Genomic DNA, 461373 nt, shown 5'->3' with positions numbered 1-461373 from the left:
CTGGGCTCACCGCTCGACCACAGCTCGATCCCGTTTCAGCTCAACATGCAAAACGCCATGACCATCGAGAACATGGGTTACCTCAAAGCCCGCGTCGCCGACATGTACACCATGATCGATGAGCTGCAACACATGATCGATATCGCGGCGCGCCAACAAGAACTGACCCAACAGCTCAACGACGCCAGCCACGACATGCTCACCCACAACAAGCAGATGCAGGCCAACACCGATCAACTGCGTGATCAGATCGCCGAATTCGACGACCTGTGGCGACCCATCAGAAGCTACTTCTACTGGGAACGCCACTGTTCGGACATCCCGATCTGTTGGTCACTGCGGTCCCTGTTCGACGCGATCGACGGCGTCGACAAGCTCAGCGAAGACGTCGGCACGCTCACCGACGACCTCGATCGCATCGACGAACTCCAACCCAAACTGCTCGCCCTGCTGTCCCCGATGATCGCCACCATGCAAACCGTGAAGAGCCTCACCCAAACCACGGCCAGCACCTTCTCGGCACTGATCACCCAAATGGACGACATGACCCGCAACGCCACCGCCATGGGGCAGGCCCTCGACGCCTCCAAGAACGACGACTCCTTCTATCTGCCGCCGGAAGCCTTCGACAATCCCGACTTTCAACGGGGTCTGACCCTGTTCCTATCCCCCGACGGCACCGCGGCCCGGTTCATCATCACCCACAAGGGCGATCCCGCCACCGCCGAGGGAATCGCCCACATCGACCCGATCCTGCTGGCCGCGAGCGAGGCGGTGAAAGGAGCCCCACTGGCAGCCGCCAACATCTACCTGGCCGGCACCGCGGCCACCTACAAGGACATCAGCGAGGGCAGCACCTATGACCTACTGATCGCGGTGGTGGCCACCCTGTGTCTGATCTTCGTGGTCATGCTGGCCATCACCAGAAGCGTTGTGGCCTCCGCGGTCATCGTCGGCACGGTGGCACTCTCGCTGGGCGCCGCCTTTGGACTCTCGGTCCTGTTGTGGCAGCACATCTTGCACATGCCGCTGCCCTGGCTGGTGCTGCCCATGGCCGTGATCGTCATGCTGGCCGTCGGATCGGACTACAACCTGCTGCTGGTCGCCCGATTCCAGGAAGAGATCGGCGCCGGCCTCAAGACCGGCATGATCCGAGCCATGGCCAGCACCGGCCGCGTCGTCACCATCGCCGGACTGGTGTTTGCCTTCACGATGGGCTTCATGCTCACCAGCGACCTGCGCGTGGTCGGCCAGGTCGGCACCACCATCATGATCGGACTGTTGTTCGACACCCTGGTTGTCCGCTCTTTCATGATGCCCGCCATCGCGGCCCTGCTCGGCCGCTGGTTCTGGTGGCCGCGCCGGGTACCCACGCACGCCGCTTCGCCGCCGGCCGTTACGGCCAGTCCCGGTGCGGCCGCGACGTCTGTGCTGGCTTGACGTCGAACGTGCCCGCCGCCGGCGGCTAACCCGACCGGTTCAGTATCCGGATGGCATCGCAGACCATCTCGGACACGATGTCAGCGGCGGGGCCAACTCTCGAGATCAGACCTACCGCCTCGCCAACCAGCACCGTGGCCATCTCGAAGTCCTCTGCCGCGACCGCGTTTTCGAAGGCGCCCAGCAGGTCCGGCAGTCGCCGTATCAGTTCGGATTCGTTGCCATGCCATGCCTGGATCAACGAGTTGCTGAGCAACCGAAGATCGTATTCCGCCGGCCAATCCCGCTGCCGCACAATGTCGTAGACGCGGGTACGGATGGTGTCGTCCCCGCTGGCCTCCACCGCCCGCTGGTGGGCTCGCGGCGATACCAGCGCCTCTGGGCAAGCCCAGAATCTGGTACCCACCAGGGCGCCGTCTGCGCCCAGCGCCAGCGCTGCTGCCAGCCCGCGGCCATCGGCGATCCCCCCGGCCGCCACGACCAGCGTTTCGGCCGAGCGTTGGGCAACCAGGTCCACCACGTCGGGAACCAGCGTGAAAGTGGAGCGCACACTCATTCCGTGTCCACCTGACTCGCTGCCCTGGGCCACGATGATGTCCGGACCGACTTCCAGCACACGCAGCGCCTGCTCGCGGGTATGTATTTGGCAGATCAGCGGAATGCCGGCATCGTGGATGGGGCCGGCGAAGTTGTGTGGATCACCGAACGACAACATGATCGCCGCCGGGTTCGCGGCCAGGATCAGGTCGAGCAGCTCGGGATTGCGGGCGAGGCTCCAGGTAATGAACCCACATCCGACCCGTTGCCCCTGCGCCTGCTCCAACTGGCGCTGCAGCCACTCGGCCTCGCCATAGCCTCCACCGATCAGGCCCAGGCCACCCGCGGCGGTCACCGCCGCAGCGAGCCGGCCCCCCGACGTCATTGCCATCGGTGCCAGCAGGATCGGGTGTTGGACTCCGAGGAATTCTGTGAGACGGGTATTCAGCGACACCGCTAGCCCCCTTCAGAGAATTGTTGAGCTGCTGTTTCGGCTTTCTACCATGGCCCGCGGCCGGGGCGGTCACCGAAGTTCGCGGCACCGCGGTCGCTGCTGGCAGGCCGTCCGCCGGTAGGGATTGAGCCCGTGCCTGCCACACTGACCGAATGGGAACAAAGCAGCGCGCAGACATCGTCATGTCCGAGGCTGAAATCGCCAACTTCGTCACCACCAGTCGCACCGGCACACTGGCCACGATCGGGCCGAACGGCCAGCCCCACCTGACCGCGATGTGGTACGCCGTGGTCGACGGTGAGATCTGGCTGGAGACCAAGGCCAAGTCACAAAAGGCCGTCAATCTCAAACGGGATCCGCGGGTGAGCTTCCTGCTCGAAGACGGCAATACCTATGACACGTTGCGCGGGGTTTCCTTCGAGGGTGTCGCCGAGATAATCGACGATCCCGAGGCGCTGCACCGGGTGGGGGTCAGCGTGTGGGAACGCTACACCGGGCCCTACACCGACGACGTGAAGCCCATGGTCGACCAGATGATGAACAAACGCGTCGGCGTTCGGATCCTCAGCCACCGAACCCGATCCTGGGACCACCGCAAGCTCGGGCTGCCGCCCATGCCGGTCGGAGGCAGCACCGCGCCGGCTGTGCTGGGTACCGGTCGGACCGACCGGTAACGCACTTGTTCTGTTGTAGCCCCGATGGGATTCGAACCCACGCTACCGCCGTGAGAGGGCGGCGTCCTAGGCCGCTAGACGACGGGGCCAGAACCAATCCGAGCAGTCAGCATAGCTCACCCGGATAAGCCCACCTAATCGCTTGCATTGGTGGGCTTTTGCTGGGGTACCAGGACTCGAACCTAGAATGGCTGAACCAGAATCAGCTGTGTTGCCAATTACACCATACCCCATTTTGGCCTAAAACAGCTGGTCAGAGCGGATCTGCGAGATTTACCCGCATCGCGACCCCACTACTGCCAACCATTGTCGGCCGACGTGCACACTACCAAAGACTCAGCCGGTATTGCGCATGGCGCCTTCGATTCTCGTCACACTAGGGCGAACCGACCTGATCGCGCGCCGATCGGAGCCTGCCCAAACTACGTTCGCGGCCGAGCAGTTCCAGTGATTCAAACAGCGGCGGACTAACCGTGGTGCCGGTGGCGGCAACCCGGATCGGGCCGAACGCCTTGCGCGGTTTGAGGGCCATACCCTCGATCAACGCGGTCTTGAGGGCCGCCTCGATGTCGGCAGTGGTCCAGTCGGCCGCACCGTCAAGCGCCGCGATAGCGGCGTCTAGCACTGGGCCGGCGTCGGGCCCCAGCTCCTTGGCCGCGGCTTTGGGGTCGATCGCGTACCGGTCGTCATTGAGGAACTTCAGCAATGCCCACGCATCCTCGAGTACCACGATGCGGGTCTGCACCAACTCCGCGGCGACGGCGAACGCCGCGTCGTCCAGCGCGAGCTGATGGCCGTGGGTATCCAGGTACGCGCGCAATCTGGCGGTGAAATCCGCGACGTCGAGCATCCGGATGTGCTCGGCATTGATCGCGTCAGCCTTCTTCTGATCGAAGCGCGCCGGGTTGGAATTCACGTCGGCCACATCGAACGCGGCCACCATCTCATCCAGGCTGAACAGATCGTGGTCATCGGCGATGGCCCAGCCGAGCAGCGCAAGGTAGTTGAGCAAGCCTTCGGGAATGAAGCCCCGGTCGCGGTGGGCAAACAGATTGGACTGCGGGTCCCGCTTGGAGAGCTTTTTGGTCCCCTCCCCCAATACCGTTGGCAAGTGCGCGAATTCCGGAACGCGCTCGGCAATCCCGATGCGCATCAGCGCCTGGTATAGCGCGATCTGGCGCGGCGTGGACGGCAGCAGGTCCTCGCCGCGCAGCACGTGGGTGATCTTCATTAGCGCGTCGTCGCAGGGGTTGACCAAGGTGTACAACGGATCTCCGGTTGCCCGGGTCAACGCGAAGTCGGGCACCGAGCCCGCCGCGAAGGTGGTCGGCCCACGCACCAGGTCATGCAAAGCCAGATCGGTGTCGGGCATCCGCAGCCGCACCACTGGCTTACGGCCTTCGGCCAGGTAGGCCGCGCGCTGGGAATCGGTCAGCTGACGGTCGAAGTTGTCGTAACCCAACTTGGGGTTGCGGCCGGCGGCGATGTGGCGGGCTTCGACCTCCTCGGGCGTCGAGAAGGCGTAATAGGCCTCACCCGCCGTCAACAGCTTGGCCACTACGTCGTGATAGATCTCGGTGCGCTGCGACTGCCGATAGGGCCCGTAGGGCCCGTCCACCTCGGGCCCCTCATCCCAGTCCAAGCCCAGCCAGCGCAACGCGTCGAGCAGGGCGAGATAGCTTTCCTCACTATCGCGTGCGGCGTCGGTGTCCTCGATGCGAAAAACAAAGGTGCCACCGGCGTGCCGGGCATAGGCCCAGTTGAACAGCGCGGTGCGAACCATTCCAACATGAGGGATACCGGTGGGCGACGGGCAGAATCGGACCCGGACGCTGGATGAAGTCACGACTTTCCTTTACGGACTACGGGGTTGGTCAGGGTGCAGATCCCCTCGATGGTGATGGAGACGGTGTCACCGTCTTCGATGGGACCGACCCCCGCGGGTGTTCCGGTGAGGATGAGATCACCGGGCAGCAATGTCATTACCGCCGAGATCCACTCCACGATGGCACCCACATCGTGGATCATCAGCGAGGTACGCGCGTGCTGCTTGACCGCACCATTGACTTCGGTGCGCAGTTCGAGGTCGGCAGGGTCGACATCGGTAACGATCCATGGCCCGACCGGACAGAATGTGTCATGGCCTTTGGCCCGGGTCCATTGCCCGTCGGATTTCTGCTGATCGCGGGCGGACACGTCATTGCCGATGGTGTAGCCGAGGATGTTGTCGACCGCCTGCGCGGCCGAGACGTCCTTACACGGCCGGCCGATCACAATCGCCAGTTCGCCTTCGAAGTGGACTGGTGATGCCTTGGCGGGCAACCGAATCGGCACGTTCGGACCGACGATCGCCGTGTTGGGCTTGAGGAATATCACCGGATCCGCCGGCGTCGGACCGGTTTGGCCGCCCATCTCCGCGATGTGATCGGTGTAGTTCTTGCCGACACAGACCACCTTGCTGGCAAGTATCGGGGCCAGCAGCCGCACATCGGCCAACGGCCACGAGCGGCCGGTGAAGTTCGGCGTCCCGAAAGGGTGCTCCGCGATCTCCCGGGCGGTCATCGCACCCGGATTGTCTAACTCGCCTTCGATGCTGGCGAAGGCGACCCCGTCAGGGCTGGCAATACGTCCAAGGCGCATTCGGATGAGCCTAGCGGGGCGACGATTCGGGCTGGCACGGCCCGATGAGAAGCCCCGCAATCCCACCCAGCGGGCCTGGGCGCGCTGCGCAGGGCTCCGGCGTTCCCTGGCGCGCTGCGGCCCGGCGATCTTACTGGAAAGCGATTCGATGGCGCCCTGCGCCGAGTCCGCCGATCCCGCTGCGCCACCCGACAGCGCAGAGGTGTGCAAGCATTAGCTAGTGCCTGATGAGTCGAGCGCCACACAGGAACTGAGTCTTTCCGCGCGGTGGTGGATTGTGATCGTCTCGCTGATCGTCACAGCAAGCTCATTTCTATTCATCAACGGTGTCGCCTTCCTGATCCCCCGGTTGGAAAACGCGCGCGACACCCCGCTGGCCGAGGCGGGTCTGCTGGCGTCCATGCCCAGCTGGGGCATGGTGGTAACGCTGGTCGCCTGGGGCTATGTGTTGGACCACGTCGGCGAGCAGATCGTGATGACCGTGGGCTCGGCGCTCACCGCGATCGCCGCCTATGCCGCGGCATCGGTGGATTCGCTGTTGTTGATGGGCATCTATCTGTTCCTCGGCGGCATGGCGGCCGCCAGCTGTAACAGCGCCGGCGGCCGGTTGGTGTCCGGCTGGTTTCCGCCCCATCAACGTGGGTTGGCGATGGGTATCCGTCAGACGGCGCAACCCCTGGGAATCGCCCTAGGTGCGCTGGTGATCCCCGAGCTGGCCGAACACAGCATTCACAACGCGTTGATGTTTCCCGCTGCCTTTTGCACGATCGCCGCGGTAGCCAGCCTGGTCGGCGTGGTCGACCCGCCCCGCAAGTCCCGCAAGGTGGCCAGCAAGGAAGAACTTGCCAGCCCGTATCGGGGTTCGGCGGTGTTGTGGCGAATTCATGCGTCCTCGGCGCTGCTGATGATGCCCCAGACCGTGACCGTCACGTTCATGCTGGTTTGGCTGATGAATCATCACGGCTGGCCGGTTGCCACTGCCGGAATCCTGGTGACCGTCTCGCAGCTGCTGGGCGCGCTGGGCCGCATCGCGGTAGGCCGCTGGTCCGACCGCGTGGGTTCGCGGATGCGACCGGTGCGCGTCATCGCGATCGCGTCGGCTGCCGCCCTGTTCCTGCTCGCGCTCGTCGACGACGAGGGCTCCCGGTATGACGTCCTACTGATGATCACGATCACGGTGATCGCAGTGCTCGACAATGGGCTGCAGGCAACCGCGATCACGGAATACGCCGGGCCGTACTGGAGCGGACGCGCATTGGGCGTTCAAAACACCACTCAGCGCCTGATGGCGGCCGCCGGGCCTCCCATCTTCGGTGCGCTGATCACCACGGCTGCCTACCCACTGGCCTGGGGACTGTGCGGGTTGTTCCCGCTGGCAGCGATACCGCTGGTTCCCACCCGGCTACGTCCGCCCGGGTTGGAGCCTAGAGAGCGGCCGCAATCCGCTCGCCGACTGCGGCGGTGGCAAGCCGTTCGTTCCCGCGAGTTGCCAAGTAACCCTCGACCGCCCGATCCACCCGGCTAGCCGCGTCGTCCAGGCCCAGGTGGGCAAGCAGCAGCGACACCGACATGATGGCCGCGGTCGGATCGGCGATGCCCTGACCGGCGATATCGGGCGCACTTCCGTGCACCGGCTCGAACATCGACGGGTTGGTCCGGGTCGCATCGATGTTTCCGCTGGCGGCCAGGCCGATTCCACCGCACACGGCCGCCGCCAGGTCGGTGATGATGTCGCCGAACAAGTTGTCGGTGACGATCACGTCAAAGCGGCCGGGATCGGTAACCATGTGGATGGTCGCCGCATCGACGTGCTGGTAGGCCAACTCGACATCGGGATACTCTTCGCCGATCTCCTGCACGGTCCGCCACCACAGCGAGCCCGCAAAGGTCAGCACGTTGTTCTTGTGCACCAGGGTCAGGTGCTTGCGCCGCCGCATGGCTCGTTCGAAGGCGTCCCGCACCACTCTGCGCACCCCGAACGCGGTGTTCACGCTGACCTCGGTGGCAACCTCATTGGCCGTGCCGACCCGGATCGCGCCGCCGTTTCCGGTGTAAGGGCCTTCCGTTCCCTCACGCACCACCACGAAGTCGATCTCGGGATTGCCCGGCTCCAACGCCAACGGGCTCTTCACTCCCGGATACAGCCGACCCGGACGAAGATTGATGTGGTGGTCCAGCTCGAATCGAAGCCGTAGTAGCAGACCCCGCTCGAGCACGCCGCTGGGCACCGACGGGTCACCGATCGCGCCCAACAAGATGGCATCGTGCTCGCGTAACTCCGCGATCACCGAATCCGGCAATATCTCGCCGGTGGCATGAAAACGCCGTGCACCCAGGTCATAGTTCGTCTTCTCGACACCCGGCTGGACCACGTCGAGGATCTTGACCGCTTGGGCCACCACCTCGGGACCGATCCCGTCACCGGCAACGATCGCTAATTTCATCGGTATCGCTCTCCTGCCCCCACGTCGTTTCGCTGCACGCCGTCACCGCCGCGGCTCACGAGAGATCGACAACTTCAAGCCTGTTGGCGCCCACCGCGGCGGCGATGGCCGAACGCACGTCCTCAGGCACATCCTGGTCCAGGCGCAGCAGAACGGTGGCGCCCGGGCCCTCCACGTCCTCGGAGAGCTGCGCGGCATGGATGTTCACCCCGGCCGCACCCAGCAGCGTGCCGATCTTGCCCAAAGCCCCCGGCTGGTCGACGTAGTTGACGATCAGGTTGGCCCCCTCGGCCCGCAGGTCGAAGTGCCGGCCGTTGATCTGAACGATCTTGTGGGTCAACTGCGCGCCGTACAACGTGCCCGAGACGCTCACCACCGAGCCGTCCGCCCCGACGACACGCACGTCGACGACGCTGCGGTGGTTGGGGCTCTCGGAGGCCTTGCTGATCTCGACGGAAACACCGCGTTCGGCGGCCAGCGCCGGCGCATTGACGAAGGTCACCGGGCCTTCGACGACCGCCGAGAACAGACCGCGCAGTGCCGACAGCTTGAGCACCTCGACGTCTTCAGACGCCAGCTCGCCACGGGCCTGAACCGACAGCGACACCGGTGGTTCATCGGACAGCGCGGCGGCCAGTACCCCGAGTTTGCAGGCCAGATCCAGCCACGGGGCCACCTCCTCGTTGACCGCACCACCGGCGATGTTCACCGCGTCGGGAACGAACTCACCGGCCAGCGCCAGCTTCACGCTGGCGGCGACGTCGGTTCCGGCCCGGTCCTGGGCCTCGGCGGTGGAGGCCCCCAAATGCGGTGTGACCACGACCTGCGGTAGCTCGAACAGCGGGCTGTCGGTGCACGGTTCGGTGGCGAACACGTCGAGCCCGGCCCCACGGACGTGGCCGCTGGTGATGGCCTCCGCCAGCGCTGACTCGTCGATCAGTCCGCCGCGTGCGGCGTTGACGATGATGACGCCGGGCTTGGTCTTGGCCAGCGCCTCCTTGCCGAGCAGGCCGGCCGTCTCGGGCGTCTTGGGCAGGTGCACCGAGATGAAGTCGGCACGGGCCAGCAGGTCGTCCAGGGGCAGCAGCTCAATGCCCAGCTGAGCCGCGCGCGCGGGCGACACGTAGGGGTCGTAGGCGACCACATGGGCACCGAACGCCTCGACCCGCTGTGCGACCAACTGCCCGATCCGGCCCAGACCCACCACCCCGACGGTCTTGCCGAAGATCTCCGCACCGGAAAACGATGACCGCTTCCAGGTGTGCTCGCGCAATGAGGCGTCGGCGGCCGGGATCTGGCGAGCGGCGGCCAGCAGCAGCGCCATCGCATGCTCGGCGGCGCTGTGAATGTTGGAGGTGGGAGCGTTGACCACCAGCACACCGCGCGTGGTAGCCGCATCCACGTCGACGTTATCCAGCCCCACGCCGGCGCGCGCGACGATCTTGAGTTTGGTCGCCGCGGCAAGTACCTCGGCGTCGACCGTGGTGGCCGAACGCACCAACAACGCGTCGGCCTCGGGCACCGCGGCCAGCAGCTTTTCCCGGTCAGGACCGTCCACCCAGCGCACCTCGACCTGGTCTCCCAGGGCAGCGACTGTTGATTGAGCAAGTTTGTCGGCTATTAACACAACAGGGAGGTTCACGCGGCCAGCGTAGTCGGCTGTAATCATGGGGTGGACGTCACCGTCGTCGGCAGCGGGCCCAACGGGTTGACCGCAGCGGTGATCTGTGCTCGTGCAGGTCTAAGAGTGCAGGTCATAGAGGTCCAACAGACCTTCGGTGGCGGCTCCCGCACGGCAGCTGACTTCGAATTTCCCGGAGTCCTGCACGACGTGTGCTCAGCGGTGCACCCACTGGCGCTGGCGTCGCCGTTTTTTGTCGAGTTCGATCTGGCCGCCCGGGGCGTGCGGCTGGCCGTGCCGCACATCTCCTATGCCAACCCGCTGCCGGACCGCCCAGCGGCGATCGCCTACCGCGATCTGCGGCAAACCTGCGCCGAACTCGAGCATGGCCCATCCTGGGAGCGCTTGCTGGGCCCGCTCGTAGAGAACTGCGACGCCGCGGTCGATTTGCTACTCGGCGACAAGCGGTCGGTACCCACCGCGCTGCGCCCCGCCATGCATCTGGGTCTACGCGTGCTGGCGCAGGGCACCCCAGCATGGCGCGGACTCGCTGGCGAAGATGCCCGCGCATTGTTCACCGGCGTTGCTGCCCACGCTATTTCGCCGCTGCCTTCGCTGGTGTCGGCCGGCGCGGGGCTGATGCTGGCCACCCTGGCCCATAGGGTCGGCTGGCCCATCCCGATCGGCGGCAGCCAGGTGATTGCCGACGCGCTGATCGCCGATCTGCGCGCGCACGGCGGCGAGCTGACCGCCGGGATCGAGGTGACCGAACCGCCCCAGGGCGTCGCCGTCTTCGACACCGCACCCACGGCATTGCTGCAAGTGTATCGGGACACGATCCCCAACCGGTACGCGACCGCATTGCGCCGGTACCGATTTGGATCCGGGGTAGCCAAGGTCGACTTCGTGCTCAACGGCGACATCCCGTGGTCGGATGACCGGATCGCGACGGCCCCGACATTTCACCTCGGCGGTACCCGCGAACAGATGGCGCACGCCGAAGCAGAAATCGCCGCCGGGCGCCACGCCGATTGGCCGATGGTGCTGGCGTCCTCGCCCCACACGTCCGATCCCGGCCACGTCGACGACGGCGGCCACCGGCCATTTTGGACCTACGCCCATGTGCCGGCGGGGTCTTCCGTCGATGCCACCGAGGCGGTGTGTCGTGTCGTCGAACGGTTCGCGCCCGGCTTCCGTGACGTCGTGGTGGCGGCTCGCAGCGTGCCCGCGGCCGCGATGGCCGCGCACAACGCCAACTACGTGGGCGGCGACATCGCAGTGGGGGCAAACTCCGTCTGGCGAGCGATGGCTGGCCCCACCCCGCGGCTAAATCCTTGGCGCACGCCGATTCCGAAGGTGTACCTGTGTTCGGCCGCAACCCCACCCGGCGCCGGGGTCCATGGCATGGCCGGCTACTACTGTGCGCGCACGCTCTTGCGTCGCGAGTTTGGGATTGCCGAAATGCCTAAGCTATCGCTATGACAAAACTCGCGGTCATTTACTACTCGGCCACCGGCCACGGGACAACGATGGCGCGGCACGTCGCCGCCGCGGCCGAGTCCGCCGGCGCCGAGGTACGGGTGCGACACGTCGCCGAAACCCGCGACCCCGATTCATTCGCCCACAATCCCGCGTGGTCAGCCAACTACGAAGCGACCAAAGACCTTCCGGCTGCCACCGGAGACGACATCGTGTGGGCCGACGCGGTCATTTTCGGTTCACCCACCCGTTTCGGATCGGTCGCGGCACAGCTGCGCGAGTTCCTCGACTCACTCGGCGGGCTGTGGGCCGAAGGCAAGCTGGCCGACAAGATTTACGCGGCCTACACCTCAACCAACACCGCCCACGGCGGTCAAGAGACCACCCTGCTCACGTTGTATGTCACGCTGATGCATTTCGGGGGCATCATCGTGGCGCCGGGGTACACCGACGCGCTCAAGTTCGTCGACGGCAATCCCTACGGAGCGAGCCTGGTGGCCACCCACGACAACATCAACGACATCGACGAGCCGACCGCCAACGCTTTGGACCACCTGGCGCGCCGCGTGGTGCACACCGCCGATCGGCTCGCCTCCGGCTAAGCCCGATCGCCGAGCGTCACGCCAGGGTGACGGTCGACGCCGAGCGCCACGCTGGTGTGACGCTCGGCGCCGTGAGCCGCAAAGGGCTAGGCCGTCTCGGTGATCGGGCGGTCCACCCAGCTCATCAGGTCGCGCAGCTTCTTACCGGTGACCTCGATCGGGTGCTCGGCGTTCTCCTTGCGCAGCGCCTCGAGTTGCTTGTTGCCGCCCTCGACGTTGGCGACCAGCTTCTTGACGAAGTCGCCGCTCTGGATGTCGCGCAAGATGGCGCACATCCGCTCCTTGGTGCCCGCGTCGATCACGCGCGGACCGGACAGGTAGCCACCGAACTCCGCGGTGTCCGACACCGAGTAGTTCATCCGGGCGATGCCGCCCTCGTACATCAGGTCGACGATCAGCTTGAGCTCGTGCAGCACCTCGAAGTAGGCCATCTCCGGCGGGTAGCCCGCCTCGACCATCACGTCGAAACCGGTCTTCACCAGTTCCTCTGTGCCACCGCACAACACGGCCTGTTCGCCGAACAGGTCGGTCTCGGTCTCGTCTTTGAAGGTGGTCTTGATGACGCCGGCCCGAGTGCCGCCGATCGCCTTGGCATAGGACAACGCCAGCGCCTCACCCTTGCCGGTCGGGTCCTGGTCGACCGCGATCAGACACGGCACGCCCTTGCCGTCGACGAACTGACGGCGCACCAGGTGGCCGGGCCCCTTCGGGGCCACCATGGCCACGGTGACGTCGGCCGGCGGCTTGATCAGGCCGAAGTGGACGTTGAGGCCGTGACCGAAGAACAAGGCGTCACCGGGCTTGAGGTTGGGCTCGATGTCGTTGGCAAAGATCTCGGCCTGGGCGGTGTCGGGTGCCAGCACCATGATGACGTCGGCCCACTCGGCCACCTTGGCCGGCGTATCGACCTCGATGCCCTGCTCCTCGACCTTGGCCCGCGACTTCGAGCCCTCTTTGAGCCCGACCCGCACCTGGACACCCGAGTCGCGCAGACTCAGCGAGTGCGCATGTCCCTGGCTGCCGTAGCCGATCACACCGACCTTGCGGCCCTGGATGATCGAAAGGTCGGCGTCATCGTCGTAGAACATCTCCAATGCCTGGGATGACACGTCTGCCACGTGAATATCTCCTTCTTACTTGTCTTTTCGAAACGTACGAATTTACTTGGCGGCGGTGCCGATGCCGCGCGGACCGCGGGACAACGCCACCATTCCGGACTGGGCGATTTCGCGGATGCCGAACGGCTCCAGTACTCGAAGCAACGCTTCCAGCTTGCCGCGGTCGCCAGTGGCCTCGATGGTCAGCGATTCCGGCGATACGTCAATGATCTTGCCACGGAACAGATTTACCGCTTCAATCACCTGACTGCGGGTGCCCGCATCCGCCCGAACCTTGATCAGCGCCAGTTCCCGGGCCACCGAGTGGTCGTCATCCTGCTCGATGATCTTGATGACGTTGATCAACTTGTTGAGCTGCTTGGTGATCTGCTCGAGCGGAGTCGCCTCGGCGGAGACCACGATGGTCATCCGCGACATGTCCTTCTGCTCGGTAGCACCCACAGCCAACGACTCGATGTTGAAACCACGCCGCGAGAACAGCGCCGCGACGCGCGCCAACACACCGGGCTTGTCTTCGACCAGCACCGACAAGGTGTGAGTCTTCGTGCTCATCAGGCGTGCCCTTCGCTCTCGTCGTCGAACAGCGGGCGGATGCCGCGGGCCGCCTGGATCTCGTCGTTGCTGGTTCCGGCGGCAACCATCGGCCAGACCTGCGCATCGGCACCGACGATGAAGTCGATGACCACTGGCCGGTCACTGATCTCCCTGGCCTGGTTGATCACGTCGGCGACATCTTCTTCTCGCTCGCAACGCAATCCCACACAGCCCAGGGCCTCGGCCAGCTTGACGAAGTCTGGGATGCGGTGTGAGTGGGTGGCGAGGTCGGTTTGTGAGTAGCGCTCCTCGTAGAACAGATTCTGCCACTGCCGCACCATGCCCAGGTTGCCGTTGTTGATCAGTGCGACCTTGATCGGGATGCCCTCGATCGCGCAGGTGGCCAGTTCCTGATTGGTCATCTGGAAGCATCCGTCGCCGTCGATCGCCCAGACCTCGGTGTCGGGCAGCGCGATCTTGGCACCCATGGCCGCCGGGATGGCGAAGCCCATCGTGCCCAGCCCGCCGGAGTTGAGCCAGGTGCGCGGCTTCTCGTACTTGATGAACTGTGCCGCCCACATCTGGTGCTGCCCGACTCCGGCGACATAGATGGCGTCGGGGCCGGCGATCTCGCCCAGCTTCTCGATCACGTATTCCGGGCCCAGGCTGCCGTCACTTTGAGGTCCGTAGCTCAGCGGATACGTCGCCCGCACACCCTCCAGGTACGCCAGCCATTCGGACATCTCGATGTTGCCCGGAATGTCGTAGTGGCGCAGCATCGCGATCAGCTCGGTGATAACGGCCTGAACGTCACCCACGATCGGAACATCGGCGTTGCGGTTCTTGCCGATCTCGGCAGGGTCGATGTCGGCGTGGATCACCTTGGCCTCGGGGGCGAAGGAGTCGAGCTTTCCGGTGACCCGGTCGTCGAAGCGGGTGCCCAGGGCGATCAGCAGGTCGCTGCGCTGCAGGGCCGCCACCGCGGCCACCGTGCCGTGCATGCCCGGCATGCCCATGTTCTGGCGGTGGCTGTCAGGAAACGCGCCACGCGCCATCAGGGTGGTGACCACCGGAATGCCGGTCAGTTCGGCCAACTCGGCCAGCTGCTCGGTCGCCTCGCCACGAATGACGCCGCCGCCCACGTACAGCACGGGCTTGCGCGCGGCCCCGATCAGCTTGGCGGCCTCACGGATCTGCCGGTTGTGCGGCTTGGTGTTCGGCTTGTAACCCGGCAGATCCATCTGCGGCGGCCAGCTGAACGTGCACTGGGCCTGCAACACGTCCTTGGGGATGTCGACCAGCACGGCGCCGGGGCGCCCCGAGGCCGCGATGTGGAAGGCCTCGGCCAGCACCCGAGGGATGTCGTCACCGGTGCGAACCAAGAAGTTGTGCTTGGTGATCGGCATCGTGATGCCAGAGATGTCGGCTTCCTGGAAGGCGTCGGTGCCGATCAACCCGCGGCCAACCTGACCGGTGATGGCGACCACCGGGATCGAGTCCATCTGGGCGTCGGCCAGCGGAGTCACCAGGTTCGTCGCGCCCGGGCCCGAGGTCGCCATGCACACCCCGACCTTGCCGGTGGCATGCGCGTAGCCGCTGGCCGCGTGACCGGCGCCCTGTTCGTGACGGACCAGCACGTGACGTAGCTTCTGCGAGTCGAACAGCGGGTCATACACCGGCAGGACGGCACCGCCGGGAATCCCGAAGATGATCTCGACGTCGAGTTCTTCCAGCGACCGGATGACCGACTGGGCGCCGGTAAGCTGCTCCGGTGCAACATGTTTCGAGTGAACCGGCGAAGAGTTCACGCCAGCTGCCACGCCGCGCGGCTGCGGCTCTGATGTCGGGGAGTGTCGCTTGGTCGGTGCGCTCACTGTCCTTCTAGTCCTTTGTCCCGCTTCGCTGTCGAAGTCTCGTTGGTTAGGCAACAAAAAACCCCCGTCAGCTCACCTGCTGCACGAGGGTTGCGCGTTGGTGCTCGATTGACCTAGTCAGGCAACAACGCGCCGACCAAGTACTACAAGCTTTCCGGGGGTTCCGGCGGTATCCATAGCGTCTGACGGTAGCCTTCGCACAGCTCAACCGTCAAATCCGAGGCCTCGAGCTGGTGCTCACCGTCGGCTTCGGCGCCGGTCCGCACCGGCGCCACCGCCCCGACATGGCCAGACGGACCCGATTGCGCGGCGATGGAATGATACGAGGGTGACTACTCAAACGGCGGTGGTGATCAGGGTGTCGCCCATTGCGCACCTTGCGGTTGGCTTTGCGACGCTGGGTCTGCTGATACCGGTGCTGGCCTGGCCGCCAAGCGCTCCGCTGCTCCTTCTCCCGGTGCTGGTTTCGGCGCTGATCATCCGGCTGCGGACGGTCGCCGACGAGAACGGGGTGACCGCGCGGACATTGCTGGGCAGTACCACCGTGGCCTGGGATGACATCGAAGGTTTGCGGTTTAACCGCGATTCCTGGGCGCGGGCCCAACTCAGAAATGGCGGTGAACTGCGGTTGCCCGCGGTCACCTTCGCGACTCTGCCGCAGCTGACCGAAGCCAGCTCAGGGCGCGTCCCCAATCCGTACCGGTGAGACCGGGCTCAGGCGACTGGATTCACCCCGTTGAGCAACACCCATATCGCGATACCGGCGGCGATGCCCGTTAGCAGGGCGACGAAGGACCCGATGAACGGCCGGTGCGCCCAGCCGCGGCCCGCGTCGAGGCCATAGCGGCCGGGACCGCTCAGGATGACGGCGACGGCCATCACAACCAGGGTGATCTGGTACTCATGGCCGTCGGGCAGGAAGTAGGAGAACTGTGAATGCGGCCGCGCCGAAACGTTGGCGAGCGTGCCGTTGATCAGGAAGGCCAGTGCGCCCGCCCCGGCCAGCGGCGTGAACAGGCCCAGAACCAGCAGCACTCCCACGACGATCTCGCCGCCGGCGCCTACGTAGGCCAGGATGTCGGCATGCTGAAAGCCCACATCTGAGAGCGAGTTCTTGAACGCGGTCACCCCGGAGCCGCCCCACCAGCCGAACAACTTCTGCAATCCATGCGCGATCAGCACCGCCCCCAGCCCAACCCGCAGGATCAGAAGGCCGAAGTTTTGGGTCCCGCGCCGGCTGGCGGCGCGTATCCGCTCGTCGTCCTCGTCCATGTCCAGAGCTGCGGGCGTCGCCGGGATGTGGCGCGCGCCCGGCTGGGGCTGGACGTAGGGCAACGGTTCCTGCGCGTCCATCAGGTTGTATCCCGAAGGCACAGCTCCGGAGTTGGTCGGGTCGTATGGCGGGATGACGGTGGTGGTTCCGGCGCTGCCAAAGTCACTCGAGTACTTCGCAGGGGTCAAGTCGTCTTCGGGGTCGACCAGGCTCGCCGTGACGGGGCGTCCCGGGATCGGTCCAGGGGAATCGTCCGGTCGTTGCCAACGTGAGTCATTCGAACTGGTCACTCGTGCCAGGGTAAGGGCAACTAGACCTGAATTGGGGATTTGAGCGGCGCTTTCGCCTGTTAAATCCGCACTTCGTACCCGACGGGTCCGCCGGTACCCTCAAATCGGCCCTCAGCCGAGGGACCGCGGTCATCCAAACCAGTGCGGTGGGCCTGCGAGCACAACCGCCTCGACGACGCACGGTGGCGGCCGGTGGCGGCGCCGCAGACAATGTCCGTAGCCTGTCGGTCATGCGGATACGGCGGTCGATTCGGTACGCGCTCGCTGCGTTGTGCGCGGTGACGTTGGTATCGAGCGGCTGCGCGCGGTTCAACGACGCCCAATCCCAGCCGTTCACCACCAACCCCGAACTGCGGCCTCAGCCGAGTTCGACGCCTCCTCCCCCGCCGCCGCTGCCTCCGACACCATTCCCCAAGGAATGCCCGGCCCCCGGAGTGATGCAGGGCTGCCTGGACAGCACCAGCGGCTTGATCATGGGCTTGGACAGCAAGTCCGCACTGGTGGCCGAGCGCACCACCGGCGCCGTCAAGGAGGTGTCGGTCAGCGCAGAACCCAAGGTGAAGGTGGTCATCCCGGTCGACCCGGCCGGCGATGGCGGCTTGATGGATATCGTGCTCTCGCCGACCTATTCGCAGGACCGGTTGATGTACGCCTACATCAGCACGCCCACCGATAACCGGGTGATCCGCATCGCCGACGGCGATGTCCCCAAGGACATCCTGACCGGTATCCCCAAGGGCCCCACCGGCAATACCGGCGCGTTGATCTTCACCAGCCCCACCACGCTGGTCGTCATGACCGGAGACGCGGGTAGCCCAGAGATGGCCGCCGATCCCAATTCGCTGGCGGGCAAGGTGCTGCGGATCGAGCAGCCCACCACGATCGGGCAAGCCCCGCCCACCACGGCGCTGGCCGGCGTCGGCTCGGGGGGCGGCATGTGCATCGACCCCGTCGACGGCTCGCTCTACATCGCCGATCGCACGCCGACCGCGGATCGGTTGCAGCGCATTACCAAGAACTCAGAGGTTTCCACGGTGTGGACCTGGCCGGACAAACCCGGCGTGGCCGGGTGCGCGGCGATGGACGGGACCGTGCTGGTCAACCTGATTGAAACCAAGCTGACGGTGGCGGTCCGGCTCGCGGCGTCGACCGGGGCGGTCACCGGTGAGCCGGATGTGGTGCGCAAAGACACGCACGCACATGCCTGGGCATTGCGCATGTCACCGGACGGCAACGTCTGGGGCGCCACGGTCAACAGGACCGCCGGCGATGCCGAGAAGCTTGATGACGTGGTGTTTCCGCTGTTCCCGCAGGGCGGCGGATTCCCCCGCAACAACGACGACAAGACCTGACGATCGGGCCCCTACTAGGGCGCGACTAGGGATAGTCGAGGGTGAATCGCACGCCGTATCGGCGCGTCACCTCAGCGGGTTTGTGGAACCGGGTCGGCTCCTCCTGGCCGGGTTCGAAGTCCTCAATATCGAGGTCGGACAGGTAGAGCAGTTCTTCCGGGGCATCGGGAGCCCAGACAGCAATCGGCTCCAGCAGGTAGGCCACGTGGTCGCCAACGTCGCTGCGGCTCAAGATCTTGCCGACGAACCACGCGGCCGCATCGTCGAGAATCGGCATGCCGTAGGGACCGGCGCGCCACGAGCAACGTTCGAATTTGTCAGCCTCCTCGCCCGCTTGGCTGCCGAAGAGTTCGGCCAGGGCCTGGTGACGACGGGCCAGCACGTGCACCGCGACACAGTCGGAGCGGCTCGCCGGCTCCACCATGCGGCTGGTGGTGGGCATCCCGATCATGAAACTTGGTGGCTGCACGCTGGTCTGGGTGGCAAAACTGACCAGGCAACCCGACGGGACCGCGTCGGCCTGGGTTGTCACCACAAACACCGGCGCGTCCAGCATCGCCATCATGTCTTCGAACGGTTCACCGACCACATCAACATCATGGATGCACAACGCCGGTTGTGACACTCTTTCTCACGATTGGTCAGCGAACACTCAGCGAAGCTAGGCCTGGCCGCAGGCCACCAGCACCAACTCCCGCACCCGAGCCGCATCGGCCTGGCCGCGGGTGGCCTTCATCACCGCCCCGACGATCGCGCCGGCGGCCGCGACCTTGCCGGCGCGAATCTTTTCCGCCACTTCCGGATTGGCGGCCAGGGCCTCATCAACCGCCGCCTGGGTCAACGAATCGTCGCGGACCAGTTCCAGGCCACGGGCGGACATCACCTGGTCGGGCTCACCTTCCCCGGCCAGCACGCCCTCCACGACCTCGCGGGCCAGTTTGTTGGACAACTTGCCCGCTTCCACCAATGCCACGACGGCCGCGACCTGAGCCGGGGTGATGGCCAATTCGTCCAGGCCGATGCCGGCCTCATTGGCCTTTTGCACAAGGAAGTTGCCCCACCACGAGCGCGCCTCCTTGCTCGAAGCGCCATGCGCAATGGTCGCGGCCACCAGGTCCACCGCGCCGGCATTGACCAGATCGCGCATCACCTCGTCGGAGATGCCCCACTCTTGCTGAATTCGCTTGCGGCTCAACCACGGCAATTCCGGAATGGTGTGGCGCAATTGCTCCACCAATTCGCGGCTGGGTGCGACGGGCTCCAGGTCGGGCTCGGGGAAGTACCGATAGTCCTCCGCCGTCTCCTTGACCCGTCCCGGGCTCGTGTAGCCGGCCTCGTGAAAGTGCCGCGTCTCCTGGGTGATTTGCCCACCGGCCTCCAGGACGGCAGCTTGGCGCTGCATTTCGTAGCGGACGGCAACTTCAACGCTCTTGAGCGAGTTGACATTCTTGGTCTCGGTCCGAGTACCGAATTTCGCTGCGCCTGAAGGCTTTAGCGACACGTTCGCATCGCAGCGCATCGAACCCTGATCCATTCTCACGTCGGATACGTCCAATGCCCGCAATAGGTCTCGCAACGCCGTCACATAGGCCCGCGCGACCTGTGGCGCCCGGGCACCGGCACCTTCGATGGGCTTGGTGACGATTTCGATGAGCGGCACACCGGCGCGGTTGTAGTCGATGAGCGAGGTCGTCGCTCCGTGGATACGGCCCGTCTCGCTGCCGAGGTGGGTGAGTTTGCCGGTGTCCTCTTCCATGTGGGCACGTTCGATCTCTACCCGCCAGGTGCTGCCGTCTTCGAGCGGCGCTTCAAGGTAGCCGTTGATGGCGATCGGCTCGTCGTACTGCGAAATCTGGTAGTTCTTGGGCATGTCCGGGTAGAAGTAGTTCTTCCGCGCGAAGCGGCACCAGGGAACGATCTCGCAGTTGAGCGCCAACCCGATGCGAATCGTCGACTCGACAGCGACCCGGTTGAGCACCGGCAACGATCCGGGCAGACCCAGGCAGACCGGGCAAACTTGCGTGTTGGGCTCGGCGCCGAACGTGGTCACGCAGCCGCAGAACATCTTCGTCGCGGTGGACAGCTCCACGTGTACCTCGAGGCCTAGCACCGGATCGAAGCGTGCAATGACCTCGTCGTAATCGAGCAGCTCAGCGCTAGTGACCGTCATGTCGTTCGATCCTAGTGGTGGTTGCGAAACCGGCGAAGCCGGGCGAAGCGGGCCACCACCGACAAGCCCCGTGGTGGTTGCGAAACCGGCGAAGCCGGGCGAAGCGGGCCACCACCGACAAGCCCCGTGGTGGTCGCGAAACCGGCGAAGCCGGGCGAAGCGGGCCGGCCTCAGCCGAAGAACTCAGCGGCGTCGTCGTAGCGGCTCTGCGGTACCAGCTTGAGCTGCCGAACGGCGTCGGCCAGGGGTACACGGCCGATGTCCTGACCGCGCAGCGACACCATCTGGCCGTATTCGCCCGCATGTGCGGCGTCAGCGGCATTGACGCCGAACCGGGTGGCCAGCACCCGGTCGTAGGCCGTCGGCTGTCCGCCCCGTTGCACGTGGCCCAGCACGGTCACCCGGACATCCTTGTTGATGCGCTTTTCCACTTCCCAGCCGAGCTGAGCGGCGACGCCGGTGAATCGTTCGTGACCGAATTCGTCGAGTCCGCCCTCGCGCAACTGCATCGAGCCCGAAACGGGCTTGGCGCCCTCGGCGACCACACAGATGAAGTGCGAATCGCCTCGCTGGAAGCGCTGTTTGACCAGACGGCACACCTCTTCGATGTCGAAGGGCTGCTCAGGGATGAGCGTCATGTGTGCGCCAGATGCCAGCCCGGAGTTCAGCGCGATCCAGCCCGCATGCCTACCCATCACCTCGACCAGCATCACCCGCTGGTGGGATTCCGCGGTGCTGTGCAGCCTGTCGATGGCCTCGGTTGCCACCATCAAGGCCGTGTCGTGGCCGAAAGTCACATCGGTGCAGTCGATGTCGTTGTCGATCGTCTTGGGCACGCCGACCACCGGAACGTTCTCTTCGGACAGCCAGTGCGCGGCGGTCAGCGTGCCTTCGCCGCCGATCGGGATGAGCACGTCAATGCCGTTGTCGTCTAACGTCTGTTTGATCTGGGGCAACCCGGCCCGCAGTTTGTCGGGGTGTACGCGGGCGGTGCCGAGCATCGTTCCGCCCTTGGCCAGCAGCCGGTCGTTGCGGTCGTCGTTGCGCAACTGCAGCCGCCGGTTCTCCAGCAACCCGCGCCAGCCGTCCTGAAATCCGACCACCGATGAGCCGTACCGGGCGTCGCAAGTGCGCACCACCGCCCGGATCACCGCATTCAGCCCTGGACAGTCGCCGCCTCCCGTGAGTACTCCAATCCGCATCCCTTCATCTTGCCTGGGGCGGCGACCGTTGGCGCGAGCAGACGCAAAATCGGCCGAAATAGGCTGGATTGGCGCGATTCTGTGTCTGCTCGCGCGGAATCAGATGGCGCTGGGTAGCGGGCCTCGGGCGGCCTCGTAGGCCGCGCCCACCCGGTAGAGCCGGTCGTCGGCCAACGCCGGCGCCATGATCTGCAGCCCCACCGGCAGCCCGTCATCCGGAGACAATCCCGACGGCACCGACATGCCGCAGTGCCCCGCCAGGTTCAGCGGCAGCGTGCACAGGTCGAACAGGTACATCGCCAGCGGATCGTCGACCTTCTCCCCGAGCGGAAACGCGGTGGTCGGGGTCGCCGGCGAAACCAACACGTCGACTGATTGATAGGCCTCGTCCAGATCGCGTGCGATCAGGGTGCGAACCTTCTGCGCCTGGTTGTAGTAGGCGTCGTAGTAGCCCGCCGACAACGCGTACGCGCCGATCATGATGCGGCGTTTGACCTCGGGCCCGAACCCGGCGGCCCGCGTCATGGCCATCACCTCTTCGGCGCTGTGGGTCCCGTCATCGCCGATCCGAAGCCCGTAGCGCATCGCGTCGAAGCGCGCCAGGTTGCTCGACACTTCCGACGGCAGGATGAGGTAGTAGGCGGCCAGCGCATGGTCGAAGTGCGGGCAGTCGACCTCGCTCACCTCGGCGCCAAGCGCGGTCAGCTGCGCTACCGCGGCCTCGAACGAGGCCAGCACTCCGGGCTGGTAGCCGTCGCCCCGCAGCTGCTTGACCACCCCGATGCGCACGCCGCGCAGGTCACCGGACGCGCCGGCCTTGGCCGCGCCGACCACATCGGGTATCTCGGTTTCCAAAGAGGTGGAGTCCTTGGCGTCGTGACCGGCGATCACCTGGTGCAGCATGGCGGTGTCCAGCACGGTGCGCGCGCACGGCCCCCCTTGATCCAGGGAGGAGGCACAGGCCACCAGCCCGTATCGGGAAACGGTGCCGTAGGTGGGTTTGACACCGACGGTCGCGGTCAGCGCGGCCGGCTGGCGGATCGACCCGCCGGTGTCCGAGCCGATGGCCAGTGGAGCCTGGTAGGCGGCCAAGGCCGCGGCGCTACCACCGCCGGAGCCGCCGGGTACCCGGTCGAGGTTCCATGGGTTGCGGGTCGGGCCATAGGCGGAGTTCTCCGTCGAGGAGCCCATCGCGAACTCGTCCATGTTGGTCTTGCCCAGAATCGGGATTCCGGCCGCGCGGAGCCGCAGGGTGAGCGTGGCGTCGTACGGGGAGCGCCAGCCTTCGAGGATCTTGGACCCGCAGGTGGTGGGCATGTCGACGGTGGTGAACACGTCTTTGAGCGCCAGCGGCACCCCGGCCAGCGCCGACGGCAGCCGCTCCCCCGCGGCCAGGGCGGTATCGACGGCCGCCGCCGCAGACAGCGCCTCGTGCGCCCCGATGTGCAGGAAGGCGTGGTACCTGTCATCGGTCGCCTCGATCTGGTCCAGGCAGGCCTGAGTCAGCTCGGTCGCGGACACCTCTTTTGCGGCAATCTTGGCGGCCAGCGTGGCGGCATCGGATCGGATGAGGTCGGTCATTCGCTATCCCCCAGAATCTGCGGAACGGCGAAGCGGCCGTCAACCGCTGCGGGCGCCTCGGCCAGCGCCTCTTCCTGCGTCAGACACGGCGCCGTCTGGTCTGCGCGCATCACGTTGACGTCTTTGAGCGGATTATCGGTGGCTTCGACGCCGGTGACGTCGACGGCCTGGATCTGGCTGACGTGCGTCAGGATGGCGTCGAGTTGACCAGCGAAGCTGTCAAGCTCATCTTCGGTCAACGCCAGACGGGCAAGCCGGGCCAAGTGGGCCACCTCGTCGCGGGAGATCTGGGACACGAGCGAAAAGCCTAACCGCGCCCGTCGGGCCGGTTTCACGCCCGTCACCGAATGCGACGCGATGCCCGTCTCCCGAGCAGTTCGAGGCGGCCGTGATGCGGCCCGATCGTCTCCTGCCGAAATGCCCCACGCGCATCGCTGTGCAACAGTGATGCGCGTGCCTTCGTATCTGTTGCGCATCGAACTGCTGGACCGTCCAGGCAGCCTGGGGTCGCTGGCGGTCGCACTCGGTTCGGTAGGTGCTGACATCTTGTCGCTCGACGTCGTCGAGCGCGGCTGTGGATATGCAATCGATGATCTGGTCGTCGAGCTTGCTCCGGGCGCCATGCCGGACGCATTGATCACCGCCGCGGAATCCCTCAACGGCGTCCGAGTGGACAGCGTGCGTCCGCATACCGGCCTCTTGGAAGCCCACCGTGAGCTGGAGCTTCTTGACCACGTCGCCACGGCGCGGGACAACACGTCCCGGCTGCAGGTTCTGGCCAACGAGGCGCCCCGAGTGCTGCGGGTCAGCTGGTGCACGGTGCTGCGCAGCGTCGAGGGCGAGTTGCAGCGGTTGGCCGGAAGCCCGGGCGCCCCGGAGACGCGTGCCGCTTCGGCACCGTGGCTTCCGATCGAGCAAGCCAAACCGCTGGACGGAAGCGCCGAGTGGGTGCCAAAGGTCTGGCGCGATATGGACACCAGGATGGTGGCCGCGCCGCTGGGCGACCAGCACACTGCGGTGGTGCTGGGGCGGCCCGGCCCGGAATTTCGGCCCTCGGAGGTGGCTCGGCTGGGCTATCTGGCCGGGATCGTGGCCACCATGCTGCGCTAGCGCGGCGCGGCTAGTGCGATTCTTTGGCAACCACCGGGTCGTCGTCTTCCCATAGCAGCAGTTGACGAACGGCCGTCCGTGGACCGTAGGGGCGCAGCATCTGGCTGGCCGGACGGGGGCGCACCCGCAACGGCCACCAGAACCAGCGCCCAAGCAGCGTGGCGACCGACGGTGTCATGAACGAGCGCACGATCAGGGTGTCGAACAACAGGCCAAGACCGATGGTGGTTCCTATCTGACCGAGCACCTGAAAACCGCTGAACACGAAGGCGCACATGGTGACGGCGAACACCAGGCCGGCCGAGGTGACCACCGAGCCGGAGCCCGCCATGGCACGGATGATCCCGGTCTTGAGTCCGGCACCGATCTCCTCTTTGAACCGTGAGATGAGTAGCAGGTTGTAGTCGGATCCCACGGCCAAGAGCAGGATCACGGCCAGGGCAAGCACCACCCAATACAGCCTGATGCCAAAGAGGTACTCCCACACCAGCACCGACAGGCCGAATGAGGCCCCCAGTGACAGCGCAACCGTGCCTACGATGACCAGCGCGGCAACCAGGCTTCGGGTGAGAAACATCATGATCAGCAAGATCAGGCTCAGCGCCGCGATCCCGGCGATCATCAGGTCGTACTTGGCGCCGTCTTGGATGTCGTAGTAGGTGGCCGCGGTGCCGCCGAGGAAAAACTGCGCCCCGGCCAACGGGGTGCCCTTGACGGCTTCGTGGGCGGCCTTCTTGATCGGGTCGATGTGCGAGATGCCCTCGGGGGTGGCGGGATCACCTTCGTGGGTGATGATCATGCGGGCCGCCTTGCCGTCAGGCGAAAGGAAAAGCTTCAGACCGCGTTTGAAGTCGGGATTGTTGAAGACCTCGGGCGGCAGGTAGAAGGTGTCGTCGTTCTTGGCCATATCGAAAGCCCGGCCCAGTGCCGTGGCGTTTTCGATCGCTGCCGCCGTCTGCGCATAGATGCCCGACAGGGTCGCGTAGTTCGCCATCAGCAGTTCGCGATTGGTCTCCTGGCTGGCGATCTGGGGTGGGATCAAGCCCACCAGTTTGGGCTGCAGCGCGTCGAGCCGGTCCAGGGTCGCCGTGAGGTCCTCGAATTTCGATGTGAGCTGGTCGATCCCGTCGAGCGCGTCATAGATCGACCGCAGCGCAAAGCAGACCGGGATGTCATAGCAATGCTTCTCCCAATAGAAGTAGCTGCGTATCGGCCGGAAGAAGTCGTCAAAATTCGCGATCTTGTCGCGCAGCTCTTTCATCGTCGCGATGGTGTCGTGGAAGTTCTCGGCCTCGCCGTGCGTCGTGGCCGCGAGTTCCTGCTGCAGGGCGTATTGCTTGTTCAGCAGGTCGATCGTGGTCGATAGTTCGCCGGCCTGCTTGAGCAAGTCGTTCGCGCGATCTCTTTGGTAGGTGAGGTTTTCGATCTGATTGGCGCTTTGCGCGCTCATCTGAAACGCCAGCGAACTGTGATCAAGCGGGGTGCCCAACGGCCGGGTGATCGACTGCACCTGGGCGATGCCGGGTACATGAAAAACCGCCTTGGCCACCCGGTCCAGGATGAGCATGTCGGCCGGGTTGCGTAGGTCGTGATCGGTTTCGATCATCAGCAGCTCGGGCTCCAACCGGGAGCGGGAAAAGTGCCGCTCGGCGGCCGCGTATCCGACGTTGGCCGCGGCGCTGGAGGGCATGTAGGGGCGCGTGTCATAGCTGGTCTTGTATCCCGGCAGGGCCAGCAGACCCACCAGCGCCAACGCGCATGCCACCACCAGAACGGGGCCGGGCCACCGGACGATCGCGGTGCCGATCCGCCGCCAGCCGCGGGTTCGCATCGCGCGTTTGGGCTCGAAGACGCCCACCGCCGAGCCCAGCGTCAGCACCGCAGGCCCCAGGGTCAGCGCGGCCAGCAGCGCAACCAGAATGCCCAGTGCGGCTGGGATACCCAGGCTGTGGAAATAGGGCAACCGGGTGAAGCTCAGACATGCCACGGCACCGGCAACGGTCAGGCCCGAGCCCAGGACGACGTGGGCGGTACCGCGAAACATCGTGTAGAACGCGGTATCTCGTTCCTCGCCGGCAGAGCGGGCCTCCTGATAGCGGCCGACCACGAAGATCGCGTAGTCGGTTCCGGCGGCGATGACCAGCAGCGTGAGCAGATTCGTTGCGTAGGTTGAGAGCCCGATGATTCCGGCATTTCCCAGCACGGCGACGATGCCGCGGGCGGCGGCCATCTCGATGAGCACGGTGAGCAGCACCAGCAGCGTGGTGAGGACGGAGCGGTAAACGAAGAACAGCATCACCACGATCACCCCGACGGTGATCGTGGTGACCTTGGCGGTCCCCTTGCTGCCCACCTCGAACTGATCCGCGATCAGGGGCGCGGGGCCGGTGACATATGCCTTGATACCCGGCGGCGCCTGGGTGTGCTCGACGATGTCACGGACCGCGTCCACCGACTCGTTGGCCTGCGCCGAACCGAGGTTTCCCGTCAGGTAGACCTGCACGTAGGCGGCCTTGCCGTCGGCGCTCTGCGCGCCCGCCGCGGTGAGCGTGTCGGCCCCAGAAGTCTTGTACATGCTCGACGTGCTTGGTGTCTTGTTCGAGCTTGTGAATCAGGATGTCGTAGAACTTGTGGGCGTCGGCGCCGAGCGGATTGTCGCCTTCGAGCACCACCATGGCCGAGCTGTCGGAGTCGAACTCACCGAACACCTTGCCGATTCGCTTGGTCGCCTGCAAGGACGGCGCATCGGGGGAATTCATCGCCACGTTGTGGGTCTTGCCGACGTCCTCCAGCTGTGGCACCGAAGCGTTGGTTATCGCGGCAAGGGCCAGCCACAGCAGCACGATGGGCACCGCGAGCCGGCAGATCGCGTGCGGGATGCGAGGCGGCGTGGGCTGCTGGTCACTCATCCGGACTTGTCCAGACAGAAGGTGTAGGCATCGGGGGTGTTGACGATCCGCTCGTCCTTGACTTCACCGTTGACCGTGATCCGGCAGCCAATGGTGCCGCCGTTGCCCTGCGCCACCACGTTGCCCAGAACCGCCGGCTCCGTGGTGGTGATGGTGAAGGACCAGGGCAGCGGCGCGTCCGCGACTTGCTGGGGTTGAGCGTTCACGTCGAGGTAGTTGATGGTCGCCACGGCCCCCGGGGCGCCGAACACATCCAGAACTACCTGTTTGGGGTTGAAGGGGACGATTTCATTCGAGATGCCGTTGGCACCCGAAGCGTTGTTGTGCGACCCGAAAATCCCGTGCAAACGATAGATCGCAAATCCCGCGATCACGACGACGGCCACCGCGACAATCATCATCCACCCCCTTCTGACGAGGGCTTCCATTGAAATCTCCTTCACTCGTTGGCCTTTCGACGAGGGGCCGAAGCACCCGTGCCCGGGTGGCGGTGCACTTCAAGTGAGTTTGACTGCTATGACAGTACGGTACTGGACCGTACTGCACAAGAAACGTGCCTGTATCCTCCTGGCGCGCGCCGATCTCGCCGGGGCTCAACGGTCACCCGGTGGCTTGGGTCAGGCCGGGCATGATGAAGTCGTCAACCAGAAGCTGCACCGTGTGAGGGGTCGGCGGCCGGTTGGGGATGATGGACCGGAAGATGAGATAGCCGGGCAACAGGTCCCAGAGTTCGTCGGTGATGGCCGCCTGGGTGATCTCCCCCCGGTCGACCGCCTGTTGCAGCACTTGCTGGATCAACGCCTTGCGCTGATCCACGAATTGACGCTGCAGCGCGTCACTGAGCGCGGGGTGCCGCGACACCTCGACGAGCACCGCGCGGATGGTGCTGGCTTGTTGGTGGGCCTGGCCGCAAATGCCCTCGCCGATCTTCACTAGATCGTCGCGCAGCGAGCCGGTATTCGGCGCGACGGCGACCTGTCGCACCCCCTCGATGAATGCCGCCAGCACCAATTCGGCCTTCGACGGCCAGCGCCGGTACACGGTGGCTTTGCTGGCCCGGGCGGTGTTGGCAACGGCGTCTATCGTCAACCGGTCGTAGCCATGTTCTTGCAGCAACTGCAACGTCACCGCGAGCAACTCCGCCTCACGCGGCGACCACGGTGATACCTGCGCGGACCGGTCGGCAGTCTGCGTCATAGCGCCCACGATAGAACTCGCCGGTGGTAGCCACAATCGTCGCGGCCCGGTCGTCGGGGGTTGCGACCGCTAGGTCGGCTCCCCCACTTCGGCCGGGGGGCCCTGCTCCAACAACTTTCGAAACCCATCTTCGTCGAGGATGGGCACGCCGAGTTCGACCGCCTTGTCGTACTTCGAGCCGGGTGCGTCACCGGCGACGACGTAGGAGGTCTTTTTCGATACCGAACCGGCGGCTTTGCCGCCACGGGTCACGATCGCCTCCTTGGCCTCGTCCCGTGAGAATCCGGGCAACGAGCCGGTGACCACCACGGTTACCCCGGCCAGTGTGCGCGGCACACTGTCGTCGCGCTCATCGGCCATCCGCACACCGGCGGCCCGCCACTTCTCGACGATCTCGCGGTGCCAGTCGACGGTGAACCACTCCGAAACGGCGGAGGCGATCGTCGGTCCCACTCCCTCAACGGCGGCCAACTGTTCGGTGGTCGCGGCGACGATCGCATCGATGCTGCCGAACTCGGTGGCCAGTGCGCGTGCCGCTGTCGGTCCGACATGGCGGATGGACAACGCCACCAGCACGCGCCATAGTGGCGCCGCCTTCGCCTTGTCCAGATTGGCCAGTAGCCGCCGGCCGTTGGCGGACAAGTCACCGGCCTTGGTGCGGAACAGGTCGGTGCGAAGCAGCTCTTCCTCGGTGAGCCCGAACAGGTCGCCTTCATCGCCGATCACCCGCGCCGAAAGCAGCGCGGCGCCAGCCTCATAGCCCAGCATCTCGATGTCGAGGGCATTGCGGCTGGAGACATGAAAAACCCGCTCCCGCAACTGCCCCGGACAGCTGCGGGTATTCGGACAGCGGATGTCGGCGTCGCCCTCCTTCTCCGGAGCCAGCGGCGCGCCGCACTCCGGACACGTTGTGGGCATGACGAATTCGCGTTCGGACCCATCACGGAGGTCGACCACCGGACCCAACACTTCGGGGATCACGTCACCGGCCTTGCGGATCACCACCGTGTCGCCGATCAGCACGCCCTTGCGCTTGACCTCCGACGCGTTGTGCAAGGTGGCTTGTGCCACCGTCGAGCCCGCGACCTTCACCGGCGTCATGAACGCAAACGGCGTAACTCGCCCGGTTCGGCCGACGTTGACCCGAATATCGAGCAGCTTGGTCTGGGCTTCCTCGGGCGGGTACTTGTACGCGATCGCCCAGCGCGGTGCCCGTGAGGTGGAACCGAGCCGCCGCTGCAGGGCGACATCGTCGACTTTGACCACCACGCCGTCGATTTCGTGGTCGACCTCGTGGCGATGCTCGCCCCAGTAGTCGATGCGCTCCTGTACCCCGGCCAGGTCGGCGACCAGCGTGGTGTGCTGAGAAACCGGCAGCCCCCAGGCCTGCAACGCCAGGTAGGCCTGGTGCAGCGTCGCCGGGCGAAAGCCTTCGGTGTGGCCCAGCCCATGGCAGATCATCCGCAATCTGCGCCGGGCCGTGACCGCCGGGTCCTTTTGCCGCAACGACCCGGCCGCGCTGTTGCGGGGGTTGGCGAACGGTGCCTTGCCCTCCTCGACCAAGCTCGCGTTGAGCGCCTGGAAATCAGCCACCCGAAAGAACACCTCACCGCGGACCTCGAGCACCTCGGGCATGCGGTGGTCCTCGCTGTGGGAAAGCCGTTCCGGAACGTCCTCGATGGTGCGGGCATTGAGCGTGACATCTTCGCCGGTGCGGCCGTCGCCCCGGGTGGAGGCCCGGGTCAGCCGCCCCCCTTCGTACACCAGCGACAGCGCCACGCCGTCAATCTTGAGCTCACACAAATAGGCCGCATTGTCGCCGACATCGGCGTGGATGCGGCCGGCCCAGGCGGTGAGTTCCTCGGTGTTGAACGCGTTGTCGAGGCTGAGCATTCTTTCCAGATGCTCGACGGGTTCGAACTCGGTCGCGAAACCGGCGCCACCGACCAGCTGAGTGGGAGAATCGGGTGTGCGTAGCTCGGGATACTGTTCTTCGAGCGCCTCCAGCCGGCGCAGCAATTCGTCGAATTCCGCGTCGGTGATCACCGGCGCGTCGCGCACGTAGTAGCGAAACTGGTGTTCACGCACCTGCTCGGCCAGTTCCTGCCACTGCCGCAACACCTCAGGAGTCATTGGCGATCAGGGGCACGACGTCCGCGCGGCGGACCCGGCGCCCCATCCCCCTTCCCATCCGTGCGTGCGGCCTCGCCGCACACGGCCTTGCGACGTCCACCCGGACCGCCGACATCTCGATTATCAGGCGCAACGCAGCCACAATACGTAGTTGCCGATCCGCGGACGTGGGGTGGCGGGGTCCTCGGGCAGCTATCGGACTGCCCGTGGGTTCTCAGTCCTGACCCGCTCGATTCCAGTCGGCCCCGGCTCGGTTGGCGCGCCAATCAGCCCGCAAGGCCCGGGATTGTCAGGTCAACGACAGCAGTTCCGGCGTCTGAGGGCCGCCGGGCGGCTCGAGTGTGCCGGTGCCGTCGGCTGCCGTTTGCTCAATTCGCGCGGCGATGACGTCGTCCCATTCGTCAAGGCGCGCCAGGAAGAACTTCTCGGCCTCGTCGTAGGGCAGGTCCGGGCGTGGCGCGATGAGCGAACAGACATCGGCATAAACACGCGCGGCCTCCGGGTCCACGAAGTCCCATTCACCCAGCGGCCATTCCTCGCGTAGATAGCCCAGATCCGAATACTCCTGGCATAGGGGTGTTCCCCAGGGCTCCGGCGTTCCCTGGGGTGTTCCCGGATACGGGGTGATCTTGCCCATGAACTTATAGGTGGAGATGAATTTTGTGGCCCGTAGCAGCCGCGCGGTCTCGCGCAATTCGTCCGGCTGCACCGTGGGATGAAACATGATGGTGCCCGGTATTACGTCAACGCCCACCTGCTGCAGTGCGTTGATCGTGTCGGCGGCATCTTGTCCGCGATTGATGATCTGTTTGCGGTACGCGCGGAGTTGATCATAAGAACCGGTTTCCAAGCCGACGAAAACCCGGCGCAAACCCGCTTTGTGCAGGTGTTTGAACAGTTCTAGATCCACCACGGAGTCCAGGCGGATATCCATCATGAACTTGACGTCAACGCCGCTGTTGATCATGGCGTCAGCAAACTCGGCCGCGCGTTGTTGCGAGCTGGGATGCTTGGAGATGAACAGGTCGTCGGTGATGCAGAGAAAGCCAATGTCGAAATCGGATTTCAGGTACGCGATCTCGTCGACCACCGCGTCAACCGACTTGGCCCGGTAGCTGTTGCGCCCGAGCATCGCCGACATGGCTCCGGTGCCGCAGAACGTGCAGCGGTAGGGGCAGCCACGGGTCGAAAAGACCGCGGCGGAAAAGCCATCGGCAAGAACGCTCGGCAACTCGTCGCGGGCCGGACGGGGCAGCTCGTCGAGGTCGATCAGGCGCGACGGCGAGCAGATGATCTGCCCGCGATCGTCCCGGCGGGCCAACCCGGGAACGTCGTCAAGCGCAGCGCCATTGGCCACGGCATTGGCGAGCTTGGTGAATCCGACCTCGGCGTCTCCAACGATCACGAAGTCAAAGCAGTCATGCTGGCGCAAAATCCGCTCGTAATTCAATGTCGCGATCGCATTTCCCAGGGCGATCTGCACGTCGTCCCAGGTCTCGCGAACGCGCTGCGCTAGCCACAGCACCTCAGGAAGGGTGTCGATGCACGAAAAGCCGACCAGCCGGGGCTTACCGCTGCAACGCACGGCGTTCTCGATGGCCGACCACGTTTCCTGTACCGAACTGTGCCCGGCAACGAGCCCGTTGACGGTGGCAATCTCGATCCCCTGGGTCTTGGCGTAAGCCTTGATCGACATCATGCCGAGGTGCTCCATCGGTATGGTGGAATACACCCACGGGTCGCCAAGCTTCTGCTCGCTCAAATAGGAGCGCCCATTACGGCGGGCACCGGGAGGATTGACAAGCAATATCGTCACTTCTGGACCCCACGACCGAAATCAGCAGTTGATAACCTGATTTTCACTCACGGTCTGCATGGCCCGAACCAACAGACTTCGCGCGAGCTTAACCCACACTCGCGAAAAAAATCAGGAATGGCTTTCGGCTCGCAGAATCGCCGTTGTCTCGCGAATCGATCACTCACCCATTCCGTTCCGTATGGGATATTTCCGAACCCTACTCACGCGAACGAGTGCGGTCTGTCCGCCAATCGGATGCATACACCCGTCGACCCGCATGTCCACCAATCAGCGGAACAGGGTGAGGTCTCCGCCAGGGCCACAGGCCCCGAACATCGCACCCTCAGATGGCATCGGGATCTCGAGCCAGGCCTTCGGCGGCCTTGCGGGCGAGGCCGATCGCGGTGCGGGCCCATTGCGGCGTCGCGCCGGCCAGACCGCAGCCCGGCGCGACCCCAACATGGTCGCGCAGCACCGTGCGGCCGAAGCCAAGCCGGTCGGTCACCGCGACCACGTCGGCGGCGACCTCTTCGGCCGAAGGCCGGCGGTCGGGAACGCTGGCGGGCACGACGCCGAGCACCACCGTACGGCCCGAGTCGATGAACGCCGCGATGCTGTCCAAGTCCGCGGCGCGCAGTGTTGCGACATCCACCGACACCGCGCTGATACCACTGCGCTGCAAAAGATCCCACGGCAGCGCCGCCGCGCAGCTATGCAGCGCCACGTCGGCGCCGGCGGCCTCGACGCAGGTATCGAGCAGCCCCAGCGCCACCGCCTCGTCGAGTGCGGCGACCGGGGCCAGCGAAGTCACGCCCGTCAGCCGCCCCTCCAGGGCCGCCGGTAGCGTCGGCTCGTCGAACTGCACCACCACCGGTGTATCGAGACGGCGCGCCAATTCCGCCCGGTGGGCGGCCACTCCCTCGCCGAGCGAGGCGGCCAGATCACGCACGGCCCCGGGGTCGGTGATGGCCCGATGCCCGTTGCTCAACTCCACCCCGGCCGCCAGGGTGATCGGCCCGGGAGCCTGCACCTTGACCACCCGCCCGCCGCCCCGAAGGCCCGCGGTCTCCCAAGCTTCTTCCAGGGCGTCCATGTCCTCGTTGAGCATGCTGATGGCCCTGCGGGTCACCGCGCCGGGCCGCGACACAATGCGGTAGCCGCGCGGCACCGTGTCCAGGGCCAAGTCGACCAGCAGCGCGCCCGCCCGCCCGAGCATGTCGGCACCCACTCCCCTGGCGGGCAACTCCACCAGATAGGCCAGCGCATCCGCCAACTCGCCAACGACGACCTCGGCGGCCGGCCGCGCAAGGATGCCCGGCCAGGACCCGACGCCGGTCGCCGTTGCGAAAACACTCACTTGCCAACCGTATTCGACATCACATCGGTGGCACACAGCCAGGGGTGTTTACCGACGGACCGCCGGGGTAGGTTGCAAGCACAAAGGGGTGGCAGATGGCCAGACTGATTCGACCGCTGTTGATGTGTTGCGCCACGCTCCTGGCAGCGGCGTGTACGCGAGTGGTGGACGGCGAAGCGCTACCCGCGTTCGGTGCGTCCGCCCCGGAGGCCCGGCAGGCCGGCGCCCTGCTATTGGACCAAACCCGGATGCGCGCGATCACCGGCGCCGGCGAGGACCTGACGATCATTCCGGCGATGGACGGCAGCTATCCGGTGGATATCGATGCCCTGGCAAAGACCGCGCCGGTGGAATGCCGGTTCATCTTCTCCGAGACCACCACCTTTGGACCCGACATCGCGGGGTTCCACAAGACCACCTTCCAAGATCCGCCAGATAGCGCTCTGATCTCCGAAGCCGCGGCGGTGTATCCGGACGCCGACATCGCCCGACGAGCCTTCGACGATCTGGTGGGCGCCGTCGGAAGTTGCGCAGACAGTTCCAGCGGCTGGTTGTTCGTCAGCAGCTGGAAAGCCGACGCCGACTCGCTGCGCATGCGCCCCGGTGACTGCGGCCGCGACTACCGGGTGCTTTCGGTGGCCCTGCTGGAAGTCACCTTCTGCGGGTTCCCGGATTCGGTCTCTGACATCGTGCTCACCAACATCGCCGCCAACGTGCCGGGCTAGGACACCGGCGAGCACGCCGAGGTTGCGGTGATGGTGGCACTGCCCAGCACCTCATCGCCGTCCGGATCGGGGCGGTACAACACCAGCGTCTGCCCCCGTGCCACCCCCCGCAGCGGGGAATGTAACCGCACCGACAGTTCGTCGCCGGCCAATTCGGCTACCGCACTGGTGGTTTCACCGTGCGCACGCACTTGAACCGCACACTCGAGCGGGCCCGTCGGAGCGGTACCCGCGGTGAAGATGGGCGCCCGCCCTGTCAGCGCGTGCACCTGCAGATCGGCCACGTCACCGACCCGAACCGTGCCGGTTTCGGCGTCGATCGCCGTCACGTAGCGCGGGCGGCCGTCGGGCCCCGGCCCGGGGATCCCCAGGCCCTTTCGCTGCCCGATGGTGAAACCGTGCACGCCGTCATGGGTGGCCAGCACCGCACCGGCCGCGTCCACCACTGTGCCGCGACGAACCCCTATCCGCTCGCCCAGAAACGTCTGGGTGTTGCCCGACGGAATGAAACAGATGTCGTGGCTATCCGGCTTGTCGGCCACCGCCAGGCCGCGCCGGGACGCCTCTTCCCGAATCTGCGGCTTGGGGGTGTCCCCGATCGGGAACATCGCGTGGCGCAGCTGCTCGGCGGTCAGCACCGCCAGCACGTAGGACTGGTCCTTGTCCTGGTCCACAGCGCGGCGCAGCCGCCCCTCGGATAGCCGGGCATAGTGGCCGGTAACCACCACGTCAAAGCCCAGAGCCAACGCTTTGGCATACAGCGCCGAGAACTTGATGCGCTGATTGCAGCGAATACAGGGGTTGGGGGTCTCACCGCGGGCGTAGGAGGACACGAAGTCGTCGATCACATCCTCTTTGAACCTCTCGGCGAAATCCCATACATAGAACGGGATTCCAAGCACATCGGCGACCCGGCGCGCGTCGGATGCGTCCTCTTTGGAGCAACAACCCCGGGAGCCGGTACGCAGCGCGCCCGGCGCGGTCGACAGCGCCAGATGCACGCCGACGACGTCGTGGCCGGCATCGACCATGCGGGCGGCCGCCACCGATGAGTCGACGCCTCCGCTCATTGCGGCTAGAACTTTCACCAGGCCGCTCCCGCGGCAGCCACGGCGGCAGAGCGGGCGCGAGCCACCGCTGCGGGCAGCACCTGCAGCGCCGCATCGACGTCCGCCTCGACTGTCGTGTGCCCCAGCGAAAGACGAAGCGAGCCGCGCGCGCTGGCCGGATCGGCGCCCATCGCGATCAGCACATGCGACGGCTGCGCGACACCGGCGGTGCAGGCGGATCCGGTCGAGCACTCGATTCCGTTGGCGTCCAGCAGCATCAGCAGCGCATCACCTTCGCAACCGCGGAAGGTGAAGTGCGCGTTGCCGGGCAGCCGTAGCGGATCGCGGGCACCATTGAGACGAACGTCGTCGATTTCGGCGAGCACCCCGGCAACGAGGCGGTCCCGCAACGTCTGCAGCCGCGCACTGTTGGCCTCCAGCCCGTCCACCGCGATCCGCGCCGCCGCCGCTATACCGACCGCACTGGCGACGTCGGGGGTGCCGGACCGGATATCGCGCTCTTGGCCACCACCGTGCAGCAGCGGCACACAACTGACGTCGCGTCGCATCAGCAGCGCCCCGGCTCCGGGTGGGCCGCCGAACTTGTGTGCCGTCACACTCATCGCCGCCAGGCCGCAGGCACCGAAGTCCACCGGTATCTGGCCGACGGCCTGCACGGCGTCACTGTGCATGGGGACACCGAACTCGGCGGCAACCCCGGCCAGTTCGGCGATCGGCATGATCGTGCCGACCTCGTTGTTGGCCCACATCACCGATACCAACGCGACATCGTCATGGCTCTCCAGCGCATCGCGCAACGCGCTGGCCGACACCGAGCCATCGGCGTCGGTGGGCAGCCAGGTCACCTCGGCGCCTTCGTGCTCAACCAGCCAGTCCACCGTGTCCAAAACGGCGTGGTGCTCCACCCGAGTCGTGACGATGCGCCGACGGGCGGGCTGCGCGTCTCGGCGCGCCCAGTACATTCCCTTGACGGCCAGGTTGTCGCTCTCGGTGCCCCCCGCGGTGAAAATCACCTCCGAGGGGCGTGCCCCCAGCTTGGCCGCGATCAGCTCGCGGGATTCCTCGAGGCGCCGGCGCGCAGCCCTCCCGGTGGTGTGCAGCGACGACGCGTTGCCCACGGTGGCCAGCACAGCCGTCATCGCCTCGATGGCGGTTGGATGCATCGGGGTGGTGGCGGCGTGATCGAGGTAGACCATGACTCGCCCCACTATACCGGCCAGGTCAGCGACCCCAAACTCCTGAGCCGGCGGCCGCGCTTACCACCCCATCGATCCGGGAATGCCTTTGAACGGGCCGACAATCCAGCTGGTGATCCATCCGCCGTAAAAACCGCCGGGTTGGGGCACCACCGGCTCGCCATTGACCGTGCAGCGGTCCACCTGGGCCGCCATCACCGCGATCGCACCAGCGATGGGCTGGAAGGGGTGGGTGGGGTTTGGGTAGGTCCATGCCGCGTGCGCGGCCTGTCGCGCCGGGGTTACCAGGTCGAAGTAGCTCGCTCGGCCCTTCCACTCGCACCATGAACCGCCCGCCGCCGGGCGCAACACACCGTCGCCGAACGCATCTTCGGGCAGGTAGTACGTGGGTGGGTGACTGGTCTCGAGCACGCGCCAGGCTCGGGTCGCCGACGCAATCGTCTGGCCGCCCAGCTCGATGGTGATCGAACCGGCGAACGGCTCCAACCGCGGCGGCCGGGGATAGTCCCACACCGACTCCTGGCCGCCGACGGGCGGATCGGGTGTTGGCCATGTTGTCATGACGGCCTCCTGCACGCTGGGCTGACGGTCCCTGTCACCCATTGTCCACAGACACGTTGCCGCAGGGTGAGAGGCCTTTTCAGGCCACCAGCGCGGGCCGGTGTGCCGGGTGCGCCGCCCCAGCGTGCACTGCGGACTGGCAGCGGCTGGCCAGGGCCCGGCGATCGCGGCCCGGCAGTTGCAGGGAATCGACATGCACCGACGCCACGATGCGACGCACGGCGAGCACCCGGCGAACCGAGCGCGCCAGGGTGTCGTCTCCGACGAAGGCCGGGGTGGTCGAGATGGCCCCGTTGACGTGGTGATATGTCAGCCGCAGCGGCTGCACCGGACGGCCGGCGTCAATCGCGGCCTGAAACATCGCGGGATAGAAGCTGCCCGACGCCAGCCCGCACCAGGTGGTTCCTTCCGGAAAGGCCACCACGGTCTGTCCGGCGCGCAGCCGGCGGGCGACGGTGTCGACCACGCCGGGCAGCCGGCGCAGGCTGGTCCGCTCGATCGGAATGATTTTCAGCAGTCGGGCCACAATCTCGACCCCGGGTCCGGTGAACATGTCCGCGCGGGCCACAAATGAACCTGGCAGTACCGCGCCGATGGCAAAGACGTCCAGCCAGGAGATGTGGTTGCTGGCCACCAGAACCCCGCGCAGGTTGCGGATCGGGCTGCCCGACACCGTGATCCGGACACCGAAACAACGCAGGACCAGCCGGCAGTATGCGCGTTGGGCGTGGCTGCGGCCGGGCACCGGCACGCCGAGCAGCGGCAGCCCCGGCATCAGCAGCAGCGCCCAGACGATGCGCAACGCCACCCGCAGGATGGCCGGTACCCGGCGGGGCACCGCCGGGTGGCCGAGGCTGACGCAGCTGATGTCGCACGAGGTGCGAGGCAGCCAGGAGTGCCCGGCCTCAGTGTTCATCAGGCCGCTCCGCCCGCCAGCTCGCCCGCCATTTCCGCGGCCGCGGACACCGATCTGAGCCGCTTGAGGTAGCGGATGTCGGCGTCACGCTTGCCGAGCAGCACACAGAAATCCCCCACCCCGAAGTCCGGATCGTGGGCGGGCTCGCCGCAGGCCTGCGCGCCCAGCGGCAGATAGCCACGCAGCAACGGCGGGATCGCCGGCCGCGGCGGTGGGGCAATGTCATCCAGGCTCTTGCCGTCGATGCGCACCGGCCGGTAGGGGTCCACCCGGTAGGAAGCCGGGTGGCGCCTCAGCACGAAGTCACGCACGCCCCGCAGCTCGCGGCCCGGCGTGATGCCGTCCCGACCGGTTGGCTCGACGATCGGCACCGACACGCAGCCGGTTACGTAATCGTAGTCACAGCGGTCCAGGTAGGCAAGAATTCCCGCCCACATCAACAGCACCACCGCGCCATTGCGGTGCCCGTCACGCACCGCGGCGCGACCCATTTCCACCAGCGACGGCCGCAGCGGGTCGAAGGCACCCACGTCGAACTCGGTAGCGGTATAGAGGCCTCCCGCGGCGATGGCCCCTGCCGGTGGCAACATCCGGTAGCACCCCACCAGCTCACCGGTGTCGTCGTCGCGGACCAGCAGGTGATCGCAGTACTCGTCGAAGCGGTCGACATCCCTGCGGTCGTCGGCCGCCGGTAGCGCGAAGCCCGGCGTGGCGGCGAACACGTCATAGCGCAGGCGCTGAGCGGCCTCGATCAGCGCGGAATCGGTGGACAGCAATAGGGAATAGCGCGGGCCGGCACCCGCATCGGTCGCCGGGCCACGCGGCTTGTCGCTGGGTATGAGGACAGAAGCGATGCTCATGCCACCAACGTGGCCTAACCGGTCAGCTAACCGGCATCAGCGCTGTGACATGTCGGTGCACGTCAGATGACGAAATGTCGCAGCCGACGATAACGGCCCCGCAGGCAAGCCTGCGGGGCCGTTACTACTACTGAATCGGCCGATCAGCCCTTGCGAGCCTTGACCCCCTCGGTCAATTGCGGGGCAACCTTGAACAGGTCGCCGATCACGCCGTAGTCGGCGATCTCGAAAATCGGCGCCTCTTCGTCCTTGTTGACCGCAACGATGGTCTTGGACGTCTGCATGCCCGCGCGGTGCTGGATCGCCCCGGAGATACCCAGCGCGATGTAGAGCTGCGGCGAAACCGTCTTGCCGGTCTGCCCCACCTGGAACTGACCCGGGTAGTAGCCGGAGTCGACCGCGGCACGCGAAGCACCGACCGCACCCCCCAGCGAGTCGGCCAGCGCCTCGACCACGCTGAAGTTCTCGGCACTGCCGACACCACGGCCACCGGACACCACCACCGTGGCTTCCGTCAGCTCGGGGCGGTCGCCGGCGACCGCCGGCTCACGCGAGGTGATCTTGGTGGCGTTCTCGGCAGGGGCCGGGACGTCCACGCTGACCTGCTCACCGGCGCCATCGGCCGGCTCGGCCTCGATCGCACCGGCACGCACCGAAATCACCGGGGTGTCACCGGTGGCCTGGGCCTCGACGGTGAACGCGCCACCGAAGATGGAGTGGACGGCCTTGCCACCGTCGTTGATCCCCACCACGTCGACGAGCAGACCCGACCCGATCCGGGCAGCAAGCCGCCCGGCGATCTCCTTGCCGTCGGCGGTGGCAGCCACCAGCACGGCCGCCGGGGCCGAGGATTCAGCCAGTCCCGCCAGCACGTCGACGAACGGGGTGATCAGGTACTGGTCGACGACGTCGGACTCAGCGACGTAAATCTTGGCGGCACCGGCCGCCTTCAGTCCGTCGACCAGCGGCGCGGCGGTGCCGGGGGCGCCGATCACAACGGCGGCCGGCTCACCCAACGCACGGGCGGCGGTGATCAATTCGGCGCTGACCTTCTTCAGCGCGCCTTCCGCGTGCTCAACGAGCACCAATACTTCAGCCATGGGGTTTATCGCTCTTTCGTCATTGGGCCTGAAATGCAGGGCACTCGCTAGATGATTTTCTGCGCAACCAGGTACTGCACGATCTGGTTGCCGCCTTCACCTTCGTCGGTGACCTTTTCACCGGCAGTCTTGGCAGGCTTCGGGGTCGACGACAGCACCGTCGACCCGGCGTTGGCCAGGCCCACCTCGTCGGCTTCAACCCCGATCTCGGCGAGGGTCAGCACGGTGACTTCCTTCTTCTTGGCGGCCATGATGCCCTTGAAGGACGGGAAGCGCGGCTCGTTGATCTTCTCGTTGACGCTGACCACAGCCGGAAGAGAGGCTTCCAGGGTGAACAGGCCCTCGTCGGTCTCACGCTCGCCGGTGACCTTGCCACCCTCGACCGACAGTTTGCGCACGTGGGTGAGCTGCGGCAGGCCCAGGTACTCGGCGATGATGGCCGGCACCGCGCCGCCCACGCCATCGGTGGACTCGTTGCCCGCGATCACCAGCTCGGTGCCCTCGATGGCGCCCAGCGCACGTGCCAGCGCCCACCCGGTCTGGATGACGTCCGAGCCGTGCATGCCGTCGTCCTTGAGGTGGACGGCCTTGTCCGCGCCCATGGACAGGGCCTTGCGGATCGCCTCGGTGGCGCGCTCGGGACCCGCGGTCAGCACGGTCACCGAACCCTCGCCGCCTTCGCGCTCGCGGATCTGCAGCGCTTCTTCCACCGCTCGTTCGTTGATCTCGTCCAGGACCGCATCGGCGGCCTCGCGGTCTAGCGTCCAGTCGCCCTCGGTCAGCTTGCGCTCCGACCAGGTGTCTGGGACCTGCTTGATCAGGACCACAATGTTTGTCATGGGTGTGGCTCGTCCTCCTCGAAGGAGTCCCGCAGCCGTCGACTGCAGGACTTCGGTCACGCGGTTCGCAACCGCACGGCATGTTACTAGGCGGTAACTTTTCGCGGTCTGCCCTCACACCTTAGCGGGTGGCAGTTGCTCAATTGCCCGCTCACCCCCTCCATAACCCGCGGCTATCCCACCCCGCCAGACCCCCGCGTCGGGGGCTCGAGCATTCCTGGCATTTCTGGCTACGGTTCGCGAATCGGGCGCTAGGCACTAGCCTGCGTTAGCAATGAGCTCATTCGTCCCCGACGTTCCCGACCAGATCCCGACCGCCAGTGCGCCGCCGGTCGATGCGGTGTTGACGCTGACGGGCGAACGCACCATCCCCGATCTGGACATCGAGAACTACTGGTTCCGTCGCCACGAGGTCGTATACGAACGGCTGGCGCCTCGTTGCGAGGGCCGCGACGTGCTGGAAGCGGGCTGCGGCGAAGGCTACGGCGCCGACATGATCGCCGATGTCGCGCGCCGCGTTGTGGCCGTGGACTACGACGAGGCCGCGGTAGCGCATGTCCGCCACCGCTACCCCCGGGTCGAGGTAATGCAGGCGAACCTGGCGGACTTGCCCCTTCCCGACGCATCGATGGACGTGGTGGTCAACTTCCAGGTCATTGAGCACCTGTGGGATCAGGGCCAATTCGTCCGCGAATGCGCGCGGGTGCTGCGCCCGTCGGGCGTATTGATGGTGTCCACGCCGAACCGGATCACCTTCTCCCCCGGCCGCGACACCCCGATCAACCCCTTCCACACTCGCGAACTCAACGCCGCCGAACTCACCGAACTGCTGCTAGAAGCGGGTTTTGCCGAGGTGACGATGTACGGGTTGTTCCACGGGCCGCAGCTGCGCGCGATAGATGAACGCCATGGCGGCTCGATCATCGACGCCCAGATCGCCCGCGCGGTCGCCGACCAACCGTGGTCAGCCGAACTGACCGCCGATGTCGCGGTGGTCACCACCGCGGACTTCGACATCATCGGGGCGGGGCTGGAACCCGCCCACGAAATTGACGACAGCCTGGATCTGATTGCGATCGCGGTGCGGCATTGACCAATTGGGACAACACCAATTCGCCAGACCGGGTGCCCGGGTTGTTCACCCTGGTGCTGCACACCCATCTGCCCTGGCTTGCCCACCACGGCCGATGGCCGGTCGGCGAGGAGTGGCTCTACCAGTCCTGGTCGGCCGCCTACCTGCCGTTGTTCCGGGTGCTGCGCACCCTGGCCGACGAGGGGCGCCGCGGGCTCATCACGCTGGGGATGACTCCGGTAGTCAACGCCCAACTCGACGACCCCTATTGCCTGGACGGAATGCATCACTGGCTGGCCAACTGGCGGCTGCGCGCGGCCGAGGCCACCAGCGTCCGGTCTGCGCCCGCATCGAAGTCGGCCAAACACCTCTCCTGCACACCAGAGGCCCTACGCGACTTCGGAACCCGCGAGTGCGCCGAGGCCGATCAGGCGCTTGACGACTTCGCCGCCGCCTGGCGCCATGGCGCAAGCCCGCTGCTGCGCGCCCTGATCGACGCCGGCACGGTCGAGTTGCTCGGCGGCCCACTGGCCCACCCGTTCCAGCCGTTGCTGAATCCGCGGCTGCGGGAGTTCGCGCTGCGCGAAGGTTTGGCCGACGCACGGCTGGGGATGGCGCACAGCCCATCGGGGATCTGGGCACCCGAATGCGCATACGCCCCCGGCATGGAGCACGACTACGCGGCCGCCGCGGTCAGCCATTTCATGGTGGACGGCCCATCCCTGCACGGCGACACCGCACTGGGCCGACCGGTCGGCGACACCGACGTGGTCGCGTTCGGGCGTGATCTGCAGGTCAGCTACCGGGTGTGGTCACCGAAATCCGGCTACCCCGGGCATGCCGCATACCGCGATTTCCACACCTACGATCACCTGACCGGCCTCAAACCGGCCCGCGTCACCGGCCGCAATGTGGCATCGGAGGCCAAAGCCCCCTACGACCCGCAGCGCGCCGACCGCGCGATCGACGTCCACGTCGCCGACTTCGTCGAAGTGGTGCGCGGCCGGCTGATTGCCGAGTCACAGCGCATCGGCCGGCCCGCGCACGTGGTCGCCGCGTTCGACACCGAGTTGTTCGGCCATTGGTGGTACGAGGGGCCGACCTGGTTGCAGCGGGTGCTGCGCGCCCTGCCTGCCGCCGGCGTGCGGGTGGGAACGCTGCACGATGCCATGGCCAACGGATTCGTGGGCGCTCCGGTCGAATTGCCCCCCAGCTCTTGGGGTTCCGGCAAGGACTGGCAAGTCTGGAACGGCCCCAAGGTGTCCGATCTGGTCCAGCTCAACTCCGAAGTGGTCGACACCGCACTGACCACCGTCGATAAGGCGCTGGCCCAGACCGCGTCCCTGGATGGCCCGATCCCCCGCGATCACGTCGCCGATCAGATCCTGCGTGAGACGCTGCTGACCGTCTCGAGCGACTGGCCGTTCATGGTGAGCAAGGACTCCGCCGCCGACTATGCGCGCTATCGCGCGCACTTGCATGCGCACGCCACCCGAGAGATCGCCGGGGCGCTGGCGTCGGGCCGGCGCGACAACGCCCAGCGACTGGCCCAAGGCTGGAACCGCGCCGATGGCCTGTTCGGGGCTCTGGACGCACGAAGGCTGCCCAAGTGAGCGCGCCGGCGACCGACGAGCGTGCGCGGCTGTACAGCGACACGCCGCTGCGGCCGACATTTTGTGCACGTTCGTGGAGGGGGCCACGTTCATGAAGATCCTGATGGTGTCGTGGGAGTACCCACCGGTGGTGATCGGCGGGCTCGGCCGCCATGTCCACCACCTCGCCACCGCATTGGTCGCGGCCGGCCACGAAGTCGTGGTGCTGTCCCGCCGGCCCTCGGGCACCGACCCCAGCACCCACCCACCGTCTGATCTGATCAGCGAGGGAGTCCGGGTGATCGCGGCCGCGCAGGATCCGCACGAATTCAGCTTCGGTAGCGACATGATGGCTTGGACCCTGGCCATGGGTCACGCCATGGTCCGGGCCGGCCTTACCCTCAGCGGTCCCGGCGCGGAGCAACCCTGGCAACCCGACATCGTGCACGCGCATGACTGGCTGGTGGCACATCCGGCGATTGCGCTCGCCGACTACTACGACGTGCCAATGGTTTCCACGATTCATGCGACCGAAGCCGGGCGGCATTCCGGTTGGGTTTCGGGAGATCTGAGTCGCCAGGTGCACGCGGTCGAATCCTGGCTGGTGCGTGAATCCGATTCGCTGATCACATGTTCGGGATCGATGAGCGATGAGATCACCGAGCTGTTCGGCCCAGGGCTGGCCGAAACGGCGGTGATTCGCAACGGTATCGACGCGGCGCGCTGGCCTTTTGCGGTCCGTAAACCACGCACCGGGCCACCGGAACTGCTCTACGTCGGTCGGCTGGAGTACGAGAAGGGTGTGCACAATGCCATTGCCGCACTGCCGCGGATCAGGCGCGCGCACCCAGGCACCACACTTACCATCGCCGGCGAAGGCACCCAACAGGATTGGCTGGTCGAGCAGGCACGCAAACACCGGGTGCTCAAGGCCACCAAGTTCCTGGGCTACCTCGAGCACGCCGAACTGCTGACCCTGCTACATCGGGCCGACGCCGCGGTGTTCCCCAGCCACTACGAGCCGTTCGGACTGGTCGCGCTGGAGGCCACCGCGGCCGGAACACCGTTGGTGACGTCGAATATCGGCGGGTTGGGCGAAGCGGTGATCGACGGGGTCACCGGGGTATCGTGCCCACCCCGCGACGTGGCGGCGCTGGCCGCCGCGGTGTGCGGTGTGCTCGATGATCCGGCCGCCGCGCAGCAACGTGCCCGGGCCGCGCGGGAACGGCTCAACTCCGACTTCGATTGGCAGACCGTGGCCGAGCAGACCGCGCAGGTGTACCTGGCGGCCAAGCGCGGAGAACGGCAGCCGCTGCCCCGGTTGCCGATCGTCGAGCACGCGCTGCCTGATCGCTAGTCGATGCCGATCGCGTCCGCGCAGTACCGCCACAGCCGTTGACGGTCATCGTCGCTGTACCGGGTCCACGGCAGGTAGTGCTCCGGGCGAGTCCGACGGTCATGCCAGAAGGTGCCGCTCAGCGGTGCCGGTCTGGTGGCCGCCAACCACACCGCGGTGTCGGCGCCCTGTTCGGCGGTGCGCAGTAGCGGCCCGATGACCGCGCGAAAACCCGGCAGTGATGTGGCCACCCCCGGAGTGTCGGCCCAGCCGGGATGCATGGAGTAGACGCGGATGCGCTCGCCGCTCCAGCGCCGGGCAAGCAGCGGCGTCAATGCCACCTGCATGCGCTTGGTGCGGGCGTATGCGACCGCCCCGCGGTAGCCACCGGCACGGTATTCGGGATCCTCGATCGGCAGCGGTTGGGTGTACATGCCGCCCGAAGACATCAGGATCACTCTCGGGTCGTCGGACTCGGCCAGCATCGGAACCAGCAGTTCGGTCAGCAGTATCGGCCCCAAGACGTGGGTGGCCAGCGTGATCTCATGGCCCTCGTCGGTCTCGGCGCGGGCCGCGGGCAGCAACCCGGCATTGTGGACCAGCACGTCCAGCCGGGACACCCGGGTGCGCAGGTCTGTCGCGAAGGCCCGAACGGCACTGAGGCTGGAGACATCGCAGACCTCCACCCGCACGTCGGCGCCGGAGGCCGCGGCGATCTCGTCGCGTGCGCGCTGCCCACTGTCGCGATCGCGCACGGTCAACACAACGGCGGCTCCCAGCTCGGCCAACCCGGCGGCAATGGCCTTACCCAGGCCGCGATTTGCGCCGGTGACCATCGCGGTGCGGCCCCGCAGGGCTGCCGGTGAGGGATCGTCGGACCAGCCCGAATGGCGAAGCTGATAGCCGACACGGGTGTATCCCCCAACGATGGTGCGATCGAGTGCCCGATCCAGGGTGGTATCCAGCAAAGAACGGATGCCATCGACAACGCTCATGCTGATCACTATCCGCTATCGGGCACGCCGTCGCCGCGCGGCCACCCGCGGCGGTAACGTGCAACGATGGGCGTGGTGTATTCCAGCGTGGTCGACGCGCCACGCGATGAGGTGTTCGAGTGGCACAGCAGGCCTGGAGCATTCAGCCGACTGTCACCGCCCTGGCAACCCATGCGGTTGGTAACCGAGGCACGATCACTCGAAGATGGTCGCGCGACGCTGGCGCTTCCCGGCGGCCTGCGCTGGTTGGCCCAGCACCAGCCCGATTCCTACGATCCCCCAAGGCGTTTCGTCGACACCATCGCAAGCGACGGGCTGGCTTCGCTGCCGGCCCGAATCGCGGTGCGGTGGCGGCACACTCACGACTTCGAGGACGCCGGCGCGGGCCGGACCCGGGTGATCGACCGTGTCGACACCCCGATACCGGCATCGGCATTGCGGCCGATGTTCGTATACCGCCACCAGCAGCTTGCCGATGATCTGGCCGCACACAAACTTGCCGCCGCTGCTGGCCTGGGCCCCACAACAATTGCGGTCACGGGGTCCTCCGGGCTGGTCGGTTCGGCGCTGACCGCCTTTTTGAGCACTGGCGGGCACCGGGTCGTGCGCTTGGTTCGTGGCACCCCACGCGGCGCCGACGAGCGGCACTGGGACCCGCACGATCCTGACCCCGAGTTACTGACGGGGATCGACGCGGTGATTCATCTGGCCGGCGCCTCAATCGCCGGGCGGTTCACCACAGCGCATCGAAACGCTATACGCGAGAGCCGAATTGGTCCGACGCGTCGGCTTGCCGAGTTACTGGGCCGCGGCGCTGACGGGCCTCGCGTGCTGATCTCGGCCTCGGCTGTCGGGTATTACGGCTACGACCGTGCCGACGAGATACTGACCGAGGAAAGCGGTCGCGGCGAGGGGTTTCTCGCCGATGTCGTCGCCGAGTGGGAAGCGGCGACCGGCCCCGCCCGACAAGACGGCGTGCGAGTGGTGCTGGTACGCACCGGCATCGTGCAGTCTCCCCGCGGCGGCACCCTGCAGTTGCTGCGCCCCCTGTTCAGCGCCGGGCTGGGCGGCCGCCTTGGCGACGGTCGTCAGTGGCTGTCCTGGATCGGGATCGACGACCTGGTCGACATCTATCACCGCGCCTTGTGGGACACCGGGCTATCGGGTCCGGTGAACGCTGTTGCACCACAACCGGTGCGTAACGCCGAGTACACGCGCACCCTGGCCCAGGTCTTGCACCGACCCGCGGTGTTGCCGGTCCCGGCACTGGGACCGCGGCTATTGCTGGGCGATCAGGGCGCCCGCGAACTCGCGTGTGCCAGTCAGCGCGTCCTGCCGGCGCGGCTGGCGCTGGCTGAGCACCGGTTCCGCCAGCCCGACCTCGACACGGCCCTGCGCCACTTGCTGGGGCGTCATCGGTGATCAGCTAGCTGCCGATCGTGCGCCCCTGCGGGGGTGGCTGCGTGGAGTCCACCGAGCGTGAATCGAGGTAGACCTGCCGCATGACCGCCGGCCAGGACTGGGCTTCGGATATCGAGCCGCGCACACCGTCGAGCAAGCCGGCGATCAAGGCGTGGTTGTCGTCGTCCAGCACGTATACGGGTGCACCAATCTCGTGCTGATCCGCGTCCATGCCGGCAATGACGAAGCGGCTCTCGGTGACGGTGTCGACGCGGCCGCAGCGTTGCCTCGCCGCGGTGGCCTCACACACCCGTGCACCGGGCTGGACCCGAAACCCTGGTTTCGACTGCAGTCGAAGTCCGGTGGGCAGCAGGTCGGTAGCGGCCACTTCGGGGGCCAAGGTGATGACTTCATAGTCGACACCGGCAGCCGCACCGTCGACCGCCACTTCACTGACCGTCGCCTGGCCGGCCAGCGTCACGGCACCGACCGCATTGCCGTAGCGGTCGGTCACCATCGGATCGCCATTGCATCGACCGGCACTGAAGGCTATCCGCATCTGCGGTTCGACGAATCCAATCACGCACACCACCGAGCCCTGATGGATTTCCAATCCGGGATATGCCGTCACTCCAACGGCGGCCCGCCCCAGTGCCGGCGTCTCAACGCTCACCAGCACGAACACGACCGCGATCGCTGCGCGACACCATCGGTGATACATGATTTCCAACCGGTCACGGCAATCCAGCCGCGACCAACCCCACTTCTATTGGCAACGACATTATCCGGCGGAAACCGGTTACCCATTCTTGGCGTAGTCAAACACTACTGCTCAATCGCAGCTCGGTCGATCACCACAGTGCAAAAGCCACGCTCGATGCAGAAGTAATGACTCTACCGAAGGCCTGGTCAGCGCCTGGTCACCGGAACGGCGATTTCGTTGCGACGAAGGCATGGAATTGTCCACGGCGGATCGTAGAACCACGCCACCGGCGAACCAACCGGTTGCAGATCGGTGCCGTCGAGCAAGCCGAGTAGCTCCGTGGTGCGCGCCGCCACCGCGCCCGCGCCGCGATCACCGCTGAAGCGCAGCACCGCGTAAGTCTCCGCCGGCACCGCTACCAGGGCGACGGCGTTGTCGTTCGGCACCGGCAGGGTATCCAGGGTCCACTTGGCCGGCATGAAAAACCGTATCGTCCACGTGCCGCCGTCGCCGGCTTGCTGCGCCACCGGCGCTGTCATGGCGATGGGTTCGCCCGCGCCGGTCTGATCGCGGTGTTGGCTCACGGGAGCCGTCATCGCCAGTTTCGACTTGGCGTGGTTGGCGCCGAAAATATAGCCGGCCAGGACGCGGAATCCGCGATTTCGGGCGCCTTCCTCGGTGTCGTCGACCACGGTTTCGGCCGCAACGCGCGGACCATAACGACGGACCTCTAGGCCCTTGCCGAGTTGTTCGACGGTGTGGGCCGGTTCTTCGGTAACCCGCACCCCAACGACGAGACCGACCGCCTCCAGGAATTGGGCCAAACGCGGCACAATGCATCCCAGCATCTGGGGATCTACCTTTCGTGTGTCTGTCGACGCTACGCCCCGGCAAGTCGAGCCCGCCGGCCCGTCAATTGTGGAACAGCCACCGACCCAACCACCACGTCGAAACCATGCGGTGCGACCAGTAGCCTCGAGGGGACACAGGCAGCTGGGGCGCCAACGATCGGAGCCATGCAATGACGCCGCAAGACCGGGGCGAGTACTTTCCCTACCGCTACGACGCCCGCCTGGCCCCCATGTGGCTCCCGTTCCGGTGGCCGGGCCGCCAAGGCGTCACGCTGACCGACGACGGCCGTTTCGTGGCCCGCTATGGGCCCTTTCATGCCGAAGCGCCACTGTCGAGCGTGACCGACTCCCACGTCACCGGGCCATACCGATGGTGGACCGCGGTAGGCCCGCGACTGTCGATGGTCGACGACGGCCTTACCTTTGGCACCAATGCGCAGGCCGGGGCGTGTGTCCACTTCGAGCCGCGGATCCACCGGGTGCTGGGTTTGCGGGATCACTCGGCACTGACCGTGACCGTCGCCGATCCCGCGGGCCTGGTGGCCGCCCTGAAGAAGATCGGCCAGAGCGCGCCCTAGCGCTACGGCGAGCTCAGATCGGTCCGAAACACGCGCATCGCGGCGATAAGGGCGGTAAAGACTCGATGCGCCGCCACCAGATCCGGGTCGGCAACGCCGTCCAGCGCGGCACGGGTGTGCATTCCCAGCGGAGTGAAGAAAGACCGGGCGGTCGCCAGGCCGGGTTCGGAATACCGTAGGACGACCTTGCGACGGTCTTCGGGGTGAGTATCGCGTCGAATGTGGCCGGATTCGATGAGCCGATCCACCAAATAGGTAATCGCGGCGGCCGATAGACCCATCCACTCCCCGAGTTGCCCCGAGGTCAGCGGCCGACCGCCGGTTTCGGCGACCATGATGTGTAGCAGCGCCCGAAAATCGTTGGGGCGCACGCTGTGTGACACCGCAAACAAGTGGCCGATCTGATCGGATTCGGTCGATAACTCCCGCAGATCGGCCGAAATCGCCGACTCGAGCCCCTGGCGGCTGCAGGCCTGTTCATCCGCATCCATGGCAATGTGCAGCATATCCGCATCGGCAATTAATTTCAGTTCATTAATCTTTAACCAGTTGAATTAGCTGACGGAGGCGGGCGCCGGCTCGCGAAGGCCCGTGCGGGCTCGACCATTGATCCGATCTATCGCGACTCGGCCGCGAGTTTTTCGAGCACCGCATGGGCCGCCGTGATGCGTGCGGCGTTGGGGAAGTTCTTGTTCGCCAGCATCACAATGCCGATCCTTTTGTCGGGTACGAACGCGGCATAGGCGCCGAACCCGTCGGTGGAACCGGTCTTGTTGAACAGCCTCGGGCCGGACGGGGGCACCCCGGCGACCAGGGTAACCGGGTTTGGCTGCATGGCAATGGTGTTGGAGTTGCCGGCCAGCAGCTGATCGAGGGTGACCGGGTAGGAATACTGCTCCCAGCCAAGCCCCTGGACCATGTCAGCGACATTAAAGTCGTCGAGGTGGGTTGCTTGCACGGCACGGCGCATCGACGCCGGTAGGCCCTCGGGTGAGATGTTAGCCTCGACGAAGCGCAGCATGTCAGGTGCAGATGACTTGACGCCGTAAGCTTCGGCAGCAAAAACCCCCGGGTTCACCCGAACCGGTTCGTTGCTGGCGTTGTACCCCCACGCGTAGTCGTCCATCTGGGCTTGCGGCACCCGGATGAAGCTGTGGGACAGCCCCAGCTTGCGAAAGACCTGGGTTTGGACCAAATCGGCAAAATCGCTGTTCATCGCCAGCGCGGTGAGGTGGCCCAGCAGCCCGATGCTCGGGTTGGAGTAGCGCCGCTGTTGGCCCGGGGCGTCATCGGGTGTCCATTGCTGAAAGTAGGCCTGCATCTGGGCGTCGTCGGTGATCTCGGGCGGAAATTGCAGGGGCAGTCCGCCAGCGGTGTAGGTACCCAAGTTCAGCAGGGTGGCCTTGTCGATGGCGCTGCCCGCGAGCTGCGGCATGTACGCGGAGGGGTGCCCCGCCAGCGATATTCTGCCGAGTTCCTGCGCGTAGCAGGCCAGCGTTGCGGTGAACGTCTTGCTCACCGAACCGATCTCGAAGATGGTGTCCGCCGTCACGGGGGCACCGCTTTGCTTGGCGGCAACTCCATAGTTGAAGTAGCGCTGTTGGCCGTTGACCGTCACCGCTACGGCCATACCGGGTATGTCGTACTGGACCAGCAGCGGTCGAAACGCGCTGTCCACGGCCGCGGACAGCGCATCGGGCGCCGCTACCGCCGGGGTGGCGACCAGCGCGCACAGCGAGGCGATGGCCCGGATTAGCGGTGTGGCCGCCCTGGTGATGATGCCCAACGGAGTCCCTTCGCCGGCCCGAATGCCCTTACCGGGCATGACTGCCCGCTAAGCCGACGACACTACTGGCCAAACCCGGCGGGCAGCACCGGCGCCTCGCGCGGCGCTACCCGGCGCCGACCGGCATGCGATCAGACGATCTGCATAAATTACGCTACTCCCCATAGCTTTTGGCATTTGGTGCGGCACCAGCGGAGCACACCGGGTGCACCCTTGATTCAAAATTACTTAATAACTGAAATACTTGCGCACGTGGTTTGGGACAGACTTGCGGCGGCGCTAGCGGCCAAGAGGTCGTGGCTGATCTCGGTGGGTGTCGTCGCACTGGCCACGGTGTTCATGGTGTTGGTAGGAGGAAACTCCGCGGCCGGGCAAGCACCGCAGTCGGTACCCGCCGACGCGGAGTCGGCGAAAGTCGAATCCGAGCTGGGCCGCTTCCCCGGCGGCGACCGGGCCCCACTGATCCTGGTCGTCACTCGCTCGGACGGGACCACGCTGGACGCCGCCGATCGCCGCGCGGCACAACAGGCAGCACAGCGCATGCAGGCCTCGGCACACCCCGGCGCGAACCCGCGACCGGCAGCTCCGTTGATCTCGGCCGACACAAAAGCGGCAATCTCGGTGGTGCCCATCAGCGCGAACCTGTCGGGCCTGGCCCTCAACGACGCTGTCAAGGCGTTGCGCGAGGCGGCACACGAGGGACTGCCGGCGGACCTGGACGCCCATGTCACCGGCGGACCGGCCTTCGGCGCCGACATCGCCAATGCATTCACCAACGCAAACATCACCCTGCTGGCGGTGACGGCATCGTTGGTAGCGCTGCTGCTCATCCTCACCTACCGCTCGCCGGTGCTATGGCTGCTGCCATTGCTGGTGATCGCCTTCGCCGATCGGGTCGCGACCACAGTCGGGACCGCGGTCGCCGCCCTGACCGGGCTGAACTTCGACGGATCCACCTCGGGGATCACCAGTGTGCTGGTCTTCGGCGCCGGGACCAACTACGCGCTGCTGCTGATTTCTCGATACCGGCAGGAACTTCCGGTTCACCGCGATCACCGCGACGCGCTGGCCCGGGCGGTGCGCATGGCCGGACCGCCGATCGCCGCCAGCAATGCCACCGTGGTGCTGGCGCTGCTCACGCTGGTCTTCGCGGCAACCCCCAGCAACCGCAGTCTGGGCGCCCTGGCGGCGTGCGGGCTGGTCGTCGCGGCGGTATCGGTGCTAGTGGTGCTGCCACCGCTGCTGGCGCTGTGTGGGCGAAGACTGTTCTGGCCCTTCATTCCCCGCGCCGAGGACACCACGGCGCTCGATTCCGGCTTTTGGCATGCGGTCGCCCAACGGGTGGCTCGCCGACCCGCTCCGGTCGCCCTGGTCACCGTCGCCCTGTTGATCGGGTTGGCGACCGGGCTGCTCGGCACCCGCATCGGGCTGTCTCAGACCGAGCAGTTCCGGGTCAAAGCTGATTCGGTTTCCGGCTACGACGTCGTGGCCCAGCACTTCCCCGCGGGCCTGGTTAACCCCACACTGGTGGTAGCCCCCTCGGCGCAGGCGACGCAAGTGCGGCAAGCCATTGGCGCAACACCGGGCGTGGTCTCGGTTACCGAGTCGGGCCGCTCCGGCAAGTTCGGGGCCGGACTGACCAAGTGGTCGGTGGTGATCGACGCCCCACCATCCTCCGAACGGGCGTTCACAACGATTGCAGCGCTTCGACATTCGGCCAGCCAAGCGTCCCCCTCCGCGTTGGTCGGCGGGCCGGATGCGCAGGCACTTGACGTACGCGACGCGGCCGAGCACGACCGTGCCCTGCTGATTCCGGCCATCCTTGCCGTCATCTTGGTGGTGCTCTACGCGCTGCTGCGCTCCGCATTGGCTCCGCTGATCCTGCTGGCCGCCACCATTCTCGGCGCGCTGGCCGCGTTGGGACTCGGCGGCTGGGCCAGCATCCACGTATTCGGCTTTCCCGCCCTGGACAACAGCACCCCACTGTTCGCGTTCCTGTTCCTGGCCGCCCTCGGGGTGGACTACACGATATTCCTGGTCACCCGAGCCCGTGAGGAGTCGGCACGAAATGGCGCGCGCGCCGGGATGGTCCGGGCGGTGTCCGCCACCGGCGGGGTCATCACCAGCGCGGGAATCGTTCTAGCCGCCGTCTTCTGCGTGCTCGCTGTGCTGCCCCTGATCGTGCTGACCCAGTTGGGCATCATCGTCGGCCTGGGAATTCTGTTGGACACCTTCGTCGTACGTACCCTGGTAATTCCGGCGCTGTTCACCTTGATCGGCGATCGCATCTGGTGGCCCAGTGATCCCAAAACCACTGCTCACCAACCTGATTTAGCGTATTCGCACGCGGACGGAGGATCAGAATGAACAAATCGACACTGGCCGGCACCGCGCTTGCGGTCACCGCGGCGGCCGGTAGCGGAAGCATTGCCAGCCCGCCACGAACCTCAGACTGGTACGCGCGACTGCGCAAACCGTCCTACCAGCCACCTTCGGTCGCCTTCCCCATGGTGTGGACCACGCTCTACGGCGATATCGCCGCCAGTTCGGCAGTGGCCATCGACCGGTTGAACGCAACTGGCCAGCGCGACAAGGCACGCCGCTACATCGGCGCGTTGAGCATCAACTTGGTACTCAACGCCGGGTGGAGTTGGCTGTTCTTCCGGTTCCACCGGCTGGGAGCGTCAGCGCTCGGTGCCGCGGTCCTGGCAACCAGCAGCGCCGACCTGGTGCGGCGAACCGCCGACGCCGATCGGCGCGCCGGGCTGGCGATGCTCCCCTACGCCGTGTGGTGCGCGTTCGCCACCGTGCTGGCCACCCACGTCTGGCGACTCAACCGCTGAACCACCCAATGACAAGGGCTCTGTTGTGGTTTCGCCGCGATCTGCGGCTTGGCGATCATCCGGCACTGGCCGCTGCCGCCGATAGCGAGGAAGTGCTCGCCTGCTTCGTGGTCGACCCGCGCCTGGAAGCTTCCTCAGGCCTGCGCCGCCTGCAGTTCCTCGGCGACTCACTTCGCCAACTCAACGATGCACTGCAGGGCCGCCTACTGGTGACACGCGGTCGGCCCGAGCAGCGGATTCCGCTGATAGCCAAAGCAATCGAGGCATCATCGGTGCACGTTACCGGCGATTTCGCGCCGTTTGGGCGGCGTCGCGACGAACGGGTTGCAGCGGGGCTGGGCCGCGTGCCACTGGTAGCGACGGGCTCGCCGTATCTGGTTTCACCGGGTCGAGTCGTCAAAAACGATGGCAGCCCCTACCAGGTGTTCACCCCGTTCTTCCGCAAATGGCAGGACGCGCGATGGCGAGCACCGGCTGACACGGGGCCCGGATCGGCGTGTTGGCTGGATCCGGCGCAGACCGACATCGAGCAGTGCGAGATCCCCGATCCGGGCACTGAGCTTGACCTGGCCGCCGGTGAGGCCGCGGCCATCCGGGAATGGACAGCATTCCGCACCGCCAAGCTGGACCGCTATGAGCATGACCGCGACAGGCCGGACTTCGAGGGCACCAGCCGGATGTCGGCGCACCTGAAGTTCGGCACCATCCATCCCCGGACCATGGTCGCGGGCATGGACCTGACCGGCACCGGAGCGCGTAGTTACCTACGTGAGTTGGCGTTCCGGGATTTTTATGGCGCCGTCCTGCACCACTGGCCGGCCAGCGCCTGGCACAACTGGAACAGCAACTTCGACGGCATCGTGACCGACACCGACGCCAACGCCAGACGCCTTTTCGAGTGCTGGAAGGCCGGAGAAACCGGATATCCATTGGTCGATGCCGGGATGCGTCAGTTGCGCGAAACCGGGTTCATGCACAACCGGGTCCGGATGATCGCCGCATCCTTCCTGGTCAAAGACCTGCACCTGCCCTGGCAATGGGGGGCCGCCTGGTTCCTTGACCAACTCACCGACGGTGACCTGGCCAGCAATCAGCACGGCTGGCAGTGGTCGGCGGGATGCGGCACCGACGCCGCGCCGTACTTTCGGATCTTCAATCCGAGCGCACAAGCCGAAAAGTTCGATCCCGCGGGCGATTACATTCGACGTTGGGTCCCCGAACTGCGCGATGTCGACAACGTGCATCGGATTCAGCGGCGCGGCGGCCCATGCCCGTCAACATATCCGGCGCCGATCGTGGATCACGGCACCGAACGCGCCGAGGCGTTGCGCCGCTATCACGACATCGGCTGACCTGCGGGCGCCGGATCTCTTTGCCAAACAGTAGCGTTTGCTTGGTGTTTGGCTGATTCGCCTTTCCGGAGCTGTTTGACATGTAATTATCAGCCGATTCCCAGTTGTCGACGCCAGGGAGGCGATATGGCTCATTCGATCGTGCGGACGTTTCTGGTCTCAGGCGCCGCGGTGGGCCTGATGGCCAGCGCCGGCGCCTGTTCCTGTTCGATCGGAACCGGATCGCATTCGGTGAGCAAAAGCGATGTGGCCGAGCAGATCAAGGCCAAGATGACCGACGCTTCCGGCAACAAGCCCGAGTCGGTGACCTGCCCGGGAGATCTCCCGGCCAAGGTCGGGGCTCAGCTCAACTGCGAAATGAAGGTCAAAGACTCCACATACAACGTCAACGTCACCGTGACCAGCGTCGACGGCAAAGACGTCAAGTTCGACATGGTGGAGACCGTCGACAAGGACAAGGTCGCACACATCATCAGCAACAAGCTGTATCAGAAGGTGGGCCAACGACCCGACTCGGTGACCTGCCCCGACAACCTCAAGGGCGTGGTGGGCGCGACACTGCGGTGTAAGCTCATCGACGGCAGCAAGACCTATGGCGTCAATGTGACCGTGACCAGCATCGACGCCGGCGATGTCCGGTTCGACTTCAAGGTCGACGACCACCCCGAGTAGGACCGCGACAGCAATACTGCAGGAGTGCGCAAACATGTCGTCCTGATTCATGGCGCATGGAGCCGCGGCCGGCAGCTGGCCGGCGCCCGGTCCGCTTTCGAACACCACGGCTACACGGTCCACACTCCGACGTTGCGCCATCACGAATTGCCGTTGCCCGACGGCGCGGCCCGCATTGCCACGCTGAGCCTGCGTGACTACGCCGATGACCTGGTCGAGCTGGTGGCCTCGCTCGACTCCGCGCCCCTGCTGGTCGGACACTCCCTGGGCGGCCTGCTGGTCCAGCTGGTGGCAGCGCGAACCCGCCACATCGGCGTGGTCGCCGCCTGCCCCTCGCCGGTCGGACCCGTTGGTCTGAACCGCACAACGGCGGGCCTTTCGATGCGGCACGCGCTGCGGCCGCGGCCATGGACCAAGCCGGTAGCGCCCCCGTCGTGGCCCCGGTTTCGGACCGGTATCGCCGGAGCCCAGTCGGCCGGCGCGGCCCGGGAAATGTTCGATGATCTGGTCTGCGAGTCCGGACGCGTGTTGTTCTTCGAGCTGGCCCTGCCCTGGCTGGACCGCTCCAAGGTCGCGCGCGTCGACTACCCCGCGGTCACGGGTCCGGTTCTGGTGTTAGGCGGCGAGTACGACCGCATCGTGGGGAGCGCGATCGCACGCCAAACGGCCGGCCGGTACCGCAACGGCACCTTCGTCGAGATTCCCGGCTCCGACCATCTCGTGTTCTCGGCGCGAGTGCTACCGGCCACCATGGCTCGGATCAGCGAGTGGATCGCACACAATCATCTGTTCGCCACCGCCTGAGGCGCCAGGCGCACCGCCGACTAGTGAGCCGCCTTCTTGCGCTCGATGTCGGCCAGCGCCGCGGCCAGCTCCGCGCGCTGAGCCGCCGAGGTCTCCCAGGACAGCTGGCGGTTCTTGACCACCTTGGCCGGTGATCCCACCGCGATCGAATAGTCGGGGATGTCACCACGGACCACCGCATGCGCGCCCAGCACACAACCGCGCCCCACCGACGTGCCACGCAGCACCGTCACTTTGACACCGACCCAGGTGTCAGGCCCGATCCGCACCGGCGACTTGATGATCCCCTGGTCTTTGATCGGGACGTTGATGTCGTCCATCCGGTGATCGAAGTCGCAGACGTAGCACCAATCGGCCATCAACGCCGAGTCCCCCAACTCGATGTCGAGGTAGCAGTTGATGACGTTGTCGCGGCCCAGCACCACCTTGTCGCCGAAGCGCAGCGATCCCTCGTGGGCACGAATGGTATTCTTGTCCCCGATGTGCACCCAGCGGCCAATCTCGAGCTGCGCCAGCTCAGGTGTCGCATGGATTTCCACGCCCTTCCCGAGGAAGACCATGCCCCGGGTAATGATGTGCGGGTTGGCGAGTTTCAACTTGAGCAGCCGCCAGTACCGCACCAGGTACCACGGCGTGTACGCGCGGTTGGCCAGCACCCATTTCAGCGATGCCAGCGTCAGGAACTTGGCCTGGCGGGGGTCCCGCAACCGCGACCCGTGCCAGCGGCGATGAAGCGGCGCACCCCACATGGTCGTCATGGGCGGAAAGCCTAGCGTGACGCCGATGCACGACGCACAGCGTCCCGAGGCCTGACCACCCCGAAGGACGTCGGGCAATCGCCACGAGTACACCGCCACGCGTTACCCTCACCTGTACTCGATCGCTGCTCATGCAGACGGGCCGGACCCCGTGAGCTACCGCGTAGCGGAAGGATTTGGGAACCCTGCGAAATCATCCGGTGTTTGCCCGACGTCTCCTGACGACCGCTCTCGCGGCTGCACTCACGATCGGGCTGGGCGGCTGCGGCAATACCGATTCGTGGGTGGACGCCGCACCCGCGCTAGGTTGGCCCGCACAGTACGGCGACGCCGCCAACAGCAGCTACACCACCACCGCCGGCTCCAGCAAGCTGGCGCTGAAGTGGACGCGTTCGGTCAAGGGAAGTCTGGCCGCCGGGCCGGCGTTGAGCGGGCGCGGCTACCTCGCGCTCAACTCGCAGACCCCGGCCGGGTGTTCGCTGATGGAGTGGGAGAACAACGACAACGGCCGGCAACGCTGGTGTGTTCGGCTGGTCCAGGGCGGCGGCTTCGCCGGTCCGTTGTTCGACGGATTCGACAACCTCTACGTCGGCCAGCCGGGCGCGATCGTTGCCTTCCCCGTCACCCAGTGGACGCGCTGGCGCCAACCGGTGATCGGCATGCCGTCCACCCCGCGATTTTTGGGCAACGGCCACCTACTCGTGGCCACCCATCTGGGACAGATGCTGGTGTTCGACGCCCACCGCGGCAAGATCGTAGGCAGCCCGATGGATCTGGTGGAGGGCGTCGATCCGACTGATCCGGCGCGTGGTCTGGCCGACTGCGCTCCGGCACGACAGGGCTGCCCGGTGGCGGCGGCCCCGGCGTTCTCGAAGGTCAACGGCACGGTGGTGGTCGGCGTCTGGCAACCCGGAGCGCCGGCGGCGGGGCTGGTCGGGCTCAAGTACCACGCGCAGCAACTGGTTCGGGAGTGGACCAGCGACGCCGTCAAAGACGGCGTGCTTGCCAGTCCGGTGCTATCGGCCGACGGCGAAACCGTGTACGTCAACGGCTGCGACCAACGGCTGTGGGCCCTGCACGCAACGGACGGCAAGGTGAAGTGGTCGGTGCCGTTGGGATTTCTGGCTCAGACACCGTCGACGGTCACCCCGGAGGGCCTGATCGTTTCCGGCGGCGGCCCCGACACCCGGCTGGCGGCGTTTCGCGACGCGGGCGACCATGCCGACCAGGCCTGGCGCCGCGATGACGTCACGCCCCTATCGACGTCCAGCCTGGCGGCCGGAAACGTCGGCTACACGATCGTCGCGGGTCCGCCCCACGAAGGCGGACCCGGTATGTCGTTGCTGGTGTTCAACCCGGCGGACGGCCACACGATCAACAGCTATTCGCTGCCCGCGGCGACCGGATATCCGGTCGGGGTGTCGATCGCCGTCGACGGCCGCGTGGTAACTGCGACCAGCGACGGCCAGGTATACAGCTTCGCGCCGGCCTAGCGGCCATACTTGTTGGGTGTCTACCGACGATCTCGCCCCGGTGCACACCGGCGGCGCCGGCAGCCGTCGCGCCAAGGCCCATCGAGCGGTAAATGTCACCCTCACCATCGCCCTGCTGGTCCTGCACGCCTTCTTATTCGTGGTGACGATGTTGGTGTTGGGCCTGCTCGTCATGGGTACCGACCCGTGCGGCTACCAGACCTGCGGTGATCCCTCCTGGGTCGACAAAGCGATCGGGCTGGGTTTTTGGGGCGGCATCGTGATATTTCTCGCCGATCTCATCATCAGCGTGTACCGGCTCGCACGGCACAACGTGGCCTTCGTGGTGCCGATCATCGGGTGTGTGGCCCAGCTGACGCTGGGCATCGGCGCCGCGGCGATGGAATCGCTGGCCGGCCCCGTGTGAACCTCAGATCGCCAGGGGCGGGATGGCATTGCGCGGCACCTGGGCCTGGGTAGCGCCGGCAAACGACGGCAGCAGCTCACCCTGAGCAAAATAGAAGATCACGTCGGTGTCGGTGATGGCGAAGTTCTGGTAGTGCGTCGGGTCCAGACCATTGGAGGGCAGGATCGCCACACCGAGCCCGGTCTGGTGCGCCAGCTCGCGCTGGACGATCGGGTAGATGGCGTCCAGCGGGGTGGTCCCCGGCGCGAACAAGGTGTCGAAGGTGATCGGCTGCTTGGTCCCGAGGTTGTAGTTGAAAGCCTTGTACCAGGTGAAGGGGTGTGCGCCACCGAGATCCTGGAAGAACTTCAGCACCACGCTGCGGGTGTTGTGCGGCGGCTGGCCGGCGGCGTGTTGTTCGGTGGTGGCGTCCATCTGATAGGGCTGATCACGTCGCCCGGACCCGGTCGCCACGCTGACGAACCCGTCCCGGTTCTGGGTGATGTAGTCGGTCAGCGCCTGCTGATCCGGGTAGTCCTGGGGAAACGTGATGTCCAACGTGTACGTGGATCCCGTCGCGTGGATGTGGCACATCTGAGCGCCTTCGACGTTGCCGCCGAGGCTGGCACAGGACGGCGGCTCGGCGGCAGCCGGCCAAGCCAATAGGACCGCACTGACAAGCATTGCGGCCGCAATCATTAAGCGCATCGTTGATTTTTCCTCGCAGACCAAAACGGACGGTGGCGTTGCAAAGGGGTAACCGCCGCCAGCGTACCCGGACGCTACCGCGACGGACAGCAAACGTATGCCGTCACGTGGCTGGCGCTTCCCGTACCGATGCGCGTGATCACCACCGACAGCGCGCGGCCGCCACGCGGCCGTAGCCGCCGGCGCAGGGCGTCAGGATCGACCTGCACGCCCCGGACCAGAATCTCCAGCGCTCCGCAGTCCAGCGCGTTCAGGGCCTGACGCAGCCGCCGCTCGTCGAACGGTAGCGCCTCGAGCACCTCGAAGCCCCGTATCCCTTCTGGCAGGGTGTCGCCGGACAGATAGGCGATATTGGGATCGAGCTGCCACAGCCGGTGCCTGGCGCCGTAGTGGCGCACCAGGCCGCCCCGGACCACCGCTCCGTCGGGATCGATGATCCAGCGCCCGGCGGGACGCACGTCGCAGTCGTCGGGCTCGGAATCGGTGATCTGTTCGCCGCTGTCGAGGATGCTGGCCCGACGGCGCACCCCAGCTGCGGCCAGGCCCCGCGACCACAGGCACGCCTCGCGAACCGAGCCCTGGTAGGACGTCACCTCGATTTCGCCGTCGAAACCCAGGCGACTCACCTGATCGAAATCGATCCCGGGCGCGCACTTCACCACCAGCGGCCGATCGCGGTAGACGTCGAGAACGGGCCCCAGCCCGGGCTGATAATCGGCCGGACTGAAGCGCCGGCGCCCCTTGCTGCGACGCGCCGGATCGACCAGGACGACCGTGTCCCGGGTCACCGGCCGCAGCGCGTCGGCACGGCACAACCCGACCGCGCCCCCCAGGTTGTGGCGCGCCATCGCCAGCCGTACCGGGTCGATGTCGCTGCCGATCACCGTCGCCGCCGATCGGCACAGCGCGGCCAGCTCAGTGCCGATGGAGCAGGTCGCGTCGTGCACCGTCAGATCGGCCAATCGCCTGGCCCGGTGCAGGGCCACCGCCGCCACCGTGGCCTGCTGCAAGGCGGTGTCGGTGAACAGCCAGTCCGACACCGGCGTACTCGGGCACAGCCCACCCAGTTTTGCCACGGCCCGGCGTCGTAGCAGGGTCGTCTCGATCAGCATGGGGGTGCGCTCGCCGAAGCGGGCGCGCGCCGCGGTGATGTCGGCGATTCGGGTCGCGTCCCGCAGTTCCAGATCGGCGACCGCGCGAAGGGCGGCGGTACCTGCGTCGGAGCGCAGGTAGGCGACGTCGTCGACGCCGAAAACGACGCCGGTGCCCGCAGGGCTCAGGAGGGCTTAACCCCGGTGACCATCACGTTGTAGAACCAGCCTTTGGGCGCCACATGCCGCCAGACGTTGGCGTCCATCCAGCTCAGTGCCTTCCAGCCGTTGAAGGCGAACCTCGCCCAGTTCCAGCCCAGTCGCCCGGGCGGCGCCGAGGATTCGAACGTGCGCACCGGCCAGCCGAACATGGCGGCACTGAACTCTTCGCTGGCCGTCTCGACCCGGATCGCCCCGGCGTTTTTCGCCATCCGTTCCAGGTCCTCGGGGGCGAAGGTATGCAGGTCGACGATGGCCTCCAGGGCCGCGGCCCGCGAGGATTCGTCGAGCTCTTCCTGCGGCCGCCGCCAGCCGCCCAGGCCGGGCAGTTTGGTGACGTTGGTGGCGATTCGCCAGGTCAGGGTGGACAGCGTGCGGGCGTACTCGTTGCCCACCGTGGTGGGCTCCCCCGCGAACACGAACCGGCCGCCCGGTTTCAACACACGCATCACTTCACGCAGCGACAACTCGACATCGGGGATGTGGTGTAGCACGGCGTGCCCGACCACCAGGTCGAACGTGTCGTCGTCGTAGGGGATGCCCTCGGCGTCGGCCACTCGGCCATCGATGTCGAGCCCCAGTGACTGCCCGTTGCGGGTGGCGACCTTGACCATGCCCGGGGATAAGTCGGTCACCGAGCCGCGCCGGGCGACCCCCGCCTGGATCAGGTTGAGCAGAAAAAACCCGGTACCACAGCCAAGCTCCAACGCCCGCTCATACGGCAGATCGGCGTGGACTTGGGCGGGCACGATGGCGTCGAAGCGGCCCCGGGCGTACTCGACGCAACGCTGGTCATACGAGATCGACCACTTCTCGTCGTAGTTCTCGGCTTCCCAATCGTGGTAGAGCACCTGGGCGAGCTTGCTGTCGTGCCGGGCGGCCTCCACCTCTTCGGCAGTGGCGTGCGGGTTGGGCGCCGCGTCGGCAGGTATCTCCGAGCTCCTCGTCATGCAGGGCAGCCTAACGACCGTCTTGGTCGCCCGTGTTACCACCGCCCGGCCCACGGCCGTCAGGACCGCGCTGACCAGCGGCAAACAGCTCGACATAGCGGCGCCGTTCCGCGGCGGCCCGCTCGGTGGCTTCCAGTTCGAAGACGTCGTTGATGACCGCCTTGGCGGCGGCCAAGGCGCGCGGCGGGCATTCCAGATAGCGGCGGGCCCACGCGACGGCGGAGTCGTAGACGTCGTCGGGGGCCACCATGTCGTCGATCAGGCCCAACGCGAGGGCCTCCTCGGCGTCGAAGAATCGCCCGCTGAAAACCAGCTCCTTCGCTCTGCTGGACCCGACCACGCGGGTCAGGCGCCCCATGCCGCCGCCGCCGGGAATCAGGCCGGCGAGGATCTCGGTCGCGCCGAACTTCACGTTGTCACCGCTGACCCGCCAGTCGGCCGCCAGCGCCAGGGTCAGCCCCGCGCCCAACGCGTATCCAGTGACGGCCGCCACGGTTGGTTTCGGAATCGCCGCCACCGCATCGATGGCCTCCAGCCGGACCCGGGCGGCGGTGTCGGCCTCCGGGGCGTTGAGGGTCCGCAGTTCGGGCATGTCGTCGCCGGCGGAGAAAATCTCGTGGCCGCCGAAGAGCACAACTGCGCCGATGTCGTCGCGGCGTCCCAGCTCGTCGGCGGCCGCGACGATCTCCCGGTAGACCTGGCGGGTCATCGCATTGGTGGGTGGCCTGGACACCACCAAGGTGGCCAGTCCCTGGTCAGCCACGACGCTGACGAACTCGTTCATAACGGCCAAACGGTCGATCCGCCGGAGATCCGCGCCTGGTTGTAGCGATCGGAGTCGAAAAACTCGATCTCCCAGTTGTCGCCCTTGAGCGCGAGGTTGGGTTGCACCGGCACGATCTTGCGTTCCACGGCGAGCACATCGGCGACGGTATGGCCGGCCAGCGCGTCCAGCTGAGTCCAGGTCGGCGGCAAGAGGAAGTTTCGGCCCGCGGCGAAGTCGGCGATGGCATCACGGGGCAGCATCCACTCCGCCCGATCGGATTCGGTGTTCTCGCCGTCGGCGCGCTGCCCCTCCGGCAGGGCTCCGACGAAGAAAAAGGTGTCGTAGCGACGGGTCCGTTCCGCCTCCGGGGTAATCCAGTTCGCCCAGGGCCGCAGCAGATCGGCGCGCAGCACCAGGTTTTCGCGGCGCAGGAAGTCCGCGAAGGACAGCGTGTGGTCGGCCAGCGCCGCGCGGGACTCGCTGTATATCGAGGCGTCACCGACGATGCCGTCGGGGTCGTCGGCCGGTCCGGCGAACAACACCCCGGATTCCTCGAACGTCTCGCGCGCCGCGGCGCAGACCAGCGCCTCAGCCAGATCGGGTTGGATGCCGAAGCGCTGGGCCCACCACAACGGCGGCGGGCCGGCCCAGGCCCCCAGCCCGCCCAGGTCGGCGTTGCGGTCCCGGTCGTCGACGCCGCCGCCGGGAAACACCATCACCCCGGCAGCGAAATCCATCGCCGCGTGTCGTCGCATCAGGAATACCGAGAGTCCGGTGTCGAGCCCGGTGTCGCGGACCAGCATCACGGTTGCTGCGGGCCTGGCCTGCAATGGAACGGGGTCTGGCGGGGAATTCATTGCTGCCTCCGGTGGGCTGCGCGGGCGCGGATCCGGCGGGCGAAATATCGCCCGTCGACGAAATCGACGGCAATCTGTTGGCCGAATGCGGCCGACAGGTTTTCGGCGGTGAGCACGTCGGACAATAGGCCCGATGCCACGACGTGGCCCTCCGCCAGCAGCAGGCAGTGGCTGAAGCCGGGAGGAACCTCTTCGACATGGTGGGTGACCAGCACCAGGGCGGGCGCATCCGGGTCGGCGGCCAGATCGGCCAGCCGCGCCACCAATTCCTCGCGGCCGCCCAAGTCGAGGCCGGCCGCGGGCTCATCGAGCAGCAACAGTTCGGGGTCGGTCATCAACGCACGGGCGATCAGGACCCGCTTGCGCTCCCCCTCGGACAGGGTTCCGTAGGTGCGGTCGGCCAGATGCTCGGCGCCCAGGCTCTCTAGCATGTCGACGGCCCGGCGGTAGTCGACGTCCTCGTAGCGCTCCCGCCACCTGCCCAACACCGCGTAGCCGGCCGATACGACGAGGTCTCGCACCACTTCGTCGGTGGGTATGCGCTGCGCCAGGGCCGAGGAACTCAGCCCGATGCGCGCGCGCAGCTCCGACACGTCGACCCGGCCCAGCCGTTCGCCCAGGACGAAGGCAACCCCCGAGGACGGGTGCTCGGAGGCGGCGGCCATCCGAAGCAAGGAGGTCTTGCCGGCGCCGTTGGGGCCCAGGATCACCCAACGCTCGTCGATTTCGACGGCCCAGTCCAGCGGACCGACCAAGGTGCGTCCGCCGCGACGCAGCGAAACGTCTCTGAAGTCGATCAACAGGTCGGGATCGGCTGTATCAGGCCCAGCTTCAGACACTCGACCATCGTGCCGTACCGCGCCACCGCAACCGTTGCCGGGTCGTCTCGCCCCGCCCGGGTTCGCCGGGCCGGGCCCCGCGAGGGGCCTACACCGCACTAGAGGTCATTGCCGGCATAGGACAAATTGAAGCTCTTATTCGCCAAGGGAAAGTCCGGGACGATGGTGTCGGCCATGGCGACCGGCAACGCGGGCCAGTTGAACCACGAGGGATCGACGATCTTGCATCGGGTGATGCGGCCCGCGCCGTCGACTTCGACCCGATGCAGCACCGCGCCGCGCCAGCCTTCGACGATCCCCACGCCCGATGTCAGCGCCGACCGCGCGCCGTTGGCCGCCGGCGGCGGCGCGAACCGGGTTCGACCGTGGTGGTTCTCGACCAGGTGGCAGGCCAACGCGACCGATGCGGCGAACTCGTCGCGCCGAATCGTGTAGCGAGCCAGGACGTCACCTCCGCCGGCCGCAACCGCGGTGACCGGCAGCTCGGCCGTCGGGTGATCCAGCCGGGCATCGGTAGCGATGCCGCTGGCGCGCGCAACGTAGCCGAGGCACCCGAGCGCGCGCGCATCCTCGCTGTGCAGCACCGCGGTCTCGGCGAACCGGTCGTAGACGACCGAATTTCGCAGCGTCAGCTCGCTGATCTCGGCAACCTCTGCGGCCACCGCGTGCAGCTCCGCCGGATCCGGAAGCTCCTGCAGCACAACGCCTCCAGGCGCCATCGCGGCCCTCAGCAGGCGATGTCCGGTGACCCGCCGGTTGATCCGCAACACCCGCTCGCGGATGCCCTGCGCATGGGCGTTGGCCAGGGCAAAACCCACATCGTTGGCCAGCGCACCCAGATCGGTCACGTGGTTGTAAAGCCGCTCCAATTCCACCAGCAGGGCGCGCAGCCGGTGCACCGGTTCGGGCACATCCAATCCCAGCGCGTCCTCGACGGCCAGGCAGTGCGCCAGCGAATGCGCCGCCGAACTGTCTCCGCTGATTCGTTCGGCGAGTTCCACAGCCTCCCTGGCGCCCAGCGCATTTCGCCCCTCGAAGAGCTTCTCGACGCCCCGGTGTACGAACCATAGTCGCGCCTTGAGCCGCAGTATCGATTCACCGATCACCGAGAACCGGAAGTGCCCGGGCTCGATCAGGCCGGCATGGACCGGCCCGACCGGGATCTCGTAGACCCCCGGGCCCTCAACGGTCACGAATGGAAAGCGTCCCACCGCATCGAAGGGCGGCGGGTCACCGGCGTCGCGGCGCATCGGATGCCAATCCTGCGGCCAATGCGCGTGGCGCACCAGCCGTCGTGGCTGCGGATGCCCCACTGGCGAAATCCCGTACAGGTCCATCATTTCCCGCTCGAAGCGGCCCGCCGGGATGGACAACTCCGCCAGCGACGGCACCGACGGATTCGCCGCGCCGGTGCGCAGCGTCAGCTCGACTCGCCGATCCGGCTGTCCCGCCACCAGCAGGTAGACCACCCGCAGTGCGTCGCCATCGTCGTGCGCCACGACCAACGCAAGCCGGTAGCCCTCGGCCAGTAGTTCCGCCACCGATTCGGCGAATTCGGCATCCGAAACCGTGCGGCTGACCGTCTTGTGTGCCATCAGTTCGCTCCGAACTGACCCGCGGCCGCATCGAAAAGCCCGCCCAGCGGTCCCGCGGTGACCCCCAACGCGATGCAGGCCACGACGCCGGTCACCAGGGCCGCCGCCACCGTCGCGGGCACCGCGATCCGCGGAGCACCCTCGCTGGCGGCGCCGAGCAGCATCCGCCGCGAATTCGCCACCAGCGCAGCGAAAGCCACCACCATCAACAGCAATGTCACACCGAGTACCCAGGCCAGCCCGGAGTTGGCCAGCGACCGGGCGATCGACACCTCGCTGGCAAACATTGCAAACGGCGGCAACCCGAGCAGCACAACGACACCAACGGCAAACGAGACGCCGACCACCCGCGACCGCGACAACACCGCGGTGATGTCGGCGATGCTCGCCGAGTCATGCGCGGACTGCAGCTGCCCACCGGCCAGGAACAACACCGTCTTGCCGATGCCGTGCGCAAGCACATGCAACAGCAGGGCCGCGATCGCCAGCTTGGTTCCCGCCGCGGCCGCAATCGCGATCAGGCCCATGTTCTCCATCGAGGAGTAGGCCAGCATCCGCTTGAGATCGGTGACGACGGTGAGCAGGAAGGCCGCGATGAGCACCGTGGTGAGCCCAACCGTCAATAGCCCGGCGCGCAGGTAACCCGGCCCCACCGCGGCATCAATGACCGGCCGTAGGCGGATCAGCACCGAGAAGGCCACCGAAAGCAACACCCCGCTCATCAATGCCGAGACCGGTGCCGGGGCCTGGCTGTGCGCGTCGGCCAGCCAACCGTGAAAGGGCGCCAGGCCGACTTTAGCGCCGTACCCGATCAGCAGCAGACCACCGGCGAGCCGCGTGACGGCCGGGTTGAGGTGTGCCGCACAGGCCGTCAGGACATCGAGGTTGAGCGCGTTGGCACCGTCGGCGCCGGCGTGTTGCGCCGCGAAGTACAACAGCACCGTGCCCAGAAATGCCACCGCGATGCCGACCGAGCAGATCACCACGTACTTCCAGGTGGCTTCCAGCGCGGTGCGAGTCCTACGGTGTCCGATCAGAAACGCGGTGACAACCGTGGTGGCTTCCACCGCGACCCAGATCAACCCGATGTTGTTGGCGGACACCGCGATCGCCATTGCCGCCAAGAACGCCGGCATCAGCGCCCCGTACAGCCGGGCATCGCGGCGATCGGTGTGGCCGTGTTCGAGTTCGGCATCGATGTAGCCGATGCTCGCCCAGGTCGCCAAGGTGCCGACGGCCCCGATGACGATCAGCATGATCACCGACAACGCGTCGACGCGCAGCAAGCCGCCCAGCACCAGGTGTGGTTGCGGCGTTGCCTGAAGACCAAGCGCAATGCCCGATCCGAGCACAGCGACCGCCGACAGCACGGTGAGGACCGCGGTTGCGCGCCGCCAGCCGCCGGCCAGTGCGAAGGCTGCCGCCACCAGTGGCGCCACGATCGGCACCAGAATCAAAGCAGTCATCAGTCCCGCAGTTCCTGTAGCCGGTCCAGGTCGGTGCCGCCGAACGTCCGCCGCAGTCGTCCGGTGAGCACACCCAGCACGATCAGCGCGAAAAGCACGTCCAGCGAAGCACCCATTTCGACAATCAGCGGCACCCCAGCCGTGAGCAGAAACGCCGTGGCCGCGATCCCGTTGTCCAACATGAGAAATCCCGCGGCCTGTGAGATGGCGTGGCGCCGGGTCACCATCACGAACAGCGCGATCAGCACCACCGCCAGACCTCCCGGTACGGCACTGACCGCCGCGCTGGAGTCCAGGTCCACGATGGGGCGGGTGACCGCCAACGCGACCACCGTCAGCACCGCCGCAATCAGTAGTGACGCGGTGGTGTTGACCAGCGGGGTCGCCTCCCGTTGCTCATGTTTCTCGGCTCCCAGCGCACGGGCCAGCAGCCACGGCAGGACCACTGCGCGCAGCGCGAAAAGGGCCAGGCCGATGCCAACGAGCTCCCAGTCATGGGAGTGCACACCAAGAATCATCGGGATCGCGGCCAGCGCAAGACCCTGCGCCGCCAGCAGCCACACGATCGAGCGCAGGTCGCGCCGCCACACGATCAGCACTGCGGTCAGGACCAGCCCTGCTGGGGCGAGGTCAAGCACACCGGCGTAGTTGAGATCGGTCATCGCATCACACCTGGGCCGTAAAGAAATTGGCTGACGTGACCGCCAGCAGGAACGAGCCCGCCAGCAATTCGGGCACCCGGAACAATCGCAGCTTGGCGATGAACACCTCCACGGTAGCCAGCACACCGGCGGCAATCGCGACCTTGATACTGATCGCCGCGATGCCGACCGCAATCCCGATCAGGCTGGGGTCCGCACCCGCGATCCCCCACGGCACAAAGAGATTCGCCAGCAGTGCCAGTAGCACGGTGAGCCGCATGCCGCTGGCCCACTCGATGACGCCCAGCCGTGGTCCCGCGTATTCCAGCACCATCGCCTCGTGCACCATGGTCAGCTCCAGGTGGGTGGCGGGGTTGTCGACCGGGAGCCGGCCGGTCTCCGCGATGACGACGATCACCAAGGCTACGAAGGCCAGTATTCCGGCCAGTGACACCACTTCGGCCGGGTTCTCGAGGCTAAAGGCGACGATGGCGCCAAGATTGGCCGATTTCGCGGGAATGGACAGCGCGAAGACCGCTAACAGGATGGTGGGTTCAACCAAGGCGGCGATGGTGATCTCACGGCTGGCGCCCATGCCGCCGAAGGAAGTCCCGGTGTCGATTCCGGCCAGGGTCAACGCGACGGTACCCAAGAACAGCAGGCCCACCACCACAAACAAGTCGCCCACCGGGTCCAGCGGTGAGCCGGTGGCGACCAGCGGTGCGATCGCCGCGATCAGCAGGGTGGTTGCCGCCACCACGGCCGGTGCCACGGCAAACACCGCCGTGGTCCCCTCCGGGGTGACCTGCTGCTTGCGCAACTGCTTGCGCAGATCGCGCCAGGGCTGCAGAATTCCCGCGCCACAGCGCCCTTCGGATCGCGCCCGGATCTGTCGCATCAGCCCGATCACCAACGGGGCACCGAGAATGACGGCGCCGATCTGCGCCGCCCCGGCCATCGCCGACATCAGGTTCATCGCGCCACCACCAGCACTATGAGCACGCCCAGGGCGCCGTAGCCCAGGTAGATGTGCACGCTTCCGTTGTGCGCGCGACGGATCACCTGCGCGCACCACGCCAGTGCCCGCAACACCGGGGCGTAGACGCGGTCTTCGATGGCATCGCTGAGATGGGCGCGATAGGCGATCTGCTCGACGTGATAGCGGGTTGCTTCCAGGTGAGTCACCTCGATGTCGGTATCGGGCCGCAGCACGTCGTCGAAGACGCGTTGCAGCGGTTGCGCAAAGGAGGTCGGCGTGCATTCCATCCGGGCGGTGAGTTCGTCTGCGCCGCATGCCCATAGCGGCGAGGTCACCGGCTCCGGGCGGTGACGTGACCCCCAGCGAGCCAGCACCAGCACCACCAGCAGGGCCGCGGCCAGCAGTGCCGGTGCGATCGAGCCGTCCATCCCCGGTAGTCGCAACACCGTGCCCAGGTCGGTCAGATCGGCATTCCTGGATGCGGGCAGGGTGTCCAGCACCGATTGCAGCGGTCCCGTGACGACCGCCGGCGCGATCGCGATGACCACACACCCGAGGGCGGCGACCGCCATGCCCACGAGCATGGTGGCCGGGGCTTCCCGCGCCCGCTCGGCCGACCCCGAGCGGGGTCGCGCCAGAAACCCGGTACCGAATGCCTTCACCATGGCGGCCACCCCCAGCCCCGTCGTCAGTGCGACGGCACCGACTCCCAGTGGGGTGGCCAAGCCCACGATGGTGTTGTGTTCGGGCCGGGCGTGAATCAGCGACTGCACCAGCAGCCATTCGCTGACGAAGCCGGCGCCGAGCGGCAATCCGGAAGCGCCGAGTGCGGCGATACCGAAGAATGTGGTGGTGCAGCGCATCCGATGCGCAAGGCCGCCCAGCATGTCCAGGTCGCGCTGTTGCGTCGCCACCAGAACCGAACCGGCGGCCAGGAATCCGAGACTCTTGAACGCCGCATGGGCGATCAGGTGTAGCAGGGCCGCGGTCATCGCGATGACGGCCGCCGGGCCGGCACCGGCCGCCGACAACAGCGTGGCCGCCCCCAGCCCGAGGGTCACCAGGCCCATGTTTTCAATCGTCGAATGCCCGAGCAGACGCTTGAGATCGGTGGCCACCGACGCCTGCAGCACCCCGTACATGGCCGAAAAAGCGCCGATCACAAGCAGTGTCACGCCCCACCACTTGGGCCCCGGCCCGAGCAACTGCAGATCAATCCGCACCAGACCATAGATGCCGAGGTTGACCATGGCGGCACTCATCAACGCCGACACCGGACTGGGCGACTCCGGGTGTGCCCGCGGCAACCATGCATGCAACGGCAGCAAGCCCGCCTTCGATCCGAATCCGAGCAATGTCGCAACGAAAACGAAGGTGCGTACCCCCTCCGACGGCACCGCCATGTCGGCGAAGCGATCGGTACCGGCCGCGGCGGCCAGCACCATCAGTCCGAGCAGCAGTGTCGCGAAGCCCAGCTGGGTCATCACCGCGTAGTAGCCCGCCGCCGAACGAACCTGCGCGCGGCGATGATCCGTCGCAACCAGCACCAGCGAGGAAATCGCCATCAGCTCCCACGCCAGCAGGAACGTGCTCACCGATCCGGCCGCGGGCACCAGCAGCATCGCGGTGACAAACACCGGCAGCATGGTCAGCGCGACCGCACCGAGGTGCTCACGGCGCGCATACCCGATGCTGTGAATGCCGGCGACCACGGCCACCGCACCCGTGAGGGCAATGAAGAACCCACCGAGGCGCCCGATATCGAAATCGACGCCGATCAGCGGCACCAGCCAGGCAATGTGAACCTGCCGCACCACGCCGAAGACCGCGGTGAGCCCCAGGGCGGTACCGCACGCGCCGATGCCCGCCGTGGTCGCGCCGCTCAGCACCGCCCCGAAGCCGTTGCCCGACAGCGCAACCTGATGCTCGGGCGGTGCGTCCGACAGTGTCGCCGTCACCGGCCGGTCACCGATCGCAGCGCGGCAACCACCTGGTCGGGCGTGGGTGGACAGCCCGGGACTTCGACATCGACGGGGACGACCTCGCTGACCGCACCCACCACCCCATAGGCGTCGGCAAACACCCCACGGTTGAGGGCGCAGTCGCCGCACGCGATCACCACCCGCGGTTGGGGTGTGGCCGCCAAGATGTTCTTCAAAGGTTGCGCCATGTTCCTGGTCACCACCCCAGTGACCAGCAGCGCATCCGCGTGCCGCGGCGAGGCCACCAGCCGCGCCCCAACCCGCTCGGCGTCATAGACCGGCCCGAACGCTCCGGAGATCTCCACCTCGCAGCCATTGCAGGACCCGGCATCGACGTGGCGCACCTGCAGGGACCCCCGCAACCCGGCCGGCGCCGCCACCGCCGGGGTGGATTCGTCCCCCAGCTTCTCGGCCACCCGGCCCAGCCGCATGATTCTGGCGATCCAACCCATTGCCCGCCGCCCCGCTAGTTGTCCGCGCCCGGAACGCCGGCCCGCAGATCCTCGAGCATGGCGACCTGACCGCTGAGCATCCCGGTCAACACCCGGCGCGCCACGGCCATCAGTTCGGCGATCAATGGCGAAGTGATCGAGTAGATGACCGTGTTGCCATCCTTGGTCGCGCTCACCACTCCAGCCCGGCGCAGGACGCCGAGCTGCTGAGACAGATTGGACGACTCCAGGCCCACCTCCGGCAACAGCTCGGCCACCGTATGGTCCCGCTCGGAGAGCAGTTCGAGAATCCTGACCCGGGCCGGATGCCCCAGCGTCTTGAAGAACTCGGCCTTGAGCTTGTAGAGCGGCTCCGTCACCCGACCTCGCTTAAAATTCCACAATTTCAGCTTCTGTGAATTTATCAGTTGAAAACTTTATCAGGCGTTCGACAGACTCGCGCGCTACCCGCTCCCCCACCCGCGAGCAGACGCAGACTCGCACAAAATCGGTGATTTTGCTGCGAGTCTGCGTCTGCTCAGCGCGATTGCGCGCGGCGGCTTAGTCCTCGGGGATCTCGACGCGGCGCATCACGCCGTCGACGTTGTCGGCGGCTTCAATCTCGCCGCGAGTCACCCCCAGCAGAAATAGCACGGTATCCAGGTATGGATGGCTCAACGACGCGTCGGCCACGGCGCGCAAGGCCGGCTTGGCGTTGAACGCGACGCCCAGGCCGGCGGCGGCCAGCATGTCGATGTCATTGGCGCCGTCGCCCACCGCGACGGTCTGTTCCATCGGAACGCCGAAGCGCCCCGCGAATTCTCGCAACGCCGCGGCCTTACCCGGCCGATCGACGATGGAGCCGACGACCCGGCCGGTCAGTGTGCCGTCGATGATCTCCAGCTCGTTGGCGGCGACGAAGTCCAGGTTCAGCTCTTGCGCCAGTGGCTCGATGATCCGGCGGAAGCCACCGGAGACCACGCCGCAGCGAAACCCCAACCGCTGCAAGGTGCGCAGCGTGGTGCGTGCGCCGGGCATCAGTTGCAGTTGTGCGGCGACATCGTCGATGACGGTGGCCGGCAGGCCCTCCAGGGTGGCCACCCGCTGTTGCAGCGACTGCGCGAAGTCCAGTTCCCCGCGCATGGCGGCCTCGGTGATCGCCGCCACGGTGCCCTCGGCACCGGCCCGGGCCGCGAGCATCTCGATGACCTCACCCTGAACCAGTGTCGAATCGACATCGAACACGATCAGTCGCTTGGTCCGCCAGGCCAGCCCGTAGTCTTCGACGGCGACATCGACCCGCTCGTCGACGGCGACCTTGGTCAGGGCCGTCTGCAAGGGTCGATAGGTGCCGGGCGGCACCGAGACCCGCAGCTCCAGGCCGGTGACCGGATAGTCGGAGATGCCGCGGATGAAGTCGATGTTGACGCCCAGCGCCGCCACCTCTTTGGCCACCGCACCGAATGCCCCGGCGGTCACCGGGCGGCCCAGCACGAAGATGGTGTGCGTCGACGGTTCCCGGATGACCGGTAGGTCGTCGCTGCGCTCCACCGTTACGTCCAGGCCCACCTCATGGATCGCGGCTTCGACGTCCTCGCGCAGCGCGGCGCCGTCGGCGACTTCCGGTGCGCAGGACACCAGCACTCCCAGCGTGAGCCGGCGCCGGATGACGACCTGTTCGACGTTGAGGAGCTCCACGCCATGCTTGGAGAGCACCTCGAAGAGCGCGGAGGTCACACCCGGCTGGTCGATGCCGGTGACAGTGATCAACACCGACACTTTGGCGGGCACGCTCACTCGCGATTACCACCCAGCCACGCCGAGCACCGGCCCAGGCGGTGCGTTTCCATCAGCTCGACGTTGCCTTGGCCAACTCGTCGTGGTGACGACCCACGTGGGCCTCGGCCCGAAGACGCTCCACCATGTGCGGGTAGTGCAGCTCGAACGCCGGGCGCTCCGAACGGATGCGGGGCAGCTCGGTGAAGTTGTGCCGCGGCGGCGGGCAGCTGGTCGCCCACTCCAGCGAGTTGCCGTAGCCCCACGGGTCGTCGACGGTCACCACCTCGCCGTAGCGCCAGCTCTTGAACACGTTCCACACGAACGGGATCATCGCCACGCCCAGGATGAACGCCCCGATGGTCGAGACGATGTTCAGGCCCTGGAAGCCGTCGGTGGGCAGGTAGTCGGCGTACCGGCGAGGCATGCCCTCGTCGCCGAGCCAGTGCTGCACCAGGAACGTGGTGTGGAACCCGATGAACGTCAACCAGAAGTGCAGCTTGCCCAGCCGCTCGTCCAGCAGTCGACCGGTCATCTTGGGGAACCAGAAGTAGATCCCGGCGAAGGTGGAGAACACGATGGTGCCGAACAGCACGTAGTGGAAGTGCGCGACCACGAAATAGCTGTCGGTCACGTGGAAGTCCAGCGGCGGGCTGGCCAGCAGCACCCCACTCAGACCGCCCAGCAGGAACGTGACCGCAAAGCCCACCGAGAACAGCATCGGCGTCTCAAAGGTCAACTGCCCCTTCCACATGGTGCCGACCCAGTTGAAGAACTTGATCCCGGTCGGTACCGCGATGAGGAAGGTCATGAAGGAGAAGAACGGCAGCAGCACCGCACCGGTGGCGAACATGTGGTGCGCCCACACGGCAACGGACAGGGCCGCGATCGACAAGGTCGCGTAGACCAGCGTGGTGTAGCCGAAGATCGGCTTGCGCGAGAACACCGGGAAGATCTCGGAGACCACCCCGAAGAACGGCAGCGCGAGGATGTACACCTCGGGGTGACCGAAGAACCAGAAGAGGTGTTGCCACAACAGCACCCCGCCGTTGGCCGGGTCGTAGATGTGGGCGCCCAGGTGGCGATCGGCGGCCAGCCCGAACAGCGCCGCGGTCAGCAACGGGAACGCGATCAGCACCAGGATCGATGTCACCAGGATGTTCCAGGTGAAGATCGGCATCCGGAACATCGTCATGCCGGGTGCACGCATGCACACGACGGTCGTGATCATGTTGACCGCGCCCAGGATGGTGCCCAGACCACCGACCGCGATGCCCATGATCCACAGGTCACCGCCGACGCCGGGTGAGTGGATGGCGTCGGTCAACGGGGTGTAGGCGGTCCAGCCGAAGTCGGCGGCGCCACCGGGCGTGATGAAGCCGGCCATACCCAGCGTGGCGCCGAACAGGAACAGCCAGAACGAAAAGGCGTTCAGCCGCGGGAACGCAACGTCGGGCGCCCCGATCTGCAGCGGAAGCACCAGGTTCGCGAAGCCGAACACGATCGGGGTCGCATAGAACAGCAGCATGACCGTGCCGTGCATGGTGAACAGCTGGTTGAACTGCTCATTCGACAAGAACTGCAGGCCCGGCGTGGCCAGCTCCGTACGCATCAGCAGCGCCAGCAACCCGCCGATCAGGAAAAAGATGAAGCAGGTGACGACGTACATGATGCCGATCAGCTTGTGATCGGTCGTCGTCAGCAGCTTGTAGACCAGATTCCCTTTGGGACCGGTGCGGGCCGGATACGGACGAATGGCCTCGAGTTCTCCCAAAGGGGGCGCTTCGGCTGTCAACAGCTCCTCCAAACATCCAGCGCGGACAGGGTCGCTTTACCCAACACTGGTACGAATCTTAGCCCGCTATCAGCCGGCCGGCAGGCCTGGTCCTACAAACTGTCGTAATTGGGTTCCGGCGGCGCCCATCGAGCTCGGGCGGATCGCCCGCACCTGGGCAGATGTTAACGTCGAACGCGTGCAATTCGGCCGGATGCGACTGGGTCTGGTCGCGGTATCTCTGAGTGTCGCAATCGTGGTGTGCTCCGGTTGCGGGTCAAACCAACCCGCCACCAAAGCGTCGCGTTCGGTGGCCACTCCTACCACCCAGATCGCGGGCGCCGGGGTGCTGGGCAACGACCGCAAGGCCGATGAGTCGTGCGCGCGCGAGGCGGCCGCACCCGACCCGGGGCCGGCAACCCGCCCGGCGCACAACGCCGCGGGCGTCACCCCGGATGTCGCCCAGATCTCCGCCGAACCGCAGCGCATCGTGGTGCTCTCCGGCGACCAGCTCGACGCGCTGTGTGCGCTGGGACTGCAATCCCGGGTGGTCGGTGCCGCCTTCCCGGACGGTTCCAATAGCCAGCCCTCCTACCTCGGCACCGCCGTGCACGACCTGCCGGGGGTCGGCAGCCGGACCGCGCCAGATCTGAAGGCGATCGATGCGGCCCACCCGGATCTGATCCTGGGCTCAGAAGCGCTGACACCGAATTTGTATGCGCAGTTGGCGGCGATCGCCCCCACCGTGTTCACGGCGGCACCGGGGGCGGCGTGGGAGGACAATCTGCGCGGCGTCGGGGCCGCGACCGCCCGCAGCGCCGCGCTCGAGGAGCTGCTCAGCGGATTCACCCAGCGAGCCAGACAGGTGGGGACCAAACATGACGCAACCCATTTCCAAGCGTCGATCGTCCAGCTGACCCGCGACAGCATGCGGATCTATGGGTCCCGCAACTTTGCGGCCAGTGTGCTCGCCGCGGTCGGGGTGGATCGGCCCGCGTCGCAGCGGTTCACCGACAAGCCTTATCTCGAGATGGGCACCACCGACGCCGAATTTGCCAAAGGACCGGACTTTTCGGCCGCTGACGCCGACATCATCTACGTGTCCTGCGCCTCCCCCGCGGCCGCCGAACGAGCCGCTACCGTGCTGGACAGCGGTCCGTGGCGCAAGCTGTCCGCCAACCACGACAACCGGGTCCTGATCGTCAACGACGAGATATGGCAGACGGGTGAGGGTTTAGTCGCCGCTCGGGGCATTGTCGATGACCTGCGCTGGGTGAACGCACCGATCAACTGAACGCTCGACCGGTCAGACCGGACCGCGGGCCGAGTCATAGGCTGGTGAGTGAGCGCCCTCACCTAGCCCCAGAACTTTAACTTAGCTAATCTTTACAAAAAGCGATGCTCCCGAGGATTCGAAGAGGACTTCCATGAACACCGTCTCCGCATACGCCGCCCTGTCGGCCACCGAACCGCTGACCAAGACCACAATCACCCGTCGCGACCCCGGCCCGCACGATGTGGCAATCGACATCAAGTTCGCCGGCATCTGCCACTCCGACATCCACACCGTCAAAGCCGAGTGGGGCCAGCCGAACTACCCCGTGGTTCCGGGCCACGAGATCGCCGGCGTGGTGAGCGCGGTGGGTTCGCAGGTAACCAAGCACAAGGTGGGCGACCACGTCGGTGTCGGCTGCTTCGTGGACTCCTGCCGCGAGTGCAGCTGTTGCGAGCGCGGCATCGAGCAATACTGCAAGCGCGGCGCGACCTTCACGTACAACTCGGTCGGCAAAGACGGCCAACCGACGCAGGGCGGCTACAGCAAGGCGATCGTCGTCGACGAGAGTTACGTGCTGCGCATCCCCGACGCACTGCCGCTGGATGCGGCCGCCCCACTGTTGTGCGCGGGCATCACGCTGTTTTCACCGCTTCGGCACTGGAACGCCGGGCCGGGCAAGCGAATTGCGGTGATCGGCCTGGGCGGGCTCGGGCACATGGGCGTGAAGCTGGCCACCGCGATGGGCGCCGAGGTGACCGTGTTGTCGCAGTCACTCAAGAAAATGGAAGACGGGTTGCGGCTGGGCGCCAGCCACTACTACGCAACATCGGACCCGGACACCTTCCGCAAGCTGCGCGGCAGCTTCGATCTGATCCTGAACACCGTGTCGGCGAACCTGGACATGGGCCAGTACCTCAACTTGCTGGACGTGGACGGCACGCTGGTGGAGCTGGGCATCCCGGAGCACCCCATGGAGGTGCCGGCATTCGCGCTGGCGCTGATGCGGCGCAGCCTGTCCGGATCGAACATCGGCGGGATCACCGAGACCCAGGAGATGTTGGACTTCTGCGCCGAGCACGGCGTCACGCCCGAAATCGAGCTCATCGAGCCCGATTACATCAACAAAGCCTACGAGCGGGTGCTGGCCAGCGACGTGCGCTATCGATTCGTCATCGATACATCAAGCCTGTGACGAAAGCCCTTCGGGTGTCTCGGCGTCGCCATCCTCGGTCTCGCTGAGGTCGATGCCGGCCAGCGGCCAGCCGGCGGCGGCGAGCACGCCGGCTACCCGCTGGATGTTTTCCGGTCCCGCATCGTGGTGAGTCACGTCGGTAATGAATTCCGCAATCTCGTCGCGCTTGATCACCCCGTCGGCCGTCGCGGGTGAACCCTCCGCGGTGATATCGCGCACCACCTGCCGGATTTGGTCCTCGGTCAGCGGTGTGCTGCGCAACAACGCCAACAGGGGCACCCGATCGGGCCCCGGAACGCCGTCAGGGTAGCCCGCCTGCAGCCAACGAACCACTGAGCGGACGAACCGGGGGTGAGAAGACAAGGTTTTCATCACCCCACCAGTGTCACGGTAGGCGCCTCGCCGGCGCCACCGCGGGGTCCCGTCGTGCGCACAATTCACCGGCCGTTCACGGACCGCACGCATATGGCGGGGCCCGACTATGGCGCCTGGTGGCGCCCTAGAAGTCCCAGTCCTCGTCTTGAGTGACCACGGCCTTGCCGATCACGTAGCTCGACCCCGAGCCGGAGAAGAAGTCGTGGTTCTCGTCGGCATTGGGCGACAGCGCCGAAAGGATCGCCGGGTTCACGTCGGTCTCATCGCGCGGGAACAGGGCCTCGTAGCCGAGGTTCATCAACGCCTTGTTTGCGTTGTAGCGCAAGAACTTCTTGACATCCTCGGTCAGCCCGACCTCGTCGTAGAGATCCTGGGTGTACTCGACTTCGTTGTCATATAGCTCGAAGAGCAGCTCGTAGGTGTAGTCCTTGAGCTCGGTACGCCGGGCCTCGTCGGCGGCCGCAAGCCCGCGCTGGAACTTGTAGCCGATGTAGTAGCCGTGCACGGCCTCATCGCGGATGATCAGCCGGATCATGTCAGCCGTGTTGGTCAGCTTGGCCCGGCTCGACCAGTACATCGGCAGGTAGAAGCCCGAGTAGAACAGGAAGCTTTCCAGCAGCGTGGAGGCCACCTTGCGCTTGAGCGGGTCATCGCCCCGGTAGTACTCGAGCACGATCTCCGCCTTGCGCTGCAGGTTGGAGTTTTCCTCCGACCAGCGGAACGCGTCGTCAATCTCGGCGGTCGAGCACAGGGTGGAGAAAATCTGGCTGTAGCTCTTGGCGTGCACCGACTCCATGAACGCGATGTTGGTCAGCACCGCCTCCTCGTGGGGAGTCAGCGCGTCGGGGATCAAGCTGACCGCACCCACGGTGCCCTGAATCGTGTCCAGCATCGTCAGACCCGTGAACACCCGCATGGTCAGCTGCTTTTCACCGGCGGTCAGCGTGCCCCAGGAGGGGATGTCGTTGGATACCGGGACCTTCTCTGGCAGCCAGAAGTTGCCGGTCAACCGGTCCCAGACCTCGGCGTCTTTATCGTCTTCAACGCGGTTCCAGTTGATCGCGGAGACGCGGTCGATCAGCTTTGCATTTCCAGTCACCGGAACTCCACTCCTCCAGGGCGATTGGGCCAAATTGGGACGAATTGGCCAGCGCGTTGCTTAGGCCACAAACACTACCCGTAGGGGCCGACAAGGCAGCGCAACACAAGAAGTTGTGTTTGCGTGTCGCCAACCAAGCGGCCCGGAATCCAGGGCAGCCGCGCTACCAGGGCCTATCCAGAAGCCGATCAATCATGTACCGTTTGGTACATGATTACCGAACACAGTGTCGAAATCGATGCGCCACCAGAAACCGTCTGGGCGGTTTTCAGCGATGTTGAACGCTGGCCCGAATGGACCGCCTCGGTGACCTCGCTGGCCGCACCGGATGGGCCCGGCCTCGCCGTGGGCAAACGGTTCGCGATCAAGCAACCGAGGATGACCAAACTCGTCTGGAAGGTCACCGAGATCGATCCGGGCGTCTCGTGGACATGGGAACAGCGCGGCCCCGGTGCCCTGGCCTACGCACGCCACGACGTCACCCCCCTGCCCGGCGGCCGGACGCTGGTGCGCCAGCAAATCGACCAGCGCGGCGCATTCGGCTCCGTGGTCGGCCGGCTGATGACCAGCATGACCAAGCGCTACCTCGACATGGAGGCCAGCGGCCTGAAGAGCAGAGCCGAGCAACTCGGGCGTGCCCGTGGCGCGCACGCCTGACCTACAGCGGCGCAGACAGCTACTGGACGCTCTGGTCGAGGACTTCGCCACGCACGGGGTCGGCGACCGATCGCTGCGCGACGTTGCGGCGGCGGTCGGCACAAGCCATCGAATGCTGCTGCACCACTTTGGATCTCGAGACAATCTACTGGTGGCCGTGGTCGAAGAGGTCGAGCGTCGACAGATGAGTCTGTTGCCCGAATTGCCGACCAGCCCGGCGGAAAGTTTCACCGCGATGTGGGCCGATGTGCGTCGGCCCGAGCTGCGCCAGCTCGAGCGTCTGTTCTTCGAGTGTTACTCCCGCGCCGCGCAGGGCGAAAAGCGATTCGCTCAGATGGTTCCCCGCGCGGTCTACGGCTGGCTGGCCGAGGCCAACGCCGTCACCGAGGGGTCGGCCGATCCCGCGCTGGTACGACTCGGGCTGGCGGTCATCCGTGGCCTGTTGCTCGACCTCGTTGCCACCGACGACGACGCCGGCGTGGACGCGGCCGCACGGGCCTTCGCCCAACTACTCAGCCGTTGACCGAGCTCTTAGCGCCGGCCTTGAAGAATTGATACTCCTCGGGTTTGACCGACCGAGTGGCCAGCCAGTACTGCCAGGTGTAGCCACACCAGAGCACGGTGTTGCGCCCGTGCTCATCGAGATACCAGCTGCTGCATCCGCCGCTGTTCCACACCGAGCCCGCCAGCCTGCGTTGCAGCTCCTCGTTGAAACGATCCTGCGCAGCCCGAGTGGGAGCCAGCGCTTGGGCACCCCGCTTGTCGCACTTGGCGATCGCATCGGCGACGTAGTGGATCTGCGATTCGATCATGAAGACCACCGAATTGTGCCCCAATCCGGTGTTCGGGCCGAGCAGGAAAAACAGGTTGGGGACATCGGCGACGGCGATGCCGCGGTGAGCGCCGATGCCCTCCCGGTTCCACCGGTCGACCAGGTCCTCGCCGTGCTGCCCCTTGATCTGAACGTAGGTATAGGAGTCGGTGACGTGAAACCCGGTGGCGTACACGATCACGTCGGCCTGATGTTCGACACCGTCGGCGGTCACGATGCCATTGCGGGTGATTCGCGCGATGCGGTCGGTGATCAGGCGCGTCTTCGGGTTCGCAACGGCCGGGTAGTAGCTCGACGAGTTCAGGATTCGCTTACAGCCGATGCGGTAATGCGGGGTGAGTTTGCGGCGCAGCTCACGATCCTTCACCGAGCGGCGGATGTTGTACTTGGCATAGGCCTCACCGACTTTGAGCACATTCGGCCGCTTGGTCATGCCGAAGGCCAACGCCTCCTGCGCCCAGTAGATCCCCAGGCGCGCCAGTGCGCGCAGCCCTGGAACGTTCTCCATGGCCCGGCGCAGCGCCGGCGGAATCTCCGGATTGGAGCGCGGTACCACCCACGGCGGGGTGCGCTGGTAGAGCTGCAGTTCGCCGACCTGCTCGACGATCTCGGGAACGATCTGGATCGCGCTGGCGCCGGTGCCGATGATCGCCACCCGCTTGCCGGTCAGATCCACGCTGTGGTCCCACTCGGCTGAATGGAACGCCGGTCCCGCGAATTCTTCGCGGCCCTCGATCTCGGGCAAGGAAGGAATGTGCAGCGCACCGGCCCCCGAGATGAGGAACTGGGCGACATATTCGCGCCCATCGCTGGTGAACACATGCCAACGGCACTCTTCGTCATCCCAATAGGCGCGGTCGACCAGGGAGTTGAACTCGACGTAGCGGCGCAGCCCGTATTTCTCGGTAACCCCTTTGAGGTAGTCCCAGATCTCGGGTTGATAGGAGAACGGGTTGCGCCAGTCCGGCTTGGGCTCGAACGAGAACGAGTACAGGTGTGAAGGGATATCGCAGGCACAACCTGGATAGCTGTTGTCACGCCAGGTTCCACCCACGTCATCGGATTTCTCCAAGATGACGAAGTCAACGCCTTGTTTTTGGAGCGCGATGGCCATGCCGAGACCGGAGAACCCGGTGCCGATGATGACCGCGCGGGTCTTGACTGGCGGTGTGGGCGCCTGCGGTTCCCCGGATGCTGTTGTTTCTGTGCTGGGGATCACGACATCGGTCATGGCGGTCTTTCCTGTTGTGTGAGTACGCGCAGTTACGACGATAGGCGTCTACCTGAACGCGAATACCCGGTACCCCCGGTATCGGATAACACGAGTGTTATCGATAGCCGCAACGATGTCAACGGCGGTCGGCAGTCGGCGCAGGTACCGCGTCGTGAATCGGCTTGTCGGGGTCCATCGCAATGCCGAGCGCTTCCGCGGTGCCCACGATGACGCCCATCATGATCGTGGTCAGATGCGCGACGAACTGATCGTGCGGCATGCGCCGCGGACTGTCCGGTTCCGGCCCCAACCACCATTCGGTGGCCGACGCCGCCGACCCGAAGGCGGCGAAGGCGGCGAGTTCGAAGGCCGCACGGTTCAGCTCCATCTCGCGCAGCTCGTTGTTGAACATCTCCGCGAAGGTCAGCGTGATCTCTCGGCCTTCGTTGAGGGTCCGCACCGTCGCCTCGGATTGGGTCGCGAAGCGACCCTGGATGAACACGCGCAGCACGTTGGGATGTTTGTCGACCAGGCTGACGTACTCTTCGACACTGCGCCGGATCACCTCGCGGGCCGAGTCGGTGGCCAGGTTGATCGACGGGAAGATCGACGTCCACAACATGTCGCGCAGACGCTCCCTGATCGCGACGAAGAGATCGGACTTGTCGGTGAAGTGCCGGTAGATCTTGGGCTTGGCGGTGCCGGCTTCCTCAGCGATTTCGCGGACACTGAGTTCGGGCCCCAACCGGTCGATGGCGCGAAAGGCCGCTTCGACGATCTCGTTGCGGACCTTCTTGCGGTGCTCGCGCCACCGTTCACTGCGTGCGTCAACTTTCACCCCCGCGTCTGCATTGGGGTGGGCTCGGCTTATTCTCCGCACGTCAAATACCTTACCGTGTAGCAGTTGCTGACCTGGGCAGACATGACATGCCGCCAGGGCGGATCGCGCGGCTCGAGACGCCTCGAACCCGCGGTCGACTTACCTTCTGCGGGCCTAGAGCATGCAGGACACGCAGCCGGCGACCTCGGTTCCCTCCAGCGCCATCTGCCGCAGCCTGATGTAGTACAGGGTTTTGATCCCTTTGCGCCAGGCGTAAATCTGCGCCTTGTTGACGTCGCGGGTGGTGGCGGTGTCCTTGAAGAACAACGTCAACGAAAGCCCTTGGTCCACATGCTCAGTGGCGGCCGCATAGGTGTCGATGATCTTCTCGTAGCCGATTTCATAGGCATCCTGGTAGTAGTCCAGGTTCTCGTTGGTCATGTAGGGCGCCGGGTAGTAGACGCGACCGATCTTGCCTTCTTTGCGGATCTCGACCTTGGAGACGATGGGGTGGATCGACGAGGTCGAGTGGTTGATGTAGGAAATCGACCCGGTCGGCGGCACCGCTTGCAGGTTCTGGTTGTAGATGCCGTGAGCTTGCACGGACTCCTTCAACCGCTGCCAGTCGTCCTGGTTGGGAATGCGGATGCCCGCGTCGGCGAAGAGCTGGCGCACCTTCTCGGTTTTCGGCTCCCAAACCCGTTCGGTGTACTTGTCGAAGAACTCCCCCGATGCGTACTTGGATTGGTCGAAACCCTTGAAGCGCGTGCCGCGTTCGACCGCGATTCGGTTGGACGCCCGCAGCGCGTGGTAGAGCACCGCATAGAAGTAGATGTTGGTGAAGTCAACGCCTTCTTCGGAGCCGTAGAAGATGTGTTCGCGGGCCAGGTAGCCGTGCAGATTCATCTGTCCCAGACCGATGGCGTGGGAGTCGTTGTTCCCCTGCTCGATTGAGGGCACCGAGGTGATGTGCGTCTGGTCGCTGACCGCCGTCAGCGCCCGGATCGCCACCTCGATGGTCTGGGCGAAGTCCGGGGAATCCATGGTCCTGGCGATGTTCAGTGAGCCCAGGTTGCAGGAAATGTCCTTGCCCACCTTGGCGTACGACAAGTCGTCGTTGAACAACGACGGCGTGGACACCTGCAGGATCTCCGAGCACAGGTTGCTGTGGGTGATCTTGCCCTCAATGGGGTTGGCCCGGTTCACCGTGTCTTCGAACATGATGTAGGGGTAGCCGGACTCGAACTGCAGCTCGGCCAGCGTCTGAAAGAACTCTCGCGCTTTGATCTTGGTCTTGCGGATGCGCGAGTCGTCGACCATCTCGTAGTACTTCTCGGTCACCGAGATGTCGGCGAACGGCACACCGTAGACGCGTTCGACGTCGTAGGGCGAGAAGAGGTACATGTCGTCGTTGCGCTTGGCCAACTCGAAGGTGATGTCCGGGATCACCACCCCCAGGCTCAGGGTCTTGATCCGGATCTTCTCGTCGGCGTTCTCGCGCTTGGTGTCCAGGAAGCGGTAGATGTCGGGATGGTGCGCGTGCAGGTACACCGCGCCGGCACCCTGACGCGCCCCCAACTGATTGGCGTAGGAGAACGAGTCCTCGAGCAGCTTCATGATCGGGATGACGCCCGACGACTGATTCTCGATGTTTTTGATCGGCGCACCATGCTCGCGGATGTTGGTCAGCAGCAGCGCTACTCCCCCACCCCGCTTGGACAGCTGCAACGCGGAGTTGATCGATCGTCCGATCGACTCCATGTTGTCCTCGATGCGCAGCAGAAAGCAGCTCACCGGCTCGCCGCGCTGCTTCTTGCCGGAGTTCAAAAAGGTCGGCGTGGCCGGCTGGAACCGACCGTCGATGATTTCGTCGACGAGCTTCTCGGCCAACGTCGCGTCACCGGAGGCCAGCGTCAGCGCCACCATGACCACGCGGTCCTCGAAGCGTTCCAGGTAGCGCTTGCCGTCGAAGGTCTTCAACGTGTAGGAGGTGTAGTACTTGAACGCCCCCAAGAACGTCGGGAACCGGAACTTCTTTGCATAGGCGCGATCGAGCAGCGTCTTGACGAAGTTGCGCGAGTACTGATCGAGCACCTCACGCTCGTAGTAGTTCTCGCGGATCAGATAGTCGAGCTTCTCGTCCTGGTTATGGAAGAAGACCGTGTTCTGGTTGACGTGCTGCAGGAAAAACTGACGTGCGGCAAGAACGTCCCTGTCGAACTGAATCTTGCCGTCCGCGTCGTACAGATTCAGCATCGCGTTGAGCGCGTGGTAGTCCGTTTCCCCCGGCAGCGCGTGCGCGCTGGTGGTTACAGGCTCTGCAGTGACGGTTGGTGACACGTCTGTTCCTTCCAGAAATCGGCAAGTCCCGCGCGGACGGCGGCGACGTCGTCCGCGGTACCCATCAGTTCGAAGCGGTAGAGATACGGAACACCGCATTTGCGGGACACCACGTTGCCCGCATAGGCGAATTCGGCACCGAAGTTGTTGTTGCCGGCGGCGATCACGCCCCGGATCAGCGACCGGTTGTGTTCGTTGTTCAAAAAGGCGATGACCTGTTTGGGGACATAGCCGCCGGCATTGGAGCCCAGATCGAGGTCCGGGTTAGCCCGGCCGCCCCCGTAGGTGGGCAGTATCAGCACGTACGGCTCGTCGACCTCGATACGGCCGTGCAGGGGTATCCGCGTGGCGGGAAGACCTAGCTTCTGCACGAAGCGGTGGGTGTTCTCCGAGACGCTGGAGAAATAGACCAGGTTGCACGGCTCCACCACAGCCTCCTTCGCTATCGTCTGCCCCGCTGTGCGCTCGGCGCCGCTATGCGCTCAGCGCCGACTTGGCGAGCGCCTTGATGCGGTCGGGCCGAAAACCGGACCAGTGGTCGTCGCCGGCCACCACGACGGGCGCCTGCAGGTAGCCCAGCGCCATCACGTAGTCGCGCGCCTCCGGGTCCAGGCTGATGTCGACCTTGTCGTAGTCGATGCCCTGCTTGTCCAGCGCCTTGTAGGTGGCGCTGCACTGGACGCATGCGGGCTTGGTGTACACGGTGATGGTCATGGGTGTACCGCTCCTTTGCGGAAGTCGGGGAGTCTGGCCTGTTGGGACTGGCAACGATTTGGGTTGTGCATCTTCGCTATGTTTCAGCGGCCCGGCAAGCCCCCAGATTCCCGTTGCGCGGCCGCCATGTCCGTCGACCTGGCGATGCCGATCCCGGGAAGTTCCTCGAATCCCGTGAATCTGCCGGGAACCGGTGAACCTGGGTTCTGTCGGTCCTCGAAACACTACACCTAGGGGGTGACAACGAGAAGAGATACAAGATGTTCGGAATGACATTTTTGAAATTCCCTGGTCGTGAGGCTGTGTCGGACGTCGGCACGGCGTGTCGCAGATCACAAATCCGCCGGCCGCGTCGTCCACGAATGGTGTACCACCGACCACCGACAGCGGCGCGGTCCAGTCGCACCGATCCGACCAGCAGCAAACGCGCCGATGTGCCGTCCGGCGGCGCTGCGCTCGTAGCCCCTGGCGCCCGGGCCACCGGCGCAAACGCCGGCCGCGCTACGTGCGACTAGGGACCGGTCCCCCTGAAGAAGAAGCCGGAGAGTCTGGTTCCGGCGTTGGCGACCCCGGAGACGAAGGCCGGCGTCACCGAGCCCGTGTTGCCGAACCCGGAGATAGTACTGCCCAGGTTCAAGATGCCCGACTGCAGTGCGCCGACATTGAGTAGGCCGGAGCTGCCCGCACCGGTAACCGAGGCGAAGTTCAGGAAGCCTGAATTGCCGACGCCGTAGTTGCCCACCCCGGACTCGCTGCCCTCCCCCGAGTTGAGCAGACCAGACGATGGGTTGGTGGTCGAGTTGAAGAAGCCCGGAGTCCCGTCGATCAGACCTTGGTGGTCGCCATCGACGAAGAAGCCGTTGCTGTAGTTGCCGGAAATGAACGCGCCGGTGTTGACGTCGCCGCTGTTGGCCAGGCCGGTGTTGTAGTCGCCCGAGTTGAGGTAACCGGTGTTGTGATCACCGGAGTTGAAGCTGCCGGTGTTGGTGCTGCCCGTGTTGAAGCCGCCGGAGTTGTAGTTGCCCGCGTTGCCCACACCGGTGTTGACCAGGCCCGTGTTGAACAGGCCGGTGTTGGTGGCGCCCGCGTTGCCGATGCCGGTGTTGTAGTTCCCGGAGTTGCCGATCCCGAAGCTGCCGGTGCCCGAGTTGAACAACCCGATGTTGCCGGTGCCCGAGTTGAACAACCCGATGTTGCCGGTGCCCGAGTTGAACAACCCGATGTTGCCGGTGCCCGAGTTCAGCGCCCCGAACCCGACCTGCCCATCCCCACTGAGCCCAATCCCGATGTTGTTGCTGCCCGTATTGGCGAAACCGAAATTGTTGAAGCCGGCGTTGCCCACACCCACGTTGTGGTCACCCGCATTGCCGAAACCAACATTCGAGTCACCCAGGTTCCCCAGGCCGATGTTGTAGTCACCCAGGTTGCCCGGACCGATGTTGTGGTCGCCCAGGTTCCCGAAGCCAAGGTTGAGGCTGCCCACATTGCCGCCAGGGTCTGCGGGATGGTGATCGGGCCCAGATACAGCAAGTCGATTCCGATCACGGTGACCGATTGCCGGGGAATGACAAAGCTTGCAATGGACCTGGGTCCGATGTCTTCGGTAAACGGTATGTCCAGACTATAAGTCTCGTTGATATTGATCGGAATCGCTGGGATCGTGACCGAGTAAGAAATTCCGGTGCCCTGGTGGTCGCCGCGCCAGAAGGCGCCGTTGCTGTAATTGCCGGAGATGAACGCGCCGGTGTTGACGTCGCCGCTGTTGGCCAGACCGGTGTTGTAGTTACCCGGGTTGAGGTAGCCGGTGTTGTAGTCACCGGAGTTGCCGATCCCGAAGTTGCCCGTCCCCGAATTGAACAACTCGATGTTGTCGGTGCCGGAGTTGAACAGCCCGATGTTGCCGGTGCCCGAGTTCAGCGCCCCGATCCCGACCTGCCCATCCCCGCTGAGCCCAATCCCGATGTTGTTGCTGCCGGTATTGGCGAAACCGAAATTGTTGAAGCCGGCGTTGCCCACACCCACGTTGTGGTCACCCGCATTGCCGAAACCAACACTGGAATCACCCAGGTTGCCCAGGCCGATGTTGTAGTCACCCAGGTTGCCCGGACCGATGTTGCAGCTGCCGCGGTTGCCCGAGCCCACATTGATGCCGCCGATATTGCCGCTACCGACGTTGCCGGAACCGATATTGCCCAAGCCCAGATTGAAATCGCCGATATTTGCCGCGCCCACATTTCCCTGGCCGGCGTTTGCGAAGCCCACATTGAAGCTGATCGACCTGGCGACCGAACCAAGGGCCGCGGCGGGAGCCGCCAGGCCCGCCAGGGTTTGGGTTGGCCAGCTCAACGGGGTCAGCGCGGCGGCAACCGACGAGGCCCCGGCATGGTAATCAAGCATCGCCACCACGTCCTGGGCCCACATCTGCTCATACTGAGCTTCAGCGGTTGCGATGGCCGGGGCGTTTTGCCCGAACAGGTTGGAGCCAACCAACGACACGAGCTGAGCACGGTTGGCAGCCACCAGCCCCGGCTGGACCGTCACAGCCCGCGCGGCCTCGAACACTTGCGCCGCGGTTTTGGCCTGTTCGGCCGCCTGTTCGGCGTGCGCCCCGGACGCACTCAGCCATCCGACATAGGAAGCGGCCACGTCCGACATCACCGCCGCCGCCGGCCCCCGCCACGAATTGCCCGTCAGGCCCGATGTCACCGCCAAGAACGCTGCTGCCGCCGAGCGCAACTCGGCGGCCAACCCGGTCCAGGCGGTCGCAGCAGCCAGCACCGGCCCGGGCCCCGCGCCGCTAAATAATCGCGCCGAGTTGATCTCCGGCGGCAGCACCGCAAAATTCATTCGTCACCCGGTCCGTGGTCGACCGGAACCATCCCAGTGGCCAGACTAATCGCGTTGCGTCGATCCGAGGCGCTCTTGCGCGTAGCCCGCCGCGCCACCTCGGCCGGCGACCAAAGCCGTGATGCAAGTGGCCACCTGCCGCTAACCGCTTTGCTGGCCGCGCATCTCAAGCCCCCGCCTCCTCACAATCGCTCCAGTCTCAACCCGGCAGCTGCCGAGCCGGAGGTGGTTTGCGGAGGACTCTACGACAGGCCGTGCGCGGATGGTGAATATCCGCGAAGCCGCCTCTGGACGACTTCCAGAAACCACCCCTGGGAGCAATCTTGCCACACCCAAAAGAGGTCACCTGACACAATCATTCACATTGGCTGCGGCAGGCAAAGTGGCTAGCACACAATAGAATCCGATTCTAGAGCGCGGCTCGGTCGGTGGGGTGCGAGTCGGCGTTCGGGCCCAGTCCGCTAATACCACCGACCGCCAGGTCAGCCGACTTCGGCCGCGAGCTTGGCAATGATGTCACGTACGTTCGCCGTTAGCTCGGAGTTGTCTGCGGGCGGGTTTCCCTCCAGCGTCAGGAACGGCACCGAGAGTTTGATCGCGTCGCTGACGCGAGCACCGGCGATGCCAAATGATTTGCGGGTGTCGTCATGTGCCCATACCCCGCCGTACCGGCCGAAGGCCCCTCCGATGACCGCCAATGGCTTGTCCTTCAACGCGCCGTCGCCGAACGGCCGGGACAGCCAGTCGATCGCATTCTTGATGACTGCGGGGATGCTGCCGTTGTATTCCGGCGTGACCACCAGCGCGGCATCGGACTGCGCGGCCACCTCGCGTAACGCGGATACCGGCGCGGGCACCTGGTCGGGCGTATCGATGTCTTCGTTGTAGAAGGGCAAGTCCCCCAGGCCTTCGAAGACCGTGACGCTGACGCCGTCGGGTGCAACGTCGGCCGCGAGTTGAGCGATCTGGCGGTTGATAGACGCCACACGCAGGCTGCCCACTAGCGCCAAGACTTTGATGTCGGACGTTGTCTGTGCCACTGGCCCGTTCCCTTCACTGGTTGGTCTTCATTGTTGCAATATCTAAACGGACTATGGTCCGATTTATTCCAACCAAGCTACAGTGCTGGGGTGAGCGGCGTCGAGGGGCTGGGAGAGCTGCCCGTATCCGCTCGCCAGGAACGCGGTGACGCGGCGCGCAATCGTGAGCTGTTGCTGCAAGCGGCACGCCGCCTGGTCGCCAAGCGCGGCGCGGAAGCCGTCACCACCGATGACATCGCCGCCGAGGCGGGCGTCGGCAAGGGCACCCTGTTTCGCCGGTTCGGCAGTCGCGCCGGCCTGATGATGGTGCTGCTCGACGAAGACGAGCGCGCCAGTCAGCAGGCGTTCCTGTTCGGTCCGCCACCGCTGGGCCCCGAGGCCGCACCACTGGACCGCCTCATCGCGTTCGGTCGCGAGCGGATCTGCTTCGTTCACGCTCACCACGAGCTGCTCTCGGAAGCCAATCGCAATCCGCTGACCCGCTACGGCGCGGCGGCCTCGGTGCACCGTAGACACGTGCGGGTGCTCTTGGAGTCGGCAGACACCACGGGTGATCTTGATGTCCAAACCGATGCCCTGCTGGCCCTACTCGACGTCGACTATGTCGAACATCAGCTCAACGATCGCGGCCACACCCTGCGCACGCTCGGTGACGCATGGGAGGACCTGGCTCGCAAGCTGTGCGGCCGATGTCCAGCGGCTCAGCATTGCGACGCAGGCTCGCGACGACAGGTCACTCGCGCTGCGGCAGGGCCACCGGTTTGGGTTTGAGCGCGCGCGTGAAGATCACGTTGACCTGGCGCATCGCCACGCTGTACGGCCACCATGCGAGCCGCTTGAACGCGTAAAGCGCGCGGATATCAGCCGAGGTGTAGACCAGATACCTGTTTCTGGCGACCCCGGCCAGGATCTTCTCGGCGGCCTTTTCCGGCGAAACGGCATGGCCGCTGAAGCGGTTCACCCAGCGGTTCACCTGCGGGTCTTCGCGGTCGACGCCGGCGATTTCGACCGTATCGACCAATGGGGTGTCCACCGCACCCGGCACCACGACCGACACACCGATCCGATGGCGCGCCAGGTCGAAGCGCAGCACTTCAGACAGTCCGCGCAGACCGTACTTGCTGGCGCTGTAGGCGGCGTGCCAGGGCAGCGCGACCAGCCCCGCCGCCGAGGACACGTTGACCAAATGCCCGCCCCGACCAGCCGCAACCATCGGCGGGACGAAAGTCTCGATCACATGGATCGGACCCATCAGATTGACGGCGACCATCTTGCTCCAGTGTTCGTGTGACAGCCGGTCCACGGTCCCCCACGTCGAAATGCCGGCGATGTTGAGCACCACGTCCATGCTGGGGTGGCTGGCGTGGATGTCGGCCGCGAAGGCGGCCACCTCGTCGTAGTCGGAGATATCCAGAACGCGATGCTCGGGCACCTGCGCACCGAGCGCGCGGGCCGCCGACACGGTCTGCGCCAAACCGTCACCGTCGCGATCGGTCAAATACAGTTCGGCGCCCTGCTCAGCAAGCCGCAAAGCGGTAGCGCGGCCGATACCGCTGGCCGCCCCCGTGACAAGACACCGCTTTCCCGCGAAATACCGCCGCTGCGCCATGGCGGTGACGATACCGGCGGTAACGGCGCGCGCCGCTCGGCCCAGACCACCGGGATCCTTCCGACCGCCCCGTCAGGTCCGGATCGGACCACCCCAGAGCGCGTTGAGCCACATCTGCTCGAGCACCCGCACCCTGCGCTCCAAGTCACTGTCGCGACCCACCAACAGCGCGTCCCCGGTCAACATCAGTGCGGTGGTGGCCGTCAGCGTGCGAATCAGCGTCGGCAGGTCTTCACTGATCGGGTTCGCGGTGCCGGCCCGCATCTCGGCATCGATGACACCGACAATTTCGCGCAACACCACGTCGAATTGCTGATCGAGAATGTCGCGAATCTCAATGTCGGTGTGTCTCGCGGCATTGCAGGCCATCATCACCGGGTCGTTGTGCGTGTAGACGATCGCCGCACTACCAACCATCCGCTTGGCGAACTCCTGCGGCGACTCACCGGGCTGGCGGGGCGCAAAATACTGCGTGCGCTCTTCGAGTTCCTCAACCGCCTCCGCCATGAGCTGCGCGAGCACCGAGTACTTGGAATCGAAATAGAAGTAGAAGCCTGAGCGGGCCACGCCGGCGCGGTTACTGATCGTGGCGACCGACAACTCCGCGAACGGCCGCTCCTCGAGGAGTTCGCGCAACGCCTGCAAGATCGCCTGTCGCTGCTTGTCGCCTCGTCGTCGCAACGTCGGCCCACGCTGCTTCTCATCGGCGGCCTGGCCGTTCACCATTCGATCACCCTCCGACCATGCACCAAGCCGCACGAAAAGGAAACTTGACAGCCGTCAAGTTCGTCCTGAGGATAGGTGGAAGTGACGGCTGCCACAACGAAGGAGCGCCAGTGGCCACTATCAGTACCCCGGCATACCTCCTCGGCCAAGCCCAGCGTCGGCTGACCCCGTCGTTCAACAATTTCCCCGGCATGGGCATGGTCGAGCGCTGGCTACTCAAGACGCAATTTCCCGAAACCACGCTCGCCGATCCCCCACCGGGCAGTGACCTCAAGCCGGTTGTCGGTGATGCAGGATTGCCCATCCTGGGGCACCTCATCGAGATGTTGCGCGGCGGACCCGACTACTTGATGTTCCTGTACCGAACCAAGGGCCCGGTCGTATTCGGCGACTCGCCGGTGCTGCCGGCCGTCGTCGCCCTGGGGCCCGACGCCGCCCAGGTCATCTACTCCAACCGCAACAAGGACTATTCGCAACAAGGCTGGGTCCCGGTGATCGGGCCGTTCTTTCGCCGCGGGCTGATGCTGCTGGACTTCGAAGAACACATGTTCCACCGCCGGATCATGCAGGAGGCATTCGTCCGGTCCCGGCTGGTTGGCTACGTCGAGCACATGGACGAGGTGGCATCGCGAGCCATCGCCGGAGAGTGGGCCACCAACGACGCGCGCTTCCTGCTCTATCCCGCGATGAAGAAGCTGACCCTTGACATCGCGTCCATGGTCTTCATGGGCCACGAACCGGGCACCGACCACGAGCTGGTGACCAAGGTGAACCGGGCGTTCACCACGACGACCCGCGCGGGCAACGCGGTGATCCGCACCAGCGTGCCACCGTTCACCTGGTGGCGAGGGATACGGGCGAGGCAGCTTCTGGAAAACTACTTCGCCGCCCGGGTCACCGAACGGCGCGGCCAGGAGGGCAACGACCTACTCACGGTGCTGTGCCATACCGCCGACGAGGACGGCAACCGGTTCTCCGACCAGGACATCGTCAACCACATGATCTTCTTGATGATGGCGGCCCATGACACGTCGACGTCGACGGCCACGACGATGGCCTACCACCTGGCCGCCCATCCGGAGTGGCAGCAGCGCTGCCGGGACGAATCGGACCGCCTCGGTGACGGACCACTCGACATCGAGGCGCTGGAAAAGCTGGAGTCCCTCGATCTGGTGATGAACGAGTCGATCCGCTTGGTGACCCCGGTCCAATGGGCGATGCGGCAGACCGTGCGGGATACGGAGCTGCTGGGCTACTACCTACCCAAAGGCACCAACGTCATCGCATACCCGGGGATGAACCATCGCCTGCCCGAATTCTGGACGGATCCAATGACATTCGACCCGGATCGGTTCGCCGAGCCGCGCAACGAACACAAGCGGCACCGCTACGCGTTCACACCGTTTGGCGGCGGCGCGCACAAATGCCTCGGCATGGTGTTCGGTCAATTGGAGATCAAGACGATCCTGCACCGATTGCTGCGCCGCTACCGCCTGGAGCTCGCCCGGCCGGACTACCGTGCGTGCTGGGACTACGGAGGTATGCCCGTCCCCAAGGACGGGATGCCGATCGTGTTGCGTCCGCTCTGATCACCCGCCCACCAGCCGAGCCGGACATCAGTCGAGCAGCCGGTTGGCGCAGGCGATCAGCGCACGCAGCGCGGATTGAGTCGGGTCCTGCGACCAGCCCATAGCCCACTGGGAGCGCACCCCGTTGGTTCCGCAGATGAACGTCGCGGTGTGTGGGCCGGATTGCACCTGATGGAATTTCAGCGTCTCGACCATGATCGCGCGGTCGTGCAGCATCGCGGTCAGGGCCGCCATCGGGCCGCCCGCGGCGGCAGTCGAGGTGCTCATCTGATCCCCGACGGCGATCATCGCGCGGAAGCTGCGGGCCTGCGGCCCCAGCCGCCCGGATGGCCGATCCGCGTCGGTGCACTCCCAGTGCCCCAACCGGACCGGACCGCCGGTGCGACCATAGGTCGCGACAAAGCGATCCCATGACATCGTGGCGGCCTGCTCGCGCAGTCCGCGCGGCAAATCGACGCCGAAGATTCCCGCGAAATGTGCTCGCGCGCCGGGCTTGCGCGCCGAACCGTCGATCGGTTCGGGGTCGAGGTCCAGATCGAAAGTGTTGAGCAGAGTCATGGTGGCGGTCTTCTCTGATTCGCAGGAACGACCGACGGCAGTAGCTTCCGACCCACAGCGGGGGGTCGGTCTGGATCAGACCCCGCTGCGGGTGCTGGCTACTACGGCACACTCGAGAAGACGCACGAACGGTGACACTAGACGGGGTCGGCGACCGGCGCAAGCGGGTTTTGTCTGCAGCGGCCGCGCGCTGGCGCAACCGGGCCGCCCAAAGATCCGAAAACCGCTCGCGTCGCCAAACGATGGCGTTAGCATCGGCTTGCGCTACAAATCGCAGGTTGTGGGGATTGGGGCTAGTGGAAGGCGCGGTAATGAGCGCGAGGAAAACCAGCAAGGGCATGCAGGCAATCCGGATGGTGGTCGTGGTACTGGCCGCGGCGTTCGCCGTGGCGTCGGCGGGTTGCTCAACCCAACGCGAGTCACCCGTGGAGCCGGTCGTCCCAACATATCCAGAAGAACAGTAGGGCTGGTTCGCCTGGCTGACGGCCCGCAGGTATGCGGGCCGCTATCCGGTCTGGCCTCGCATCGGATCAAGGCGTAGGTAGGCCTGGATGGTGGTGCCGCTTGCCGGGGTATGCGTGCGGACCAAATCCGCCATGGCGTTGACCAGGAACAGTCCGCGGCTGGCAGTTCCGCTGCCGCCGGGGATGTGACGTCCGGCCATCTGGTCACCGAGTTCCCCGCCGTCGCGCGCCTCACACACCAGATGCTCATCGTGACGCCAAAATGCCAGCTGGCAGCCACCGTCGGCGTATTGCAGGCTGTTGGTGGCCAACTCCGTGGCGATCAACTGCAGATCGGTGAGGCCTTCCTGCGACAAACCGACCCAACCCGCGTAGTCGACGGCGAACGAGCGCGCGGGCCGCAGGTCGGTGCTCTCGCGCACCAGGCAGGTAACGGCGCCCGGATGAAGTGGTAGCGGCCGATTGCACCGGGCCAGGACCTCAGCCGGCGCGTAGTCGGCGCTGCGCTGCGGCGACCCGCATTTCCACAGCAACGGATGGGTGGCGCGGGCGTCGGCGAGCACCTCCTCCTCCATTCGTTCGGCGTCGTAGAGGCACAGCGCCGTCACTCTGTCGTTTTCCAGCGCCGCATTGACCAGCGCCTCGTGCTGCATGCAGGCCAGACACTCGTCCACGGTGCGCCCCGGCCAGACAAGTTGGCTGACAATGTGGACCCGCCGACCGCGGTGTCGCGCCACGAACGCATTCTGCAGGGCCAGCAGCCGGCTCGGGTTGCGGGCGGCCTCGGCGATGTCGATCATTTGCAGCTCGGCCGTGGCTCCACCGCGCAGCCGGCTACCCAGCAGCGCCAGCCGGTCGGTGGGCACCGCGACCAGGACCGGCTCATCTAGCACCATCGCCTCGCGAACGAAGCGTTGCACCGATTCCAGATACTCATGCTGGGAGTGGTACAGCAGCGCGGAATGGACAAAGTTTCGTTGTCCGGTCACCGTGCTAGTGGTCATCTCAACGCTCCCGCCTGCGCCGGCACCCCGCTGGACCGGCCTCTCGCTTGGCTATCGGCATACCCGTCGAGAGGCGTTGCTATGCACGGGCTCTATGGGTTTGTCAGATCCCCGGCACAGGACTAGAGCCACCAGGACGCCGCAGCATCAAGGTGACGGCGGATGCGGTAGCGGGCCAGGCTGTCATCGCCGGCGATGATCGCCTCGCGAATCCGCTGATGCGCATGTTCGACGGCGCCGACATCGTTGAACGTCGGCTGCTGGTGTTCGGTGCTGGACCAGTGCCGTTGAAACAATTCGACGATTATCCGCAGAAACAAGTCCAATAGTGCGTTGCCCGCCAGCTGAGCCAGACCGACATGAAAGCCGAACTCCTCGACGGCGACCTTACGGGCGGCGTCTGCGGCGTCCTCGAACGCGAAGTCGCTGGCCACAACCAGCTCGTCGAGGACCGAAGCAACCTCGGGCCGGGCGCGCTGCTCCACGACTTTGGCTACGTTTGCGATCTCGATGGCGTCACGAACACAACGCAGGTCCTCGCGGCTGGGCTGGCGGTACTGCAGGTAGAGCGCAATGGTGTCGATGCTGGCCTGCGACTGTGGTTTGGTGACCACCAGCCCACCACCGGGACCGCGGCGCATGCGCGCCACCGAGTGATACTCCAGTAGCCGCACGGCTTCCCGCAGCGCCGCACGGCTCACCCGATAGCGCTGCAGCAAAGCTGTTTCGGTCCCGAAGACCGAATCGAGCTGCCAGCCGCTGGCGGCGATGTCGTCGGCGATCGTGGCGGCCAACACTTCGGCGAGCTTGCCGGGCGGGGTCTCGGAGTCCAGCCGCAGTGACCGGCGCGGCACGTGCGCCAGCTTGGCATCCCCACCAGGTTGATGCTGTTGCAGCCAACCGGTCACCTGTTGCACGTGCTGCTCGCTGAGCGTCTTGGCACGCGCCGAATCCCCCGCCGTGACGGCTGCAGCGATGGCCGCGTGGTCGTTGTGCATCTGGTCGACAGCCTCAAACGCCTCGGCCACCGTATCTGTGCGCGAAGTGAGCGCGTAGCGGCGGGTCAACCTCATCAGGATTTCGATAAAGAGTTGCAGGACTGGATTTTTCGACTGCCGCGCCAGCGCCACATGGAACTCGTCACGCGCAGCCGGCAGCCCCGGCTTGCGCTGTTCCTCCGCGCGTAACACCGCTCGCAGCCGGTCGATCCCGGCTTCGTCGATGTGCTCGGCGGCAAGCGAGGCCGCCAGCGGCTCGAACACCAGCCGCGCGTCGAGCAATTCCCCCAGGGTGATGCCGAGATATTCGAGGTAGATGACGACGGCCCGGGTCGCAGGTCCGGCATCGGGCGCGCAGATAAGCAGCCCACCGTTGGGTCCGCGACGCATCCTGGCGACCTGATGGTGCTCGACGAGCCGAACCGCTTCACGCAGCACCGACCTACTTACGCCATACCGCTGTTGCAGAGCGCCCTCGGAACCCAGCGACGCCCCCACTGTCCACCCGCGGCGCACGATCTCGGCCTCAATGTGGCGGGCGACTCTTGCGGCTCGCTTGTCCGCCCGGATCACATCCGGCTCAACGCTCAACTGCCCCACCCCACCAGCTGATTCAACACGTCAACAACATGCATCCGGCAATCGGTCCTCCGCCCACAGAAACCACCCCGACCTCTGGGCGGCGCGGCACCTGCCGCTGCCCCGCATCCCCGCGCAACTGTAGACAGCCTTCATGCAGTGCCCAGTAGCCATGCATGCGTCTCGCCGATAGCTGGCCACCGTAGGTGTTGAGCGGCAACTTCCCGTCACGCGCTATTCGCGCTCCGCCCTCGACAAACGGGCCGGCTTCGCCGTCGGCGCAAATGCCCAGGGCTTCCAGCCAGGCCAGGGTCAGAAACGTAAAGCCGTCATATAGCTGCGCGACCTCGAGATCGGCTGGTTTCAACGCGGTGCGCGACCACATCTGCGCCGCGGCGTCCGACATCGCCATCTTGGGATAGTCGGCGCGGTGAAACCAGCCGCCGGGCCCATCGGATCCCCCAATCGCCTCGACCCGGACAGCGCGGTGCGGACAATCACGCGCGTATTCGGCGGTCGAGACCAGCACCGCGACGCAGCCGTCGATGGGCACATCGCAATCCAGCAAGCCCAATGGTGTGGACACCGGGCGCGCCCCCAAGTAGTCAGCCATGGTCATGGGTTCGCGATAGACGGCAAGCGGATTCAACGCCGCGTTGCGCCTCCCGTTGAGGGCGGCCCAGTCCAGCTGCTCCCTTGTGGTGCCATACAGCTCCATGTGGCGGCGGCAGTTCAGCGCCAGCCAGTTCGCCGCCGAGTAGGCATGCGCCGCAATGAGATCGGTGATGTCATCCATCGGCCCCACCGCCGGGCGCGGGGCACCCTCGGCAACATCGAACATGCGGGCCAGCGGCGGAGCGGGAGCGTCCTGCTCCGGTTGGAGCGCAACGGTGCCGCCCAGCATCTGAATGGTCCGGTAAACGATCACATGACGGGCGCGCCGCTCGGCGACGGCACGGCAGGCCGACATCACCGGGCTCAACAACCCGCCGGTACCGAAGCCGGTTCCGCAGTCCGGGGCGTCGATCTGCAGTTCGGCGTTGACGTCGGCGGCCGGGGTGTCACCCAGCGTCGCGATGCCGTCGACATCAGCGGGGGTCAGGCCGGCGTCGGCAACGGCGGCCCGCACCGCCTCCATGGTCAGTTCGAGCCCGGGGATGCCGGTTCGACGGCCGATCCGCGAAATCCCGATACCGGATAGGATCGCGTCTTTCTCGAAGTGCTTCATCTGCAACCGTCCGAAGGCCCCGCGTACACGAATTAATAAAGTGTACTGTATTGAGCGTGTCCGCCGAGCCGATCTTCTCGCTGCTCATCGAGCACTGCGATACTTGCGCTCGCTGGGTACACCCGGCAACCGGACGGTGCGATGACTGCGACGCCGCGCTGGTGCCACGTCCGGTATCCGGGCGCGGCACGGTGTTTACCTACACGGTCAACCACCACCGGTACCACCCGGACATCCCGACGCCCTACATCATCGCCCTGGTAGAACTCAGCGAGCAAGCCGGGCTGCGAGTGGCCGCCAATATCGTTGATTGCGAACCCGATTCGGTGACCTGTGGCATGCCGGTCACTATCCGGCCGGAGCGGGGCACCGGCGGGGCGCCGCTTTTCGCACCGGCCGGGCGCTGATCACCGCTTGCGCGCGGTGACCAGCAGGTACTCCCATTCCATCGCCGATCTGCCGGCCAGATACCGGTCGCCGAGTGCGGCCAGCTCCGCGTCCAGCGCCGCGACACGATCGGGTTCGGCCGCTATCGCCCGATAGGCCGCAATGGTAGGCCCGTAGTTCGCTTTGAAGTAGTCACGGAAGGACGCACCGTCGGCGAACTCGTCCACCAGCAACGCACCGCGGCGAACGGCAAAGTCGGTGACCCGATCCGCGAACAACTCACGGACGTGGCCTTCGGTTCCCCACAGCGGCGCCGGCTGGGCGCCCGGTAGCGGAGGGGCCAGGTAGGGCTTCATGGTCGTGAACATCTCACCGATGAATCCGCCTGGGGTCCAGCTGATCAAACCGATCACCCCGCCGGGCCGGCACACTCGAACCAGCTCGTCGGCGCAGGGCTGGTGATACGGCGCGAACATGACGCCGACGCAGGAAACCACGGCGTCGAACTCATCGGTGTCGAACGGCAAGGCTTGGGCGTTGGCCTCCACCCAGCGCAGGCTGGCACCACGGGCGGCCGCCAGCCCCCGGCCGCACTCGAGCAGGTTCGGGCACAGGTCGCTGGCAATGACGTCAGCCCCGGCCAGCGCGGCCGGTATCGCCACGTTGCCAGATCCGGCCGCGACATCCAGCACCCGGTCACCGGCGCTGATTCGAGTGGCTTCCAACAGGATTGGGCCAAGTGGCGACACCAGATCGGTGGCCACGGCCGGATAGTCGCCCAATGCCCACAGGGCGCGATGCTTGCTTTCGTAACCGCGATCGGTCGGTTCGGTCCGGGCCAGGGTCGTCATGACGAGTTACCTTTCTGGGCTGTTCTGATGACTGATCACCATCGTCGGGCCGGCGCTGAATCACTTCCAGTGACAGATGTGAACCTGCGGCGGTACACAATCTGTACTAGTCAATTCGATCGCCACAGCGTCTACTGGACACAGTCGACTGGAGGGTCTTGCGCGATGTCCACATACAGCCAGTTCTGCCCGGTCGCCAAGGCGATGGAGTTGCTCGACGAACGATGGACACTGCTGGTGGTTCGGGAGCTGCTGCTGGGCAGCACGCATTTCAACGACCTGCGCCGCGGGGTACCCAAGATGTCACCGGCGTTGTTGTCCAAGCGACTCAAGTCGTTGACCAAGGCCGCTGTCGTTGAACGCAGCGATATCGAGGGGCGCACCTCGTACTCGCTGACAACCTGCGGTCGCGAGCTCGCCACGGTGGTGGATGCACTCGGTGAGTGGGGCATTCGCTGGATACCTGAGCTCGGCGACGAAGACCTCGATCCGCACCTGTTGATGTGGGATATCCGGCGCACCGTACCCATCGACGCGTGGCCGCGGGCCCGCACGGTCCTGGCGTTCCGGTTGGCCGGTGTGGCACCCAAAACCGCACGCTGGTGGCTGCTGGTGTCCGAGGGAGAGGCCGACGTGTGCGATTTCGACCCCGGCTATCAGGTTGCCGCGACCGTCGAGACCAGCCTGCTCACGCTGACTCAGCTCTGGCGCGGGGACCAGTCCTGGTCGCGGGCGATGCTCAACGGCGGGGTGCGCATCGACGGGCCGGCGCAGGTGCGCCGGTCGGTGCCCGCCTGGCTCGGCCAATCGCGCCTGGCGGCGGTCCCCCGCCCGGCCTGAGCCCGCGAGGCGGATGACCCCGAGCCGCGGGCGCTAGTTGATCAAAGGATCACGCGGCATGCCGAGGATCCGCTCGGCGATCTGGTTGCGGGTCACCTCCGAGGTGCCGCCCGCGATCGCCATGCCGCGAGCGCCCATCACCATCCGGCCGATCACCGCACCGGGGCCATCTAGCAGGGCGATCTCGGGGCCCAGCAAGGCCGCCGAGATGGCCGCGCCCTCCACCATGTGTTCGGCCAGCTTGAGCTTGGTGACGTTGCCCTCCGGCCCCGGACCGGCACCTTCGACGCTGCGCGCGGCCCGGCGCAGGTTGAGCAGCCGCAGCGCGTGGTCTTCGGCTAGGAAGTACCCGACCCGAATCTCGGCGCCGGCCAATCGATCCACCCCGTTCTGGGCCAGCTTGACCAGCTTGGCGGCCAGGCCCTCGTAGTAGCCACCGCTGCCGCCGATGCTGACCCGCTCGTTGCCCAATGTCGCCCGCGCGACCGTCCAGCCGGAGTTGGGCGTGCCGACGACATCTTCGTCGGGAACGAACACGTCGTTGAAGAACACCTCGTTGAATTCCGAACCACCGGTGATCTGACGCAGCGGGCGGACCTCGACCCCGGGCGACTTCATATCGATGATCACCGTGGTGATGCCCGCGTGTTTGGGCACGTCAGGATCGGTGCGTACGGTGGCCAGACCGCGGGCGCAGTACTGCGCGCCGCTGGTCCACACCTTCTGGCCGTTGATCTTCCAGCCGCCATCGACCCGGGTGGCGCGGGTCTTGACCGAGGCCGCATCCGATCCGGCCTCCGGCTCGGAGAACAGCTGGCACCAGATCTCCTCCTGCCGCAGCGCCTTCTCCACGAATCGCTCGATCTGCCAAGCGGTCCCGTGCTGAATCAGCGTCAGGATCACCCAGCCGGTGATCGAATAGTCCGGGCGTTTGATGGCCGCCTTGCGGAACTCCTCCTCGATCACCAGCTGCTCCACCGCATCCGCCGCGCGCCCCCACGGCTTGGGCCAGTGCGGCATCACATAACCGGTCTCGATCAGCTTGTCGAGTTGGGCAGCCTTGTCGAGGGCAGCGATCTCGACGGCGTCGGCCCGGATCTGGGTACGCAATTCTTCGGCCTCGGCGGGCAGTTCCAGGCTGTTCTCTCGCGTCGCTCCGGCGGCGGTGCGCTCGAAAACATCACGAGCCGGCACTTCCGCGCCCAACAGGGCCGCATCCACCAGCGCCCGGCGTAGATGCAGATGCGCGTCATGCTCCCAGGTGAATCCGATCCCGCCGTGCACCTGGATGTTGAGTTCGGCGTTGCGCGCGTAGGCCGGGAACGCCAGCAGCGCGGCCACTGCGGCGATGAGCTGGAACTGTTCTTCGTCCTCGGTGGCTGCCCGCGCGGCATCCCATACCGCGGCGATCCCAGACTCGGCGGCCACCAGCATGTTTGCGCAATGGTGTTTCACCGCTTGGAAAGTGGCGATGGTGCGACCGAATTGCTGGCGCACCTTGGCGTAGGCGACAGCGGCGTCGACGCAGTCGGCCGCGCCGCCGACCGCCTCGGCGGCCAGCACGGCCCGGGCGCCGGACAAGAGGTCCTGCCCGCTGACCTTCACCTCGTGCAACCGCACCCGCCCCGAGCGCCGCGTGGGATCGAAGTTGTCCGGAACCTCCACCGACACACCGCTGCGGCCGCGGTCCAGCACCAGCACGTCGTCCCCCGCGGCGACCAGCAGCAGCTCGGCCAGTCCCGCGCCCAGCACGATCCCGGCATCACCGCTGGCGACCCCGTTCTCGACCCGTACGTTGCCGTCGAGGCCGATGCCAGCGGTGACGGTGCCGTCGATCAGGCCCGGCAGCAGCCGCGTCTGCTGCTCGTCGCTGCCCTCCTTGGCGAGCACCGCCGAAGCGATAACGGTGGGCACAAAGGGGCCGGGCGCCACCGCACGGCCGAGTTCTTCGACTACCACGACAAGTTCAGGCAATCCGTAGCCGGAGCCGCCGTGACGCTCGTCGATGTGCAAGCCGAGCCAACCGAGCTCGACCATGTCCTGCCAGAAGGGTGGTCGCGACTCATCGGGTGAATCGAGCAGCGAACGCGCCGCCCAGCGCGCCTTCTGCGAGGTCAAGAACGCGCGGGCTACCTCGGCAAGCTCGCGATGGTCGTCGGTCAATGCGATACCCATCAGGGCCCTCCTCGCGACACTGCCAAGCTCGCCTCGTTACGGGCCCGGCCGATCACCTAAAGAGTGTACTCAAATATGTGCGGTGCGATCGGCGGGGTTTGTGGGGTCACTCACTTGGGCGCGAACCGCTGTCCCGCATCCAGTCGCAGGCACTGCCCGTTGAGCATCGGGTTGTCCACGATTGCCGCGACCAGCTTGGCGTATTCCTCGGGCCGGCCCATCCGCTTCGGGAAGGCGGCGTCCTTGACCAGCTGGGCGGCCATCTCGTCGGGGACCATCGCAGTCAGCCCGGTGAGGAACAGGCTCGGCGCAATAGCCAGCACCCGGATCCCCATCGAGCCCAGATCGCGGGCCATGGTCAAACACATGCCGGCGATTCCAGCCTTGGCCGCCGTGTAGGCGACCTGCCCAATCTGGCCCTCGAAGGCCGCGATGGATGCGGTGTTGATGATGACGCCGCGCTCGTCGTCCTCCGGCTCGTTGTTGGCCATGTGCGCGGCGGCGAGCCGGCTGATGTTGAAGGTGGCAATGAGGTTGAGATCCACCACGGAGCGGAAGGATTCCAGGTCGTGCGGACCGGACTTGGTCAGGGTCCGCTTGGCGATACCACCGCCGGCGGTGGTCACGATGACGTGCAGACCGCCGAGACGATCAACCGCGGTCTGCAGGATCTCTTCGGTGCCGGCGAAGTCGGTGACATCGACCGGGTAGAACGCCGCGCCGATCGCCTCGGCAACACTCTTGCCGTCGGACCCCTCGCGGTCCAGTATCGCCACGTCAGCACCGCGTTTTGCCAGTAATTCGGCGGTGGCACGACCCATCCCCGACGCGCCGCCGATAACGACGGCCTTCTTGCCGCTGATCTCCATCCGGACCTCCCGATGCCTTGTCAGAATCATGACAATTTGTAACGTTATCTCGGAACGCTAGCGCGTCTACCGTGCATTGATGTCAGCGACTCATGCCAAGCTCGAAACGTGCTCCTCATCGACATAGCAAGCACTTCGCTTAATGTGGGCGGCACCTCGTCTCGGCTGGCCAAGGTCGCACGGATTGCCGAGCTGTTACGCGCGGCCGCACCCGACCCGGAGCTGGTCGCGATCGTCGTGGCGTGGCTCTCCGGCGAGCTGCGGCAGCGCCAGATCGGCGTGGGCTGGGCCACGTTGCGGTCGCTGCCCGCGGCCGCGGGTAGCCCGGCGCTCACCGTCACCGGTACCGACGCGGCGTTCAGCGAGATCGGCGCGGTGTCGGGTAAGGGGTCTGCGGCCCGCCGCCGCGAACTCATCACTCGGTTGTTCGCCGCTTCGACCGAAACCGAGCAGGCCTTTCTGGTGCGGCTGCTCAGCGGCGAACTGCGCCAGGGCGCGCTGGCCGGGATCATGGTCGACGCCGTCGCCAGGGCGGCCGAAGTCCCCGCTACGGCGGTACAACGAGCCGCCATGCTGGGCGGGGATTTACCGACGGTGGCGGCGGCGTGCCTGGCGGCCGGGCCATCGGGCGCGGCCGGCGCGCTGGATTCGTTCACGCTGCGGGTGGGCAGACCGATCGGGCCGATGCTGGCGCAGAGCGCCGGCAGCATCACCGATGCCCTCGAACGCCATGGCGGTGCAACAATTTTCGAGGCAAAGTTGGATGGCGCCCGGGTTCAGATCCACCGAACCGGTGATGAGGTCACCGTCTATACCCGAAGCCTCGACGACGTCACGGCCCGCCTGCCGGAGGTGGTTCAGGCAACGCTGGCGCTGCCGGTCAGCGACCTTGTTGCCGACGGCGAGGCGATTGCCCTGCAACCAGACGGCCGGCCGCATCGCTTCCAGGTCACCGCATCACGATTTGGCCGGTCGGTGAATGTCGCTGCCGCCCAAGCCAAACAGCCGCTGTCGGTGTTCTTCTTCGACATCTTGCATCGGGATGGACGCGACCTACTCGATGCGCCGACCACCGACCGGCTGGCAGCCCTGGACGCCGTGGTGCCGGCCCGGCACCGAGTCGATCGGCTGACCACCGCAGACGCGGCCGCGGCGACCGATTTTCTGCGGGCAACACTGGCCGCCGGCCACGAAGGCGTGATGGCCAAATCCCCCACCGCGCCCTACCTGGCCGGCCGCCGCGGCGCCGGATGGCTGAAGGTCAAACCGGTGCACACGCTGGACCTGGTGGTGCTCGCGGTGGAGTGGGGGTCAGGACGACGACGCGGCAAGCTGTCCAATATTCACCTCGGCGCCCGCGATGCCGCCACCGGCGAATTCGTGATGCTGGGCAAGACGTTCAAAGGCATGACCGATGCCATGCTGGACTGGCAGACCGCGCGATTCACCGAACTTGCCGTGGGGGGCACCGACGGCTATGTGGTCGCGCTGCGCCCCGAGCAGGTGGTCGAGGTGGCCTTCGACGGCGTGCAGGCGTCCTCGCGTTATCCCGGCGGGCTGGCGTTGCGCTTCGCCCGGGTGGTGCGCTACCGCGACGACAAGGGGCCGGCCGACGCAGACACCATCGACACCGTGCGGGCGCTGTATTGACGCGCTAGCGGTTCGCCGGTTTGAGCAGGAGCAGGCCAAGCGCCGCCCCGTAGATCAGGTGCTGGACGGCAAAGGGGCCGTAACCGGCCGCAGCCGCCATGTTGCGCACCGGATCCCCGCCGCCGAACAGCGCCGCCGAAACGGGCAGGGCAATCCAGGTGCTGACCGCGAAAACCGCCAGGCCCCAGACCAGCGCCGCGCCGACCAGGGCGACGCCGCGCAGTCGCACCCGGTCCACAATCAGCCCGAAGACCGCGCCATACCCCGCGCCCACCATCATGTGCACGAGCGCGCCCAGCACCGCCGGCGCGGCGATGAAGGTGAACAGTTGTCCCGCCGTGGCCGCCCGCATCGACTGCACCATCGCGTCGGGGCCGACGAACGTAGCGGCGATGCGATAGAGCGGGGTGAAGAACCCGCTGTGCAGCAGCGTGGCGCCGGCCAGCATCGCGAACATCGCCATCACCAGCGAGGCGAGCACACCCGCTCCCCCGCCCATAAGCAGGCCTCGCACGGCCTGGCGGGATATTGTCGATGCCTCCGAGCCAGATGAAGCAGCAGTTGCCATTTCGAATACCTCCGTACGTCGGCGCATGAGAAGCGGCGCCGCTGACACTCAATCCGCTAGACCTTGCGCACACCGCGGAAATGTCATCAGGATTACAGGAATCTAGGAGGGCACGACGATGAGCGAACGCCGCGGATCGGGATTTCGAGAGGCGGTCACCCTTTTCACCGGTGGCGCGCAACCCAGTGAATCGCAAGTCCGCCACGCCGCGTGGGTGGCCCGCTGCGTCGGGCGGGGAGCGGCAGCGCCGCTGCATCCCAACGACCTCACGGCTCTCGCCGGAACCCTTAGTCAACGTCAGTTCACCTCCGGGGCAGTACTTTTCAATCTCGGCCAAGATCCGACCGGGGTGTGGATTGTGCGACAGGGACAGATCGAGCTCGCGGTAGGTTCGGGGCGGCGGCGCGCAGTCGTCGATGTGCTGCGCGGCGGCGATGTCGACGGAGACATTCCGCTGTTGCTGGAGATGCCGATGGCCTATACCGCCCGCGCGCTCGAGGACAGCACTTGCCTCTATCTGGACCGGGCGAACTTCGAGAGCCTACTGGCAGGCCACCCCAACATCGCGCGGCGCTGGCTGTCATCGGTCGCACAGCGCGTCTCAGCCGGGCAAGCCCGGCTCATTGCCCTGCTGGGCCGACCGCTTCCGGCTCAGGTTGCCCAGCTACTGCTCGACGAATCATCGGAAGGATCAGTACAACTCGCGCAACGCACGCTATCGGCAATGCTCGGTGTGCAGCGACCGTCTCTGAACAAGATCCTCAAGGGCTTTGAACGTGACGGGTTGATCGCCGTCGGCTACGCCGAGATATCGATCGTTGACGTCAACGGGCTCAGCGCCAGAGCGCGCTAGGCCGGCAGCCCGAACTAGGTGGCCGGCTCATTTGGGTCAGGCGGAGGCCACGAAGGACTGCGCCCCAGATCCGAGTCCCGCGTCACGTCGGCGCGGGCTTGATCACGGGCGTTAGACGGCAACGACGTATCCGTACACCACCATGCGTCGCAGATTTTCGCCCACCACAGCGGCACGGGCAACGACCCGGCGCCGCACGACACCACTCCGTAGGAGTTGGGGTCGCCGTTGCCGGGCGTGGACGCCACGAACTGATCCACCTGCGCGACAATGTGGTTGTCCACATCGATTTCGCAGTGCACATTGTCCGAGTACGGCCACAGGATACTTACTTGCATCCCCGCTTTCGCCGGATCGGCCAGCATCGTAGTGGTGGTGAATTCGCGGCCGGTCGCGCTCAACGGGGCGGTTGCCGTGTAGGTGTCGTTGACCATGTAGATGGCCCGTCCGCTGGAGATCGGGGCATCCACCTTCGCGATGTAGGTGATTGTGTGCGCACCTGGTGGATCCGCTCGCGCAACATCCGGTGCGAGTCCAGGGCCGACGGCGGCGGCCAGCACCGCCGCGATCGACACCCATGCGTACACCGCAACTCGCATGGCTTCGTATCGTACGCCGGGCATCCCATGGCTGCCATCTCGAAATCGTCGGGCAGATCTGTTGGCGTGGCTGGTGCTCATCCGTATCAACGGCAGCCGAAACTCTGGGGTTTGCCCTGATCCTAGAAGCCAGCGCCAAGTCCGAATCACATTCTGATCAAATGCTTTTGAAAGGCGCCGCGCCATTCGTCGGCTCCTAGCCGGATCGTAGTGACCTCCCATCTGCAATCTCTGTGCCGGAGTGCCTATGGCGCAGGCTCGTCGGGCATGGGGCGCACCTCCGGCGGTGCCGGCAGTGGGGTCGGCGGCAGACCACCCCCATAGGATGCCTGTCGCACGCCGACCACCAAGGTAAGCACGAAGATGGGCGGAGTATCGGGCGGGAAGCCCAGCACCCTTACATCTTCGGGAATCGGTTCGGGGCGAAGGCATATCGTCGCCAGGCCCCTGCCCGCCCAATAGTCGTCGGGGGCACCGGTCTCGAGTCGGTACTCGAACACACTGAGGGTCGAGCTGCCCAACACTCGCTTGTCGAACGGGATGTAGACCCCCGGAAGTTCATAGGGGTTGGCCGACTCCCTCATGCGGTTTGGGTTGGGAACAATACGCTGACCGACCAGTTGCACCGGCACACGCTGATGGCGCGGCGGACCGTCGGGGTACCAGGAACCGCTGATCTCGGCCCAGTCCCAGCCTGGGCACGGCTGACACTCCGGTTCTCCGTAGGGAATCCAGTGCACCGGGGTGCTGGGAAGCTGTACTTCCAGCATTGCACCCTTGGGCACCAGTTGCGGAGTCCAGGTGCGGTTCCACCAACTCAGATTGTCCCGATGCTGCTGGGTGAAGACATAGCGACCCTCGTTGTGCAGCGGCAACTGGGCATCTTCGGGCTCGGCCACCGCGGGACCGACGGCAAACACCAGAGCGGCGATGAATGCGGCCAGCAGCGGGCGGCGCAGCCTCACGGCGCCCCCTTCGGATACTGCCCTGGGGATCGACGAGCAAGATGCCCATCATTCCCCTGTCTTCGTGGGGCAGGATGTGACAGTGATAGACGGACTTGCCGGTCACGTCCGGACGGAAGTAGGTCCGCAACGTATACCTGCGGTACGGCGGTAGGCGGAATGTGTCCCACCAGATGTCGGGCTCGTAGGCCGCCGCCCAACTGGTGTCACCTGTTGGGATCCCTTGGACGTCGACAACCTGGAACGGGTTTATGTGGATATGCAAGGGGTGCTGGAAGACGTCCTCATTGACTATCGTCCACTCCTCGACCGTGCCACCCTCGATCTCCTGATCAATCCGGTCCATATTCATCTCCTTACCGTCGATGAGGAACTGAATTCCCATACCGGTCCGCCCGCTGATATCGCCGGAGAACACCAGAACCCGGCGCCGCGACACCGGCAGGTTCGGCATCCGTGGCGGCTCCACCAGGGTCTTCGGCATCGGTGTGTCGGTCGGTTTGCCGCGCACCACCAGGGTGGCCAGCGGCAGATAAGGGCGGGGGCCACCGGGGTGTCCCTGGTCGTAGGCTTCGGCGTAGATCCGGTAGCGCCCGGGCTCGCCCGCTTTGATGATGAACTCGACCCGGTTGGCCGAGGCCAAGAAAATGTGCTGGCGCGTGCGCGGGGCGGCGTAGGGCGTCCCATCGGTTCCGATCTGCTCGAGTGAATGCCCTTCCACGTGCAGCCATATCGACCGATGCGGGCACGCGTTGAGCACCCGAAAGCGCTGGGCTTCACCCGGTTGCATGGTGATGTCTGGGATGAGTTGGCCGTTGACGGTGTAGTACATGCTCGACGGCACTGAGGGAAAGGAGGCGAACGGCACATCGCCCGCGATGGGCGCCACCACAGTGAACGGAACCTCACCGCTGTCATCGGCGATCCACAGCTCGTTGATCACGATGGTGCGCTCACGCATGGCGGCGATCTCGGGCACCGCGTCAATGTCGCCCTCGACGATGATTGCGCCGGAGAGCCCGTTCCAGCCCTGATGTGCGGTCGCCGTGTGGAAATGGGGGTGGTACCAATACAAGCCAGCCGGCTGATCCTTTGGGATGTCGTAGCTGTATTGGTGATCGTTTAGCGGGCCGATCTGCAGAAAGACGTTGTCCGCGGGGTCTTCTGGGCTCACTTGGAGGCCATGCAGGGAACGCCGGAGCCCTGGGAGGCCATGGGTGTGCAAGTTGATGTCGACATCCTCTTGCGCGAGCGTTTGCCGTCTCTCCCACTTGTTCCACAGGTCGTGGACACAGGCCCGCCGGGTGTCATAACGCGCGTCGTTGGACTTGGAGGCGCAATAGGGCAGCATGAATACGTTGTTGGTGGGGATCCCGACCGGGACAATCCGGTTCTTGAGCAAGACCCGCAGATTGTCACCCGGCCGGATTCGCAGGATGGGCCCGGGTAGCTGGCCGTTGAACGTCTCCAAGGTCAGTTGACGGCCATCGAGTTCGACAACATTGGTGACGGCGCTCAACTCTGTATCCAAAACACCGTTTGCGCTTGAGAATTCGGGAAGGTCACGAAGCTCGTCACCGCCCGCGTGTGCTGGCGCCGATGCGCCTCTTATCGCGCCGGCCGCGCCAGTTGCCGCCATAAGAGCCAGGAACGCCCTGCGATTCACAGTCGCCAACCGCCAAGTCCCTACTGTGCTTTCCGATTCGTCAACGGGAGCTTAGCCAAGAATGCGCCATTTCGCGCGGCCAAATTCAGCATGACCAGCGCGGGCAATTGTGTCATCCAAATGACAATCTGGATGATATCCGGGCGCATTCATATTTCGCGCTACGCAATGCCGTTAAAGGCCGCCTCTTGTATTGGCCCGAAGGAATTTTCGAGATCTGCATATTTGGAGAAGATGTGCCGGCCGAGGACCCAGGGCAGTGGCCGACAGGCGACGGGGCGCCACAGTGGCGTATGCCGCTCTCGGGTTCCGCACATCCCCCTCATGGTGCAAGGATCACCGGGAACAACGACCACCTGTCAGCAAGGGAGGCGCCGGTGGCCCAGTCGACCCCGCCGGATCGAATCGAAGACCGCTCCGCGGACGTCAGCTATATCCGCACCGACGCCGATCTACCGCCGGTCGCGATCGTGGACCGCTCCCCGATCACCTTCCGGCACAAGATCGTCTTCGGGGTGATCGCCGCCGTTGGTGCCGTCGCCTGGGCGATGATCGCCTTCGCCCGGGGTGAGACGGTCAACGCCGTTTGGCTTGTCGCCGCGGCTGGGTGCACTTACATCATCGCCTTTCGTTTTTATGCGCGGTTGGTCGAAATGAAGATCGTCCGCCCCCGCGACGATCACGCCACCCCGGCCGAATATCTCGACGACGGCATGGACTACGTGCCCACCGACCGTCGGGTGGTGTTCGGCCACCATTTCGCCGCCATCGCCGGAGCCGGTCCGCTGGTCGGTCCGGTTTTGGCCACCCAGATGGGTTATTTGCCCGGCACCATATGGATTGTGGCCGGAGCGGTATTCGCCGGCTGCGTGCACGACTACCTGGTGTTGTGGATCTCCACTCGGCGGCGCGGGCGCTCGCTCGGGCAGATGGTGCGCGACGAACTCGGCGCGACAGCCGGGGTGGCCGCGCTCATCGGGGTGCCGCTGATCATCACGATCATCATCGCGGTGCTGGCGCTGGTGGTGGTGCGGGCGCTGCCGCAAAGCCCGTGGGGTGTCTTCTCGATCGCGATGACCATTCCGATTGCCCTGTTCATGGGCTGCTATCTGCGGTTCCTGCGGCCCGGGCGGGTCGCCGAGGTGTCGGTGATCGGGATCGGGTTGCTGCTGTTGGCCGTGGTCTCCGGCGGCTGGGTTGCCGAAACATCTTGGGGTGCATCCTGGTTCAGCCTGTCGCCGGTCACCCTGTCATGGCTGCTGATCATCTACGGCTTCACGGCGTCGGTGCTGCCGGTGTGGTTGCTGCTGGCACCGCGTGACTACCTTTCTACGTTCATGAAAGTCGGCACCATCGCGCTGCTGGCCGTCAGCGTGCTGGTTGTTCGGCCCGACATCATGGCCCCGGCCGTTTCCCGATTCGCCATGACCGGTGACGGGCCGGTGTTCGCCGGCGCGTTGTTTCCGTTTCTGTTCATCACCATCGCCTGCGGCGCGCTGTCCGGATTCCACGCGCTGATCTCCTCGGGCACCACGCCGAAAATGCTGGAGAAGGAAGGCCAGATGCGCCTGATCGGCTATGGCGGGATGCTGACCGAGTCCTTCGTGGCGATCATCGCACTGCTCACCGCATCGATCCTGGACCAGCACTTGTATTTCGTGCTCAATGCCCCCGCCGCCAAGACCGGCGGCACGGCGGCCAGCGCCGCGGACTACGTCAACGGACTCGGGTTATCGGGAAATCCGGCCAGCGCAGACCAGATCACCCAGGCTGCCGCGGGCGTGGGCGAACACTCGATCGTGTCGCGCACCGGCGGCGCACCAACGCTGGCATTCGGCATGTCGGAGATCATGAACCGCGCCCTTGCCGGCATCGGCCTCAAAGCATTTTGGTACCACTTCGCGATCATGTTCGAGGCGCTGTTCATCCTGACCACCGTCGACGCCGGCACCCGGGCCGCACGCTTCATGGTGTCCGATGCGCTGAGCAACCTCGGCGGGCCGCTGCGCAAGCTGCAGAATCCGAGCTGGCGCCCGGGCGCATGGTTGGCCACCATACTGGTGGTTGCGGGATGGGGCGGCACCTTGCTGTTGGGCGTCACCGACCCATTGGGCGGGATCAACACGCTGTTCCCGCTGTTCGGTAGCGCCAACCAGCTACTGGCCGCGATCTCACTCACGGTCATCACCGTCATCGTGATCAAGAAGGGTCACCTGAAGTGGGCCTGGATACCGGGCGTCCCACTGCTGTGGGACCTCATCGTCACTTTGACGGCGTCATGGCAAAAGATCTTCTCCGGTGACCCCGCCGTCGGCTACTGGACCCAGCACTTTCGGCACCAGGAGGCCAAGGACGCCGGCAAGACGGCGTTCGGTTCGGCCGCCAATGTCGACCAGCTCGACGACGTCATCCGCAACACGTTGGCGCAGGGGATCCTGTCCATCGTCTTCGCCGGCATTGTCATCATCATTGTGATCGCTGGAATAGCAATGTGTTACAAGGCACTTCGCGGAAGCGCTCGCCCGCTGACCGAAGACGAGCCAATGCCGTCGAAGCTGTTCGCCCCCGCCGGCCTGGTTCCCACCGCCGTCGAACGTGAGGTAGCGCAGCAGTGGTCAGCGCTGGCCGACACGCAAGGTGGGCGACCATCATGACCGCCCGCTGATCAATCCGGTATCGGCGCGCCGGAAATCAGGTAGTGCCCAACTGCGTTGTAGCGCCCTAGAATTGTGCGCAATGAGAGTCGGTATCGACTTCGGCACCACCCACACCGTGGCTGCGGTCGTCGACAGAGGCAACTATCCCGTCGTGTCCTTCGACGGAGTGGACGCATGGCCTTCGGCCATCGCCGCCAACGCGGCCGGTGAGCTGCGCTTCGGTTTGGACGCAACCGCGGTGCGCCGCGATCCCGGCTGGTCGGTGCTGCGTTCGTTCAAACGTCTGCTCAACGACGCTGGACCGCACACCGAAGTCAGCCTGGCCGGCCGCAGCTACCGGCTGACCGAGCTGCTGGCCCGCTTCCTCGAACAGCTCAAAGACGATCTGCAACACCGGTCAAACGCCGGCCTGACACCCGGCGAGCCGGTCGAGGCCGCGATCAGCGTGCCGGCGAATGCGTCTAGCGCACAACGCTTCCTGACGCTGGATGCCTTCGTGGCGGCGGGTTTCCAAGTAGTCGCGTTGTTGAACGAACCGTCTGCGGCCAGCCTGGAATACGCACATCGTTACCGCTCTACCATCACCGCCAAGCGCGAGTACGTCGTGATCTACGACCTCGGCGGCGGCACCTTCGATGCCTCACTGCTGAAGATGACCGGCCACGTCAACGACGTCGTCCGCAGCGAGGGCATCCAGCGGCTCGGCGGCGACGACTTCGACGAGGCGATACTGCAACTCGTTGCCGCACGGCTGCCCGAGATCGCGGAGCTGGCCGCAACCGACGTCACCGGATACGACGTGCTGAAGGAGGAATGCGCCGCGCGCAAAGAAGCCGTCGGGCCACAGACGCGCCGCTTCCTGATGGACCTCACCGGGATCGGGGGCGACCGGCCACCATTTTCCTGCGATATCGATGACGCGTATTCCGCATGTGCACCGCTGGTCGACGACACGATCGGGGTACTGTCGCGCGTCTTGCGTGATCCGGCGCCCGGCGGTGACGGTGTGGCCTGGTCGGAAGTCGCGGGCATCTACCTGGCCGGTGGGGCGGGGAGCTTCCCACTGATCTCGCGCATGCTGCGCGCGACCTTCGGCGACAAGCGGGTGAAACGCTCGCCGCACGCGTTTGCGGCCACCGCCATCGGGCTGGCCGTCTTCCTCGACCACGAAGCGAGTTTCGAGCTTTCCGAACATTTCTCGCGACACTTCGGGGTCTTTCGCGAGGCCCAAGCCGGTGCCGACGTCGTCTTTGACCCCATCGTGGCAAAAGACTCCCCACTTCTCCGCGACGGAAGTTCGCCGCTGGTCATCCGGCGCACCTACCGGGCCGCGCACAACATCGGCCATTTCCGGTTCGTGGAGTGCAGCCGCCTGGTCAACGGCCGCCCCGACGGTGACGTCACGCCCTACGATCCGGTCTACTTCCCGTTCGACCCGGCCCTTCGTGACCGGCAAGACCTCGGGCATCAGCCGGTCGGCCGCTGGGACGAGGGGCCCGATGTCGAGGAGCGCTACGTCATCGCCCCAGGGCTCCGGCGTTCCCTGGTCATCGCCCCCAGCGGCGCGGCCGAAGTGACCCTCACCACGCATCCGGCCGGCTTCAACCGCACCTTCCGGCTGCAACGGCACGTCCCAGCACGATCCTGACCTATAGCCAAGGAGGCTTTCACCGTGTCCACCTGGCTCATCACCGGCTGTTCCACCGGGCTGGGCCGCGCCCTGGCCGAAGCCGTCATCGACGCCGGTCACCACACCGTCGCCACCGCGCGCAGCGTCGGCGGCGTTGCCGACTTGGCCCAGCGGTCCCCCGAACGGGTCTTGCCCCTCGCTTTGGACATCACCGAGCCCGACCAGATCACTGCGGCGGTGCAGGCGGCGCAGCAGCGTTTCGGCGGCATCGATGTACTCGTCAACAACGCCGGCTACGGATACCGTGCGGCGGTCGAAGAGGGCGACGACGCCGAGATCCGCGACCTGTTCGAGACACACTTCTTCGGCACCGTGGCACTGATCAAAGCCGTCCTTCCCGACATGCGGGCCCGCCGCAGCGGTGCGATCGTGAACATCTCATCGATCGCGGTGGCGCTGACGCCGGTGGGATCGGGTTACTACGCGGCGGCCAAGGCCGCCATGGAGGGGATGAGCGGCGCATTGCACGGGGAGCTCGCGCCGCTGGGCATATCGGTCACCGTCGTCGAGCCCGGCGCCTTCCGTACCGATTTCGCCGGCCGCTCCCTGGTGCAATCGACCAGGATGATCAATGACTACGCCGCCACGGCAGGGCAACGGCGCAAGGAGAACGACACCATGCACGGCAACCAGCCCGGTGATCCCGCCAAGGCTGCCGCCGCGATCATCACCGCCGTCGAATCACCCGCCCCGCCGGCATTTCTGCTGCTGGGGCCCGACGCGCTGATGGCCTACCGCCACATCGCGCAACGGCGCGATGTGGAGATCACCGATTGGGAACAACTCACGGCCGGCACCAACCTCACCCCGTAACTGCCAGGTCCCGAACTTGACCTAAATTGTGCGGTCAGCGACCTATCGGCCACTCCCCACGACGCGGCGAACGCCCTAACGTGCCCGGTATGCAATCAGTTCCAGAGCTCGTCGACACCACCGTCGCCCAAGCGGCACTGCGGCTGTCCCGTTCCACCGAGTCGCCCGCGGTGTTCAACCACAGCGTGCGCAGTTACCTGTTCGGCGAACTACTTGCCGCACACGACGGCATGCGCCACGGAGTCGACTACGACAGCCAGACCTTGTTTTTGGGCTGCGTGCTTCATGACTTGGGCGCCGGGTCCGCCGCCCCCGGCAAGGCCCGCTTCGAGGTCGAGGGCGCGGACCTCGCCGCAGCGCTGTTGGGCGAACACGGCTGCGACAACGAGGTCGTGGACACCGTCTGGGAAGCCATCGCCTTGCACACTTGCTTCGGGATCGCCGAGCGGCGCGGACCGATCTGCTATCTGGTCCACGCCGGGGTGGGCATGGATTTCGGCCGCAACGCCGAATTCGTTGACGACCGGACCGCCGCATTGATCCACGATCAGTACCCACGGCTGTCCATGGCCACCACCCTGGTCGACGCGATCACCACCCACGCGCAGCGCAGCCCCGAGGCGGCGCCGCCCTACACGGTGCCCGGAGGCCTGCTCCTGGAACGCCGCACCAATGGCATCACCGCCCTGGAACAACTGGAGTCGCTGGGTAGGTGGGGTGAATAGGCCTGGGTAGACCCCAGCCGGCCCTTCATGTACATTTGTACATGTACATTTGTACACGAGGAGGGTTCATGGCTTACCTACTGTTGTTGGGCGCGATCGCCATGGAGGTGATGGCGACCAGCTTCCTGAAGAGCACCGAGGGCTTCACCCGACTGTGGCCCACGGTGATCTGCTTGACGGTCTATGGCTTCTCCTTCGCGATGCTGGCGATGTCGATCGCGCGCGGCATGCAAACCGACGTCGCATACGCGCTGTGGTCGGCCATCGGCACCGGCGCCATCGTCCTCATCGCCGTGCTCTTCCTCGGCTCACACTTGTCGCTGACCAAGGTCCTCGGAGTGGGGCTGATCATCGGCGGCGTGCTCACGCTGAACCTGACCGGCGCCCATTGACCCGGGAAGTCGAGCGTCGCCCTCGAGACCCCGCGGGTCGCAGGCAGACGATCATCGAGGCGGCCGGGAGGCTGATCGCCCGCCACGGACTGGGCGACCTCACCCATCGCCGGGTTGCCGCCGAAGCCGACGTACCGGTCGGGTCGACCACCTACTACTTCAGCGATCTTAGCGAACTAAGGGAAGCTGCCCTCGCTCACGTCGCGACCAGCGCAACCGACTGGCTCGAGCATTGGGAGCGCGACCTCGATGAGAGCACCGATATTCCGGCGACCCTGGCCCGGCTCACCGCCGACTACCTGACCGACCCTGATCGGCACCGCACCCTCAACGAGCTCTACGTTGCGGCAAGTCATCAGCCCGAACTGCAATCGCTAGCCCAGTTGTGGTCAGACGGCCTAGTCGCGCTGCTGGAGCCGCGTATCGGGCCCCGCGCCGCTCGCGTCGTCAGCATTTTCCTCGACGGCGCCACCCTGCACGCCATGATCAGCGACACCCCCCTGGACGCTCCGGCGCTCACCGACGCGATCGCCAGACTGGTCGGCAACGACACCGGGACGCCCGGCAGTCGGTAGGCCGCCGAAGGCCATCGTGAACTCGCGGTGCACATCGCCGTCATCCCGGTGACGACCGATACCGACGTGGCCAGAAACGAGGATTGCTCGCACAAAGTTCGTTGTGAGTTTCGCGCAGGGGGTTGCGGCTGGGGCCGCATGGGGAACCCTGGAGGGATGAGCACACCAACGGAAGTGGAGGAACTAATCGACGCCCTCGCCTACGACGTTTACGACATCTACTACGGAATCGAGCACGACGGCCCGCAGTACAACAAGGAGCAGGGAGTGGTCGCGGCGCGATATCTGGCCCGCCGGCTGCTCCGGCGTCGCTGGCGCAAGACCGCCACCCGCGCCTTGCCACGTTGCCCGCACGGAACGGTGACCTGCTTCGACCCGTCGCCGCACACCCGTTGCGAAATATAGGGCAGCAACTACCGAGAGCGCAGTTTCCCAAGAATCCACCAAGCCTGACGGCGCAGTCTGACCTCACTACGAGGCCCCACTGGAAGGTGACTGCCGTGTCGAACTCCACAGCGCGCGCAGGCCGCGCTGGATTCTTTTCCCGGCCCGGTCACCATGCAGCAACCCAGGTGGGTGACCCGACTCGGACTCGCGGTGGGCGTGGCGCTTACCTTTACCTTCCTTTGGTTCGTCTTCGTCGGAGTCGGTGACTCCGACCCCCACTTTCCCCGCGCGGCACAGGCATTCTTCGGGACGTTGGTGTTCGGAACCTCGGGCGTGTTGGCCCTCGCGCTCTCCATCAGCGACCTGCGCAACCCGCCCGAACTGGTCCTGGACAAGCGGGGATTCGGGATCATCAAGGCCCACGATGCCCAGAACTTCCGCTGGAGCGCCGTCGAGAACTTCCGGATCAAGTCGGTTCGCGTCCATGGCCATGTGATACAGCGGGTCTGTTTTGACGAAGTCGAGACCGACCGCACCGGCGGCCAACGCCGCGACATGGTGTCCTTCCCGAACACTTACGGGCTGTCCAGGGAGTCGTTCTGCTCGATGATGCAGGCCTGGCGTACCGCGGTACTGAACACAAATCGTCCCCAGTCCGGATAGGTTCACCGCAGCGCCTTCGGCTACAAATTAGGGTCATGGAGCAGACCAGTCCCAGCCCCTTCATCGTCTCGAATCACCGCGATCACCTCAGCGCGCTCCCTTTTGGCGACACGCAGGATTTCACCGCCGCCGATCGCGGTTTCATCGCCAAGTTGTCACCGTGCGTGGTGACCGCCGCCGACGGCCGGGTGGTCTGGGATAACGATTCCTACTCCTTCCTCGACGAGGATGCCCCGCCGTCGGTGCATCCCAGCCTGTGGCGTCAGTCGCAGCTCTGCGCCAAGCAGGGCCTTTACCAGGTGGTCGAGGGCATCTACCAGGTGCGCGGACTGGACCTGTCCAACATCAGCTTCATCGAAGGCGACGCCGGTGTCATCGTCATCGACCCGCTGGTCTGCACCGAGACGGCGGCGGCCGCGCTGGCCCTGTACCGCGAATACCGCGGTGACCGAGCGGTGAGCGCCGTCATTTATACCCACAGCCACGTGGACCACTTCGGGGGCGTGTTCGGGGTGACCACCCAGGCCGACGTCGATGCCGGCAAGGTCGCGGTGCTGGCGCCCGAAGGATTCGTCGAACACGCGGTGCAAGAGAACGTCTATGCCGGCACCGCGATGGCCCGCCGGGCGGCGTACATGTACGGAGCGGTCCTGCCGCGTGGTCCGCAAGGTCAGGTGGGATGCGGCCTGGGACAGACCCCTTCCCTGGGTGAGGTCGGGTTGATCGTGCCGACGATCGACATCACCAGCACCGGCGAGATCCACACCATCGACGGTGTCGACATCGAATTCCAGATGGCTCCCGGCACCGAGGCGCCGGCAGAGATGCACTTCTACTTCCCCAAGTTCCGGGCGCTGTGCATGGCCGAGAACGCCACCCACAACCTGCACAACCTGTTGACCCTGCGCGGCGCGCTGGTGCGCGATCCGCACGCGTGGTCGGGCTACCTCACCGAGGCCATCGACACCTTCGCCGATCGCACCGACGTCGTATTCGCCTCACACCACTGGCCGACCTGGGCCGCGAGGGCATCGTGGAATTCCTCTCGCTGCAACGGGATCTATACGCCTACCTGCACGATCAGACGCTGCGCCTGCTCAACCAGGGATACACCGGTATCGAGATCGCGGAAAACTTCCGGATGCCCCCGGCGCTGGAGAAGGCCTGGCACACCCATGGCTACTACGGATCGGTCAACCACAACGTCAAGGCCGTCTACCAGCGTTACATGGGCTGGTTCGACGGCAATCCCGCCCGGCTCTGGCAGCACCCGCCCGAAGCGATCGGGCCCCGATACGTCGAGGCCATCGGCGGCATCGACCGCACCCTCGAACTGGCCCAGAAGGCCTACGACACCGGCGACTACCGTTGGGCTGCAACACTTCTTGATCACATTGTGTTCACCGACGAGCAGCACGCCGGCGCGCGCAAGCCGTACGCGGACACCCTGACGCAGTTGGCCTACGGGGCGGAGTGCGCCACCTGGCGAAACTTCTTCCTGTCCGGAGCCACCGAGCTGGCGGCGGGCAACATGGGAACGCCCACTCAGGCCGCCTCGTCGGCCTCGTTGCTCGGCCAACTCACGCCCGAGCAGATGTTCGACGTCCTGGCGATCAGCGTGAACGGTCCGAAGGCGTGGGATCTCTCGTTGGCACTTGATGTTTCGTTCGACGACCTGGCAGTCAATTACCGGCTCACGCTGCGCAACGGGGTATTGGTCTATCGCAAGGCCAGCGCCGATGCGTCAACCGCGAATGCCACGATCAAACTCGCGGGCAAGCTGAGGTTGGTCACCCTGGCAGCCGGGGATCAGACCTCCCCCGGCGTCGAGATCAGTGGCGACCCGCAAGCCCTGCAATCCCTTGTCAGTGTGCTCGACAGGCCCAACCCCGACTTCAACATCGTGACGCCGTAGTACCTCTCCACGCACCCTAGCTGTCGGTTCCCCGAACTCCCCGATACAGACGCCCGACCAGGCGGCCGAGGATCCGGGTTCGCCGCGCCGAGTACGGGTACATGTGGACGTCGCGACGCGCGTGGAAGCGGGAAATGAGCAGCGCCTGCTGGCGACAGTACTTGCGGATGCCACCCGGGCCGTGGCGATAGCCAACCCCGGAGCCCGGCTTGGCTCCGCCCATCGGTAGCTCCAGCGCGGTGTAGTTCAACAGCGCGTCGTTGACGGTGACCGCACCCGAATTGACGCGTCGCGCCACGGCCTCGGCGTGCGCCAGATCGCGGGAGAACACCGCGGCGCACAGTCCGTACTCCGAGTCGTTGGCCAGCCGAATCGCCTCTTCGGCGTCGGCGACCTTCATAATCGGCAACGTCGGCCCGAAGGTCTCCTCGCGCATGCAGGCCATGTCGTGGTTGACGTCGACCAGCACCGTCGGTTCATACCAGTACCCCTTCGTCCGGCCGCGATGACCGCCGGTGAGCACCTTCGCGCCACGTTCAACCGCTTCCTCGACGTGGCGCTGCACCGTTTCGACTTGCGGTGGGAAGGTCAGTGACCCGACGTCGACGCTGCCGGGGCCGGCGGGTACGCCCTGGCGGATCGCACGCACCTTTTCGGTGACCTTCGCGACGAACTCGCCGTAGACCGGCGCCTCCACGTAGCAGCGCTCGATAGAGATGCACGTTTGACCGCAGTTGAACATCGAATAGTAGGCGGCGTGGTTGGCTGCCCGCTCGATGTCGGCATCGGCGAGCACGATCATCGGGTCCTTGCCACCGAGCTCGAGCGATGCCGGTATCAGGCGCTCGGCGGCGCGGACCGCGACCTTGCGCCCGGTGGCGGTGGCGGTGGCGGTGGCGGTGGCGGTGGAACCGGTGAACATGATCATGTCGACCTCGTCGATGACGGCCGCACCGGTGCCGCCCCGGCCGGTTGCCACCGCGAACACGCCGTCAGGCAAACCGGATTCGGCCAGTCCCTGCGCCAGTAGCAGCGAAGTCAGCGGCGTGACCTCCGAAGGTTTGAGAATCACGCTGTTTCCGGCCGCGAGTGCGGGAATGCAGTCGCCGAAGGAGTTGGTCAGCGGGTAGTTCCACGGGCCGATGACTCCGATGAGCCCCATTGGCCGGTAGCGCAGCACCAGCCGCTTGCCCTTGACGAATACCGACGATGAGTGGATCCGCTCGTCGGCGAGGTAGCGCGGGGCTTTGTCTGCCTAGAACCCGAATGCCGCTGCGCCGTATATGAATTCGGCGATCTGCGCGTCCTCGTAGGTCTTGCCGGTTTCGGAGCAGATCGTCGCGATCACCTGATCTGCGTTGTCGACGAGCCAGCGCTGCATCCGCTTCAGCACGACGGCTCTGCCCTCGTAGCCCAGCGCCTCCCAGCCCGGTTGGGCGGCCCGGCCCCGCCGGGCCAGCTCGGCGATCTGCGCCGCACTCATGTCGGGAACATGCCCGATGACCTCACCGGTCGCGGGGTTCTCAACCGGGATCTGAGGCTGGCCATCATCCTTTTGCGTTGTTGGTTCGGTTGCGATGCTTGACATTTCAATCTCCTCAGGATCTCAGCGCAGCGTGTCGACAGCGGCTTGGCCGCCGCCGCGCCCGGACGGGATATGGGTCATTACGTGCCCGGTCATCACTGCTGCGCCGGGCTAGCCTGGGGAACGGTGATGTCGCGTTTGAGGATCTTGCCGGTAGGCCCCTTGGGCAGTTCATCGACGAACCAGATCCGACGGGGATACTTGTAAGCGGCGACGCGTTCGTTGACGAAGTCCGAAAGCGCTGCGGCGTCTGACGTGGCGCCCGGTATCAGCGCAGTCGCGGCGCCCACCTCCTCCCCGAGCATGTCGTCGGGAACGGCGACCACCGCCGCTTCGCGGACCTCGGGATGCTCGTAGAGCACCTCCTCGATCTCGCGCGGGTAGACGTTGTAGCCGCCCCGGATGATCATGTCCTTGGACCGGTCCACGATGAAGTAGTAGCCGTCCTCATCGATGCGCGCCAGATCCCCGGTGCGAAACCAGCCCTCGGCGTCGATCGCGGCCGCGGTGGCATCGGGCCGGTTCCAGTAGCCCTTCATCACGTTGTGCCCGCGGATGGCGATCTCGCCGATGCCGTGCGTGTCGACTTCGAGAAGTTTCATCTGGACCCCAGCGATCGGCGTGCCGATCGACCCCGGCTTGCGCTCCCGATCGGGATGGTTGAACGACGCCGTCGGCGAGGTTTCGCTCAGGCCGTACCCCTCGAGCACCATGGTGCCGAAGGCCTGCTCGAAGCCGCGCATCACTTCGACCGGCATCGCGGCCCCACCGGACACGCACAGCCGCAACGATCCGGTGTCCGGGCGCTCGGTGCTGTGCAGCATCGCGGCGAACATGGTGGGCACGCCCTCAAAAACAGTGACCCGGTCTCGCTCGATAATCTGCAAAGCCTTCTCCGGCGAGAAGCGCGGGATCAGGGTCAGGCATGCGCCGGCGGCGACTGCGGCGTTGAGCCCGGCGGTCTGCCCGAACGCGTGGAACTGGGGCAGGGCGCCCAGGATCACATCATCGGGCCCCACCTGCAGCATCTGCACGATCACCTCGACGTTGCGGCGCAGGTTGGCGTGGGTGAGCTCGGCGCCCTTGGGCTTTCCGGTGGTGCCCGAGGTGTAGAGGATCACCGCGGTGTCGTCGTCCTCGCGCACGGCCGCCTCTTCGAGCGGCTCGGCCGCTTGGATGAGTTCCTCGAATTCGCCCGGCTTGACCAAGATGCACTCGGCGCCAGCCTCATCGGCACCCGCTTGAGCTGCGGGAGCAAACTCGTGCCAGGCGATGATCGCCTTGGCTTCGGAGTCGGTGAGATAAAAGCTGGTTTCCCGCTCCTTGAGCAACACGTTCATCGGCACCACCACCCCGCCCGCACGCAGCACGCCATAGTAGGCAACCGCGAAGTAGGGGACGTTGGGCAGCATGACACCCACCCGGTCGCCGGGTCCTAATCCGCGCTGGATCAGCAGGCCGGCGAGCCGCGCACTGGCGGTATCAAGTGCGCCGTAAGGTATTTCGATTTCGTCGAGACGCAACGCGATTCGGTTCGGGTGGCGGCGAGCGCCCTCGATCAGGTTGCCGGCCAGACTGGTCACTTCGGATCCTCCTTGGGTTGCGTTCTCGCGGTGCGAGTTCGAGTCTTGCGCTTTGGGCGCGGAATCACCAGAGCAGACAGCTCTGCCAGCTCCGCCTTGATGTCTTCGATGAATGGCCACGTGTCCTCGACGAGGTCACGATCGGCGATCACGCCGATGTCGAGTGAGTCGCGGTAGCTCAACACCGTGAGGTTGACCCCGACGCCGTCGATGACGATCGACACCGGGAATTGGGCTTGCAGCCGGGCGCCGGCCAGATACAACGGCGTCGGTGAGCCCGGAACGTTGGAAACCACGACGTTGACCGGCGGCGCCAGTGGGTCGCTGACCGACAGCTGGCCGACGACCCGGGATGCCCGCGCCAGCAATGCCGGTGGAATGAATTGGTTGGCGTCTTGCATCAGCGTGGCCGGGATGGCGCGGTGACGCTGCTTGGCCGAGCGCATGACGTCATTGACCCGCGCGACTCGCCGCCGAGCGTCGGGTTCGTCGGTGGGCAGCGGCACGATCATCGTCGAGACGCGGTTACCGAAGGTCCCGGCTTGCTCGGGGGTGCGCACCGACACCGGGACCATGGCCAGCAACGGCTCGGTCGGCAGATCGCCGGCGGCGGCCAGCCGCCGACGCAATACCCCGGCGCTCAATGCGAGCACGACATCGTTGACGGTGACGCCCATCGCGTTCTTGACCGCCTTGACATCGGCCAACGGCACCGAGGCGAACGCGAACCGGCGGTGCGGACCGATACGCCGGTTGAATCGTGTTCGAGGTGCCCGCAGGTTGGTCCGCTCCAGCACGCCGCCGTCGCGGCGCCGCGCGCCGGTCAGCAGAGCGCTGCCGGCCGCCAGCGCCCGCACCCCGGGCAACATCCGCACGGTGGGCACTTGGTCCAGATGTGGCTGCGTGCGCGGTGTCGCGGCGAGCGCGCGCAGCAGCTGCCGGGCCAAACCGAGCAGACCGCGCAGCAGTAGCCCCACTTGACCCGGAACCGGGTCGCCGCGCCGAGGAGGGCGCTGCGCCGGTTCGAGGCGCTCGAGTGTGCGGGGGTTCGGGTCGGGATCCAACAACACGCTGAGCAACTCGCCGCCCGACACCCCGTCGACGGCGGCGTGGTGGATCTTGGTCATGATCGCGACTCGCCCCCCGGACAAGCCCTGGATGAGATAGAGCTCCCACAGTGGACGCCCGCGGTCCAGCGGGCGCGCGTGCAGGCGCGCCACCTGCTCGGCGAGCTGGCGGTCGTCACCCGGGGCGGGCAATGCCAGCTCACGGATGTGAAACTCGAGATCGAAGACCGGATCGTCGAACCAATAGGGGTGGTCGAGGTTCAGCGGCACAGGCGCCAATCGCCACCGAAACGGCGCCAGTGAGTCGATCCGCGTCGCGACGAGGTCGCGCACAGCCTCGAGGGTAAGCCTCGCCCCGGGCGCGGTCGAAGGATCGTAGATGCCCAACGCGCTGACGTGGCCGTGCGTGCGACCGTCTTCAGCGGCGAGAAACTGCGCGTCAAGACTGGTGAGCTGGTGCATCGCAGCTCACCCGAACACCGGGAAGCTGCGGCGCTTGGCCAGCCGGTCCATCCCGTCCTGGATCGCGCTTTGTACTTCCCGGTAGATCTTGTCCACGTACTCGGTGTCGTCGGCGCGCGCCGGGTCGGTATCGACGTAAACCGGATCGAGGAACTCGGTGCGGATCTTGGCCGGCAACGGCAGATGTGCGGACAGGATCTCGACGGCCAGCGGGAACGGGAAGCCCGCGATGATCGGTATCGTCGCGCCGCGCAGCCGCTTACCCAGACCCGTCCAGCGAGCAATGAACCGGCCCTCGGACAGCACAAACACGGTGTCGTGGCCACCGACCGTGGCCACCGGCACAATCGGCACACCGGAACGGATCGCCTGGCGCACAAATCCCTTGCGGCCGGACAAGATCGCCTTGTCCCGCTGGCGCCAGTTGCGCATCGCATCCTGCTCGCCTCCCGGCCAGACGACCACATCGTGGCCCGCCGCCAGGGCATCGGTGACCCCCTTGCGGGACGCCGGAATCACCCCGAGGGCCTTGAAATAGTCGCCCAGCAGCGGCGCGGCCATCAACACGTCGTGGGCGGTGCCGTTCAAGATCCGCCGTCCCTCGAACCGCCGATACCAGGAATGCACCAGCGTCCACGCGTCCATTGTCAGCGAGCCGCCCGAATGGATGCCGATCAGCAACGACGGTTCGTCAGGGATGCGGTGCCAGCCATCGATCTCCACCCGAAAGTAATTGTCGCACCGGAAATTCCAGATCGGATTCTGCACGTATCGCATGAACTGCTGGTTGGGGGCCGCGGCGGACATCGCCCCGGCAATGCGACGTGCCATGAATTTCTCCAGCCGCCCCTGGGGCGCTTGCCTGGTATTGATAGGGGTGACGGTCGCGGTCGTCATGAATGTTCCTCCTTACGCGTTTCACGCCGAGCGAGCGCTCGACGGGATGGCATCAGCTGCCCTTGACTGTCATTGACTGAACGGATCGCCCGGACCATGGCTGCGCGATGGGGTGGAACGGAATCCGACGTCTCCAAAATTACGGCTCCCAGAACTCGGAAACGAGGTCGTCAGGCAACCAACTCCGCAGGCAGTCTTTGTCTCTCGAGAACAAACCTCTTCGCGCCGGGCGAACCCGCGAATCACTTCGCCGGCCCGCCGCCGCGTCATAGAGTCTGGGCATGGCCGCAGACCGCCAGCAAGACTCCGTCGACACCTGGGCGGTCGAAATCGTCACGCGGCTCGGTGACCTGATGACTTCGCTTGTCGACACGGTCGAAGCCGAGGTGGTCAGCGAAGTCGGCGAACTGCGCGAGGACGCGTTGCTGACGAGACTGTTGCATGACAGCATCAGGGCGAATATCGAGACGGTCTTCTCCGCCATCCGCCACGGGATCCGAATCGAAAACGTCGAGCCGCCAACAGCCGCACTCGAGCACGCACGGCGCCTGGCACAACGCGAGGTGTCGGTGAACTCGCTGGTGCGCTCCTATCGGCTGGGACACAAGGCGGTACTCGACGTCGCACGCGGACAAGTCCGCGCCTTGAAGCTGGACCAGGGCCTGAGCCTGGACGTATTCGGCCGCATCGAGCAGGTCACCTTCGGCTACGTCGATCACATCACCCAAGAAGTGGTGAATACCTATCAGAGTGAGCACGACCGTTGGACCGAGAACCGAAACAGTCTGCGCGCGTTGCGAGTACGTGAAGTACTCGACGGAGCCCAGCTCGACGTCGATGCCATGACGACCGAGATTCGCTATCCACTCAACCTCATCCACCTGGCCACCGTGATGTGGTTCGACGGGCCCGCCCTCGGCAACGAACTCGCGATCATGCAACGGGTTATCCGCCAATTCGGACAGTCGGTTGGCGCGAGCGCGAGCCCGTTGTTCATCCCGGTGGACCGACTGACCGGATGGGCATGGGTCCCGTTGACGACCGACACCGCGCGAAACGCGGTGACAGAGATCCGCGAATTCGCCCGGGAGCGAACCGACATCCCGTGGATCGCGGTTGGCGATCCCCTGCCACATGTAGCCGGCTTCCGCCGCTCGCACTGGCAGGCGCGGGACGCTCGTTCGGTAGCAATCGTGTTGGGCTCCAATGCGCATCGGGTCACCGCCGCCGGCGATCCTGGGCTCTCCATGGCGGGTCTACTCGGCCGCAACATCGAGGACGCGGCGGCCTGGGTCGGCCAGATACTCGGCCCGCTGGCCTCTCAAACCGATAGCGACGAGCGGCTACGGGAGACGCTGCGCGCGTTCCTGCGCAGCGGATCGAGCTTCAAAGCGGCCGCCGAGGAGCTTCACCTGCATCACAACTCCGTCAAGTATCGAGTGCAGCGCGCGATCAAGCGTCGGGGCCGACCGCTCACCGATGACCGCCTCGACGTTGAAGTCGCACTCCTGCTTTGCCATTGGTACGGGGCCGCAGTTCTGGGCTGATGTCGGTCAGCCCAGAACTGCCGTGGTTGTCCACGTCAGGCGTTGCCCCCGCCAGGCACGGCGATCGCAGCGATGGCTTCCGCGGTGCGATGTGCCAGAGCCATTGTTGAGATCATCGGATTGGCACCGCTGGCACTCGGCAGTGCGCTCGCGTCACCGATGAAGACCCCGGGCGTGTCGTGCAGCTCGCCCCACTCGTTCGCAACCGAGGTGGCCGGATCCGAACCCATCCGGCAGCTGCTCATCTGGTGGGCGGAGAACAGCCGATGCCCGCCCGCGCCAAGCGGGATTCGCTGCATCTCGGCGATGAACGCCTCGAGGTCGTCGCCGGCGCGCCAGCGGGCGCCGGTTGCGGCGAACGACACGATCTCCCGAGCCCCACCCGCGGCATGGATGCGGATCTGAGCTTCGATCGACTGGTGCGCGATGCGCACGTCGAGTTCGTCGGTCAGATCGTAGTGAACCACCGCCTCCCCGGCGTCGTCGATCGTGACGGTCCCGTGCCCGCGGTCGCGGGCCAGCCCGATCAACCAGGCCGCGTTCCCCAGCCGCGCCATCGTTTCCTTGTGCTCCTCGAAGGTCGCACGCGCCATGCCGCCGGCAATGATCGATGTCGCCCATTGGGCACCTTCGATCAGGAAGCCGTAGCCGTCTTCGATATCGGAGAACTCGTCGACCAGTGCGGTCATCGGGCCGCCCCACCACGGCTGCTGCGGCTCGTCGTGTAGCGCGAGCATGGCGACCACCGGATGCAGGTGCAGATACCGGCCGACCGCCGGACCGCCGATACCCGAGCGCAGCAGCAGCGCGGGAGACTCGAGCGAGCCGCATGCGGCGACCACGCGCGGCGCATTGACCTGCAACGGCACACTCGCCCCAGTGCGCGGGTCCACGAAACTGGCCTGCACCCCGGTGGCGCGCCCGTCCCGCGTCAGCACCCGCTCGGCGCGACAGCGTGCGATTACCCGGGCACCGCTGTGCACCGCGTCGCGCAGGTAGGTGCGACGCACATCGAGCTTGGCTCCGGAGCGGTCACCCAAGCCGATGTAGCCCGCGGTGTCCGGTGAATACGCGGCCGGATCCGCGTTGCGGAACAGGGTTTTGAAGGACCAGCCCAGCTCTTGGGCGCCGTCACGCATGCGTTCGTGGGGGCCGTTGAGGTCCGAGCAATCCGGGTTGACCCCGAGGCGCTCCCATACCGCGTCCAGGTGGCGGTCGAACTCGGGTCCGTCCACATCTTTGAGGCCAAACTCCTGCGCCCATTGTTCGCGCACTTGCGCCGGGGTGCGCAAGCAGTTCGACCAGTTGATCGTCGGGCCGCCACCGAGCGTCGCCCCGGCCAGCAGGGTGACGTTGAAATCGGCCGTCGGGGTGGGGCCGCCGCGCCAGAACATCTGCTGGAAAGCGGGCAACTCGAGCCCGCTGAAGTCGGGCTCATTGAAGTTCCCACCCGCCTCGAGCACCACGACATCGAGCCCGGCCTGCGCCAGCACGCCCGCGATCAGACCGCCCCCGGCCCCCGACCCGACCACACAGACATCGGCGCTGAGCTCGGGCCCGTCGGGAACAAACGGCACGGGGGCCTCGTCGCCGCCCGGCTCGATACGCGGCGCGCCCGGGTAACCGAAACCTTCCCACATGGGGTTGCTAGCAGTCTGCGGATCGGGCCCCGCGTAGGCGACCGCAAGGGTCAGCGATACCAGCGCGTTCATCGCCGCCGCCGGCTGCGGACCCAGCTGGGCAAAGTCACCGATGAGCCGCTCGCGCGCCGATTGCGAGGCGGCGACGAATCCCTGCGCATGCAGCCCGTCGAGCAGTGCGAGCATGCGCGCGCGCTGTTGCTCGGGAAGTTCCACGAGGGTGAATCCGACCGCGACGTCCGCGTGCAGGTCACTGCCGCCCAGCGACCAGAACCGGGTTGGGTCATCGGAGCGATCCAACGATGGCACGACGGTGTCCGCCAGCGCTGCCAAGACCGCGCGGTGCGTATCGGTGACGGGGGAATTCATTGGTGCCTCCTACAGGCTGGTGGGATCTTGACTCCGTTGCGGGGAGGTAGCGAAATCGCGACGCGTGCCCTCCGCGCGGTCGCAATAAGAATTGCCGAGACGACGAGTGTGCGTCGACGTTGCCAGGTGACGAAACTCTTGATGCGGCCTTGTCGTCGGGAGACAAGTCAGCCGGACAACCGTCGGCCGCTATTGCCCCCGTCGCTGGCATCCGGATCCCACCGCGTCCGCGGCCAACTCCGCTTCTTCGCCGGCGCCGTGGACGATTGACCGGGCACGTCACCATCTGCGGAATTCGGCCCCCGAATTGCGGCGACGCTGATACGGTCGGCGGCACCTGGGAATCGGTGGCGATGAAATGGGGATCGAATATGTCGTTCGTGATGGTGGTGCCGGAATGTTTGAACCAGGCGGCCGGACAATTGGAAAACATCGGCACGGCGTTGGGTGCGGCCAATGCGGCGGCGGCGCCGCCCACCACTGGGATAGCGGCCGCAGCCGGTGACGAGGTGTCGGCGGCGGTGGCGTCGCTGTTCGCGGAGCACGGACAAGGTTTCCAGCACCTCTGCGGTGAAGCGGCGGCATTTCACTCCCGGTTTGTGCAGGCCTTGGGTGGGGCTGGGTCCGCCTTTGCGGCCAGTGAAGCCACCAACGCAGCACTGATGTCGGCCTCGGCGGCAGCGGCCTCGACCGCGACGATCCCCGTACCCCCACTCCCCCCGCTTCCGCCTATCATCAACGAGCTCATCAATTGGGCGTTCGACGTCGTGAACTGGGCAATTGACTGGGCGGTCTCGTGGATCAACTGGGGGATCCAATTGGTGAACTCGGTAATCAATTGGGCGCTCAGTTTCATCCCGTCACTTGGTTGGATCAACTCGTGGATCAATTACGGGATCAATTGGGTGAACTCCCTCATCAACTGGGCGTTCGGTTTCATCCCGCCGATCCCTGTCCCATAGTCGCTAGTCCAGTCGGGGAATCAGTCATCAACCCGAACTCGTGGACGATCATTGGAAGAGGACAGCGTGCCGCCGGGACCGTTGAGTCGGTCACCAAGTATCGCGGTTACGCGGTCTGCAACACTGAGGTGGATGGGGGTGCGGGAGGTGCACTGGGGGCGGTGGGGACTTTGCTGGGCAGACTTAGCGGAGTCAGCGAGCCGTACTGTGGGCAATAGGCCTGAATTGCGGCTCCGGTGAAGTAGGCAGCGTCGAGCGCCGGCCAGTCGGTGGCTTTGGTCACCTTGGCGATCAGGTCCGCGTTGCTGGCATTGGGATTGTCGTGCAGCGAGCCGCACACGATGGTTTTCGCGACTTGGATTGCCTTGTCTGGGGATCCGAAATCCATGCCGGAGGTGTTGAGGTTGGTCAGGAATGCATCGTCGGTGGAGTCTGCAGCGGCCGGCGCGGCCAATCCGACCGCAAGGACCATCAGCGCTACGGCTTTCGCCACCATGGCGTGCCCCTCCTTGCTCGGATGTCGCGTGTTGGGCGCCCCGGGCTGTCACGACGCGATTGCTAGGGATATTAGCGAATACCCCGATGCGCCGCTGGCGTTGCGATTGGCCGCATCCAGCGCCGAGCCGTTCATCGGTGCTTGCACGCGGCGGCGTAGCGGGCGGGCGGCAGGTGCCCGAGCACGGCGTGGCGACGGCGATGGTTGTAGTCGTGTTTCCAGTCATTGATGGCTATCCGGGCCTGGTTCAGCGACCAGAAGCTGTTGATGTTGAGACATTCGTCGCGGATGCGCGAGTTGAACCACTCCACGTAATTGTTGCGCCGAGGTTCACTGGGCGGGATGAAGTGCAGACCTGCGTGTTCGGTGGCCCATTCGGACATTGCGGCACAGGCTAATTCGGGTCCATTGTGACAGCGCACCACATCCGGGTAGGTTCCGCGGCTGGCCGCGAGTCTCTCGAGTACAGCGATCAGGCCTTCGCCGGTGATGCTGCGGACAATCAGCCCACCCAAGCATTCGCGGGTGTGCTCATCGACAATCGACATGATCTTGATCGGCCGTCCGTCGATAGTGGCACCGGACAGGAAGACCGCCGCCCATATCCGGTTTGGCCTGTCGGCTGTCATCCCGCTTGGCGAAATCGAGCTGGCCTGGCGCTCGCCGCGCCGACTCTGCGCCACCCGCAGGCCTTCCTCGCGCCAGAGTCGCTGCACCTTCTTGTGATTGACCACCCAGCCTTCAACGACGGCGTCGCGATAGGCCGGCCGGAACCCGCGACCTGGATGCTCCTTCGCGTAGCTACGCAGCCAGGCCCGCAACGCCGCATCGGGGTCGGTTGTCGTGGCTGCGGGCTGGTGTCGCTGAGTCGCACGGGGCTGCCCGGTAACCCGGCAGGCGAATCGCTCGCTGACCCCCAGCTCCTGCTGGAGATGACGAACGGCCGCCCGCCGACGTTCCGGGCCTAGAAGTTTCCCTTCCCGATCTCCTTAAGGGCGATCTTCTCCAGCTCGGCATCTGCCAACAGCCGCTTGAGCTTGGCGTTTTCCCGCTCGAGCTTCTTGAGGCGCTTAGCGTCGTCAGCCTTCAAACCACCAAACTGGTTGCGCCACCGGTGATATGTCGCCTGCGAGATACCCAGCTCGCGGCACACCGCCGCCGTGTCCATCCCCTCAGCCAGCAGCCGATCGGCCGTCACCAACTTGCGTACAACCTGTTCGGGGCTGTGCCTCTTCCTCGTCGCCACGATCCTATCGAGCCTCCGCGCTGGCGTGCTGCTGCTGGACTGGCCCCAATCGAGTGAGCCAGGGTGTATGAGAGTTCTTTGGTCCACGATGGGCACCATCCAATCGAGAACTGTCAGCCAAGACCGGCGTCGCGAATGCGCCGACGGGTGGCTGCAGGTTGGGTGTTTTCTCGGCGAGGCGGACCCACAGGTGCCAACCTGTAAGGGCAGCCTCGATGTCTTCGACATCTACCCCGGCGCGGCCGATGGCCACGACGCGGTGGATATCGGGTCAATGTTTGGCGATGCCAGCGATATTGACCCGCGTCGGTGTGCCGGGCATTTCGGCGGGACCGTAGCCGACAGGGCCCGCCCGGCATTGTCGGGCGAAGCCAGGTTCAGTGCAAGGTCGCTGTGCATGGCGTGTCTGTCCGATGTCAGCGGCTGGCGACCCTGGCCCATTGGGCGCGCTGATGGTGGATGCCATCAATGACACTTTCAAGCGCTGTACCGATACTCACGCGGTCACCGGTGGCGAGAAAGTCGAACTGCAGACCGCGCAGTTGCGCCAGCAACAGCGTGGCAAAGGTGTCGGCCTCGTCGCTGGGGCACCCGGCTAGCAGTGCGTGGTAGCGGATGATTTCGATCCATCCGGTCACCACGCGGTCCAGGAACGCGCGGTACTCGTCTGGGCTGCGCACCGCGTGTGCGTAGGCCTCAAACACAAGTCGAGACCTGCGGTCAGACTGTGGCTCGGTCCATCGCTGCCACATCTTCCTGACTAGCGACTCGACATCATCAGCACCAAAGTGATCCGGGATCTGTACCCGTGCGCCGATCACGCCAAAGATTTCGACTAGCAGTTCGTCCTTTGTGCCGAAGTGGTGGCGCAACGTTATGTGCGACACGCCTGCCGCTGCCGCAAGAGTGCGAAACGACATCCCGCTAATCCCGTGCTCCAACAGATGGGCCATGACCGCGTCGAGGATTTCGCCGCGCCGGTCCCGGTAGCGCAGCCGCCGGCCATCCACACGCTCACCGCTGTGATCGTTGGACACCATCGCCATTGCCCTCACTTCCAACTTCCTGCTGGCGTCACACTTGATATACCAATCGGTAGATCAAGTCGTCGTATTAGCTATACCAGACGGTAGATCAACATGTCAAAGAGGGGTTGTTGGTGAGCACCACCTCGGCTTGCCTCTCGGCACAAATTCGGCGAGCCGGCCGCCCTCACGCAACACCAGGCCCCCGCCCGAGCGGGAAAGCCCGCACCGTGCGTTCGGGCTCGTGCCTCGTTTTGACCTGTAACCATCGAGTCGATTCGGGAGCGGCCGTCGTCAAGACCAGTCCGGCCCGTGCCAGTTCGCGGCGCAGCGTTGCGAGGGTGATTCGCCGCATCGTCTGCCGCTGGCACCATTGCTGGTCGTAGACAGCAACAACCAACTCAGCGTCGATGACACCGCCTCGGTTGGAGTGGATGGCCAAGCTCATCGTCACTCCCGCCTTGACATGGGTTCCGGTCCAGCCCGTCGGCCACTCGGCAAAGTAGGACGGTAGCGACCACTCGATGATGGCCTTTCCGGCCGGCGCAAGATGGTGGGTGACCGAGGCCAACATCGACCTGAGCAGTTGAGTGTCCGGATAGTTGATCAGGTTGGATATCAGCAGAACTGCGTCGAACCTCTCGGCCAATCGCAGGTTCTCGATTCGCGCCTGAACCGTGCGCGCACAACGGACATGCTCAAGCATCTCGGCCGAGTCGTCGACCGCAGTGACCCGATGCCCCAACGCCGTTAGCGCGTTGGCGATACGGCCGGTTCCGGCGCCGAGGTCCAGCACCGAACTGCGCGGCGGGAGTAGCGAATGGATGCGTTCAACTTCGCCCAGCGATGGCATTCGGCGGTAGATTTCGACCACGCTGCCGTCGCCGGTCACTGCGCTGACGGCTCCCGGTGGATTGCCGTGAGGCATGGTGGTGACGTAGTTAGGCATCGAGGCTGCTTTCCGCACTAAGCCGAGCGGTTACGTACAGGCTCGGCGGTGTTGCATCACCCAGCTCGACGGGTGCGCTGCGGTGATAGCGGGCCAAGAGGCGCTCCGCGGTCAACACAGAAGCGTGCCAACCACGCCCGCGTAGCCAGTCGGCGACGTCTGAGCGTCCTTCGGCGAGATCCCACAGCTCGGTAACGTTGGAAAGCCCGGCCAGCGTGGTCGCGGTGACTCGCATCCGCCGTATGCGAGCACGCTGGCGCGCCACCGTCGTTGGCTTGAGGAACTCGCTACCCAATGCCTCAGCGGCAAGCCAGCTTCCAGGCACGCTGAGCTTGTGGACGTCCCCAAAAAGCAGATCCTGGGCCGCGACAGAAACGAACGGCAGGAGACCTTCGACCAGCCAGGCGGTCGGTGCGGCAGGGTCGAATCCGGCCAGACACAGCGATCGCGGCCAGCATCGATGTAGATCCACCGGGACGTCGACGTAGTTCGCCGCCGGCGTTGCGCCGTTGTCCCGCAACGTAGACAACTTGAATTCCAGCACGTTGGGCTGTTCGAGTTCATACACGGTGACAGCGTCAGGCCAGCTCAGACGCGACGCTCGGGTGTCAAGACCGGCCCCCAGACTCACCACCTGGCGGATGCCCGCGTCAGCCGCTGCAAGAACGAATTCGTCGAAAAACTTGGTGCGCGATGCGATGTGCCCCAGCGAGGTTTGCACTACCGCCGCCAAAGCCGGATCGGCACTGGCAAGTTCATCGTGCGCCGCGCCACTGGCCACCATGCTCCACAAGTCCTGACCGGCCGCATCGACGAATAGTTGCGCGAACGGATCGACGATCAGCGGCCGCTGCCGCCGGGTCTCTGCCGCACGCGCGGCGGCCACACCGAGCGCGGTGGCCGCCACTTCCTCGGCCCCTTCCCGGGGGGCGTTCTTGGTGATGGACATGATGAACCTTTCCAGAGTTGGGTTTTGACGCCGCGGACCCTTCGTCTGCGGCCGCAGTCTTTGTCGTCGAGGCCCGCCGAGAAGCGAGCTTGGCCGCTCTCCACCGGTGGCTACGGCGGCGCCGGCAATGCCCGTACCCAGGCGTGGCCGAACGCCCTGATCGCAGCCGATATCACGCCGGCGCGGCGGGCCGCCTCGCACAGCTTTGCGGCCGCCCCGACCCGGGAATTGCCCTGCCGCGACGTGCGGCAGTACTGCTCTGATGAAATGCGTTGAGGCGGAAAGGCACCGCGACGGGCGGGTGCGCTGTCAGGCAATGCGCGTTCGGGGCCACCCGCCCGACTGCCGATCACAGCCGGTGCAGGTGGGCTCGACCCCAGGGCTCCGGCGTGCGAGCCACGGGATATCGAGGCGACGTCGCCCCAGATGTCCAAGCACCCTTGTCGCCAGCCCTGCCGGGCATACGCGCCGCATCCGGCCAGTCTCAGCGACCATTCTCGGAAAACCTCTTATACACCCCGGCTCAAGCAATTGGGGCCAACCAGGCATTCCTGGTATAAACTTTCCTCTCCCCCATTCGGCTATCGACTAACTCCCCCACCGAGGCAGGTGCGTAGCAGCAGCTCACGGTCGAAAATTACGTTGCCGACAGTTATCGGCTCAATTGCTAACTTCCGATCTTCGCCTTGACCAGGTCTAGAGTGCGCCTGGCTTCGCAAACGACAATGAAAGTCAAATCGAATAAGCGGTCGTTGTGAGAAGCGGCTCCATCAGTCAACGGAAACGCGGGTGTCGCCCGCGTTGTTCGGATCGATGGTTTGGATGACGTCGCTATCGCTGGGACCCACGCGAGGCCGGCGCGAAGCATCAGACCGGCGCCGATACCAGTCGCGGCAACACGATCGTCGGTCGAACAACACGAGCTCGTGTGGGTGGTGGTAGAACTTCGCTGGCCGATCCCTCAAGCACTTTGCGATCTCCGGCACCGACGCGAAACGCTAAACCGGCCGAACCGATTACCAGGCGCTCGCCCAGATGTACGAGCCGACGTACGTCGCGACCCGCTGCACGCAGAGGCCGACTGTTGGCTGCCTGGGCGCTCTGCCGGTGCAGAATTGGCCGATCCGCACCAACAGTCCCAGGATTGGTGCGCAACCATGCCTCGCCTCCGGCCGACCGCCGATCATGAGGTCCGCATGAACACCAAATGACACTGCCGATTTCGTGATCGCGGCCAACCATCACGACATGATTGGTGTTCGGCACCTTGAGCATCTCGAGTCGCGTCGCGCATCCTGCCCGATCTTCGGGTTCCCGACCATGACGTCGGGTTATCCTCTGCCCCAACACTTTTGTTGACCGTGACGAGGCTAGGAATGCTTCGGTCCAACGTGTGCGGTTGGCACTTGGTCGATGTCGTGTCCCGCAGAGTCGTCCCATCCGAACGTCGCGTGACCGAGTCGCACAAAGGCTGGACCACAACGACGGGCTCACCTTGGCAATCTCTCCAAAGCGAACCTACGCCAGTAGGCCGCCTACCTATTTTCTTTCCCAATACCAACCGCATCAATTCTGGCTGCGGGTGCACTGCCGTCACCGAGCGTGTTTTGGAGCTGCCCTGTGTCGCACATGTCTATCTCACCGGAAATCGTCTCATCGGCCGCAGGTGAATTGGCGAACATCGGATCGGCGGTCAGCGCGGCCAACGCGGCGGCTGCCGTCGCCACGACAGAGTTGTTAGCTGCTGGCTCTGACGAGGTATCGACGCGCATCGCAGCGCTCTTTGGCGCCAACGGCGTCGAGTATCAGGCCATCAGCGCACAGATAGCGTCGTTTCACGACCGGTTCGTTGCGGCTTTGAACACTGGGACGAGTTCGTATGTGTGGGCTGAGGCGACCAACGTTGAGCAGAATCTGCTGAACGCGGTCAACGCGCCGGTCCAGACTCTGCTCGGGCGCCCGTTGATCGGCAACGGTGCCAATGCGACAACCCCCGGTGGTGCGGGCGGCGACGGTGGGCTGCTCTACGGCAGTGGCGGCAACGGCGCGGCCGGTGCGCCCGGGCAGGCCGGCGGGGCCGGCGGATCCGCGGGCCTATGGGGCAACGGTGGCTCTGGCGGCTCCGGCGGAATAGGCGGCGGCACCGGCGGCAACGGCGGCAGCGGCGGGTGGCTGCTTGGCCGCGGTGGCATCGGCGGTGCGGGCGGCACTGGTGGCGGTAGCGGGGGTAGCGGTGGAGGTGCGTGGCTGTTTGGCGACGGCGGCGCAGGCGGGATGGGCGGCACCGGCGGCTCCGGTGGCGGCTTCGGCGGCACCGGCGGGCACGGCGGGCTGCTGTATGGCAACGGCGGCGCTGGCGGTGCCGGTGCAACTGGGCAGACCGGCGGGTCCGGCGGATGGGCGGCGCTGTGGGGCCGCGGTGGGGCTGGTGGGGCTGGCGGCGACAACGGTGGGTTCGCCGGTGGCGACGGCGGCCACGGCGGACTGTTGTGCGGCGCCGGCGGTGACGGCGGCCTCGGGGGCGGCGATGGTGGCAATGCCGGGTGGTTGTTGGGCTTCGGCGGGCACGGCGGCGCCGGCGGCGATGGCGGCTTCGCGGGCGGCGAGGGCGGTAACGGTGGATGGTTGTTGGGCTTCGGCGGACACGGCGGCACCGGCGGCATCGGCGGCGGTGCAGGCGGGGCGGGCGGTCAGGCCGCGCTGCTCTTCGGGCACGGCGGCGGTGGTGGCGCCGGCGGAGTCGGCACTGCCGGTGGCGCCGGGGGTGCCGGCGGCGACGGCGGCAACCCCGGATGGCTGTTGGGCCGAGCTGGCTCCGGCGGAGACGGCGGGGCCGGCGGGGCTGCTACCACAGTCGGCGCCACCGGAGGCGTGGTTGGCCACGGCGGGGCCGGCGGACGCGGCGGCGTCTTGATGGGTGGCGGTGCCGGCGGGGACGGCGGGGCCGGCGGAGCTGGTGCTGATGGCAGCAACGGTGTCGGCGACGGAGGCAACGGCGCCACTGGTGGCGGTGGCGGTGTTGGCGGCGACGGCGGCGCCGGCGGTCAAGCCGCGCTGTTGTTCGGCTGCGGTGGGACCGGGGGCCACGCCGGTGCTGGCGGCGCCGGTGGCGGCGGCGGCACGGGCGCAGACAGTCTTACCGGTATCGGCGGTGCTGGCGGGGACGGCGGGATCGGCGGTGCCAGCGGCCAAGCCGGAGCCGGCGGTGCCGGCAACCTGTTCAGTCACAACGGATCCAGGGGTCATGCGGGCATCGGCGGAGACGGCGGTGACGGCAGCACCGGAGGAACCGGCGGAGAAGGCACCGACGCCGCCGCAGGATCCGGCCTCACCGGCGGCACCGGATACGCCGGCGGCACCGGAGGAACCGGCGGCGCCGGCGGCAACAGCGGCCTCGGCGGCACCAATGGATCCGGCGGACACGGCGGCACCGGCGGGACTGGCGGCACCGGCGGAACCGGCGGACACGGCGGCACCGGCGGGACTGGCGGCACCGGCGGAACCGGCGGATCCGGCGCGGACAACACCACCGGCATCGGCGGCGACGGAGGCCAAGGCGGCACCGGCGGCGACGCCGGCGCAGGCGGAGCCGGCGGCAACAGCGGCTTCGGCGGCACCGGCGGCACCACAGGAACCCACGGCGACGCCGGCATCGGCGGAGACGGCGGTGACGGCGGTGACGGCGGTGACGGCGGCAACGGAGGAACCGGCGGACAAGGCACCGACGCCGCCGCAGGAACCGGCCTCACCGGCGGCAACAGCGGCCTCGGCGGCACCAACGGATCCGGCGGACACGGCGGCACCGGCGGGACTGGCGGAACCGGCGGATCCGGCGCGGACGCACTGGACGGCAGCGGCGCGAGCGGCCACGACGGCGGGGACAGTGGCGCCGGCGGTGACGGCGGGACCGGCGGGGCAGGCGGTCCCGCCGGGACCGGAGCCGGCGCGGCGGGCAACAACGGCGATGGCGGAGCCGGCGGGACGGGCGGCAACAGCGGCGCCCAAGCTGGCGACGGCGGCGCCGGAGCTGCCAACACCACGATCGGCGGGACCGGCGGAGCCGGCGGATCTGGCGGAAACATCGGCGCTGGGGGCGCCGGGGGTCAGGGCGGCGCGGCCGGCACCACAAGCGGGGTCGGCGGCGCCAGCGGCACTAGCGGCACTAGCGGCCAGTCCATCGGTACCGGCGGCGACGGCGGCGCAGGCGGGGATGGCGGCACCGGAACCACCGGCGCCGACGCAGCTGCCGGCAGCGGACTCGGCGGAGACATCGGCGGCACCGGAGGCGCCGGTGGAGCCGGAGGAACCGGCGGATCCGGAGGCACCGACTCGGGAGTCGGTGGATCCGGCGGTGTCGGGGGCGTCGGCGGCACCGGCGGCCAAGGCGGAGCCGGTAGCGACAACAGTGCGAATGCCGGAGTCGCAGGCGGAGCGGGCGGCCAGGGCGGGGCCGGCGGTACTGGTGGCACCGGTTCTATGGGCGCAGTCGACGGCGGCACTGGCGGCCAGGGCGCATCAGGCGGCGCAGGCGGCCAAGGTGGCACCGGCGGCGCAGCCGGAACCGGCACCGGCGGCACCCAAGGCGCCGGCGGCCAAGGCGGCACCGGCGGAACCGGAGGCCAAGGCGGCACCGGAGGCACCGGCACCGACAGCACCGACCCCACCCTCGCCGGCCAAGCCGGCGGCCAAGGCGGAACCGGAGGAACCGGCGGAGCCGCAGGCACCGGCGGCACCGGATCAGTGACCGGCGCCGAGGGCTCCGCAGGCGACGGCGGCACCGGCGGACTCGGCGGCCACGGGGGCGCAGGCGCCGACAACACCACCGCGGTCAGCGCCGGCGCCCAAGGCGCCACCGGAGGCACCGGCGGCGCAGGCGGCCAAGGCGGAACCGGCGGCGCAGCCGGAACCGGCACCGGCGGCACCCAAGGCGCCGGAGGCCAAGGCGGCACCGGCGGAACCGGAGGCCAAGGCGGCACCGGCGGCGACGGCACCGACAACAGCACCGACCCAACCCTCGTCGGCCAAGCCGGCGGCCAAGGCGGCACCGGAGGAACCGGCAGAGCGGCCGGTCAAGGCGGCACCGGATCAGTGGCCGGCACTGACGGCTCCGCCGGCGACGGCGGCACCGGCGGACTCGGCGGCCACGGCGGCACGGGCGCCGACAACACCACCACGGTCAGCACCGGCGCCCAAGGCGCCACCGGAGGCACCGGCGGCGCAGGCGGCCAAGGCGGCACCGGCGGCGCAGCCGGAACCGGCACCGGTGGCATCCAAGGTGCCGGCGGCCAGGGCGGTACCGGCGGCACCGGAGGCACCGGAGGCACCGGAGGCACCGGAGGCACCGGAGGATCCGGCGGCGACGGCACCGACAACAGCACCACCCCAGGAGCAGCCGGCGGCGCCGGCGCCCAAGGCGCCACCGGAGGCACCGGCGGCGCAGGCGGAACCGGCGGAACGGGCGCCGCAGCCGGAACCGGCACCGGCGGCATCCAAGGCGCCGGAGGCCAAGGCGGCACGGGCGGCACCGGCGGCACCGGCGGCAAAGATCCGAGCCAGCACGCTGGTGCTGGTGGCGCTGGCGGCGACGGCGGCGTAGGCGGTGCTGGCGGGGCCGGCAACGGAGGCGGCACCGGAGGCCACGGCGGCGCTGCCGGCAACGGCGGAGCCGGCGGAGCCGGAGGCGGCATCCGTTCGACACCGGTACCGACAATGCCGGCACCGGCGGCACCGGCGGCAATGGCGGCAATGGCGGCAATGGCGGCCAGGGTGGAGCCGGCGGCACGGCCGGTGCCGGACCCGGCACACCGGGCACCGGGAGCACGGCCGGCCTCGGCGGTCAAGGCGGAAAGGGCGGCACCGGCGGCGTCTCCACTTTCAGTGGTAACAGCGGCGGTCAAGGCGGCCAAGGCGGCACCGGAGCAAACGGAATCATCAGCGGCATCAACGGCGGCGCCGGCGCCCAAGGCGGCCAGGACGGTCCAGGCGGCAGCGGCGGATCCAGCAGCGCCGGCCCCGGCGGCACCGGCGGCGAGGGCGGTGAAGGTGGCAGCGGCAGCACCGGAGGCAGCGGCGGTGACGGCGGCACCGGCGGCACCGGCGTCGTCGGTGCCGGTAACGCCGGAGGCACGGGTAACGCCGGCAACGCCGGCAGTGGCTCCTCCGGTGCGGCCGGCGGCCCTGGAGGCGCCGGGGGCACCGGCGGTGACGGCGGTGACGGCGGTGACGGAGGTGCGGGCTAGAGCGTCACCGCCACCGTCTCCGTCGGCAACGGACCGTTTGGGGTGGCGCGGTCAGCCCCACCGGCCCCGAAGCCGGCGACATCTACGTCACCAACAGGGGCGGCGACACGGTGTCGGTGATCGACCCCACCACCAACGCCGTCATAGACACGATCTCCGTCGGTACCAAGCCGATCGAGGTGGCGGTCAGCCCGACCGGCGCCGAAGCCGGCGTCGTCTATGTCGCAAATAAGGGTGACGACACCGTGTCGGTGATCAGCTAAGGGCCGGCCGACGCGCAACACACTCCCGCATCACCGCAAGCTGCTGGCTGGACAAGGGCTTCAAAGACGGTCCGAACGGGCTCATCGCGCTCCAAGCCGTGGCCGTGGCCATGGCCAAGGTCAGTAGGAAGCTCGGCGGGTAACCGTCGGACACTTTGCCCGCGGTTTGGGAACGGCGGAGCGACTCGACCTTCGCTTCCAACGCCTCGGGGTACCCGAGTGGCCTGCGAGTGCAGGGCCTTGGCCACTCAGTCGGCCGGTGTTCGAGCCTGCTTTCAGCGTGCGGACGAACACGGTCGTCAACCCACTCCTGACCACTCAAATCCCGCGTAGAAATACGCAAGATGCCCAGTCAAATCGAGTGGAGCTAAGGGGACTCGAACCCCTGACCCCCACACTGCCAGTGTGGTGCGCTACCAGCTGCGCCATAGCCCCGCGAAGTCGTGCTCATCGAAGCTACACCACTAGCATCACGGGTTCAAAGTCGCTGGCCGCAACGACTACCCGATCACCTGATTCACCACTTCGCGCGCGGTTTTCTGTACCTCGGCCAGATGCGCGGGCCCGTTGAAGGACTCTGCATAGATCTTGTAGACGTCTTCGGTGCCCGACGGACGCGCCGCGAACCACGCGTTGGCGGTGGTCACCTTGAGCCCACCCAGCGGTGCCCCGTTTCCCGGCGCCTGGGTCAGCTTGGCGGTGATCGGCTCACCAGCGAGTTCGGTGGCGCTGACCTGGTCGGGCGACAGCTTGGCCAGACGGGCCTTCTGGTCCCGATTTGCGGGCGCGTCTACCCGGGCATACGTGGGGGCACCATATTGATCAGCCAGCGCGCGGTACCGCTGCGAAGGCGTGGCGCCGGTGACGGCCAGGATCTCCGCGGCCAGCAGCGCCATGATGATGCCGTCTTTGTCGGTGGTCCAGACCGATCCGTCGCGCCGCAGGAACGAGGCGCCCGCCGACTCCTCGCCGCCGAACCCGATGGTGCCGCCGATCAGGCCGTCGACGAACCACTTGAACCCGACCGGCACTTCCACAAGCTCACGGCCGATTCCTGCGACGACCCGGTCAATGATCGACGAACTGACGGCGGTCTTGCCCACGGCAATGCCTGCCGGCCACGACGGCCGGTGCGTGTACAGATAGTCGATGGCCACCGCCAGATAGTGATTCGGGTTCAGCAGCCCCTCATCAGGGGTGACGATGCCGTGTCGATCTGCGTCGGCGTCGTTGCCGGTCGCGATCTGGTAATGGTCCCGGTTGGCGATCAGCGAGGCCATCGCATCCGGTGAGCTGCAGTCCATCCGGATCTTGCCGTCGTGATCGAGCGTCATGAACCGCCAGGTCGCGTCGACCAGCGGGTTGACCACGCTGAGCGCCAGACCGTGCCGACTGGCGATTTCACCCCAATAGTCCACACTGGCCCCGCCCAGCGGATCGGCACCGATGCGAACCCTAGCCTCGCGGATGGCAGCGATATCGACCACGTTGGGCAAGTCGTCCACGTAGTTGCCCAGGTAGTCATGCCGCTGCGCGGAACGTAGCGCTCGGGCCAATGGCATCCGCGCCACGCCTGCCCCGTCCCGCAGAATTTCGTTGGCGCGCTTGGCTATTGCGTTGGTGGCGTCGGTGTCGGCCGGGCCCCCGTTGGGGGGGTTGTATTTGAAGCCACCGTCCGGCGGCGGGTTGTGCGATGGCGTGACCACAATGCCGTCAGCCAGCGCCTCGGTGCGGCCGCGGTTGTAGGTCAAGATCGCGTGGCTGACCACCGGCGTCGGTGTGTAGCGGTCCGCCGAGTCGATCATGGTGACCACGTTGTTGCCGGCGAGCACTTCCAGCGCCGACACCCAGGCCGGTTCCGAAAGACCATGTGTGTCACGGCCGATGAACAGCGGTCCGGTGGTGCCACGTGCGGCGCGGTACTCGACGATGGCCTGGGTTATGGCCAGAATGTGGGCCTCGTTGAACGCTGCGTTCAGCGCGGAGCCGCGATGACCCGAAGTGCCGAACACCACCTGCTGGGCGACGTCGTCCGGATCGGGTTCAATGGTGTAATAGGCCGTCACCAGGTGGGACAGATCGACCAGGTCTTCGGGCTGGGCCGGCTGTCCGGCCCGCGGGTTGGCAACCATGAGTACCAATTCTGCCTCCCCCTACCACTCGGGAACTTCCCAGGTATTTCCCAGGATTTACCCACTTGCAAGTCCCCACCTAGGCTGCTAATGGACACGAACTTGTACCGCGGGAGGGAAGCGACTGGTGGCACGCCCCGACTACCGAGAACTGGCCGCGATTTTCGCCGGCGGAGCCCTGGGCGCCCTGACCCGCGCGGCATTGAGCACTCTGGCGGTCCCCGACCCGGCCAAGTGGCCCTGGCCCACCTTCACCGTGAACATCGTCGGCGCCTTCTTGGTGGGTTACTTCACCACCCGCCTGCTGGAGCGGTTGCCGTTGTCTAGCTACCGACGCCCACTGTTGGGAACCGGATTGTGTGGCGGCCTAACCACTTTCTCTACGATGCAAGTCGAGACGCTGAAGATGATCGAGTACGGCCATTGGGCACTGGCCCTCGTCTACACGCTCGTGAGCGTTACTTTCGGGCTGCTGGCGGTCAAACTGGCGACAGTCGCGGTTCGCCGCGTGCGGGTGCGCTGATGACCGCAGGCACCGTGGTGGTCTGGATGGGCGTCATGGTCATTGGGGGCCTCGGTTCGACGCTGCGCTTTCTGGTGGACCGCACGATCGCGCGCAGAATGGCCAGGACGTTTCCGTTTGGCACCTTCGCCGTAAACGTCAGCGGTGCAGCACTACTCGGATTCCTTGCCGGCCTGGCACTGTCCCGGGACGCGGCCCTGTTGGCGGGCACCGCGTTTGTGGGCGCCTACACCACCTTCTCCACTTGGATGCTGGAAACCCAACGGCTGAGCGAGGAACGGCAAATGTGGGTCGCGCTGGCCAATATTGGGCTCAGCGTGCTCGCCGGCCTCGGGGCGGCGTTGTTGGGGCACTGGATCGCGCAGCTGCTATGAGCGCGCAGAGCCTCAAGTTGACCGCGTACTTCGGTGAGCGGCATCGCGTTGTGGGTACCAATCGGTTCCTGGCCGATGCGATGCTGGATCTGTTCGGCAACCGTGGCATCGCCACGAGCGTAATGCTGCGCGGTACCACCGGTTTCGGCCTCAAGCACGAGCTGCGCAGCGACCAGTCGCTGAGCCTGTCCGAGGACCCTCCGGTGACAGTCGTCGCCGTCGATGTCGAGTCCAAGATCCGCTCGCTGGTCGACGAAGTGACGGCGATGACCGGCCGGGCGCTGTTGACACTCGAGCGCGCTCGACTGGTGACCCGGAACAACGGCGTCGAAGCATTGAACGACATCGAGCAGCAAACCGCGGACGCCGCAAAGCTGACCGTCTATGTCGGCCGCCAGGTCCGGGTTGGCGGATCCCCCGCCGCCTATGCCGTCTGCGAGTTGCTATGGCAGCATGGATTTGCCGGGGCCACGGTACTTCTTGGTGTGGACGGCACAGCAGATGGCGAACGATTCCGGGCCCGCTTTTTTGGCCGCAATGTCAACGTTCCGCTCATGGTCATCGGCATCGGAACGGCCGCGCAGGTGTCCGCCGCCGCCACCAAACTCGCCGCCGTACTGACCAACCCGCTGTTGACCATCGAACGGGTGCGGCTGTGCAAGAACGACGGCAGATTGTTCGCCCGCCCCCAACAGCTGCCGCCGACCGATGACCAAGGACGCCACCTGTGGCAGAAGCTGATGGTGCACACCTCCGAAGCCAGTCACCACGAGGGGGTGCCCATCCACCGTGCCCTGGTGCATCGACTGATGCAGTCCGGGGCGGCGCGCGGAGCGACCGCCCTACGCGGCATCTGGGGGTTTCATGGCGACCGCAGAACACACGGAGACAAGCTGTTTCGGATCACCCGCGATGTGCCGGTAACCACGATCATCATCGACACACCCGAGGCGATCGCGCGCAGCTTCGAGATTGTCGAGGACCTGACCACCCGTCACGGGCTGGTGACCAGCGAAATGATTCCTGCCGCAATGTCGTTCAGCGAGTCGTTGGACTGGACGCAGCGCACCTGCGAACCCCCGATAGCTCGCTACGACTACTGAAGCGAAACCTTCAGCTGCGTAGTCCGGGCACGTCGTCGAGAGTGCGCGGTAGCACGTAGAGCGCCACGCGACGATCCGGCAGGTCATGTTCGCCCAGGAATGTGCAGCCACCGTTCTCGCAGAATCGGCGGGTGCCCCTGCTGCGATAGTCCGGGGAAAAGACGATCCGGCGGCATTGCGGTTCGGCATTGAGTACGCTGGCCACGAAGTGCGGCAGCAAGAGTTGGGCATTTCCCAGGCCAACGAACTTCGGTTCAGCCGTTGCGGCGTGGATGCCAAGATCATAGGGGTCAGACTCATATAGCGTTGATATGAGATCTTTTGCAGCCCTATACAATTCGAGGTATCCATAGTCCAGGCCTTCTAAGCTGCCGATGTAGGGTCGCGAGTAGTCGCCCTCGAGTTGTGCCTGCAGGTAGCGGTACCACCGCGACGCCGGCCATGCGGCATCCCAGGCCCTGAGCAGGTGCGGCCGGCGCATCCAGTCAGCGATCTTCTCGGCGTCGGCGTCGGCGTCGGGATCAGCCAGCCGGAACGCGTACGGGCTGGGGACCTCCGGCGCCGGCGGCGGCGGAACGCTGCGGACCTCGTCGTCGAGGTCGGTCAGTCCCCTCGGGAACAGCATGTCAACGGGGAGCCTACCTAACCCACACTGTGGACAGCCATCTTTCTGCCAGCGCCGAAACCCAGTTTTGCGCCGCATCGGCGGCCTCGGGCGGCGTCTCAACCAGCACTAACTCATCGATCCCCAGCTCGGCCAGCGCATCGACGTCGCACGGCTGGGGGCAGCGCAGGGCGACGGACAACCGCAGCTCATCACGGTTGCGGCCCGACTCGGCACACAGCCGGTCGAGCGTGCCAACCCGCTCGCGGACGGCGCCAACGCCGTCGAGGTTGAAGCCGTACCAGCCATCCGCCCAGGCCGCGACGCGGCGCAGCGCCGCATCGCTGTTGCCCCCGACCATGACCGGGACCCGTCGGTCGCGCACGGGCTTGGGATTCACCCGAACCGAATCGAACCGGACGAACTCCCCGGTGAACGAGGCGAGATCGTCGCGCCACAGGGTGCGCATCGCGGCGACGTATTCGGCCGTACGACCAGCACGATCCTGAAACGGGACACCCAGCGCCGCGAACTCCTCGCGAGACCAGCCGACGCCCACGCCAAGCGTCAACCGTCCCCCGCTCAACCGGTCCAGACTTGCCGCCTGCTTGGCCACCACTACCGGGTTGTGCTCCGGCAGCAGCAGCACCCCGGTCGCCACGGTGATACGGGAGGCGGCGGCGGCGGCGAAGCTCAGCGCAATCATCGGGTCCAGCCAGTCCGCCTGGGGCGGGATCGCTATGACGCCGTCCTCGGAGTACGGGTAGCGCGATGTGTGCCGGTCGACCATCACGACATGCTCGCCGGCCCACAATGTGGCAAACCCGGCATCATCGGCCGCGCAGGCCACGGCGTCGATCATCGAGCGGTCGGCCCCGGCACCGATTCCCAGCGCATGCAATCCCAGCTGCACCCGGAGATCGTCTCACGCAGCGCACCCCCGAGCGACGAATCTCAGCGGGCTTTCAGCAGATTCGCCAGAACGGCCACGTGACTTCCAGCTACCTCTCGGGTAGCGGTGACCAGCGTGACCACACCGCCCTGGGCCAGCGTGTGCAGTTCGGCCAGCGCCGCGCTGCCAGACAGCTCCGCCTCATAGCGCGCCGCGAACTCGTCGAATCGCTCAGGTTGGCGGTGGTACCACTGACGCAACTCGGTAGACGGGGCGACGCCCTTGCACCAGATGCAGACCCTGGGGTCGTCCTTGCGAATGCCTCGCGGCCAGATGCGGTCGACCAGGACGCGCTGGCCGTCGTCGGGTTCGACGTCGTCATAGATCCGAGCCACCCGGATCCGGGCCTCGCGGCTCATCCAGCCAGCGTATCGGGGGCTGTCGTCCAGTCAGTGGAACCTGCTAGAATCGAAAACATGTTCGAATCCTTGGCGACTGTCGATCCCGCCGCCGACCAAGCCGCGCTGGTCGAGCGCATTGCTGAGCTGGAGAGGGTCAAATCGGCAGCCGCAGCAGGCCAGGCCCGCGCGGCGGCCGCCTTGGACACGGCACGCCGAGCTGCCGAATCAGCTGCCGGCGTGCCAGCCGCCCGGCGTGGACGTGGTCTGGCCAATGAGATCGCGCTGGCGCGACGAGACTCGCCCGCCCGGGGCAGCCGCCACCTGGGATTCGCCAAGGCACTAGTGCATGAAATGCCGCACACACTGGCGGCGCTGGAATGCGGGTTGCTGTCGGAGTGGCGGGCCACCCTGATCGTTCGCGAGAGCGCTTGTCTGGACATCGAGCACCGGCGCGAATTGGATGCCGAATTGTGTGGCGACCCGTCCGGCCTTGAGGGGATGGGTGATGCTCGGGTCGCCGCGGCGGCCAAAGCGATCGCCTACCGGCTGGACCCACATGCTGTCGTCGACCGGGCGGCCAAGGCCGAGAGGGAACGGACAGTCACCATCCGCCCGGCTCCCGACACCATGACCTATCTGACCGCGCTATTTCCGGTGGCCCAGGGCATATCGGTGTACGCGGCGCTGCGCCGTGCGGCAGACACCCGGTGTGACGGGCGCTCCCGCGGGCAGGTGATGGCGGACACCCTGGTCGAGCGGGTCACCGGGCGCGACGCGGCGGTCCCGACTCCGATCGCGGTCAACCTGGTGCTGACGGATGAATCACTGCTGGGAGCCGATAGCGCACCCGCGGATGTCTGCGGCTATGGCCCAATCCCCGCGGCGGTCGCCCGTACGATGGTCGCCGACGCTGTCGCCGACGGACGTTCGCGGGCGACGCTGCGCAGGCTCTACGCCCATCCCCGAGCCGGGGCGCTGGTAGCGATGGAATCACGAGCGCGGCTATTTCCCCGCGGCCTGGCCGCCTTCATCGAGTTGCGGGATCAGCGGTGTCGCACTCCCTACTGCGACGCCCCGATCCGACACCGCGATCACGCGCGGCCTTGGGCCAAAGGCGGCCCCACCACAGCGGACAACGGCCTGGGATCGTGCGAGCGCTGCAACTACGCCAAGGAGGCGTACGGTTGGCGAGTCGAGACGAGTATGCACGAAACCCACACGCACACAGCTGAATTCACCACGCCAACGGGAACAAGCTATCGATCCGGCGCCCCGCCGCGGGTGCAGACCGTCACGGCCAGCGAACTCGAGGTCAGGGTAGGCATTTCACTCGCCCGGCACGCCGCCTAGCCCGTCACAACCTAGTAGTGACTAGTAGTGATAGGTGTCGGTTGGCGCGGGTGAGTGCACCGGCTCGTCCTCGAAGTCAGAGGCCTCGATGCCGTAGGCACGCGCCAGATCCAGGATCTTGGTTGCGCGGGCAATACGCGGCAGGTCGGAGCCGTTTCGGATCTCTCCCCCATCGCGTTCGAACTCGGCGAAAAACTCTTTCGCCCAGCCGATCTCATCTTGCGACGGGGACAGCCCCTCATTCACCACCGAGCACTGCTCCGGCGACAAACAGATCTTGCCCGTCATCCCGAACTCCACCGAGACCGCGCTGGCCTCGATGAGTTTGAGCGGGTTGGAACCGATGGTCGGCCCGTCGATCGCACTCGGCAGGCCGGCCGCCTTGGCCGCGATGGTAAATCGTGACCGCGCGTACGCCAGCGTGGTGGCGTCTTCGCCAAAGCCGGTATCCCGGCGGAAGTCACCGATGCCGAAAGCCAGCCGGAAGGTGCCCTTGGCCGACGCGATTTCGGTGATGCGCTCCAGGCCACGGGCCGTCTCGACCAATGCCACGATCGGCACGTTGGGCAGCCTCCTAGCGGTCTCGGTGACATGGTCAACCGATTCCACCATCGCCAACATGACACCACCGACCGAGCTGCCAGCCAGGATGGCTATGTCGTCGGCCCACCACGGGGTGCCGAAGCCATTGATGCGAACCCAGTCGGCATTGCCGTCACCGAGCCAATGCGCCACATTGTCGCGAGCGCTGCCCTTGTCTTTGGGGGCGACCGCATCCTCGATGTCGAGCACGACGATGTCGGCGCGAGAATGCGACGCGGCCTGGAATCGGTCGGCATGCGTGCCGTTGACCAGCAACCAGCTCCGGGCCAGCACTGGGTCGATGCGTGAACCCACGTCGGCAGGATCCACGACGTAGCTATTGACCTGTTCGTACATTGCTTGTTCTGCCGCCATCTTCGTTCTATTAGTCGGGCGTATTACCTAAACCGTAGCGGTAACGCCACCGATTGCCTCCAACGACCTGTACCCACGGCGCCGGCACCCTCACCGCCCGGGGCCGAGCACCACCGCGCCGAACCACTGGCAGACCAGTAGCGCCATCTCGACGTCGAGCCGCTCGTCGTCGATCGGCCGGCCCCGACGCTCGACCGCCCGGGCAACCCGGTACTTGACCGAGTTGTAGTGCAGGTGCAGGCGCTCGGCCGCCGCCTTGTAACTACCCCCTTCGCGCAGGAAGACCCGAAGCGTCTCGCGCAGCACGGCATCGTTGTCCGAATCGGTGGACAACGGGCCCAGGGTCTCGCGCACCCAGGCCCCGGCGTCCGGCAGATCCGCACCCATCAATGCGGCCGCGGACAGTCCCTCGTCGCTGACCGCCATGACCGCCGGCGCGGATGCACCCACCGCGACACCAACACGGTGTGCGTTTCGCGCCTGACGGTGCGCCCGCCGGAACCCTTCGACGCCCGGCAACGCCTGGCCCAATGCGACGTGCGGCGCATCGGTGTGGCCCGCGACGAAGCGACGGACCCGCCCGGTCAGGCCAGCATCATTGGCCCGCAACGGGATCCACCCCCACCCGGTGATCCGATCCGCGGCCACGAACAGCGCATTGCCCGTACCCAGGTGCTCGGCAAGTTCGTCCAAGAACCGCTCCAGCCTCTCGAACTCGTTACCGTCGGTCGCGTCATCGGGGAACCACAAGACGAGCGCGAGATGCACCTTTCGCAACGGGTAGCGAATCGACTTGGTCATCGCGTCGGTGTCGATGTCGCCGCCATCGAGAATCTCCGCGATCCGGACATTGCGGACTCGGCTGCGGTTTTCCAGCCACCGGTCGCGTTCGGCCTCGTAGGCCGCCACGACCTGTTGCGAGATCCAGTCGATGTAGTTGAAGGTGACCTCGGAGATCCGGTTGAACACATCAAGGCTCAGCGCGGGATCGGCGCCCGCTTCCTGGACCCCATCGATGATTCGCTCCAGCATCTCTTTGTGACCAAGCCGGTAGGCACGCACCAGCGCATTGACCCGCCCCCCCCCCCCGCCTGCGCCAACCTCCTGGCGTACTCCAGCGCCGCTGTCGGAGACTCAACGCGCTCGATCGGAATGTCGTAGTGGATCGCGTTGAGCACCGCGGCCACGTTTCCCTCGACGCTGGCGTGGAGAAGGTCCAGCAGTTGCACGTCACCGCGCAGCTCGACGATTTCGCGTTCCAGGGTGCCTTGAATCGATGCGGTCGCCTCGGCTAATTGGGCGCTAAGGCGGTACACGACCTCGACCACGATTTTGCCGACCACCGCGTCGTCGGTGCGGTTTCGTTCCGCCATGAACCGACACTAGACGTCTTGACGGGTCCGACAGAACCGGGTCTTAGCGGTGCTTTTGTCCTCCCAGGACAGTGCGAACAAGCAATTTCATCCGGTCGAGACGGTGTGGGCCACATCACCTGATTCGTACGGTGTCCCGATCCACCTTCGACCTGACCAAACAAGTTTCAATGAATCAAGGAGCCACTGCGATGGGATTCTTCAAACCACGCTTTCCCGACGTTGATCCGGACACATTCCTGCGCAAACCGCTGATGGAGCGGGGGCGCATCCTCGCCCAGAGCTGGGTGGAATACGGGTTCCCGTCGCCGCGGATGGTGCATGCCATCTACATCCTGAAGCTCATCTTCGGCTACGCGCTCGGCGGGGTCATCGTTGCCACGTTGACCTCAGGGCTGCCGGCCTTCTTGCACGTGGCCGCGTGGTGGAACCAACCGATTGTGTACCAGAAGGTCATACTGTGGACGGTGCTGCTGGAATCCATTGGCGTCGCCGGTTCCTGGGGGCCCCTCGCCGGCAAGATCAAGCCGATGACCGGCGGCATTCGTTTCTGGGCCCGCCCCGGCACCATCCGGCTGCGGCCATGGAAATGGGTGCCGTTCACCAAGGGCGACCGGCGCACTCTGTTGGACGTTGCGCTCTATGTCGCCCTGCTGGTCAGTGTGGCGGTTGCGCTGTTTTCGCCCGGCGTACCCAGTGACTCGCTGTCGGCGGCGCTTCCCGGAAACACATCCGGCCTGGTCAGTCCCGCACTGCTGATCGCGCCGATGGTGCTGCTGGTCCTGGTGGGACTGCGCGACAAGACGATCTTCCTGGGCGCCCGCGGCGAGCAGTATCTGCCGGCGATGTTTTTCTTCGCGGTGCTGGGATTCGCGAACTTCGCGGACATGATCATCGCGCTCAAGCTACTGATCATTGTCGTATGGGTGGGCGCCGGCGCATCCAAGTTCGGCAAGCATTTCGCCAACGTCATCCCCCCGATGGTGAGCAACAGCCCGGCCATTGCGTTCAGGTGGCTCAAGCGGGCCCACTACCGCAATTTTCCGCGGGACCTGCGCCCGTCTCGGCTTGCCGAGGTGATGGCCCACGCCGCCGGCACCACGGTAGAAGTCCTCGCCCCGCTGACGCTGTTGTTCTCCACCAACAAGTGGCTGACCCTGGCGGCCGCCGCCTTGATGGTGTCGTTCCACCTGTTTATCATTTCGACGTTCCCGCTGGCGGTCCCGCTGGAATGGAACGTGCTGTTCGCCTACGCCACGATCTTTCTGTTCCTGGACTTCCCGGCCTGGCAGGGCTACGGCGTGACCTCCATGTCGTCGCCATGGCTGTTGGCCGCCATCGTCGCCGCACTGCTGTTCTTCCCGATCCTGGGCAACTTCCGGCCCGACAAGGTCTCCTTCCTGCCGTCCATGCGCCAATACGCCGGCAACTGGGTCTCCGCGGTATGGGCCTTCGCTCCGGGCACCGAGCACAAACTCAACAAGGTCACCCGGTCGTCGAAGAACCAGCTCGACCAGTTCATCGACTTCGGTTATGAGCCGCAGTGGGCGGAGATCACGATGCAGCACTCGATCGCCTGGCGCAGCATGCACAGCCAGGGCCGCGGCCTGTTCTCGGTGCTGCTGAAGAACCTGCCCGACATCGACACCCGCACCGTGCGGGAAGGCGAGTTCATCTGCAACTCGTTGATCGGGTTCAACTTCGGCGACGGTCACCTGCACAACGAAGATCTGATCGCGGCGATGCAGACACAGGCCGCGTTCGAGCCCGGTGAACTCGTCGTCGTATGGGTGGAGTCGCAGGCCTGGGGCAGCAAGGTGCAGCACTACAAGGTCATCGACTCGGCCCTGGGCGTGCTCGAGCGCGGCACCTGGAAGGTTGCCGATGCGGTGGCCGAGCAACCGTGGCTGCCTAACGGCCCGATCCCAACGCAGGTGACCTGGTCGCTCGGCGGCAGGCGGGAACGGATCCGCGACGGGCAGGACCGCGAGCATGGGGCGCTGGCATGAAAGGTGCATCGCAGACCGCGATCGTGGCTGGTGGCGGGCCCAATGGGCTCGCCGCCGCCATCACCCTGGCCAAAGCCGGACTGCAGGTCACCGTTCTCGAGGCCGCCGAGGAGGTGGGCGGCGGTGCCCGCAGCAGCGAGGCCATCGTGCCCGACCTGGTGCATGACCACTGTTCGGCCATCCATCCGATGGCCGTCGGCTCGGAGTTCCTCGCCGGCCTGGACCTGGACCGCCACGGCCTGAGCTGGCTGCTGCCCGATATCGACTGCGTGCATCCGCTCGATGACGGCAGCGCGGGCGTGCTGCACCGTTCGGTAGGCCAGACGGCCGACGGGTTGGGCGCCGATGGTCGCCGATGGCGGGCCCTGTTCGATTGGACTTCGCAACGATTCGACATGCTGGCCGAGGACATCATGGGTCCGCTGCTGAGCATTCCCGGGCACCCGATCACATTGGCCCGGTTCGGTGCACCGACGGTGCTTCCCGCCTCGGTGCTGGCCAGGCTGTTTCGCACCGACCAGGGCCGGGCATTGTTCGGAGGCGTTGCCGCGCATGCGTTTCGGCCACTGCACTACCCGATGACCTCAGCCATCGGCCTGGGCATCATCACCGCAGGCCACCGGCACGGCTGGCCAGTAGCGGCCGGCGGTTCGCAGTCAATCACCAACGCGCTGGTGGCAACGTTGGACGAGCTTGGCGGCAAGATCGAAACGGGCGTACGGGTACAGGCGGCATCGCAGCTGCCACCGGCGGACGTGACCATGTTCGACCTCGCGCCGGACGCCGTCGCCGGCATCCTCGGCGACCGGATGCCCGGGCGGATTGCCCGCGCCTACAACAAATTGCGGCGCGGGCCAGGCGCATTCAAAGTCGACTTCGCCATCGAGGGCGCCGTACCATGGACCAACCCGCAGGCCCGCCGGGCGGGGACGGTGCATCTGGGAGGCCCCTACGCCGAGCTCGCCGCCGCCGAACGCGAGGTCCATGCCGGACGGATGCCACAACGACCATTCGTTCTGGTCGGGCAGCAGTACCTGGCCGATCCTGAGCGCTCGGTCGGCAATATCCATCCGCTGTGGACCTAAGCACACGTCCCCAACGGCTACACCGGCGACGCCACCGCCGCGATCATCGCGCAGATCGAGCGTTTCGCACCGGGATTCCGGGAGCACATCGTCGGGCAGACCGTCCGCAGCACCACCGAGATGTCCAGATATAACCCGAATTACGTCGGCGGCGACATCATGACGGGCGCCAAAGATATCCGCCAGCTGACCTTTGGGCCGCGGGTGACATTGTCGCCCTATCGAACCGGGGTGCCGGGCACCTACATCTGTTCGGCCGCGACGCCGCCGGGGCCGGGCGCCCATGGCATGTGTGGCGCCAATGCGGCGAAACTAGCTCTAGCGGAACTGAAATAGCCGACGGCCGCCGATTTCGTTGATTTGTACCGCTGGGGTGAGCCCGTGGAGCAAGCTGGCCATATGTCCGAGGGCCCCACGCATCCGATCACTGTCTTCCCGGCCCGCAAGGTGCTGACGATGACGCCCTCACTACCGGAGGCCTCCGCGGTCGCGGTGGCCGACGGCCGGATTGTCGCCGTCGGTTCGCTGGACTCGATGCGCCCCTGGCTGAACCGCCACGAATACGTGGTCGACGAGCGGCTGTCCGACAAGGTGGTGCTTCCCGGCTTCATCGACCCGCACGTGCACCCCTCATTGCCTGCGGTGCTTACTCAGTTTCCGTTCCTCGCTCCCGCGGATTGGAACCTGCCGACCGGACGTTTTGCCGGCGCAACGACCCCGGACGCGTTCCGCACGCAGTTGCGGGAACTGGTCGACGCCCACCCGGACTGGAGCGTGCCGTTCGTGGCCTGGGGCTACCACCCGCTCTGGCACGGGCCGATCGGGCGCCCCGAGCTGACCGCGATGTTCGGAACCCGGCCCGTCATCCTCTGGCACCGGTCGTTCCATGAATTGATCGCCAACGATGGCGCGATCGACTGGATGGGGCTCAGCGAGCAGCAGTTCGCCGATCTTCCCGAGGTGGACTGGGAGCGCGGACGCTTCTGGGAGAACGGCGCAATGGCCCTGGTCGGCGCCAGCCGCCTGCCGCAACTCCTGTTCGAACCCGCCCGGTATGGGGAAGGCATGGCCAACTTCTTCCGCATGGTCCACCTAGCCGGCGTCACGACCTGTCTGGACATGGGCGTCGGCAGCATGGGCAATCCGGAAAACGAGATCCGGCTGATCAACAGGATCTCGCGGGAGATCGACGCACCGTCCAGGATCGTGCTCACCCCGTTGATCTCTGATTTCCTGGCCCGCGGTGTCACCCCGCAGGAGGCCGTGGCCGTTGTCGCGGAGTGGGCGCAAATGACCTCCGGACGAGTCGGATTTGACCACCACTTCAAACTCATGATGGACGGTGCGATCTTCAGCGGAATGGCCCAGTTCGGGTATCCCGGCTACCTCGACGGCCACACCGGGATGTGGATGGCCCCGCTGCAAGTCACGCGGACCTGGGCCGAGGTCTTTTGGCGGGAGGGCTACCAACTGCACGCCCACACCGTCGGCGACCTCAGTGCCGAGGCCTTGATCGACCTGGTACGCCACCTGCAGTGGATCCATCCCCGGATCGGTCACCGCACCGTCCTGGAACACTTCGGCTACACCACCGAGGAACAGAACCTGCAGATGCGGGAGCTGGGCATGGTGGTCTCCGCCAATCCCTACTACCACTACCTACTCAGCGATATCTACAGTTCGGAATGGCTCGGCAGCGACCGCGGCGCCGAGCTGGTGCGCCTGGGATCACTCGAACGCCTCGGCGTCCCGTTCGGCCTGCATTCCGATTGCCCCATGGCGCCACTGGCCCCGCTGACCCTCGCCTGGGTCGCGGCCCGACGGATCACGATCAACGGCAACCTCAACTGCGCGCAGGAGCGGATAAGCCTGCACGCCGCACTGCGGGCCATCACCATCGACGCCGCCTGGATCATGCGCAAAGAAAACGACCTCGGATCGATCCGCGCCGGCAAGTACGCGGACTTCACCGTCCTCGAAGACGACCCCTACCAGGTCGGCGTCGACGGCCTCAAAGACCTCCCCATTTGGGGAACGGTGTTCGAGGGGCAGGTCCGATCACTGCCATCGTGACCCCGCGCCGCCGCATCGCCGACCCGGCCGGGCAACGGCGGCCGCGTCCCGCGTCGAGGACGCGAACAGACCAACTTGGCGCGCGAGCCTGCCGCATAGTGTTGGATGGCTGAGTGGCAGATATCAGCCGTAGCCGGACCATAGTGGCCGAGCCGCAGGCGATTTGGAACGTACTCGCCGACTTCGGCGCCCTGAGCACGTGGGCTGACGGCATCGACCATTCGTGCGTGTTGAATGAGGGCCCCGACGGGGAGCCGGTGGGCACCACCCGCCGCGTACAGGTGGGCCGCAACACCCTGGTGGAACGCATAACCGCGTTCGACCCGCCCACCTCGCTGGCTTATGACATCGAGGGCCTACCCAACCGCCTCCGCAAGGTCGCCAACCACTGGAGGTTGCGCCGAAGCGGTAACGCCACCATCGTGGATCTCACGAGCACGGTAGAGGTCGGGACCAGCCGGCTGGCTCAGATGGCGGAGCGGGTTGCGCTGCGCGTGCTGGCCAAGCAGTCCGACGCGATGCTTGCCGGATTGGCGAGCCGATTGGAGAAAACGCATGCCTGAGGGGCCCGACATCGTCATCATCATGACCGACGAGGAGCGCGCGGTTCCCCCTTACGAGTCGGCCGACGTCCTGGCTTGGCGGCAGCGCACCCTCACCGGCCGTCGCTGGTTCGACGAACACGGGGTGAGTTTCGCCCGGCACTACACCGGATCGCTGGCCTGTGTGCCGAGTCGCCCGACGATCTTCACCGGCCAGTACCCCGACCTGCACGGTGTCACGCAAACCGATGGCATCGGCAAACGGTTCGACGACTCCCGGCTGCGCTGGCTGCGGGCGGGCGAGGTACCGACTCTGGGCAACTGGTTCCGCGCGGCGGGATATGACACCCACTACGACGGCAAATGGCACATCTCGCATGCCGATCTGGAAGACCCCGACACCGGCCTCTCGCTGGCCACCAACGACGACGACGGCGAGATCGACCCGGCGGCCGTACAGCGCTACCTCGACGCCGACCCGCTCGGCCCGTACGGCTTTTCCGGCTGGGTGGGCCCCGAGCCGCATGGCGCGGGCAACGCGAACAGCGGTTTCCGTCGTGACCCGCTGATCGCCGATCGAGTTGTTGCGTGGCTCGAGGACCGCTATGCGCGCCGCCGTGCCGGCGACGAAGCGGCGCTGCGTCCGTTCTTGCTGGTGGCCAGCTTCATCAACCCGCACGACGTGGTGCTGTTCCCGGCCTGGGTGCGATTCGGCCCGTTGAAGCCGTCGCACCTAGACCCCCCACATGTGCCGGCACCACCCACCGCCGACGAGGGCCTGAGAACAAAGCCGGCCGCACAGATCGCATTCCGGCAGGCGTACTACACCGGATACGGCGTGGCACCGGCGATCAAGCGCACCTACCAGCGCAACGCGCAGCGCTACCGCGATCTTTACTACCGCTTGCACGCCGAGAACGACGGGCCGATTGACCGGGTCCGCCGCGCGGTGACCGAGGGCGGATCCGACAACGCCGTCCTGGTACGCACATCCGACCACGGTGATCTGCTCGGGGCTCATGGCGGGCTGCATCAGAAGTGGTTCAACCTCTACGACGAGGCCACCCGGGTCCCGTTCGTCATCGCCCGAGTCGGCAATGAGGCGACCACGGCACGCACCGTTTCGGCCCCAACATCGCACGTCGACCTGGTGCCGACGCTGCTTAGCGCGGCCGGCATCGACACCGAGGCCGTCGCCGCAAACCTTGCCGAATCATTCACCGAGGTGCACCCGCTGCCCGGTCGGGATCTGATGGCGGTGGTCGACGGGGCCCCCGCCGACGAAGATCGAGCGATCTACCTGATGACACGCGACAACGTGCTCGAAGGCGACACCGGCGCATCGCTGCTGTCCCGACAGCTGGGACGCACGGTCAATCCCCCAGCGCCGCTGCGCATCAAGCTGCCCGCGCACGTGGCCGCCAACTTCGAAGGGCTGGTGGTGCGGGTCGAGGACTCCGACGCCCCCGGAGGCGCCGGCCACTTGTGGAAGCTGGTGCGCACCTTTGACGACCCGGCAACCTGGACCGAGCCCGGGGTACGTCACCTGGCCAGCAACGGTGTGGGCGGCGAGACCTATCGCACCGACCCGGTGGACGACCAGTGGGAACTCTACGATCTGACTGCCGATCCAATCGAGACCGACAATCGTTGGACCGACCCCGAGTTGCATGAGCTGCGTCAGCATCTGCGGATGCAGCTCAAACAGCAGCGGGCCTCGTCGGTGCCGGAGCGCAACCAGCCGTGGCCCTATGCCAATCGACAGCCGGAGACCGGTGAGTCGCAGGGCCCGATTCGTCGGCTGCTGGGCCGAATCGGGAGCTAGCCAACGGCTCCACTGCGCGGGCTACGGCTGCTCTTCCCCCAGCAGGGCACGGGCCAGGTCGATGGGCTCGATCTCGACTCCCGCGAGATCGGCGTTGTAGTCGGGGCCCAGCATCTCGCCGCTCTGGTGCATGTGCTGAAGCGGCCCGGCCAGGAACTGGTCCAGCTCCAACGCCGCCGGCTCGTATGCCGCCCACGACCCTGTGGCGTGCTGGCGCGCATAGGCTGCAGCCGAATAGACCAGATGCACGGGGATGGGCTCGTCGTCCTCGGTCACGTAGTGGTTCGATTCGACCCACGCTCCCCGCGCCTCGGGTCCAATCAGCACCCAGAGTTCGCCTGATGTGCGCACCCTTTCGACGAAGCGGTGATAGCGGGCTTGCAGGTCCGCGTTCAAGTGGAGATTCACGCCACCACCCTAGCTCGCCGATCCCGACGAAAGTCAAGCAATATAAGCACAATTCAGCATGAATGACCGAAATTACGCAAATTACAATAATTTTCGGCGCATCACGGCTACAGATCCCGTCCAGATCCGGGTATCGGCACGAAATCTGAATAACCACAACCACTTTGCGCAGACAGAGGCCTGCCCCCACACTTGACTGGGTTGCGGTCTTATCCCAACTGGACCAGTTCGGATTCCATCTGGTCAAGATATCTCAACGTCTGGTCGCGAGGCTCGGTCGGCAATCCCAGCAGGACTCGTTCGACCCCCAGCGGCAGGTAGCCCTCGAGGTCGCTGACCTTCGTCTCATCCGACAGGCACACCGTCACCGCCACGTCCTCACCGGCCAGCGAGCGCAGTTCTTCGAGCGGACCGGCCAACAGCTGCGGCGACGGGCTAATCGCGATCCATCCGGCACCTAGGCGGGCGATGCGGCCAAAGCTTGCCGGCCCTCCCCCGATGTACAGCGGCGGATGGGGCTTGGTCACCGGCTTCGGCCAGCAGCAAATTGGGTCGAAATCGACATATTTCCCGTGATATTCGGCGTTGTCCTGGGTCCAGATCTCGATCATCGCGCCCAGCCGCTCATCGGTGACCCGTCCTCGCACCGCCGGATCAACACCGTGATTGGCGACTTCTTCTCGCAGCCACCCCACACCCACACCGAAGCAGAACCTCCCGCCGGACACCACGTCCAGCGATGCCACCTCTTTGGCCGTCACGATCGGATCCCGCTCGGGGATCAACGCGATGCCGGTGCCCAAGACGAGTGACTCGGTCGCCACCGCCGCCGCCGTCAACGCCACGAACGGATCCAGCGTGCGGTAATACTTGCGCGGAATTGGCCCGCCGGGCGGATACGGGCTCTGATTGTTTACCGGGATGTGAGTGTGCTCGGCGAGGAACAGCGACTCGAACCCACGCTCTTCGAGTGCCGCGCCCAGCTCCGCAGGGCCGATGCCTTCATCGGTGACAAACGTCAGGACTCCGACACGCATGCTTGCTCCTACCCGAGTTGGGACGCACTGGCTTCGGTGGCCGGCCGCGCGGCACCCCAGAGCCCCACTCCGATACCGACGACTGCGCCGCCGAGGGCGACGATCTGCTGTAGCCGTTTCAGCTCGTCATGCACGCTGATCCCGCCGAGCAGGTCGGCTGCGTCCGCGCCAGCCGAAGCCAGGAACCAGCCACGGGTGTTCTTGCCGCGCACCGCAGCTGTCGCCAGCAGCCCTCCGATGAGGGCGTCGCGATAGCCCATCGACCGCAACAGCAGCCGCGCCGTCGGCGACGACTCCTGCGCACCCGCACCCCAAAGCCGGTTCGCCCGTACCGGGTCGACGAGAAATGAGATACCGGAGGCACAACGCAGACTGCCCGCAACCAGCGCGGCACGATCGATCGACATGGCACGCAAGCCTAGGAGGTAATCATCCGACAGGGAATGGACACGCCCGAGTGGCTGACCCGTCCGTAAGCTTGGTGAGATGAGCACTGCACCGGATCTGACCATCGCTCTGCAAAGCCACTTCTTGCGGGACTTGCCGGAGCTGGCCGTTCGCTGGCAGGCCGAGGTGCCGCCAGACGCGCGGCTGCTGGTGCTCAACGAACCGTTGGCGGGCGAGCTCAAACTCGACTCCACGTGGTTGCGCAGTTCCGAAGGAGTCCGGTTCCTGGTCGGCAGTCTGCTACCCAGCGGAGCGGTTCCGGTGGCGCAGGCCTACGCCGGGCACCAGTTCGGCGGGTTCGTCCCGCGGTTGGGCGACGGCCGCGCCCTGCTTCTCGGCGAGATCGCCGATACCGATGGGCGCCTGTACGACATTCACCTCAAAGGCTCCGGGCGCACCCCGTTCGCCCGCGGTGGCGACGGCCTGGCCGTGGTTGGGCCGATGTTGCGCGAATACATCGTCAGCGAGGCGATGCACGCGTTGGGCATCCCGACAACGCGGTCCCTGGCCGTCGTGGGTACCGGGCGCCAGGTTCAGCGCGAGACACCACTGCCCGGCGCCTTGCTTGTCCGGGTCGCCCGTAGCCACCTGCGGGTGGGCAGCTTCCAGTACGCGGCCGCTACCGGCGACGTCGAGTTGCTGCGGCGCCTCGCCGACTACGCCATCGCCCGCCACTACCCCGGCGCCGCGGATGCCGAGCGCCCCTACCTCGCGCTGTTCGAAGAGGTGGTCGCGGTCCAGGCCGCACTGCTGGCGCGCTGGATGTTGATCGGGTTCGTGCACGGGGTGATGAACACCGACAACATGACCATCTCGGGCGAAACCATTGACTACGGGCCGTGCGCCTTCATGGAGGCCTACGACCCCGAAACGGTGTTCAGCTCGATCGACCACTGGGGCCGCTACGCCTACGCCAACCAGCCCGTCCTCGCGGGCTGGAACCTGGCCCGCTTTGCCGAGGCCCTGCTGCCGCTGCTCGCCGACGACATGCAGGAGGGCATCGCCCTCGCCGAGAAGTCCTTCGGGGTATTCCGCACCCGCTACGACGCCGTCTGGTGCTCCGGTATGCGAGCCAAACTCGGCTTGCCGGCGGTGACCGAGGCCGAGGTGGTCAAGCCCCTGGCCGACGAGCTGCTGCAGCTCCTGCGGCAGGGCCAGGTCGACTACACCTCGTTCTTCCGGCACCTGGCGGCAGCGGCCCGTGGAGATGGCGGCGCGGCCCGCGCAATGTTTGACGCCCCAAGCGGATTCGACGACTGGCTGTCACGCTGGCAGAACCTGGGGCCGGATGCCGAATTGATGGACGGGGTCAATCCGATCTACATCCCCCGCAACCATCTCGTCGAGGAGGCTCTGACCGCGGCGACCGACGGCAACCTCGATCCGTTCCGCCGGCTCTTGGATGCGGTCACGGACCCCTATGTCGAAAGGCCTGGGCTCGAGCGCTACGCCGGCCCGGCGCCTGAGGATTTCGGCGCCTACCGGACCTACTGCGGCACCTGAAGCCCGCCGCGGACGCCACATTCTCGGGCGTTGCACCCGGCCAGGTCGCGCCAACGCCTAGTCTGCACGTACCCGGCCGCACCTGGCTGGGCCTGGCTGAACCCAACTGAGCAATGCCGCGCCCGATCGGCATCACCCGAGCGGGAGAAGGAGCGTAGGGATGACGTGGGAGATCGTGATGTTGACCATGTGCTTGATCGGCGCCGCCGTGGCGGCGTTGCTGTGGAAGTTCGCCGGCAATGACAAAGCGCGCCTACGCGGCAAGATCGTGACCCTCGGCGCCCTTGGGGCGGCGGTCCTGTTCTTCCTGATGGGCTGCTTCACCATCGTCGGGACCCGGCAGATCGCGATCGTCACCACCTTCGGCCGCCCCAACGGGGTGAGCCTGAACAACGGCTTCCACGGCAAATGGCCCTGGCAGATGACCCACCAATTGGACGGCGCGGTGCAGATCGACAAGTACGTCAAGGAAGGCAACAGCGACCAGCGCATCACCGTGCGGCTGGGCAACCAATCCACGGCCCTGGCCGACGTCAGTATCCGCTGGCAGCTCAAGCAGTCGGCCGCACCCGAACTCTTCCAGCAGTACAAAACCTTCGACAACGTGCGGGTCAACCTCATCGAGCGGAATCTGTCGGTTGCCCTCAACGAGGTGTTCGCCGCATTCAACCCACTGGACCCGCAAAACCTGGACGTGTCCCCTCTGCCCAACCTGGCCAAGCGAGCCGCCGACATCATGCGCCAGGACGTGGGCCGCCAAGTCGACATCTTCGACGTCAACGTTCCGACCATCCAGTACGACCAGGGCACCGAGGACAAGATCAACCAGCTCAACCAGCAGCGCGCGCAGACCTCGATCGCCGTGGAGGCGCAGCGCACCGCCGAGGCTCAGGCCAAGGCCAAGGCCAAGGCCAAGGCCAAGGCCAAGGCCAAGGCCAAGGCCAACGAGATCTTGTCCCGCTCAATCAGCAACGACCCCAACGTTGTGGTGCAGAACTGCATTACGGCCGCGATCAACAAGGGCATCAGCCCGCTGGGCTGCTGGCCGGGCAGCTCGGCTCTGCCGACCGTCTCGGTGCCCCCCGGACGGTAGCCATGCGCAGATGATCGCCATGAGAGGGTTGATCTGATGCACATTCCGTTCGCCGAGTTGATAGGCAGCCGTTTTGCTCGCCGTCACGCCGCACTGGACCTGGTCGACAAGATCGATGCCGAGACTCAGGACATCGATGATTCCCTCGACACCGTCGATCTCCCATCGGCCGAGCCGGCCCAGCTGCTGCAAAAGATGGAAAGCAGGCTGATCCGGCAGCACCTGGCCAACCCGGGCGTGTTGAGCGACGAGGAGCTGCGCTACATCCTCAACTTCGCCAGACTCGCCGACTTCGAACCGGGAGCCGCGGGTCCGGGCGGCAGCCGCGGACGCGGTGACATCTCGGTGGGCGCCGAAGTCGCTCCGTGGCGGTCCCGGGTCAGCGACACCCTGTATGGACCGCTGCGCGAAGAGCCAGATCCGATCACCGCGCTCAAGGCCGCACGCACCGCGCTCGACGGTTTGTCCGCCGACCAAGACGACCAACGGCGAGTGCTGATCGAACGCCACGGCAGCGACTTCTCTGCGGCCGAACTGGACTCCGAAGTCGGCTACAAGAAGCTCGTCACCATCCTCGGCGGCGGGGGCGGCGCGGGGTTCGTCTACATCGGCGGCATCCAGCGCCTCCTGGAGGCCGGCCAAACGCCTGACTACATGATCGGGTCGTCGTTCGGGTCGATCATCGGCAGTCTGGTGGCGCGTTGCCTGCCGGTGCCGATCGACGACTATGTGGAATGGGCCAAGACGGTGTCTTATCGCGCCATTCTGGGCCCCGAGCGGTTGCGCCGCCGCCACGGCTTGGCCGGGATGTTCGCCCTGCGCTTCGACCAATTCGCGCTATCGCTGCTCAGCCGTGAAGACAACATCCGGCTCCGCATGTCAGATCTGACGATTCCGTTCGATGTCGTGGTCTCCGGCGTGCGAAAGCAACCGTATTCCGCACTGCCATCCCGGTTTCGCCGTCCGGAACTGGCGGCGCTGCAACTGCGCTCACTGCCCTTCCAGCCCATCGGCATCGGCCCGCTGGTCGCAGCCCGAATGTGGCAGGTTTCCGCCTTCATCGACTTGCGGGTGGTCAAACCGATCGTGGTCAGCGGCGATGACCCCGATCGCGACTTCGACGTCGTCGACGCGGCGTCGTTTTCGTCTGCCGTTCCCGGCGTGCTGCACCACGAAACCAGTGATGACCGCATGCTCGACATGCTCGATGCCCTCTGCGCCGACCAAGACATCGCGGCGATCGTCGACGGCGGCGCGGCCAGCAACGTGCCGGTCGAATTGGCGTGGAAGCGGGTGCGTGACGGAAAGCTCGGCACCCGCAACGCGTGCTACCTGGCCTTTGATTGCTTCCATCCGCAGTGGGACTCCCGGCACATGTGGCTGGCCCCGATTACCCAGGCGATCCAGCTGCAGATGGTGCGCAATTTGCCGTATGCCGACCACCTGGTCAGGTTCCAGCCGACGCTGTCACCGATCAACCTGGCCCCCTCGGCCGGCGCCATCGACCGTGCCTACGAGTGGGGCCGCAGCAGCGTCGAGGACGCGATTCCGGTGACGACGGCACTATTGCGGCCGACGTGGTGGGAGGGTGATGGACCGCCGGTCGCCGAGCCCGCCGAGCACGCGAGTTCGGTGGCTTCATCGATGAGCTCGGTGATGGCGGCGATACACGCACCGACGGGCCGATTCGCCAGGTGGCGTGACCGTCACCTCACATAAAGCGGGCGCCCGCCGTTGGCCCGCATCGGGTGACGGAGTCGATGGCTACCATGGCCCTCATGGCCGAGCCGGTCCCGGCTTCCGACAAGACCGCCGCACTCGACGGCGACAAGACGGCAGCCGTCCCCAGTCCCGCACCCACCGACACGGTCGAGACGGCCTGGTCGCGCGAACAGGACGTCAGCGACGTCCGCGACCCCGGCCCAGACCTCCCCGATGTCCCGGACATCCCCGATGGTCGCGGCGAGGAGCTTGCTGCTGAACCGGCGTCGCTCGTCCAGTCCTGGCGCACCACCTTGGCCAGGGCCGCGGCCCTACTGTTGCTCGGTCTCGGGTTTGCGGCGGTGATCGTGATCGGTGGCTGGGCCCTGTCCACGGAGAGCTCGCCGGGCAAGGCCTCGAAGCCGCGGTCGGTCACCCAGATTGCGCCAACGCCGACGTCCGCCCCAACCACCACGACGACGATCGCCTCAACTCCTGAGCAGGACAGCGCCTACATCGCAGCGCTCAACGACCGGGGTATCTCCTTCGCCAATCCCAACGCAGCGATCTACAACGGCAAGTTGGTGTGCGAGAACTTCCGTCGTGGGCTCACTGTGGACGAGATCGTCGCGGCATTTCGTTCGAGCAATCCGGCCCTCAGCAACCACGCTGGCGACTACGTCGACATCTCGATGCGCACATATTGCCCGTAAAAGGCGGCTCATCCCCCTCACCCACAATGCACTGCCGCGCAGGTAGCTAACACATGTCCGACATTGCAGCGACGATGAAATGTCGGCTGCGGGTGTCCCGGAAGCGCCTGGTGGGTACCTACGGATCTATGACGCATCCGAACAGCCCGGGCACCCGCCGCCAGGCGGACCTGAGTAGCCGGCTTACGCGGCGCCGGCACAAGCTTGCTCCGGATCCTGGCATTCGGCGTGCCATCCTGGTCGCCGCGTCGATGTCGGTTCGCGAACATGGGGTTCGTGGACTTAGCGTCGCGACCGTCCTGGACCGGGCCCAACTCAGCACCCGGGCGTTCTACCGGCATTTCGAGTCGAAAGACCAACTGGTAGCCACGATGTTCCTCGAGGTCGCCCGGGTCGAAGCGGTGCGGCTCAGAACGCTCATGGCCAAAGCGACAAATCCGATCGAAGGAGTGGCTGCCTGGATCGACGGCCGCCTCGACTTGGCTTTCGACGACGCGGTCAAGGCGGACCTGCGTCACCTGTCCATGGATGCTCAATCACATCTGCTCAACGCCCCCGAGCTGGTCGAACCCGCATACGCCGAAACGCTTGAGCCGCTCATCGAGCAGCTTCACCTCGGCGTGGCCCAGGAAGTGTTCCACGACGTCGACCCGCACAGCGAGGCGCGCTCCATTCAGGGCGTGGTGTGGGCCAACACGGAACAGCAGTGGGCCTCCGGGGATTGCCGACGCGACGAGGTTCGCGAGAGCACGGTGCGATTTTGCCTGCGCGGACTGGGCGTTGCGCCGGACACCATTGCGCAGATCACCGCGCCAGACTGACATGTGAGGCGCCCGCCCGCAGAGGAGATGCGATGGACCTGGGCTTCAGCGGTTCCAAGGCCGTCGTCACCGGAGGCAGCAAAGGCATGGGCCTGGCCATCGCCGAAACCCTGGCCGCCGAAGGAGCCAGCGTGGCGGTGATCGCCCGTGGCAAGCGGGCACTGGACAGCGCCGTGGAAAGGCTAAGTCAGGCCGGCGCTCCCGACGCGATGGCGATCAGCGCGGACATGGCCGACGCCGCATCGATCACCAGCGCCTTCGCCGCCGTCTCCGAACGCTGGGGGCAACTCAATTGCCTGGTGCACACGATCGGACCGGGCGACGGGTACTTCGAGGAACTCGACGACGCCGCTTGGGATGCCGCGTTCACGCTGGGCACGATGTCGGGGGTCCGGGCGATTCGCGCCGCGTTGCCCTTGCTGCGCGCCGCGGACTGGGCCCGCGTTGTGACGCTGTCCGCGCACTCAATTCAGCGACAGAACCCACGCCTGGTCGCCTACACGGCCTCGAAGGCGGCCCTGTCCAGCGTGACCAAGAACCTGTCGAAGAGCCTGGCCAAGGACGGCATCCTGGTGAACTGCGTGTGCCCGGGAACCATCGTCACGGCCAGCTTTACCGAACAGCTCAAAGACCTGCTGGCCGCCGACGGACTCGATGCCACCAACCCGTACGACGTCATGGCCTGGATTGACAAATACTTTCACCAGCCGTGCGATCTGGGCCGCGCCGGCCTTCCCGAGGAGGTCGCTTCCATCACCGCCTACCTGGTGTCGCGGCGCAACGGCTATGTGACCGGCGCGACGGTGAATGCCGACGGCGGCTCGGACTTCATTTGACGGCGCACGCCGGCGCCTAACCCACCCGACGAAACGGCAGCAGGTGCACGAGCGTGACCGCTACTGCCCCGACAATCAGTCCGAGCGCCGCCGACACGCCGGTATTGACCAGCCAGGCCACGACGGTACCTAGGGACCCGACCGCGTGGCGCACCTGTTCATCGAGATGATGCACCAAGCCGTATGGGGTGTGCCAACCGATCTGATCGCTGCCCACCAACAGGATGTGGCCACCCACACACAGCATCGCAACCGTTCCGACCGCCGCGATCATGGACAACAACCTGGGCGTCCCAGCGACCAGGGCGCGACCGAGCCGCTGCCCGAACCGAGACGACGTCTCGGCCAGCCGCAGCCCAACATCGTCCATCTTGACGATCGCCGCCACCACCCCATACACCGCGCCAGTGATCACCAGCGCAACGACGATCAGGACGACAAGCCTTGGCAGAAAAGCCAAGTCGGCCACTTCGCTGAGCGCGATCACCATGATCTCGGCGGAGAGGATGACGTCGGTCCGGATCGCCCCGGTCACCACTTGCTGTTCGTCTTTCGGCCTCCTGGCCTGGGAACCGTTGCCGCGCAGCGCACTCCACAGTTTCTCCGCGCCTTCGTAACACAGGTATGTGGCGCCGAGCATCAGGATTGGACTCAACAGCCACGGGACGAACTGGCTAAGCAGCATCGCGCCGGGAAGGATGAACACCAACTTGTTGCGCAGCGAGCCGAGCGCAATGCGTTTGATGATCGGCAGTTCGCGCTCGGCGGTGATGCCGTGCACGAATTGTGGCGTTACCGCGGTGTCATCGACCACTACGCCTGCCGCCTTGGCGGTCGCGCGAGCCGCGGCCGAACCGACGTCGTCCACCGAGGCCGCGGCCAGCCGCGCCAGGGCAGCGACGTCATCGAGCAGCCCGAACAGGCCTGCGCTCATCGGCTCTCCCCCATGGCGACCGAGGTTACCGCGTGTTGCCGAAGTCGTCGGTGCGGGCAATCGACCCCTCTGACCGGCGAGTGCGGCCTCAAAGTGCGGCGCGAAATGGCCCAACGCCGCACCTACCATGCCTCTCGCGGGGCTTTTATCTGCTTACCGGGAAATTTTTCGAGGAATCGCCACACGGGACTTGTGCGGCATAGGTGATGGGGTTTGCAGTACTTACCAGCACCACTTCTCAGAGATTCAAATCGAAGTGGATCCGCAGCTCCCTTAAAAGGAGTCCCGGACTCAGCAAAACCCGCACCCCCCTCAAAAGGAGGCTCGGAAAGTTTTGCATGGGCTATATCTCGCCGTGGCTTGTCGAATTCCCCTTTCCTGGGGAATTCGATTAGTCCAATTTCGGCTATGCCTTGTTCCGATCCTTTTGGGCGTGCGATGGAAATGTCGCCCCTCCAGTCGAGAAATTGCCGGAGGAATCGTGACTCAAGACCACATTGTGACTGAGCGGCCACCTGCGACCAGGAATGATACCGCGGGCAACGCAACCGCCCGCACGTATGAAGTCCGCACTCTCGGCTGCTTGATGAACGCTCACGACTCCGAGCGCATGGCGGGTTTGCTTGAAGACGCCGGGTACATCAAAGCCGACCCGGGCGCGCCTGCAGACCTGGTGGTATTCAACACCTGCGCGGTGCGTGAAAACGCCGACAACAAGCTCTACGGCTCGCTAGCGCACCTGGCTCCGATCAAGGCGAGCCGGCCCGGCATGCAAATCGCGGTCGGCGGATGCCTGGCCCAAAAAGACCGCCACATCGTGCTCGACCGGGCACCATGGGTTGACGTCGTCTTCGGCACACACAACATCGGCTCACTGCCGGTGCTCTTGGAACACTCTCGGCACAACCAAGACGCGCAAGTCGAGATTCTCGAATCACTGCGGACATTCCCTTCGGCGCTGCCCGCGGCACGGGATTCAGCCTATGCCGCGTGGGTGTCGATCTCGGTGGGCTGCAACAACAGCTGCACCTTCTGCATCGTCCCGTCGCTACGCGGCAAGGAAGCCGACCGCCGCCCCGGCGACATCCTCGCCGAGGTGCAGGCCCTGGTAGAGCAGGGCGTGCTGGAAGTAACCCTGCTCGGCCAAAACGTCAACTCCTACGGCGTCAATTTCGCAGACCCGGACCCTTCGACGGGCGAGGCACCACTGCCTAGGGATCGAGGTGCGTTTGCGCAGCTGCTACGCGCTTGCGGCCGGATCGAGGGTCTAGAGCGCATCCGGTTCACCTCACCGCACCCGGCCGAATTCACCGACGACGTGATCCTGGCGATGGCCGAAACTCCGGCTGTGTGCCCGCATCTACACATGCCGCTGCAATCGGGTTCGGACCAGATCCTCAAGGCCATGCGCCGCTCCTACCGGCGCGATCGCTACCTGGGCATCATCGATAAGGTCCGTGCCGCGATACCGCACGCGGCCATCACCACCGACATGATAGTCGGCTTTCCCGGCGAAACCGAACATGACTTCGAGCAGACCCTCGACGTGGTACAAAAAGCGCGGTTCACAAGCGCATTCACCTTCCAATACTCGCCTCGGCCAGGCACACCCGCGGCGGACATGCCCGACCAGATTCCCAAGAACGTCGTCCAGCAGCGCTTCGAGCGGCTGGTGGCGCTGCAAGAGCGAATCTCCTTGGAGGGCAACCGATCCCTGGTCGGGACCCGGCAGGAACTGCTGGTGGTCGCAGGAGAGGGCCGCAAAAACGCCACCACGGCGCGAATCAGCGGGCGGGCCCGCGACGGCCGACTCGTCCACTTCCGTCCGGACAGCGCCGACGGTTCGGTCCGGCCGGGTGACTTGGTGGATGTCGAAATCACCGATGCCGCACCGCACCATCTGATCGCAGACGGGCCGCTGCTGCAGCAGCGCAGGACCCCCGCAGGTGATGCCAGCGAACGCGGCCAGACCCCGACAACGCGTGGCGTCGGGCTGGGGGTATCCCGAATCACGGTTGCCCAAGCCCAAATCCCCAGTTCCGGTACGCATCCCGACACCGCGTGCCGTTAGCGGCGGGGGCCCACCGATGAAGCTCCTGGCCTTTACCGCACCTACGCCGCTTTCTCCCCCGCTACCCGTGCGGCCGCAGCGGTGGACAACCACGGACGGCGACTGTGCAAAGTCACTGCCGCATCGAAGTCCTTGCGCAGCCAACAGCAGTGGGCGATTGGCATTTTCAAGTGAGGGAGGGTGATCGACTTGAGTACTGGTGAGATAGTAGCCGGCTTGAGTGAAGCGCGGCGGATGTCCATTGCCGCGCTCTACGACCGGAAGACCCGCGATTGCGACGGGCTCAACGCAATGCTCGCGTCGCGCGATGGATTGTTTTTCAATCACAACGGCATCGACCTGCCGGACGGTCCGGCGCCGATGCAGGAGAAGGCTCGACTGGACTGGTTGCACCGCTCCGAGGCCGAGCTGGTCAGCTTTGGCCTGAAGTTCCTCGGTAAACCGCCTTCGGATGGCACCGTGATAGATGCCGGCTGTGGGGCCGGGGGCGGCGCGATCATGATTCACCAGCGATTCGGGTGTGCCGTGGAAGGCGTGACAGTGTCGCCTGAGCAGGCGCGGTTCGCCGCCGCAACGGCCCTGGTGCGCGGCGTGGAAGACCAGGTCAGGTTCAGGGTCGGCGACATGCTCGAGGTTGACCGCCGCTTGGGTTCCGGCCAGATCCGACACCGCTATCAAGCCGTGTGGGCGTGCGAAAGCACTGAGCACGTCGATGATCTGGGGTTGATGTTCACCACGTTTGGCCGAGTGCTGGTCGCGGGTGGGCAAATCGTAGTGGTCGCGTGGTGCGCGGGCCGGGGTCGGGCCGCCGAAAGCGTCAAGCAGCGCGTCGATGACCAATACTGCACGAACATTCACGAGCCGGCCGACTACCGGCGAGCGGCAGACGAGGCCGGGTTGATCACTTGTCGGCAGGTGGATTTGACCGGACTCACCGTCCCATACTGGAAGACACGGCTGGAGTCGGCGCACGTGACCGGCACCGAAGAGTTGATGCATTCGGCATTTGCGCAGCGGCTGATGACATACGAGTTGTTTTCGTTCAAGACGCCAGGCGAACCGTGACCGATCACGACTGTCCATCCCGGCTGGGATCAACGCCATCGCGTAGGCAACCGGCCCCGCCCTACGGAATGTGACAGACACCATGTTGGCCCGTTTCGGCCCACACGATCAGCAGCTGCGCGACGATCCGTACGCGGTTTACGCGACCTATCGTCAGGCGGATCCGGTGCATTGGGGACAACCGTTCAAACCCGGCGACAACGGATGCTGGTACCTGTTTCGACACGATCATGTCGTTGCGATGCTGAGGGACCCTCGGTTTCGCCGCAAATTGGTTCCGGCCGATCCTCTGGCATCCGGGCGAGTGTTTGGCGCGCCCCGCGGTTTCGCCGAATTGTCGGGTCGGCTGTTGCTGTCACTGGATCCGCCCCATCATGGGCGTCTGCGTTCCATCGTGGCGCCCACGTTCACACCTTCGGCAATCGAGTCTTACCGGATGATCGCGGCCAAGGCCGCGGATCGGCTGATCGACGGGCTCGACGAGGCGACTGCGTTCGACGTGATCGACAACTATGCCGTTCCTCTGTCAATGACATTGATAGCAGCGATGCTGGGCTTGACCGCCGACGAGTTGCATCCGGACCTTCCGGTGTGGGTCTCTCGGTTTGGCGATGGGTTCGATCTGCGCAAGGAACCTGCGGCCATAGCGAGAGCCGACGATGCCGCCGCGAACATGTTGTGGTTCTTCGAGACCGCCGCGGCCAGCCACGATCGGTTACGACCGGGGCTGATCAGCGCCCTGATCGCGGCCCGCGAGGCCGGTCAGCTGACGCACGAAGAACTGCTGGCCCTTTGTGTGCAGCTCATGTTCGCCGCACACGGGACGACGGTTGCGCAGATCGGCAACATGATCGCGGATCTGTGGACGCGCCCTGACCAGCTGGCATTACTGCGGGCGCATCCGGAGCTGATGGCAGCTGCGGTCAACGAGAGTTTGCGTTTCAACGGCTCGGTTCAGTCCACGGCGGCACGCAAGCCCATCGAAGACGTCACGCTCGGCGGCGCGCACATTCGTGCGGGGCAACCGGTGATCGCCTTCGTAGGCGCAGCCAACCGGGATCCGAAGGTGTTCGAGGGGCCGGACCGATTCGACATCACCCGTGCCCGAGGCGCAGCGGTCATGTTCGGCGCTGGAATTCATTACTGCCTTGGGGCACGCTTGGCCCGCCTCGAATGCCAGATCGCAGTGGGAACTCTGATGCGTCGGCTACCACGGCTGACATTGACCGAGAGGACCCAACTGCACCGCCACACCAACATCGTGTTGCCCGCGCTGTTGCACCTGAAGGCAGTAACGGCGGCGTGATCCCGTCAGCGAACCGCTTGCGCTTGTTCTCCTGGCCGCGGGGCAAGGCGCTGCACAGCTGCCTGTACGCGGAGGTGCAGCAGTTTTACGCACGGCAGATGAGGCTACTGGACCTGCGTGACATCGGCTCCCACGCAAAGACGTTCACCAAGGACGCCACGTTCGAGCACATCCCCGGCGCCGGCCCGGTCTCGACACGCGCAGCAATCGAGAAAGCCCTGCTGAAGTGGGACAGCAGAGCTGGGGATGCGATTCAACGACGGCACTGGTTGTCGATGATCGACTTGGCGTCGCGTAGTGCCGGCGTGATCGAGGCATCTGCCTATCTGATCGAAATCAACACTCGTCCCGGTACCAAGCCGGCGATCGCCCAAAGTTGCGTGATCCACGACAAGTTGACCCGCGTCAGCGGACAACTTCTGATCAGTTCGAGGAAGGTACTGGAGGACGGTCTGTGACTCGAGACCTGCCGGCACAACGCACGGCCAGCCGAATCTACGACCTGCACAGCGGCGGCTCCCTGCTGGACGCCGACGAATCCGCGCGGGTGACCGGATTGCTCGAGGAGGCGGGATTCGTTGACGCTGGGCCCAGACCTGCCTGGCGCGCTCGGACCGATGGCCGTACGACGATTTGCGTCTACTGCGCTTCCGGCGGCGACAACCCCGCCGACCTGAGCCTGGCCGCCGCCGTGGGCACCGAAATCGGTAGACGCGGATGGCGATTGATCTCTGGAGGCGGCACCATCGCCATGATGGGCGCGGTGGCCCGCGCGGCCAGAACCGCCGGAGCCCACACCACAGGCGTAATCCCGAGAATTCTCCTGCAATCCGAACTTGCTGACCTCGGTGCCGATGAGCTGATCGTCACCGACACACTCACCCAACGCAAACACCTCATGGGCGAACGCGCTGACGGGTTCCTGACGCTGCCCGGCGGTCTGGGCACCCTCGAAGAGCTGCTCGAATGCTGGACCGCGGCCAGCCTCGGCATACATCACAAGCCCGTAGTCCTGCTGGACCCCGCCGGACACTACCGCGGACTGCTCGACTGGCTCGAAGAACTGCGGCAGCAAGGCTTCGTGCGCACCGCCGCGATCGATCGGCTCATCGTCACGACCGACGTCGACAGCGCATTCAGCAACCTCTGCCCATCAACTCGGTCGGCGTTCGCGTCGTCTGGGGAGGCCAGCGTCTCAGAGCGGACCCATGCGCATTATTAGGCCATTTGACTGATCCCAGCGCGGCCGCCGAACGCAACCCTTGTGGTGTCACCGCTAGCAAGCAGGACCACCGCAGGGGAGCACGGGATGGCACGCATGCCGACATCGATTCGCCCCACTGCTGACCCTCCGACAGGCGCTGTTGAGGCGAGATAGCAGGCAGAGGATATGAGACCACTAACGATCATCGGACCAACGGGAACCGGCAAGTCAGACTTAGCGATCGAGATTGCGGACCGACTCAGCGGCAAGATCGCCGTGGAGATCGTGAACGCCGACGCGTACCAGCTCTACCGCGGCATGGATATCGGCACCGGCAAGGTGCCGCTGGCCCAGCGCCGCGGCATACCGCATCACCAACTCGACGTGCTCGACGTCACCGAAACCGCCACTGTCGCGGGCTACCAGCGTTCGGCTGCAGCTGACATCGAAGCGATCGCCTCACGCGGAGCGCTGCCGCTGCTGGTCGGGGGCTCGATGCTCTACGTCCAGTCGCTGCTCGATGACTGGGCCTTTCCGGCGAAAGACCCAGCGATCCGAGCCCGCTGGGAGCGACGTCTCGCTCAGGCCGGGCCGGCCAGGTTGCATGCCGAGCTGGTCCGCCGCGACCCTGCCGCGGCCGCAGTCATCCCGCTCAACGACGCCCGCCGTACGGTGCGTGCGCTGGAAGTGGTCGAAATCACCGGTCGCCCGTATGCCGCCTCCGCTCCACGCATCGGCAGCCCTCGCTGGGATAGCGCGATCATCGGATTAGATTGCGAGACAAAGGTTCTTGATGAACGGCTAGCGGCACGAACCAAAGCCATGTTCGATCGAGGCCTGATCGAAGAGGTGATCTCGCTACTCCCCTGCGGCCTGGCCAGGGGGGTCACCGCTTCACGCGCGTTGGGGTACGCCCAAGTCATGGAGGCGCTCAAGGCCGGCGCAGACACTCAAGCCCTGGATCGTGCGCGCCAACAAACCTGTCTGGCCACTCGACGCTATGTCCGACGGCAGCGGTCGTGGTTTCGGCGAGACCGCAGGGTGCGTTGGCTCGATGCCACGGTGTCCACCGCGGCCCACCGCACGGCCATCATCGAAGCGGTGTTGGGCGCCTGGCGGCGGGCATCATGAGGCTCCCCGACGCGGGTTGAATCAGCGCCAACTGCAATGGCCGCGACGGCTGCCATGTCACCGTCGAACGCGGAGCCGGCTGTGTGATGACTGTCGTACTGATTGACCCGCATTATTTGCTGGTACCAATGGAAGCCCTCGAAGTGCTGCGGCAGCAGGTGCAGTACACCGAGGAAATACCGGCCGCGTTGACTCGGCTGCTGCCCGCGGCGCGCCCCGTGCGCGCCGGAAGCCACGCCACCGTGTTGTTGTCCTCCGATCCAACACATCCTGCGGTTACGGCACGGTTGGTCGCCGGTGACCGGCTGATCTCCATACCGCACCCACAGTGCGGTGAGCGCCTGATCGATGCCGTTGCGGCAGTGGACGAACTACGCACAGCTGGGTCGTGGGAAGCCGCGCAGACCCACGTCTCGGTTAGCCGCTATTTGCTGAGCCAAACCTATGCGCTGCTGGATGCGCTGCGTAGCGCAGATGCCGGCCAGCTACGCGAAGAACTCGGCGCCTTGCTCCTGCAGGTACTTTTCCAGGCTCGGATCGCGCAGGACGCGCCGCGACGCCCCTTCGCCATCGATGACGTGGCCGACACCCTGATACGCAAGCTGGGCAACCGGCGCCGCGGAGTGCTGGCGGGCAATTCGCCCTTATTCCAGGAGCAGGTGGCGCAGTGGGAGAAGGGCAAAAAGGCAGACAAACGGGCGGGCTCGGTGATGCACGACCTGTTTCATGGTCAGCCCGCGTTGGCTCTGGCCCAGAAGGTGATCGAACGCGCAGTCAGGGCTGGCCTGCCGATGGACCTGGTCCCGGCGACGCTCACCTCCGTCGTGGTGTCACCTGACATCGATTCGGAAGGCGAGCTGCGGGCGGCGGTCCTGGAGTTCATGGACTCGGTGCGCCGTGCCGAGGACACGATCGCCGCCAGGCGCCGCGCGCCCGATGCCACCGAAGAACCCGACCGCACGGCGCTCGGCGGAATCACCGAGCGGGAGTGGCGTATGTGCTGGCCTTCCGTGGGCGCCCACACCCAATCCGGGGTCCGAGTCGCCAAACCCCGCGATGACGCCTAGTTTGCGAATTAGGTATACCGGCACAAGCAACTGATGGCCGGGTGTGCGGGAGGGAAGGTAGGCCCGTGGGTGATCGCATCGACGCGTCCGCGTTGGTTCTCGGGCACGGAGATGACGTCCGGCGCCGGCTCACGCGTTCAGTCGCGGTGTTGCGGCAAATGGTCGAGGCCGGCTGGTTTGCCGGCCACGAGGACACCATCGGCATGGAGGTGGAACTCGACCTGGTGGACCCGCTGGGCCGGCCGCGACTGGTCAACGACGCGGTTCTACAGGCCTTGGACCGAACCGATATGCAGCACGAGCTTGGCCAGTTCAATGTCGAGTTGAACCTGCCGCCCCACCCGCTAATGGGCCACGTGCTCCGGGACAGCGAACAACTTCTTGCCGACGTGCTCGACGGGTCCGGCGCGCGGATCGAAAGCCTGGGCACCCACCTGATCGCGGTTGGCATGCTTCCCACCCTGAGCGCCGACCACATGACCGCCGAACGGCTCTCCACCAACCCGCGCTACGAGCTGCTGAGCCGCCGCATCCGCACCGCTCGCCACCGGCCGTTCCGGGTGCACATCAGCGACGCACCCGAGCCGGTCGAATTCACCACCGACTCGGTCGCGCCCGAAGCCTCCGCAACCAGCCTGCAGCTGCACTTGCGGGCGCACCGGGACCGATTTGCGGCCTATTTCAACGCGGCCCAACTGATCGCCGGAGCGCAGGTCGCGGTGGCCGCCAATTCCCCGTTCTTGCTCGGCCGGCACGCCTGGCAGGAGACCCGAATCACGCTGGTGGAGCAGCTACTCGACTCCCGCCGCCCCAGCGAGGTCAAGGCCAGCGCACCGGCGCGCGTCCGGCTCGGGGAGGGATGGATCAGCGACCCCGTGGACCTCTTCGACCACCTGGTGCGCGAGTACCCGCCCCTGTTCCCAACCCTGGAGGCAGAAGATCCCGACGCTGCCCTCGAGGCCGGGCAAGCTCCGGTGCTCCATGAGCTTCGGCTGCACAACGGCACGGTGTGGCAGTGGAACCGCCCCGTTTACGACGTCCAGGGCGGCAGCCCGCAGCTGCGAATCGAGAACCGGGTGCTGCCCAGCGGGCCCACCGCAGTCGACATGGTCGCCAATGCCGCCTTCTACTACGGACTGGTGCGCGCAATCGCTGACAGTGACCGCACTCCGTGGGAACAGACCCCTTTCGCGGTGGCCGAGCGAGACCTGCACCGCGCGGCACGCGACGGGCTGGCGGCGCAATTGAGTTGGCAGGGCACCGACCAGCCCGCAGCACAGCTCACCCGCGACGTCCTGCTGCCGGCCGCCGCGTCCGGACTCGACGCGTGGGGCGTGGACGCCCACGACCGCGACCGGTACCTCGGTGTCATCGAAGCGCGGGTTCGCAGCGGCCGCACCGGCGCGGCCTGGCAGACGGAAACGGTGCGCCACCTCGAAGAACGCGGACTGGAACGCATCTCGGCGCTGCACGAGATGACCCGGCGATACGTCGAGCACGCGCGCAGCGGGGCCCCAGTCCATGAATGGCCGCTATCGTGACGGTCCGATCCGTCCGAATCGCTAGCGCGGCGCGAGCACGAGTTTGCCGGTGTTCTCACCCCGAAACAGCGCCAACAGCACCTCAGGAAAGTCGCCGACATCGCCCGCAACCACCTGCTCGCGGGCGCGCAGCTCACCGCTAGCCAGCCAATTCGCCAGCTGCCCAACGGCTTCGCCATATCGATCCGCGTAGTCGAAGACCACGAACCCGGTCATCGAGGCGCGTGCGACCAGCAACTGCATGTAGTTGGCCGGCCCGTGCAGCTCCCCGGCGGCGTTGTACTGGGAGATGGCTCCGCAAATTACGACACGCGCTCCGCGGGCCAGACGTGACAACCCCGCCTCGAGCACCTCTCCCCCGACGTTGTCGAAAAAGACGTCAATGCCATTGGGGGCATGCATCTTCAGCTGACGGCGCAGATCCCCGGCTTGGTAGTCGATGGCGGCGTCGAAGCCAAGCTCTTCTACCAGCCAACGACATTTCTGCTCACCGCCGGCGATGCCGATCGCCCGGCAACCCACAATCCGGGCTACCTGTCCGACGATGCTGCCCACCGAACCGGCGGCTCCGGAGACGACGACGGTCTGACCGGGTTGCGGGCGACCGACGTCGAGGAGCCCGAAGTAGGCCGTTATACCGCTGATGCCCAGGGCGCCCAGATGCACCGGGGCCGGCGCGAGGGTGGTGTCCACGCGCGTCACACCGCTACCGTCGGAATGCGCGTAACGCTGCACCCCGAACATTCCGTACACCTCGTCGCCGGCCGCGAAATCCGGGTGGCGAGAATCGATCACGCGCCCGATGCCGCCCGCGCGCATCACCTCGCCGATCTGCACCGGCGCCACGTAGGACCGCCCCGCGTTCATCCACGTCCGCATCGCCGGATCGACCGACAGATACTCAACGCGCACCAAAAACTCCCCATCGGCCGGACCGCCAACGGGTTCGTCGGCGACCTCCCAGTCCGATGGCTTGGGCAATCCGATCGGGCGCGCGGCCAGCCGGCACACGGTATTGACCAGCGTCACGATTCACCCTTCCTCGACAGTGCGTTCAGCGTTGCCCGGCCCGCCGGATCTTCGGCAGTGCAGGGCACCAGTGCCAGGCAGTCCGCGCCGGCCTCTTCGTAGTCCCGCAGCCGGGCGGCGACTCGCTCGGCGGTGCCCAATGCCCCCACCTGCTCGAGCAGTTCGACGGGGATGGCGGCAGCCAACTCTCGACGGCTCGCCCCGGCGCGCGCGGCACCGACGAGGCGGTCAAAGCCCAGTGCACTGAACATTTCGCCGTAGCCGGGCGGGCCGAGATAGACCGCCAGCTGCGCCGCCAGCTGAGCGTGCGCGGCGGCACCGGGATCAACGGCAACGGGCACCCATACCGTCAGCCGCGGTGCGGCGCGACCTGCCGCTGCGGCGGCCGCGGAGTCGATGGCGTGACGAACCTCCGCCACCCGAGCCGGCGATGCGAGGTTGAGCACCACCTCATCGGCTCGCCTTGCCGCCAGGCGAATCATGCCAGGGCCGAAGGCCCCCAACGCAATTCGAGTCTCCTGCTGCGGGTTGCGCAGCCGAAAGCCGTGGCTGGCGACATGGCGCCCGTGGTAGTCGACGCGCGCCCCACCCAGTATCGACCGCAGGCATTCCATGGTTTCCCGCATCACCGGCACGTGGTGTGCCCACGGCCGATCATGCCAACCGGCCACTATCGCCGGGCTGGAGGCGCCCAGGGCGATATCGACCCGGCTACCGGTGAGAGAGGCGACCGAACTGACGCCCAGCGCCAGCCCCACCGGGCCGCGAACGGCGACGGCCAGCGGTCCGATCTTCAAGCCCATTCCGGGTGCACCCAGCCCTATCGCGGTGGCAAGGGCAAACGCGTCGTAGGTGGCCATTTCCCCAACCCACAGCACGTCGAAACCGGCGTTCGACGCCGCCAGCGCCACCTACATCGCCTCGTCGTCGGGCCGGTCCAGCCAAAACGGTAGCGCGACTTCTAAATCGGTCACAGCATCGAGGTATCGCAGTGCTGGCCGAGCAAGACGCGCCCCGGCAGTTCGCGGGATGCCTCGTTGACCTGGAAATGGGCGGTGGCGGTAAACGCGTCGCGAAACCGGCGTTGCAGTGGTGAGCCATCGTAGATCGCGCTGCTCCCGGCCAGGTCATACATGGTGCGCACGACGTCGGCAGAGGTCCGCGCCGCGTGGGTGGCCGCCAGCCGTAGCCGGTTGCGCAGCGCCACCGGCGCCGGCACCGGCACCGGCACCGGCACCGGCACCGGCACCGGATCGGGATTGTGGCTGGCTTGCCAGGCCGAGTCGATCGCCTCGTAAAACAGTGCACGCGCCGCACCAAGTGCCGCCTCGGCCGTCGCGACCGCCGTTTGGGTGGCCGACCGTTCGGCCAAGGTGCGCTTGGCCCCCAGCCCTTTCTTGTCGCCGGCCAACTCGACCAAGTCGTCAATCGCGGCGCGCGCGTTGCCCAGCGCCGCCGCGCCGATCGAAAGCGCAAAGAAGCCGAACACCGGGAAGCGATACAGCGGCCTGTCAATGGTGGGACCGTCGAACACCGAGAACACTCGATCGGCGGGGACGAAGACCTCCTCGGCAACGCAATCGTGACTGCCGGTACCGCGCAGCCCCAGGGTGTGCCAGGTGTCCAAGGCGCGCAGATCGTCTTTGGGTAGCGCCACCACCGATGGCACCGGCTCGCCCTCCACGAAGCAACCGGCGAACATCATGTCCGCGTGGTTGATCCCGCTGCAGAACGGCCAGCGCCCGGACACCACAACACCGCCGTCGACCGACTTCGCCTTACCTCGCGGTGCCCACACACCCGCGGCGACACTTCGCCCGGCACCGAACATTTCGTCGCGACTGGACGCCGGTAGATAGGCGACCAACAACGCGCTGGTGATCGCGATCGACACGCACCATCCCGCTGAAGCATCGCCGCGCGCCACCGCTTCGGCACACCGCAGCGCCGGTCCGGGGGCCAGCTCTGCCGCCTGTACCTCGCGCGGCATCGTGGCGCGCAGCAATCCTGCCTCGCCAAGCCGCGCCACCAATTCGTCGGGCAGTCTGCGATCGCGGTCGATCTCCGCCGACATCTCCCGCGCCGTCAGGGCGATCTTCTCGGCGAGGTTCTCCATCTCGCTATCTGCTCTGCGCAGTGGTGCGGCGCTCAGGTCCGGCTGATTCATCAGGACTCCTGGTAATGACGGCGGTTCCGTCAAGTTACCACCATGGTTCAGAAATTGAACCGGGTACAGTTGTTGAACCATGGGCGCCGCCGATCTGTCCCACCGCTTCGAAGGGGAGTCGGTTGGCCGTGCCCTCGAGCTGGTCGGCGAGCGCTGGACCCTATTGATCCTGCGCGAGGCGTTCTTCGGCGTGCAGCGCTTCGGCCAGCTCGCCCGCAACCTCAACATTCCGCGCCCCACCCTGTCATCGCGGCCGCGGATGCTCGTCAATGCGGGCCTGCTGGACCGGGTGCCTTACTCCCAGGATCCGGAGCGCCACGAGTACCGGCTGACCGACACCGGCCACGAACTGTTCGCCGCGATCGTCGTCCTCATGCAGTGGGGCGACAAGCACTTGCCGAACCCCGACGGCCCACCGATTGTGTTGCGTCACCATTGCGGCCAGTTCGTCGAGCCGCGCCTGATCTACGCCCACTGCGGCGAAGAGATCACCGCACGCAATGTCACACCCGAAGCCGGGCCCGGCTTCGGGGACGCGGTAGCCGCGCCAAACTGAGCGCGCAGACGCGCGGCACCACAGAGTCTCCCGAGACGTCTTCGACAAGACGCTCAAGCCATCCTACACAGTGCGCTCGGCCGGTGTGGCACAAGACAATCCACGGCGTTGCGCCGAGACTTCACCCCGCCGGCCGGGTAGCCTGGATGGTGTTCAGGAGATAACAATTTGCAATCCCAGGTTGTTGCGAATCGATAAGCATGCCTAGACACGTCAGCGCGCAAGACCGGACAGATCGCCCGCGAAATTATCGTCACTTGGTGCAACGTCGAACGGCTCTCAAACTGCCGCTGCTGCTGGCGGCCGGCGCCGCGCTGGCCCAGACCCCCCGCGCCACCGCTGTGGCAGGCCGGTGGTCGGCTGAGCGCGCCAACACCTGGTACCAGACCCAAGGCTGGATCGTCGGCGCCAACTACATCACCGCCAACGCCATCAATCAGCTCGAGATGTTTCAGCCCGCCACCTACGATCCGCGGCGCATCGACAGAGAGCTGGGCTTGGCCCGGTTGATCGGGTTCAACAGCATGCGAGTCTTCCTGCACGATCAGTTGTGGGCCTCGGATCAAAGGGGCTTTCAGACTCGGCTGGCACAATTCGTCGCCATCGCGGCGCGCCACGGCATCAAACCTCTTTTCGTCTTGTTCGACTCCTGTTGGGACCCGTTCCCCAAGCTGGGTCAGCAGCGTGCGCCAAGGCCCGGCGTGCACAACTCGGGTTGGGTGCAAAGCCCCGGCGCCGAACACCTCGGCGACCCCAGCTACCAGGCCGTTCTGCACGGCTACGTGACTGGAGTGTTGAACCAGTTCCGCAACGACAACCGCGTATTGGGCTGGGACTTGTGGAATGAGCCCGACAATCCGGCGAAGGTGTACCGAAAGGTGGAGAGAAAGGACAAGCTGGAGCGGGTCGCGGAGCTACTCCCCCAGGTGTTTCAGTGGGCGCGCGAGGTCGATCCCAGCCAGCCCTTGACAAGCGGTGTCTGGCAGGGAAATTGGTCGGATCCGGGCAAGCGCTCCACCATCGCCAGCATCCAGCTCGACAATGCCGACGTCATCACATTTCACAGCTACGCGGCACCGGCCGGCTTTGAGGCCCGTATCGACGAACTTGCGCCGCTGGGGCGGCCGATCATCTGCACCGAGTACCTGGCGCGCTCCCAGGGCAGCAGTGTGGAGGGGGTGCTACCAATCGCCAAGCGTCGCAACGTCGGCGCCTTCAATTGGGGTTTGGTCGCCGGTAAGACTCAGACCTACCTACCGTGGGATTCCTGGGATCATCCGTACACCAAGCCCCCGAAGGTATGGTTCAGCGATCTTCTGCAACCCGAAGGACGGCCCTACCGAGAGAGCGAAATACAGTCCATCCAGTCGCTGACCGGCGCCCGAACCCAGGACTGACGACAGGCGTGGGTCACCAAGCCGGCGCCGGGTCCAACATCGCGACGTGGTCGCCCTTCCACTCGTACCTCACCGTCGTGATCGGTCCGGGGCACGCCGTGCAGACGTCTCTGCCGTCTTTGTAGTCGAGGGCCACCGTGTCATCGGTTGTCTTCGCCGCATTCAGCGTCGTAAACGAATACGCCTTTGTGGTGGCAATACCGGCGGAGGTGCCGTTGTGAAAAAGCAGAACGAGGTCCGGTGAGCTGCCCGTCGCGCCTTCAACGCTGATGATGACCGCCGACAGTGTGGAACACGGGTTGTAGTTGCTACTCGGATCGAAGCTGCGCGGATTGGTGTCCCACGGGTAGCTCTGCGGCAGGGTTGGCAATGACTTGATCGCTGCCTGGATCTCTGGGGCATTGAGGTTGACCCCACAGGTCGGTTCCGCTTGTGCCGGTGGCGCCAGCGGATTCAAGGCGGCCAGGACAGCGACCGTCGCTGCCCAACCAACTATTCGCATGGAAGCACTGCCTCCTCTCCCCGGAATGCGTTGTCGCAGACCTCATCGCGGCCGATCTCCGGGCATTCGATGAGCCCTGACCTCACCGAGTACACAGGCGATTGCACGGGCCGACAAGGGCGGGACGAGGGAATGTCGCAGATCTGAGTCGAAGTTGGTATGCAGCTGATAGCTGGCTAGTCAGAAGGTGCGGCGCCGCCGAACGGTCAATCCAGGGCAAGTGTTGGGCAAAGGGTGTTGTGCGCCTCGTCGATCCACGTGTCGGCCAGCCGGGCGGCCTCAGGCACGCTCAGTCCCGTCTGGTCGATGTCGTTTGCGTGTTCGGCGACGTAGACAATCTGGGTGCGTGGCCAGCCTTGCGCCAGAGCCAGGCATATCGTTTGTTCGGCTTGCTCCTGGTGATTGGGCCAGTCGGGCTCGAACATGACCGGTTCGGCCTGCGCCGTGGCGATAATGCCCGGAAGTGCGGCTGGACCAGCCAGCGCGATCACCAGCGACAGGGCTGACAGCAACGTCTTCATGGCGCCAGGGTACCGATCGAGCCGTCAGCCGCCGCCTGGTCTGACCCATTTCGGCCATCGTCGGCTTACTGTGGTGGTGCGAGCCGTCGCCGCGCAGGGCTGGCCGCCGTTGGTGCCAGCGGGAAAAGGACGAGTGCCAATGAGCATTGATGACGAAGCCGTCACAACCTTGGAAGACCTCAAGGGCGATCTGGCGCACCGCTACAAATGGACGCCAAGCGGCGGAAGCTCGGTCGACAGCGCGACCATCGAGGCCGACATGGCGGCCCTCGACCGCGACGGCTACGTCATCTGGGAGAACCTGCTCAGTGCCGAGCAGTGCCGGCTGATCCAAGAGGTCGTGCGACCCTGGCTCGAGCACACCGGACGTAACTCGTTTGAGGGCCGGCGCACCCAACGCATCTACAGCGTGTTGAGCAGGACGCGAGTGTGCGACCGGCTTGCCGATCATCCACGGGTGCTGGCGGTGCTCGATCGGATATTGATGCCCAACTACCTGCTTTCGGCATTGCAGGCGATCAACATTCTGCCCGGAGAAGACGCGCAGCTACCTCACCATGACGACGGGTTCTACCCGATTCCGCGGCCCAGGGCACCGTTGGCGGCGGCGACGATCTGGGCGATCGACGACTTCACCGCCGACAATGGCGCCACGGTGGTCATCCCCGGCAGCCATCGTTGGGGCAGACGTCCGCCGGGCCCGGACGATCAGGTGCTGCCCGTCGTGATGCCTGCCGGCTCGTGCGTCTTCTTCGTCGGCACCCTCTGGCATGGTGGTGGCGCCAATACCAGCACCAGCGAGCGTCTGGCCGTCACCGCCCAGTACTGCGAACCGTGGCTGCGCCCGATGGAGGCCTACACCCTGTCAATATCGCGCGAAATTGCCCGAGCGGTCTCCGACGACATTCGCCGGATGCTCGGCTACAGCATCCATCCCCCGTTCGTTGGCGCGGTTGATGGCCTGCACCCATTGCGACTGTTGGAGTCCGGGCCTGATTCCTAGGTTTGGATGCGTTGTTGGGATTGGTAGCCGCGAGCGAATGCAAATATTTCGCGAATCATCCGAACCGTCTTCGGCCTGACTACCGCGAAGGACCGCAAATGAACACGTCCCCGCCCTGACGCGAAACACTGGTCACGGGCGTCGCGCAAACCGCGGGCATCCGAGCCCGGCCGACGCCACCGCGTCGACGATGCGGTCGAGCTTTTCTCTTCAAAGGCGGCAACATGCCGCCAAGTCAGTCATTAAAATTACGCTTTCAAATAGCGCCACGGTGACAACGAGCAATTGCCCCCGACGCTGAGAAGGCACTGGTACGAGGACGACAGTGATGAACTTTTCGGTGTTGCCACCAGAGATCAATTCGCTACGGATATTCGCTGGCACGGGGTCCGGGCCAGGGCTCCGGCGTTGTTGATTAGCGGGCTTGTGAGCTGGGGAATTGTGCAGGGCTCCGGCGTTGTTGATTAGCAGGCTTGTGAGCTGGGGGATTGTGGATTAACGCCGGAGCCCTGGGGTCCGGGCCAATGCTGGCGGCCGCAGCCGCCTGGGACGGGTTGGCCGACGAGTTGAGCACGGCGGCGGCCGCGTTTTCGTCGGTGACGTCGGGGCTGACGGGCGGGTCGTGGCAGGGCCCCGCGGCGGCGGCGATGGCCGCCGCGGCCGCTCCCTATGCGGGCTGGCTGGGTTTAGCGGCCGCCCGCGCCGGTGATGTGTCCGCGCGGGCCAAGGTGGTGGCAGCAGCGTTCGAGGCGGTCCGAGCGGCCACGGTGCATCCGATGCTGGTGGCGGCCAACCGCGCCCAGCTGGTGTCGCTGGTGCGGTCGAATCTGTTGGGGCTGAACGCGCCGGCAATCGCGACCACCGAGGCCGAATATGAGGCGATGTGGGCCGCCGACGTGGCCGCGATGGTGGGTTATCACGGCGGCGCGTCGGCGGCGGCCGCGCAGTTGGCGCCATGGCAGCAGTGGCTGCAGAGCCTGCCCGGCCTGCCGGGGCAACTGGCTGGCTCAGCCACCGCCGCTGCGGCCGCGAATGGTTGGCCCAACCTGGGCATCGGCAACACCGATAGCAACGTGGGCAGTGGCGACGTCGGCACCCAAAACCTGGGCAGCGGCAACACCGGCAACACCAACCTGGGTAGCGGCAACACCGGCAACGGCAATCTCGGTAGCGGCAACCGCGGTGACAGCAACGTCGGCAGCGGAAATCTCGGAAACTCCAACTGGGGCAGCGGCAACACCGGCAACTACAACCAGGGCAGCGGAAATCACGGCGATAACAACGTGGGCTTCGGAAACGCGGGGCTGGGGGGAACCGCGGGCAACGACAACTTCGGCAACGGGAACCTGGGCAGCGGCAATACCGGCAGCGGCAACATCGGCAACCAAAACCAGGGTTGGGGAAATCAGGGCGACAACAATGTGGGCCTGGCAAACCGCGGCAGCGACAACATGGGCTTCGGGAACACCGGCAACAACAACGTCGGCTTCGGCAACACCGGTTCGGGAAACATCGGCATCGGCCTTACCGGCAACAATCAGATGGGGTTTGGGGGGCTGAATTCCGGCAGCGGCAATCTCGGCTTCGGCAACTCCGGCACCGGCAATGTTGGTTTCTTCAACTCCGGGGTCGGGAACTGGGGCATCGGAAACTCGGGTGCCATCGATACCGGCTTTGGCAACTCGGGCTTCATCGACATTGGCATCGGGAATTCCGGCGCGCTCAATACTGGCATCGGGAACTCGGGCCTCAACGCGGGCTCGGGGTTCAACGTGGGATTCGGCAACTCGGGAATCAACAATTTCGGCGTGGGAAACTCGGGCAGCTTCAATGCGGGCAGCTTCAACTCGAGCACCAGCAACCTGGGTAGCTTCAACTCGGGCAACTTCGTCTTGGGCGGGTTCAACGTGGGCAGCTTCAACTCGGGCGCGCACAATACGGGCGCCTTCAACGCGGGCGGCTACAACACTGGTTTCTGGAATGCGGGCGATATCAACACCGGCATGTGGAACTCGGGTGATCTCAACACCGGCTTGGGCAGTGCGATCACCCAAACCGTCGCGAACTCGGGCTTCTTCAACGCCGGGTCAACTAGCTCGGGCTTGTTCAACGTGGGCAGCGGCGGCCACAACTCGGGCTTGTTCAACGTGGGCAGCGGCGGCTACAACTCGGGATTCTTCAACTTGGGGGCCGGCGGGAGCAACGCGGGCTTCTTCAACTCGGGCGCCGGTGGCGGCAACACCGGCTTGTTGAACCTTGGCAACGGCGGAAACAACACGGGATTCTTCAACGTCGGTAACGGCGGCTACAACACCGGCTTCGTCAACGCGGGCAGCGATGGCAGCAACGCGGGCTTCTTCACCTTGGGCGGCTACAACTCGGGTGTGCTGAACATCGGTTCGTTGAACTCCGGTGTCCTCAATTCCGGCACCGCCAATTCCGGTGTCCCCCTGATACTGCTGCTTTCCCTGCTGTCGTTCGTCCCGTTGCTGTAGCAGGTCACCACGACCGACGCTGCCCGCCGAGCCGCCGCCCGGTGATGGTTGTGGGCACAATCCGAAGCCAGACGTTGTGGATGCCGAGCGCCCACGGCTTGGGGAAGTGGCCATCCGTCTCTCGCAGTAGCGCCGGAATCCGTTCCATGTCGACCTCTGCCCCGGGACCGCGCACCAGGACACTCCATGCCGGCTGCTGGCCCTCGTCGACATGGTCGACCTCGAAAGCGAGCATCGGTTGGGCCATCGCCGCTTGTTTCGCGCCCCCCTCAACTCGGACGACGATGTCGTGTCCGGCCATCGCGTAGTTGACGGGAACGGCGACCGGTCCGAGGTCGTCTTGGTACACCAGTCGGCCAACCCGCCCGGTAGCGAGCAGCTCAAAGCATTCGGCGTCGGAGAGTTCTTCGAGCTCGCGTTGGGCCATCACGCGATTCTCGTCGGCACGCACCGGTCACCGCCACGGCCGAAGGTCCCCATCTCGGCACTGCTCGCGGTTTGGGCGGCCGAGCCGAGTCCCCTATTCGTCTTCCTCGCCGGGAACGTTGAACAGCCCGAGTTGCAGGGTGTCTGCGATCTGGGCCACAGCGGCTTGGGCGCGAACGCTGTTGCCCACCTTGTCCAGCGGCGGCTAGAAGGCCGCTATCGCCAGCTGCCCCGGCGCGACGGCGACCAGCCCGCCGCCTACGCCGCTCTTGGCGGGCAACCCGACCGTATAGGCCCAGTCGCCCGAGCGGGTGTAGACACCTTCCATCGTCATCTCGGCGAGCACATGCGGAACATTCTTGCGTGCGATCACTCGCTTGCCGGTGATCGGATTCGTCCCGCCGTTGGCCAGCGTCGCCCCCATCACAGCCAGGTCCGCCGTCGTGACCAACGTCGAGCACTGGCGGGTGTAGATGTCGCAGGCTTCCATCGGATCGCAGTAGATGTATCCGCTGCCGCGCAGCAGCCAGGCGATGGCGCGATTGTGAAAGTTGGTGGCCTGCTCGGAGGCGTTGATCTCCTCGCTGATCGAGATCTGACGTCCCGCGAAATCGCTTTGCGCCCCGACGATCTGGCGCCAGCGGTCCTCGGGACCAACGGCGTCCACCAGGCTGGTCGTCGATATCGCGCCGGCATTGACAAGCGGCGACATCGGTTTGTCGTTGTGCAGCTCGAGCGCCAGCACCGAGTTGAACGCCTCACCGGTTGGGTCCGCGCCAACCTTGAGGCGCAGCTCTCGGGGACCGCGTTGTTCGATCACCAGCGCAAGAGTGAAGATCTTCGAGATCGATTCCAGCGCAAACTCGTACCCCGCATCACCCGCGGTGAAGACCTGTCCGTCGACGGTAGCGACGGACACTCCGAATAGGGTCGAGGGCACCTGCGCCAGAATCGGAATGTAGTCGGCGTTCTTGCCGCCGTGCTTGTTCTTCTGCTTCTCGTGTGCGTCGAGGACTGCCTTCTCGATCCGGGCGTTCGACACCGAAGTGGGAGCCATGGGTTCAATTCTGTTCGATGGCGCCGGCATCAGCGGCGGCGACAGCAGTCAACGGCGCATCCCGCATTCAGGCCGCGATGCCGAGTTCCTGGTTGATCTGCGCGAGGTATCTCGGACCGTCCAGCGTCAGCAACACCCAGTCGTGAATCTGGCCATGAGCCAACACGAAGTTGAACGGGGCTCCGATGGCTGCGGCTTCTTGCTGCAGGACGAGAACGTCCGGGGCGAGGATTTCCTGCGACCCCGCGTAGACGTAGGTGGGCGGAAGTCCACTCAGCGACCCGTATAGCGGACTCACCATCGGGTCGGTCACGGCGAGATTGCCCGCCCACGCCTTGCCGATCTGTTGTGCGGGCCCGAACGGGAGGAGCGGGTCCTGGACGAAAGCAATATTTGGATTGGTCATCCCAAGGTCCAGCCATGGCGACAGCAAAACCATCGACGACGGCACTTGGCTCCCCTGGCTCGCCATGTATTCGACCGCGCTCAGCGCCAGGTTGCCGCCCGCGGAGTCGCCGATCACGCTGACGTTGGCGGCACCATGTTGCATGATCTGGTTTGAGATGAGGCCGGCCATCGCCGGTACCACGGTGCCGGCCGTACCCCCTTCCTGCAGCAACGGGTAGATCGGCACCTGAACGGTCGCGCCGGTCTGGTGGGCCATCACCGAATAATTGATCCAGTGCAGAAAAGAGGGCGGAAAGATAAATGCGCCACCGTGAATGGCGACCACGTAGTCCCCGGTTGGTTGAGCCGGCGTGATCTGCACGACGCTCATCCCGTCATATGTGCTGTACTGCACCGTTTCGCCCAGTAGCAAGTTCAACAGCGGCGGCGGGGAATTGCCGATAAACCACGACAGCGGCGGGATGTCGCTGGCAACCAACGCCAGCAGCGGGTTGCCGGGAACCGCAATTTGACTGTCGAGCCCGGACACACTCAGCAGTGGCTTTAGCGGCAACAGCGCAGTATTTTCAAATCTGGTTATCAGCAACGGGGTGCCGGTAAATGTCCCGGTCTGCGATGCCGCGAAGGGAGGATCGGCCGGCGCCCCAAAGATCGTGGTGAACAGCGTGTTGGACACCTGGGTGAATTCGGTGGCCAATGTTGTGGCGGCCTGTTCGATCTCCTGCTCGACCAGGACAAGACCGTTGTCCAGGGCTCGGGCGAATTCGCCTGGCAGATTCTCCAGCGCTCGGGCCCACGGCCCCAGCGCCGCGACCGTCGCCGACGCGCTGGAGTAGTAGCCACCCATCGCCGCGACATCCTGAGCCCACATCTGTTCATACGCGGCCTCAGCGGCCGCGATCGCCGGCGCATTCTGGCCGAACAGGTTCGAGAACACCAGCGACACCAGCTGCCCGCGGTTGGCCACGATCAATCCGGGGTCCACGATGGTTGCCAGTGCCGCCTCATATGCGACGGCCGCCGCCCGGGCTTGGGTTGCCGACTGCTCGGCCTGAGCGGCGGTGCCCCCCAGCCAATCCAGGTATCGGACCGCCGCGGCCCGCATCGACGCCGATGCCGGGCCTTGCCAGGCCTGGCCAGCCAGCTCTGAGGTCACCGAGCCAAATGCGGAGGCCGCGGCGCTCAACTCGGTACCGATCCCGTCCCAGGCGGCGGCCGCTTCCAGCATCGGCCCCGGCCCCGGCCCATCAAGCAGCAGCACCGAATTCACCTCGGGCGGCCACATCCAGAAACTCACTAGCGGTCCCCCTCGATCAGCACTTCAGCGGCCCCTTTGCAGCAACGTACATCTTCGACGCCTTCGAGAGGGCTCTAATGCGCAGGCGCGAGGGGACACGGGGGGCTACCGGCCGGCGCGGAACACGCTGCGGGGTGCTCATATTGAATGCGCTCCGACCGGCGAGAATTCAACTAAATTCGGACAAGACAAATCTGACTCAAAAAATTCGTAAAAGGAATTTACAGGGTGATTGCAACCCGTTAGAATCGCGCCAGAAACATCGCCTCGATAACCGCCACAGGTAACGTTGAGTCGACCAGCCGAATCCTGCTCAACCGTTTAATCAAACCCAGACGGTCATCATTTAGCAGGAGTTCAGTGATTAGTGATCCGATCAGGAGTTCCGTCGTGCCCCTACGACTCATCGCACTATCTATCGCAGTAGCCATCTTCCCGCTCGTGTGCAATGCACCAAAAGCGGGGGCCGCACCCCAGGGTTCCGTTCCTTTTGCAGTGCCCGATCAAATTCGCAATATTCTCGACAACCAAGTGTCGCCCGGAATCAACGAGACACGCAGGATAATCAGTTCGCCGTACTTATCCGGCGGATGGCAGCGGCGGGACGCCACAGGACAGCTAAACACAATGCGTCAAGGTATTTTGCGCCTTCAGGATCTCAATGCCGACCACAACGTCCCCGGTTTAGAACCTCTTCTCGGCAGGCTGGACCGTGCTTCAAACAATCTGCAGAAATCGGTCGAAGGGCTCTACTGGTTGGATGACGGCTCGACCAGCCTGGCTTGGCCAGAGGCGGGCACTTGGGGCAGCTTCGATTACATGGAAGAGCAGACAAATGCCGTATATGGGTTGGCAAATGATCTGTCTGGTAAATGTTCCTGATTTCCCCTGACCTGCGCCGCGGACCATTGATGGCGCGCGGGGCGGGTCAGGCCCGTTCGAAATACGTCATGAGTTTGAGTGCCACCCAGGGCCGCCGGCCACCGGTCAGCCACAGACCGCGGCGGACGGCGGCGAACTGCCCGATGCGTTGATAGAGCAGCTGAGTCATGGTCGACGCGGGTGCCCGCAACACCGCGTCGGGGCGGTCCTCAGGCCGGCGTTCGCGCATCTCGGCGGTTCCGTCGTGAATATGGATGAGATACGGGCGCGCCGCGGGGACCTGGAAGGCCACACAAATATCGACGTTGGCGCCCACCCCAGGGCGTAGGTAGATGGGCACCATCTCCCTTGCCCCCCGCAGTATCAGCGCCATGTCGCGTTCGGGTAGGTCCCAGGGCAGCTTTACCGCTTGCGCGACATCCTGGCCGTGCAGGAGGAATTCACCCAACAAGTTGGTCTGCGCGGTGTTGGTTGACATGAAGCCGCAGCCATGAAACGGGATGGCCAGCCGGTCGTCGCTGTTCGCGTCGAAGAAGGCGTCGATCTCCGGAAGCAGTGCCTGAAGCTGATCGGCGAGTTCGGACACCGGGGCCAGCACCGCCTCCAGCTCGGACTGATTGAGTGCGGCGACAGCACTTGCGCTGCCCGCGTGCCGATAGTCACGCCCCCGCGCGATCTGGTGATAGCGGTGCGCCAGTGTCAGCACATGGGCCGCGATCTGCTGCACTGTCCAATCGTGGCCCGGCGGTCGGGCCAGCGGGTCCGCGGTGCGAATGAGGCGATCAAATCGCTTGTGTGCCAGCGAAATTCGATCTCGTAACTCATCTCGGGAGGTGTCGACAAGGGCGATGCACTCGGCTGCGTTCATCACGATCTCCTTGCGGGAGGGCGTTACTGCATAGTGCAGTATTATTTGCTGCATCATGCGGTACTGTCAATAGCATGACGCCTCAACCAACTGCCAGTTCTTTCGCAGTCCTCGGATTGCTGGGCGTGCAACCCTGGACGGCATACGAGCTGGTAGCCCAGTCGAAGCGGAGTCTGCACTGGTTTTGGCCCCGGTCGGAGCGACATCTGTACGCGGAGCTCAAGCGTCTGGTCGAACGCGGACACGCCGAAGCGCACGTGGAGGGCGGGCGGCGGCGGCGCACCCGCTACACGATCACTCCCGCTGGCCGCGCCGCGCTACAGGCCTGGCTCGGCACGGAGCCGGCACCCCCGACGCTCGAAATCGAGGGACTGCTTCGGGTCATGCTCGCCGACCAAGGAAACATGGACGATCTGCGCGCCGCCGTCGAAGCGACAGCACGGCAAGCGCGCACGGTACGCGCCGAAGGTCTACCGCTCGTGGCGGAGCTGCTCGCGACGGGAGGACCGTTCCCGCAGCGACTGCACCTCAACGAACGCCTCGTGTCCTTCTACTCCGGCTTCAACAATCTGCTATTGCGTTGGTGCGAAGAGACTCTGGCCGATGTCGAGACCTGGCAAGGCACTCAGGACATCGGGCTCACCCCCAGCGGCCGGCAACGACTGGTGCGGGCAATTAGCGAACACCCCTAGGCCGTGGCTTCGCATTGAGGTTCAGCGGGTACAACTACGGATATGAACTTCCCTCACCAGTTCGGCTTGGCGCAGATCGTGCTGGCGGGCATCGCCGTCGCCGCCGTGGTGATGTTGCTGTCGTCGGTGGTCGGACGACGCCGGAAGGTGCATTCCGGCGACCGCTCGGGAGCGGCGGCGCGCGGGCGCCGACTGCGATTCCGGCCCGGGCGAGCGGTCACCGGCGTTGCGCTGCTGGTTGTTTCGCTACTGATGCTCTGGTTTGCCACGCTGGTGCAGACGTATTTGGTGTTGACCGGCGAAGTCAAGGCCGCCCACGTGGTGGCGACGCAGGTCAGCAACTCCGCGCATGAACTCAACGTGGATCTCACCCTCTACGACGATGCCGGCAAGGCCTATAGCCGCCACACCTATCAGCTCGAAGGCGACATGTGGGTGCTGCAAGCCGACATCGTCGAGCTTCACCATTGGGTCAATATCTTGGGCATGCATTCCGGCTACAAGGTGACCCGCCTGTTTGGTGAGCGTCTCGACGGTGTTTCACCGACACAGCACCAGATCTTCCTCAACGGCGGTGACGGGAACTTCTTCGCCGAAATGCGCGGCGGCAAGTGGTGGACCAAGCCATTCGTGCGCTCGGCCTACGGCAACGCCGTCATCGCCGCACCGGGCGAATTCGACGTCTACATATCCCAAGACGCGATCAAGGCCCGCGAGAGCGGCGGTTAGCGGGCCCTACCCCGCCGGGCCAACCCGGCGGATCGAGCATTCAGGACGATCAGGCATGCTGGGCATGTGTTCGACGCGCTCTACCACGTCATCCTCGCCGTGCGCGACCTCGACAACGCCACGCGGCGCTACGCCACGCTGTTGTCCCGCAGCCCGTCGTGGCGCGGAGATCATCCCGGCTGGGGCACAGCGAATACGCTGTTCCGGCTGGACAACACCTACCTCGAGCTGATCACGCCGCGCGGCGATGGGCCCTTCGGGCAGCGGATCACCGCGCAGCTCGATGAACGCGGCGAGGGCCCGATCGGGCTCGCATTCGCGACGGCCGATCTCGACACGGCGCATGCGCGGCTCGCCGCAAACGGGCTCGAGCCCTCGCCGGTGTCCCCCGGTCTCGGCCGCGACTCCGAAACCGGACAGGTGCGGCGCTGGCGCAGCGCGCTGTTACCGGAGACCCGCACCCGGGCGGTGTTGATGATCGCGATCGAGCACGAGTCGCCGGATCGCCTTGCCGAGGCCGCACTAGTCGGATCCCCGGATGCGGTGGTCACCGGGATCGATCACGTCGTGGTCAAGACATCCGACGCCGATGCGGCAATCACGCTCTACCGCGACCAGCTCGGCCTGCGTCTCGCGCTGGACCGCAGCTTTGCCGACTGGGGCATGCGGCTGGTGTTCCTGCGCGTGGGCGGAGTCACCATCGAGATCGCGCAGCCACTGGGCGACGCGCGGCTTCCAGCCCGAACCGATCAGGTGTGGGGGCTGTCCTGGCGCGTCCCCGACGCCGATGCCGCGCGAAGGCGCCTCGCCGAAGCCGGGTTCGACGTCTCCGAGGTTCGGGTCGGACGCAAGCCGGGCACCCGCGTGGTCAGCGTGAAGGACGGTACGTGCGACGTACCGACACTTCTGATCGAGCCCGCCGCACCGGCGTAGTAAGGGCTCCGAGGACCACCGACCCGAATCGGCCGGGATGCGATCAGACGGCCTTGGTGGAGCCGACGTAGGACAGCACCACGTCGGATTCATCGGTAATCCGGGTCAGAGTCGCGTACGAGCGGACGAACGATTGACCAACGCACCCATCGATCTTGAGATGGAAGGCGCTGATCATGATCCAGGGATTTGCCCCCTTGAACTCTTTTCTGACCACTGGCACCACGACAACGAACCCGGGCTTGAGCCCCACACTGACCACGTTGTTGTATTGCCCGGTTATCAGAGGAATGAGAATCGGCGGCTGGCCGGGCCCCAGGGGTAGTTCGGCGCCGATCGAGGGGGCAACACCGCCGCTATTGGCCATGACGAAGCCGTTGGAGGTGCTCATGTCGATGCCGCAGCCAATCTCGTAGCCGACCTCGAGGATGCCCCGCGGGGTTTCCGGCCCGGTTAGCGAAGCGCCGAAGATCCCGCTGGAGAGGTACTCCCGAGACGAGATCGCGGTGGTCATCGGCGCCACCGGAACGTGTTTCTCGTCTTTCGCGCCGAGCGCCACGACCCAGCCGTCAGGGGTGGTGATCTTGGCGGGTGTGCCAGGCGGCACCGCCCCGTCATCCGGTGGCACGGCACCGGGCGGGGGTTGGGCGTCCGGTTGTGCACCTGCCGACGGCGCGGAAATCGATACGACTAGGCACACAGCGAGAACCGCGGCACGACGAATCACCGCGGAAATCGGCATCACAGCCGATACGCTAGGCACCGCCCGATTCGCCTCACGGCTTTGCTGGTTGAAGAAATCAGAGTTGTTTCCCGTTTGTAGCTGGTTCGCGACGCAGACACGTCACTCTCAGGGAACGCCGGAGCCCTGACGTCACTCTGGACACGACCCGGTCGGTTTGTGGCGGGTGGTTGTGCAATTCGTGTACTTACTTGGTTTGCCGGATCGCTAATGGCTGCGCTTGGCGACTAAACTTCACACTTAGCCAGAAATTCGTGGCAGGCGGCAGAGAGGTTGATCAATGCCCCTTCGGAGAATCGCTCACGCAGTGTCGGCAATCCTGATTGCGCTGACGGCTCTGGTGGGTAGCAGCGCGATCGCCAACGCGGACCCAGAAGATGCGACTCCCCCGATAATCGACGATTTGCTCATCCTCACCCAGCCCCCCGCCCAGGATCCACGCGCGTTGCATCAGAGCCATCCGGAGGGCGCCTTGGAAGGCCAAGGCCGGATCGGAATGGTCTGTCAGAATCACAATGTGAGATGCCAGAAGATGGGCTTCTAGGCTTCACTATCGGCGTTCAACGCGTCGACCACGCCCCGGTCAGGGGCACAAAAACGAAATGGGCGGGCACCGCACCGCGTCCGGCGGAAGCGGCCCCTCCGCGTAGACCCCACCGGATACCTGGTGAAAGTCATGGCAGACGTTCATGTCCCAGGTTTGGGCCAGCTCCCGCACCGCCCACGGCACCGGTTCGCCTGGGCACCAAGTGCCGTGACAGATCGGGTCACATCTCGAATCGGCCCGGGCCGTCCCCGCGCCTAGCGCCAAACCGGCAAGCCCCAGACCGATATAGACGAACACCGTCATTGCCGAGCCGACGACTAGTGGTCTCAGCCGTGACACCGCACCCACCAGGGCAGTCGCCTGCTTGCTGGAAGCCGAAGATTCACACATCGTGGAACTTCTTTCGCTCAAATCCACTGACGCCATTGTCTGGCGTCGTCACGCGAAAAGTAGCGGCGCGGATCCGCTACCGATCCCAAACAGCAGGATTGTTCGTCTTAGCTGTCCGGGGTGCAGCGACCGCGAATCCCAACCCGACGTTCAAATCAGAGACAATCACTGTCATGGACTCCGAAACCCCGCCGCCGGCCCCGGCAAAACCTCCGCGGGTGCGCGTCACGCCCGAGGATCTGGACAGGTTCGGCGATGAGGATCTGATCCGGCGGGCGTCAAACGACGAATGGCTGCGCAACGAGGCACCACCGCACCACGGTTGAGGCGTGCGCCGATCAAACCGTCCGCCAAAGAAGATGCCGTCGGCGTAGCATCACCCCCACCTGGGAGGTGCGGCATGGCCAACACCTGCGTGTGTGCGCGGTGTGCAATCGCGCCGGATCCCAATGCCGGCCGTCGTCTACGCCGCACAACACCACCTTTGCCCGGACACACCGCATTGAAATTGGGGCACTCGGAAACGACGAAGAGCGCCGACTGTCTCGGAATCACTGGGGATACCTCGACGAGACAGCCGGGGACGTGGACAACCATGACAGGACGGGGGTCGGCGTGGCGCAACTGAGCGTGGCCCCACCGTGGTTGGTATCGGCAGCGCAGGATCTACAAAGCATCGGTTCGACTCTTGCAGCGGCCAATGGGGCCGCTGCCGGCCCAACCACCGTTCTCGCAACCGCTGCCGCCAACGAAGTATCAACGGCAATTGCGGCGCTATTTGCGGGACACGCGCGCGAATATCATTCCCTGAGTGGGCATTTCGACGCTTTCAACCAGCAGTTCGTGCAAGCGCTGAACTCGGCGTCCGGCGCATATGCCTCCGCTGAGGCACAGAGCGCGTCGCTGTTGCAGACGGTCGGACGCGACGTGCTGGGAGCCATCAATGCACCCACTGAATTCCTGCTCGGGCGCCCGCTCATCGGCAACGGCGCCGACGGCACCGCAGCCAACCCCAATGGCGGCGCTGGCGGTCTGCTCATCGGCAACGGCGGATCCGGGGGTGCCGGAGGACCCAACGCGGCGGGCGGACCAGGAGGCCTCGGCGGCTGGCTATACGGCAACAACGGGCCCGCTGGCACTGGGTCACCGGTCAACGCATCTGTCCCGCTATACCTCGACAACAACTTTCCGGCGGTAAATGTCTCCATTAACGGCGGGCCCAGTGTGCCTGTGCTGCTTGACACCGGATCTGCTGGTCTTGTCGTCCCCATCTGGGACATCGGATTACAAAACCTTGGCCTGCCCACCGGATTCGATGTGATTCGGTACGGCAACGGGGTCAACATCCTCGACGCCGATTTCAACACAACAGTGGACTTCGGCAGTGGGGCTGTCACTGCCCCGACCAGCGTTCAGGTCGGCATCCTCCCGTTCCCGACATCTCTGCAAGGCCTGACCCTGATTGCGATGGGGAACGGCTTCGGCCCGACGGGGCACGGCGTACTGGGCATCTGACCGAATATCAACGCCGCCGCAGGAGGGCACGGCAACGTCGTGACCACGGCGCTGCCGGGTCAACTCAATGAGCGCGAACTGATTAACATTCCTCAGGGATACATGCATTTCGGGCCCAACACAGGCACACCCATAACCTCGGTGAGCGGAGTACCGATCACCACCCTGGATGTCCAGTTCGGCGGTTATGACCCACTCGGCACCTATTATCCGGTCACCTCGATTGTTGATTCCGGCGGAAACCACGGGACGATTCCCGGGATCATTCTCGGGACCGGACAGACATCCGGAGTCGTCCCTCCGGGAACGGTTATCTCCATCTCCACGAACGACAATCAAACGCTGCTGTACTCCTACACGACGACCGCCACCGACAGCCCGGTAGTCACCGGAAACATTCCAATGAATACCGGGCTTCTGCCCTTCGCATTGGGCCCGGTGTACATCTCGAACAGTCCGAGCGGTGTTGGGACGGTGGTATTCAACTACCCGCCGCCGTGACCGGGTGCTTGCGCAGGTTCAGTTGCCACGACAATGCGCGGGTGGCGTCGACACCAACTACCCTGCGGGTCCGGCCACAGCCGTGACCGGCAACCGATTTGGGAATCAGGCATGGTTCGTACGCGATAGTTATGGCGTACGACCCGCCATTCAGTTGTGGAGCTGCCGGGAATCGAACCCGGGTCCTACGGCATTCCCTCAAGGCTTCTCCGTGCGCAGTCCGCTATGTCTCTGCTCGGATCTCCTGGTCACGCGAACTAGCCAGGATGACGATCCCAGTCGCTGTTGATGTCCCGATGAGCCCCGCGACCGAACTCATCGGTTGATCCCTCTAGCTGATGCCGGGGTCCGGGGCGAGGGCGTTCCCGGTCCGACAGACTAGCCGTCGCTTAGGCAGCGAGAGCGTAGTCGCGCTGATGTGAATCGGCGCTTATCTAGTTGCATCGACGCTTACGGTGGTCTCTTGCCTGCACCGGCACGCTTCCCTTGATTCGATGCGCGAAGTCGAAACCGTTCAGCCCCTCGCATCCCTGCCGATCTTCGGCAGGACAACCCATGGTACGCCCTGAAAAACCAGCGGCAACCGAATTATGTTCCCGATCAGATCACGAAGTTGAGACGCTCGACGATGTGGGCGGCCAGGTCCTTGTCGCCGCCGAATTCGATGTCCTGGCTGCGCGCCGGACTCTTCGGGCGACCACCGGCGAGCCGAGTGAACTGCAGGCCGTCGATCCGGATCTTCGCGGTCGGTTCTTGTCCCCCGAAGTCGTCGACGACCTGCGCACGACCCTCGACGTTGACGCGGATCTCGCGGGTCAGCGGTCCGGTCAGCTCGAATAGGACGCGTGAGCCCTCTGGAGCTTTGGCCAGCTTGCCGACCACAAACCCCATCGAGGTCGAGATCTCGTCGAGGGACAGGCGCGAAGCCGGCCCCGCAAGCTGCTCGTCGGACGATTCCTGCTGCAGCGCGTGGCGGATGTCCTGCTCGTGCATCCAGCAGTCGAAGGCACGGATCCGCATGAACCGCCCGTAGCTGTCGGGTCCGGCCGGCGTGGTGGTCGCGGCATTCCATTCTTCGTTGGAAAGGTCGGTGAGAGCCTTGCGCCGTTTCTCGGTCACGTTGCGGAAACGTTCCAGCAGGCTGGCACCGGACTCCCCGCACAGGTGGCGCACCCAGTACTCGTTCATCACCCCGATGGGGTTGCGCACGTGCCCCAGCGCGGAAACGTCGACGTCGGGCTCGGGCGCGGCGACGCCCATCAGGAAAGACTCGGTCCCGATCAGGTGCGCCACGACGGCCTTGACATCCCAACCCGGCAGCGGGCTCTTAGCCTGCCAATCGGCCTCGGGCAGCCCGTCCAGCAGCGCGTCGATGGAGTCCCACACGGCGAACAACCCAGCCAATACGTCGGATTTATCGAGTTCAGTAAGGGGTCGGGAGGCCATGGTCGGATACTAGGCCGGTCAGCTTCAGTAGCTGAGGCCGACCCAGAACAACAGCAGCCCGCTCAATATCAGCAGGCCGCACACCGGGATGATGCCGGCGGGCCAGGCCAAGATGGTGGCAATCGCCCCGACCAGCACTGCCAGTAGCGCGTGCAGCACCCGGAGATAGGTCAGGCGCTGTTCGCGCAACGCCGAAGCCAGTACCCGACGGGGCGCCGAGCGCAGCATCCAGATGAACCCGACGATCAGCACCCCGGTGAGAATTCCGGTGACCACCCGCAGCCCCGCCGTCGATTGCGCCTTGGAGTTCAGCTTCAGCACCATGGCGGCGAAGAACGCGAGCACCCCGGCAACCACCGTCACCCCGCGAAACACCCGTTCCAGGACCACACCGATGTTCCGGCGGGCCACCGCACCTATGGCCGGGTCGGTGCCTGCCGCATCGAGAAACCCGCGCAGCGCGTGCGCAAATTTGCGCCGACGAAGCCGGTTGATAGCCAGATTGTTGAGCGCCTCGGCGTTGCCTGGGTCCAGCGCCAATGCGGCTCGATACGCCTCGGTGGATTCCTCGATTCGGCGCAGGTCGTGCAAGATCGAGCCGCGCAGAACGTGTGCGTCGACGTTGCCGGGATCGAGCCGTAACGCTTGGTCGATGGCATAGAGCGCGTTGGGCAATTGCCAGGCCTTCTGCAATAAGCTCGCGTACGTCCGATGCGCCAGGGGCTCATTGGGATGAGCCAGCACCGCCCGCCACGCCATGCACAGGGCGTCCCAGCTGCGCCCCAGCTGATCGAGGGATACCGCGTAGAGCCGCATGGCGAATTCCGATTCGGGCGCGGCCGCCAACGCGCTGTATGCGCTCCACGCGGCATTGTCGTAGTTGCCCAGCAGGTATTCAGCCCGAGACAGATGCGCCAACAGGTTCGGGTCATTGGGGTTTTGCGCCAACGAACTGCGCAAGACCTCTCGGGCGCGTTCGTAATTCCCAGTGTCGCAGTGGATGCTGGCGATGTGGATGGCTTCGTCGCGCTGATCGGCGGCGGGGCCTGGCATCACCGAATCTTTCTACGGCGCAGATACTTTGCCAGGTCGTCGTAGGTTCCGTCGTTGTTGGCGAACTCGACGACATTGCGCGCGGTCTCGAACCAGGGCCCAGTGCTGGGGCGGATCTGTGCGGCGGCCGCGTCGATGTCTGCCATCATCACCGGACGAACCTGTCCGGCACGCATCGATTCGGCCATCGCTATCTGGGTTGCGCTGTCACAGATGTGCGCCAGATCTGCGCCGGAAAACCCTTCAGTGCGGTTGGCGATCGCCCGGGGATCGATCCCCGCGACCGGCCGATCCCGCAGATGAACGCGGACGATGCCCGCCCTGGCTTCGGCGTCGGGCAGGCCGACAAAAATCATCCGATCGAAACGGCCGGGCCGACGCAGCGCCGGGTCGACGTCCCAGGGCGCATTGGTCGCCCCGAGCACGTAGACGCCATCGTTGGAGGACGCCGCCGAGTCGAGTTCTTCGAGAATGGAGTTGACCACCGTGCGCAAACCCGCACTGCCGCTGAGCGCGGAACGCCGATGCCCCAACGCGTCCACTTCGTCGAAGAACAACACACACGGAGCGTTGCGGCGGGCATTGTCGAAGACCGCGCGGATGCTGCGTTCACTGTCCCCGAACCAGCGATGCAGCACATCTGCGATTCCCACCTGGTAGAAGCTGGCGCCCAGCTCCCCCGAAACGGCCTTGGCCAGATAGCTTTTCCCACACCCGGGCGGGCCGTATAACAACAGGCCACCGCGTGCGGAGACCTTGTACGCCTTCATCAGCTCGGGGTTGCGTAGCGGCCCAAGCAGTGAAAGCTCCAGTTGCTGTTTGGCATCGGCCATACCGGCGATATCGGCCAACCGGACCTGGCTGCGCTGCACCACGTCGAAATCGCCCTCGCCGACGACGTCCGGGGGCGCCTCCACGAATGCGGGCTCGATGATGTCGGCGACCTGTTTTTCCGCCTTGGACCAGTCAAAGCCGGCAGTGTCGGGAGCGTGCTGTTGCTGTTGCGCCGGCACCACCTCGACAGGCGCTGCCAACGCCGCGCTGCAACGCTGCAACAAGCTCAGCGCCTCCGCATTGGCGGTGTCCTTGGCAAGTACCGCACTGCAATGCCCCAGCGCCTCCGCGTGGCGTCCCCTGTCAGCCAACAGCGCGGCCAGATGCAGCCGAAGTTCGACAACCTCGGGGCTGCGCTCCACCGCCGCGGACAACTCCCGAATCACAGGGTCTTCAGTCACCGCCATCTCCCGTACGTACCGCAGCTTGCGCGTGCGCGCCAGTCAGCCCATGCCTTGTCCATGTTCGCCCACCTCGATAGCGACCGACAACGAGATCCAGGTCTCTGTGTTGTCTATTGGGGTTGTCTCTTGGGCCGATGGTGTCAGGTCGACCCGGCCGGAGCGAAATGCGCCCGTAGCGCCGCACGACCGGCCATCGCCAAGCGAATTGACCACCCGGCTCGCGACAGTATCCTGTGTCCCCGGGCCGAGAAGGGACGGCGATGCTGATCAATTCGGGTTTGTTCCATTCCGAGCGCACGAACCAATCCCAGCGCGCGGACAGCCACGCTCGAGGTGGGGCAATGCAGCTTAGGTACATAAGCGTCCCGGCGCTAGTCGCCTATGCCGGAGGTGATCCCTGGGCGATCAACCAAAGCCTCCAGGCTGGTCGCCCAGCTCAGATTTCCGACTTGGCAACCGCGTTTCACGCTGCGGGACGCAGCACTGCCGAGTCGAACGTTACGTTTGAGCAAGCCCGCCGACGCTTTGAAGCTGCCTGGAATCACCAGAACGGCGAGAACCCCATCAACGATTCCGCCGAGGTGCAGCGCACAGCCCAGGCGCTGGGCGCTCAATCCGAGCAGTTGCCCCAGATCGGAGCCCATCTGGAGGAGGTCGCCGCAGCGCTGGCTGAGGCGCAAAAAGGCGCTGCCGGAAGAATCGCCACCCTCGAAATTCAGTTGCAGGACCTTGATGACCTGATCGCGCAGGCGATGGAGATGGAAAAGGACCCCCACCTCAGCGCGGCGGATAGAAACGCACTCGATGCCATCATCACGGCGTGTGAAGACGATGCAATCCGCGACACAGAGGACGCCCTGAGACGACTGCACTCAATCCGAAACTGCTACTCAGACATTCTGCAAAAAGGAAGGACAGACCAACCTCGCCGCCGATGGATACGACCCGGCTCGGGTTCGGGGGGCCGACGGCCATGAGGCAGAGACGCCCCGCCAGGCCGAGCGAGACGTACATGACGCGCTTGCCGGTGACCTGGGAGCGGCCGCTCGCGTCAGCGGGGTGCTGGGTTCCATCACCCCGGATCAGCTGGCCGGAAAGACGCCACTAAACGCGGAGCAGGCATCGGTGTTGAGCCAGCTACAAGCTCAAGAGCATGGCATGTCTGTCGATGCGCTCAAGACCGCCGAACAACGCCTGGGAGTCGAGCGAGCCATCATCGGCGACTCGTGGCAGTTGATGAGCAACCCGAACCTCAATTTCCCCAAGACCGATACCAAAGTAGGAGCCCAAGAGGGTTCGGAAACGACGCAGGGCGGGTTTAATCAACTGCCGCAAAGTTTGCAGAACGCACTCACATTCAACGAACCCTCGCACCCGAATTCGGCCAACGACATCGCGGAGATCGCCAAGGTCGCCGGTGATGGCAGCCCAAGACTGCAGCACGGCACGGAGCTGGACAAGGCCATGCTTGACTGGGGCACGCGAGAACTCCACGAAGAAATGCCACACGGGCAAATCGTGGACCATAGTTTGCTCCATGGCGCCCAGCGGAGCACCCTCGACGATGTATTCCGGGTGGCCGGGCGCGATCACGTGAGGGTGACCGACCTGCTTACCGGCAGTGGCCACGATCAGTTCTTGTTCGATGTGACCCACAATCGGTGGGACGACGGCGGCAAGGGCATCGGCTCATTGTTCAGCTGGACGCAAAACCCTGGGGGGCCTGAAGCCGAGCTCGCGGGGAAAACCGCACATGCATACGCAAGCTACTTGGGCCAACACCGGGCGGCACCTTCGGCGTCGGCACTCTGCCGATCCCCGGAGCGGGAATCGTAGGCGGCGGAACAAATCTCATCGGCTCGGCCATAGAGCACGACATCGTCGGTCCCGCGCCCACCACGACGTCGATTCCGGACATGCCCCACACCACCCCACCGCGGCTGGTGCTCGACGGATTTCTGGCGTCCGGCCAACCGCTGTCTGGATTGGAACCGGAGCTATATCGCCCAGTCGATCCGCAGCATCCTGACGGCCCGATGCGAATTGCCACCTATGCCGAGATGAACGAGGATTGGCGCAAGAAGAATACTCCGCAAGCCTCCGACAGCGTACTTTCAAGCGCGCTAAGCCAGACACTCGGCAACGACACGGTGACACGGATCGACTCCGATATTTCGACCTACTACAACAATGTTGTGCACAACCCACAACCATGGAAAAAATGAGCGCAACACGTCGCGTATCCCGAGCACTGGCCACGCTACCCGTTGTCATGATGGCAGCCATCGGCTGCAGTCACTCGGAACCCGCGCCGCCGCCGCTATCAAAGGTCCCCTGGACCGGACTGCTGGCACAAGAACGAGAAGTGTGGAGCGCGGAACCGGGAATCGACCTTGTGACCGGACCTGCGGTAGTCATCCGCGCGTACCTGGAGTCGCGCTCACTTGCCAGCCAGATGGGCGACATCGACTACGTCTACCCCGGGTTTAAACACGCGGTCGCACCCAACGACCCAGCCGAGCCCGACTATTCGCTGAACCCACCCCCCATCACCCAAGACCTCTGGCCTGAGCCACGCCCCGACAGCAGTCCGCTCCCGTATCCAGCCGTAGGTACGGGCCGCTCCCACATCCTGCGTATCGACACCTCCGGCCGCCAGGTCACCGCCGTGGTCTGCGGATGGGACTACGGGACCGCCTACGACATCGGAGATGGCCGATACAGCAACGATCCGACCAACCCTCTGGGCACTCACAATCCCGACGGCGGCATTTTCGCGCAATGGGTCGCAATGACCGCCCCCGCACCCGACACAAGCCCGCCGTTGCCACCTCAGTGGGGGCCGGCCCCCGCACCGACAACAGATGTGTTCGACGGCTGGCGGATCGTCGGCTACGCCATCCACGGACCGACCGACACCCTGCGGCTTGCCCCACCGCAATGGCCAACCAGGCAAGCCGACACCAACGCGTGTGTCACCAAAGCACCCGACCCACCCCAGCGGCGCGTGTTTCTAGCCGATGGAGTCCACCCGCGCTCCGATTTCCCGACGCAACACCCCTACCCCGGCTGGCCAATCGCAAACCCGGCGTGAGCCCAAACGCGACGCTTACGGTCGCACCGCCAGTCAGCCCATGCCCTTGGCCCGGCGACCCAGTTCGCGAATCACCTCACGCTGGGCATCACGCCGGGCCAGGTCCTGACGCTTGTCGTGGGCGTGCTTACCGCGCGCCAACGCGAGTTCGACCTTGACCTTGCCGTCGAGGAAATACATCGACAGCGGAACCAGCGCGAAATTGCCTTCGCGAATCTTGCCGAACAGGGTGTCGATCTGGCGGCGATGCAACAGCAGCTTGCGGTTGCGCCGCGGTTCGTGGTTGGTCCAGGTGCCGTGCAGGTACTCCGGGATGTGCAGGTTGCGCAGCCAGACTTCGCCGTCGTCGACGGTGGCGAAGGCGTCGACCAGCGACGCGTGCCCCTCCCGCAGGCTCTTCACCTCGGTCCCCTGCAGTGCGACACCGGCCTCGAACACCTCGATGATCGAGTAGTTGTGCCGAGCCTTGCGATTGGTGGCGATGATCTTCTTGCCACCCTGCTTGCCGGACGGTTTCGCCTGCTTCGACTGCGCTGCCATCGCTACCGCCGCACGTATAGCCGTAACGTCACGTACGCCGTGGCCCCGGCCATCGCAACGCCCAGCGCCAATAGGGCCGGGGAGATGAAGAAGATGTCGGCATAGTCGATACGGGCGATCAAATTGGCCTGGTAGAACTGGTTCAACGCGTTTTCCAGGAACATCGCCCGCACGAATATCAGGCCGCCGATGGCGATGACGACCCCGAGCGTCGCGGCCAGCATCGCCTCCATCAGAAACGGCAGCTGGGTATACCAGCGGCTGGCCCCCACCAATCGCATGATGCCGATTTCGGTGCGCCGCGTATACGCGGCGACTTGGACCATGTTGGCGATCAGCAAGATCGCACCGACGGCCTGGACCAATGCCACGGCAAACGCGGCGTTACTCAAGCCGTCCAGCACCGCGAACAACCGGTCGATCAGATCCTTCTGGTTGAGCACCGAGAGCACCCCGGGCTGGCCCTGCATGGCGGAGTCGAAGTCCTTGTGCTGCTCCGGGTTCTCCAGCTTCACGATGAACGATGCCGGGAATGAATCCTTGCCCGCAACGTCCTTGTACTGCGGAAACTTGCGGATGGCATCGTCGTAGGCCTGCGCGCGGTTGAGGAATCGCACCGCTTTGACGTCTTTGCGCTTTTCGATCTTCTCGCGCAACGCCTTGCACGGGTCGGAATCGCAGTTGGGATCGTTGGCCGATACGTCGTCGGTGAGGAACACCTGGGTTTCGACGCGGTCCAGATAGATGGCACGCGAGTTCTCCGCCAGGCGGACCACCAGCAGACCACCGCCGAACAGGCCGATCGAGATCGCGGTCGTCAAGATCATGGCGACCGTCATGGTGACATTGCGACGAAGTCCGGTCAGGACCTCGTTGAGCAGGAAGCCGAAGCGCACTTAGCGATCCATCCCGTAGACACCGCGCTGTTCATCACGAACCAGCCTGCCCAGCGACAACTCGACCACCCGCTGCCGCATCGAGTCAACGAAGTGGTGGTCGTGCGTTGCCATCAGCACCGTCGTCCCGGTGCGGTTGATTCGCTCCAACAAATCCATGATGTCCTTACTGGTATCTGGGTCCAGGTTGCCGGTGGGCTCGTCGGCCAGCAGCACCAGCGGCCGGTTGACAAAGGCGCGGGCGATCGCGACCCGCTGTTGCTCGCCGCCGGACAGCTCGTGCGGCAGGCGGTTGGCTTTGCCCGACAAGCCGACCGTCTCGAGCACATCGGGCACCACCCGATTGATCGCGTCCGCACGCTTGCCGATCACCTCAAGGGCGAACGCGACGTTTTCGTACACCGTCTTTTGTTGCAGCAACCGGAAGTCCTGGAAAACGCAACCGATCACCTGCCGCAGTTTGGGCACATTGCGACCACGCAGCTTGTTGACGTGGAACTTCGACACCCGCACATCTCCGGATGTCGGCGTCTCCGCCGCCAGCAACAACCGCATGAACGTCGACTTGCCCGAACCCGACGGACCGATCAGGAAGACGAACTCACCCTTGTCGATCTTGACATTGATGTCATCCAACGCCGGGCGCGCCGACGATTTGTACTGCTTGCTGACATGGTCCAGGGTGATCATCACGGCACGCCAGTGTAGCGGTGCGCTTCGCCTGCAGGCGAAAATTAGCTGGCCGGTGGTGTCGGAGTCGGCCCCGACGATACCGGCCCCGGCTCCGGCTCAGGGGTCTGCGACGGTGACGGAACCGGTGTTGGCGGGGTCGTAGTGGCGGGACAGAACGGCGGCGGCAGCAGACACGGCGGCGCCGAGGGGCCGGGAACCGGAGTTGACGTGGTCGGCGTCGGAGTCGGCGTCGGCGATGTGGTGGTGGGCGTGGGCCGGGTGGCCGTGGTCGGTGGCTGCACCCTGGTGCGCGGCACCCAGGTGTAGTTCGGATCGGGCACCAAGCCCGGCGGTACCACCTGGCTGGGGGGTGTGGTCTTTCCAGCCGAGTGCTGCGGGTTGTAGGTGTCATAGAGCCACCACACCGCCAGGAAAGCCACCATCAGTACCACCGTTGACAGACGGATCCGGCCGCCGAACAACTGACGGGGCGTACCGCGCTTGCGGTTGCCGTTCGACTGACCGCTGCGCCGCAAGCGGGTAGGAACAAATGTGATTTTCATCGCTACCGCTGCTGCTCCGCTCCCGCAGGTGCGTCCGCTGCCCCACTAACGGTGGCCGGGTGAGCCATGACCCCCACCGCGGCCTGGGCGTCGGCCGGGGTGATGATCCCGGCGCCGGTGAGCGCGCGGATCACCAACACCCGCAACTGCCGGTCCGCCGCGAACTGCTTTCCGGGCAGCGTGCGCGCCACCAGCCGCAGCGTGACGGTGTCCATTTCGAGTTTCTCCACGCCCATTACCGTGGGCTCATCCAGCAACAGGTCGCCGAGGATGGCGTCTTCGCGCGCATGTTGGCATTCCCGGTGCAAGACCTCGTTGACGCGGTTGAGGTCGGCGCCGGTCGGGACCGGGATGTCGATGACCGCGCGCGCCCAGTCCTTGGACAGGTTGATCGACTTGACGATGTTGCCGTTGGGAACGGTGTACACCTCACCGTCGCTGGATCGCAGCTTGGTCACACGCAGCGTGACCTCCTCCACCGTGCCGGCCGCATTCTCCGGTGACCCGACCATGCTGAGCTCCACCAGGTCGCCGAACCCGTATTGCTTCTCGACGATGATGAAGAACCCCGCGAGCAGGTCCTGCACCAGGCGCTGGGCGCCGAAGCCCAGCGCCGCACCCAGCACCGCGGCCGGCCCTACCAACGACCCGACCGGAAACGGCAGAATGTCGACGATCTCGTACAGGACGATGACGTAAATCAGGACGATCGAGACCCAGGAGATCACCGACGCCACCGCCTGGCGGTGCTTGGAGACCTCCGATCGCACGAGCGCGTCGCTTTCGGTGAACCCCAGGTCGAGGCGCTGAGTCACTCGCTTGGCAACCCAGGTCACGAAGCGCGCGGCCAGTACCGCCGCGATCAGCACCATGACGACGCGCAGACCGCGGGTGATGATCCATTCGCCGATCTGCCCGCGCCAGAAGTCGTGCCAATACTGGGCCGGCGAGAATGTTGCCAGGGCAAAAGCTGTGGTGTTAGTCGTCATCTTTCCGGTTGCGCCACCGGATCCCTGCTTCCAGGAATCCGTCAATGTCTCCGTCTAGCACGGTCGCCGGATTACCAACCTCGTACTCGGTTCGCAGATCCTTGACCATCTGGTAGGGGTGCAGCACGTAGGAGCGCATTTGGTTGCCCCACGAGCTACCGCCGTCGCCTTTCAATGCGTCGAGCTCAGCGCGTTCTTCTATACGCTTGCGCTCCAACAACTTTGCCTGAAAAACCCGCATCGCCGCCACCTTGTTCTGCAGCTGCGACTTCTCGTTCTGGCAGGTGACCACGATGCCGGTCGGGATGTGGGTCAGTCGAACCGCCGAGTCGGTGGTGTTCACCGACTGCCCGCCCGGGCCACTGGACCGGTAGACATCGACCCGCACATCGCCTTCGGGGATGTCGATGTGATCGGTGGTCTCCACCACCGGCAGCACTTCGACCTCGGCGAACGACGTCTGTCTGCGGCTCTGATTGTCGAACGGGCTGATCCGCACCAGCCGGTGGGTGCCCTGCTCGACCGACAGCGTGCCGTAGGCAAACGGCGCGTGCACGGCGAACGTGGCGCTTTTGATCCCGGCTTCCTCGGCGTAGGAGGTGTCGAACACCTCAACGGGGTACTTGTGCTGCTCGGCCCACCGGACATACATCCGCATCAACATTTCGGCCCAGTCCGCGGCGTCGACTCCCCCTGCGCCGGAGCGAATGGTGACCAGCGCCTCACGCTCGTCGTACTCGCCGGAAAGCAGGGTGCGCACCTCGGTGGCCTCGATGTCGGCACGCAACGCCTTGAACTCGGCGTCCGCCTCGGCCAGCGCTTCTCCGGCCGCGGCGCCCTCTTCCTCGGCGGCGAGCTCGTAGAGCACCGGCAGGTCCTCGAGACGCCTTCGCAGCTCCTCGACCCGCCGCAACTCCCCCTGGGTGTGAGACAACTCACTGGTCACACGCTGGGCTCGGGTTTGGTCGTCCCAGAGCTTCGGGTCGGACGCCTCGTGCTCGAGCTTCTCGATGCGACTGCGCAGACCTTCGACGTCGAGCACCCGCTCCACCGTGGTCAGGGCGGAGTCAAGGGCAGCGATCTCGGCTTGACGGTCGGGTTCCACAGCCGACAAGGCTACCGGTAGTCGCTGGCATCAGCGTCTAGCATCAGGAGACGATCATGTGCACCGCGCGACTGCGACGCTGTCAGCCCATGTACCCCCTGCGCGCAGCCGGGCACGAACAGAGGGCAGAACCATGCCGCAAAACCAACGTCCGTACCACGTCGCCGTCGTCGGTTCCGGGCCGTCGGGGTTCTTCGCCGCAGCGTCGCTGCTGAAGGCAGCCGACTCCTCCGACGAGATCGAGGTGGCCGTCGACATACTCGAGATGCTGCCGACCCCGTGGGGACTGGTGCGTTCCGGCGTCGCCCCCGACCACCCCAAGATCAAGTCGATCAGCAAACAGTTCGAGAAGACCGCCGAAGACCCTCGCGTCCGATTCTTCGGCAACGTGGTGGTGGGCGAACACGTCACCACCGCCGAGCTGACCGAACGCTATGACGCCGTCATCTACGCCATCGGGGCCCAATCCGACAAGCCGCTCAACATCCCCGGGGAGAACCTGCCCGGCAGCGTGGCCGCCGTCGATTTCGTCGGCTGGTACAACGCGCATCCGAACTTCGAACACTCGACACCGGATCTGTCGGGCCGTCGCGCCGTCGTCATCGGCAACGGCAACGTCGCGATCGACGTAGCCAGGATCCTGGTCACCGATCCCGAAGTGTTGGCCCTCACCGACATCGCCGACCACGCACTGGACTCACTGCGCCCGCGCGGGGTCGAGGAAGTGGTGATCATCGGTCGGCGCGGGCCGCTGCAGGCCGCATTCACGACTCTGGAGTTGCGCGAGCTCGGTGAGCTCGAAGGGGTCGACGTGGTGGTTGACCCGGCCCAGCTGGAGGGCATCAGCGACGCGGATGCGGAGGCGGCCGGCAAGGGGATCAAGCAGAACATCAAGGTGTTGCGCGGCTACACCGAGCACGCACCACGTCCAGGTCACCGCCGAATCGTGTTCAAGTTCATGACTTCGCCGGTCGAAATCAAAGGCACCGACCGGGTGGAGCAGATCGTGCTCGGCCACAACGAACTCGTTACCGATGAGGACGGGTGGGTGTCAGCCAAGGACACCGGAGAGCGAGAGGAACTGCCGGTTCAGCTGGTCGTGCGATCGGTTGGCTACCGCGGGGTCCCCACCCCCGGGCTGCCGTTTGACCAGAAACGCGGGATCATCCCCAACACCGCCGGCCGGGTGCAAGGCAGCAGCAACGAGTACGTCGTGGGCTGGATCAAGCGCGGACCGACCGGGGTGATCGGGACCAACAAGAAAGATTCCCAGGACACCGTCGACACCTTGATGGCCGACCTGACGGCCGCCGAGCTCAACACGTTCCCCAGCAGCCACACCGCCGACCTTGCCGACTGGCTGAGTTCACGCCAGCCGGAGCTGGTCACCGCCGAGCACTGGAAATCCATTGACCACTTCGAACGAGCCGCCGGCGAGGCCCTCGGACGTCCGCGCGTGAAACTGCCGAACGTGACCGAGATGCTGCGCATCGGGCACGCCTGATCAACGGTCGAGAAGCACCCCGGGGTTGAGAATCCCGGCCGGGTCCAGTGCGGTCTTGGCCGCGCGCAACGCCGCCATAAAGGGATCGGGGCGCTGCCGGTCATACCAGGGCCGGTGATCGCGGCCGACGGCGTGGTGGTGGGTGATGGTGCCGCCGGTCGTGCTGATCGCTTCCGAAACGGCTGCCTTGATCTCGTCCCATTGCGCATCCAGGGATCCCCAGCGCCCCGCCGCGTAGACGCCGTAATAGGGGGCCGGACCATCCGGATAGACGTGGGTGAAGCGGCAGGTCACCAACCCGACGCCACAGACCCGCTCGATCGCCGCGCGGGCCGCGTCGGTGACGGCGGCGTGCAGGGCGTCGAATCCGTCCCAGGTGCATGCGGTTTCGAAGGTTTCGGCGATCACACTGCGCCGGGCCAGAGCGTCGCGCTGGTAGGGCATCCGCAGGAACGCCGAACGCCATGCCTGAGAGACGTCAGAGCCACTCTGCGCCGCGGCGGCTTGGCGGGTCTCGCGTCCACGCCGTGCGGTCACGGTGCCGCCGTAGCCGGCGGCTATCTCCACCGCCCGGTCCAGCCACGGGTCGATCGGATGATCGGCCGATTCAAAAGCCAGCACCAGCAGGCCGCCGCTGACCGCGGTACCGGTGTTGAGGAACGCCTCGGCCGGATCCAGCAGCCGGCAGTTCGTCGGATAGAGGCCCGCTTGCGCGATGGCGCGGGTCGCGGTGACCGCCCCCGCCCAATCGTCGAACTCGACCGATGCGGTGAGCTGCCATCGCGGGCGGTCCTGCAACCGCATCCACGCCTCGGTGATGATGCCCAGGGTGCCCTCGGAACCGAGGAACATCCGGTCCGGAGAGGGCCCCGCACCCGAGCCCGGCAGCCGCCACGACTCGCCGACTCCCGCCGGACTGACCACCCGCATGGATTCGGTCAAGTCGTCGATGTGGGTGTAGAGCGTCGCGAAGTGCCCGCCCGCGCGAGTGGCAAGCCAGCCGCCCAGGCTGGAGAATCCGAAGGACTGCGGGAAATGGCGCAACGTGAGACCGTGCGGGCGGAGCTGATCTTCGATCGAGGGCCCCAGCGCGCCCGCCTGGATCCGTGCCGCCCGACTCACCCTGTCGATCTCGAGCACCGCACCCAGTGCACCGATGTCCACCGTGACCGCCGGCTGATCGAAGCGCGGCTCGACACCGCCGACCACCGAGCTGCCACCACCGTATGGGATCGCCGGAATCTGTTCTCGGGTACACCAATCCAGCACATCGACAACGTCCTGTTCGCTGCGCGGCCGCGCGATCAGGTCGGGCACATGGTCGAGGTGGCCCAGCAGGTTGCGGGTGACGTCGCGAAAAGCCTTGCCGCGCGCATGACCCGCACGATCTATCGGATCGGACGAGCAGATCCCCGCCAGCGATTCCGGCGGGCTGACCCGGGCCGCGGGCAGCGCGAGCGCGGCCGGGTCCGGCGGCTGATGATCGGAAAGGTCATGGCCGGGAAGCAACGCCGATACGCGCGATAACAACGCGTGCGTCTCCGCCTCGGTCAGAGCATCCTCGACGTTGCCCCAACCCCACCATGACCGCATCGTGGCGCGATCAGCGTTTGCGGACCACGACGGCAACACCGACGACCAGCACCACCAGGGCCGCGGCGATTGCCCAACCGGCACCAGCCAGCCACCAGATGACAGCCAACAGTGCCAGCGCCGGCGACAACACGAACAGCACCATTGCGGGGTGCTGCTTGATCACCGCCAGCGCGCTCGTCCCGCGGACCCGATCGATTTCCTTGCCTGCCATGGGTTCAGCATGCCAGACAACGGCGCGATCAACCCCCCTCTTCGCCTTCGTCGGCTGCGCTGTCGCGGAGCAGTTTTTCGGGGTGGTGGTAGGTGTTGGTTCTTGGCTGTCCATGGTCGAGGTGCGGCGGTGGCAGCCATTCGGTATCACCGTGGGCGTTCTTGCGAGTGCGCCAGCCCTGCTCGAGCAGTTTGTGGTCACGCCCGCAGGCCAGAGTGAGTTGATCGATGTCGGTGCGCCCGCTGGTGGCCCACGCGGCGACATGATGCACCTCGCATTGATAGCCCGGCACATCACAGCCCGGACGGGTGCAACCACGGTCTTTGGCATACAACACCAGGCGTGCCCCGCAGTGGCCAGCCGTTTGGCGTGATACAGCCCCACCGCCTTGCCCCGATCAAACACCGCCAGATAGTGATGCGCGTGACGGGCCAACCGGATCACATCCGATATCGGCAACACGGTGCCGCCCCCGGTCAGCCCCCGACCGCAGGCCCTTTGCAGCTCACCAAGGGTGGTCGTCACAATGATGGAGGCAGGTAACCCGTTGTGCTGGCCCAAGTCTCCTGAGGCCACCAACGCCCGCACCGCAGCGTTGCGCCCATCATGGTGACGCTGCCCAACCGAACGCCGATCACGACTCACGGCGTCCGCACCGGCCGGGGCTTGCACCACCGGACTCTCGTCATCGGGGTTGCACATCCCCGGGGCCGCCAGCTTGGCCAGCACCGCATCCAACCCCGCCCGCGCTTCCGGGGTCAGCCAGCCGCTGATCCGCGACATCCCGTCGCGTCCCTGCCGCCCCAGCGTCAAGCCGCGTCGCCGCGCCCGATCCTCATCGCTATAGCGACCATCGGGATTCACACAATCCATCAACCGCTGCGCCAATTTGGCCAACTGATCGGGGCGGAACTGCCCCGCCAACCGCGCCAGATGCGCTTCGGCGCGCTCGCGGGTCTCTAGGTCCACCTCGGCGGGCACCTGGCCACAGAACTCCCGGATCACCCGCACATGACCCGCACCGATACGCCCCTGACGCACCGCGGAGGCGGTCGCACTCAATAACGGCGCCAGCTGTTCGCCCGTCAACGCCCGGCGCGGACCCAGATCAGCGGCCTCCCCCAGCCGCCGACTGGCTTCCCCGCGACTGACCCGTAACCGACCGGCCAACACCGCCGCCAGTTTCCCACCCAACTCCTGCTCACCGGCCTGCTCCCCCAGCTGATTGATCAGCGGATGCTCGATGCTGGGCAACCGACGCCGCGCAACCTCACAACGCTGCAACAACGCCAACCGCTCCGGCGTCGTCAACCCGTCAAAACACAAGTCCTGCAGCCGCGTCATCACCGCATCGAGCGCGTCGAAAGCCGCAACAACCTCTTCCCGGTTAATCGAACTCATGTTCGAATAACACGAGCGGCCACCGACAGAATCAGAGCCCGAGCGAGCAGCAACTCCACCCTGAACGCACAGTGACACAAGGTATTTGCGCTGAATGACGAATGACCCTAGCCAGCCGCTCCAGGCCGTCCGTAGCCTCGAGGGTGTGGACATGGAGGTGCTCAAAACCGCAGTGCTGCTGGCCTGCCGGGCGCCATCGGTACACAACAGCCAACCGTGGCGGTGGGTGGCCGACCGCGACCGCGATTCCGGTTCCGAGGTCGTGGCTGTTCACCTGTTCGCCGATCGCGGCCGAACCGTTCCCGCCACAGACCATTCCGGCCGGGAAACCCTCATCAGCTGCGGGGCGGTGCTCGACCATCTGGGCGTAGCCATGACGGCGGCGGGCTGGCAACCCAGCATCACCCGCTTCCCCACCCCCGATGACCCCAACCATCTGGCCACGGTCGACTTCCGCCCCATCGAGGAAGTCACCGAGACCGAACTCAAACGGGCCGAGTCGATCCTGCAACGGCGCACCGATCGACTTGCGTTTGACCGTCCCCGCTACTGGGACCTGTTTGAAGGGGTGCTGAGGAACACCATCGACAACGACATCGCGATGCTCGACGTGCTCACCGACGAGCAACGGCCACAACTGGTGCAAGCGTCGCACCTCAGCGCGGCGCTACGGCGCGATGACTTGTCCTATCATGCCGAACTGGATTGGTGGACTTCACCGTTCGTGCTGACCGATGGCGTGCCACCGCTGGCGCTCGCTTCCGACACCGAGCGCCAGCGGGTAGACCTGAGCCGCGATTTTCCGGTTCGCAGTCACCAGGACCGCCGGCCCGAAATCACCTCGGACTGGTCGAAAATCCTTGTTCTATCCACCCCCGGCGACACTCGGGCCGACGTATTGCGGTGCGGTGAGGTGTTGTCCAGCGTTCTGCTCGAATGCACCATGGCCGGAATGGCAACGTGCACCTTGACGCATCTGATCGAGTCGAACGAAAGCCGCGACATCGTCGCCGACCTGATCGGCCGACGCGGCCAGCCGCAAGTCTTGATCCGCGCTGGGATCACTCCGCTGATCGAAGAAATTCCCGCTCCGACGCCGCGGCGAGGACTAGACAGTATTTTTGAAGTTCGCCAGAAGCCCGAGAAAGGTTGAAACGATGCCCGACCGACCAGTCACGTTTCTGTCTGACGATCAAAGCTGGAAGCTGCTGAGCAGCGCGGCGCTGGGCCGGTTGGTCACCAGCATCGCCGGCGAGCCGGAGATCTTCCCGGTCAACTACGTGGTGCAGGATCGCACCGTGCTGTTCCGCACCGCCGAGGGCACCAAACTGTTTCTCGCCGTGACGAGTAGCCCGGTCGCCTTTGAAGCTGACGATCACAGCGACACCGAAGGCTGGAGTGTGATCGTCAAGGGTCGCGCTCAGGTACTGAGAACCGACGCGGAGGTGCAAAAAGCAGAGCGCGCCAAACTGTCACCGTGGATCCCGACCTTGAAGTTGCACTACGTGCGGGTGATCCCGACCGGAATCACCGGACGGCACTTCAAGTTCGGCCCGGAGCCAGACCGCAACGACACCTTCGCCTGACCCCCTTCTGCGCCGAGCGTCACGCCAGCGTGGCGTTCGGCATGGAGCGTCACTCTGGCGTGACGCTCGGGGGGGCGTGACCTCAGCGGCCGACGAGTGCGTCGAGTTCGAGGGCATCCACTCCGTTGAGCCGGCGATGCATCGCCCAGGCGATCCTGGCGGCCTGAACTTTCGCATGCTCGGCCACCGGCCCGCGATACATCGCATCGACGGTGTCATTCCAAATGGTCAGCCAGCGGACGAAATGGCGGGCGCGCAGCGGGGTCTGGCGGTGTAGATCCCGGTGGGCCGTCAGCGCGCTACCACGATAACGACCGGCACGGAACAACACCGTCTCCCAGAAGTCGCACATGACCGGAAGGTGCGAGTCCAGTCCGCTCGACCGCAGTTCGGTAAACGGCTCCGCCAACACCTCGTCGTCCAAGGCTCGACCGTAGAACCGGCGCAACAGTGCCGCGACATCGGTGCGGTTTGCCAGGTCGCTAGCAGAATCGCCCATCCTCACACCACCAGTGACAACGGTCCGCGAGCGCGACGGGCCTTGCGCCGCTTGCTGATCGCCACCAGCCGGGCCACCGCGGCTTCGATCCCCCGCGCCAGCTGATCCACATCTGCAACCGCGTTGTAGTCGGTGAGAATGCCGAAGTACAGGTCGTCGGAGTAGCTGAGCATCGCGACGCCGGTGCGCAGGTGCATCGCCAGCGGCGGCACCGGGAATACCGCGGCCACTGGCCGACCCATGATCTGCAGTGGTTGGCGTGGCCCGGGCACATTCGTCGCCACCGTTGCGACTCCGCGTTGCGGTAGCCGCATCAAGACGCCAACGGTCCAGGCGGTCAGTGCGAACGGGATGCGATCAGCCAGAGATAGGAACAGGTTTCCGGCTTGGGGCTGGCCGCTGGCCTTGGTTTGCCCCAACCGGGCATGCACCTTGCGCAACCGCTGAACCGGATCCTCCTCGTCCACGGGCAAGTTCGGCAACATCGCCGAGACCCGATTGTCGGTCTTGTCGAAGGCGTTGTCGGCCCGCACCGAAACCGGCACCAGTGTTCGCAACGAACCCTGCTGCGGCTGCTGGCCCCGCGCCAGCAGCACGTTGCGGTAACTCTCGGTAATGGCAGCCAGCGCAACGTCGTTGATGGTGACGTCGAATGTCTCACAAACCAGTTCGAGGTCGGCCATCGGCACCCGAGCCCCGCTGAACCGGCGCAGGTCGCTGAGCGGCCCGGTCAGCGCCGACGCCGCCGGGGTCAGCAGGCCGGTGACAAGTTCGCCCGACCCTTGGGCCAGGCGGACCACCCCTGAAGCGATCGCGGCGGGCGCATTCCACAGCCCACTCAGCCCGCTGCGGGGGCGGGCGGCGGCCGTTTTCGGCCGCTGCGCGGCGCGGCAGCGGGCCGAACCGTCAGCCGCGCCGCCACCATCGCGGTCGCATAGCCCGGTAAGTATGTGGGTTGCCGCGATCCCGTCGGCCATGCAGTGGTGCACCTTTGTCAGCATCGCCCACCGCTCTCCGGCGAGGCCCTCGATAACCCAGAGTTCCCACAGCGGCCGATCGCGGTCCAGGCGCCGCGCCATCACGTCGGCAACCAGCCGGTACAGCGCATCATCATCGCCGGGGTGGGGCAGCGCCACGCGCCGCACGTGCCGGGCGATGTCGAAGTCGGGGTCATCCACCCACTGTGGTGCGCCGAGGTCGAACGGGTACCGACGCAGTCGTTGGGCAAACCGCGGACAGGCGCGGATCCGCTCGGAGAACACCGACACCAGGTCATGCTGCTCGGGTACCGGCCCCTCGATGACGGCCAGGCCACCGATCGCCAGACTCACCCGCGGGTCCACATCTTCGGCCTTGAGGAACCCGCTATCGAGCGTCGTCAGATGGTTCATGAGCGCTCTTCCCAACCTCCCGCGGTTTATCTGCAACCCGCAGTACCACTATTCCGGTGCGGCCACGGCCCGGAGCAGGGCCAAAGGTCCCTCGTTGCCGGTGGCTTCATCCTCTGCCACGATCAGAGGTCGCACACCGATCCTTGACCTATGACAGCGATGGGACGGCTTGTCTGACCGGAAAGGCAGCGATGAACGCCCAATTCCCAGACGTGGGCACCCTGCGAACGGTCCTCACGCTGGCCACCCGCGCACCGTCCATTCACAACACGCAGCCGTGGCGCTGGCAGGTCACCTCGAGAAGTTTGGAGCTCTTCTCCGAACCGGATATGCAGCTGCACAGCACCGACCCGGACGGCCGCGACCTGATCATCAGCTGCGGCGTCGCACTGCATCACTGCGTCGTCGCCCTGGCGTCGATGGGCTGGCAAGCCACGGTGACCCGCATTCCCGACCCGGACAACTCCCGTCATCTGGCGAGCCTCGAGCTGCAGGCGAAGCCACCGGATCAGGGCGACATCGCGCTTGCGGCGGCCATCCCGCGGCGGCGAACGGACCGGCGGGCCTACAGTTCCTGGCCAGTGGCCGCCGGCGACATCGCCCAGATGGCGGCCCGGGTAGCCCGCTGCGACGTAGCGCTGCGCCAGGTCGAAGCGCTGGACAAGATGCGCGAAGTTGTGGCGCAGGCGGTCTGGGACCACGCCACCAATGACGAGTACATGCGCGAACTCACCACGTGGAGTGGACGATACGGCGCGGTAGCCGGAGTTCCGGCCCGCAATACGCCCCCGTCGGATCAGGACGCCCCGATTCCCGGACGCCTTTTCGCTGGGCCGGGGCTGGCCCAGCCGTCGGGGGTCTCACCGGCCGCCGACAGCGCCGTGATCCTGGCGCTGGGCACCGAGGAAGATGACCGGGCATCAAGACTTCGCGCGGGCGAGGCGACCAGCACTGTCCTGTTGACCGCGACGGCGATGGGGTTGGCCTCCTGTCCCATCACCGAACCGCTGGAGGTCCACAAGACCCGCCAAGCGATTCGCAAGGATGTGTTCGGCGGCAGTGCCTACCCGCAAATGCTGCTGCGAGTCGGTTGGGCACCGATCAATGCCGATCCACTGCCGGCGACGCCGCGTCGCAACCTTTCCCGGGTGGTCGAATGGCCCGAACAACTATTGGATGAGCGGGGCTGACCAGCGCAACAACGTTCCGCCGCCGGCGGCCGGGCTTTCGATGGTGAACTGGCCGCCAGCCTCCTGGGCGCGCCGCCGCAGATTCGTCAGCCCGCTACTGGTGTACGTCTTGGGCATCCCGCGCCCGTTGTCACTGACCTCGATGCACAAGTCGTCGTCGACCTTGACCCGAACGGTCAAGGTGGTGGCCTGCGCGTGCCGGACCGCGTTGCTGACCGCTTCCCTGACCACCGCCTCGGCGTGGTCGGTGAGCACGTTGTCAACCACCGACAGCGGCCCGATGAATTGGACGGTGGTGCGCAATCCCGAGCTGCCGAACGCAGCGACGGCGGCATCGATTCGCTGCCGTAACCGAGTGACGCCCTGCGATGACCCATGCAGGTCGAAGATGGTCGTTCTGATTTCCTGGATCACCCCCTGCAGGTCATCGATCACTTCTGAAAGCCGTTGCTGCACTTTTGGTTCACGCGTTCGCGGCACACTGCCCTGCAACGCCAGACCGATGGCGAACAACCGCTGAATCACGTGATCGTGGAGGTCGCGTGCGATGCGATCACGCTCGGTCATCACGTCAAGTTCGCGCATTCGCCGCTGCGAGGTGGCGAGCTGCAGGGCCAGCGCGGCCTGGTCGGCAAAGGCGGCCATCATCTCCAGCTGCTCTTCGGTGACCGACTCCGGACTGCTGGGATGCAGCAGCACCACGACACCTGCCACGGCATCGGTGGCGCGCAGCGGCAGGACCAGCGCCGGACCCATGTCGCCCAGTTCGTCCACATCCTCGACAGCGATCTTGTCGACTTGCCGTGGAGCGCTGTCGAGCAAGACCTCCGCCAGGGCGGTACCTGCTACCGCGATGGTGCACCCCTCGGCCGCAGCCACCGCATTGCCAACCGTTTCAATCACCAGTAGCTGTGCCACCTCGGAAGCGGGCACGTCCTCATCGACGGGAATGGCCACCAGCGCGGCGTCGGCCGACGTGAGCTTGAGCGCCTCCTCGGCGACGAGCCGAAACACACTCGCCGGTTCGGTGCCGGACAACAGTTCGGTGGCGATGTCACGGGTGGCCCCGATCCACGCCTGTCGCGCTTTGGCCTGTTCGTAGAGGCGCGCGTTGGCGATTGCGATACCGGCCGCCGCCGCCAGTGCCTGTACCAGCAATTCGTCGTCGTCGCTGAACGGTTGCCCGTTGGTCTTGTCGGTCAGGTACAGGGTGCCCAGCGACACGTCGCGCACCCGAACCGGAACCCCGAGGAAGGTCCGCATCGGCGGGTGATGCGACGGAAAGCCGATCGAGGCCGGGTGCTGGGAAATATCTTCCAGCCGTAGGGGTTTGGGCTCATCGATGAGAAGACCGATGACGCCCAGGCCCTCGGGCAGGTGGCCGATACGGGCAACCGTGTCCTCGTCGATGCCCTCATAGACGAACTGCAACACGCGCTTATCCCGATCGTGCACCTCCAGGGCGCAATATCGAGCGTCGACAAGATTGGTGGCCGAGTGCACGATCGTGCGCAAGGTGGCGTCCAACTCCAGGCCCGAGGTGACCACGAGCATGGCCTCCACCAGTCCGTCGAGACGGTCGCGGCCCTCGACGATCTGCTCGACCCGTTCCTGCACCTCGACCAGCAGCTCACGCAGCCGCAGCTGAGACAGCGTGAGGCGCAACGGACGTAGACCGTCACCTGAGGGCACGCCCAGGGATGGACCTGCATCCTGCGGATGTGGTTCGTCGGTCATGGCCGCGCCGCCTATCGATGGCCTGCCGAGCGCGCGCGCTTCAACTCCGCGGCGAACACCGCGGCCTGCGTCCGGCGCTCCATCCCCAGTTTGGCCAGCAGCCGCGAAACGTAGTTCTTCACCGTCTTCTCGGCCAGGAACATCCGGTCGGCGATCTGCTTGTTGGTGAGCCCCTCGCTGAGCAACCCCAGCAACGTCCGCTCCTGATCGGTAAGGCCGGACAGCGGGTCCGGCCTCTCGACAACGCCGCGCAATCGGGACATCAGTGCGGCCGCGGCACGGTTGTCCAACAGCGAGCGCCCCGCACCGACCTCTTTGATGGCTCGAGCCAATTCCATCCCCTTGATGTCCTTGACAACATATCCGCTGGCTCCCGCCAGGATGGCATCCAGCATCGCCTCATCGGAGGTGTAGGACGTGAGGATCAGACAGCGCAGATTCGGCATGCGAGACAACAGGTCACGGCACAGTTCGATGCCGTCTCCGTCGGGCAACCTGACGTCGAGCACCGCGACGTCGGGATTGGCCGCGGGAATCCTGGCCATCGCCTCCGACACCGAACCCGCCTCACCGACGACGTCAAGTTGGGGATCGGCGTCGAGCAGGTCGATCAGGCCGCGCCGCACCACCTCATGATCATCGACCAAGAAGACCGTTACCAACGGACCACTCCCCGCTCTGCTGCCTACAGGTTGCCGCTACGGACCGTCAGGACCGAGCATCCAGCGCCGTACACGCTGCACACCTGGGCTGCGTGCGAATCCGTGACGTACAGTTCGTCCGGCTTGGCATTGGCAGCCATGTAGCGGCAGGCATGTCCGGCGATGATCGCCGACTCCACCCGAACATCGGGGTATAGCCGTGTCCATCGGGTCAGCCGCCGGGTCAGTTGCGCTGTCGCCAAACGGTTTCCGTCCTCACTCCCGTGAACTGTGGCAACACGTGAGGAGATGGCCCGTAATGGGACATTGCGCAGCCTGGCCTCCTCGAATGAATGCCGTAGCACCGAGCCGTTGTCCACTTCCGCGACGACTTCGCCGACCTTGGGCGCCCCCGCAGCACCCGCGGGTGACTGAATGACGGCCACCGGGCACAACGCCGAACCGGCCAGAGTTCCCGCCACCGAGCCCTCGCCCCGGCGTGCGTGGTTGAGTCCGATCGACCCGACACAGACCATTACCGCCGTGCGAGACTCCTCCAGCAGCTTGGTAAGCGGCCGTCCCCACAGAATCTCGGTTTCGATCTTGACCGGTTGTCCGGTTGCCTCGACGGCGCGCTGAACGTCGAACAGCGCCGCGCGCGCGGCGCTTTGCCGGCCATCTCGATCACCGGCAGGAGCCTGCGCGGGATCGATGATGTACACCAAGCGCACGGGGATATCGCGGCTGACCGCCTCATCGACTGCCCACACAGCCGCATGGGTGGACGCCCGCGATCCATCGATACCGACGACGATTGCCGGGGCTGCCTGGTTGCTCATCGTGGCCTCCTCTACTGGGCCGCTCGGCTAGTCAATACGTTATCGGCGGCGGGCCAGAGTTCCCAGAGGCGTTGGTCCCGATTCCAGTGCCATTGGTCCCTACGAATCCGGCCGTAGTGAGAACACAGCTACTAAAGCGACAACAGACGAATTGGGGGTTCCCGTGTCTCATCCACGCATGAGCGCTCCACAGATACCCGAGAATTACGTTCATCGCCAACTGGCGGAACGCAATGACGGTGCAATCACGCGGCAATAAACATCGCCTGGTGACTTCCGGTGCACAAGCATGCATCACGGCCCGGTAGGTTGGCAATGGGTCAGTTCCCAACACCGGCCCAACCGCGATGGCGGGGCACGCCCGGGGGCGGTGCGTGCCCGCTGCGAGTTCGACATCCGCTGGGCCCGCCCGGCCCAGTGGAGCTGGGCTTTCCGCCTCCCCGTTCGTCGATGCGGCCCGACTCGGCCAAGCGCGCGGCAACGGGCAGCAAGCAGCCCTGAGCCCCAGCTAGCCGGCACGGCAAACCGGAACCATGCGCCGGAGACAAGCCGGCCGGCAAACGTCGCATGATCGTTTAGATTCAACGTGACCAAAAGTCAACAAACGACTCACGGCCAACGCAGCGAATACCCAATAGCGCCCTTTAATAGCCGCTATACAGCTATCCCACAGTGTAATTTCAGGTGCAAGCGGCGCCTGTCCCGCAAATTGCCGCGCACTGGCGCGACCGCCGGCCGGTTGTAAGCTCGGCGCGACGCTAGCCAGCTCCCACTCGGACGCGAATTCAGCGTTTCGCACCCCGGCAGTTGCTTAGCGCTTGCGACCCTCCCGAGAGCCAGTGTCGGCTCGGAACGCCCACCCACGTCCAACGCACGTACAACCCACGCACACATACCGCCACATACGGCCATAACCAGTCAAAGGGGCTGTGGAGCAATGGACTACGCATTCTTGTTGCCGCCCGAAGTTAACTCAGCGCGGATGTACAGCGGCCCCGGTTCTGCGTCGCTACTGGCCGCCGCGGCAAGCTGGGACATGGTCGCGATCGAGTTGGCATCGGCGGCCGAGGGCTACCGCTCGGTGATCTCAACCCTCAGCGGTATGTACTGGTGGGGCCCCGCCTCTGCGGCAATGCTGGCCGCGACCGGTCCGTTTATCGACTGGCTGGAGATAACCGGCGCGCTGGCCAGCGAAACCGCCAACCAGGCCGCCGCGGCGGCCGCGGCCTACGAACAGGCCTACGCGATGACGGTTCCGCCGATCGTTGTTGCGGCAAATCGCGCCCTGCTGGTAGCACTGGTCGCTTCAAACTTCTTCGGGCAGAACACCGCAGCGATCGAGGCTACCGAGTCAGAGTATGCCGAGATGTGGGCCCAAGACGCCGGAGCAATGTATGACTATGCCGCCACCTCGGCCATGGCTACCGCGTTGGTGCCGTTCTCCGCTCCCGGGCAGGACACCAACCCCGCCGGGTTGGCCGCCCAAAGCGTCGCGGTCAGCCAAGCCGCCGGCAACGCCCCGGCCAGCGCCCAGTCCGTGTGGTCGCAGTTGACCTCGCTGGTGCCCGACGCGCTGCCGTCATTGAGCAACTGACCAAACATCCTGCCCGACGACTTCAGCATTCTCGACGGCATCTTCGCGATGTACGCGACGGTCGGCGTCACCCAGGATGTCGAATCGTTCTGCGCCGGAATCATCGGCGCCGAGAACAATCTGGGTCTGCTCGGCGCCGCTTCGGAGAACCCCGCCGAGGTGACTCCTGGTGCCCTCGGACTCGGCGCGATGTTCTCCTCCGCCGAGCGCAGCGCCGTCGGGGGCGCGACCAATGCGGTGACCGTCAGCATGAGCCGGGCGGGTTCCATCGGCCAGTTGTCGGTGCCCCCGTCTTGGGCCGCCCCTTCGTCGGGCTCCGCCTCGGCGTTGTCGGTCAGCGGATTGACCACGATCCCGGGCACCGAAGTGGCCGAGCAGGGCGCACCGGGCATGCCGGGTATGCCGGTGGGAACTGGAAAGCGAGCCACCAGCGTCATACCCCGATACGGAGTCCGGCTCACGGTCATGGCGCGCCCGCCCGCGGCCGGCTGACACCCCGCGGGCACTCGAGCCCGAATAGCCGGATTGCGCTGAGCCACTCCGGCTGGTGAGACGGCCAGTAGCAGAAAGCAATTCCGCCTTTCGGCGATTGTTGAACGGCTGGCTGGATCGCCGGACTTTAGCTATCGCCGGCAGCGGCGCGGAATTCACTGGACTATTACCAGGAATTTACTCAAACGGTATGCGCCGTCACCCGCACCTTTGCGACTTTTAGGGCAAGCCTGAACCGAAGGTCGCCCGCATGCCACGCGCACGAGGCCCGCCACCGATTGGCGGACGTCACCTGCCCCTGGCGGCGACTGGCGCCTGATTGCGCCTGGTTAAGCCCGTCACGACGCCCAACTGCCGCGGGCGCGCCAACCCACCGCGGGTGGCATTTCACGTGATTCGCACATTTTGCGTCAATCCCCCACCGCAATTGCGGAAATTCTAGATATTTGAGTAACCCCCGCCCACCACAACGGCCGCCGACGACGCCGCCGCCGATCGCGAAGGGTTCAACACTCACATCAACTAAGGAGCTGTGTACCAATGGATTTCTCGCTATTACCGCCGGAAGTAAACTCCGCCCGCATGTACACCGGCCCTGGTTCGGGCTCCCTGCTGGCGGCCGCGGCCAGCTGGGATGCGCTGGCAGCCGAGCTGGGTACCACGGCCGAAACATGTGGGTCGATCCTGACGGGTCTGACCGACTTGAGTTGGCGTGGCCCGGCATCGGAATCGATGGCGGCCAGCGCCGCCCCCTATGTCGGCTGGCTGTATCGGACGGCCGAGCAGACGCAGCAGGCCGCAATCCAGGCCAGGACGGCAGCGTTGGCCTTCGAGCAAGCATACGCCATGACCGTGCCGCCACCCCTGGTCGCGGCCAACCGCGCGCAGCTGCTGGTGCTGATCGCGACGAACTTCTTCGGACAGAACACCTCGGCGATCGCGGCTAACGAGGCGCAGTATGCGGAGATGTGGGCCCAGGACGCCGCGGCGATGTACGGCTATGCCACCACCTCGGCGGCAGCGGGCATGCTGACGCCGTTCTCTTCTCCGAACCAGGCAACCAGCCCGGCTGGGCTTGCCGCGCAAAGCACCGCGGTCACCCAAGCCAATGCCACCGCCGCCGCCACAGATCCGATTACCCAACTGGTTTCGTCGCTGACTCAGTCGCTGGGGGCAATACAGGCGATACCGAGCATCCTCCCCGATGACTTCACGATCGTCGACGGCGTCTTCAGCGCCTATGCGACGGTCGGCGTCACGCAGGACATCGAGTCGTTCTGCGCCGGGGTCATCGGCGCCGAGAACAACTTGGGCTTGATCGGCTCATCAGAAAATCCTGCCGAGGTAACGCCCAGCGATTTTGGGCTCGGCTCGCTGATTTCGTCAACCGCTCCCGCCAGCGCCGCCTCCGGCGGCGGGCTGGGCAGTGCGGTGGCCGCCAGCGTCGGACGGTCGGGCTCGATCGGCCAATTGTCGGTTCCGCCCAGCTGGTCCGCGCCGTCGGCGCGGATGGTCTCGGCGCTGTCGCCGTCCGGGCTGACCACGATCCCGGGGACCGAGGAGGCTGCCGCCGCGGGTTCACCGGGCTTTCCGGGCATGGTCGCGCCGCCCGCAACACGGGCCTCGGGCGTGCTGCCCCGCTACGGCGTCCGGCTCACCGTGATGGCACACCCCCCGGCGGCCGGGTGAGATCGCGTGCCAAGCCCGCTAGTCCTCGGGCGGTTCTTCGAGCGCGAAGTTCCAATTGTCGGGGTTCTTGGGGGAATACACGACCGACAGCACCTGCCCGGTGGACGGCCACTGATCTACGTCAACGGCCATCCGCCCATACACCGTGTATTCGTTGACGGTTGGCCCGTTGATGACGCCGGTGATGGTCACGTACTGCTCGCCGACGGCGTCGTCTGGCCGCGGGCTCACTCCGGTCACCAACAAGGTGCCGCTGGCCCGGGCACCGCGGGGACCACGAGGAAGGAACCGCGGGGCAAGAAACGCCAAGAGCACCGCGACCAATATGAGCAACACGCCGAATTCCCATCCCACGCCGCCATGGTAGGACTGCTGGCATGAGTGAGCAGGATCTGCACCTTGCGCTGGCACTCGCCGACCGTGCCGACGCAGTGACGCGCGCCCGATTCCAGGCGCTCGACCTGCGGGTGGACACCAAACCGGACCTGACCCCGGTCACCGACGCAGACCGGGCGGTCGAGACTGAAATACGTGCGGCGCTGCAACGTGAGCGCCCCGGCGACAGCGTCTTGGGCGAGGAATACGGCGGTACCACGACCCTGCGCGGACGCCAGTGGATCATCGACCCGATAGACGGCACCAAGAACTTCGTCCGCGGGGTGCCGGTGTGGGCCAGCCTGATCGCGTTGCTCGAAGACGGCGTCCCATCCATCGGGGTGGTCAGCGCCCCCGCATTGCAGCGACGATGGTGGGCCGGACGGGGTCAGGGCGCCTTCACCGCGGTCCAGGGTGGACCGCCGCGCCGGATAGCGGTTTCTTCTGTGGCAGAACTGAATTCGGCCAGTCTCTCCTTCTCCAGCCTGTCCGGGTGGGCCCAACTCGGATTGCGCGGACAATTCGTCGACCTGACCGATGCGGTATGGCGCGTGCGCGCCTACGGCGACTTCTTCTCTTACTGCCTGCTCGCTGAAGGGGCCATCGACATCGCCGCCGAACCGGAGGTGTCGGTGTGGGATCTGGCCCCGCTGGACATTTTGGTGCGTGAGGCCGGCGGGCAATTCAGCAGCCTGGACGGCACCCCCGGCCCGCACGGCGGCAGCGCCGTGGCGAGCAACGGCCTGCTGCACGAACAGGTCCTCAACCGGCTTCGCAGCGACCGGGTGTGAATTAACTAACAGGCCCCTATCTATCTTACTCAGGAGTAAGATACGGTTATCGCACTGCCCCAACGACAGAGGCTTGCTGACATGACCGAAACACTTCCCGCCCCTTCCGCCAAGCGCTCTCGCTCACGCGACGACCGCCAAACCTCGCTGGGGATGCAACCCCACAAACGAACCGGAATCGACGTGGCACTGGCATTCCTTACCCCGATCATCGGCCAGGAATTTCTGGACAAGTACAACCTGCGCGATCCGCTGAACCGGGGCCTGCGCTACGGGGTGAAGACCATGTTCTCCACCTCCGGCAAGGCGAACCGTCAATTCCAGCGGGTACAGAACCTGCGCGGCGGCGGCCCGGTCCGGCTCAAGTCCAGCGGCAAGGACTACTTCGACCTCACGCCCGACGACGACCAGAAGATGATCGTCGAGACGGTGCAGGAGTTCGCCGCTGAGATCCTGCGTCCGGCCGCTCACGACGCCGACGAAGCCATCAGCTATCCCGCCGATCTCATCGCCAAGGCCGCCGAACTGGGCATCACCGCGATCAACATTCCCGAGGACTTCGACGGGATAGCCGAGCAGCGCTCCACGGTGACCAACGCGTTGGTGGCCGAGGCCCTGGCCTACGGCGACATGGGGCTGGCGCTGCCGATCCTGGCGCCCGGCGGCGTGGCATCGGCACTGACCCATTGGGGCAGCGCCGACCAGCAGGCCACCTACCTCAGCGAGTTCGCCGGCGACAATGTCCCGCAGGCCTGCGTGGCCATCGCCGAGCCGCAACCGCTGTTCGATCCCACCCGGCTGAAGACCACCGCGGTGCGCACCCCGTCCGGTTACCGCCTCGATGGCGTGAAGTCCTTGGTTCCCGCTGCGGCCGACGCCGAATTGTTCATCGTCGCCGCCCAGCTCGACGGCAAGCCGGCACTGTTCATCGTGGAGTCCTCGGCCGCCGGACTGATCGTCAAGGCGGACCCGAGCATGGGCATTCGCGCCGCCGCCTTGGGCCAGATCGAACTCTCCAAGGTTTCGGTACCGCTGAGCGCCCGACTGGGTGAGGATCAGGCCACCGACGCCGACTACTCGGAGGCCATCGCCCTGGCCAGGCTGGGCTGGGCCGCGCTGGCCGTCGGCACCTCGCACGCGGTGCTCGACTACGTCATCCCCTACGTCAAGGAGCGCGAAGCCTTCGGCGAGCCAATCGCGCGTCGTCAAGCCGTTGCGTTCATGTGCGCCAACATCGCCATCGAGCTCGACGGTCTGCGGTTGATCACCTGGCGCGGCGCGTCACGGGCTGAGCAGGGTCTGCCGTTCGCCCGCGAGGCCGCACTGGCCAAGCGGCTCGGTTCCGACAAGGGCATGCAGATCGGCCTGGACGGCGTGCAGCTGCTGGGCGGGCACGGCTACACCAAGGAGCACCCGGTCGAGCGCTGGTACCGCGACCTGCGGGCCATCGGCGTCGCCGAGGGCGTAGTCGTCATCTAGTCCGCAACCAGTCGTCAACCAAGACTTTCCGGCCTTTCAAGCGAAAGATCAATCATGGCAATCAATTTAGAAATCCCGCGCAAGCTACAAGCGATCATCACCAAGACCCACCAGGGCACGGCGGAGCTGATTCGACCGATCGCGCGCAAGTACGACCTCAAGGAACACGCGTACCCGGTCGAGCTGGACACCCTCATCACGTTGTTTGAGGGAGCCTCGGAGTCCTACAACTTCGCCGGAGCCGACGCGCTGCGCGGCTCCGAAGACAGCAAGGACGAGAACCACAACGGCGCCAACATGGCGGCCCTGGTGCAGACCATGGAAGCCAGCTGGGCCGACGTCGCGATGATGCTCTCGATTCCCTACCAGGGCCTGGGCAATGCCGCGATCTCGGCGGTGGCCACCGACGAGCAACTGGAGCGCCTCGGCAAGGTGTGGGCGGCGATGGCCATCACCGAGCCGGCCTTCGGCTCCGACTCGGCCGCCGTGTCGACCACGGCCACCCTCGACGGCGACGAGTACGTGATCAACGGCGAGAAGATCTTTGTCACCGCGGGATCGCGCGCCACTCACATCGTGGTCTGGGCCACCCTCGACAAGTCGAAGGGCCGGGCGGCGATCAAGTCGTTCATCGTGGCACGCGAACATCCCGGCGTCATCGTCGAACGGCTCGAGCACAAACTCGGCATCAAGGGTTCCGACACCGCCGTAATCCGCTTTGACAACGCGCGCATCCCCAAAGACAACCTGTTGGGCAAGCCGGAAATCGAAGTGGGCAAGGGTTTCTCCGGGGTCATGGAAACCTTTGACAACACTCGCCCGATCGTGGCCGCCATGGCTGTCGGCATTGGCCGCGCCGCCTTGGAGGAGATCCGCAAGATCCTCACCGATGCCGGCATCGACATCGACTACGACCGGCCCGCGTACACCCAGAGTGCCGCCGCGGCCGAGTTCCTGCGGATGGAAGCCGATTGGGAAGCCAGCTACCTGCTTTCGCTGCGCGCAGCATGGCAGGCGGACAACAAGATCCCCAACTCCAAGGAAGCCTCGATCAGTAAGGCCAAGGCTGGCCGGATGGCCAGTGACGTCACCCTCAAGGTGGTCGAGCTGGCCGGCACCACTGGCTATTCCGAGCAGCTGCTGTTGGAGAAGTGGGGCCGCGACTCCAAGATCCTGGACATCTTCGAGGGCACCCAACAGATCCAGCAGCTGGTTGTCGCTCGTCGACTGCTGGGCATGTCGTCCGCCGAGCTCAAGTAGCCCGGGGATTCAGTCGAGCACCCCGTCATGCAGGTCGGCAAACAGTTCGATGTTGCGGCTGTAGTCGACGGGCACATCGATGAGCGTGACGCCGGGTTCGGCCAGCGACATCCGGAACACTTCGGCGAACTGGTCCATGCTGTGGATCCGGATTCCCTTGGCTCCAAAGGCTTTGGCGTAGTGGGCCACGTCGTAGTCGGCTAGCTCGACACCCGATGTGCGGCCGTATTTGAGCACTTCCTGGAAACCAACCATGTCGTAGCTGTTGTCGCGCATGATGACGTGGGTGAGATCTAGCCCCAGCCGGGTTGCGGTCTCCAGCTCCTGCGCGCTGAACAGGAAGCCGCCGTCACCGGACACTGACACCACTTGGGTGCCGGGGCGCACCATCGCGGCGGCCATGGCGCGCGGGAGTGCGACTCCGAGCGTCTCCTGTCCATCGGAGAACAACAGCCGGCGTGGTTGATACACCCGGACGTGCCGAGCCATATAGATATAGTGCGACCCCACGTCGCATGCGATGGTGGCGTCATCATCAACCAGGTCACGGATCTTGAGGACCACGGCCGCCGGGTTCAGACCTTGTGCACCGTCGGGATGGTTGCGGGCTTGCTCATCGGTACGGCGCAGCGCCGCACGCTGGTCGGCCTGGGCGGCGTTCGCCTCATCCGAGGATCGCAGGCCATCGACTCGCCGAGTCAACTCGGTCAGGGTCGCGGCGATGTTGCCGCGCAGCTCCAGCGTTGGCTGATAGTGGTTGTCGACCTCGGCGGGCAGTTCATCGATGTGGATGAGCGTCCTGGTCGGATCGGTGTTCCACAGCCGCGGGTCGTATTCGACGGGGTCGAAGCCGATGGTCACCAGCACATCGGCATGCCCCATCAGGATGTCGCCCGGCTGATTGCGGAAGAGTCCGACGCGGCCGACAAAACGATTCTCGAGTTCGCGCGATACCACCCCGGCGGCCTGGAATGTCTCCACGACGGGCAGATCGGTGGCGGCCAGCAAGGCACGCAACGCCGCACACGGTGCCGGGTCGCCGACCCGAAGTCCGACAAACAGCACCGGCCGCTCGGCGGCACGAATCAGCTTGGCCGCCTCCGCGATTGATTCGGGCGGCGCCGCGCCAAGTGTGGCCACCCGAGTGGGGCGCACGATGGCGGCGGTGGTCGGCGCGCTGGACACGTCGGCGGGCAACACCACCGCCGCCGCGCCGCGCGGAACCGTCACCGCCGCCCGGATCGCGTTGGCGACGGTTTCGGGCACGTTGTCAGGGTCGGTGACCTCGCCGGTGTACTTGGTGAAGGGCTTGAGCGCCGCGACGGCATCCATCGACTGATGGGTGCGCTTGAGTCGGTCGGCGCGGGTAACGGCACCGCAGATCGCGACCATCGGATCCTGCTCGGTGGTCGCGGTGACCAGGCCGGTGGCCAGATTGGTGGTGCCCGGCCCCGAGGTCACCAGCGCGGCCCCCGGGGTGCCGGTCAGCCGACCGACGGCGGCCGCCATGAACGCTGCGTTCTGTTCGTGGCGACAGACCACCACCTCGAGTTCGCTGTCGCGCAACGCATCGAATACCGAGTCGATCTTGGCCCCGGGCACACCGAAGAGGTATCGGACCCCGTAGGCGCTCAATGTCTCGACCACCCGTTGCGCCGAGCGCACGCCGCCGTCGCTCATGCTCAATCGCCCTCCGTCCGCCGGATCTGTCCATCCAGATCGTCCTGGTCGAGTTCCGCGTTGAGAAACGCCGGGGTGTGCTGCAAGCTCAGATGCAGTTCGGATCGGATACCGATTTCCACGGTCCCGGCCATCAGCCGATAGTCGAGGGTGTGCCCGCCGTGGCGGCGCTCGCTGTCGATGAAGTGTGAGTGATAGCCGGCCACCGAAATGCCCTGTTCGTAGTCCGGCATCCGGAATCCCGCCAGCGTGCCACTGACCTCGGTGAACGTCACCTCGCGCTGGTCTTGGGTAGCTTCGGTGAAGGGGCGAAAGGGTGGCCGCTGCTCGCTGACGGTACGGGTGCGAATGGAGCTGAACTGGCCGCTAACCCGCACGGCCACCATCAGATTCGCGCTTTCCAGGGCCGCGTCGATGACCGACTTCAGGGCGGCGCGATCACACGGAGCCGAAACGTCGATCGTGTGGTCGGGGCGAAACCAGGTCACCGCGGCAAACGGCGTGCGTTCGTCCAGATCGGCTACGGTGGCGCTGCCGTCGCTGCGGAGCTGGTAGCAGACTCCGTCGAGCACCAGCATCTCGCCGTCCAGCCGGTTGAAAGTGCCCAGACCGAAGTCACCGTGGCGCAATAGCTCACCGATGGTGACATCACCCTCATAAACCCCGCTGAGCAACGCTCCCATGGTCGATGTCTGGTAGATCTCACCGTCGCGACGCCGGTTCAGGATCGCCTGAGCCCAACGGCGCAAGGCGCCAAGCTCGCTGTCAAAGGCCGGCATCTTTTCGGGTCTCCTTCCAAACGAGCAGGCAGCGGCTCCCCTAACCCATCATGGCACACCGTGGGCCAACGGCTCGGCCGGCCCGACCAGATCCAGAGCGATATCGACGAGCAAGTCCTCTTGCCCGCCGATCAGGCCGCGGCGACCGGCCTCCTCCAGCAGACTGCGCGCGTCCACCCCGTAACGCCCGGCGGTGATTTCGGCGTGCCGCAGGAAGCTCGAATATACGCCGGCGTAGCCCAGCGTCAGCGTCTCGCGGTCGATGCGCACCGGCCGGTCCTGCAGCGGCCGTACCAGGTCGTCGGCGGCGTCTTCCAGGGCGTTCAGCTCGCATCCGTGCGTCCAGCCCAGCCGGTTCACCACGGCGATGAGCACTTCCAGGGGCGCGTTTCCCGCCCCGGCACCCATGCCCGCCAGCGAGGCGTCGATGCGGCGGGCACCATGCTCGACGGCCACCACCGAGTTCGCCACGCCCAGCGACAGATTGTGGTGCGCATGGATGCCCAATTCTGTTGCCGGATCCAAGTTCTGGCGCAGCGCGTCAAATCGCTGCGCAACGGCCGCGCCGGTCATCGCACCTCCGGAGTCGACGACGTACACGCAGGACGCCCCATAGCCCTCCAGCAGTTTGGCCTGTTCGGCCAACAATTTCGGGGTGGTCAGGTGGCTCATCATCAGGAATCCGACGGCGTCCATACCGAGGTCACGGGCGGCCCCGAGGTAGCGAGCAGCCAGATCGGCTTCGGTGCAGTGGGTACCCACCCGAACCACGCTCGCGCCGGCGCGGTGCGCGTCTTCGAGGTGGGCGACGCCGCCAATCCCGGGCAGCAGCAATGTCGCCACCCTGGCGCGATCGACAGCGCCGGCGACAGCTTCCATCCATTCCAGGTCGGTGTGCGCGCCGAAGCCGTAACAGCAGCTCGACCCGCCCAGCCCGTCACCGTGGGCGACCTCGATGGAGTCGACCCCCGCATCGTCGAGGGCCCTGGCAATCGCCACGGCTTGGGCGATGCCGTACTGGTGACGCACCGCGTGCATGCCGTCGCGCAAGGTGACGTCGCTGATGTACAGATCGCCAATCATATTTTCGCCTTTAGCGTTTGAGCGTGGCGTTCGACGATCGCCTCGGCGGTGGCCTTGGCCGCCGACGTCACGATCGCGACGTTTCCGGCGCAGGCTGGCAGGTAGCCCCCGGCAGCGGTGATCTCGAGCAGAACGGTGATCCGAGTGCCACCGAACTCCCCCGTCCCCGGAATGTAGAGCGTGTTGCCGCTGCCCAACCGCTCGAATTGCACGCGATGCTTGAGCCGGTAGCCGGGCAGCAAGGCTTGGACTCCGTCGACCACGGCCAGTACGTCCGCCTCGATCCGAGCCACCTCGTCAGCTTGGTCAACCAGGCAGAAGACGGTGGTGCGCATCGGCATCGGTGGATCGGCGGGGTTGACGATCGTGAGCGTCTTGGCCCGGGGCGCGCCGCCGAACTCTTGGACCGCGGTCGTGGTCAGTTCGGCGAATTCATCGAGGGTCACCCGCTCAGCCGGCCCCAGGGCCTGCGAGGCGACGGCAGAAACAACTTCGGCATAGCGCACCACCCCGTGCCGGCGCACCGCGGCGACGATGGGCACCGCCGCCTGTGCGCTGCAGGTCGCCATGCTCAGGTTCGGCGCGTCGAGCTGGGCATCGAGATTGACTGCCGGCACGCAGCATGGGCCGATCGCGGACGCGGGGAGGTCGAGCATCCGTACGCCGGTATCGGCCAGCCGCGCCCAATTGCTCTGGTGTGCGCCGGGGTTGGTGGTGTCGAAAACCAGGCGGATATTCGCAAACTCGGGCATGCTCAGCAGCCCGTCAACCCCACCTGGGCTGGTCGAGATCCCTGCGGCGGCCGCCCGGGCCAGGCCGTCACAGTGCGGGTTGGTGCCAACCATCGCGCTCACCCGCAGCCGTCCGTCGCCATTGCCGATCCTGCTCATCAGATCGGTGCCGACAACACCGGAGCCGATGATCGCCACCGGCCAGTTGTCCACTGCGCCCGCATGCTGGCCGGGCGGACCCGCGCCAGCACCGACGTCGGCGGCGCCCAGGCTCATCGTGTTGCCCCGTCTTCGATGAACCGGCGGGCCGCGTCGTAGAGCGCGCGGCCGTGCAACTCGAACATCTCGATGAGATTGACCGCGTCGCCGTCGATTTCCTTGGCGATGAACAAGCCGTCGGGACCCGCCATTGCGTAGGTCGCGAGCTGGTAGATCTGCGCTTCGGTCAACCCCGGCATGAACCTGCCGAAGTTTCCAATGAGCTGCCCGAACGCCTGGGCTCGGACTTCCAGGAACATGGTTCGGGCCCGCGGCTCGGCCGGCCGACGCTCCAGCGCCAGCATCAGGCCCAGCCGGATGAAGTCCGGTGAATCCAACAAGGCCTTAGCGGTCTGTGTTGCCAGTCCTACGAATTGCCCAGTCCCCTGGATGGTTTCGTCTCCGCTTTGCCCCTCGGGAAGCTGCCATGCCGTCAGCCAGGCGCCGAAGCTACGCTCGATCACGGCGGCGATCAGATCGTCCTTGTCCTTGAAGTGCCAGTAGATGGAACTGGCCGGCAGCCCGCATTTCGCGCTCACCAACGCAATGCTGGTGCCTTCATAACCGCGCTCGGCCGCGATCCCGGTCGCCGCGTCCAGGATCCGGGCCCGCGACAGTTCCCCGTCGGCGCGGCCCCGGCGCGGTGCGCGCTTGCGGGGCCGGGATTCGGTTTCCTTGGCCATGAAGCCTCCTTCGTCGATCACCCCTTGACTCTGTAGTCATCACTACACTACCGTAGCGATCACTACAGTACAAGCTCCGGCGGAGCCCAGGCGGATGTGAGACGGCAATGACAACAGCGGCGATGACCGAAGCGATGTCTGAGGCAGCGACCTACGACGTGGCGATCATCGGCTACGGACCGACCGGCGCCACCGCGGCCAACCTATTGGGTCAGCTTGGCATGAAAGTGGTAGTCATAGAACGTGATCCGGACATCTATGGGAGGGCCCGGGCCATCTCCACCGGCGAAGAGGTGATGCGCATCTGGCAGTCCGTCGGCCTGGCCGAGCGCCTGCAGTCCGACATACTGCCGGACCGGCCAATCGCGTTTGTCGACGCCCACGGCGTGCCCTTCATCGAGATGAAAATCGAGCCGCGCGGCAGTGGCCATCCACCCCAGCAGTTCCTGTATCAGCCCGCGGTCGACCAGGTACTGCGCGCGGGCGTGGCCCGGTTCGCCAATGTCGAGGTGCTGGTCGAGCACGAATGCCTGCGGGTGCTGAACAACGACGCGGCGGCCGAGCTGCTGCTGGCCGACCTGCGTACCGATACATTCAAGCGGCTGCGCGCCCGCTACGTCATCGCGGCCGACGGCGGCTCCTCACCCACCCGGGGTCAGCTCAGCGTCGGCTACACCGGCCGCACCTACGCGGACGATGGGTGGTCATCGACACCAAGGTGCGGCGCGCCTGGGATGCACACGACCGCTTGCGATTCCACTGTGACCCGGCCCGCCCCACCGTCGACTGCCCGACCCCACTTGGCCATCACCGCTGGGAGTATCCCGCCAGTGCCGATGAGGCCGATGAGGCCGATGAGGCCGATGAGGCCGATGAGGCCGATCAGAAGCTAGTCCGCGAGGAAGCGATCTGGCGAGTCCTCAACGCACAAGGCATCACCGACAACGAGGTCGAGATCCTGCGCGCGGTGATCTATTGCCACCACGTCCGCGTCGCCGACCGCTGGCGCATCGGACGCATCTTCCTGGCCGGCGACGCCGCCCACGCCATGCCGCCGTGGATCGGCCAGGGCATGTCCGCAGGGGTGCGGGACGCGGCCAGCTTGTGCTGGAAGCTTGCCGCCGTGTTGAACGGAAACGCACCGGACTCGCTGCTGGACTCCTACCAGGACGAGCGCAAGCCGCACGTCACCGAGGTCACCCGGCGCGCGGTCTTCACCGGACGCCTCATCACCGAGCGCCGCCGGGCAGCTGCCGCCGTTCGAAATGGCCTGGGGCGCGCCCTGACCCGGTTCCCGTCGGCGATGGCCCGGCTGCAGCGGGCCATGTGGATCCCACCCGCCCGGTATCAGGATGGCTTCCTGGCTCGCGGACATCGCGCGGTCGGCTGGCAGATTCCGCAGCCATGGGTCCTCGATGGCAATGGTGCGACCGCGCGCCTGGACGACATTCTCGGCAGTCAGTGGGTGCTGCTGCATACCGGAGACGCCCCAACGGGTAGCCAGGCCTGGACACAGCGCGGTGTGCCCGCGGTGCGATTGGGCACGCCCGAATCGGGTGCGCGCCCGGACGGCATTCGCGATTCCGGTGGCACGCTGTTGCGCTGGCTGGCGCGCAAGCACGCGAGCGCCGTGGTGTTGCGCCCGGACGGATTCGTCTATGCCGCTGCCGAATCCGGGAGTCCACTGCCACCACCTCCGGCCGGCCACTTCGGCAACACCCTCCCACCTCCATGAAGATCGAGGCACTGGCATGACCACCACGACGCTCGCCGAACGCACCGTCACCGTCGATGGAAAGCCGATCTTCTTCGCCGAGGCCGGCAGCGGGCCCACCGTGGTGCTACTACACGGCGGAGGTCCCGGCGCAACCGGCCTTTCCAACTACGCGCGCAACATCGACCTACTCGCGCAGCGGTTCCGGCTGATCATTCCGGATATGCCCGGCTACGGCCGCTCCAGCAAAGGCGTGGATCAGTCCGACCCGTTCGGCTATCTGGCCAGCGCAATCCGCGGGCTGCTCGACGAACTGAGGATCCCGTCGGCACATCTGGTCGGCAATTCCTACGGCGGTGCCGCCGCACTGCGGTTGGCCCTCGACAGCCCGCACCGGGTCGACCGGCTGGTACTGATGGGCCCCGGTGGGATCGGCACCACGCGCAGCGCGCCCACGGCGGGACTCAAGACCCTGTTGTCCTACTACGCCGGCGACGGGCCGAGCCGGGCCAAATTGGCGCACCTGATCCGTACTTACCTGGTATACGAGGGAGATTCGGTGCCCGACGAGTTGATCGACCTGCGTTACCAGGCCTCCATCGACCCGGCTGTGATCGCCGACCCGCCGCTACGGCGCCCGAACGGGCTTCGCACCCTGTGGCGCATGGACCTCACCCGCGACCGCAGACTCCGGCAGTTACCCACGCCGACCCTGGTGCTATGGGGCCGCGACGACAAGATCAACCGCCCGGCCGGCGGTCCGAAGCTGCTGAACCTGATGCCCAACGCCGAGTTGGTCATGACCTCGCGCACCGGTCACTGGATGCAGTGGGAGCGCGCCGAACTGTTCAATCAGCTGGTTGCCGAATTCCTCTTGCAAAGTTCGGCTTTCGCATCATGAGCACCACGGGACGCTCGGTGTTCGGCAACGTGCAGCTCGGCTACATCGTCATCGAGACCAACCGGTTCTCCGATTGGCGCCGGTTCGGCCGAGACGCGATCGGCCTGCACGTCGATGACTCACTCGCCGATACCATGCGGTTTCGCCTCGACGGCAACGAATGCCGCTTCCTGCTACAGCACGGACCGGCGGAGGACGTCACGGCCCTGGGCCGGCAACTCGACGACCACAACACATTCGAGGAAATCATCAATCGGGTTCGGCGCCAAGGCGTTCCGATCATCGAAGGTTCGGCCGAACAAGCCTCCCTGCGCGGGGTGGCGCGGCTCGCGCGATTCCCCGGGCCCAACGGCCTGACCCAGGAGATCTACGCCGAGCCGCGCCCATGCCCAGCGCCATTGAACATCGGCGCGCGGGGCGGCTTCGTCACCGGCGCCGGCGGCATCGGACACGTGGCCATCACGTCGAAGAGGCCAGAGGAAGTCCGCGGCTACTTTGACACCGTGTTCGACGCGCGACTGAGCGACTTCATCGATGAGACGATCAGCGGCATCAAGTTCAAGATCCGATTCCTGCGGGTCAACCAGCGACATCACTCGGTAGCCATCGCCGCAGCAAACCGCCTGCCGATCAACCCGATCCGCACCCGAGTGCAACACGTCAACGTGCAGGTCGCCGACCTCGACGATCTCACCGCGTCCTATCAGCGCATCAGGGAACTGGGGTTTGGGCTGGCGCTCAGCGTCGGACAGCACACCAACGACCGGGAACTGTCCTACTACGCGGTGACACCGTCAGGATTCGAATGGGAACTCGGCTGGAACCCCATCGTGGTCGACGAATCCACCTGGGAGCCGACGACTTACCAGGGAATCAGCATTTGGGGCCATACTCCAGAGGGACAGCACATCATCGACAAGTTGGCCCAGTTCAAGACGGCGGGCCGTTCGTTGCTGCGGCGCGAGGACAACGTGGCGCCGCTCTGCGGCCCGGCAAGGAGTTCGCGGTCTGGCGAATCGATACTCACCACCACATGATTCCGCCCGACTATCGTCGCGCGCTGCGCAATGCGGGCGTCGATGGTGCGGGCGGGCGAGCACTGCCGGACTGGAGTCCAGCGGGGTCGCTGCAGGCAATGGCCGAACTCACCGTCGGTGCGGCGATCTTGTCGGTATCGGCACCCGCAACCGCTTTCCTGCCCCAGGCCAGCGATGCCGCGGCGCTAGCGCGCGACATCAACGACTACGCGGCCGATGTCGTCGCCGGCCGACCAGCGCAGTTCGGGTTCTTCGCTACCGTACCGATGCCCCATCTCGACCAGAGCGTGGCCGAAACCGTTTGTGCACTTGATGATCTGAAGGCTGACGGTGTCGTGCTGCTGGCCAACCACGCTGGCGTCTATCTCGGCGAAGACGGCCAGGACGACCTGTTCACCGCGTTGAATTCGCGCGCCGCGGTGGTGTTCGTCCATCCCGCCGAACGGCCCGGCCCGGCGGTTCCCGGAGTTGCCCCATGGGCCGGCGACTTCTTGCTCGACACCACCCGGGCGGCCCATCTGTTGGTGCGCAATGGCATCCGCCAGCGGTATCCGGATATCAAGTTCGTGCTCAGCCATGCCGGCGGGTTTGTCCCCTATGCCAGTCATCGCCGCGTAGCGTTGCGCGGCTGATGAATTCGGGCGGCTAGTTCCGCACGCCGGACGTGTCGCCACCGCGAGTTCGCACCGGCGCCGGTCAGGTTAGCGTAGGGCGCTATGGACACGTTTCATGCGCTGGTCGCACATCAGGACGGGGATCGGATCACCGCGTCGATCCGGACGCTGACACCCAACTATCTGCCCCCTGGCGACGTGACGATCCGGGTGCATTTCTCGAGTGTCAACTTCAAGGACGCGCTGGCGTTGACGCCCGGGGGCGGTGTGGTGCGTAAGTACCCCGTGGTTCCGGGCATCGATCTGACCGGAGAAGTCGTCGAATCCCAATCGCCCGAGTTCAGCGTTGGCGACCTGGTGCTGGCGCACGGCTATGAAATCGGCACCGGCCGCCACGGTGGCTACGCCGAATACGTTCGGCTGCCCGCTGACCAGGTGGTGGCACTGGGCACATTGAGTCCGCGTGAGGGCGCGGCCATCGGCACCGCCGGTTTCACCGCGGCGATGAGTGTTCAGGCGCTGATCAACTGGGGCGTGGCGCCCGACGCCGGGCCGGTCGTCGTCACCGGCGCCTCGGGCGGGGTCGGCTCGATCAGCGTCGACCTGCTGGCGGCCGCCGGCTACCAGGTGGTGGCCGCCGGCTACCAGGTGGTGGCCTCGACCGGCAAACCTCAGGCCGCCGAGCTACTGAAATCGTTGGGGGCCGCCGAGGTCATCGGCCGGCTGCCGGCCGATCCCGATGCCAAACCGCGACCGTTGGCCAAGGCCCGCTGGGCCGCGGCGGTGGACTGCGTGGGCGGCGCGACGCTGGCCGACGTTCTGAGCACCGTCGACTACGGAGGCGCGGTGGCCGCCAGCGGCCTGACCGGCGGGGCGGCGCTGCACACCACGGTCATGCCGTTCATCCTGCGCGGCATCGCGCTGCTCGGTATGGACTCGGTGTTGATGCCCATCGGCCCGCGCCGGCGGCTGTGGTCACTTCTCGGCGATTCGTTGCGGCCCCGCCGTCTGGACGATCTCACCACCGATGTCGACATCAAAGACGTGGTCGGTGTGCTCGATCAACTGCGCGCGGGCGAATTCACCGGCCGGGCTGTGGCGCGGGTGGCCGGCGCGTTCTAGATTGGGGCCTCATTGAGGGTCGAAGCTGACAACGGAGGTGGCATGCGCGCGATACGGGTGACTCGGCTCGATGGTCCGGACGCGGTCGAGGTGGCCGAGGTCGACGAACCAACCGGCGACGGGGTGGTCGTCGATGTGCATGCCGCCGGGGTGGCATTCCCCGATGCGTTGCTCACTCGCGGCCTCTATCAATACCGACCGCAGCTTCCCTTCGTGCTCGGGGCCGAGATCGCCGGTGTGGTTCGGAGCGCCCCACCGGACTGCCACGTGCGCGCCGGCGACCGGGTCGTCGGTTTGACCATGCTTTCCGGCGGCATGGCCGAGGTCGCGGTGCTCGCGCCCGACCGGGTGTTCCGGCTGCCCGACAACGTCAGCTTCGAAGCCGGAGCGGGCTTGCTGTTCAACGATCTGACCGTGTACTTCGCCCTGGCCGTCCGGGGCCGCCTACAGCGCGGCGAGACGGTCCTGGTGCACGGCGCGGCCGGCGGCATCGGCACCTCGGCGCTGCGGCTGGCCCCGGTGCTGGGCGCGTCTCGCACCATCGCGGTGGTCAGCAGTGAGGAGAAGTCCGCAATCGCGACGGCCGCCGGTGCCACCGACGTGGTGCTCGCCGACGGGTTCAAGGACACGGTCAAGGAGCTCACCAACGGCCGCGGCGTCGACGTGGTTGTCGACCCGGTCGGCGGTGACCGGTTTACCGATTCGCTTCGCTCACTGGCTCCGGCCGGGCGGCTGCTGGTGATCGGCTTCACCGGTGGGGAGATACCGACGGTAAAGGTAAATCGGCTGCTACTGAACAACATTGATGTGGTCGGCGTCGGTTGGGGCGCCTGGGCCGGAACCCACCCCGGCGCGCTGGCCGAGCAGTGGGCCGCCCTCGAGAGTCTGCTGAGTTCGGGCGCGTTACCCCCTCCCGAGCCAGCGGTCTATCCGCTCGAGCAGGCCGGCGCGGCGGTGGCGTCGCTGGAGAATCGCACCGCCCGCGGCAAAGTGGTGCTGCGGGTACGGGGCTGAGTGGCATCGCGAGCGACTCAGAGGACCCCCGGCAAGATCTTGTTGAACGCGTACAAGTAGGCGTAGAGGTTGAAGCCGGCCAGCAGTGTCACCAACGCGGTGTCGGCGGCGATTGGTGCCCCGAGTGCATAGATCAATCCGGCCGGATCACCATCGAGGACCTGCAGAATTCCGTCCAGGAAAAGCTTGAGGTTGTAAGCCGGAAGCGTCGTGACCATCGCGTTCACCACATCCGCGGTTGGCAGCAAGGTTGCGTACGCCGTGGTGGCATCGAATGAGATGGTATTGGCGATATCGGTAGTCGCGGTCTGGACGCCCTTGATGGCGTTCTCGATCGTCGATACCGAAAGCGTGGGCAAGGTCGCGTTGCTCAGCGCCGACCATGGATCCGAGCCAAGGGCGTTGGAGATGCCCGAGAGCGAAATGTCGGGCAACGACGGCAACTGCCACGCACCGATATCGGCCGCGGCATCGCTGATGCCCTGCTGAGTGCCGGCGACCAATGCGTCGAACACCGTGGCTGGGGCGACATCCGGGAACAAACCAAACGGCGTCGGCACATTGGCCGGTCCGGTCGAATAGCCATAGTTGGGGTCGCCATAGCCCAGGTTGACCAGCACCTTCAGGTCCGGTTGCACCAGATCTGCCAGGGTATTCCCGATAAACGGAACCCCACGTAGCGGTTCCAGCAGCGGCAGGTTCTCGGTCGGAATCATGTGGTAGGTGGTCATCGTTGCCCCCTCCGTCGGCAAGGTGAATGCGGTAGCAACTTGCGCGGCGGTGAGAGTCGGATATTGGGTGTGCACGTAGTAAATGCCCATAATGGCGTTCAGGTCGGACACAAAGTTGAGCGGGTACCGGGGGAAGTCCGCGAAGCCGTCGTATTCGAGCGTGTAGACGTCCGTCGTGTAGTAATTGTCGGGCGTTGCGCCCCAGAATGTTTTGCCCAGACTTGGTGAAACCAGGCCGGCGAAACGCTCATATAGCCCCCCGTTGGGGTTCATGGCGTTACCGATCAGCGAGAAACTCACCGACCCGGTCGGCACCCCCGCCGCTTTGAGGTTGGACATCTCCAGCGACGCGATCCCGGCGCCCTGCGAGTAGCCCTGGACGACAACGTTGTTGCCGGCGGCGAGCTGCGCTTTGATCGCGGTATCGAGGATGGTGAGACCCTCGGCCCACGACGCGTCCTCGGTCATGGTCCAGGGCTCCGGCGTTCCCTGGGTCGCGGCGGCCGGTAGCGCGCTTCCCGCCGCGGTCAGCGCGGTGGGGCCAAGCGCCGCCGCGGCGGCCGCGGAGGTCCCTTCCAGCGCGCTCGCCACTCGACCCGACACACCCGACAGCACCTCCTGCCACGGCGCGAGCCCAGAGAGCGCCTCCGAGACTCCGACGTGGTAGCCGAACATCGCACCCACATTTTGAGCCCACATCTGCTCGTACTGCGCCTCGATCGCCGCGATTGCCGGTGCATTCAGCCCAAACACGTTGGCGGCCACCATCGACATCAACGCAGATCGGTTCGCCGCCACCAGCTCCAGCGGAACCGTGGCCGTGCGCGCTGCCTCGAACACCGCAGCCGACGTCGCGGCTTGACGCGCAGTCTGCACCGCGCCGGACGCCGCGGATCCCAGCCACCGGACATACGACGTCGCGACGCTGGCCATCGCCGCCGCCGACGGGCCCTGCCACGCCGCCCCGGCCAGGTCGGAGGTCAGCGAAGAAAACGCGCTTGCCGCCGCGGCCAGCTCTTGACCGATCCCATCCCAAGCTGCCGCCGCAGCCAACAACGGTCCCGGCCCCGGACCGGAAAGGATTCGAGCCGAATTTGCCTCCGGCGATAGCACGGCAAAATTCACCTAACCCACCTCGTTCATCCGGATCGAGCAGGACCAGCAATACGCAAGCGTATGGCGCGAACGTTAGCCCAGGCGGCCGAATGACGTTCACGTTTCAGCCCAATGTCGCCGGCGCAATTGCGGTCGCACAGACATCGAAATGCGCAGGCATTTCGAAATTGAACGTTTTCAGCCGATCGACCGGCGCCCTGATGGTGCGGCGTTGCCGAGGCCTGCCCCCGACTCGCGCGAAGCTGCGCGCAGGGCCCTTGTTCACCACCAAAAGAGAAAGTAATGTCACTTTTATTTTTGTATCCGACGAGTCCCGGAGCACCCATGGAATCGTTCGTTCACCTGCGCAAAGGCAGGACACCGCGGCGCCTGCACGCCGACCTCGACGGGCTCAAGGACGACGAGCTCGGCCGCGGCGGGTTCACCGGCCGCACCGCGAACCTCTACCGTCGCCATGACCCCACCGCCTACCGCGCGGTGGGACCGTTGCGCCCCGTCGACGTGCTGGCCGACCAGCTCGAGCCCAGCGATGCCACCGACGCCAACGGCGGCCCGCTGCTGATGTTCAGCAACGCCGACTGCCGCATCCTGCTCAGTCGCCGCCACCAAGTGACGCCGTTCTACAACCGCCATGTCGACGGCGACCTGCTGTGCTTCGTGCACGACGGCGCCGGGCTGCTGGAAACCGAGTTCGGGCCGCTGCGTTACCGCACCGGCGACTGGGTGTATATCCCGAAGGCGACCACCTGGCGCCAGCTGCCGGACACCGAGACGACGCTGCTCATGGTGGAGGCCACCGACGAGTTCCGCGTCCCCGCCCCGGGCGCGCTCGGCCGGCACTTCCCCTTCGACCCATCCCAAGCCGTGATCCCCGAACCGGCCCCCGTCGATAACCCGCCGGGGTTGGGGGCGCGCGACGAATACCAAGTCCGGCTCGTACATGAGGGTGGCCCGACAACGCTTTTCTACCAACATAATCCGATCGACGTCGAAGGCTGGCGGGGCGACAACTTCGCCTTCACCTTCAACATCGCCGACTACAACGTGATCACCTCCGACAGTGTGCACCTGCCCCCGACGGTGCACCTGTTCATGCAGGCCACCGGCGTATGCGTGATGAACTTCCTGCCCAAACCCGCCGAAGGAGTTCCGGGGACCGAGCGCACACCCTGGTATCACCGCAACGTCGACTATGACGAGATCGCGTTTTTCCATGGCGGCTCGCTCTACGGCATCCCGATGCCGCCGGGGCTGATTTCCCATGCACCGCAAGGGGTTCATCACGGCGCACCCGAACGTGCCCGGGAACGGGCCCGGCGCAAGTTCGCCGAATATTCCCGCGTCGACTGGCAGGTCATCGCCGTCGACACCCGCCGGCGCCTGACACCCTCGCCCGCGGTGCTGGCCCACGACCTGGGGCAACACTGACCATGGCGACCCGACACGAATACGATCGAATCCCCTATCTCGTTGCTTTCCAGAACAATTCCGGGGTCCGCGATGTTTATGGCGGACTCGCCGAGATCACCGTCCTGGAGAGCTATCTGCTCAAGCCGAAGGACAAACCGTCGGAGACCGTGCTGGTATTCATGCACCCGATCGGCGGCGGCGCATATCTGCCGATGATCAACGCGCTGGCCCGCGCCGGCCACCACGTCATCTACTGCAACAGCCGGTTCCGCGGCACCGACTCGGCGCTGCTGATGGAGAAGGTGGTCGAAGATCTCGGCGAATGCATCAAGGACGCGAAGAAGCGGCTGGGCTACTCCAAGGTGGTACTGGCCGGATGGAGCGGCGGCGGCTCGCTGTCGGTGCTCTACCAGCAGCAGGCCCAGCGGCCGACACTGACGGCCAGCCCCTCCGGCGACGGCCCCGACCTGACCCAGCTGGACCTGCCCGCCGCCGACGCCATCATGTTGCTCGCCGCGCACATCAGCCGCCACGGCACGCTCACCGAATGGCTGGACGCCTCGATCATCGACGAATCCGATCCGAGCAAACGCGATCCCGACCTGGATCTCTACGACCCGAACAACCCCAACCAACCGCCCTACAGCGCACAGTTCCTCACCCGCTACCGGCAGGCTCAGATCGACCGCAACCGGCGCATCACCGCCTGGGTGAAAGACAAGCTGGCCGAACTCGAGGCCAGCGGGCGCCCCGACTCCGATGTTGCGGAGTTCTGCTTCGTGGTGCACGGCACCATGGCCGACCCGCGCTGGCTCGATCCCAGCGTCGACCCCAACGAGCGCACGCCCGGCACCTGCTATCTGGGTGATCCGCAGGTGGTGAACATGAGCCCGGTCGGGCTTGCACGCTTCTGCACACTGCGCAGCTGGTTGTCGCAATGGAGCTACGACGATGCGCGGGGCGACGGCGTGGTAGGCGGCCGGGATCTTGCCGTCCCGGCACTGGTCATCGGTAATCTGGCCGATGACGCTTGCACGCCCAGCCACACCCGACGACTCTTCGAGGCCATCGGGCATGCCGACAAGGAGATGTACGAAATCCCTGGTGCTACTCACTATTACGCGGGCCCCGACCAGCGCGACAAGCTAGGTCAGGCCGTCGACATTGTCACCGACTGGCTGCTGCGACACGACTTTGCGAGCAGGCCATGACCGAACCCGGGGCACTGGACGGTATCCGGGTGCTCGAACTGGGCACCCTGATCGCCGGCCCCTTCGCCGGCCGGCTCCTCGGCGACATGGGTGCCGACGTCATCAAGGCGGAAGCGCCCGGCGCCCCCGACCCGCTGCGGACCTGGGGCCAGGCCGAAGTCGACGGACACCACGTGTTCTGGACGGTGCATGCCCGCAACAAACGGGCCATCACGCTCGACCTGCGCCGGCCGCAGGGCCGGGAGCTGTTCCTGGAGCTGGTCGACAAGTCCGACATCGTGGTGGAGAACTTCCGGCCGGGCACGCTGGAGAAGTGGGACCTGGGCTACGACGTACTGCGCGAACGCAACCCCGGCATCATCCTGGTGCGGGTATCGGGTTACGGGCAGACCGGCCCTGATGCCCACAAGGCCGGTTACGCGTCGGTAGCCGAGGCGGCCAGCGGGTTGCGCCATCTCAACGGCTTCCCCGGCGGACCCCCGCCCCGGCTGGCCCTGTCCCTGGGCGACAGCCTGGCCGGGATGTTCGGCGCCCAAGGTGCGCTGGCCGCCCTGTACCGCCGCAGCGTCACCGGGACGGGCCAGGTGGTCGATGTCGCGCTGACCGAATCCTGTTTGGCTCTGCAGGAGTCCACCATTTCGGACTACGACGTGGGCGGAGTGGTGCGTGGGCCGTCCGGTACCAGGCTGAAAGGTATCGCGCCGTCCAATATCTATCGCAGTGCCGACGAATCGTGGGTGGTGATCGCGGCGAACCAGGACACCGTGTTCACGCGGCTGTGCCAAGCGATGGGATGTCCGGAGTTGGCCACCGATGACCGCTTCGCCACCCACCGCGCCCGCGGCCGCAACCAGGACGAACTGGACAAGATCATCGGCGCGTGGGCCGCGCAGCGCCAACCCGATGAGATCATCGAAACGCTTTCGGCCGCGGGGGTGATCGCCGGGCCGATCAATACCGTCGCCGAAGTGGTCAAGGATCGGCAACTGCGGGCCCGCGGCATGCTGGTCGAGCACTACGACGAACGAATCGGGCGCAACGTGCTGGGCCCCGGGATTGTGCCGGCGCTCTCCGAATCCCCCGGCCAGGTGCGTAGCGCCGGGCCTGCGCGGCCGGGGCAGCACAATGACGACGTCTACATCGGCTTGCTGGGCAAGAGCATCGAAGAGCTCGAGCAGCTGCGCGCCGAGGAGGTGCTATGACCACCCACGTCACCATTCGCGAGGTAGCGCTACGCGACGGATTGCAGATCGAGAAGCCGGTGCCGTTGTCCGCCAAGCTGGAGCTGCTGGCAGCGGTGGCCGCAACCGGAGTCCGTGAAGTCGAGGCGACGGCGTTCGTGTCGCCATCGAAAGTGCCGTCGATGGCCGACGCCGCCGAACTCGCCGCGGAGCTGCACAGCTACCCCGACATCGAGTTCTCCGCGTTGGTAGCCAGTCCCAACGGGGCCAGGCGGGCGATTGCCGCGGGCTTGCACGCGATCGAATACGTGGTGGCGGCCAGCAATTCGTTCAGCATGGCCAATGTCGGACGGAGCACCGCCGACGCGACCGATCAGATCAGCGAGATCCTCGCCATCGGCCGCGACGGCGAGGTCACCGTCGAGGTGATCGTGGCCACCGCTTGGGACTGTCCGTTCGACGGGGCCGTCGCGCCACAGCAAGTTCTCGACATCGCGGCCACCGCCGTTGACCAAGGGGTGGACCGGTTCTCGATCGCCGACACCATCGGCACCGCCACGCCCGGCCGGGTCAGTGCGCTCATCGCGCAGCTGGGGCCGGTGCTCGGCGACATGCCGCTGGGCGCGCACTTCCACAACACCCGCGGCTCCGGGCTGGCCAGTGCCTATGCGGCGGTGTGCTCCGGTGTCACCCGGCTGGACGCCTCGGTCGGCGGGCTCGGCGGTTGCCCCTTTGCACCCGGGGCCACCGGAAACATCGCCACCGAGGACCTGGTGTACCTGCTGGCCGACAGCGGCTTTGCCGTCGACGTCGACTTGGCCGCCGCCATCGCCGCGGCCGAGGTGGCCAAGGCGGTTGTTGGCCATGACCTGCCAGGCGCACTCTTGCGCGCAGGAGACCGGATTCGCAGCTGATGCCCGCCCGGCAAGAGTCACGAGAACTCAGCTCCAAAGGCCGCCAGACCCGGCAGGCCATCGAGCAGGCCGCGCGCAAGCTGTTCGCCGAGCGAGGATTCCACGGAACCACGCTGGCCGACATCACCTGCGCCGCGGGCAAGTCCTCAGCGGTGTTCTACCGATACTTCACCGACAAGGAAGACCTACTGGCCGCCCTGGCGCAGTCGTTCTTACACGATGTGGTGACTCCCTCCGGGGTCAGCCTGCAACTGCCGGACTCTCCCGACGATGACACGTTCTTCACCGCGGTGGTGACCGGCTACTGGAACATCTTCAAACAGAACATCGGCATCATGATCGCCGTCGACCAACTGGCCGCCACCCAGCAGCGCTTTGCCGCGGTGCAGAACCAATTCCGGCGCTTCGGCATGGACATCATCGCCGCCTCGGTACGGCACGCGCAGGATCAGGGCTACGGAACCGAACTCAACCCGGACCACACCGCGGTGGCCATCGCGTTGTTGTTCGAGAACTTCACCTCGGTCCTGGTCGGCACCTCGGAATCCTCGGGACCCGGCGGCCTGGGTGTCACCATCACCGACGAGGACGCCATCACCACGCTGTCGCGGATCTGGAAGAAGACTCTATACGGTTTCTAGCGGCACGACAGGAGGAGATTCAACGTGGAATTCACTCTGCCAGAACATCTTCAGAGCCTACTCGCCCAGATGGACGAGTTCATCGAGGCCGAGATCAAACCGCTGGAACACGAACACATTCAATACTTCGACCATCGTCGCGAGCACGCCCGCACCGACTGGGACAACGATGGTGTCCCGCGCCGGGAATGGGAAGAACTGCTAGCCGAGATGCGCAGGCGCGCCGACCAGGCGGGCTGGCTGCGCTACGGGCTGCCGGCCCGGTTCGGCGGTCGCGACGGGACCAACCTGGACATGGCCGCCATCCGCGAACATCTGGCGCACAAAGGCCTTGGCCTGCACAACGACCTGCAAAACGAGTCCTCCATCGTCGGCAACTTCCCGCAGGTCATCATGATGGATCGCTTTGGCACCGACGCTCAGAAAAGCGAATGGACCGAGGCGCTCATCACCGGCGAGCGGTCGATGGCGTTCGGGCTGACCGAGCCGCTGCACGGGTCGGATGCCACCTGGATGCAGACCCAGGCCGAGCACGCCGGTGACAGCTGGATCATCAACGGCGCCAAGCGGTTCAACACCGGTGTGCATCGCGCGACCCACGACCTGGTGTTCGCCCGAACCTCGGGCGAGCCGGGGCAGGCCCGGGGCATCACCGCGTTCCTGGTCCCAACCGATACCGCGGGATTCAACGTCCCGTACTACTGGTGGACGCTGAACATGCCCACCGATCACGGCGAGGTCGAGCTCACCAACGTGCGCGTCCCCGATGACGCGGTGCTGCGCGAGGTCGATCGGGGCCTCGAGGTGGGCCAGACTTTTCTGCACGAGAACAGGATTCGCCAGGCGGCCAGCAGCCTGGGCGCGGCCCAATACTGTATCGACCGGGCCGTCGGCTACGCCGGCGAACGCCGCGTGTTCGGCAAGCCGCTGTCGGTGAACCAGGCCATCCAGTGGCCGCTTGTCGAACTGCAGACCGAGGCGCAGATGGTGCGGCTGCTGGTGTACTACGCGGCCTGGCATCTGGACCGAAATCACCATATGGAGGTGTCCGACAAGGTCTCGATGGCCAACTACCGCGCAAACCGACTGGTGTGCGAGGCCGCCGACCGGGCCATGCAGGTGTTCGGCGGCGTCGGCTACAGCCGGCACGAACCATTCGAGCACATCTATCGCCACCACCGCCGATACCGGATCACCGAGGGCGCCGAGGAAATTCAGATTCGCCGGGTCGCGCAGCGGCTGTTCAAGTTTGGCCAGAAGTGACCGAGTTGGCCGACCGCCTGGCCACCGTGTTGCGCCCGATGCTGGGCACCGAGGTGGCCATCGACAAGCTGCGCGCACTGACCGGCGGAGCCAGCAGGACCACCTGGGCATTCGACGCCGTTACCGGCCACCGACGCCGATCGCTGATCCTGCGCACCGGGCCGCCCGACGATGTGCACGCCGGCATGGAGCTCGAAGCCCGCGTTCAGGCCGCCGCCGCGGCCGCCGGTGCACCGGTCCCCCACGTGCTGGTCGCCGACGACTCCCCCGCCGCACTGGGCAATCCGTTCCTGATCTGCGACGAGGTCGGCGGCGAAACCATCGTCCGGCGCATCCAACGCCAGCTCGACGACGCGGGCCGGCAGCGGCTACTGGGTGAATGCGCGCAGGCGCTGGCCGCGATTCACCGCGCCGACGCCGGCGACGCCGGCCTTGTCCACGAAGACCCGGTGGCGCACTGGCGTGAACGGCTCGACGCGATGGGTGAGTCCACCGCCACCTTCGAATGGGCGTTCCGCTGGCTCGATGCCCATCGGCCGGCCGAGTCGGCACCGGTTCTGGTGCACGGCGACTACCGGATGGGGAATCTGATCGTCGAGGGATCCAGGCTTGCCGCCGTGCTGGATTGGGAGCTGGTGCACGTCGGTGCGGGATACGAGGACCTGGCCTGGTTCTGCGTGCGGGCCTGGCGGTTCGGGGCTCCGGCCAGCTACGGCGCCGGCGGGCTGGGCAGCATCGAGGACTTCCTGCGGGCCTACGAGCGGGCCGGCGGCACCGCCGTCGACCGAGGCGCTTTTCACTTGTGGCTGGTGTTGGCCACGCCGCGTTGGGGCGTGATCTGCCAATACCAGGCATGGCGCCACTTGAGCGGGCAGGCCCGCTCGGTGGAGTTGGCGACGATCGGCCGACGGGTATGCGAGAACGAATGGGATCTGCTGGACCTATTGGAGGGGGCCTGATGCGCACCGGCAACTACGGGCGTCCAACCGCGGCCGAGCTCGTGGCCGCCGTCGCCGAGTTCCTGGAGGGCGATGTCCGGGCGGCGACCGACGGCCAGGTCAACTTTCATGCCAGGGTGGCCGCCAATGCCCTGCGCATCGTCGAGCGAGAGCTGCTCGGCCCCGGTGACGCCGAGGTGCGGACCGCGCTGGGCGAGTTGGGCTTCGCCGACGAGGCCGCTCTGGCCGCGGCCATCCGGGCCGGCGAACTCGACGGTCGCGCCGAGGTGGTCATCGGGTGCCTGCGCACACTGGTGCGACATCGATTGGCAGTTGCCCACCCCGGATACGACAGCGAATAGGAGCCCGGCGCATGCCCCCACCGCCCTTATCCAGCACCGAGGCTATCACTAAGGTAGCCGACCGATTGTTCACCGCGATCGAGAACGGCGACCGGGCCGAAGTCGACCGGATGTGGAGCCCCGACATTGCGGTCTGGCGGGTCGGCGCGCGCCGGGACAACGACAAGGCGCGCGCGCTGCGGGTGATCGATTGGTTCCTCTCGGCGACCACCGAGCGCCGCTATGAAATCCTGGACCGTCGGGTGTTCAGCGACGAATCAGCCAGCGGCTTCGTCCAACAACACACGTTGCACGCGACCGGCCGAGCCGGCCAGGTGATCGCGATGCGGGTCTGCATCGTGATCAAGCTGGACAGAGATGGTGTGATCAACCGTATCGACGAATACTTCGACCCCTCCGAACTCGCGCCCCTGCTCGACTAGGGCGCCGACGAGCTCGACAACCGTGAGGAGCGATGATGACGACCCTGGAAGCTCTGCTGAGCGATCCCGACGCCCAAGGCCCATGGCATCTCGTCGCCGACCGCTCGACCATCACCTTCAAGATCAAGAACATGTGGGGTCTGCTGACCGTCAAGGGCGAATTCACCAACTTCGGCGGCTACGGCGAGTTGGCCGACCACGGCGCAGTCTCCGGTCATCTGGAGATCGAAACGGCCTCGGTGCGCACCGACATCGGCAGCCGGGACAAGCATCTGCGCTCGGCCGACTTCTTCGATGTCGAGCGTTTCCCGCAGATCCGAGTGGTGGTCACCGGACTGCAGCCGACCAACGGCCGCGGGGCCGACCTGCGGGCGAACTTCACCATCAAAGGCGTCGGCGACCCGGTACCGCTGCCGGTGACAATCACCGAGTTCGGCGACGGCTCGGTGCGGATCTGCGGCGAGGCCGAAATCGATCGCGCGCAGTTTGGCCTGGACTGGAACAAGTTCGGGGTGATGGCCAGGACGGCGACCGTGTCGGCGGTGTTGGTCTTCGCCCCGGCGCGGGTCGTCTGATTCAACGCGGGTCCAGCGCACTTGCCGTGGTGCCACCCGGCGCCGGGCAACCGGAGACCAGTAGCATCTGCACCGTGGCCGACTCCAGCGAAGACCTGCGGATCCTCGTCTACAGCGACAATGTCCAGACCCGCGAACAGGTAGTGCGGGCGCTGGGCAAACGGCTACATCCGGACTTGCCCGCGCTGACCTACGTCGAGGTGGCGACGGGCCCCATGGTTTTGCGGCGAATGGACGAAGGCGGCATCGACCTGGCCATTCTCGATGGTGAGGCGACACCCACCGGGGGCATGGGAATCGCCAAGCAGCTCAAGGACGAACTGGATAACTGCCCGCCGCTGGTGGTGCTCACCGGCCGCCCCGACGACGCCTGGCTGGCCAGCTGGTCGCGGGCCGAGGCCGCGATGCCTCACCCCATCGACCCGATTGTGCTGGGCCGAACGGTGCTGGGTCTGCTCCGCGCGCCCGCGCTGTAGCCCAAGCGCTTGGTCCGGCCCGGTGTGGCCGACCGGTCAGCAAGGCCCGCTGGGGATCCCGCGGGCGGGGGTGGTTTCCTGCGACGGCAGGGACTGTGGGAACGGCACCCGATAGGGAATTCCCTGCGGGGAGCCGGTGTAGGGATTCGGGTTCACCCCCACCGTGCCCAACCACACGTTGGGAATGCACTGCGGCAGCTTGGGCAGGGCGGCCAATCCCGGATGACTCAGGCTGGGCCGCGACGGGTTGGGCGGGACGGCGAAGTTGAATGCCGAGGTCATGTCGCCCACCGTGCTGTCGCGCCAGGGGGTGAGATTGGGGACCGGTACCGAAAACCGCTTGCTGATCAACTTCAGCTGCGAGGTGTGGTCGAACACGTCGTGGACCATCAAGCCGCCGCAGCTAAACGGCGAGATGACAATGCCGGGGACGCGATAGCCCAAGCCGATCGGCCCGCGTATGCCACCGGCCCCCGAGACCGAATTGATGTCCGGCACGGTGAGGTATTCGCCGGGAGTTCCCTCCGGCGCGGTAGGCGGAACGACGTGATCGAAAAAGCCGCCATTTTCGTCGTAACCGACGATCAGCGCCGTCTTCTCCCATACCGCCGGATTGGATAGCAAGATCCTGAGCAGGTTCACGATGGCGACGGCTCCGACGGCCGGCGGGCAGGGAACGCCGGAGCCCTGCCCCCGGCCCAAAGCCGACCGCGGTGGCGACCCGCCCCAGTCAGTGAGACAGCTAACATCAAACCCTCTGCTGTGACCGCGCCCTCACCGGCCTGAGTGCGCTTGGGGCGCAACGCGTTAATTCCACTCGAACACTCGAGGACATGCAGTGCGCCCCACCGCCGCCGTGACTAGGATCGGCACGTGCCCTGGCAACGACCCTCGTCCCGGATACGCGAACTGATCCGGGAGGGAGCCCGCAGGGCACTCAACGCGGGACCGGAATGGATCGAGGAACTGGACCGGGAAACGGTATCGGCCAACCCGACCATCGCCAACGATCCGGTGCTGGCAAAGGTGGTCAAACGAGCCAACCGCGCCAATCTGGTGCACTGGGCGGCGGCCAACGTGCGTCATCCCGGCGCACCGGTGCCGGCCAATCTCGGCGGGGAGCCGTTGCGCATGGCCCGCGATCTAGTGCGTCGCGGGCTGGAGACCCTGACGCTGGACATATATCGGATCGGCCAATACATCGCCTGGCGGCTCTGGATCAACATCGCTTTCGATCTCACTTCCGATCCGCAGGAACTGCGCGAGCTGCTCGACGTTTCCGCCAAGTCTGTCAATGAGTTCATCGAGGCCACGCTGGCCGGCATCGCCGCATAAGTGCAACTGGAACACGACGAGCTGACCCGCGGCAACCATGCCGACCGCCTGGAAGTGGTGGGCCACCTGCTAGAAGGCGCCCCTATCAGCCGCGAGCGCGCCGAGACACGGTTGGGCTACTCCCTTATTCGAGCCCACACCGCCGCCATCATCTGGAGCGACGACTTCGACGGCGACCACAGCAATCTGGATAGAGCTGCCGACGCGTTTTGTCACGCCGTGGGATCGTCGCAAGATCTGACCGTGGTCGCCAACGCGGCTACCCGTTGGGTGTGGTTGGCCGAGGCCACCAACCTCGACATCGATACGATCGAGCAGGCGGTGGACAACGCATCGGATGCCCGAATTGCCATCGGCACCAAGGCAAGTGGAATCGAGGGCTTTCGGCGCAGCCACCTCGAGGCGCTCACCACACAACGCACCCTGGCGCGACTGAAATCCGACCAACGGGTGGCTTTTTTCTCGGACGTCCAGATCGTCGCCCTGATCACCCAAAATCCGCAAGCCGCTGACGAATTCATCACGAGCACGCTCGGTGAACTGGAATCGGCGGCTCCCGAACTTCAGGCCACGTTGCTGATGTTCATCAACGAGCAATGCAACGCTTCCCGCGCCGCAAAGCGCCTCTACACCCACCGCAACACGCTATTGCGCAGAATTGAAGCCGCACAACGACTCTTGCCGCGACCGCTGGCCCATACCTCCGTCCACGTCGCTGTCGCTCTGGAAGCACTGCAGTGGCGTGGCGACAACATCGCCAAGCTCCCCACCCCCACCAGCCAAGACGACGAAGTGCCGGCCTAGGCTCAGCCCTCTGACAACAGCTGCTTCTTGAGCACCTTGCCCAGCGCGTTGCGCGGCAACGACTCCACAATCCGCACCTCGCGTGGCCGTTTGTGGACCGAAAGCTGTTGCGCGACAAAATCGATCAATACGTCGGGATCGATACGGTCCGAACCCACGATGTAGGCCACGATCCGCTGGCCCAAATCCTCGTCAGGCAATCCGACGACAGCTGCCTCTTGAACCTCCGGATGCCCCAGTAGCACCGTCTCGACCTCCCCGGCGCCGATACGGTAGCCACCAGACTTGATCAAATCAACCGACTCACGGCCGACGATGCGATGCATGCCACCGTCGTCAACGACCGCAACGTCGCCGGTGCGATACCAGCCGTCGGCATCGAACGCCTCAGCCGTGGCCTCAGGCCGATTCAGGTAGCCATCGAACAGTGTCGAGCCCCGAACCTGCAGCTTCCCAACGGTTTCCCCGTCATGCGGGACCGGGTTGCCGTGATCATCGACCAGCCGGGTCTGCACTCCGGCCAGCGGCAGGCCCACCCAGCCCGCGCGGCGCTCGCCGTCAGCCCGGGTAGACAGGGTGATCAGCGATTCCGAAGAGCCATAGCGCTCGATAGGGCGGTGCCCGGCGAGGTGCACCAGCTGATCGAACACCGGGACCGGCAAGGCCGCGCTGCCAGAAACCAATAGCCGAGCCGGCCGTAGCGCCTCGGCGGCCGCCCGGTCCGCAGCCACCCGCGACCAGACCGTGGGCACCCCGAAATACAGGGTTCCGCCTGCTTGCGCGTATCCCGCTGCCGTCGGCTTTCCGGTGTGCACGAAGCGATTTCCAACTCGCAGCGATCCCAGCAAGCCGAGTACCAGACCGTGCACATGGTAGAGCGGCAAGCCATGCACCAAGACGTCTTCTGCATTCCATTGCCAGGCCTGGGCCAGCGCGTCCAAGTCGGCTGCAATCGCCCGCCGGCTCAGCTGCACGCCCTTGGGCAGCCCCGTGGTGCCCGAGGTGTAGATCACCATCGCAACCGAGTCCGGCGGCGGCTCGGGGTAGCGGTGCCATGATCGTGCGTGCAGACGCACCGGTATCTGCGGCAGTCCGTCGGGCTCCGCGTCCTGGGCGGGCGCCGGGCCCAGCCAGGCCACGGCGCCGGAGTCGGCCAGCATGTGGCGGCGTTCGGCCACACCGACATCGGCCGGCACCGGGACCACGGGCACCCCGGCGATCAAGCATCCGGTGACCGCCAGCACCGTCGATACGGTGGGCGTTGCCAGTACGGCAACCCGATGCGCGCCAGCGATACGCTCCGCCACCGCTGTTGCGGCGCCGAGCAGATCGCTGCGGCTGAGGTCGACGCCGTCGATACGAACCGCGTCGGCGATGTCGTCAGCCGATACGGCGGCGGGGTTCAGTGAGGCCAGCAGCACGTCAGCGAGGCTACCCGTGGCACCGGCCGCGGTCTGAACGCAGGCTAGCTCGCGGCGTGCAGAGTATGTGGCCGGGGAAACAGCGGCCGCAACACCGTCGGGGGCCGGAACAGGGCCCAGGTATCCACCGGCTGGGCCAACCGATCCGCGATGGCCCAGACCGTGGCCGGGTGATGACCGTAGCCGATGTGGCTGCTCAGCACGGCGATGTTTTCCGCACGTTCCGACGGCGTGTCGAGGCAGGTCTGCCAGGCGACCATGCCGTCGTAGCGCGAATAGATCGCGGTGCTGGGCACCGGAAGCGGTTCGGCTTCGGCCGGCAACGGCAACTCGTGTCGCTCGGCGTGCAGGCGCTGGAAGATCCTGAAGTGCCGCGCGGCCCGAGATTGGGATTCGTCTTGCATCCGGAACGGGCTGCCAAGGGTGATCACTTGACGTACCGCCTCGGGGTGACGCCGCGCCAGGGTGCGCGCGAAGATCCCGCCCAGACTCCAACCGACCAGACTGACGGGTGTGTTGTAGCGGGTGTGCAGCGCCTCCAGGCGCGCGCTCATCCCGTCCACAACCTTGCTGGTTGGGCCGATGTTGAGGCCCAGCCGCCAGCCATACGCCCGGTAACCGAGGCGGCCCAGCAGCCACCGCAGTGTCCAGGTGGAGCCGTCACCGGCCAACAAGCCGGGCAACACCAAGACCGGGTGCCCGTCACCGACCGGCAACGCCTTCTGCAGTGGGAACAGCGAAACCAGCTGCCCGTACTCGGCCACCGCGCGGGGGATGTCGCTGAGATAGAGCCCCATTTTCGGGGCACCCGCGGAGACAACGTGGGGGGCGGCAGTGGGGAATTCCACAGCCTCAGCAGCCACAGACATCGATCAAGCCTCCTCATCCCAAATCTTCATTAGCGTAGCCAGGATTTCCTCGCCGCGCCCCAGCCCGGCGAGGTGACTTTCGCCCGGTAAGTGGAACAACTCTGCATTGGGCAGTCGCGAAACGACGTGCTCACCATGGGAGAACGGGATGATGTGATCGTGGTCACCGTGCCACCAACGGACCGGTACCGACACGTCCTCGAGCCGGAATCCCCAGTCGCGGGCGAAAACGATCACGTCGTTGAACGGTGCGGCCAGCTGTTTGCGGCTTCCGTTGAGCAGATCGTCAAGAAACATGGCCTTGAACTCCGGCCGGGCGAGTAGATGCCGGTCCGCTTGCGGCGACATCAGCCCATAGACATCCAGGGCCGGGGAAGCCACCGGGCGAGCCATCCGGATCAGCACGCTGGCGCTCAGCCGTAGCGGGCTCCCACCGACTCTCAGTAGCGGCGCCACTCGTCGACCCAGGTCCATCAGGCCGCCACTGATCGCATCCGGTCCGCGGGTCGGCGCCACCCCGCCGAGCACCCCCGCTGCCACTACCCGGTCCGGCAGACCGGCAGCGCAGGCCAGGGTGTAGGGGCCGCCCCCGGACAAGCCGACGACCGCCATTTTGTCGATCCCCAGCGTGTCGGCGATGGCCCGCAGGTCGTCGGCAAAGGCCGAGACGGTCCCGTACTGGTGGGGTGTGGACGAGCCGATGCCGGGACGATCGACGCCGATCAGGCGCACGTCGTGGTGTTCGGCGTAGACCCGCGCCTCGGTTGGTATCTGCCGGCGGGCGCCCGGAGTGCCGTGGAACCAGAACACCGCACGCCCTTGCGGCGCTCCGAACTCGGCAAATCCGATCTGACGGTCTTCGCCGACGGCGATGTTTCCCTCGAGCTTGGGTCGGGCGATAGCGACGGCCATGCCCAGCAGCATCGCATGCGATGACGCGCCGATGCACCTTTTTGGTAGGGCATGCAACAATTCGATAACGAATGCCTATCAAGCGCGCTGACGCTGAGCACCGAGCCCCCTTGTCCGAGCGTCACGCCAGCGTGGCGGTCGTTTCCCACGGCCACGCTGGCGTGACGCTGGCCGCCGCAGGTCAGCCAGGCATGCCGATGGCCTTGGGCTCCATGTACTGGTGCAGCCCGGCAATTCCGCCGCCCTCCCGCCCCAGGCCGCTCTGCTTGAAGCCGCCGAACGGCGCGTCACCAGGACCGAAGCCGTTGACCGCGATCTGGCCGGTCCGGATCCGGCGGGCGACCCTGACGGCGCGGTCAGCGTCGCCACCCCACACGGCGCCAGACAGGCCGTACTGCGAATTGTTGGCGATCGCCACGGCGTCGTCGTCGTCGCGGTAGCGCAGCACGCTCAACACCGGCCCGAAAACTTCGTTTTGGGCGATGTGGGCGTCTGGTGTGACGCCTGGTAAGGATCGTCGGCTCGTAGTAGAAACCTGCCTCCGGCGTGGCCGGTCGCCTGCCACCGGCGGCCAGCGTGGCCCCATCCCGCAGCGCGCGGGCTACCTGGTCCTCGACCCGGCTGCGCTGAGCGGCGCTGATCAGCGGCCCCATCTGCACATCCGGATCGGCGGGATCACCCACCCGGACCGCACGGGCCAGCGCGACGAGCCGGTCAACGATCTCATCGTGCATCGCCTCGGGTAGCAGCAGCCGACTGTGCAAGATGCAGGCCTGCCCGGCATGCAGCAAGCAGGATTCGAACAACATTCGCGCCAGGAGTTCGTCACTGCACTCGGCGTCGTCCAAGACAATGCTGGCCGACTTCCCGCCACACTCGAGCAAGACGCGTTTCATCGTGCCGGCCGCCGCGGCCATCACCTCGCGACCGACCGCCGAACTCCCGGTGAAACTGACCATGTCGATACGGGGGTCGACGGCCAGCACCTTGCTGGCCTCGATGCCGCCGGGCGTGACGACGTTGACCACCCCGGGTGGGATATCGGTGTGCTCGTGGATGATTCGGGCCAGCGCCAGGCCCGCGAGCGGCGTGAGCGGGGACGGTTTGAGCACGACGGTATTGCCGCCGGCCAGCGCCCGGCTCAATTTCATGACGTTGAGGCTGTGCGGGAAGTTCCAAGGCGTCAGGATCGACACGACACCGAGCGGCTCATGGCACAGCACCGCGGCGCCGGACGCTGACTGAATGGGCTGATCGCCAAGTGTGCCCGCAAGATGACCCGCACGCCGGGCCGCGCTGGCCGAAGCGTCGATCTGCAACCGCCGCTCGTTGGCCGTGCAGCCCCATTCGACCTGAGACAGCGCAAAATACGCGTCGGCGTAGTCCTGCAGCGCGGCGCCCAACTGGGCAAGGCAATGGCCGCGCTCCTGGTGGGACATGGCCGGCCACGGGCCCGCGTCGAATGCGCGACGCGCGGCATCAACCGCATCGCCTACCTGGCTGACGCTCGCATCGGGTGCGGTCGCGATGACCATCCCCGTCGACGGTGACACGTCGTCGTAGCGGCCGTTTTCCGGTTCGACCCAACGCCCGTCGATATAGAGCTGATACGTATCGACCAGGGATTCCGGAAGTGCCCGCTCAGCCATCTGATTCCTAACCCGTAGGCGTCGGTCATATACGCACTTGGTGTACACCGCGGGCGTTCAGGCGTCAATGACCTCCCAGGATGAATCGCCACCAAATTCGATGATTTGCAGATGCATTGACACGCCGCCGGGCCCGGGAGTAGACACGACTCGGCAGACATATTGCGCAGATGTGTCCGATCAGCGGCGATCAGGGAGGTACCGGGTGGCGTGGGTACGGCGACCCGCCCGATGACCAGACGCCGTTCTGACGCGTCAACAAGTCAGGAGGACAACCGGGTGACTGACTCCGAAACCGAGTTTCTCTCCAGACTGCGCTCACTCGTCGGACAGCCGACAGGTGGAACGGGACGGCCCTCAGTGGCACCCGATCCGGTGAACCAGCCGATGATTCGGCACTGGGCGCATGCGCTCGACGACATGAATCCCGTCTACCTCGATCCGGAATTCGCGGCCGCATCCAGGTTTGGCGGCATCGTTTCACCGCCGGTCATGTTGCAGACGTGGACAATGCCGGCACCGAAGCTGGAAGGGATTCGGGAGCGTGGCGGCGCCCCCGTTGAGATCAAGACCAACCCAACCGCGTTCCTCGACGAGGCCGCCTACACCAGTACGGTGGCGGTGAACTCGGAGTTCGAGATCGAGCGCTACCCACGCCTGGGCGACCTGATCAGCGCGACGACGGTCTATGAGGAGGTCTCCGAGGAGAAGAAGACGGCACTGGGAACCGGCTTCTTCCTCACCTGGGTCACCACCCAGGGCTCCGGCGTTCCCTGGGTCACCACCTATGTCGACCAGCACGGGGAGGCGCTCGGGCGGCAGCGGTTCCGGGTGCTGCGATTCAGGCCCCAACGCTGATGGCCTCCCGACTGGCGCCGGCAATCAGCCCGGACACCGAGTTCTTCTGGCACGGGCTGCGCGAGCACAAACTGCTGATCCAACGCTGCGCCGAATGCGGGGAACTACGTCACCCGCCACGCCCCATGTGCCCCAAATGCCGCTGTCTGCACTGGGATACCGTCGAGTCTGGGGGCCTCGGCACCGTCTACAGCTTCGTGATGCCCCACCAACCGAGGTTTCCGTTCTTCGATTACCCGTACATCGTCGTGCTGGTCGAACTCGATGAGGGCGTCCGGCTGGTTTCGAACCTGTGTGGCATCGATCCGGCTGACGTCACGGTCGGGATGGCGGTCGAGGTGTTCTACCAAGACTTCGATGGGCCAGACGGAAGCTTTGTGCTGCATCAATTCCAGCCCGTCGCCCTTGACTCGGAGGCAGTTCGATGACCACTACCACCGGCCGCTACCAGACCCTTGGATGGAACGACATCGCCGTCGGCGACGCGGTGACTGCGTTGGAGATCCCGATCACCACAACGGTGATCGTCGCGGGGGCAATCGCGTCACGGGATTTCATGCCGGTACATCACGACCGCGACTACGCCAACAAGCAAGGCTCCCCGAATCTGTTCATGAACATCCTGACCACCAACGGGCTTTGCGTGCGTTTCCTCACCGACTGGGCCGGACCAGAAGCGATGGTCAAGAAACTGTCGATTCGCCTTGGCGTGCCCTGCTTTCCGGATGACCCGCTGCACTTCACCGGCAGCGTAACCGGCAAGTCAGCCGGTAAAGACGGGGAAAACTTCGTTGAAGTCACTTTCCAGGGCGCCAACAGCCTTGGCAATCACGTTTCCGGAACCGCGGTGCTCAGCCTCCTCGCTGAGGCCCAGCCGTGACTGCCCCGCTGGCCGGTGCCGCAGCGATCGTGGGAATTGGCCAGACCGAGTTCTCCAAGGAGTCCGGGCGCAGCGAGTTGCAGCTGGCGTGCGAGGCGGTCAGCGCAGCCCTTGACGATGCCGGGGTGACACCCGGCGAGGTCGACGGCATGGTCACGTTCACGATGGACGCCAGCGACGAGATCGATGTCGCACGCAATGTGGGTATCGGTGACCTCAACTTCTTCAGCCGGGTACCGCACGGCGGCGGCGCCGCGGCCGGGACCGTGGCACACGCCGCGATGGCGGTGGCCACCGGGGTCGCCGAGGTGGTGGTGTGTTATCGCGCGTTCAACGAACGTTCCGGCATGCGGTTCGGGGGTAGCGGGCGCACCAGCACCGAAACCCCGCTCTTCATGGCCCATTATGCGCCCTTTGGACTGCTGACTCCCGCAGCATGGGTCGCGCTGCACGCACAGCGCTACATGTCGACTTATGGAGTCACCAACGAGGACTTCGGCCGGATCGCCGTCGTCGACCGTGCCCATGCGGCACGCAACCCCGACGCCTGGTTCTACCAGCGCCTGATCACGCTGGCCGACCATCAGAATTCGCGCTGGATCATCGAACCCGTACTGCGCCTGCTGGACTGCTACCAGGAAAGCGATGGCGGCGTCGCTCTGGTCGTGACGAGTACCGAGCGGGCGCGGGATCTGCGCCAGCCGGCGGCGGTCATCACCGCGGCCGCCCAGGGGGCGGCCGCCGAGGGCGAGATGATGACTAGCTACTACCGCGAGGACATCACCGGACTACCGGAGATGGGAGTGGTGGCCAAGCGTCTGTGGCGCGATTCGGGCCTCAAGCCTGCCGACATTCAAACCGCGTTCATCTACGACCATTTCACCCCGTTCGTATTCACCCAGCTCGAGGAACTCGGCTTCTGCGGACGCGGTGAGGCCAAGGAGTTCGCCACAGTGGAGAACCTGTCGCTGGGTGGGTTACTACCGATCAATACCAACGGCGGCCTGCTCGGCGAGGCCTACATCCATGGCATGAACGGCATAACCGAGGCGGTGCGTCAGGTGCGTGGGACTTCGCACAACCAGGTCGACCACGTCGAACACGTACTGGTCACCTCGGGAACCGGGGTACCGACCAGTGGACTGATTCTTGCCCCCGCCGGATGAGCTCGTGATGCCCCAGTCCGCCGCCCTGCCTCAGGCAACCGACACCCGCGAACTCATCATCGGGTCGGCGTATGTGTGCTTTCGCCGGCAGGGCTTTCAGAAGACCACGATTGTCGACATCGCCAGACTGGCGAACGTGTCTCGAAGCACCATCTACGAGTACTTCCGCGACAAGGCCGCCATCATGGAAGGCTGCGCCGAACGCGCTTCCGAACAGTTCTATCGCGAAATGTCCAAAGCGATGGACCGAGGTGGATCGCTGCAGGAAAAGCTCTGCCAAGCCGCCGTATTCGTGACTCAGTCCCGGCCGGCGATCGCTTCGGCCAAGTACTTCGACCAGGACGCGATCAGCCTGTTGCTGACCAAGGATTCCGCCGTGCTGCTGCGCGAATGCATCGACTTTTTCGCCCCTTACCTCGCCGCGGCCAAGCTCACCGCCGAGGTCCGTAAGGACCTCGACGTCCAGGCGGCCGCCGAATGGTTCGCGCGCATTTTGTTCTCGCTGTTCAGCACGCCATCACCGATACGCGACATGGATGACGCCCAGGCCGTCACCGAGTTCGTCCGCGCGCACGTGGTCGACGGATTCTCCGATAGCCGTTGGCGACCGGCCCGCGGCGTTTCGAAAGTACACTGACGGCTGCGAATACCCTCAGCGCGAGGTCATTTCACCAGTGCGCGCAGAAAGAAGCCGAGATTCGCCGGGCGTTCGGCCAGCCTGCGCATGAAGTAGCCGTACCACTGGGTACCAAACGGCACGTACACGCGCACCTGGCTACCGGCGCCGACCAGTCGCCACTGTTCCTCGTCACGAATGCCGTACAACATTTGGTATTCGAAATCGTTTGCGCTGCGCCCTGACTCGTGGGCCATACCGGCAACAGTGGCAATGATCTCCGGGTCGTGCGACGCAACCATGGGATACCCGGAACCTGCCATCAGTACCTGCAGGCACCTCAGATAGGAGTCGGTGACCTCGACCCGGTCGCGGTATGCCACCGATTCGGGTTCGTCATAAGCGCCCTTGCACAAGCGGACCCGGGCCCCCACCGACGCGAGCTCCTGACAGTCGTCGAGCGTGCGCCTCAGGCAGGCCTGAACAACGGTACCCAGCCAAGCAAAGTCGACACGTAGGTCGCCGGCGATGGACAACGTCGACTCGGTGGTCGTGTGGTCTTCGGCATCCACGGTGACCCAGACACCGACCTGCTCGGCCCGCTCGCAGATGGTGCGGGCGTTGTCCAACGCGATCTTCTGCCCGTCGCGTTCCAGAGCCTGCCCCAGGGCCGAAAGCTTGACCGACACCTCCAACGACCGCACTCCATCGCGCCCGGCATCGTTGCGCCGCCCCATCACGTCGAGCAAGTTCAGGTAGGCCCGAACCGTCTCGGCCGCGTCATCGACATCGGTGACGTTCTCGCCGAGATAGTCGATGCTGACGCAGCGGCCCGAATCACGCAGCGCACCAACAACGTCAAGGACACTGTCGACGGTCTCACCGGGCACAAAACGGCGCACCACTCGACGGGTTACCGACGAGTGTTCCAGGGTGCGCCGCAACCGGTCGGCCCGGCTGGCCGCGAGCATGGCGGGGCGGACCGTGTGGGCGAATAGGCGGGTCATCAGTCCGACTCCATGTGCGGGTAGGTGTGGTCGGTCGCCGGGACGAATGTCTCTTTGATGGTGCGTGTCGACGTCCAGCGCAACAGATTCTGTGGCGATCCAGCCTTGTCGTTGGTGCCCGAGCCGCGCGAGCCACCGAAGGGCTGGCGGCCAACGACCGCACCGGTCGGCTTGTCGTTGATGTAGAAGTTTCCTGCCGCGAACCTCAGCCGGTTCTGAGCGGTCAGCACGGCATTGCGGTCGTCGGCGATGACGGCGCCGGTCAGCGCATAGCGGGAGCCGGTGTCGATGACATCGAGGATCCGTTCGTACTGGTCGTCGGGGTATACGTGCAGCGACAGCACCGGTCCGAAGTACTCGGCCGCAAAGGACTCATCGGTCGGATCGTCGGATAGCAGCACGGTTGGTCGCACGAAATATCCAACGCTGTCGTCATATTCGCCCCCCACGGCGATGGTGACGCCGGCTGCGCCCTTCGCTCGTTCGATTGCGTCGACGTTCTTGATGAAGGCGCGGCGATCGATGAGTGCGCCACCAAAGTTGGACAGGTCGATGATGTCGCCGTATTTCAGCCCGGCGGCGGTGTCCAGGAAAGTGTCGCCCATCTGTTGCCAGACCGAGTGTGGGATGAATGCTCGCGATGCCGCCGAGCATTTCTGCCCCTGGTACTCGAAGGCACCCCGGATCAGCGCCGTAGCCACCACCTCCGGGCGCGCGGAGGAATGAGCGACCACAAAGTCCTTGCCGCCGGTCTCGCCGACCAACCGGGGGTAGCTCTGGTAGGAAGCGATGTTGGCGCCGACCTGTTGCCACAGGTGTTGGAAGGTCGCCGTCGACCCGGTGAAGTGGATGCCGGCCAGCCGCGGATCGGTCAGCGCGACATCCGAAACCGCCAGTCCGTCACCGGTGACCAGGTTGATCACCCCGGGCGGCAGTCCGGCGGCCTCGAGCGCCTGCATGGTCAGATAGGCCGCCAAGGTCTGGGTAACCGACGGCTTCCACACCACGGTGTTGCCCATCAGTGCCGGTGCGGTCGGCAAGTTCGCGGCGATCGCGGTGAAGTTGAACGGCGTGATCGCGTAGACGAAGCCTTCCAGTGGGCGGTGATCGGTGCGGTTCCACTCCCCCTTGGCGCTGACCGGTTGCTGGTCCAGGATCTGGCGAGCAAAAGCTACGTTGAAGCGCCAGAAGTCGACCAACTCGCACGGTGCGTCGATTTCGGCCTGGTATGCCGACTTCGACTGGCCGAGCATCGTTGCCGCCGCGATCTTTTCCCGCCATGGCCCGGCCAGCAGGTCGGCCGCCCGCAGGAAAACCCCGGCGCGCTCGTCGAACGGCATGGCGGCCCAGCCGTTCTTGGCGGCCATGGCGGCCTCTATTGCCGCCGTGGCGTCAGCGTGGACGGCGTTGGTCAAGGTGCCCAGCCGTTCGGCGTGCCGGTGTGGCTGCACGACGTCGATACGTTCGCCGTCGCCCATCCGGTGTTTACCGCCGATCACGTGCGGCAGGTCGATCGGCTGTTGCGCCAAAGCGATCAACTCGCTTTTCAGGCGAGACCGTTCGGGTGAGTGCGGCGCATAGCTGTGGACCGGCTTGTTGGCGGGAATCGGCACCTGGGTAATCGCGTCCATGCCTGCCAGCATCCCTGCCGGCAGGCTCGAATCGATTAGCCGATCGGACAAGATTGACGATCAGCACTAGTACTATCGGACAACATGGGAGTGGCTGGCGTCGGCTTGGGCCAACTACTGCTCGCCCTGGATGCGACGCTGGTCAGCCTGGTGGAAGCCCCGCGTGGCCTAGACCTTCCGGTGGCCTCGGCAGCCTTGGTCGATTCCGACGATGTGCGGCTGGGTCTGGCGGCGGCGGCTGGCTCGGCCGACATCTTTTTCCTGCTCGGTGTCACCGACCACGAAGCGTTGCGGTGGATCGACGGGCAGGCCGGGACCCCGGTGGCGATATTCGTCAAGCAACCGTCGGACGCGGTGGTGGCCAAGGCCGTCCGCTCCGGGGCAGCGGTGGTGGCGGTGGAGCCCCAGGCCCGCTGCGAGCGGCTGTACCGTCTGGTCAACCACGTACTCGAGCACCACGGGGACCGGACCACCGATGACTCGGGCACCGATTTGTTCGGCCTGGCCCAGTCGCTGGCCGACCGTATCCACGGCATGGTCAGCATCGAGGACGCTCAGTCTCACGTACTCGCCTATTCGGCTTCCAGCGACGAGGCCGACGAGCTGCGCCGGCTCTCCATTCTGGGGCGTGCGGGTCCACCCGAGCATCTCAAGTGGATCGGCGAGTGGGGCATCTTCGATGCGCTTCGCTCCGGCAGCGAGGTGGTGCGCGTGGCCGAGCGCCCCGTACTAGGCCTGCGTCCGCGATTGGCCATCGGTATTCATCAGCCACCGGTCGCCGCACGGCGCCCACCGGTGTTCGCCGGATCCATCTGGGTTCAACAAGGCTCCCAGCCGCTGGCCGAGGACGCCGACGAAGTGCTGCGCGGCGCGGCGGTTCTGGGCGCCCGCATCATGACACGCCTGGCATCGCGCCCATCCACGCACGCCCGGCGAGTGCAGCAGCTACTGGGCCTAGCCGATCCTGACCCCACCGCGGCACCCGCGGACGTCACCGCCATCGCGCGCGAACTCGGTCTATCCGCTGACGGAAACGCCGCCCTGATCGGGTTCGACACCATCGAAGCCGACGACAAGCAGTCCCGTCTCGCCGATGTACTAGCGCTGAGTGCAAGCGCATTTCGGCGTGACGCCCAAGTCGGCACCAATGGATCGCGCATCTACGTCGTGCTGCCGCAGACCGCGACCGCGCGTTCACTGACCTCCTGGGTTCGCGGCACCATCAGCGCGCTGCGCAGCGAGCTGGGGGTGGAGTTGCGGGCAACCATCGCCGCACCGGTTGCGGGCCTGGATGGACTTGCCTCGGCGCGTGTCGAAGTGGATCGCGTGCTGGACAGCGCCGAGCGCCACCCCATTTCGATCGGTCGGGTGACCTCACTGGCCGAAGCACGCACCACCGTGCTGCTTGACGAGATCGTCACCCTGGTCGGCAACGATGCACGGCTGATAGATCCCCGGATACCCGACCTGCGCGCCAAGGATCCAGTGCTGGCCGACACGTTGCGTGTCTATCTCGACAGCTTCGGCGATATCGGCCTAGCCGCGCAGTCACTGCAGGTACATCCCAACACCGTTCGCTACCGCATTCGGCGCGTCGAGAAGCTGTTGTCAACCTCCTTCGCCGATCCCGATGTACGGCTGGTCTTTTCGCTGGGCTTACGGGCTACCGACCGCTCCAGTTAGCCAACTGCGGTCGCATACAAGAGTAATCTTCAGCGTGAACTCAATTTTCGCCCTTGCCGCGAATTTGCCACGCGTTAGTCTTCCTTCGTGGCAGATAGCCCGTCGTCGTATCTGGTTCTAGCCTCCCAGCGCAGCGGCAGCACGCTGTTGGTCGAATCATTGCGCGCCACCGGCGTCGCCGGCGAGCCTCAGGAGTTCTTTCAGTATCTGCCCACCACCAGCCAGCCTCCACAGCCGCGCGAGTGGTTCGCCGGCGTCGAGGACGCCTCGATCCTGCGCCTGCTCGATCCACTGGACGAAGGTAAGCCGGATCTGGCGCCGCCCGAAATCTGGCGTGACTACGTCCGCACCGTAGGGCGAACACCCAACGGGGTCTGGGGCGGCAAACTGATGTGGAATCAGACTCCCCTGCTGCTGAACCGGGCAAGGCAGCTCCCGAATCGATCGGGCGACGGGCTGTCGGCCGCGATCCGCGACGTGATCGGCGAGAACCCCCTCCTGGTCTATGTCTACCGTCCCGATGTGGTGTCGCAGGCAGTGTCGTTCTGGCGCGCGGTACAGACCGGAGTCTGGCGAGGCCACCCCGACCCGGCACGCGACGCTCGTGCCAGCTATCACGCCGGCGCGATCGCCCATGTGGTGAGCATGCTCCGCGCGCAGGAACAGGGTTGGCGAAGCTGGTTCGCCGAAGAGGGCATTGCACCGATGGAGATCTCCTACCCGGTGCTGTGGCGCAATCTAACCGAGCTGGTCGGCAACATCCTGGAAGCGTTGGGGCTCGACGCACGGCTGGCGCCCACCGCACCGCTGGTTCGACAAGCCAACGAACGTTCCGACGAGTGGGTGGACCGCTATCGCGCAGATGCCGAAAGAGCGGGCCTACCCACGTAGCCCCCGACATCAACCTTCAGTGGCCACCTCGGCCCCTGAGCGCGTCCGCAATTGATTAAGTACGGCAGCACATTTCACCCACACAATGGCGGGCGCTACCACCCCGACGCGGAGTTGCGGCACGACGCGGCCATCGTCGATCGCACCGTAGCCGCGCCCTGCCCGGAAAGCCACACCCACAGTTTGGAGATACCGATGAAGTCAGCTGGAAGTCTGCTGTGCATCCCCCCGGTCGAGTTGTCGAAGCACCATAGCTTGGTTTAATTGTCAACCTATAGCTTCAAGGACGTTATAAAGGTGCGCCGGGGCGATTGCGGCGCATAACGGCGGTGGGGCTCGCCATAACCGCCCGTCGCGAAAGCGATGGCCAACGGCCCCTGCGGAACAGTCAATACGTGGCTGCCAATTGTGCAGCCACCTGTGAGGCGGGGAAGGGGGCCTTGTGACCGTTGGTTTTTCATACTCGACTACGGTCGGCACCGCGTCGCACTTGCGCCGGCCCCCTCGCACAACTTCGGCTCGCACGACTTCGGCAAGCAGCTCTACTGCCGCGAATTCGGCGGCGATTTATACTGCCGTCAAGCAATTCATGCAACTCCCGTGCGGGACAACGCCTGCCCACGTGCGCATTCCCCGGGTTCCCGTCGCTGAGACCGACGCCAACCCGCTGGACGCTCGATTGCCTTTCGGCGCGGCACAGCCCAAGGCAAGCACCCCGGCATCGCCGATCGCCGTCCACCATCAACCCGAAAGGTTCGCAGCCTATGGCGCGCTCGCGCATCACTGACTGGCATCCAGAAGACACGGTGGCCTGGGCAAACGGGAACTATGCGATTGCCCGCCGGAACCTGACCTGGTTAGTCCTCAATGCGCACATCGCCTTTTCGGTTTGGTACCTCTGGTCGGTGATGGTGCTGTTCATGCCGCAGTCCATCTACGGTTTCACCACCGGCGACAAGCTACTGCTGGACGCCACCGCATCATTGGTCGGAGCGCTGGTGCGCATCCCATATGCGATGGCGGCCAACTGGTTTGGCGGAAGCACCTGGACCACAATCTCCTCACTTGTGCTGTTGATCCCCACCCTCGGAACCATCGTGCTGCTGGCTCACCCGGGCCTGCCGCTGTGGCCCTACCTCGTGTGTGCCGCGTTCACCGGTTTAGGGGGCGGCAACTATTCGGGTTCACTGGCCAAGGTCGACGGCCTTTTTCCGCAACGACTCAAGGGCATTGTGCTCGGCTTGACCGGCGGCATGGCCAACCTCGGATCTGCCGCCGTCCAGATGGTCGGACTCGTTGTCCTGGCCACCGCGGGCCACGCGGCTCCCTATTGGGTATGCGCAATCTATTTGGTGCTGCTGACCATTGGCGGCATCGGTGCGGCATTGTTCATGGACGACGTGGTAGCCCACCGCACCGGTCTGTCGTTGAACAACCTGCGGTCGATTCTCACCGTGCCCGATTCGTGGACGATCCCGCTGCTCTACATGTGCGCGTCGGGCTCGTTCCTCGGCTTCACGTTCGCGTTCGGCCAGGTGCTGCAGCACAACTTCGCGGCAGCCGGGGAAACCCAGGCGCATGCGTCACTGCACGCCGCCCAAATCGCGTTCATCGGTCCCCTGTTGGGCTCACTGGCAAGGATCGTCGGGGGCAAGCTCAGCGATCGCTTTGGCGGTGGTCACGTCACTCTCACCGTCTTCTCTGCGGCGATCCTGGCCGGCGGATTCTTGGTCGGCGTCAGCATCTACGCCGACGCGGCGGAGGAGCGCGGCGATCCGGTGACCGGCTTCATGATGGCCGGATACATCGTGGGCTTTATCGCGCTGTTCATCGTCTGCGGAGCGGGCAAGGGCGCGGTGTACAAGCTGATTCCGTCGGTGTTCGAGGAACGCAGCCGCGGGCTGAGCCTGAACGCTGCCCAACGCCACCACTGGGCACGAGTCCGGTCCGGAGCCCTGATCGGGTTCGCCGGTTCCTTCGGCGCGTTGGGCGGGGTCGGGATCAACATGGCACTGCGGCAGTCCTACGTCAGCACCGGCACGGAAACGCCCGCATTCTGGATCTTCTTCGCGTGTTATATCGGCGCGGCCATCCTGACCTGGGTGCGCTACGTGCGGCCGACGGAAACCGCCGCCGGTGCGGCGGGCCGGCCCGCTCCACTTCCGGCATCCGCACCCAGGGCTCCGGCGTTCCCTGAATAAACCCCCAAGCTGCGACAATGACGGCCGATAATCCGGGGGCAAATATCTTGGGTGCCGCGCCAACGGCAGGCTCGCAAAGTCGAATGGGCAGCGTGGTGCTGTGCAACGGGCGCCGCGCATTCAGGATGCCCCGTCCCGCCTTCGGCGGTTAGCGGCCGAGATCTGCCGCCCTCGCGGGGGCACCACACCCGCTGGACACTGGCCGACTGCCCGAAAGTAGCTTCTAAACATAATGATTCGGCAGTCCACATGGTTCGCGGGCACTGTCAATCGGCCGCCTATTGGGTACCAGCGCTGGCCGAACGGACCAGCGGCAACCACCAGGCACCGGCGCGCATCCGGGACGTGACGATCATCCTGAACCCTAAGTTGAGCAGCTATGAATACAATGAATGAATTGACAACATTCAACGAAAAAATCATCATGTGGCGAATGAATTAGACTGAAAAACTTTGGTCATATGAATTTTCCGTTAATGGCAGTGCGGACGTCTTGATTGTGGATAAGCTGCAGCAGTCCGGGCATCAAGACACTCGGGGGCTGGCTCGAACAGACAAACGTTTGCGGAGGTGTTGGATGTCTTTCGTATTCGCAGTGCCAGAAACTATGGCGGCGGTGACCTCGGAATTGGCGACCATTGGGTCAAACCTCGAGATGGCCAACGCGGCGGCGGCCCTGCCCACGACCGGCCTGCTGGCAGCCGGCGCCGACGAAGTGTCAGCCGCCATCGCGGCGCTGTTCGACGAGCATGCCCTGGGGTATCAGACAATCAGCGCGCAGGCTTCGGCCTTCCATGCCCGGTTCATGTCGGCGCTCAACACCGGGGCCGGGGCGTATGCGGCCGCCGAGGCCGCCAATTCATCTCCATTGCAGGCCCTACAAGCCCTGACGCTCAACGCGATCAATGCGCCCGCGCAGTCGCTGTTCGGCCGGCCGCTGATCGGTGACGGCGCCAACGCCACGACGCCGGGCGGTAACGGTGGTGCCGGCGGAATCCTGTGGGGTAACGGCGGGGCCGGCGCGACCGGGGCCGCCGGGCAGACCGGCGGCAATGGCGGCGCCGCCGGGTTTATCGGCAACGGTGGGGCCGGTGGGGCCGGCGGCGCGGGTGCCACCGGCGGCGTCGGCGGATCCGGCGGGATGCTGTTCGGCAATGGTGGTGCGGGCGGAAACGGCGGGACCGCGATGGTGGTCGGCGGCACCGGCGGCAACGGCGGGGCGGGCGGCAGCGCCGGACTGTTCGGCGCCGGTGGCGCCGGCGGGCAGGGCGGACAGGGTGCACAAGGTCCCGACGCCGTCAATCCCGGCCCGGTATCCCCGACCGGTCAGGCAACCTCGGGCACGGGCGGCGAGGTAGGAGAAAACGGCGGTCCGGGTGATTCAAGCACCGTGACCGGGGTAGAGGGCGGCGACGGCGGCTCCGGCGGCCAGGGCAGCCCCGGCACATCGACGGCATCGGGAGGTACCGGCGGCGACGGTGGCCTCGCCGGAGACGGCGGCCCCGGCGCGCTCGGCGGCACCGGCGGCGGTGGCGGCAATGGCGGCGCCGGTGCCAACAACTTTTCGGGTGGGTCCGCAACATCGGGGGGCGCCGGCGGTGACGGCAATAACGGTGGCGCCGGCGGCGACGGCGACGGCGGCAACGGCGGTAGCGGCGGCACCACCACGTCCAAGATCTCCAACGCCGGCTCGGGCGCCAACGGCGGCGACGGCGGCGACGGCGGCGCCGGTGCGGTGGGCGGTACCGGCGGCAACGGCGGCAAAGGCGGCGACAGCGGTAGTGGTGGCTTCTTCACTCCCAGCCCCGGCACTGGCGGTGCCGGCGGCGACGGTGGCCATGGCGGTTCCGGCAGCAACGGGCAAGCGGGCGGTAGCGGTGGCCAGGGCGGAGCCGGCGGGAACGGCGGACTGCTGGCCGGCGATGGCGGCGCCGGCGGCGCCGGCGGCCTGGGCGGCCAAGGCGGAGCGGCCGCAGCTGGTGCCAATGGCGGCGTAGCGGGCAACGGCGGCAACGGCGGCCACGGCCCATTCGGCGAGAAGATTCCCGCGGGAGGTAGCGGCGGCGATGGCGGCACCGGCGGTGACGGCGAGCTGGGTGGTGACGGTGGCGCCGGCGGACAGGGCGGTGCAGGCGGCCGCGCCGGTCTGCTGGCCGGTCTTGGCGGCGCCGGCGGCGACGGCGGCCTCGGTGGGACCGGCGGGGTGGGCGGCGACGGCGCACAAGACGGCCTCGGCGGCAACGGCGGCGTGCGCAACAGCGACAACCTGTCCTACGACGGCATTATTGGCAACGGGGGAACCGGCGGCAACGGCGGAGTCGGCGGCCACGGTGGCGATGGCGGCGCCGGCGGCGAGGGCGGTTCGGGCAGCCTGCTAGGCGGCGCCGGTAGCGCTGGCAGCAACGCCGCCGGGGGCTCCGGCGGAACTGGTGGCCTGCGCGGGCAGGGGGGTGACCCCGGATCGAGCGGGCGTGCGGGCACCGGAAGTGCGGGCGCCGACGGCATGAACGGGACCGACGGGGGACCCGGTGATCCCGGCGGCATGGCCTGATACCTGCCGAGCGCGCACCCCGCATAGTGGTTGATCAGGGTGCCGATGCCCGCAGTCGCGGGCTCGGGACCGCTGGGCGCCCGAACCAGGCGGTAAGCGCATCGAAGAGTCCCCGGTCGGTGAGGTCATCTCCTACCCAGGCGACATACCCGTCGGGTCGAATCAACACCGCATCCGGAGCAGCGATCGCGCCTAGTACCGGAAGCTCCCAGACACCAGCATATTTCGCGTCAATCGGCAGGACTCGATGCTGCCATCCCGCGATGTCGAAGCGGCCGGGCTCAGCGAGGTTGAGCAGCACCGGCCGGGCCGCATGCAGGTAGGTGAAGACCCGCCGCGGGCCATCGGAGGTAGCCAGGTCCAGATCGGGCATGCGGCGACCGAGTAGCGGGTGTCCCCCACCGAGGTCATAACGAATGTCTAGCCCGGACATCATCGCGGCAAACCTTTTTCGCGGCTCCTCCATCATGAGGATCTCGGAAATGTTGTCGCTCAACGCTTTTTTGCGGTCGTCCATACGACGCAGCGCGACTTGGGCCATCGTGGTGCGTAGCACGCGGGCAACGATCGGATGGCGTTCGGCATGGTAGGTGTCGAGAAGGCTTTCCGGCGACCTGCGATTGACCACTTGGGCCAGCTTCCATCCCAAATTCACCGCATCCTGGACGCCCGTGTTGAGGCCCTGCCCGCCGACTGGATCATGCACGTGTGCGGCATCGCCGGCGATCAGGACGCGTCCCTGTCGGTACGTCGCGGCCTGCCGCGTCAGATCGGTGAATCTGGAAATCCAAGTGGGACTGTGAATCCCGTAGTCGGTGCCGTACACGGCGGTGAGCGCCGCGCTGAGATCGCCCAGGCTGGGTTCCCCGCCGGCATCGAGCTGCCGCTCGGTCACCACCACCCGTAGCGGACCACCGTCCGGCAACCTGGTGAAGCCGTGGACGCCGAGGGCGTCGTGGCGGACCTGGCCGAGGTTCGGGCCCGATTCGGACCCGACTGCCACCTCGACTTCGGCGATCAGCGCGCTCGTTGTCGGATCCCAGCCAGGGAAGTCGATACCAACCGCCCTGCGGACCAGGCTACGTCCTCCGTCGCACCCCACGACGTATTCCGCACGCAATGGCGGGCCATCAGACAGCGTGATGTCGACTCCGTTGTCGTCCTGGGTGATATCAGTGACTTCACATCCGCGATAGATCCGAACCCGCAGCTCGGCAACCCATTCGGCGAGGATCCGCTCAATGCGGTTTTGCCACAACGCCAGGCCATAGTTGTGTCGGGTGGGAAAGTCGCTGATGTCCAACGGGATTGCGGCAAATCGGGCGACCTGCGTGGCAGTACCTTGCGCGAGGAACCGGTCGGCGATGCCGCGCTGATCAAGAACCTCGATGGTGCGTGAATGCAGGCCGCCGGCACGCGAGCCAACCAGATCCTGGCTGACCCGTCGCTCGACGACGGCAACGTCAACCCCTGCCAACGCCAACTCACCTGCCAACATCAGCCCTGTCGGTCCTGCACCGACAACCACCACCGCATGGTCAGCCATAGGTTCGAGCCCGTTTCGCGATCGATCCGGCGACGACGGCTTTGGCATTTCGCAACCCCCAATTCCCACAGATCCCGTTCTTGGCCAGCGATTTTGCCCCCACCCCCGGTCTTGCCGCAAGCCCCCCAGTGCCCTATAAATTGAGAGTGGGGGGCAACTAGGGCTTGCCACTTTCCCTTGCCGTCAGTCGCGTCCAGCGGGTCATCGGGTAGCGGTGCCAACAAATGGGCGGGCCCGGGAGCGTCTCCACGGCCGGCGGTCGCCACGATGCGTGCCGATTGCCAGTGACCCGCACACACCGCCGGCTAGGGTGGGCTCTCGTGGAGCCGCGCCAGGATCTTGAATCGAGGAGCTTCGCCGGTACCTGGCGGGTCTATCAGCAGCAAGCGTTGGACGCGTTTGACGCTGACGTCGCCAGCGGGGACAACCGGTGCTATCTGGTCCTGCCGCCAGGTGCCGGGAAGACAATGATCGGACTGGAAGCGGCGCGCCGGCTGGGCCGGCGCACCCTGGTGTTGGTGCCCAACACGGCGGTACAGGCACAGTGGGCCGCCACCTGGGATGGACGCTTTCCCTCGACGGACCCGTCCGCGGCCAGGTGTGGAACCGAGCGCGACCTGGCGTCGGCGATGAACGTGCTGACCTACCAGTCCCTTGCGGTCATCGACGACGAAACGGATTCGGCCGTCCGGCGAGAAGTGCTGCGCAGCCGTGACCAGCAGGCCTTATTGGAGCTGTTGCACCCGAACGGCAGGGCGTTGATCGAGCGGGCGGCAACGTTGGGCCCTTGGACGCTGGTGCTCGACGAATGCCATCACCTGCTGGCCACTTGGGGTGCGCTTGTCGCCGCGCTCGGGTCGGTCCTGGGCCCGCAAACCGCACTGATCGGGCTCACCGCAACCCCGGTAACAGAACTCACCGCCTGGCAGCACACCTTGCATGACGAGTTATTCGGCGCCGCCGACTTCGCGGTTCCAACACCCGCTCTGGTCAAGGAGGGCGACCTCGCGCCCTATCAGGAGCTGATCTATCTCACCGAACCGACGCCGGAGGAACAGGCCTGGGTGGCAACCCATCGGGCTCGCTTCGCCGAGCTCATGCTGGCAGTCATCGACCAACAGGTGGGCAGCATGTCGCTGGCCTCCTGGCTGCGTACCCGGATCGTGGACAGATCAACACGTGACGGCAATCAGATCGCCTGGTCGACGTTCGAACGCGTCGAGCCCGATCTCGCCTGCAGCGGTCTGCGCTTCGCCTACGACGGTCTGATTCCCTTGCCCGACGGTGCCCGCCTGCGCGAACAACACCGGGTTCCCCCCGATGCCCAAGATTGGGTCAATGTCTTGACCGACTTCAGCGTCGGGCACCTGCAGCAAAGCGACGATCCACGCGACGCGCAGGCACTTGCCGCGATCAAGCGGGTGCTACCCGGCTTGGGCTACCGGCTGACCAGTCGCGGCGTACGAGTGGCCACCTCCCCGATAGATCGGGTGTGCGCACTGTCGGAGTCGAAGATCGCCGCCACCACACACATCCTCGACACCGAAGACGCCGTCCTGGGATCGGGACTGCGGGCGCTGGTGTTGTGCGACTTCGAATCGATGTCAGGCACCCTCCCGACGTCGCTGAAGGGTGCGCCGCTGAGCAACCAGTCGGGTTCGGCCCAGCTGGTCACCGCCATGCTCGCGGCGTCCGACAGCCGGCGGAACAGCCCCCTCAACGCGCTTTTGGTGACCAGCCAAACCTTCGCCTGCCCGGCCGCGATCGCAACACAGCTGGTCGACTTCTGCGCCGAGCGCGGCCTGCTCGTGACCGCCGAGCCACTCGACACCCAACCCGCCCTGCGGACGCTGCGCGGTGGCGGCACCTTCACGCCCCGAACCTGGGTGGCGCTGGCTACCGAATACTTCCTGGCCGGACATTCCCGCGTCATGATCGGCACCCGCGCGCTGCTCGGAGAGGGATGGGATTGCGCGGCGGTCAACGTCAACATCGACCTGACGAGTGCAACCACCCAAGCTGCGATCACGCAGATGCGGGGCCGGGCAATTCGCAAGGACACCAACGACGCTCAGAAAGTCGCCAACAACTGGTCGGTCTGCTGCTTCACCACCGAACATCCGCGGGGGGACGCCGACTACCTGCGGCTGGTCCGCAAGCACGACGGGCACTACGCGGCCAGCCCACAGGGGCTCATCGAATCCGGGGTAACGCATTGCGACCCGGCGCTGTCCCCATACAGTCCACCGGCCGCCGATGCCCAGGCCATCACCGCGCGCGCCCTGCAACGCGCCAGCCAACGGGCCGAAGCGAGGACCTGGTGGCGGATCGGCGAGCCCTATGAAGGTATCGATGTCGCGACCATCCGAGTAAGAGCCGCGCACCCGTTTGGCGTCGCCGCACCCCGCATCGCGGCCTCGGCATTGACCCCGCCGGTACCGGGTCACCCCAGTCCGGCGCGGTTTGCCAGGGGTGCGCTTGCCGGCGTCTCGGCCATCGGTGCCAGTGCCGGCGCCGCCGTCACCGCGGTCAACTTCGGTCCGCTGGCGGGGGCCACCACCGCGGGCGGCATCATCGCAGCGGGCGCCGCACTGTTGGCGACGGCCGCCGCCGCCGAAAGTCGCCGCCTCGCCCACGCACCCAACGCTCTCGAACAACTCGCCGCCGCCGTCGCCGATGGGCTCAACGCGGCAGGCGGCGCCGAAAGGGGGTCCGAAGCGCTGCGGATGACTTCGGATCAGGACGGATGGATCCGGTGCGAGCTGGGCGATGTGCCCACCGAGCAGTCTCGCCGGTTTACCGAAGCCCTCGATGAGCTGCTCGCGCCGCTGACCGAACCGCGCTACCTGATCGGGCGCAAGATCCTCACACCGCCGTCCGGGCGTTTCGCCCGGGGAATCTTCGCCGCCCGCGCCGCCATGGGGCTTCCGCTGCCCGGGGCGATCGCCTGGCACGCGGTACCGAGGTGGTTTGCCCGACGCAAAGATCGCAGGCAAAGCCTGGCCCAGTCGTGGCGACGTCACATCGGCCCGCCCCGACAGCTGCCGGCGGATTCACCGGAGGGCCAGGCGATTCTCGATCTGTTCCGCGGCGACAACCCGCTGTCGGTGACCACGCAGCTGCGCACGACCTGGCGGTGAGCCGGCGCCGTTGTCAGATCTTGTCAGATCGAGCGCGCCCGATCACCGTGATTACGGGTGCGGTCACGGCTCGCCCAGCCGCCGTACCGCGGCGGCGATCCGCTCCTTGGTGGCGGTCAACGCCACCCGCACGTGTTGGGCCCCCGCCGGACCGTAGAACTCACCGGGGGCAACCAGAATGCCGCGCTCGGCCAGCCAGGCAACCGTGTCCCGGCATCCTTCGCCGCGCGTCGCCCAGAGGTACAGGCCAGCCTCGGAATGGTCGACGCTGAACCCCGCGGAGGTCAACGCCGGCAGCAGCACCGCACGTCGTTGCGCATATCGCTCCCGCTGCTGCTTTTCGTGATCGTCATCGTCCAGGGCTGCGACCATGGCGGCCTGCACCGGCGTCGGCACCATCATCCCGGCATGTCTGCGCACCGCCAGCAGCTCGGCGATCAGTTCCGGATCCCCGGCGACAAAACCCGCGCGGTACCCGGCCAACGACGAACTCTTCGACAGCGAGTGCACTGCCAGCAACCCGGTGTGATCGCCACCGCACACCGCCGGATGCAGCACCGACAGCGGCTGGGCATCCCAGGCCAAGCCCAGATAGCACTCGTCAGAGGCCACGATGACGCCCCGTCCGCGCGCCCACTCGACTACCTTCTGCAGGTGCTCCATGCCCAGCACACGGCCGGCGGGGTTGCTCGGAGAGTTCAAATACAGCAGGGCCGGCGATTGCGGGCCCAACTGAGTCAACGAGTCAGCCCGCTGCACCCGCGCGCCCGCCAGCCGCGCACCCACCTCATAGGTCGGGTACGCCAGCTCCGGAACCACCACCGCATCCGCGGACCCCAGACCCAGCAGTGTCGGCAACCAGGCGATGAACTCCTTGGTGCCGATCACCGGCAGGACCGCCGACTCGGCCAGCTCGGTGATGCCGTACCGGCGAGCCAAGGCGGCCACTGCGGATTCCCTCAGGCCAGCGGTGCCCGCGGTGGCGGGATAGCCCGGCGAGAAGGCGGCGGCCGTCAGCGCTTCTTGGACCAGCGGCGCGACGGGATCCACCGGGGTACCGACGGAGAGGTCGACGATGCTGTCCGGATGCGCCCCGGCCCGCGCTTTCGCCTCGGCCAACGTGTCCCAGGGGAATTCCGGTAGTGACGCTGAAACGCGCAAGCTGCGGCTCCGGGGATCTAGTGGCCCGCTCAGTCTTCTTCCTTCTTCGCCCTGCGGCGGCAGATCCTTGACCACCTGGGGGTCGTTCTCGGTCATACCGACCTTGGCGGCGCCGCCGGGAGAGCCAAGTTCTGCGAAGAAATCTGCGTTGATCTGCGTGTACTGGCTCCACTGCTCAGGCACATCGTCTTCGTAGTAGATCGCTTCGACGGGACAGACCGGTTCGCAAGCTCCACAGTCGACGCATTCGCCGGGGTGGATGTAGAGCATCCGGGCACCTTCATAGATGCAGTCGACCGGGCATTCTTCGATGCATGCCTTGTCCTTGATGTCGACGCAAGGCTCGGCGATCGTGTACGTCACGGACGTCTCCTCAACGTGTCCTTTGAGTACTGCTTGATGTGGGCTGTTACTCGCCTGGACCCGGGCTTCTTCCGAGCCACGGTTAGGCCGAGCGTTCGGTTACTGATACTAGACGTTGCATATACAACACAACTAATTGGCACGCTCGTCGGGGTCCGCCGCCTATATGCACCTAGTTGCATAGCACCCCGGGGGTGCGATCTATGCTGCGCGGGTGGCACTACCACACGCGATATTGGTATCGCTGTCCGAACAGGCCGGCTCGGGCTATGAACTGGCCCACCGATTCGATCGCTCCATCGGACACTTCTGGACCGCCACCCACCAGCAGATCTATCGCACATTGCGGTTGATGGAGAGCAACGGCTGGGTGCATGCCAAGCCCGTGGTCCAGCACGGCCGACCCGATAAGAAGGTCTATTCGGTATCCGACAATGGCCGCCAGGAGTTGGCCCGCTGGATCGCTGAGCCACCCAGCCCGACCCGTCCTGGCCGCGCGAGCGCGCTGACCGACAGCAGCACTCGCGACATCGCGGTCAAGCTGCGCGGTGCCGTCTATGGCGATAGGGAAACGCTGCGCAGCCAAGTCGCCGCGCTGCGCGCCGAACGTGTCCAGGCGCTAGACACCTACCGCGGAATCGAAAAGCACAGCTTTCCGGATCCGTCGGCACTCAGTGGCGCCGCGTTGCATCAGTACGTCGTGCTGCGCGGCGGAATCCGGGCCGAAGAAAGTGCCATCGAATGGCTCGGCGAGGTAGCTCAAGCACTCGAGGAGAAATGATGACCAGTCCCTACCCAAATCTGTTGTCTCCGTTGGATCTCGGGTTCACCACACTGCGTAACCGCGTGGTCATGGGTTCGATGCACACCGGATTGGAGGACCGGCCCAAGGACACCGACCGACTCGCCGAGTACTTCGCCGAGCGGGCCCGCGGCGGCGTCGGAATGCTGATCACCGGCGGGTACGCACCCAATCGCACCGGTTGGCTCTACCCGTTCGCCTCCGAACTGGTGACGCCGGCCGAGGCCCGGCGGCACCGGCGCATCACCGGTGCGGTGCACGACGCGGACGCCAAGATCCTGCTGCAGGTCCTGCACGCGGGACGCTATGCGTATCACCCCCTTTCGGTCAGCGCTTCCTCGATCAAGGCCCCGATCAATCCGTTTCGGCCGCGCAAACTGACCTCGCGCGGCGTGGAAGCCACCATCGCGGACTTCGCGCGATGCGCACAACTGGCCCAAGAAGCGGGCTACGACGGGGTCGAAATCATGGGCAGCGAAGGGTATCTGCTCAACCAGTTTCTGGCGCCCCGAACCAACAAGCACACCGACTCGTGGGGCGGGACACCGGCCAAACGCCGCCGATTCCCCGTCGAGATCGTCCGGCGCACCCGCGCCGCGGTCGGCCCCGACTTCATCATCTGCTACCGGATGTCGATGGCCGATTATGTCGAGGGCGGCCAGAGCTGGGACGAAATCGTGGCGTTGGCAACCGAACTGGAATCAGCCGGTGCCACGATCATCAACTCCGGTTTCGGGTGGCACGAGGCGCGAATTCCAACGATCGTCACCTCGGTGCCCAGCGGCGCGTTCGTCGACATCAGCAATGCGGTAGCCGAGCAGGTCAGCATCCCGGTGATGACATCCACCCGGATCAACATGCCTCAGGCCGCCGAGCAGATCCTGGCCGACACCGACGTGGCGCTGATATCGATGGCCAGACCGATGCTGAGCGACCCGGAATGGGTGCTCAAAGCGCAGTCCGGCCGGGTCGACGAAATCAACACCTGCATCGCGTGCAATCAGGCCTGCCTTGATCATGTCTTCGTCAAGAAGAAGGTGTCCTGTCTGCTCAACCCCCGAGCCGGACACGAAACGCTGTTGACGCTGTCCCCCACCCAACGTGCCCGCACCGTGGCCGTCGTCGGGGCCGGCCCGGCCGGCCTGGCGGCGGCGGTCGCCGCCGCCCAGCGGGGCCACCGGGTGACATTGTTTGAGGCCAACGACTTCATCGGCGGCCAGTTCGACCTGGCCCGTCGCATTCCGGGTAAGGAGGAATTCAACGAAACCATTCGGTATTTCTCCACGATGTTGGCCAAGCACAGCGTCGACGTACGGCTGGCTACCCGGGCCACGGCCGACGAGCTGACCGGCTACGACGAGGTGGTGCTGGCCACCGGCGTGGCACCCCGGATACCGGCCATCCCCGGCATTGCGCACGCCAAGGTATTGACCTACACCGAGGCGATCACCGGCGCCAAGCCGGTCGGGCCGAGCGTGGCTGTCGTCGGCGCGGGCGGCATCGGGTTTGACGTCACCGAACTCCTGATCACCGAATCGTCGCCCACCCTGAACCTCAAGGAATGGAAGGCCGAGTGGGGCGTTGTCGATCCACAGGAGGCCCGCGGCGCCCTGACCACGGAGCTGCCGACTCCGGCGGCCCGTGAGGTGTATCTGCTGCAGCGCACCAAGGGGCCACAGGGAAAGCGCCTGGGCAAGACCAGCGGCTGGGTGCACCGCGCTTCGGTCAAGGCAAAAGGGGTTCACCAGCTCTCCGGGGTGAACTACGAGCGGATCAGCGACGACGGCCTGCACATCAGTTTTGGCCCGGACCGGCAGCGGCCGCAGCTGCTTGCGGTGGACAGCGTGGTGATTTGCGCGGGCCAGGAACCGGTGCGCGACCTGGAGACCGACCTGCGCAGCAACGGCGTTGACCCACACATCATCGGCGGTGCGGCACTGGCCGCGGAGTTGGACACCAAACGCGCCATCAAACAGGACACCGAGCTTGCCGCCCGCCTGTGATGGCTACCCGGCTACCCCATTTCGCCTACGGTGAAACTGCCCCAACCACGGCCCTGAACTGCGGATAGTTATAGCCGGAGAGAGTCCTCCGATACAAAGTTTGATAGGAGCAAACCCGCGGGGCCTGCTAGTCTTGATTCAAAGGCGGCAACCGCTGGGCAGATGTCGTCGCCGCGTTGGCGGTGCAATAGCTGGGGAAGGTGTCCACAAAATGAGGCTGTCGTTAACGGGACTGGGTGTCGCCGCTGGTGCTTTCGCGTTGTCGTTGAGCGTCGGCGCGGGGGTCGCATCCGCAAGCCCACTGGATACGGTCATCAACACAACCTGCAACTACGGCCAGGTGATGGCGGCGCTGAACGCCACCGACCCTGGGGCCGCCGCGCAGTTCAACGCCTCGCCGGTGGCGCAGGGTTGGCTGCATTCGTTCCTCGCGTCGCCGCCGCCGCGGCGCGCGCAGATGGCCGCGCAGCTGCAGGCCATGCCTGGGGCGTCGCAGTACGTCGGGCTGGTCGAGTCAGTCGCCTCGTCCTGCAACAACTACTGAGCGGATTAGGCGCCTCCCACGTTTCGGGGGCCGCACACCACGTCACCTAGCGCTCGCGAGGGCTTCCGCGTTTATCGCTGACGTCTGAGCGCTAGGTGTCGCGCTGTTTTTGGGCAGCCGTAGCCGTTCTCATCGCGCCGTCGCCGCTGCGACCTCTCGTCAGCGTGATTGCGGATCTCATCCGGTGCCTGCGCAGTGCCGGGGTCGGGTCAGTCCAAAGCGGCCTGCTCGGCGGCGGCATCCTCCCCGAACTCATCGAAGATCTCGCTGAAATCCCACGCCTGTTGGCTCACTCCGCTGCTGGTATTCGACAGCTGCCCCACCGCTCCCGGGAAATCGCGATTTGCCGACCACATGGATAGCCCGCCGAGGTTGTTCTCATCGGCGAAAGCAGCCAGCTTTTCGGCGTCGGCGAGGGTAAAGACCTCGCTCGGATCGTCGTTGACGCCGATCATGGGTGTCACCTTGATCATCGCCCACGCGTCCTCGCTGGACATCGACGGATACAGCGTCATCAACTGGCCGTGGACGCTCTCGGCGGCTTGAATTGCGTAGTCACCCATCCTGCCCTCGTACTGCAGGCTGGGGTCGAAGTAGTCCATGGTCATGATGTTCACGCGGCCAACATCCACGCCATTGTCGATGGCGATCTGCAGTGCTTGCACCCCGTTGGAGGTCAGACCCGTCGGCATCACGGGAAGGGTGTAGGAAACCTGGACCGGGGTCCCGGCAGCGGCCTGCTCCGCCTGCAGCATGGCGATCGCCTGGGCCTGGTTGGTCAGTGCTGGAACGTTATACAACGCCGCACCCTCAATGTCGAAGTCCAACTTATAGATTCCGTAGGTGTCGGTGACCAATTTGTAGTCCGACGCTAGCGCGGTCGCGTTGGGGGCCGAAACAGCGAGCGGCTGGTTGGCTGCGCCACCGAAGGAGATGGTTGGGTCGATACCGTTTTGCTGCATCTCGGCCATCGCGGAGGTAATCCACGGGTCGTCCAGCGAATAGAAAGTGCCCCAGGACGGATTGCCATCGGCACCGGTGACGATGAAACCCAGTGTGACGTCATCGATTCCCGCGTTGGCTGCACTCGCATAGTCGAACTTCGGCCAAAGGGTCATATCGACGTATGGAGAAAACTCACCCACCGTGGCACCGCCGGTGCTAGTGCCGGCACCGGTACCGGTACTGGTGCCACCACCGGTACCGGTGCCGCCGCCGCTGGCAGGTTGTCCGTTAACCAGAACATTCGTCGGTTCGGAATAGGCGCCAGTGTGCATCGCTTGGAAGCCCACCACGACCGAACCACCTGGCTCGATCGTTTGCGTCCAGGACTCCGGAGTCAGGGTGTAGTGCGTGCCAGTCTGCGTGAGCTGCCCGCTCCACACGCTGGTAATGGATTCGTTTGCAGGCAAATCGAATTCGACCTGCCAGTCAGTCAGCGCGGTATCCCCGGAATTGCTGATCGTGTAGTTCGCAACGAACCCGTTGTCCCACTGCGATGTCACCGTGTACGTTGCGGCAACCTCTCCGTCGCCGACCGTGCCGCCGGTACCACTTCCACCAGTGTCACCACCATCGCCAGTGCCGGTGCCGTCACCGGTGCCGGTGCCGGTGCCGCCCGTGTCACCGGTGCCGCCCGTGTCACCGGTTCCGGTTCCGGTTCCCCCGGTATCACCAGTACCGCTCCCCGTACCACCCGTATCACCGGTCCCGCCGCTCCCGCTGCCAGTACCGCCGGTGCCAGTGCCACCGCCGTCCCCGGAACCCCCGCCGCCAACGGATACTCCGTTGACGATGAGATTCGTAGGCTCCGAGTAAGACCCAGTCTGCGCGCCCTGGAAGCCAACGGTGACCGACCCGCCCGGCTCGATCGTCTGTGTCCACGACTCAGGCGTCACCGTGTAGTGCGTGCCAGACTGGACGAGCTGCCCATTCCACACATTGGTAATGGATTCGTCTGCAGGTAAATCGAATTCGACCTGCCAGTCGCTCGCCGCAGTATCCGCCGAGTTCGTGATCGTATAGCGCCCGATGAAACCGCTGTCCCATTGCGATGTCAGCGAGTACGCCGCCGCCACGTCGCCGTCTCCGGTGCTGGCGCTACTGACTGCGGCGGTGGTAGCGGCTCCGCTACTCACCGCGGCGACGCCACCACTTCCACCAAGTTCGCCACTGCCGGTCGCGGCAGCGGTCGTCGCACCGCTGGCGCCACCACTGCCGGCAGCGCCACCACCACTGATGGTCCCGCCGTTGCCGGTTCCTCCGCTCATCACAGCGCTGCCGGTCGTGGTGTTGGTCGCACCAGCAGCGATGGAATTCGGGCTCACCGCCCCACCACTGGCGGCGGCTTGCCCGCTACTTGCGCCCTCGGCCGCCTGACCGGTGTTGCCGCCGCCACCGGTTTGCGCAACCGAATCACCCTGCGCGCCAACACCACCCATCAGTGATCGAAGGATGCCAGATATCGAGGAGATGTTGGCCGCTTCGGCGTGCTCATAGGATGCCGCACTCGCCGCCAAGGTCTGCAGGAAGCGCTCGTGAAACGCCCCCGCTTGAGCGGTCGCCGTTTGATACTCCTGGGCAAACCCGCCGAACCAAGATGCGACGGCTCCCGAAACCTCGTCGGCAGCCATTGCGGCCACCTTCTCCGTCCAACTCACCGCCGAATTGGCTGCATTCACCGCCGAGCCAACAGCCTCCAAATTCGTTGCTGCCCTGATAGATAACTCGGGAGTTGCGATCAAAAAAGACATAATCCGTCCTTGCCGATCGGTGTGCCACGACCCAGCTAGGTATTGAGAAGTGTTGAAGCGTCTATTGTTAACATCGACATTCTCAGCCGACAAGGCCCGGCGCACTTTTGTCGGTTATTCGACAAACTCGGCACATTGCCCGGGTTTACCAACACGACAACCGCCCGCGAGTGCCCCGACTCCGCGCTGCCCTAGCAGCCACCCTGGCAAGCATCGCGCCAATCGGGGCAAACACTCAAACTTCCTGCACGGCAATGCCATCTACCTGCGGACGCCCGCCGCCGTCCAGTCGATCAGTTCCCATGAGGGAGATGAGTGCCGTTCCTGAGTGCGGTGCGCGCGAACACACATCGGCGACAGATGACACCGCACGCGATTGAGCTTACTTCCGCCGAGCTCGTGATTGCCCAGCCGCGATGCCCGCTACGCGCGTTCGGCGCAGCGGCGTGCAAATGTCCGACGATATCCGCGGACAACTCTAATAGCTTGCGCGGCAGTATAACTCCACAGCAGTCGGCGCGGCGCCCATTAACGTAATCTCCGGAGGAAACCACCGGGTGCCGGCGACTCGCTAGGCGGCCAACGAAGCGTACGTTGTGGTGCGCTGGCGCGCCGGCCGACCGATCCCCGCGGCGATAGCCGCAAGTTCGGCAGCGGTCTTTGCCGATCCGTGTTCGGAACCGGCCATCCGCGAAATCGTCTCCTCCATCAGCGTCCCGCCCAAGTCGTTCGCGCCGCCGCTGAGCATCACTCGAGTGCGCTCGACACCAAGTTTGACCCAGCTGGTCTGGATGTGGGGAATGCGGCCGTGCAGCATGATCCGCGCCAGGGCATGCACCGCGCGGTTGTCGCGATGAGTGGGGCCCGGCCTGGCCGCGCCAGCCAGGTACAACGGCGAGTTCTGGTGCACGAACGGCAACGGCACGAATTCCGTGAACCCGCCGGTGCGGTCTTGGATATCGCGCAGCACATTGAGGTGGGCAATCCAGTGCCGCGGGCTGTCGACGTGGCCGTACATCATGGTCGATGACGACCGCAGCCCCACCTCGTGCGCGGTACTCACGATCTCGATCCACAGCGACGTCGGCAACTTGCCCTTGGTGAGCACCCAACGCACCTCGTCGTCCAGAATCTCGGCGGCGGTGCCTGGGATGGTGCCCAGACCGGCCTCACGCAGAGCGGTCAGCCACTCGCGGATGCTCAGCCCGCTCTTGGTCACACCGTTGGCGATCTCCATCGGAGAGAACGCGTGCACGTGCATCGAGGGCACCCGAGCCTTGACCGCGCGCACCAGGTCGGCGTAGCCAGTAACCGGAAGTTCGGGATCGATGCCCCCCTGCATGCACACCTCGGTCGCTCCGGCCACGTGGGCTTCCCAGGCGCGATCGGCGACCTCGTCCGCCGACAGTGAATAGGCGTCGGCGTCGCCCTTGCGCTGTGCGAACGCGCAGAATCGGCAGCCGGTGTAACAAACGTTGGTGAAGTTGATGTTGCGGTTGACCACAAAGGTCACGTCGTCACCGACCGCATCGCGTCGCAGCGAATCCGCAAGCGCGGCAACAGCTTCCAAGGCAGGCCCGTCAGCGGTGGCCAGCGCAAGACATTCCTCGTCGGAACAGCCCGCGGGAGAACGCTCGGCGGAACGCAGAGCGGCCAGGACATCGGTGTCGATGCGTTCGGGACCACGGGCGGCCAGCTCGTGCACGTGTGAACGGACCGCATCCCAGTCACCGAAAGCGCTGTCGAGGTCGCTACGCGCCTCGGTGCAGCGTCCCTCTGTGTCGATCGCCGCATTGAGATCCACCCGACCCGACGACGCGACATCGTCAGGCTCCTGCCACGGCAGACCCACCGGGTTGACCTCACGTGCGAAACCAGTCGCCGGATCAGCCAGCGCCACAACATGTCTGCGCACCCGCGGGTCAATCCAGGCGCCCCCCGCCTGCACGTACTTGGGTTGCGCGGTCAACCGCTGCACCAGTTCGTAGCCCGCTCCCGAAGTCACGGCGGCCAGGTCGTCCAATGCGGGCCACGGCCGCTCGGGGTTGACGTGGTCGGGCGTCAGCGGCGACACACCACCCCAGTCGTCGACACCGGCACCGATCAGCGCCACACATTCGTCTTGGGAAACCAGATTCGGTGGCGCCTGAATGCGCATTCCCGGGCCGAGCACCAGCCGGGCGACCGCGACCGTCGCCAGGTAATCCTCGATTCCGGCGTCGGGAACCGCTGCCATTGCGGTGTGTTCCTTGGCCCGGAAGCTTTGCACGATCACTTCCTGGACGTGGCCAAACTCTTTGTGCAACTTACGAATCGCATGCAGCGTGTCAGCCCGCTCGGCCAGCGTCTCACCGATGCCGACCAGCAGACCGGTGGTAAACGGTATGGAAAGCCGACCTGCGTCGGTCAGAGTGCGCAACCGCACCGCCGGGTCTTTGTCCGGGCTGCCATAGTGCGCGAGGCCTTTGGTTTCGAACAGCCGCCGCGACGTCGTCTCCAGCATCATGCCCATCGACGGCGCCACCGGTTTGAGCAGCGACATCTCCGACCAGCTCATCACCCCCGGATTCAAGTGCGGCAAGAGCCCGGTCTCTTCGAGCACCCGGATCGCCATGGCCCGCACATAAGCCAGCGTGGTGTCATACCCGCGCTCGCTCAACCACTCCTTCGCCTCTGGCCAACGTTGCTCGGGACGATCCCCAAGGGTGAACAGGGCCTCTTTGCAGCCGAGTTGGGCCCCCCGCCGTGCGATATCGAGGATCTCGTCGGGCTCCAGATACATTCCGGCGCCCTGGGCCCGCAGCTTGCCCGGGACGGTGACGAACGTGCAGTAGTGGCAGTTGTCACGGCATAGATGGGTGACCGGGATGAATACCTTGCGCGAATAGGTGATCGGCAGACCACCGCCCGTGCCGTGGCGTCCGGCCGATTCCAGACCAGCGTCACGCACTCGGGCCGCGCCGGCACACAGCTCAGCCAGCTGGTCGCCGCGCGCCGACATCGCGACGGCGGCCTCGTCGATGTTGAGCGCAACACCGTCTCGCGCGCGCCGTAGTACCCGCCGCAGCGCCGATGCACTGGGCTTGGGCGGAACGACGGGGCTGGGCAGGGCGGTGGGCTCCTGGCGCGAGGTCAGCGGCACGTTGGTGTAACTTCCCCACGCCCCGATTTCATCCGTGCGTCCACAATTCGAGCCTTGGCGGGTGCCATATGCGCAACAGTAGCGGCAGGGCCGGCACTCGACGGACCAGCACGCGCCATGTGTTTGGTGAGTCCGGGGCGAACCGCCGCGGATCGCGATACGCTAGCAGCCAAGTAGGTACAGCAGGGGGTGTTACGCCATGTCGTATGTGGCCGCCGTGCCGGAGGCGCTGACGGCAGCCGCTTCGGATGTAGCCGGTATTGGTACAACCATCAGCTCGGCCAACGCCGCAGCGTCGGCTCCGACGACCGGAGTGCTCGCAGCCGCCGGCGACCAGGTATCAGCCCAGGTCGCGGCCCTGTTCTCGTCACATGGCGAGATCTACCAGCGGCTCAGCTCGCAGCTCTCGACCTTTCACGGCCAATTCGCCGCGGCGTTGAACACCAGCGCCAACTCCTATGCATCCGCCGAGGCCAACGCCGCCAAGACCCTGCTGAGTGCGGTGAACAGCCCCGCCGAGAAGCTGCTCGGGCAGCCGCTGATGGGCCAGGGCGGCATCGTGGCCAACGCGGTGAGCAAGGTCCAGAGTGTTTTCGCGGGCGCCGGCTCCAACGCGCTGGGCGCCAACGCCAGCATGTTGGCGCTGGCGCCGACGGGCGGCGCCGCCACCGCGGCGGCCTCCGGCTCGCTGCTGGGACCGATCGCCAGCGCCGCCGCCGCGCCGGCAGCAATCCTGCCCGTGTCGGTGGCCACCGCCATCCAGAACTTCTACCTTGCCGTCGAGCCGTGGGTGCAGTACGGCTTCAACCTCGCCTCGTGGGCGGTGGGCTGGGTGCCATGGATCGGCATCCTGGCGCCTCAGATCAATTTCTTCTACTACCTTTTTGAGCCGATAGTGCAAAGTGGCCTGTTCAATACGCTCGACTGGCTAGACGGCACCATCACGTTCAGTCAGGGGCTGAGCAACTTCTGGTCGGCGACCACGGCGTCGGTCAACCAATTCATCCAAACCGAGATCAACTGGATACGGAACTTCTTCCCGCCGTTCCCGCCGCTGCCGTTCTGAGCAGCTGAGCACCGCCTCGGTCCGCGCGGCTAGGCGCCGTTGGGGCGGTCGCGGACTTGGCGCCGCCAGAGCACCCATCCCGGCGGCAGGGCCCCCAGCACGATCAGGATCAGCGCGCCGTAGGCCATCACTCCACGCCCACCGAGCACCACGTCGTCGCCGGGCCCACCGAAGCTCAGCACCGCCACGGTCGCCAGCCATGTCCACAACGGCAGCGCCGCCACCCGATGCGATGTGGTCCATCGCTCGGCCGCCCAAACCAGCGCGGCGTTGACCAGTCCGCTGATCAGTGCACTGATCGGAAAGGGCACCGAACCCAAGTAGGTCGGCAGCAGCAGAGCCCCCATCAATGCAGACAGGACGCCGTCCACGGCCAACAACGTCAGCACTACGGCACGTATCGCGGGATCGATTGCGCCGGCCTCTTCACTCGAGACGACGCGCGATTGGGTTGCGGTCAGGTCGGGACGCTATCGATCTGGGACAGGATCGAACCGATGACCCACTGCAGACTGTCCAGCCTGTCCTGCCAATGCTGCAAGTTGGGGTCCAGGTCGGGGTCCATACGGGTTTCCTTCCATGGCTGCCTGATTGGCAGCCTACGTGCCAAACCCGGTGAAGCCCAGACCAGCAAGCAGATCTGTTTCCCAGCCACGCTCGTCGCGGGCCCCCGCCCTACCAGCGACAAGCAGATAGTGCTCATCGGCCAGAATCGGCAACGCCATGTTGTTGGACAGCGCACACGCGCGTCCGGACGGGCCGACGGTGACCTGGGTCGCGTGCGCCGCAAGCGCGGCGATCTTGGCCGCCCGCGCGTCCGAATCGCCGGTCACGACGGCGTCGATGCACTCGTCCGGGTAGATAAAGGGGATGTCTTCGGGCGGTAGCACCCACTCCGGCAGTAGATCGTCGGGCGTCAGCGCCTGCCGGCCCGCCAGGAACGCGCTCAGCCCCAAGACGGTCCAGTAGAACTTCGGCACCACCCAGGGGTCACCCGGGTAATCGCAGTCGCCCACCGAACCCGCCGCGGCCACCGCGGCAGTGGTGACGACGTGTGCCTGGACGTGGTCAGGGTGGCCATAGCCGCCGTCGGGGTCATAGGTCACCACGACGTGCGGGCGCAGCTCCCGAATGATCGCGACGAGCGCCCCGACCGCCTCCCGGTCGTCGGCGTCGACGAATCTGCGCCGACTCCGCTGCTCGGTGCCAGCCATGCCCGAGTCCCGCCAGCGGCCCGCACCACCAAGGTAGATGGGCGCATCGACCCCCAGCCGCTGCAATGCCGCGGTGAGTTCACCGATGCGGTAGCCGCCGAGTTGGTCGGCGTGATCGACCGCAAGTTGGGCCCATCGGTCGCCGATAACCTCACCCTCTTCACCCAGGGTGCAGGTGACGACGTGGACCTGCGCCCCGCGCGCGGCGTAATGGGCGATCGTCGCGCCGTTGCTGAGGCTCTCATCGTCGGGGTGTGCATGGACAAACAGCAGGCGCGGTGTCTCAGGCATGGATTCCTTCCCCACCTTCCCTACCCGCCACACACACGGCCGCGGCCCATCCCGGCCACGCGGCCCGTCCAGAAACGCGTAGGCCGCTTGTAATATTTGCAGTGACAAGCGTCAACAACGCAATTGCGTTCGATTCCGAGAAATAAGAGACGCTAACGGCTACTATTGAACGATGGCACAGCTGTCCGAACCCACGCTAACCCCCTACCGGAGCCGGCGACGCGGCGAGGTACTCGAACGGGCCTTGTATTCGGCCACCCTGGCCGAGCTCATCGCAGTCGGCTACGGCAGGCTGACCATGGAAGGGATCGCGGCGCGCGCCCAGACCGGCAAGGCCGCGCTGTATCGGCGTTGGGCGAGCAAACATGACCTGGTCCAGGCCGCGCTGCACTATGCGGTGCCGCCACCCCCGGAACCGCGCCCCGGCCCGTCAGCTCGAGAGAACCTGCTGACCGTCTTCACCGCACACCGCGATGTCCTCGCCGGCAAGACCGAGTTCCCGGGCCTGGTGGCCATCGGCCAGCTGATACACGAGCCCGAACTGCGTGCCATCTTCGCCAACTCCGTGGTCCATCCGCGACTCAAGATCATCGATTCGGTTCTGCGGGCCGCCATCCGCGAAGGTGACCTGGATCCCGACACCGTTACCCCGTTTACCGCACGCATCGGGCCCGCGTTGATGAACCAGCACTTCATCCTCACCGGGACGCCGCCGAATCGGCGGGAATTGGCACTCATCGTCGACACGGTCATCCCCCCCAAGCGCCCCGCGCCGTCGGACAGCTGAACGAACGCACACAACCGCGGGGTTGTACCTATGCGCCAGTGATCAAGCCGACCAAGTCGGCGCCCATCACCAAGCTCTGATCGAAGGCGCCCACCAGACCGCCGATCTCACCGCTATTGAAGACCTGAGCGGAACTGCCGAGCAGCAGGCTAGAGGTGAAGTTTGCCGGCACCTGCGCACCAACGAGGGTGTTTGCGGCCTGCTCGCCCGTTCCAATGAGCAGGTTGGCGACATTGAAGCCGCGGTTGAGCGCACCATTGAGGGCACTATCAGTACCGAAGACACTCTGCTCCCACGCCACTTCGTTGGCGACCAGGGCGTGGTTGAAGCTGAGCTGATTATTCACCATTGCGGTGTTGAAGCCAATCTGAGCCGCTTCCAGCTGCTCCATGAAATCACCTACCGGACTTGCTGACAGCGTCTGTGCAGCGGCCGGGAACACACTTGACGCCGACGGCAGCAGCGACCCACTGCCCGCGAAGATGCCAACCAAGTCGGTGGGAACCATCTGGCTCTGGTCGAAGGCGCCGAGCAGGCCGCCGATCTGGCCGTCGTTGAACACCTGAGCCGAACTGCCCAGCAGCAGACTGGAGGTGAAGTTCGTTGGCACCGGAGCACCCAGGAGGGTGTTGATGATTTGCTCGCCGGTTCCCAACAACAGATTGCCCGCGTTGAAGCCCCGGTTGAGTGCCCCATTGAGAGCACTGTCGGTACCAAAGATTAGTTTCTCGAGCGCGACCTCGTTGGTGACCAGCGCATGGTTGAACGCGAGCTCGTTGTTGACCAGGGACGTGTTGAAGCTGATCTGCAGCTGCTCGAGTTGCTCCAAGGGGCTCGAGGACGCCGCGGCTGCAGCCACTGCCCGCAGTGGCGAGGCATTGGCCGATTCCGCGCCGGCATAGGCTTGCGCACCCGCGTTCAAGGTTCGCACGAACTGATCGTGAAACTCCGAAAGCTGCGCGCTGAGCCGTTGATAGGCCTGGCCATGCGCATCGAACAACGCGGCGATTGCCGTCGACACTTCGTCGGCGGCCGCCGGTAACACTCTCGTCGTCGCCACCGCCGCCGCTGTGCCGGCCGCATTGATCGTCGAACCAATACCCGCCAAATCTGTTGCGGCCGAGGTCAGTACTTGCGGAGCGGTTGTCAAGAGCGACATCGTGCATCACCACCGGTTCAAGCGCACGACCACTGAGCGCACAGCCCGGTCGTGCGGCTATTGCGAATGCACAGAGCCTAGCCCCGCTCCGGTGCAGACATGCCGGGTTTTCACCAATTGATCCAGAAATATTCACATCTGACGCACATCAACGTTGGTGCCGCCACGATAGCGCCCCTAGCGATAGCTACTCAGGAATTTCACCACCGACCTCGGTCCCTACCTCAACACCACCCGAGGCGGAGCCGGTCAGCTGACCGATCAGCTCCGGCAGGCGGCCGTCGAGTGTCACCTGGATCGGAACACCGAAGACGCTCAGGAAGGCCCCATCCATCAGGAATTTCTGCTCCACCGCACCGAGCAAGCCACCGGTCGTCACGCCACCGAAGGCATCGGCCGAACCACTGGCCAGCAGGCTGCCGGTGAAGTCCGCGGGCACCGGGACACCCAAGAGCGCGTCGACGGTCTGCTGTCCCGCACCCAGAGTGAAGTTGACCATGTTGAAGGCGTGGTTCACCGCGCCATTGAGGGCACTGTCGGTGCCGAAAATCGCCTGCTGCAAAGCCATCTCATTGGTGTCCAGTGATTCGTTGAAGGCCAGTTGACCGCTGAGCACATCAGCATTGAAAGCCGCTTGGGCTTGGCCGAACTGGCTCAACCACGACGCATCGACCAGTGCTGGGCCTCCCAAAGCCGCGTTGAGCAACAGCAACTGGTGCGCCACACCAGGCAGACCACCGGTCGGTATGTCGCCCTCGAGCGAGCCGCCGACGAGCAGGCTGCCGGTAAAGCTGGCCGGCGTCGGGGCACCCAGCACGGCATTGACGGCTTGCTCTCCCGTACCCACCAGTAGGTTCACCGCGTTGAACCCGTGGTTGACCGCGCCGTTGAGCGCCGCATCGGTGCCGAACAAGGCCTGTTGCAGCGCAACCTCATTGGCAACCAAGGACTGGTTGAACGCGAGCTGGCCGTCGACAAAACCGGCCAATACCCCGTTTTGGGCTTGACCCAGTTGCGCGAGCACCGCACCGGGCAGGCCTGACACGGTGTCCACCAGTACCGGGAACCCGGAGAAGTCACCGGTCAATCCCGCCGCGACGGCGGCATTGAACTGAGCGCCCACAGCGGACAGCTCACCACCCAAGTTGCCCAGCACGTCAACACCGCCCATGAACCCGGTGAGTCCGGTGCCGAAACCACCCGCCAGCGACTCACCGGTCTGGATCAGCGCGGCAAGCCCCGGTAACCCACCACCCAGGCCGCCCGACAACATCCCACTCACCTGGGTGCCCAACGTGCCAAGCGCAGCGTTAAAGCCGCCGGCCAGTGATTCACCGGTTTGGATCAGCGCAGAGAGGCCGGGCACTGCCGTACCCAAACTCCCGGACAAGGCCGCGCTCAATTGAGCGCCCAAACCCGAAAGGGCAGTGCCAACACCGCCCATCAGCACCGCCCCGGCTTGCACCAGCCCGGACAAGTCTGGAAGCTCCCCGCCGACGGCGCCCGACAGGACACCGGCCACCCGAGAACCCAGCCCGCCGACGGCGTCGTTGAAGCTGCCGGCCAGCACCTGCCCCGTCTGCACCAGCCCGGAAACACTGGGCAGTCCTGCGCTCAAGTCGCCCGACAGCCCAGCGCCGAGCTGGGCCCCCAGGCTCGACAGGTCCGGGAGCCCAGCACTGAGGCTCCCGCTCAAAGCGGCGCTCAGCTGAGTTCCCATGCCCGAGAGCGCAGCGTTGAAACTGCCGGCCAGCGACTGGCCGGTCTGCACCACTCCAGAGAGGCCGGCACCGATCTGAGCACCGGGCACCTGTCCACCGAGCAGCAAGCTGGTGCTCAGACTCGCCGGAATCCGCGCCCCCACAAGGGTGTTCACGAATTGTTGGCCGGTACCCACCACCAAGTTGGTGGCGTTGAAGCCGCCGTAGATCACCCCTCCGACCAAGCTGTTGGCGCCGCCAACCGCATCAATCACGGCCGCCTCGTTGGCGACCAGCGCCTGGTTGAACGCGAGCTCGCCGCTGACCAGGTTGGCGGTGAAGCCAGCCTGCACCCGGCCAACCTGTTCAAAGAGCCCGCCCGGCCCGGCCGCCAGCACCGCTTGCGCATTGGCGACTTCGCTGCTCGCATAAGCGTCCGCGCCGGCACTGAGCACTCGGACAAACTCATCGTGAAACAGCGCCGCCCGGGCGCTGAGCTCCTGATATGCCTGGCCGTGTGCACCGAACAAGGCCGCGATGCCCGCCGACACCTCATCGAGACCTGCCGGGATCACACCGGTGGTCGCCAACGCTGCGGCGCTGCCCGCCGTGTCTATCGTCGAGCCAATACTTGCCAAATCGGTTGCTGCCGCACTCAAATACTGCGGTTCCGCAAATACAAAAGACATTTCGGGCCTCCCCACCACGGCTTCAATGGCTTCGCTAGCTTGATTGCTGGCCATCCCCGGCCCGATCAGGGCAGCCCTGAGCGGAGCGTATCGCGATGTGGGCGGCGACTGCGCGGTTTCTGCACAATCCGTTGATGATTGGCCCAATAGAGCGCAGAAAGAAAGCGAAAATGGCCATTTCCCATAGCTTTACGGGAGCAACGGCGGAAGCTAGGGGCCGGTCTTCACCCACTGGCCGGCGTCACCGACGATGCCGACCGGCACCGAGCCAGACAAGCTGACATTCCGAACACTAGGGCCGACCGCAACGATGGTGGTGTCCTGCAGGATCGGCAACACGGTCCACATGTTCCACAGCCGCGGCTCGACCGCGGTGATCACGTCGTTGATGTTCTTGGTGCCGTTGAGTGCGGCATCGATGTTCGACTGGATGCTGGGGTCGCAAATGCCGGTGAGGTTCGACGGCGCCCGAAACAGTGCGTTCGGGCCGGGTGGCTCGCTGGGCGCGGGCGGCACCGGTGTGACGGCGCTGGGCACCGCAGACGGCATCGAACCCGTGGTTGCTGCGGGTGTGTTCGCCGGTATCGTCGGCTCCCAGACCTCCGTGGTCTGCAACGCCGGGCAGCCATAGCGCGACGCCAGCAATGTCGCGAGGTTTCCGCCGGCCTGGTGCCAGCCCACGATCGCGTCGACCCGGTTGTCGTTTAGGGCGTCGCCGTAGAGCGTGACCGGGTCCAACGCCAGTACGGAGGCCGCGATCCCCACGTTGCGCAACTGGTCGGCCGCCGTGTTGGCGACAGCCACGGACGTCGGGTCGTTGGCCGCCACCCCGATGACCAGCGTCAGCTGTCTGCCGTCCTTGCTGATGCCGCCGCGGATGACTTCCGGCGGCCCCGTGCTGACCGGCGTGGTGGTGGACCCCGGCCCCGGCGGCGCCGGCGAAACCGAGGTGTTGCTCTCGATCTGGTAACCGGCTCCTTCAAGAAGCGCCAATGCTGCGGAGGTACTCAGCGCCGGCGGTGCGGTCGGTACATAGCCCGGGTCACTCGGTGAACGGACCTGGGCCTGGTCCAAGGTGACGGTGTTGTCGCTGCCAGCCCCCACAGCGGCGAGCAGGTCAACATCGAGCAAACCCAAAATCGCCTTGCGCACCTGCGCTTCGGCCAGCTTGGGCTGATTTGCCCGGAGCGTGAGCTGCATGACCCGCGGGGTCACGATCCGGGCGGTCCGCACGTCGGGAATGGCCGACAACTGGGCGAACGCGGCCGACCCGCCGTGAACTTGGGCCACCTGCGTGTCGCCGTTGCGCACCGAGTCGGCCAGCGCCGCAGGCGCCCCGGCACGGCGAAACAGGATCAGGGAAGGTCTGGCCGGAGGCCCCCAATAGCGGTCGTTGCGGGCGATCAAGATCTCGTCGCGCTGCGGGTCGATGTTTTCCACCCGGAACTGCCCGCCCGTGACGGGCAAGGTGCGCGCCAGCCCCGCGGCGAAACCGCCCGGAACGTCCTTGACGATGTGCGCTGGCAGCAGGTTGTCAAACAGCTCTCGCCAGGCCGGGTAGGGCTGCGCGAAGGTGACGACGGCCTGCTTGCCCCCCTCCAGTGATTGGACGGCGGTGATCAGGTCGTAGCCGGCCGGATCAACGACACCAGGCTGGCTGACCATCTGCCGCCACAAGTACCAGAAGTCGTCGGCAGCGATCGGCGCGTTGTCAGTCCATTGCGCTTCCGGACGGATCTTGTAGGTGACCGTGAAGGGCGATTGGCCGGTCACCTCCGCGGACACCAGCAAGGTGGGATCCATATCCCAGCGCGAGCCGGTCGGCGAGTTCGGATCCGGCACCGGCCGGAACGCACTGGGCAGCACCAACGCGCTGATCGCCGCGTTCACCGGCGACAGATCGGACAGCAGGTGCGGGTTGAACCCCGCGCCGATCGAGTCGATGCCCATGATGATCTGGGTCGGATGCGGCGGCGGCGGTGGGGTGTTGTGGGTCGTGTCGGTGCTCTGCGGCGCCGGAGGCGGACTCACCGTACAACCAGACAGCGCCACACCTAGCGCTGTGATCAGCACACCGACCGTCAGGCAAACGCGGCGTACTGGGCTGAACACACCCACCAGGGTATCGAGGCGGTCCTCGCGCGTGATGCAGCTGCGAAAAACCGAACCGGATTTCGCACTGGCGTCACGCTCACGTTCGCGGGGCGCCCCCAAGCTAACCTCGGGCCTTGGCCCGGGACCGGCTGCGAGCCCGCGAGGTGGCGTCCAGCTCGACCTTGCGAACCCGGATGGCCTCCGGTGTCACCTCGACGCATTCGTCGGGCGCGCAGAACTCTATGGCCCGCTCCAGGTCGAGCTCGAGCGGCTTGGCCAGCGTCTCTATCACGTCCGCGGTCGATGACCGCATGTTGGTCAGCTTCTTCTCGCGGGTGACGTTGATGTCGAGGTCCTCGGCCCGCGGGTTGATGCCGACGACCATGCCCTCGTAGGTGTCCTCGCCGGGCTCCACGAAGAACTGACCTCGATCGGCAAGCTGGAGCAGCGCGAAGGGGGTGATGACCCCGGAACGATCCGACACCAGCGACCCGGTGTGCCGGGCCCGGATCTCCCCCGCCCACGGCCGGTAACCGTCGAACACGGCGTTGGCGATGCCGGTCCCCCGCGTCAGGGTGAGGAAATCGGTGCGAAAGCCGATCAACCCGCGGCTGGGCACGATGAAGTCCATCCGGACCCAACCGGCGGCATGATTCGTCATCTCTTCCATGCGGCCCTTGCGCCCGGCCATCAGCTGGGTGATGGCTCCGACGAATTCGTCCGGACAGTCGATGGTCATCGCCTCGAAGGGCTCGTGCAGCTGGCCGTCGATCGTCTTGGTGACCACCTGCGGCTTGCCTACCGTGAGTTCGAAGCCCTCCCGGCGCATGGTCTCAACCAGCACGGCCAATGCAAGTTCACCGCGCCCCTGCACTTCCCAGGCATCCGGGCGCCCGATGTCGACGACCCGGATCGAGACGTTGCCGATCAGTTCGGTGTCCAGGCGGCCTCGGGCCATGCGGGCCGTCAGCTTGTGCCCGGAGACCTTCCCGGCCAGCGGCGAGGTATTGGTGCCGACCGTCACCGAGATGGCCGGTTCGTCGACGGTGATGCGCGGCAGGGCATGCGCATGGTCCGGGTCGGCCAGCGTGTCGCCGATCATGATCTCCGGCAACCCCGCCACAGCGACGATGTCCCCGGCAACCGCCTCGTCGGTGGTGCTGCGCTCGACACCCTCGGTGGCCAGCAATTCGGTGATCTTGGCGCTCGTGACCACGGGCACCCCGTCCACCTCGCGTAGCCAAGCCACCTGCTGGCCCTTGCGCAGCTTGCCGTTGTAGATGCGGACCAGGGCGAGCCGGCCGAGGAAGGCCGACGCGTCCAGGTTGGTGACCAGGGCCTGCAGCGGAGCCTCGGAGTCGCCTTGCGGCGGCGGAACGTGCTCGAGCAGGACGTCGAACAACGGATCCAGGTTGGTGCCGTCGGGCGCCTGACCATCGGCCGGCTCGATGGTGCTCGCGATGCCCGCGCGCCCCGATGCGTACAGCGTCGGCAGCCCCAGCGCATGCTCAGCCGCCGCGGCCGCCTCGTCATCGAGATCGGACGCGACATCGAGCAGCAGGTCGTGGCTGGCCTCGACCACCTCTTTGATGCGGGCATCAGGCCGGTCGGTCTTGTTGACCACCAGGATCACCGGCAGATGCGCGCTCAGCGCCTTGCGCAGCACGAACCGGGTCTGTGGCAGCGGGCCCTCGGACGCGTCGACCAACAGCAGCACCCCGTCCACCATGGACAACCCGCGCTCGACCTCGCCGCCGAAGTCGGCGTGGCCCGGGGTGTCGATGACGTTGATCACCGTCACCGTTCCATCCGGATGGTGTCGGTGCACGGCGGTGTTCTTGGCCAGGATGGTGATGCCCTTTTCCCTTTCCAGGTCACCGCTGTCCATGACACGTTCCTGGACTTCACCGCGTTCGGTAAGGGCACCGGATTGCCGCAACATCGCGTCAACCAGGGTGGTTTTGCCGTGGTCGACGTGAGCGACGATGGCGACATTGCGGAATAGCACGTCGGTGATTGTGGCAGCGCAGGCAGCGGAAGGCGAACTGGGCCGGTGAGTCGACCCGTTGATCGAGCCCCCGGTTCGGGCTGTCGCGCTCGGCGTGTCGCCCCCGGTGAGCCCCGGGAATCGGCCAAAAAGGGCCTACCACCCGCGCGGTAGCGACACCGAACCACTTCGCGCGGCCACATCGGGCACCGACCGGCTACGGGTCACAGCGTGAGCAACACCATCCCGATCAGGGCGTGGCAGGCGGCCGATTAACCCGTCGGCGGGGCTGGCCGCAGCGCCCGGTCCAGGTCGGCAAGCCAGCACCGATCGGCCGGTACCCAGTCGACATCGTCTAGTTGATCGGCCGTCACCCAGCGCAACGCACGGTGGTCGCGCGCGCATGGGTGCCCGCGCAGCAAACGCACCCGGTATGCCCGCAATACGGTCTTTTCATCCAGCACAACGTCGGCCCCCAACCGCTCGCCGACCGCGACATCGTCGACGCCGAGTCCGAGTTCTTCGACCAGCTCGCGAGCCAGCGCGGCAGGCTCGGTCTCGCCGCCAGCAACCTTTCCGCCAGGAAGCTCCCATCGACCGGCCAGCTCCGGCGGCCGGACCCGCTGCGCCACCAATACGGTGGCGCCGCAGATGATGGCTCCGGCAACGACGATCTGATTCGGCATCGCCAGTGACGGTATCTCGCCGAGTCGACCCGGCAGCGCCACTTCCCAGATCCGGCGGACTGCGATCCGACCGAAGCCATGTTGCCCCAACACCCCCCAGCCCTGCGCCACCGCAGCCTTGACTGCGCGCCAAGCCGGCTTGGGCAAGCCAAACATGATGGCGCGCAACGACGAACTGACACACCGATCCCGATGCCGCAGAACCCGGATGGGCTAGGCAGCACCCATGAACCCACGGCGTACCGTTGGCCACATGGCTGTGTTAACTGATGAGCAAGTAGACGCCGAACTGCCCGGCCTCAACGGCTGGCAACGGGCCGATGGAGCGCTGCGCCGATCCATCAAGTTTGCAACTTTTCTCGATGCGATCGATGCCGTGCGCCGGGTGGCCGAGCACGCGGAAAGCAAGGACCATCACCCGGACATCGATATCCGTTGGCGGACAGTTACTTTCGCACTCGTTACGCACTCGGCGGGCGGCATCACGCAAAACGACATCGACATGGCCCGCGACATCAACGGCATCGTCGGCGACTGACCAGCGCCTCGCCACGCGACCGGGACTAGCGCGCCCGCTGACGCGTCGTCGCAATCCAGCCGAGGGTCGCCAGCGTTGCCACCACATAGACCAGTCCGGCCCACGCCAGGTACCAGGGTCGGCCGATCTGCCAGATGGTCGGCTGGGCGAAACTCAGCAACCACGGCACGCCGATGACGGTGAGCGCCAACCAACCCCAACCCAGGATCCGCGCGCCGAGCCGATCGCGCAGCGGGCCGCTGAGAAGCCAGATCATCAACGGCACCAACCACACCCAATGGTGGGTCCACGAGATCGGCGAGAGCAGCAAACCAAAAAGTTCGATTACCAGTAGCTTGCCCAGGTGATCGGCGGGCTCGAGCGCTCGCCAGGCCAGGACCGCCAGCACCGCCGTGACAGCGATGGCGGCCAACACCAGCGGGCCAAAGCCCGCGTCATGGCCGAGGATTCGCGAGATTGCGCCGCGCCAGGACTGGTTGAACGACGTCGCAATGGGCCCGACCCGGTGCGCGTCTCCCAGCAAATCGGTGAAGTAGTAGCGAGCCTGACCACCCACGATCAGCAACGACACACCGACGGACACAAGGAACACGATCGCCGAACACACCGCGGCACGCCAGCGCCGGACGCCGGCCAGATAGACGGCGGTGATCGCCGGCGTCAGTTTGATGCCCGCCGCTACGCCAACCAACAGGCCCGATAACCACCATCGCGTGGTGTAAACCGCCCACAGCGCCGCAAGCATCAGCAGGACGTTGATCTGCCCGTAGTCGAAGGTGCTGCGCAGCGGCTCAATCCAGATGGCGACCGCCGTCCACACCATCGCGGCGCGGTGACCGCGCTCGGCCGGCACGCCGATCAGACGCTGGCTGATCCGGACCGCGCCGTACAACGCGGTGATGGTAGCGAGCTGCCACAGGAATGCGACCAGCCCGAAAGGCAGCAGATGCAGCGGGTAGAAGACGACCGCCGCAAACGGCGGATACGTGAAGGGCAGCGGAAAGTCAGGCGTCTGATCTGCGTAAACGTAGCTGTACAGGCTGCCGGGATGGCCAAGGGCCGCCGCTCCGCCGACATAGACATGCAGGTCGACAAAGTTCGCTCCGTTGGACGTCAGGTAGGTCCAGGCGAGTCGCGCGGCGACGCTGAACACCAGCAGCAACGGCGCGCCACGGCGCCCCCAGACCTTCGGCGATACCGCCTTGTGCCGAGTGGTGCTTGCCGCCGGGGCGGCCGAGGTCGTGTCGATGCGACCGACTCTAGTGCCGACCCAATTGCCCAGGTGACCGGTCACCGCTATCGCTCGTATCCATAACGATCAAATAAATGCCACACGTGTCACTTGAGTCACATCCGTACCGCGATAGCTTCGGCAACCGGGACCTGTCACTACCAACCATCACCCGGGACCTGTCACTAATAACCAGGGAGAGTCATGCCAACCATCTGGACGTACGTACGCGCCGCCGCCGTCTTGGTCGGTTCGTCCGCTGCACTACTGACGGGCGGAATCGCCCATGCAGACCCGGCGCCGGCGCCGGCTCCTGCTCCCAACATCCCGCAGCAGCTGATCAGCTCGGCCGCTAATGCGCCCCAAATCCTGCAGAACCTGGCGACGGCCCTGGGCACCACGCCGTTGCTCGGCGCCCCGCAGGCTCCGCAGCCGGTGCCCGCAGCACCCGGCCTCGGCTCGGTGCTGCCCGGGCTGGCCCCGGCCGCCCCGGCGACCGCCCCGGCGATTCCCGGCGTGAACACCCCGATTCCGGGGATTACCGCGCCGGCCGCGCCGGTTGCGCCGTCCCCCGCGACGGCGGTAACGCCGTCCATCCCCGGGGTGAACGCCCCGATCCCGGGGCTCACCGCACCGGCACCCGCCGCTCCGGCGGCACCAGCGGCCGCACTTCCGGGGTTGGCGTCGGCAATTCCCGGTCTGGCTCAGGCCGCTCTGCCGGGGCTGACCGGGGGCGCCATTCCGGGACTCCCGGCCCCCGGCGCTGCGCCGGCCGCACCTGCAAACCAGCCCCAGACGTTGCTCGCGGCCCTGCCCTGAGCGTCTCGTCCGACGGCTAAAACCATCATCTAGGACCGGGAGAAATTACGTGGCAAGCACTTGGAGTCTGTCCAAAGGTTTGGCCGCCGTCGTCGTCACCTCGGCTGCCGCGTTCGGGCTTTGCCCGGGCGCGGCAGCCGACCCGGCGGCGCCGCAGCCCAACCCCAACCCACAGCTACCGGGTCTGCCGGCGTTGGCTCAACTTAGTCCGATAATCCAGCAAGCGGCCGGCAATCCCGAGCAGGCGACGCAGTTGCTGATGGCAGCTGCGCAGGCATTTGCGCACAACCCGGCGGCCCCGACCGAATCCCGCAACGTCGCGTCGTCGGTCAACCAGTTCGTCCAGGAGCCGGTGAACCCGGCCCCCGGATCACCTCCGCTAGGCGTGCCGGCTCCGGCCGCCGCCCCGGTTGAGGTCGCCCCGCCGGCCAGTGCCCCGGTGCCGCATGTGCCGGCCCCGGGCGCCGAGCCTGGGACACTCGCACATCTGCCCGCGGGCGCCGCCGCTCCCGCACCCGAAGCGGCCGCACCCGCACCGGCACCCGCGCCGGCACCGGCCGCGGCACCGGGCTTTGGCCCTGACGCCCCGCCCACGCAGGACTTCATGTACCCCTCGATCGGCACGAACTGCCTGGCGGACGGTAGCAACATCATCGCCACCGCCCTCTCGGTTGCGGGCCCGGCCACCATCCCGACGCCCGGCCCCGGGCCCGGCCAGACCGCCTATGTGTTCACCGCGGTCGGCACCCCCGGCCCCGCCGAGGTGCAGCGGCTGCCGTTGAACGTCACCTGGGTGAACCTGAGCTCCGGCAAATCCGGAAGCGTGACGCTCAAGCCGCGCTCCGACATCAATCCGGAGGGGCCCACAACGTTGACCGGGATTGCCGACACCGGTTCGGGCAGCATCATGTCGACGATCTTCGGGCAGGTCACCACCAAAGAACGGCAATGCCAGTTCATGCCCACCATCGGCTCAACGGTGGTGCCCTAGCACCACCGTTGAGCCGGCCGAGACGCGAGCCTCAGTACGCCATGAACAGGATCGCGTCTCGGTCGTATTCGAGACCCGGGTGAACGCTGGCGAGGTGGGCCTGCGTGAGCTCGACCAACTCGTCCTCGTCCTTTCCGACGATGGCTTCGCCGCGCGGACACGTTATGTGTGTCTTCACGTTGTCGCCCTTCCCTCCTACTACCTACTGCTTTGCCGCCTTGGCCGCTGCCTTCATCTGTTTCTTGTGCGATCGCACCTGACCAAGCGAACGGGCGTCGACAACGTCGGCCACCGACATGTGGGTGCCGGGCTGGCCGTAGTCACCGGCCGCCGCCTGCCAGCCCTCGGGCGTCACGCCGTACTGCTTGCCCAGTAACGCCAGAAAGATCCGCGCCTTTTGTTCACCGAACCCGGGTAGCCCCTTGAGCCTGCCCAGCAATTCTTTGCCATCGGGCTCACCGGCGGTCCATATCGCGGCCGCATCCCCGCCGTAGCGGTCCACCACGATCTGGGCCAGCGTCTGGACGCGTTTGGCCATCGATCCCGGAAAGCGATGTATTGCAGGCTTTTCCGAACACAATGCGGCGAACTTGTCCGGGTCGTAGTCGGCGATGTCGCCGGCATCCAGACCACCCATCCGATCGGCGATCTTCTTGGGGCCGGCAAAGGCCGTTTCCATCGGAACCTGCTGGTCGAGCAACATCCCGACCAGCAGTGCGAACGGGTTGTTGGATAAGAGTTCATCGGCCTCGGGGTCCTGCGCTAGGCAGAGGTTCACACGTCGACTGTAGGACAACCCCTAGATCGGAGGACACCCTGGACAGCGACGAGTGGCGCCAAAGACGGTTGCTACTTCCGAGTGCAGCATGCCCTGCTAGACGAACCGGCCGGAAAGATGGCCAGGGACGAGATGTCGATCATCGCCAAACGGTAGTGGGCAAGTTCCTTCACCACACCCATCAACCGATCCAGCCGACGAGCTGATTGCGCACGGCGCGTCGCTCACATCGGACTTAGCACGGTCCCTATCGTGAAATGATGTCGACCTCGGCGACCCAGGATGAGCCAACACCACATTGGGCTTACGGCTATGGAATAGTCCCGGAAGAGACGGCTAAGGATCGGTTAAGTTCCTACGAGGCGCTGAAAAAATTCCTGGATCTATTTGACACATTACGCGATCCAAGTCGTGAACAAGACAAAGATCCATTGACGACAAAACTCGTTTCGATTTTCGATCTTACAACGAGCCTCGCGATTCGAAATCTCGCAAGCGCGCTCTTACGCCTGCTATTTGAGAGCCCAGTGAAACATGTTTCTGGGCCGGCGAAACAAGAGCAAATAAACTACCTCGTGATGCGGATTGACGATGCCTCGATAAGAGAATTTCGAGAGCATTTGGAATACTTTTTGAATTGCGCATCAGATGCGGATAAATGTCCAACAAAGAAAGATCTGATAAATTTCCTAATTGCGTGGACGAGTCGCATGCGCGGCAGGGTCTCAATGAATACCTTCGATCCAAATATGGACCCGAAACTCAGCCAAGCTATGCGCGCCTGGTCGGACGAATTGCAGATAGCGGCCAACGATTTTTCACAGGCCCTAGCCGCCGGGACCGCCGTTGAGATTGCGAACGAGGCAGCCGCAGTGGCAATACGGGCAAGCAAACTGGCCGAAGAAGCGGCCGGACTTGGTGGGGCAGCCACGCTGAGTGCTCACTTCAAGGGACTGGCCGATAAGGACGGAAAGTCCGCAACCCGGTTGACTTTACTTGCAATTGGCTGCTTGTTTGCGACGATCGGATCGGGGATGTTCATCATTGCCTCTCCAGTTTCAGCTCAATGGCAAGACACGCTATTTCGATTCGCATTGACACTCCCATTGATAGGAATCGCCGCATACGCCGCCCGAATATCTACCCACTATCGACTTCTCAGCCGTTGGGCAAAAGTGTCCTTCGTGCAGATAATTTCCGTTGGAGCGTTCGCCGAGAAGATACCCACCCCTGAAGGACGCAAAGACTTGGTACTCTTTGCGGGTCGAACAGTGTTCGGGCCGCCCGTCTTTGCCGATGAGTCGAAAACGGGTAACGTCTCTGGAATTCCACCTGAGCTACTTGAGCTATTTAAAGAGGTCGTCCGCAGAGAGACTAGGTGAAACCGCAACCTTTTTCACTATACGGCCAATCTGGCGAGTCTCACGCCCCAGCTTTGACAAGAGCTCGGCGCGAAATGTTTGCAGGGAGGAAGAACAGGGCAGACCAACGACGAACAGTAACCAACTCGATCGTTCTCCAGATAGCCCGTGCCTACACTCCGGCCCCAATAGCGCGGCACCAAAGATCATCAACCCAGCTCACAAGCCTGCTAATCAACAACGCCGGAGCCCTGGGAGGAAGAAGAGCGCGTTGGCTCCAAGTCGGTAGCAAACCCTGAAACTGGGATGGTCGATATTTGCGAACCAGTTGCCCTGTAAGCGGGTGAACGCCCACACTCGTAGCTGGGTCTAACGACTTGTCATGCCACCTCGGCAATGTCGTTCGACCTCGAACTGTAGGTTGCTGGGACCTTCGGGAGAAGGAGCAGAAATGACCGCGCCCCTACCCGCGCCGGGTTGGTATCCCGACCCATCGAACCCTGAGAAACAGATCTACTGGGACGGCACCGCATGGAGCGGGCCGCCCGCTTCAGGAGCTGCCGATAAGCACAAGAAAACTGCGGTTGCGATCGGCGTCTGTGTGCTTGTCCTCGTTGGGCTCGTGATGTCGATGCAGTCAGTCAGCCTCATGTCCGGTTCGGGTCCAGTCTGGACCGGGGTCGGTGTCGTGGCAGCAGGCACGGCTGTTGCATTCTTCTTGCGCGCTGCAACATGGGTCCGTGTCGTGGCTGCCCTGGTCTTGGCAGTTTCTCTCGCGAATGCCCTCTATATAGAGAACGAGATCGCCAAGAAGCGCGAAGAACTGACGCACATATTCGACCGCCAGGGTCCTTACTTGCTGGCCACTCTTGGTCAGCGTCTCACCACACGCTGTTCAGGTCGAACTTCTCGACAACAACCAGACCGGGGTTTATGACTTCTGTCTCCGCCCAATCGTCTAGATGAACGATCCGGATCATAGCTGCTTTGGCGCGGCCATCGGCGATCATCCTGTCGGCCAGCCAAGGCGGAAGCGCTACCACCTTCCCGCAAGCGGTTACCTGGACTGATTTTGGCAAGGTGCCGGAGGCGGTTCATTTGGATGTGGTCATCTGACCGCCCGTTCGGCCATGTTCCGGATCATCCAATCCCCAACGGAGACACCCGCTGCGTGCAGCATCGGGTTAGCCCGTTGGCCACCGCGAAGAAGGCGGTTCGAAGCCACCATGTAGTCGTGTGGTGCGTTGGGGCAGTGCCAGTTGTCGACTCCTTCTGCTTGCGTCGGGTGATCTGTTGAGCAAGAGAAGCCCCGCAGAATCCAACGCCGAGTATCGCGTTGGTCGATGCGGTCGGCGTTCGCTGACCGATCTTTCGAAGCCCGGCCGCCTCCTGTAACTGCTTCCACGTATCAGCCTACGAATGTCGCAGGCGCAGCGTATGGGCTCTCCGCGTCGAAGCGCCCAAGCCGCCGAACTCGGGACGATGGCCCGGGTAACCGTAGCGGTACCCGGCACGAAGTGGTTGTGGATGATCAGCCGGTCTGAGTCGGCAGGCATGAACTAACCCTCCCGCGGAACGCCGTCCACAGACGGAAAGAAGACGTCCTCACAGTCCAGACCAACCTCGTCGGGGCGTCGAAGTAAGGGCGCACGACGGCCCGCCGTTGTGCCGGTGGTCCATAACTGGACGAAGCTGTCGAATGCTGCTCGCGCCTGATCGTGTGGAATACCAGCAACCCTTGACATAGACGAACACGTCGTGTGCGTTTGACGCTACGCGTGTCCTGGTCACAGGTGCTGAGCAGAATGCGTAGCGCAGTTGTCAAGGTCTACTGCTGGTCGAGCAGCATCCCCACGAGCAACTCGAATGGATTCGATTCCAACAGCGCGTCGGCGGCCGGATCTTGGACAAGCTATAGCTTCGGCACCCGGCCAGTCTACGACTGGGTCGCGGCGAGGCGCCCAAGTCCGGCATTTGGTGCCAGTTTGCCGGGGCTGCGGCTATCCGCTCTTGCGCCGAAATTCCCGGCGGTTCTCCACGGGCCCATGCACCCGCGGCTTCTTGCCACCGCCGTCTTTGTGGTCGGTCGCCCCCGAGGACTTCGCCATCTTGCGTTCGAGGGCTTCCCGGAACTTGCGCTTGTTGTCGTCGTCCGGGGCGGAGCTTTCCGGGGACTTCGATGCAGCCATACCGGCAGCTTATCCCGGCCGGTTACCGCTTACCTGGGGGCAGGCCATATACGTGCGAGATGGGTAGCGTCAGCAGCACCCGTCGATCGGTGACCATCGCTTCGCGGTACTCGTCCCAATCCGGATGCTCCCCAGCGATGTTGCGGTACAAGGCAATTAGCGCCTCAACGGTTTCGTCATCGGGTGCCGCGGCGGGAGGCGTCAGCCCTGCGGTGCCTTCCGCGACCGCGTAGGACCGCCCGTCATCGGCGTCCACCAGGATCGAGGCACGTGGGTCGCGACGCAGGTTACGGGTCTTGGCCCGCGGCTCGGTGATCGATACCTGCACCACCAACTTGCGGGCGTCGAAGTAGTACTGCACGTTGGACAGCTGCGGACGTCCGTCATGTTTGATGGTGGCCAGCACTCCGATGGAGTTACCGCTGATTACAGCCAACAGCTTGTCGTCGAAGACCTGGCGTCCCATGCCCGAAAGCCTACGTTGCCGTGCGCGGTTCCCTAACGGCCTGGTGCAATCGAATCATGACCCAATTCGCGGCCTTCCTGCGCGGCGTCAACGTCGGGGGCGTCAACCTGAAAATGGCCGAGGTGACCGCCGCCCTGACCGATGCCGGATTTACGAATGTGCGCACCATCCTGGCCAGCGGCAATGTGCTACTGGAGGCACCCGGTGATGCCACGACGGTGCGGCAGAGCGCGGAGAGCACGCTGCGCAACAAGTTCGGCTACGACGCCTGGGTGCTTGTCTACGACATCGAGACGGTACGCACCATCAACGAGGCGTATCCGTTCGAACGAGAAGTCGACGGGTTGCAGTCCTACGTGACGTTCGTGTCCGACGACTCGGTGCTTGATGAACTGGCCGCGCTGACCGCCGGCGCCAATGAGAAGATCCACCGCGGCGATGGCGTCATCTACTGGCAGGTGCCCAAGGGCGCCACGCTGGACAGCACCATCGGCCGCACCATGGGCAAGAAGCGCTACAAGGCCTCGACCATCACCCGCAACCTGCGCACGCTGGACAAGGTCTTGCGGTAGGTAGGTTTGCTCCAATGACCCCTGCCGACGAATTCGCCCAACAAAAGGTCGCCCTCACCGGCGTCTCGGAGACCGCCCTGCTGACGCTCAACGCCAGGGCCGCAGAGGCGCGCCGCCGTGACCCGATCATCGAGGATCCGATGGCAGTCAGGCTGGTCGACTCCATCGACTTTGACTTCGCGAAATTCGGCCCTACCCGCCAAGACATCGCACTGCGGGCCCTGGCCTTCGATACTCGAGCGCTGGCCTACCTGAATAAGCACCCCTCGGCCACCGTGGTGGCGCTGGCCGAGGGCCTGCAGACCAGTTTCTGGCGTTTGGATTCAGCCCTTCCCGGCAAGAAATTCCGTTGGCTGACAGTCGATTTGCCGCCGATCATCGACATCCGAAAGCGGTTGCTACCCAATTCACCACGGGTATCGGTGTGCGCGCAGTCCGCGTTGGACTACGGCTGGATGGACTCCGTCGACACCTCCGGTGGGGTGTTCATCACCGCCGAGGGACTGCTGATGTATCTGGAGCCGGATCAGGCGCTGGATCTGATCGCCCAGTGCGCCAAGCAGATTTCCCGGCACTCAGTTGCTCTTTGATCTGCCGCCGCGCTGGTTCTCCTTGTTCACCCGCCTGGGCATGCGGACCTCGATCCGCTACAAGATCCCGCCAATGCCGTTCAGCCTGTCCGTGGCTCAAGCCGCGGACCTGGTGAACACGATTGCAGGCATTCGGGCGGTCCGGGACGTGCAGCTGCCTGCTGGGCGCGGCCTGATGTTCAACGCCGCGCTGTCGACGGTCTACCGGTTGCCGGCCCTGGACTCGTTGCGCCCGTGCCTGACTCTGCTGGAGTTCGGCTAGCGAACGCCGTTAGTCGTCGGGCACGGCGGTGAGGTAGCGAATCGCATCGGACTTGGTCAGCCCCAGCGCGCGGGCCACTTCCACGTATTCCTTGGCCGCGGCCGCCATCGCCGCGTCGGTCGGGTCGAACCGAGAGATGAAGGTGCCGAAGCGGCCCCGTGTTTCGACAATTGCGGCCGACTCGAGCTCTCGATACGCGCGGGCCACCGTGTTGGCGGCAACACCAAGCTGCCCGGCCAGATCGCGCACCGTCGGGAGGCGGGTGCCGGGCGGCAGCGCGCCCGCTCGCACACCGTCGATAACCTGGGTTCTGAGTTGATCGAATAGCGGTTTGCCCGCCTTCACGTCGACCCGTAGCCAATCCCGAAGCTCCACAATCACAGTATCACCCAGTATTGCCCAGTATCCGGTCAAGCACGGCTATCTTTGTGGGATGCGAGTGACGGTGCTCAGCGGCGCGGGCATCTCCGCGGAAAGCGGAGTACCGACGTTCCGTGACGACAAGAACGGGTTGTGGGCCCGCTTCGACCCGTACGAGCTGTCCAGCACACAGGGCTGGGAACGCAACCCCGAGCGGGTGTGGGGCTGGTATCTGTGGCGGCATTATCTGGTGGCCGACGTCGCACCCAACCCCGGCCACCAAGCGATCGCCGAGTGGCAAGATCACGCCGAAGTCAGTGTTGTCACGCAAAATGTCGACGATCTGCATGAACGCGCCGGCAGCACACCGGTACACCACCTGCACGGCAGTCTTTTTGAATTCCGTTGCGCCCGTTGCAATAAGCCTTACACGGACTCGTTGCCCCAGATGCCTGAGCCCGCACTGGAAGTCGAACCGCCGGTCTGCGGCTGCGGCGGACTGATCCGCCCCGACATCGTGTGGTTCGGCGAGCCGCTGCCGGAGGGGCCGCGGCACTGCGCCGTCGAGGCAACCGAGGCTGCCGATGTGATGGTGGTGGTGGGCACGTCTGCGATCGTCTACCCCGCGGCCGGTCTACCGGAGTTGGCTTTGGCGCGCGGCAAGATCGTGATCGAGGTCAACCCAGAGCCCACGCCGCTGTCGCGAAGCGCGACGCTTTGTGTACGCGAGTCGGCGAGTCAAGCGTTGCCCGGACTGCTGGAGCGGCTGCCCGCGCTGCTGCGCGATTGAGCTACACCCGCAGCGCGGTCGGTTCACAAATTCACGCCATAGCCGCTGAATCGGCCTGTTGAGCCAGTGCGCCCTCACACATGGCAAGGCGCAGTCACGGCACCCGATCAGGGACGGCGGGCCCGGCCCAACACCAACTCGGCCACCGGGACCGGCGCCCACGTCGGCAATGTCCACTCCCGTCGCGTGCTCTCCACGTCGAATCCGGCAGCCTTGATCACCCGCTCGGTGTCACGATGCGTGTGGCAGTTTCCGGCAATCCGGGGCCAGAAGGTCGCGTCGACAAATTGCTGCAGCCGCCCACGGGCGCCGGCACTGGCAATGTGTTCGAGGTAGCGCAACTCCCCGCCCGGGCGCAGCAGCGAACGCAGGTGCTGCAACACCCCGAGCTGGTCGGTGACCGAGCACAGCACCAGCGAGCAAACCACCGCGTCAAACGGGTCCTGATCGCTGAACTGCTCGGCCGTATCAGCGGTCACGGTAACCGGAATAGGCGCATCTTCGCCGGCCGCGCGGGCCCTAAGCGCTAGGTGGGGCTCCGGCTCCACGGCAACCACCTCGGTCACCGTCTGCGGGTAGAACGCAAAGTTTGTCCCCATACCGGCGCCGATCTCGAGGACCCGCCCAGATAGGCCGGCCAGATTCTCTCGGCGTAACGCACGCACCGGCTCGGCCTCGTGCGCGACGATGAACGGCCAAATCCGGGCGAAAAATGGGTGATCTATGTTCTTGGCGAGCGATGTCATACGCGTGACTCCTCCGACGGGCGATGCTGCACGACCCAATCCATGAGGTCGCGAGACGTGGCCTGCGGGCCGACTAGACCCGCCACCATGTGGCCACACAGGACTGCGCCCAGCACGCGGTCGGCAAAGGCCGCGACATCGCCGAACGGCAGGTGTGGCTTGGCAATCAACAGGGCCGCCACCCCGTGCGCGGCCGTCCACAATTCCAGCGCGATGGTGGTGGGGTCGTCGGCGCGGTAGATGCCTTCGTCCATCATCGCCTGCACCGAGGCGCACATATGCCGGAAAGCCGAGCTGTCCAGGGCGCTATCCACGTTGCTGCCCGAGCGCCACTCACCCATGGTGGCCAACCGATACAACTCCGGGGTCTGCAGAGCGAACCGCACATAGGCCAGGCCCTGGGCTCGCAGCACCTCCACCACGCAGGTGTGGCCCATCGCCGCCCGCTCCATTTCCTCATCGAGTCGTGCCAGATAGCGGGCGCACACCGCATCCAACAGCGCATCTTTGTCTTGAAAATGCAGGTAAATGGACGGCGGTGTGACCCCGACCCGCTCGGCTACAGACCGGATGGACACGGCCCTGGCCTGGCGCGTCTGCAGCAATAACTCGGTGGCCGCATCCAGGATCTCGTGGCGCAGCAAGTCACCTGATCCACGCGGCGCACGTGCACGTCGCAAGCGTCCCATCGACACGCTATCCACGACCACTCAGCGCCGCCGGGATGGTCGGCCGGTCGCGGCGGTCCGCCGCCTCGGTGGCGGCGGCGTCAGCATCCCCAACCGCGCCGGTCTCGCTGATACCGAATCGCTGGTGCAGCCACACCAGGGGTTTGGGAGCCCACCAATTCCACCTGCCCATCACATGCATGAACGCGGGCACCAGAACCATCCGGACCAGCGTCGCGTCGGCAGCCACGGCGAGCGTCAGTCCCACGCCGAACATTCGCATGAAGGACACGTGCGCGGCGATCAGCGCGGCGAACGACATCGACATGACCAACGCGGCCGCGGTGATCACCCGCCCGGTGCGTGCCAATCCAAGCGCCACACTCTCGTCGTTGGCGGCGTGGGCTTGGGCCGGGCTCGGGGTCGCCGGACGTGCGGCCCCCGAAGCCAGCCAGTACTCCCGAATTCGCGCGACCAGGAACACCTCGTAGTCCATGGACAGCCCGAACGCGATGCAGAACAACAACACGGGCATGTTGGCCACCAGGGTCCCGCTCGGGGTCGTGCCCAGTGCCCCCAGATGACCGTCTTGGAAGATCCAGACCAGCGCACCGAACGCCGCGGTCAGCGAGAGCACGTTGCAGATCAGCGCCTTGGCGGGCAGCACGACACTGCCGGTGAGCAGGAATAACAGGACAAAGGTGATGGCGGCCATCAGACCCGGCACCAGCGGCAGTCGTTCGGTCACCGCGTCCACGCTGTCCCGGTTGACCTGCGCCACACCGGCCATCTCGACGGTCCGGCCGGCCGGGCCGGTCACCTGGTGCAACCGTTTGAGCTGGATGTCTGAGGCGTGGGAAAACAGCGGCGCGGTGCTGTCCACGGTCAGAAAGGCACTGCCATCGGAAAATCCGGTAGCACCCGCCGGCGGCCCCACCCGACTTCCGTTGACGAACGTCCCGCTGGGGGCGGTCACAGATGCCACGTCGGGCACTCGCGACAGGTCGGCGGCGTAGCCGTCCAGGTCGGCTGGGACCAGACCGTGCACGTCAGGCACGACCACCGGAACGGCCATCGCGAGATCGTGTGCGAAGTTGGTGCGCAACTCGTCACCGACCTGATGCGAGGACGCCGTGGCAGGCAGCACCCGATCATCCGGGAAGCCCCACTTCACCGAGAAGAACGGAAGTCCCAATATCACCAGCACCGCAACAACAGCCAAGCCGACCGGAAGCGCCCGGCGCATCACGAATTTGGTCGACCGATACCAGAACAGTTGATCTACCGGCTTGTGCTGGGGTTCCGGACGGCCCAACATCCGGCGCGCCAGCCGGCGCACATTCAAGGCATCCAGCCGCGGCCCCAGCAACACGATCGCGGCCGGTGTCACCACGATCGACGCCGTCGTGACAAAGGCCACCGTGGCCACGCCGGCGTAGGCGAACGATTTCAAGAAGTACATGGGAAAAGCCACGGTCGCCGACATCGACAGCGCGACGGTGACCGCCGAGAACAACACCGTGCGGCCGGAAGTCGCCATGGTCCGGACCAGAGCTTCCTCGCGTGAGCTGCCCTCGGCGAGCTCGTCACGATAGCGACTGATGATCAGCAGCGTGTAGTCGATGGCCAACGCCAACCCCAGCGCCGTGCTGAGGTTGAGGGCAAAGATCGAGACGTCCGTCGTGAACGTCACCAGCCTCAAGACCGACATCGAACCGACGACGGCCAGCGCACCCAGCGCCATCGGCAACGCGGCCGCCAGCAGCCCGCCGAATACCCAGACCAGCACCAGGAAGCTGAGCGGAATCGCGATCAACTCCATGACCAGCAGGTCGTCCTGATTCTGCTTGTTGATCTGCGCGTACTCCATCGCCGAACCACCGGCGCGGACGGTGACGCCGTCGCGATCGTGAACGATCTCGTCGGCGAGGGTCTGCGCATTTTTCTGCGCGTTGCTTTCGCCGCCTTTGATGTTGACCACAATCAGCCCGGACTTGCCGTCCTTGCTCACCAAGTCGGGAGCACTCTTGGGATCAGCCGACGGCCCCGTCCAGGGCGAGGACACGTTGAATACCAGTGGGGAGTGGTTCAACTCGGCGACAATGTCGGTGCCCACCGCGCGCGCCCGCTCCGTGCCGACGCCGCCGGGAGCGGTCACCAGAATCAGCATTTGCTGACCGCTCTGGCCGAACTTGTCGGCGAGCACCTTGATGGCGCGAGCCGACTCGGCGTTGGGATCTTGGAAACCGCCGGGAGACAGACTGTTGGCGACTGGGATGCCGAAGACCGCTGCTGCGATAAAAACCAGCAGCGCCACCCCGATGATTCGACGCGGCGCTGCTATGGCAAGTCGAGCGATCCCCTGCAACATCGTGCGTCCCCTCCACCGCGAGTGCAGCCGTCCCGGGCGGCTGCACCATATCCGCGGTAGCTTATCAGCGATAACTTAAGGGCGTCAAACAACACCTGCCGTAGTCACGAGGCCCGACGCCCCGACGGTTCACCGCGCCGCGGACAAACCGAGATGCGGACAAACCGCGATACGCCCGGCGACGCCACCGGTAGCGACACATTTGCTTCCCGATGTTTCTCGACCGCTGGCCAGGCCCCCGAGTTACGGCATACCGTCGGGCCTGCCCAAAGCGGCTGGCGAGCACTTCGGCATCGGCACCCTACCCACCGGTAAGAATTGCCACGATTTTCCGAATCGTGACTCAATGATTCCTTAATGGCGACTTCTACGCTCAGTGTCATGTGGATCGACGACTCGAGTGCCGATGTCATTAAGGCCGACTTCGAGGCTCTCTACCACGGCGACATGCTGGTGGAGGGCGAGACCTCGGAGCAGGTTGAAGAGTGGCACCCCCTCCCTACGGCGAGCTGAGCACACCATGGGCATGCTTGCACGGTTACTAATTGCCGAACCAGCCGTCAGCCGTTGGTTCCGTCGATAACCAATTCGCGTCTATTGATGAAAGCCCCCCGCCTGTGCGGGGGGCTTTCATCGTTATTAACGGCCCTTAGCGCGGCGCCATCCGGATCGCGCCATCCAAACGAATGACCTCCCCGTTGAGCATCGGGTTTTCAATGATGTGCACAGCCAGCGCCCCGTATTCGTCGGGGTTTCCCAGCCGGGACGGGTGCGGCACCTGCTTACCCAGCGACGCCCTGGCCTCCTCGGGCAAAGACGCCAGCAGCGGGGTATCGAACAGTCCGGGCGCGATGGTCATCACCCGGATGCGATGACTGGCCAGATCGCGGGCGATCGGCAGGGTCATACCAACCACGCCGCCCTTGGACGCCGAATACGCAGCCTGGCCGATCTGGCCATCGAATGCAGCCACCGAGGCGGTGTTGATGATGACGCCGCGCTCTTCCGCATTGGGGCCGACGGGTTCGGTTTTGGCGATTCGCTCGGCGGCCAGCCGCAGCACGTTAAAACTCCCGACCAGGTTGATGTCCACAATCTTGCGGAACGCCGCCAACGGGAAGACGCCGTCGCGGCTCAGCACGCGTATCGCGTTACCGGTCCCGGCGCAATTGACGACGATGCGCAGCGTGCCCATCGTTTCGGCCAGATCCAGCGCACTGGCGACGGCGGCCTCGTCGGTCACATCCGCCGCCGCGAACCGTGCCCGGTCGCCCAAATCAGCAACCACGTCTTCACCCCGGATGTCGAGCACCACAACCTGAGCCCCGGCGTCCAGCAGCCGCTTGGTGGTCGCCAGGCCCAGCCCCGACGCGCCCCCGGTGACGACGGCAACGGCGTCCCTGATCTCCATGCGAATCCTTCCTCGATTTCTCCGCTCAAAATCAACCAACCTACTGGTTGGTTGGGACTATGCCCAGTCGCTCAAGACGGCTTCGACGTCCGTCAGCGGTGCGGCCGGTGGGCGCGGCCGGCTCGGCACGGTGCGTGAGAACCGCGGCGCCGGCATCGGCTGCGGCCCGCCGTCATCGCCTTCGTAGAAGGTGTTCCGCTCGGCGATATGCGGTTCGGTGTGCACCTCGCCGAACGACAGCACCGGGGTCACGCAGGCGTCCGAATCGGCGAACACCTTGGCCCAATGATCGCGGTCGTACCTGCCGAACGCCTCGGTCAGCACCGCCCGCAGTTCCGGCCAGCGGGCGACGTCGTTTTGCGGGGGCAGGTTCACCGCATCCAAACCCAGCCCGGCCAGCATCGCCGCGTAGAACTGCGGCTCGATGGCGCCGACGGCGCCATAGCCGCCGTCGGCGCATTCATAGGTGTCGTAGTAGGGCGCGCCGCCGTCGAGCATGTTGGTGCCCCGCACGTCGCTCCATATGCCGATCCCCCGCATCACCCACATCATCTGCACCAGCACGCTGGACCCATCGACCATCGCGGCGTCGATCACCTGGCCCTTGCCCGAGTTGTGCCGCTCCCACAGTGCCGCCAAGATGCCGACCAGCAAGAACATCGAACCGCCCCCGAAGTCGCCGACCAGGTTCAGCGGTGGCACCGGCCGCTCGCCGACCCGGCCGATCGCGTGCAGGATGCCGTTGAGCGAGATGTAGTTGATGTCGTGACCGGCGTGCTGGCTGCGCGGACCGGCTTGACCCCAACCCGTCATCCGGGCATAGATCAGCCGGTCATTCACCTTGGCGCAGTCTTGCGGGCCGAGGCCCAGCCGCTCGGTGACCCCGGGCCGGTAGCCCTCGATCAAGACATCGGCCTTGGCGACGAGCTTCAAGACAAGTTCGCGCCCCTGGTCGGACTTCAGGTCGGCGGTCACGATCCGTCGGTTGAGCAGCATGGCGTCCTTCACGCCGCCCCCGCGCCCCCCCCGGCAGAGGACGATGGACGGTCGATGCGCACCACGTCGGCGCCGAGATCCCCGAGAATCATCGCGGCGTGTGGGCCCGGTCCGATCCCAGCCAGTTCAACGACCCGCAATCCGTTCAGCGGTCCCGACATGATGTACCGACCTTTCGTCCACTCTGACGATCTCGCCCGGGCCGAACATCCGACAAATGGCATCTTCGCAGGCCGCGGAAATCCACCCCGTCCGGCCCACCTCGCCCACCAACGCCGTCTCGGCCACGCCCCCGGTGACCTAGGGTGAGCCCCATGCCGGATACCAGGATCGAAACCCTGGCGCCAGTCGCCGGCCTCGAGGTCAAGCTGCGCGGCGGGGTGCTGTCGGTGACGATCGACCGTCCCGAAAGCCTGAATTCGTTGACACCTGAGGTGATGGCCGGGATCGCTGACGCGATGGAGGCCGCGGCTACCGATTCGCGAGTGCGAGTGGTGCGCCTGGGTGGAACGGGTCGCGGGTTCAGCTCCGGGGCCGGGATGAGCGCCCAGGATACGGGCCGCAAGACCAGCACTTCCAGCCTCACCGAGATCAACCGGGCGGTGCGGGCAATCACGGCGTTGCCGCATCCGGTTGTCGCCGTGGTCCACGGACCCGCCGCCGGGGTCGGTGTCTCACTAGCCCTGGCGTGCGATCTGGTGCTGGCCTCCGAGAGCGCCTATTTTCTGCTCGCGTTCACCAAGATCGGATTGATGCCCGACGGCGGAGCCTCGGCATTGATCGCCGCTGCGATCGGCCGGATTCGGGCGATGCGGATGGCCCTGCTGCCCGAGCGGTTGCCGGCCACCGAGGCGCTGTCCTACGGCCTGGTCAGCGCGGTCTATCCCGTCGCGGACTTCCAAAACGAAGTGGATGCGGTGATCTCGAGATTGCTGTCCGGCCCGGCGGTGGCGTTTGCCAAGACCAAGGACTCCATCAACGCGGCCACACTCACCGAGTTGGATCGCGCCCTCGATCGCGAATTCCAGGGCCAGTCGGCGCTGCTGCGATCACCCGACTTCGCCGAGGGCGCCCGCGCATTCCAGCAGCGCCGCACCCCAACCTTCACCGACTCCTGATCCGTTGAGCTGAATCGGCAATCCTCAGCAACACCGGATCCGAATAAGACATGGGGACAGAATGGAGATCCGATGTCGGCTGGACAGGTGAACTGCCTGGTAACCGGGGCGACCGGCTACATCGGCGCCCGGCTGGTTCCACGACTGCTCGACGAGGGCCACCGGGTGCGAGCGTTGGCCCGCGATCCGGGCAAGTTGGCGGACGTTCCGTGGCGGGACCGGGCAGAGGTGGTGCGCGGCGATCTGGGCGACACCGACTCGCTGGAGGCGGCCTTCGCCGGGATGGACGTTGTCTACTATCTGGTCCATTCGATGGGCTCGGCAAAGCATTTCGCCGACGAGGAAGCCCGCGCTGCCCACAACGTGGTACTCGCCGCGCGGCGCAGCGGAGTGCGCCGGGTGGTGTACCTGAGCGGGCTACATCCAGAGCAGAGCAAGCTTTCGCCGCACCTTCAATCACGCAAGGCCGTTGGCGATGCGCTGATTGGTTCCGGCATCGAGACAATCGTGCTGCAAGCCGGGGTGGTGGTCGGATCCGGATCGGCATCCTTCGAAATGATCCGGCACCTCACCGACCGGTTGCCGGTGATGACCACACCCAAGTGGGTGCACAACCGGATTCAGCCGATCGCCATTCGTGACGTGCTGCACTACCTGGTCGCCGCGGCCACGGCCACGGTGCCCGACACCGCCAGGGCCCGAACGTGGGACGTCGGCGGCCCCGACGTGCTCGAGTACGGCGACATGATGCGGGTGTACGCGGAGGTCGCCGGGCTGCATCGGCGCTACCTGATCGTGCTGCCGTTTCTGACGCCGACGATCGCTAGCTTGTGGGTTGGCACGGTGACCCCCATTCCTCCGGGCCTGGCCCGGCCGCTGATCGAATCGCTCGAATGTGACGCGGTGATGCGCAACTCCGACATCGACACCATCATCGCGCCACCGGCGGGGGGCCTGACCAATTACCGTCGTGCGGTCGAATTGGCATTGAACCGTGCCGCGCACGGGCTTCCCGACGCCACATGGGCCTCCCTGCAGTCGGAACCGGCCGAGCCACTGCCCAGCGACCCGCGGTGGGCCGGCGAAATCGTGTACACCGATGTCCGCGTCGCGACGACAACTGCTGCACCCGAAGCTGTTTGGAAAGCGACCGAGCGCGCCATCAATAGCCGGAGGTGGTACTCGCTGGCGCTCGCACCACGGCGTCGGCACCGCGCACCGCGGTGGCGGGTCGCGCAGCGCACGCCAACCACACTGCGACTGGGCGCGGGCACCCGCGTGCCCGGGCCAACGTGGTTGGAGGTGACGCTCACACCGCGAGGCACCGCCGGCAGCAGCTACCACCAGCGGGCGATCTTCTTTCCCCGCGGGATTCCCGGCCGGCTGTCCTGGCTGGTGCTGCGCCACCTCCACGCCGCCGCGCTGCGCGCACTGGCACGCGACGTCACCGCCGCCGACCGATAACGGGGTCAGACCCCAAACAACGGTGGCAGCGCGAGCACCATGATGAGCCCCCAGACCAGGTGGGTGAGGATCGGTGCCAGCACTCCGCCGGTAGAGCGCCGTTCCCACGCACACACACCGCCGAGGATGACAGCGGCAAAGCCGAGCATCAGGTTGGCGCTGGCCATGATGGCCCCGATGTATACGACGGTCGAAACGGCCACCGGATAGAACCGACCCAACGCGGTGTAGAGCGCGCCGCGAAAGAACATCTCTTCGGCGATCCCGTTGATCAGGGTGCTCACCACGACCAGGAACAACGATCCCTGGCTGGCAAACTGCAGCACGCGGACTATCAGCTCGGTGGCGGCCGGAATCTTACGGACAACCAAGGCACCCAACACAAAGATGCCGCCCAGCAGCAGACCGATGGTGGTCCCGGTGATCACCGGGCGCTGGTTGCGACCGCGCCAGCGAATGCCACCCAGATGCAGGGGGCCGGAGGCCAGCGCGCCCAGCGCCCATACCGCGGCCAGGGTCAGCGTCAGCCAGTAGAAGGTCGACTCCCCCGGCTGGCGCCTCATCGACAGTCCCATCACCACCGCGCCGATCACCAGGACGACACCGACGACGATGCGGCGCCGTAGCACCACCGAAGGCGCCTCATGGTGTGGCACGGCCACATTCGTGATGGCGCGGCGAATGTCGTCGATGGCGCTGAATTGGGGCGCTGTTGATTGGCTCATGCGAACAGAACTTTCGGAGTCAGGGCGATCAGGATGTCGAGGCTGCTTCGTAACGCACCGGCCAGTGGACCCGGGACGATGTTCACCCATCGCAGAGTGGGACGTGCGATGGGCAGCGTCATCGTCTCGGCGATCCGGCGAATTCGCAGCGCGTCACCGCCGGCCCACACCGGATCGGTGGCTGCGAGTTGGTGGGGATCTGTCAGGGCGTCGACGGGCAACGGGGGCCCGTTCGCGTGGCCGGCCAGCGCCAACGTAATGGCATCTTCGATACTCAGTAGTCCTCCTGGTGGCTCGGGGACCTTGTCTTGCAGGCCTGCCCCGGATGCCCGCATCGGGTGATCCAGCGATTCCACCAGGTCTGCGACCAGACCATGCGGGACCGGCAGGGTGACCGCCGTGATCCGGGACGCTACCGCGGTATCGAGCCTGCCGACCGGCAATGCGGCATGCCATCTGCCGCGGATGCGCGCATACGTCTTGAGTAGCTCGCGGTACGACGTGGTGTCGGGGCCGCAGATGTCGTAGGCACCGGCAGGTACCTGGTCGACGTCGGCGGCGGCCACCAGATAGTGCAGAACGTCTCGGATGGAGATCGGATCGATCGGGTTGTACATCCAGTCCGGCATCGGCAGGACGGGTAATCGATCCCCGACGTAGCGCAGCATCTCAAACGACGTGGAGCCGGCTCCGATGATCATTGCCGCGCCCAGCCACACCAGTTCCGCGCCATCGTCGACGGCCAGTGCCTCGGCGACCTCGGCCCGACTGGACAGGTGTTGGGATAGCGCTTCACATTCGGGGACGAATCCGCCCAGGTAAACGATGCGCCGCACCCCGGTGTCACGGGCAGCGACGGCCAGGTTGGCGGCGGCGGTTTTGTCCCGGTCGCGAAAATCCGGTTGGCCTATGCCGTGGACCAGGTAGTAGACCACGTCGATCTGACCCGCGGCATTCATCGCGGCTTGCGCCGAGGCCCGGTCCGTCGCGTCGAGGATTACCGGGGTGACGTCGTCGAACCAAGCTAAGCGACTGAGTCGCGCCATGTTTCGGGTGGCCGCCAACACTTCATGGCCGTCGGCCAGCAGCGCGGTAACCAAGCGGGATCCCACGTAGCCGGTGGCGCCGGTCACCAGAATCCGCATGGTTTCGACACTAGACCCGAGACGGTGGGGCCGCGGGGAAGCCGGGCCATCCGGCAGGAGCCGGTCTGAACCGATCCGGAAGCGACAACGTGACTGACCACATGAACACATTCACCGGGGGTAGATCATCGTGCTTCAACTTGCAGCGGCCAGCGGGCACGCAGACCTCGAAGACAGATCCGCATGTGGCGGGGGTGGCCGTGAAGTTCCCGCCGAACCGCTACCACCAGGCCGAGGCGATCGGGGCGCTCACCGAGTTCGCCGGTCCGGAGTTTCGCCGGTTCGCGCTCAGCAGCGGGGTTGAGGCCCGCCACACCGCATTGCCGCTGGAACGCTATGCCGAGCTCAGCGGTTTTACCGAGGCCAACGACGCCTTCGTCGACGCCGCTCTCGACTTGGGCGAGCAGGCCCTGCGGGCGGCGCTGGACGAAGCAAAGGTCAGGCCCTCCGAAGTCGATGTCATTTTCTCCACCACCGTCACTGGTCTTGCCGTACCCACCCTGGAGGCGCGACTGGCTCACCGAGTGGGGTTGCGCGAAGACGTCAAACGCATCCCGTTGTTCGGTCTGGGCTGTGTGGCCGGTGCCGCCGGGGTGGCCCGCATGCAGGGCTCCGGCGTTGTTGATTAGCAGGCTTGTGAGCTGGGTTGATGATCTTTGGTGCCGCGCTATTGGGGCCGGAGTGTAGGCACGGGCTATCTGGAGAACGATCGAGTTGGTTACTGTTCGTCCCTGAACGGCAGGTGCTCAGTTGGAATCATGTAGTACGTGCTCTGGGTTGGGCCCTCGGTGGGCAACTGAACGGCTGAGTCGAGCTGCGCCTGCGTAAGATGCTGATAGTCAGCGTGCACGAACGGGATACCCATAACTGCGTTGATGTCGGCAAGCAAGTTGATCGGGTAGCGCGGGAAGTCGGCGAAGCCGTCGTATTCGAGCGTGTAACTGACGGTCGGAAAAGCATTGTCTGGAGTCGCACCGTAGAACGTGAAACCCAAGCTCGGCAACGTGAGGTCGGGGAACCGAGCAAGCACGCCGCCGTTGGGATTCATTGGGTTGCCGAGCAATACGAAATTGACTTGTGAACTCGTGACGCCTTCGGCCAAGAGCTTCGGCATCACGAGCGAGGACAGCACCGCGCTTTGGGAGTAGCCCAAAACAGCGACGGAACTCCCGGCGGGCAGGGCAGCGAGCTGCTGCAGGATCGCGTCGTTGAGTATCGTTGCACCCCGGGCCAGCGATATGTCCAGGGTCAAATCCTTGATGCCAGTAAATGGGTATAGCCCGTTGGGGGTGGATACGCCTTGCGGAGCGGTCGCAGAGGGGAAATTCGGCTCGACGTACTTGGTGTAGACGTCGCTGATGTAGCTTGCCGAAGGTGTCGGGCACACCACTTTCACTCAGGATCAACGCGGCCTCAACGGGTTTCAGAGGAGCCCCTGACAGCAACGCCGTCGCTGATGCCGCCACACTTTCCGGGCCGCTGAGCACCGGCGCGAACAGGTTCGCGACTGGTTCGGTGAGCCCCGCAAGCGCCTTCACGGCCGCCGCCTCGGCGCGCACATAGGAGTCGCTGGCCGCGAACAACGTTTGCGCAAACGCATCGTGAAACGCCGCCGCTTGCCGGCTGACCGCCTGGTACCCCTGGGCGTAGTTGTCGAACAGCGTCGCTATGGCCTCAGACACCTCGTCGGCGGCCGCCGCAGCCAGGCCGGTTGTTGGCCCTGCCACCGCCAGATCAGCTTGATTGATCGCCAAACCTATTTCAGCCACTTCCGTAGCCGTTGCGGTCATCGCCTGTGGGCTCGCGAGCAGATCGATCACTGCCAATCCTTCCGTAACTCTGGAACTGGGCATAGCACGCCGGACACGGTCACAAGCTGAGCAGCGCTGCGGATCTCAACTTCTTCCGGCGCCACGAGACCACGAACGCCCCGCCCCGCATGCAGGTCCGCATACGTGGTTACGTCCTTGGCCAAAAGCCTTGACTCGCAGTCGAACATCAATATTCAAGAGTTCTCGTTGTGGGTACTGATCCGTCTTCCGCCGGTGTCCCTCCCCGACCGATGTCAGGGTTTGGTTGTCGTTCTCGCGTCGACAACCGGACCGACCCGATCGACGTCCATCGCCGTCAGTCGGTTCGTCCTTTCCGTGGTCATGGCGGGGCACCGTGCATCGATTAAACAGCGAAGCCCTCTATGAATTCTCAACACTGCTTGAATTGGCCTAGATGCCGCGGCTATTGGCGCGAGACCGGCCACCCGTGGCCTGGAGAGCTGCCGGCCGATGCGATCCTCTAGAACGGACCGCAATCGCTCCTCCCTATCCGGCCGGGTAGCCCAGCGATTTGATCTGGGTGTACTGGTCGAATCCAGCGACACCGTTTTGACGACCCACGCCACTGTCTTTGTATCCGCCGAACGGTGTATCGGCCCCGTAGGGGGCGCCACCGTTGACGCCGATAAAGCCGGCCCGCAGCCGCCGGGCTACCGCCAGCGAATGCTCCAACGAACCCGACATCACGTTGCCGGCCAATCCGTACACGCTGTCGTTGGCGATCCGGATCGCGTCCTCTTCGGTGTCGAACGGGATCACCGACAGCACCGGGCCGAAGATCTCCTCCTGGGCGATGGTCATAGAGTTGTCGACGTCGACGAAAAGCGTTGGCCTCACATAAAATCCCCGGTCGAATCCGGTCGGGGCATCCGGCCCGCCGACCAGGCAAGTGGCTCCTTCCTCGACACCTTTGTTGAGGTATCCAAGCACGCGTTTGCGTTGCTTGTCCGAGATCACCGGGCCGCACAGCGTGGCGGGGTCCTGCGGATCTCCCGGCATAACGTTGTCGTAGATGCTCTTGAGGATCGCCACCCCCTCGTCGTAGCGCGATCGCGGCAGCAGCATCCGGGTCGGGTTGGCACAGCCCTGCCCGGCGTGCATGCAGGGTGCGATACCGATCGCGCATGCCAAGCCGAATTCGGCGTCTTCCAAAACGATGGTGGCCGACTTACCGCCCAGCTCCAAGAACAGCCGCTTCATGGTGGCCGCGCCCTTTTCCATGATCCGTTTCCCGACGCCGGTCGAGCCGGTGAACGAGATCAGGTCCACCTTGGGCGAGAGGGTGAGCTCCTCCCCCACCAGGTGGTCCGAGGCGGTAACCACGCTGACGACTCCCGGTGGTATGTCGGTCTTCTCGGCGATCAGTCGGCCCAGGCGGGTCGCGTTGAACGGGGTGTCGGGCGCCGGTTTGAGTACCACGGTGTTACCGGTGCCCAGCGCCTGGCCGAGTTTGTTGATGGTGACCTCGAACGGGAAATTCCACGGCACAATCGCACCGACCACCCCGACCGGCTCCCGCCAGACTTTGCGGGTGGTCATTTGGCCCGTGATACTGACCAGCACGTCACCCAGGTCGGTTTCCCACGGGTATTCGTCGATCAGCTTGACGGGATAGCGCAGCGCGTCGGCTAGCGGCGCATCCAGCTGAGGTCCGAAGGTAATCGCGCGAGGCGCCCCGGCCTCGAGGATGAGTTCTTCACGTAGCTATTCCCGTTCGGCCTCGATGGCCTCCTGGAGTTGTTCGAGACAGCGCTTGCGCAACGCACGGTTGGTTGACCAGTCGGTCTCATCGAACGCCCGCCGGGCGGCATCGATGGCCCGGTGCATATCGGTCTTCGACGCGTCGGCGACTTCCCCTAGCGGCTCCTCGGTGGCCGGGTTGATGTTGGTGAAGGTGCCGGCCTGACCATCGACGAGCTTGCCGTCGATCATCATCTTGGACTCGAACCGAACTTCGACAGCCTCGGTGGTGTCAGCCATGTTTGTCGCTCTCTATAGGTGGGGCGCTCCGCGAAGCGCCGGGAGGCGGGAGGCTCAGCAATAGCCGAGCCACCCTATATAAAGCCTTACCGCAAAGCAGCCGGTTGGCAACCACGAACATGCGGGCGTCCGGGCCTACCGCGTGGCCCGCAGACCGGCATCGATGAAACCGGACCGCTATTTCTCCAGATCAAATCCCCGTGACGGCCGGGCATACTCGCAGCCTACGAGCCGCGATAGCCGAGGCCAGCAGGCCCAAGCGCGTCAAACGATCCGAACTCAATGGGGTCGCCAATCAATTGGTCGCTCGTCGTCGTTTCCAGCCCGACGTCCTGATTGACCAAATATCTGTTCCGAGGCAGGCATCCAGTCCGGGCGTATTCAATGCACGGCCAGAAACGGCGGAGCTACTGGGGACTCCGTTGGGGAAACCGCGATCGAGACCGGCCCAGTCCACGTTCGGCCGGCTACCCATCGGGACTTCTCCGTGGCCGCCGACAGAAACGAAGAAGCGTCCATATCGGAGCGAAGTTCATTGCTCGGGAACGGCATCTGCTGGGACACCTGCACAACAAGGCGTCCTGGCAGTCAGCCAAACTGGGCGGTGGCCTGCTCGATGAGTCGATCAACGGTGATGCACGCGGCTTCTAGCTGCGCCAATTGCCCTGCCAGGCGAATTCCCATCGCCGTCTCGGCATGGGTCGGCTGCTGTGGGTAGGTTGCGGTGAAGACCTGCCGCAGCCGCTCTGCGTCGCGGTCGACATGACGTTGACGGCCGGCATTGCGGAGCAGGTGGCGCAGCCTGCTTGTTGTCAGCGCGGCGGCCCGGTTCGGGTTCGGTGCGACGGATAGGAGCATGCGAGCATCGCGACGGACCAGCCCGCCTTGGAGGGGGTCAGCGAAGGCGGCGATGGCGGCTGGGTAGAAGTCCATGAGCAGGTCGACGATCCGATTCTCAAGCTGCTGACGCAGCCATACCGCGTTTTGTAGGTCTCGAGCCAGCGCTCCAAGAGCATCAGGCGGCCCGGTATAAGGCGGTAGCGGCCGGAGGGCGGCCTGGTTGGTGCGCACAATGTTCGCGAGCAGCACCGGGCCGCTGTTGGCGGATTTGGCTGCCGACACTGCGTGACTTGTGTGATATCGCGCGGACGCCAGCGCATCGATGGAGTAGATGGGACGGCCGGCGGAGCGCAGAGCTATCACCCATAACCTGCGGTCGACTTCGGCCGCTAGGGGTATCGGATGGTGTGGACTGTCACCGGCTCGAGCTAGCAGCGTCAACAAATGGGTGAGTCCCGCAGGGTCGCTCTGAACTCGTTTCCGCAGCACTATTCGTCCAACGTCATCGACCGCCCCAACGTCGTGAACTTCCGCGTCCCAAACGATTCCACAATACAAGTGCGCGCTATCATATGGACGAATTTCAGGCACAGGGAAATCCTTTATGACTATGCATTCCAGTTCAGCGACTGGACGAGCTGAACAGTCAGGGTTGGCATCGTGTTGGCCAGTGCGTTCTTCATCATGAGTGTGCCATAGCCGGCCAGGACCGAGCCGTTCTTGACCGTGCGCTTCCGGCGGTGGCCGTGGTCACGGGAATAGGTGCACGAGCATGGTTAAACATGTCTTACGCTCGACGTCGGCGCCAAAGGCGAAACGTTGCAGCCCTATCAACAGATAGCCCTTCGCAAGTTGTTTGCGAGGTGTTTCGAGGGCTGCCGTAAGGCCCTGATCACCCCAATCGGCGGGTATGGATATCCCTGCGCCACGCTGGGACGGCTCCCTCGGAATGGCCGCCCGCTGGCGAATCGACCGCTGATTGAGAATTGCGACATTGATCGTTGGTTAAAGTTCCGGTCGAACGCAAGGGGCGCGTTCGACATTCGAATCTTATTGATTGCTCCTTTTGCGGAGACCAAGCGACGGAGCAAAGTCATTGGCTGATTCCCGGCGAGACCAGCGCCATCAGCCTGGGGCGGACCATAGTGGATCACACCTCGGCCGCATGGTGCGGCGTCACCATGACACCGGCCGGCACCCGCCACAAGACCTACGCCGATCACTGCATGCCCGCCCCGTGATCGCCCGCAGACTCAGCCCCGACTGGCGCAGATCGGCCATCTCGATCCGCTCGTCCCGAGACAGGTATCGCGAGCTGACTTGCCGGACCGGCAGACGATCCAGCGGCGGGACGAACCCGACAGCGACGCCGTTGCGGCAAGTCTTGCAACCCCGCGTCCGGTTCGTCGCTGCGGACCGGGAAACACCGACTACGCGGGCCGCAGCACGCACGCTCCAGCCGCGAGCCCCCAACTCCATGAACCGCTGATGCTTGACCGACTGCGGACGACGTTCCGGCCCCATTTTCACCCGACGCGATGATGCCGGCACAACCTCTAGAACCTAGAAAAGTGTTGCGACCACACCTAGCCTGGATTTTTCGTGAAACGTTGCGAGTTTCGGGGTGTAGATTTGCGAAAGTTCCTGTCGTGCAAGGGATGATGAAATTCTCTACGCTTCAAAGATCCTGACAGGAAGGCACTTCACAGGTGGAGCGACACAAGGTCGCATGTGAAGTTGGCATCAGTCGCTCGACGAGCCGGAACTGGCGCAACGGCATCAGGGTGCACCGAAAAGACGGCAGGTACGGGTCGTGCCCCCTGGCCCCTGACCACCACGGTCATCTCTTCACGGTTTGTCTCCGAGACCGAACGCATCGAGATCGCCGAGTTCGACCGACATCACCCTCGACGAAAAATTGAGGCCAGACCTCGACTCCGAGGACTCCGATTGGATCGGCGCGCTATCCGATTCCCGTCCTCGGCACCACGCTAGGCCGGGACTGTATTGGGTTCGGGCTGGCACCGCCTCGGCCCAGCATTCCACCGGGCATCCCGCCACCGGCACCGGCACCCGCACCCATCGGCATCGGCATCATCGGCATTCCGGCGGGTCGTCCCGCCGCGGCCATCTCAGCCTCATTGGCGACACCGGCCGCGCCCAACCCCGACATCGCCGAGCTAGCCATCCGCGTGGGCATCGATCCCTCCCAGGTCGGCGGAACCGATACCGCGCCGACCATCCGCGCTTTGCCCAACCCGGCCGAAATCGATGAACCCAGCCCCGCCCCGCCCATCGCCTTCACGCCACTAACCGGTGCGTCCACCAACTTCGCTGCGCTCGCGGGGATTCCGGCGGCGGTTGCGCCGGCCACCCCGGCGGTCGACCCGCGCAGCGAACTACTCATCAGGTTCATCAGCGGTGACATCGCCATGCTGAACGGGTACATCAGCATCGACGCATCCTGCAGTGGCAATGACTGTAGCGTCGTCAGCGCCGTCGGAACGGCCGCCATGACGCTTTGCACCGGTGTGGCGAGCGCCGAGGACGCGGATGTGACCATCCCGAACGCCTGCGTTCCGATCTGGGATGCCAATCCAGCCAGGTCCACGGGCGGCAGACTGAACGGCACCAGGGCGGCGGCCACCGACGACGCCCCACCGTGATAACCCACCATGGCCGCAACATCCTGGGCCCACATCTCCAGGTAGTCGAATTCGTTGGCCGCAATCGCGGGTGTGTTCTGGCCCAAAATATTGGTTGCCACCAACGACACCAACGACATCCGGTTGGCGGTGACGGCAGCCGGGTGCACGGTCGCCGACAGTGCGGCTTCAAACGCCGTCGCCGCCGTCCGAGCCTGATTGGCCGCCGACTCGGCCTGGCCCGCCGCTGCGCTCAGCCAGCCCACATACGGCGCCGCGGCGGCCGCCATCGACACCGACGCCGGACCAGACCAAGACCCACTGGACAGCCCCGAGACGACCGAATCAAATGATGACGCCGACGCATACAGATCCTGCGCCAACCCTTCCCAGGCCGACGCCGCGGCGAACAACGGCCCCGAGCCCGCGCCGGAGAATATCCGAGTCGAATTTATCTCTGGCGGTAACCAAGCAAAGTCCAACATCATCACACCCCAAACCGTTCAGCCGCCCCAACGCCCCGGACAACTCGCCTGTCGACAACCTCCGCAACTGCGTTTGACCCCTGAGGCAACAGTCGCCATTCGGCGACAATTGCCAATACGGCCAGATGCTAGGACGGGGTCGGCGCCGGCGTCCGGGCTTTCACATGGGACCCTGCTGTCAATAGCCTGCCAAGCCGCTGTCAGCTCGGCCGGGGCCCTCTCACCGGGCGTGCGCCGGCTACGCCGCGCCAGCGCAGTCAGCAAGATCGAACCACGGGCCGGGCCGCCCCTGGCGCACGTCGCTGCAAGCCGATCGCGCAGCCAACCGGCAGTTCGACAGGACCGGGCAGCCGGCCCGCACCGGCACGCTCGTGACCACTGCCCGAGCACCCAGTCTGCTAGATTTAACAAAAATTTGGTTGGCAGGAGGGGCGAAGGCATATGTTTGCTAGGTCGCAATTCTGCCGACCCATACACCGGTAGCCTATGGCGAAGGTCAATGCAGCGGCGAAAAGCCGGTGGATGGCTGATCACCGAGATCAGGCCGGGACGGACGACTCCGGGACGCGCCGGACCGAGATTCTCCAGACCGCAGCGGCGTTGATAGCCTCGTCGGGTTTGCGGACGTCGCTGCAGGAAATCGCTGACGCCGCAGGCATTCTGCCGGGCAGCCTCTATCACCATTTCGAGTCCAAAGAGGCGATCCTGATCGAACTGATCCGCCGCTATCAGGACGACTTACATCAGATCGGGCAAAGCTGGCAAGCGAAGCTGGACCAACCCGATTCGCGAACCGTGGCCGAGAAGATCACCCAACTGGGAGCCGCGATCGCCAACTGTGCGGTAGCGCATCGGGCCGCGCTTCAGATGTCGTTCTACGAGGGCCCCAGCGCGGATCCCGAACTGATGAAGCTGACGTCGCAACGTCCGCTAGCGATACAAGAAGCCATGCTGCAAACGCTGCGCGCGGGGCGGTGGAGCGGCTACATCAGGACCGAAATCGACCTCCCCACGTTGGCCGACCGGATCTGTCAAACAATGCTGCAAGTAGGTCTGGACATGATGCGTCGCAACGCATCCGCCGACCAGGTCTCCGGGTTGATGTGCCGAACCATTCTGCAAGGCTTGGCAAGCCACGCACCAACCGACGTGGATCTGGACGGTTCCAATGCGCTGTCCGCAGCAAACGACGTGATCGCGACATGGATCGACGAAAAGGACGCCGATCCCAGTGACAAGGCCGCCCACGTTCGGGCGGTGGCACGAATGGAGTTCGGGCGCAAGGGTTACGAAGTCACCACGATCAGAGACATCGCATCTGCGTCCGGACTTGGCACCGGGACTGTGTACCGGGTGATCGGATCCAAAGACAATCTGCTGGCGTCAATCATGCGTTCGTTCGGACAGAAGGTCGAAGCGGGCTGGGTCGCCGTGCTGCGCTCGAACGCGACGCCGATCGAGAAGCTGGACGCGCTTAGCTGGGTGAATATCAATGCGCTGGATCAGTTTTCCGACGAGTTCCGGATTCAGCTTGCGTGGATGAGACAGTCGCCACCGGATACTCCCAACCCGGGGTGGCTCTACGCCGCGCGGCTGCGACAGATGAAATCGCTTCTGTCCGAAGGTCTGCGGTCCGAAGAAATACAGATCGAACCGCCGTCCATCACGATGCTGGCCCGATGCGTCATCGGTTTGCAGTGGATACCGGAGAACATCTTGCACTTCGTCGGCACCCGTGCGGCGCTCATTCACGCCCGTGACACGGTGTTGCGTGGCGTCGCCGTGCGCGGCCAGTAGCGGCACCGCTTTCTCCGGCGCGATTGAACCAACTGCGCTATTGAACCAAATATATGTTCCCCTTAGAGTGAGGCGGGTAACCGGGGCCGGGGAAAGGGACCTTGATGACAGTTGTGGATCGGTTGCGGTACGACGGCAAACGAGCGCTGATCGTCGGCGGCGCCACCGGGATGGGCGCCGCGGCCGCCAAGTCAGCGGCCGAACTCGGCGCCGAAGTCATCGTGATGGACTACGCGCCGGTGGGTTATGGCGCCGCCCAGACGCTGAGCGTTGATCTGCGCGACCCGGCATCCATCGACTCCGCTGTCGAGCGGCTGGGCGGGCCGGTCCATGCGGTGTTCTCCGCGGCCGGTGTCGCAGACGGACCAGACCTGATGAAGATCAATTTCATCGGCCACCGCCATCTGATCGACCGCCTGCTGGCCAATGACCAGCTTCCTTCGGGATCGGCGGTCTGTTTCATCTCGTCGGTCGCGGGCATGGGCTGGGAGAACGACCTGCCGCGGCTGACCGAGTTCCTGGCCACTCCTGACTATGGAGCGGCCCAGGACTGGGTATCGGCGCATGAAGCCGAGGGCATCATTCACTACGGCTTCAGCAAGAAAGCCATCAATGCCTACGTGGCGACCAGGGCCTATCCCCTGCTGAAAAGGGGGATCCGCATCAACGCCATCTGCCCAGGCCCCACCGATACCCCGTTGGCGCAAGCCAATGCCGACCTGTGGCTCACCTTCGCGCAGGACTACCGCGACGAGACCGGCTCCAAAGTGCACACCCCGGAGCAGATGGGCGACGTGATGGTGTTCCTCAACAGCGCGGCCGCCTTCGGGATCAGCGGGATCACGCTATTGGTGGACTACGGGCACACCATGTCGTCACTGACCGGCGCCTACCCGCCAGGCAAGCCCATCATCGACCTCATCATCGGCCGCGTCCCGATGCCCTAGCGGTAGCGTCGCTGCTATGACGCGTGTTGTTGTCTTTGGTGGCCACGGCAAGGTCGCTCTGCTACTGGGGCACATCCTGGCCGACCGGGGCGACCAGGTGAGCTCGGTCTTCCGCAACCCCGACCACCGCGATGACATCGCCGCAACGGGCGCCACACCGGTGCAAGCCGATATCGAAGGGCTAGATACCGCCGCGCTGGCCGGACTGCTGACCGGGCACGATGCGGTGGTGTTCTCCGCCGGCGCGGGCGGCGGCAATCCAGCGCGCACCTATGCCGTCGACCGCGACGCCGCCATCAGAGTCATCGATGCCGCGACGCGGGCGGGTGTGCAGCGGTTTGTGATGGTCTCCTATTTCGGCGCCGGCCCTAATCATGGTGTATCGGTTGATGATTCGTTCTTCCCGTATGCGCAGGCGAAAGCGGCCGCGGACGCCCATTTGCGTGCCAGCAACCTGGACTGGACCGTGCTGGGGCCGAGCCGGCTCACCATGGAACCGGCGACCGGGCGGATCTCAATTGGCACGGGCAAGAGCGGCAAAGCCACGGTCTCGCGCGCCGATGTCGCGCGGGTGATCGCCGCCACGCTCAACGACGACTCAACCATCGGCCGGACCATCGACTTCAACAACGGCGATGTGCCCATCGCCACGGCATTGGCAGACTAACCGGCCAGTACGCGACCACGGGGCGGCAGAGTAACCTGGACCACGCAGCTGGTCTGCCGTCATCGCCCCACGCGGTGTCGGCATCGAGCGAGGCATCAACGATGCATCGTAAGAGGGAATCCGGTGAGAATCCGGAACTGTCCCGCAGCGGTATGCAGGAACGACCGCCGTCATGAACGAAACAAGCACTGGTCCTTCACGACTGGGAAGCGACGGCCACTAGGAGCACCACCGGGTGCGCGCCTGCGAGTCCGAAGACCTGCCAGTTGTGCCGGGCGCGCCGCGCCCGGCGGCTCATCGCCTCGTGGAATGGGCGTTCGGCCGAAGCGGTTGTGCTCGTGCGGTCAAAGCATGGCGCAGTCGGGTCGGTTGTGCGTCCGAGGGCGGTGATCACCCCGTCAATTGAAGGACGCGCTGTGACTCAGCTAGTAAGCCGGCAACCATTTTTCGCAACCATTACCGGCTCTCCCCGTATTGGTCCGCGCCGCGAACTCAAGCGCGCAACCGAGGGCTATTGGGCGGGACGCACCAACCGAGCAGAGTTGGAGTCCGTCGCCGCCACCCTGCGTCGCGACACCTGGACCGACCTGGCCGCGGCCGGTCTGGACTCAGTTCCGGTGAACACCTTCTCCTACTACGACCAGATGCTTGACACCGCAGTTCTGTTGGGCGCCTTGCCCACCCGAGTAGCCGGGATCTGCGACGACCTGGACCGCTACTTCGCCGCGGCGCGGGGCAATGCTGAGGTCTCGCCCTTGGAGATGACCAAGTGGTTCGACACCAACTACCACTACCTGGTCCCCGAGATCGGGCCGGACACCCGGTTTGGGCTGCATCCCGACAAGGTGCTCGCCGAATTGAAAGAGGCGCAGGAGCTCGGCATCCCGGCACGGCCCGTGGTCATCGGCCCGGTCACCTTCCTGCTGCTCAGCAAGGCCGTCGACGGCGTATCCGCGCCGATAGGGCGGCTCGAGGAGCTGATGCCGATCTATTCGGAGCTATTGTCACTGCTCGCCGATAGCGGTGCCCAATGGGTACAGCTGGATGAACCGGCGCTGGTGACCGACATCTGCCCCGACGCGCCCGCGCTTGCCGAACGGATGTACACCGCGCTGGGGTCACTGGCCAACCGGCCGGCCATCCATGTCGCTACCTACTTCGGCGACCCGGGCGCCGCGCTGGGGGCGCTGGCCCGTACCCCCATCGAGGCGATCGGCGTCGACCTGGTTGCCGGTGCGCACACCGCGATCGCGTCCATCGTCGCGGCTCCTGAGCTGGCCGACAAAACGCTGGTAGCCGGCATCGTCGACGGTCGCAACATCTGGCGCACCGACTTGCAGGCGGTGTTGAGCCGGCTGGCGACCCTGCTTGGTTCGGCAGCCAGCATCGCGGTGTCCACGTCGTGTTCGACCCTGCATGTGCCGTACTCGTTGGAGCCCGAGACCGACCTGGACGCTAGCCTGCGCAGCTGGCTGGCATTTGGCGCGGAGAAGGTGGCCGAGGTCGCGGTTCTGGCCCGCGCTCTGCGCGAGGGGCGCGAGGCGGTCGCCGCTGAGATCGCGGCGTCCAACGAAGCGGTGGCCTCCCGCAAGAAGGATCCACGGCTGCACAACGGGCAGGCGCGGGCCCGCATCCATGCCATCCTCGCCTCGGGTGTGCATCGGGGCGATGCCGCCACACGCCGACTCAGCCAGGAGGCACGGCTACAGCTGCCGCCGCTACCCACCACGACGATCGGCTCCTATCCGCAGACCACGGCGATCCGAACCGCCCGTGCGGCACTGCGCGCCGACGAGATCGACGAGGCGGAGTACGCGCGCCGGATGGAGAAAGAGATCGCCGACGTCATCGCCCTACAGGAAGAGCTGGGACTCGACGTGCTGGTACACGGTGAGCCGGAACGAAACGACATGGTGCAGTACTTCGCCGAGCAGTTGGACGGCTTCTTCGCCACTCAGAATGGCTGGGTCCAGTCCTACGGCAGCCGCTGCGTGCGTCCGCCGATTCTCTACGGTGACGTCGCGCGCTCCCATCCGATGACGGTCGACTGGATCAGCTACGCGCAGTCGCTGACCGCCAAGCCGGTCAAGGGCATGCTGACCGGCCCGGTCACCATCCTGGCGTGGTCTTTCGTGCGTGACGATCAGGCGCTGCCCGATACCGCCAATCAGGTGGCGCTGGCCATTCGTGATGAGACCGTGGATCTGCAGTCGGCCGGCATCGCGGTGATCCAGGTCGACGAGCCGGCGCTGCGCGAATTGTTGCCACTGCGGCGCAGCGAGCAGGATGTGTACTTGCGTTGGGCGGTAGCCGCTTTCCGCTTGGCGACGTCCGGAGTTGCCGACTCGACCCAGATCCACACTCACCTGTGCTACTCGGAATTTGGTGAGGTGATCGGGGCCATCGCGGACCTTGATGCCGACGTCACCTCCATCGAGGCGGCACGCTCCCACATGGAGGTGCTCGACGATCTGAATGCGATCGGTTTTGCCAACAGTGTGGGCCCCGGCGTCTACGACATTCACTCACCACGAGTGCCCAGCGCCGAGGAGATGGCGGATTCGCTACGTGCCGCCTTGAAAGCCGTTCCGGCTGGGCGGCTCTGGGCCAATCCCGACTGCGGGCTCAAGACCCGCAACGTTGATGAGGTGACGGCGTCCCTGCAGAACATGGTCGCCGCCGCACAGAAAGTACGACCCGAGGCGTAGGGGTCTGTCGAGTGTGACGCCACTGCGAGTTTCGCGATGAAATCTCGCAGTGGCGTCACACTCGACGCTCGACGGCCTTACTCCGACTGCACCTGGACTGGTACGTCGTCGGCCCAGGGCTGCCGCGTCACCATGTCCGAGACCCGCACCCATCCCCGCTCGAATTCGCCGGTGGCCGCATCCACCAGGCGGTAGGCCTGAGTCTGCTTGTGGATCGGTTGCGCGTCGAGCAGCACGATACGCACCTCCCCCGGCTCGAAGTTGCAGCGCTGCTGCATCGCGGCGATGAGTTGCTCGTTATGCATGTGTCCGTCGCCGAAATTCCAGCCGACGGCGGTGCTGCAGATCCGCTCCCCGTCGGTGATGACATAGTCGTCTTCGTCCTGGCCGGCCATTGCCCGGTGGGCCAAGGTGAACAGCGCCCTGCCGTGAGTGTTCATGGCGCGGAACGCGTATCCGAGATACATCGGGATCTGCGCCCGGTCCTTGCCGTAGAAGCGCTCCAGCTGAGCCTGCGGCATGCTGGCGATTGCGACGATCCCCCGCTTGATCTTGGCGTCAGCCGAGGGTTTGATGCACCACAACGTGGTGTCCCAGTTGCCGGCGTAATAACGCATCCCGGGCAGAAACGAGATCTTGCGCGGGAACAAGTTGCCCAAGATGACAATTCCTGCCACCACGGCAAACAGAATCGCTACCGGCACAGGGCTTTTCACATCGGTTAGGCCGAGGTCAGCATGGCCGACGAACAGCGCCAACACGCCGAAGATCATGAATACGTTCCACTCCAGCGGTACCCCCATCGGAATCGCCGTCAGAATTCCCAGGTGGAAGCAGACCATCGCGATCGCCGCCGCGGTGGTCGGCCAGCCGCCGTGCGACAGGAACAACGCCACGGGAACGAACATTTCGATGAAAGTGCTGAGGTGCGCGAGCATGCGTGACAGCAATCCGGGCCGCAGATCGTCGGGAAACTTTGCAAAGAACATCCGCTTGATGAAGCGCGGCCGGAACAAGGGGTTGTTGGACATCATCGTGGAGATCACGAATGGGAAGTGCCGGTTGAGCTTGGAGGTCGCCGCACCCATCCAGATCACCAGGAACACCAGCTTGGCGGCCACGATCATGTCTATCCCGCCGAGCAGAAAGGTGACCGTCAGCGTCCCGTAGACCTCACCGCGGGCGGCCAGGAAGATCACCTTGTCGCGCAGCCCCACCATCGCCAGGAGCAGCAGGATCATCACGATCTCCCACATCGGCAGCAGCCCCACCTTGCTGCCCAGCTCCGACATCGGGCCGGAGCCATCGGTGAACAGCGCCGTCACCAACATGATCAACAACAGCGCATAGAGCGCGACATCCACCGGCTTGCGTTTGGTCCCCGCGGTCCACGGGACGCGCTCGGGCCAGGGTGGCAGCCGGATGGTGCCGAATCGTAGCCAGTACAAGCTCGAGCCCATGGGCGGGAAGAACCGGTTGTTCAGCGGGCCGAACCCGCAGCCCAGCCCGACGACCTCGAACAGCATCGTGTAGAGCACGACCTTCTGGAACACGATCGGCTCGGTGTACCACGACTTGACGTCGGTGAATCCTTCGATTCCTTTGGTGCTGAACACGATCAGCCAGCCCACCAGGATGTAGAGCAGGATCTTGCCGACGTAGAAAAGGTGCATCACGACCGGAGTGCCAAAGCCGACCTCGGCCCAATGGCGGGCCATCGGGCGGATCTTTTCACTGCGGGTGCCCTTGCCCCATTCGACAATGTCGACCTGCGGCAGCACGGGCTTGAGAAATCCCATGGTTTCACACACTAGAACGTGTTCTAGTGTTTCGCCGCGCAGCCACGGCAAGCCGGGTTTGCGCCCGTCGGCTATCCGGCCTGCCGAGCCGGCGGCCGGTAAAAGATCAGCAACTGGCCGAAGGCCCCGGCCAGCCCAAGCCCAAGCGATGCCACCAAACCCGGCCAGCCATTGAGCCAGTTGTTCCCGAATATCACCCAGTCCAGGCTCAGTTTTCCAGCACCGATCGTGGCCACCGCGACGGCGCTGAGGGCGAGCACCAGGTTGTACTCCCAGCCCTCTTTGACGATGAAAAATCCGTTGGCTCGGTGCACGGTCCAGGCCGCGACGAACATCAGCGAGACAAAGCCCGCCGCCGGGATCGGAGTGAGCAGGCCGGCCGCAAGTCCCAAGCCCGCGGATACCTCGGTGATCGCGGCCACCGTGGCGTGAAACTTTCCGGGCTTCATGCCGATGCTTTCAAACCATCGTGCCGTGCCCGGAATCCGGCCGCCGCCGAAGAACTTGTTGAATCCGTGCGCGGCCATTGTGAGGCCCAGCACCAGCCGAAGGATCAGTAATCCGACATCGTAGGGAGCCATGAGTGCAAACCTAGATCATTCGGCGCATCCCACAACAGCAGCGCCGAGCCGCGGACGCTACTGAACCGTGTGGAAACATAGCGAGCGTTCTGGGAATTTGCCGAAGACCACAAGGGGGTGCACCACGACTCGTTTCTCACGAGCCGGGGGCATCCCGTTCACCGGCCCCGCCGTGGTGTTACTGGACGGCCGCGCACATCAGCCTCGGGAGGTCCTGGGCAACAAGGGCCACGGTATCGACTCAATGCGCCGGAACAATCTGCCGGTGCCGCCTGCCTTCTGCATCACCAGCGAAGTGGGCGTGCGCTACCTGGCGGATCCAGCACCAACACTGGACGCGATCTGGGACGACGTCGTGGACCGGATCAGATGGCTGGAGGCCGAGACGGGACGCACCTTCGGCAGCGGGCCGCATCCGCTGCTGGTCAGTGTGCGCTCGGGAGCCAACCAGTCGATGCCCGGCATGATGGACACAATTTTGGACCTGGGCATGAACGACACCGTCGAGCAGGCCCTGGCCTCCCCCGGCACCGGCGACTTCGCGCGCGACACCAGGCGCCGGTTCACCCGCATGTATCGGCGAATCGTGGCGGGAAGTGATCCCCCCGACGACCCCTACGAGCAGCTACGTGCTGGCATCGGCGCCGTGTTCGCCTCCTGGAACTCTCCGCGCGCCATCGCCTACCGCAACCACAACAGTCTCGACGACCAGGGCGGCACCGCTGTCGTGGTTCAGGCGATGGTGTTCGGCAACCGCAGCGCCGATTCCGGCGCCGGGGTGCTGTCGTCGCGCAATCCGATCACCGGCGCCAGCGAACCGTTCGGCGAATGGCTACCCGGCGGTCAGGGTGATGACGTCGTCTCGGGTCTGCTCAAGGTAGAACCGATCACCGCCCTGCGCGACCGACTGCCGAAGATCTACCTCGAATTGTTGGATGCCGCGCGCGGCCTGGAACGGCTCGCGGCCGAGGTGCAAGAAGTCGAGTTCACCGTCGAAAGCGGAAAGCTGTGGCTGCTGCAGACACGATCCGCCGAGCGGTCCGCGCAGGCTGCGGTGCGATTGGCGCTGCAACTGCGCGGTGCCGGCCTGATCGACGATGCCGAGACGCTGCGCAGAATCACCCCCACCCAAGTGGAGACCCTCTTGCTGCCCACGCTGCAGCCGGAAGAGCGTTTGGCCGCATCGCTTTTGGCAAAGGGCCTGCCGGCGTGCCCGGGAGTGGCCGCGGGCCTGGCCTACACCGACGTGGACGAGGCGCTGGACGCCGCCGACCGGGGCGAGCAGGTGATCCTGGCGCGTGACCACACCAGGCCCGAAGACGTCTCGGGGATGCTTGCCGCGCAGGGCATCGTCACCGAGATCGGTGGCGCTGCCAGCCACGCTGCGGTGGTCAGCCGTGAGCTCGGCCGGGTGGCGGTGGTCGGTTGTGGTGACGGGGTTGCGGCCTCGTTGGCCGGCAAGCGGATTACCGTCGACGGCTACACGGGCGAAGTGCGCGAGGGCATTTTGGCGCCGTCCGCGTGGTCGGAGGACGACACACCCGAGCTACGCGATCTCACGACGATCGCGCTGAAGATCAGCCCGCTGCGCGCGCATGCGAGCGGCGACTACCCCAAGCTCGACGATCCTTCCGAGGCTGGGGTGCTGACCGCGATGGCCGCCGGCTACACCGATGTCGTCTCGGACGCACCGCTGATCACCATGTTGAACGCGCTACGTGTGCAGGACGGTCTATGACGGAATTGGCGATACTGCAAGCAATCAGGTTGAAGGGGCGGGTGAGCCCGCCCGACCTTGCCGAGACGGTGAGCCTGGACCTGGCCGAAGTCGCGGACACGGTCGCGCGGCTGACCGCGGCAAACCTGTTGGTCGGCGACACCACATTGCGCATCAGTCCCGAGGGCCGGGTCCGGCTCAGCGAATTGCTGACCGAGGAACGCAACGCGGCGGACGCGACCACACTGGCCAACGTCTACAGCGACTTTCGTTCCGTGAATGCCGATTTCAAGGCTCTGGTGACAGAGTGTCAGCTCCGAGGCGGCAAACCGAACAGCCATGACGACGCCGACTATGACGCCGCAATCCTGGCCCAGCTTGATGATGTGCACCAGCGGGTGGAGCCGATCATTGCGACCGCGGCGACACAGCTGCCGCGGCTGCATGCTTACTCGAGAAAGTTGAGTGCGGCGCTGGGCAGGGTCAAGGCCGGCGAGACCGCCTGGTTGACCCGCCCGCTCATCGACTCCTACCACACGGTGTGGTTCGAATTGCACGAAGAATTAATCCTGGCCGTCGGGCTGACCCGCGAGCAGGCGGCTAGATCCGGTGACGCCCAGTAGTTTTCGCTACAAAGCCTGGTCAAGGAGTTCCAGGTAGGAGTCGATGTCGGCCACCGCTGACTGTGCCGCGTGGACGCTGACCGCAATGGTGTCGCCGATGCCGTGCACGCCATGGGTCAGCCCCATCACCGGTGACAGCGCCGGATACCCGGCCGTGAGCACCACCGCAGCTTCCCCGAAGCTCAGATCGGCAGCGCCGCGGTGTACGCTGGACACCACCGTGTTTCCGGCCACCTGATCCGGCCGCATGTCCGCATCGAATTGGCTTACCCCCCAGCGCAACAATGCGGCGGGGACCCTCGCAAAGGCGAGATCGGACGCGCTGGCCGCCGGATGCTGCATGCGACGACGGGCGTTGGCCAGATCGGCGGCGATTCGATGCATCCGCTCGCCGCGTTCGAGCTGCGGATACAACCCGACAACGATGTTGCCGAAGTGGTTGTTTGCTTGCCGCAGTCCCGGTTTGGCCATCGGGACTTCGGCGCCCAACTGTTCGGCGTTCCCGTCGGGTAGCCGTGACAGTGCGGCCGAAACCGCGGCCAGCACCGCGACCGTGACTGTCGGACCGCAGATCTGGGAGCGATGTCGCACCAATGTGCGCAGCTCGCGGGCGCCCTCGGGCCTGGCGTTGGTGCTGCGCAGCGGCCGCGATCCGGCGCCGGGTGCCAACAATCCGGCTTCGGTGTCACGTACCAGACGGCGGTGCGTACAGACCGCATCGGCGGCCACCCTGGGCAGAAAGCCCCGCCGCCGGGGCTCCGCCGAGGGGATGGGAGCGCGGCGCCCAAACAGCCGGGCCGCCAATGCCGAGGCGCGCACGCCGTCGCCGAGGGCGTGGGCGACCTGCACGACGACAACGGTGCCCGGTGCCTGGACGCCCGGAATCCCGCTAACGGGGGCAAATACATGTGCCCGCCACGACATCAGCCGAATATCCAGCTGCTCGCGCGCCAGCCCGACCACCGCCGCGAGGCAACCGTGCCAGCTGTCGTCGTCAAGGTTGTGCCGGACCACCTGTTCGGACCCGACGTCGGTGGCTAGCCACCGCGGATAGGTCAACACAGCGCCGTCGTGGACGCGCATCCGCAGCTCCGGACACGCGCGGGCCCGGCGGACGAGCTGATCGATGGCGCACTCTGGTTCGGCCGGTCGACCGTCGAATGCATACAACAGGAATTGATCGTTGGGCATTTTCGCCGACATCCAATAGAACTGCGCATCGACGGCCGCCATCGGGTGCGCCGCCACCGGTTCAGCCCGGCGGGGCAATGAACGGCAGGATCAGCTTGGCCACCGCTTCGGGCTGTTCGAGCTGCAGGAAGTGACCGGCTTGTTCGACGACCGCCACCTCACTGCCCGGCGGCAGCACCCTTTCCGTCCAGTGCGTGAAAGCCACTACGGCACAGCCATCGTCACGACCGTGTAGGTAGAGCACCGGCAATTGAGGCGCCTCGGTCCACCAACGGTTCAATTCCGCGTAGCGGGCCGGCGGCCGGGTGTTGCGAATGGTTGCCCGGTAGGGACCCAACGCCGCGCGCCACCCCTCCGCCGTCCCGATGGCAGCGTCGACGTGGCGCAGATCCTCCTCGGCGTAATAGGTGGGCGACCATCGTCGCCACAGCAGCCGGGGCACCCACGACGCCGACCGCTCGGGCAACCAGGGCAGCTGGAAGTAGAGGATGTACCAGCTCCGTAAGAGCTGGTGGGGCAGTTCGCGGGCCAGACGGCCGCGGTCGGGCACCCGGCCCAGCGGGCGAAACGCGGCCGCCGGTGGCACCGACATGATGACGGCCCGGGAAAACGGGCTGTCGGGCATTGCCGCCAAGCCGGCCGCGGCGATGGCGCCCCAGTCGTGGCCGATCAGCACGTCACCCTCGGTAGCGCCAGCAGCGGATCGCACCCGCAGTGCGTCATCCATCAGCGCACCAACGTGATAGCTCCCGTCGGCGGGAATCGCCGACGGCGCATAGCCCCGCATGAACGGTGCAACGACCCGCCACCCCGAGTCGACCAGAATCGGGGCGAGCTTGCGCCAGCCGTAGGCCGTGTCGGGAAAGCCGTGCAGGCACAACGCCATCGGCGCCTCGGGGCGACCCCAGGTCAAGGCTTTCAGATCACCGTTGGGCCCGGGCACATCGATCCAGCGCGGCTCAGGCATCACGGGCCTTGTCGTGGTCATCCGCGGCGCCGGCACAACCTTCGAGGGCTGGCTCGATGGGCCCGCTGACCCACCGAGCGGCATCGTCTTGCATGTTGACTCCTGTTCGCCACGTGCAACCCGTATGCACCAACGTAACTGGCGCCGAATGAGGACAACACCACCGATCGGAGACACCGCCGTCGTCTCCCGGCACGGTCGCTGAGCCTACGCACTTGCTCGACGCGCCGGCGAGATCGCGGCCCGCAGGCGGATCCAAGTCGATGGTGTTCGCCACGTTACCCCAGGGGACGGCGCGAACCGGATGCATGTCCGTGACCGGCCAAAGGCACGCCAGGCCGCTCCGATACCGGGTCTGGCCGGGGTGGCGCTGCGCGACGCGCCGGCCGCGATACAGCCAGATTGTCTGGTACCTATCCGGGGGCCGTTTGGGGCCGAACTCGCTGGGCATGCGCATTCGAGCCCACACCGAGCCCGCCTGCATCCCAAACCGTCGGGCTGACATGCGATGAATTTCTTCGCACGACGATGATCCAGCGGCTAATTTCTAGATATGTCGACCGACTCGCACGGGCGCCGCTGGGCCAAAACAGACGCCACCCAGCGCCGGATCCTCGACGCAGCGACCGAGGTGTTCGCCACCAGAGGCTTCAATGCGGCCACCATGGCCGAAGTGGTGGCTAGCTCCGGGGCCAGTATCGGCAGCATCTATCACCACTTCGGCGGTAAGACCGAACTGTTTCTGGCGATCTTCGAGCAGATGGCCAGCGCCGTCGAAGGCAAGATCGAGGAAGCACTTCAGCAGGCCGGCGACGAAACCGACCGGCGTCGCATCTTCGAACTGGGTGTACGGGCTTACCTCGATGGGCTCTGGGAGCATCGGCGGGTAGCCAGATTGCTCGCCTCCGGAGATCGACCGACCGACTTCGGAATCACTCGTCGCGATCGCATGACGTCTGCTTTTCGCAGCTGGATGGCGATGCTAGAACTCGACTCGTCGCTGCATGGACAATTCCTCAGCCGCGCTCTGCTGGCGATCATGGAGGAATCGTCACTGATGGTTGCGGCATGCGAGGAGCCCGAACAAGTCAAACCGGTCATCGACGCCACGATCGAATGGATTGGCCGACTCACCGAGTGAGCTCACCCCGCGGCGTTCACCGCCTCTTCCAGCTCGGCGACCACAATCTTGTGCATGCCGAGCATCGCGGTGGTTGCGGCTGCCGCCCGTGCCGGGTCCGGATCGCTCAGCAGCTCATACAGCCGGTCGGGAACGATCTGCCAGCTCAGGCCGAACCGGTCCTTGCACCAACCGCACTGCGATTCCGTACCGCCCTGGGTTAACCGATCCCAGTAGTAGTCGACCTCATCTTGGTCCTTGCAGTTGACCGTCAACGAGACCGCCTCGGTGAACGGGAACTGTGGACCGCCGTTGATTCCAATGAACCGGACCCCGTCGAGGACGAAGGTTCCCGATATCACCGTGCCGGGTTCACCCGGCCCCGCCTCGGTATGCCGGTTGAATCCCTAGATCTGCGAGTTCGGGAACACCGACGTGTAGAACTGTGCGGCTTCCGCCAGATTGTGGTCGAACCACAGCGAGGGCGTGATAGCTGGCATTGGCGGCTCCTGGTCGTTGGGATCTCGTCATTTCAATAGACCCCGGCTGGGCGGCAAACTCATCGCGACCGCGCTATCGGCCCCGCAACAGCGGGTGCTTAAAGCAGCTAGGTAACGTCAGAACACGTGAGCGCCATGAGCAACAACCCCCGAACGGTCGAGTTTTCCGGTACTGAGGGGATTACCCTGGTCGCCGACGAATGGAACCGCGACACCGCCGCGTCCGGTCGCCCCACCATCCTGATGTTGCACGGTGGCGGCCAAAACCGGTTTTCCTGGAAGAACACCGGCCAGATTCTGGCCGATACGGGCCTCCACGTGATCGCGCTCGACACCCGCGGACACGGCGACAGCGACCGGGCGCCGGACGCGGACTACGCGATCGAAACCTTGACCTCTGACATCCTGCACGTCCTCGACGCCATCGGACGCCCGGTCGTGCTGATCGGCGCCAGCATGGGCGGGCTGACCGGCATCCTCGTCGCGGACAGGGCTGGCCCCGACCGGGTGACCGGGTTGGTGCTGGTCGACGTGGTGCCGAAATACGAAAAGGACGGCAGCGCCCGCATCCGCGACTTCATGTTCACCAACCTCCACGGGTTCGCCACGCTCGAGGAGGCCGCTGACGCCGTCGCCACCTATCTGCCGCATCGGACCAAGCCGCGCAGCCCCGAAGGGCTGAAGAAGAACCTGCGCCTGCGCGACGGCCGCTGGTACTGGCACTGGGATCCGGCGATGATGACCGCACCTGGGGACGACCCGGAGTTGCGCACCGAAAACTTCGAGCGCGCCGCGATGAACCTGACGATCCCGATCTTGCTGATTCGCGGGAAGCTCTCCGATGTGGTCAGCTCCGAGGGCAGGGAACGCCGGAGCCCTGGCTCCGAGGGCGTCCAGGATTTTCTGGACAAAGTGCCGCACGCCGAATTCGTCGAGCTGTCCAACGCCGGCCACACCGCGGCCGGCGATGACAACGACGCCTTCACCGAAGTGGTGGTCGACTTCGTCAAGCGGAGGGCGGCGACCGGCTAGTTGACCGGCTTTTCCGCGTGGCCACCGAACTGCTTGCGCATCGCCGATAGCGCCTTGTTGGCAAAATCATCGAGGTCACGCGAGGCAAAGCGCGACTGCAGCGCGGTGGTGAGGACCGGCGTAGGCACACCTTCGTCGATCGCCGCGATGGAAGTCCACCGCCCCTCGCCAGAGTCGGAAACCCGTCCCGAGAACTCTTGCAGCTCGGGAGATTCGTGTAGCGCGATCGCGGTCAGATCCAGCAGCCAGGAGCCGATCACGCTCCCCCGGCGCCACACCTCGGCCACCTCGGGGATGTCGATGTCGTACTGGTAGTACTCCGGGTTGGCCAGCGGCGCGGTTTCGGCGTCACCCTGCTGCACCCGGGTGCCGACATCGGCGTTGCGCAGGATGTTGAGGCCCTCCGCCAACGACGCCATCATCCCGTACTCAATTCCGTTGTGCACCATCTTGACGAAGTGCCCGGCGCCCGTCGGCCCGCAATGCAGGTAACCCTTTTCGGCCTCCGCGACCTCACCATCGCGGCCCGGCGTTCGCGGTGCCGCCTGCACCCCGGGTGCGACGGTGGCCAAGATCGGCTCGGCATGCGCAAACGCGTCCGGCTCCCCGCCGACCATCAGACAGTAGCCGCGGTCAAGTCCCCACACACCGCCGCTGGTACCACAATCCAGCATGTGAATGCCTTTGCCAGATAACAGCTTTGCGTGCTTGATGTCGTCACGGTAGTAGGTGTTGCCACCGTCGATCACGATGTCTCCCGCGTCGAGTGTGGTGGCCAGCTCCTCGATGACGCCGGTGGTGATGGTCCCGGCGGGCACCATCACCCAGATGACCCGCGGGGCGGAAAGTTTGTCACGCAACTCGCTCAGCGAGGACACCCCGGTGGTGTTGTTCTCCCCCGCCATCGCCTTGACGGCGTCGGGATTGTGGTCGTACACCACGCACTCGTGTCCGCCGTTGACCACTCGGCGCACGATGTTCGCACCCATCCGGCCCAGCCCGATCATCCCTAGCTGCATATCTGTTCGTCTCCTTACTGTCGTGCCTCGGCACTGCGGGGTAGCCACGGCTGTTGCCAATTGCGGTGGCCACGCAGCAGCGTCTGTGCTGCCTCGGGCCCCCAGGAGCCGCGATCGTACGGGTGGATTTCCCCCGGGTCGTCAAGAACCGGTTACACGATCCACCACGTCTGCTCGATAGCGTCCTCGCGAGCGAAAAGCTGGCGATCGCCGATCAATCCGGCATACAGCAGTCGTTCATAGGGCCGGATCGGTTCACCGAGGTCTTCGGCGAACGAGGAGTCCAGGTGAACGCCCTGCCACGAGTCGCCGGTTTGCGCGGATATCTGCAGGCGCATGCCCGGATCTGGGTCGATGCGCAGCACAATCTGGTTCGGCTCGGCCGGCCTGCGGTTGGGCAGGAAAGCCAACCCGGGAACATGGTGCAGGAACATCCGCACCTCAGTCACCCGCTCTGGCAGAGCTTTTCCGGCCCGCAAGAAGACCGGCACCCCGGCCCAGCGCCAGTTGTCGATCTCGGTCACATAGGTCTCGGTCTGCGAGTCCTTGGCCACCCCCGGGGCTCGCCGTAACCCTGGTACTGGCCCCGCACGTAGTGCGCCGTCTGCAGCGCCGGCATGGCACGGAACACCTCGGCCTTCTTGTCGTTGAGGTCGTCGGCACCCGGACCCACCGGAGGCTCCATCGCCACCAGCGCCAGCACCTGCAGCAGGTGATTTTGCACGACGTCTCGCAGGGCGCCCACCGCGTCATAGAACTTGCCACGGTCCTCGACGCCGAAGTTCTCGGCCATGGTGACGTGAATCTCGGAAACGCTCTTGCGATCCCACAATTCGGCCAGGCCGCGATTGGCGAAGCGCAAATACTGCAACTCCACGACGGGTTGCTTGCCCAAGAAGTGATCGACGCGCAGGATCTGGTCTTCGTTGAGCACGGCACGTAGCCGGGAGTTGAGTTCCCGCGCGGAGTCCAGGTCATGGCCAAATGGCTTCTCCACCGCAACGCGCGCGCCGCGCAGCAAGTCTGCCTTGGCAAGATTCTCGACGATTGGGGCGAACAGCGCGGGCGGCATCTCCAGGTAGTACAAGGCGTGGCGGTCATGACCGATCTGCTTGGCCAGCGCCGTGTACAGGGCGGGGTCGGTAACGTCACCGGGCAGATAGGACCACCGACTGGCGAATCGCTCGAATACCGCTTCGTCGAACGGCTCGCTGGACCCTCGAATGACCTCCCGCGCCCGATCGACCAACTGCTCTACCGACATGTCGTCACTGGCGACGCCCACGATCGGGCAATCCAGCAGTCCCCTGCGTTCCAGCCTGTACAACGCGCGAAAAGTCATCTTGCGAGCCAGATCGCCGGTAATTCCAAAGATCACCAATAGATCTGAGGCCTGACCTCCGCCGTTGGCCAATCCCCCACCTCCAGGACGTCATCTGGGCTAAAGCCGCTGGTCGGCTTACTTGAGATCTGCTTCCCCGCGGGGGCTGAACTCAACCCTAGACATTGCCCGATAGCCCGACAAGGCAGGCTTGGGCCGGTACTGAAAGGATGGGCGGGTGTCAGGCATGACCGATGCACTGCACATCGCGGTCTACGTGCTGGCCGGCGTCGCCGCCCTGGAAGCCGCCGCCCTGATCGCGCTATGGCGATTGCTGGCCCGCGCTCGTCAGGAAAACGATGAGTTGCGCCAGCGCGCCGACACCCGCAACTGGCTGCTGACCGGGGGGCGCGAGGCCGTCAAGACGGTTTGGCAAACCGCGAACCTGATGCGCAAAGAGGGCTTTGGCGCCGCGGTTCGCAGCTCGATCGAGGACCTCGCGGACTGGGCCGAGGTGGAACGGCCGGACCTGGCGCGAGTCACCCCCGACGGCCGGGTCGTGATTCTGTTCTCCGACATCGAAGAGTCCACGGCGCTCAACGAGCGGATCGGGGATCGTGCGTGGGTGAAGCTGATTGGCGCGCACGACAAGATGGTTCACGAGTTCGTGCACCGCCACGGCGGACACGTGGTCAAGAGTCAAGGCGACGGATTCATGATCGCCTTCGCTCGTGCCGAACAGGCGGTGCGATGCGGTTTGGATATCCAGCGCGCGCTAAGTCGAGAGGCAAAAAGGAAACCGCGCAACGGCATTCGGGTACGGATCGGGATCCATATGGGCCGCTCGGTGCGCCGCGGCGATGATCTGTTCGGCCGCAATGTAGCGATGGCAGCCCGGGTTGCGGGTCAGGCCGTCGGCGGCCAGATCCTGGTGAGTGAACCGGTTCGCGACGCGGTCCGCGACTGCGGAGACATCCGTGTGGACGACGGCCGCGACGTCGAGCTCAAGGGATTTTCCGGCAGCTATCGGTTGTTCGGCGTCGAAACCGCCCCCGAGTGCGAGCCGGACTAGTCGCCCTGCGTCTCAGACTCGTCCAACCGCTGATGCAACCGAGCCCGGACCTCATCGGCCGAATAGGAACGGCGTTTCCGTTGGTCGCGTACCACCAACGCGCCACCGGCGACGACGCCGGCGACACCGGCCAGTCCAAGCCACTTCCACACGCTGCGCATGACGACAGGCTATCTCTGCCTATGGTGCTGGGGTGGAATCAAACAGCCTGACCTTGGACCAAGCGCTCAATGAGACCCGCACTGGCGACCTCTGGCTGTTCCGCGGCCGCTCCCGCCCCGACCGCGCCATCCAGACCTTGACTAATAGTCCGGTGAACCACGTCGGCATGACGGTGGCCATCGATGACTTGCCGCCGCTGATCTGGCACGCCGAGCTGGGCGACAAGCTGGTCGACATGTGGACGGGCACTCACCACCGCGGCGTACAGCTCAACGATGCGCGCGACGCGGTCCGGCAATGGACCGAGCGTTACCACCAGCGCTGCTGGCTGCGGCAGCTGACCCCGTACGCCAGTCGCGAACAAGAGAACCAACTGTTGCGAGTCATCGCACGCATGGACGGCACTCCGTTTCCCGCCACCGCACGCCTCACCGGACGTTGGCTACGCGGCCGGCTTCCCACCGCCTACGACTGGACCAGAGGACTGCCGTGGGTGGACAAGAAGATCCGCGAGTCCACCCAGCGACGCAAGGAACGCCAAAAGGTCGGCCTGGAAGCGGCGTACTGCGCGGAGACGGTGGCAATCACCTATGAGGAAAGGGGTTTGATGGCCACCGAAAAGTACTCGAACTGGTTTGACCCGGGCTCCTTCTGGAGTGACGATACGCTTCCACTCACCCCGGGCTATCGATTGGGTAGCGAAATCGCGGTCACCGTCGGTCAGGCCGACTAGCCGACCGAACGGCGGCAATCGCCTCGGCCCGGCCACCGGCTACAGACTCCGGGGCCGGGAGCCACCATCGGAATAAACGGCTTTCGGTCGCGGGGCCTACGACTCGTCGACCGACATCTCCCCCATGGCCGACCACCCGGTCGCGTCGAGGGTCTGACTGATGATCTTGGGCGTAGCCGCGAGGGCCTGGGGCAACTCCTGCATCGCCCGCTTGAAGTGATCGCTGTTGACGTGGACACTTCCGGCATCACCGTCGCGAAAGGCCTCGACCAAGACGTACTCGGCCGGGTTGTCCAGACTGCGCGACCACTCGAACCAGAGGTTGCCGTCCTCGGCGCGCGTGGCCGCGGTGAACGACGCGACGAACTCCGGCCAGCGCTCGCTCCACTCGGGTTTGGTTTCGAACTTGACGACGATGAAGATCATTTGCGGTCCCCGCCCCTCTCGCTGACTTGATCATCGAACTCGGAGAACAGGGTCAGGATACCCAGCACGCGTGGGTCAGGCGATCTCCACCCGGGTGTGCACCGGAGTTGGGTTACGCGTCAGATCGAGCACTGGGCAGTGCGCGTCGACCGCCACCTGCAATTGGCGGTAGCGCTCCGCCGGTTCCGGCCCGGTCACCGTGATCACCACCCGCACCTGCTGGAATCCGCAGCGAACGTCGTCGGCGAATCCGAAGAAGCCCTGCACGTCGAGATCGCCCTCTGCGGTCGCGGAGATGTCATCGACCGAGATTCCCAGCTTCGCGGCCCAGAAACGCCCTGTCACGATCTGGCACGAAAGCAGCGAGGCCAAGTAGTACTCGACGGGGTTCGGAGCCTTGGCATCCCCACCGAGGGGCGCCGGCTCATCGACCTCGACCCGGTAGCGGCCGAGGCTGACCGTGCTGGCAACAGCGTCATGCCCGGTGGCCGAAGCCTGGAACACCACGCGCGCCTGGGCCGGATCCGTGGTTACCGCGCGCCGATTTGCCGCGATGATGCCGCTCAGGTGATTCGTCGACTCGGTAGTTGTCAAGGCAAAGCTCCTTCCATCGGGAGAAATGGTATGGAGCGCCGTCCTGCAGAATCGACCTTCTAGCTCAGCGTGAACCGAATGCGAATCGCATCCGCGTATACCACGACATACCGCCTGCAATGGCGTCCGGGAACGGTCCGGATGAATAGTCCAGCGCAGATTTGATGCTCAAATAGTTATTGCAGCCACACCCGAACCGAATTGTGATCCAGCACACAATGCATGGTCCGGGGTGGCCGCAAGGTATCAATGCACCCGGGAATGTGATCCAGGTCGCAGTGTCTTTCTTTGGCCGACTTACTTACCGCAAATTGTTATGTATTCGAAATTTCGAGATCGTCGAAGGGTCCCGGGTCTTCGGGCGGCGGCGGTAATTCATCCGGATTCACGACATCCTCAACCGCAGGAGGGCAGGGCTCCGGCGTTCCCTGCGCAGGAGGGTCCTCGGGCGCGGGCAGGTCAACGTCAACCATGTCCTCATCCATCGGGAGATACATGTGGTGGGTGAATTGCGCCTGGTAGGCGCCCCCGCCACCGACCCGGACGCCACCCCCTTCACCGCTGGACACCGAGGTGCCGTCAGGCAATGTGACCGCGGTATGGCGACCATTCCAACCGATTACCAAAGCATTGGGGGCGGTGCCATGTTGGAACCCGCGAGCAGCTAGCGCGGCCTCCTCATTACCCGTATTAAATCGATCTCCGAAAATGGGCCTATCCGTTGCTGCATTAGATACCCAGGAAGCCAAACCCGAGCAGTCGGTCCCGGCGGGCGAATCGCCGCCGACAATATACGGCGTACCGGAAACCTGATTGATAAGCGTCAACAGTGTTGCGAGAGCAATCATGAGGACGGACGCTACCGACAATATCCATAGGAAATCAAAATTTGTGGCACTTATCACGATTAATCGAATAATGCCCTGACCTGCATATACAGCGTCCAGGTCACGCAATAATCTACATATTGAAACAGAAGTGACTACTGAGTAATCAGCAAACAATCAGCAATCGCTCGAACCACTTTGATGAGGTGGTTGACCTGCGAAAATGCCGACCGACGAGATTGCGTCCGATTAGCGGTGCAACTGTTCATTTGCGTATCGGAGACCGATCGGAGACCACCCGCGGTCGAATTGGGCCGCGCCAGAGGCTGATCAGCCGGTGTTTCCCGGGCCAACGCGTGGCCTGGCTCACACGAGCGCCTGGTGGTTGCGGTGTGCTCGCCAAAATGCTGGCGGGCGGCGCCCCGGTGACCGGGGCAGCCTCGGATCGGTCACTTATCGGCCGGTAGGCACCGTCGCCGGGTAGTCGCCGGTGTGACGTCGGGCAGGGCCCGAGTGGCCGCCGATTCGGCGCTGACCGCGGCCGGTCCCATCGCCACGGTGGGTTTGTCAAGCAAGCCGGCCAGCAGCGGTGTGCGCGCCGACAAGCCGCCTGCGCCGGGCAGCGAATCCGCCCGCATCAGTCCCGCCCCGGCACTGGGACCCGAGCCACCGGCCAACGGATGGTGGGACAGCGGACTGGCCCCCAACAAACCGATCTGCACGCCCTCGCCCTGGTCCAGTCCCGCGCCAGTGCCGCCGGGATGGCCAAACAGCGACGTTACCTGCGCCGGCTGCGGTATCGAGCAGCCCATACCCGAGCTCTGGGTCAGCGTTTGCCGGATCGCTTCTTTGGCGGGCAGGGCCACGTTGCGGGCAATCGTGGCGACCCGATCCAGCCCGTTGGCCAGGCCCCAGACACCAAGATTGGTCTTGATCGAGTCGGGCTCGCCGAAACGCGTGTTGACGGCCGTTTGCGCCTGGTAAGCATCCATTGCCGCGGCGGCCTGATTCCACATCCGGGTGAAATAGTCCGTTTCGCTGAGCGCTATCAGCGCCGTACTCATACCCACAAAGTTGGTAGCCGTAACGACCGCGGCCGTGATGTGGTTCATCGCGATCTCGGGCAGCGGTGGGGTGGCCGCCAGCGCGTCGGCGTGCGCGGCGGCTTGTGCCAACGCCTGCGTGGCACGCGCCTTCGCCCGCGCTGAGGCTGTGGCCAACCAACTCACCATTGGCACGGCCGCGGCAATCGCTCGGTCGCCGCTTTCCCCGCTGCACACCTCACCCGCGGATTTCAGCCGTGCCGACGCCTCGATGGCCTGCGCGTCCAGGGCCGCTGCCCAGTCCTTCCACCCCGTGGCGACTGCCAGCATCGAAGTTGACCCCGCCCCGGCCATCAACCGCGCGGTGTTGAGTTCCGGTGGCATCGCGTGCCACAGCATGATGACCCCTGTCTTCTAATGTATCTGGAACGGACAGGCCACCCCGCACTGGCCGGCAGCGCCGTCGCGCACGTTGCCGACCCGCGCCGCCGGCGCCGGGACCAGGGCTCCGGCGTTAGAAGCACGAGACGTCGGCAGAGGTGCTTCCGACTACTCCGAGAAGTCAACCATCGACCCACTGCATCCGACCAGCCCGCCGCACGCCCCCACCCCAACCGACCCGCAACCCCACGGCGATATCCCGGTAATCCCTGGCGGTAGGCTGCCGAGCACCCCCACGATGCCCACGATGCCGACCCTGCCGACGATGCCCTTCACCGGGTCACCGGGCGGCGACGGCATGGGGGCCACGGCCGATGCGCTACGCCGCGCATCCAGGTTGGCCTCCGGCACGGGGGTCAAGCCGGCGTCCACCGGCGGAGGCGTTGGCGGCGGCGCGCTGGCACCACCGCCGGCCAACGGAATCGATGCCAGATCCGTACCGACCGGCGCGGCGGGCAGTGCGGGAAGCCTGGGCCGGGGGAACGTGCCCCGCGGCCCCCTGATGGGCGGCGGCATGCCGATGGGCGCACCCGGGCAGGGCCAAGGAAACGCCAAAACCAAGTCCTCGCAACAAGAACAGGAAATGCTTTACGCCGAGAACCGAGCCTGGACCGAGGGACTCATCGGAATCAGCCCGCTCGAAGACAGCAAGGAGCAGTGACCATGAAATTGGACCCCACGGCGGCCCGGGCGCTGACCTTGATGTCGCAGTTTCAATCCACCCTGCAGGGGCGGTTCCACCACATGAACAACGGGGTTTTCAAAGCCTCCGACGAGACCAAGTCCGTGCAGGTGACGCTCAATGGCTACCAGTGGCTCACCGGCATCCGCATCGAAAACGGTCTGCTGAAAGAGGTGGGCGCGCAGGGGGTCGCTGAGCGGGTCAACGAGGCGCTGCAGAACGCGCAGCGAGCGGTGAGCGTCTTTGACGAACAGTCGGGCCAAACGCTTGTCGACACACTCGCCACCATTTCCGCTGCGATCAGCCAGCCGCCGGCCTGACCGGCAACACCCCCGAAGCGGCCACCGGCCCACAACAACGCCCCTACCCGTCAAACCGAGAGGAATAGCTCAACCCATGAACGAAATCCTGACCCTGCAGCCCGATGTCATCAGCAGACTGTCGCAAGGGCACGACGCTACGGTCACCGGTCTGCAGGCCGCGACGGCGGCGCCAGCCGGGATCAGCGCGAATGTTGCCACCACCCACAGGGCTCCGGCGTTAACGCCGGAGCCCTGGTTCGCTACCGAGCCAATTCCGTCCAATGCGACGGCGCGCCAATCACGCCGATATTCACGACCGGGTGTGACCACTCACGGCGCAAACCGAACGGCGCTCTGATCGCAAGAATCAAAATCGAATGGCTCGGTCGATATCATCGATGTCCGCGATCATAGTAGCAGCAATAATTGAATCGACACCGCGCCAAACAATTTCAGAATCGCATTTCATAATTGCCGACGCCCGACAAATATGCGACGCTGCGCCCGCCAAGAAAAAGCATGATCGCGGCTACCTTTGGGCAAATCCCCGGTTGCGTCCGGTCACAGTGCGGTGCAGAAAATCGCGTCGACCGGACCGCACCCGTACAGTCATCCGAGCGCGCCTGTCCTGCCACGAGCACACCGACCGGCGCCGGATTCCTAACCTCGGATCTTCGGACCGAATCCGCGCTAGCGCCCTGCTGCCTTACCGCCGGAGCTGGTCTGGAAACGGAACTCGACCACGTCGCCATCGGCCATGACGTAGTCCTTGCCCTCCATCCGGACCTTGCCGGCGGCTTTGGCCGCGGCCATCGACCCGGCGGCCAACAGGTCGTCGAAGGAAACGATCTCCGCCTTGATGAAGCCCTTTTCAAAGTCGGTATGGATCACCCCGGCCGCCTTGGGCGCGGTGTCGCCACGGTGGATGGTCCAGGCCCTGGCCTCCTTGGGCCCCACCGTCAGGTAGGTCTGCAGGTTGAGGGTGTGGAAGCCGGCGCGGGCCAGCGCGTCCAGGCCACGCTCGGTTTGTCCGATCGACTCCAGCAGTTCGGCGGCTGATTCCTCGTCGAGCTCGACCAGCTCCGCCTCGATCGCCGCGTCCAGGAAGACGGCGTCCGCCGGCGCGACCAGTTCACGCAGCTGAGCGACCCGCGCGGCATCGGTGAGCACCGACTCGTCGGCGTTGAACACGTACAGGAACGGTTTGGTGGTCAGCAGGTTCAGTTCACGCAGCAAGGAGGTGTCCACCCCGGCGGCGAACAGTGTCTTTCCACTGTCGAGCACCTCCTGGGCCGCCAGCGCCGCTTCGTGGACGGGCTTGCGCTCCTTGTTGTTGCGAGCTTCCTTCTCCAGCCTGGGCACGGCACGTTCGAGGGTTTGCATGTCGGCCAGGATCAGCTCGGTCTCGACGACTTCGATATCGGAGCGGGGATCGACCCGGCCGGACACGTGGGTCACGTCGTCGTCGTGGAACACCCGCACCACCTGACAGATCGCGTCGCACTCGCGAATGTGCGCCAGGAACTTGTTGCCCAGTCCGGCGCCCTCCGACGCTCCCTTGACCAGTCCGGCGATGTCGACGAAGGTCACCGGCGCCGCGACGATACGTTCCGATCCGAAAAGCTCCGCCAACTTGTCAAGTCGCGGGTCCGGCAGCGAAACGACCCCCTCGTTGGGCTCGACGGTGGCGAACGGATAGTTGGCTGCCAACACGTCGTTGCGTGTCAGCGCGTTGAAGAGTGTCGACTTGCCCACATTTGGCAGGCCCACGATTCCCAGGCTCAAGCTCACAGGGAGCCAAGTCTAAGGTGCCGCGATCTAGGCTTATGGGCGCCCATCCCCGTAGCGGATGCCGGGGGCACGCCCGTGACTACTGTCCAGGTATTTACGGGCCTTTGGGCGCATTGCCGGTACGGTCTAGATGTGTCAGCGGACCGGGCGAGAACAGCGGTGCCACCAAGCCACCGCTCAATCGTTCCCAATATTCCAGGTGCTCCGTGGTGGGGCGCGGTTCTCATCGCCGTCAGCACGACGGCACTCGGGTACGCGTTCGACGCCGGCCACAAGGATCTGACACACGTTTTCGCCGGCTTCTACATCGTGGGCTGCATCGCCGCGGTGCTGGCGGTCCGCCAATCGGGCGTGTTCACCGCGGTCATCCAGCCGCCGTTGATCCTCTTCATCACGGTGCCCGGTGCCTACTGGTTGTTCCACTCCGCCAAGATCGGCAAGTTCAAGGACCTCCAGATCAATTGCGGCTATCCGCTGATCGAACGTTTCCCATTGATGCTGGGCACCGCCGGTACGGTGCTGCTGATCGGCCTGATCAGGTGGTACATCGGGATGGCGCAACGAACGAGCGCGCTGGCCACCGGTGACGACGGCGAACCCACCACCGCCGCACGAACGCCGATTTTGCACAGCCTCGCCGAAAAATTGAGTGCCCTGCTGGGCGGTGACTCCGACGACCCCGACGACGTGGCCGATGCGGCCCCGCCAGCACCCGAAGCGGGCAGGCGGTCATCGCGAAGCGGCCGCAGCTCCACGGGCGGTCGGTCCACCACCCGGCGCACCGACCGCACCCGTGCGCGACGCACCCGCCCACCGGTAGAAGATCAGCCGGACCCGGGTGCCGAACGTCCGCGGCGCCGCCGTCCGACACCCCCTCCCGACAACGACGCGGCCGAACCGCCCCGGCGGGCGCGTCGCCGGCCCCGCCCACCGGGTGACTCGGACTTGCGCGCCACGCCGCCGCGCCAGCCGCGGCGTGATCCGCACACGCGGCGCAACCCGTACGAGTCCTACGAGCGGCCCGCGCCCCGCACCAGTCGCTTCGATCCCTACAGCGGATACGAGCCACCCGAGGCCCCGGAGTCCTTCGATCGGTATGAACGCCGGGCCGGCCGCTACGAGCCGTATGAGCCCTATGAGCCGTTTGAACCCTTCGAGCCCCCCCGCCGGCGCGGCAGCACCGGCGGGCCCAACAACGCCAACCCGAAACACCACCCGATCTCGCAGGTCCGCTATCGCGGGGCGGCGCCCCGCGACGAGGGCCGCGATCAATACCGCGACGAGCCTCGCCCGGATCGCCGGGGTCGTCCCCGCGCACCGCGCCGGCCCCAGGCCGAATCCTGGGAGTACGACGTCTGACGCCGTAACGCGGCGGAATCGCTAGCGCGCCGGCCGGATTTCCCGGGGCAGGGCGAATACCAATGTCTCGTTGGCCGTGGTCACCGGCTGCACCATGTCGTAACCGCTCTCGGCCAGCCGTTCCAGCACACCACGTACCAGCACCTCGGGGACCGAAGCCCCCGACGTCACGCCGACCGTGGTGACACCTTGCAGCCACGACTGATCGATGTCGTCGGCCCAGTCCACCAGGTAGGCGGCTTGGGCGCCCGCACCCAACGCCACCTCGACCAGCCGTACCGAGTTCGACGAATTGCGCGAGCCGACGACCAGCACAAGGTCGCATTCGGGTGCCATCGCCTTGACCGCGACCTGGCGGTTCTGGGTCGCATAGCAGATGTCGTCGCTGGGCGGATCCTGCAGCTTGGGGAAGCGTTGGCGCAGTCGTGCGACGATCTCCATGGTCTCGTCCACCGACAACGTGGTTTGCGAGAGCCAGACCACCTTGTCTTCGTCGCGGATCGTCACCCGCTCGGCGCCGTCGAGCCCGTCGACGAGCTGTACGTGTTCGGGAGCCTCCCCGGCAGTTCCGACGACCTCCTCATGGCCCTCATGGCCAATCAGCAGGATGTCGTAGTCGTTACGGGCGAACCGCCTGGCCTCGTTGTGCACCTTGGTGACCAGCGGGCAGGTGGCGTCGATGGTCTGCAGGTTGCGTTCGGCGGCGGCCGCGTAGACCGTCGGGGCGACGCCGTGGGCAGAGAACACCACGATGGCTCCCTCGGGAACCTGATCGGTCTCCTCGACGAATACCGCACCCGCCTTGGCCAGGGTGTCCACCACGTAGCGGTTGTGCACGATCTCGTGACGCACGTAGACGGGCGGACCGTGCTTTTCCAGCGCTCGCTCGACCGTCTCCACGGCGCGATCCACGCCCGCACAGTAACCTCGCGGCTCGGCCAATAGCACCCGTCTACGGGTCGGGACGTGCGCTACCGAACTCGAGGCACCGGGAATTCCCATGTCGATAGTCGGCACCATGCCATTCAGGGTACTTTCTGCCGCCACGGCTAGGCCATTCCCGACCATTTGCGCTCATGCCACCGCGGCTAGCTTGGACTTCGCCGCCGCTTGAGGCAGTCTTGGACCCATGGCAACTGCACCGTATGGGGTTCGGCTAATTGTCGGCGCGGCAACAGTCGCCGTCGAGGAGACCATGAAGCTGCCGCGGACCATCCTGATGTACCCGATGACATTGGCCAGCCAGGCGGCGCACCTGGTGATGCTGTTTCAACAGAACCTGGCCGAGTTGGTCATCAAGGGCGATTCCACCCTGGAGTCACTGTTTCCGCCGAAGGACGAACAGGCCGCGTGGGCGACCTTCGACGAGGACTTGCCGGATGATGCAAACGCCTTGGAAGGGTCCGCCACGGCATTGGCCGACAGCATGGACGCCGATCGTCGCACCGAGGGACGGTTCGCGTTGTATTCGGTGTCGGACCCCGCCGAATCCCGGGAAACCAGCTCGCCGGTCCGCAAGGCCCCGGCCAGGCAGCCGAAGTCGGCCGCCAAGCCGAGCACCGAGATACCTGCAGTCGCCGGCAAACTCGATTATGCGTCGCTGACCCTGGCCCAGCTTCGGGCCCGGCTTGCGTCGCTCAGTGTCGAGGACCTGGAGGCCCTGCTGGCCTATGAGCAGGCCACCAAGGCTCGTGCCCCGTTCCAGACGCTGCTCGCCAACAGGATCACCCGCGCGACCGCCAAGTGAGCCCAGCCGCAGCATCGAATTCGGCCGAGAACCCGTTCCCGGTACGCGCGGTGGCCATCCGGGTCGCCGGCTGGATCGACAGGTTGGGAACGGTCTGGGTTGAGGGGCAACTAGCCCAGATCACGATACGGCCCAACTCCAAGACGGTGTTCATGGTGCTGCGCGACCCCGCGGCGGACATGTCGCTGACCGTCACATGCCCGCGCGACCTGGTACTGAGCGCACCGGTGAAATTGACCGAAGGCACCCAGGTGGTGGTCTGCGGAAAGCCCTCGTTCTATACCGGGCGTGGCACATTTTCGCTGCGACTCAACGAGATTCGCGCTGTCGGGGTGGGTGAGCTGCTGGCCCGGATCGAACGGCTGCGCCGGCTGCTGGACGCCGAAGGACTCTTCGATCCGCGCCTCAAGCGGCCAATTCCCTTCTTGCCCAACACTGTCGGCCTGATCACCGGCAGAGCCAGCGCCGCCGAGCGTGACGTGACGACGGTTGCCGCGACGCGCTGGCCCGCAGTGCGATTCGCCGTCCGCAACACCGCCGTGCAGGGGCCCAATGCCGTCGCTCAGATCGTCGAAGCACTGCGTGAGCTCGATTCAGACCTGGAAGTCGATGTAATCGTGGTGGCCCGCGGTGGCGGCAGCGTCGAGGATCTCCTGCCGTTTTCCGACGAGACACTGTGCCGCGCGATCGCGGCGTGCCGCACACCCGTGATCAGTGCGGTCGGCCACGAACCCGATAATCCGCTGTGCGACCTGGTCGCCGATCTGCGCGCGGCCACCCCGACCGACGCGGCCAAGAAGGCAGTCCCCGACACTGCCGCCGAGCAACGCCTGGTCGCGGACCTGCGCCGGCGCAGTGCACAAGCGCTGCGCAATTGGGTTTCTCGGGAGCAGCGGGCGTTGACCCAGTTGCGCAGCCGCCCCGTTCTTGCCGACCCGCTCAAGGCGCTGATCACCCGCTCCGATGAAATCCAGCGGGCCCGGTCAGCGCTTCGGCGTGATGTCAGCCGGCTGATCAGCACCGAAACCGAAAACATCGGCCACCTGGGTGCGCGGCTGGCCACCTTGGGTCCGGCGGCCACACTGGCCCGCGGATACGCGGTGGTGCAGACGGTTTCGACCGCCGGTCAACCAATGGAAGTGCTGCGGTCGGTCGACGACGCGCCCGCGGGCACCAGACTACGAGTGCGGGTAGGCGACGGTGCCGTTACCGCGGTAAGCGAGGGACGTGTTGATGGAGCTTGACGACCACAACGGGGAAACCGACTCGGTTACACCCATTAGCCAGCTCGGCTACGAGGCGTGTCGCGACGAACTGATCGAAGTCGTGCACCTCCTCGAACAGGGCGGACTGGACCTCGATACGTCGCTGAAGCTATGGGAAAGAGGCGAGGTACTCGCAAAAAGGTGCGAGGAACACTTAGCTGGCGCACGTCAGCGGGTGGCCGATGCGCTGGCCGCCAGCGAGGCCGAGCAGGACTGATCTTGGCCAGTATTGGGTATCGAACCATATTCCAAACTGGAACACGTTTTAGTTATGCTTCGGCCCATGGGTGATGCATCGCTGACAACCGAACTCGGCCGTGTCCTGGTTACCGGTGGCTCAGGATTTGTCGGGTCCAACCTGGTGACCACGCTGCTCGACCGTGGACATCACGTGCGTTCGTTCGACCGCGCGCCCTCGCCACTGCCCCCGCATCCGCAGTTGGAGGTGCTACAGGGGGACATCACCGACGCGGCCACCTGCGCCACAGCGGTCGACGGTGTCGACACGGTCTTTCACACCGCGGCCATCATCGAGCTGATGGGCGGCGCATCGGTGACCGACGAGTACCGCAAGCGCAGTTTCTCGGTCAACGTCGGCGGTACCGAGAATCTGGTGCGCGAGGGGCAGCAGGCCGGAGTGAAGCGGTTCGTCTACACCTCCTCGAACAGCGTGGTGATGGGCGGGCAAATCATCGCCGGCGGCGACGAAACGCTGCCCTATACCAATCGGTTCAATGACCTCTACACCGAAACCAAGGTGGTTGCAGAGAAATTCGTGTTGTCGCAGAACGGCAACAATGAAATGCTCACCTGCGCAATCCGTCCTAGCGGCATCTGGGGAACCGGCGATCAGCTGATGTTCCGCAAGTTGTTCGAAAGCGTGATCAAGGGCCACGTCAAGGTGCTGGTTGGGCCCAAGTCAGCACTGCTGGATAACTCCTACGTAGACAACCTGATTCACGGTTTCATTCTGGCGGCCCAGCATTTGGCGCCCGGCGGTAGCGCGCCCGGCCAGGCCTACTTCATCAACGACGCAGAGCCGATCAACATGTTCGAGTTCGCCCGGCCCGTGGTGGAAGCATGCGGGGAAAAATGGCCCCGAGTAAGGGTTTCCGGCCCGATGGTGCACCGGGCGATGACTGGTTGGCAACGACTGCACTTCCGGTTCGGATTGCCCGCGCCGCTGCTGGAGCCGCTGGCCGTCGAACGGCTGTACCTGGACAACTATTTCTCAGTCGACAAGGCCCGCCGCGACCTCGGTTATGAACCCAAGTTCACCACCGAACAGGCGCTCAAAGAATGCCTGCCCTATTACGTGGACCTGTTCCGCCAGATGAAAAGCGAAGTCAAAGCCGGCGGCCGGTGAACTAGCCGGCGGCCAGCAAGTCACGTTAACACTGGGGGGCGGCGCGACCGTGGCGATGATTCACCAGAGGCGGGGCTGACCAACCACCACGTGATCGGATCGACACCAACCCGGCACAGGTTTGACCACCGCCAGGCTCGGGCATCCTGGATGGGAGTCCTGTCATGCCAAGGAGGTGATCATGCCGAACCCCTCGATCAAGAACGAGAAGCTATACCGGGATCTGCGCAAAGAAGGCAGCTCCAAGGAAAGGGCAGCGCGGATTTCCAATGCGGCAGCTGCCCAGGGCACTTCCTCGGTGGGCCGCAAAGGCGGCAAGGCCCGGTCCTATCCGGACTGGACGGTGCCAGAACTGAAGAAACGGGCCAAAGAGCTTGGCATGTCCAGGTATTCGGGCCTGACAAAAGACGAGTTGATCAGCAAGCTGCGCAACCACTGAGCCCCATCGGGGCTGTGCGCCGAGAAACGTGGCGCCGGGATGATGGCAGGTGCTCTCCGGGCGGAGGGGCACCTGCCATCGTTGAGCACCCGGATCAACCAGCCATGAATTCGTGGTAGGCCGACTCGAGATCCGGCGGCAGCGCCGCCACATCGCACTGGCGCTCGGTATCAGCGATTGGCGCCAGAATGGCACGCAGGTCCTGGTACTCCTGCGGATGCGCCGTGAAATAGCTGCGCAAGCTGGCAGCTGCTGGTGCATACGGTTGCCCATAGGCAGCCATGACTATCTGGTTGGCACCTTCGTGGGCCGCCAAATATTGACACGCCGAAGCGGTCACCGACGACACGGTGGCAGACACGCCTTGCGGACTGCAGTCAGCGGCTACGGCCGCTTGGGGCGCACCCAGGAATCCGATGGCCAGTTCCCCGAGGAGGCAACCCGCACTGATGGACACCACTTGCCGGCGCGCACGAATACCGATGATTTTCTTCATCACTTGATTCCTTCGGATTGGCGAATCAATCGTTGAAGGTTCCCGAATACCCGGGATCCAAGGTAGCGGAGGAATTTGGCCCAGGTCGGTGACCGGGTTCGCTCATTCGACCGCTTCCCGGTGATCTGCCGGGCAAGCGTGGTGACTGTGCGAAGCAAGCGACCAGAGTGACGCGCGAAGCCTGAAAGTCTCGGAAAAGACGGATCGGTTCTTATCGAATCGTGACACGGACCGTGACCAAACCGTAGTCATCAGCGCCGGCGGAAACGCATCAATCCACGACGTCTACGGACACAGGTCGACAAGTTCTGGTCGACCAGGCCCCGAGGGGATGGTCCAGGTAACGACATTGGTATCGCCTGCAAAAGCGAGGCCGCTGTTGCCCGGCATGCCGGGTAGCTCGGTGCCGGTATCGTCAGCCAGCGCCCCCGGCCCGGTCCGAATTACCCGTACCCAACTCAACATCGGCCTGCGCCACATCGCGGTCACCCGGATTCGCCTCGGCGGCCCTGTCTCGCACGCCGCCTTGCCAACACCGTCTTCGGTCATCGGCACATCGACCGACAAAATCCGTCAAACCACTTGCCAACCGGTAGCGGCTTGGCATAGGAGAAATTCATAGTAGGAAGCAACAAGATGCGGTGTCTTTTCCGGCCGTCATTTCTGGTTGTTCCGCATGGGAGGCGCCCGGTGTCGTTTGTGATCGCTGAGCCCGAGTTGCTCGCTGCCACCGCTACCCACCTGTCCTCGCTCAGGACGACACTCGTTGCGGCCAACGCAGCTGCGGCAGTTCCGACCACGAGGCTCCTGGCTGCAGCCGATGACGAGGTGTCGGTGGCCATCGCCGCAGGTTTTCGCGCGTACGGCCAGGCATATCAAGCGCTGAGCACTCGAGCCGCGGATGTTCATGCGCGATTCGTACAAGCGTTGGCTGCTGGCGCCGATCGGTATGCCAGCGCCGAAGCCGCCAATGCCGGGCAGCAACTGCTCGACATCATCAACGCCCCCACCCAGGCATTGATTGGCCGCCCGCTGATCGGCAATGGCACCAACGGAGCACCGGGAACCGGCCAAGACGGCGGGCCGGGTGGACTATTGATCGGCAACGGCGGGTCCGGGGGCTCCGGCGCTGCGGGCACCAACGGCGGCAACGGTGGCGCCGCAGGATTGTTGGGCGCCGGTGGTGCCGGTGGTGTGGGCGGCTTCGGGCTGCCTGGGGGTGCGGGCGGCAACGGCGGAGCAGGCGGAGCCGGCGGCCTGTTCGGCAACGGCGGCACCGGCGGGGGCTCCTTGGACGGCAACGGCGGCAGCGGCGGGGCAGGCGGCGCGGGCGGCTTCTTGGATTCGGGCGGCAAAGGCGGGGTTGGAGGCGTCAGCGCGCACCAGGTCGGCGGCACGGGTGGTCCCGGTGGGACCGGTGGACTACTGGGCGCGGGCGGCGCCGGTGGTGATGGCGGGCAAGCCGATGACGCCATCGGCGGAACCGGAGGCACCGGCGGAAGCGGCGGCACGCTCTACGGATCCGGCGCGCTCGGCGGCAATGGCGGCAACGGCGGCCACCAGGGGGGCCTGGGTGGAGCGGGTGGCTCGGGCGGGCTGTTCGGCGACGGCGGCTCCGGCGGCGACGGCGGAACCGGCGGCACCCGGCGGCCTGCTGGGCGCCGGCGGTAACGGTGGCGACGGCGGGGTTGGCCACGACAACGGCGGGGCAGGCGGCGCCGGCGGCCGAGCCGGCCCGCTAGTAGGAGCGGGGGACAACGGGGGCGACGGTGGCGCCGCGGGTCTCCACGGTGGCCAGGGAGGGGGCGGCGGCAACGCGGGCATCCTGCTCGGCAATGGCGGTGCCGGCGGCACCGGCGGCTGGGGCGGCTTCAGCGTGCCTGGTCAGGGCGGGACCGGTGGAGCCGGAGGACATGCTGGGCTGATCGGCAACGGCGGTAACGGTGGCGCCGGCGGGATCACCTCGGTCGCCGGTGGCACCGGCGGCGACGGGGGCAAAGGTGGCGATGCATGGGTGATCGGCAACGGCGGCAATGGCGGCAGCGGCGGCACCGGCACCCAACCGGGTGGCCCGGGTGTGGGGGGATCCGGGGGTTCACTGATCGGCCAGCATGGGTTGAACGGGTAGCGAACGACACGGGGACCCCGCACGACACCTCGACATCACCAGTCCGACCGTCCAGCGATGGCTCGACCGGTCCCGCTCGCGCGGCAGCCGCGCGGCGCCCGAGAGGACAACCGGCACGCCGACCGTCACCACCACGTCAAGATTTGTGACGCCGCATTGGGTGTCTTCGGCCCGCATTGCGCACACCGCGCGGCAAAGAACGGAGCAGCGTCCCGCCTTCGTCGTCTGCCCACCTGTGACGAACGTGAAACAGACACCCCATGGTCCGCCTACCGGCAGGGCTCCGGCGTTGTTGATTAGCAGGCTTGTGAGCTGGGTTGATGATCTTTGGTGCCGCGCTATTGGGGCCGGAGTGTAGGCACGGGCTATCTGGAGAACGATCGAGTTGGTTACTGTTCGTCGTTGGTCTGGAGTTGCCCGTGCCTACCGTTAACGCCGGAGCCCTGCGCCTACCGGAAACCCACGACCTCCCGGCCCCAGGCGGCGCGAATGGGTGCGTCGATATCGCGCGCAACCCTGTCGGACTTGTCGATGACCAGGCAAGCGCGGTCGCCGTCCTGGTAAGCCGGCCAGTCCGGTTCACCGGCGGGGCCCGCGGGATTGTCCTGGGTAGCAAAGTTGATCCACCGGGTCCGCATCCTCTTGGAGACGGCCTTGGCGGTTTTCGCGCCACCGAGTCGCAAGGTGGGGTCCTGCGGTCCCCCGAGATTGCCCCAGACGTAGGGCAGCTCGGTCGCGTGAGCAGCCCGGACCAGCAACAGCTTCAGCAGCGGCGTGGAGTAGTCGAAGCGGTACAAGTACACCGGCGCCACCCTGCTGTGGCCCTCGGCCAGCCATACCGATGGCATCCGAAAGCCGACGTCGGTGGCGATGCTGAGCGGCCTGGCCCTGCGCCGCAGCCGGGAATAGGCCAGCCCGATCTCCTCTTCGGTCGGCAATTGCAGGTCGGGCTGCTCGGCGGCGATCTGGGTGAACATGGACGTGATCGCGCGCGGCGTGATCGGCATCAGCGGCGATCGCATCAGCCGGAACAGCGCGGCTTCATGCTTGTTGGTGCCGATCAGCAATGGGACCGGGTGCGAGCGGCCCTCCTGAGCGACCTTCACCGGATAGTCGGTGAGCACATCGCCGTCGACGATCGGGACGAACGCCAACGTGCCGGGGTTACGCACCGGCACTTCGTTGAATACTTCTGTCGAGGCGGCAACGATCGCCGCGGTGGGCAGCTGCGTCAGTTTGTCCACGTCGCTGGCGGCGATTCCCAGCTTGTCGAGCAGGTGCACCGCGACACGCTGCGCCCTTTCCCGGTCGTATACCGAGGTAGCCGGCGAGCTTTGGGCGATCGCGCGGGAGAACAAGCCCCGAGCCGCCGGGGTCACCAGCAGCGTCGTCACCAGCCCCGCACCGGCGGATTCACCGAACAGCGTGATGTTGGCGGGATCGCCGCCGAACGCCGCGATGTTCTCGCGTACCCAATGCAATGCAGCCAGCACATCACGCAGCCCGACGTTGGAATCAAAACTCCGTCCGGCATGGCTCAACGACGACAGGTCCAGGAAGCCCAGAGCACCGAGCCGATAGTTCACCGTCACCACGATGACCTCACCGCTGCTGGCCAACCTCCGGCCGTCATAGAGGGCCTGACTTGCCGAGCCCAGCATGTATGCGCCACCGTGCAGCCACACCATCACCGGTTTCGCGGCACCGGGTGCGGTGTTCGCTGGCGCCCAGATGTTCAGCCGTAGACAGTCTTCGTCCTGCGGCGCGCCGAGGTCGATGGGCATGTTGGCCAGCACCGGCTGAGGGCAGACCGACCCGAAAGCGGTGGCATCGGCGATCTCGGTCCATGGTTGGGGTGGCTGTGGGGCCCGGAACCGCAGCTCGCCCACGGGCGGCGCTCCATACCGGATGCCCTTCCACGATTTAGTCCGAACCCCGCTACCGGCCGCTGCAATGCCGTCTTCGGCGCCCCGGACCGGCCCGTAGGCGGTTTCGACCACATAGCCGTCACTCGCCATTCGTCTGATGTCACTGGTCATAATTGTGAAAACTCCTGTTCCCCTTGGCTCAGGTTAACGACTGGCAATCGCACAGCTGCCGAAAGGGCCACACCCAGCGGTCAATGGCACCGGAGTGCTCAGGGCGCACGGGACAAGCGCCCGAACAACAACACTGTCTGCGGCTAAGGTTGCGCTCAACACCGACGCGGAGGGCGGGCCCCGGTCCAGTGAACACCGAATTCACGCTCAGTCAGAAACGCGCTCTGGCGATTGTCACGCTGGCCGCCCTGCTGTTCGGCGCCTACTTCCTGCGCAGCTATTTCGTGCTGATTGTGGTGGCCGCCGTCGGCGCATATCTGTTCACACCGCTGTTCAATTGGTTCAACAAGCGGCTGAACGCGGGCCTGTCGGCGACCCTCACCCTGTTGACGGCATTGGTGGTGGTCATCGTCCCGGTTGGGCTGCTGGTCGGCCTGGCGGTCGTCCAGATTGCCCGGATGGTGGAGAACATTGCCGGCTGGGTCAAGACAACCGACCTGAGCAGTCTCGGCGACAAGGCCCTGCAGCTGGTCAATGAGCTCCTGGCCCGAGTGCCGTTCTTGCATGTCACCGTGACGGCGGAGGCACTGCGCAAAATGATGATCTCGGTGGCTCAAAACGTCGGCCAGTGGCTGCTGCACTTTCTGCAGAATGCGGCCGGCAGCCTGGCCGGCGCGGTTACCTCGGGAATCATCTTTCTGTACGTGTTCATGGCACTGCTGCTCAACCGCGAGAAACTGCGGACACTGATCGGTCAGCTCAACCCACTGGGTGAAGAAGTCACAGATTTGTACTTGCGCAAGATGGGCTCGATGGTGCGCGGCACCGTGATCGGTCAGTTCGTCATCGCGCTGTGTCAAGGCGTTGCCGGTGCCGCGTCCATCTACGTCGCCGGATTTCACCACGGGTTCTTCATTTTCGCGATCCTGCTCACCGCAATGTCCATCATTCCGCTCGGCGGCGGAATCGTGACAATTCCATTCGGTATCGGGATGGCGTTCTATGGCAATATCGGCGGGGCGTTCGTCGTCTTGTGGCACTTGCTGGTGGTCACCAATATCGACAACTTCTTGCGACCGATTCTGGTTCCACGCGATGCCCGGCTCAATTCGGCGCTCATGCTGACGTCGGTATTCGCCGGCATCGGCATGTTCGGCCCGTGGGGGATCATCATCGGTCCGGTGCTGATGATCCTCATCGTCACCACGATCGACGTCTATCTGGCCGTGTACAAGGGCGTCGAACTCAAGGACCGCAGCGCCAAGCCCGCCCGCCGCAACTGGTTGCCCCGCAGAACCGGGAATGCGCCGGCAAACGCGGCTACTGACTCAACCGCTCAGTGAGGAACTCGACCACGCGCTTACGGGCCTCATACGCCGGATGGCCATCCACCTCACGAACCTCTTCGGTGAGTACCGAATGCGCCATCCGGCCAAAGCCGTCCGGGTTGCCCGGGCCGGAATCGATCTCGATCACCTCAAACGCGTCACCCAGACGCGCCTTGAGCGTACTGAACCGCTCACGCGGCGCCGTCTTGTCCTCGCTGAAGCGCAAACCGATGGCGCACAGCCCCTCATTCGCACAACGATCGGCGACCACCTGGAGCTCGGACTCACTTAGCCCGGGGTCACTGCGCTGCGCGGACGTCAGCGGCAGCGGCACCGACGGCTGACTGAGCACCGGGGCGAGCACGCTGTCATCGACGGCGGCGGCCAACGCAAAACCGCCGGTGAAGCATTGCCCGATCACCCCCACCCCCTTGCCCGGTGTGGACGCGTTGAGATCACGCGCCAGCGCGCGCAGAAAGATCGATACCGGCCGCTCCTTGTTGGTGGCCATCGCCGCGAACTCCTTGGCCACACATCCGCGGGAGATTTCGAGCGCCACATAACCGATCGACACCGCCTTGCCCGGCTTGCCGAACAACGACGGAATGGCCACCGTGAATCCGTTGTCCACCAGGTGGTTTCCCAGCGCCAGCACGCCGGGATGGATGCCCGGCATCTCCGGGATCAGCACCACTCCGGGGCCTGAGCCTTTGCGAAAGACGTCGTGGGTGTAGCCGCCGCCGGTGAACGGTGCCGCCGACCATCCGGCCAAGTCCGCTTCGGGTCCGCTCACGATCAGTCCCTTCTGCCGGCTTGCCGGCTAATTCTTGGTCGGCAGCGGCGCCTGCGATTGCGTAGCCAGCGCCAGCGTACGGAATTCGTCGGCGCTTCCGGCGCCGGTGATTGCGACCTGGGCGGGACCCTGCGGGCTGGTAAGCCGGGTGGTCCACACCGGCTCGGTGGAGCCGTTGCTATCGGTGCCTTCGTAGACAACCCAGCTGGTGTCGACCACATCCACGGTGCCAGTCGGATACATGTCCGAATGGATCGATCGGACCAGCTTGTCCTCGTCGGTATTGCTCTGGGTCAGGCTCAGGTACATCCCCGATGGGCTGATGTATCCCACCTTCGAGGTGGTCGCGCGCAGCAGCTGACCGTTAGCCGGATCGGTGCGCCCATTCTCGATGCCGCCACGACCGCCCGAGTTGGCTTTCCATCCATCCGGCAGGACTGGCAGCCGAATCGGGAATCCCAGGGCGGCCGCGTCGGCCTTCAGAGCCGCCGCGGCGTCGTAGGACGGGACATTTCCTCGATTGGTCGCGCCCGGTTGGAAGGAACACATCCCTACCAGGCCTGCCAGCAGGATGCAGCCAACCACCAGCGGGGCAAGCGACCAGAACATGTCGCGCCCATCCTGCAGCAACCGTGGTTTGGCCGGCTTCGGGCCCGGCTGCGGCTCACCAGTCACCTGGCCAGTATCGCAGGCCAGTATCCCAGCTCCAGCCCGGTGATCTGCTTCTGGGACAATCACCAACCATGACAGCTCAGGGATCCGGTTCGTCGCCAACCGCGGTCGCGGGGCGCGACCCATCGCTGCCACGGCCGCCACGTGGCGAAGCCCCCGACCGCAACCTGGCGATGGAACTCGTGCGAGTCACCGAGGCCGGTGCCATGGCCGCGGGCCGCTGGGTGGGGCGCGGCGACAAGGAGGGTGGCGACGCCGCCGCTGTCGACGCGATTCGCGAGCTGGTGAACTCGGTGTCGATGCGTGGCGTCGTGGTCATCGGCGAGGGCGAGAAAGACGACGCCCCGATGTTGTACAACGGCGAAGACGTCGGAAATGGCGACGGGCCAGAGTGCGACTTCGCTGTCGACCCGATTGATGGCACCACACTGATGAGCAAGGGCATGCCCAACGCCATCTCGGTGCTGGCGGTAGCCGATCGCGGTGCAATGTTCGATCCGTCGGCGGTGTTCTACATGAACAAGATCGCCGTCGGCCCCGAGGCCGCGCACGTGCTCGACATCACCGCACCCATTGCCGAGAACGTTCGGGCGGTGGCCCGGGTCAAGGCATTGTCGGCGCGGGACATGACGGTATGCATCCTGGACCGGCCACGACACGCCCAGTTGATCGAAGACGTTCGGGCCACCGGCGCCCGGATCCGGCTGATCACCGATGGCGACGTCGCCGGCGCCATCTCGGCATGCCGACCGGAATCGGGCACCGACATGCTGGCCGGGATCGGCGGCACGCCGGAGGGCATCATCGCCGCCGCCGCGATTCGCTGCATGGGCGGAGCCATCCAGGCGCAACTGGCCCCCAAGGACGAGGCCGAGCGCCGCAAGGCGCTCGACGCCGGCTACGACCTCGATCAGGTGCTGACCACCGAGGACTTGGTGTCCGGGGAAAACGTCTTCTTCTGTGCCACCGGGGTCACCGACGGTGACCTGCTCAAGGGTGTTCGCTACTACCCGGGCGGCTGCACCACGCAGTCGATCGTGATGCGGTCCAAGTCGGGCACCGTGCGGATGATCGAGGCCTACCACCGACTTTCCAAACTCAACGAATACTCGGCGATCGACTTCACCGGCGACAGCACCGCCGCCTATCCCCTGCCGTAACACCCCTCCCGCAAACCCGACCAGCAAGGACCCGCCAATGGCCCACAGCGCCCGCGACGATGCCGACAACGACACCGAATACCGCATCGAGCACGACACCATGGGCGAGGTCCGGGTGCCGGCAAAGGCACTATGGCGCGCCCAAACCCAGCGGGCGGTGGAAAACTTCCCCATCTCGGGCCGCGGTCTCGAGCGCGCCCAGATCCGCGCCTTGGGCCTGCTCAAGGGCGCTTGCGCGCAGGTGAACATGGACCTCGGGCTGCTGGCACCGGAGAAGGCCCAAGCGATCATCGCTGCCGCCGCCGAGATCGCCGACGGCCAACACGACGACCAGTTCCCGATCGATGTCTTCCAGACCGGCTCGGGCACCAGCTCCAACATGAACACCAACGAGGTGATCGCCAGCATCGCCGGCGCCAATGGCGTGGCGGTACACCCCAACGACGACGTCAACATGTCGCAGTCGTCGAACGACACCTTCCCAACCGCCACTCACATCGCGGCCACCGAGGCCGCCGTCAGCCACCTCATCCCCGCCCTGGAGATCTTGCAGGACGCCCTGGCCACGAAGGCTCTCGAGTGGCAGTCGGTGGTCAAGTCGGGCCGGACCCACTTGATGGACGCGGTTCCGGTCACGCTGGGCCAGGAGTTCAGCGGGTATGCCCGCCAGATCGAGGCCGGCATCGAGCGCGTCCGCGCCACGTTGCCCCGACTCGGCGAACTGGCCATCGGCGGTACCGCGGTCGGTACCGGACTCAACGCCCCCGAGGGCTTCGGCGTCAAGGTGGTGTCGGTGCTGGTGTCCCAGACCGGGCTGCCCCAATTGCGAACGGCGGCGAACTCTTTCGAAGCCCAAGCCGCACGGGACGGATTGGTCGAGGCCTCCGGGGCGCTGCGCACCATCGCGGTGTCGCTGACCAAGATTGCCAACGACATCCGCTGGATGGGCTCCGGTCCGTTGACCGGTTTGGCCGAAATCCAGCTGCCGGACCTGCAGCCCGGCAGCTCCATCATGCCGGGCAAGGTGAATCCGGTTCTCCCCGAGGCTGTTACGCAGGTCGCGGCGCAGGTGATCGGCAACGACGCGGCGGTGGCCTGGGGCGGCGCCAATGGCGCCTTCGAGCTCAACGTCTACATCCCGATGATGGCCCGCAACATCCTCGAGTCATTCACGTTGCTGACCAACGTCTCAAAGCTGTTCGCGCAGCGCTGCATTGCCGGGTTGACCGCCAACGCCGAGCACCTGCGTGAACTCGCGGAGTCCTCACCGTCGATCGTGACACCGCTGAACTCGGCGATCGGCTACGAGGAGGCGGCCGCGGTCGCCAAGCAAGCGCTCAAGGAACGCAAGACGATCCGCCAGACCGTCATCGATCGCGGCTTGATCGGCGACAAGCTCTCGCTCGAGGAACTCGACCGCCGTCTCGACGTGCTTGCGATGGCCAAGGTCGAAGCGACCGACGACTAGGCCGACCTAGGTCCGTGCCGGGCGACTGGCTACGCCCGCGCGGTTGCGCGACCCCCTCAACCGAGGCGGTTCAAGGAAACGAGGATGGTTAGGCGTATGACGACTCCTCCCGGTGGGCCCTATGGCCAGGATCCGGCCGGCTACAACCCGTATGGTCAGGCCCCCTACGGGTACGGCCAGCCCCAGGCCGGCGGCCAATACCCGTACCCACCGACCGGGCCGTACACCAACCCGCAGGGCGGTGCGCCTTCCTACGGGTCGGGCACCTATCCACCCCAGCAATTCCCCCAGGCCGGTCAGCCGTATGGCACCGGCCCCGGCTGGCCGACCGGGCCGTACTCACCCGGACCGCCGCCGAAAGGACCGGGCTCGAAGGCACCGTGGCTGATCATCGCCGGTGTCGCCGTGCTGGGCGTACTGGCGCTGGTAGTGGTGCTGGTCTTTACGCTCGGCGGCAACAAATCGAACAACGCCGGCCCCTCGGGCACCTCCGCGACCAGCGGCGCTTCGACTTCGGAGCCGGACAACTCCGAGCAGAACGCGACCGGCTGCACCCCCAACGTGTCCGCCGGTGAGCGGCCACTCGGGGAGATCATCAGTGCCGGCAAGTTGTCGTTCCCGATCAGCGCGGCACCGGGCTGGTCGGTATTCGGCGACGATCAGAGCCCCAACCTGATTGGAGCGTTGGGGGTCGGCCAGGAGGTACCCGACGCCAGCCAGTGGATGATGCAGGCCGAGGTCGCCGTCACCAACTTCGTGGCCAGCATGGATGTCAGCGAGCAGGCATCGAAGCTGATGCAATGTGTGGTCGACGGCCCCGGCTACGTGCAGTCGTCGCCCACCCTGGGCCCCACCAAGAAGTCGTCGACCACCGTCGACGGGGTCAAGGCGGCTCGAGTTGACGCCGACATCACGATCGCCGACACCTCACGCAACGTCAAGGGTGACTCCGTGGTCATCATCGCCGTCGACACCAAACCGGTCACCATCTTCCTGGGCGCCACACCCATCAGCGATGCCGCCTCGGCGGCCACGATCAGCAAGGTCATTGCGGCACTCAAGGTCGACAAGTCCTGAAAACCGACAAGTACCGAGCCGAACCCGCGCTAGCCGGCCTCGGCCGGGGCACAGACGTGCGTGGCTTCGGAGCGGCCGCGCAGCACCGTGGAATAGCACTGGATCCAGCGACGGCACTCGGCCTCATGGGCGCGGTCAAGCGCCGCCGCCGAACACAGAATCCGCCGCTCGGAGGTCTTGGCGAGGTCGGCCAGCCGTGCGGCCTCATTGACCGCGTCGCCGATGACCGTGTATTCGTAGCGGTTTTCCGCACCGATGTTGCCGGCAAAAACCCGCCCCGCCGAAACACCGACACCGAAATCCACCGCCGGTAGGCCACGCAGCTGGGTGCCCAACGCGCGCGCCGTCGCCAGCGCGGCCGACGCCGGATCACCGGTTCGCAGCGGCGCTCCGAAGACGGCCAGCGCAGCGTCACCTTCGAATTTGTTGATCAGCCCCTGATGCTCATCGACGGCGTCGACGACTATCCGGAAGAAGTCGTTGAGCACTTCGGCTACCTCTTGCGGCGGGCGGTTTTCGGCCAGCTGCGTGGAGCCCACCAGGTCGATGTAGAGAACCGCCGCCTCCACCACTTCGCCCGGCGACCCGGAGCCCTCTTCGAGGGCGCGGCGTGCGACATCGGTGCCGACATGGCGGCCGAACAGGTCCCGGAGGCGTTCCCGCTCTTCCAGGCCGGCCACCATGCGGTTGAACCCCGTTTGCAGGCGCCCAATTTGGGAGCGCTCGTAGGAACCGACGTAGGTGCCGATGTGGCCGTGCTCGACCTGCCCCATGGCGTCGACGATCTCATCGAGTGGATCGGAGATGGATCGCGAGGTCAGGATCATCGTCGGCAGCCCGAGCAACAGGGCGGCCAACGATACGACCAGGATCGGCACATCCAGCGACGCGGACTGTTCAATGACCCACCCGTAGGACCGCAACACGATGAAGGTCCCGATGACCCCGATGGGCAAGGCGCTGCACAGGAACCAGAGCAGGACCAGCCGGGCGAACACGCCGGGGACCGCCAGTCGCGGCTGGCCGCCCCGGGTGGCCACCCCCACGATGGGCCGCAGGGTGCGTTGCGCCAGCAGCATGCCGGTGCCCGCGGCGGCGGGTCCCCCCAGCACCACACCGAGCAGAATCGGCAGCAGGATCTTGGTGCCGTCCGCGTGGTTGAGCAGCATCAGGACTGCCCCGGATGCGGCCCAGGCTCCGACCAGGATCAGCGACTGGCGACCACCGAGCCGCAGCGCGGCTTCTCGCTGCGCCTTGGTGGGCGGGTGCCCCGGGACGAACCACTGCAGGGTGGGGGCCAGGGTCAGTGCTCCGGCAACCGCGACGCTGATGATCCCCAGCACCACCAGGACCGACACCACCGGCAGGTTTCGTTGGGCGAAGTCGACGTAGGTGTGACCGCGCAGTGGGATCAAGATCGCCGATGCATCAACGACGGCGATGAAGTAGGCCAGGGCGAGGTCGAACGCGTATTGCAGTAAAAGCCTGCGGGCGGTCTTCGGCTGCGCTTGGCCTGCCGAAGCGCTGGTGCTAGGCACCGTTATTGGGCCCGCCTGAGTTCTGACCCGCTATGTCGGTGATCGGGAAGTTCGGCATGGGTTTGGGCGACGGGGTGTTGGGCAACGGCGGGATGTCGCTGGGCGGAATGTCGCGCAGTTCGTCGACGGGCGGGCCGTTGTCCCGGCTGCCGTAGCTGCTGCCGGGCGCCCGCGGCCCGAGCAGCTCGCTGACCGTCACCAGGCGATAGCCATTTGCCTTGAGCACCGGAATGAACTGGTAGACCAGGTCGACGGTGCTCGAGTAGGTGTCATGAAACAACACCACCGAACCCGGCTTGATCTGCCTCATCAGCATGTAGCGCGTGGCCGCGGTGTTGGAGTCGTTGGCCCAGTCGAAGGGGATGACATCCCAGAGGATTTCGGCTTGGCCGTATTTTGCGGCGGTCTGGCGCACCGCCGCGTTGGACAGTCCCCCGGCGGGACGATAGAGCGTGGGTGTGCGACCCGTCGCGGCTTTGATCGCGTCGTTGGCCCGGGAAAACTGGCCGGCGATGTCCGCTTCGGGGATGGTCGTCATGTTGGGGTGTTCCCAGGTGTGGCTGCCGATCTCCATGCCCGCTTCGGCGATGCGTTTCGCTGCCGCGGGGTTGGCCGCCACCTTGTTGCCGATCAGGAAGAACGTGGCCTTGGCGTCGTTGTCCTTCAGGATTTGCAGCAGACGATCCGTGAACGGGCTTGGACCGTCATCGAAGGTCAGCGCGACACATTTGACCACCGCGCAACTCTGGTCATCGGCACGCGTGACATGGCCGGTCAGGCTGCCGATCACCAGCACGGCCACCGCCGCAACGACCCCGACGACCATGCGCCAATACCGCCAGGCCTGGTTGTCGGGTCGTTTGCGCACCTTGGCAGCCTACCTGGCGCTGGGCACCCGATCCCGCCATCGCGGGGTCTCGCGCCCTGGTCAGGGGCCGATCAGTGCGGCCCGGCGATCTCTTCGAGCATCTCGGTGACCAGCGCGGCGATCGGGGACCGTTCACTACGCAGCAGCGTGATGTGCGCAAACAGCGGATGCCCCTTGAGTTTCTCGATCACCGCGACAATGCCGTCGTGGCGGCCGACTCGCAGGTTGTCGCGCTGCGCGATGTCGTGCGTCAACACCACCCGGGACCCGGTACCCAGCCGCGACAGCACGGTCAAGAGCACGTTGCGTTCCAGCGATTGGGCTTCGTCGACGATGACGAACGAGTCATGCAACGAGCGGCCCCGGATGTGGGTGAGCGGCAGCACCTCGAGCATGCCCCGGGAGAGAACCTCCTCGAGCACCGCCGGGCTGGCCAAACCTTCGAGCGTGTCGAAGACGGCTTGGGCCCATGGCCCCATCTTGTCGCTCTCGCTGCCGGGTAGGTAGCCCAGCTCCTGGCCGCCCACCGCATAGAGCGGGCGGAAAACGACCACCTTGCGGTGAGTGCGGCGCTCGAGCACCGCTTCCAGGCCGGCACACAGCGCCAGCGCCGACTTTCCGGTCCCGGCTTTGCCGCCCATCGACACGATGCCCACCGACTCGTCGAGCAGCAGGTCCAGCGCTACCCGCTGTTCGGCCGAGCGACCCCGCAAACCGAAAACCTCGCGGTCACCGCGGACTAGCTGCACACGTTTGGCCGCGGTGACCCGGCCCAGCGCATGTGAACTTCCGCCCAGCAGCCGGACCCCGGTGTGGCAGGGCAGATCGCGGGCTTCGGCCAGGTCGATCTCTCCGTCGGCGAATAGGGCATCGATATCCCCTGCAGCCGTTTCGATTTCGTGCATCCCGGACCAGCCGGAGGCTACGACGTCCTGCGCGTGGTACTCGTCAGCCGCCAAGCCCACCGCAGCGGCCTTGACTCGAAGCGGAATGTCCTTGCTGACCAACGTAACTCGTCTGCCCTCGGCGGCAAGGTTGGCCGCGCAACTCAAGATGCGAGAGTCGTTGCTGTCGGTACGGAATCCCGCGGGCAGCACCGAAGGGTCGGTGTGGTTGAGCTCGACGTGCAACGAACCACCTTGTTTACCAACCGGAATGGGCTGATCCAGCCGCCCGTGTTCCAGTCGAAGGTCGTCGAACAACCGCAATGCCTGCCGGGCGAACCAACCCAACTCATGGTGATGCCGCTTGGCTTCGAGCTCACTGATTACCACCAGTGGAACCACCACTTCGTGCTCGGCGAACCGGCTGCAGGCCCAGGGGTCGGACAGCAACACGGAGGTGTCCAGCACGTAAGTCCGAATATCGGTCACAGAGCGCTCCTCGAGCGATTGCCGCTCGGGCGGACCCGCACGAGCGTGTCGACGCGGGCCGCGGTACCAGGACCGGGGCCGGTCCTGCCGTTGTAGTGACGGAAGGTGCCGCCCTGGCAGCTGAGCAAGTCGCTGACCATCACCTGCGACGCTACTCCGGTGAGCACACCCACGCAGGACAGGCGCGCCGAGGCAAGCACACCTTGACGACGACGGACCGCGCGGTCGCGCCGCGCAGGAGCTGAGCGGTCAAGCCCAACAGACGAAAACGATGCACTGCGCCAGGCGCAGTGCATCGTTTTGTCGAAGTCGATCTAGCCCGTCACGAACTGCTTGAGCGCAGGCTCCTCAGCCAATCCCCATTCGGTGATGCGGCCCGAAACAACCTGCTTGAGCTGGTCCGCGCCAAAGATTCCGGCCTCGGCAACGTCGCGCAGTTTGTCCTGGTAGGCGTCGATGTCGGCACCGGGGGCCTGCAGATCGCCGGCCCGGGCGGCAATCGCGGCGATCGTCTCGTCGCGGCGGGTGGCCAGGCAGTGGTCCACAAGATTGGCAAAGAACAACTCGTGACGCGCTTCGTCACGGCCGATCCGGTCGATCATGCCGGCCAGGACGGGTTCCTCGATCTGGGCAGCCAGGTTGCGGCAGAAGGCGACCAGGGAGCGCTCGTAGAAGGCCATGTACACGAGAGTTTCGACCTGCGTGTACTTCTCGGCCCGGTACCCCTTCATCACGTACTGGACGCGGACGTCTTCGTTGAGGACCGGGTCGACCTCGCGAGTCACCACCAGGTAGTCGCGCAGAGCGATGGCGTGCAGGTGCTCCTCAGCGGTCCATCTACCCAGCCAACGACCCCACCAGTCCTCGAGAATGAAGTGCTCGACGAGTTCGCGGTGACGGCCGGCCAGGTTGTCCTTGAGGATCAACAGGATCTCGCAGGCATCGGTGATCAGCCTGGGCAGCGTCGTCTGGGAGGGATCCCAGTCACGTCCACCGAGGAAGGCGAAGTTCTCGCCCTGGTCGAAGGGGACGAAGTCGTGGGCGAACCAAATGTCCTCGGTGTCGAGGTGGCGAGCCATGTTCTGTTCGACCACGGGCTCAAGTTCGAGGGTCAGCGCATTAGCGACAGGTTTCTGTGCCATGCGGTAACTGTAACCCTCATACACAGGATAATTAAAATCGACCCCCCGTGTCGCCGTCAGCGATCTACGAGATTCCACTCCTCGAGGCCCTCGTAGAGGGGAAAGTCCCTGGCCAGACGGGTTACCCTGGCCCGCAGCGCGGCCACATCGGCCGAGCGCCCGGCCGCGAGGGCGCCCGCGATCACGTCGGCGACCTCACTGAATTCGGCATCGCCGAACCCGCGGGTGGCCAATGCGGGAGTCCCGATCCGCAAGCCCGAGGTCACCATCGGTGGCCGCGGATCGTTGGGGACAGCGTTGCGGTTGACCGTGATTCCCGCCTCGTGCAGCAGGTCTTCGGCCGCCTGGCCATCGAGCGGGGAATCACGCAAATCGACCAGTACCAGGTGCACGTCGGTGCCGCCGCTGACCACCGAGACCCCCGCCTTGGCGACGTCGGAAGCCATCAGCCGATCGGCGACAATCCGGGCACCCGCCAGCGTGCGCCGCTGCCGATCGGCGAATTCGAGCGTGCCAGCGATCTTGAGTGCCACCGCCTTGCCCGCGATGACATGCATGAGCGGACCGCCCTGCTGGCCAGGGAAAACCGCCGAATTGATGGTCTTGGCGAATTCCTGCTTGCCCAGGATCATGCCCGACCGGCCGCCACCGAGCGTCTTGTGAATTGTGGTGGAAACCACATCCGCATGCGGCACCGGGGACAGATGCAATCCGGCAGCCACCAGCCCGGCGAAGTGGGCCATGTCGACAAACAACTGGGCGCCAACCTCATCGGCGATGGAGCGGAAGGCCGCGAAGTCGAGCACCCGGGGATAGGCCGACCAGCCGGCGATGATCACCTTCGGACGGAACTCGAGCGCCTTGGCCCGCACCGCGTCCATGTCGATCAGGTGCGTCGTCGGGTCGACGCCGTAGAAGCCGTTCTCGTACAACTTGCCGGAGAAGTTCAGCCGCATGCCGTGGGTCAGGTGGCCCCCATTGGCCAGATCCAGCCCCAGCAGCCGCTCCCCCGGCGACATGAGCGCATGCAACACCGCGGCGTTGGCCTGGGCGCCCGAATGCGGCTGCACGTTGGCGAAATCGGCGCCGAACAGCGCCTTAGCCCGGTCGCGGGCAATGTTTTCCACCACATCGACGTGCTCGCAACCGCCGTAGTAACGCCGGCCCGGCAGGCCCTCGGCGTACTTGTTGGTCAAGACACTGCCCTGGGCCTGCAATACCGCTCGCGGGACGAAGTTCTCCGAGGCGATCATCTCCAGCGTGTCCCGCTGCCTACCGAGTTCCTTGCCCAGCAGCGCTGCGATGTCGGGGTCGACCTCAGCGAGCGGAGCCTCCATCACAGAAGCATTTCTCGGCGCGGATTTTGGGGCGGAAGTGCGAGCGTCAGGTGCGGCAGTCACGGCCGCCAGTGTATCCAGTGGTGCCGTTGCGGGCCCGATCCCCCAGTACCGCTGGCCCCAGGCGACAAGCATGCCCTCGCCCCTGTAAGACTTATGCCATGTCACGGCTTAGCGAGCCGAGCCCCTATGTGGAGTTCGACCGAAGGCAGTGGCGCGCGCTGCGAATGTCGACACCGCTGGCTCTCACCGAAGCCGAACTGATCGGCCTGCGCGGCCTCGGGGAACAGATCGACCTGCTCGAGGTCGAAGAGGTCTTCCTGCCCCTGGCCCGGTTGCTTCATCTTCAGGTCGCGGCCCGTCAACGACTGTTCGCCGCTACCGCGGAATTCCTGGGTGAGCCACAGCAGAACCCTGACCGGCCGGTGCCGTTCATCATCGGCGTGGCCGGCAGCGTGGCAGTCGGCAAGTCGACCACCGCCCGCGTGCTTCAGGCCCTCTTGGCGCGCTGGGATCACCATCCCCGGGTGGACCTGGTCACCACAGACGGATTTCTCTACCCCAACGCCGAGTTGGAGCGACGAAATCTGATGCACCGCAAGGGCTTTCCAGAAAGCTACAACCGCAGGGCGCTGATGCGGTTCGTCACGTCGGTGAAGTCCGGGTCCGACTATGCCTGCGCACCGGTGTATTCACACCTGCACTACAACATCATCCCCGGAGCCAAACAAGTCGTCCGCCATCCCGACATCTTGATCTTGGAGGGACTCAACGTACTTCAGACGGGCCCGACGCTGATGGTGTCGGATCTGTTCGATTTCTCGCTGTATGTGGACGCCCGAATCGAAGACATCGAGCAGTGGTACGTGTCGCGGTTCCTGGCCATGCGCAGCACCGCGTTTGCCAACCCGGAGTCACACTTCCACCACTACTCGGCGCTGCCCGACCCGGAAGCTGTGGTCGCCGCGCGCGAGATCTGGCGAACGATCAACCGACCCAACCTCGTTGAAAACATCCTGCCGACTCGGCCGCGGGCAACATTGGTGCTGCGCAAGGATGCCGACCACTCCATCAAGCGGCTGCGGCTACGCAAACTGTAGGCCGCGGCGCCGCTAGGTTGATCCGGCGCCGAGTCAGCCCGGGGCCTGACTTAAAGGCCGCTCGCCCCATTCGCACCCCACAGTGACCCGCCGGTGCCTCCGGCACCGCCGCTGCCCGCCGACCCGTCGGCAAAGCCGGACCCGCCGGTGCCGGCCGCGCCGCGCTCACCGCCGGCGCCGCCATTGCCGATGTGCTGGGCGTCGCCGCCGGCGCCGCCATCACCGCCGTCACCCCCATCGCCGCCAATGTATTGGTCGTGAGTCGTTCCGCCTGGGCCGCCGCTACCGCCGGCCCCGCCCGCACCGCCGTCGCCGTATAACCAGCCACCGGTGCCACCACCGCCGCCGTTGCCGCCGTTGCCGCCGGTGCCCCCGCTGCCGCCGAACCCGTTCGGGTATCCCGAGATGCCAGCGCCGCCGGTACCGGCAGCCCCACCGGCACCTCCAGCCCCCCACATGCCGGCGGAGCCGCCCAGGCCGCCGTCGCCCGCCTCGCCGCCATTGCCGCCGCCTCGGGGAGCATTGCCGGAGGTGACATAACCGCCACCGTCCCCGCCATTGCCGCCGGCGCCGCCGGCCCCACCGTTGCCCAACAACGCCCCGCCGGCTCCGCCGACGCCGCCAGAGCCGCCATTGCCGACCAGCCCAGCCGCACCGCCGCTCCCGCCGCGGCCGCCACCACCACCCGGGTCGGGGAACTCGCCACCGCCGGCCCCACACCCCCGTGCCCGCCGCTCCCGCCGGATCCACCGTCTCCGCACAACCACCCGCCGCGTCCACCGGTGCCGCCGTCACCGCCGAGCGCGCCGACGCCGCCGGTGCCACCGACACCGCCCGCCCTGCCGGCACCCAACAAGAAGGCGTTACCCCCGCCGCCCCCATTCGCCCCGACACCGCCATTGCCATATAGCCAGCCACCGACACCACCGGTGCCGCCGGGCGCCAGCGCCCCGCCGCTGCCCCCGGTCCCACCGTTGCCGAGCAGCCCCGCATCACCGCCGTTACCGCCGGCAGCCCCACCGGTGGTGCTGTTCCAGCCGTTGCCACCGTTGCCGATCAACAATCCGCCCGCGCCTCCGTTGGGATTGGCGGCGGTGCCGTTGGTGCCGTTGCCGATCAGCGGACGTCCCAACAGCGCCTGGGTAGGCGCATTGATCAACCCCAGCAGATCCTGCAGTGGCGACACGTTGGCCGCCTCGGCGGCCGCATAGGCGCCGCTGGCTCCGCGCAACCCCTCGAGGAACTGCTGGTGAAACGCCGCGACCTGCCCGCCGAGTGACTGATAGGCCTGGGCATGCCCGGCAAATAGCGAGGCCACCGCCGCCGAGACGTCATCTGCGCCGGCGGCCAGCACCCCCGTCGTCGGGACAGCGGCGGCCGCGTTGGCCGCGGTGAGGGCCGAACCGATGCTCGACAGTTCCGTTGTGGCATGCGCCATCAGGTCTGGGGCGGCTATCAAATATGACATCACTGTCCTCTAGAGGTTTACCCCCGCCGAACAGCCGGATCGTATCTCGGATCACCCATCGATCCGAGCCGATTTGAGCATTCCAACCTCATCGTCAGTCACCGCCGGCTCTCCCGGGCCGCGGAACCCGCCACCGCCCGACATGGCTGGTGCGGGGCACCCACCTCAGCTATCGGGGGCGCCCCGCACCAGCGGGAAGGGGAGTTCAGGCCGTGATACGACGCACTCCCAGGTACTGCAGCCCGGCAAATGCCGCTGTGAACACGCCGCTGGCCACTGTCGCGGCCACCCCGATGCCAGTCATCGGCACTAGTTCGGCGGCGACGATCGCGCCCACGGTGTAGACGAGGTTGCCGACGACCACCCCTATCCCGGCGCGACGCAGGTTGGGTATCGCGGCGAGGCCGAACACCAACAGGCCGTAGAGCACGAAGAAGGCACCGATGCTGTATTCCTGAGCGGATGTCAGGCCGGTCAGCGACGAGATCGGGTCGGCGGCCGCGGCGAGGGCCAGGCCCATGAGTCCGGTCAATGTGGCGTCCGCGCGCATCGCGAAACGCAGCAGTGCGTCCGTCGAATCGGAGAGGGGCCGAGTTGTCGGGCCCGAGATTGCGGTCATTGCATTACTCCTTGGGGCTGTGCGAGAAGGCGGTCGGTGGAACAGTTTTGAGACTGCCGCCTGCGCACTGCCAGATCGACGCATGGCACTGCCAACTGCTGCCATAGGCCCCGTGACCAGGTCGTTCTCCCCGCCGTCAGGCAGTTGCGGGCAGTGCCGTCAACGCCCGCCGGGCGGGGGCCGGCAAGACTAGTCGCTGGCCACCGTGATGCGCCCGCGCAAATCGGCCGCGATCAGCCGAGCAGCCGCGTTCTGCCAGTTGTGCAGTGACCGCTGCGGGACCTCGGTCACCAGCCATTGCCAGGCCTGCCGGGCGATGGGATCCAAACCCGCCGCGGTGGCATTCTGCGCGTAGGCGCGCACACCGACGACGTAGGGAAAATACAGCGAGTTGTAATAACGCCACTGTTCGGTGGTTCCGAAATCACCACCCTCACGCGGCTTGAGTCGCTTGATGCCGTCGGCCAGGACGGCCTTAAGTTCGTTGGCCCGTTCCAGCGGCTGGTCGGGAACCCCACGGGTGGCCAGCCGCTGATCGATCACGGGCAACGCGGTCAACGGGCTGGCGACGAGCTTGGCCAGGTCACCGTAGTGCCCCAGCGCTCTGCGGGTCAGCCTGACAAAGGTCTCGTCATCGATGCCGGCAAGCGGATCCGCCGACCGCAGCGGTAGCGCCGCACCGGTGTGGCGCAGTGCCGCGCGGTCGGCGCGCAGTGCCGGCGATTTCGAAAACGCCAGCCGGTCCAGTACCCCGGCCAGTGGGTCGGCCAACACCTGCACGGCGATGGCGATCGACAGGCTGGTGAACAGCAGCACCGTCAGCACGGTCGAAGCGGTGGGCTCATCGCGGATCAAGGCCAACCCGATCAGCGCCTGACCGCCCAACACACCCGCGACCGCCATCGCGCCCGCAAACGAGCGCAGCATGTCCGCGCGCAACGCCTGGCCTTCGTCGAAGGCGTCCCATACCGCCACGGCCACGCCGAGCAACAACACGTCGAATCCCGTTGAGGCCAGGGCCAGCCAGCTGGGCACCAGCCCCAGCGGAATCACCAGGATGGCATTGCCCAGCGCGAAGAACAGCGTCGCGACGATGACCACGCCGACCACCGACATCGGCTGCGCCGGCCGCACCAACACGGCCACCATGGCGCCCAGCGTTGCCGCCGAGATCACCGCAAACATCAGCCAGTGACCGGGCCGCAGTGGCCCTGCCACGCTGCCCGCGATGGTCGCACCCAGCAGGGCCAGCGCGCCGACGGCCGCGATCAGCAGCAACTCGGCTTTGCGTGCCCAAGGGCGCTCGGGCGCCACCGACAACTCGAGCAGAACGCCGAACCATGCCACGCCCGGCACGGCGACCAGGTAGATCTCCAGCTGACCGAGCAACTGGGCGTGGGCCATGCTGGTGTTGCGCACCGCATCCAACGCCAAGACAAGGGCAAACCCGCATAGCCCAATGGCGGCCAATATCAGCACCGGCTTGCGCGGGTCGCGGGCCAGCAGGTAGAGCCCCAGCCAACCGCTGAGCGTGAACACCACCGCCGACAGCGCAGCCATGCGCCCAGTGTTCCACGCCAGCGCCTCGCCGTACCGCCGATGCGGCCTCGCCGGTGCCACGCCGTCGGAGAAGGAATCGATGGTTGAACCAGATCATGAACTCCTGCTGGTTGTCCCCCGGTTCTGCCCCAATTGCAGTCGGAGGTTGGCGCCCACCGAGTCGGTCGAGCCGGTGCCGCAGCGCCAGCCCTGGTAGATCGAGGGGCATCCCAGCGGCGGGCTCAGTGCCGCACGCGATTACTTGCCGTACCGGCGATGGCGCATGCTGTAGTCGCGCAATGCGCGCAGAAAATCGACCCGCCGAAACGCTGGCCAGTGCGCCTCGGTGAACCACATCTCCGAGTAGGCGCTCTGCCATAACAGAAACCCGGACAGCCGCTGCTCGCCGGACGTGCGGATGACCAGATCAGGGTCGGGTTGCCCCGAGGTGTAGAGGTTCTCCGAAATGCCCTCAACGCTCACCGCGTCGATAAGCTCCTCGGCGGTCGCACCGTCGGCGAGTTCCTTGCTCAGCAGCGCCCGCACCGCGTCGACGATCTCGCGACGCCCGCCGTAGCCGACTGCCACGTTCACATGGAACTGCGCGGTGGCCGGCGTGGATTCCACGGCCTCGCGCAGCCGGCGCGCCGGTTCATCGCCGAGCAGCTCCAAGTCGCCGACGGTGCGCACACTCCAGCGGTTGGCCGGGGCACAGATCTCTTCGACGACGTCGGTGATGATCTCGATCAGCGCCGCCAGCTCGTCGGCGTCGCGCTGCAGGTTTTCAGTGGACAGCAGGTAGACGGTGGTCATCTCGATGCCGGCTTCCTGGCACCACCGCAACATCTCGGCGATCTTGGCGGCACCCATCCGGTAGCCGTAGCTGACGTCGTCGTAACCCGCATCGCGGGCCCAACGGCGATTGCCGTCGCACAGCACCGCGATGTGCCGCGGCAACTCGGAACTCGTGGCTGCCAGGCCTTGCCGCAGCCGCAGCTCATACAGCCGATACAACGGCTCCTTGAGCCGCGGCGGGATGATCTCCACGAGGATCCAGACTACTGTGACGCGCACCAAATTCCGGCCTTGATTCGCCGCAAGATCACGCCAAGTCGTAAGCCCACTCACGCTCGGGGCGACTACTGTGATCGGTGACCGATATCCGGCGATCACCAGACGGGGCAATGGGCGAAATGAGCAGCCAGGCCAGCATGGCCAGCACCGCAGAACCCGAACCACAGGGTCTAGCCGTTCCCAACGCTGCGCATCACCTCGTCGAAGGGGTCGCACGGGCGCTCACCAAGCCGCGCTTCCGCGGCTGGATCCACGTCTATTCGGCCGGCACCGCTGTTTTGGCGGGCGCATCGCTGGTTGCGGTCTCCTGGGCGGTGGGCTCCACTGAAGCCGGCCTGGCCACGCTGGCCTACATTGCGGCCACCGTGGTGATGTTCACCGTCAGCGCCACCTATCACCGAGTCAACTGGGCGTCCGCGACCACGCACAAGTGGATGAAGCGGGCCGATCACTCGATGATCTTCGTGTTCATCGCCGGTAGCTACACCCCGTTCGCCCTGCTGGCATTGCCGGGCCATGACGGGCGAGTGGTGTTATCGATCGTGTGGGGCGGTGCGATCGCCGGGATTTTACTCAAGATGTGCTGGCCGACCGCGCCGCGCTGGGTCGGTGTCCCGCTCTACCTGCTGCTGGGCTGGGTCGCGGTCTGGTACACCGCGACGATTCTGCACAACGCCGGGGTGACGGCGCTGGTGCTGCTGTTTGTCGGCGGCGCCTTGTACAGCATCGGCGGCATTCTCTACGCCGTGCGCTGGCCGGATCCGTGGCCCTCGACGTTCGGCTACCACGAGTTCTTCCACGCCTGCACCGCAGTCGCGGCGATCTGCCACTACATCGCGATGTGGTTCGTGGTGTTCTGAGCGCTACAGCAGCGCCTCACGTGGCTACAAATGAGTCACGTCGGCCGCTGACCAATACGCCTTCATCGCGGCCACTTTGCCGGAGCGATCGAACGCCATGACCTCGATGGGCTCCACCCGCATCTTGCTGTCGCCGCTGGTCACGGTCAGCCGGAACTGAAAAGCCGCCTCGTTGCCGCACACCCGCAGCGACACCAACTCGCACTCGCGCGTCAGGCCCGCGATCGCCGAATAGAAGCCGTGGATGGCTCGCGTACCGATGTGCACCTCTCCCCCGACCGGATCCTCGAGGGTCGCGTCGTCGGCGTAGAAGCCGACCAGATCGTCGGCGCCGCCGTCGGCCAGCACCGACATGTATCGGTTGACCGTTTCGGTAATCGCTTGGGACCTCTCAGCGGAATTCGGCATGTGACGCACGCTACTACCCGGGCACTGGCAGAGCTGCGGCCAGTTCGTCGGTACCGGTCACCGGCAGGTCGCAGACCCGTCCCCGGCAGACATAGGCGGCGTCCGCACCCGCCACCCGATCCCGTCCGATCAGCAACGGTGCCGAGTCCAGCCGACCGCCGACGACGATGGCTCCGCCCGGCGCCAGCCGGCGGGCGGCGGCCAGTAGCTCTGACTGCGGATCGTCGCAGGCAACCGCGATCTGCAGCGGTCCCCGCACCGCCGCCTCCGCGACGGACAGCCAGTGCCCGGCCGACCTCGGTGCGCGTGCCAGCAAGACCGAATGTTCGCGCAACGTTTCCGTGGCGGCTTGCAGGTAGCGCGGGGCGCGGTCGTCGGCGACCAGGTGTGCGGCGGTCAGCAGGGCTTCGGCGATCGAAGACGCACCCGAAGGCGTGGCCCCGTCGAGCGGGTCGCCCGGGCGCAGCATCAGCCGCTCGGCGTCGTCGGCGGTGTCGAACCAGCGACCGGGCCGCTGCGGATCGCCGAAGTGCGCCAATGCGGTATCCAGCAAATCGCAGGCCGAGGTCAGCCAACCCGGTTCGGAAGTCAACTGATAGAGCGCCAACAGGCCGGTGGCCAGCATGGCATGGTCCTCGAGGATGGCCGCGCTGTCGCCGACCACACCGCCCAGGCTGGCGCGGCGCAACCGGCCGTCGACCACGTGCAAGTCCAGCAACACGCGTGCGCAACGCCGCGCGGCTTGCGCCAATTCGGGCTGCTGCAGGGCAATGCTGGCCTCTACCAGCGCCGTGATTGCCAACCCGTTCCAGGAGGTGACGACCTTGTCATCGCGACCGGGTTGCGCGCGCCCGCGCCGGGCCGCCGACAGTGCGCCGCTGACCCGCTGCAGCCGCTCGGCGTCGTGCGGATCCGAGGGCAGCTGCAACACCGACGCGCCGTGTTCGAAGGTGCCGGCCGCGGTCACCGCGTAAACCTCTGCGGCCCAACGGCCGTCGTCCTCACCTAGGAGCTCGATCAGCTGTTCGGGAGTCCAGACATAGGTCGAACCCTCGCGGCCGTCGGTGTCGGCATCCAGCGAGGAGGTGAACATGCCGCCAGCGGCCAGCCCGTCCAGCAGAAACCCCGCGGTCTGGGCCGCGACGCGGCGCGCCAACTCATCGCCGGTCCGCCGGGCCCAGTGCGCATAAGCCCGCAACAGCAGCGCGTTGTCGTACAACATCTTCTCGAAATGCGGTACCACCCAGGCCTTGTCGACGCTGTATCGGGCGAAGCCGCCGGCAAGTTGGTCATAGATGCCGCCGCGGGCCATCGCGGCGCCGGTGCGCGACACCGCAGCCAGTGCGGCCGGGGAGCCGGTGCGCTCGTAGTGCCGCAGCAACGCTTCCAGCAGCGCCGGCGGCGGGAACTTGGGCGCGGTGCCCCAGCCACCATGAACCGTGTCCTGCTCACCCAAGACGACCGCGACGGCATGGTCACACAGCTCCGGCGCCACGTCGGGACCGCCGCCGGGCGGTCCGGACGCCATCGAACGCAACTCACCGGCAATGTGGTCGGAGGCCTCCTCCACCTCGCCGCGACGTTCCCGCCAGGTCTCCGATACGGCCGAAAGCAGCTGCAGAAAACCCGCTTTCGGGTAGTAGGTACCGCAGTAGAAGGGCCGCCCATCAGCGGTCAGGAAGCACGTCATCGGCCAGCCGCCCTGCCCGGTGAGGGCAACGGTGGCGTTCATGTAGACCGCGTCGATATCGGGCCGTTCCTCGCGATCCACCTTGATGTTGACGAAGCCCGCGTTCATCACCGCCGCCACCTCGTCGTCCTCGAACGATTCGTGGGCCATGACGTGACACCAGTGACACGCGGCGTATCCGATCGACAACAGAATCGGCACGTCGCGCGCGGCGGCGTCAGCCAGCGCCTGCGGTGTCCATTGCTGCCAATGCACGGGGTTGTCGGCGTGCTGGCGCAAGTACGGACTGGTGGCCTGCGCGAGGGTATTGGTTCCGGAGAAACCGGCCGATGAATCAGCCGGGGTCATCGGCCGGCCCCGGCGATCGCGTGGTGGCGCCACCGTCCGCGGCGGGCGGTTCCTCGACGTCCACCACATCCGTGCCCTCGTCGGCCGCCTGATCCGGCTCGGGGTGCGCACGATCGAAGGATTCCGGGACCTTCCTGAGTTGCCGGTTCATCGATCGCAGCAGAAACAACGTGGCGATGACCAAGACCACGACGACGAGCAGCCCCAACGGACTGGCCTTGCCGAAATCGGGTCCGGTATTGCGCGGTGCATCGTCTGCAATCACAGTGAGCAGAAACTGGTTCATTGGCTCGACTCGATTCCGGCGAACAACTCGGTCTCAGGCAGACCGATGGGGATGCGCGAGCGGGCCAACTCGAATTCCTCGGTCGGCCAGAGTTCACGCTGCCACGACAGCGGCGCCGCGAAGAATTCGGCGTTGGGGTCGATCTGGGTCGCATGCGCTCGCAAGGCGTCGTCGCGTTGGGCGAAATAGCCCGAGCACTCAACGCGGGTGGTGACTCGGTTGGCAAACGGATCGTGGTCGGGATGCCAGTGCTCGAGCCACTTGCCGAACGGACCTTCCTGGCCGCGCTTGATGAACTCGTCTTGCAGAATCCGCATGCGCTCCCGCAGGAAGCCGTGGATGTAGTAGAGCTTGGACACCGTCCAGGGCTCACCGGCATCCGGGAACCGCAGATAGTCGGCAGCGGCCTCGTAGGCGCCGATGGAGACCTGGTGGCAGCGGATGTGGTCGGGGTGCGGGTAGCCGCCGTTCTCGTCGTAGGTCGTCATCACGTGGGGCCGGAACTCCCGCACCACACGTACCAGCGCTTCGATGGAATCTTCCAAGGGCACCAGGGCGAAACACCCCTCGGGCAGCGGGGGCGGCGGATCCCCCTTCGGCAGTCCGGAGTCGACGAACCCAAGCCAGGTGTGCTCCACACCGAGAATCTCGGCCGCCTTCGCCATCTCGTCGCGGCGAATTTCGGAGATGTGCCCGTGCACGTCGGGCAGATCCATCGCCGGGTTGAGAATCTCGCCGCGCTCGCCCCCGGTCAACGTCACCACCAGCACGCGATGACCCTCGTCCGCGTACCGGGCAAGAGTGGCGGCGCCCTTACTGGACTCGTCGTCGGGGTGGGCATGCACCGCCATCAACCGCAGTTTGCTCACGTGCTCCCTTGTCCGTCTGCTGGTCGGGCCGTCTGCTCGCCGGCCGATTGCGCCACTATAATTTCAGTTCTCAATCGTTCCATCTTGTCGTCCGGCGCCTGACGCCCGCCTACAGCCCTTCCCCGATCCGCCAAGCCAGGCATGAATCCAGCACCCATATCCCGTCCCGAAGCCCGCTATGGGCGGTCTCGACTCTCCGGTAGGTCGCGGCGCTACATCCTCATCGCTCTGGCGGTGTTGGTGGTGGTGGCCGGGACCGTGCTTGCCGTGATCGGCTACCAGCGGATCGTCACCAACGCCGTCACCGGCAAATTGGCCGGCTACCGCGTGATCGATGAGCAGACGGCATCGGTGACGATCAGCGTGACGCGGTCAGACCCGTCACGGCCGGTCGATTGCATCGTGCGCGTCCGGGCCAAGGACGGTAGCGAGACCGGCCGGCGAGAGGTCCTGGTGCCGCCCTCGGACCAAACCACCGTGCAGGTGACGACGACCCTGAAATCGAGCAAGCCGCCGTTGATGGCGGACGTATACGGTTGCGGCACAGATGTGCCCGCTTACTTGCGCTCACCTTGACCGCGCAACAAACCCCGAACTGCGCATATGCAGTCACCGACTGTTAGCGCGGTGGTAACATGGCTAGATACACGGTCCTGACCGGGACCGTGTATTGCTGCATTAATGGCCGTGAGCAGAAGCGGAGTGGCAGCGACCGGGGTGGGGGCCCGCGTACGCCCGATACCGGGTTGATGCGGGATCAGCAACTTGCGCGCATGCGCCAAAAGACAACACAAGGAGCGCCACGAGATGACGGATACTCAGGTGACCTGGTTAACCCAGGAGTCACATGACCGACTCAAGGCCGAGCTCGATCACTTGATCGCCAATCGTCCGATCATCGCCGCCGAAATCAATGACCGCCGCGAAGAGGGCGACCTGCGCGAGAACGGCGGCTACCACGCCGCCCGCGAAGAGCAGGGCCAGCAAGAGGCCCGCATCCGCCAGCTGCAGGACCTGCTCAACAACGCCAAGGTCGGCGAAGCGCCCAAGCAGTCCGGTATCGCCCTGCCCGGTTCCGTGGTGAAGGTCTACTACAACGGCGACCAGTCCGATAGCGAGACATTCCTCATCGCCACCCGCCAAGAAGGCGTCAACGACGGCAAGCTCGAGGTGTACTCGCCGAATTCCCCGCTCGGTGGCGCCCTGATCGACGCCAAGGTCGGTGAGACCCGTAGCTACACCGTGCCCAACGGCAGCGTCATCGAGGTCACGCTGATCAGCGCCGAGCCCTACCACTCCTGACCTGACGAGCAGACACAGAATCGCACCCAGCGCGCGCTGCGCGTGCGATTCTGTGTCTGCTCGCGGGCTGCTCGCGCCGGGGTTAGCCCAGCGCCTGTTTGAGGTCGTCGAGGAGATCGGCAACGTCTTCGATACCGACCGACAGCCGCACCAGGTCATCGGGCACTTCCAGCTGCGAACCCGCGGTCGACGCGTGAGTCATCGCGCTGGGATGCTCGATCAGCGACTCCACACCGCCTAGCGATTCGGCCAGGATGAAGATGTTCGTCTTGGCGCACAGCTGTTCGGCGGCGGTGCGGCCGGCTCGCATCCGCACCGAAACCATGCCGCCAAACCCGCGCATCTGCCGCGCCGCCACGGCATGGCCGGGGTGACTGGGCAGCCCTGGGTACAACACGGTGCTGATCGCGGGATGTTCGGCGAGGAATTCCGCCACGGCAGCGGCATTTTCACTATGCCGCTGCATGCGCAGGACCAGGGTTTTCAGGCCGCGCATGGTCAGGTACACGTCGAACGGGCCCGGCACCGCGCCCGCCCCGTTCTGCAAGAAGGCAAAAGACTGGTCCAGCTCTTCGTCATTGGTCACCAGTGCGCCACCCACCACATCGGAGTGACCACCGATGTATTTGGTGGTGGAATGCAGCACCACGTCGGCGCCCAGCGATAGCGGCTGCTGCAGCGCCGGAGATGCGAAGGTGTTGTCCACCAGAACTTTCGCCGAGCTGTCCGCACCCAGCTGGGCGATGCCGGCGATGTCGGCGATCGACAGCAGCGGATTGGTCGGTGTTTCCACCCAAATCAGTCGGGTGGTTGGCCTTATCGCCGCACGCACCGCATCCAGATCCGCCAGGGCTACCGGTGTGTACTCGACGTTCCACCCGGTGAAGACCTTGTCAATCAACCGGAAGGTGCCGCCGTAGGCGTCGTCGGGGATGACGACATGGTCACCCGGTCGCAGCATTGCCCGCAGCGCGCAGTCGGCGGCGGCCATGCCGGAACTGAACGCACGCCCGAACGCCGCGTCTTCAACCGCGGCAAGCGCGGCTTCCAAGGCGGTGCGAGTCGGATTGCCGGTTCGCGCATACTCATAGCCGCCCCGAAGCCCGCCGACACCATCCTGGGCGAAGGTGCTGCTGGCATAGATCGGAGCGTTGACGGCTCCGGTCGCCGGGTCCGGGCGATAGCCGGAATGAATGGCTCGTGTTGCGAGTCCGGCGAACCGGTGCTGCGCCTTGTGATCGTCCTTCATCGATGACCAGCCTAATAGCGAACGCCACCCCGGCCGTAATCGCACGGCCGGGGTGGCGCTTTGCTAATCACTCACTGACACAAGTGAGTTGCGTTGCACTCAGAGCGGTAGGCAAACCGTCGTCATGATCTTGTCGGCAAGCGTCTGCCGCTTGGCGTCCCACAGCGGGAACAGGAACCCGATGTAGCAGATGATCGCGTCGACGATGTGCGCAAGCTGGCGCACCACCGACATTCCGAAGCCCAACGGCTCCCCCGTGGTTTCGCTGACCACCTTGAACTTCATGATCGACTTACCGATGCTCGAACCGGTGGTGCCTTGGCGGTAGCCGTAGTCCCATACCAGGTAGGCCAACCCCACCAGGGACAACAACCACTGCGCCAGCTGACCGATCATCGACGGCTGGGATACGCAGTACTGGCCAATGTCGTACTGACTGATGTCGGTCACGCACGACGAGGTCGTGGTCACCATCATGATCAGCCAGCCGATGCCGGTAACCACAACGTAGGGCGCGAAGTCGATGAGCGCGGCCAGCACGCGAGTGATCCACGGCGTGTAGGACTCCGCCGGCAGTGCACGAATCGCCGGCCCCGGTGGGGGCGGTGCGTATCCACCCGCCGACGGTGGTGGCGGCGGCGGGTAGCCACCTTCCAGCGGTGGTGGTGGCGGAGGCGGCGGATAAGCGCTGGTGCCGGGCGCCGACGGCGGCGGCGGGGGCGGCGGATAACCGCTGGTGCTGGGCGACGGGGGCGGTGGCGGCGGCGGGTAGCCGCCCCCGCTGGGCGCCGAGGGAGGCGGTGGTGCTTGGTACCCACCAGCGGGCGGCTCCGACCCACCGGAGGATCCGGGAGGCGGAGGCAGTGGGGGGTAAGACCCGCCGGGAGGCGGCTGATCGGTCATGGGCAACCTTCCACTCGGAATTAGCTGAAGTAGGCAGCCTTACAGTACCTGAGGTTGGCGGTCTGCGGAGAGATCAGGCTAGAGCTGCGCCCGAGCCGCGATTCGCGCCATTACCAGCATGGTTGGGCACCGTCGGGGAGGTAGCTACCAGCCGATTTTGTTCCTAGCCGACCTAAGTTGTGGCGCCACGGCGGACTAGCGCCGCAACGCCCCTTCGGAAAGGAATCCCAACAAGTCATACCGGGTGATGACCCCGACCGGCTTGCCCTCCTCGACGACCATCAAGGCATCCCAGTCCCGCAATGCCTTGCCTGCCACACCGACCAATTCACCGGCGCCGATCAGCTTCAGCGGCGGGCTCATGTGCTGGGAGACGGCGTCGGCCAGCTTGGCCTTGCCCGAGAATACAGCCGAGAGCAGTTCGCGTTCGGAAACGCTGCCGGCAACTTCACCGGCCATCACCGGCGGCTCGGCGCCGACCACCGGCATCTGCGACACGCCATATTCCCGCAGGATTCCGATGGCATCGCGCACCGTCTCGGAGGGGTGGGTGTGTACCAGAGCCGGCAACGCACCGGACTTGCGCCGCAGCACATCACCAACCGTGGACGCATCGGTCCTGCCGTCGAGGCGGCTGCGCAAGAAGCCGTACGACGACATCCACGCGTCGTTGAAGATCTTCGACATGTAACCGCGCCCGCCGTCGGGCAGCAGCACGACAACCAGCGCGTCGGGCCCTGCTTGTTCGGCGACCCGCAGGGCGGCCACCACCGCCATCCCGCAGGATCCGCCCACCAGCATCGCCTCTTCTCGGGCCAGCCGCCGGGTCATGTCAAAGGAGTCGGAGTCCGACACCGCGATGATCTCGTCGGGCACCGCGTGGTCGTAGGCCGCCGGCCAGAAGTCCTCGCCCACCCCCTCGACCAGGTAGGGCCGCCCGGTCCCGCCGGAATACACCGACCCCTCCGGGTCGGCGCCGATGACGCGGACTTTGCCGCCCGACACCTCCTTGAGGTAGCACCCCGCGCCGGTGATCGTTCCACCGGTGCCGATGCCGGCAACGAAATGCGTGATCTTGCCATCGGTATCGGCCCAGATCTCCGGGCCGGTGGTCGCGTAGTGGCTGGCCGGGCCTTCGGGGTTGGCGTACTGGTCGGGCTTCCACGCACCGTCGATTTCTCTGACCAGCCGGTCAGAGACGCTGTAGTAGCTGTCCGGATCCTCCGGCGGCACCGCCGTCGGGCACACCACCACCTCAGCGCCGTAGGCCCGCAAGACGTTTCGTTTGTCCTCGCTGACCTTGTCGGGGCAGACGAATACGCACTTGTAGCCCCGGTGCTGGGCGACCAGGGCCAAACCCACCCCGGTATTGCCCGACGTCGGCTCGACGATGGTGCCGCCGGGTCGCAGCGCTCCACTGGCCTCGGCCGCGTCGATCATCTTGATCGCGATCCGGTCCTTGGAGCTGCCGCCAGGGTTGAGATATTCGACCTTCGCCGCCACCGTGCCGATCCCGGCCGGAACGACCGCGTTCAGGCGAACCAGTGGTGTGCCGCCGATGAGATCACTGATGTGCTGGGCGATCCGCATGGGCTTCATCGTGTCAGGCCGGTCCCGGCGAACCACACTCCGGGTACGGCGCGACCCCCTAGCCGGTTGCCTCGCGGATGTAGTCGCCGATCTGACGCAGGGAGCGGGTCGCCTCGGGCAACAACGGCCCGGCGACCTGAAAGTCGTGCACCTGTCCCGGCCAGACACGCACCTCGGCGGGCACCCCGACCGCCGCCAACTTGCGCGCCGCCAGCTGGGCGTCGTGCAACAGCACCTCGGATCCCGACACGTGAATCAGGGTCCGCGGGAGACCCGGGCGGATGTGCTCGAGCGGCTCGTAGAGTTCCTCGGGTTTGCCGTCGACTTTGTTTTTAGCGGCCGCGCTAGCAACCAATTCACCAAGCGCGTCGAAAGCCTTCGGCGGGAACATCGCATCCCGCTTAATGTTGGGATGAGCCTTTTTCTGCTCCTTTGCTAGCTGCAGCAGTGGCGAGATCGCGACAAGGGCGGCCGGCTCCTCGCCTTCCTCCTGCAGCCGCTGCGCGAGAGTCAGCGCGAGATAGCCGCCGGCGGAGTCTCCGACCAACACGATCTGTTCCGGGTCGTAGCCCAACAACCTCAGCCAGCGGTAGCCGTCGTGGCAGTCATCGAGCGCCATACCGATCGAGTGTTTGGGCATCAGCCGATAGTTGACGATCAGAACGGGCGCGTCAGCAAACTTTGAAAACAGCTCGACCAACCGCCCGTGCGAGTTTGCTCCACAGGTCAGGAAGGCGCCGCCGTGGAGATAGAGGACCACGCGCCGGGTCCCGTCGGCGGGCAGCACGCCCGGCGCCCGAACCAGTTGCGCTGCCGCATTTGACAAGCTCACCGCGGCCCTCACGGTGGCAGACGCCGGGACCAAAGCCTTCGCGGCGTGATCGATGAGGCCCCATGGCCAAGGTAGATTCGGCACGTGGCTACCGACCGCCAACACCGGCCGAATGGTCAGCCGCGAGGCAAGCGTCGCGACCCGCGCAGCAACGCTCGGGACCGACTCGACAACCTCGACCGGAGCGCCATCACTGATGGCGAATCTGCGTGCCTCAAGTCTACGTGTCTTGAGTACGTCTCGTGGGCGAATGGCATGGATAGGGTTACTGGGGACCCTGCTAGGTGCGGTCATGCGCAACACTTCCTACGTCGTTGTAGTCCGATAAGGCATGTGATGGAGCGGCCAAGCGTTCGGATTGAACCTGCTCCCCCGAGCGATTTGCCAACTCCTCCGACTTAGCTTGACAGCTTACTTCTTAAACAACGCTTAATGAGTCTGATTCGATACCACAATTGATCCACAACGTAATTCACCTGTTTTGTCAGGTAGACCCGCAAACAGAGAAGCCGATCTAAACTGATCGCGTGGGCATACGCGTGCCGCGGCGTTCGACGATCGCTCTGGCCACAGCGGGTGCACTCGCCTCGACAGGTACGGCCTATCTGGGCGCACGCAACTTGCTGGTCGGTCAGGCTACGCACGCGCGCACCATCATCCCCAAAGCCTGGGACGTACCTCCCCGTGCCGATGGGGTCTACTCCCGCGGCGGTGGGCCGGTGCAGCGCTGGCGCCGCGGAACCCCCTTTGACCTTCACCTGATGATGTTCGGCGACTCCACGGCGTGCGGATACGGCTGTGGCAGCCCCGAGGAAGTGCCGGGCGTGGTGATGGCACGCAAGCTCGCCGAGCAGACCGGCAAGCGGGTGCGGTTGAGCACCAAAGCCCTGGTCGGCGCCACCTCAAAAGGCGTGTGCGGTCAGGTCGACGCGATGTTTGTGGCCGGACCGCCACCGGACGCCGCGATCATCATCATCGGCGCCAACGACATAACAGCACTCAACGGGATCGGCCCCTCCGCGGAACGGCTTGGCTCGGTGGTACGCAAGCTGCGCCCGCGGCGCAATCGTGGTGGTCGGCACGTGCCCGGACTTCAGTGTCATCACCGCAATACCGCAACCGTTGCGGTCCCTGGCTCACACGCGGGGAAGCCAGCTCGCCCGCGCTCAGACCGCCGCCGTCAAGGCGGCCGGCGGGGTGCCGGTTCCGCTCGCCAATCTGCTGGCACGCCAATTCCGGGCCGAACCCGAACGGATGTTCTCCGCCGACCGATATCACCCATCCGCAACGGCGTACGCCCTGGCGGCCGATCAGCTGCTCCTCAGTCTGCGCGATGCGTTACGCGAAAAGATCGGGAGCGCAATGCTTCCCGTGCCGTCGCGGCCTAGCTTCCGCACCAGCAGCCAGGAGCGTTCCCGGGGCGCCATCGTCACCCGGCTGTGGCGGCGCCCGGTCCCGGTGGTTGGTGGACCCGTCGCGATCCCGGCTAGCGGCTAGTCGGGCAACGGGCCGCTGCACGACCCGAATCGTCACCAGGCTCGTCGTCAGGCTAGATTCGGCTTCGCCACACCCCAATGGAGGGAGCTGTTATGCCAGAAGCCGTCATCGTCTCAACAGCCCGCTCGCCGATCGGCCGCGCCATGAAAGGGTCGCTGGTCAGCATGCGCCCCGACGACTTGGCCGTGCAGATGGTGCGCGCCGCGTTGGACAAAGTGCCCGCGCTGAACCCGCACCAGATCGACGATCTGATCATGGGCTGCGGCCTCCCGGGAGGTGAGTCCGGCTTCAATATCGGGCGCGTCGTCGCCGTGGCGCTGGGCTACGACTTTCTGCCGGGGACCACGGTCAACCGGTACTGCTCGTCTTCACTGCAGACCACCCGGATGGCGTTTCATGCGATCAAGGCCGGCGAGGGCGACGCGTTCATCTCCGCGGGCGTAGAGACCGTGTCCCGGTTCGGCAAGGGCAACTCCGACTCGCTGCCCGACACCAAGAACCCCCTCTTCGATGAGGCCCAGGAACGCACCGCCGCCGCGGCCGCGGGTGCCGAGGAATGGCATGACCCGCGCGCTGACGGAAATCTGCCTGACGTCTACATCGCCATGGGTCAGACCGCTGAAAACGTCGCGATCATTTCGGGCATCAGCCGCGAAGACCAAGACCACTGGGGTGTGCGCAGCCAAAACCGTGCCGAAGAGGCGATCAAGAGCGGCTTTTTCGAACGGGAGATCTCCCCGGTGACGCTTCCCGACGGCACCACGGTCAGCACCGATGATGGCCCGCGCGCGGGTACCACCTACGAAAAGGTCAGCCAACTCAAGCCGGTGTTTCGGCCCAACGGCACAGTGACCGCCGGCAACGCCTGTCCACTCAACGACGGCGCCGCGGCAGTGGTGATCACCAGCGACACCAAGGCCAAGGAGCTGGGCCTGACGCCGTTGGCGCGCATCGTGTCCACCGGCGTGAGCGGTCTGTCCCCGGAGATCATGGGCCTTGGCCCCATCGAGGCTTGCAAGAAGGCGCTACAGCGGGCGGGTATGTCCATCAGCGACATCGACTTGGTCGAGATCAATGAAGCGTTCGCGGTGCAGGTGCTGGGCTCGGCCCGGGAGTTGGGCATCGACGAGGACAAGCTGAACGTCTCTGGCGGAGCGATCGCCCTGGGACACCCGTTCGGCATGACCGGCGCCCGCATCACCACCACCTTGCTCAACAATCTGCAGACCCACGACAAGACGTTCGGCCTGGAGACCATGTGCGTCGGTGGCGGCCAGGGCATGGCCATGGTGATCGAGCGGCTGAGCTAGCGCCTCAGGCACCGACGTCGAGCGTGCGCCCAGGGCGGTGAGTGTGCGCCCTGGGCTGCGAAACTCGGGTCAGCCCGCCACCAGCACACGCTCGGGGCCACCACCGCACACTCAAGAGACCAAGCGGACACACGAAAAAGCCGACACATATGTGCCGGCTTTTCTCGTCGAGCCGAGACTAGTCGTTCTGCAGATAACTCAGCAGACGCAGGATCTCGATGTAGAGCCAGACCAGCGTCACGGTCAGGCCCAGCGCGATACCCCACGCCGCCTTCTCCGGCGCTCCGGCCCGGATCATCTGGTCAGCGGCGTCGAAGTCGATCAGGAAGCTGAACGCCGCGATACCGATGACCACCAGTGAGAACAGGATCGCCAGCGGTCCACCGCTGCGCAGGCCCAGGCCCTCGCCGCCGCCGACACCGAACATCCCCAGCAGGAAGTTGCCGAGCATGAGGGCCAGCGCCCCGAACATGGCGGCCACGATCATGCGAGTGAACCGAGGCGTGACTCGGATAGCCCCGGTCTTGTAGACGACCAGCATACCGAAGAACACGCCGAGCGTGCCCAGGACCGCCTCCCCGATGAGCACTCCCGCGTTGGCGGACCCCACCGTGTAGGCGGCCAAAACGAACGAAACGGCGCCAAGGAACAGACCCTCCAGCGCGGCGTAGCTGAGCACGATCGCCGGGTTGTCTTGTTTGCGACCGAAGGTCGCGACCAGCACCAGCGCCAGCCCGCCGAGCGCGCCGACCAGGGTCAGCGGCATCGCCAGCGCGATGTTCTGGGCAACCAGGAAGTAGGAAACGACTGCCGTCGCGGACAGCATGGCCAGCGTCAGGCCAGTCTTGGTCACGACGTCGTCGATGGTCAGTGGCCGGGTCGTCCCAGCGTCACGAGTCTCCTGGTAGGGGGCCATGTAGGGGTCGCCGGCATATCCCGCCCCTGCTCCCGTACCGAATTGCGCGTATCCGCCCCGCTGCTTCGGCAGCGAGCGGAATACCGGGTTACTTGTCTCCCGCACCGTCGGATCCTCTCTTATGGCTATGGGTTCGAGCTGTGCGAACAACTGCTCAACGATCAGTGGCCCGCGCGGGTTCCCAACGCACCTGCCGGTTTTCTGTTTTCCGGACTCGTGCCCAACCGCGCCGCTGTCGTCCGGCTAACGATAAACCTTAGCCCCGGGGCCACCCAGGAGCGAGTCACGATCTAGATTGCTGGTCAAACTCTTGGACGATTCCCTGGAGGGGAGATCTAGCGTGACCGAAGCCGTGACCGGCGAGTCCGACGAAGTTCTGACCCGCGTCGACGGCGGTGTCGGCTTTATTACCCTCAACCGCCCCAAAGCGATCAACTCGCTGAACCAGACAATGGTGGACCTGCTGAGCACGGTGCTCACCCGCTGGGAGCGCGACGGCGAGGTACGCGCGGTGGTGGTCTCCGGAGCCGGCGAACGCGGATTGTGTGCCGGCGGTGATGTGGTGGCCGTCTATCACAGTGCCCGCAAGGACGGGGCCGAAGCGCGGCGGTTCTGGCGCGACGAGTATCTGATGAACGGCCAGATCGGCCGATTCAGCAAGCCGTATGTGGCCTTGATGGACGGCATCGTGATGGGCGGCGGCGTGGGCGTGAGCGCCCACGGCGACATCCGGGTGGTGACCGATACCTCCAAGGTCGCGATGCCCGAGGTCGGTATCGGGTTCATTCCCGACGTCGGCGGGGCGTACCTGCTGTCGCGGGCCCCCGGCGCCCTGGGGTTGCACGCGGCACTCACCGGAGCACCCTTCTCCGGTGCCGACGCCATCGCACTGGGGTTCGCCGACCACTTCGTGCCGCACGCCGAACTCGGCGCCTTCAGCGCGGCCATCGCCTCCGACGGAATCGAGAGCGCGCTGGCCCACCACGCCGTCGAACCGCCACCCAGCGGTCTCGCCGCCCAACGCGGCTGGATCGACGAGTGCTATGCGGGTGATACGGTCGCCGACATCATCGCCGCACTGCGCGGCCACGATGCCGGCCCGGCCAACCACGCCGCCAATGTGATTGCCAGCCGCTCCCCCATCGCACTGTCGGTGACGTTGGAGGCGGTGCGCCGTGCAGCCAAGCTGGAAACGCTCGAAGACGTCTTGGTCCAGGACTATCGGGTGTCCTCGGCGTCGTTGCGCTCGCACGACCTGGTGGAGGGCATCCGCGCACAGTTGATCGATAAGGACCGCAATCCGAAATGGTCGCCGGCGACGTTCGCCGAGATCACCGAGTCCGACGTCGCAGCGTATTTCGCGCCGGTCGACGACGACTTAAGTTTCTAGAAAGGCAGGTCATGAGCTACGAAACCATCCTGGTCGAGCGCGACCAGCGAGTCGGCATCATCACCCTGAACCGGCCACAGGCCCTCAACGCGCTCAACAGCCAGGTGATGAACGAAGTCACCAGCGCTGCGGCCGAGCTGGACAACGATCCCGGCATCGGGGCGATCATCATCACCGGCTCAGCCAAGGCATTTGCCGCCGGAGCCGACATCAAGGAAATGGCGGACCTGACGTTCTCCGAAGCGTTCGACGCCGACTTCTTCGCCGCCTGGGGCAAACTGGCCGCCGTCCGCACCCCGACCATCGCCGCGGTGGCCGGGTACGCGCTCGGTGGCGGTTGCGAGGTAGCCATGATGTGCGACCTGATCATCGCCGCCGATACCGCGAAGTTCGGCCAACCCGAGATCAAACTCGGCGTCCTGCCGGGGATGGGCGGCTCACAGCGGTTGACCCGGGCGATCGGCAAGGCCAAAGCCATGGATCTGATCCTGACCGGGCGCACCATCGACGCCGCCGAAGCGGAGCGCAGTGGTCTGGTGTCACGGGTGGTGCCGGCCGACGACCTGCTCACCGAGGCAAAGGCGGTGGCCACCACCATTTCGCAGATGTCGCGGTCAGCGGCCCGAATGGCCAAGGAAGCCGTGAACCGCACGTTCGAAGCAACCCTGGCCGAGGGACTTCTCTACGAACGTCGCCTCATCCACTCCGCCTTCGGGACAGCCGATCAGTCCGAAGGGATGGCGGCGTTCATCGAGAAGCGCCCGCCCAATTTCACCCACCGATAGGTGACGCACCGATGAGCGACATGGATTCCGCAACCAGTACCGACGCCAGCGACGAAGCGGCACCGGCGGCCGACGAGTCGGTTGAGACTTCCGGCAGCGGGGAAACCGCCGCGCCGAAGACGACTCGCAACGCCTGGTGGGTTCGCCACTACACCTTTACCGGCAGCGCGGTCGGCTTGATTTTTCTGTGGTTTTCCATGACGCCATCGCTGCTGCCCCGCGGCCCACTGTTTCAGGGTCTGGTCAGCGGCATCTCCGGGGCAATCGGATACGGCCTGGGTGTTTTCGCCGTCTGGCTGGTCCGATACATGCGCTCGCAAGACGACAGCCCACCGCCGCCCCGCTGGGTGTGGCCGCCGCTCATCGCGGTCGGCGGGGTTGGCATCGTGCTCATGGCGATCTGGTTCCACTTCTGGCAGGACGATGTGCGCGACCTGATGGGCGTTGTACACCTGAAGTGGTACGACTACCCGTTGACCGCGGTGGTATCGCTGATCGTGCTGTTCGCGTTCGTCGAAGTCGGTCAGTTCATCCGCCGGCTGTTCAGTTTTCTGGTTCGCCAGCTCGACCGGATCGCACCATTTCGCCTGTCGGCGACCATCGTGGTGGTGCTGCTGGTAACTCTGACGATCACGGTGCTCAACGGTGTGGTGCTCAAGTTCGCGATGCATTCCATGAACAGCACCTTCGCCTCGGTCAACGACGAGTTGGATCCCAATAGCGCACCGCCGAATACCGCACTGCGATCCGGAGGACCGCAGTCATTGGTTTCGTGGGAATCCCTGGGGCATCAGGGCCGGGTCTTCGTCGAGGGTGGGCCAAGCCGGGCCGATCTCACCGCGTTCAACGGTTCCCCCGCCACCGAGCCGATCCGGGCCTATGCCGGGTTGAACTCGGCGAACGGGATCATCGCGACCGCGGAGCTGGCGGCGCGGGAGTTGCAGCGCACCGGTGGTCTGCAGCGCGCGGTGGTCGCGGTCGCGACGACCACCGGAACCGGCTGGATCAACGAGGCGGAAGCCTCCGCGCTCGAGTACATGTACAACGGCAATACCGCGATCGTGAGCATGCAGTATTCCTATCTGCCGAGCTGGCTGTCGTTCCTGGTGGACAAGGAGAACGCCCGACAGGCCGGCCAGGCCCTGTTCGAGGCCGTGGACAAGCTGATCCGGCAGATGCCGGAGTTTCAGCGCCCCAAGCTCGTCGTATTCGGTGAGAGTTTGGGTTCCTTCGGCGGCGAAGCACCGTTCATGAACCTCAACAACATCCTCGCCCGCACCGACGGGGCGTTGTTCAGCGGACCGACGTTCAACAACACCGTCTGGACCGAGCTGACCGCCAACCGCGATCCCGGTTCCCCGGAGTGGTTGCCCATCTACGACGACGGCTACAACGTGCGGTTCATCGCCCGCGCCAGTGATCTGCAGCGCCCGGACGCGCCGTGGGGCAAACCGCGGGTGGTGTATCTGCAGCACGCCTCCGACCCCATCGCGTGGTGGACGCCGGACCTGCTCTTCAGCGAGCCGGACTGGCTACGCGAGAAACGCGGCTATGACGTACTGCCCCAAACGCGGTGGATCCCGTTGGTGACCTTCCTGCAAGTGTCTGCGGACATGGCGGTGGCCGTGGACGTTCCCGACGGGCATGGACACCGCTACGTCAGCAACGTCGCCAACGGCTGGGCCGCGGTCTTGTCGCCGCCGGGCTGGACCCCCGAGAAAACCGAGCGGCTACGACCGCTGCTGCGCGCCGACTAGCGGCTGCGGCGTAGGACGCCGATCGGGCCGTCCCAGCATCGTCTCGCGGTGAGACGCGACCAGTGGCCGCAGGGTGTCGTCGCCGCTGGTCGCGCCACCCGTGGTGAGACAACCGCACGCCCGGGGTTAGAGGGTCCCCACTCAACTTTTCACGATGCCACCCATTCCGCACATACGGCCCTGACCTGCAGATTAACGTGGCCCAGTTCGTCTGGGACTTCTCCGCAATGGGTTGATTAGGTGGGTGGGCTGTGTCGTTTGTGAATGTGACTCCCGAGGCGGTCGCTGCGGCGGCGTCGGATTTGACGGGGATCGGGTCGGTACTTGGTGAGGCCAATGCGGTCGCGGCGAGGGCGACGACGACGGTGCCGGCCGCGGGCGGAGATGAGGTGTCGGCGGCGATCGCCGCGCTGTTTTCCTTCCACGGTCAGAGCTATCAGACACTCGGCGCGCAAGGCGAGGCGTTTCATGCCCAGTTTGCGCAGCTGATGGCCAACGGCGCGGGGACCTACGCCAGCGCCGAGGCCGCCAACGCCGCGCCATTTCAGGGTCTGCTCGGCGCCGTCAATGCGCCCGTGCAAACCCTGACCGGACGGCCGCTGATCGGCAACGGCGCCAACGGCGCCCCCGGTACCGGAGCCAACGGTGGCGCGGGCGGCTGGCTGATCGGTAACGGCGGGGCCGGGGGCTCGGGTGCGCCCGGGCTAAACGGCGGTGCCGGCGGGGCGGCCGGGTTGATTGGTACCGGAGGCGCCGGCGGGGCCGGCGGGAGTTCATCGACGGTCAACGGTGGAGTCGGCGGAACCGGCGGGGCCGGCGGTTGGCTGTTGGGCAATGGCGGCGCGGGCGGTGCGGGTGGCGCCAGCGCGATCCCTCTCGGCCCGGACCTCATCGGCAAGGGTGGCGCCGAAGGGGCCGGCGGGTCCGGCGGGTTGTTCGGTGCTGGCGGGCTGGGCGGGGCCGGCGGGTTCGGCGGGTTGTTCGGTGCTGGCGGGCTGGGCGGGGCCGGCGGGTTCGGCGGTAGCGCCGGTGGCGCCGGGGGTCAGGGCGGGGCTGGCGGGCTGTTGTCCGGTTTGGTTGGTGCTGGCGGCGGCCACGGCGGTACCGGCGGGTACGGCGGCGGTGCTGGCGGGGCCGGCGGCAACGCGGGCCTGCTGGCCGGTACCGGCGGCGCCGGCGGGGCCGGTGCTACCGGAGGCGGGAACACGGGTGGGATCGGCGGGGACGGCGGCAGCGCGGGCATGCTGTTCTCCAACGGCGGGGCCGGCGGCGCCGGCGGCGCCAGCGAACTTGCCGACGGGGGTGCCGGCGGCGCCGGTGGTAACGGCAGGTGGCTGCTCTCCAACGGCGGGGTCGGCGGGGCCGGCGGGGCCGGGGCGGATGCGGTAGGCCCTCCGTTCGGCATACCCGCTGGTAGCGGAGGCGGCGGTGGCGCCGGCGGTGGGGGTGGCGTGTTCTTCGGAAACGGCGGCGCTGGCGGCGCCGGCGGTACCGGCGGCGGTATCGGCGGGGCAGGTGGTGCGGCCGGCAACGGGGTGCTGATCGGTAACGGCGGCAACGGCGGTATCGGCGGGGCCGGCTTGACTCCGGGCGCCGACGGCATTGGTGGGACCAGTGGGCTGGTGCTGGGTCTGGACGGCTTCAACGCCCCAGCAAGCACCTCACCCCTGCACACCCTGCACACCCTGCACACCCTGCACACCCTGCAACAACAAGCACTCAACGCCATCAACGCACCCGTCGAGGCCGCGACCGGACGCCCGCTCATCGGCAACGGCACCCCCGGAGCAGCCGGCAGCGGAGCCGACGGAACCGCCGGCGGATGGCTACTCGGCGACGGCGGCGCCGGCGGATCCAGCACGGCGGGTTCCGGCCTCGACGGCGGCACCGGCGGGGCCGCCGGGCTGTGGGGCACCGGCGGGACCGGCGGGTCCGGCGGGTCCGGCGGGTCCGGCGGGTCCGGCGGAACCGACTCCATCAGCGGTATTGCCGGTGGTGACGGGGGTATTGGGTGCACCCGGAAATAGCGGCGCCGGCGGGGCCGGCGGCAACGCCGGGACGCTGTTCGGCAGTGGCGGTGTCGGTGGTGACGGCGGCAGCGACCACGGCAATGGTGGAGACGGTGGCGGGGGCGGCAACGCCGGTCTGTTGTTCTCCGACGCCGGTGGCGGCGGGTTCGGCGGGTTCGGCCTGGCCGGCGGCGGCGGGACCGGTGGGTCTGGTGGCGATGCCGGCTGGCTGGGCAGCGGCGGGGCCGGCGGAGCCGGTGGAATCAGCGTCAACGGCGACGCGGGCGCCGGTGGGGCCGGTGGTACCAGCGGCCAGTTATTGGGCGACGGCGGCGCCGGCGGCGCGGGCGGTGAGGCCGAGCTGGCCGCAGGTGGCACTGGAGGATCAGGCGGGGTTGGCGGCGACGCGGTACTGATCGGGGCGGGCGGCAACGGCGGCAACGGCGGACCGGGCACCGCCAAGGGCGACCCGGGATCCGGCGGGGCCGGCGGGCTGCTCGGCGTGGACGGGCTCAACGGCTTGTCCTGAGGCCGCGCGGCGGTACGCGCCGCAACCTGGATGCGGCGCCGAGCTCGGGCGGCTCCATACACCAACGGGCCGATGTAATCCCCCACGACCGTCACGATTCGTGCTGACCAATTCGGTGGAAACACCGCGTTCCTCATTGCCATTGTGGTCGACTTTGCCCAGCACAGGTGTTGGCGAGCGCCGGTCGGGTAGTCGGTCGACGCGGTTGGGAGGTCTCCCATGTCGTATGTGATCGCAGTGCCGGACCTGGTGGCCGGTGCGGCATCGGAGCTGGCCGGGGTGGGCTCGACACTGAGCACCGCCACCACGGCCGCGGCCGCTCAGACGACAGGGGTGCTGGCCGCCGCTGGAGATGAGGTCTCCGCGGCCATCGCGGCGGTGTTTTCCGCCCACGGCCAGAGCTATCAAACTCTCAGCGCACAAGCCGAGACGTTTCATGCCCAGTTCGTGCAGGCGCTGAGCGCCGGCGCGAGCGCCTACACCCAGGCCGAGGCCGCCAGCGCCTCACCGCTGGCGGGTCTGCTGGCCGCGATCAACGCACCGGTTCAGTCGTTGACCGGGCGCCCGCTGATCGGCAACGGCGCCAACGGGACCCCCGGGACGGGGGCCGATGGAGCCCCGGGCGGCTGGCTACTCGGTGACGGCGGCGCCGGCGGATCCGGCGCACCCGGGCTAAACGGCGGCGCCGGCGGGGCCGCGGGCCTGTTGGGTTCCGGGGGTGCCGGCGGCGCCGGCGGCAGCTCGACATCCGCCAACGGGGGTGCGGCCACGGCGGCGCCGGCGGCAACGCGGGCCTGCTGTTCGGTGATGGCGGCGTCGGCGGCACCGGCGGCACCAGCGGTCAGGGCGTAGGTGGGATCGGCGGCGATGGCGGCAGCGCGGGGTTGCTGTTCTCCAACGGCGGTGCCGGCGGCGCCGGCGGTGCCGGCACCGCCTTGATATCCGGTAACGGTGGGGCTGGCGGGAACGGCGGCAACGGTGGGTGGCTGTTCTCCAATGGGGGTGTCGGCGGGGCCGGCGGGGCTGGGGCGCCTGCGATGCCCTCGCTCGGCATTTCCGCCGGTAGCGGCGGTGTGGGTGGAGCTGGCGGCACCGGCGGCTTGCTGCTCGGAAACGGCGGCGCCAGCGGCGCCGGCGGCACCAGCGGCAATGGCGGCGGCACCGGCGGGGCAGGTGGTGCCGCCGGTAGCGGGGTGTTGATCGGCAACGGCGGCAACGGCGGTATCGGCGGGGCCGGCCCGACTCCGGGCGGCAACGGTATCGGCGGGACCAGCGGGCTGCTGCTGGGGCTGGACGGCTTCAACGCCCCGACCAGCACCTCACCAATCCACACCCTGCAACAACAGGCCCTCAATGCGATCAACGCACCCATCCAGGCCGCGACCGGACGCCCGCTGATCGGCAACGGCACCCCCGGGGACGCTGGTAGCGGAACCGACGGAACACCCGGCGGATGGCTACTCGGCGACGGCGGCGCCGGCGGATCCGGTGGCACCGGCCTCGACGGCGGCGATGGCGGGGCCGCCGGGCTGATGGGCACCGGCGGCACCGGCGGGCACTGGCGGCACCGGCGAGGCCGGCGGTCGGCTGCTGGGCGCCGGCGGGGCAGGCAGCGCCGGCGGCCAAACCGACCCGCTCGGAGGCAGCGCCGGCGGATCCGGCGGAGTTGGCGGCAACGCCGTGCTGATCGGCACCGGCGGCAACGGCGGCAACGGCGGAACCGGCACCGCCAAGGGCACCCCCGGAACCGGCGGAACCGGCGGGCTGATCGGTGTCGACGGGCTCAGCGGGGCGTCGTAACCGACCACGACCGCATTAGACCCCGCAGGCTCCTAGCCGCTCAGCGCGGTCAGCACCCCGGCGGCCACCAGCGCGTGATAGCCACCCACCACGTCAGTTGACCGGTGCAACCCGAGGTCCAGCAGTGCCGCCGCCGCGAGGCTCGAGGTGTACCCCTCCGAACACAGGATCACCCACTCGACATCGTCATCGACCGCCTGCGGCAACCGCGCGTCGCTGGTGGGATCGCAGCGCCATTCCAAGACGTTGCGTTCGATCACCAACGCCGCGGGCACCTCGCCCTCCCGGGCGCGCTGGGCCTGCGGCCGGATGTCGACCAGCACCGCACCGCGGCGCAGCGCGTCCGGCACCTGGTCGGCGGGCAGCCGCGGATAGCGGTTGCGGGCGTCGTCGAGTATCCGGTCGATTCGGCTCATCAGGGCTTCTCGGGGTGGTCGGTCAATTCGGTGCGCTTGCGGCGCAACGTATTGCGGTCGGTGACTTCGTAGTAAGACATGGCCGTCAGCGGCGGCGAATACGCGTGCACGCTCAGGGTGGGCGGCAGCGGCGCCGCGATCGGCTCGGCGGCCGGGCGCGGCGCCCAGACCACGTCGTGCACCCAGCCCAGCGGGAATCCGGCCTGATCCCCGGCGTCAAGGCGGCGGCGGCGTAACCGCGTGCCGTCCCACCGAAATTCATTGAGCGATCCGGACAGCACGGTCAGCGCCCCGAGCGAGCCGCCATGGTCGTGCAATTCCGTCGCGTGACCGGGCACCCAGCTGATCAGCCAAACGTCGAGTTCGTCGTCGCCATGGACGCGGGTGAACCAGCGCCCGTCGTCGGGCACGCCCCCCTCCGGCAACAGGTGATCGCAGCGACCGCTGAGCACGTCATCGGCGACCTGGTCGGTCGCGTGCAACAGGTCGGGCACCCGAAGCCGCGTGGGTCCCGGTGCCGGGGACGTGACGGTCTGGGGGCGAGAAGACGTGACAGAGGACTGGCGAAGAGGCATGGCCACGGAAGGAGTTCTCCAGAGTGTGAAGTGGATCGGGCAAGCGGCGGCACGTCAGGGCCGACAACACTCCAAACATCCGAGGCACTTCATCACGCCGCACAGTGTTGCATAAATTGGCACCATGCGCCCACACCGTCTCTTTTCCCGACCGCGCCACCAGTGCTGGGAGGTGTGCGCACCACTCATCGTCGCGGCGGGCGTCTCGACCCTCGCGGGCTGCTCCACCGATGCCAGCAACGGCACGGCCACCACGTCATCCGGGCCGTCCGCCAAGACCACCGCACCGCCGGTTAGTTCGCTGGCGCCCGGCGCCGTCGGCGTCTCACCGACCGGCGTGACGACTCGCGTCGACGTCCCCGCAGAGTCGACCGAAGAGGAATATTTCCAGGCCTGCCATGCCGCGAAGGTGTGGATGGACGCCCAACCAGCCACCGAGCAGCCGCGGATCGAGCCCTACCTGGCCATGGTTCAGGCATCCGAATCCGGCGTTGCCGGCACCTGGAATATGCGGTGGGCGGATCTGAGCCTGCCGCGCCAGGCGGCGGTGATCGTCGCGGCGGCGGCGGCCGCCAACAACGAATGCGGATAGCGGCCGCTACCGCCGATTCGAAGCGCTGCGCAATTGCGATCAGCGATGCACGAAACTCCCGTCCGATTCGATCCCCTCGGGTAGGCCGCGCAGAATGAAGGGATGACCGGGCCAATCGCCGTGCGCACGCACGGATCATCGTCGACCCGGGTGGCCTTGGCGCTCGGCAGCGGCGGCGCGCGCGGCTATGCGCACATCGGGGTGATCGAGGCGTTGCGCGAGCGGGGCTATGAGATCGCCGGTTCGTCGATGGGCGCCGTGGTCGGCGGACTGCAGGCGGCCGGGCGCCTCGGGGAGTTCAGCGACTGGGCCAAGTCCCTGAATCAGCGCACCATTCTGCGGCTGCTCGATCCGTCGATCACCGCGGCGGGGCTGCTGCGAGCCGAGAAGATTCTGGACGCCGTACGCGACATCCTCGGACCGGTCACCATCGAACAACTGCCGGTCCCCTACACGGCGGTGGCGACCGACATTCTGGCGGGCAAATCGGTCTGGTTTCAGCGCGGCCCGCTCGACGAAGCCATTCGCGCTTCCATCGCCATCCCGGGAATCATCGCCCCCCATGAGGTCGACGGCCGTTTGCTCGCCGACGGCGGCATCCTGGATCCGCTGCCCATGGCACCGATCGCCGGAGTCAACGCCGACCTGACCATCGCGGTGAGCCTCAACGGCAGCGAAAGCGGCCCCAGCCGAGAAAGCGAGCCCGGTGTCACCACCGAGTGGTTGAACCGCATGGTGCGCACCACCTCCTCGATATTCGACGCCACGGCCGCCCGGTCGCTGCTGGACCGGCCGACGCGGGCGGTGCTGAACCGCTTCGGCGCCGGGTCCCCGGACCAGGACTCCTGGCCGGAAGACGCCCAGATCGAGGCCCCCGTGCCGGAGCGCGATGACGGCGGCTACACACCCGGACTGCCCAAAATGGGCAGTTTTGAGGTGATGAACCGGACCATCGACATCGCCCAGTCCGCACTGGCGCGCCATACGCTGGCGGCCTACCCCGCCGATCTGTTGATCGAGGTGCCGCGCTCGACCTGCCGCAGCCTGGAATTTCATCGGGCAAGCGAGGTGATCGCGGTGGGCCGGGCGCTGGCTAACCGCGCCCTGGACGCACTCGAGTCCGCGGACCAACCCGCGACGCCGGCCATCGAGGGCTGATCACAGCCCCAGAAACGCCGCGACGGCGGACGCCTCGCGCCGGCCCTGCGCCCGCCCGGCCAGCGCCGAAGCCTTGCGGCAACACGGATCCAGCGGATTGGCCCCGAAGGCGGCCAGCGAGTCGTCGTCAGCAAAGACGCCCAGCGACGTCCCGGCGAATTCCGCCACCTCCGCGGCGGACCCGCCGCCGAACGGCGACGGCGCGTCGGCCCCCGTGGGCACCAACACCACCGCCACACCGCAATCGTCGGCCACACCGAGGTTGACCAGACTGGCCACCCCGCCATCCATGTAGCGCCGGCCCGCAATGGTCACCGGCGGCCACGCCCCCGGGACCGCGCAACTGGCCGCCACCGCATCGACGAGTTCGACCCCGGAGTCACGATCGAATGCCACCAGCTCGCCGGTGGACACATCGATCGCGGTGACCCGCAGCGCGCGGTCCGGCCAATCGTGGCAGGGCAGGCGCGCAGCGATCACCTCGCGGCGAACGGACTCGGACACGGTTTCGGTGGCCAGCGCCACCGCCCCGATTCGCTGCAGTCGCAGCCGTATCTTGTCGACGCCGGGGATTCGCGGCTCGCGCAGGGCGTCCAGGAAAAGTTCAGTGATGACGTCGATGTCGACGCCCGGATCAAGCTCGGCCGACTGCTCGGCGATCTGCCGGTCGAACAGCGCATCGAGGCTGGTGCCGCTGCTGATCTGCGCGGCCACCGCCGAACCGGCCGAGGTACCCACCAGCACGTCCGAATCCAACAGCAACCGTGCCGCCGCCGGCGACTCGTCGGCGATGCCGAGCAGAACACCTGTCTCCCAGGCGATTCCCGCCAGTCCTCCGCCAGCCAATACCAGTGCGCGTTTGGGTGCCACGCCCAGTCAGTCTGCCAGCCCAGTCAGGCCGGCGGGTGCAGCGCCTCTTGGACCTCCGGACCCAAGTCGGCGAGCCGCAGCCGATGCCGGGGTGGGTCGGGCAGCGCCAGGCTTCGGGTGATCCGCAGGTCGACGTCGACGTGTACCAACTCCCCCGGGTCCAGCAGGCGCCAGCGCGGGTCGTCGTCCATCGGCTGGCTGGCGAACACCACCGACGGCCGGGTGCGCAGGTGCTCGGAACGCGCGCGAATCCGCTTGGTGCGCAAGTGGAACTCGCGCCTGGAGGCCGGCGCACCATTACGCCGGTCCAGGATGTAGAGGTTGTGCGACTCCGGGTAACGCAGCGCCCACATCCCGGTGGCGGTGCTGAGCAAGACATTGACCGCATAGATCGGCACGTTGGCGGCCAGCCACCCCATCGCGTCGAGCAGACCGGCGGACACGCCGCCGTCATGGGTGCGGATCGCGGCCGTGATCAGCGCGAAAACCCGCTCGGAGTCGGTCTGCCCCTGCGCCAGACCGGCGGTGCCCACCTCCCGCAACCGGGTGTCGAGCAATTCGAGATCCCCCAGCGTCCCGTTGTGCGCGAAGATCCGGCCGTCCTGCAGAAACGGGTGGGTGTTGACCACCGAGTGCGATCCGGCGGTGGCGTAGCGCACGTGAGCGATGAAGGTCGTGCCCGTCATCTCGTGCGCCTCGGCGGCAAAGTCGGCGTCCTGCCACGCCGCTATCGGCTGCTTGTGCAGTTCGGGCCGGCCCCGGTCGTCGAACACGCCCAGACCCGTCCCGTCGGGGTTTCGCTTGCTTTGGGCGGCAAGGCTATCCGGGGCGTTGAGCAACCAAAACGTGGCGGTGACGCAGTCCCGTCCCGCGTGCAGGCCAAAGAGTCGGCACATGACGTCGACGGTAGCTGGAGCTAGACGCGTGCTCAGCGCGTCAGCAGCGCGGACAGGTTACGTAGCGCCCGACGGGCGTAGCCCTTCCACAACATCCCGAACACCGGTAGCGCCGGCGCGGCCACCGCAGACTTCGGATGAATGGTCCAGCGCCAGGTGATCTCGGTACCGCCGTCCGCCGGAGTGAAGATCCATGCACCCACCACCTGGCCGACCAGCAACGCCATCGGGCCTTTGATGTCGGAGAGCCGGTAGCCGAATGATCGGGGCGAGTCGAGGCTGGTCAACTCCTCGTGCACACTGCCGCCGCCGACCATGAAAAGTTTGCGAGTCTGGCCCGCGGCGTCCCAATCACCGGTTTGGTCGCGGACCTCTTTGATCGGTGGGATGGGCCCATACCAGTGGTTGAAGACTTCCGGCAGCGGCGCCGGCAGCGTGCCGCGGAACGCTTGGTCGCCGGGGACCGGGATGACCAGCGATTGCTCGACGACGATAGGTGTTGCCATTGGTAGTCGGGGTCACCGGCCCGATTGGCCGGCTTGCCCCTGCCCCCCTTCGCTGCGTCGGGTCGGCCGTGACGTGATCGATGAACTTCCGGCTCTACGCAGGGCGGCGCTGCACCGCCGATCCCGCGGCGCCGCTGTCCCTGCCCGGCTACAGCGCGCTGCTGGCGCCGGAGCCGCCGGCCTTGCCTTCGGCCCCGTGCTCACCTGGGCTGCCGCCGGAGGCGCTGGGGGCGCCGCCGCCACCGCCCTGGCCGCCGCCGCCACCACCCCCGTTGGATCCGCCGTCCCCGGCGCCTTCCCCACCGTTGCCGCCGTCACCACCGGTGCCACCGACACCGCCAGTTCCCCCGGTGCTGCCGTTGCCGCCGTTGCCGCCGCCGGTGCCGAAGAAGCCGCCTTCACCGCCGTGCCCACCGTCACCACCGGCACCGCCCTGGCCGCCGCACCGCCGGTGAAACCCATCTCACCGGCGGCGCCGGTGTCACCGGTGCCGCCGCCCCCGCCGGCGCCACCCCTTCCACCGACCCCACCGAACAAGGAGTTGTTGGCCCCGCCGACACCGCCGGCTCCGCCAGCGCCACCGTCCGTACCGAAGCCCACGCCGGTGCCACCCTCGCCGCCCGCACCACCGGCCCCGGGCCCAAACCACCAGCCCGTTGAGCTGCCACCGTTGCCGCCGATCCCCCCAGTGCCCCCACCGGCACCACCGACACCACCGGCGCCGCCCACCCCGCCCGCACCGAACAACCACCCGCCGCTACCGCCGGCCCCGCCGTTGCCGCCCACGCCACCGGCCGCCCCCGCACCACCGGCTGCACCGGCACCACCGCTACCGAACAGCCCCGCCGAACCCCCGGCCCCGCCCGTACCGCCGACCGCACCCGACCCACCATTGCCGCCGTTGCCGATCAGGATCCCCCCGTCCCCGCCGGCCGCCCCGGTCCCCGCCGCACCGTTGGCGCCGTTGCCGATCAGTGCCCGCCCGAACAACGCCATGGTGGGCGCGTTGATCAGACCCAGCAGATCTGTTTCCAAGGACTGCAACGATGACGCACCGGCGGCCTCGGCGGCGCCGTAGGCGCCCGCTCCCGCACGCAATGCCTGGACAAACCGCTCGTGAAATTCCGCCGCCTGCACGCCGAACGCCTGGTAGTCGCGGCCGTAAGCACCGAAAACCCGCGCGATGGCCAGCGACACCTCATCTCCCGCTGCCGCCATCAGATCGGTTGTCGAAGCCGCCGCCGCCGTGTTGGCCGACCCGACCAGCGCCCCGATGTCGTTCAACTCCCCGGCGGCCACCGCCATCAGCTCGTGCGCGGCGAATACGTACGACATCGGTGAACCTCCAAACGGCCCATGCCTGCGACATGGGTCCTGTGGTGCGGCAGGTGCCGTACGGACGATGCCCTGCAACGACGGCAATTGCAATCACAAAACGCCTGAACGCGACGTTTTAAAATCGCGTCTTTTCCCGCCAACTACACCGGAATTCAAAGGCAGTGTCAAGCCTCCCGGAATTCATTTTCGGATTAATTAGGAATTCAGTTTTCGGTGAATTGTTCACCCCGGTAGGTCGCTGCAGCGCAAGGCACACCCCATCACCATCACGTTGCGAAACCAGCCCGCTAAGCCGCCACCGTAGCGTTGTCATATTTGTAGCGCGACAACGGGATTCACCCGAGCAGCAGCATCGTTGCACCTCGGCGGCAGCACCTCGCCCCGGCCCACAAAGCGGCAAAGTCGCATTGTCATCTTTGGGCCCGAATTCCAGCCTACGCCAACCGGGGCGGCCATTCCTTCTGCCGCCACTTTGCAGGCATCATTTCCACTTTCAGAGCCGGATTCTTGCCATTTCTAACCCGCGACTGGTCGCCATTCCCAAAAGACGGTGTCGCTCAGTCGCGTCCTACGCAGCGAAATCCAATATGGCTCATGCCCGTATCGATCGGCTGTGGGCGGCGAGCGGCCGGCCGGTAGCGACGGCAATAGCTGTCGGCACACAGGAACGAGCCGCCCTTGACGACCTTGCGCGGCACCCGGAACTGGGGTTGTTGGGGGTCATAGCTATCGGCCTCGGCGGCGGGCCGGGCCGAGGGGGTGTCGGTGTACCAGTCCACGGTCCATTCCCAGACGTTGCCGGCCATATCGAATAGGCCATAGCCGTTGGGCTCGAAACTGCCCACCGGGCTGGTGCGCCCGTAGCCGGGTTCGGGTCGCCACGGGAAGTCGCCATGCCAGAAGTTCGCCAACCGCTGCCCCGGCCGCTCCGATTCTTCACCCCAGGTATAGGCCGCACCGGTCAGCCCGCCGCGGGCGGCGACTTCCCATTCGGCCTCGCTGGGCAGCGCCAGCCCCGCCCATCCGGCGTAGGCGTGCGCGTCCTCGTAGGCGACGTGCACCACCGGATGATCGGCCCGTTTGGCGATCGACGAATGCGGGCCCGCGGGATGGCGCCAAGAGGCGCCGGGAGTCCACGTCCACCACAAGCTGAGGTGGCGCAGGTCGACGGGGCCAGCGGTGCGGGTGAACACCATGGAGCCCGGTTGCAGGTTCTCCGGCGGCGCGCCCGGATAGTCCGCCGGGTCCAGCGGTCGCTCGGCGACGGTGAGATAACCTGTAGCGTCGACGAATTCGGCGAATTGAGTATTGGTCACCTGGTGCACTTGGATCCGGAAGGCGTTGACGTCGACCTGTCGCAGCGGGCTCTCCTCGGGGTAGTGCGCCTCGGACCCCAGCACAGCGGTCTGGGCGGCGATCCGGATCAGATCGTCAGTCACCGAAGACGGTCGCCCAGTCATTTTTGATGCTGGACACCACCCAGCCCGACGCGGCGGCCTGGTCGAGTGCCCGTTCGGCCCCTGCGGTGTAATCGAATTCGCGCTCCGCGTCATCGTGGCGAACCAGCAGCCGCAGCGCGGATCCGCCAGGTGTGTCGGCAAATTCGAGCATTTCGATATCCCCGTTGGAGTTGCCGGCAGCGAAAATCGGACGGCGCCCGATTCGGCTCCATAACCGCACCGGTTTCATCGGACCGTCGTCGAGGAATTCCGGCTGCGCGGTGGTGAACAGGCTGCCGTCGCGATAGATCAGCCCCACCGAGCTGCCCACCACCCGCTCCGGCGGAATGTCGTAGAGCGCACCGGTGATCGGGCGCATGAAGTCCCGGCAACCTCCGGAGACGATGTAGTTGGTGAATCCGTTGCCGGCCAGGTACTGCAGTAACTCCACCATCGGCAGGTACCTGCATTCCCGATAGGGACGGCCCAGAGTCGGGTGTGTCGCCTCGGCGAAGAATGCCCGCACCCGGCTGGCGTGTTCCTCGACAGTAATCGCCTCATGCGCGGAAAGTATTGCCCCAACAAGAGGTTTCAGGTCGGTGTCATCACCTTGGTAATGCTTGGTGACGGCGTCACCGATCCAGCGCAGGTCATCCTCGTACACCGCCTTGTAGGGCTGGCGCTCCCGCAACGACGGGTCAGCCGCAACCTGCTCGGCGAACCGGCGGACCAGGAAGTCCAGCTGGATATACATCGGCTTCTCACACCACAGTGTCCCGTCGTTGTCGAACACCGCGATACGTGCCTCGGGCTCCACCTCAGCGACGGTCTGATCGACAAAATCGACGATCGCCGCCTTGGTGGGGCCGTCGTTCCAATGCTCGAGCATCTAGTCCTTTACGATCGCCTGCAGCTTCTCCACGGCCTGATCGATCGTGAAGCTGGCCGGTGGATGCCGCGGCGGAAACTCCTTGAATGTCTCGAGGAACTGCGTGCATATCGCGGTGCCGTAGAAGGCGATGAAATCGTGGTCGAGGAACCAGTCGTAGTAGGTGTTGGATGTAATGTCAGCCCGCTCAAAAGGATCGGTGCGAAGATTGAAGATCTTGGGCACCCGCAGCGGAACGAATGGTTCGGCCCAGACCTGCAGCGTCCCCTGGCAGCGCTGTTCTTGGAAGACGATCTTCCAGTTGTGGAAACGGATACCCAGCACATCGCAGTCTTCGGAGAAGTAGATGAACCCCTGGCGCGGACTCTCTTCGACCTCACCGGTCAGATACGGCAGCAGGTTGAAGGCATCGAGGTGGACCTTGAACTCCTTGTCGTCTCCCCTGACGCTGATCTTGTGGCCCTTCTTCAACTTTTCGATGATGTCGGACTCGCCGGCGGCCGCCAAGAAGGTGGGCAACCAGTCGTGTTGCTGGATGATCTCGTTGGAGACCACGCCCGCGGAGATCTTGCCCGGCCAGCGAATCATCTCCGGAATGCGGAATGCGCCTTCCCAGTTGGTGTTCTTCTCACTGCGGAAGGGGGTTGTTGCGCCGTCGGGCCAGGTGTTGGCGTGTGGGCCGTTGTCGGTGCTGTAGATGACGATGGTGTCCTGCGCGATGCCCAGTCCGTCCAGCGCATCAAGGAGCTGACCGACGTTTCGGTCGTGGTCGATCATGATGTCGTGGTAGGGCGACTGCCACACCCCGGCCTGGCCCACGCTTTCCGGCTTGGTGTGAGTGCGCAGGTGCATGTGGGTCATGTTCATCCACACAAAGAACGGCGTGTCCGCCGCGGCCTGCCGTTTGATGAAATCCACACAGGCCTCGGTGGTTTCGTCATCGATGGTCTCCATGCGCTGTTTGGTCAGCGGGCCGGTGTCCACGATGCGTTGCTTGCCCACCGGCCCGTATTTCGGGTCGTCGGGCTCGTCGGAAACCTCCTCGGTGGCCCAGCACCGGAGAACGCCGCGCGGCCGGTTCAACTCGGCTAGCACCGGAAATCGATCGCTTTTGGGATAGTCCGGCAGCTCTGGCTCTTCCTCGGCATTGAGGTGGTAGAGGTTTCCGAAGAATTCGTCGAACCCGTGCACGGTCGGCAGGTGCTTGTTGCGGTCGCCGAGGTGATTCTTGCCGAACTGCCCGGTGGCATAGCCAAGTGGTTTGAGCAGGTCGGCGATGGTCGGGTCCTGGCCCGACCAGCCGATGTCGGAGCCCGGCATTCCGACCTTGCTCATGCCGGTGCGGTACACGCTCTGCCCACTGATAAACGCCGCACGGCCTGCGGTGCAGCTCTGCTCCCCGTAGGCGTCGGTGAACCGCATGCCTTCGTTGGCGATCCGATCGATGTGCGGCGTGCGATATCCCATCAAACCGTCGCTGTAGCAGCTGAGATTGGTGATGCCGATGTCGTCGCCCCAAATGACAAGGATGTTGGGTTTTCCGTTGGACATGAATCGCAGCCTACGTAAATCCGTGGCGCAATGGCACCCCTCGGGGGCGTGTCGACACGGGTCGGCTCACCCGTCGTGCCCGAGGCCGACGAGCGCCCCCCGCGGCGACAGATCAGCCAGACAGCTCGGGTGCGGCCCGGCCGGTGATCAGCGGCAAGTCGAAGAAGCTTTGGATGCCCGCCGGTGCCGCGCAGGTCGCCGGGACGGCGTTGACGCAGTGCGCCGCCGTGGCGACGATTCCCGGGTTGCTCTGCAAACCCGCGGCCACACTGTCGGGCTGCCATCCCTTGATGGTGACAAAGGCGTCGGGATGTCCGCGCACCTCGATCTCGTAGCGCTCCCCGGCGGGGCCGAAAGACCATGGAGGGTCTAGGTTTTCCTCACCCATCAGCCAGTTCACGGTGATCTCGACGACCGCCGTGTCGCCAACCACGGCCTCCCAGTGGAAGCGGCGCCCCGCCACCTGGCCCGGCTCGATCACTCCGATCGGCGATTCGATCGGCGCGGTTGCCACCGCCACCTCTTGCGAGGTGCGGATCTGCGGGTCGGCGGCAAAGCCGAGGCGGTCCACGCAGAGCCGGACCGACTGCATGAAGCCGCCGTCGAGCAGCTTTTGCATCGGCCCGGTCAGCGCACTGTCCGGGGTGCCCCCGAAACCCATCACATAGCGCAGCACGTCCGGCGCACCGTAGGTGCGTAAGTCGGAAAACTCCTCGGAGCGAACGAAAGTCACGCCGGTGGACATCACCGACAGCAACAGCGGGAACAGTTCGGTGGCCGCGCCCGGGCCGATGCCGGCACCGTGCAGCGTGGCGTTGCCGGACTGCGCAGCGACTTCGAGTGGGGCAGCTTCCTTTTCGGTCGGGTAGAACCAGCCCAGCGGCGTGACCACGTTCTTGCCCGAATGCAGCAGAGCCGCAACCTCATCGACGCTGGGCATCAGCGGCGCATAGATCACCGCGTCGGCGTCGAGTGCGAGAATCTCGTCGACGCTGTTGGTCGTGATCACGCCCAACGGCGGCGTCCCGATGATCTCACCGACGTCGACGCCGCTCTTGGCCTCCGAGTACACCCAGCAGCCGACGAGTTCGAGTTCGGGATGCTCGAGAACACCGTTGATTGCGGCAACACCGACCGACCCGGTTGCCCACTGCACGACTCGCAGGCCCATGACCCCACCTTCCTCGCGCTTCGTTGCGCTGGCTCGCTGCCTCTGGCGAGCAGACACAGAATCGCACGATTGGCGCCGAGGCTATGCGAGTCTGTGTCTGCTCGCGCTCAGTTGTGCACCTCGGTGACCTGGTAGACGCCCTCCGCATAACCGGCCCTGATGGTCTTCTTGTCGTACTTACCCACACTGGTGCGCGGAACCTGATCGGCAAATGCCCACCGTTCGGGCAGCCACCATCGAACAACCCGGTCCGCAAGGAACTTTCGCAACTCCGCGGCGCTGACCGTGGCCCCCTCGCGGCGAACCACGACGGCCAGCGGCCGCTCCTGCCAGCGCTCGTCGGGGACGCCCACCACCGCGGCCTCGACCACATCGGGATGAGCGATCAGACAGTTCTCCAACTCCACCGAGGAGATCCATTCCCCGCCGGACTTGATGACATCCTTGGCCCGGTCGGTCAACGTGATGAAGCCCAGCTCATCGATGCGCCCGACATCGCCGGTGCGCAGCCAGCCGGAATCGAACTTGGACTGGTCATAGCCCAGGTAGTAGGCGCCGGTGATCCACGGGCCGCGGACCTCTACCTCACCCACGGCCTGGCCGTCGTTGGGCAGCGCCTCGCCGTTGTCGTCGACGATCCTGGTTTCCACGCCGCACACCGGCTGGCCCTGCGTGGACCGGATCGCCCAGTGCCGGTCCGGCGGGGTTCCCGGCGGCGGCCAGGCCATGGTGGCCAACGGCGACGTTTCCGTCATCCCCCACAACTGCCGGATTTGGACGCCGTACTTTTCTTCGAACGTCCGCATCAGCGATTCCGGAACCGCCGAGCCACCGCAGGCCACCAGCCCCAACGAGGACACGTCGTGGCCGGGATTTTTCTCCAGGTAGTGCATGACGTCGTTCCAGATGGTCGGCACCGCGCCGGCCCGGGTGGGGCGCAGGTTCTCCACCATGTGGACCAGCGACCTGGCGTCGAGATGGCGGTCGGGTAGCACCAGATCCGCGCCGGCCATCAGTGCGGCGTAGGGCAGCCCCCAGGCGTTGGCATGAAACATCGGCACGATCGGCAGCACCCGATCGCTGGATCCCACGCCGATACCGTTTGCGGTACAGGTCGCCATCGAGTGCAAAAAGCTTGAACGATGGCTGTATACAACACCTTTCGGGTGTCCGGTGGTACCGCTGGTGTAACACATGGCGGCGGCGGAGTTCTCGTCGATGTGCGGCCAATCGAACTCGGTCGATTGGCCGTCGAGCAGCTCGTCGTAGCGCAGCACGGTCTTGCCCGACTCTTCCAGCGCCGCGGTGTCCCCCTCCCCGACCGCGATCACCGTGTGCACGGTGTCGAGGTTGGGCAGCACTGGAGCCAGCAGGTTGGTCAAGGACAGGTCGACCAGGACCACCTGGTCTTCGGCCTCGTTGGCGACGTAGGCGATCTGCTCGGCGAACAGTCGGATATTGAGGGTGTGCAGTACCGCCCCCATCGACGGCACCGCCAGGTAGGTCACCAGGTGTTCGGCGTTGTTCCACATGAACGTGGCCACCCGCTGGTCACCGGAAATGCCCAGTCCGCGCAGCGCGTTTGCCAGTTGGGCGGCACGCTGTCCGACTTCGCGATAGGTGGTCTGACGGTAGGCGTCACCGGTCGCGGTGATCACCTGCCGCGACCCGTGAACGCCACAGCCGTGGCGCATGATCGCGGTGATCGTCAGAGGAAAATCCTGCATCGTGCTGTACATCGATGTACCGCCTTACGGGTCCCGGCGCAGCACCGCCTCGTGTCGGCCTCCGGCGAATGCTATCGCCGAGCACCACCATAAGAAACGGGCTCCCCCGCAGAACCGCGTCCAGTAGGGGGCGCTAGGCCAGCGCCGCCTCGAACTGCAGCAGCTCAGGCATGACCCAATCGGCCGACAGACCCTGGCACAGGGCGTTGTCGATGGCTGACACGCCCAGATCAACCAACGTCATGGTGACCGTTCCGGAATAGTCAGCGACGTACAGGCGGTCGCCGCCCGGGCTTTCGATCGCGGCGGACGGCTGGTTGACCCGGACGGTGCCGATGACATCCTGCGAGCGCGCGCTGAGCACGGTGACACGGTCCTCGCTCACCAGGTAGGCACGCTCGCCGTTGCCGCCGATGGAAAGCCGGGTGATCAGACCGCCGATCTCCTCGATCTTGCGGGTGCCGGTGATCTTGCGGGTGCGGGTGTCGACAACGTCGATCACCGCGCCGAAGTCGGCGCCGCAACTGGCGACGTAGGCGGTGGTGCCGTCGGGGCTGATCGCGACATCACGAACCGAAGAGCCGATCTCAATCGTGTCGATGATGCGCAGATCGCGCGGGAACTGCTGCACGACAGATCCGGCCACGCCCTGGCCATTCCTGCCCCGCGAGCGTGCGCGTCCGCCCCGGACCGGATTGAGTTCGGACTCCGCATGCGTTGCCACGACGATGGGCTGACCGCCGGACGGTCCGTTGGCGCCGACGTAACCGCGGTTGCCGTCGGCGCTGACGCGGACACATTCGGTGGTGAGGCCAGGCTTGGGAGCGATGTCGACCACATCGACGCGGCCCGTTGCGGTGTCAAGAACAGCGATGTCGGCACCGCGAGCGCCGTTACGGCTGGCGTAGACGTACTTTCCATCCGAGCTGGCCGCCAGGTCACTGACGCTGAGCGCCAGCGGGTGGGTGGAGACGACGGCATTGGTAGCGACATCGATGACGGCAATGGCGTCATACGCCGTCGAAACGGTGCTCACGTAGGCGCGGTTGGCGGCTGGGCCGCCCGCGGTGACCGCGAAAGCCTCATCGAGGCCGGTGATGGTCTCCACCACCCGGCAGGTGTCGGTGTCGATCACCGACACGCTGTTGTCGCCGTAGTTGGTCACCATCAGGCGACTGCCGTCGGGACTGATGCCGATGTCACCGATGGGCCCGTTGGCCACCGCAATCTCGACGGAGGTCGGGAAATCGGGTGCGGTACCCAACTCGAAGACCTGGACATCCCCGCCATCGCGATCATTCCAGCCGGTCTGCTGGCCGTTCACGTCGCTCACGTTGGCACCGCCTTTGCTGTTTTGAAAACTCCATGCGGGCGCCGCATATCGCGACAACCCTGTGCGATCCTCGCCGCCCGATCCAAACCGGATTTCAGCACCAAAAAGGCGCTGATCGACTGCTTTCGCCCGAGTCTAGCTCCTTAATTCTGGGTAAATAGATTTCAATTTTATTGCTGTTACCTATGCCACTCGGCCGCCTCAGCCGGCGCTCAGAATGCAATTCTGAATCATTTACACAGGGAATTCGCAGCAAACGTCCAAGGATAGCTTGATCTGCCCTTTTGGCACGTGTCGCCAACAGTCCAAATGCGCTGGTCGCGGACGTCAAATAAGAATCTCTTATATTCCAACACCGGGAGAAGCAAATCTCACACCGTGCCTATGCTCAAACCTAGCCAAAGTGCGTACGGGGCCGGGATAGGTTGACACCGTCGACGCTAATGTCAAGTTTTTCGTTGTAAAACGCCACCAACCCGGCGATTGCGGCGACGGCGGGCAACGGGTAGTGGTAGGTCCACGCCAGGTCCGGATGCACGCTGTCGCCCACCCGCACCGACCAATAGCCGGTGGTCGTCCCCTTGTAGGGGCACAACGTCTGGGTCGCGCTCGGTTCCAGATGCTCGAAGGCGACGTCGGTTGGATCGATGTAGTACCTGGTGGGCAGTCCGGTCTCGAACAGCAGCACGGGAGCGCCGGTATCGGCAAGCACGACACCGTCGAGTTCGACCCGGACATGTCGTTGCGAGCGCAGCGCGTCGACGCGCGAGTAGGGATTGCGCGGATGGCCATAGATCTGTTCGTCTTCCTCGAACCACCGCAGCACGTCCCAGTCGAACCGCACGGTGCCCGCTACCGGACTCGCACCGTCGGCGTCGAACACCCGCGCGGCCGACGGGTGGGTCTGCGTCGCCCCGGAGCCCAGGGCTCCGGCGTTCCCTGCCCCGGAGCCGACGACGGAGTACAGATGCGAGGCACCCAACTGGACCCGCTGCGCATGGTTCTCGTCCCTGAGGAACTCCGCTCGGACGTCGGCCAATGGCACGTAGTACGCGGGGTAGTACGGCACTTCCCACACGTAGCGAGCCTGTGTGGTGTCGAAGACCAGTTCGTGGCCCAGATAGCCGCGCACCCGGCGCGGCGCTGGCTCGATCCGTCCGCGGGCGGCCGCCATCTGGGGATAGTCGCGGTCTCCCATGTCGCTTGTCATGAGTTGTCCTTGATCATCGCAACGCTCCTTGCCTGCGGAGGACTCGACGCATCCGACCCATTCAACCTACGACGCCATAACCCCCGCGAACCCCCACAAACCCCAATGTGGGCTCCGCTCCGATCGATTACTGTGCTACTCGTGGCGTTTCGCAGGTACAGCCCGCGGCGCGGACGACGGTTGCGACTCGATGAGGCGCTGCTGGAGCGCGTCCTGATGACCCGGGTGGGCTACGTCGTCATGCTCCGCGTTGCCCCACCCATCGACAAGGCGCTGATCCCACGGACCGGCGGCCGGCTGAGCTTCGGGGGCTTGAACAAAGTAGGCCTGCTCACCTCGACGGGCGCCAAGTCCGGCCAGCCCCGGGTGCATCCCCTGGCGTTGATCGAGGACTCCGACGGACTGTTGGCCATCGGGTCCAACTACGGGCGTCCCAACCATCCCGCGTGGAGTGCCAACTTGCTGGCACACCCCGAGTGCACGGTGCAGTTCAAAGGGCCGCCCGGGCCGTACCGGGCCGAACTGCTCACCGGCGATGCGCGCGCGGCGGCGTGGGCCAGCGCCACGGACTTCTACGCCGGCTACGAGGGTTATCGCAGCAGCTGCGCGCCCCGCGAGATCCGGGTTTTTCGCCTTCGCCCGGTGGCGGGCTGAGCGCTCCGGTCCACCGCGCTCAACCGACCCTGATGGAGACCGTCACCGATTCGGTTTTCGCCGGCAGCTGGGTCGTGTCGACGATGAGAATCTCGCCATTGTCTTGGGAGCCGTTGGGCAACATCTTGGGCTCGAGCCGCATGGGCGGCGTGTCCGAGGCCAACCCAGCCAGCCCGAAATCGCTGTCATTTGCCATGATCAGCGTCTTGCCGCCGTCCGGGGTGATCAGGCCTTCGATCTTGTCGTGCCCGAAGAAGTCACCGTTGGGACTCAGCGTGCGCACCAGGGCTCCGAGATCGAGTTTGAGGGTCTTGGACGCCACCGTGATGCCGGCGGCCTTGAGCTTGGCGACGGCGTCGGCGTCGGTGCTGACGCCCACCGCGGTTTCGATCGGAACACCGTCGATGAGCAAGCCGCCGGCGTCCGCCTGATACACCGCACCGGGCACCGTCGAGCGGGGTCCGACGTCGGTGGCGTCGGCGGTATCCACCAGGTAGATCTTCTTGTTTCCCTGGGCGCCGGCTCGTTGTCGCGCTCGTCGACCAGGAACGTGGTGGCGCTCAGCGCGGTGATATCGGAGACAGCGACCTTCGTCTGCTGGGGATTTTCCAGCGGATACAGGTATTCGTGGACGTTTCTGGGGTCAATGAGGTTGACGGTCACGATGCGCACGATCGGGACCGACTTGGCCGGGCCGGCCAGCTCGGGCGTCTGGATGGCCGACTGCATGATCCCCACCAGCGTGGAGCCGTCCGGGGTGATGGTTAGACCCTCGATGCCGCGGTTGGGGCTGCGCAGTGACAGCTCCCGGGGCAGTGTCCCGTCAAACGGTGAAAAGCGTTCCAGCTCTTTGCCGTTGTCGTCGAAGTGGATGAGGTAGGGACCGTACTCGTCGGATACCCAGAAGCTGCCGTCGTACATGGCGACCAGACCCTCGGGGTCCACGCCGTAATCGGAAGGCGGCAGCGGCGTTGCGTTGAGGTCTACCAGGGCCTCCCCGGTATTCGCCTGCGGGGACACCAGTCCGAGCATCGGACGTCCGGCCGGACCGTGCAGCGTGATGATTCGCTCCACCGTTGCCACGCCATCGGCGAGTTTGAGCTTGGCGATGTGCGGATGGAATTCGGGTACCGGGAGCACCTTTTCATTCGGGGTACGCCCGTCGACGTTGGGACCGCGGTCGGTGATGCCATAGATTTCATCAGCACTGCCCGGCACCGCGGCGATTCCCGATCCGTGTGCGCTGGCCTTGATCGCGACGCTGCCGACGGTGGCCAGCGGCAGTTGGTCCTCGGCGAAGAGCTTGACCGCGTGGCTGACCGTGACGGCGAGTTCATCGGTACCGGTGAAGCCCGGGTCGGGGGTGTAGATCATGGCACCGTTTTCGCCGTAGGCGATGCGGCCGTGCGCGGGTTTGCCGAACGCCACCGGTGTCACGCCGTGGGTGGCCGCCAACATCCGGCCCGGTGAGATCGCCAACGCTGTGCCGGTTGCGGTACTCAAGTCCATGTTGCCCGCGTACGCGGCGGTGGGATCTGAGGTGCTCGACGAGCAGGCTGTCAGCGCAATCGACAACCCAACCGTCGCTACCCATCGTCTCGCCATAAATGCCATACGCATGATTTAGCAGGAAAAGTTGTAGTGCGGGTGTACGGAAGCCGGCGCTAGCGCCGCTTGTCACTCACTTTATAGGTTGAGGGCCAGGATTTGCGCGCCTCGTCGCCGGTCAGGGGTGTCCCCATCCCGCCGACCTTCACGTTGTAGGCCTCCTTACCCGGACCGACTTCCCGGTTGGCGTGTTCTTGGGCAAGGTAGTACAGCTCGTCGATGGTCGCTTCGTCGTAAGCGACGAACGAGGTCTCCCGGACAACGTCGTCGATGCCGGCAAGCATCCGGGTGGGCAGCAACTGAGAAGCCAGCGCCGCCAAACCCAGCAGCGACACCGGAATGACCCATTAGCACATGAACGACACCGGGGTCTTGGTGTCAAGGATGGTGGCGTCACTTTCCACGACCGGCGGAACCAGTGATGAGAGCGTCATACCGGCGAACGCGGCAACCCAGATCCAGGTCAGGATCATCGTCATTCGCTTGAACAACTCGGTGTTGACCACGTCGGAGGGCAATTCGGCGGCCGCGTATTCGCGCACAAGCGGTTTGCCCATCAGCAATCCGAGAACAGCGACCAGGAAGATGCCGAAGTTACTCACCGCCACGATCCATCGCGCCAGAAACGCCTCGCTGAGTGCGAATGTCAGCACGGTCAGCACGGAAACTGTTGCGACAGAACCTATTTCGACGGTGCGACCGGGCCTTTGAGCGGAGCGCCCTACCGCCAGCACCGCCAGGGCAATCAACAGTGCGACCGCGACCGCCGTCTCGAAAGGGACATTGCCGACCAACACCCAGTAGACCAGCCACGGCGAAAACCCGAAGAGCATACCCACGATGGCCCAGTGTATGGCCGCACGAGCGCACCACCGCGGTGCGCCGCCGCGCGCGACACGGGGAAGTTACCGGCGGCTCAGACAAACACCGACACCGCGTCGGGCGGGGACGCGACAATCGCCGGCAGCACGAAGGTCCGGACATAGCGACGGACCGTCGCAGGGTCATCCGACCCCGGTATCACGTTCATCAGCAGCGAAAGCGCTACCCCGAGGACGTATCGCCCGACATCACCGGGCTCCAAGCCCACTCGCAACCGGTCCCGGAATAGGACGAACACCTGCTCGTAGAGGCCGGCCACCTTCCCACACAACACCGGGGAGTTGGCCAGCAAACTGGCGACGCCGTGCTCGGCTCCCATGGACAGCAACTCGAGCAGGGGATCACGACTGACCACCGTGGTCACAAAAACCAATGACTCGGTGATCAGGGCGGCAACGTCGTCCGTGGGCATCAGGTCATCAACCACTCGTGCGACATAGCGATCCATCACCTGAACCGCAACCGCGACCACCAACTCATCACGCCCACCGAAATGCCGATAGAGCACAGCGCGTGAGACGCCCGCCCGCTTGGCAACCTCCGCCATGGTGATATCCAGACCATTTTCGGCAAAGCAACGCTCGGCCGTTTGCACCAGCAGACGACGCGCCTGCTCCGGGGTATTGCCGCCCCCCGCGGGCCGGCCGCGTCGCCGCACGCCGGATTCTCCGGCTGGAATTTTAGTTGACATCGATTACAGTATGTCTATTATTTGGTAGATGGCTATCCCGTCCACAACGGCACGGTACGGGCAGATGCGGACCGGTGTTCGCGCACTGGGCCACGTGTTCGGCCTTCGGTTCAATCACGACCAGGTATTCGAAGCCGTGATCGCCTTCGGCTACCCGACCCTGCAGCGCGAGTTCGACAAACTCGCCCGACTCCCGCAGGGACGCCGGCTGCTCGAGACAAAGCCCGACCTGATGGCGCGACTCGGTGACGACGACTACCTGGCTACGTTGCCGCCGGGCTCACTCGGCGCCGCCTATCGCGATTTCCTGCGTCAACACCGCCTCGATGCGGGGGTACTCGATGCCCGCGACGTCATCGAGCCGGTCATCGAACGCAATGGCTGGGACCCCGACTTCGGCTACATGATCAAGCGGGGCACCGTCTTGCATGACATGTTCCACGTGCTGGGCGGCTACGGACCCGACCTGGGCGGCGAGATCGGCAACCTGGGCCTGCATCACGGCCAGCTTGGAAAGTGCCGAACCACAGCGATTTTCGGATTCATCGCGTGCGCGGTGGTACGCGGCGGCTCATGGCGGCGCAAACGCGAGTTCTGGCGCCAGGCGGTAGCACGCGGGCGGGCCGCGCAGAACCTGATGGCGGCCCCGTACGAAGAGCTCCTGGACCGACCGCTGGCCGAGGTCCGCGCGGCGCTGGGCATCGCGGCATCGGAGAGCGCACATCCGGCCGGCCACTTCTTCACCAGATGGCAGCTACCTACCGGCACCGCCTCCGCCCCCTTCGATCCCTGGGACTATCAGACCGCGGCGGTCGGCGCCGCGCGCCATTGATCGATTCGCAACCCCAACCGGTAAGCCTCCGCTAGCCGCACCGGGGTGCAAGCCCCTGCTCACCAGCATTTTTTGGACAACCCGGAGACGGCTGGGGCCAGCCAATGCCGCGGCCCCGCCCGCGCCGTTTCCGGGTCCCTTCCTGTCCGCTTGACAGCGGCCGCGCCAGACCTCATCATGTTGCGCATTACAAACCTTGTTTCGTATTACGGAACATAGTGCAAGTGGGTGGCGCTATGGGACCGAAGCTCGTCATCGTGGGTGCCGGCATCGTTGGGGCTTCGCTCGCCGACGAGCTGACCGCCCGGGGGGCATCGATGTCACGGTGGTCGACCGCGGGCCCTTGTTCACCACCGGCGGATCCACGTCGCATGCCCCCGGCCTGGTGTTTGCGACCAACCCGTCGAAAACCATGAGCGCATTCGCTCGCTACACCGTGGACAAATTCTCCGGACTGCACCATCGCGATGGGGCGGTGTTCAACCGGGTGGGCGGGCTCGAGGTCGCCACCACCGCCGAGCGCTGGGCGGACCTGCATCGCAAGGCGGGTTGGGCGCAGGCCTGGGGAGTGCCGGGGCGGCTGGTCGGCCCGGACCAGTGCGTCGAGCTGCACCCGCTGTTGGACCGCGCGGGAATCCTGGGCGGCTTTCACACCCCGAGCGACGGCCTGGCCTCGGCCCGTACGCGCGGTCGAAGCGCAAGCTCGGCGGGCGATCGCGCGGGGCGCGGTCTTCCTGGCCGAGACCGAGGTGCAGCAGGTGGCCGATCACAACGGCCGGGTCACCGGAGTCCACACGAGTCGCGGTGTCATCGAGGCCGACATCGTGGTCTGCGCGGCGGGATTCTGGGGCGCACAGCTGGCCAAACAGGTGGGCCTGGTGCTGCCGCTGGTGCCGATGGCGCACCAGTACGCCAAGACCGGCCAGGTCGCACCGCTGGTCGGGCGCAACACCGAAGACGCCCCGGCGAGCCTGCCGATCCTGCGCCACCAAGACGCCGACCTTTATTTTCGCGAACACGTCGACCGCCTTGGCATCGGCTCCTACGGGCACCAGCCGATGCCCGTGGACATGTCCACGTTGCTGGCCGACACCGCCGGTGAACCGATGCCCTCGATGCTCCCTTTCACCGAGGAGGACTTCGAACCGGCCTGGCGTGACTGCGTGCGACTGCTGCCTGCGCTCGGGGACACCAAGGTTGACGAGGGCTTCAACGGCATCTTCTCGTTCACGCCCGACGGGTATTCGCTGCTCGGCGAGCACCGGGAGTTGGGCGGGTTCTGGGTTGCCGAGGCGGTGTGGGTGACCCATTCGGCCGGGGTGGCCAAAGCGGTCGCGGAGTGGATCGTCGACGGCACCCCGTCGATCGACGTGCACGAATGCGACCTGTACCGGTTCGAGGACTTTGCGCGCAGCCCACGATTCATCGACGAGACCTGCGCGCAGGCCTTCGTCGAGGTCTACGACATCGTTCATCCCCACCAGTACCGCAGCGCGCTGCGCGGCCTGCGCACCAGCCCATTCCACCACCGCCAGCGCGAACTGGGCGCCTACTTCTACGAGGGCGGTGGCTGGGAGCGACCCGCATGGTTTCAAGCCAATGCCGAGCTGGTTCGGGAGCTCGCCGGCCGCAATGTGGCGTTTCCCGAGCGTGACGACTGGGCGGCACGCTACTGGTCGCCCATCGCGATCGCCGAGGCGCAGTGGACGCGTGAACGCGTCGCCCTCTACGACATGACACCGCTGACCCGCTACGAAGTCAGCGGTGCCGGTGCGGTCGACCTGCTGCAGCGGCTGACTACCAACGACATCGACAAGGGCGTCGGATCGGTCACCTACACCTTGATGCCCGATGAGACGGGCGGCGTCCGCAGCGATCTCACCGTCGCCCGACTCGGCACGGCCCGTTTTCAGGTCGGCGCCAATGGGCCCCAGGACTTCGACTGGCTGAGTCGTCATCTGCCCCAAGACGGCAGCGTCACGCTGCGCGATATCACCGGAGGCACCTGCTGCATCGGGGTGTGGGGGCCGGCCGCGCGGGACCTCGTGCAGCCGTTGTGCCGAGACGATCTGTCACACCAAGCGTTCCCGTACTTCCGGTTGCTACAGACCTATCTGGAGGCCATCCCGGTCACCATGCTGCGGGTGTCTTATGTCGGCGAGCTGGGCTGGGAGATCTATACCGAAGCCAGCTACGGCGGCGCCCTGTGGGACCTGTTGTGGGCGGCTGGCGCCGGCCACCAGGCCATTGCCGCCGGACGCATCGCGTTCAACAGCCTGCGCATGGAGAAGGGCTACCGCGCGTGGGGCACCGACATGACCGCCGAGCACCGCCCGGATGAGGCCGGCCTGGGCTTCGCGGTTCGGATGTCCAAAGACTTCATCGGCAAGGCCGCGCTGGTGGACGCCGCTGCGCGAAAGGTACTGCAGTGCATTGTCTTCGACGATCCCGCCGCGGCGGCACTGGGCAAGGAGCCGGTGTTTGCCGGCGATGTCTGCATTGGATTCGTGACCAGTGCCGGGTATTCGCCCACGATTGGCCGCACCATCGCCTACGCCTGGCTGCCGGCCGAATCGTCGATTGGTGACACCGTCACCGTCGACCACCGCGGCCGGCGCTACCCGGCGAGCGTCCACCAGCAACCGGCGGTCGATCCAGGGTCCACCCGGATACGGAGGTAACTCGTCATGGCGACAACGGGTTACGACGTGATTGTGATCGGACTGGGCGGCATGGGAAGCGCGGCCGCCTATCATCTGGCCGCCCGGGGCCGCCGAGTGCTCGGCCTGGAGCGTCATCAACCGGCCCACGACAAGGGATCCAGCCACGGCGGCTCCCGGATCATCCGCCAGTCCTACTTCGAGGATCCCGGTTACGTGCCACTGCTGCTGCGGTCCTATGAGCTGTGGGAGAGGCTGGCCATCGATGCCCAGAGCGACATCTACCGACTCACCGGCGGCCTGTTCATCGGACCGCCGGACTGCGCGACCGTAGCCGGCAGCCTGCGGGCCAGCCGCGAGTGGAATCTGCCGCACGAGGTGCTCGACGCCCCGCAGATCGCGGCCCGCTTCCCGAATTTCACCCCGCAGCCCACAGACATCGCGCTCTACGAAGCCAAGGCGGGTTTGGCTCGCCCTGAACTGACGGTGCGTGCACACCTGGAGCTGGCAAAGCGATCGGGGGCAACACTGCAATTCGAGGAGCCGGTGCTGAACTGGACCACGACCACCAGCGGCGTGCGGGTCACCACCGGCCGCGGCACCTACACCGCCGAACAGCTGGTGGTCTGCCCCGGCGCCTGGGCACCGGAGCTGCTGAGCCAATTGGGCATTCCGATCACGGTGCAACGCCAGGTGATGTACTGGCTGGACCCGGTTGGCGGCACGGCCGGGTTCCGGGATCACCCGATCTTCATCGCCGAGAATGATTCCGGCGCAAAGATTTACGGCTTCCCCGCCATCGACGGACCACGCGGCGGGGTCAAGGTCGCGTTCTTCCGCAAAGGGATCGCCTGCACCCCGGACACCATCGACCGGGTGGTTGGGCCGCAGGAGATCCACGAGATGATCACCCGGGTCGGCGAATTATTGCCGGCGCTCGCCGGCACCTGCCTGCAAGCGGCGACCTGCATGTACTCCAACACACCCGATCAGCATTTCGTCATCGCACGACATCCGTACTGTCCTGCGGTGACCGTGGCCTGTGGATTCTCCGGGCACGGCATCAAGTTCGTGCCGGTTGTCGGCGAGATTCTTGCCGACCTGGTGACCGAGGGCGCTACCAGCCAACCGATTTCGCTGTTCGACCCACAGAGGCTGGTGACCGTATGACCGCTGTCCGGCAACCCTCGGCCTTGCTGCCCACCCTGGGCGGGGCCTACTACACCAGTGCCGCCGTGTTTGCCGCCGAGCAACAGCACGTGTTCGAAAGCATGTGGTTTTGCGTCGTGCGCGCGGCCGACCTGAACGAGCCCGGGCAATTCAAGGCCGTACAGGTGGGACGCGAAAGCGTGCTGCTGGTGCGGGGCGGGATCGACGGCTGCGCGCCTTTCTCAACATCTGCCGGCATCGAGGTGCGCTGCTGTGCACCGAGCCCGAGGGACAGGTGCGCCGGAATCTGCGCTGCCCCTATCACTCCTGGACCTACGGATTGGACGGCACCCTGATCGCCGCCCCCAATATCGCGGAACTGACCGACACCGACGGAGCGAGCATCGACCGGCACCGCTATGGCCTGGTCGCGGTGGCATTGCGGGAGTGGCTGGGCTATGCGTGGGTCTGCCTGGCCGAGGATCCGCCGTCGTTCGAAGACGACGTCGTCGGGTCGGTCACGGCGCGACTCGGCGACGTGAGCGCCATAGACACCTACCGGATCGAGGCGTTGCAGGTCGGGCGGCGTGTCAGCTACGACGTCGCGGCGAACTGGAAGTTGATCGTCGAGAACTTCATGGAGTGCTACCACTGCGCCACCATCCACCCCGAGCTGACCAGAGTGATACCGGAATTCGCACGCGGCCAGGCGGCTCAGCGATCGGTGGGACGCGGCGCCGAATTCGGCTCGGCGGTAGCAGGTTTCACCGTGGACGGCCGGGCAGGCTTCACCGCCCTACCCGGAATCAGGCCGGAGCAGGACCGACGCTACTTCGCCATCACCGTCAAACCGACGGTGTTCATCAACCTGGTCCCCGATCACGCGATCATCCACCGGATGTTCCCGATCGCCGCCGACCGAACCATCGTCGAATGTGACTGGCTCTAAGCCCCCGAGGTGGCCGCGGGCGGCGACATTGCGCACTCGGTTGAACTGTTCCATCGCGTCAACGAGCAGGACTTCGACGCCTGCCAGCGGACCCAGCCCGCGATGTCGTCACGCGCCTACCGCACCGGCGGTGTGCGGGTTCCCGCCGAGCACCACATCGCCGAATTCCATCAGTGGGTGGTCGCACGCATCGGCATCCCCGCGGTGTCGGGGTAACCGAGGTGCCCGTGAGCAGCGGTATATCATCGATGATCATGGGGACAGGCAACGACGGCGGTGCCTCCGAGTCAGACCCTGCCCCCGCCGTTCAATCGGTCGACCGTGCCCTGCTGGTGCTCGAACTGTTGGCGGACATGGGCAAAGCGGGGGTGACCGAGGTCGCCGATGAGCTCGGGGTACACAAATCAACCGCGTCGCGGCTGATCACCGCGCTGGAAGCACGCGGCTACGTCGAACAGCTCTCCGATCGCGGCAAGTACCAGCTCGGAATCGGGGTGTCGCGACTGGCCCGCGCCCGCAGCGGTCACTCGGACCTGGTGAAGCTGAGCCAGGACGCGTGCGACAAGCTGGCGGCGGACTTGGGTGAAACGGCCAACCTGGCAATCCTCGACGAAAACCGCGCCGTCAACATCGTCGAGGCGGTAAGCAGCGCCGAAATCGCACTGCAAACCTGGGTGGGCCAGAGCTGCCCAGTGCACGCCACCTCGTCCGGCAAGGTGTTGCTGGCCGGTCTGGAGGCAGATGAGGTACGCCACCGGGTCGGCGCGACATTGGACAGCTTCACCGAGAACACCATCGTCACCATCGATGCGTTGGAGGCCCAACTCGCGGCCACCCGCGCGGCCGGCTGGGCCAGCGCACGTGAGGAGCTCGAAATCGGCCTCAATGCGGTCGCCGCGCCGGTCTACGACAGCACCGGACGGGTTGCCGCGGCGCTGAGCGTCTCCGGACCGGCCTACCGGCTACCGGCCGCCGACTTCGAAGAGGTCGCCCAACAGACCATCGCCGCGGCTGACGCGGTGAGTCGAGGGCTGGGCTGGACGGACCGCATCTCCTGACACCGAGGCCGCCGCTCACGGGCGGTGACAGGTAGCTTCCAGGGCTTTCGCGGCTTCCAAGGTTTCTTCATGAATCCCGGAAGGCCCCGGGTGGATCTTTTTCTCACGGAACCCACCGCGCCGCCGAGGCGGCCGACGAGAAGCCCACGAGGAAAGGAGCTCATCGTGTCGAAGACCTTCATGAACCGAGTCGCCACCGCAGCGCGTACCGCCACCGCGGCGGCCTTCATCGGCGCCGCCGCGGCCGGGGCGTTCGCCGCCCCCGCGCTGGCCAGCCCCGCTCCCCAGACCGAATCCACCGGCGCGCTGTACGGCCACCCAGACACGGCCGCTCAGTACTGGCAGATGCAGCACCTGCCCGACAACTGCGTGCTGATGTCGGTCGCCGACGTGGTCGGCGAAGTAACTGGAAAGCTGCCGTCCGAGGAGCAGATCGTTCGCCTGGCCGAAAGCACGCCGAGTTCGATGCATCCCGGGTCGATCTACATCCGCCCCACCCCCACCCAAACCTGGGGCACCGACCCCAGCGATGTGGTGGTCCTGCTGGCCCAGTTCGGCATCAAGGGTGCCATCACCAATGCCTCCACCGAAGAGCAAACCGGTGTTCCCACCGGACTTTCGGCGATCGAGCGCTACCTCGGCGATGGCCACAAGGTGATCGCCACCGTCAACGTCGAAACCATCTGGGACAACCCGGACGGCGACCACAGCGCCCCGGACCACTCCCTGGTCATCACCGGCGTGGACACCCGCACCGGCGTCGTGCACCTCAACGACCCCGCCTATCCGTCGGGCGCCGACAAGCAGGTGCCGATCGACACCTTCATGCAGGCCTGGCAGGCCAGCGACTACCAGATGGTGGTAACGGTCAACGACAACTAGAACGTGGTCGTGACAGGATCTCGCCAAACCGAAATCGATTTAGCTCCAGCAGCTCTGACGGCACCGTCGCGGCGCACGTCAGTCTTTGACGCAGTCCATGATGACCAGGAAAGGATTGTCGAGTAGGTAGTCCCAGTAGTCGCCCTCCTCACCCGCTTCGGGCGCAGGCTCCAGATCGGGAATGTGGACGGCGAAGTCGTGGAAACCGGCGTGCCGGAACGCGCGGGCATAGGCCTCGATCGGCAGGTAGTAGTTCCGGACTCGCAGTCTGGAATCGGCGAGATTGACCGTGATGTCGATCGGCGCGCCGTCGTAGACGTGATCGGCCAGTTGCAGCTCGAATCCATACTTACGGTAGTCGGGCCGAAACGAATACACCCCCGGATTGGTGTTCACGGTGACGAACCGGCCGCCCGGCTTGACCCGGCACGCCAGGCCGCGACACATCTGCGCGAGCTCCGCCCGGTTTTGCGCGTACACCAGCAGCCACGCACTCACAACCACGTCGTAATCCTGTTGCGCAACGGTCGAACGGGCGTCCGCCACGACGTAGTCGATGCCCAACGGCTGCTGCTTTTCCTGCGCGCGGGCCAGGGCGATCATCCGTTCGGAGATGTCGAGTCCGACCACCTGCCCGGCGCCGGCGCGGCGCAACAAGCGGGTGAAATGCCCTTCGCCGCACGCGACGTCCAGCACCTTCTTGCCGCTGACGTCACCGATGTGCTTGAGAAAGGAGTAGGTCTCGATGCGTTCTCGCCAAGGCTGCGTCTTCGCCTGTTGATACTGCTCGGCGATGTGCCCCTGGTTGTAGTCGATTGCCACACCGGCCGCCTTTCCCCAAGCAGCAACCCGATCCCGCTATCGCGCAGCTCTACCTCCCAACCTAGCCCCGATCGGTGGATGCGGAAGGCGAGCGTAGCGAAACCTCGGCGCGGTATTCGGCGGGTGAGGACCCATGAATGGCCTTGAAGAGGCGGGAGAAATGCGATGCGTTGACCAGCCCCCAACGCGCGGCGATAGAGCTCACCGGCACCTCCCCAAGGCGGTGATCTTCCAGGTCGCGACGGCAATGTTCGATGCGGCGGTCTCGGATCCAGCCGGTGACTGTCTGACCCTGCGACTCGAACAGCTTCTGCAGGTACCGCACCGAAACATGATGCGCGGCAGCGATCGTTGAAACATCCAGACCCGGGTCACCGAGCCGACTTTCGATGAAGGCGCGAATCCGCAGCGCCAGGCCTCGCGTACCTCGAGCCACATTGCCGCCGGTCTCGTCGGAGAGTTGCGCGGCGAACGATGCCGCCAGCATGTCCAGCACCGCGTCGGCTAGATAGAGGGTGCCGGCGGTGTTCGCATCGTCGAGCCGGTTGCCCATCTCGGTCAGGAAGGCCGACACCGACGCTCCCAAGCCATCGCGCCCGTTCAGCCGCCGAGCCGTTAATCGCGTCAATTCGGCCGAGGACAGCCGCATCTGGTCGCGCGGAAACATGACGACCAGCGCCCGGTAGACACCGCTGAAAGCCAGGCTGTAGGGCCGGGTCGTGTCGTACACCGCGAAATCTCGCGGAGCCAACGTCTCTTCGTGGCCGTCCTGGGTCACAACGCACTTACCGTTCAGCGGCATCGCGACCTTGAGGTAGTCCGGGGCGCTGTGGTTTATCAGCTTGGCCGTGCGGCGCACCAGCACGTCACTTCCGACCCGGACATCGGACACTCGGACCGTGCCCAGACTCGCCGAGCGCACCTGGCCACGAAAAGTTCCGACGTCATCGACGCATAACGCAAGCGGCACGAATGTCTGGGAGATGGCGTGCTGGAAGGCTTCAAAACGTTCGTTTCGCCGTGCGGACGTGGCGGCACAGCGCTGGCCGGGTCGGCTGGGATTCACCATGGTGCCTCCAACTCGTCGGCGAGCCATCCCGGGTTTGGCCGCAACCTGCTCAGCCGACGTCATCGCGCGGTACGGCGCCCACCCCCGTGACGGATGCTGAGCACCTCATTCGACGGTACCTGCGCGGCGCCCGAAGCGGCGCTGCGCCGCGAGTTCACCCGAAGCATTCGCGCAAGCTCAAGATCCGTGCGCCGGCGTGCAAGCGCGCCCCGTCCCGCGCGACCAACACTGGGTGAGACATCGCGTCATCGTGATCGGCGCCGCCACTGATCCCCGCGACCGCAAACCAAAAGACCACCGGATACCGAACCGCCCCGATGCAGAATCGAGAAATCACATGTGCTCCGACCCCATCGCGGCGCGGTATGACTTCGTGGTCTGCGGATCCGGTTCGGCAGGGTCGGTGCTGGCGCGGCGACTATCCGAGAACAGCAACGTCGCCGTGCTGTTGCTGGAGGCCGGCGGCACCGACGACGTTGCGGAGGTGATGGATCCCGCCCAATGGCCACTCAACCTGGGCAGCGCACGCGATTGGGGCTTTGCGTCGGCTCCGAGCGCCCACCTGAACGGACGATCCATCCCGCTCTCCATGGGCAAGGTGCTCGGCGGAGGATCGAGCATCAACGTGATGGCTTGGGCGCGCGGTCACCGCAACGACTGGGCCCATTTCGCCGCGGCGGCCGGCGACCGGAGCTGGGGCTATGAATCGGTCCTGGACATTTACCGCCGCATCGAAGACTCTCACGGCCGCTGCGACGGCGATCGGCGGGGAGTCGGAGGCCCGGTGTTCGTCCAAACCGCGCCCGACCCCAATCCGATTGCCACGGCCGTCGTCGATGGTGCGGGCGCAATCGGGATTCCCGTGTATGACAGCAACAACGGCATCATGATGGAGGGACCGGGCGGCGCATCGCTATTGGACCTGCAACTGCGAAATGGACTCCGCGAGTCGGTGTTCCGCAGCTATGCGCACCCCCACCTGCAACAACGCAACCTCACCGTCCTTACCGGTGCGACGGTCCGGCGGCTGACGTTCAGCGGGAGTCGTGTCACCGGCGTGCAGTTCTCACATGCCAACGCGATCCGCACCGTCTCCGCCACCCAAGAGGTGGTCGTCTCACTCGGCGCCATCAACACCCCCAAAGTGCTCATGCAGTCTGGCATCGGGGATGCAAATGAACTGCGCGGCTTCGGCATTCCGGTCATCACGCATCTTCGCGGAGTGGGACACAACTATCAGGATCACCCTCGGATTGACTGTGTATGGGAATCGCATGAGGCGCTGGCACCGCGCAACAACGGGGCGGAGGTCACGGTCTTCTGGAAGAGCCACCCGACGCTGGCCACCCCGGACCTACAGATCTGTGTCGCGGAGTTTCCGTTGTCCAGCCCGGAGAACGCAGCACGCTACGGGCTGCCGGCACACGGCTGGACCATGTGTGTCGGCGTGGTCAGACCACAAAGTCGCGGTCGGGTGCGGCTCAGCGGGCCGCACCCCGGCGACCCTGTGCTGATCGAGGCCGAGATGCTCGCCCACCCTGACGATATGAAGGCCGCCGCGGCCGGGTTGCAACTCTGCCGCGAGATCGGAAATACGGCACCACTTCGCCCCTTCGCGAAGCGCGAGGTGATGCCGGGCGGTTTCGCGGGTGCCGAGCTCGAACGTTTCATTCGCGATGGCGCTTCGACCTATTGGCATCAGTCCGGCACCGCCAAGATGGGGCGACACGACATGTCGGTGGTTGACGCCAAGTTGAAAGTCCATGGAATGGAAAATCTTCGGGTCGCCGATAGTTCGATCATGCCGCGGATCACCACCGGCAACACCATGGCTCCTTGCGTCGTGATCGGTGAGCGTGCCGCGGAGATCGTCAAAGCAGACCATGGCCTGTGATTCAGCTCGACTGGGCGAGCCGCTGAACCGCGGCCGCGATCTCCTCTGGAAAATCCTCTTGAAGAAAGTGCTTGGCCGGTAGCGTGGTCACCCGCTGCGTCCCGGCCAGCTGCCGGGCCTCGGCGCCGTAGCGGCGCCAACTCAGCATCGTGTCTCGAACACCCCATACGATTTGCACCGGATAGCGCGTGTCCTGGACCGCCGCGATGTAGCTGTGCTGTTTTTCTGGTGTCAGTTCGAAGCCCCGCATGATCTCGAGGAATGCCCGGCCTCCGTCATCCCCGAACAAAAGCGGCTTCCAACAAGCGATCTCGGCGCTCGGGACCCGACTGCTCACGCCCACCAGACGCATTATCGACTCGAACGCACCCGGAACGCGCAACAAGGCAAGCCACATTTCGCCGACCGCTCGATGAGCGAACGGCTCCATCGGCCAGGGGCGGTGAAAGCGCTCCACCGCGATGATGGTGTTGAGCAGCGTCATCGACAGCACACGATCGGGTGCCGCGTTGGCGACGTCGAATCCGATCGGTCCACCGATGTCGTGGACGACCAGGTGAAAGCGGCCGATACCCAGCGCATCGATCGCCGCGCCCAGCCAACGTCCCAGACCGCTCCAGGTGTAGTCGGCGTCGCCGGGGCGTTCGGCAAGGCCGAGACCGGGCAGATCGATCGCAATCCCCCGCAGACCACGCTGGGCCAGGGCCGCCACGACCTTGCGGTAGAGGAATGACGACGCTGGCACGCCGTGCACGCAGATCACCGGCGGTGCGTCTCGGGCGCCGCTATCCAAGACGAAGGACTCGATGCCGGCCGCGGTGAATCGGCGCCCCGATGCCCGGTGCTGTTCGAGCAGGCGCGCGACCTGCGCCCGAGTCATGGCGCCGCCCCGCGTACCGATAGCTCCACCACACCATGGTGGCCGAAAACGACGGCGAATGCTTGCACACGGCCGCACTGAGCTTGCTCTAGCCTCAACGATCGGAAAACAGCAGTTCCAAGCCCCGCGACAAACCCGAACCGGAAAAGTGACCTACGTCAGGTTGATCGACGAGTCCAGCGTCTCGGCTGTGAACGTCTCGGCCAACCGCCGCACCGCCGTCTTGTCCCCGGCTGGCGCCTGCATGGTCTTGGTCACAAGACACTCCTTCTGTCCGCCCCAACAGCGGTCCGCTAATGGACCACCCCGGACCTACGCAGATGGAATGACGCACCCTCCAAATCGAACACCAGCGAACCTGACCCACGCCACACAACTTGACTCAAAAATCCGGCTTCGCCGGATCTAGCCATCTAGCGTATGGCGCCTGTTCGCATCGGCCACCAGAACCAGCGGCCCAACTGCGCGGCTACTGCGGGCGTCATGAACGACCGGACAATCAAGGTATCGAACAGCAGGACCAGGGCAATCGTAGTTCCCACCTGGCCGATAACTCGCAAGTCGCTGACGACCATCGATGCCATGGTGACGGCAAATACCAGGCCCGCGTTCGTCACGACCTTTCCGGTACCGCCCATCGAGCGGATGATTCCGGTATTCAGTCCGGCGCCCAATTCCTGTTTGAACCGGGCCACCAACAGCAGGTTGTAGTCAGATCCCACCGCCAAGAGGGCGATAACAGACATCGTCAGCACCATGTAGTGCAAGGGAACGCCGAGAATATGCTGCCATAGCAGCACGGATAGCCCAAAGGAAGCGCCCAGCGACAGCACTACCGTCCCCACGATCACAGCGGCAGCAATAAGGGCGCGGGTGAGGATCAGCACGATGATAAAAATCAGGCACATGGCCGAAATTCCCACAATCAGAAGGTCCCAGCCGGCGCCCTCGTCGATATCTTTGACCACAGCTGCCGCGCCAGTCAGATATATCTTGGCGTCCTCCAATGGGGTCCCCTTGAGCGACTCTTCCGCCGCCGTCCGGACCGCATTAACGCTTGCCATGCCGTCGGGCGTTTGGGGGTCGCCTCGGTGCAAAATGATGAAGCGGGCCGCGTGTCCGTCCGCCGACAGAAACGAGTCCATTGCGCGCTGAAAACGCTTGTTTTGGAAAATCTCCGGCGGCAAATAGAAAGAGTCATCGTTCTTGGCGGTGTCGAACGCCTTGCCCATGGCGTTCGCATTTTCGCTCATCTCATCCATCTGGTCGAAAATGCCCACCATGGTGCTGTGCATGGTCGGCATCATGGTGCGCGTGCTTTCGATGGTCTCGATCATCGGCGGGAACGTCGCGAGCATCTGGGGTAGCAGCGCGTCCAGGGTCTGGACGTCACTCACGAGCGCGCCGATTTTCTCGTCTATCTCGTCCACACCATCCAGCGCGTCGAATACCGATCGGAACGACCAGCAGATCGGAATGTCGTAGCAGTGCTTTTCCCAGTAGAAATAGCTGCGGATTGGCCGCCAGAAGTCATCGAAGTCGGCGATGTGGTCGCGCACCTCACTGGTGATTTGCTCCATCTCGACGAAGTCATTAGCCATTCGGTGGGTATTGCCGGAAAGCTTCGCCATGGCGTCGTAAATGCGACGCATCGCAACGGCCATTTAGCCCATTTCCTCGGCTTGCGCGAGCATGTCCTTCATCGGGTCACGCTGAAATTTGAGCGTCGGCACTTGAATGGCGTTCTGCATGCTGGTCAAATACGGTATCGTCGTGTGCGCCAGTGTAGTTCCGTCGGGCCTGGTTATCGCCTGGACCCGCGAGATTCCGGGAACGCGGAAGATTCCCTTGGCCAGTTTGTCCAAAATCAAGAAGTCGGTCGGGTTTCGCATGTCGTGATCCGCCTCGATCATCAAGATCTCGGGCTTCATCCGGGCCGGGGCGAAATGGCGATCTGCCGCCGCGTACCCCTGGTTCGCAGGGATGCCGGCGGGTAGATAGATCCGGTCGTTGTAGTTGATTCGAAGTCCGGGCAGAGCCAGCAGTCCGACGAGGGCAATAGCCAGTGTTGCGGTGAGGACGGGCACAGGCCATCGCACTACCACCGTGCCGACTCGTCTCCAGCTCCGGACGTCGAGCCGCCGTTTGGGGTTGAACAGACCGTAGCGGCTGCCGACAACCAGCACGGCCGGCGTCAGCGTCAGCGCGACCGCCACAGTAACCAGCGTCCCCACCGCGCAGGGGATGGCCAGAGTCTGGAAGGAAGGCAGCCGGGCGAACAGGAGGCAGAGGGTCGCGGCGGCGATAGTCAAGCCAGTGCCCAAAATGACGTGGGTAGTGCCGCGGTACATGGTGTAAAAGGCGGTCTCTTCGTCTTCGCCGATCAGGCGCGCTTCGTGGTACCGGCCAAAGACGAAAATGCCGTAGTCCGTGCCGGCCGCGATTGTTAACGACGTGAGCAACGTGACCGCAAACGTGGTGAGTCCGATACCCCCGCTGTGCCCGATGAGGGCGACAATTCCCCGCGACGCTGTCAATGCAACGCCGACCATGGACAGCAAGGCAATAACGGTGCTGACCGAACGATAGACGAGTAGCAACATGAAAAAAATGACTGTGACAGTCGTCAGCGTGATTTTCAGCATGGACTTGTCACCGCTGCGCTGCATATCCACCATGAGCGCCGATGGTCCCGTGACGTACGTTTTTATCCCGGGCGGAGCGGGCGTCTCCGCAACGATCTTGCGGACGGCTTCGACGGATTCATTGGCCAGCGACTCACCTCGATTGCCCCCCCAAACTCAATTGGACAGTCACGGCTTTGCCGTCGTCGCTTTGCGCGCCCGCCGCCGTGAGAGGATCGCCCCAGAAGTCTTGCACGTGCTCTACGTACTTTTTATCGGCATTCAACTTGCGCAACAAAGCGGCGTAATACTTATGGACCGCGTCGTCGAGCGGTTGATCGCCCTCCAACACGATCATCGCTGAACTGTCGGAATTTCCTTCGTGGAACACCTGGCCGATGCGCTTGACCGCTTGGAAGGACGGCGCATCCTGAGGACTCAGTGAAACTGCACGCTGTTGTTCGACCTTTTCCAGCGATGGCACGAACACGGTGAGTGCGACGCAAATAGCCAGCCAGCCCAAGATGATTGGCACCGCGAACGCATGAATCTTCCTCGCGATCAGCGGCCTTTCGGTGTCGGAGTGGTTCGCGTAATTGACAGTCATGCGAATTTCACCCGGTAGTACTTGTAGGCGCTATTAGAACGTGATTGCGGTGCAGTCGACCATTGTTGCTTCGACAGCGAAATACAACGACGGACCGCGCGTTTACTGCCACTCACAGAGGCATCGATCTGAGCCCGCCTCCTCAGTGGCGAGGTCCTTCTTCCACCGCCGGAACGTGTTGTCGGTGTGTGCGCTCCGCCAGTACCAAGAGATCGACGACGTTTACTTCGCGTCCACGCCCCGTTCTTTGCGGATATACGGGCGCAGGTTGGCCGCGCCGACGCGATGCGCGCGGCCTGACGTCGGATCTGCTCGTCGGTGTTGTCACCTGAGGCAGCCAACGACGCGGCCAACGCCACTCCAAAAGCCGCCGTGACGCCAATCGCGGGCGCCCCCCTGATAAGCGAAGTCGCGATCGCCGCGATGAGTTCGTCGGCCGTCGCAATCCGCAGTTGGCGCGGCTCGTGCGGCTGCGCACGCTGGTCACCCGCTACCAACGACCCCTCCACCCAGGCGATCGAGTTGTCGGTCATGCGTGAAAATTCCCGGTCGGATTTCAAACTGATTGTGCTACAGCAGAATGCCCATCCTCAGACGCATATGCGGCGCGGGCACCAGCCGGACGGCTGCGTACCACGATGCGCCCGCCATGGCCCGGCGCGTTGGTGATACCGCGAGAACGGATCGGCTCGGCGGGAGCATCGGTCGGAACAAGTTCGAACTTGCGCAGGAGGGTTCGCAGGACGGTTGTCATCTCCATGTTCGCAAAGGCGGCGCCGATACACCGATGTATGCCGCCGCCGAAAGGTATCCACGCATAGCTCTCTGGTGGCCCATCGGCGAAACGGGTCGGGTCAAACCGTTCTGGGTCCTTGAAACTGCTCGACGCGTGTTGAGCAGCCCAAACATCGCCAACGATCATATGACCCTTCGGAAGCACCCATGGGCCCAGTCGTAGCTGCGTTTCGACTCGCCGAGCGATGAAATCCAATACCGGCCGGGTACGTTGCACCTCCCAGACCGTAGCCTGCATCAGCGCGGTTCCGCCGCTGTCGATCTCATCGACGAGTTGCGCCACGAAACTGGGGCTGCGACGTAAACGCTCGATGGCCCATGCCAGCGTGGTGGCCGTCGTTTCGTGTCCGGCCACGATCATCGTCAGCATTTCATCGCTGATGTGAGCGTCGGTGATGGGTGAGCCGTCGTCATAGCGCGCCTGCAGCATCATCGCCAGCATGTCGGTCCGTGTCTCAAAGTTCGGATCTGCCCGTGCTTCAGCGATCAGCTGGGCGACCAGTTCGTCAAATCGGCTTCGAGCCGCTTGAATCTTGCCCCATGGACTCCAGGGGCCAAGATCACGCCGCAACCACTCTGGTAAGGCAATCATGCTAGCGGCGAGCACAATTGTCCGTGGCCCCAAGTACTGGAGCTCTTCGACGATCGCCCCGTGCGCACCCAGGATCGTGCGCAAGACTATGCTGCCGGTAATATTCACCAACGCTTGCAGGGATTCGAATTCTGTTTCCTCAGGCCAGGTTTGAGCCTCACGCAGGAACTCCTCTTCGACGATCTTGACGTACGCGTCGATGCGCCTGCCGTTAAATGGTGGCACCATTAGCTTGCGACGCTGACGATGCTCGACGCCGATCATGCTGAGTATCGAGCCCGGCCCCAGCAGCTTGCCGAGAGTCGTTGGCCGAGTGACTAAATCGTTGCCGGAAGTGAAAAGTTCCTTCAACATCGCCGGATCGCTGATGACTAGCGTGGGGCCGTATTTTGGTAGATTGAGGGAGTACCCAGAGCCATACCGGTTGGTCAACCGCGTCCGGGCGCGCGCCTTGGCGAAAACGTATACCAATGTCTGAGTCAGCTTCGACGCATTCGGCCCCGGCGGCAGCCGAATCGGGTCAGTTGTGGCTTCCGCCATTGCAATGTCCTCTCTTGACAGGTGATAGAGATGTCAGATCTCTGCGGTGTTGACGGTCCATCGCGGCGCGGCGGCCAGCCTCGTGCCGTAGATCGTCGCCGGGGCCACCACCGTTTGCGGGATGTCCAGATGCGCCAGGAACGCGTCGGTATCCGAAGCCGGGACGGCGACAAACAGCGCCGGGTTGCCATGCTTAGCGGCCAACGGCAGCGCGGACTGCAGCAGTGCGGCTCCACACGCCGGGTTGCGGTAGGCGAAGTCGGACAGATGCGCGCTGCGCAGCTCACCGTCCTCAGTGAGCAAGCGTTTGGCCTGGCGGGTGTCTTCCAGCAGCCCGCACGCCAAGTCGTCGGGCAGCAGGAGTGTGGTTGGGGTTAGCTCGGAGCGTAACGTCGCGTCGCCCGCGGGCACCGCGTAGTGGCCCTGCGTCCAGCGCCGGTAGGCCTGCGCGGCCGCTGCCGGGGGCACCAGGTAGGCGGTGTGTGCCGCGGTGGCATCGGAGCCTTGGCAGGTGGGGATGCGCAGCACGCTGATGTGGCCGACCTCGGTACCGTTGGGAAATCCCAGCCTCCCGGAATACTCCGACGGCGTTTTGGCGGTGCCATCCATCACCACGCCGAACCCTCTGCTCTCGGCGTGGCTATGCTTTCTTGCTTCTTTCAGAAAGGCGATGCCAAGCCTCAAAATGGTCCGTCCGCCCTGCTCGGCCGGCAGGATCTTCAAGTCCCCGATGTAGGCGCTGTGCTGCTCGCGCCCCTCGGGGGTCCGCAGTGGTCGCACTGCAGCCGCCACTGTGCCCATCACCTGGCCGTCGCGCTCGGCCACGAACACCCTGGCCACCTCGCCCATCGCCCGGTAGAACCGCGTGTAGTCGGCGCCATGGGAGATGCGGAAGCTACGGCCGGGCCCCAGCGGGTAGGTGAACTGCTGCTCGAAAGTCTCCAAGGCTCGCGCCAGGCCGGAAGGCGGCGGGCCCTGAAGCATGTGGACGGTTGTCACTCCTGGCTCAGCCGCCGAGCTGATACAGGTCGGTGTACAGGCGGTTAAACACGTATCCGCCGAGTCGCAGGCCGCGGTCTACCGCACAGCTGGTGCGCGAGTCGTCGCAGGTGTCCTCGACGAGGACGAAGAAGTCCTCAGCATGTTGCTCGTCGATCTCGGCATGCAACGCGTAGTGCACCAGATCGTCTTGGGCGACCCAACCCCGCTCCACCACCGCGGAACCGATCGTTGCCGAGATGCCGGCGAAAGCATGCTCGATGATGCCCAGACAACTGATCCCCACCGCCATGTCCTCCATCGTGCAGACGGAGGTCAGAACGCTATTGAAGGCATCCACCTGGGGGGGCTGGCGCCAGGGCGTCCAGTCGCTCGGCATCGCTGCCGATGCTGGCTAGGAACTGCCGGAAGGTCGCGTGGTGGAAGAAATGAGGTTTGAAGTCGCCATGCTCCTCGACGATGTTGCTCAAGATGCCGAGCCGCTGGCCGGGTAGATCCATCCGGGAAATCAGTGAGGCCATCGGCCGGGCGAAGTAGGTGACGGCGAAGCCGAACTGCTCCTGGCTGGCGCGGAAGCGCTCCAGCGGCATGCTGCCGTCGGTCAGTGTGGTGAGGTACGGGTTAGCCATGATCCCGATGCCGTCAAGAATCTGCTCGGCCCTTTTCGTGACACGCGCGGCCTTGGTGAGGCATACGGTAGTAGACATCGTGCTCCAATCGGGGTGGTGGATGAAGAGAAGTTGATTCGGTAGCGATCAGGGCTTGACACCGACGTGCAAGGCTCGATAGAAGAAGCTGCGGTCCCGCCTATGTAGTTCGTCCGCAGCCGGATCCCATCGGAAATCCGGGCCGCAGCCGCGCACATCCAACGTTGAGTTCAGCTGGCGCACAACGACAATGCCGCCCGGCCGCAGGGCGTGGTAAGCACGCGCCAGCGTGATAAGAGCCTCCTCGGGAGTGAGCCAATCAAGGATGTTCGACAGGTGAACGATGTCGAACCCGCCGCGCGGCAGGACTCCGAGGGCCGCGTCCATTGTGTTTTGCGTGAATGTGATCTCCGGTAAGTCGACTACTGGCGCCTTGTGGGCAAGCCAAGGCACCGTGACGCCGGGGTATCGCCCGGCCAATAGTTGCCACAGGTAGGGATTGTCGGCCGCGGGTTGGGTCGCGAGCACGTGTCGGGTCCGGCGGGCGAAGTGCCGGGCGAACGGTTCGACACGGTTGGCCGTCGCCCCCTCACCGAACAAATTCACCAGGATGTCCAGGTCGAAGGCCGCATCGAAGGCGCGATCCAACGCCGCACCGAGAGCCGTGCCACGAGCAACCCTTCGCGACTGCTCTGCCGGATTCCGCAGCCCTAGGACACCATTCAATTCGTATTGCCAGTCCGCAAGCTCATGACGCAACGCGGCGAACAGCCACTCGTAGCGACCGCAGAAATCCGGGCCCCAGGTAGCAACCTCCGGTACCGGGCCCACTGCGTCCGGTGCGATGTTCAATGCCGCAAAGACCGGCTCCAATGCGCAGGGCTCCGGCGTTAACGCCGGAGCCCTGCTCCAATGCGGCGTGACGTTCCGACGCAGGCATCCACTCGTGTCCCAGCAAACACATCCGCTCTGGGCTACCGACCGTCTCCAGCAGGTGCAACTTGAGCCGCGTCAACGCCAGTTGCGCCGGATTGGCGTCGATCAGATGCAGCAAACCCACACCCGCAGTCGCCGCCAAGGCAGCGACGGTACACCCACCGGAGGCCGTCAACGCGACGCGCAACGGCCTACCCCGCGTCCGGTATTGCCGCGACGCAAGCCACACGTCCTGCAACGCGTCCTCACGGACCTGAGCAAATCCCACCGACAAATGGTGCGCCTGCGCCAACAATTCCAGCCGCGGCGCCGCCACCTCAGAAATGATGGATTCCTCAATCGCAGAAATAATTGATTCCTCAATCTCAATTCTTGCTAGCACGTAACACCCATGTCGGCTCCAAACCACCTCGACTCCGAGGGGGGAGTTCGAACATATCGTCTACCACAAGGGGTTTGAGCTGTGCAAATTTAGAATCATAAAGAAATTTTAACGGTCAATAACCCATATCTATGATTGCATGCTGCGTCGTTGTAGGGGTGCTATTCGTACGTCCGCTGTCCCGTCACGAAGATCTCTTTCCCCCGATTAGGGGACAAGAGATGTCCCCTAGCCATCGGATTCACTTAGATTTCCCATTGCCATAAGTTGACGCGGATGCTTCCGATGAGACTAATACGCAACAGCGCCGACTTTCGGTGGCTACGGACCAATGCACGGCCAGCATTGCTCGCAATGTGGGCGGCCATGAGCTACGGATGTTCGGCTGCCGTCACGCACTATCGCTCCGGCGTGATCGTCGCCCTGCACGCCGGCTTGACCCAAGCGGCACTCAGCCTGTCTGCGACTCTCGTGCTGGCACTGACGCTCGAACGATTAGTCCGCTGGCCAGCAAACCCCCGACGGGGCTTTTGGATGGCCGCGGTGGTGAATTCCATGCTCACGGCATCCTGGCTGGTCATCGGCCACCTGATAGCGGGCACATCGAATATCCTGGCGACAATCGCACCGAGTCTTATCATTGGCATCGCAAGCAACTTCGCCTACAGCCGCATATTGTTCGTCGAGGCCAGGCGCAACGGTACTAGCCGCCCGCGTGGGGATGACCCCGCTTCGAAGAACTGTGTCGAAGTATCGACCTAATCGAATGTTTCGTCATACCAACGTATTAGGAGTGTCAGCAACTAGCCCCAATTTCGGTTTCATTGCCAATGTTGCCAATGCTTCAATGGGGCCCAGCCGGGGGCCGAAATGAGATCGGGCATGGCCAATACGGCTCTTCAGGCACTAGCCTCGATTCTTCGCGGGATGCCGATGCATCTGGGTGTTGAAGCGCGAAAGTGCCTGTCCTGTAAAGAATGATTGGACTTCTCTACGGTTCAACCATCTCGACTGGAAGGCGCCTCGCGGGCGAAAGTATCGGCGGACGGCCATGGTGTGGTGTCGCATTCCGGGATGGGGCTGTTGCGCGAGCTCGCCGATCAGACCGGGTTGTCTGAGCAGTTCACCGCGGCATTGGCCGACACCTACAAGGGGCCGTGAGCGTATGCCCCGGGTGCGGTGTTCACCGATCTGGCCGCGGCGGTAGCCGACGGAGCGGACTGCCCACCGACCCCGGGAAAGCCCGCCCAACCCGGGCGCCACGGGGCAGTCAAACACACCCCAAACCCAAAATCGCTATCACTGAGCGATTTTCATGATCCAACACCACCGAACCCCGCCAGCACGAAGAATCGAGGCTAGTACGTATTCCCCAAACTGCCTGACGCAGACTCTTGGCCCGCCAGTTCACGGGCTTTATTCGCACCCAATTCCATTGCCGTCTCGATCAAGGCCGTAGATGTCGCGTCCGATGACAATTACCGGGCCCTCCACATAGGCCGGACCATTTCCGCTACCGCCAGCGCAGTCGACATCACTGGCGATCGGGACGCAGGCACCGGAGTAGTTCGGGTCACACGATGAGCTTGGTTGTCGCGGGATCGGCGCAACGCCCGGTTCGGCGTTTACTGCTGGCGCGAAGAGAAGCCCCATTACACACGTAATTGCCAGCACCCGAAACTGAACCACGCCCGCGTTAGACAACACTTCGCACACCGCCAGCCACTCCAAGCACGGCACCAAATCACGCGTCAGGTAGACATCGCGTAGTAAAAAGATGTACTCCTCAAGTGGCACGTTCGGTAGGAATCTCCGATATTCCCGCTAGGCCGTTCGCGATTTCACCGCTCCTGTCCCGCACCATTCGATTCGGTAAAAGGAATGCGCGGTGTCGTCATCGTCGAAAGAGGGTGCTTGGCGCTACCCGCCTCGGGTATCGCCCCCGCGGATCGACGGGCATCGGGCCGGGCTGTTTCGGCGCAGACCACCGTCGGCCGTTGTGTCACGATGAGCAACATGGCCGAAGGTGCTTCCGCGAGGGCGAAAAGCGGCGAGGACGCCGCCGAACTGCGCAAGGAGAGCTACACGATGGCCCTGTATGTGGCCGTCTGCCTGCTTGCCGCGCTGTTGGCGCTGCCCGAGGCCGCCCGCCACCACCTGATCGGTCTCATCTGGGGCATCACCATCGGGCTGGCTGCCGCCCACTTCTTCGCCTTCAAAATCTCGGCGCGCCTCATCGGGGCCGGCAAAGTCCAGGCTCGCGACATCGAGGCGGCCGGCGCACAATTGGTCGGCGCCGCCGTGGTCGCCGCCCTGGCGTCGGTCACCATCCTCGTGTTGCCAGCTCATCTGGAGTACCACGCCGCCGAGTTCGGCCTGTCCGGGTTCATCGCGGTCAGCGGCTACGCGGTAGCGCGCCGCGGCGGCGCGGGCCGCCTCCGGGCAACCGTCTACGGACTGGTGGTGCTCATTCTCGCGACCGCCATCGCGGTGGTGAAGAACGTTCTGGCCGGACACTGAAAGCGCGAACCCACCCCTGCCCGACTTGGCGTCGCGTTCACACTGCGACAGCCTGCCGTAGCTTCGCGCTGGTGGTGTTCGCTCAACAGGACGGGGCTGGAAGAAGATCTGGACGGGCCGGATCACCTCCCCCGAATCACAGACCACTCAGGCCACAATGGCCCCATGGCCCAACCCTCCGAGACCCCGCCACCCGCTGACGAAGCGCGCCCCGAGTCGGTGCCCGCGGCCGATGCGCCAGCGGCAACACCGGCGACATCGCGCCCGAAACAACAGTGGGGCCACACCCTGGCCCAGCAGGCGGCGACGGTGTCGGCCAAGCTCAGCCCAGTCGTGCGCCGAGCCGGAGATCGGGTGGCCGCAGCATCTCCCACCACGCTGCTGCTCGCGCTGCTCTCGGTGTTGTTGGCATCGAGCATCGTCGCCGCGCTGACCTTCAAGGGCTCGCTCGGCGTGGCGTCCATAGTGGTGTTCATCCCGATGCTGTCGGCCGCGATCGGCGCCACCACCATGCGGTTCCTGGCTGATCGTCGCAAGCCCCAGGCGCAGCGCGAAAATGCCCGCGAGGAGACGAGAGCGCTGCACCAGATCGAGTACACGCTGGATTACGTCGACGCCAAGCTCACCACCGCGTTGACACAGTTCGGCACGGACCGACACAACGAGGCCGTCATCGGAATGTTTCAGGCCAAGGCCGCCACGGAGCTCTACCTCGGACAGGCCCCCCGGTCCGAGCGGCGCTCATCGCCCGAAGCCGCGCCGGAGCACATCGATCTGGTGAGCCAGTACGGGCTGGACGAACTACTCACCCCCCGCGGCATCGGCAGTCAGTCGGCCCCGGCGGCAACATCAAACCGCTCCTGCGCGTAAGCGTTGGTGCGATTGTGCGAGTTACGGAGACTTGTGCACACATCCGCTTTCCGTATCGACGTGGCCGATAATACGTTCTGCAGTAACGGAATTGGCGGACCTCGATGGTGAGGCGACAGACCCTGATATGCCCGCTGCTCAGTGGGTGAGGTCAGCCCGCATGTCGCTCTCTTGGTGAAGGCCGAACACCTGGATGGCGGCCGATTTTCCTTTCAGCACATGCAGTCCACGGTCGATGAGTCCAGCGGGGCGTGACCCCTGCGCATCGACGCACTGCTGGGTGAGAAGGATCGCGTCACCGGTGGCCTTGGTCAGTTGCTCGACCCGAGCTGCGACGTTGACGGTGTCACCGATGAGGGTGAACTCGAGTTTGCCGCCGCCGCCGATGGTTCCGGCGATCACAACCCCGGTATTGATTCCGATGCCGATGCGAAACTCCTCGCCGAATCGCTCAACGACACGGCGGTGAATCAGAACAGCGGCGGCGACAGCGGCATCGGCGTGGTCCGCAAGGTCGTTGGGGGCGCCAAAGACGGCCAGCGCCCCGTCACCGAGGAACTTGTTGACGTGCCCCCCAGCGTCCACGACGGTGGGCACCACGATCTCGAACAACTCGTTGAGGCGCGAGACGGTGTCCTCGGCGGTGTGGGCTTCGGCGAACGGGGTGAAGTCACGCACATCGACGAACATCACGGTGACCTGGCGACGCTCACCGGTGAAGACATCGTCGCCTTGCTCCAGTAGCCGCGCCGCCAGACCGGGATCGACATACGTCCCGAATGCTGCCTGAAGTCGTTGCCGCTCAACCAAACCGGCCTGCATGTGGTTGAACGACGCGGCCAGCGCGCCGAGGTCATCGTCTTGAACCACCGGGAGGCGCCGGCTGTAGTCACCGGCCGCGACACGTTCGGTCCCGGCGGCAAGATCCCTAATCGGCTGCATCGACGGCGAGAACGACGGAGCAACGATGACCGGCACTCCAAAGACAACCGCCATACCGGCACCGATCACCAGAGAAACGAGCGGCACCGTATGCGCCTGGCTGATCAGACCCGCCAACATGGCGCCCACAATGGCGAAATTGAACGCGACTCTAAACACGGACAGGTTCGACCACGCCGCGAAAGTGGGGCGAGAACGAGGCAGCGAGTCGCCGATCGCCGTATCGCCGTATCGCCGTATCGCCGTATCGCCGTATCGCCACCCGGACGGGGCGCAGCGCCGCCTCTACGAAACTGTGAATAGCGATCAGCTGGATTCCAATCCCGGTGGCGGCGCCCACGATCCCGTACTGAACCAGCCGCGACCCACTTGCTCCGGCGACGGCGCCGACAGCGACCAGGTTGAATGCTCCCAAGACAACATTGCTGCCCAGCCCCCGGGCCACCGCACCCCGGCCGTACACATAGGTCGCTTCCAATGCGCTGAGCCGATCGACGTCATGATCGGCGGCCCACTTCTCTGGGAGGCGGCGCCGCACGACGCTGGGAAGAAAGATCACCCACAATCCGAGCGATACGACGGCAACGGTGACCACCGCCGCCTCAATGTAGTGACCCGAGTTCTCGAAGGCGACGACCCAAAAAGACAGCAAAAGATAAACCGGCAGCACCACGGCGAACGTGACTACACAAATCGCCCACGAATATCTTGCCCCGCACCGATCCCAGGCGCACTGCCAAACGCGTTCCATAGCGGGACAGTAGACGCAACGCCCACCGACCTGCGGATATTTGCCCGATCGGAGCCATCGCTAGCGGGTAAGGGCAGGCAGCGTTGCGCCTAGGCGAGCCGCAATCCTGATCAACGCAGTGTCAATCGCAAAAATGGCCGCCACTGGCCATACGGGCCTGTGCCCCCAGTCGGACTCGAACCGACACTTGACGGATTTTAAGTCCGCTGCCTCTGCCAATTGGGCTATGGGGGCCTGCCGGCGAATCTATCGCGTACCCGCCGGGCTCGAGACGCCCCTCCCCTGTGGAAATCGCCCCCAACACCGACGTGCGTCCCAGCCGTGATGCGCGTAACATCCGCGCGCCGCGCGCCAGACTACTGTGTCGCCCGTCTGTGGCCATATGACACGACTATGTCGGCCGACAAGAGCTTGTAAAAACTGTCGGCGCCTTCGTTAAAAAGCCGTAACGAGCTATCACCTTACGTCATTCAATCGCGAATGTGGACACGTGGGTGGCTAGCGTTACGCCAACACACAGGGGCCCTTATGCCTACCCACAGATTCAGCTCGGGTGGCCAGGGGCGGGGAGCTCATAAGCAAGGAGCATTGGATGTCATTCCTTAAAACAGTGCCTGAAGAGTTGACGGCCGCGGCCGCGCAGCTGGGGACCATCGGTAGCTCTATGTCGGCGCAAAATGCCGCCGCGGCAGCTCCGACCACCGTAATCGCTCCGGCCGCCCTCGATGAAGTATCGGCACTGCAGGCCGCACTCTTCACCGCGTATGGCACCTACTACCAGCAGGTCAGCGCGGATGCAGGGGCCATGCACGACATGTTCGTGAACACCCTGGGGGCCAGCGCCGGGACATACGGCGCAACCGAAAACCTCAACTCCGCAGCGGCCGCTTCACCTCTGGACGGCATTACCTCGGGAATCATCGGCTTCATCCAAAACACCGGCTCGATAATTCCCGACTCCTGGTCGAGCAACATCGGCAACCTCACCAACATCGGCGTTGGGAACTGGGCCTCGGCCTCATCCACTCTGATCGGTCTGGCGGGTGGCGGTCTGCTTCCCGCCGAGGAAGCCGCCGAAGCCGACGTCAGCCTGGGAGCAGAAGCCGGGCTGGGTGCGCTCAGTGAGCTCGGAGGAGCCGAGGCCGCCCTGGGTGCGCCCATCGCCGCTGGCATTGGCGGGGCATCCGCGGTCGGCATGCTCTCGGTGCCCCCGACCTGGGCCGGATCGGCCACCTTGGTATCGAGCACGACCCCGCTGGCCGGCGCCGGCTGGACAGCCGCCGCGCCGACGGCCGCCCCGGGAACGTTCATGGGCGTGCCGGCCGGATTGGGTTCGGCCGCACGCAACAGCGCCGGATTTGGTGCGCCACGCTACGGCGTCAAGCCAATCGTCATGCCAAAGCCGGCCGCGGTCTAGGCGCCATTGGGCAACACGTCTCCCACATCGATAAAACACCACAACTTTCACTAAAAGAGGGATACAGCAATGGATTTTGGCGCCTTACCTCCTGAAATCAACTCCGCACGCATGTACGCCGGTGCCGGGGCAGGCCCCATGATGGCCGCCTCCGCCGCATGGAATGGCCTAGCCGTCGAGTTGGGCACAACGGCCGCCTCCTACGAATCGGTGATCACCCGATTGACCACCGAGTCTTGGATGGGCCCGGCGTCGATGGCGATGATCGCCGCCGCTCAGCCGTATCTGGCGTGGTTGACCTACACCTCGGAAGCGGCGATGCACGCCGGGGCGCAAGCCGCGGCATCGGCGGCCGCCTACGAGGCAGCGTTCGCGATGACGGTGCCGCCGCCGGTGGTCGCCGCCAACCGATCGCTGCTGGCGGCACTGGTTGCGACGAACTTCCTGGGCATCAACACCCCGGCGATCATGGCAACCGAGGCGCTCTACGCCGAGATGTGGGCGCAGGACGCCGGGGCGATGTACGGCTACGCGGCCGCTTCCTCGACCTCGGGATCCCTGCAGCCGCTGAGTACACCGCAGCAGACCAGCAACCCGGGCGGGCTCGCCGCACAGTCGGCGGCGGTTAGTCAGGCCGCCGCATCCGCCGCGGCAACCGACGGCATCACCAGCCTGCTGAGCAACCTGCCCAACACCATCATGGGACTCGCCTCGCCGATAACGTCGGCTATCGACGCGACGGGACTGGGCGGAATCATTCAGGACATCGAGGACTTCCTCGGCATTCCGTTTGTCGCCAACGTCATCAACGGTGCGGTTAACACCGCGGCTTGGTACACCACGGCCACTATTCCCACCGCGATTTTCCTGGCAAACGCTCTCGATACCGGTGCACCGGTAATTGCTGCCGAAGGCGCCATCGAGACTGCCGAAGGTGCGGCTGCCGCCACCGCAGGGCTGGCGAACACGGTGACGCCCACCGGCGTTGGCGCGGCTTTGGGCGAGGCGACCCTGGTCGGCAAGCTGGCCGTACCCACCAGCTGGTCGAGTGCCCTTCCGGAGACAGCTGCGACCACCGGTGCGCTGGGCGGAAGCGGCTGGACGGTTCCCGAGGAAGCTGCCCCGGTTTCCGGAGTGGCCGGGGTGCCGGGCATGGCCGCAGCCGCCAAGGGCGCCGGTGCGTATGCGGGACCGCGTTACGGCTTCAAGCCGATCGTCATGCCCAAACAGGTCGTCGTGTGACGCCGGAAAAAAGGGGGAACATGTCACTCGTTTGAGGCCAGCAATTAACCGGCGGGTCGTAATCTATCCGCGATTCGGCTACCACCGAAGCAGTCCAGGTGCTAGAAATCATACAAATGCGGACTTCAACATAAGGAGACAAGAATCATGGCCACACGCTTTATGACCGACCCGCACGCGATGCGGGACATGGCGGGCCGTTTCGAAATGCACGCCCAGACCGTCGAGGACGAGGCCCGCCGGATGTGGGCGTCCTCGCAGAACATCGCCGGCGCGGGCTGGAGCGGTATGGCCTCGGCAACCTCACTGGACACCATGGGCCAGATGAACACCGCCTTCCGCAACATCGTCAACATGCTGCACGGGGTGCGCGACTGGTACAAGAGCAGGACAACAGTGGCCGCGCACCGCAAGGTGCGCGGCCACTGCGCTTTGCGCCGGTCCGTGCTGTGCACCAATAGCGGGGCAGCGACCTCTGCCCCCTAATCGCTTGCGCGACCAAAACAACTCAATCGTGCGCGGTCAGCCCACAGCCCCCAGCAACAAGCGGTCATAGCCGGGGCCGCACTTCACGGTTACATTTGAGGTTGATATGAGGTCCCTGACGACTGCATATGCGCCGGGAGGTGTGTAGGACCATTGAAAGCAATGACCGGATCCACGCGCACTCAACGTCCACGGCAGGCGATTTTGGGGCAGCTGCCCCGAATTCACCGTGCCGACGGATCACCCATTCGGGTGCTCCTTGTCGACGACGAACCTGCGCTGACCAATCTGGTCAAAATGGCCCTGCACTACGAAGGCTGGGACGTCGAGATCGCCCACAACGGGCGCAAGGCCATATCCAAGTTCGACAAGATCAGTCCTGACGTGTTGGTCCTCGACATCATGCTGCCCGACGTCGACGGCCTGCAGATCCTGCAGCGGGTGCGCGACTCCGACGCATACACACCCACGCTGTTCCTCACGGCACGCGATTCGGTGATGGACCGTGTCACCGGACTGACGGCCGGCGCCGACGACTACATGACCAAGCCGTTCAGCCTCGAAGAGCTGGTGGCGCGGCTGCGCGGACTGTTGCGCCGCTCCAGTCATCTGGCGCCGCCCGCCGACGAGTCCCTGAAGGTTGGTGACCTCAAGCTCGACGCAGCCAGCCGGGAAGTCACTCGCGGCGGCACCCCGATCTCGCTTTCCTCGACCGAGTTCGAGCTACTTCGATTCCTGATGCGCAACCCGCGCCGCGCGCTGAGCCGCACCGAGATCCTCGACCGGGTCTGGAACTACGACTTCGCCGGGCGCACCAGCATCGTCGACCTCTACATCTCGTACTTGAGAAAGAAAATCGACGCGGACCGAGAGCCGATGATTCACACGGTCCGCGGGATTGGATACATGCTACGACCAGCGGAATGAGCCCGAAATGACGGGCCACCGGAACACCCCTCGCTGGCTTCCTCGTTCGTTGCGCTGGCAGCTGCTGCTTGGCGTGCTGGCCGTGGTGACGATCGTGCTGGTCGCGGTGGGCGGGGTCTCGGTGCTCAGCCTGCGCGGCTACGTGACCGCGATGAACGACGCCGAAGTCGTCGAGTCCATGCATGCGTTCAGCCACGCCTATGCCCGCTACCGCAACGGCGAACACACCTCGATCCACACCGGCACTCCCCCGGTGTCCCAAGCCCTGCTCGAGTTCACCGGCCAGACGCCCGGGAACCTCATCGCGGTGATGCGCGATGGTGTCGTCATCGGTTCGGCGGTCTTTTCCGAAGACGCGCCCCGCCCGGCACCACCGGATGTCATCCACGCCATCGAGACCCAACACTGGACCGACGAACCGTCACGTGTCGAAACGCTGGGCAGCCTGGGTTCCTATCAAGTCGACAGCCGCGCCGCCGGATCCGACCGCCTGATCGTCGGGGTTTCGCTGAGCATCGCGGACCGCATCATCACCCGAAAACAAATCACGACCAGCGTGCTTGTCGCGACCGCACTGGTGATCACGGCGGCCCTGACCGTGTGGGTGGTCGGTATTACCCTGCGCCCGCTGCGGCGGGTCGCCGCAACCGCCGCGACCGTCGCCGCGATGCCACTCGCCGGCGACGACCACCAGATCAGCGTGCGGGTTCGCCCCGAGGACACCGACCCCGACAACGAAGTCGGCATCGTGGGGCACACGCTGAACCGGTTGCTGGACAACGTCGACAGCGCGCTGCAACATCGGGTGGCTTCCGATCTGCGGATGCGGCAATTCATCACCGACGCCAGCCATGAGCTGCGCACCCCGCTTGCGGCCATTCAGGGGTATGCCGAACTCACCCGCCAGGACAGCTCGGACCTACCGCCGACTACCGAATACGCGCTCGCCCGCATCGAGTCAGAAGCGCGGCGGATGGCCTCCCTGGTTGACGAATTGTTGCTGCTGTCACGCCTGGGTGAAGGCGAGGACCTGGAGACCGAACACCTCGACTTGACCGACCTGGTGATGAACGCCGTGAACGACGCCGCCGTGGCAGCGCCCACCCACCGTTGGATCAAGGACCTGCCCGACGAACCGGTGTGGGTCAACGGTGACCACGCCCGTCTGCACCAGCTGGTCAGCAACCTGCTCACCAATGCCTGGGTGCACACGCCGCCCGGCGTCACGGTGAAGACCGGGATCACCAACTACCCCGACGACCCCAACGGTCCCTACACCGAGCTGACGGTCAGCAACGACGGCCCCGACATCGACCCCGAGGTCTTGCCTCATTTGTTCGAGCGATTTGTCCGTTCCAGCAAGTCGCGATCCAGCGCGCCGGGCCACGGATTGGGCCTGGCCATCGTCAATTCGATCGTGAAAGCTCATGACGGCTCGGTGACCGCCGAATCCGCCGCTGGCCAAACCGTATTCCGGATCAGGCTGCCGCTGATCGACGCGCCGCTCAATGCATCCGCCCCCGGCCGGCCGAGGCAGCCGAGCGACTACTGAACGCACAGCTAGGGCGGCTCGCCCCGATAGGTCCGGGATGCGCATCACCCCTATCCGGTGCCTTGGTGCAAGATTGGCTGTGCTCCGTATCTGGGTGATCAACCCGAACACCACCGAATTAATGACCACCGCGATCGGCCGCTGCGCGCGGGCGGTGGCCGGCCCCGGCACCGAAATCACGGCGGTGACCTCCCCGATTGGTCCGCCGTCGATTGAAAGTCACTACGACGAGGCCATGAGCGTCCCCGGCCTACTGCAGGCCATCGAGCAAGGTGAGCATTCGGGAGCTGACGGCTACGTGATCGCCTGCTTCGGCGACCCCGGCCTCGACGCCGCTCGGGAGCTGGCTCGGGGGCCTGTGATTGGGATCGCCGAAGCGGCCATGCATACCGCCAGCCATCTCGGCCGGGGATTCTCGGTGGTCACCACCCTGGCTCGCACCACGGGACGCGCCGCGGAGCTCGCCGAACGCTACGGCATGGACCGGTTCTGCCTGGGCGTCCACGCCTGCGAAATCCCGGTGCTCGACCTCGAGACGGACTCACGGGCGCGCGCGATCGTCACCGACGCGTGTCGCACCGCCATCAAGGTGGATCGCTCCGACAGCATCGTGCTGGGCTGCGCGGGAATGGCCGACATATGCCACTCGATCTCCGAGGAGATCGGCGTTCCCGTGGTGGACGGGGTCAGCGCCGCCACGGTGCTGGTGCAGTCACTCGTGACATTGGGTTTGCGTACGGCCAAGCACGGTGAATACGCAAGCCCGCCAAAGAAATAACCAGAGCCGACGTGGCTACCGCCTGCAGGCGTACGCCACTTCTGCCACAGGAGTCACCGCTTGAGGCAACACAATTTTTGCCCGCCTCACAGCGACAGCCTGGCTGCCGCGCGCAAAGCCAGCACCCGCCGGTGGATCCGGTGTTCGGTCCCCCGCGGAATTTCGGCCGGGCCATAGCGACCGCGTCCGAGTCGGCGCACCCTGCCGCGTCCGATTTCCCAGCGCAACGCATCTGACAGCGCCTTGGATGCCCTGCCGCGGACCGAAAAGTGGTGCCAGTCCAGCGCGTCGATCATTTCGGCGATGGTCGCTGGCCCGTGTTGGGACAACTGCATAGTCAGCACGTATCGAAGCTCGATGCCGGCAAGTAGGTAGCTCATTGCCGAACGGTCGCACGCGGGTATGACATCAACCGAGCTTGTCGCTGCGAGGCGGGCAAAAAGAGTGCCACTCGCCCACCGGGACCGGTGTGGCAGATGTGACCTAGTCGCAGAGCGCCAGGGCGATGCCGTCCAGGATGTCGTGCTCGCTGACGGTCAGCTCGTCGATGCCGGCGCGGCTGCGCAACTCGCGAGCCAGTTCTTCGACCACGATCGCGCCGCCGCCGATCACGTCGACCCGGCCCTCATGCATCGGTGGGAGTGCGGCACGCTGCTCGCGCGTCATCGCTATCAGCCGGTCACACACCGCGTGCAGATCAGCGCCGGCGACTCGCGAAAGATGAATGGCCGCAGAATCATAGGTAGTCATGTTGTGGGCCAGGGCGGACAACGTGGTCATCGTTCCGGCCAGGCCGACCCAAGTCCGGGCCTCCTCGACGGGGACCGCACGCAACGCGGGTTCCAGCTCTTCGCGCACCACCAGGCGGGCGGCGGCCACCTCATCGGGCGTCGGCGGATCGGAGTGCAGGCAGCGTTCGGTCAGCCGAACACAGCCGATGTTGGCCGAGTAACTCGCGGTGACTTCGTTGCCCGCCTTGCCGAGCACGATCTCGGTGGATCCGCCGCCGAGATCGACGACCACGAAAGGCGCTCCGGCGCTGTCCAGTTCGCCGACCGCGCCGGAAAACGACAGCTCCGCCTCTTCGGCCCCGGTGATCACCTCGGCGATCGCGCCGGGCAGCACTGCACCGAGCACCTCGGCGGTCATGGCAAAGAAGCTGTCCCGGTTGGCGGCGTCACGGGTGGCCGACGTGGCGACCATCCGTACCCGTTCGACGCCGTGCACCTTCAGCAGGGCCGCGTAATCAGTCAACGCGGCCCGGGTCCGGGCAATCGCTTCCGGCGCAAACTGACCGGTCGCGTCGACACCCTGGCCCAACCTGACTATCCGCGTTTCTCGGTGCACGTCATTGAGCTGCCCACCGCCGGCGTCGGCGATGAGCAACCGAATCGAATTGGTACCGCAGTCGATCGCGGCGACCCGGCTCATCACGTCCCCATCGTCCCCTTCAAAGCCACTGTCCCGCCACCAGGTTCGCCGCCGCGCCCGGCTCGGCGGCCAGCAACGCCACCGCCTCATCGCCAAACGGGTTAACCCCGGGCCCCTTGGCCAATGAATGCGCGATCAACACATGCAGGCACTTGACCCGATCGGGCATGCCGCCAGCCGAAACCTTGGTTCCCAGTGGATCGATCGCGTCACGCTCGGCCAGATAGGACTCGTGCGCCCGCCGATACGCCGCGGCCAGTTCGGGATCGTCGCCCAGCCGCTCGGTCATCTCGCGCATCAGACCGGTGGTCTCGAGCCTGCTGGCGGCCGCCGTGAGCTCCGGATGCGTCAGGTAGTAGAGCGTGGGAAACGGTGTGCCGTCGGGCAGTCTGGGCGCGGTCTTGACCACGCCGGGTTCGCCGTCGGGGCATCGGTAGGCGATCTCCAGCACCCCACGCGGCTCGCGGCCGAGCTGACGCGCCACCGCCTCCAGGTCCGCGGGATCAACCACCGGGGGCCGTCGGCTCGGGCGGTACGGGTGCGGGCAGTCCGGGCTCAGGTTCGGGCTCCGGGGCGGGAGGTTCAGCGGCGGCGGGCGGAAGGTGCGGCGCGTCGGCAATGGTGTGCCAAAGCGACGTATACCAAGGGTCACCCTTCGTGGGCATGGCGGCATCGGTGCCCGGTTGCGGGGCCACCACCGCCCCGGGCGGCAGCTGGACCTGAAATGGAATGTCCCCCGGCATCACAAAGCCAAGGCGCTCACGGGCCTGCGCCGCAATGTAGGCCGGGTCGGCCAGTTGGCCCTTGCGCTGCTCGAGATCGGCGATCTGGCGGCGCAGCGCCGCTTCGGTTGCGGACAATTGCTCCATTTCGGTGCGCTGGGCGAAGTAGGTCCGAACCGGCCCGGCGATGGTCAGGGTCAACACGCAGACGACCGC

Annotated in this window: 385 protein-coding genes, 4 tRNA genes, 1 other RNA gene, 45 pseudogenes and 1 riboswitch (2 of these 436 running past the window's edge); of the genes and pseudogenes, 195 read left to right on the top strand and 240 right to left on the bottom strand. The window is 65.6% G+C overall.

The window, feature by feature from the left end:
• Positions 1-1440, top strand: the 3' portion of a protein-coding gene (locus MMSP_RS09950) for an RND family transporter (protein ID WP_020786504.1). Its footprint begins 1422 nt before the window's first position; 1440 of the gene's 2862 nt are visible here — the last part of the coding sequence; the start codon falls outside the window, past its left edge; its stop codon occupies positions 1438-1440.
• Between the two features lie 25 nt (positions 1441-1465).
• Here the strand turns inward: MMSP_RS09950 and MMSP_RS09945 are convergent, their stop codons facing one another.
• Positions 1466-2431, bottom strand: coding sequence for a nitronate monooxygenase family protein (locus MMSP_RS09945; protein ID WP_020786503.1), 966 nt, complete (start codon positions 2429-2431; stop codon positions 1466-1468).
• Positions 2432-2583: 152 nt separating this feature from the next.
• Between MMSP_RS09945 and MMSP_RS09940 the strand changes: the two genes are divergently transcribed.
• Positions 2584-3105, top strand: coding sequence for a pyridoxamine 5'-phosphate oxidase family protein (locus MMSP_RS09940; RefSeq protein ID WP_011740027.1), 522 nt, complete (start codon positions 2584-2586; stop codon positions 3103-3105).
• A gap of 16 nt (positions 3106-3121) precedes the next feature.
• Here the strand turns inward: MMSP_RS09940 and MMSP_RS09935 are convergent.
• The 4 genes from MMSP_RS09935 to MMSP_RS09920 all read right to left on the bottom strand — a co-directional run bounded on the left by MMSP_RS09935 (position 3122) and on the right by MMSP_RS09920 (position 5745).
• Positions 3122-3194 (bottom strand) — tRNA-Glu (locus MMSP_RS09935).
• Positions 3195-3266: 72 nt separating this feature from the next.
• Positions 3267-3338 (bottom strand) — tRNA-Gln (locus tag MMSP_RS09930).
• Positions 3339-3481: 143 nt separating this feature from the next.
• The gene (gene gltX, locus MMSP_RS09925) at positions 3482-4951 is read right to left on the bottom strand and encodes a glutamate--tRNA ligase (protein WP_084472552.1); all 1470 of its coding nucleotides are present in this window, start codon (positions 4949-4951) and stop codon (positions 3482-3484) included.
• Positions 4948-5745, bottom strand: a complete 798-nt coding sequence (locus MMSP_RS09920; protein ID WP_020786501.1) for a fumarylacetoacetate hydrolase family protein — start codon at positions 5743-5745, stop codon at positions 4948-4950. Before MMSP_RS09920 ends, gltX begins: the two co-directional genes overlap by 4 nt.
• A 250-nt stretch (positions 5746-5995) precedes the next feature.
• On the opposite strand from MMSP_RS09920, the gene MMSP_RS09915 reads away from it, so the two are divergent.
• Entirely contained in the window at positions 5996-7270 is a 1275-nt protein-coding gene (locus MMSP_RS09915; RefSeq protein WP_134427185.1) for an MFS transporter, read from the top strand.
• Here the strand turns inward: MMSP_RS09915 and MMSP_RS09910 are convergent.
• Together MMSP_RS09910 and serA are read right to left on the bottom strand one after the other, a co-directional pair.
• The gene (locus MMSP_RS09910; RefSeq protein ID WP_015355127.1) at positions 7170-8189 is read right to left on the bottom strand and encodes a 3-isopropylmalate dehydrogenase; all 1020 of its coding nucleotides are present in this window, start codon (positions 8187-8189) and stop codon (positions 7170-7172) included. The genes MMSP_RS09915 and MMSP_RS09910 overlap by 101 nt on opposite strands.
• Before the next feature lie 55 nt (positions 8190-8244).
• The gene (gene serA, locus MMSP_RS09905) at positions 8245-9831 is read right to left on the bottom strand and encodes a phosphoglycerate dehydrogenase (protein WP_036427194.1); all 1587 of its coding nucleotides are present in this window, start codon (positions 9829-9831) and stop codon (positions 8245-8247) included.
• Positions 9832-9861: 30 nt separating this feature from the next.
• Here serA and MMSP_RS09900 point away from each other — a divergent pair, with 30 nt between their 5' ends.
• Together MMSP_RS09900 and wrbA are read left to right on the top strand one after the other, a co-directional pair.
• Positions 9862-11292, top strand: a complete 1431-nt coding sequence (locus MMSP_RS09900) for an NAD(P)/FAD-dependent oxidoreductase (RefSeq protein ID WP_020786499.1) — start codon at positions 9862-9864, stop codon at positions 11290-11292.
• Positions 11289-11891, top strand: a complete 603-nt coding sequence (wrbA, locus tag MMSP_RS09895) for an NAD(P)H:quinone oxidoreductase (RefSeq protein ID WP_015355124.1) — start codon at positions 11289-11291, stop codon at positions 11889-11891. The genes MMSP_RS09900 and wrbA overlap by 4 nt, the downstream gene beginning before the upstream one ends.
• Positions 11892-11977: 86 nt before the next feature.
• On the opposite strand, the gene ilvC is transcribed toward wrbA, so the two are convergent.
• The 3 genes from ilvC to MMSP_RS09880 all read right to left on the bottom strand — a co-directional run bounded on the left by ilvC (position 11978) and on the right by MMSP_RS09880 (position 15417).
• Entirely contained in the window at positions 11978-12979 is a 1002-nt protein-coding gene (ilvC, locus tag MMSP_RS09890; RefSeq protein WP_036427193.1) for a ketol-acid reductoisomerase, read from the bottom strand.
• Between the two features lie 72 nt (positions 12980-13051).
• Positions 13052-13561: an acetolactate synthase small subunit gene (gene ilvN / locus MMSP_RS09885; protein WP_011740020.1), complete on the bottom strand. Its 510-nt coding sequence runs from the start codon at positions 13559-13561 to the stop codon at positions 13052-13054.
• The gene (locus MMSP_RS09880) at positions 13561-15417 is read right to left on the bottom strand and encodes an acetolactate synthase large subunit (protein WP_012393526.1); all 1857 of its coding nucleotides are present in this window, start codon (positions 15415-15417) and stop codon (positions 13561-13563) included. Before MMSP_RS09880 ends, ilvN begins: the two co-directional genes overlap by 1 nt.
• A 346-nt stretch (positions 15418-15763) precedes the next feature.
• Between MMSP_RS09880 and MMSP_RS09875 the strand changes: the two genes are divergently transcribed.
• Positions 15764-16123, top strand: a complete 360-nt coding sequence (locus tag MMSP_RS09875; RefSeq protein ID WP_369797349.1) for a PH domain-containing protein — start codon at positions 15764-15766, stop codon at positions 16121-16123.
• A gap of 8 nt (positions 16124-16131) precedes the next feature.
• Here MMSP_RS09875 and MMSP_RS09870 read toward each other — a convergent pair whose 3' ends face one another.
• Complete coding sequence (locus MMSP_RS09870; protein ID WP_012393523.1) at positions 16132-16980, bottom strand: DoxX family protein; 849 nt, start codon at positions 16978-16980, stop codon at positions 16132-16134.
• 230 nt (positions 16981-17210) lie between these two features.
• On the opposite strand from MMSP_RS09870, the gene MMSP_RS09865 reads away from it, so the two are divergent.
• Complete coding sequence (locus tag MMSP_RS09865; protein WP_012393522.1) at positions 17211-18332, top strand: sorbosone dehydrogenase family protein; 1122 nt, start codon at positions 17211-17213, stop codon at positions 18330-18332.
• Between the two features lie 25 nt (positions 18333-18357).
• Here the strand turns inward: MMSP_RS09865 and MMSP_RS09860 are convergent, their stop codons facing one another.
• The 5 genes from MMSP_RS09860 to gatC all read right to left on the bottom strand — a co-directional run bounded on the left by MMSP_RS09860 (position 18358) and on the right by gatC (position 23581).
• Positions 18358-18957 carry a flavin reductase family protein gene (locus MMSP_RS09860; RefSeq protein ID WP_012393521.1) on the bottom strand — a complete coding sequence of 200 codons (600 nt, stop codon included), beginning with the start codon at positions 18955-18957 and terminating at the stop codon, positions 18358-18360.
• A gap of 36 nt (positions 18958-18993) precedes the next feature.
• Positions 18994-20502: an Asp-tRNA(Asn)/Glu-tRNA(Gln) amidotransferase subunit GatB gene (gene gatB / locus MMSP_RS09855; RefSeq protein ID WP_015355117.1), complete on the bottom strand. Its 1509-nt coding sequence runs from the start codon at positions 20500-20502 to the stop codon at positions 18994-18996.
• A gap of 170 nt (positions 20503-20672) precedes the next feature.
• The gene (locus MMSP_RS09850) at positions 20673-21704 is read right to left on the bottom strand and encodes an ATP-dependent 6-phosphofructokinase (RefSeq protein ID WP_011740013.1); all 1032 of its coding nucleotides are present in this window, start codon (positions 21702-21704) and stop codon (positions 20673-20675) included.
• Positions 21705-21803: 99 nt separating this feature from the next.
• Complete coding sequence (gatA, locus tag MMSP_RS09845) at positions 21804-23285, bottom strand: Asp-tRNA(Asn)/Glu-tRNA(Gln) amidotransferase subunit GatA (RefSeq protein WP_012393519.1); 1482 nt, start codon at positions 23283-23285, stop codon at positions 21804-21806.
• Entirely contained in the window at positions 23282-23581 is a 300-nt protein-coding gene (gatC, locus tag MMSP_RS09840) for an Asp-tRNA(Asn)/Glu-tRNA(Gln) amidotransferase subunit GatC (RefSeq protein WP_011740011.1), read from the bottom strand. Before gatC ends, gatA begins: the two co-directional genes overlap by 4 nt.
• Before the next feature lie 157 nt (positions 23582-23738).
• On the opposite strand from gatC, the gene MMSP_RS09835 reads away from it, so the two are divergent.
• Positions 23739-24395, top strand: coding sequence for a hypothetical protein (locus tag MMSP_RS09835; protein ID WP_020786497.1), 657 nt, complete (start codon positions 23739-23741; stop codon positions 24393-24395).
• Positions 24396-24405: 10 nt separating this feature from the next.
• Here MMSP_RS09835 and MMSP_RS09830 read toward each other — a convergent pair.
• From MMSP_RS09830 to MMSP_RS09805, 6 genes and pseudogenes are all read right to left on the bottom strand, one after another.
• A pseudogene (locus MMSP_RS09830) lies at positions 24406-27304 on the bottom strand (RND family transporter).
• Positions 27301-27732 carry an MmpS family transport accessory protein gene (locus MMSP_RS09825; protein WP_015355114.1) on the bottom strand — a complete coding sequence of 144 codons (432 nt, stop codon included), beginning with the start codon at positions 27730-27732 and terminating at the stop codon, positions 27301-27303. The pseudogene MMSP_RS09830 and the gene MMSP_RS09825 overlap by 4 nt, the downstream one beginning before the upstream one ends.
• 172 nt (positions 27733-27904) lie before the next feature.
• Positions 27905-28513, bottom strand: a complete 609-nt coding sequence (locus MMSP_RS09820) for a TetR/AcrR family transcriptional regulator (RefSeq protein WP_085979884.1) — start codon at positions 28511-28513, stop codon at positions 27905-27907.
• A gap of 57 nt (positions 28514-28570) precedes the next feature.
• Entirely contained in the window at positions 28571-30634 is a 2064-nt protein-coding gene (ligA, locus tag MMSP_RS09815; protein WP_020786493.1) for an NAD-dependent DNA ligase LigA, read from the bottom strand.
• Between the two features lie 289 nt (positions 30635-30923).
• Complete coding sequence (locus MMSP_RS09810; RefSeq protein ID WP_200861943.1) at positions 30924-32450, bottom strand: radical SAM protein; 1527 nt, start codon at positions 32448-32450, stop codon at positions 30924-30926.
• A gap of 325 nt (positions 32451-32775) precedes the next feature.
• On the bottom strand, positions 32776-33789 hold the full coding sequence (locus MMSP_RS09805; RefSeq protein WP_015355111.1) for a hypothetical protein: 1014 nt from the start codon (positions 33787-33789) through the stop codon (positions 32776-32778).
• A 95-nt stretch (positions 33790-33884) separates the two neighbouring features.
• Here MMSP_RS09805 and MMSP_RS09800 point away from each other — a divergent pair, with 95 nt between their 5' ends.
• Positions 33885-34514 carry a sensor domain-containing protein gene (locus MMSP_RS09800; RefSeq protein ID WP_011740004.1) on the top strand — a complete coding sequence of 210 codons (630 nt, stop codon included), beginning with the start codon at positions 33885-33887 and terminating at the stop codon, positions 34512-34514.
• On the opposite strand, the gene mnmA is transcribed toward MMSP_RS09800, so the two are convergent.
• From mnmA to MMSP_RS09765, 7 genes are all read right to left on the bottom strand, one after another.
• Positions 34511-35602: a tRNA 2-thiouridine(34) synthase MnmA gene (mnmA, locus tag MMSP_RS09795; protein WP_084472550.1), complete on the bottom strand. Its 1092-nt coding sequence runs from the start codon at positions 35600-35602 to the stop codon at positions 34511-34513. The genes MMSP_RS09800 and mnmA overlap by 4 nt on opposite strands.
• Positions 35599-36780: a cysteine desulfurase family protein gene (locus tag MMSP_RS09790; protein WP_011740002.1), complete on the bottom strand. Its 1182-nt coding sequence runs from the start codon at positions 36778-36780 to the stop codon at positions 35599-35601. The genes mnmA and MMSP_RS09790 overlap by 4 nt, the downstream gene beginning before the upstream one ends.
• A gap of 60 nt (positions 36781-36840) precedes the next feature.
• Positions 36841-37341, bottom strand: coding sequence for a DUF427 domain-containing protein (locus MMSP_RS09785; protein WP_020786489.1), 501 nt, complete (start codon positions 37339-37341; stop codon positions 36841-36843).
• Between the two features lie 79 nt (positions 37342-37420).
• Positions 37421-38257, bottom strand: a complete 837-nt coding sequence (locus MMSP_RS09780) for a 1-acyl-sn-glycerol-3-phosphate acyltransferase (protein ID WP_020786488.1) — start codon at positions 38255-38257, stop codon at positions 37421-37423.
• Positions 38257-39117: a GNAT family N-acetyltransferase gene (locus MMSP_RS09775; RefSeq protein ID WP_020786487.1), complete on the bottom strand. Its 861-nt coding sequence runs from the start codon at positions 39115-39117 to the stop codon at positions 38257-38259. The genes MMSP_RS09780 and MMSP_RS09775 overlap by 1 nt, the downstream gene beginning before the upstream one ends.
• Before the next feature lie 143 nt (positions 39118-39260).
• Positions 39261-40217, bottom strand: coding sequence for an electron transfer flavoprotein subunit alpha/FixB family protein (locus MMSP_RS09770; RefSeq protein ID WP_011739999.1), 957 nt, complete (start codon positions 40215-40217; stop codon positions 39261-39263).
• Between the two features lie 47 nt (positions 40218-40264).
• Positions 40265-41056, bottom strand: a complete 792-nt coding sequence (locus MMSP_RS09765; RefSeq protein WP_012393508.1) for an electron transfer flavoprotein subunit beta/FixA family protein — start codon at positions 41054-41056, stop codon at positions 40265-40267.
• Between the two features lie 274 nt (positions 41057-41330).
• On the opposite strand from MMSP_RS09765, the gene MMSP_RS09760 reads away from it, so the two are divergent.
• The 3 genes from MMSP_RS09760 (at position 41331) to MMSP_RS09750 (ending at position 45077) form a co-directional block, all read left to right on the top strand.
• A complete protein-coding gene (locus MMSP_RS09760; protein WP_020786486.1) occupies positions 41331-42149 on the top strand; it encodes a bifunctional 2-polyprenyl-6-hydroxyphenol methylase/3-demethylubiquinol 3-O-methyltransferase UbiG in 819 nt (272 codons plus the stop codon).
• Positions 42146-43741 (top strand): glycoside hydrolase family 57 protein, encoded by a 1596-nt coding sequence (locus tag MMSP_RS09755; protein WP_020786485.1) that lies wholly within the window; start codon positions 42146-42148, stop codon positions 43739-43741. Before MMSP_RS09760 ends, MMSP_RS09755 begins: the two co-directional genes overlap by 4 nt.
• A gap of 91 nt (positions 43742-43832) precedes the next feature.
• Entirely contained in the window at positions 43833-45077 is a 1245-nt protein-coding gene (locus MMSP_RS09750) for a glycosyltransferase family 4 protein (RefSeq protein ID WP_020786484.1), read from the top strand.
• On the opposite strand, the gene MMSP_RS09745 is transcribed toward MMSP_RS09750, so the two are convergent.
• Positions 45074-46051 carry an SDR family NAD(P)-dependent oxidoreductase gene (locus MMSP_RS09745; protein WP_020786483.1) on the bottom strand — a complete coding sequence of 326 codons (978 nt, stop codon included), beginning with the start codon at positions 46049-46051 and terminating at the stop codon, positions 45074-45076. The two genes, MMSP_RS09750 and MMSP_RS09745, sit on opposite strands and share 4 nt — an antisense overlap.
• 66 nt (positions 46052-46117) lie before the next feature.
• On the opposite strand from MMSP_RS09745, the gene MMSP_RS09740 reads away from it, so the two are divergent.
• Positions 46118-47473 (top strand): TIGR01777 family oxidoreductase, encoded by a 1356-nt coding sequence (locus MMSP_RS09740; RefSeq protein WP_015355102.1) that lies wholly within the window; start codon positions 46118-46120, stop codon positions 47471-47473.
• A gap of 4 nt (positions 47474-47477) precedes the next feature.
• On the opposite strand, the gene MMSP_RS09735 is transcribed toward MMSP_RS09740, so the two are convergent.
• Both MMSP_RS09735 and MMSP_RS09730 read right to left on the bottom strand, forming a co-directional pair.
• Positions 47478-48125 carry a hypothetical protein gene (locus MMSP_RS09735; RefSeq protein ID WP_231507101.1) on the bottom strand — a complete coding sequence of 216 codons (648 nt, stop codon included), beginning with the start codon at positions 48123-48125 and terminating at the stop codon, positions 47478-47480.
• A 236-nt stretch (positions 48126-48361) separates the two neighbouring features.
• Entirely contained in the window at positions 48362-49003 is a 642-nt protein-coding gene (locus tag MMSP_RS09730; RefSeq protein ID WP_020786481.1) for a heme-binding protein, read from the bottom strand.
• Between the two features lie 173 nt (positions 49004-49176).
• On the opposite strand from MMSP_RS09730, the gene MMSP_RS09725 reads away from it, so the two are divergent.
• A complete protein-coding gene (locus tag MMSP_RS09725) occupies positions 49177-49584 on the top strand; it encodes a hypothetical protein (RefSeq protein ID WP_011739992.1) in 408 nt (135 codons plus the stop codon).
• 2 nt (positions 49585-49586) lie between these two features.
• Here MMSP_RS09725 and MMSP_RS09720 read toward each other — a convergent pair whose 3' ends face one another.
• Both MMSP_RS09720 and ampC read right to left on the bottom strand, forming a co-directional pair.
• Positions 49587-50090, bottom strand: coding sequence for a MarR family winged helix-turn-helix transcriptional regulator (locus MMSP_RS09720; protein WP_015355099.1), 504 nt, complete (start codon positions 50088-50090; stop codon positions 49587-49589).
• 110 nt (positions 50091-50200) lie between these two features.
• Positions 50201-51409, bottom strand: coding sequence for a class C beta-lactamase (gene ampC, locus MMSP_RS09715; protein ID WP_020786480.1), 1209 nt, complete (start codon positions 51407-51409; stop codon positions 50201-50203).
• Positions 51410-51622: 213 nt separating this feature from the next.
• Between ampC and MMSP_RS09710 the strand changes: the two genes are divergently transcribed.
• The 5 genes from MMSP_RS09710 (at position 51623) to MMSP_RS09690 (ending at position 57041) form a co-directional block, all read left to right on the top strand.
• A complete protein-coding gene (locus MMSP_RS09710; RefSeq protein ID WP_020786479.1) occupies positions 51623-53737 on the top strand; it encodes an MMPL family transporter in 2115 nt (704 codons plus the stop codon).
• Positions 53734-54213, top strand: a complete 480-nt coding sequence (locus MMSP_RS09705; protein ID WP_012393498.1) for a TspO/MBR family protein — start codon at positions 53734-53736, stop codon at positions 54211-54213. The genes MMSP_RS09710 and MMSP_RS09705 overlap by 4 nt, the downstream gene beginning before the upstream one ends.
• Positions 54214-54221: 8 nt before the next feature.
• Positions 54222-55565, top strand: coding sequence for a deoxyribodipyrimidine photo-lyase (locus MMSP_RS09700; RefSeq protein ID WP_015355096.1), 1344 nt, complete (start codon positions 54222-54224; stop codon positions 55563-55565).
• Positions 55566-55691: 126 nt separating this feature from the next.
• Entirely contained in the window at positions 55692-56237 is a 546-nt protein-coding gene (locus tag MMSP_RS09695; protein ID WP_020786478.1) for a DUF4333 domain-containing protein, read from the top strand.
• A 24-nt stretch (positions 56238-56261) separates the two neighbouring features.
• The gene (locus MMSP_RS09690; protein ID WP_020786477.1) at positions 56262-57041 is read left to right on the top strand and encodes an alpha/beta hydrolase; all 780 of its coding nucleotides are present in this window, start codon (positions 56262-56264) and stop codon (positions 57039-57041) included.
• Positions 57042-57061: 20 nt separating this feature from the next.
• Here the strand turns inward: MMSP_RS09690 and MMSP_RS09685 are convergent, their stop codons facing one another.
• Complete coding sequence (locus MMSP_RS09685; RefSeq protein ID WP_036426396.1) at positions 57062-57799, bottom strand: acyltransferase; 738 nt, start codon at positions 57797-57799, stop codon at positions 57062-57064.
• Between the two features lie 176 nt (positions 57800-57975).
• Between MMSP_RS09685 and MMSP_RS09680 the strand changes: the two genes are divergently transcribed.
• Together MMSP_RS09680 and MMSP_RS09675 are read left to right on the top strand one after the other, a co-directional pair.
• Positions 57976-59292 (top strand): PQQ-binding-like beta-propeller repeat protein, encoded by a 1317-nt coding sequence (locus MMSP_RS09680; protein WP_051153650.1) that lies wholly within the window; start codon positions 57976-57978, stop codon positions 59290-59292.
• Positions 59293-59308: 16 nt separating this feature from the next.
• On the top strand, positions 59309-59698 hold the full coding sequence (locus MMSP_RS09675; RefSeq protein WP_012393493.1) for a DUF6264 family protein: 390 nt from the start codon (positions 59309-59311) through the stop codon (positions 59696-59698).
• A 3-nt stretch (positions 59699-59701) separates the two neighbouring features.
• Here the strand turns inward: MMSP_RS09675 and MMSP_RS09670 are convergent, their stop codons facing one another.
• The 15 genes from MMSP_RS09670 to ctaD form a co-directional block, all read right to left on the bottom strand.
• Positions 59702-60385, bottom strand: coding sequence for an esterase (locus MMSP_RS09670; protein ID WP_020728139.1), 684 nt, complete (start codon positions 60383-60385; stop codon positions 59702-59704).
• Between the two features lie 74 nt (positions 60386-60459).
• Entirely contained in the window at positions 60460-61497 is a 1038-nt protein-coding gene (locus MMSP_RS09665; protein ID WP_020786474.1) for a class I SAM-dependent methyltransferase, read from the bottom strand.
• Positions 61498-61661: 164 nt separating this feature from the next.
• Positions 61662-62645 (bottom strand): class I SAM-dependent methyltransferase, encoded by a 984-nt coding sequence (locus MMSP_RS09660; protein WP_020786473.1) that lies wholly within the window; start codon positions 62643-62645, stop codon positions 61662-61664.
• A 10-nt stretch (positions 62646-62655) separates the two neighbouring features.
• Entirely contained in the window at positions 62656-63429 is a 774-nt protein-coding gene (locus MMSP_RS09655; RefSeq protein WP_012393489.1) for an enoyl-CoA hydratase, read from the bottom strand.
• Complete coding sequence (locus MMSP_RS09650) at positions 63426-64268, bottom strand: hypothetical protein (protein ID WP_015355090.1); 843 nt, start codon at positions 64266-64268, stop codon at positions 63426-63428. Before MMSP_RS09650 ends, MMSP_RS09655 begins: the two co-directional genes overlap by 4 nt.
• Positions 64265-65107: an ABC transporter ATP-binding protein gene (locus MMSP_RS09645; protein WP_020786472.1), complete on the bottom strand. Its 843-nt coding sequence runs from the start codon at positions 65105-65107 to the stop codon at positions 64265-64267. Before MMSP_RS09645 ends, MMSP_RS09650 begins: the two co-directional genes overlap by 4 nt.
• 98 nt (positions 65108-65205) lie before the next feature.
• Positions 65206-66702: an NADH-quinone oxidoreductase subunit C gene (locus tag MMSP_RS09640; RefSeq protein WP_020786471.1), complete on the bottom strand. Its 1497-nt coding sequence runs from the start codon at positions 66700-66702 to the stop codon at positions 65206-65208.
• Positions 66702-68168 (bottom strand): proton-conducting transporter membrane subunit, encoded by a 1467-nt coding sequence (locus tag MMSP_RS09635; RefSeq protein WP_020786470.1) that lies wholly within the window; start codon positions 68166-68168, stop codon positions 66702-66704. The genes MMSP_RS09640 and MMSP_RS09635 overlap by 1 nt, the downstream gene beginning before the upstream one ends.
• Entirely contained in the window at positions 68168-68830 is a 663-nt protein-coding gene (locus tag MMSP_RS09630; protein WP_015355087.1) for a hydrogenase HycP_1, read from the bottom strand. The genes MMSP_RS09635 and MMSP_RS09630 overlap by 1 nt, the downstream gene beginning before the upstream one ends.
• A gap of 4 nt (positions 68831-68834) precedes the next feature.
• Positions 68835-69776 carry a respiratory chain complex I subunit 1 family protein gene (locus MMSP_RS09625; RefSeq protein WP_152522486.1) on the bottom strand — a complete coding sequence of 314 codons (942 nt, stop codon included), beginning with the start codon at positions 69774-69776 and terminating at the stop codon, positions 68835-68837.
• A gap of 5 nt (positions 69777-69781) precedes the next feature.
• Complete coding sequence (locus MMSP_RS09620; protein ID WP_020786468.1) at positions 69782-71746, bottom strand: proton-conducting transporter membrane subunit; 1965 nt, start codon at positions 71744-71746, stop codon at positions 69782-69784.
• On the bottom strand, positions 71743-72222 hold the full coding sequence (locus MMSP_RS09615; RefSeq protein ID WP_020786467.1) for an NADH-quinone oxidoreductase subunit B family protein: 480 nt from the start codon (positions 72220-72222) through the stop codon (positions 71743-71745). The genes MMSP_RS09620 and MMSP_RS09615 overlap by 4 nt, the downstream gene beginning before the upstream one ends.
• A gap of 14 nt (positions 72223-72236) precedes the next feature.
• Positions 72237-72581, bottom strand: a complete 345-nt coding sequence (locus tag MMSP_RS09610; protein WP_012393480.1) for a helix-turn-helix transcriptional regulator — start codon at positions 72579-72581, stop codon at positions 72237-72239.
• Positions 72582-72762: 181 nt separating this feature from the next.
• Complete coding sequence (gene serB / locus MMSP_RS09605; protein WP_015355083.1) at positions 72763-73992, bottom strand: phosphoserine phosphatase SerB; 1230 nt, start codon at positions 73990-73992, stop codon at positions 72763-72765.
• Between the two features lie 58 nt (positions 73993-74050).
• Complete coding sequence (gene ctaD, locus MMSP_RS09600; protein WP_012393478.1) at positions 74051-75772, bottom strand: cytochrome c oxidase subunit I; 1722 nt, start codon at positions 75770-75772, stop codon at positions 74051-74053.
• A 193-nt stretch (positions 75773-75965) separates the two neighbouring features.
• Between ctaD and MMSP_RS09595 the strand changes: the two genes are divergently transcribed.
• Together MMSP_RS09595 and MMSP_RS09590 are read left to right on the top strand one after the other, a co-directional pair.
• Complete coding sequence (locus tag MMSP_RS09595) at positions 75966-77045, top strand: iron-siderophore ABC transporter substrate-binding protein (RefSeq protein ID WP_086085174.1); 1080 nt, start codon at positions 75966-75968, stop codon at positions 77043-77045.
• 133 nt (positions 77046-77178) lie between these two features.
• Positions 77179-78219 carry an NAD(P)-dependent alcohol dehydrogenase gene (locus tag MMSP_RS09590; protein ID WP_020786465.1) on the top strand — a complete coding sequence of 347 codons (1041 nt, stop codon included), beginning with the start codon at positions 77179-77181 and terminating at the stop codon, positions 78217-78219.
• Here the strand turns inward: MMSP_RS09590 and MMSP_RS09585 are convergent.
• Complete coding sequence (locus MMSP_RS09585; RefSeq protein ID WP_036426394.1) at positions 78208-78591, bottom strand: DUF3349 domain-containing protein; 384 nt, start codon at positions 78589-78591, stop codon at positions 78208-78210. The two genes, MMSP_RS09590 and MMSP_RS09585, sit on opposite strands and share 12 nt — an antisense overlap.
• Positions 78592-78718: 127 nt before the next feature.
• Complete coding sequence (nrdF, locus tag MMSP_RS09580) at positions 78719-79693, bottom strand: class 1b ribonucleoside-diphosphate reductase subunit beta (protein WP_020786463.1); 975 nt, start codon at positions 79691-79693, stop codon at positions 78719-78721.
• A 210-nt stretch (positions 79694-79903) separates the two neighbouring features.
• On the opposite strand from nrdF, the gene MMSP_RS09575 reads away from it, so the two are divergent.
• Together MMSP_RS09575 and MMSP_RS09570 are read left to right on the top strand one after the other, a co-directional pair.
• Positions 79904-80350, top strand: a complete 447-nt coding sequence (locus MMSP_RS09575) for an SRPBCC family protein (protein WP_036426393.1) — start codon at positions 79904-79906, stop codon at positions 80348-80350.
• Complete coding sequence (locus MMSP_RS09570) at positions 80334-80873, top strand: TetR/AcrR family transcriptional regulator (protein ID WP_020786461.1); 540 nt, start codon at positions 80334-80336, stop codon at positions 80871-80873. The genes MMSP_RS09575 and MMSP_RS09570 overlap by 17 nt, the downstream gene beginning before the upstream one ends.
• Here the strand turns inward: MMSP_RS09570 and MMSP_RS09565 are convergent.
• From MMSP_RS09565 to MMSP_RS09535, 7 genes and pseudogenes are all read right to left on the bottom strand, one after another.
• Positions 80863-82413: an NAD(P)/FAD-dependent oxidoreductase gene (locus MMSP_RS09565; RefSeq protein WP_012393472.1), complete on the bottom strand. Its 1551-nt coding sequence runs from the start codon at positions 82411-82413 to the stop codon at positions 80863-80865. The genes MMSP_RS09570 and MMSP_RS09565 overlap by 11 nt on opposite strands.
• A gap of 118 nt (positions 82414-82531) precedes the next feature.
• Positions 82532-83275 carry a TetR/AcrR family transcriptional regulator gene (locus MMSP_RS09560; RefSeq protein ID WP_015355078.1) on the bottom strand — a complete coding sequence of 248 codons (744 nt, stop codon included), beginning with the start codon at positions 83273-83275 and terminating at the stop codon, positions 82532-82534.
• A gap of 114 nt (positions 83276-83389) precedes the next feature.
• A complete protein-coding gene (gene nrdE, locus MMSP_RS09555) occupies positions 83390-85555 on the bottom strand; it encodes a class 1b ribonucleoside-diphosphate reductase subunit alpha (protein WP_012393470.1) in 2166 nt (721 codons plus the stop codon).
• Positions 85525-85983, bottom strand: a complete 459-nt coding sequence (gene nrdI / locus MMSP_RS09550; RefSeq protein ID WP_020724596.1) for a class Ib ribonucleoside-diphosphate reductase assembly flavoprotein NrdI — start codon at positions 85981-85983, stop codon at positions 85525-85527. Before nrdI ends, nrdE begins: the two co-directional genes overlap by 31 nt.
• Before the next feature lie 46 nt (positions 85984-86029).
• Positions 86030-86269 (bottom strand): redoxin NrdH, encoded by a 240-nt coding sequence (locus tag MMSP_RS09545; RefSeq protein ID WP_012393468.1) that lies wholly within the window; start codon positions 86267-86269, stop codon positions 86030-86032.
• Between the two features lie 820 nt (positions 86270-87089).
• A pseudogene (locus tag MMSP_RS25830) lies at positions 87090-89116 on the bottom strand (PPE domain-containing protein); the annotation flags it as partial.
• Between the two features lie 482 nt (positions 89117-89598).
• Positions 89599-90156, bottom strand: a complete 558-nt coding sequence (locus MMSP_RS09535) for an NAD(P)H-dependent oxidoreductase (RefSeq protein ID WP_012393466.1) — start codon at positions 90154-90156, stop codon at positions 89599-89601.
• Between the two features lie 90 nt (positions 90157-90246).
• On the opposite strand from MMSP_RS09535, the pseudogene MMSP_RS09530 reads away from it, so the two are divergent.
• Positions 90247-90846, top strand: a pseudogene (locus MMSP_RS09530) (TetR/AcrR family transcriptional regulator); the annotation flags it as partial.
• Between the two features lie 43 nt (positions 90847-90889).
• Here the strand turns inward: MMSP_RS09530 and MMSP_RS09525 are convergent.
• Complete coding sequence (locus MMSP_RS09525; protein ID WP_020786455.1) at positions 90890-91765, bottom strand: SDR family oxidoreductase; 876 nt, start codon at positions 91763-91765, stop codon at positions 90890-90892.
• A 72-nt stretch (positions 91766-91837) separates the two neighbouring features.
• Positions 91838-92488 (bottom strand): TetR/AcrR family transcriptional regulator, encoded by a 651-nt coding sequence (locus tag MMSP_RS09520; RefSeq protein ID WP_085981838.1) that lies wholly within the window; start codon positions 92486-92488, stop codon positions 91838-91840.
• A 113-nt stretch (positions 92489-92601) separates the two neighbouring features.
• On the opposite strand from MMSP_RS09520, the gene MMSP_RS09515 reads away from it, so the two are divergent.
• Positions 92602-94080, top strand: coding sequence for a cytochrome P450 (locus tag MMSP_RS09515; RefSeq protein WP_020786454.1), 1479 nt, complete (start codon positions 92602-92604; stop codon positions 94078-94080).
• A gap of 27 nt (positions 94081-94107) precedes the next feature.
• Here MMSP_RS09515 and MMSP_RS09510 read toward each other — a convergent pair whose 3' ends face one another.
• A complete protein-coding gene (locus tag MMSP_RS09510) occupies positions 94108-94638 on the bottom strand; it encodes a hypothetical protein (protein ID WP_020786453.1) in 531 nt (176 codons plus the stop codon).
• 311 nt (positions 94639-94949) lie between these two features.
• Here MMSP_RS09510 and MMSP_RS27485 point away from each other — a divergent pair, with 311 nt between their 5' ends.
• On the top strand, positions 94950-95102 hold the full coding sequence (locus MMSP_RS27485) for a hypothetical protein (RefSeq protein WP_015355071.1): 153 nt from the start codon (positions 94950-94952) through the stop codon (positions 95100-95102).
• A 41-nt stretch (positions 95103-95143) separates the two neighbouring features.
• Here MMSP_RS27485 and MMSP_RS09505 read toward each other — a convergent pair whose 3' ends face one another.
• The 3 genes from MMSP_RS09505 to MMSP_RS09495 form a co-directional block, all read right to left on the bottom strand.
• Positions 95144-96106: an anti-sigma factor RsbA family regulatory protein gene (locus MMSP_RS09505; protein ID WP_020786451.1), complete on the bottom strand. Its 963-nt coding sequence runs from the start codon at positions 96104-96106 to the stop codon at positions 95144-95146.
• A 122-nt stretch (positions 96107-96228) separates the two neighbouring features.
• The gene (locus MMSP_RS09500) at positions 96229-97695 is read right to left on the bottom strand and encodes a FadR/GntR family transcriptional regulator (protein ID WP_020724587.1); all 1467 of its coding nucleotides are present in this window, start codon (positions 97693-97695) and stop codon (positions 96229-96231) included.
• Positions 97696-97717: 22 nt separating this feature from the next.
• A complete protein-coding gene (locus MMSP_RS09495; protein ID WP_020786450.1) occupies positions 97718-98911 on the bottom strand; it encodes a thiolase family protein in 1194 nt (397 codons plus the stop codon).
• Between the two features lie 56 nt (positions 98912-98967).
• Here MMSP_RS09495 and MMSP_RS09490 point away from each other — a divergent pair, with 56 nt between their 5' ends.
• Positions 98968-99318 carry a Zn-ribbon domain-containing OB-fold protein gene (locus tag MMSP_RS09490; protein ID WP_020786449.1) on the top strand — a complete coding sequence of 117 codons (351 nt, stop codon included), beginning with the start codon at positions 98968-98970 and terminating at the stop codon, positions 99316-99318.
• Here MMSP_RS09490 and MMSP_RS09485 read toward each other — a convergent pair whose 3' ends face one another.
• The gene (locus MMSP_RS09485) at positions 99319-100149 is read right to left on the bottom strand and encodes a class I SAM-dependent methyltransferase (RefSeq protein WP_020786448.1); all 831 of its coding nucleotides are present in this window, start codon (positions 100147-100149) and stop codon (positions 99319-99321) included. It lies immediately after the preceding gene.
• A gap of 165 nt (positions 100150-100314) precedes the next feature.
• Between MMSP_RS09485 and MMSP_RS09480 the strand changes: the two genes are divergently transcribed.
• Positions 100315-100989 carry a helix-turn-helix domain-containing protein gene (locus MMSP_RS09480; RefSeq protein ID WP_020786447.1) on the top strand — a complete coding sequence of 225 codons (675 nt, stop codon included), beginning with the start codon at positions 100315-100317 and terminating at the stop codon, positions 100987-100989.
• 33 nt (positions 100990-101022) lie between these two features.
• On the opposite strand, the gene MMSP_RS09475 is transcribed toward MMSP_RS09480, so the two are convergent.
• Both MMSP_RS09475 and MMSP_RS09470 read right to left on the bottom strand, forming a co-directional pair.
• Entirely contained in the window at positions 101023-103164 is a 2142-nt protein-coding gene (locus tag MMSP_RS09475; RefSeq protein WP_020786446.1) for an acyl-CoA dehydrogenase, read from the bottom strand.
• 110 nt (positions 103165-103274) lie between these two features.
• The gene (locus tag MMSP_RS09470) at positions 103275-104033 is read right to left on the bottom strand and encodes an SDR family NAD(P)-dependent oxidoreductase (RefSeq protein ID WP_011741195.1); all 759 of its coding nucleotides are present in this window, start codon (positions 104031-104033) and stop codon (positions 103275-103277) included.
• A gap of 108 nt (positions 104034-104141) precedes the next feature.
• On the opposite strand from MMSP_RS09470, the gene MMSP_RS09465 reads away from it, so the two are divergent.
• Positions 104142-105683 (top strand): ATP-dependent DNA ligase, encoded by a 1542-nt coding sequence (locus tag MMSP_RS09465; protein ID WP_036426392.1) that lies wholly within the window; start codon positions 104142-104144, stop codon positions 105681-105683.
• Positions 105684-105687: 4 nt separating this feature from the next.
• Here the strand turns inward: MMSP_RS09465 and MMSP_RS09460 are convergent, their stop codons facing one another.
• Entirely contained in the window at positions 105688-106197 is a 510-nt protein-coding gene (locus tag MMSP_RS09460) for a hypothetical protein (RefSeq protein WP_235065719.1), read from the bottom strand.
• Between the two features lie 172 nt (positions 106198-106369).
• Here MMSP_RS09460 and MMSP_RS09455 point away from each other — a divergent pair, with 172 nt between their 5' ends.
• A complete protein-coding gene (locus MMSP_RS09455; protein ID WP_012393452.1) occupies positions 106370-107104 on the top strand; it encodes a Crp/Fnr family transcriptional regulator in 735 nt (244 codons plus the stop codon).
• A 14-nt stretch (positions 107105-107118) separates the two neighbouring features.
• Here MMSP_RS09455 and MMSP_RS09450 read toward each other — a convergent pair whose 3' ends face one another.
• The 3 genes from MMSP_RS09450 to MMSP_RS09440 form a co-directional block, all read right to left on the bottom strand.
• Positions 107119-107703: a hypothetical protein gene (locus MMSP_RS09450; RefSeq protein ID WP_036427190.1), complete on the bottom strand. Its 585-nt coding sequence runs from the start codon at positions 107701-107703 to the stop codon at positions 107119-107121.
• Between the two features lie 245 nt (positions 107704-107948).
• Positions 107949-108287, bottom strand: a complete 339-nt coding sequence (locus MMSP_RS28310; protein ID WP_020786443.1) for a hypothetical protein — start codon at positions 108285-108287, stop codon at positions 107949-107951.
• The gene (locus MMSP_RS09440) at positions 108262-110187 is read right to left on the bottom strand and encodes a multicopper oxidase family protein (protein ID WP_235065718.1); all 1926 of its coding nucleotides are present in this window, start codon (positions 110185-110187) and stop codon (positions 108262-108264) included. The genes MMSP_RS28310 and MMSP_RS09440 overlap by 26 nt, the downstream gene beginning before the upstream one ends.
• Before the next feature lie 524 nt (positions 110188-110711).
• Between MMSP_RS09440 and MMSP_RS09435 the strand changes: the two genes are divergently transcribed.
• The 9 genes and pseudogenes from MMSP_RS09435 to MMSP_RS09395 all read left to right on the top strand — a co-directional run bounded on the left by MMSP_RS09435 (position 110712) and on the right by MMSP_RS09395 (position 120151).
• Positions 110712-112988, top strand: coding sequence for a carbon starvation CstA family protein (locus MMSP_RS09435; RefSeq protein ID WP_020786440.1), 2277 nt, complete (start codon positions 110712-110714; stop codon positions 112986-112988).
• Between the two features lie 82 nt (positions 112989-113070).
• Positions 113071-114639 (top strand): Hsp70 family protein, encoded by a 1569-nt coding sequence (locus tag MMSP_RS09430; protein WP_036426387.1) that lies wholly within the window; start codon positions 113071-113073, stop codon positions 114637-114639.
• A gap of 24 nt (positions 114640-114663) precedes the next feature.
• Positions 114664-115494, top strand: a complete 831-nt coding sequence (locus tag MMSP_RS09425; protein WP_015355054.1) for an oxidoreductase — start codon at positions 114664-114666, stop codon at positions 115492-115494.
• Between the two features lie 89 nt (positions 115495-115583).
• The gene (locus MMSP_RS09420; protein WP_012393446.1) at positions 115584-116219 is read left to right on the top strand and encodes an HD domain-containing protein; all 636 of its coding nucleotides are present in this window, start codon (positions 115584-115586) and stop codon (positions 116217-116219) included.
• 68 nt (positions 116220-116287) lie between these two features.
• Complete coding sequence (locus tag MMSP_RS09415) at positions 116288-116611, top strand: multidrug efflux SMR transporter (protein ID WP_012393445.1); 324 nt, start codon at positions 116288-116290, stop codon at positions 116609-116611.
• Positions 116608-117186: a TetR/AcrR family transcriptional regulator gene (locus MMSP_RS09410; RefSeq protein ID WP_015355052.1), complete on the top strand. Its 579-nt coding sequence runs from the start codon at positions 116608-116610 to the stop codon at positions 117184-117186. The genes MMSP_RS09415 and MMSP_RS09410 overlap by 4 nt, the downstream gene beginning before the upstream one ends.
• A gap of 156 nt (positions 117187-117342) precedes the next feature.
• Positions 117343-117591 carry a hypothetical protein gene (locus MMSP_RS09405; RefSeq protein WP_015355051.1) on the top strand — a complete coding sequence of 83 codons (249 nt, stop codon included), beginning with the start codon at positions 117343-117345 and terminating at the stop codon, positions 117589-117591.
• 171 nt (positions 117592-117762) lie between these two features.
• Positions 117763-118236: a hypothetical protein gene (locus tag MMSP_RS09400; protein WP_232022613.1), complete on the top strand. Its 474-nt coding sequence runs from the start codon at positions 117763-117765 to the stop codon at positions 118234-118236.
• A 35-nt stretch (positions 118237-118271) separates the two neighbouring features.
• A pseudogene (locus MMSP_RS09395) lies at positions 118272-120151 on the top strand (alkyl/aryl-sulfatase).
• Positions 120152-120167: 16 nt separating this feature from the next.
• Here MMSP_RS09395 and MMSP_RS09390 read toward each other — a convergent pair.
• From MMSP_RS09390 to MMSP_RS09375, 4 genes and pseudogenes are all read right to left on the bottom strand, one after another.
• A pseudogene (locus MMSP_RS09390) lies at positions 120168-121739 on the bottom strand (aldehyde dehydrogenase family protein).
• Between the two features lie 92 nt (positions 121740-121831).
• Positions 121832-123319, bottom strand: coding sequence for a long-chain fatty acid--CoA ligase (locus MMSP_RS09385; protein WP_020786432.1), 1488 nt, complete (start codon positions 123317-123319; stop codon positions 121832-121834).
• Positions 123316-124848, bottom strand: a complete 1533-nt coding sequence (locus MMSP_RS09380; RefSeq protein ID WP_020786431.1) for a wax ester/triacylglycerol synthase family O-acyltransferase — start codon at positions 124846-124848, stop codon at positions 123316-123318. The genes MMSP_RS09385 and MMSP_RS09380 overlap by 4 nt, the downstream gene beginning before the upstream one ends.
• Before the next feature lie 6 nt (positions 124849-124854).
• Positions 124855-125745 (bottom strand): lysophospholipid acyltransferase family protein, encoded by an 891-nt coding sequence (locus tag MMSP_RS09375; RefSeq protein ID WP_036426385.1) that lies wholly within the window; start codon positions 125743-125745, stop codon positions 124855-124857.
• Positions 125746-126026: 281 nt separating this feature from the next.
• Between MMSP_RS09375 and MMSP_RS09370 the strand changes: the two genes are divergently transcribed.
• Positions 126027-127292, top strand: coding sequence for a CdaR family transcriptional regulator (locus MMSP_RS09370; protein ID WP_012393437.1), 1266 nt, complete (start codon positions 126027-126029; stop codon positions 127290-127292).
• A 35-nt stretch (positions 127293-127327) separates the two neighbouring features.
• Here the strand turns inward: MMSP_RS09370 and MMSP_RS09365 are convergent, their stop codons facing one another.
• Positions 127328-129301: a GMC family oxidoreductase gene (locus MMSP_RS09365; RefSeq protein WP_020786429.1), complete on the bottom strand. Its 1974-nt coding sequence runs from the start codon at positions 129299-129301 to the stop codon at positions 127328-127330.
• 371 nt (positions 129302-129672) lie between these two features.
• Here MMSP_RS09365 and MMSP_RS29560 point away from each other — a divergent pair, with 371 nt between their 5' ends.
• Positions 129673-130263, top strand: a complete 591-nt coding sequence (locus MMSP_RS29560; RefSeq protein ID WP_036426384.1) for a PE family protein — start codon at positions 129673-129675, stop codon at positions 130261-130263.
• Positions 130264-130369: 106 nt separating this feature from the next.
• Here MMSP_RS29560 and MMSP_RS09355 read toward each other — a convergent pair whose 3' ends face one another.
• The 5 genes from MMSP_RS09355 to MMSP_RS09330 all read right to left on the bottom strand — a co-directional run bounded on the left by MMSP_RS09355 (position 130370) and on the right by MMSP_RS09330 (position 134928).
• A complete protein-coding gene (locus MMSP_RS09355; protein ID WP_020786427.1) occupies positions 130370-130759 on the bottom strand; it encodes a DUF732 domain-containing protein in 390 nt (129 codons plus the stop codon).
• Positions 130760-130890: 131 nt separating this feature from the next.
• Positions 130891-132008, bottom strand: a protein-coding gene (locus MMSP_RS09350) for an IS3 family transposase (protein WP_164497866.1) whose coding sequence is annotated in 2 segments (ribosomal slippage) — positions 130891-131741 and positions 131741-132008 — 1119 coding nt in all. Because the reading frame shifts where the segments join, the coding sequence is not laid out codon by codon here.
• Positions 132009-132421: 413 nt separating this feature from the next.
• Positions 132422-133045 carry a TetR/AcrR family transcriptional regulator gene (locus tag MMSP_RS09340; RefSeq protein WP_036427189.1) on the bottom strand — a complete coding sequence of 208 codons (624 nt, stop codon included), beginning with the start codon at positions 133043-133045 and terminating at the stop codon, positions 132422-132424.
• 172 nt (positions 133046-133217) lie between these two features.
• Complete coding sequence (locus tag MMSP_RS09335) at positions 133218-133979, bottom strand: bifunctional 2-polyprenyl-6-hydroxyphenol methylase/3-demethylubiquinol 3-O-methyltransferase UbiG (RefSeq protein ID WP_020786425.1); 762 nt, start codon at positions 133977-133979, stop codon at positions 133218-133220.
• The gene (locus tag MMSP_RS09330; protein WP_020786424.1) at positions 133972-134928 is read right to left on the bottom strand and encodes an SAM-dependent methyltransferase; all 957 of its coding nucleotides are present in this window, start codon (positions 134926-134928) and stop codon (positions 133972-133974) included. The genes MMSP_RS09335 and MMSP_RS09330 overlap by 8 nt, the downstream gene beginning before the upstream one ends.
• 24 nt (positions 134929-134952) lie before the next feature.
• Here MMSP_RS09330 and MMSP_RS09325 point away from each other — a divergent pair, with 24 nt between their 5' ends.
• From MMSP_RS09325 to MMSP_RS29785, 3 genes and pseudogenes are all read left to right on the top strand, one after another.
• A complete protein-coding gene (locus tag MMSP_RS09325; RefSeq protein WP_131807368.1) occupies positions 134953-135204 on the top strand; it encodes a hypothetical protein in 252 nt (83 codons plus the stop codon).
• 1353 nt (positions 135205-136557) lie between these two features.
• A pseudogene (locus tag MMSP_RS29790) lies at positions 136558-137028 on the top strand (PE family protein); the annotation flags it as partial.
• A 4249-nt stretch (positions 137029-141277) separates the two neighbouring features.
• Positions 141278-141430 (top strand): hypothetical protein, encoded by a 153-nt coding sequence (locus MMSP_RS29785; protein WP_084472545.1) that lies wholly within the window; start codon positions 141278-141280, stop codon positions 141428-141430.
• Here the strand turns inward: MMSP_RS29785 and MMSP_RS29780 are convergent.
• The 3 genes from MMSP_RS29780 to pgm form a co-directional block, all read right to left on the bottom strand.
• Entirely contained in the window at positions 141423-141632 is a 210-nt protein-coding gene (locus tag MMSP_RS29780; RefSeq protein ID WP_161628242.1) for a hypothetical protein, read from the bottom strand. The genes MMSP_RS29785 and MMSP_RS29780 overlap by 8 nt on opposite strands.
• Positions 141633-141792: 160 nt before the next feature.
• A tRNA-Ala gene (locus MMSP_RS09310) sits at positions 141793-141865 on the bottom strand.
• A gap of 65 nt (positions 141866-141930) precedes the next feature.
• Positions 141931-143562, bottom strand: a complete 1632-nt coding sequence (pgm, locus tag MMSP_RS09305) for a phosphoglucomutase (alpha-D-glucose-1,6-bisphosphate-dependent) (protein ID WP_020786418.1) — start codon at positions 143560-143562, stop codon at positions 141931-141933.
• A gap of 127 nt (positions 143563-143689) precedes the next feature.
• Between pgm and crcB (MMSP_RS09300) the strand changes: the two genes are divergently transcribed.
• From crcB (MMSP_RS09300) to MMSP_RS09290, 3 genes are read left to right on the top strand one after another with little or no spacing between them, the layout of a single operon-like run.
• Complete coding sequence (gene crcB, locus MMSP_RS09300) at positions 143690-144085, top strand: fluoride efflux transporter CrcB (RefSeq protein ID WP_015355027.1); 396 nt, start codon at positions 143690-143692, stop codon at positions 144083-144085.
• Entirely contained in the window at positions 144085-144459 is a 375-nt protein-coding gene (gene crcB / locus MMSP_RS09295; protein ID WP_012393424.1) for a fluoride efflux transporter CrcB, read from the top strand. Before crcB (MMSP_RS09300) ends, crcB (MMSP_RS09295) begins: the two co-directional genes overlap by 1 nt.
• The gene (locus MMSP_RS09290) at positions 144456-145562 is read left to right on the top strand and encodes a DUF190 domain-containing protein (protein WP_020786417.1); all 1107 of its coding nucleotides are present in this window, start codon (positions 144456-144458) and stop codon (positions 145560-145562) included. The genes crcB (MMSP_RS09295) and MMSP_RS09290 overlap by 4 nt, the downstream gene beginning before the upstream one ends.
• Positions 145563-145572: 10 nt before the next feature.
• On the opposite strand, the gene MMSP_RS09285 is transcribed toward MMSP_RS09290, so the two are convergent.
• Genes MMSP_RS09285 through MMSP_RS09275 form a run of 3 tightly spaced genes read right to left on the bottom strand, consistent with a single transcriptional unit; the run spans position 145573 to position 147477 of the window.
• On the bottom strand, positions 145573-146187 hold the full coding sequence (locus MMSP_RS09285; protein ID WP_036426380.1) for a GNAT family N-acetyltransferase: 615 nt from the start codon (positions 146185-146187) through the stop codon (positions 145573-145575).
• Between the two features lie 13 nt (positions 146188-146200).
• Positions 146201-147079, bottom strand: a complete 879-nt coding sequence (locus MMSP_RS09280) for an LLM class F420-dependent oxidoreductase (protein WP_020786415.1) — start codon at positions 147077-147079, stop codon at positions 146201-146203.
• Between the two features lie 41 nt (positions 147080-147120).
• Positions 147121-147477 (bottom strand): DUF488 domain-containing protein, encoded by a 357-nt coding sequence (locus MMSP_RS09275; protein ID WP_020786414.1) that lies wholly within the window; start codon positions 147475-147477, stop codon positions 147121-147123.
• 57 nt (positions 147478-147534) lie between these two features.
• Between MMSP_RS09275 and MMSP_RS09270 the strand changes: the two genes are divergently transcribed.
• On the top strand, positions 147535-148809 hold the full coding sequence (locus MMSP_RS09270) for an HNH endonuclease signature motif containing protein (protein WP_036426378.1): 1275 nt from the start codon (positions 147535-147537) through the stop codon (positions 148807-148809).
• A gap of 21 nt (positions 148810-148830) precedes the next feature.
• Here the strand turns inward: MMSP_RS09270 and MMSP_RS09265 are convergent, their stop codons facing one another.
• Both MMSP_RS09265 and MMSP_RS09260 read right to left on the bottom strand, forming a co-directional pair.
• Positions 148831-149748 carry a CoA ester lyase gene (locus MMSP_RS09265; protein ID WP_020786412.1) on the bottom strand — a complete coding sequence of 306 codons (918 nt, stop codon included), beginning with the start codon at positions 149746-149748 and terminating at the stop codon, positions 148831-148833.
• A gap of 108 nt (positions 149749-149856) precedes the next feature.
• A pseudogene (locus MMSP_RS09260) lies at positions 149857-151139 on the bottom strand (PucR family transcriptional regulator).
• 191 nt (positions 151140-151330) lie between these two features.
• Between MMSP_RS09260 and MMSP_RS09255 the strand changes: the two are divergent.
• The 5 genes and pseudogenes from MMSP_RS09255 (at position 151331) to MMSP_RS09235 (ending at position 158673) form a co-directional block, all read left to right on the top strand.
• Positions 151331-153148 (top strand): DUF3556 domain-containing protein, encoded by a 1818-nt coding sequence (locus tag MMSP_RS09255; RefSeq protein ID WP_036427188.1) that lies wholly within the window; start codon positions 151331-151333, stop codon positions 153146-153148.
• Positions 153145-154569 (top strand): annotated as a pseudogene (locus tag MMSP_RS09250) (phytoene desaturase family protein). Before MMSP_RS09255 ends, MMSP_RS09250 begins: the two are co-directional and overlap by 4 nt.
• A 63-nt stretch (positions 154570-154632) precedes the next feature.
• A complete protein-coding gene (locus MMSP_RS09245) occupies positions 154633-156306 on the top strand; it encodes an amidohydrolase (RefSeq protein WP_020786406.1) in 1674 nt (557 codons plus the stop codon).
• A 113-nt stretch (positions 156307-156419) separates the two neighbouring features.
• Positions 156420-156869 (top strand): SRPBCC family protein, encoded by a 450-nt coding sequence (locus MMSP_RS09240; protein ID WP_036426377.1) that lies wholly within the window; start codon positions 156420-156422, stop codon positions 156867-156869.
• Positions 156862-158673: a sulfatase-like hydrolase/transferase gene (locus MMSP_RS09235; RefSeq protein ID WP_020786404.1), complete on the top strand. Its 1812-nt coding sequence runs from the start codon at positions 156862-156864 to the stop codon at positions 158671-158673. Before MMSP_RS09240 ends, MMSP_RS09235 begins: the two co-directional genes overlap by 8 nt.
• A gap of 21 nt (positions 158674-158694) precedes the next feature.
• Here the strand turns inward: MMSP_RS09235 and MMSP_RS09230 are convergent, their stop codons facing one another.
• From MMSP_RS09230 to MMSP_RS09220, 3 genes are all read right to left on the bottom strand, one after another.
• Positions 158695-159081: a DUF2750 domain-containing protein gene (locus MMSP_RS09230; RefSeq protein ID WP_020786403.1), complete on the bottom strand. Its 387-nt coding sequence runs from the start codon at positions 159079-159081 to the stop codon at positions 158695-158697.
• A 209-nt stretch (positions 159082-159290) separates the two neighbouring features.
• The gene (locus MMSP_RS09225) at positions 159291-160118 is read right to left on the bottom strand and encodes an LLM class F420-dependent oxidoreductase (RefSeq protein WP_012393411.1); all 828 of its coding nucleotides are present in this window, start codon (positions 160116-160118) and stop codon (positions 159291-159293) included.
• An 8-nt stretch (positions 160119-160126) separates the two neighbouring features.
• Positions 160127-160525: a DUF4267 domain-containing protein gene (locus MMSP_RS09220; protein WP_012393410.1), complete on the bottom strand. Its 399-nt coding sequence runs from the start codon at positions 160523-160525 to the stop codon at positions 160127-160129.
• Positions 160526-160604: 79 nt separating this feature from the next.
• On the opposite strand from MMSP_RS09220, the gene MMSP_RS09215 reads away from it, so the two are divergent.
• From MMSP_RS09215 to MMSP_RS09190, 6 genes are all read left to right on the top strand, one after another.
• The gene (locus MMSP_RS09215; RefSeq protein ID WP_020786402.1) at positions 160605-162068 is read left to right on the top strand and encodes a YdiU family protein; all 1464 of its coding nucleotides are present in this window, start codon (positions 160605-160607) and stop codon (positions 162066-162068) included.
• Between the two features lie 160 nt (positions 162069-162228).
• Positions 162229-163161, top strand: coding sequence for an SPFH domain-containing protein (locus MMSP_RS09210; protein ID WP_020786401.1), 933 nt, complete (start codon positions 162229-162231; stop codon positions 163159-163161).
• 36 nt (positions 163162-163197) lie between these two features.
• Positions 163198-164880 (top strand): patatin-like phospholipase family protein, encoded by a 1683-nt coding sequence (locus MMSP_RS09205; protein WP_020786400.1) that lies wholly within the window; start codon positions 163198-163200, stop codon positions 164878-164880.
• 59 nt (positions 164881-164939) lie between these two features.
• Positions 164940-165575 (top strand): DUF732 domain-containing protein, encoded by a 636-nt coding sequence (locus MMSP_RS09200; RefSeq protein ID WP_020732315.1) that lies wholly within the window; start codon positions 164940-164942, stop codon positions 165573-165575.
• 53 nt (positions 165576-165628) lie between these two features.
• Positions 165629-166396 (top strand): TetR/AcrR family transcriptional regulator, encoded by a 768-nt coding sequence (locus tag MMSP_RS09195; protein ID WP_036426376.1) that lies wholly within the window; start codon positions 165629-165631, stop codon positions 166394-166396.
• Between the two features lie 32 nt (positions 166397-166428).
• Positions 166429-167232: an SDR family NAD(P)-dependent oxidoreductase gene (locus MMSP_RS09190; protein WP_015355012.1), complete on the top strand. Its 804-nt coding sequence runs from the start codon at positions 166429-166431 to the stop codon at positions 167230-167232.
• 16 nt (positions 167233-167248) lie between these two features.
• Here the strand turns inward: MMSP_RS09190 and MMSP_RS09185 are convergent, their stop codons facing one another.
• Entirely contained in the window at positions 167249-168166 is a 918-nt protein-coding gene (locus MMSP_RS09185) for a DUF808 domain-containing protein (protein ID WP_036426375.1), read from the bottom strand.
• Between the two features lie 586 nt (positions 168167-168752).
• Between MMSP_RS09185 and miaB the strand changes: the two genes are divergently transcribed.
• The 8 genes from miaB to MMSP_RS09145 all read left to right on the top strand — a co-directional run bounded on the left by miaB (position 168753) and on the right by MMSP_RS09145 (position 177551).
• A complete protein-coding gene (gene miaB, locus MMSP_RS09180) occupies positions 168753-170237 on the top strand; it encodes a tRNA (N6-isopentenyl adenosine(37)-C2)-methylthiotransferase MiaB (protein WP_020786397.1) in 1485 nt (494 codons plus the stop codon).
• A gap of 216 nt (positions 170238-170453) precedes the next feature.
• Positions 170454-171302 (top strand): methyltransferase domain-containing protein, encoded by an 849-nt coding sequence (locus MMSP_RS09175; protein ID WP_235065717.1) that lies wholly within the window; start codon positions 170454-170456, stop codon positions 171300-171302.
• A gap of 70 nt (positions 171303-171372) precedes the next feature.
• Positions 171373-172608, top strand: a complete 1236-nt coding sequence (locus MMSP_RS09170; RefSeq protein ID WP_232022615.1) for a cytochrome P450 — start codon at positions 171373-171375, stop codon at positions 172606-172608.
• Positions 172605-173066 carry a nuclear transport factor 2 family protein gene (locus tag MMSP_RS09165; protein ID WP_012393399.1) on the top strand — a complete coding sequence of 154 codons (462 nt, stop codon included), beginning with the start codon at positions 172605-172607 and terminating at the stop codon, positions 173064-173066. The genes MMSP_RS09170 and MMSP_RS09165 overlap by 4 nt, the downstream gene beginning before the upstream one ends.
• 173 nt (positions 173067-173239) lie before the next feature.
• Entirely contained in the window at positions 173240-173830 is a 591-nt protein-coding gene (locus tag MMSP_RS09160) for a TIGR00730 family Rossman fold protein (RefSeq protein WP_231991586.1), read from the top strand.
• 168 nt (positions 173831-173998) lie between these two features.
• Complete coding sequence (gene miaA / locus MMSP_RS09155; protein ID WP_020786394.1) at positions 173999-174943, top strand: tRNA (adenosine(37)-N6)-dimethylallyltransferase MiaA; 945 nt, start codon at positions 173999-174001, stop codon at positions 174941-174943.
• An 86-nt stretch (positions 174944-175029) separates the two neighbouring features.
• A complete protein-coding gene (locus MMSP_RS09150; RefSeq protein ID WP_036426373.1) occupies positions 175030-176010 on the top strand; it encodes a nucleoside triphosphate pyrophosphohydrolase in 981 nt (326 codons plus the stop codon).
• Positions 176011-176075: 65 nt separating this feature from the next.
• Positions 176076-177551, top strand: a complete 1476-nt coding sequence (locus tag MMSP_RS09145) for a hypothetical protein (protein WP_020786392.1) — start codon at positions 176076-176078, stop codon at positions 177549-177551.
• A gap of 21 nt (positions 177552-177572) precedes the next feature.
• Here the strand turns inward: MMSP_RS09145 and MMSP_RS09140 are convergent, their stop codons facing one another.
• The 3 genes and pseudogenes from MMSP_RS09140 to MMSP_RS09130 form a co-directional block, all read right to left on the bottom strand.
• Positions 177573-178580 (bottom strand): NADP-dependent oxidoreductase, encoded by a 1008-nt coding sequence (locus tag MMSP_RS09140; RefSeq protein WP_020786391.1) that lies wholly within the window; start codon positions 178578-178580, stop codon positions 177573-177575.
• Positions 178577-179554: pseudogene (locus tag MMSP_RS09135) on the bottom strand (LLM class F420-dependent oxidoreductase). The gene MMSP_RS09140 and the pseudogene MMSP_RS09135 overlap by 4 nt, the downstream one beginning before the upstream one ends.
• Positions 179551-180747, bottom strand: a complete 1197-nt coding sequence (locus tag MMSP_RS09130; protein ID WP_020786389.1) for an acyl-CoA dehydrogenase family protein — start codon at positions 180745-180747, stop codon at positions 179551-179553. Before MMSP_RS09130 ends, MMSP_RS09135 begins: the two are co-directional and overlap by 4 nt.
• 79 nt (positions 180748-180826) lie before the next feature.
• Between MMSP_RS09130 and MMSP_RS09125 the strand changes: the two genes are divergently transcribed.
• Both MMSP_RS09125 and MMSP_RS09120 read left to right on the top strand, forming a co-directional pair.
• Entirely contained in the window at positions 180827-181303 is a 477-nt protein-coding gene (locus MMSP_RS09125; protein WP_020786388.1) for a helix-turn-helix domain-containing protein, read from the top strand.
• Positions 181304-181563: 260 nt separating this feature from the next.
• Positions 181564-182700, top strand: coding sequence for a cellulase family glycosylhydrolase (locus MMSP_RS09120; protein ID WP_020786387.1), 1137 nt, complete (start codon positions 181564-181566; stop codon positions 182698-182700).
• A gap of 13 nt (positions 182701-182713) precedes the next feature.
• Here the strand turns inward: MMSP_RS09120 and MMSP_RS09115 are convergent, their stop codons facing one another.
• Positions 182714-183202: an LppP/LprE family lipoprotein gene (locus MMSP_RS09115; RefSeq protein ID WP_015354998.1), complete on the bottom strand. Its 489-nt coding sequence runs from the start codon at positions 183200-183202 to the stop codon at positions 182714-182716.
• A 206-nt stretch (positions 183203-183408) separates the two neighbouring features.
• Positions 183409-183723, bottom strand: coding sequence for a hypothetical protein (locus MMSP_RS09110; protein WP_015354997.1), 315 nt, complete (start codon positions 183721-183723; stop codon positions 183409-183411).
• A gap of 139 nt (positions 183724-183862) precedes the next feature.
• Here MMSP_RS09110 and MMSP_RS09105 point away from each other — a divergent pair, with 139 nt between their 5' ends.
• Complete coding sequence (locus tag MMSP_RS09105) at positions 183863-184726, top strand: phytanoyl-CoA dioxygenase family protein (RefSeq protein WP_036426372.1); 864 nt, start codon at positions 183863-183865, stop codon at positions 184724-184726.
• A gap of 488 nt (positions 184727-185214) precedes the next feature.
• Positions 185215-187221, top strand: coding sequence for a PPE family protein (locus MMSP_RS09100; RefSeq protein ID WP_036426371.1), 2007 nt, complete (start codon positions 185215-185217; stop codon positions 187219-187221).
• Between the two features lie 4 nt (positions 187222-187225).
• Here the strand turns inward: MMSP_RS09100 and MMSP_RS09095 are convergent, their stop codons facing one another.
• The 3 genes and pseudogenes from MMSP_RS09095 to MMSP_RS09085 form a co-directional block, all read right to left on the bottom strand.
• Positions 187226-187648, bottom strand: coding sequence for a pyridoxamine 5'-phosphate oxidase family protein (locus MMSP_RS09095; RefSeq protein ID WP_036427187.1), 423 nt, complete (start codon positions 187646-187648; stop codon positions 187226-187228).
• Between the two features lie 93 nt (positions 187649-187741).
• A pseudogene (gene glsA, locus MMSP_RS09090) lies at positions 187742-188704 on the bottom strand (glutaminase A).
• Between the two features lie 67 nt (positions 188705-188771).
• The gene (locus MMSP_RS09085) at positions 188772-190397 is read right to left on the bottom strand and encodes a PPE family protein (RefSeq protein WP_020786381.1); all 1626 of its coding nucleotides are present in this window, start codon (positions 190395-190397) and stop codon (positions 188772-188774) included.
• Positions 190398-190799: 402 nt separating this feature from the next.
• Between MMSP_RS09085 and MMSP_RS25820 the strand changes: the two genes are divergently transcribed.
• Positions 190800-191291 carry a hypothetical protein gene (locus tag MMSP_RS25820; RefSeq protein ID WP_235065716.1) on the top strand — a complete coding sequence of 164 codons (492 nt, stop codon included), beginning with the start codon at positions 190800-190802 and terminating at the stop codon, positions 191289-191291.
• Between the two features lie 46 nt (positions 191292-191337).
• On the opposite strand, the gene MMSP_RS09075 is transcribed toward MMSP_RS25820, so the two are convergent.
• Positions 191338-192159 carry a maleylpyruvate isomerase N-terminal domain-containing protein gene (locus tag MMSP_RS09075; RefSeq protein ID WP_020786380.1) on the bottom strand — a complete coding sequence of 274 codons (822 nt, stop codon included), beginning with the start codon at positions 192157-192159 and terminating at the stop codon, positions 191338-191340.
• A 74-nt stretch (positions 192160-192233) separates the two neighbouring features.
• Between MMSP_RS09075 and MMSP_RS09070 the strand changes: the two genes are divergently transcribed.
• The 3 genes from MMSP_RS09070 (at position 192234) to MMSP_RS09060 (ending at position 194513) form a co-directional block, all read left to right on the top strand.
• Positions 192234-192851 (top strand): PadR family transcriptional regulator, encoded by a 618-nt coding sequence (locus MMSP_RS09070; RefSeq protein WP_036426368.1) that lies wholly within the window; start codon positions 192234-192236, stop codon positions 192849-192851.
• A 42-nt stretch (positions 192852-192893) separates the two neighbouring features.
• Entirely contained in the window at positions 192894-193580 is a 687-nt protein-coding gene (locus tag MMSP_RS09065; RefSeq protein WP_020786378.1) for a hypothetical protein, read from the top strand.
• 66 nt (positions 193581-193646) lie between these two features.
• Positions 193647-194513 (top strand): VOC family protein, encoded by an 867-nt coding sequence (locus MMSP_RS09060; protein ID WP_020786377.1) that lies wholly within the window; start codon positions 193647-193649, stop codon positions 194511-194513.
• 43 nt (positions 194514-194556) lie between these two features.
• On the opposite strand, the gene MMSP_RS09055 is transcribed toward MMSP_RS09060, so the two are convergent.
• Entirely contained in the window at positions 194557-195255 is a 699-nt protein-coding gene (locus MMSP_RS09055; RefSeq protein ID WP_188069285.1) for an MspA family porin, read from the bottom strand.
• Between the two features lie 280 nt (positions 195256-195535).
• Between MMSP_RS09055 and MMSP_RS09050 the strand changes: the two genes are divergently transcribed.
• Positions 195536-195799 (top strand): hypothetical protein, encoded by a 264-nt coding sequence (locus MMSP_RS09050; protein ID WP_011740366.1) that lies wholly within the window; start codon positions 195536-195538, stop codon positions 195797-195799.
• Between the two features lie 39 nt (positions 195800-195838).
• On the opposite strand, the gene MMSP_RS25815 is transcribed toward MMSP_RS09050, so the two are convergent.
• Positions 195839-196192, bottom strand: a complete 354-nt coding sequence (locus MMSP_RS25815) for a hypothetical protein (RefSeq protein WP_012393378.1) — start codon at positions 196190-196192, stop codon at positions 195839-195841.
• Positions 196193-196365: 173 nt separating this feature from the next.
• On the opposite strand from MMSP_RS25815, the gene MMSP_RS27475 reads away from it, so the two are divergent.
• Entirely contained in the window at positions 196366-196518 is a 153-nt protein-coding gene (locus MMSP_RS27475) for a hypothetical protein (RefSeq protein ID WP_015354987.1), read from the top strand.
• A 289-nt stretch (positions 196519-196807) separates the two neighbouring features.
• Positions 196808-198208 (top strand): annotated as a pseudogene (locus tag MMSP_RS09045) (PecA family PE domain-processing aspartic protease).
• A 154-nt stretch (positions 198209-198362) separates the two neighbouring features.
• Here MMSP_RS09045 and ssrA read toward each other — a convergent pair.
• The 4 genes from ssrA to MMSP_RS09030 all read right to left on the bottom strand — a co-directional run bounded on the left by ssrA (position 198363) and on the right by MMSP_RS09030 (position 201942).
• Positions 198363-198730: a transfer-messenger RNA gene (ssrA, locus tag MMSP_RS25810) on the bottom strand.
• 78 nt (positions 198731-198808) lie between these two features.
• On the bottom strand, positions 198809-199654 hold the full coding sequence (locus tag MMSP_RS09040; protein ID WP_036426366.1) for a maleylpyruvate isomerase family mycothiol-dependent enzyme: 846 nt from the start codon (positions 199652-199654) through the stop codon (positions 198809-198811).
• A 24-nt stretch (positions 199655-199678) separates the two neighbouring features.
• Positions 199679-200707 (bottom strand): tetratricopeptide repeat protein, encoded by a 1029-nt coding sequence (locus MMSP_RS09035; protein WP_036426365.1) that lies wholly within the window; start codon positions 200705-200707, stop codon positions 199679-199681.
• A complete protein-coding gene (locus MMSP_RS09030) occupies positions 200707-201942 on the bottom strand; it encodes a 26S protease regulatory subunit (protein WP_015354984.1) in 1236 nt (411 codons plus the stop codon). The genes MMSP_RS09035 and MMSP_RS09030 overlap by 1 nt, the downstream gene beginning before the upstream one ends.
• Before the next feature lie 344 nt (positions 201943-202286).
• Between MMSP_RS09030 and MMSP_RS28290 the strand changes: the two are divergent.
• The 4 genes and pseudogenes from MMSP_RS28290 to MMSP_RS09020 form a co-directional block, all read left to right on the top strand.
• A pseudogene (locus MMSP_RS28290) lies at positions 202287-202926 on the top strand (hypothetical protein); the annotation flags it as partial.
• Positions 202927-203004: 78 nt separating this feature from the next.
• A complete protein-coding gene (locus MMSP_RS28285; protein ID WP_020786368.1) occupies positions 203005-203781 on the top strand; it encodes a hypothetical protein in 777 nt (258 codons plus the stop codon).
• An 80-nt stretch (positions 203782-203861) separates the two neighbouring features.
• Positions 203862-204170, top strand: a complete 309-nt coding sequence (locus MMSP_RS28280; protein ID WP_020786367.1) for a hypothetical protein — start codon at positions 203862-203864, stop codon at positions 204168-204170.
• Positions 204167-205039: a hypothetical protein gene (locus tag MMSP_RS09020; protein ID WP_036427186.1), complete on the top strand. Its 873-nt coding sequence runs from the start codon at positions 204167-204169 to the stop codon at positions 205037-205039. The genes MMSP_RS28280 and MMSP_RS09020 overlap by 4 nt, the downstream gene beginning before the upstream one ends.
• Before the next feature lie 33 nt (positions 205040-205072).
• Here MMSP_RS09020 and smpB read toward each other — a convergent pair whose 3' ends face one another.
• The 6 genes from smpB to prfB are packed head-to-tail and all read right to left on the bottom strand — an operon-like array spanning position 205073 to position 209804.
• Positions 205073-205579, bottom strand: coding sequence for an SsrA-binding protein SmpB (smpB, locus tag MMSP_RS09015; protein WP_012393371.1), 507 nt, complete (start codon positions 205577-205579; stop codon positions 205073-205075).
• 2 nt (positions 205580-205581) lie between these two features.
• Entirely contained in the window at positions 205582-206475 is an 894-nt protein-coding gene (ftsX, locus tag MMSP_RS09010) for a permease-like cell division protein FtsX (protein WP_012393370.1), read from the bottom strand.
• On the bottom strand, positions 206476-207165 hold the full coding sequence (gene ftsE / locus MMSP_RS09005) for a cell division ATP-binding protein FtsE (RefSeq protein WP_020786365.1): 690 nt from the start codon (positions 207163-207165) through the stop codon (positions 206476-206478).
• A 44-nt stretch (positions 207166-207209) separates the two neighbouring features.
• Positions 207210-207710, bottom strand: a complete 501-nt coding sequence (locus MMSP_RS28275) for a hypothetical protein (protein ID WP_011740378.1) — start codon at positions 207708-207710, stop codon at positions 207210-207212.
• Positions 207711-207712: 2 nt separating this feature from the next.
• Positions 207713-208699 (bottom strand): mechanosensitive ion channel family protein, encoded by a 987-nt coding sequence (locus MMSP_RS09000; protein WP_020786364.1) that lies wholly within the window; start codon positions 208697-208699, stop codon positions 207713-207715.
• Positions 208689-209804, bottom strand: coding sequence for a peptide chain release factor 2 (gene prfB / locus MMSP_RS08995; protein WP_020786363.1), 1116 nt, complete (start codon positions 209802-209804; stop codon positions 208689-208691). The genes MMSP_RS09000 and prfB overlap by 11 nt, the downstream gene beginning before the upstream one ends.
• Before the next feature lie 133 nt (positions 209805-209937).
• Between prfB and MMSP_RS08990 the strand changes: the two genes are divergently transcribed.
• Complete coding sequence (locus tag MMSP_RS08990; protein ID WP_020786362.1) at positions 209938-211308, top strand: FAD-dependent oxidoreductase; 1371 nt, start codon at positions 209938-209940, stop codon at positions 211306-211308.
• Here MMSP_RS08990 and MMSP_RS08985 read toward each other — a convergent pair whose 3' ends face one another.
• The 3 genes and pseudogenes from MMSP_RS08985 to MMSP_RS08975 form a co-directional block, all read right to left on the bottom strand.
• A complete protein-coding gene (locus MMSP_RS08985; RefSeq protein ID WP_020786361.1) occupies positions 211309-212901 on the bottom strand; it encodes an FAD-binding oxidoreductase in 1593 nt (530 codons plus the stop codon).
• 10 nt (positions 212902-212911) lie between these two features.
• Positions 212912-213115, bottom strand: a complete 204-nt coding sequence (locus tag MMSP_RS08980; protein ID WP_036426361.1) for a hypothetical protein — start codon at positions 213113-213115, stop codon at positions 212912-212914.
• A gap of 28 nt (positions 213116-213143) precedes the next feature.
• Positions 213144-214516, bottom strand: a pseudogene (locus tag MMSP_RS08975) (HNH endonuclease signature motif containing protein).
• A 151-nt stretch (positions 214517-214667) separates the two neighbouring features.
• Between MMSP_RS08975 and MMSP_RS08970 the strand changes: the two are divergent.
• Together MMSP_RS08970 and MMSP_RS08965 are read left to right on the top strand one after the other, a co-directional pair.
• Entirely contained in the window at positions 214668-215669 is a 1002-nt protein-coding gene (locus tag MMSP_RS08970; RefSeq protein ID WP_020786359.1) for an Oxygen-insensitive NADPH nitroreductase, read from the top strand.
• Positions 215670-215673: 4 nt separating this feature from the next.
• Positions 215674-216102 carry a pyridoxamine 5'-phosphate oxidase family protein gene (locus tag MMSP_RS08965; RefSeq protein ID WP_011740385.1) on the top strand — a complete coding sequence of 143 codons (429 nt, stop codon included), beginning with the start codon at positions 215674-215676 and terminating at the stop codon, positions 216100-216102.
• Between the two features lie 82 nt (positions 216103-216184).
• Here MMSP_RS08965 and MMSP_RS08960 read toward each other — a convergent pair whose 3' ends face one another.
• Both MMSP_RS08960 and MMSP_RS08955 read right to left on the bottom strand, forming a co-directional pair.
• Entirely contained in the window at positions 216185-216601 is a 417-nt protein-coding gene (locus MMSP_RS08960; protein WP_015354972.1) for a group III truncated hemoglobin, read from the bottom strand.
• Positions 216602-216603: 2 nt separating this feature from the next.
• Positions 216604-217992: a wax ester/triacylglycerol synthase family O-acyltransferase gene (locus tag MMSP_RS08955; RefSeq protein ID WP_015354971.1), complete on the bottom strand. Its 1389-nt coding sequence runs from the start codon at positions 217990-217992 to the stop codon at positions 216604-216606.
• A 191-nt stretch (positions 217993-218183) separates the two neighbouring features.
• Here MMSP_RS08955 and MMSP_RS08950 point away from each other — a divergent pair, with 191 nt between their 5' ends.
• Complete coding sequence (locus tag MMSP_RS08950) at positions 218184-219182, top strand: nitroreductase family protein (protein ID WP_020786358.1); 999 nt, start codon at positions 218184-218186, stop codon at positions 219180-219182.
• Here the strand turns inward: MMSP_RS08950 and MMSP_RS08945 are convergent.
• The 3 genes from MMSP_RS08945 to MMSP_RS08935 are packed head-to-tail and all read right to left on the bottom strand — an operon-like array spanning position 219162 to position 222399.
• Positions 219162-220919 (bottom strand): GAF domain-containing sensor histidine kinase, encoded by a 1758-nt coding sequence (locus MMSP_RS08945; protein ID WP_020786357.1) that lies wholly within the window; start codon positions 220917-220919, stop codon positions 219162-219164. The two genes, MMSP_RS08950 and MMSP_RS08945, sit on opposite strands and share 21 nt — an antisense overlap.
• An 11-nt stretch (positions 220920-220930) precedes the next feature.
• Positions 220931-221581: a response regulator transcription factor gene (locus MMSP_RS08940; protein WP_011740390.1), complete on the bottom strand. Its 651-nt coding sequence runs from the start codon at positions 221579-221581 to the stop codon at positions 220931-220933.
• Between the two features lie 23 nt (positions 221582-221604).
• The gene (locus MMSP_RS08935) at positions 221605-222399 is read right to left on the bottom strand and encodes a universal stress protein (RefSeq protein ID WP_020786356.1); all 795 of its coding nucleotides are present in this window, start codon (positions 222397-222399) and stop codon (positions 221605-221607) included.
• Between the two features lie 937 nt (positions 222400-223336).
• Between MMSP_RS08935 and MMSP_RS08930 the strand changes: the two are divergent.
• Positions 223337-224485, top strand: a pseudogene (locus MMSP_RS08930) (PPE family protein).
• A 540-nt stretch (positions 224486-225025) separates the two neighbouring features.
• Complete coding sequence (locus MMSP_RS08925; RefSeq protein ID WP_020786353.1) at positions 225026-226174, top strand: PPE family protein; 1149 nt, start codon at positions 225026-225028, stop codon at positions 226172-226174.
• Positions 226175-226192: 18 nt separating this feature from the next.
• Here the strand turns inward: MMSP_RS08925 and MMSP_RS08920 are convergent, their stop codons facing one another.
• The gene (locus tag MMSP_RS08920) at positions 226193-226528 is read right to left on the bottom strand and encodes a hypothetical protein (protein WP_036426358.1); all 336 of its coding nucleotides are present in this window, start codon (positions 226526-226528) and stop codon (positions 226193-226195) included.
• A gap of 23 nt (positions 226529-226551) precedes the next feature.
• Between MMSP_RS08920 and hisN the strand changes: the two genes are divergently transcribed.
• The 3 genes from hisN to MMSP_RS08905 all read left to right on the top strand — a co-directional run bounded on the left by hisN (position 226552) and on the right by MMSP_RS08905 (position 230079).
• Entirely contained in the window at positions 226552-227340 is a 789-nt protein-coding gene (gene hisN, locus MMSP_RS08915) for a histidinol-phosphatase (RefSeq protein WP_020786351.1), read from the top strand.
• 81 nt (positions 227341-227421) lie between these two features.
• Positions 227422-228819 carry an acyl-CoA dehydrogenase family protein gene (locus MMSP_RS08910; RefSeq protein WP_015354963.1) on the top strand — a complete coding sequence of 466 codons (1398 nt, stop codon included), beginning with the start codon at positions 227422-227424 and terminating at the stop codon, positions 228817-228819.
• A 54-nt stretch (positions 228820-228873) separates the two neighbouring features.
• A complete protein-coding gene (locus tag MMSP_RS08905) occupies positions 228874-230079 on the top strand; it encodes an acyl-CoA dehydrogenase family protein (RefSeq protein ID WP_015354962.1) in 1206 nt (401 codons plus the stop codon).
• Positions 230080-230088: 9 nt separating this feature from the next.
• On the opposite strand, the gene alsS is transcribed toward MMSP_RS08905, so the two are convergent.
• Genes alsS through MMSP_RS08880 form a run of 5 tightly spaced genes read right to left on the bottom strand, consistent with a single transcriptional unit; the run spans position 230089 to position 235293 of the window.
• Entirely contained in the window at positions 230089-231759 is a 1671-nt protein-coding gene (alsS, locus tag MMSP_RS08900; RefSeq protein ID WP_020786350.1) for an acetolactate synthase AlsS, read from the bottom strand.
• A 2-nt stretch (positions 231760-231761) separates the two neighbouring features.
• A complete protein-coding gene (budA, locus tag MMSP_RS08895; RefSeq protein ID WP_015354960.1) occupies positions 231762-232538 on the bottom strand; it encodes an acetolactate decarboxylase in 777 nt (258 codons plus the stop codon).
• A gap of 48 nt (positions 232539-232586) precedes the next feature.
• Complete coding sequence (gene dmpG, locus MMSP_RS08890; RefSeq protein ID WP_020786349.1) at positions 232587-233621, bottom strand: 4-hydroxy-2-oxovalerate aldolase; 1035 nt, start codon at positions 233619-233621, stop codon at positions 232587-232589.
• Positions 233618-234628, bottom strand: coding sequence for an acetaldehyde dehydrogenase (acetylating) (locus MMSP_RS08885; RefSeq protein WP_020786348.1), 1011 nt, complete (start codon positions 234626-234628; stop codon positions 233618-233620). Before MMSP_RS08885 ends, dmpG begins: the two co-directional genes overlap by 4 nt.
• A complete protein-coding gene (locus tag MMSP_RS08880) occupies positions 234625-235293 on the bottom strand; it encodes a TetR/AcrR family transcriptional regulator (RefSeq protein ID WP_036427185.1) in 669 nt (222 codons plus the stop codon). The genes MMSP_RS08885 and MMSP_RS08880 overlap by 4 nt, the downstream gene beginning before the upstream one ends.
• A 107-nt stretch (positions 235294-235400) precedes the next feature.
• Between MMSP_RS08880 and MMSP_RS29550 the strand changes: the two are divergent.
• From MMSP_RS29550 to MMSP_RS08850, 6 genes and pseudogenes are all read left to right on the top strand, one after another.
• Positions 235401-237048, top strand: a pseudogene (locus MMSP_RS29550) (bifunctional 3-(3-hydroxy-phenyl)propionate/3-hydroxycinnamic acid hydroxylase).
• Complete coding sequence (locus MMSP_RS08870; protein ID WP_020786344.1) at positions 237045-237908, top strand: alpha/beta fold hydrolase; 864 nt, start codon at positions 237045-237047, stop codon at positions 237906-237908. Before MMSP_RS29550 ends, MMSP_RS08870 begins: the two are co-directional and overlap by 4 nt.
• Positions 237905-238945 carry a VOC family protein gene (locus MMSP_RS08865; protein ID WP_020786343.1) on the top strand — a complete coding sequence of 347 codons (1041 nt, stop codon included), beginning with the start codon at positions 237905-237907 and terminating at the stop codon, positions 238943-238945. The genes MMSP_RS08870 and MMSP_RS08865 overlap by 4 nt, the downstream gene beginning before the upstream one ends.
• Positions 238942-239556: pseudogene (locus tag MMSP_RS08860) on the top strand (amidohydrolase family protein); the annotation flags it as partial. The gene MMSP_RS08865 and the pseudogene MMSP_RS08860, both read left to right, overlap by 4 nt.
• Positions 239557-239661: 105 nt before the next feature.
• The gene (locus MMSP_RS08855) at positions 239662-240681 is read left to right on the top strand and encodes an acryloyl-CoA reductase (protein WP_020786341.1); all 1020 of its coding nucleotides are present in this window, start codon (positions 239662-239664) and stop codon (positions 240679-240681) included.
• 42 nt (positions 240682-240723) lie between these two features.
• Complete coding sequence (locus tag MMSP_RS08850) at positions 240724-241695, top strand: NADPH:quinone oxidoreductase family protein (protein WP_015354951.1); 972 nt, start codon at positions 240724-240726, stop codon at positions 241693-241695.
• 17 nt (positions 241696-241712) lie between these two features.
• Here MMSP_RS08850 and MMSP_RS08845 read toward each other — a convergent pair whose 3' ends face one another.
• Positions 241713-243551: a PPE family protein gene (locus MMSP_RS08845; RefSeq protein ID WP_036426354.1), complete on the bottom strand. Its 1839-nt coding sequence runs from the start codon at positions 243549-243551 to the stop codon at positions 241713-241715.
• Between the two features lie 315 nt (positions 243552-243866).
• Between MMSP_RS08845 and MMSP_RS08840 the strand changes: the two genes are divergently transcribed.
• From MMSP_RS08840 to MMSP_RS08790, 11 genes are all read left to right on the top strand, one after another.
• Positions 243867-244970, top strand: coding sequence for a homogentisate 1,2-dioxygenase (locus MMSP_RS08840; RefSeq protein WP_020786338.1), 1104 nt, complete (start codon positions 243867-243869; stop codon positions 244968-244970).
• A 2-nt stretch (positions 244971-244972) separates the two neighbouring features.
• Positions 244973-246163, top strand: a complete 1191-nt coding sequence (locus MMSP_RS08835; protein ID WP_020786337.1) for an alpha/beta hydrolase — start codon at positions 244973-244975, stop codon at positions 246161-246163.
• Positions 246160-247365 (top strand): CaiB/BaiF CoA-transferase family protein, encoded by a 1206-nt coding sequence (locus MMSP_RS08830; protein WP_020786336.1) that lies wholly within the window; start codon positions 246160-246162, stop codon positions 247363-247365. The genes MMSP_RS08835 and MMSP_RS08830 overlap by 4 nt, the downstream gene beginning before the upstream one ends.
• Positions 247362-248258, top strand: a complete 897-nt coding sequence (locus MMSP_RS08825; RefSeq protein ID WP_011740412.1) for a hydroxymethylglutaryl-CoA lyase — start codon at positions 247362-247364, stop codon at positions 248256-248258. The genes MMSP_RS08830 and MMSP_RS08825 overlap by 4 nt, the downstream gene beginning before the upstream one ends.
• Positions 248258-248899, top strand: a complete 642-nt coding sequence (locus tag MMSP_RS08820; RefSeq protein WP_020786335.1) for a TetR/AcrR family transcriptional regulator — start codon at positions 248258-248260, stop codon at positions 248897-248899. Before MMSP_RS08825 ends, MMSP_RS08820 begins: the two co-directional genes overlap by 1 nt.
• A gap of 24 nt (positions 248900-248923) precedes the next feature.
• Positions 248924-250162, top strand: coding sequence for an acyl-CoA dehydrogenase family protein (locus MMSP_RS08815; protein WP_020786334.1), 1239 nt, complete (start codon positions 248924-248926; stop codon positions 250160-250162).
• Complete coding sequence (locus MMSP_RS08810) at positions 250159-251121, top strand: phosphotransferase family protein (protein WP_020786333.1); 963 nt, start codon at positions 250159-250161, stop codon at positions 251119-251121. The genes MMSP_RS08815 and MMSP_RS08810 overlap by 4 nt, the downstream gene beginning before the upstream one ends.
• Positions 251121-251462 carry a DUF6285 domain-containing protein gene (locus MMSP_RS08805; protein ID WP_020786332.1) on the top strand — a complete coding sequence of 114 codons (342 nt, stop codon included), beginning with the start codon at positions 251121-251123 and terminating at the stop codon, positions 251460-251462. Before MMSP_RS08810 ends, MMSP_RS08805 begins: the two co-directional genes overlap by 1 nt.
• An 11-nt stretch (positions 251463-251473) precedes the next feature.
• Positions 251474-251884, top strand: coding sequence for a nuclear transport factor 2 family protein (locus MMSP_RS08800; RefSeq protein WP_036426352.1), 411 nt, complete (start codon positions 251474-251476; stop codon positions 251882-251884).
• Positions 251885-251919: 35 nt separating this feature from the next.
• A complete protein-coding gene (locus MMSP_RS08795) occupies positions 251920-252459 on the top strand; it encodes a YceI family protein (protein ID WP_020786330.1) in 540 nt (179 codons plus the stop codon).
• 74 nt (positions 252460-252533) lie between these two features.
• On the top strand, positions 252534-252935 hold the full coding sequence (locus tag MMSP_RS08790; RefSeq protein WP_036427183.1) for a two-component system response regulator: 402 nt from the start codon (positions 252534-252536) through the stop codon (positions 252933-252935).
• Between the two features lie 36 nt (positions 252936-252971).
• Here MMSP_RS08790 and MMSP_RS08785 read toward each other — a convergent pair.
• Positions 252972-253604, bottom strand: a pseudogene (locus MMSP_RS08785) (alkaline phosphatase family protein); the annotation flags it as partial.
• A 204-nt stretch (positions 253605-253808) separates the two neighbouring features.
• Between MMSP_RS08785 and MMSP_RS08780 the strand changes: the two are divergent.
• A pseudogene (locus MMSP_RS08780) lies at positions 253809-255074 on the top strand (PucR family transcriptional regulator).
• A 2-nt stretch (positions 255075-255076) separates the two neighbouring features.
• Here the strand turns inward: MMSP_RS08780 and MMSP_RS08775 are convergent.
• From MMSP_RS08775 to MMSP_RS08760, 4 genes and pseudogenes are all read right to left on the bottom strand, one after another.
• Positions 255077-256495 carry an acyl-CoA synthetase gene (locus MMSP_RS08775; RefSeq protein WP_020786325.1) on the bottom strand — a complete coding sequence of 473 codons (1419 nt, stop codon included), beginning with the start codon at positions 256493-256495 and terminating at the stop codon, positions 255077-255079.
• Positions 256496-256539: 44 nt separating this feature from the next.
• Positions 256540-257292, bottom strand: a complete 753-nt coding sequence (locus tag MMSP_RS08770; RefSeq protein WP_020786324.1) for a triacylglycerol lipase — start codon at positions 257290-257292, stop codon at positions 256540-256542.
• 75 nt (positions 257293-257367) lie between these two features.
• On the bottom strand, positions 257368-258276 hold the full coding sequence (locus MMSP_RS08765) for an alpha/beta fold hydrolase (protein ID WP_086085874.1): 909 nt from the start codon (positions 258274-258276) through the stop codon (positions 257368-257370).
• Between the two features lie 181 nt (positions 258277-258457).
• Positions 258458-259925, bottom strand: a pseudogene (locus MMSP_RS08760) (aldehyde dehydrogenase family protein).
• 279 nt (positions 259926-260204) lie between these two features.
• Between MMSP_RS08760 and MMSP_RS08755 the strand changes: the two are divergent.
• Genes MMSP_RS08755 through MMSP_RS08735 form a run of 5 tightly spaced genes read left to right on the top strand, consistent with a single transcriptional unit; the run spans position 260205 to position 263466 of the window.
• Positions 260205-260783, top strand: coding sequence for a MaoC family dehydratase N-terminal domain-containing protein (locus MMSP_RS08755; protein WP_036426350.1), 579 nt, complete (start codon positions 260205-260207; stop codon positions 260781-260783).
• The gene (locus tag MMSP_RS08750; protein WP_015356809.1) at positions 260783-261211 is read left to right on the top strand and encodes a Zn-ribbon domain-containing OB-fold protein; all 429 of its coding nucleotides are present in this window, start codon (positions 260783-260785) and stop codon (positions 261209-261211) included. Before MMSP_RS08755 ends, MMSP_RS08750 begins: the two co-directional genes overlap by 1 nt.
• The gene (locus MMSP_RS08745; protein ID WP_012395818.1) at positions 261208-261663 is read left to right on the top strand and encodes a MaoC family dehydratase; all 456 of its coding nucleotides are present in this window, start codon (positions 261208-261210) and stop codon (positions 261661-261663) included. The genes MMSP_RS08750 and MMSP_RS08745 overlap by 4 nt, the downstream gene beginning before the upstream one ends.
• Positions 261660-262829, top strand: coding sequence for a lipid-transfer protein (locus MMSP_RS08740; protein WP_020786320.1), 1170 nt, complete (start codon positions 261660-261662; stop codon positions 262827-262829). Before MMSP_RS08745 ends, MMSP_RS08740 begins: the two co-directional genes overlap by 4 nt.
• Positions 262830-262836: 7 nt before the next feature.
• Complete coding sequence (locus tag MMSP_RS08735; RefSeq protein ID WP_036427182.1) at positions 262837-263466, top strand: TetR/AcrR family transcriptional regulator; 630 nt, start codon at positions 262837-262839, stop codon at positions 263464-263466.
• A gap of 26 nt (positions 263467-263492) precedes the next feature.
• On the opposite strand, the gene MMSP_RS08730 is transcribed toward MMSP_RS08735, so the two are convergent.
• Both MMSP_RS08730 and pruA read right to left on the bottom strand, forming a co-directional pair.
• Positions 263493-264452 carry a proline dehydrogenase family protein gene (locus MMSP_RS08730; protein WP_020786318.1) on the bottom strand — a complete coding sequence of 320 codons (960 nt, stop codon included), beginning with the start codon at positions 264450-264452 and terminating at the stop codon, positions 263493-263495.
• Positions 264452-266083, bottom strand: coding sequence for an L-glutamate gamma-semialdehyde dehydrogenase (gene pruA / locus MMSP_RS08725; protein ID WP_020786317.1), 1632 nt, complete (start codon positions 266081-266083; stop codon positions 264452-264454). Before pruA ends, MMSP_RS08730 begins: the two co-directional genes overlap by 1 nt.
• Positions 266084-266167: 84 nt before the next feature.
• Here pruA and MMSP_RS08720 point away from each other — a divergent pair, with 84 nt between their 5' ends.
• The 4 genes from MMSP_RS08720 (at position 266168) to MMSP_RS08705 (ending at position 273409) form a co-directional block, all read left to right on the top strand.
• Complete coding sequence (locus MMSP_RS08720; RefSeq protein ID WP_152522441.1) at positions 266168-267766, top strand: CdaR family transcriptional regulator; 1599 nt, start codon at positions 266168-266170, stop codon at positions 267764-267766.
• 87 nt (positions 267767-267853) lie between these two features.
• The gene (locus tag MMSP_RS08715; protein WP_020786315.1) at positions 267854-268657 is read left to right on the top strand and encodes a Stf0 family sulfotransferase; all 804 of its coding nucleotides are present in this window, start codon (positions 267854-267856) and stop codon (positions 268655-268657) included.
• A gap of 764 nt (positions 268658-269421) precedes the next feature.
• A complete protein-coding gene (locus MMSP_RS08710) occupies positions 269422-270858 on the top strand; it encodes an MFS transporter (protein WP_036426348.1) in 1437 nt (478 codons plus the stop codon).
• Positions 270859-271435: 577 nt separating this feature from the next.
• Entirely contained in the window at positions 271436-273409 is a 1974-nt protein-coding gene (locus MMSP_RS08705) for a PE family protein (protein ID WP_020786314.1), read from the top strand.
• Positions 273410-273443: 34 nt separating this feature from the next.
• On the opposite strand, the gene MMSP_RS08700 is transcribed toward MMSP_RS08705, so the two are convergent.
• Positions 273444-275003, bottom strand: coding sequence for an FAD-dependent monooxygenase (locus MMSP_RS08700; RefSeq protein WP_020786313.1), 1560 nt, complete (start codon positions 275001-275003; stop codon positions 273444-273446).
• 272 nt (positions 275004-275275) lie between these two features.
• Here MMSP_RS08700 and MMSP_RS08695 point away from each other — a divergent pair, with 272 nt between their 5' ends.
• Positions 275276-278095, top strand: coding sequence for a DEAD/DEAH box helicase family protein (locus MMSP_RS08695; RefSeq protein ID WP_020786312.1), 2820 nt, complete (start codon positions 275276-275278; stop codon positions 278093-278095).
• A gap of 63 nt (positions 278096-278158) precedes the next feature.
• Here the strand turns inward: MMSP_RS08695 and dapC are convergent, their stop codons facing one another.
• Positions 278159-279256 (bottom strand): succinyldiaminopimelate transaminase, encoded by a 1098-nt coding sequence (gene dapC, locus MMSP_RS08690; protein WP_036427181.1) that lies wholly within the window; start codon positions 279254-279256, stop codon positions 278159-278161.
• Between the two features lie 42 nt (positions 279257-279298).
• Positions 279299-279619, bottom strand: a pseudogene (gene fdxA, locus MMSP_RS27465) (ferredoxin); the annotation flags it as partial.
• 214 nt (positions 279620-279833) lie between these two features.
• On the opposite strand from fdxA, the gene MMSP_RS08685 reads away from it, so the two are divergent.
• From MMSP_RS08685 to MMSP_RS08675, 3 genes are all read left to right on the top strand, one after another.
• Positions 279834-280400, top strand: a complete 567-nt coding sequence (locus tag MMSP_RS08685; RefSeq protein ID WP_020729884.1) for a PadR family transcriptional regulator — start codon at positions 279834-279836, stop codon at positions 280398-280400.
• A complete protein-coding gene (locus MMSP_RS08680) occupies positions 280400-282424 on the top strand; it encodes an NADPH-dependent 2,4-dienoyl-CoA reductase (protein WP_020786310.1) in 2025 nt (674 codons plus the stop codon). Before MMSP_RS08685 ends, MMSP_RS08680 begins: the two co-directional genes overlap by 1 nt.
• A 211-nt stretch (positions 282425-282635) precedes the next feature.
• Positions 282636-282968: a hemophore-related protein gene (locus MMSP_RS08675; RefSeq protein ID WP_012395847.1), complete on the top strand. Its 333-nt coding sequence runs from the start codon at positions 282636-282638 to the stop codon at positions 282966-282968.
• Between the two features lie 209 nt (positions 282969-283177).
• Here the strand turns inward: MMSP_RS08675 and MMSP_RS08670 are convergent, their stop codons facing one another.
• On the bottom strand, positions 283178-285721 hold the full coding sequence (locus MMSP_RS08670; RefSeq protein ID WP_051153642.1) for a cellulose binding domain-containing protein: 2544 nt from the start codon (positions 285719-285721) through the stop codon (positions 283178-283180).
• 571 nt (positions 285722-286292) lie between these two features.
• Positions 286293-288863 carry a bifunctional FO biosynthesis protein CofGH gene (locus MMSP_RS08665; protein ID WP_020786308.1) on the bottom strand — a complete coding sequence of 857 codons (2571 nt, stop codon included), beginning with the start codon at positions 288861-288863 and terminating at the stop codon, positions 286293-286295.
• A gap of 199 nt (positions 288864-289062) precedes the next feature.
• Between MMSP_RS08665 and MMSP_RS08660 the strand changes: the two genes are divergently transcribed.
• Positions 289063-289929: a PE family protein gene (locus MMSP_RS08660; RefSeq protein WP_020786307.1), complete on the top strand. Its 867-nt coding sequence runs from the start codon at positions 289063-289065 to the stop codon at positions 289927-289929.
• Between the two features lie 29 nt (positions 289930-289958).
• Here MMSP_RS08660 and MMSP_RS08655 read toward each other — a convergent pair whose 3' ends face one another.
• Complete coding sequence (locus MMSP_RS08655; protein WP_036426345.1) at positions 289959-290390, bottom strand: hypothetical protein; 432 nt, start codon at positions 290388-290390, stop codon at positions 289959-289961.
• A gap of 138 nt (positions 290391-290528) precedes the next feature.
• Positions 290529-291434: an N-acetyl-1-D-myo-inositol-2-amino-2-deoxy-alpha-D-glucopyranoside deacetylase gene (gene mshB / locus MMSP_RS08650; protein ID WP_020786305.1), complete on the bottom strand. Its 906-nt coding sequence runs from the start codon at positions 291432-291434 to the stop codon at positions 290529-290531.
• 172 nt (positions 291435-291606) lie between these two features.
• Here mshB and MMSP_RS08645 point away from each other — a divergent pair, with 172 nt between their 5' ends.
• On the top strand, positions 291607-292221 hold the full coding sequence (locus MMSP_RS08645) for a TetR/AcrR family transcriptional regulator (protein WP_020786304.1): 615 nt from the start codon (positions 291607-291609) through the stop codon (positions 292219-292221).
• Positions 292222-292249: 28 nt separating this feature from the next.
• Here MMSP_RS08645 and MMSP_RS29545 read toward each other — a convergent pair whose 3' ends face one another.
• From MMSP_RS29545 to MMSP_RS08620, 5 genes are all read right to left on the bottom strand, one after another.
• Complete coding sequence (locus MMSP_RS29545; RefSeq protein ID WP_020786303.1) at positions 292250-293380, bottom strand: PE family protein; 1131 nt, start codon at positions 293378-293380, stop codon at positions 292250-292252.
• Between the two features lie 187 nt (positions 293381-293567).
• On the bottom strand, positions 293568-295769 hold the full coding sequence (locus MMSP_RS08635; protein WP_036426343.1) for a PE family protein: 2202 nt from the start codon (positions 295767-295769) through the stop codon (positions 293568-293570).
• Positions 295770-295979: 210 nt separating this feature from the next.
• Entirely contained in the window at positions 295980-297887 is a 1908-nt protein-coding gene (locus MMSP_RS08630) for an ABC transporter family substrate-binding protein (RefSeq protein ID WP_084472667.1), read from the bottom strand.
• Positions 297888-297984: 97 nt separating this feature from the next.
• The gene (gene typA / locus MMSP_RS08625) at positions 297985-299871 is read right to left on the bottom strand and encodes a translational GTPase TypA (protein WP_020786300.1); all 1887 of its coding nucleotides are present in this window, start codon (positions 299869-299871) and stop codon (positions 297985-297987) included.
• Between the two features lie 251 nt (positions 299872-300122).
• A complete protein-coding gene (locus MMSP_RS08620; protein ID WP_106407442.1) occupies positions 300123-300536 on the bottom strand; it encodes a (deoxy)nucleoside triphosphate pyrophosphohydrolase in 414 nt (137 codons plus the stop codon).
• Positions 300537-300789: 253 nt separating this feature from the next.
• Here MMSP_RS08620 and MMSP_RS08615 point away from each other — a divergent pair, with 253 nt between their 5' ends.
• Entirely contained in the window at positions 300790-301074 is a 285-nt protein-coding gene (locus MMSP_RS08615) for a 4a-hydroxytetrahydrobiopterin dehydratase (protein WP_020786298.1), read from the top strand.
• A 25-nt stretch (positions 301075-301099) separates the two neighbouring features.
• On the opposite strand, the gene MMSP_RS08610 is transcribed toward MMSP_RS08615, so the two are convergent.
• The gene (locus MMSP_RS08610) at positions 301100-302368 is read right to left on the bottom strand and encodes a mannosyltransferase (RefSeq protein WP_020786297.1); all 1269 of its coding nucleotides are present in this window, start codon (positions 302366-302368) and stop codon (positions 301100-301102) included.
• A 141-nt stretch (positions 302369-302509) separates the two neighbouring features.
• Between MMSP_RS08610 and MMSP_RS08605 the strand changes: the two genes are divergently transcribed.
• Both MMSP_RS08605 and MMSP_RS08600 read left to right on the top strand, forming a co-directional pair.
• Positions 302510-303124, top strand: coding sequence for a hypothetical protein (locus tag MMSP_RS08605; RefSeq protein ID WP_020786296.1), 615 nt, complete (start codon positions 302510-302512; stop codon positions 303122-303124).
• A complete protein-coding gene (locus MMSP_RS08600; protein WP_369797348.1) occupies positions 303084-304115 on the top strand; it encodes a hypothetical protein in 1032 nt (343 codons plus the stop codon). The genes MMSP_RS08605 and MMSP_RS08600 overlap by 41 nt, the downstream gene beginning before the upstream one ends.
• A gap of 31 nt (positions 304116-304146) precedes the next feature.
• Here MMSP_RS08600 and MMSP_RS25795 read toward each other — a convergent pair whose 3' ends face one another.
• Together MMSP_RS25795 and MMSP_RS08595 are read right to left on the bottom strand one after the other, a co-directional pair.
• The gene (locus MMSP_RS25795; RefSeq protein WP_020786294.1) at positions 304147-304293 is read right to left on the bottom strand and encodes a hypothetical protein; all 147 of its coding nucleotides are present in this window, start codon (positions 304291-304293) and stop codon (positions 304147-304149) included.
• Between the two features lie 24 nt (positions 304294-304317).
• Positions 304318-304893 (bottom strand): HhH-GPD-type base excision DNA repair protein, encoded by a 576-nt coding sequence (locus tag MMSP_RS08595; RefSeq protein ID WP_020786293.1) that lies wholly within the window; start codon positions 304891-304893, stop codon positions 304318-304320.
• Between the two features lie 260 nt (positions 304894-305153).
• Here MMSP_RS08595 and MMSP_RS26740 point away from each other — a divergent pair, with 260 nt between their 5' ends.
• A complete protein-coding gene (locus MMSP_RS26740; RefSeq protein WP_152522440.1) occupies positions 305154-306275 on the top strand; it encodes a hypothetical protein in 1122 nt (373 codons plus the stop codon).
• A 99-nt stretch (positions 306276-306374) separates the two neighbouring features.
• Here the strand turns inward: MMSP_RS26740 and MMSP_RS27460 are convergent.
• A pseudogene (locus MMSP_RS27460) lies at positions 306375-306464 on the bottom strand (transposase); the annotation flags it as partial.
• A gap of 241 nt (positions 306465-306705) precedes the next feature.
• On the opposite strand from MMSP_RS27460, the gene MMSP_RS25785 reads away from it, so the two are divergent.
• Positions 306706-307191, top strand: coding sequence for a DUF2510 domain-containing protein (locus MMSP_RS25785; protein WP_235065715.1), 486 nt, complete (start codon positions 306706-306708; stop codon positions 307189-307191).
• Positions 307192-307712: 521 nt separating this feature from the next.
• On the opposite strand, the pseudogene MMSP_RS29775 reads toward MMSP_RS25785, so the two are convergent.
• The 3 genes and pseudogenes from MMSP_RS29775 to MMSP_RS08575 all read right to left on the bottom strand — a co-directional run.
• Positions 307713-307981 (bottom strand): annotated as a pseudogene (locus MMSP_RS29775) (alpha/beta hydrolase); the annotation flags it as partial.
• A gap of 273 nt (positions 307982-308254) precedes the next feature.
• Positions 308255-308443: a DUF5302 domain-containing protein gene (locus tag MMSP_RS08580; RefSeq protein WP_011739232.1), complete on the bottom strand. Its 189-nt coding sequence runs from the start codon at positions 308441-308443 to the stop codon at positions 308255-308257.
• Positions 308444-308465: 22 nt separating this feature from the next.
• On the bottom strand, positions 308466-308909 hold the full coding sequence (locus MMSP_RS08575; RefSeq protein WP_015356848.1) for a PPOX class F420-dependent oxidoreductase: 444 nt from the start codon (positions 308907-308909) through the stop codon (positions 308466-308468).
• 56 nt (positions 308910-308965) lie between these two features.
• Here MMSP_RS08575 and MMSP_RS08570 point away from each other — a divergent pair, with 56 nt between their 5' ends.
• Both MMSP_RS08570 and MMSP_RS08565 read left to right on the top strand, forming a co-directional pair.
• A complete protein-coding gene (locus MMSP_RS08570) occupies positions 308966-309481 on the top strand; it encodes a DUF1697 domain-containing protein (protein WP_020786289.1) in 516 nt (171 codons plus the stop codon).
• Between the two features lie 14 nt (positions 309482-309495).
• Positions 309496-310333: pseudogene (locus tag MMSP_RS08565) on the top strand (class I SAM-dependent methyltransferase).
• A gap of 9 nt (positions 310334-310342) precedes the next feature.
• Here MMSP_RS08565 and MMSP_RS08560 read toward each other — a convergent pair.
• Positions 310343-310708 (bottom strand): GntR family transcriptional regulator, encoded by a 366-nt coding sequence (locus MMSP_RS08560; RefSeq protein WP_012395866.1) that lies wholly within the window; start codon positions 310706-310708, stop codon positions 310343-310345.
• Positions 310709-310766: 58 nt separating this feature from the next.
• On the opposite strand from MMSP_RS08560, the gene MMSP_RS08555 reads away from it, so the two are divergent.
• On the top strand, positions 310767-311483 hold the full coding sequence (locus MMSP_RS08555) for an NAD-dependent deacylase (RefSeq protein ID WP_020786286.1): 717 nt from the start codon (positions 310767-310769) through the stop codon (positions 311481-311483).
• A gap of 107 nt (positions 311484-311590) precedes the next feature.
• On the opposite strand, the gene MMSP_RS08550 is transcribed toward MMSP_RS08555, so the two are convergent.
• Genes MMSP_RS08550 through MMSP_RS08540 form a run of 3 tightly spaced genes read right to left on the bottom strand, consistent with a single transcriptional unit; the run spans position 311591 to position 315268 of the window.
• Positions 311591-312229, bottom strand: coding sequence for a class I SAM-dependent methyltransferase (locus tag MMSP_RS08550; RefSeq protein ID WP_011739227.1), 639 nt, complete (start codon positions 312227-312229; stop codon positions 311591-311593).
• Positions 312226-312918, bottom strand: a complete 693-nt coding sequence (locus MMSP_RS08545; protein ID WP_020726301.1) for a TetR/AcrR family transcriptional regulator — start codon at positions 312916-312918, stop codon at positions 312226-312228. Before MMSP_RS08545 ends, MMSP_RS08550 begins: the two co-directional genes overlap by 4 nt.
• Positions 312919-312925: 7 nt before the next feature.
• Positions 312926-315268, bottom strand: coding sequence for an MMPL family transporter (locus tag MMSP_RS08540; protein WP_020786284.1), 2343 nt, complete (start codon positions 315266-315268; stop codon positions 312926-312928).
• A 381-nt stretch (positions 315269-315649) separates the two neighbouring features.
• Here MMSP_RS08540 and MMSP_RS29325 point away from each other — a divergent pair, with 381 nt between their 5' ends.
• Positions 315650-315781, top strand: a complete 132-nt coding sequence (locus tag MMSP_RS29325) for a hypothetical protein (protein WP_020726302.1) — start codon at positions 315650-315652, stop codon at positions 315779-315781.
• Between the two features lie 136 nt (positions 315782-315917).
• On the opposite strand, the gene MMSP_RS08535 is transcribed toward MMSP_RS29325, so the two are convergent.
• Entirely contained in the window at positions 315918-316679 is a 762-nt protein-coding gene (locus MMSP_RS08535) for a 3-hydroxyacyl-CoA dehydrogenase (RefSeq protein WP_020726303.1), read from the bottom strand.
• A gap of 57 nt (positions 316680-316736) precedes the next feature.
• A pseudogene (locus MMSP_RS08530) lies at positions 316737-317836 on the bottom strand (CaiB/BaiF CoA transferase family protein).
• Between the two features lie 153 nt (positions 317837-317989).
• On the opposite strand from MMSP_RS08530, the gene MMSP_RS08525 reads away from it, so the two are divergent.
• Both MMSP_RS08525 and MMSP_RS08520 read left to right on the top strand, forming a co-directional pair.
• Positions 317990-318793: an enoyl-CoA hydratase gene (locus MMSP_RS08525; protein WP_020786279.1), complete on the top strand. Its 804-nt coding sequence runs from the start codon at positions 317990-317992 to the stop codon at positions 318791-318793.
• A 72-nt stretch (positions 318794-318865) separates the two neighbouring features.
• Positions 318866-320257, top strand: coding sequence for an NAD(P)H-binding protein (locus MMSP_RS08520; RefSeq protein WP_020786278.1), 1392 nt, complete (start codon positions 318866-318868; stop codon positions 320255-320257).
• A gap of 5 nt (positions 320258-320262) precedes the next feature.
• Here the strand turns inward: MMSP_RS08520 and MMSP_RS08515 are convergent, their stop codons facing one another.
• Both MMSP_RS08515 and MMSP_RS08510 read right to left on the bottom strand, forming a co-directional pair.
• On the bottom strand, positions 320263-320982 hold the full coding sequence (locus tag MMSP_RS08515) for a CPBP family intramembrane glutamic endopeptidase (RefSeq protein ID WP_020786277.1): 720 nt from the start codon (positions 320980-320982) through the stop codon (positions 320263-320265).
• Complete coding sequence (locus MMSP_RS08510; RefSeq protein WP_020786276.1) at positions 320979-322127, bottom strand: NAD(P)H-binding protein; 1149 nt, start codon at positions 322125-322127, stop codon at positions 320979-320981. Before MMSP_RS08510 ends, MMSP_RS08515 begins: the two co-directional genes overlap by 4 nt.
• A gap of 65 nt (positions 322128-322192) precedes the next feature.
• Between MMSP_RS08510 and MMSP_RS08505 the strand changes: the two are divergent.
• A pseudogene (locus MMSP_RS08505) lies at positions 322193-322732 on the top strand (type III polyketide synthase); the annotation flags it as partial.
• Positions 322733-322776: 44 nt separating this feature from the next.
• Positions 322777-322857, top strand: a pseudogene (locus tag MMSP_RS27455) (transposase); the annotation flags it as partial.
• Here the strand turns inward: MMSP_RS27455 and MMSP_RS27450 are convergent.
• From MMSP_RS27450 to MMSP_RS08475, 6 genes and pseudogenes are all read right to left on the bottom strand, one after another.
• Positions 322846-323514: a PE-PPE domain-containing protein gene (locus MMSP_RS27450; RefSeq protein WP_235065864.1), complete on the bottom strand. Its 669-nt coding sequence runs from the start codon at positions 323512-323514 to the stop codon at positions 322846-322848. The pseudogene MMSP_RS27455 and the gene MMSP_RS27450 overlap by 12 nt on opposite strands.
• 211 nt (positions 323515-323725) lie before the next feature.
• Positions 323726-323917 (bottom strand): annotated as a pseudogene (locus MMSP_RS29540) (PE family protein); the annotation flags it as partial.
• A 528-nt stretch (positions 323918-324445) separates the two neighbouring features.
• A pseudogene (locus MMSP_RS08495) lies at positions 324446-325894 on the bottom strand (aldehyde dehydrogenase family protein).
• Positions 325895-326527: 633 nt separating this feature from the next.
• Positions 326528-327370, bottom strand: coding sequence for an IS110 family transposase (locus MMSP_RS08490; protein ID WP_235065713.1), 843 nt, complete (start codon positions 327368-327370; stop codon positions 326528-326530).
• 630 nt (positions 327371-328000) lie between these two features.
• Positions 328001-328258 (bottom strand): annotated as a pseudogene (locus MMSP_RS28250) (IS30 family transposase); the annotation flags it as partial.
• Positions 328259-328742: 484 nt separating this feature from the next.
• On the bottom strand, positions 328743-329912 hold the full coding sequence (locus tag MMSP_RS08475; RefSeq protein WP_012395888.1) for a PPE family protein: 1170 nt from the start codon (positions 329910-329912) through the stop codon (positions 328743-328745).
• Positions 329913-330431: 519 nt separating this feature from the next.
• Between MMSP_RS08475 and MMSP_RS08470 the strand changes: the two genes are divergently transcribed.
• From MMSP_RS08470 to metE, 4 genes are all read left to right on the top strand, one after another.
• Positions 330432-331706 carry a TetR/AcrR family transcriptional regulator gene (locus tag MMSP_RS08470; protein ID WP_020786271.1) on the top strand — a complete coding sequence of 425 codons (1275 nt, stop codon included), beginning with the start codon at positions 330432-330434 and terminating at the stop codon, positions 331704-331706.
• A gap of 104 nt (positions 331707-331810) precedes the next feature.
• Positions 331811-332653 (top strand): SDR family oxidoreductase, encoded by an 843-nt coding sequence (locus MMSP_RS08465; protein ID WP_020786270.1) that lies wholly within the window; start codon positions 331811-331813, stop codon positions 332651-332653.
• 16 nt (positions 332654-332669) lie between these two features.
• Entirely contained in the window at positions 332670-333320 is a 651-nt protein-coding gene (locus MMSP_RS08460; protein WP_012395891.1) for an SDR family oxidoreductase, read from the top strand.
• Positions 333321-333381: 61 nt separating this feature from the next.
• Positions 333382-333602: riboswitch (cobalamin riboswitch) on the top strand.
• A 134-nt stretch (positions 333603-333736) separates the two neighbouring features.
• Positions 333737-336028, top strand: a complete 2292-nt coding sequence (metE, locus tag MMSP_RS08450) for a 5-methyltetrahydropteroyltriglutamate--homocysteine S-methyltransferase (RefSeq protein ID WP_020786269.1) — start codon at positions 333737-333739, stop codon at positions 336026-336028.
• A gap of 77 nt (positions 336029-336105) precedes the next feature.
• On the opposite strand, the gene MMSP_RS08445 is transcribed toward metE, so the two are convergent.
• On the bottom strand, positions 336106-337827 hold the full coding sequence (locus tag MMSP_RS08445) for a DUF3556 domain-containing protein (RefSeq protein ID WP_036426335.1): 1722 nt from the start codon (positions 337825-337827) through the stop codon (positions 336106-336108).
• 71 nt (positions 337828-337898) lie between these two features.
• Positions 337899-338408 (bottom strand): DoxX family protein, encoded by a 510-nt coding sequence (locus MMSP_RS08440; protein ID WP_015356873.1) that lies wholly within the window; start codon positions 338406-338408, stop codon positions 337899-337901.
• A 172-nt stretch (positions 338409-338580) separates the two neighbouring features.
• On the opposite strand from MMSP_RS08440, the gene MMSP_RS08435 reads away from it, so the two are divergent.
• Positions 338581-340146 carry a pyruvate, phosphate dikinase gene (locus tag MMSP_RS08435; RefSeq protein WP_020786267.1) on the top strand — a complete coding sequence of 522 codons (1566 nt, stop codon included), beginning with the start codon at positions 338581-338583 and terminating at the stop codon, positions 340144-340146.
• On the top strand, positions 340143-340748 hold the full coding sequence (locus MMSP_RS08430; RefSeq protein ID WP_020786266.1) for a hypothetical protein: 606 nt from the start codon (positions 340143-340145) through the stop codon (positions 340746-340748). Before MMSP_RS08435 ends, MMSP_RS08430 begins: the two co-directional genes overlap by 4 nt.
• A 6-nt stretch (positions 340749-340754) precedes the next feature.
• Here the strand turns inward: MMSP_RS08430 and MMSP_RS08425 are convergent, their stop codons facing one another.
• A complete protein-coding gene (locus MMSP_RS08425; RefSeq protein ID WP_020786265.1) occupies positions 340755-341996 on the bottom strand; it encodes a WS/DGAT domain-containing protein in 1242 nt (413 codons plus the stop codon).
• A 4-nt stretch (positions 341997-342000) separates the two neighbouring features.
• The gene (locus tag MMSP_RS08420; RefSeq protein WP_036426334.1) at positions 342001-342906 is read right to left on the bottom strand and encodes an alpha/beta fold hydrolase; all 906 of its coding nucleotides are present in this window, start codon (positions 342904-342906) and stop codon (positions 342001-342003) included.
• Positions 342907-343459: 553 nt separating this feature from the next.
• Here MMSP_RS08420 and MMSP_RS08410 point away from each other — a divergent pair.
• Positions 343460-344047, top strand: coding sequence for a TetR/AcrR family transcriptional regulator (locus MMSP_RS08410; RefSeq protein WP_020786262.1), 588 nt, complete (start codon positions 343460-343462; stop codon positions 344045-344047).
• Positions 344048-344049: 2 nt separating this feature from the next.
• On the opposite strand, the pseudogene MMSP_RS08405 reads toward MMSP_RS08410, so the two are convergent.
• Positions 344050-344526 (bottom strand): annotated as a pseudogene (locus tag MMSP_RS08405) (VOC family protein).
• Positions 344527-344661: 135 nt separating this feature from the next.
• On the opposite strand from MMSP_RS08405, the gene MMSP_RS08400 reads away from it, so the two are divergent.
• Complete coding sequence (locus MMSP_RS08400; RefSeq protein WP_369797347.1) at positions 344662-345558, top strand: alpha/beta fold hydrolase; 897 nt, start codon at positions 344662-344664, stop codon at positions 345556-345558.
• Here the strand turns inward: MMSP_RS08400 and gnd are convergent.
• Both gnd and MMSP_RS08390 read right to left on the bottom strand, forming a co-directional pair.
• The gene (gene gnd, locus MMSP_RS08395; RefSeq protein WP_012395902.1) at positions 345555-346577 is read right to left on the bottom strand and encodes a phosphogluconate dehydrogenase (NAD(+)-dependent, decarboxylating); all 1023 of its coding nucleotides are present in this window, start codon (positions 346575-346577) and stop codon (positions 345555-345557) included. The two genes, MMSP_RS08400 and gnd, sit on opposite strands and share 4 nt — an antisense overlap.
• A 152-nt stretch (positions 346578-346729) precedes the next feature.
• Positions 346730-347919, bottom strand: a pseudogene (locus MMSP_RS08390) (glucose-6-phosphate dehydrogenase).
• Positions 347920-348136: 217 nt separating this feature from the next.
• Here MMSP_RS08390 and MMSP_RS27440 point away from each other — a divergent pair.
• On the top strand, positions 348137-348970 hold the full coding sequence (locus MMSP_RS27440) for an adenylate/guanylate cyclase domain-containing protein (RefSeq protein ID WP_020786258.1): 834 nt from the start codon (positions 348137-348139) through the stop codon (positions 348968-348970).
• Here the strand turns inward: MMSP_RS27440 and MMSP_RS27435 are convergent.
• Entirely contained in the window at positions 348967-349131 is a 165-nt protein-coding gene (locus MMSP_RS27435) for a hypothetical protein (protein WP_015356883.1), read from the bottom strand. The two genes, MMSP_RS27440 and MMSP_RS27435, sit on opposite strands and share 4 nt — an antisense overlap.
• Before the next feature lie 32 nt (positions 349132-349163).
• On the opposite strand from MMSP_RS27435, the gene MMSP_RS08380 reads away from it, so the two are divergent.
• The gene (locus tag MMSP_RS08380) at positions 349164-349865 is read left to right on the top strand and encodes a hypothetical protein (RefSeq protein WP_020786257.1); all 702 of its coding nucleotides are present in this window, start codon (positions 349164-349166) and stop codon (positions 349863-349865) included.
• Between the two features lie 96 nt (positions 349866-349961).
• On the opposite strand, the gene MMSP_RS08375 is transcribed toward MMSP_RS08380, so the two are convergent.
• From MMSP_RS08375 to MMSP_RS08360, 4 genes are all read right to left on the bottom strand, one after another.
• Positions 349962-350291, bottom strand: coding sequence for a putative quinol monooxygenase (locus MMSP_RS08375; protein WP_012395907.1), 330 nt, complete (start codon positions 350289-350291; stop codon positions 349962-349964).
• A 75-nt stretch (positions 350292-350366) separates the two neighbouring features.
• Entirely contained in the window at positions 350367-350885 is a 519-nt protein-coding gene (locus MMSP_RS08370; protein WP_020786256.1) for an OsmC family protein, read from the bottom strand.
• A 314-nt stretch (positions 350886-351199) separates the two neighbouring features.
• Positions 351200-351790, bottom strand: a complete 591-nt coding sequence (locus MMSP_RS08365) for a peptidoglycan endopeptidase (RefSeq protein WP_152522484.1) — start codon at positions 351788-351790, stop codon at positions 351200-351202.
• Positions 351791-352161: 371 nt separating this feature from the next.
• Positions 352162-353154: a PPE family protein gene (locus tag MMSP_RS08360; protein WP_020786255.1), complete on the bottom strand. Its 993-nt coding sequence runs from the start codon at positions 353152-353154 to the stop codon at positions 352162-352164.
• Positions 353155-353443: 289 nt separating this feature from the next.
• On the opposite strand from MMSP_RS08360, the gene MMSP_RS08355 reads away from it, so the two are divergent.
• The 3 genes from MMSP_RS08355 (at position 353444) to MMSP_RS28245 (ending at position 354538) form a co-directional block, all read left to right on the top strand.
• Positions 353444-353857 (top strand): hypothetical protein, encoded by a 414-nt coding sequence (locus MMSP_RS08355; protein ID WP_020786254.1) that lies wholly within the window; start codon positions 353444-353446, stop codon positions 353855-353857.
• Between the two features lie 2 nt (positions 353858-353859).
• Positions 353860-354198 carry a YbaB/EbfC family nucleoid-associated protein gene (locus MMSP_RS08350; RefSeq protein WP_012395912.1) on the top strand — a complete coding sequence of 113 codons (339 nt, stop codon included), beginning with the start codon at positions 353860-353862 and terminating at the stop codon, positions 354196-354198.
• Positions 354199-354274: 76 nt separating this feature from the next.
• On the top strand, positions 354275-354538 hold the full coding sequence (locus MMSP_RS28245; RefSeq protein WP_235065709.1) for a type VII secretion target: 264 nt from the start codon (positions 354275-354277) through the stop codon (positions 354536-354538).
• A 332-nt stretch (positions 354539-354870) separates the two neighbouring features.
• Here the strand turns inward: MMSP_RS28245 and ychF are convergent, their stop codons facing one another.
• On the bottom strand, positions 354871-355971 hold the full coding sequence (gene ychF / locus MMSP_RS08340) for a redox-regulated ATPase YchF (RefSeq protein WP_036426329.1): 1101 nt from the start codon (positions 355969-355971) through the stop codon (positions 354871-354873).
• Positions 355972-356103: 132 nt separating this feature from the next.
• On the opposite strand from ychF, the gene MMSP_RS08335 reads away from it, so the two are divergent.
• Positions 356104-357330, top strand: coding sequence for a DUF6542 domain-containing protein (locus tag MMSP_RS08335; RefSeq protein WP_051153638.1), 1227 nt, complete (start codon positions 356104-356106; stop codon positions 357328-357330).
• Positions 357331-357351: 21 nt separating this feature from the next.
• On the opposite strand, the gene MMSP_RS08330 is transcribed toward MMSP_RS08335, so the two are convergent.
• Positions 357352-358350 (bottom strand): 4-hydroxy-3-methylbut-2-enyl diphosphate reductase, encoded by a 999-nt coding sequence (locus MMSP_RS08330; RefSeq protein ID WP_036427171.1) that lies wholly within the window; start codon positions 358348-358350, stop codon positions 357352-357354.
• A 109-nt stretch (positions 358351-358459) separates the two neighbouring features.
• Here MMSP_RS08330 and MMSP_RS08325 point away from each other — a divergent pair, with 109 nt between their 5' ends.
• The 5 genes from MMSP_RS08325 to MMSP_RS08305 all read left to right on the top strand — a co-directional run bounded on the left by MMSP_RS08325 (position 358460) and on the right by MMSP_RS08305 (position 362147).
• Complete coding sequence (locus MMSP_RS08325) at positions 358460-359077, top strand: lipid droplet-associated protein (protein ID WP_011738548.1); 618 nt, start codon at positions 358460-358462, stop codon at positions 359075-359077.
• Complete coding sequence (xseA, locus tag MMSP_RS08320) at positions 359074-360321, top strand: exodeoxyribonuclease VII large subunit (RefSeq protein WP_020786250.1); 1248 nt, start codon at positions 359074-359076, stop codon at positions 360319-360321. The genes MMSP_RS08325 and xseA overlap by 4 nt, the downstream gene beginning before the upstream one ends.
• Positions 360311-360559 carry an exodeoxyribonuclease VII small subunit gene (locus tag MMSP_RS08315; RefSeq protein WP_020786249.1) on the top strand — a complete coding sequence of 83 codons (249 nt, stop codon included), beginning with the start codon at positions 360311-360313 and terminating at the stop codon, positions 360557-360559. Before xseA ends, MMSP_RS08315 begins: the two co-directional genes overlap by 11 nt.
• A gap of 54 nt (positions 360560-360613) precedes the next feature.
• On the top strand, positions 360614-361708 hold the full coding sequence (locus MMSP_RS08310) for an NAD-dependent epimerase/dehydratase family protein (protein ID WP_020786248.1): 1095 nt from the start codon (positions 360614-360616) through the stop codon (positions 361706-361708).
• Between the two features lie 181 nt (positions 361709-361889).
• The gene (locus MMSP_RS08305; protein ID WP_015356899.1) at positions 361890-362147 is read left to right on the top strand and encodes a Rho termination factor N-terminal domain-containing protein; all 258 of its coding nucleotides are present in this window, start codon (positions 361890-361892) and stop codon (positions 362145-362147) included.
• A gap of 94 nt (positions 362148-362241) precedes the next feature.
• On the opposite strand, the gene MMSP_RS08300 is transcribed toward MMSP_RS08305, so the two are convergent.
• Positions 362242-362643, bottom strand: coding sequence for a heme-binding protein (locus MMSP_RS08300; RefSeq protein WP_020786247.1), 402 nt, complete (start codon positions 362641-362643; stop codon positions 362242-362244).
• A gap of 690 nt (positions 362644-363333) precedes the next feature.
• Here MMSP_RS08300 and MMSP_RS08295 point away from each other — a divergent pair.
• Positions 363334-364765 (top strand): annotated as a pseudogene (locus MMSP_RS08295) (PE family protein); the annotation flags it as partial.
• A 455-nt stretch (positions 364766-365220) separates the two neighbouring features.
• Here the strand turns inward: MMSP_RS08295 and MMSP_RS08290 are convergent.
• Positions 365221-366789: a carboxylesterase/lipase family protein gene (locus MMSP_RS08290; RefSeq protein ID WP_036427169.1), complete on the bottom strand. Its 1569-nt coding sequence runs from the start codon at positions 366787-366789 to the stop codon at positions 365221-365223.
• A gap of 209 nt (positions 366790-366998) precedes the next feature.
• On the opposite strand from MMSP_RS08290, the gene MMSP_RS08285 reads away from it, so the two are divergent.
• Positions 366999-368153, top strand: a complete 1155-nt coding sequence (locus MMSP_RS08285; protein ID WP_020786243.1) for an AI-2E family transporter — start codon at positions 366999-367001, stop codon at positions 368151-368153.
• Here the strand turns inward: MMSP_RS08285 and MMSP_RS08280 are convergent.
• Both MMSP_RS08280 and MMSP_RS08275 read right to left on the bottom strand, forming a co-directional pair.
• Positions 368131-368931 (bottom strand): dienelactone hydrolase family protein, encoded by an 801-nt coding sequence (locus MMSP_RS08280; protein ID WP_012395928.1) that lies wholly within the window; start codon positions 368929-368931, stop codon positions 368131-368133. The genes MMSP_RS08285 and MMSP_RS08280 overlap by 23 nt on opposite strands.
• Positions 368932-368958: 27 nt before the next feature.
• Positions 368959-369606, bottom strand: coding sequence for a DUF4245 domain-containing protein (locus MMSP_RS08275; RefSeq protein WP_020786242.1), 648 nt, complete (start codon positions 369604-369606; stop codon positions 368959-368961).
• Between the two features lie 68 nt (positions 369607-369674).
• Between MMSP_RS08275 and glpX the strand changes: the two genes are divergently transcribed.
• From glpX to MMSP_RS08260, 3 genes are all read left to right on the top strand, one after another.
• Positions 369675-370763, top strand: a complete 1089-nt coding sequence (gene glpX / locus MMSP_RS08270; protein ID WP_012395930.1) for a class II fructose-bisphosphatase — start codon at positions 369675-369677, stop codon at positions 370761-370763.
• Between the two features lie 37 nt (positions 370764-370800).
• Positions 370801-372231: a class II fumarate hydratase gene (locus MMSP_RS08265; RefSeq protein ID WP_020786241.1), complete on the top strand. Its 1431-nt coding sequence runs from the start codon at positions 370801-370803 to the stop codon at positions 372229-372231.
• Positions 372232-372327: 96 nt separating this feature from the next.
• On the top strand, positions 372328-373308 hold the full coding sequence (locus tag MMSP_RS08260; RefSeq protein ID WP_020786240.1) for a DUF3824 domain-containing protein: 981 nt from the start codon (positions 372328-372330) through the stop codon (positions 373306-373308).
• Between the two features lie 29 nt (positions 373309-373337).
• Here MMSP_RS08260 and MMSP_RS08255 read toward each other — a convergent pair whose 3' ends face one another.
• The 5 genes from MMSP_RS08255 to glyA form a co-directional block, all read right to left on the bottom strand.
• Positions 373338-374786: an adenylate/guanylate cyclase domain-containing protein gene (locus MMSP_RS08255; RefSeq protein WP_051045886.1), complete on the bottom strand. Its 1449-nt coding sequence runs from the start codon at positions 374784-374786 to the stop codon at positions 373338-373340.
• A gap of 52 nt (positions 374787-374838) precedes the next feature.
• The gene (locus MMSP_RS08250) at positions 374839-375714 is read right to left on the bottom strand and encodes a polysaccharide deacetylase family protein (protein WP_015356908.1); all 876 of its coding nucleotides are present in this window, start codon (positions 375712-375714) and stop codon (positions 374839-374841) included.
• Between the two features lie 71 nt (positions 375715-375785).
• Positions 375786-377087 carry a PhoH family protein gene (locus MMSP_RS08245; protein WP_012395935.1) on the bottom strand — a complete coding sequence of 434 codons (1302 nt, stop codon included), beginning with the start codon at positions 377085-377087 and terminating at the stop codon, positions 375786-375788.
• 314 nt (positions 377088-377401) lie between these two features.
• Positions 377402-378229, bottom strand: coding sequence for an acyl-ACP desaturase (locus MMSP_RS08240; RefSeq protein ID WP_020786238.1), 828 nt, complete (start codon positions 378227-378229; stop codon positions 377402-377404).
• Positions 378230-378285: 56 nt separating this feature from the next.
• On the bottom strand, positions 378286-379566 hold the full coding sequence (gene glyA, locus MMSP_RS08235; RefSeq protein ID WP_020786237.1) for a serine hydroxymethyltransferase: 1281 nt from the start codon (positions 379564-379566) through the stop codon (positions 378286-378288).
• A 161-nt stretch (positions 379567-379727) separates the two neighbouring features.
• On the opposite strand from glyA, the gene coaA reads away from it, so the two are divergent.
• Positions 379728-380666 carry a type I pantothenate kinase gene (gene coaA, locus MMSP_RS08230; protein WP_011738565.1) on the top strand — a complete coding sequence of 313 codons (939 nt, stop codon included), beginning with the start codon at positions 379728-379730 and terminating at the stop codon, positions 380664-380666.
• A gap of 50 nt (positions 380667-380716) precedes the next feature.
• Here coaA and MMSP_RS29535 read toward each other — a convergent pair.
• From MMSP_RS29535 to MMSP_RS08210, 4 genes and pseudogenes are all read right to left on the bottom strand, one after another.
• A pseudogene (locus tag MMSP_RS29535) lies at positions 380717-382134 on the bottom strand (PE family protein).
• A 205-nt stretch (positions 382135-382339) separates the two neighbouring features.
• Positions 382340-382753: a hypothetical protein gene (locus MMSP_RS08220; RefSeq protein ID WP_015356912.1), complete on the bottom strand. Its 414-nt coding sequence runs from the start codon at positions 382751-382753 to the stop codon at positions 382340-382342.
• A gap of 189 nt (positions 382754-382942) precedes the next feature.
• Positions 382943-384313: a hypothetical protein gene (locus MMSP_RS08215; protein WP_020786235.1), complete on the bottom strand. Its 1371-nt coding sequence runs from the start codon at positions 384311-384313 to the stop codon at positions 382943-382945.
• Between the two features lie 237 nt (positions 384314-384550).
• Positions 384551-385339: a (2Z,6E)-farnesyl diphosphate synthase gene (locus MMSP_RS08210; protein WP_020786233.1), complete on the bottom strand. Its 789-nt coding sequence runs from the start codon at positions 385337-385339 to the stop codon at positions 384551-384553.
• 146 nt (positions 385340-385485) lie between these two features.
• Here MMSP_RS08210 and MMSP_RS08205 point away from each other — a divergent pair, with 146 nt between their 5' ends.
• On the top strand, positions 385486-386226 hold the full coding sequence (locus tag MMSP_RS08205) for a hemolysin III family protein (protein WP_012395942.1): 741 nt from the start codon (positions 385486-385488) through the stop codon (positions 386224-386226).
• A 24-nt stretch (positions 386227-386250) separates the two neighbouring features.
• Here the strand turns inward: MMSP_RS08205 and MMSP_RS08200 are convergent, their stop codons facing one another.
• From MMSP_RS08200 to mca, 4 genes are read right to left on the bottom strand one after another with little or no spacing between them, the layout of a single operon-like run.
• Entirely contained in the window at positions 386251-386634 is a 384-nt protein-coding gene (locus MMSP_RS08200) for a nuclear transport factor 2 family protein (RefSeq protein WP_011738571.1), read from the bottom strand.
• Between the two features lie 13 nt (positions 386635-386647).
• Positions 386648-388672: a thioredoxin domain-containing protein gene (locus MMSP_RS08195; protein WP_020786232.1), complete on the bottom strand. Its 2025-nt coding sequence runs from the start codon at positions 388670-388672 to the stop codon at positions 386648-386650.
• The gene (locus MMSP_RS08190) at positions 388659-388958 is read right to left on the bottom strand and encodes a hypothetical protein (RefSeq protein ID WP_011738573.1); all 300 of its coding nucleotides are present in this window, start codon (positions 388956-388958) and stop codon (positions 388659-388661) included. Before MMSP_RS08190 ends, MMSP_RS08195 begins: the two co-directional genes overlap by 14 nt.
• Positions 388955-389827 carry a mycothiol conjugate amidase Mca gene (mca, locus tag MMSP_RS08185; RefSeq protein WP_012395944.1) on the bottom strand — a complete coding sequence of 291 codons (873 nt, stop codon included), beginning with the start codon at positions 389825-389827 and terminating at the stop codon, positions 388955-388957. Before mca ends, MMSP_RS08190 begins: the two co-directional genes overlap by 4 nt.
• Positions 389828-389968: 141 nt before the next feature.
• Between mca and MMSP_RS08180 the strand changes: the two genes are divergently transcribed.
• Both MMSP_RS08180 and greA read left to right on the top strand, forming a co-directional pair.
• Positions 389969-390403, top strand: coding sequence for a DUF4307 domain-containing protein (locus MMSP_RS08180; RefSeq protein ID WP_012395945.1), 435 nt, complete (start codon positions 389969-389971; stop codon positions 390401-390403).
• A 231-nt stretch (positions 390404-390634) separates the two neighbouring features.
• Positions 390635-391129: a transcription elongation factor GreA gene (greA, locus tag MMSP_RS08175; RefSeq protein WP_011738576.1), complete on the top strand. Its 495-nt coding sequence runs from the start codon at positions 390635-390637 to the stop codon at positions 391127-391129.
• An 82-nt stretch (positions 391130-391211) separates the two neighbouring features.
• Here the strand turns inward: greA and MMSP_RS08170 are convergent, their stop codons facing one another.
• From MMSP_RS08170 to MMSP_RS08155, 4 genes are all read right to left on the bottom strand, one after another.
• Positions 391212-392378 (bottom strand): cystathionine gamma-synthase, encoded by a 1167-nt coding sequence (locus tag MMSP_RS08170; RefSeq protein ID WP_020786230.1) that lies wholly within the window; start codon positions 392376-392378, stop codon positions 391212-391214.
• A gap of 99 nt (positions 392379-392477) precedes the next feature.
• Entirely contained in the window at positions 392478-393281 is an 804-nt protein-coding gene (locus MMSP_RS08165; protein WP_020786229.1) for an RDD family protein, read from the bottom strand.
• Positions 393282-393476: 195 nt separating this feature from the next.
• Complete coding sequence (locus tag MMSP_RS08160) at positions 393477-394871, bottom strand: cystathionine beta-synthase (protein ID WP_036426325.1); 1395 nt, start codon at positions 394869-394871, stop codon at positions 393477-393479.
• Positions 394872-394929: 58 nt separating this feature from the next.
• Positions 394930-395997 (bottom strand): alpha/beta hydrolase, encoded by a 1068-nt coding sequence (locus MMSP_RS08155; protein WP_036426324.1) that lies wholly within the window; start codon positions 395995-395997, stop codon positions 394930-394932.
• A 245-nt stretch (positions 395998-396242) separates the two neighbouring features.
• Here MMSP_RS08155 and MMSP_RS08150 point away from each other — a divergent pair.
• Positions 396243-397200: pseudogene (locus tag MMSP_RS08150) on the top strand (SGNH/GDSL hydrolase family protein).
• A gap of 92 nt (positions 397201-397292) precedes the next feature.
• Positions 397293-398510, top strand: coding sequence for an acetyl-CoA C-acetyltransferase (locus tag MMSP_RS08145; protein WP_015356919.1), 1218 nt, complete (start codon positions 397293-397295; stop codon positions 398508-398510).
• A gap of 178 nt (positions 398511-398688) precedes the next feature.
• Here MMSP_RS08145 and MMSP_RS08140 read toward each other — a convergent pair whose 3' ends face one another.
• The gene (locus MMSP_RS08140) at positions 398689-399531 is read right to left on the bottom strand and encodes a Bax inhibitor-1/YccA family protein (protein ID WP_012395952.1); all 843 of its coding nucleotides are present in this window, start codon (positions 399529-399531) and stop codon (positions 398689-398691) included.
• A 247-nt stretch (positions 399532-399778) separates the two neighbouring features.
• Here MMSP_RS08140 and MMSP_RS08135 point away from each other — a divergent pair, with 247 nt between their 5' ends.
• From MMSP_RS08135 to MMSP_RS27425, 6 genes and pseudogenes are all read left to right on the top strand, one after another.
• A complete protein-coding gene (locus tag MMSP_RS08135; protein ID WP_036427162.1) occupies positions 399779-400816 on the top strand; it encodes an enoyl-CoA hydratase/isomerase family protein in 1038 nt (345 codons plus the stop codon).
• 11 nt (positions 400817-400827) lie between these two features.
• Positions 400828-401601 (top strand): enoyl-CoA hydratase, encoded by a 774-nt coding sequence (locus MMSP_RS08130; protein ID WP_020786225.1) that lies wholly within the window; start codon positions 400828-400830, stop codon positions 401599-401601.
• 11 nt (positions 401602-401612) lie between these two features.
• Complete coding sequence (locus MMSP_RS08125) at positions 401613-403358, top strand: alpha/beta-hydrolase family protein (RefSeq protein ID WP_020786224.1); 1746 nt, start codon at positions 401613-401615, stop codon at positions 403356-403358.
• A gap of 251 nt (positions 403359-403609) precedes the next feature.
• Positions 403610-405385, top strand: coding sequence for a PE family protein (locus MMSP_RS08120; RefSeq protein ID WP_304412604.1), 1776 nt, complete (start codon positions 403610-403612; stop codon positions 405383-405385).
• Positions 405354-405896 (top strand): PE-PGRS family protein, encoded by a 543-nt coding sequence (locus tag MMSP_RS29530; protein WP_304412603.1) that lies wholly within the window; start codon positions 405354-405356, stop codon positions 405894-405896. Before MMSP_RS08120 ends, MMSP_RS29530 begins: the two co-directional genes overlap by 32 nt.
• Positions 405897-406115: 219 nt before the next feature.
• Positions 406116-407696: pseudogene (locus MMSP_RS27425) on the top strand (PE family protein).
• Between the two features lie 32 nt (positions 407697-407728).
• Here MMSP_RS27425 and MMSP_RS08110 read toward each other — a convergent pair.
• Both MMSP_RS08110 and MMSP_RS08105 read right to left on the bottom strand, forming a co-directional pair.
• Positions 407729-408112 carry a rhodanese-like domain-containing protein gene (locus MMSP_RS08110; protein WP_020726355.1) on the bottom strand — a complete coding sequence of 128 codons (384 nt, stop codon included), beginning with the start codon at positions 408110-408112 and terminating at the stop codon, positions 407729-407731.
• Positions 408112-408687 (bottom strand): cysteine dioxygenase family protein, encoded by a 576-nt coding sequence (locus MMSP_RS08105; protein ID WP_011738590.1) that lies wholly within the window; start codon positions 408685-408687, stop codon positions 408112-408114. The genes MMSP_RS08110 and MMSP_RS08105 overlap by 1 nt, the downstream gene beginning before the upstream one ends.
• 124 nt (positions 408688-408811) lie before the next feature.
• On the opposite strand from MMSP_RS08105, the gene MMSP_RS08100 reads away from it, so the two are divergent.
• Positions 408812-409279 carry a lipoprotein LpqV gene (locus tag MMSP_RS08100; RefSeq protein WP_174524130.1) on the top strand — a complete coding sequence of 156 codons (468 nt, stop codon included), beginning with the start codon at positions 408812-408814 and terminating at the stop codon, positions 409277-409279.
• Positions 409280-409381: 102 nt separating this feature from the next.
• Positions 409382-410437 carry a patatin-like phospholipase family protein gene (locus tag MMSP_RS08095; RefSeq protein WP_036426322.1) on the top strand — a complete coding sequence of 352 codons (1056 nt, stop codon included), beginning with the start codon at positions 409382-409384 and terminating at the stop codon, positions 410435-410437.
• On the opposite strand, the gene MMSP_RS08090 is transcribed toward MMSP_RS08095, so the two are convergent.
• The 11 genes and pseudogenes from MMSP_RS08090 to MMSP_RS08040 form a co-directional block, all read right to left on the bottom strand.
• The gene (locus tag MMSP_RS08090) at positions 410438-411307 is read right to left on the bottom strand and encodes a patatin-like phospholipase family protein (RefSeq protein ID WP_020786220.1); all 870 of its coding nucleotides are present in this window, start codon (positions 411305-411307) and stop codon (positions 410438-410440) included.
• Positions 411308-411330: 23 nt separating this feature from the next.
• Positions 411331-412203, bottom strand: coding sequence for a class II glutamine amidotransferase (locus tag MMSP_RS08085; protein WP_020786219.1), 873 nt, complete (start codon positions 412201-412203; stop codon positions 411331-411333).
• A gap of 32 nt (positions 412204-412235) precedes the next feature.
• The gene (locus MMSP_RS08080; protein ID WP_020786218.1) at positions 412236-412709 is read right to left on the bottom strand and encodes an SRPBCC family protein; all 474 of its coding nucleotides are present in this window, start codon (positions 412707-412709) and stop codon (positions 412236-412238) included.
• A gap of 166 nt (positions 412710-412875) precedes the next feature.
• A pseudogene (locus tag MMSP_RS08075) lies at positions 412876-414044 on the bottom strand (PE family protein); the annotation flags it as partial.
• A 560-nt stretch (positions 414045-414604) separates the two neighbouring features.
• Positions 414605-415486, bottom strand: coding sequence for a formylglycine-generating enzyme family protein (locus MMSP_RS08070; RefSeq protein WP_015356929.1), 882 nt, complete (start codon positions 415484-415486; stop codon positions 414605-414607).
• Entirely contained in the window at positions 415479-416375 is an 897-nt protein-coding gene (locus MMSP_RS08065) for an HAD family phosphatase (RefSeq protein WP_020786217.1), read from the bottom strand. The genes MMSP_RS08070 and MMSP_RS08065 overlap by 8 nt, the downstream gene beginning before the upstream one ends.
• Positions 416376-417926, bottom strand: a complete 1551-nt coding sequence (locus tag MMSP_RS08060) for an arylsulfatase (protein WP_020786216.1) — start codon at positions 417924-417926, stop codon at positions 416376-416378.
• A 112-nt stretch (positions 417927-418038) separates the two neighbouring features.
• A complete protein-coding gene (locus MMSP_RS08055; RefSeq protein ID WP_020786215.1) occupies positions 418039-419097 on the bottom strand; it encodes a hypothetical protein in 1059 nt (352 codons plus the stop codon).
• A 107-nt stretch (positions 419098-419204) separates the two neighbouring features.
• Positions 419205-420836 (bottom strand): fatty acid--CoA ligase, encoded by a 1632-nt coding sequence (locus MMSP_RS08050; protein WP_015356932.1) that lies wholly within the window; start codon positions 420834-420836, stop codon positions 419205-419207.
• Positions 420837-420957: 121 nt separating this feature from the next.
• Positions 420958-422157, bottom strand: coding sequence for a YncE family protein (locus MMSP_RS08045; protein ID WP_020786214.1), 1200 nt, complete (start codon positions 422155-422157; stop codon positions 420958-420960).
• Between the two features lie 394 nt (positions 422158-422551).
• On the bottom strand, positions 422552-423355 hold the full coding sequence (locus MMSP_RS08040; RefSeq protein ID WP_200861970.1) for a DUF427 domain-containing protein: 804 nt from the start codon (positions 423353-423355) through the stop codon (positions 422552-422554).
• Between the two features lie 153 nt (positions 423356-423508).
• Here MMSP_RS08040 and MMSP_RS08035 point away from each other — a divergent pair, with 153 nt between their 5' ends.
• Positions 423509-424021: a nitroreductase family deazaflavin-dependent oxidoreductase gene (locus MMSP_RS08035; RefSeq protein WP_020726365.1), complete on the top strand. Its 513-nt coding sequence runs from the start codon at positions 423509-423511 to the stop codon at positions 424019-424021.
• A gap of 19 nt (positions 424022-424040) precedes the next feature.
• Here the strand turns inward: MMSP_RS08035 and MMSP_RS08030 are convergent.
• The 3 genes and pseudogenes from MMSP_RS08030 to MMSP_RS08015 all read right to left on the bottom strand — a co-directional run bounded on the left by MMSP_RS08030 (position 424041) and on the right by MMSP_RS08015 (position 427202).
• A pseudogene (locus tag MMSP_RS08030) lies at positions 424041-425641 on the bottom strand (esterase-like activity of phytase family protein).
• Between the two features lie 44 nt (positions 425642-425685).
• Positions 425686-426468, bottom strand: a pseudogene (locus MMSP_RS08020) (hypothetical protein).
• Positions 426469-426545: 77 nt separating this feature from the next.
• Positions 426546-427202 carry a TetR/AcrR family transcriptional regulator gene (locus tag MMSP_RS08015; RefSeq protein WP_231395651.1) on the bottom strand — a complete coding sequence of 219 codons (657 nt, stop codon included), beginning with the start codon at positions 427200-427202 and terminating at the stop codon, positions 426546-426548.
• 28 nt (positions 427203-427230) lie between these two features.
• Between MMSP_RS08015 and MMSP_RS08010 the strand changes: the two genes are divergently transcribed.
• From MMSP_RS08010 to MMSP_RS07985, 6 genes and pseudogenes are all read left to right on the top strand, one after another.
• On the top strand, positions 427231-428034 hold the full coding sequence (locus MMSP_RS08010; protein ID WP_235065708.1) for a ubiquinone biosynthesis protein COQ4: 804 nt from the start codon (positions 427231-427233) through the stop codon (positions 428032-428034).
• Between the two features lie 236 nt (positions 428035-428270).
• Positions 428271-430715: pseudogene (locus MMSP_RS08005) on the top strand (FAD-dependent oxidoreductase).
• 6 nt (positions 430716-430721) lie between these two features.
• Entirely contained in the window at positions 430722-431864 is a 1143-nt protein-coding gene (gene solA / locus MMSP_RS08000) for an N-methyl-L-tryptophan oxidase (protein WP_020786204.1), read from the top strand.
• A pseudogene (locus MMSP_RS07995) lies at positions 431861-433008 on the top strand (aromatic ring-hydroxylating dioxygenase subunit alpha). Before solA ends, MMSP_RS07995 begins: the two are co-directional and overlap by 4 nt.
• A gap of 32 nt (positions 433009-433040) precedes the next feature.
• Entirely contained in the window at positions 433041-433850 is an 810-nt protein-coding gene (locus MMSP_RS07990; RefSeq protein WP_223161680.1) for an IclR family transcriptional regulator, read from the top strand.
• Positions 433851-434015: 165 nt separating this feature from the next.
• Positions 434016-434732, top strand: coding sequence for a C39 family peptidase (locus MMSP_RS07985; protein WP_020786200.1), 717 nt, complete (start codon positions 434016-434018; stop codon positions 434730-434732).
• Positions 434733-434810: 78 nt separating this feature from the next.
• On the opposite strand, the gene MMSP_RS07980 is transcribed toward MMSP_RS07985, so the two are convergent.
• Both MMSP_RS07980 and MMSP_RS07975 read right to left on the bottom strand, forming a co-directional pair.
• A complete protein-coding gene (locus MMSP_RS07980; RefSeq protein ID WP_020786199.1) occupies positions 434811-435554 on the bottom strand; it encodes a class I SAM-dependent methyltransferase in 744 nt (247 codons plus the stop codon).
• Positions 435555-435615: 61 nt separating this feature from the next.
• Positions 435616-436686, bottom strand: coding sequence for a helix-turn-helix domain-containing protein (locus MMSP_RS07975; RefSeq protein WP_020786198.1), 1071 nt, complete (start codon positions 436684-436686; stop codon positions 435616-435618).
• Between the two features lie 274 nt (positions 436687-436960).
• Between MMSP_RS07975 and MMSP_RS07965 the strand changes: the two genes are divergently transcribed.
• A complete protein-coding gene (locus tag MMSP_RS07965) occupies positions 436961-438517 on the top strand; it encodes a GMC family oxidoreductase (RefSeq protein ID WP_020786197.1) in 1557 nt (518 codons plus the stop codon).
• A gap of 1 nt (position 438518) precedes the next feature.
• On the opposite strand, the gene MMSP_RS07960 is transcribed toward MMSP_RS07965, so the two are convergent.
• From MMSP_RS07960 to MMSP_RS28215, 9 genes and pseudogenes are all read right to left on the bottom strand, one after another.
• Positions 438519-439397 carry an alpha/beta fold hydrolase gene (locus MMSP_RS07960; RefSeq protein WP_020786196.1) on the bottom strand — a complete coding sequence of 293 codons (879 nt, stop codon included), beginning with the start codon at positions 439395-439397 and terminating at the stop codon, positions 438519-438521.
• A gap of 413 nt (positions 439398-439810) precedes the next feature.
• A pseudogene (locus MMSP_RS07955) lies at positions 439811-442628 on the bottom strand (RND family transporter).
• Positions 442629-442730: 102 nt separating this feature from the next.
• Positions 442731-442898 (bottom strand): annotated as a pseudogene (locus MMSP_RS28235) (hypothetical protein); the annotation flags it as partial.
• Between the two features lie 286 nt (positions 442899-443184).
• Positions 443185-444555 (bottom strand): cytochrome P450, encoded by a 1371-nt coding sequence (locus MMSP_RS07950; protein ID WP_020786192.1) that lies wholly within the window; start codon positions 444553-444555, stop codon positions 443185-443187.
• Between the two features lie 33 nt (positions 444556-444588).
• Positions 444589-445554, bottom strand: a complete 966-nt coding sequence (locus tag MMSP_RS07945; protein WP_235065705.1) for a GNAT family N-acetyltransferase — start codon at positions 445552-445554, stop codon at positions 444589-444591.
• Between the two features lie 7 nt (positions 445555-445561).
• Positions 445562-445846 carry a hypothetical protein gene (locus MMSP_RS28230; protein ID WP_235065703.1) on the bottom strand — a complete coding sequence of 95 codons (285 nt, stop codon included), beginning with the start codon at positions 445844-445846 and terminating at the stop codon, positions 445562-445564.
• A 31-nt stretch (positions 445847-445877) separates the two neighbouring features.
• The gene (locus MMSP_RS28225; protein WP_235065702.1) at positions 445878-446261 is read right to left on the bottom strand and encodes an iron-containing redox enzyme family protein; all 384 of its coding nucleotides are present in this window, start codon (positions 446259-446261) and stop codon (positions 445878-445880) included.
• Between the two features lie 48 nt (positions 446262-446309).
• Positions 446310-446849: a DUF3419 family protein gene (locus tag MMSP_RS28220; protein WP_235065701.1), complete on the bottom strand. Its 540-nt coding sequence runs from the start codon at positions 446847-446849 to the stop codon at positions 446310-446312.
• Between the two features lie 100 nt (positions 446850-446949).
• Positions 446950-447453: a hypothetical protein gene (locus MMSP_RS28215; RefSeq protein WP_235065700.1), complete on the bottom strand. Its 504-nt coding sequence runs from the start codon at positions 447451-447453 to the stop codon at positions 446950-446952.
• Between the two features lie 420 nt (positions 447454-447873).
• Here MMSP_RS28215 and MMSP_RS28210 point away from each other — a divergent pair, with 420 nt between their 5' ends.
• Together MMSP_RS28210 and MMSP_RS07925 are read left to right on the top strand one after the other, a co-directional pair.
• Positions 447874-448281 (top strand): hypothetical protein, encoded by a 408-nt coding sequence (locus MMSP_RS28210; protein ID WP_235065699.1) that lies wholly within the window; start codon positions 447874-447876, stop codon positions 448279-448281.
• A 249-nt stretch (positions 448282-448530) separates the two neighbouring features.
• A pseudogene (locus tag MMSP_RS07925) lies at positions 448531-448743 on the top strand (IS1380 family transposase); the annotation flags it as partial.
• 192 nt (positions 448744-448935) lie between these two features.
• Here the strand turns inward: MMSP_RS07925 and MMSP_RS07920 are convergent.
• On the bottom strand, positions 448936-449316 hold the full coding sequence (locus MMSP_RS07920; RefSeq protein WP_015356953.1) for a hypothetical protein: 381 nt from the start codon (positions 449314-449316) through the stop codon (positions 448936-448938).
• Between the two features lie 117 nt (positions 449317-449433).
• Between MMSP_RS07920 and MMSP_RS07915 the strand changes: the two genes are divergently transcribed.
• The gene (locus MMSP_RS07915; RefSeq protein WP_231395656.1) at positions 449434-450039 is read left to right on the top strand and encodes a hypothetical protein; all 606 of its coding nucleotides are present in this window, start codon (positions 449434-449436) and stop codon (positions 450037-450039) included.
• Between the two features lie 165 nt (positions 450040-450204).
• Positions 450205-450909, top strand: coding sequence for a hypothetical protein (locus tag MMSP_RS07910; RefSeq protein WP_020786185.1), 705 nt, complete (start codon positions 450205-450207; stop codon positions 450907-450909).
• Between the two features lie 138 nt (positions 450910-451047).
• Here MMSP_RS07910 and MMSP_RS07905 read toward each other — a convergent pair.
• Together MMSP_RS07905 and MMSP_RS07900 are read right to left on the bottom strand one after the other, a co-directional pair.
• Positions 451048-452602 (bottom strand): annotated as a pseudogene (locus MMSP_RS07905) (adenylate/guanylate cyclase domain-containing protein).
• A gap of 160 nt (positions 452603-452762) precedes the next feature.
• Positions 452763-452836: transfer RNA gene (locus MMSP_RS07900), tRNA-Leu, on the bottom strand.
• Positions 452837-453194: 358 nt separating this feature from the next.
• Here MMSP_RS07900 and MMSP_RS07895 point away from each other — a divergent pair.
• The 6 genes and pseudogenes from MMSP_RS07895 to MMSP_RS07870 all read left to right on the top strand — a co-directional run bounded on the left by MMSP_RS07895 (position 453195) and on the right by MMSP_RS07870 (position 459004).
• Entirely contained in the window at positions 453195-454019 is an 825-nt protein-coding gene (locus MMSP_RS07895; protein WP_036426319.1) for a PE domain-containing protein, read from the top strand.
• 69 nt (positions 454020-454088) lie between these two features.
• Entirely contained in the window at positions 454089-455261 is a 1173-nt protein-coding gene (locus tag MMSP_RS07890; protein ID WP_036426317.1) for a PPE family protein, read from the top strand.
• 147 nt (positions 455262-455408) lie between these two features.
• Positions 455409-455636, top strand: a pseudogene (locus MMSP_RS07885) (WXG100 family type VII secretion target); the annotation flags it as partial.
• Between the two features lie 273 nt (positions 455637-455909).
• Positions 455910-456674, top strand: a complete 765-nt coding sequence (locus tag MMSP_RS07880; protein ID WP_036426316.1) for a response regulator transcription factor — start codon at positions 455910-455912, stop codon at positions 456672-456674.
• 7 nt (positions 456675-456681) lie between these two features.
• Positions 456682-458226 carry a cell wall metabolism sensor histidine kinase WalK gene (locus tag MMSP_RS07875; RefSeq protein ID WP_036426315.1) on the top strand — a complete coding sequence of 515 codons (1545 nt, stop codon included), beginning with the start codon at positions 456682-456684 and terminating at the stop codon, positions 458224-458226.
• 79 nt (positions 458227-458305) lie between these two features.
• Entirely contained in the window at positions 458306-459004 is a 699-nt protein-coding gene (locus MMSP_RS07870) for an aspartate/glutamate racemase family protein (protein WP_020786179.1), read from the top strand.
• Between the two features lie 86 nt (positions 459005-459090).
• Here MMSP_RS07870 and MMSP_RS07865 read toward each other — a convergent pair whose 3' ends face one another.
• The 4 genes from MMSP_RS07865 to MMSP_RS07850 form a co-directional block, all read right to left on the bottom strand.
• On the bottom strand, positions 459091-459384 hold the full coding sequence (locus tag MMSP_RS07865) for a hypothetical protein (protein ID WP_011742165.1): 294 nt from the start codon (positions 459382-459384) through the stop codon (positions 459091-459093).
• Positions 459385-459487: 103 nt separating this feature from the next.
• Complete coding sequence (locus tag MMSP_RS07860; protein ID WP_036426313.1) at positions 459488-460435, bottom strand: Ppx/GppA phosphatase family protein; 948 nt, start codon at positions 460433-460435, stop codon at positions 459488-459490.
• A 19-nt stretch (positions 460436-460454) separates the two neighbouring features.
• Positions 460455-460946 (bottom strand): DUF501 domain-containing protein, encoded by a 492-nt coding sequence (locus tag MMSP_RS07855; RefSeq protein ID WP_020786177.1) that lies wholly within the window; start codon positions 460944-460946, stop codon positions 460455-460457.
• A protein-coding gene (locus MMSP_RS07850) for a septum formation initiator family protein (RefSeq protein ID WP_011742168.1) crosses the window boundary here: on the bottom strand, positions 460939-461373 show its 3' portion. It continues 267 nt past the right edge of the window; only the last 435 of its 702 coding nucleotides appear in the window; the start codon falls outside the window, past its right edge; it ends in the stop codon at positions 460939-460941. The genes MMSP_RS07855 and MMSP_RS07850 overlap by 8 nt, the downstream gene beginning before the upstream one ends.

The organism is Mycobacterium sp. 012931, assembly GCF_000419295.1.
In the GTDB taxonomy this organism is placed as follows: Bacteria; Actinomycetota; Actinomycetes; order Mycobacteriales; family Mycobacteriaceae; genus Mycobacterium; species Mycobacterium marinum.
The sequence above is the reverse complement of the archived record's forward strand: the minus strand, read 5'-3'. Positions and strand labels throughout refer to the sequence as shown.

What these genes read in the sequence shown, in the direction of transcription:
- MMSP_RS09940 (WP_011740027.1), top strand. Translation starts at nt 2,584, where the DNA reads ATGGGAACAAAGCAGCGCGCAGACATCGTCATGTCCGAGGCTGAAATC.
- MMSP_RS09920 (WP_020786501.1), bottom strand. Translation starts at nt 5,745, where the DNA reads ATGCGCCTTGGACGTATTGCCAGCCCTGACGGGGTCGCCTTCGCCAGC.
- MMSP_RS09910 (WP_015355127.1), bottom strand. Translation starts at nt 8,189, where the DNA reads ATGAAATTAGCGATCGTTGCCGGTGACGGGATCGGTCCCGAGGTGGTG.
- wrbA (WP_015355124.1), top strand. Translation starts at nt 11,289, where the DNA reads ATGACAAAACTCGCGGTCATTTACTACTCGGCCACCGGCCACGGGACA.
- ilvC (WP_036427193.1), bottom strand. Translation starts at nt 12,979, where the DNA reads ATGTTCTACGACGATGACGCCGACCTTTCGATCATCCAGGGCCGCAAG.
- ilvN (WP_011740020.1), bottom strand. Translation starts at nt 13,561, where the DNA reads ATGAGCACGAAGACTCACACCTTGTCGGTGCTGGTCGAAGACAAGCCC.
- MMSP_RS09865 (WP_012393522.1), top strand. Translation starts at nt 17,211, where the DNA reads ATGCGGATACGGCGGTCGATTCGGTACGCGCTCGCTGCGTTGTGCGCG.
- gatB (WP_015355117.1), bottom strand. Translation starts at nt 20,502, where the DNA reads ATGACGGTCACTAGCGCTGAGCTGCTCGATTACGACGAGGTCATTGCA.
- MMSP_RS09850 (WP_011740013.1), bottom strand. Translation starts at nt 21,704, where the DNA reads ATGCGGATTGGAGTACTCACGGGAGGCGGCGACTGTCCAGGGCTGAAT.
- gatA (WP_012393519.1), bottom strand. Translation starts at nt 23,285, where the DNA reads ATGACCGACCTCATCCGATCCGATGCCGCCACGCTGGCCGCCAAGATT.
- MMSP_RS09825 (WP_015355114.1), bottom strand. Translation starts at nt 27,732, where the DNA reads ATGGAAGCCCTCGTCAGAAGGGGGTGGATGATGATTGTCGCGGTGGCC.
- ligA (WP_020786493.1), bottom strand. Translation starts at nt 30,634, where the DNA reads ATGACTCCTGAGGTGTTGCGGCAGTGGCAGGAACTGGCCGAGCAGGTG.
- MMSP_RS09800 (WP_011740004.1), top strand. Translation starts at nt 33,885, where the DNA reads ATGGCCAGACTGATTCGACCGCTGTTGATGTGTTGCGCCACGCTCCTG.
- MMSP_RS09790 (WP_011740002.1), bottom strand. Translation starts at nt 36,780, where the DNA reads ATGGTCTACCTCGATCACGCCGCCACCACCCCGATGCATCCAACCGCC.
- MMSP_RS09785 (WP_020786489.1), bottom strand. Translation starts at nt 37,341, where the DNA reads ATGACAACATGGCCAACACCCGATCCGCCCGTCGGCGGCCAGGAGTCG.
- MMSP_RS09780 (WP_020786488.1), bottom strand. Translation starts at nt 38,257, where the DNA reads ATGAACACTGAGGCCGGGCACTCCTGGCTGCCTCGCACCTCGTGCGAC.
- MMSP_RS09775 (WP_020786487.1), bottom strand. Translation starts at nt 39,117, where the DNA reads ATGAGCATCGCTTCTGTCCTCATACCCAGCGACAAGCCGCGTGGCCCG.
- MMSP_RS09770 (WP_011739999.1), bottom strand. Translation starts at nt 40,217, where the DNA reads ATGGCTGAAGTATTGGTGCTCGTTGAGCACGCGGAAGGCGCGCTGAAG.
- MMSP_RS09765 (WP_012393508.1), bottom strand. Translation starts at nt 41,056, where the DNA reads ATGACAAACATTGTGGTCCTGATCAAGCAGGTCCCAGACACCTGGTCG.
- MMSP_RS09760 (WP_020786486.1), top strand. Translation starts at nt 41,331, where the DNA reads ATGAGCTCATTCGTCCCCGACGTTCCCGACCAGATCCCGACCGCCAGT.
- MMSP_RS09750 (WP_020786484.1), top strand. Translation starts at nt 43,833, where the DNA reads ATGAAGATCCTGATGGTGTCGTGGGAGTACCCACCGGTGGTGATCGGC.
- MMSP_RS09745 (WP_020786483.1), bottom strand. Translation starts at nt 46,051, where the DNA reads ATGAGCGTTGTCGATGGCATCCGTTCTTTGCTGGATACCACCCTGGAT.
- MMSP_RS09740 (WP_015355102.1), top strand. Translation starts at nt 46,118, where the DNA reads ATGGGCGTGGTGTATTCCAGCGTGGTCGACGCGCCACGCGATGAGGTG.
- MMSP_RS09730 (WP_020786481.1), bottom strand. Translation starts at nt 49,003, where the DNA reads ATGCTGGGATGCATTGTGCCGCGTTTGGCCCAATTCCTGGAGGCGGTC.
- MMSP_RS09725 (WP_011739992.1), top strand. Translation starts at nt 49,177, where the DNA reads ATGACGCCGCAAGACCGGGGCGAGTACTTTCCCTACCGCTACGACGCC.
- MMSP_RS09720 (WP_015355099.1), bottom strand. Translation starts at nt 50,090, where the DNA reads ATGCTGCACATTGCCATGGATGCGGATGAACAGGCCTGCAGCCGCCAG.
- ampC (WP_020786480.1), bottom strand. Translation starts at nt 51,409, where the DNA reads ATGCCCGGTAAGGGCATTCGGGCCGGCGAAGGGACTCCGTTGGGCATC.
- MMSP_RS09705 (WP_012393498.1), top strand. Translation starts at nt 53,734, where the DNA reads ATGAACAAATCGACACTGGCCGGCACCGCGCTTGCGGTCACCGCGGCG.
- MMSP_RS09700 (WP_015355096.1), top strand. Translation starts at nt 54,222, where the DNA reads ATGACAAGGGCTCTGTTGTGGTTTCGCCGCGATCTGCGGCTTGGCGAT.
- MMSP_RS09695 (WP_020786478.1), top strand. Translation starts at nt 55,692, where the DNA reads ATGGCTCATTCGATCGTGCGGACGTTTCTGGTCTCAGGCGCCGCGGTG.
- MMSP_RS09685 (WP_036426396.1), bottom strand. Translation starts at nt 57,799, where the DNA reads ATGACGACCATGTGGGGTGCGCCGCTTCATCGCCGCTGGCACGGGTCG.
- MMSP_RS09670 (WP_020728139.1), bottom strand. Translation starts at nt 60,385, where the DNA reads ATGCGCTTAATGATTGCGGCCGCAATGCTTGTCAGTGCGGTCCTATTG.
- MMSP_RS09665 (WP_020786474.1), bottom strand. Translation starts at nt 61,497, where the DNA reads ATGCTGATCGAGACGACCCTGCTACGACGCCGGGCCGTGGCAAAACTG.
- MMSP_RS09660 (WP_020786473.1), bottom strand. Translation starts at nt 62,645, where the DNA reads ATGACGAGGAGCTCGGAGATACCTGCCGACGCGGCGCCCAACCCGCAC.
- MMSP_RS09655 (WP_012393489.1), bottom strand. Translation starts at nt 63,429, where the DNA reads ATGAACGAGTTCGTCAGCGTCGTGGCTGACCAGGGACTGGCCACCTTG.
- MMSP_RS09650 (WP_015355090.1), bottom strand. Translation starts at nt 64,268, where the DNA reads ATGAATTCCCCGCCAGACCCCGTTCCATTGCAGGCCAGGCCCGCAGCA.
- MMSP_RS09640 (WP_020786471.1), bottom strand. Translation starts at nt 66,702, where the DNA reads ATGGCACACAAGACGGTCAGCCGCACGGTTTCGGATGCCGAATTCGCC.
- MMSP_RS09635 (WP_020786470.1), bottom strand. Translation starts at nt 68,168, where the DNA reads ATGACTGCTTTGATTCTGGTGCCGATCGTGGCGCCACTGGTGGCGGCA.
- MMSP_RS09630 (WP_015355087.1), bottom strand. Translation starts at nt 68,830, where the DNA reads ATGACCGATCTCAACTACGCCGGTGTGCTTGACCTCGCCCCAGCAGGG.
- MMSP_RS09625 (WP_152522486.1), bottom strand. Translation starts at nt 69,776, where the DNA reads ATGTCGGCGATGGCCGGGGCGGCGCAGATCGGCGCCGTCATTCTCGGT.
- MMSP_RS09615 (WP_020786467.1), bottom strand. Translation starts at nt 72,222, where the DNA reads ATGGGTTGGATCGCCAGAATCATGCGGCTGGGCCGGGTGGCCGAGAAG.
- MMSP_RS09595 (WP_086085174.1), top strand. Translation starts at nt 75,966, where the DNA reads ATGCGACTGGGTCTGGTCGCGGTATCTCTGAGTGTCGCAATCGTGGTG.
- MMSP_RS09590 (WP_020786465.1), top strand. Translation starts at nt 77,179, where the DNA reads ATGAACACCGTCTCCGCATACGCCGCCCTGTCGGCCACCGAACCGCTG.
- MMSP_RS09585 (WP_036426394.1), bottom strand. Translation starts at nt 78,591, where the DNA reads ATGAAAACCTTGTCTTCTCACCCCCGGTTCGTCCGCTCAGTGGTTCGT.
- MMSP_RS09575 (WP_036426393.1), top strand. Translation starts at nt 79,904, where the DNA reads ATGATTACCGAACACAGTGTCGAAATCGATGCGCCACCAGAAACCGTC.
- MMSP_RS09565 (WP_012393472.1), bottom strand. Translation starts at nt 82,413, where the DNA reads ATGACCGATGTCGTGATCCCCAGCACAGAAACAACAGCATCCGGGGAA.
- MMSP_RS09545 (WP_012393468.1), bottom strand. Translation starts at nt 86,269, where the DNA reads ATGACCATCACCGTGTACACCAAGCCCGCATGCGTCCAGTGCAGCGCC.
- MMSP_RS09525 (WP_020786455.1), bottom strand. Translation starts at nt 91,765, where the DNA reads ATGGCGCAGCGGCGGTATTTCGCGGGAAAGCGGTGTCTTGTCACGGGG.
- MMSP_RS09510 (WP_020786453.1), bottom strand. Translation starts at nt 94,638, where the DNA reads ATGACTCTGCTCAACACTTTCGATCTGGACCTCGACCCCGAACCGATC.
- MMSP_RS27485 (WP_015355071.1), top strand. Translation starts at nt 94,950, where the DNA reads ATGAGCGCGAGGAAAACCAGCAAGGGCATGCAGGCAATCCGGATGGTG.
- MMSP_RS09505 (WP_020786451.1), bottom strand. Translation starts at nt 96,106, where the DNA reads ATGACCACTAGCACGGTGACCGGACAACGAAACTTTGTCCATTCCGCG.
- MMSP_RS09495 (WP_020786450.1), bottom strand. Translation starts at nt 98,911, where the DNA reads ATGAAGCACTTCGAGAAAGACGCGATCCTATCCGGTATCGGGATTTCG.
- MMSP_RS09485 (WP_020786448.1), bottom strand. Translation starts at nt 100,149, where the DNA reads ATGACGACCCTGGCCCGGACCGAACCGACCGATCGCGGTTACGAAAGC.
- MMSP_RS09480 (WP_020786447.1), top strand. Translation starts at nt 100,315, where the DNA reads ATGTCCACATACAGCCAGTTCTGCCCGGTCGCCAAGGCGATGGAGTTG.
- MMSP_RS09475 (WP_020786446.1), bottom strand. Translation starts at nt 103,164, where the DNA reads ATGGGTATCGCATTGACCGACGACCATCGCGAGCTTGCCGAGGTAGCC.
- MMSP_RS09470 (WP_011741195.1), bottom strand. Translation starts at nt 104,033, where the DNA reads ATGGAGATCAGCGGCAAGAAGGCCGTCGTTATCGGCGGCGCGTCGGGG.
- MMSP_RS09455 (WP_012393452.1), top strand. Translation starts at nt 106,370, where the DNA reads ATGAGCGAACGCCGCGGATCGGGATTTCGAGAGGCGGTCACCCTTTTC.
- MMSP_RS09450 (WP_036427190.1), bottom strand. Translation starts at nt 107,703, where the DNA reads ATGCGAGTTGCGGTGTACGCATGGGTGTCGATCGCGGCGGTGCTGGCC.
- MMSP_RS28310 (WP_020786443.1), bottom strand. Translation starts at nt 108,287, where the DNA reads ATGAGGGAGTCGGCCAACCCCTATGAACTTCCGGGGGTCTACATCCCG.
- MMSP_RS09430 (WP_036426387.1), top strand. Translation starts at nt 113,071, where the DNA reads ATGAGAGTCGGTATCGACTTCGGCACCACCCACACCGTGGCTGCGGTC.
- MMSP_RS09420 (WP_012393446.1), top strand. Translation starts at nt 115,584, where the DNA reads ATGCAATCAGTTCCAGAGCTCGTCGACACCACCGTCGCCCAAGCGGCA.
- MMSP_RS09415 (WP_012393445.1), top strand. Translation starts at nt 116,288, where the DNA reads ATGGCTTACCTACTGTTGTTGGGCGCGATCGCCATGGAGGTGATGGCG.
- MMSP_RS09405 (WP_015355051.1), top strand. Translation starts at nt 117,343, where the DNA reads ATGAGCACACCAACGGAAGTGGAGGAACTAATCGACGCCCTCGCCTAC.
- MMSP_RS09380 (WP_020786431.1), bottom strand. Translation starts at nt 124,848, where the DNA reads ATGCACCAGCTCACCAGTCTTGACGCGCAGTTTCTCGCCGCTGAAGAC.
- MMSP_RS09375 (WP_036426385.1), bottom strand. Translation starts at nt 125,745, where the DNA reads ATGACGACCGCGACCGTCACCCCTATCAATACCAGGCAAGCGCCCCAG.
- MMSP_RS09370 (WP_012393437.1), top strand. Translation starts at nt 126,027, where the DNA reads ATGGCCGCAGACCGCCAGCAAGACTCCGTCGACACCTGGGCGGTCGAA.
- MMSP_RS09365 (WP_020786429.1), bottom strand. Translation starts at nt 129,301, where the DNA reads ATGAATTCCCCCGTCACCGATACGCACCGCGCGGTCTTGGCAGCGCTG.
- MMSP_RS29560 (WP_036426384.1), top strand. Translation starts at nt 129,673, where the DNA reads ATGTCGTTCGTGATGGTGGTGCCGGAATGTTTGAACCAGGCGGCCGGA.
- MMSP_RS09355 (WP_020786427.1), bottom strand. Translation starts at nt 130,759, where the DNA reads ATGGTGGCGAAAGCCGTAGCGCTGATGGTCCTTGCGGTCGGATTGGCC.
- MMSP_RS09340 (WP_036427189.1), bottom strand. Translation starts at nt 133,045, where the DNA reads ATGGTGTCCAACGATCACAGCGGTGAGCGTGTGGATGGCCGGCGGCTG.
- MMSP_RS09335 (WP_020786425.1), bottom strand. Translation starts at nt 133,979, where the DNA reads ATGCCTAACTACGTCACCACCATGCCTCACGGCAATCCACCGGGAGCC.
- MMSP_RS09330 (WP_020786424.1), bottom strand. Translation starts at nt 134,928, where the DNA reads ATGTCCATCACCAAGAACGCCCCCCGGGAAGGGGCCGAGGAAGTGGCG.
- pgm (WP_020786418.1), bottom strand. Translation starts at nt 143,562, where the DNA reads ATGGTTGCCAACCCGCGGGCCGGACAGCCGGCCCAGCCCGAAGACCTG.
- crcB (WP_012393424.1), top strand. Translation starts at nt 144,085, where the DNA reads ATGACCGCAGGCACCGTGGTGGTCTGGATGGGCGTCATGGTCATTGGG.
- MMSP_RS09290 (WP_020786417.1), top strand. Translation starts at nt 144,456, where the DNA reads ATGAGCGCGCAGAGCCTCAAGTTGACCGCGTACTTCGGTGAGCGGCAT.
- MMSP_RS09285 (WP_036426380.1), bottom strand. Translation starts at nt 146,187, where the DNA reads ATGCTGTTCCCGAGGGGACTGACCGACCTCGACGACGAGGTCCGCAGC.
- MMSP_RS09275 (WP_020786414.1), bottom strand. Translation starts at nt 147,477, where the DNA reads ATGAGCCGCGAGGCCCGGATCCGGGTGGCTCGGATCTATGACGACGTC.
- MMSP_RS09270 (WP_036426378.1), top strand. Translation starts at nt 147,535, where the DNA reads ATGTTCGAATCCTTGGCGACTGTCGATCCCGCCGCCGACCAAGCCGCG.
- MMSP_RS09265 (WP_020786412.1), bottom strand. Translation starts at nt 149,748, where the DNA reads ATGTACGAACAGGTCAATAGCTACGTCGTGGATCCTGCCGACGTGGGT.
- MMSP_RS09255 (WP_036427188.1), top strand. Translation starts at nt 151,331, where the DNA reads ATGGGATTCTTCAAACCACGCTTTCCCGACGTTGATCCGGACACATTC.
- MMSP_RS09245 (WP_020786406.1), top strand. Translation starts at nt 154,633, where the DNA reads ATGTCCGAGGGCCCCACGCATCCGATCACTGTCTTCCCGGCCCGCAAG.
- MMSP_RS09235 (WP_020786404.1), top strand. Translation starts at nt 156,862, where the DNA reads ATGCCTGAGGGGCCCGACATCGTCATCATCATGACCGACGAGGAGCGC.
- MMSP_RS09225 (WP_012393411.1), bottom strand. Translation starts at nt 160,118, where the DNA reads ATGCGTGTCGGAGTCCTGACGTTTGTCACCGATGAAGGCATCGGCCCT.
- MMSP_RS09220 (WP_012393410.1), bottom strand. Translation starts at nt 160,525, where the DNA reads ATGTCGATCGATCGTGCCGCGCTGGTTGCGGGCAGTCTGCGTTGTGCC.
- MMSP_RS09215 (WP_020786402.1), top strand. Translation starts at nt 160,605, where the DNA reads ATGAGCACTGCACCGGATCTGACCATCGCTCTGCAAAGCCACTTCTTG.
- MMSP_RS09210 (WP_020786401.1), top strand. Translation starts at nt 162,229, where the DNA reads ATGACGTGGGAGATCGTGATGTTGACCATGTGCTTGATCGGCGCCGCC.
- MMSP_RS09205 (WP_020786400.1), top strand. Translation starts at nt 163,198, where the DNA reads ATGCACATTCCGTTCGCCGAGTTGATAGGCAGCCGTTTTGCTCGCCGT.
- MMSP_RS09200 (WP_020732315.1), top strand. Translation starts at nt 164,940, where the DNA reads ATGGCCGAGCCGGTCCCGGCTTCCGACAAGACCGCCGCACTCGACGGC.
- MMSP_RS09195 (WP_036426376.1), top strand. Translation starts at nt 165,629, where the DNA reads ATGTCCGACATTGCAGCGACGATGAAATGTCGGCTGCGGGTGTCCCGG.
- MMSP_RS09190 (WP_015355012.1), top strand. Translation starts at nt 166,429, where the DNA reads ATGGACCTGGGCTTCAGCGGTTCCAAGGCCGTCGTCACCGGAGGCAGC.
- MMSP_RS09185 (WP_036426375.1), bottom strand. Translation starts at nt 168,166, where the DNA reads ATGAGCGCAGGCCTGTTCGGGCTGCTCGATGACGTCGCTGCCCTGGCG.
- miaB (WP_020786397.1), top strand. Translation starts at nt 168,753, where the DNA reads ATGAACGCTCACGACTCCGAGCGCATGGCGGGTTTGCTTGAAGACGCC.
- miaA (WP_020786394.1), top strand. Translation starts at nt 173,999, where the DNA reads ATGAGACCACTAACGATCATCGGACCAACGGGAACCGGCAAGTCAGAC.
- MMSP_RS09150 (WP_036426373.1), top strand. Translation starts at nt 175,030, where the DNA reads ATGACTGTCGTACTGATTGACCCGCATTATTTGCTGGTACCAATGGAA.
- MMSP_RS09130 (WP_020786389.1), bottom strand. Translation starts at nt 180,747, where the DNA reads ATGAATCAGCCGGACCTGAGCGCCGCACCACTGCGCAGAGCAGATAGC.
- MMSP_RS09125 (WP_020786388.1), top strand. Translation starts at nt 180,827, where the DNA reads ATGGGCGCCGCCGATCTGTCCCACCGCTTCGAAGGGGAGTCGGTTGGC.
- MMSP_RS09115 (WP_015354998.1), bottom strand. Translation starts at nt 183,202, where the DNA reads ATGCGAATAGTTGGTTGGGCAGCGACGGTCGCTGTCCTGGCCGCCTTG.
- MMSP_RS09110 (WP_015354997.1), bottom strand. Translation starts at nt 183,723, where the DNA reads ATGAAGACGTTGCTGTCAGCCCTGTCGCTGGTGATCGCGCTGGCTGGT.
- MMSP_RS09105 (WP_036426372.1), top strand. Translation starts at nt 183,863, where the DNA reads ATGAGCATTGATGACGAAGCCGTCACAACCTTGGAAGACCTCAAGGGC.
- MMSP_RS09095 (WP_036427187.1), bottom strand. Translation starts at nt 187,648, where the DNA reads ATGGCCCAACGCGAGCTCGAAGAACTCTCCGACGCCGAATGCTTTGAG.
- MMSP_RS09085 (WP_020786381.1), bottom strand. Translation starts at nt 190,397, where the DNA reads ATGTGGCCGCCCGAGGTGAATTCGGTGCTGCTGCTTGATGGGCCGGGG.
- MMSP_RS09075 (WP_020786380.1), bottom strand. Translation starts at nt 192,159, where the DNA reads ATGAACGCAGCCGAGTGCATCGCCCTTGTCGACACCTCCCGAGATGAG.
- MMSP_RS09070 (WP_036426368.1), top strand. Translation starts at nt 192,234, where the DNA reads ATGACGCCTCAACCAACTGCCAGTTCTTTCGCAGTCCTCGGATTGCTG.
- MMSP_RS09065 (WP_020786378.1), top strand. Translation starts at nt 192,894, where the DNA reads ATGAACTTCCCTCACCAGTTCGGCTTGGCGCAGATCGTGCTGGCGGGC.
- MMSP_RS09055 (WP_188069285.1), bottom strand. Translation starts at nt 195,255, where the DNA reads ATGCCGATTTCCGCGGTGATTCGTCGTGCCGCGGTTCTCGCTGTGTGC.
- MMSP_RS09050 (WP_011740366.1), top strand. Translation starts at nt 195,536, where the DNA reads ATGCCCCTTCGGAGAATCGCTCACGCAGTGTCGGCAATCCTGATTGCG.
- MMSP_RS25815 (WP_012393378.1), bottom strand. Translation starts at nt 196,192, where the DNA reads ATGTGTGAATCTTCGGCTTCCAGCAAGCAGGCGACTGCCCTGGTGGGT.
- MMSP_RS27475 (WP_015354987.1), top strand. Translation starts at nt 196,366, where the DNA reads ATGGACTCCGAAACCCCGCCGCCGGCCCCGGCAAAACCTCCGCGGGTG.
- MMSP_RS09040 (WP_036426366.1), bottom strand. Translation starts at nt 199,654, where the DNA reads ATGGCCTCCCGACCCCTTACTGAACTCGATAAATCCGACGTATTGGCT.
- MMSP_RS09035 (WP_036426365.1), bottom strand. Translation starts at nt 200,707, where the DNA reads ATGCCAGGCCCCGCCGCCGATCAGCGCGACGAAGCCATCCACATCGCC.
- MMSP_RS28280 (WP_020786367.1), top strand. Translation starts at nt 203,862, where the DNA reads ATGCCCCACACCACCCCACCGCGGCTGGTGCTCGACGGATTTCTGGCG.
- MMSP_RS09020 (WP_036427186.1), top strand. Translation starts at nt 204,167, where the DNA reads ATGAGCGCAACACGTCGCGTATCCCGAGCACTGGCCACGCTACCCGTT.
- smpB (WP_012393371.1), bottom strand. Translation starts at nt 205,579, where the DNA reads ATGGCAGCGCAGTCGAAGCAGGCGAAACCGTCCGGCAAGCAGGGTGGC.
- ftsE (WP_020786365.1), bottom strand. Translation starts at nt 207,165, where the DNA reads ATGATCACCCTGGACCATGTCAGCAAGCAGTACAAATCGTCGGCGCGC.
- MMSP_RS28275 (WP_011740378.1), bottom strand. Translation starts at nt 207,710, where the DNA reads ATGAAAATCACATTTGTTCCTACCCGCTTGCGGCGCAGCGGTCAGTCG.
- MMSP_RS09000 (WP_020786364.1), bottom strand. Translation starts at nt 208,699, where the DNA reads ATGACGACTAACACCACAGCTTTTGCCCTGGCAACATTCTCGCCGGCC.
- MMSP_RS08990 (WP_020786362.1), top strand. Translation starts at nt 209,938, where the DNA reads ATGCCGCAAAACCAACGTCCGTACCACGTCGCCGTCGTCGGTTCCGGG.
- MMSP_RS08985 (WP_020786361.1), bottom strand. Translation starts at nt 212,901, where the DNA reads ATGCGGTCATGGTGGGGTTGGGGCAACGTCGAGGATGCTCTGACCGAG.
- MMSP_RS08980 (WP_036426361.1), bottom strand. Translation starts at nt 213,115, where the DNA reads ATGGCAGGCAAGGAAATCGATCGGGTCCGCGGGACGAGCGCGCTGGCG.
- MMSP_RS08970 (WP_020786359.1), top strand. Translation starts at nt 214,668, where the DNA reads ATGGAGGTGCTCAAAACCGCAGTGCTGCTGGCCTGCCGGGCGCCATCG.
- MMSP_RS08965 (WP_011740385.1), top strand. Translation starts at nt 215,674, where the DNA reads ATGCCCGACCGACCAGTCACGTTTCTGTCTGACGATCAAAGCTGGAAG.
- MMSP_RS08960 (WP_015354972.1), bottom strand. Translation starts at nt 216,601, where the DNA reads ATGGGCGATTCTGCTAGCGACCTGGCAAACCGCACCGATGTCGCGGCA.
- MMSP_RS08955 (WP_015354971.1), bottom strand. Translation starts at nt 217,992, where the DNA reads ATGAACCATCTGACGACGCTCGATAGCGGGTTCCTCAAGGCCGAAGAT.
- MMSP_RS08950 (WP_020786358.1), top strand. Translation starts at nt 218,184, where the DNA reads ATGAACGCCCAATTCCCAGACGTGGGCACCCTGCGAACGGTCCTCACG.
- MMSP_RS08945 (WP_020786357.1), bottom strand. Translation starts at nt 220,919, where the DNA reads ATGACCGACGAACCACATCCGCAGGATGCAGGTCCATCCCTGGGCGTG.
- MMSP_RS08935 (WP_020786356.1), bottom strand. Translation starts at nt 222,399, where the DNA reads ATGAGCAACCAGGCAGCCCCGGCAATCGTCGTCGGTATCGATGGATCG.
- MMSP_RS08925 (WP_020786353.1), top strand. Translation starts at nt 225,026, where the DNA reads ATGGATTTCTCGCTATTACCGCCGGAAGTAAACTCCGCCCGCATGTAC.
- hisN (WP_020786351.1), top strand. Translation starts at nt 226,552, where the DNA reads ATGAGTGAGCAGGATCTGCACCTTGCGCTGGCACTCGCCGACCGTGCC.
- MMSP_RS08910 (WP_015354963.1), top strand. Translation starts at nt 227,422, where the DNA reads ATGACCGAAACACTTCCCGCCCCTTCCGCCAAGCGCTCTCGCTCACGC.
- MMSP_RS08905 (WP_015354962.1), top strand. Translation starts at nt 228,874, where the DNA reads ATGGCAATCAATTTAGAAATCCCGCGCAAGCTACAAGCGATCATCACC.
- alsS (WP_020786350.1), bottom strand. Translation starts at nt 231,759, where the DNA reads ATGAGCGACGGCGGCGTGCGCTCGGCGCAACGGGTGGTCGAGACATTG.
- budA (WP_015354960.1), bottom strand. Translation starts at nt 232,538, where the DNA reads ATGCCGGCCTTTGACAGCGAGCTTGGCGCCTTGCGCCGTTGGGCTCAG.
- dmpG (WP_020786349.1), bottom strand. Translation starts at nt 233,621, where the DNA reads ATGATTGGCGATCTGTACATCAGCGACGTCACCTTGCGCGACGGCATG.
- MMSP_RS08885 (WP_020786348.1), bottom strand. Translation starts at nt 234,628, where the DNA reads ATGAGCCTGGGCGCCGCCGACGTCGGTGCTGGCGCGGGTCCGCCCGGC.
- MMSP_RS08880 (WP_036427185.1), bottom strand. Translation starts at nt 235,293, where the DNA reads ATGGCCAAGGAAACCGAATCCCGGCCCCGCAAGCGCGCACCGCGCCGG.
- MMSP_RS08870 (WP_020786344.1), top strand. Translation starts at nt 237,045, where the DNA reads ATGACCACCACGACGCTCGCCGAACGCACCGTCACCGTCGATGGAAAG.
- MMSP_RS08865 (WP_020786343.1), top strand. Translation starts at nt 237,905, where the DNA reads ATGAGCACCACGGGACGCTCGGTGTTCGGCAACGTGCAGCTCGGCTAC.
- MMSP_RS08855 (WP_020786341.1), top strand. Translation starts at nt 239,662, where the DNA reads ATGGACACGTTTCATGCGCTGGTCGCACATCAGGACGGGGATCGGATC.
- MMSP_RS08850 (WP_015354951.1), top strand. Translation starts at nt 240,724, where the DNA reads ATGCGCGCGATACGGGTGACTCGGCTCGATGGTCCGGACGCGGTCGAG.
- MMSP_RS08840 (WP_020786338.1), top strand. Translation starts at nt 243,867, where the DNA reads ATGGAATCGTTCGTTCACCTGCGCAAAGGCAGGACACCGCGGCGCCTG.
- MMSP_RS08835 (WP_020786337.1), top strand. Translation starts at nt 244,973, where the DNA reads ATGGCGACCCGACACGAATACGATCGAATCCCCTATCTCGTTGCTTTC.
- MMSP_RS08830 (WP_020786336.1), top strand. Translation starts at nt 246,160, where the DNA reads ATGACCGAACCCGGGGCACTGGACGGTATCCGGGTGCTCGAACTGGGC.
- MMSP_RS08825 (WP_011740412.1), top strand. Translation starts at nt 247,362, where the DNA reads ATGACCACCCACGTCACCATTCGCGAGGTAGCGCTACGCGACGGATTG.
- MMSP_RS08820 (WP_020786335.1), top strand. Translation starts at nt 248,258, where the DNA reads ATGCCCGCCCGGCAAGAGTCACGAGAACTCAGCTCCAAAGGCCGCCAG.
- MMSP_RS08805 (WP_020786332.1), top strand. Translation starts at nt 251,121, where the DNA reads ATGCGCACCGGCAACTACGGGCGTCCAACCGCGGCCGAGCTCGTGGCC.
- MMSP_RS08800 (WP_036426352.1), top strand. Translation starts at nt 251,474, where the DNA reads ATGCCCCCACCGCCCTTATCCAGCACCGAGGCTATCACTAAGGTAGCC.
- MMSP_RS08795 (WP_020786330.1), top strand. Translation starts at nt 251,920, where the DNA reads ATGACGACCCTGGAAGCTCTGCTGAGCGATCCCGACGCCCAAGGCCCA.
- MMSP_RS08770 (WP_020786324.1), bottom strand. Translation starts at nt 257,292, where the DNA reads ATGGGGCTCTATCTCAGCGACATCCCCCGCGCGGTGGCCGAGTACGGG.
- MMSP_RS08765 (WP_086085874.1), bottom strand. Translation starts at nt 258,276, where the DNA reads ATGGCCGTCGCTATCGCCCGACCCAAGCTCGAGGGAAACATCGCCGTC.
- MMSP_RS08750 (WP_015356809.1), top strand. Translation starts at nt 260,783, where the DNA reads ATGGCCTCCCGACTGGCGCCGGCAATCAGCCCGGACACCGAGTTCTTC.
- MMSP_RS08745 (WP_012395818.1), top strand. Translation starts at nt 261,208, where the DNA reads ATGACCACTACCACCGGCCGCTACCAGACCCTTGGATGGAACGACATC.
- MMSP_RS08735 (WP_036427182.1), top strand. Translation starts at nt 262,837, where the DNA reads ATGCCCCAGTCCGCCGCCCTGCCTCAGGCAACCGACACCCGCGAACTC.
- MMSP_RS08730 (WP_020786318.1), bottom strand. Translation starts at nt 264,452, where the DNA reads ATGACCCGCCTATTCGCCCACACGGTCCGCCCCGCCATGCTCGCGGCC.
- pruA (WP_020786317.1), bottom strand. Translation starts at nt 266,083, where the DNA reads ATGGACGCGATTACCCAGGTGCCGATTCCCGCCAACAAGCCGGTCCAC.
- MMSP_RS08720 (WP_152522441.1), top strand. Translation starts at nt 266,168, where the DNA reads ATGGGAGTGGCTGGCGTCGGCTTGGGCCAACTACTGCTCGCCCTGGAT.
- MMSP_RS08710 (WP_036426348.1), top strand. Translation starts at nt 269,422, where the DNA reads ATGGCGCGCTCGCGCATCACTGACTGGCATCCAGAAGACACGGTGGCC.
- MMSP_RS08705 (WP_020786314.1), top strand. Translation starts at nt 271,436, where the DNA reads ATGTCTTTCGTATTCGCAGTGCCAGAAACTATGGCGGCGGTGACCTCG.
- MMSP_RS08700 (WP_020786313.1), bottom strand. Translation starts at nt 275,003, where the DNA reads ATGCCAAAGCCGTCGTCGCCGGATCGATCGCGAAACGGGCTCGAACCT.
- MMSP_RS08680 (WP_020786310.1), top strand. Translation starts at nt 280,400, where the DNA reads ATGACCAGTCCCTACCCAAATCTGTTGTCTCCGTTGGATCTCGGGTTC.
- MMSP_RS08675 (WP_012395847.1), top strand. Translation starts at nt 282,636, where the DNA reads ATGAGGCTGTCGTTAACGGGACTGGGTGTCGCCGCTGGTGCTTTCGCG.
- MMSP_RS08670 (WP_051153642.1), bottom strand. Translation starts at nt 285,721, where the DNA reads ATGTCTTTTTTGATCGCAACTCCCGAGTTATCTATCAGGGCAGCAACG.
- MMSP_RS08660 (WP_020786307.1), top strand. Translation starts at nt 289,063, where the DNA reads ATGTCGTATGTGGCCGCCGTGCCGGAGGCGCTGACGGCAGCCGCTTCG.
- mshB (WP_020786305.1), bottom strand. Translation starts at nt 291,434, where the DNA reads ATGCCTGAGACACCGCGCCTGCTGTTTGTCCATGCACACCCCGACGAT.
- MMSP_RS08645 (WP_020786304.1), top strand. Translation starts at nt 291,607, where the DNA reads ATGGCACAGCTGTCCGAACCCACGCTAACCCCCTACCGGAGCCGGCGA.
- MMSP_RS29545 (WP_020786303.1), bottom strand. Translation starts at nt 293,380, where the DNA reads ATGTCGCTCTTGACAACCGCTCCGCAAGTACTGACCTCGGCCGCAACA.
- MMSP_RS08635 (WP_036426343.1), bottom strand. Translation starts at nt 295,769, where the DNA reads ATGTCTTTTGTATTTGCGGAACCGCAGTATTTGAGTGCGGCAGCAACC.
- MMSP_RS08620 (WP_106407442.1), bottom strand. Translation starts at nt 300,536, where the DNA reads ATGCCGAATCAGATCGTCGTTGCCGGAGCCATCATCTGCGGCGCCACC.
- MMSP_RS08615 (WP_020786298.1), top strand. Translation starts at nt 300,790, where the DNA reads ATGGCTGTGTTAACTGATGAGCAAGTAGACGCCGAACTGCCCGGCCTC.
- MMSP_RS08605 (WP_020786296.1), top strand. Translation starts at nt 302,510, where the DNA reads ATGCCAACCATCTGGACGTACGTACGCGCCGCCGCCGTCTTGGTCGGT.
- MMSP_RS26740 (WP_152522440.1), top strand. Translation starts at nt 305,154, where the DNA reads ATGTCGACCTCGGCGACCCAGGATGAGCCAACACCACATTGGGCTTAC.
- MMSP_RS25785 (WP_235065715.1), top strand. Translation starts at nt 306,706, where the DNA reads ATGACCGCGCCCCTACCCGCGCCGGGTTGGTATCCCGACCCATCGAAC.
- MMSP_RS08580 (WP_011739232.1), bottom strand. Translation starts at nt 308,443, where the DNA reads ATGGCTGCATCGAAGTCCCCGGAAAGCTCCGCCCCGGACGACGACAAC.
- MMSP_RS08575 (WP_015356848.1), bottom strand. Translation starts at nt 308,909, where the DNA reads ATGGGACGCCAGGTCTTCGACGACAAGCTGTTGGCTGTAATCAGCGGT.
- MMSP_RS08570 (WP_020786289.1), top strand. Translation starts at nt 308,966, where the DNA reads ATGACCCAATTCGCGGCCTTCCTGCGCGGCGTCAACGTCGGGGGCGTC.
- MMSP_RS08555 (WP_020786286.1), top strand. Translation starts at nt 310,767, where the DNA reads ATGCGAGTGACGGTGCTCAGCGGCGCGGGCATCTCCGCGGAAAGCGGA.
- MMSP_RS08550 (WP_011739227.1), bottom strand. Translation starts at nt 312,229, where the DNA reads ATGACATCGCTCGCCAAGAACATAGATCACCCATTTTTCGCCCGGATT.
- MMSP_RS08545 (WP_020726301.1), bottom strand. Translation starts at nt 312,918, where the DNA reads ATGGGACGCTTGCGACGTGCACGTGCGCCGCGTGGATCAGGTGACTTG.
- MMSP_RS08540 (WP_020786284.1), bottom strand. Translation starts at nt 315,268, where the DNA reads ATGTTGCAGGGGATCGCTCGACTTGCCATAGCAGCGCCGCGTCGAATC.
- MMSP_RS29325 (WP_020726302.1), top strand. Translation starts at nt 315,650, where the DNA reads ATGTGGATCGACGACTCGAGTGCCGATGTCATTAAGGCCGACTTCGAG.
- MMSP_RS08535 (WP_020726303.1), bottom strand. Translation starts at nt 316,679, where the DNA reads ATGGAGATCAGGGACGCCGTTGCCGTCGTCACCGGGGGCGCGTCGGGG.
- MMSP_RS08525 (WP_020786279.1), top strand. Translation starts at nt 317,990, where the DNA reads ATGCCGGATACCAGGATCGAAACCCTGGCGCCAGTCGCCGGCCTCGAG.
- MMSP_RS08520 (WP_020786278.1), top strand. Translation starts at nt 318,866, where the DNA reads ATGTCGGCTGGACAGGTGAACTGCCTGGTAACCGGGGCGACCGGCTAC.
- MMSP_RS08515 (WP_020786277.1), bottom strand. Translation starts at nt 320,982, where the DNA reads ATGAGCCAATCAACAGCGCCCCAATTCAGCGCCATCGACGACATTCGC.
- MMSP_RS08510 (WP_020786276.1), bottom strand. Translation starts at nt 322,127, where the DNA reads ATGCGGATTCTGGTGACCGGCGCCACCGGCTACGTGGGATCCCGCTTG.
- MMSP_RS08475 (WP_012395888.1), bottom strand. Translation starts at nt 329,912, where the DNA reads ATGATGTTGGACTTTGCTTGGTTACCGCCAGAGATAAATTCGACTCGG.
- MMSP_RS08470 (WP_020786271.1), top strand. Translation starts at nt 330,432, where the DNA reads ATGGCTGATCACCGAGATCAGGCCGGGACGGACGACTCCGGGACGCGC.
- MMSP_RS08465 (WP_020786270.1), top strand. Translation starts at nt 331,811, where the DNA reads ATGACAGTTGTGGATCGGTTGCGGTACGACGGCAAACGAGCGCTGATC.
- MMSP_RS08460 (WP_012395891.1), top strand. Translation starts at nt 332,670, where the DNA reads ATGACGCGTGTTGTTGTCTTTGGTGGCCACGGCAAGGTCGCTCTGCTA.
- MMSP_RS08445 (WP_036426335.1), bottom strand. Translation starts at nt 337,827, where the DNA reads ATGGGATTTCTCAAGCCCGTGCTGCCGCAGGTCGACATTGTCGAATGG.
- MMSP_RS08440 (WP_015356873.1), bottom strand. Translation starts at nt 338,408, where the DNA reads ATGGCTCCCTACGATGTCGGATTACTGATCCTTCGGCTGGTGCTGGGC.
- MMSP_RS08430 (WP_020786266.1), top strand. Translation starts at nt 340,143, where the DNA reads ATGACGGAATTGGCGATACTGCAAGCAATCAGGTTGAAGGGGCGGGTG.
- MMSP_RS08420 (WP_036426334.1), bottom strand. Translation starts at nt 342,906, where the DNA reads ATGCCTGAGCCGCGCTGGATCGATGTGCCCGGGCCCAACGGTGATCTG.
- MMSP_RS08410 (WP_020786262.1), top strand. Translation starts at nt 343,460, where the DNA reads ATGTCGACCGACTCGCACGGGCGCCGCTGGGCCAAAACAGACGCCACC.
- MMSP_RS08400 (WP_369797347.1), top strand. Translation starts at nt 344,662, where the DNA reads ATGAGCAACAACCCCCGAACGGTCGAGTTTTCCGGTACTGAGGGGATT.
- gnd (WP_012395902.1), bottom strand. Translation starts at nt 346,577, where the DNA reads ATGCAGCTAGGGATGATCGGGCTGGGCCGGATGGGTGCGAACATCGTG.
- MMSP_RS27435 (WP_015356883.1), bottom strand. Translation starts at nt 349,131, where the DNA reads ATGCGCAGCGTGTGGAAGTGGCTTGGACTGGCCGGTGTCGCCGGCGTC.
- MMSP_RS08375 (WP_012395907.1), bottom strand. Translation starts at nt 350,291, where the DNA reads ATGATCTTCATCGTCGTCAAGTTCGAAACCAAACCCGAGTGGAGCGAG.
- MMSP_RS08360 (WP_020786255.1), bottom strand. Translation starts at nt 353,154, where the DNA reads ATGCTGTGGCACGCGATGCCACCGGAACTCAACACCGCGCGGTTGATG.
- MMSP_RS08355 (WP_020786254.1), top strand. Translation starts at nt 353,444, where the DNA reads ATGCCGACCCTGCCGACGATGCCCTTCACCGGGTCACCGGGCGGCGAC.
- MMSP_RS08350 (WP_012395912.1), top strand. Translation starts at nt 353,860, where the DNA reads ATGAAATTGGACCCCACGGCGGCCCGGGCGCTGACCTTGATGTCGCAG.
- MMSP_RS28245 (WP_235065709.1), top strand. Translation starts at nt 354,275, where the DNA reads ATGAACGAAATCCTGACCCTGCAGCCCGATGTCATCAGCAGACTGTCG.
- MMSP_RS08330 (WP_036427171.1), bottom strand. Translation starts at nt 358,350, where the DNA reads ATGGTGCCGACTATCGACATGGGAATTCCCGGTGCCTCGAGTTCGGTA.
- MMSP_RS08325 (WP_011738548.1), top strand. Translation starts at nt 358,460, where the DNA reads ATGGCAACTGCACCGTATGGGGTTCGGCTAATTGTCGGCGCGGCAACA.
- MMSP_RS08315 (WP_020786249.1), top strand. Translation starts at nt 360,311, where the DNA reads ATGGAGCTTGACGACCACAACGGGGAAACCGACTCGGTTACACCCATT.
- MMSP_RS08310 (WP_020786248.1), top strand. Translation starts at nt 360,614, where the DNA reads ATGCTTCGGCCCATGGGTGATGCATCGCTGACAACCGAACTCGGCCGT.
- MMSP_RS08305 (WP_015356899.1), top strand. Translation starts at nt 361,890, where the DNA reads ATGCCGAACCCCTCGATCAAGAACGAGAAGCTATACCGGGATCTGCGC.
- MMSP_RS08300 (WP_020786247.1), bottom strand. Translation starts at nt 362,643, where the DNA reads ATGAAGAAAATCATCGGTATTCGTGCGCGCCGGCAAGTGGTGTCCATC.
- MMSP_RS08290 (WP_036427169.1), bottom strand. Translation starts at nt 366,789, where the DNA reads ATGGCGAGTGACGGCTATGTGGTCGAAACCGCCTACGGGCCGGTCCGG.
- glpX (WP_012395930.1), top strand. Translation starts at nt 369,675, where the DNA reads ATGACAGCTCAGGGATCCGGTTCGTCGCCAACCGCGGTCGCGGGGCGC.
- MMSP_RS08265 (WP_020786241.1), top strand. Translation starts at nt 370,801, where the DNA reads ATGGCCCACAGCGCCCGCGACGATGCCGACAACGACACCGAATACCGC.
- MMSP_RS08260 (WP_020786240.1), top strand. Translation starts at nt 372,328, where the DNA reads ATGACGACTCCTCCCGGTGGGCCCTATGGCCAGGATCCGGCCGGCTAC.
- MMSP_RS08240 (WP_020786238.1), bottom strand. Translation starts at nt 378,229, where the DNA reads ATGGCACAGAAACCTGTCGCTAATGCGCTGACCCTCGAACTTGAGCCC.
- glyA (WP_020786237.1), bottom strand. Translation starts at nt 379,566, where the DNA reads ATGGAGGCTCCGCTCGCTGAGGTCGACCCCGACATCGCAGCGCTGCTG.
- coaA (WP_011738565.1), top strand. Translation starts at nt 379,728, where the DNA reads ATGTCACGGCTTAGCGAGCCGAGCCCCTATGTGGAGTTCGACCGAAGG.
- MMSP_RS08220 (WP_015356912.1), bottom strand. Translation starts at nt 382,753, where the DNA reads ATGACCGCAATCTCGGGCCCGACAACTCGGCCCCTCTCCGATTCGACG.
- MMSP_RS08215 (WP_020786235.1), bottom strand. Translation starts at nt 384,313, where the DNA reads ATGGCTGCGCTGTCGGCGGTGGTGTTCACGCTCAGCGGTTGGCTGGGG.
- MMSP_RS08205 (WP_012395942.1), top strand. Translation starts at nt 385,486, where the DNA reads ATGAGCAGCCAGGCCAGCATGGCCAGCACCGCAGAACCCGAACCACAG.
- MMSP_RS08200 (WP_011738571.1), bottom strand. Translation starts at nt 386,634, where the DNA reads ATGCCGAATTCCGCTGAGAGGTCCCAAGCGATTACCGAAACGGTCAAC.
- MMSP_RS08195 (WP_020786232.1), bottom strand. Translation starts at nt 388,672, where the DNA reads ATGACCCCGGCTGATTCATCGGCCGGTTTCTCCGGAACCAATACCCTC.
- MMSP_RS08190 (WP_011738573.1), bottom strand. Translation starts at nt 388,958, where the DNA reads ATGAACCAGTTTCTGCTCACTGTGATTGCAGACGATGCACCGCGCAAT.
- MMSP_RS08180 (WP_012395945.1), top strand. Translation starts at nt 389,969, where the DNA reads ATGAATCCAGCACCCATATCCCGTCCCGAAGCCCGCTATGGGCGGTCT.
- greA (WP_011738576.1), top strand. Translation starts at nt 390,635, where the DNA reads ATGACGGATACTCAGGTGACCTGGTTAACCCAGGAGTCACATGACCGA.
- MMSP_RS08170 (WP_020786230.1), bottom strand. Translation starts at nt 392,378, where the DNA reads ATGAAGGACGATCACAAGGCGCAGCACCGGTTCGCCGGACTCGCAACA.
- MMSP_RS08165 (WP_020786229.1), bottom strand. Translation starts at nt 393,281, where the DNA reads ATGACCGATCAGCCGCCTCCCGGCGGGTCTTACCCCCCACTGCCTCCG.
- MMSP_RS08160 (WP_036426325.1), bottom strand. Translation starts at nt 394,871, where the DNA reads ATGCGGATCGCCCAGCACATCAGTGATCTCATCGGCGGCACACCACTG.
- MMSP_RS08155 (WP_036426324.1), bottom strand. Translation starts at nt 395,997, where the DNA reads ATGACCGCACCTAGCAGGGTCCCCAGTAACCCTATCCATGCCATTCGC.
- MMSP_RS08145 (WP_015356919.1), top strand. Translation starts at nt 397,293, where the DNA reads ATGCCAGAAGCCGTCATCGTCTCAACAGCCCGCTCGCCGATCGGCCGC.
- MMSP_RS08130 (WP_020786225.1), top strand. Translation starts at nt 400,828, where the DNA reads ATGAGCTACGAAACCATCCTGGTCGAGCGCGACCAGCGAGTCGGCATC.
- MMSP_RS08125 (WP_020786224.1), top strand. Translation starts at nt 401,613, where the DNA reads ATGAGCGACATGGATTCCGCAACCAGTACCGACGCCAGCGACGAAGCG.
- MMSP_RS08110 (WP_020726355.1), bottom strand. Translation starts at nt 408,112, where the DNA reads ATGAGCCGAATCGACCGGATACTCGACGACGCCCGCAACCGCTATCCG.
- MMSP_RS08105 (WP_011738590.1), bottom strand. Translation starts at nt 408,687, where the DNA reads ATGCCTCTTCGCCAGTCCTCTGTCACGTCTTCTCGCCCCCAGACCGTC.
- MMSP_RS08100 (WP_174524130.1), top strand. Translation starts at nt 408,812, where the DNA reads ATGCGCCCACACCGTCTCTTTTCCCGACCGCGCCACCAGTGCTGGGAG.
- MMSP_RS08095 (WP_036426322.1), top strand. Translation starts at nt 409,382, where the DNA reads ATGACCGGGCCAATCGCCGTGCGCACGCACGGATCATCGTCGACCCGG.
- MMSP_RS08085 (WP_020786219.1), bottom strand. Translation starts at nt 412,203, where the DNA reads ATGTGCCGACTCTTTGGCCTGCACGCGGGACGGGACTGCGTCACCGCC.
- MMSP_RS08080 (WP_020786218.1), bottom strand. Translation starts at nt 412,709, where the DNA reads ATGGCAACACCTATCGTCGTCGAGCAATCGCTGGTCATCCCGGTCCCC.
- MMSP_RS08065 (WP_020786217.1), bottom strand. Translation starts at nt 416,375, where the DNA reads ATGCTCGAGCATTGGAACGACGGCCCCACCAAGGCGGCGATCGTCGAT.
- MMSP_RS08060 (WP_020786216.1), bottom strand. Translation starts at nt 417,926, where the DNA reads ATGTCCAACGGAAAACCCAACATCCTTGTCATTTGGGGCGACGACATC.
- MMSP_RS08055 (WP_020786215.1), bottom strand. Translation starts at nt 419,097, where the DNA reads ATGGGCCTGCGAGTCGTGCAGTGGGCAACCGGGTCGGTCGGTGTTGCC.
- MMSP_RS08050 (WP_015356932.1), bottom strand. Translation starts at nt 420,836, where the DNA reads ATGTACAGCACGATGCAGGATTTTCCTCTGACGATCACCGCGATCATG.
- MMSP_RS08040 (WP_200861970.1), bottom strand. Translation starts at nt 423,355, where the DNA reads ATGGGAGACCGCGACTATCCCCAGATGGCGGCCGCCCGCGGACGGATC.
- MMSP_RS08015 (WP_231395651.1), bottom strand. Translation starts at nt 427,202, where the DNA reads ATGTCAACTAAAATTCCAGCCGGAGAATCCGGCGTGCGGCGACGCGGC.
- MMSP_RS08010 (WP_235065708.1), top strand. Translation starts at nt 427,231, where the DNA reads ATGGCTATCCCGTCCACAACGGCACGGTACGGGCAGATGCGGACCGGT.
- solA (WP_020786204.1), top strand. Translation starts at nt 430,722, where the DNA reads ATGGCGACAACGGGTTACGACGTGATTGTGATCGGACTGGGCGGCATG.
- MMSP_RS07990 (WP_223161680.1), top strand. Translation starts at nt 433,041, where the DNA reads ATGATCATGGGGACAGGCAACGACGGCGGTGCCTCCGAGTCAGACCCT.
- MMSP_RS07975 (WP_020786198.1), bottom strand. Translation starts at nt 436,686, where the DNA reads ATGACGTCGGCTGAGCAGGTTGCGGCCAAACCCGGGATGGCTCGCCGA.
- MMSP_RS07965 (WP_020786197.1), top strand. Translation starts at nt 436,961, where the DNA reads ATGTGCTCCGACCCCATCGCGGCGCGGTATGACTTCGTGGTCTGCGGA.
- MMSP_RS07960 (WP_020786196.1), bottom strand. Translation starts at nt 439,397, where the DNA reads ATGACTCGGGCGCAGGTCGCGCGCCTGCTCGAACAGCACCGGGCATCG.
- MMSP_RS07950 (WP_020786192.1), bottom strand. Translation starts at nt 444,555, where the DNA reads ATGGCGGAAGCCACAACTGACCCGATTCGGCTGCCGCCGGGGCCGAAT.
- MMSP_RS28230 (WP_235065703.1), bottom strand. Translation starts at nt 445,846, where the DNA reads ATGGCGGTGGGGATCAGTTGTCTGGGCATCATCGAGCATGCTTTCGCC.
- MMSP_RS28225 (WP_235065702.1), bottom strand. Translation starts at nt 446,261, where the DNA reads ATGTCTACTACCGTATGCCTCACCAAGGCCGCGCGTGTCACGAAAAGG.
- MMSP_RS28210 (WP_235065699.1), top strand. Translation starts at nt 447,874, where the DNA reads ATGTGGGCGGCCATGAGCTACGGATGTTCGGCTGCCGTCACGCACTAT.
- MMSP_RS07910 (WP_020786185.1), top strand. Translation starts at nt 450,205, where the DNA reads ATGGCCCAACCCTCCGAGACCCCGCCACCCGCTGACGAAGCGCGCCCC.
- MMSP_RS07895 (WP_036426319.1), top strand. Translation starts at nt 453,195, where the DNA reads ATGTCATTCCTTAAAACAGTGCCTGAAGAGTTGACGGCCGCGGCCGCG.
- MMSP_RS07890 (WP_036426317.1), top strand. Translation starts at nt 454,089, where the DNA reads ATGGATTTTGGCGCCTTACCTCCTGAAATCAACTCCGCACGCATGTAC.
- MMSP_RS07880 (WP_036426316.1), top strand. Translation starts at nt 455,910, where the DNA reads ATGACCGGATCCACGCGCACTCAACGTCCACGGCAGGCGATTTTGGGG.
- MMSP_RS07875 (WP_036426315.1), top strand. Translation starts at nt 456,682, where the DNA reads ATGACGGGCCACCGGAACACCCCTCGCTGGCTTCCTCGTTCGTTGCGC.
- MMSP_RS07865 (WP_011742165.1), bottom strand. Translation starts at nt 459,384, where the DNA reads ATGAGCTACCTACTTGCCGGCATCGAGCTTCGATACGTGCTGACTATG.
- MMSP_RS07860 (WP_036426313.1), bottom strand. Translation starts at nt 460,435, where the DNA reads ATGAGCCGGGTCGCCGCGATCGACTGCGGTACCAATTCGATTCGGTTG.